This window comes from Microbacterium galbinum, from assembly GCF_023101185.1.
Classification (GTDB): Bacteria; Actinomycetota; Actinomycetes; order Actinomycetales; family Microbacteriaceae; genus Microbacterium; species Microbacterium galbinum.
Map to the genome: position 1 here is coordinate 761,505 of NZ_CP078077.1, position 450,163 is coordinate 1,211,667.

The following is a 450,163-nucleotide window of genomic DNA, read 5'->3' on the forward strand; positions in this document are numbered from 1 at the left end:
CGGGATGCCGGAGAAGTCGGCATGGCGCCGCCGCCCCACCGTGACCGCCTCGGGCAGCAGCGCCGGGAGACGGGTGAGCGCCCGAACGTACCCCGGTTCCGGCGAGGTGTCGGCATCGAGGAAGCAGAGGATGTCGCCGCTGCTCGCCCGCGCACCGAGATTGCGCACGGCGGAGAGGCGGAAGCCCCGGTCGTCCTGGCGGACGACGGTCACGCCCTCCGGCACATCGACGGGGCATGGAGACCCGTCGTCGGCGACGACGATCTCGAGCAACTCCGGCGGGTAGTCCTGCGCGCCCAGCGCGTGCAGGGTGCGGGCGAGTTCGTCCGGCTGGTCGTAGTGCGCGACGATCACCGAGACACGGGGAAGCGGATCGGGATGCACGCCGTCGCGCTCGTTCCACCGGTTGCCGACCACGTACGGCGCCCTCATGCGCCCCGCTCCGCCCACCAGCGCGTGTACGCGTCGACCGCGTCGTCCCACGACCCCGGCACCCGATCGCGACCGTGCCGGGTCGACGCCGGGTCCGCAGCCGCTCGGCGCACCGCAGCGGCGAGATCGCTCTCGTCGGCGACCGTGAGGGTTCCCGGGCGCAGCGCCGCCATCTCGTCGATGTACCGGTTGCGCATCGCCACGGGGCGACGCCCCCACCCGATCCACGAGGCCAGAGAGCCGGAGGCCGAGACGTGCCGATGTGCGATCAGCGGCACCGAGACCGCCCGCCCGCGCCGTGCGATCTCGGCGTCGTCGAGCCACCCGGTCACATCGACGGCGACGCCCTGCGAACGGGCACGGCGGACGAACGCGGCGAGATCCTCGGCGTGCCCCTCCGAGGCGCGGCCGAGCACCGTCATCCGCTGCAGCCCCGCCGCGGCGGCCGCGCTCGCCGCCTCGTCGTGCCCCTTACCGGGGTAGAAGTACCCGAGCACGCCCACCGTGCCGTCGAGCTCGGCTCGCTCGTCGGTCGGCGCGGCGAGCACCTCGACGGGCAGCGGCACCCGCGCGACCGGCCCCGCCCAGACGTGCTCCTCCCGCAGCAGCGCGCTCTCGTGCGCGCTGTTGACGACGACTCCCCGGGCCGAGCGCGCGACGAGCGCGTAGGCGTCGCGGCGCCGGACGCGGTTGCGCGGACCATCCGACTCCTGCGGCACGTCGTGCAGCGTCACGCTGATCCGCAACCGCGCGGCGAGTTCGGTGAAGAGCCGGGAGGCCTCCTCCGGCGAGTCCGCCCACAGGCGATCGGTGAACTGGGCGTGCACCGTCGTGCCCGGATCGAGTCGGAGGAGGTCGGCGGGTTCGACGACCTCGACCTCGGGGTGCGCGGCGGTGACCGCGACGGCGAGGTCCCGCGAGTACACGGCGACGCCGTGGGTTCCCGGATGCGCGAGCAGGAGCGGTATCGCGCTCACGCGGCGCGCCAGACGGCGAGAAGCGGAGCGAGCCGTTCGACGGCCGCCCGCACGAACTCCGGACGGGCGGCGTACCACTCGCGGTGCGCGGCCTCCACCTCGTCGACGTCGAGGTCCGCCCCGTCGACGATCCAGTTCGCGCGCGGCTCCTCGGGGAGCGACCACGCCTCGACGACCTCGGGCTCGAGCGGGGCGCGCACGGCGGCGAGCAGCGGACGCCCCGGGTCGGTCGGTCCGCCGGCGACGCCCAGGACGCGCAGCACGCGTTCGCCGAGCGGGAGCCAGACGGCGTTCCCGGGATGGTTGACGGTGCGCATGTGATCGGCGGTGACATCGTCGAACAGATCGGAGACCGGGACATCGCAACGCGTCTCGCGGGTGCGCAGGACGTCGATCGAGGTCTCTCCGACAGCGCGCACCCTCGTCGGCGGCAGCGCGGCGGCGACCGGGATGCCCGCGGCTCCCGCCAGGGTGCGGATGTCGTGATACGGCACGAGCGGCGGATCCTCATCGATCCCGGGCACCCGGATCGCTGCCTGGAACGGATGCAGACCGGCGAACCGCACGGGCGGCAGGGTGACCACGCGAGCAGTGGTGGCCGCGGCGATCTGACGCGTCCCGAGGGGCAGGCCGCGATAGTCGTCGCGGATCGGCTGAGTGACCACCGTGTGCGCGGCGGCCACCAGCGTGTGCAGGCGCTCGGCCTCGTCGCCGCTCAGGTCGTGCACGGGTGGGACGCGCACGAATCGACGACCCGGCGCGTCCATCACCCAGCGCAGGGACTCTGCCTGGCAGTTGCCCACGACGACCCCGAACGCCTCGGGCAGCGGCTCGAGGCCGAAGAACTCCGCGTAGTGCCGGCGACGCGCTAGCACCGCGGACCCGGCGGGCGCAACGGGCGTGCCCTTCTCGGCGAAGTCGATCATCATACGAACGTATACCTTCGCCCCCCTGCTTCCTCCCCGCGGCTCTCACGGTCTCCGTGCGTGTGAGACACCTCGGTCCGGAGCATCCGCACCCCCCGAGGAAGACCTCCATCGCCACCACGACCGAGCGCATCCGCGTCGCATCGATCCCCGCCGCCCATCCCTACGTGCACGCCATCAGCGACCCGCTCCGCGTTCAGGTCCTCCCGGACCCTCCGGTGCCCGGAGCCCCCTCCGGTCAGTGGTGGCCGCCGGTCGCGATGACACCCGGCTGGATCGACGACAACGCCGATGCCTTCGATGTGCTGCACGTGCACTTCGGCCTCGAGTCCTTCTCTCCCGCCGAACTGAGCGCGGCGCTCGACGCCGCCCGCCGGGCCGGGCGCGCGGTGGTGTACACCGTGCACGACCTCGACAACCCGCAGCTCGAGGCGCAGGGGCATCACCGAGCACTGCTCGACGTGATCGTCCCTGCAGCCGACCGCCTCCTCACGCTCACGGTGCCGGCTGCGTCCGAGATCGAGCACCGGTGGGGCCGCGCCAGCACGGTACTCCCCCACCCGACCCTGCTCACCGGCATCCCCGCGGCGAGCGCCGCAGCCTCCGACTCGCTCGCCGATGCCGTCCGCGTCGGCATGCACCTGCGCGATCTGCGCCCCAACATCGACGCCGAGAGGGCCGTCCACGCCGCGGTGCGCGCGGTGCGCCTGCTCGGTGACCACCGCGCCGTGCACGTCGACGTGCTGCTCAACGAGAGGGTCCGCGACGAGGCGACCGCCTTGCGGATCGCCGCCGCGATCGACGCTCCCCGCGTCGACCTGCGGCGCACGCCGCGGCTGTCGGATGCCGGGATCGAGCAGTGGCTACGCGGCCTCGACGTGTTCGTGCTTCCCTATCGGCACGGCACGCACTCGGGGTGGGTGGAGCTCTGCCACGACCTGGGCGTGCGCGTCGCTGGCACCGATGTCGGACACGTCGGCGCACAGCATCCGGCCGGTTTCTCGGTCATCGATCTCGACGACCCGCTCACGCTGGCGGATGCCGTGCGGAACACCCCGCTCACACGCGGTGACGAACGGGAGGCTCTCCTGCGTACACGCCGCCGCGAGCGACTGGCAGAGCGCGATGGCGTGCGCGCGGCGCACGCCGCGCTCTACGCGTCCGCCATCGCGGAGGTCTCGGCATGACGCCGGTGAGCCCCCTGCGCATCCTGGTCGTCGCACCCGAGCGCCACGCGCTGCGCCAACCCCATCCCGGCGGCCTCGAGGCGGCGGTCTGGAATCGCGTGCGCTGGCTGCGGCGCCGCGGACACCGGGTCGAACTCTGCGCGGCTGCAGGGTCGGACTTCCTCGACGGCGTCCCGGAACTGCAGCTGCCGACCCCGCGCTGGCGACGCGAGTCCGACGTCTCCGACACCGACTACCCCGAAGGCCACCGGCGGCGGATGGCCGAGGCGTTCGACAGGATCCGCGTGCGACTCGAGCACGCGATGACGCGGGTCGACGTCGTCGACAACCACAGCCTGCACGGCGCTCCGATCCTGTGGAGCCACGCCCCGGGCGTACCGGTGGTGACCACGCTGCACACTCCCCCGCTGCCCGAGATGGTGATCGCGGCGAATGCGCTGCCGGCATCCGCTCCGCACCGCTTCCTGGCCGTGAGCCAGTACACCGCGCGCTCCTGGTCGAGCGAGGGCGTCGACGCCTTCGTGTTCCCCAACGGGGTCGACACGACCCAGTGGCGACTCGGACCGGGCGGCGAGGACTGGGTGTGGTTCGGTCGGATCGTTCCCGAGAAAGCGCCGCACCTCGCGATTCTCGCCGCCCGCCGGGCGGGTGCGCGCATCCGACTGGCCGGCCGCATCGGCGACGAGGGCTACTTCGCCCGCGAGGTCGAGCCGCTGCTCGGCGCGGATGCGCTCTTCGTGGGTGCGCTGCGGCAGCAGGAGCTGTGCGACCTGGTCGGTTCGGCGGCGGTCGCCCTGGTCACCCCGATGTGGTCGGAACCGTTCGGCCTCGTCATGGCCGAGGCCCTCGTGACCGGTACCCCCGTGGCGGCTTTCGACTCGGGCGGGGCGAGCGAGGTGCTCGCCGGCCTGCCCGGCACGGCGGTCGTGCCCGCCGGTGACGTCGACGCCCTGGCCGACGCGGCCTCGGCTCTCGCACGGAGCTCGCGCCGGGACACCGTTCGTCGTCGCGTGCGCGAGGCGGCGACCGACCGCCACTCCCTCGCGCGGCGGCATCGCGAGGTGGAGCGGGCGATCTCGGTCGCCGCGCACAGCATTCCCGTCCCCGCAGTCCTGCCGAGTGCGCCGGCGGCGCTCGGGCTCGGCACCGTCGGCGATGCCGTCGAGGCGGTGGGCGCATGATCGGCTGGTACGTGCATCACCACGGCTGGGGGCACGTGGCCCGTCTCCTCGCCGTGCGTCCGCACCTCGCCGATCCGGTCACCGTGTTCTCGAGCATGCCGCGGCCCGCGTCGCTCGACGATCGCACGACCTGGGTGCAGCTCCCCTCCGACGCCGATCCGGTCGTCGACGCCGATGGCGTCGAGCGTCCGGCGCACGAGCTCGGCGACGTCACCGCGGGCGGAGCGCTGCACTGGGCCCCGGTGGGGCATCCGGGGCATCGGCAGCGCCTCGCGATCATCGCCGACTGGATCGCGCGCACCGACGTGGCCGCATTCGTGGTCGACGTCAGCGCCGAGGTGACCGCATTCGTGCGGCTGCTCGGTGTGCCGACCGTGGTCTTCGCCCAGCCGGGCGATCGGACGGATGCTCCGCACCGGCTCGCCTACGACCTCGCCGATCGCATCGTGGCGCCGTGGGCCGCGGGCACGATCCCGGCGCCGGGGCTCGTCCCTCACGAGGAACGGGTGCGCCGCGTGGGCGGCATCTCCCGTCATGCGGGTCGCTCGCGGCCCACGGGTACGGCGCCGAGCGGGGAGCGACGCGTGCTGTTCCTCAGCCGCACGCTCGACGACGAGCGCCTGCGCACGGTGATCGATCTCCTCGTCGCGGACGGATGGCGGGTCGAAACCGCCGGAGCACGCGAGGACGACCGGGTCGACGACGTCTGGCCGCTGCTCTCGCGCGCGTCCGTCGTCGTGAGCGCCGCCGGACAGAACGGGGTCGCCGACCTCGCGGCGGCGGGTGCGCGCGCCGTGGTCGTCGTGCAGGAGCGTCCGTTCGCGGAGCAGGAGCACACCGGCCGTACCCTGCGCTCCCGGGGGCTCGCCCAGGTCGCCGGCCACGATGCCGCGCCGGAGCACCTCGTCGAGCTCGTCCGCCGCGCGCTCGCATCGACGCCGGACTGGGGCGCCTGGCAGGTGGACGGAGCGGCGGCACGGGCGGCCGCCGTGATCGAGGAGGTACGCGCGTGAGCATCCGCGTGGCCGTGATCACCCCGGCATCCGTCAACCGCCTCGCCCATCTGCACCGACTGCGACGGTTCCTGCGCGACGCGGTCGCGCCCGGCATCGAGTTGCTGCCCATCGAGGTCGGGTTGGATGCCGAGGCGCCGGGACGGTACGACGGCGCCGTGCAGGTGCACGTGCCCCCGGGGCGTCACGGCCTGCGCGTCGGCGCCGCGCGCAACGCCGCGGCGGAGGAGGCTCTCGCCCGCGGGGCCGAGCTGCTGGTCTTCCTCGACGTCGACTGCCTGCCCTCGCCGGGCCTGCTGCACCGGTACGCCGAGGCCGCCGCTTCTCTTCCGGACGGCATCCTGTGCGGGCCCGTCACCTACCTGCGCAGCGTCGAGCGCCCGCGCGAGCCCGACGAGCTGGCCGCGCACACGCGTCCGCACCCCGGCCGTCCCGCCCCGCCGCCGGGGGAGATCGCCACCGCCCACCCCGCGGAATACGACCTTTTCTGGTCGCTGTCGTTCGCGGTGACGCCGGCGACCTGGCGTCGGCTGGGCGGCTTCGACGAACGGTACGAGGGCTACGGCGCCGAGGACACCGACCTCGGTCGGCGCGCCCGCGAGGGCGGCATCGCGCTGCACTGGGTCGGCGGGGCCGATGCCTACCACCAGTGGCACCCGGCGGGCACCCCGCCGTGGCGGCACCTCGACGACATCCTTCGCAACGGGGCGCTGTTCGCCGAGCGCTGGGGCGAGTGGCCCATGCGCGGGTGGATCGAGGAGTTCGTACGGGCGGGTGCCGTCGAGGAGCACGCGGGCGGATACCGTCGCACGTCGCGGGCCTGATCCTTCAGGACGGCGTCACCCGGGCTGGTGCACGGCGCATCCGAAGCGCAGTATCGAAGAAGGAGATACCCGGAACCGAGGAGAGGACGCCATGGCCGCCGCAGCACCGCACCCACCCGCACCCGACGCACTGCTCGCCGACCTCGACGAGGCCGAGTGCTGGCGGCTTCTCGAGGCGACCGAACTGTGCCGGCTGGCGTTCGTCGCCCCCGACGGACGTCCCGACATCCGCCCCGTCAACCACCTCGCCACGGGCCGCAGCATCTACGTCCGCTCGGCCTTCGATGCGAAGTTCCTGGCGATCACGGCGCGCGCCGCGGTCGCTCTCGAGGTCGACGGCGAGAGCGACGACGCGTATTGGAGCGTCGTGGTGCGCGGCGAGGCCGAGCAGGTGACCAGCGAGGCGGAGCTGCACCACGTCGGGGTCGAGCACCTCGCCTCGTGGACGCCGACTCCGAAGCAGTTCGTCGTCAAGATCGTCGCCGCGACGGTGACCGGCCGCGTGTTCCCGAAGCGACCCCGCGTCTCGCTCCCCGTCTACGCCGTGCCCCTCACGGATGCGGCCCGGGCGCAGCATCGCACCGAACGCGGCGAGCGCCCCTCCCCCATCCCGCATTTCGAGCCGCCGGCGTCGTGAGCGGGGCGTGATCCCCCGTCGTCCGGAGACGCAGAAGGCCCCCGATCTCTCGAGGGCCTTCCGGTGACGGGTCTCAGGGCACGATGACCGCGCGACCCCGGATGCTGTTCGAGGCGAGATCCTCGTAGGCCTTCGGGCCGTCGTCGAGCGAGTACGACTCGGTCTGCACGTGGATCTTGCCGGCGCGGGCGAGGTCGAGCACCTCGATCAGCTCGGAGCGCGAACCCCAGTACGGGATGCGCACGGCGGCGTCGTAGGCGATCGATCCGAAGCCGAGCGTCATGTTCCCGCCACCGATACCGACGATCGTGATGTCGGCCTCGAGCGCGGCGACGCTCTGCGCGAGGGCGATCGTCGGGTTCGCTCCGACGAAGTCGAACACGGCGTTGGCGCCGAGGCCGCCGGTGATCTCGCGGATCTTCTCGGCGGCGGAGGCGTCGCTGATCAGCACGTGATCCGCGCCGACCTCGGTGGCGAGGCGCAGCTTCTCGTCGTTCACATCGAGGGCGATGACGGTGGCGCCCGAGACGGACTTCAGGATCTGGATGCCGACGTGGCCGAGCCCGCCCGTGCCGATGACGACCGCGAAGGTGCCGGCGCCGAGCTTCGGGAGCGAGTTCTTGATCGCGTGGTACGGGGTGAGCCCGGCATCCGTCAGCGAGACGTTCTGCACGGGGTCGAGGTCGCCCAGCGGCACGAGATGGCGGGCGTCGTCGACGATCATGTACTCGGCCATCGATCCCTGGCTGCCGAGACCCGGAGGACGGATGCCTTCGGCGGCGGCGTTCGTGCAGTAGTTCTCCTTGCCCATCGAGCAGTTGTGGCAGCGACCGCAGCCCCAGGGCCCGTAGACGGCGACGGCATCCCCGACCTTGAGCGTCGAGTCGACACCCTCGCCGATCTCGTGCACGATGCCGGCGCCCTCGTGACCGAGCGTCAGCGGCAGCGGGTAGCCCTGCTCGAGGTAGTCCTTCTCGGGGAGTCCCATGACGTAGTCGTCCGAGTGGCAGACGCCACCCGCGGTGATCTTGAGCAGCACCTGACCGGGGCCGGGCTTCGGAATCGGGATGTCGACGACCACCGGGGGCTTGCCGATCTCGACGTAACGGAGGGCTTTCATGTACTTCTTCTTCCTGGCGTCCGAGAGGTCTGCCGCGCGGTGCGGAGGCGTGGGCTCTCGAAACCGTCCCTTCCAGTATCCGCCCGTTACGCGTCGATCCAGTCGCGCATGTCGCTCCACACCGACGTCAGAGCATCCTCGAGCGGGATGTCCTCCGGCCCCTCGAGCCATCTGTCCATCGCGAGGTCGAAGCAGGTCACGGCGACGGCCGCCAACGTGTGCGACTGCTGAGCGTCGATGCCGCGCGCGGTCAGGGACTCTTCGATCGCCTGCCCGAGGTAGTGGCTCCGCAGGAGGTCGCGCTCGCGCAGCGCGGGTTCGCTGCGAACGATGTTGCGCCGACGCGCGATCGGCTCCCGCCAGCCGTGGATGCCGCGGCACGCCTCCGTCAGCCCCGCCCGCACCATGGCCGCACCGCTGCTCTCCGCCGGGACGGACTCCATGAAGTCGCTCACGGCCTGGGGAAGCTCGCGGTCCCGGAGGAACAGGACATCGCGCTTGTCGGCGAAGTGGCGGAAGAAGGTACGAGTGGTCAGCCCCGCTGCGGCGGCGATCTGCGGGACCGTTGTTCCCGCGAAACCCTGACGCTCGAACAGCGACATCGCGGCGGCTTCGAGCCGGAGCGCAGCATCCGGTGACCATCGGGGCATGCACCCATGATGTCATGCCGTGCCATCAGGTGTACTGTGATGACACGAGATGTCATCAATCGCGGAGAGCGGATGGGTATGAGCAAGAACACGGCGGCGTGGATCGATTCCCCGTATGCGGATCTGACGATTCGAGAGGCCCCGATGCCCGCACCCGGGCCGGACCAGTTGCTGGTCGAGGTGCGCGCGCTGGCGGTGAACCCCCTGGACGCGATCATCCAGTCCAACGGGACCGTCATGTACGGCTGGCTGCAGTACCCGGTGATCCTCGGCGAAGACGTCGCGGGCATCGTCGTCGAGACCGGAGCGAACGTCGACGGCTTCGCCCCCGGCGATCGCGTCGTGGCGTACGCGATGGGCTTGGAGAAGGGACGGGACGCCGTATCCGAGAGCGGGTTCCAGAAGTACGTCGCCGTCGACGCGAGCCTCGCCGCCGCCCTGCCGGATGCGATGGCCTTCGCGGAGGCGGCCGTTCTCCCGTTGGCGCTGTCCACGGCGGCGGCGGGTCTCTTCGAGGCCGGCCAGCTCGCGCTCGACCACTCGCACCTCGGCGACGCCCTCCCGCGCGAGGAGGTCGTCGTGGTGTGGGGCGGTGCGACCGCCGTCGGCGGCAACGCGATCCAACTCGCCCGAGCGGCCGGCTACCGCGTCATCACGACGGCATCCGCCCATAACCACGACCGGATGAGGCGATTGGGTGCAGAGGCTGTCTTCGACTATCGAGACCCGGATGCCGTCGATCGGATCATCGAAGCCGTGAACGGGTCGGTCGTGGCGGGTGTCCTCGCGATCGCCGTGGGGTCGGCCGAACCCTGCCTGAGGATCGCGCGCGCGACCGGTGCCCGGAGGATCGCGATGGCGAGCCCGCCGGTCTCGTTCTACGAACAGCCCCGCAGAGGCGGCCTCTCACTGGTACGGATTCGCCTGTTCGCGCGCCTGGGAACGCGCACGGCTCTCCTGCAGTTGCGGAGCCGCTTGAGCGGGATCAGAGCCACGTTCATCTGGGGAAGCGCGATCGCCGCCTCCCCCGTCGGACCGGCGGTGTGGGGCGCCTATCTGCCCACGGCTCTCGCGTCGGGCGCTCATCTCCCCTACCCGGAGGCTCGCATCGCCGGGGACGACCTGTCAGCGGTCCAGGGAGCGATCGATGCGCTTCGCCTCGGCGTGTCCGCGGAGAAGCTCGTCGTCTCCCTCGATGCGACGGCGACCGGGTCCTGACCGGCAGGTCAGGTCGCCGCCGAAGAGGCGGCATCCGATGCGGCGCGCCTGTTGCGCCGGTCCTCCCGGATCACGCTGATGACGCCGATCGCGGTGGCGAGCAGCAGCAGACTCTGCACGATCGCCGGGAAGACCTCCGGCGATCCGGGGTGCCCCTGTGGCATCGAGGCGGCGGGGGTGCCCGCCCCGGAGGCCAGGTAGAGCACCCCATCGGTGAAGGCGTGCACGAGCATCCCGACCCAGAGCCGGCCGGTCACGCGCCGGACCCAGTAGTACGCGGCACCCACCGAGGCGAGAGCCACGACCTGGAAGGCGATCGCGCCGACCGAGACACCCGCGATGAGGCTGGACGGGATGTGCGCGAGGGCGAACACGAAACTCGTGACGAGCAGTGTCGCCAGCTCCCCGTGGCGCGCCCGGACCGCGGTGAGGAGGATGCCCCGTATGACGAGCTCCTCACCGAAGCCGACCATGAGCGTGCCTGCCGCGATGACGAGGATCGTGCCGATCGACCGCGACACCCAGGGGACGTCACCGAGTTGACCGATGGGACCGAGGACGACGAGCACCGGGATCGACAGCAGCCACCAGCGCCGCGGGATCAGCGTGGGGGTCGGTCGTTCCCGCCACACGTCGCTTCCCCATCCGGCCCAGCGCAGGAACAGCAGCAGGAGGGCGATCGCGATCGCCAGGGGGATGAAGTGCCCGAGCGCGAACTGGGCCGTGCTCTCGTCGTCGCGCACCAGCCCGCTCAGCAGGTTGCCGAGGCCGGCGGCGAGGGCGATGTAGACGACCACCGCGGCCAGGGCGAGCCACACGCTGCGCGGCCGCCCCGTCGTGGAGACGTGAGCTCCGTCACCAGCGGGCGTCATGCGGTGGCGGGGTTGGCGGTCGTCGCCGGAGCAGCGGCGCCGGCCTCGTTCACGCGACCGCGGATGAGGAACAGCGCCACGAGGCCGAAGATGATCACCGCGTAGTTGCCGGTGCTCGCAACGGTGAGCCAGACGTTCTGCGCACCCTCGACCGCGGTGTCGACGCCCCCGGTCGAGAGGATGGTCATCGGGTCGGTGAGCGCGTGCGCGAGGATCGCCCAGACGATACTGCCGGTGACGCGCATGATCAGATACATGCAGATGCCGAAGAAGAACGTGTAGACGAGCAGCACGATGATCGTGAGCGAGATCCCGGTGCCGATCGCGTTGATCAGGTGCATCATGGCGAACAGCACCGACGAGAGCACCGCGACCACGCGCTCGGAGTAGCCGCCCTTGCGCAGCAGGGCGACGCCGGCACCGCGGGTCACGAGCTCCTCGGCGATGCCGATGACCAGGCCCGCGAGCAGTGTGACGAGCACGACCCCCGCGGGGAAAGAGCCGTAGTCGAGACCGATCAGACGCAGGACGATCGGGTAGGCGACCACGGCGACCGCGATCCACATCCACGGGCGTCCGCCGATCGGCTGGCGGCCGAAGACGGGCTTCAGCCACCCGATCGCGGCGAGGAACAGGACGATCACGAGGGCACCGAGGCCAATCGGCAGCACCAGCTCGAGCAGCACGTTGGTCGCGCTCGCGAGCGGGCCGCCGTCGTCGATGAGGTGGCCGAGCGTGAGACCGACCAGCTGGCTGATCCCGAGGAACACCGCGAGATAGGCGACGGTGACCAGCAGGGCCTTCCACCATCCGCCGCGATTCCAGAAGCCTTCGCGCGTCTGCCAGAAATCCGTCATGCGTCCCCCCGGGGATCGCTCGCGCCCGATCGGCGAGTCGCTCTCATCATCCCGGCGGCGGAATATCGGTGTCAACGCTCGGGCCAGAGACAGAGTGATCGTGCGGCAGCCCTCCGTCGCGCTCAGCGGATGAGAGAACCCAGCGCCCGCCGCTGTCAGGCCGGCTCTCAGGCGATGCCGGACGTTCCGAGCAACGAGCCGAGAGCGAACGTCGCGGCGAGAGCGAGCGCCCCGCCGACCACGACCCTGACCGTCGGCCGGACCGCAGGGTTCCCGCCGATCCTCGCGCTCACGAACCCCGTCAGCGCCAGCGCGAGCAGGACGACGATGAACGTGATCGGGACGCGCAGGTCGACGGGCGGCAGCAGGATCGCCAGCAACGGGAGCAACCCTCCGATAGTGAACGCAAGAGCCGACGCTCCAGCCGCAGCCCACGGGCTCACCACGTGGTCTTCGGTCATTCCGAGCTCTGCTTCCAGGTGCGCGGTGAGGACGTCGTGGGCGGTCAGCTCTTCCGCGACCTTGCGTGCTGTCTCCGGAGTGAGCCCCTTCGCCTGGTAGATACCGGTGAGCTCTTCGAGCTCCGCAGCGGGATCATCGACCAGCTCCTGGCGTTCTTTCGCGATCAGCGCCCGCTGGCTATCGCTCTGACTGCTGACCGAGACGTACTCGCCCAGCGCCATCGAGACCGCCCCACCGACCAGACCCGCGATACCCGCCGTCAGCAGAGGAGCGAAACCCGTCGTCGCACCGGCGACACCCACGACGAGCGCAGCCACCGAGACGATGCCGTCGTTGGCGCCGAGCACTCCTGCTCGCAACCAGTTCAGCCGCCCGCTCATGTCATCGGCATGCGGCTCGTCGGGGTGGGCACCGACCGGCTCGACGTCGTTCATATCGGTAGCTAAGCAGCGCCAGGGGTGCTCCGCCAGAAGGGGCGAGCGTCGATCGACAGCGACGGGAGCACGACGTTCGACTCCGAACACGGAAAAACCCCCTCACGAGGAGGGGGTTTCCATGGCGGTGACGGTGGGATTTGAACCCACGGTAGGGGGTTACCCTACACAACTTTTCGAGAGTTGCACCTTCGGCCGCTCGGACACGTCACCGCGGACAAGCTTACGACACCGCGCGCTCGCGCGCGAATCGACGACTCGCCAGGGCCCTCACCAGGCCGCGGCGACCTCCGCGTGCGTGCGCAGGATGCCCTCCGTCGATCCGGCCGGGGCGCGGCCGATGCCGCACTCGGTCGCGACGCCGAACGTCGGAACGTACTTCCGGGCCGCGGCGATACGGCGCTCGGCGCCCTCGGCGCCGTCTTCACGGTGCACGAGCCCGAGATACAGCTCGTTCACCGGCAGCAGGTCTGCGAGCGGGGCGAAGTATGCCTCGTCGTCTCGGTCGATCGGCACCGGCAGGTGCAGCCATGTGAACGCGCGATCGGATGCCTCGGCCACCGCGTTCGCGTACGCCACGAGGTGCGCGGTGTCGGTCGGCTCGAAGAAGTGGTGCTCGCCCGCATCGCCGTAACAGAGGTGCACCCCCACCTCGACGTCGGCCGGCACGGCGTCGACGAGCGTCGCCAGCCGCGCGACAAGTCCGGTGAAGACGTCGCCGTCCCACCAGGCATCCATCAGCGCGCCGTAGCCCGACGCACCCTCGATGATTCCCATCTCGCTCGCGACGTCCCACTGGATCGCGAGGTCGTCGTGCGGGATGGCCTCGGCGATCTCGTCGAGCTCGCGCAGCATCGCGGCGGTGTAGTAGACCTCGAACGCCTCGCGATCGGCGCCCTGGAAGAACGACGAGATCACGGCGAGCGGCGTCGGCAGCGCGACCTCGAAGCGTGTGCCCTCGGCGATCACGCCCTCCTCGCGCAGACGGCGGAACACCTCGTACGACTCGATCGCCGCCGACGCATAGCCGAGCGGAGGGATCGCGATGGTCGACGGGTCCACGCCCTCGGCGAGGCGCAGCCCGCGAGCGTCGATCCCCGCACCGAACGGGATCGGCTCGTCACCCACACGCTCGATGCCCTCGGCCTCGCCGAGCACGTCGGGCTGGAACATGATCCAGTGGAACCGCTTGCCGACCTCGCCGTCGGGAATGCGTCGGAGACGATCCCCGAGCAGCTCCGATGCCGTGCGCATCGTCGTCTCGGCGTCGTCGAAGTTCACACTGCCCACGAGAAGGGCGCCCTGTGGCTGCGTCATGACCTCAGGGTAGCCGCGGCATCCGACATCGGGCCCGTCCGGTTAAGCACGGTGACGTCCCCGGCGGGCGCCGGACCGCCAAGTTAGGATGGCCTCAGGGAAACCGAAGGAAGGATGCACCATGGCATTCATCACCTCCGATGCTCTGGCCGAGACCGGATACGTCGTGCTCGACGACCACGATCAGGCCGCCGACCCCGCCGAATGGCTCGACCTCGAGTACATCCCCTGGCGGTCCTCCGGCATCACCCGCTTCGCCCCGCTGGCCAGCTACGCCGGAGACCTCGAGTGCAACGGCTTCTGGAACCACACTCCCCCGCGCACCGACAAGCACGGCGTGTGGGTCGAGCCGCAGGTCGCGCTCGCCCCGACCCTGCAGGCGCGGGCGCTCGCGCCGGGCGCCGCGGTCGGCCGCTGCCGCGTGATCGAGCTGCAGCCCAACGAATACGCCGACGCGGTCTACAACCTGCACCAGGACGACAACAACCGTCTGAACGACGAGGGCACCGGCTGGGTCGTTCGCGGGTACTACAACCTCACCGACGACCCCGACTCGATGCTCATCCTGCGCAGCGACCGCTTCGACCCGGCCACCGAGATCCGCCTGCCCCTCGGTGCGGGCTCGCGCATCATCGTCGACACCCAGCGCTTCTGGCACGCGGTGTGGCACCGAGGAACCGCCCCGCGCTACGCCCTCATCACCTCGTGGACCTCGGGTCCCGAACTCGACGCCTACATCGCCGCGAACCACGGCGATCCGCACCCCGCGGCCGTCGACCTCGATCCCGCCTTCGTGGATGCCGCGCAGGTCGAACTGCACCGCCGCATCGAGGAGCGCCGCCGCGCCTTCGAGGCGCAGGGCATCGTCATGGAACCCCCGACGCCCCTGCACATCTGACGCCCGCACCCGACGGATGCCCCGCCCCGCAGCATCCGTTCACCCCACCCGTCCTCGTGAGGGGTCACGACACGCCCTGACCGACGGGCGCGGTGCGGCGTGTCATGACCCCTCACGCCTGACCTCACGCGCACCGCGCGCGCGACCCGTCAGACCGTGCGCCCACCCTCGAGCCGCACGACCCGGTCGACCGACCCGGCGGGCGGGGCGATGTGCGAGATCAGCAGCACCGACTGCTCCCCCGCGGCACCGAGCAGGTCTCGCAGCAGGGCGTCGGAGGCATCCGGATCGACGCCGGCGGTCGGCTCGTCGAGCACGAGCACCGGGAATCCCCGCAGCAGCGCGCGCGCCAACGCCAGCCGCTGCGCCTGCCCGCCCGACACGAGCGCACCGCGGTCGCCGACGCGGGCATCGAGTCCTCCGCGCTCCTGCACCCACTCCGCCAGCCCGACCCGTGCGAGCACGGCGAGCAGTTCGTCGTCGGTCGCGGTGTCACGGGCGAAGAGCAGGTTCTGACGGATGTCCTCGTCGAACAGCTGCGGGCTCTGCTCGCACAGCCCGACCACGCTCCGCAGCGCGGGCCCCGCGAGCGACGACGCATCGACATCGCCGACGAGGTACGAACCCTCCGCCCGCAGGAAACCCACGAGCACCGCGGCGAGCGAGCTCTTGCCCGCGCCGCTGGGGCCCGCGACGAGCACGCGCTCCCCCGGCTCCAGGTCGAGAGACACCCCGCGCAGCGCCGGAGCACCGCCGGGCCAGGATGCCGTCACATCACGCAGCCGTAGCGCGGGAACGCCCGTCGGCGCCGCGTCGTCTCCCGCGTCGGAGCGCAGCTCGTCCGGCATCCGCTCGGGCAGCACGTCGACGATGCGCGCCGCGCTCGACCGCACGCTCCGCCACGATGCCGCGGCGATCGGCACCGCCCCGAACACCTCGAAGACGACCATCGGCACGAGCACGACGACCGCCAACCAGGGACCGTCGATCGCGCCGGTCGCCAGGCCCGGCGAGGCGGCGGCGACGGCCCAGACGGATGCCGCGCCCGCAACGGCCGAGACGACACCGGCGGCTGTGGCCTGCGCGAGCGAGGCGCGGGTCACGACGCGGCGGAGCGCGGCATCCGCTGCCGTCACCCGTCCGCGCGCCTGCGGCTCGGCCCCGTAGGCGAGGAGCACGTCGAGGCTGCCGAAGTAGTCGACGAGTGCGGCCGAGAGGTCGGCGCGACGATCCGAGACGAGGGCCTCGGCGCGCGAGCCGAACAGCCACCCCATCCCGATCGCGGCGGCGCCCGCGACGATCAGGCAGGCGAGCAGGGTGAGGGCGGCGATCGGCGAGACGAACGCGATGAACACGACCGCGCCGACGGCCACGAGCCCGGAAACGCCCAGCGGCTGCACGACGCGCAGGGGCAGGTTCTGCAGGTTCTCGACGTCGTCGACGAGCGCCGAGAGCACCTTGCCGCGGTCGGTGCGGCCGAGTCCCGCGGGCGAGAGCGGGATGAGGCGGCGCACCATGTCGGCGCGGGTGGTGGCGAGCTGGCGGAGCGCGGCGTCGTGCCCGCTGAGACGCTCGAGGTAACGGGTGACGGCACGCGAGACCGCGAAGAACCGCACCCCGACCACCGCGATCGACAGCGGAACGAGCGAGTCGACAATCGAGGCACTGACGATCAGCCAGCCGCTCACGGCGAGCAGGCTCACGGCCGCGGCGGCCGACAGCATGCCCCAGATCAGACCGGGGGTGAAGCGGCCGAGCGGCGGCTGCGCGAGACGCAGCACCTCGCGGATGCGCGCGGCGCGGCCGGCATTCGGGCGGCCGGTGTCCGGGCGACTCGTGTCGGGGTGAACGGCGGCGCTCATGCGTGCACCCCCAGTGCGACGACGTGATCGGCGATCTCGCGGGCCGTGCGACGGTGCGAGACGAGGAGGATCGTGGCCCCGGCATCCGCCCGCTCGCGCAACGACGACCACAGGCGCTGCTCGGTCTCGGAATCGAGGGCGCTCGAGGGCTCGTCGAGCAGGAGCACCCGACCCGGGTCTCCGGCCTGCCGGTAGAGCGCGCGCGCGACGGCGACGCGCTGCGCCTGTCCGCCCGAGAGACCGTTGCCCTGCACGCCGAGCTCGAGTTCCGGATCGAGGTCGGCGCACGCCGCGTCGAGCGCGCCGCGCACGCGGGCCTCATCGGGCTCGGCATCACCGAGCGACACGTTCGCGGCGATCGTGCCCTGCATCAGACCGGGTGTCTGGCCGGCCCACGCCGTCCAATCCGCCGCCGACAGCTCCCTCACATCCACCCCGCCGAGCGCCGCTCCGCCCTCGAACGCCACGGCTCCGCGCAGGGCCGCGAGGAGGCTGGTCTTGCCCGACCCGCTCGGCCCCTCGATCAGAGTGATCGCGCCGGGTTCGGCGGCGAACGACACGGGCGGCAGATCGCGCACGCGCAGGCTCTCGACGGTCAGGGCAGCCGGGGCGTCCGTACCCAACTCAGGAAGGATGCCGGAAACCGGCCCCGAAACCTCCGAATCGGCGCTACTGATCCCGGTTCTTCCTGAGTTGGGTACAGCGCCCGTCCGGTCCCCCGCCTCGTCCAGCACCCCGAAGATGTCCTCGGTCGCGGCGACCCCCTCGGATGCGGCGTGGAACTGTACCCCGACCTGCCGGATCGGCAGGAACGCCTCGGGCGCCAGCAGCAGCACGAAAAGTCCGATCTCGAGCGACAGGTCGCCCGACAGCAACCGGAACCCGACCGCCACCGCGATCAGCGCGACCGCGAGCGAGGCCAACAGCTCCATCGCGAAGCCAGAGAGGAACGAGAACCGCAGCACCTTCATGGTCTCGCGGCGGTAGTCGTCGGCCGTGGACTCGATGCGGTCGGCGGCGCGGCGCTCGCGACCGAACAGCCGCAGCGTCGAGAGCCCCTGCACGGTGTCGGCGAAGCGGACCGCGAGCTGCTGCAGCGTCTGCCACTGCTTCTGCTGCACGGTGCGCGTCGCGATGCCGATGAGGATGAGGAACAGCGGGATCAGCGGCAGGGTGACGGTGGCGATCAGCCCGCTCTCCCAGTCGAACCACCACATGATGGCGAGCAGCACGGGCGTCGCGACCGCGGTCATCACGAGCTGCGGGATGTACCGCGCGAAGTACGAGTCGAGCGCTTCCAGCCCGTGCCCCGCCGTCACCGCGAGCCCGGCCTGGTTGCGCTGCGCGAGCCACGACGGCCCGAGCTTCCCGACGGCGCGGATGAGGGCGGCGCGCAGCTGCATGCCGGTCTTCGCCGCGGCCCGCGTGCCCGCGGCATCCGAGGCGGCGATCAGCAGCCCGCGCAGCAGGGCGGTGCCGAGCAGGGCGAGGAGGGATGCCGAGACGTCACGGCCCGCGATGGCCCCGGTGACGGCATCCGTCAGCAGCCAGGCGAAGACGATCACGACCGCCGTCTGGATGACGCCGATCAGCGCGGATGCCGCGAGGAATCCCCTCGCGGCACCCGCGTAACGCAGCAGTCTCGGGTCGACGGGTTTCACGCGTGCGCCGGAGCCCCCTCGATGGACGAGCGCGTGACGCGCTTGCGGAAGACCCAGTACGTCCAGGCCTGATAGGCGATGACGAGCGGGGTGGCGATCAGCGCCGTCCAGCTCATGATCTCCAGCGTATATTGCGTGCTCGAGGCGTTCGCGATCGTCAGGCTGTAGGCCGGGTCGATCGTCGAGGGCATCACGTACGGGAACAGCGCGGAGAACAGCATGACCACCGCGAACAGCACCGTCAGCATGCCGCCGATGAATGCCCAGCCGTCGCGGCGCACGAGCGAGAATCCGACGGCGGCGATCAGGCTCACGGCGGCGAGCGCCCCCGCGCCGATCACGAGCCACAGCAGCGGAGCCTCGCGGTTCATCGCGATCAGCACGGTCCACACCACGGTCGCCGCGGCCGCGAGGATCGTGGGTCCGGCGGCGAGCTTCGCGAGTCGGTGAGCGTCCTCGTGCACGGGGCCGTCGGTCTTGAGGGCGACGAACAGCACGCCGTGCAGGAAGAACAGCAGCAGCGTGGTCACGCCGACCATCAGCGCGTACGGGTTCAGCAGCGAGAAGAAGCCGCCCACGAAGATGTGGTTCTCGTCGAGCGCGACGCCCTGCACGATGTTGCCGAACGCGACGCCCCAGAGCAGGGCCGGCACGACCGAGCCGATCACGATCATCCGGTCGAAGCCCTGCTTCCACTTCTTGCTCTCGCGCTGGTGGCGGTACTCGAACGAGACGCCGCGCAGGATCAACGCGAGCAGGATGAGCAGCAGCGGCAGGTAGAACCCGCTGAACAGCGTCGCGTACCACTCGGGGAACGACGCGAAGAGTATGGCCCCGGCGACGATCACCCAGGTCTCGTTGAGGTCCCAGACCGGGCCGATGGTGTTGATGACCTGACGGCGCGAGACGTCGTCCTTGCCGAGGAAGGGCAGCGACATGCCGACGCCGAAGTCGAAGCCGTCGAGCACGAAGTAGCCGACGAAGAAGAAGGCGACGATGAAGAACCAGAGCGTTGCGAGATCCATGGTGTTCCTTCCTCTCAGTACACGACCGACGGCAGCTGGGCCGTCTCCTCGTGGGGTTCTTCGGTGGTGTCGGGCCCCTTCTGAGCGGCCCGGATGATGAGGCGGATCTCGACGACCGCCAGCGAGGCGTAGATCGCGGTGAAGGCGATGAGCGAGATGAGCACCTCGAGTCCGCTCACGCCCGGCGAGACGCCGTCCTGCGTGGTCATGAGCCCGAACACGATCCAGGGTTGGCGCCCCATCTCGGTGAAGACCCAGCCCATGATGTTGGCGGCGAGGGCGAGCGGGAACGACCAGATCGCGATCTTCCACATCCACGGCGCGGGCTCGCGCTTGGCGTTCTTGCGGGTGATCCAGAGGCCGACGAGCGCGACGAGGGCGGCGGCGATGCCGAGGCCGATCATCCAGCGGAACGCCCAGTAGGTGACCCAGAGGATCGGGGCGAAGTCGGTGATGCCGGTGTCGGCGAACGTCGTCAGGTACTCGGCGTTCAGGTCGTTGATGCCGTGCACGCACGCGTCGAAGGAGTGCGTCGACAGCAGCGACAGCAGGTACGGCACGCGGATCGAGAACAGCTCCGAGCTGCCGTCGGGTGTGCCGAGCGTGAAGATGCTGAACGAGGCGTCGTAGCCGCAGACGGTGTTGAACGTCGCCTCCGCCGCCGCCATCTTCATGGGTTGCGCCGCGTACATCGCGAGGCCGAGCTGGTCACCGGTGAGCACGACGCCGGCGGTCGAGACGATCATCGCCCAGAGGCCGAACTTCAGCGAGATGCGCATGGTGTCGAAGTGCTGGCGACGGGCGAGGTGCCAGGCCGAGACCGAGATGACGACACCGGCGGCGAACATGAGAGCGCCGAAGATCGTGTGCGGGAAGGCCGCGAGCGCGACGGGGTTGGTCAGCAGCGCCCAGAAGTCGGTGAGCTCGGCGCGGTTCGTCTCGGGGTTGTAGACGTAGCCGACCGGGTTCTGCATGAAGGCGTTGGCGGCGATGATGAAGTACGCCGAGAGGATGCTGCCGATCGAGACGCACCAGATGGTCGCGAGGTGCAGTTTCTGCGGGAGCTTGTCCCACCCGAAGATCCAGAGGCCGATGAACGTCGCCTCGAAGAAGAAGGCGAGCAGGCCCTCGAAGGCGAGCGGTGCGCCGAAGACGTCGCCGACGAAGCGGGAGTAGTCCGACCAGTTCATGCCGAACTGGAACTCCTGCACGATGCCGGTGACGACGCCCATGGCGAAGTTGATGAGGAAGATCTTGCCGAAGAAGCGCGTGAGGTGCAGGTACTGCACCTTGCCGGTGCGCACCCATGCGGTCTGGAAGATCGCCGCCACCAGCGCCATGCCGATCGTGAGCGGCACGAACAGGTAGTGGTAGACGGTCGTCAATCCGAACTGCCATCGTGACAGGACCAGGGGGTCGAGCCATTCCATGGAGCACTCCTCTTTCTCAGCCTGCTGCCACGCTAACGACGGGCCTGCCGCCCTGGTGGGGCTGCGGGCCGTGAATAAAACGGATGCTCGCCTAGGCGGCGGACATCTCCGTCAGACGCAGCTGCACGGTGCAGTCCGCCGGGAGGGCGGACGTGCGCACGGCATCCGCAGAGATCGGCCCACCCGCTTCGGTGAGCACCCCCTGCATGAGGCCGAGGTGCACGCTGCAGAGCATCGGACGGTCTTCCGCGCGGCCCGCGGCATGCGGGCACGGGCTGAGATCGACGGTGAGCTGCACGTCGTCGACGACGGGCTCGAAGCCGCTCTCTTCCAGGTGTTCGATGAGTGCATCGAGTTGATAGGTCGCGTCGCGACCGAGATCGGATGCCGCACCCGGCATGACCCGGCGCAGGAGGTCTCCACGGCGGGCCGCGGCGCTGACCTTGTCGCGCGCGATGGGGCTGGAGGCATCCGCCATCCCGGTCGCGGCGCTGTAGAGGGTGCGGGGGCGTCCACGGGTGGTGCGGTGCTCGGTGGCCGCGATCACGTATCCGCCCTCGATGAGGCGCTGCAGGTGCTCGCGCACGGTGTTGGGGTGCAGGCCCGTGGCCTCGCACAGCTCACCGATCGTGCGCTGCGCACGTGTCTGCACGAGGTGCAGGAGCTGCACTCGCGAGTACGTGGAGATCGGCCCGCAAATGGGCCCGGCGCTGGCCATGACTCCAGTATGGCCCGCGGGGATCGGCGGATGTAGCCGTTCGCGATAGGGATGTCGGATGCCCGCGATAGCCCGGTCGCATGGGCGCCTGCGCCCCTGCGACCGGTGCCTGCGACCGACGCGTGCGCCGCGATGTCGGATGCCGCGGCTAGCCTGGCTGAATGGCCACCCGTCGTCCCGCCCCGCCCGCATACGTCTGCACCGAGTGCGGGTGGACGACCGCCAAGTGGGTGGGCCGCTGCGGCGAGTGCCAGCAGTGGGGAACGGTGCAGGAGCAGGCGACGCAGACCGGCATCGTGCAACGCGTGAGCGCGCAGGCTCCCCTGGCGGCGAAGGCCGCGCGTCCGATCACGCAGGTCACCACGACCGATGCCCCTCGCCGCACGAGCGGGGTCGGCGAGTTCGACCGCGTGCTCGGCGGCGGCATCGTGCCCGGGGCGGCGATCCTGCTCAGCGGCGAGCCGGGGGTGGGCAAGTCCACGCTGCTGCTCGAGGTCGCGGCGAAGGCCGCGCACGCCGGGCGGCGGGTGCTCTACGCGAGTGCCGAGGAGTCCCCCGCGCAGGTGCGTCTGCGCGCCGAGCGCACCGGGGCGCTGCACGACGAGCTGTACCTGGCGAGCGAGACCGATCTCGCCACGATCCTGGGTCACATCGACGAGGTGCAGCCGCAGCTGGTGATCGTCGACTCGGTGCAGACCGTCTCCTCGGCGATGATCGACGGCGCGGCCGGGCAGCCCAGCCAGGTGCGCGAGGTGGCCTCGACGCTCATCCGCGTCGCGAAGGACCGTGGACTGCCGATCATCATCGTCGGGCATGTCACGAAAGACGGTCAGGTCGCCGGGCCCCGTGTGCTCGAGCACCTGGTCGATGTCGTCTGTCACTTCGAGGGCGACCGGCAGACGTCGCTCCGCTTCATCCGCGCGCTCAAGAACCGGTTCGGCCCCACCGACGAGGTCGGATGCTTCGAGATGACCGGCGACGGCATCGCCGAGGTTCCCGACCCCTCCGGGCTGTTCCTCTCACAAGGGGCGACCGAGCCCGGCACGTGCGTGGCCATCTCGCTCGAGGGGCGCCGCGCCCTCCCCGTCGAGGTGCAGGCCCTCACCGTGCCCACGCAGGCCCCGAACCCGCGGCGCGTCGTGCAGGGCGTCGATGCGGCGCGGGTCGCGATGGTGCTCGCGATCCTCGAGCGGCGCGCGGGAGTACCGACCAGCAACCTCGACGTGTACGTCTCGACCGTGGGCGGAGTGCGCTTCACCGAGCCGGCCGCCGACCTGGCGATCGCGATCGCGGTGGCCGGGTCGATCCGTCAGATCTCAGTGCCGCGCACGGTCGCGGCCGTCGGCGAGCTCAGCCTGGCCGGTGAGATCCGCCCCGTGACCCAGTCGGCGCAGCGCCGATCCGAGGCCGCGCGCCTGGGCTACGAGCAGGTCGTCGACGACCGATCGAAGACGCTGCGCGCCGCCCTCACCGATGTGAAGGCGCGCAGCGGCGGAGGCGGTCGACGCGACGAGCGCGATATTCCGCCGTTCTGAGGACAGTGCCGCGGGAAGCCGTCGGGAAGTCACCGGGAAGCCGGCGGGAGCGCGGCGTCACGCGGTTCAGGCCTCGAGCGCCTTGAGCAGCTCCTGCGGCGAGGCCTGCATCGGGTGAGGACCGGCGATGTCGAGGAACACGGTCGTGATCGGATGCGTGCCGAGGAACTTCCGCAGCCACTCGGCCGTGTAGATGCCGACGCCGGGAGGAAGATTGTCGGGCTTGTTCTTCGCGTCGCTGAACAGCAGCAGTGCGAGGTCGCCGCTGTTCGGGTCGCGGTAGGTCCACACTTCGCCGGTGTCGAGCGGGTTGTCGCGGGCACCGGGCTTCACCAGCGGCACGACCGTCGTGCCGTTGCGGAGCGCGAGGGCGACCGCCGCGACGTCCTGCTTCTCGAGCGCCAGGGCCAGGGCATCCGATCGGAAGTCCTCGGGTGCCGGCTTCTGCTTCGCGCTCTTCGCCTTCTTCGCTGCCATGCCTCCAGCCTAGGCGCGCGAGAAACCACATTCGCCGCGAACCATCACGTCTGGCGTAGTGTCTCGCGGCGAAAGCGACGTCTCGACGCGGGCGAAAGCCTGCGAAAACGATTGGGGCCCTCTCGAGTCCCACATTGGGGACTGGGGTACTCGAGAGGGCCCTCGGATTCTCGAGCGGCGGTGTCGAAGCGCTGGGGACGCTGTAAGTCGACGCCACTGGGGATGGCATGGTGCCGCATGAATCAGAGAATCGACTTCAATGGTATCCCAAAGAACCAGCCCTGTCAGCAGTTACCGATGCATCAGAGCTTTTCGGAACAATAAACCGGGACTTACACGCTTTTCGAAGCGTTCCGAGCCGAAGACGGTCGGAATCGACTCAGTAGAGCAGGATCTGCTGCGTGGATACGCTGGCGAATCCGCCGATCGACACGGCCACGTGATACGACGCGCCGCCGCCCGGAGCCCGCTGGCGGTTCTCCTGCTCGCAGGTTTCGACGCTCGATCGCGTGCGATCCCAGGTGACCGGCTCCTTGCTCGTGACGGTCGTTCCCGCGGTGAGCGTCGCGATCATGCTGCTCGGGTTCTGCTGGCAGTCGGTCGAGCGCCACCACACGTCGGAGCCGCTCGAGACCGTGATCGACTGCATGGACGAGCCGACGTCGAGCGTGCAGTCGCTCGAGCCTCTGTTGGTGAGCGAGATCGACAGCTTCGGCAGCACACCGTCGGCGTACGATTCGGCGTCGGCGACGGCCTTCACCTCGATGTCCTTCGCCTGGCACGCCACGATCGCGGGCGTCTGCGATGCGTCCGGCACGTCCTCCGGAGCCTCGTCCGGCGGGAGCTGCGGGTTGGACGCCTCGGCATCCGGACTCGCGACCGTGCCGGGCGTCGGGGTCGACGCGGTCGACGAGGTCGTCGGGGTGGGCTTCGGGGTGCTCTCGGTCGCGGCCGAGGCCCACGGCTGGGCGAGCAGCAGCCACACGCCGATACCGATCGCCGCGAGCACGAGGATCAGCCCGCCGAGCAACACGATGCGCCGACGACGATAGACGGCTGCGGACTGACGGGGCATGGGTTCCAGGCTAGTTCAGGTGCTTCAGCATCCGCGTGTTGCCGAGCGTGTTGGGCTTGACGTGCGCGAGATCGAGGAACTCCTCGACACCCGCGTCGCCGCTGCGCAGGAGCTGCGAATACACGTCGGGATCGACGACCTGCTCACCGATGGGCGTGAAGCCGCGGCGCGTGAAGAACTCCACCTCGAACGTCAGGCAGAACAGCCGCGAGAGTCCGAGCGTGACCGCGTTCTGCTCGAGGCGGTCGACGATCGCTCGCCCCACCCCGTGGTGCAGCCAGGCGTCGCTGACGAGCAGCGTGCGCACCTCGCCCAGGTCTTCCCAGAAGACGTGGAGCGCGCCGCAGCCGATCAGCTCGCCGTCGGCCTCGGCCACGACGAACTCCTGCACGGCGCCGTAGAGCACGGCGAGGTCCTTGCCCAGGAGGATGCGCTGCTCGACCATCGGCTGCAGCAGATTGCGGATGCCGACGATGTCGGCGCTCCGCGCCGGCCGGACGATGTAGTCGCTCACCCGTCCAGCCTAGAACCGCCGCCGCTCCCAGACCTTGAGGCGGGCACAGGAAAGGGGGCGGATGCCGAAGCATCCGCCCCCTTTCAGGATTCGTGCGGGGTCAGTCGCCGCTGGCGATCGCCAGGTCGGGGGTGCCGGAGATGTCGCCGCCGGTGTTGACACCGACCGAGACCGGGCCACCCTCGCGCGGGCCGTGCTCGAACAGGAACTCCCCGTCCTTCGCGTCGACCTTCACGTGGTCGCCCGAGTCGAGCTCGCCGTGCAGGATCTTCTCCGACAGGCGGTCTTCGACCTCGTGCTGCATCGCGCGACGCAGCGGGCGGGCACCGAGCGACGGGTCGAACCCGATCTCGATGAGACGCTCCTTGGCGGCCTGCGACAGCTCGATCGTCATGTCGCGGTCGAGCAGCCGCTCGCTGAGGCGCTTGGTGAACAGATCGACGATCTGCACCAGCTCCTCCTTGTTGAGCTGCGGGAACACGATGATGTCGTCGACACGGTTCAGGAACTCGGGCTTGAAGTGCCGCTTGAGCTCTTCGTTCACCTTGCCCTTCATCCGCTCGTAGGTCGTGGCGTTGCTGCCCTCGATCTGGAAGCCGACGGGACCACCGGCGATGTCGCGCGCACCGAGGTTCGTGGTCATGATGATGACGGTGTTCTTGAAGTCCACCACGCGACCCTGGCCGTCGGTGAGCCGACCCTCTTCGAGGATCTGCAGCAGCGAGTTGAAGATGTCGGGGTGGGCCTTCTCGATCTCGTCGAAGAGCACCACGCTGAACGGCTTGCGACGCACCTTCTCGGTGAGCTGGCCACCCTCTTCGAATCCGACGAACCCGGGAGGGGCACCGAACAGACGCGAGACGGTGTGCTTCTCGCCGAACTCGCTCATGTCGAGCGAGATGAGGGCGGCTTCGTCGTCGAACAGGAACTCGGCGAGCGCCTTGGCCAGCTCGGTCTTTCCGACACCCGTGGGGCCGGCGAAGATGAACGAGCCCGAGGGACGCTTCGGGTCCTTGAGGCCGGCGCGCTGACGACGGATCGTCTTCGACAGGGCGGCGATGGCCTCTTCCTGACCGATGACGCGCTGGTGCAGGGCCTTCTCCATGAAGACGAGTCGCGAGGACTCCTCTTCCGTCAGCTTGAAGACGGGGATGCCGGTGGCCTGTGCGAGCACCTCGGCGATCAGACCTTCGTCGACCACCGCGGAGGTGGCGACGTCGCCCGCACGCCACTGCTTCTCGAGGCGCAGACGCTCGGCGAGGAGGCTCTTCTCCTCGTCGCGGAGGGCGGCGGCCTTCTCGAAGTCCTGCTCTTCGCTGGCGACCTCCTTCTGCTCGCGCACCTTGGCGATCTTCTCGTCGAACTCGCGCAGCTCGGGCGGGCTCGACAGGATCGACAGACGCAGGCGTGCGCCGGCCTCGTCGATCAGGTCGATGGCCTTGTCGGGCAGGAAGCGGTCGGAGACGTAGCGGTCGGCGAGGTTCGCCGCCGCGACGATCGCGCCGTCCGTGATCTGCACCTTGTGGTGCGCCTCGTAACGGTCGCGCAGACCCTTGAGGATGTTGATCGCGTGCGGCAGGCTCGGCTCGTTGACCTGCACCGGCTGGAAGCGGCGCTCGAGCGCGGCATCCTTCTCGAAGTGCTTGCGGTACTCGTCGAGCGTGGTGGCGCCGATGGTCTGGAGCTCACCGCGGGCGAGCAGCGGCTTGAGGATGCTGGCCGCGTCGATCGCGCCCTCGGCGGCACCCGCACCCACGAGGGTGTGGATCTCGTCGATGAAGACGATGATGTCGCCGCGCGTGCGGATCTCCTTGGTGACCTTCTTCAGGCGCTCCTCGAAGTCACCGCGGTAGCGGGAACCGGCGATGAGCGAGCCGAGGTCGAGCGAGTACAGCTGCTTGTCCTTCAGCGTCTCGGGCACATCGCCCTTGACGATGGCCTGCGCGAGGCCCTCGACGACGGCGGTCTTGCCGACGCCGGGCTCACCGATCAGCACGGGGTTGTTCTTGGAACGGCGGGAGAGGATCTGCATGACCCGCTCCGCCTCCTTCTCGCGCCCGATGACCGGGTCGAGCTTGTTGTCGCGCGCGGCCTGCGTCAGGTTGCGACCGAACTGGTCGAGAACCTGCGAGCCGCCCTGCGCGCTCGGGGTGTCGTTGCTCTGCGCGCCGACGGCGGCCGGCTCGCGGCCCGGGGCGCCCGACAGCAGCTGGATGACCTGCTGGCGCACCTTGTTGAGGTCGGCGCCCAGCTTGACGAGCACCTGCGCGGCGACGCCCTCACCCTCGCGGATGAGACCGAGCAGGATGTGCTCGGTGCCGATGTAGTTGTGGCCGAGCTGCAGGGCCTCGCGGAGGCTGAGCTCGAGCACCTTCTTGGCGCGGGGGGTGAAGGGGATGTGGCCGGTCGGCTGCTGCTGACCCTGGCCGATGATGTCCTGCACCTGCTCGCGCACCGCGTCGAGGGAGATGCCAAGGGACTCCAGCGCCTTGGCGGCGACGCCCTCGCCTTCGTGGATGAGACCGAGCAGGATGTGCTCGGTACCGATGTAGTTGTGGTTGAGCATCTTCGCCTCTTCTTGGGCGAGGACGACCACACGACGGGCTCGGTCCGTGAATCTCTCGAACATTGTCAACTCCTTGGTTCGCACGTTCCCTGTGGGTGCGAGCGCTTGTATACCGAGAGTAACGACCGCGGATGCCGTGTATGCCCGTGTTCGCCGTCGGCATAGTGCGGTGACGCCCCGCTACGGCGCCCATGGGACGGAAGGGTTGACGCCTTTATCGAGAGTCGATATGTTAACGGGAATCGATAACAACGATCATCGATAAGGAGTGGACATGAGCACCTCGCATCAGAACCGACCGTCGCGCGGCGACCGCTGGTCGATCGCCGCCTTCTCGCTCGCCGGCGGCGCGATCGCCGCGTGGATCGGCGTCAGCGCCGTGATGCGGATCATCGTGCTGGCGGGCGGCACGAACGTGCCGGTGACGCTCGAGTTCGTCGACGGGGTCGCCGATGTCGCTCTCACCGACGGCTCGGCGACGATGCCGATGGAGCTCAACCGCGGCATCATCGTCGCCCCGCAGCTCACGCCGATCGCGATCGTTCCCGGCATCCTGGGCCAGCTCGTGCTGATCCTCACGGTCGTGACGGTGGTCGGATGCCTGCTGCCGCTCTCGCGCAGCATCATCGGCGGCCGCGTATTCAGCCGCCGAAACACCGCTCTCGTCGCGACCGCCGGTCTCACCGGGCTGATCGGTGCCGCGGCCGCGAGGTTCTTCGACAACATGCTCGCGAACGCCACGGTCTCGCTCATGACCGAGAATCGTCTCGACACTGCGGTGCTCACGGTCGAGCCGTTCACGTGGATCTTGGCCGCGTTCATCGTCGCCGTGATCATGACCGCCTTCACCGTGGGCGATCGCCTGCAGCGCGACAAGGCGACGCTCGAGAAGGAGACGGAGGGACTCATCTGATGGCCACCCGTATCTCGCCCCGTTCCGAGATCGCCGACGCGGTCACCGTCATCTTCTACGCGGTCGCCTCGGTCGTGATCATCGGCATCGCCACCTGGCTGCGCGTGCTCACCACCTTCCGGGAGGACGGCATCGCGTGGACCATCCCCATCGACGCGATGCCCGTCGACGCCACGGGCGACTCCGGAGCGATCTCGATCTCGGGCATCGCCGAAGAGGTCGTGGTCTTCGCCCCAAACGTCAACGCCGTCTCGATCGCCGCGATCATCGCCTCGATCGCGCTGTGGGCGGCCGCCGCACTGCTGATCATCGGCTCGGTGATCCTGCTGGCCGGGAACTTCCTACGCGGGCGCTTCTTCGTCGACGCGAACGTGCGGGCGCTCGTGGCGACCGGGTGGACCCTCGTGATCGCCCCGATCGCGATCGTGCTCTTCGACACGATGGGCCGCAACGGAGTGCTCAGCGCCATCGGCACGGGCCCCGGCGAGCCCGCGCATCCGCTCGAGTTCTGGTCGATCCTCCCGATCTTCGCGATCGGAATGGCCGTCGGACTCATCGCTGTGGCCTTCCGTCGCGGGATCCGAACCCAGCGAGAGAACGAGTCTCTGCAGAAGGAAACCGAGGGTCTCGTATGAGCCCCTCGGAGAACGACGACGAGCTCACCGGCATCCACTGCCGCCTCGACGAGCTGCTCGCCGACCGCGGCATGACGCTCACCGAACTCAGCGCGCGCGTGGGGGTGAGCATCGTGAACCTGTCGGTGCTCAAGAACGACCGCGCCCGCGCCATCCGTTATTCGACACTGCGGGCGATCTGCGACGCGCTCGACTGCGAGGTCGGCGAGCTGCTGGTGCTGGCCGAGCGCCCCTAGAACCGGGGCGGCTGCGGCTGCGGCGGCGCGGGCTGCGGCGCCTGCGGGGCGAGGGGTTCGACGACGACCGCGGTGCCGTAGGCGCAGATCTCGGTGAAGTTCTGGATCGATCCGGCGTCGAAGCGCATCGCGACGATCGCGTTGCCGCCGCGCTGCTGGGCCTCGGCCCACATGCGCCCCATGACGACCTGCCGCGCCTCGTACATGACCTGCGTGTACTCGGGGATCTCCCCGCCGCCGAGCGAACGGAAGCCCGCGGCGAACCCCTGACCGAAGTCGGTCGAGCGCACCGTGAGGCCCATGACCTCGCCGAGCACCTGGGTGATGCGGTAACCCGGAATATCGTTCGTCGTCACCATGAACATGAGGCCATCGTCGCACTCTTAGCAGAAATCATGATGGGTAAATATCCCCATGCCGATATTCCTATCAATGGGCTGAGAGCCGATAACCTGGCGGCATGATGAACTTCGACCGGAAACTGCGCACCCGCTCCCGCCTGCTGCTGGCTCTGCCCGCCGCAGCCCTCGCCCTCTCGCTCGCCGCCTGTGGTGGCGCGAGCCGTCCGTCTCAGGCCGACGTGGCTTCGGGCCTCACCCAGTACTTCGAGTCGGCCGGACAGGGCGACATCTTCGATGAGAAGGCCGCCGACTGCTTCGCCGGCTACCTCGTCGACTCGGAGCTCAGCAACGAGACCCTCAACTACCTCGCCAACGGTGAGGACAAGCAGGCCAACCAGTCCGACAAGGATCTGACGACCAAAATCCTCCAGGACAACATGAGCGAATGCATGGGCATGGAAGAGGAGTGATCCTCCCCGTCTGACCTCCGGTCGGATCGACATCGAAGGATGACGGATGCTGCGGCATCCGTCATCCTTCGTCATTTCCGCCCAGGGAATTCTCAGACAGACCTAGCGTTGAACGTTCTGGCGTGTATATCGGCATGCCGCAATCTGTTCTGGAGTTCCCCCGCAATGAGTACCACCGCTCGCGCGCAGAAGGCGCCTGATACCCGCGGACCGATCCGGAAGCTGCTGACGTCGTTCGGCTTCCAGATCCTCGCCGCCCTCGTCCTCGGCATCGCCGCCGGCCTCATCGGCCGCCAGCTCGGCGCCACCGCCGAGAACCCGAACGGCCTCTCGGCCACCCTCGACACCATCGGCAGCTCGTACGTGACGCTGCTGCGCGCCGCCGTCGTGCCCCTCATCTTCACCGCCATCGTGGCGAGCATCTCGAACCTGCGCCGCGTGCAGAACGCCGCCCGCCTCGCCGGCCAGACGCTGCTGTGGTTCGCGATCACCGCGTTCATCGCCGTCGTCATCGGCATCGTGCTCGGCCTCGTCATCCAGCCCGGCGCCCGCGCGGGCGAGGGTCTCGAGCCCGGCGAGCCCTACACCGTCGGCACGTGGTGGAACTTCCTGCTCGGCCTCATCCCGCAGAACTTCCTCGGCATCGGCGTGAGCAGCTCGTTCGACGCCGAAGCCGGCGCCGTCTCGTCGAGCGTCAGCTTCAACATCCTGCAGGTCATCGTCGTCGCGGCCGTCGTCGGCATCGCCGCGCTCAAGGCGGGCAAGAAGGCCGAGCCGTTCCTCGTCTTCACCGAGTCGCTGCTCAAGGTCATCCAGCGCGTGCTGTGGTGGATCATCCGCATCGCCCCGCTCGGCACCTTCGGCCTCATCGGCGCCGCCGTCATCAAGTACGGCTGGGAGAAACTCGCCTCGCTCGGTTGGTTCGCGATCGCGATCTACATCGGCCTCGCGCTCGTGCTCTTCGTCGTCTACCCCGTGCTGGTGAAGACCCACGGCCTGTCGATCAAGCAGTACTTCTCGGGCGTCTGGCCCGCCGTGCAGCTCGCCTTCGTCAGCCGCTCGTCGATCGGCACGCTGCCGCTCACCGAGCGCGTCACCGAGCGCAACCTCGGCGTGCCCCGCTCGTACGCCTCGTTCGCCGTGCCGTTCGGCGCCACCACCAAGATGGACGGCTGCGCCGCGATCTACCCCGCGATCGCCGCGATCTTCGTCGCGCAGTTCTTCGGCATCGAGCTCAACTTCGTGCAGTACCTGCTCATCGTGATCGTCTCGGTCGTCGGTTCCGCCGCCACCGCCGGCACCACGGGCGCGGTCGTCATGCTCACGCTCACGCTGTCGACGCTCGGCCTGCCGCTCGAGGGCGTGGGACTGCTGCTCGCGATCGACCCGATCCTCGACATGGGCCGCACCGCGGTCAACGTCGCGGGCCAGGCGCTCATCCCGACGATCGTCGCCAAGCGCGAAGGCATCCTCGACGAGCGCCTCTACAACGCGCCGCGCGAGGGCCTCCCCTTCGCCGAGGACGATGACGACGACGCCCCCGAGGCGGATGCCGGCACCACCGCCGCACCGGAGCCCGCCGCCACGCGCTGAGCGCCACCCGCCGCATCACCGAACGAGCGCCCCGTCCTCTTCCCGGACGGGGCGCTCTCGTTCGTCAGTGGGATGCCGCGGCTACGCGCGCTCGCCCGGACGGGTCGCCCCGCGGGTGTCCATGGCGAGCTCCTCGGCATCCATCGCCGCGATCAGCTCGCGCATGACCTCCTCGTCGAGGTTGCCCTTGTCGCGTTCCTCGAGGAGGATCTCGCGGCGCACCTGCAACCAGCCCTTCGAGAGGGCGACGAGGTCGTCGTACGAGGGCTTGGCGACCGAGTCCTCGACCTCCTGCGCCTCGTCGGTGTCCTTCTCGACGCGGGTCATGCGCTTGGCGAAAGCGTCGAAGATCGAGAGGTCGACCTCGCCGTACTTCCTCTCCCACTCCACGCGCTTCTCGGCGAGGAACGCCTTGCCGGCCGTGCGGCTTCTCTCCTTCACCGCGGCGAGGGCCTTCTCATCCTCGGCGTGATCGACATCGCTGGCGATGCCGAGGCGGCGGATCAGCATCGGCAGCGTGAGCCCCTGCAGCAGCAGCGTGCCGACGGTCACGATGAACGCGACCACGACGATCGCGTGCGAGGCCCGCTCGTCGAGGGTGGCGAGGTCGGCTGCGGCGAGCGCCGTCGCGAGCGTGACCACGCCGCGCATGCCCGCCCAGGAGATGACCGCGTTGTCCTTCCAGGTGAGCTGGAGGCCCGCCATCCGCTCGCGCACGATCTGTGTGCGCAGTTCGTCGGGGGTGTATTGGCCCCAGCGCCGCGACTGCTTCTGCCGCTTCTGGAACTCTCCCGATTCGACCCCGCGATCCCAGCGGGCGAGGCGCCGGCGGTCCTGGAAGTTCGCCCAGGCGTTGGCCGGGAAGATGAACAGCGGGCGCACGATCAGCACGACCACGAGCACGGCGCCGGAGAGCAGCAGGATCTCGCCGATCGATTCGGCGCCGAGGTCGCTGACCACGCGCGGCAGCTGCAGACCGATGTACGCGAACACGAAGCTCTCGAGCAGGAAGTCGGCCGAGAGCCAGATCGGCTTCTCCTGCTGACGGGTCGTGTAATCGGTGCGCGGAGCGTTGAAGCCGACGTACAGGCCCATCGCGACGACCGCCAGCACGCCCGAGCCGTTGAGGTGCTCGGCGATCGCGTAGGCGCCGAAGGGCGCGAGCAGGCCGAACGTACCGATCACGACGGGGTCGGAGATGCGCATGCGCAGTTGGTGCAGCGCGACTCCGAACACCAGGCCGATGCCGACACCCACCGCCACCGCGACGACGAACTGCCAGATGCCGCCCCAGACGCTCACGGTCGCGCCCGCGAGGATCGCCGCGAACACCCGATACAGCGTCAGCGAGGTCGCATCGTTGATGAGGCTCTCGCCCGACAGCACCGTCATGATGCGGCGCGGCAGGCCGAGCTTGCGGCCGATCGCGGCGGCCGAGACCGCATCGGGCGGAGAGACGATCGCGCCGAGCAGCAGCGCCCCGGGAAGGCCCAGATCGGGGAAGATCCACCACGCGATCAGACCGACGGCGATCGCCGTGATCAGCACCAGCCAGATCCCCAAACGGCGGATCTGCGGCAGGCTGCGCCGGAACCCGACGAACGAGACGTCGAGGGCCGCCGAGTACAGCAGCGGCGGCAGCACGAGGTTCAGCAGCAGGTGCCCGTCGGCACGCAGCTCCGGCACGAACGGAAGGAACGACACCGCGAGCGCGACGACCGTGACGAGCAGCGGGGCGGGCCACCCGCGCCAGCGCGCGATGGCCGCCACGACCACGGCGCCGACGAGGACGTAGAAGATCTCGGCATCCATCCGGCCAGATTAGCGCCCGCGCCGGGCGTCACCCCTCGTCGAGAGCGTCGCGCAGGTCGGCGTTCCGGTCCTGCAGATCGGCGTTCTCGTCCTGGAGGTCGAGCACCCGGGCGATGCCCGCGATGTTGATGCCGTCGTCACGCAACTGCGCCGCCCTCCGCAGGCGATCGATGTCGTCGTCGCTGTAGCGCCGGGTGCCGCCGTCACTCCGCGCGGGCGTCAGCAGCCCTTTGCTCTCGAACAGGCGGAGGGTCGCCTCGGGCAGGTCGACGAGCTGCGCGGCGACGGCGATGCCGTAGAGCGGGGTGCTCGAATCGCGATGCGGCATCCGGTTCTCCTTCGAGACGTCGGGACTTGCGGAAGTGGCTGGATCTGTTCTATAAAAAATCTACAGCAAATGATGCAGATCTTCTGCATCGGTCATCGAGCCCGAGAGGGCCGCACGAAAGGAGACACCATGGCACTCACCTTCGATCCGTTCAGTCAGCTCGACCGCTTCGCCGCGAGCGTGCTCGACTCCGTTCGCGCCCCCCGGTCCATGCCGGTGGACCTCTATCGCGACGGCGACCGCTACATCCTGCACGCCGATCTGCCGGGCGCCGATCCCGGCTCGATCGACGTCGATCTCGACGGCGCGCAGCTGACCATCCGCGCCCAGCGCACCGCCGACAGCCAGGAGGGCGTGCGCTGGCTCGCTCGCGAGCGCGGCGCCGGCACGTTCCTGCGCCAGTTCACGCTCGGCGAGGGTGTCGACCTCGACAGCATCAGCGCCTCCTACGAGAGCGGCGTGCTGTCGGTCATCATCCCCGTCAGCGAGCGTGCGAAGCCGCGCAAGATCACCGTCGAATCGGCCGACCAGCGGCGGGCGATCGACGCCTGATCCTCTCGGGGGCGCGCGATCGCGCCTCGCACGGTCGCGCCTCCCCGCGGTCGCGCCGTGCGCGGTCGCGCCTCCCCATGCACGGATCGGTGCGAACCGTCGGTTCTGAGAGACCATGAGCGACATTTCGCACCGATCCGTGTAGCCCCGCACCCCTCGTGAAAGGAACGTCATGACCACCTCCCCCGACCTCGACCGCTTCCTCGCGTCGATGGAGTACCCCGCCACGCGCGACGACCTGCTGCGCGAATCCGCGCGCGACGGGCTTCCCGCCGAGGACCGCCGGCTGCTCGCCGAACTGCCCGAGCAGAGCTACAGCGCCGGCTGGAGCATCCGCTATCGCCTGGCGCGCCGCTCACTGGCGGATGCCTTCACCTCGGCGCGCACGCCGGTGGCCGCCTGACCACTCTCTGCACGATCGGGGGAGCGGCGGGAATGCCCCGCCGCTCCCCCCGGTTGCAGCAGGGGATGAATGACGTCGCACTCTCCGTCCTCGACCTCGTGCCCGTGCGCACCGGTCAGACCAGCGCCGAGGCCATCCGCGCCTCCCTCTCGCTCGCCGAGATCGCCGACCGGCTCGGCTATCGCCGTTACTGGTTCGCCGAGCACCACAACATGCCGGCCGTGGCATCCACCACTCCCCCGGTGCTGATCGCCGCCGCCGCGACCCGCACCTCGAGCATCCGCCTCGGATCCGGCGGCGTCATGCTGCCGAACCACGCGCCGCTCATCGTCGCGGAGCAGTTCGCGGCCCTGGCCGCGATCGCCCCCGGCCGCATCGACCTCGGCCTCGGGCGCGCACCCGGCAGCGACCCCGTGATCACCCAGCTGCTGCGCGGCTCGGGCGTCACCAGCGACGTCGAGCAGTTCCCCCGTCACGTACAGGACATCGCCGCGCTCGTCTCGAACGAGGGGGCGACCGTGCGCTTCACCTCCGGCGGGGAGTACACGGTGCGTGCGACGCCCGCAGCGACCGACGCCCCCGAGGTGTGGCTGCTCGGCTCGAGCGACTACTCGGCTCAGCTCGCGGCATCCCACGGCCTGCCGTACGTGTTCGCCAACCACTTCTCGGGCGAGGGCCTGGAGCGCGCGCTCGATCTCTATCGCACGAACTACCAGCCGAGCGAGGAGCACCCGACGCCGCGCACCTTCCTGACGGTCAACGCCGTCGCGTCGCCCTCCGTCGAGGAGGCCGAGGCGCGCGCCCTGCCGCAGCTGCGCATGATGTCGCGGCTGCGTCTCAACAAGCCGCTCATCGCTCTCGAGACGGTGGAGGAGGCCCTGGCGGCCGAATCGGATGCCGCGACCGATCAGGTCGTGCAGGCCGCCCGCTCGCGCTGGTTCGTCGGAACGGGCGAGTCCGTCGCCGCCGAGGTGCGCGAGTTCGCGAGCCGCTGGGGCGTCGACGAGGTCATGCTCTCCCCCGTCGCCGGCGCCCACGAGTCCGACCCCGCCGACTCGGCCACGGGCCGCGCCCAGACCCTGGAGCTGGTCGCCGCAGCGCTGTAGACACGCGCGACGGAGGTCTGGCGCACCGGGCCCGGCGGGCGTAGCCTCAGCCCTGGAGAGGAGTTCGATGATGAGCACCAGCACCACACTCGGCCTCTGGGTGGCCTACGGCCCGAACGGCGTCGTCGGCAGCATCCGTCATGACGACGAGGGCTATCGGGTGACGATGGCGGGGGCGGATGCCTCGGCCGGAACCTACCCGTCGCTCGCCGTCGCCAAGAGTGCGCTCCACGCGCGCATGCGGCCGGGCAGCGACTGGCCGAACTTCCGGGAGCACTGACCCGCGCCGGACGGAGCCGGAGGGCCGAGGGGGCTGAGTGGGCGCGATCCGCGCCGGAGGGGGCTCAGGCCTCGGGCTCACCCGAGACGATGCCGCGCAGCCAGTCGCGCGCCTCGACGAACACGTCGTCGGCGTAGCGATCCGGGTAGTGAACGATCTGACGGTCGGCCCGCGGGTACGACCCGAGGAACACCACGCGCGGGCTGAACCGACGGATGCCGAGCAGCGCATCCGCCATGCGTTCGTGCTCGATGTGGCCGTCGGCATCGATGACGAAACGATAGCGGCCGAGTTCGTCACCGATCGGGCGCGACTCGATGAGCGACAGGTTGATGCCGCGGGTCGAGAACTGCTCGAGCATCTCGAGGAGCGATCCCGGGTGGTCGTGGGGCAGCTCGACGATGAGCGAGGTCTTGTCGGCACCGGTCGGCGCGGGCGGCGCGGTCGTGCGCGAGACGAGCACGAAGCGGGTGACGGCGTTGGCGTTGTCGCCGATGCCGGAGGCGAGCACGTCGACGTCGTAGTGATTGACGATGCCGGGGGCGGCGATCGCGGCCTGGGCGGGCAGGCTGCCGTCGAGCACGCCGATCGCCGAGGCGACGTTGCTGGATGCCGGAACGTGCGAGTGCGCGGGGATGTTCGCGCCGAGCCATCCGTGGCACTGGGCGTAGGCGACGGGGTGCGCGGCGATGACCGACACCTCGTCGAGCGTGGTGCCGCGCGGGGCGACGAGCACGAAGTTCACCTTCACGAGGTACTCGCCGATGATGCGCAGACCCGGGAGGGTCGCGAGGGCGTCCTGCGTGGTGGAGACGCCGCCCTCGATCGAGTTCTCGATCGCGATCATCGCGGCGTCGCTGCGGCCCTCGAGCACGTCGGCGAGGGCTTCGCCGACGTTGTGCACGGCACGCCACTGCTGGCCTCGGGCTTCGGCGACCTGGTCGAGCGCCGCCTCCGTGAACGTTCCGGCGGGTCCTAGATAGCTGTAGGTACGGCGTTCGGTCACGCGTTTCACCTTAGCCCTCCGCGTCAAGGCTCCGACGCGAAGTTTCCTCTCGGGCCGGATCGGTGCAGACTGAACTCATGACGAGCCGTGCCGGCCTCCCCGCGGAGGAAAGTGACCTCATCGATGTCGACGAGTTGATCGCCGCCTACTACGACCGCATCCCGCGCCCGGATGTCGCCGCCGAGCGCGTCGCGTTCGGCACCAGCGGCCATCGCGGGTCGTCGCTCAGCGGCAGCTTCAACGAGGTGCACATCCTCGCCACCACGCAGGCGATCGTCGACTACCGCGCGGGCCAGGGCATCACCGGCCCGCTCTTCCTCGGTCGCGACACGCACGCGCTGTCGCTGCCGGCCGAGCGCAGCGCGATCGAGGTGCTCGTCGCGAACGGCGTCGACGTGCGCGTCGACTCCCGCGACTCGTGGGTGCCGACCCCGGCGCTCAGCCACGCGATCCTCACGTACAACCGGGCCCTTCGACAGGCTCAGGGACCGGCGGAGGCGGAGGGGAACGCGGGCCGCGCCGACGGCATCGTCGTCACCCCCTCGCACAACCCGCCCCGCGACGGCGGCTTCAAGTACAACCCGCCGCACGGCGGCCCCGCCGACACCGACGCCACGGGCTGGATCGCCGACCGCGCGAACCAGCTCATCGAGGCGAACCTCGAGGGCGTGAAGCGCGTGCGCTTCGCCGACCTCGACGCCGACACGATCGGCAGCTACGACTTCCGCGACGCCTACGTGCGCGACCTCGCGTCGATCATCGACGTCGAGGCGATCCGCCGCGCGGGTGTGCGCATCGGGGCCGACCCGCTGGGCGGAGCATCCGTGGAGTACTGGGCGCTCATCAAGGAGGTCTTCGACCTCGACCTCACCGTCGTGAACCCCGAGGTCGACCCGACCTGGCGCTTCATGACGCTCGACTGGGACGAGAAGATCCGCATGGATCCGTCGTCGCCGTCGGCCATGGCCTCGCTCGTCGCCAAGAAGGGCGACTTCGACGTGCTCACCGGCAACGACGCGGATGCCGACCGCCACGGCATCGTCACCCCGGATGCCGGTCTCATGAACCCGAACCACTACCTCGCCGTCGCGATCGACTACCTGTTCTCGCACCGCACGGAGTGGCCGCGGGATGCCGCGATCGGCAAGACGCTCGTGTCGTCGATGATCATCGACCGCGTCGCGGAGTCGCTCGGCCGTCGCCTGCTCGAGGTCCCGGTCGGGTTCAAGTGGTTCGTTCCCGGTCTGCTCGACGGCTCGGTCGCGTTCGGCGGCGAGGAGTCGGCCGGTGCGTCGTTCCTGCGCTTCGACGGCTCGGTGTGGTCGACCGATAAGGACGGCATCCTGCTGTGCTTGCTGGCCGCCGAGATCATCGCCGTGACGGGCAAGTCGCCGTCGGAGCGCTATGCCGAGCTCGAGACCGCGTTCGGCTCGTCGGCCTACCAGCGGGTGGATGCTCCGGCGACGCCAGAGCAGAAGGCGACGCTCGCGAAGCTGGCGCCCGAGTCGGTGTCGGCGACCACGCTGGCCGGCGAGGAGATCACCGCCAAGCTCTCGCACGCCCCCGGTAACGGCGCGGCGATCGGCGGCCTCAAGGTGCAGACCGAGCACGCGTGGTTCGCCGCGCGCCCCTCGGGCACCGAAGACGTCTACAAGCTGTACGCCGAGAGCCTGCGCGGCCCCGAGCACCTCGCCGAGGTGCAGGCCGAGGCGCGCGCGGTGGTGTCGGCGGCGCTGGGGGCGTAGCGCTCAGCGGGCCGCGGTGCTCGAACGCACGACCAGCGACGTCGAGACGACCGACGTCGCCGGCGCCTCGCCCGCGGCATCCGTTCCCCCCTCGATCTCGGCGACCAGCGCGGCGACCGCGCGGTCGGCAAGGGCCGGGAAGTCCTGCCGGATCGTGGTGAGCGGCGGGCGGTAGTTCGCGGCATCCGGCACGTCGTCGAAGCCGACCACCCCGACATCGGTCGGCACCCGGCGGCCCGCGTCTTCCAGACCGCGCACGAGTCCGAGCGCCATCTGGTCGTTGGCGCAGAAGACGGCGGATGCCGCGGCCACCGAGCCCGCGGCGGCATGCCCCGAGTCCGACGACCAGTCGCCGCGCACGACGGCGGGCGGGCGGATGCCGTGGGCGACGAGCGTCTCGCGCCAGCCGCGTTCGCGCTCGGCGGCGGCGAAGGAGTCGGCGGGTCCGGCGAGGTGGTGCACCGTCTCGTGGCCGAGGTCGAGCAGGTGCCGGGTGGCCGCGGCGGCTCCGCCGGCGTGATCGCTGTGCACGGCGCGAAGGCCGTGATCGGCGATCGCATCGACCACCACGAGACGCAGCCCCGCGGGGCGCGCGGCGGCGGGGACGAGCGCGGAGGCCTCGTTGAGCACGATCGCGCCGTCGACCTCCTGCTCGGCCAGCCGGTCGAAGGCCGCGTCGACCCCGGCGGATCCCGATGCGGCCGTAACGACCGTGAGGGCGTAGCCGCGTTCGGCGGCGGCTCCGGCGGCGGCCTGCAGCATCCGGGAGTTGCCGACCGTGGCGAGCGTCGTCACGACCAGGCCGATGGTCTGCGAGCGCCCGGTGCGCAGCGCACGGGCGGCGCGGTGCGGGCGGTAGCCGAGGTCGGACATGGCCTGCTCGACCCGAGCGCGGGTGGCGGGGTCGACGCGCGGGCTGTCGTTGACGACGCGCGAGACGGTCTGCCCCGAGACCCCGGCGCGAGCGGCGACCATCGCCATCGAGACGCGGCCCGAGGTTGCACGCGGAGAAGAGGTGGGGTCGTTCACTCCTCCATGTTGACGTAATCACGGCCGCGGATCTACCATGTTTACGTGAACACGCCTGAATCTGCGGAGATGCGCATCGACAACCTGAGCGCCGGCATCGTCAAGCGCGCGACGCTGCTCGCCGACGGCCGCGACATCATCTACTACGACGACCCCGACACGACGCTCGGCGCCGAGCGCGCCGTCGACGCCCGCACGCTCGACCCGCGGCCCGCCACCGCGACCATGCGCCAGGACGTGCTCACCGGCGACTGGATCACCGTGGCCGCCAACCGGCAGAACCGCGTCATGATGCCGAGTGCCGACGCCGACCCGCTCGCCCCGCAGACCCCGACCAATCCGTCGGAGGTGCCCTCGCGCTACGACGTCGCGGTGTTCGAGAACCGCTCCCCCGCGTTCGGCCCTGCCCTCGCCGAGGCGGTCGGCACCGCCCCCGCGGCGAGCGACGCCCCCCGCGGCCTCGATGACCTCGACGCCCTCGGGCTCGGCCGCACCCGCACCTCGGTCGGCCGGTGCGAGGTGGTGTGCTTCAGCCCCGAGCACTCGGGCTCGTTCGGCACCCAGTCGGTCACCCGCGCCCGCACCGTGATCGAGGCCTGGGCCGACCGCACCGCCGCGCTCTCGCAGCTGCCCGGCATCCAGCAGATCTTCCCGTTCGAGAACCGCGGCGAGGCGATCGGCGTCACGCTGCCGCACCCGCACGGGCAGATCTACGCGTACCCGTACGTCACCCCGCGCACGGCCAAACTGCTCGACTCGATCGACCGCACGGCGCCGGACCTGTTCGCCCGCATCCTGGAGTTCGAGCAGGCATCCGAGCGCGTCGTCTTCCGCGGCGAGCACTGGACCGCCTTCGTGCCCTTCGCCGCCCGCTGGCCCCTCGAGGTGCACCTGATGCCGCACCGCCACGTGCCCGACTTCGCCGCCACGACCGAGGCCGAGCGCGACGAACTCGCCCCGCTCTACCTGCGTCTGCTGCGCGGTGTCGACGCGCTCTACGACACCCCCACCCCGTACATCGCCGCCTGGCACCAGGCACCGGTGAACGTCGGCCGCGACACCGTGCGCCTGCACCTGCAGCTCACGAGCCCGCGCCGCGCCGCCGACAAGCTCAAGTTCCTCGCCGGCTCCGAGGCCGCGATGTGGGCCTGGGCCGCCGAGGTCACCCCCGAGCAGGGGGCGGCCCGCATTCGCGACGCGATCGCGTCCGCCGAGGCCGCAGCCGCGGCATCCGCCCCGACCTCCGAGGAGACCCCCGCATGACCGTCACGGAGACCGGCCCGGAGACCACCGCTCAGGATGCCGCGCGCGCACTGTTCGCCGAGCTGACCGACCGCACCCCCGACGGCATCTGGTCGGCACCGGGGCGCGTCAACCTCATCGGCGAGCACACCGACTACAACGAGGGCTTCGTGCTGCCGTTCGCGATCCCGCATCGCACGGTCGCCGCCGTCGGACTGCGCGACGACGCCCGCATCCGCGTCGTCTCGACGTTCTCCGACGAGACGGTCGAGGTCGGGATCGACGAGCTCGACGGGCTGTTCCCGACCCTTCGACAGGCTCAGGGACCCAGTGAGGAGACGCCGGCCGTTCCGGAGTGGGCCGCGTACCCGCTCGGCGTCGCGTGGGCGCTGCGACTCGCGGCTCCGGAAGGCGCGTTCCGCGGGGTCGACATCGCGATCGCCTCCGACGTGCCCGTGGGTGCGGGGCTGTCGTCGTCGGCGGCGATCGAGGGCGCGACCGCGACCGCCCTCAACGACCTCTGGCACACCGGACTCGACCGCACCGCGCTCGCCCGCGTGGGCCGCCGCGCCGAGAACGAGGCGGTCGGCGCTCCCACCGGCATCATGGACCAGATGGCATCGATGCTCGGCGAGACCGATGCCGCGATCTTCCTCGACTGCCGCTCTCTCGAAGCGCAGCTCGTCACGGTCGGCGTCGCCGAGGCCGGTCTCGCGATCCTCGTCATGGACACGCGCGTCAAGCACGCCCACTCCACGGGCGGCTACGGCGAGCGCCGCGCCTCGTGCGAACTCGGCGCCGAGATCATGGGTGTGCCCAGCCTCCGCGACGTGTCGACCTCCGACCTCCCCCGCGCCGAAGAGCTCATGGACGACGTGACCTTCCGCCGTGTGCGGCACATCGTCACCGAGAACCAGCGCGTGCTCGACACGGTGCGGGTGCTGCGCGAGCAGGGCGCCCGCGCGATCGGCGACCTGCTGGTCGCCTCGCACGCCTCGATGCGCGACGACTTCGAGATCTCGGTGGCCGAGCTCGACACGGCCGTCGAGGCCGCGCTGGCCGCCGGCGCGCTCGGCGCGCGCATGACGGGTGGCGGATTCGGCGGCGCGGCGATCGCGCTGATCGAACAGGATGCCGTCGCAACCGTGTCGGATGCCGTGACCGCGGCCTTCACCGACGCGGGCTTCACCGCCCCGCACCTGTTCACGGTCGTGCCGTCGGCGGGCGCGCACCGCGACGCGTGATCGGCGCTGTATCGGTGACGGCGGCGCCGGAGTCCACAGCATCCGCCTGAGAGAATCGAACCCGGAGCCGCGCGGTCGTGCGCGGCCGGAGAGGAACGCAATGTCCTGGATCGTCACCGGCGGCGCCGGCTACATCGGCTCGCACGTCGTCCGCGCCCTCGCGGATGCCGGGCTCACCCCGGTCGTCCTCGACGACCTGTCGAGCGGTGTCGCCTCGTTCGTTCCGGAGGGCGTGCCCTTCGTGCAGGGCAGCATCCTCGACCGCGACCTCGTCGAGAAGGCGCTCCGCGACCACGACGCCCAGGGCGTCATCCACGTCGCCGGCTACAAGTACGCGGGCGTCTCGGTGCAGCGCCCGCTGCACACCTACGCGCAGAACGTCGAGGGCACCCGCGTGATCCTCGAGGCGATGGAGGCCGCGGGCGTCGCGAACATCGTCTTCTCGTCGTCGGCCGCCGTCTACGGCACTCCCGACGTCGCCCTCGTCGTCGAGGACACCGCCAAGAAGCCCGCGAGCCCCTACGGCGAATCGAAGCTCATCGGCGAATGGCTGCTGCGCGACCAGGCGGTCGCCACCGCCGAGTCGGCGACCCCGCTGCGGCACACCTCGCTGCGCTACTTCAACGTCGTCGGATCGGCCGACCCGACGATCTACGACGTCAGCCCGCACAACCTCTTCCCGATCGTGTTCGAGGCGCTGCTCGAGGGGCGCACCCCACGCATCAACGGCGACGACTACGACACCGAAGACGGCACCAACGTGCGCGACTACGTGCACGTGGGCGACATCGCCGCCGCGCACGTCGCCGCCGCGCAGCGTCTCGCCGCCGGTGAGCCGATCGAGCCCGCCTACAACCTCGGCTCGGGCGACGGCCTCAGTGTGAAGCAGATCATGGACGCGATGGTGCGCGTCACCGGCGTCGAGTTCACCCCCGAGATCGGCCCGCGCCGCCCCGGCGACCCCGACCGCATCGTCGCCGACGGCACCCTCGCCGCCCGCGACCTCGACTGGCGGATGCGGTATTCGGTCGACGAGATGGTGCGCACGGGCTGGGAGGCTCGAGTTTCTTCTTCTTAGTTTCTTGTGGGGCGAGCTCCGGGATGCCGTCGTCACTCGCAGAACGGGCGCCCTCCCCGCAAGCGGGTCCCCTCCCGATGCTCGCGCCGGCGGCATCCCTGCGCCCGCCAGTGGCATGCGTGGGCTCGCCCTACCCCTTCTTGGGAGGTAGCTGGCTCGCGCCGGCGGCATCCCTGCGCCCGCCAGTGGCATGCGTCGGCTCGCCCTACCCCGTCTTGGGAGGTAGCTGGCTCGCGCCGGCGGCATCCCTGCGCCCGCCAGTGGCATGGCAGTAGGGGCGGGTACGAGCGCTCTCAGCTTGCTGGGCTGGGGGCGGCCAGGTCGCGGGTGCGGATCGGGTAGAGGAAGAAGCAGATCCAGGCGAGGGCGACGAAGCCGACGGGGATGACGGCGAGCATCAGACGGATGCCGCCGTCCACCGCGTCGGGCTGCGCGTCGCCGAGCGCGGCATCGAACCCGGATGCCGTGAGCACCCACGCCGCGACGATCGCCTGCAGCACGACGGAGCCGCGCACGATGAAACCGTTGACCCCGAAGTAGGCGCCCTCCCGGCGGTGCCCGGTGCGCACGGCATCCTCGTCGATGATCTGCGCCAGCACCACCTCGAGGAGCTGCAGCAGACCGCCGACGCCGATGCCGACCGCCACGCCCACGAGGGCTGCGGCGAGGATGCTCGTCGGGGCGAGGAACCCGAGCACCGAGAGACCGAAGACGGCCACGCTCCACAGCAGTGCGGTGCGCGGACTGGTGCGACGGACGACCGCGCTCCACAGCACGATCGCCGGGATGGCGGTCACGAAGATCGCGCCGAGCAGGATGCTGCCCTCCCCCTCGGGGGCTCCCAGCGAGTAGCGCACGTAGAAGGGGAGTGCGGCGAGGATCACGGCGATCGCCGTCTGGATGAACAGCGAGCCGATCACGTAGGGCACGAAGGCCCGGTTCGCGAACGTGTATCGCATCTGCATGCCGAACGGCAGCGGAGCCGCGACGGATGCCTCGGGCACGCGCCGCTCGACCATCCCGCCCGCGAACGACCAGACGAGGAACGCCAGGCAGACCGTGCCGAGCACGATCGCCATACCGGGCCAGCCGATCGGCGAGGCGTAGAGCAGCGGTGCTCCGGCGGTGCCGAGGATCATGCCGAGGATCGCGAAGATCTGCCGGGGGACGTTGCCCCGCGCACGCTCGTCGGTCGTGCGGAAGATCTCGGGGAACAGGGCCGAGATGTTGAGCACGACCACCACGTAGGCGATGTCGTACACGGCCACGACCACGAGGAACCAGACGATGAGGCCCGCGGTGGGCAGCTCCGGCGGCATCCACACCAGCGCGAACGCCACGACCAGCGGGACGATCCCGAGACCGATCCACGGGATGCGGCGCCCCCACGGGGTGCGCAGGCGGTCGGAGATCGCGCCGACGAACGGGTTGAGCACTGCGTTCAGGATGCCGTGGGCGATCATCGCCGCCGCCACCCACCCCGCCGGCACCGCGAGGTGCGACACGTAGAAGTAGACGATGAACGCCGAGAAGGTCTGCGCCATCAACTGCGTCGGGAACCCGGAGGCCCCGAACGCGATCGACTGCGCCCGGGTGGGGGCGGCGTCGAGCCGTCGGTCGCGCAGACGCTCGGTGAAGGTGGTCATCGTGCGGTGCCCCTCTGCAGATCGCGCAGCGCCCGCCAGCCGATGCGCACGAGACCTTCGTCTTCGATGACCCGGAGCACGACGGGGTCGGCGAGCAGTCTCCGCTCGAACTCCCGCTTCGGTGAGGCGAAGTCCACGGCGGCCCGCAGCTCCTCACCGTCGACCATCGGATGCAGGTAGATCTCGGTGACTCCCGCGGGCACCGCGCGCAGCAGCGTCACGAAGCCGTCGCGCACCTGCTCGTAGGTCTCCTCCGCCGCAGTGCCCTCGCCGACGAGCTCGAAGGGGTGCGACCACAGCCGGTCGATGATCTCCACACCGAGCGAGTCGGCCGCGGCGGCGGCGCGAGCGAGCTTGTCGCGCAGCTCGGCATCCGCTTCTGCGCCGTCCATGCGGCGCGGGAGGCGGAAGGGGAGCCCGTTGGCGGCCGCCAGCGCGAACACCTGCTCGAGGAAGTCGCGGCCGGTGGCGAGGCCGTAGACCGAGCCCATGTGGTTGTCGAGGTGCGTGACGTCGACGCCGGCGTCGAGGGCGGTGCGCAGCTGCGCGGCGATCTCGGCGGCGACCTCGTCGTACGCCGCGCGGGTCTCGACCGCGACGACGTCGACGGGGAAGAATCCGTCGCCGTCGACGAGTGAGGCAGCGGCCGTGAGCGGGCGCCAGCGGTAGCGGGTCCACTCGCTGGTGAGCACCAGATGCACGCCCACGTCGAGGTCGGTGCGGGATGCCGCGAACGCGAAGGCCTCGGGCGACCACGAGCACGGCACCATGATCGTGGCGGAGTCGACGTGGCCGGCATCCAGCAGCTCGGCGATCGCGACGTTGGCCGCATGGCACATGCCGAAGTCATCGGCGTTGAGGATGATGGCGCGGGTTCCGGGGGCGTGCCCCAGGCGTTCGATCAGGTCGGAGGGTGCGGTCATCGTCGGGTCCTGTCGGAAGTGCCGGTCACCGGCCGGGCTTTTCGGGTGTGGTGAGAACGCGGGCGAAGAGCGTGGCACGCAGGGCGGATGCCGCTTCGCCGACCGCGCCGACGAGTGGCGCCTCCGGGCCGAAGGTAGAGACGACGAACCGCAGCGGAAGGCGGGCGGAGTACTCCTCGGCGACCTTGTGAATGACGTCGACGAGCACGGGGTGCGCGGCCTGCCCACTGAGGATGAACGCTTCGGGATCGAGGACGAGACCGATGCTGCCGGCGACGAGCGCGAGGCGTTTGCCGAGCTCGATCGCCATCTGCATCGCCGCCTCGTCACCGGCGGCCGCGGCATCGAGGTGCTCTTCGAGGGGCGCGTTCTGGTCACGGCCGTTGATGAGCGCGAGGTCGGCCACGACCTGGTCGTTCACGACGGGGGCACCGACGGGCAGGGGCGTCTGCGGCAGGTACATCACTTCGCCCGCCACGCCGGAGAACCCGCGGTGCAGGGCGCCGTCGATCACGATTCCGGCGCCGAGACCCTCGTCGAGCAGCAGCAGCGAGAAGCTCGACAGCTCGGCGCCTGCACCGGCGGTGAGTTCGGCGAGGGCGGCGAGGTTCACGTCGTTCTCGATACGCACGGGGCAGCCGAGCCGGTCGGTGAGAGCCGAGCGGAACGCGCCGCCGTCGGGCCCCTGATCGTTGCGGATGCTGCCGTCGGCGGTCACGATGCCGGGCACACCGATCAGCGCGAGGTGCAGGGGGCCGGCGACGGTCGCATTGCAGCGGTCGATGAGCGCGGCGATGTGCGCGACCCGGGTCTCGTTGTCGTCCTTCCGCGGGAAGTCGCCGTGCGCTTCGGCACGGACCGCCCCGGTCGCATCGACGAGCACGACGTGCGCCGCGCGGTGGTCGACGTGCACGGCGGCGGCGAATCCGAGGTGCGGGTGCAGTCCGACCTTGCCGGCGGCCGGTCCGCGCGAGCTGCGGTCGACACCGTCGGGCGCGACGGCGCCGGCGCTCTCGAGCATGCGCAGCACCTGCGTCACGGCGGTGCGCGACAGCCCGGTGGCCTCCATCAGATCGGTGCGCGTCTGCGGACCGTCACTGGCGAGCGTCTCGAGGATTGCGCGCCCGTTGATCGAGCGCAACAGTGTCTGCGGTCCAGCGAGGGGCCTGCTCATCGCGCTCCGGTCGGTCTTTCTGTGAGAGGTTCGATTGGTGAGAGTGGCCGATCCCCCATCGGCTTCATCGAGCATGGCATACCGGAGGCCCACGGGTCGACACTTCGTGTCGCATTCGGGTGTGCGCAGAATTCGTTGACCTGTGGCGACTTCTGGCGTGGGCACCTGCACCTGACGGAGGGTCGGCAGCCCTGGCGTCCGTCGGTGCTCATCGGTGCGGTCACGCGGTTGTCTCGCGTGGTCTCGTGTCGTCACACGGTGGCCATCGAAGAAGACGCGGTGATCGCGCACGATCGCCCGCCGTGCTGCGGTGTCGCGCGAGGTCATGCGTGAATCGGCCGATGTGCGGAAGGCATGCTGGTGCGGGCACGCGTTCGTTGTCTTGCTGGCTTGATATGTCGCGTCGTGGGTCGGGGTGTTCGCCATTTCTGGTGGGGGTCCCACCAGGCGGGTCCGCGGATCTCGGGTGCGCCGTTTCGCATGCGTATCTGCCACCCGGAGGTGTCGAGGGTGCGGTGGTGGTGCCAGCAGAGTGTGACGCCGTTGTCGGTGGTGGTGGGTCCGCCGCGGGCGTGTTCTGTGACGTGGTGGATCTCGCACCAGGCCGCGGGCACGTGGCATCCGGGGATGAGACATTCCTTGTCGCGGAGGGTGATCGCCCGGCGTTGGTGGACAGTGAACACCCGGTCGGTGGAATCGATTCCGATGATGCGCCCGTCGGGGTCGGAGACCACACGTTGAATCGTGCCGCCGCAGGCGGTGTGCCGGGCCGTCGCGAGCGAGACCGGGGCGTCGATCCCATCGACATGCGCCCACCCCCGCCCGGACGCATAGTCCTCCGCGGTCACCGACACGGCCAGCGTCGGGGCTGCACCGCCCAGGGAAGGCATGTCAGCGTGGCGGGCAGCGATGCCGAGGACCGCCGCGAGGGCGTCGTGTTGCTTCTGCGCCCGGGATCGGCCATCGACCATGCCGCCGGGATCACCGGACGGCAGGAGATCATCCGACGGGAGGCCGTCGTCGAGACCGTACGTCTCGCCGATCGATGCGTCGTCAGCGGAGGGGAGGAATCGCACTCCGCCCGCCATCACCTCTTCTGGTCGCGGGGGCGCCGGGAGGGGTGGTCCGTCGACTTTCGGGTTCAGATACGCATCCCAGATCCGCTGCAACTGCCCCGCCGTCTCGGGGAGTAGCAACCCGCGGATCGGGATCACCCCATCCTTCACGCGGCCAAGCACGATACCCCGCGCACGCATCGCCCGCTCCTCCGCGGGTTCCGCGCCGTCCGGGTCGAGGTACGTCACGATCACGCGAGAGAGGAGCTTGAGGCCCTCGGGCGTCGCAGGCGGGCCCGCTTCGAGCCGGCGATCCGAATCCTCCTCGTCGCTGTCCGTGACGGCGACGAGCCCGCGCGCGTACTCGGCCAGTTCGACATCCGCCCGCAACCGGTCGGCCGCACCAATCCGCGGCCCGGCCTGCTCGACGGGTCCGGTCGCGGCGAGCAGTCCCGCGATCCCAACGGCTCCATCCAGTAGTGCTTCACGCAGGGCAGGCCACCGAGCGGGCAACGAAGCACCCGAGGAAAAGTCCAGATCTCGCCGCACGATCTTCCCCGCTTTCACGACCCGTGCCGCCTCGGACACGTCGGTGCGGAGGACCCGTTGGATGAGTTCGTTCATCGTCCGGCATCCGAACCTCCCGCAGAATGCGAGCTCCCCCGACCCGGCGGGACGTTGATCGACCGACCCGACCGTCTCCACGATCACCGCATCCACCCGGCGGGCAACCTCGCCCGCAGCGCGGAGGACCTGCATCTTCTCGGCATCCGACAACCCCGCCACGACATCGGCGCGCAGCACCGCGACCAGGTCGGTGGCGACCCGGTCCAGGAGCTCGGCGGTGCTGTTCATGACATTCAGCCCATCAGGGGCCACCGACATTCGGACGCGAAAAGACCAGGCCAGGGTAGATATCGACGCGATCGGTGGAGAAGTCGGGGCAATGCGGCACCGGTGCAGAACGAGTGCACACGGGTGGGACCCTTCGACAGGCTCAGGGACCCCGTCGCCAGACGCGCGGCCCTTCGTCTCGCCCGCTCACTCAAGAACCGGACGGGAGAGGGGTGGGCCCTTCGACAGGCTCAGGGACCCAGTTGTGAGACGCGCAGCCGTTCGTCTCTCACTGGGCTCGCTCAGAAACTGCCCTCAGTCCAGCGCGCTCATCACGTGCTTGATGCGGGTGTAGTCGTCGAACCCGTACTGCGAGAGGTCCTTGCCGTAGCCGGAGTGCTTGAACCCACCGTGCGGCATATCGGAGACGAAGGGGATGTGCGTGTTGATCCACACGCACCCGAAGTCGAGGTCGCGCGAGAACCGCATCGCCCGGGCGTGATCGGTCGTCCAGACCGACGCGGCGAGCGCGTACGGCACGTCGTTCGCCAGCTCGAGTGCCTCCTCGTCGGTGGAGAACGACTGCACCGTGAGCACCGGCCCGAAGACCTCGCCCTGCACGATCTCGTCGTCCTGCCGCACCCCCGACACGATCGTCGCGGGCCAGAAGTAGCCGCGATCTCCCTGCCGCGCTCCCCCGGTCTCCACCCGGGCATGCGCGGGCAGCCTCGACACGAATCCCGACACCTGCTCCAGCTGTGCGGCACTGTTGAGCGGTCCGTAGAGCACGCCGTCCTCGCGCGGTCCGCCGGTGCGGGCATCCGACTCCGCCCGCGCGACCAGCGCCGCCACGAGCTCGTCGTGCAGGGACTCGTGCACGAGCACGCGCGTCGCTGCGGTGCAGTCCTGCCCGGCGTTGAAGAACGCACCGGTCACGATCCCCTCGACCGCCTTCGACACCGAGGCATCCGCGAAGACGATCGCCGGGGCCTTGCCGCCGAGCTCGAGGTGCACGCGCTTGACGTCGTTCGCCGCGGACCGCGCCACCGCCATGCCCGCCCGCACCGATCCGGTGATCGCGACCATCTGCGGTGTCGGATGCTCCACCAGCGCGACGCCGGTCTCGCGGTCGCCCAGCACCACGTTCAACGTTCCGGCCGGGGTGTGCAGCGCCACGATCTGGGCGAGCAGCAGCGTCGACAGCGGGGTCGTCTCGGCGGGCTTGAGCACGACGGTGTTGCCCGCCGCGAGCGCCGGCGCGATCTTCCACACGGCCATGTTCAGCGGGTAGTTCCAGGGCGTGACCTGCCCGATCACGCCGATCGGCTCGCGGCGCACGAACGACGTGTGCCCGGCGAGGTACTCCCCCGCCGCGCGCCCCTCGAGCGACCGCGCGGCACCGGCGAAGAACCGCAGCTGATCGACCGACTGCATGATCTCGTCCTCGACGAGGCTCGCGCGCGGCTTGCCGGTGTCGCGCGACTCGAGATCGGCGAACTCCTCGGCCCGCGCGGCCATGTCGTCGGCGATGCGGAAGAGGGCGAGCTGCCGGTCGGCGGGCGTCGTGTCGCGCCACAGCGGGAAGGCAGCGGATGCCGCGGCGTAGGCGGCATCGACGTCACCGGCATCCGACACCGGGAGCCGGCCGTACTCCTCCTCGGTGGCGGGGTCGATGAGCGGAAGGTCGCCTGCGCCGGACACGGGGACGAACCGACCGCCGATGAAGTTCTGCAAGCTCTCAGTGCGCATGCGGCCACAGTAGCGCGGCACTTTCGGAATCGGAAGGCCCGGAAGCCACCGACGACTGAATCGGTTGCACCACCGGCATCCGCCTGTCAATATCGACGCATGGGCACGAAGACACAGCCGGTGCTGGACGACATCTCGAAGCGGATCATCGAGCTGCTCCAGGAGGATGGCCGGCGCCCCTACGCCGAGATCGGGCGGGAGGTGGGTCTCAGCGAGGCCGCCACCCGCCAGCGCGTGCAGCGCATGACCGATGCCGGAACGATCCAGATCGTCGCGGTCACCGACCCCCTGCAGCTCGGATTCCACCGGATGTCGATGATCGGCATCCGCGTCACCGGCGACCCGCGTGCGGTCGCCGAGCAGCTCACCGAGATCACCGAACTCGCCTACGTCGTCGTCACCCTCGGCAGCTTCGACATCCTCGTCGAGGCCGTGTGCGAGAGCGACGCCGACCTGCTCGAACTGATCGCGACGCGCATCCGCACCATCCCCGGCATCGTGCACACCGAGAGCCTGCTCTACGCCGGGCTCTACAAGGACCTCTACAACTGGGGAACGCGCTGACCGCGCACCTCATCCACTGAGAGAACCAACTGAGAACAAGGGAGCGCGCATGGGAACCACCGTCTTCGAACGCCGCCGCCCGCAGGATTCCGTCATCGACGAGTCCCTGCGCGACACCTCGTTCGCCGTGTTCTGGCTCGACGACGTGCAGCGCACCGAGTACCCGACACTGACCGGTGCGATCGAGGCCGACCTCGCGATCGTCGGCGGCGGGTACGCGGGGCTGTGGACCGCGATCCGCGCCAAGGAGCGCGACCCCGACCGCCGGGTCGTGCTCGTCGAGGCGTCGCGCGTCGCGTGGGCGGCCTCCGGCCGCAACGGCGGGTTCTGCGAGGCGAGCATCACCCACGGCCACGAGAACGGCGTGAACCGCTGGCCCGACGAGATCGCGCAGCTCGAACGGCTCGGGCTCGAGAACCTCGACGGCATCGCCGACACCGTCGCGCGCTACGGGATGGATGCCGAGTTCGAACGCACCGGGCAGCTCGCGGTCGCGGTCGAACCGCACCAGGTCGAGTGGCTGCGCGAGGAGGAGGGATTCCTCGATCAGGATGCCGTGCAGGCCGAGGTGCACTCCCCCACGTTCCTCGCGGGTGCGTGGGAGCGCGACACCACCGCCCTCGTTCACCCCGCCAAGCTCGGGCTCGAGCTCGCCCGCGTCGCGACCGACCTCGGCGTGGAGATCTACGAGCACACCCTCGTGCAGGACATCCTCGGCGACGGATCGGGCCCGATCACGGTCGAGGCCCGCGACGGCCGGGTCGTGGCGGATGCCGTCGCGCTGGCCACGAATGTCTTCCCCTCGCTGCTCAAGCGCAACCGCCTGATGACGGTGCCCGTGTACGACTACGTGCTGATGACCGAGCCGCTGAGCGCCGAGCAGCTCTCCTCGATCGGGTGGCGGAACCGGCAGGGCCTCGCCGACAGCGCCAACCAGTTCCACTACTACCGGCTCACCGCCGACGACCGCATCCTGTTCGGCGGCTACGACGCGGTCTACCACTACGGCGGCAAGGTGCGCCCCGAGTACGAGGACCGGATGGAGAGCCACCGGCGGCTCGCCTCGCACTTCTTCACCACGTTCCCCCAGCTCGAGGGGCTGCGCTTCACGCACCGCTGGGCCGGGGCGATCGACTCGTCGAGCCGCTTCTGCGCGTTCTTCGGCACCGCACGCAAGGGCCGGGTGACCTACGCCACCGGGTTCACCGGACTCGGCGTGGGCGCGGCGCGGTTCGCCGCCGACGTCATGCTCGACAAGCTCGCGGGCGAGGAGACCGAACGCACCGCGCTGCAGATGGTGCGGCAGCGTCCGGTGCCCTTCCCGCCCGAACCCGCCGCCGCGGTGGGCATCAACCTCGTGCGTGCCGCGATGGATCGCGCCGATCACAACGGGGGCAAGCGCAACCTCTTCCTCAAGACGCTCGACGCGCTCGGCATGGGATTCGACTCGTGAGCGACACGATCCCCGACGAGGGGCTCACCCCCGAACCGGCCGAGGGGCTCACCCCCGGCACGGGAGCGGATGCCGCGACCCTCGCGCTCGTGCACGTGCCGCTGCCGGCATCCGACGTCGTCTCGGGCGACCCGACCACCGCCGTGCACCCGCTCGCCCTGCTCGGGGGCACCGAGGTCGGCATCTGGGAGATGACGCCGGGAACGGCATCCGACACCGAGACCGACGAGGTCTTCGTCGTGCTCTCGGGCCGGGCGCGCATCGCGTTCGACGACCCCGACCTGCCCGATCTCGATGTCTCCCCCGGCTCCGTCGTGCGCCTGGCCGAGGGCCAGCGCACGGTCTGGACCGTCACCGAGACCCTGCGCAAGATCTACATCGCCTGAGCACCAGGCGCGCGGGCTCAGCCGACGCGGGTGACCTCGGCGTGCGGCATCCGCTCGCGCATCACCCGGATCGCCTCGGGGTTGTCGTCGACCAGCACGCTGTCGCGTCCCAGCGCCGATGCGACCGCGCCGGTCGTGCCGCTGCCGGCGAAGAGGTCGAGCACCCGGTCGCCGGGGCGGCTCGACGCCCGGATGATGCGGCGCAGGATGCCCTCGGGCTTCTGCGTCGGATACCCCGTCTTCTCGCGCCCGGTCGTCGGCACGATCGTGTGCCACCACACATCGGTCGGCAGCTTTCCGCGCGCCGCCTTCTCGGGCGTGACGAGGCCGGGGGCCATGTAGGGCTCGCGGTCGACCTCGTCGGAGTCGAAGAAGTACGCGCGCGGATTCTTCACGTACACGAGGATCGTGTCGTGCTTGGTGGGCCAGCGGCTGCGCGACTTCGCGCCGTAGTCGTAGGCCCAGATCAGCTCGTTGAGGAACGAGTCGCGTCCGAACACCGCGTCGAGCATCACCTTCGCGTAGTGCGCCTCGCGGTAGTCGAGGTGCAGGTAGAGCGTGCCGTCGTCGGCGAGCAGTCGCCACGCCTCCTCGAGACGCGGCATGAGGAACTCGCCGTAGTCGTCGAAGCGGTCGTCGTAGGTGCGCAGCATCCCGCGCACCCGCTCGTAGCGATGGCCGTGGAAGCCATGGCGGATCTCGGCGGGCGCGGTCTCGGGGACCGGCTGCTCATAACTCCGGACGGATGCTTCGGACTCAGCCGATTCCGGGTCGATGTGCCCCTCGGCATTCGATTCTTCCGGAATTGTGCGCGTCCGCGTCGCGGTGACGATCTGCCGTTCGCGCGCGCGGCCCGTGTTGAAGGGGGGATCGAGGTACACCAGCGTGAACGAGGCATCGGGCAGCGCGCGCACGGCGGCGAGGTTGTCGCCCTCGAGGATCGACACCGACCCGACCCGCACCGGTGCGATGGAGACGTCCTGTTCGATCGGGACGGGCGGAGTGGGTACCGGGTCGGTCACGGCACCCGGTGCAGCCACGCGTCGGTCGAGAACTTCGTCTCGACCAGCTCTTCGGCCGCGGCGTACTCGTCATCGGCGACCGTGCCGTCCTCGGCCGCGGTGAGCGAGCGGAAGGTCTCGATGAAGCGGTCGATGATCTCCTCGCGGCTGAGCCCGGTCTGGCTGCGCAGCGGGTCGACGCGCTTGGCCGCCGACGTGGTGCCCTTGTCGCTCAGCTTCTCGCGGCCGATGCGCAGCACCTCGGTCATGACCTGGCCGTCGAGGTCGTACGACAGCGAGGCGTGGTGGAGCACGCCTCCGTTGGCGAGACGCTTCTGCGCGGCCCCGCCGATCTTGCCGGTCGAACTCGCGATGTCGTTGAGGGGGCGGTAGACCGCGTCGATGCCGAGCGAGCGCAGCGCCTGCAGGGCGAAGTCGTCGAGGAACGCATACGAGTCGGCGAAAGTCATGCCCGCGACGAGGGATGCCGGAACGTACAGCGAGTACGTGATGATCTGCCCCTCGGGGATGAGCATCGCGCCGCCGCCCGAGATGCGGCGGACGACGTCGAAGCCGTGACGCGCGGCGCCCTCGGGGTCGACCTCGTTGCGGTACGACTGGAACGATCCGATGACGACCGCCGAGCCGTCCCACTCCCAGATGCGCAGGGTCGGGCGACGCCGTCCCTCGCCGACGCGCGAGGTGAGCACCTCGTCGAGCGCGAGGTTCATGGCCGGCGAGACCGCCTTGTCGTGCACGATCTCCCAGTCGAAATCACGCCATCCCGGAGCGGTGACGAGCGCACGGCGCACGACGGTGCCCACGGCCTCGGGCGTGAAGCCGAGCAGCTGCGCGCCCTCGGGAAGGGCGTCGCGCACGGCGGTGGCGATCACGGAGGCATCCGATTCGACCGGCAGGCCGTTCACGGCGTCGTTGATCGCCTCGAGCGCCGTGTCGGGCTCGAGGAAGAAGTCGCCCGCGAGCCGGAACTGCGCGATCCTCCCGTCGTCGACCTCGAGGTCGACGACGACGAGCTTTCCCCCTGGGACCTTGTATTCACCGTGCACCTCCCCAGCCTACGGCCGACGGGGGTTGTTGGTCGCGGTCGTCCTTCGTCTCGTCGCTAGCGCTCCTCGCTCAGGAACCGGACTAGTTCCGGTCCCTGAGCGAGCGCAGCGAGACGAAGGGTCAGCGGCCGAGAACGATGGCGCGCTCGCCGGCGCGGATGGGAGCCGTGAAGCGGTTGCCCGCGGGCGGGAGCGGGCACACGAACTGGTCGGAGAACGCGCACGGCGGCAGGTACGCCCGGTTGAAGTCGACGACCGCGGTGCCGTCGTCATCGGGCTCGTCGATCGCGAGGAAGCGGAACGGGAACGTCTCGATGCCGTTGGTCCCGTCGGCGAACACGGCACCGAGGCCACCGCGCACGTTGCGCGTCACGGTGAGCTCGTGCGCGACCCCGCGGATCTCGAACCGCAGCCGCCCGGCGATCGGCGCCTCGTGCTGGTCGCCGTCGATCGCGACGATCGTGATCGACTCGTCGGCGGCCGGCTCGAACGTCGCCGGCAACCGCCACGCCGGATCGGGACGGTAGGCGTCGATCGCGCTGAACCGCTCGCGCTGCGGGCGGGCCGGGTTGAACACCCTTAGCGCCACGGTCTCGCGCCGCGGGAACACCCGCAGTTCGCGTCGCCCGAAGCGCAGCGCCTCGCCCCGGCGCAGCGTGACGGTGGCCCCGGCGACGCCGAGCTCGGTGCCGCGGATCTCGCCCTCGGCACCGACCGCCCAGAGCCCCGGCACGTTCTCGACCGCGGCGGGTTCGGAGATCAGCCAGTTCGTGGACTCCAGGGCCGACGGGCCGTAGTCGGCACCCGCCACGCGTTCGCGTTCGTCGTGCCACGCACGCCAGTCGCTCTCGAAGCTCATCGGACCCTCCTCCCGTCGCGAGGAGGGTCGTGCGGGGGCACGTCTCCTCGGATGCCCGCGGAATGTTGCCCTGAATCTACGGCGGGGGCGGAGCTTCCGTCGGGCGGGTGTCATGCACCTTCACCCGACGTCATCCGGCGTCATACCGGCGCTCGTGGGGGCGCTTCGACAGGCTCAGCGACCCAGGCAGGAGGCTCGGCGACGGCACCGGGTCCCTGAGCCTGTCGAAGGGCCCCACCGAGAGAACGCTCAGCGCGCAGGGATGTGCGTGTCGAGCCAGGCGAGGGTGTCGGCGCGCACCTCGTCCTGCTGCAGCTCGGCGAAGATCTCGTGCCGGGCATCGGGGTAGACGAGGGTCGTCACATCGGTGAAGCCCGAGCGGCTGCGGTACTCGTCGGCGAGCTTGTGCACGCTGCGGGGGCCGCCGACCGGGTCGTCGCGCCCGACGAGCAGCAGCAGCGGGATGTCACGCCCACCCGTCTCGCGCAGGTCGCGACGCGGGCGCCCGTAGAGCTTCGCGGCTTCGATCGGCCCGAACAGCTTCAGCAGCGGCTCGCCCGTGGTGAGCGGGTCGATCTCGAACGCGGCCCACACCTCCGGGTCGCGGCTGAGCCACTCGTAGCCGGTGGCGTCGGGCCCCGCCCAGCGGGCGTTGAGGGGCGCAGCGCTGAGCGATCCCGGCATCCGCAGTGCCGACCCCGACAGGATCACGGCATCGAACGCCTCGGGATGCTCGTTCAGCAGCATCTGCGCGAGGAACGATCCCCACGAGTGCCCGAGCAGCACGAGCGGCAGGTCGGGGTTCTCGTCGCGGATGATGCCGGTCAGCTGCCAGACGGCATCCTTCGCGGCGCGCAGCCCGCCCTTGCCCAGCCGGCCCAACCGCGCGGGACCGCCGTGCTGGCGGATGCCGGTGCGGCCGTGGCCGCGGTGGTCGTCGGCGTAGACGGTGAAGCCCGCCGCGGTGAGCGCGGCGATCAGCGCACCGTAGCGACCCGCGTGCTCGCCGACGCCGTGCAGCAGTTGCACGACACCGCGGGGCGTCGTGGCCGCCGGGTGCACGTCGTAGACGATGGCGATGCCGTCGGCATCCGTGAACTCTCGGGTATCCGTCACGCTGCGAGCCTACCGATCGCGGGCGCGGCTCACAGCCCCAGGGCGGCGCGCACGGCCAGGGCGGTGTCGCGGTCGGTGACCTCGTACCCGCCCACGCCGTCGGAGGCCGACCCCATGCGCACGCCGCCCTCGGCGGTGACGGTGCGCTTGGCCGAGAAGTGCAGGGCGTCGACCCCGGTACCGGCGAGCTCGGCGGCGTTCGCGGCGCCGACGCCGCTGCCCGCCATGATCTGGATGCGTCCGTCGGCGCGCGCGACGAGCGCGCGGAGGGTGTCGATGCCGTCGATCGCGGCGGATGCTCCGCCCGAGGTGAGTACGCGTCGCAGACCGAGCGCGATCGCGGCGTCGAGGGTCGCGAGCGGGTCGGGGCTGACGTCGATCGCGCGGTGCAGGGTGACGGATGCTCCGCCGGCCGCATCGCGCAGCCGGGCCATGGCGTCGACGTCGAGAACACCGCGCGCATCGAGAGCACCGATCACGACGCCCTCGGCCCCGACCTCGATCGCGCGACGCACGTCGTGCTCGCAGATCGCGATCTCCTCGTCGGTGTAGTGGAAGTCGCCGCCGCGCGGGCGCACGAGCACGTGCACCTCGACATCTGCCTCGCGCGCCGCCTCGACCGACAGTTCGAGCGTGGCAGGCGACGGGGTGAGGCCGCCGAGCGCCAGCGCGGTCGCGAGTTCGACGCGCGCGGCACCGACCTCTCCGGCGATGCGCACTCCGGCGGGATCCTGCACGGCGATTTCGAGAGCGGGCGTTCGGGTCACGCGCTCCATTCTGCCGTTCCCGCCCCGCGCGTCGATTACTTAGATAGACTAACTAAGTAATGACTTCGCCTGACGACTCCCTCCAGCTCACCGCCACCGAGTTGCGCATGGCCACGTTCCGGCTCGCGCGACGCCTGCGCTGCGCCCGCGCCGCCGATTCCATGAGCGATGCGCAGCTCGCCGTGCTCGCCGACCTGCGCATGAACGGTCGCCGTACCATCTCGACCCTCGCCGAGCGCGAGCGGGTGACCGCCCCCTCGATGACGAACACCATCAACGGCCTCGAGGAGCAGGGCTACGTCACCCGCGCCGTCGACGAGGACGACCGCCGCCGCGTGCAGGTCGAGATCACGGATGCCGGCGCCGAACTCGTCGTCGAGACCATCCGCCGCCGCGACGTGCTGCTGGCCGATATGCTCGCCGACCTCGACTTCACGGAGGACGAGCTCACGACGCTCCGCGAGGCGAGCGTCCTGATGCGACGGGTGACCGACCGATGAGCGCGATGTTCCGTTCGTTCGCGAACATCAACTACCGCATCTGGTTCGCCGGCGCCCTGGTCTCGAACGTCGGCGGCTGGATGCAGGCGACCGCTCAGGACTGGGTCGTACTCACCGAGCTCACCGACAACGACGCGGCGGCCATGGGTTTCACCATGGCACTGCAGTTCGGCCCGCCGCTCGTGCTCGTGAGCCTCACCGGATGGGTGGCCGATCGGTTCGAGCGTCGCCGCATCCTGCTCGCGACCCAGAGTGCACTGCTGCTGCTCGCGATCGCCGTCGGCGTGCTGCTGCTGAACGGCCTCATGACCCTGCCGATGATGTTCGGGTTCGCACTGGGGTTCGGCATCGTGAACGCCTTCGACGCCCCGGCGCGCCAGGCCTTCGTGTCCGACATGGTGTCGGCATCCGACACCTCCAACGCCGTCGCCCTCAACTCGGCCTCGTTCAACCTCGCGCGCATGATCGGGCCCGCCGTCGGCGGTCTGCTGATCGTGGCGATCGGGTCGGGCTGGGTGTTCATCGTCAACGCGGCGACGTTCCTGGCGATGATCCTCGCGCTCGGTCTGTTGCGCACGAGCCTGCTCGCGAAGCGGCCCAAGAACCGCGGGCGTGGCGGACTCGCGGCGGGCTTCCGCTACGTGCGGGGCCGCAATGACCTCCGGGTCGTGTTCGTGACGGTGTTCCTGATCGGCGCGTTCGGCATGAACTTCCCGATCTTCGCGTCGACCATGGCCCTCGAGTTCGGGGCCGGAGCCGACGGCTACGGCGTGCTGTCGTCGATCCTCGCGATCGGCTCTCTCGCCGGCGCCCTGCTCGCCGCGCGGCGCGATCGGGCGCGGGTGCGCGTCGTGATCCTCGCGGCCGGAGGCTTCGGCGTCGCCGCGTTCGTGTCGGCCGCCATGCCCACCTACCTCACCTACGGCATCACTCTGATGTTCACCGGATTCATGATCGTGACGCTGCTCACGACCGCGAACGGCTACGTGCAGATCACGACCGATCCGGCGCTGCGCGGGCGCGTGCTCGCGCTGTACATGGCGGTCATCATGGGATCGACCCCGGTGGGCGCACCGATCGCCGGATGGGTGGCGGATGCCTTCGGTCCCCGCACCGCGATCATGCTCGGCGGTACGGCGGGGCTCGTCGCCTGCGCGATCGGCGCCATCTGGGTGTTCACGTCCGGGCGTCTGCATCGCGACGAGAATCGGCGCTTCCTGCTCACGCTCGACGAGACCCGCCCCCTCAGCGTGATCGACGAGGTCGTCCCGGTGGAGTTCAGCGACGAGGCCGCGGTCACCACGCCCATCCGCCGCCCGAAGGACCCCGAGGCGCCGTAGTCCCCGGCATCCGTCCCGGCATCCGGCCCGTCATCCGTCACGGCATCCGCCCCGGCATCCGTCCCGTCCGCGTGCGCAGAACCGCGCGGACCGGTGCCGAATGTCGACTCTGGGCGTTCATCACCGGCATTTCGTACCGATCGGTGCAGGGACAGCGGAACGGGTGCGGTGAGTGCAGTAAGGCGAGCCTTGTCAATGGGGTCTTCGGATGCCGTGACCCGCGCGTAACGTCGCGCCCATGGACGAGAACACGGAACATACCCCGCACGCGGAAGACCCGGCCGAGGGCGCGGAGCGCGTCGGCGTTCCGGAGTCCGGACAGGGCGGCGCCATCCAGGGCGACAGCTCTCACGGCGATTCCCCGCGCGGCGCTCTTCAGGGCGATGCCGACGAGGACGCGCCGGGCGACGAGCACGGCAACCAGGGCGCAGCCCAAGGCGGAGCGCTCCAGGGCGACAGCTCGCACGGCGACTCGCCGCGCGGCGCCATCCAGGGCGACGCCGGACCCGATCGTGAGGCGCCTCTCGGAGGCGACGAGACCACGGAGCGAGAGCTCCAGGCCGACAACGAAGCGGAAGAGGACACCATGAAGCTCCTCGACCCCGATAACCCGCCCGCGTAGTCCCCAGCTTCGCCGGCGCGCGCGTCATCCCCCGTGACGCACGAACCACCCCCTCGAGAGCGAGCCACCCGCATGCGGGAGGCCCCGGAGGGGGTGGTTCGCGCTGTGGGCGGGGCGGGCTCAGCGCAGGGGCGGCCACTCGTCGAAGCGGTAGGTGAGTCCGAGACCGAGATCCTCGTCGGCCTCTCCCAGCTCCTGACGGATGTCGTACGTGTCGCCCCACCACGAGGGGCTCTCGATCGCGACGACCAGCCGATCGACGTTCTGCCGCTGGTCGACCTCGAGGGTGAAGCCGTCGGCATCGGTCCACCCATAGCCGCGCTCGGACGGCATCCAGCCGAGTTCGCTCAGCCGCGAATCCCACGCGCCGTCGTACGAGTCGAAGCCGGTGGGCGCCGTCTCCAGGGCGAATCCGACCTCGAAGACGTAGCACTCGGCATCCGATCCCCCGCAGGCGCCGTACGACGAGGCGAAGGCCGGTCCTCTCACCCAGCCGCCGTTCTCGTCGCGCACGCGCCAGTCGTCCTCGGCGATCATCTCTCGCACCTCCGAGAGCTTCTGCTGCGTGAGGGTGTAGTTCGCCTCAGCACGGTCGGCCTGCGCGGCGATCGGCAGCGCCTCGACCTGCGCCACCGTGTCGCCCGCGGCGTCCGTCTGCAGCGCCGTGACCTGCACGCCGAGCGCCACCGCGCCCACGAGCAGAGCGGGCACCAGGAAGGCCGCGTTCCACGAGACCGCGTCCCAGGCGCCGCCGCGGGTCGGCGCTCCCGGGCGCGGCGGGGGCTGGGCGATGCCGAGCAGCAGCACCGCGAGCCACGACAGCGCGGCGATGACGACCGCTCCCACGAAGATCCCCTGCTCGTAGGTCGACGAGAGTCGGGCGGGAACGAGGCTGCCGAGCAGCGTCTCCAGCGGCCCCGAGTCGCCGGCGTCCTGCATCGTGATCGTGAAGGCGACCCACGCCCACCAGTTCACGAACAGCAGCCAGACGAGCGGAGCGGGAGTGGTCGTGTGCCCGCGCTTGCGCAGGATGAATCGCGGGAGCATGCCGAGCAGCCCCATCGCCGGGATGAAGATCGGCGACGTGAACATCAGGATCAGCGTGCCCCATCCGCCTCCGCCGAGGAACCCGTGGAACACGAAGAACACCGGCAGCAGCCAGCTCATCACCGGCCAGAGCGCCCAGACGAAGCCGCGGATGCCGCCCGATGTCGGGCGCGGTTGCGGTGCGGGCAGGTGCCAGGGCGGCGCTCCGGCCGCCACGGCATCAGGATTCTGATATGCCATCGGTTCCCCCTCCGCCGACAGCCTAACGATGTCGGCGTCGACGGAGGGGGACGACGTGCGGATGCCGCGGCGCTACGCGCCCAGCACGACCCGGAGCTGTTCGACCGCCCAGTCGAGCTCGGTCGCACGGATCACGAGGGGCGGGGCGATGCGGATCGTCTGGCCGTGCGTGTCCTTCACCAGCACACCGCGCTCGAGGAGCTTCTCGGCGATCTCGCGACCGGTGCCCTTCGCGGGGTCGATGTCGACACCCGCCCAGAGACCGGCGATACGCACCGCGGTGACACCGTGCCCGATGAGCGGTTCGAGTGCCGTGGCGAGGTGGGCGCCGAGGGCGCGGGCGCGCTCCTGGAACTCGCCCGTCTCGAGCATCTCGACCACGCGCAGACCGACGGCCGCCGCGAGCGGGTTGCCGCCGAAGGTCGAGCCGTGCTCGCCCGGACGGATGACACCCAGCACGTCTTCGTTCCCGACGACCGCCGACACCGGCAGGAGTCCCCCGCCGAGGGCCTTGCCGAGCAGGTAGAGGTCGGGCACGACGCCCTCGCGATCGCTCGCGAACGTCTCGCCCACGCGGCCGAGTCCCGACTGGATCTCGTCGGCGATGAAGAGCACGTTCTTCTCGTCGCAGATCTCGCGGATGCGACGCAGATACCCCTCGGACGGGATCACGACGCCGGCCTCGCCCTGGATGGGCTCGACGAGCACGGCGGCCGTGTCATCCGTGATCGCGGCGGCGATGGCATCCGCGTCCCCGTAGGGCACGATGTCGAAGCCGGGCGTGTACGGGCCGAAGCCGTCGCGCGCCTGCTCGTCGTCGCTGAAGCTGACGATCGTCGTCGTGCGGCCGTGGAAGTTGCCGGCCGCGACGATGATGCGGGCCTTGCCGTCGGCGATGCCCTTGACCCGGTAGCCCCAGGCGCGCGCGACCTTGATGCCGGTCTCGACCGCCTCGGCGCCCGTGTTCATCGGCAGCACCAGGTCTTTGCCGGCGAGCTTCGCGAGGGCGGCGGCGAACGGCTCGAGCCGGTCGCTCTGGAACGCACGGCTGATGAGCGTCACGCGACCGAGCTGCTCGGTGAGGGCAGCGACGAGCGCCGGATGCCGGTGCCCGAAGTTCACGGCCGAGTAGGCGGCGAGCAGGTCGAGGTAGCGCTTGCCCTCGACGTCCGTCACCCACGCACCGTCTCCGCGCGCGATGTTCACCGGCAGCGGGTGGTAGTTGTGGGCGACATGCGTGGTTGCCGTCGCCACCGCGTCGGTCGTCACTTCGCGCCCCGCAGTTCGAGCGTGCAGCACTTGATGCCGCCACCGCCGAGCAGCAGCTCGGAGAGGTCGACGGTGATCGGGTTGTAGCCGCGCTCGCGCAGTTGCTTCTCGAAGCCCTTCGCCCGCGGCGAGATGATGACGTTGTAGCCGTCGCTCGCCGAGTTGAGGCCGAAGACGGCGCCGTCCTCGTCCGACACGAGGATCGCGTCGGGGAAGCGCTCCTCGAGGATCGCGCGGCTCGCATCGTCGAAGGCACCCGGGAGGTAGGCGATGTTGGCGCGCTCGGGGCCGCCGTTCTCGATGCCCTGCACCGGGTCGAGCACCGCGATGGCCGTGTCGAGGTGGTAGAAACGCGGGTCGGTGAGGTTGAGCGAGACGACCTCGCGGCCGAAGACCTCGCCGACCTCGCGGTGGCTGTCTCCGGTGGACCGGAAGCCGGTGCCGGCCAGGATCACATCGCCGACGAGCAGAAAGTCGCCCTCGCCCTCGTTGACCTCCTTCGGCATGACCGTGTCGTAGCCGGCCCGGCGGAACCACTCGGCGAACGCGGGCGCCTCGCCCTGGCGCTCGACGAAGCGGAACTCGGGCACGTACGCGCGGCCGTCGATGAGGAATCCGCCGTTGGCCGTGTAGACCATGTCGGGGTAGCCGGCGAGCGGCTCGATGAGCTCGACCTCGTGGCCCAGTTCGATGTAGAGGTCGTAGAGCTTCTGCCACTGCGCGACCGCGTTGGCGGTGTCGGTCGGCTTCGACGGCTCCATCCACGGATTGATGGAGTAGTTGACCGTGAAGTGCTCGGGCTTGCACATCAGGTAGCGGCGGTGGTGCGCGGTGCGCGCGGGGGCGGATGCCACGGCGGTCTCAGGCGTCGACATGGATGCTCCTCGAATGAACGGGTGCGGCGGACGCTGTCCAGGGGCCCGGCGGAAGTTCGACCCGGGACTCTTTTCGGAGCGGGGACGGGGAAGATGCGACTCGGGCACGCCGGTTTCATTGTGCCATCCGTGGGCTGTGGGGTGCCAGAGCGCCGGGCGTTCGGTTGATTCGCGTTTCGAATCGCCGGCGTTGGTCCGCGGTGAGGGGTCAAGACACGCCGCGCCGACGGCATCCGTTGCAACGTGTCTTGACCCCTCACGGGTCCCGGGCTGCCGGGCCCAGGCTGCCGGGCCCGGCTCAGGCGGTGCCGACCACCACGACCTTGCCGGCCGTATGGCCGGCTTCGAGATGGGCCAGGGCTGCGGATGCCTCGGCGAAGGGGTACTCGCGTTCGATCACCGCGCGGAGCGATCCCGACCCGGCGAGCGCGAGGAGCTCGTGCACGATGGCGGGCTTCGGCGTCGCAGCGAGCGAGCGGATGCGACGGCGCGAGCCGATCGACCGCACGGCGGCCTTCAGCATCCGGGGGATCGGGCCGAGCACGTGGCCGCCGTCACCCGTCACGAGCACGACCGTGCCGCCGTCGCGCACGAGGCGTTGCAGCGCGCGCAACGGGACGCCGCCGGCGATGTCGATCACGGCGTCGAAGTGCGACGCGGGCAGCTCGGCGATCGGCGAGGTGCGGTGGTCGAGCACTCGAACGGCACCGAGCGCCTCGACGAGCGATCGGTTGCGCTCCCCGCACGACGCCCAGACCTCTGCTCCGCGCAGCGCGGCGAGCTGCACGGCGAACGTGCCCACTCCCCCGGATGCCCCGATCACCAGCACGCGCAGCGGCGCCGCGCCGCCATCGATCCGCGCGGCGTCGAGCGCCTGCCACGCGGTTCCGGCGGCGACCGGCAGGCAGGCCGCCTGCACCGGGTCGACCCCGGCAGGCCGAGCGACGATCCGGGATGCCGGCGCGCAGACGTACTCCGCGAGCCCTCCCCCGCCCACGAGCTCGACGACGACCTCGTCGCCGGTCGCGGCATCCGTCACTCCGTCGCCGAGGGCGACCACACGGCCTGCGACCTCCATGCCCCGGATCGGATGCTTCGGCCGCCGCATCCCGAAGATCGGCCGCACGAGCAGCGGATCGCCGAGCATGAGTCGCACGTCGCCCGCGTTGAGGGCGGTGGCGTGCACGCGCAGCAGCACCTCGCCGGGGCCGGGGGCCGGGATCGCGACCGCCTTGAGCCGGAATCCGGATGCCGGGCCGTAGGCCGGATTGCTCCACGCCTGCATCGTCGTGGTCATGTCACACCTCCGGGTAGGAGAACAGCTCGTCGAGTCCGACATCGAATGCACGGGCGATCTGGAACGCGAGTTCGAGCGTGGGCGAGTACTTCTGCTGCTCGATCGCGATGAGGGTCTGCCGGGTGACGCCGATCGTGCGGGCGAGTTCGGCCTGGGTGAGGCCGGCGGCCTCGCGGTGGGTGCGGATGCTGTTCGAGACGAGTGTGGGCTTGACCATCACGCGAGCCCTCGGCGGTAGGCGACGACCCGGGCGATGCCGCCGACGATGGCCGAGACCGCGAAGCCGAGGAACATCGTGTTCGCGATCCAGAAGACGTCGGCGCCGACCGCGCAGAGCACGATCACCCCGAGCCCGGCGATCACGACGAACGCCTGCTCGACGCGGCCGCCCATGCGGCTGATGTCACGGTCGCGGATGTCGCTGCGGCCGGTCCCCTCGGGGTCGCGGCGGTGGGCGATCAGGCCCCAGAGGATGCTGAGCACGATCGTCCCCGCGATGCCGAGGCCGATGGCCCAGAGCATCAGGGGGAACCAGTCGACGCTCTCGATCGGACGCATCGCGGCCTGCTGCAGCACGATGACGACGTACGCCGGGATGACGATCAGGCTGACGACGAGACCCGCCCAGACATTGCGCTCTTCGTAGACCATCACACACCTCCATGTAAAGGATTCTTGACATGAGAGTATGTCCGGCGGGGCGTTGTGTCAAGAATCTTTTACATGCCGAGCGACGCCCGGCGTCCGGCATCCGGCATCCGCGCGCAGCGGAGGAGTTCACACGCATTGCAGGATGCTTCGCGCGAAACGCTCCTGCAGTGCGAGAGATCTCCTCCGTTACCCGAGCGACCGAGCCCTCAGATCACCTCGGCGAAGACCGGGTCGGCATTGCCGAAGCGGTGGGCGGTGATCGAGATCGCCTGCTCGTGCACGAAGGGCAGAAGCTCAATGCGGCCGGCCGAGGTCACCTCGCCGTCGTACACCGCGAGGTCGGGATCACCGTCGACAGCGCGGGCGAGCGCCGCACCGGCCAGAGAGACCGCCTCCCGCGAACCGATCAGGCGGATGCGCGAGGCCCTCGTCGCTGCCACCTCCGTGCCCTCGGCATCCGATTCATCGCGGCCGCGCACGCGGGCCACCCACTCGTCGTCGGTCTCGAGGAACACCGCCGCATCGAGATCACCGAGCGAGTGGCGTACCGCCGCGGGCAGTCCCGCCGACACCGACAGCACGAAGACCGCACCGGCGCGCACTGCGGCGAGCACCGTGCGCAGCACCTCCTGCAACGGAGCATCCGCCGTCGCCCGAAGCTCGACGGGTACAGGGCGATACCGGAAGAGGTTGCGCTCGACGCCCAGGCGCGAGACGTCGCGCACCTGTCCGAACTCGCGGTCCCAGGCGAGGGCGTCCGACAGCGCCGACTTGCGCAGCCACTCGAACGCGTCGAAATCGAGCGAGGGCTGCGCCGACTCGATCAGCGCGGTGATGCGCGAGTCGAGCCCGCGCAGGTGCAAGGTGCTCGACGGCGTCGATCCGGGGCGCGAGCGCCACGATCCGAGGCCGATGAGGTAATTCGGACCGCCGGCCTTCGCACCGGGACCGACCGAGGAGCGCTTCCATCCGCCGAACGGCTGACGCTGCACGATCGCCCCGGTGATGCCGCGGTTCACGTAGAGGTTTCCGGCCTGCACGGCATCGAGCCACGTCGCGAGATCGCCCGGGTCCTGGGTGTGGAGGCCCGCGGTCAACCCGTAGGCGACGGCGTTCTGCATCTCGATCGCGGCCGACAGCGTCGGCGCGTACATCACGCCGAGCACCGGCCCGAAGAACTCCTCGAGGTGGAACCGCGACCCGGCCCGCACGCCGACGCGCACTCCCGGGGTCCACAGGCGTCCGCTGCCGTCGTCGTCCGCCGAGAGCGACGGTTTGATGAGCCACTTCTCGTCACCCTCGAGCTGCGACAGCGCCCAGGCGAGCTTGCCCTGCGGCTTCTCGATGACGGGCCCGACCTCGGCGAGCGGGTCGGTGGGCCATCCGACGTGCAGCGAGCGCACGGCATCCGACAGCTGCCGGGCGAAGCGCTGCGAGCGGCCGACCGGCCCGACGAGGATCGCGAGCGACGCCGCCGAGCACTTCTGCCCCGCATGACCGAAGGCGCTCTTGACGAGGTCGGCGACCGCGAGGTCGAGGTCGGCGGAGGGGGTGATGATGATCGCGTTCTTGCCGCTGGTCTCGGCGAGCAGCGGCAGGTCGGGGCGCCACGAGCGGAAGAGCGCCGCCGTGTCCCACGACCCCGTCAGGATGACGCGGTCGACGGCCTCGTGCGTGATGAGCCGCTGCCCGAGCGCGCCCTCCTCGATGTCGACGAGAGCGAGCACATCGCGGGGAACTCCGGCCTGCCAGAGCGCCTCGACGATCACGGCGGCGCACCGCCGGGCCTGCGGCGCCGGCTTGAAGACCACGCCCGATCCTGCGGCGAGCGCGGCCAGCACACCCCCGGCGGGGATCGCCACGGGGAAGTTCCAGGGCGGCGTGACGACCGTGACGGATGCCGGCTCGAACGCCGCTCCCGCGATCGCGTCGAGCTCGCGCGCCTTCGCGCCGTAGTACCGGGCGAAGTCGACGGCCTCGCTGACCTCGACGTCGGCCTCGGCGAAGACCTTGCCGGTCTCGGATGCCGCGACCTCGATCAGTTCACCGCGCCGGGATTCGAGGGCGGCGGCCGCCCGGAGCAGCACCTCGGCGCGCTCGGCCGCGGGACGCGAACCCCAGCTCGGCGCGGCATCCTGCACCGCCTGCACGATCGTGTCGAGTGCGTCCGGGGCGTCGACGAGGGCGGCGGCGAGGGTGTCGTCCCCGGCCGTCGAAGTCGCGATGCGCTCCCGGATGCCGCGTGCCCACTCGCGGTTGGCGGGGAGCGCCGGGTCGCTGTCGATCGCGTTCTCGAAGCCGGGAGCGCCCGCGGTCTCGTCGACGATCTCGCGCGGCGAGTAGACGGCGGTCTCGAGGTACGGCTCGCCGTCGAAGCCGTCGTCGCCGGAGGATCCGCGCGAGATTCCGAGCACCGCCTTCGTGAGGTCGGCTTCGGGCTGCGGATCGGCGAACACCGGGCGCACCGACTCGTGCATCGGGGCGAGGCGGTCCTGGCGTCGGCGCGGACCGGTGTGCAGGTTCAGGTCGGTCGAGCGCTCGAGGGCGTCGAGGAAGCGATCCTGCTCGCGCACGAACAGCGTCTCGTCGTCGCCGAGCTGGAACGCCGCGGAGAGGAAGTTGTCGCTCGACGCGTTCTCTTCGAGACGGCGCACGAGATAGCTGATCGCGACGTCGAACTCGGCGGGTGCGACGACCGGCACGTAGAGCAGCACGGGGCCGACCTCGCGCGAGACCGCCTGCACCTGCCCCTGCGCCATACCGAGCAGCATCTCGAACTCGACCTGGTCGCGCACTCCGCGCTCGCCCGCGAGCAGCCAGGCGTAGGCGATGCCGAACAGGTTGTGCCCGGCGATGCCGAGGTGCACGGCCTCGGTGCGTTCGGGCTGCAGCGCCCAGTCGAGGCAGCGGAGGTAGTTGGCATCCGTGTCGAGCTTGGTGTCGTAGGTCGCCGGCGTCCACCCGTGCATGGTCGCCTCGACGCGCTCCATGGCGAGGTTCGCGCCCTTGACGAGACGGATCTTGATAGGGGCGCCGCCGTGGGCGACACGGTCCTGCGCCCAGGCGGTGAGCTCCTGCAGGGCGGGCAGGGCGTCGGGCAGGTACGCCTGCAGCACGATGCCGGCATGCAGGTTCGCCAGGCGCGGGTCCTCGAGGATGCGCGTGAACACCGCGATCGTCAGGTCGAGGTCGCGGTACTCCTCCATGTCGAGGTTGATGAAGGTGCCGTCCGACGCCGCCGTCAGGTACAGCGGCAGCAGCCGTTCGACCACCCGGTCGACGACCTCGTCGAACGCCCACATCGAGATGTGGCTGACGACGGCCGAGACCTTGACCGAGACGTAGTCGACGTCGGGGCGGCGGACCAGATCGTGGATGCCGTCGAGCCGGCGCTGCGCCTCGCCCTCCCCGAGCACGGCCTCGCCGAGCAGGTTGAGGTTGAGTCGGGCGCCCGATTCGCGGATCTTCGCGATCGCGGGACCGAGCTTGGCGGGGCGGGCGTCGACGACGAGGTGCCCCACCATCTCACGCAGCACGCGGCGGGCGATCGGCACGGTCGGGGCGGGGAGCACCGGGGCGATCCCGCCGCCGAGCTTCACCGCGCCGCGCAGGTACCAGGGCAGGAAGTCGGGCACGATCGGCGCGATCCGATGCAGACGGGATGCCGCCGCACCCAGGCTCTCGGGCCGCATCACACCGTCGACGAAACCGAGCGTGAAGGGCAGGCCGTTCGCGTCGCGCAGCACCCCGGCGAGGCGTGCGGCGGCGGGATCGACGTCGGCCGCCGCGGCCTCGATCACCCAGCGACGGGCGAGCTCGACGGCCCGGTCGGCCAGAGGAGCGGATGCCGCGGCATCCGAAGAAGGAGACGACGACTCTGCCATGTCTCTCACCCTAGGGCGGGGGCGGGGTCTCGGCCCGCTGGCTCGCCCGTGATTCCGCGGGTGATGAGCTACGGAGAAGGCAGAGCGCCACCACGGAACCACCGGCGCGCCGGCGGGAGGAGCAGGAGCAGCGCATGCAGCGCGAGGAGGCCGATGGCGAAGGGGCTGAAGTCCGCCGACAGGATCCACATCACCGGGATGAAGACCGCCGCCTGCGCGATCGCGGACCATCGCACCAGTTCGCGGCGACCGGCGTACCCCCACAGAGCCGCGAAGTTCAGCGCGCACGCTCCGGCGCAGGCGAGCGCCCACAGCGCCACGAACGACCCGATCATGACGGCGAACGGGATCAGCATGATCGCCAGCACTGCCCAGATCGCGGCGATGATCCCGCCGATCAGCCCGGCCAGGACGACGCTCTGGGGCATCTCGTCCGGCACCGGGCGTCGGAGGAAGGGCGTCGGCTCGGTCACTTGTTCGCCACCTGCTTCCGCAATGGCCTCGGGTGGTACCAGCGGTGGGACGACGGCAGGAACTGCAGGCCGGCGTAGGCGACGAACAGGCCGATCAGGCCCGTGCTCTGCGGCGCCTCGATCCACGACGGGATCGACAAGGCAGTGAACACCACGGCCTGCACGAGGGCGGCCCACCGCACCCATACCCATCGACGCGCGCACCCGAGGACGCCGATCGCTCCCGCGACTGCAAGGAGGAAGAAGACAGCTCCCCACGCCATGGTCAAGTCGCCGAAGGCTCCCCTGAACCAGAAGGTGACAAGAGCACCGAATCCCCAGAACCCCGCGAGAAGGACCCCGCACACCACGGCGAACACCATCCCGGGCGGCATCCCTTCGCCGTCTCGCGGCTCAGCCCGGTCGATGCGCTCCCAGAAGTCGCTCGCCTCCTCCGACTCCGGGGCAGTCACGAGTTCAGCCCCGTTACCGCCTCCGATGTCGGATGAAGAGGGCGCGGCAGCGGGTGATACCAGCGGTGGGACGACGGGAGGAACTGAAGCCCGGCGTACGCGATGAAGAGTCCCACTGCCCAGGGGACGAAGGGCGCTACGCCCATCAAGCCGAACAGCGTGACCGAGACCGCGATGGCCTGTGCGAGAGCGGCCCACCGCACCCACACCCATCGGCGCAGGCATCCGATGACGCCGATCACGCCCGCTACTACGGCGAAGAGGCAGGTGAACATCCACTCCACACCCCACCCGCCGGAACCCGTTACGAGCCAGATGAGAACGAGAGCGGCAAGTCCCCACGCGATTGCCACTCCAATCCCGAAGACCATCGCGAGCACCATCGCCGCTGGTATCTCGTTGTGCGCTCCTACCGGCGGCCGGCCGGGCACCTCGAACTCGCTCATGTTCCCCACCCCTCGGTCGCGCCCGCACAACTTCGGAGATCGCGGGCGACACGCCAGGCTAAGCCGCGTCACGACGGCGTGTCGAGGCGAATCTCCGAAGTTGTGCGAGGCATGCCGATATGCCTCGAAAGGCCGGGTCGAGAGGGAAAAAGCCCGCGTCAGTTCCAGACGCTCGGGGCCTGATCGCGCACCGGCGGCAGGGCGGATGCCGCGGCCCACTCGTGCACCCATGCATCGATCTCGGGCACGCCCTCGGGCTTGCCGACCGCGGCGAACAGCTCCTCGTTCGACACGGTGCCGCCGGAGCGGCGCAGCATCCGCGCCCGCACGATCGCCCGCGCGTAGATCTGCCCCTTCACGACCGCGCGGTGCTCGAGGAACAGCGCCCGATCGTCGTGCCCGATGAACCGCGACTGCACCTCGAACCGCTGCCACGGCACGAGCGACCTGCGGAAGGTCACCGTCTCGCTCGAGACCACCGCGTACCAGCGGTTGTCCTTCATCGCGTCGAACAGCCCGGTGCGGATGAGCAGATCCCAGCGCCCGAGGTCGAACAGCGACAGGTAGCGGCCGTTGTTCATGTGCCGCAGGATGTCGATGTCGGTCGGCAGCGTCGTCAGACGGATGCTGCCCACCGCCGTCGGATCGAGGGCCTTGCCCCGCCGCACGCGGGAGCGGGCACGGAAGATCACCAGGAGGGTGCGCCAGATCACGTTCACGAGGAATGATCGTATTCATCCGCGCACGATCCGCGAAGATCGTTGTCGAGATCCTCCATGCCCCTGCGGGCGGCCATCGACGGCATCCGCTCGATTTCCGGATAGCGGATGCCGCGCGTAGAGTCACGAACATGAGCGCCGAAGCCCAGCCCGAAGTCATCGTCCGTCCGGTCCGTGATGTGGACGCGGAAGCCCTCGGTCGCGTGCACGCCCAGTGCTGGCACGAGACCTACGACCACCTGATCAGCAAGGCCGCCCTCGAGAAGGTGTCGCCGCGCCGCATGGCCGAGCTGTGGACGCACTGGGCCTCGCAGGGCCCCGACTTCACGATGCGCGCCGCCCTCGTCGACGGCGAGATTGTCGGCTTCGCCGGCTCCGGTCCCGCCCGCGACAAGGACGCCCCGGCGCTGCGCGAGCTGTACTTCATCTACCTGCTCGACGCCTGGCACTCCACCGGCATCGGCCAGAAGCTCTTCGACGCCACGGTCGAGAAGGACGCCCCGCTCTACCTCTGGGTCGCCGAGGACAACCCGCGCGCGCACCGCTTCTACGCGCGCAACGGCTTCACGCTCGACGGCGCCACCCACACCGAACCGTTCCTCGGCGAGACGCTGACCGAGGTGCGCTTCACGCGCTGAGCATCCGTTCCTCGGGCGTCGAGCCACCCCCTTCTCACCGAAACACCCCCTTGCGCACTGGATGCAAGGGGGTGTTTCGCGCGTAAAGGGGTGGCTCGGCAGTCGGTCACCGCCCCGACACGTTGCCGAAGACCTTCGCGATGGGGGCGAGCACCAGGGGGCGAGCCGCCACCCAAGCGGCGGCGATCACCACGAGCGACACCACGAACACCCAGAAGCCCGCCCACGTCACGGCATCCTGGGACGCGTACATGTGGTTGAGGTTGCGCAGGAATCCGGTCAGCATCACCAGCGCCACGTGCGCGACGATGAACGCCACGAAGTACAGCATGATCGGGAAGTGCAGCGCGCGCGCCCACTCCACCGGGTACGCCTTCGAGAGCTTCTCGGCCTTCTTGGGCCACAGCCCCGACATCCGGAAGCCGGTGATCGCCGCCAGCGGGGCAGCGATGAAAACGGTCGCGAAGTAGGCGAGCTGCTGCAGGCTGTTGTAGTTGTTCCAGCCGTTCTCGTGCGGCCAGTCGAACGACACGTACTGCAGGGCCGCCGACAGCGCGTTCGGGAAGACCTCCCAGCTCGTCGGCACGATCCGCACCCAGTGCCCGGTGATGATCAGCAGCACGACGAACACGACACCGTTCACGAGCCACAGGATGTCGAGCGCCTGATGGAACCACAGCGTCAGGCTGATCTTGCCCTTGGGATTTCCCCGCGGCGCCCAGAACACGGTCGGCCGCTTCTCGGTGCGCACCCGCAGACCCGAGCGGATGATCAGCACCATCAGGAAAACGTTGAAGAAGTGCGCCCAGTTGACCCACGCGGGGAACCCGGGCTCGACGGCGATCGGCGAGGTGTACTCGCCGGGAAACGCCGCGAGGAAGTCCTGCATGAACGGGAAGCTCAACAGCGTGCGCACGAGCGCGACCGCGGCCGCCGCGAGAACACCGAGGGCTGCGGCACCGAACAGCACGGCGATGCCCTGCGTCCAGGTCGGGCGCGGACGAGCGGATGCCGCGGCCGGGGTCACGATTCGGCGCGGGGCGGTGCCGTTCCAGGCTGTGGGAGGGCGGGGCGGGGCGGTCGCGGTGACGACGAGTGCCTCGCGGGGGGACGCTTCGACGGGCTCAGCGACCCGATCCTGCTCAGAGACCCAATCCTGCTCAGCGACCCGATCCTGCTCAGCGGGCCCGTCGGGTTCGACGGGACGAACCTGGGTCCCTGAGCCTGTCGAAGGGCCCCGCCCCGCGACGGTGCCGGCGGGCGGCCAGGGGTCTCCGCCCGGAGTGCGCGGGAGACCACGGCGGATGCCGGATGCGGCGGAAGTCTCGTGGGCGGACGCTTCGACAGGCTCAGCGACCCGGTTTCCTTCAGCGACGCGGTTCTGCTCAGCGACCGATCTCTGCTCAGCGACGGGCTCCGGGTCAGAGACCGGGTCAGCGACCGGCTCGGACACCTGGGTCCCTGAGCCTGTCGAAGGGCCCCGCCCCGCAGGAGCTCCGACCGGAGGCCACGGCTCGCCACCCGGCGTGCGCGGCAGCCCGCGGCGGAGGGAGCTCGGCGTCTCGTGGGGGGACGCTTCGACAGGCTCAGCGACCCACTTCGTCTCAGCGACCCGCTCCGTCTCGGCGGGAAGCACCTGGGTCCCTGAGCCTGTCGAAGGGCCCCGCCCCGCAGAAACCTGGGCCCCGGAGCCTGCCGAAGGGTCCCACCCCGCCGAGGCGCCCGCCGGCGGCCAGGGCTCTCCCCCGGGTACGCGCGGCAGACCGCGGCGCAGCATCCGCCCCTCCTGAGCCTCGGAGACCATGGACTCCCCTACTTCCGGGCCTCGAGGGCGGCGATCACCTGAGGCACGATCGTGAACAGGTCGCCGACGATACCGAAGTCGGCGACGTCGAAGATCGGGGCCTCGCCGTCCTTATTGATCGCCACGATGGTCTTGGAGGTCTGCATGCCCGCGCGGTGCTGGATCGCACCCGAGATGCCGAGCGCGACGTACAGCTGCGGCGACACCGAGACACCGGTCTGCCCGACCTGGTGCGACTGCGGGACGTACCCCGCGTCGACGGCCGCGCGCGAAGCGCCGACCGCGGCCCCGAGAGCATCGGCGAGCTCCTCGACGAGCACGAACTTCTCCTTCGAGGCGAGTCCGCGTCCGCCCGAGACGACGCGGGTCGCCCCGCGCAGTTCGGGCCGCGACGACGCCTGCTCGACGGCTTCGATCGGGCCGACGGATGCCGCGGCGACTCCCGACCCGGCGACGTCGAGCGCTTCGACCGAGGGGGAGGCGACGGCCTCGGCTCGGGCATCCACCGCGCCCTGACGCACCGTGATGACCGGCGCGCCGTAGGTGGGAGCGGAGTCCACGAGGTATGCGCCGCCGTAGACGGAGTGGTGCGCGACCACGCCCTCGTCGTCGCGCGACACCCCGATCGCGTCGACCGACAACGCGAGCCCTGCGCGCACGGCGAGACGGGCGGCGGCGTCGCGTCCGGCGATCGAGTTCGACACGAGCACCGCGTCGGGCTGCACCCGTTCGAACGCGGCCTGGAGGGCGTCGACCACGGGCACGGTGAGGACGGCGGCATCCGCATCGGCCGTGAGCACGACGGATGCTCCGAGCGCGGCGACCTGGGCGGCGGCATCGGGCGAGCCGCCCACGATCACGGCGACCGGCGCACCGACCGTCGATGCCGCACCGATCAGAGCGGCCGTACTCGAGGCGGGAGCACCCGCAGGGTCGACGTCGACGAGCACGAGGATCGGGTTCTCGGGGTAGCCCATGTCACACCAGCCTGTTCTGCACGAGGTAGTCGACGAGCTGCTGGGCGGCATCGCCGTCGTCGGTGATCTTGACGCCCGCCGCGCGCGGGGGCTTCTCGGCGACCGCGGTCATGATGGTGCGCGGCGCCGCGGAGGGATCGGCCGAGACGTCGAGGTCGGCGAGCGAGAGCACTTCCACCGGCTTCTTCTTCGCGGCCATGATGCCCTTGAAGTTCGGGAAGCGGGCATCCGGCAGCGCCTCGGTGATCGAGATCACGGCCGGCAGCGCGGCGCTCACCGCCTGCGACCCGAAGTCGGTCGCGCGGGTTCCGTTCACGGCATCCGCGCCGATCTCGACCGCCGTGAGTGCCGTCGCCTGCGCCCAGCCGAGGTGCTCGGCGAGCATCGCGGGAATGACCCCGCCCGAGCCGTCGGTCGACAGGTTGCCGGTGATGACGAGGTCGGGGGCGCCGCGGCGGATCGCGGCGGCGAGCACCTCGGCGGTGAGACCGAGGTCGGCGCCGGTGAGCTGCTCGTCGGCGATGTGCACCGCGGATGCCGCGCCGATCGCGAGCGCACGTCGCACCGTGGCGGTCGACCCCTCGGGGGCCATCGAGACGGCGACGACCTCCGCGCCCTCGCTCGCGTCGGCGTGGCTGAGCGCGACCTCGAGAGCGCGCTCGGTGATCTCGTCGAGCACCACGTCTCCGGCGGCCCGATCGGCCAGCCCGGTCTCCAGGTTCAGCTTGCGGTCGCCGTAGGTGTCGGGCACCTCTTTGACCAGGACGAAGATCTTCATCGATTGCTCCTCACGACTGTGTCGATTCTAGTCCTGCGGCACTGCGTCTCAGCTTCGATGAAACTGAGAACCAGCGGTGACGGCATCCGCTCGGCGGCGCGCGCGCCGAGTACCGTAGAGGCGTGGTCCGTCCCCGCCCCCTGCCCGTGGATCCGCTCGCCGAGGCGAAGCGGCAGTGGCTCGCGCACGGATGGACCGATGCCGCCGACGGCATGGCCGTCGTGACCTCGGTCATGCGGGCCCAGCAGCTGCTGCTCGCCCGCGTCGATCAGGCCCTCAAGCCCTTCGCACTGAGCTTCGCGCGCTACGAGGTGCTGCGCCTGCTCGCGTTCAGCCGCGAGGGGCGCCTGCCCCTGTCGAGCGTGGTGGCACGCCTGCAGGTGCACGCGACCACCGTCACCAGCACCGCCGACCGTCTCGTGCGCGACGGGCTGATCGTGCGCGAACCGCACCCGCACGACGGCCGCGCCGCCCTGCTCGCACTCACCGTGGCCGGTCGCGACCTGGTCGAGCGTGCCACCGCCGCGCTCAACGCCGACGTGTTCGCGTCTCCCGGCATCGATCGCGACGACGCGGCCGAGCTCGTCGCGATCGTCGCGCGCCTGCGCAAGGATGCCGGCGACTTCACCGACCCCCGCCCGACCCCGGAGCCCCTCTGACATGGCGCAGTTCGTGCTCGAGACCGTGATCGCCGCTCCCGTCGACGCGGTGTTCGCCGCATCCCTCGATCCCGAGCTGCACGTGCGATCGATGGCGGCGCACGGCGAGACGATGGTCGAAGCTCCCGCCGGCGGGGCGTTCACCGAGGGCTCGACGGTCACCTGGCGGGCGCGGCACTTCGGCATCCCGTTCCGGTTGCGGTCGCGGGTGTTCGACATCGATCCTCCGCGCGGATTCCGCGACCGGCAGATCTCGGGGCCGTTCGGGTCGTTCCTGCACGTGCACTCGTTCGCGGAGCATCCGCGGGGCACCCTCATGCGCGACGTCGTGACGTTCCGCTCGCCGTTCGGCCCGATCGGGCGCGCGGTCGACGCACTGTTCCTGCGCGAGTACATGCGTCGCGTGATCGCCGCGCGCAACCGCACCCTCGTGGCGGAACTCGAGAACCCCTGATCCCGGCGTACCCTGTGCGCATGAGCGAACTGCGCATCCATACGACCCTCCCGGCCAGCGGCCCGGCGACCGCCATCGTCCTCACCGACGAGCAGGTCGCGTCGTTCGGCGCGGGCAAGGCCTTCCCGGTGGCGGTGACGATCGGCGAGCGCACCGCCCGGCTGCGTCTCAGCCGCATGGGAGGGCGCAACCTCATCGGCCTCAGCAAGGCGTCGCGCGCCGAACTGGGCGTCGAGATCGGCGACGAGGTCGACGCCGTCATCCGCCTCGACGCCGCTGAGCGCACCGTCGACGAGCCGGCCGAACTCACCGCCGCGCTCGACGCCGACCCCGCGCTGCGCGCCGCCTTCGACACCCTCGCCTACTCGGCCCGCAAGGAGCACGCCCGCGCGATCGCCGAGGCCAAGCAGGAAGCCACCCGCGAGCGCCGCCTCGCCAAGATCGTCGAGTCGCTGCGGGGCTGAGGCGGGCGCGGGAGTCATCTGTTCCGGAAGTCGGGCTGCCGCTTCTCACGGAACGCGGCCATGCCCTCCTTCTGATCCTCGGTGTCGAAGAGCAGCGCGAACGCCTGCTTCTCGTGCGCGAGGCCGTCGGTGAGCGAGGTCTCCATCGCGGTGTCGAGCGCGGCCTTCGCGGCGTAGAGCGAGGGCAGCGACTTCGACGCGATCGTCTCGGCGAGCGTCGTCGCCTCGGCGAGCAGATCGGATGCCGGCACCACCCGCGAGACCAGACCGATGCGCTCGGCCTCCTCGGCGCCGATGATCCGCCCCGAGAGCACGAGTTCGGCGGCCTTGTAGTACCCGACCGCACGGATGAGCCGCTGTGTTCCTCCCATGCCGGGGATCACGCCGAGGTTGATCTCGGGCTGCCCGAACTTCGCGATGTCGGCGGCGAGGATGATGTCGCACATCATCGCCAGCTCGCATCCGCCGCCCAGTGCGAAGCCCGAGACCGCCGCGATCACGGGCGTGCGCACGGCCGCGAAGTCGCTCCATGCGCCGAAGTGGTCGGTGGCGAGCATCTCGGCCGACGACATGCCCTCCATCTCCTTGATGTCGGCACCCGCGGCGAAGGCCTTCTCGGACCCGGTGACCACGATCGCCCCCACGCCCTCATCGGCGTCGAACGCGACCGCTGCGGCCGTGACCTCCTCCGACACCCGGCCGTTCAGGGCGTTCAGCGCCTGCGGTCTGTTCAGGGTGATCCACCCCACGCGTCCGCGCTGCTCGACCAGGATCGTCTCGTACTCGGTCATGTCTCTCCTTCGTCGCGTGGTCTTCAGTATCGCGCCCGCGTCCTTCGTCTCGCTCCACTCGCTCAGGAACGGGGTGCGGAGTCGCGGATGTCGGTGATGATGCCGGAGAAGTCGCGGCCGGCGCCGTCGCCCGCGGCGTAGGCGGCGTAGAGCTGCTGGGCGAGCCGACCCATGCGGGCATCCGTCGAGGTCTGCTCGATCGCCTGCAGGGCGAGCCCGAGATCCTTGGCCATCAGCGCACCGGCGAAGCCCGGCTGATAGTCGCGGTTCGCGGGACTCGTCGGCACCGGACCCGGCACGGGGCAGTTGGTGGTGATCGACCAGCACTGACCGGAGGCCTGCGACACCACGTCGAACAGCGCCTGATGTTCGAGCCCCAGCCGCTCCCCCAGCACGAACGCCTCGGCGACGGCGATCTGCGACACGGCGAGCACCATGTTGTTGCACACCTTCGCCGCCTGGCCGAGCCCGGAACCGCCGCAGTGCACGATCCTCTTACCCATCGCCTCCAGCAGCGGAAGGGCAGCGGCGAAGTCCTCGTCGCTGCCGCCCACCATGAACGCGAGCGTGCCGTTCTCGGCTCCCACGACCCCGCCCGAGACGGGAGCGTCGATGTTGCGGTGCCCTGCGGCGAGCGCGAGCGCGTGCGCCGCGCGCGCCTCGTCGACCGCGATCGTCGACGATTCGATGAACAGCGTGCCGGGTCGGGCCGCCGCGAGCAGCCCGCCGCGGTACGCGTCGAGCACGTGCCTTCCGGCGGGGAACATCGTGATGACGACATCCGCGTCGGCTGCGGCATCCGCCCCGCTGGCCGCGATCGGGATGCCGGCGGCCCGCGCCGCATCCACTGCCGCCGGCACCGGGTCGAACCCCTGCACCTCGTGCCCGGCCTTCACGAGATTGGTGGCCATCGGCAGCCCCATGTGGCCCAGGCCGAGGAAGGCGATGCGGCTCATGACGCGCTCCGCATCGAAGCCGAGCCGGCGGGCCGCAGCATCTCGCGCCCGACGATGAGCCGCATGATCTCGTTCGTGCCCTCGAGGATCTGGTGCACCCGCAGGTCGCGCACGACCTTCTCGATGCCGTAGTCCTGCAGGTACCCGTAGCCGCCGTGCAGTTGGAGCGCGCGGTTGGCGATGTCGAACCCGGCATCCGTCGCGAAGCGCTTGGCCATCGCGCAGCGCATCGTCGCATCCGGCGCCTTCGCGTCGACCGCCGCCGCGCCGTCGCGAACCATGAGGCGCGCGGCCTGCAGTTCGGTGCGCATGTCGGCGATCTGGAACAGGATCGACTGCTTCTCGGCGAGCGGCTCGCCGAACGCGACCCGCTCGTGCACGTATTGCACGGCCCGGTCGAGCGCCCACTGCGCCCCACCCAGCGAGCAGGCCGCGATGTTGAGGCGGCCGCCGTTGAGGGCCGACATCGCGATCGCGAAACCGCGCCCCTCCTCGCCGAGCAGAGCGGATGCCGGCACCCGCACTCCGTCGAAGATCACCTGGCGCGTGGGCTGCGCGTGCCACCCCATCTTCTTCTCGAGGGCGCCGAAGCCGAGCCCCTCGGCATCGCCGGGGACGAGGATGGCGCTGATGCCTTCGTGTCGGGGGCCGCGGGCGGCCCCTTGGGTCCCTGAGCCCGTCGAAGGGCCGCCGGTGCGCGCCATCACGACGTACACCGCGGCCTCGCCCGCGCCGGAGATGAACTGCTTCACGCCGGTGAGCACGTAGTCGTCGCCATCGCGCACCGCGCTCGTGGCGATGTTCGCGGCATCCGATCCGGCGCCCGGCTCGGTGAGGCAGTAGCCGCCGAACTCCGCCATGGCGGTGAGATCGGGCATCCACCGGGCGATCTGCTCGTCGCTGCCGTAGGTGTCGATCATCCACGCCACCATGTTGTGGATCGAGATGTACGCCGCGACCGCGGGGTCGCCCTGCGCGAGCTCCTCGAAGATCGCGACGGTGTCGGTGCGACTGAGCCCCGTGCCGCCGGATTCCTCGCGCACGTAGATGCCGCCGAGGCCCAGCTCGCCGCCGCGGCCCAGCGACTCGCGGGGGAAGATGTGCTGCTCGTCGCGCTCGAGCGCGTGCGGGGCGAGCTCGATCTCGGTGAACTCGCGCACGGCCTCGAGGATCGCGTCGCGCTCGTCGGCGGTGAGGGGAGTGGTCACGTCGGTCATGGTCATCATCGACTCCTTGATCCTGGGTTCCTGCCCTTCGACAGGCTCAGGAACCGCAAAAGATGTGGTTAGTGCATCGTGGGGATGACGAAGCTGGCACCGTCGCGGATGCCCGCCGCGGGCCAGCGGCTCGTCACCGTCTTGGTCTTCGTGTAGAAGCGGAAGGCGTCGGCGCCGTGCTGGTTGAGGTCGCCGAACCCGCTGCGCTTCCAGCCGCCGAACGTGTAATAGGCGATGGGCACGGGGATCGGCACGTTCACCCCGACCATGCCCACCTCGACCCGGGCCGCGAAGTCGCGGGCGGCGTCGCCGTCGCGCGTGAAGATCGCGACGCCGTTGCCGTACTCGTGCTCCGAGGCCATGCGCAGCGCCTCCTCGTAGTCGGCGGCGCGGGCGATCACGAGCACCGGGCCGAAGATCTCCTCGCGGTAGATCGCCATGTCGGTCGTGACGTGGTCGAACAGGGTCGGTCCGAGGTAGAAACCCTCCTCGTGGCCGGCGACCGTGAAACCGCGGCCGTCGGCGAGCAGCGTCGCGCCCTCGTCGACGCCCTGCTGGATGTACCCTTCGACCCGTTCCACCGCAGCGCGGGTGACCAGGGGTCCGTAGTCGACGTCGGCCGCGAGCGACGGCCCGACCCGCAACTGCCCGACGCGTTCGAGGAGCTTGGCGGCGAGAGCATCCGCCGTCTGCTGCCCGACCGGTACCGCCACCGAGATCGCCATGCACCGCTCACCGGCCGATCCGTACCCCGAGCCGATCAGCGCGTCGACCGCCTGATCGAGGTCGGCGTCGGGCATCACGATCATGTGGTTCTTCGCGCCGCCGAAGCACTGCGCGCGCTTGCCGTGCGCCGCTGCGGTGGCGTAGATGTACTCGGCGATCGGCGTGGAGCCGACGAATCCGACGGCGCGGATGCGGTCGTCGGTGAGCAGCGTGTCGACGGCCTCTTTGTCGCCGTGCACCACATTGAGCACGCCGGCGGGAAGCCCCGCTTCGAGGAACAGCTCGGCGAGGCGCACCGGCACCGAGGGGTCGCGCTCGCTGGGCTTGAGCACGACGGCATTGCCCGCGGCGAGCGCCGGGCCCGCCTTCCAGAGCGGGATCATCGCGGGGAAGTTGAACGGGGTGATCGCGGCGACCACACCGAGGGGCTGACGCATCGAATAGACGTCGATGCCCGCGCCGGCACCGGTCGAGTACTCGCCCTTGAGCAGGTGCGGGGCGCCGGCCGAGAACTCGATGACCTCGAGCCCGCGCTGGATGTCGCCCTTCGCGTCGTCGACGGTTTTGCCGTGCTCGCTCGCGAGCAGCTCGGCGAGCGACTGCATCTCGCGCTGCACCAGATCGAGGAAGCGCAGCAGCACACGGGCGCGCTTCTGCGGGTTGGTGGCGGCCCACTCCTGTTGGGCGGCCTCGGCAGTCGCGATCACCGCGCGCACCTCGTCGGCCGAGGCGAGCGGCACGCGGGCCTGCACGGCGCCGGTGCTGGGATCGAACACGTCGGCGAAGCGCCCGTCAGCCGGCGTGAGGTGCGATCCGCCCACGAAATGCGGGATGGTACGAGTCATTGTGCGACGTCCCTTCGTGCCGTCGTTGGCACATCGCGAGTTTACTTCGATCCCCGCGTATTTACTAGGGCGTCCACGCATCTCGCGACCACCCCTCCCGAAAAGCGCACCGATCGGTCACGAATGCCGGGTATCGAGCGTCAGAATCGACATTTCGCACCGGTCGGAGCAGCATCCGGATGTTGAGGCGGCGTTCACCGGCCGGTCACTTCGGCGAACTACAACTACAGATGCGCGGACGACTCAGACCGGATCGGGAAGTCACAGGATTCCGCGCCACGGGCGCCAAGCGCCCGCAGACCCCCGCCGAATCGGGTCGGCGGGGGTCTTCTCCGTCTTCCGGACGCGTCCGCCGCGGCATCCGCCGTCCATAACTCCGGACGAACGGCGCCGATCGGCCGCTTCGGGCCCGGTTCGCGGCCGATTCGGCGCATCCGTCCTGAGTTATGCCCCCCTCACGCACTCGGGACGACGACGACCTTGCCGCGCAGCGTGCCGGCCGCCGCGGCCGCGTGCACCGACGCGACCTCCTCGAGACCCACGCGACGCGACGCCACCACCCGCAGCGACCCGTCGTCGACCAGGGTGACGAGATGCGCGAGCTGACCGGGGTCACTGCGCACATACACGGTCTCGCCGCGCACGCCTCGGCCCTCCTCGCCGGGCGTCGGCATCCACGCGGTCGAGCTGACCACGAAGCCGCCGTCACCCACCAGTGAGACGAGCGCCGCGAACTCCTCGGGTTCGATCGGCGCGAGATTCAGCAGCACGTCGACCGGAGCCCCCACCCCGTCGCGCACCGAACCCGCCGTGTGATCGACGACCTCGTCGGCGCCGGCAGCCTCGACCGCGGCACGGCTGCGCGGGCTCGCCGTCGCGATCACGAACGCCCCCGCGTGCTTCGCCAGCTGCACGGCGTACTCACCGACCGTTCCGCCGGCGCCCACGATCAGGATGCGCTGCCCCTTCTGCAGCCCCGCGACATCGAACAGCGCCTGCCACGCCGTCAGTGCGACCGACGGGAGCGCCGCGGCATCCGCCAGATCTCCCACCGCGGGTGCGGCGACCAGCAGATCCGCGGGCGCGACGACGTACTCGGCATCCGCGCCGTCGTCGGTCATCGAGAGGAACCCGATGACGCTGTCGCCGATCGCCAGACCGTCGACGCCGACCCCGAGCGTGTCGATCGTGCCGGCGACGTCGTAACCGGGGGTGTGCGGAAGCGCGACGGGGAACGGGAGCGTTCCCCCGCGGATGCCACCGTCGGCGGGGTTGAAACCGGCGCCCGCGACGCGGATACGCACCTGACCCTCGCCCGGCTCGGGGACCTCGACCTCGTCGACGCGCAGGACCTCCGGGCCGCCGAGCTGGTGGAAACGTGCTGCCTTCATGATGACTTCCTTCTCGATTCAGATGCTTCGAAGTTGAAGCACTTATCGAACCGTAGCACTGCTTCGATATCGAAGCAACTAATTCGAGATCGAAACACCTACACTGGAGAACATGGCCGCCGACACCCCTCCCCTCGACCCCGCCGAACTCGGTGCGTACTTCGCGCTGATCGAGGTGAGCAGCCTGCTGCGGCACGCCGTCGAACAGCAGCTGAAAGAGACCGGAGACCTCAGCTACGTGCAGTTCCAGCTGCTCGCGACCCTCGGGGATTCACCGAACGGCAGCGCCCGCATGACCGCGCTGGCCGATGGCGTCGTGCTCAGCCGCAGCGGCCTCACCCACCAGGCCGGCCTGCTCGAGAGGAGGGGCCTGGTGACGCGCGCCCCGTCGCCCGACGATGAGCGCGGCGTGACGCTCACGATCACCGACGCCGGGCGAGCCGTGCTCTCCGCAGTCTTCCCCGGGCACATCGGCGAGCTGCGAAGGCTGTTCCTCGCGCCGCTCGACGCCGACGACGTCCGCTCGCTCACCGCACCGCTCGAGAAGGTGCGCGAGCACATGCGCCGGATCCCCCCGCGCTCGGCCGCGCCCCGCCGCCGCAGGACGGCCGAGTAGCCCTACAGCCTCTCGACGATCATCGCGTTGGCCATGCCGCCGCCCTCGCACATCGTCTGCAGCCCGTAGCGGCCACCCACCGCGTCGAGGTGATCCACGAGTGTTCCGAGCAGGCGCGTGCCCGACGAGCCGAGCGCATGTCCGAGCGCGATCGCGCCGCCGCGCGGGTTGAGCCTGGCCGGGTCGGCGCCGAGTTCGGCCGCCCAGGCCAGCGGCACCGACGCGAACGCCTCGTTCACCTCGTACGCATCGAGGTCGTCGATCGTGAGGCCGCTGCGGTCGAGGATCCGCCGGGTCGCCGGGATCGGCCCCGTCAGCATCATCAGCGGGTCGTCGCCGACGACGGCGAACGAGCGGATGCCGGCGCGCGGAACCAACCCGAGCGATTCGGCTCTCTCGGCGCTCATCAGCAGCGCGGCCGAGGCGCCGTCGGTGAGCGGCGAGGAGTTGCCCGGGGTGATCCGCCAGTCGAGGTCGGGGAAGCGCGCGGCGAGTTGATCCGTGCGGAAGGCGGGGTTCAGACCCGCGAGCCCCTCCGCCGTGGTTCCCGCTCGCACGGTCTCGTCGCTCACGGCATCCGGCGCTTCGACGACCCCGACGACCGTGCGATCGAAGAAGCCCTCGGCCCAGGCATCCGCCGCCCGCCGGTGCGACTCGGCGGCGTAGGCGTCGAGCGCGTCACGGTCGAGCCCCCAGCGCTGCGCGATCAGCTCGGCCGAGACGCCCTGGTTCACCAGCCCCTCGGGATACCGGGCGCGCACGCGCGGTGACATCGGGGAGCCGCCGGCCGCCGACGATCCGAGGGGCACCCGGCTCATCGACTCGACCCCGCCCGCGATCACGATGTCGTAGGCGCCGGCCATGATCCCCTGCGCCGCGATGTGCACCGCCTGTTGACTCGACCCGCACTGCCGGTCGATCGTCGCCCCCGGCACGCTCTCGTCGAAGCCCGCGGCCAGCACCGCCTGCCGCGCGATGTTCGTCGACTGGTCCCCCACCTGACTCACGCAGCCGAGCAACACGTCGTCGATCTGACGCGAGTCGAGGCCGTTGCGCTCGAGCAGCGCCTGCAGCACTCCGGCGGCGAGATCGACCGGATGCACCCCCGAGAGCGCACCCCCGGGCTTGCCGCGCCCGACCGGGGTGCGGACGACATCGACCAGAACGGCTTCGCTGCGCGTGCTCATTCCCCCATTCTGCGCCGATCGCTGCGCCCGCGCCGTAATCCGGCCGTCACACGCCGCGAATAGAATCGACGACGCGCCATCACCCCGGCGCACCCCGCACGCAGGCCCGCGACCCGGGCCGCCCGCTCTCTCGAGGACCCCACCATGTCCAGTGATCCCATCACCGTGTCCATCCGCCGTGAAGTCGACCCCGCCCGCATCGCCGAGGCGACCGCGTGGGTGCAGACCGGCGTCAACCTCGCCAACAAGTACCCGGGATTCCTCGGGTCGGGCTGGGTGCGGTCGGGGGATGAGACCAACGTCTGGCACATGCTGTACCGGTTCGCCGACGAGCAGACGCTCACCGCGTGGGAGGACTCCGGCGAGCGCGGTTGGTGGTTGTCGATGGGCGAGGGCTTCGTGCGCAGCGAGCGCTCCCGCCGCCGCACCGGGATCGAGGGATGGTTCGACGAACCGACCACCGGCACGATCACGGTGCAGACGACGGATGGCCGGGCCGAGGTCGCGGTCGTGAACGCCCCGCCGCGGTGGAAGCAGGCGGTGTCGATCTGGCTCGGGTTCTTCCCGGTGAACCTCGCCTTCACGTACGCGATGTCACCCGTGCCGGGATGGGATGCGCTGCCGATCTGGCTGCGGGTGCTCGTGACCACCGCGGTGCTGACGCCGATCATGGCCTACTTCGTGCTGCCCTGGGTGACCCGGCGCCTGCGCCACTGGCTGGCGCGCTGAAGTCAAGGGACATCCCCGGGAGCGGATGCCGTGGCACTGTGGTGACATGCGCATCGCTCTCACCGGATCATCGGGCAAGCTCGGCCGCGTCGTCGCGAGGGAACTCCGGGCGAACGGGTACGAAGTCATCGGGATGGACGTCACGGGGGTCCGCGGTCCGGACTTCGTGCAGGTCGATCTGACGGACTACGGGCAGGTGGTCGACGCGTTCACCGCGGTCGGCGACCGGCACGACGGCATCGACGCGGTCGTGCATCTCGGGGCGATCCCCGCTCCCGGCATCCGCAGCGATGTCGCCACCTTCCACAACAACATGCCGGCCACGTTCAATGTGTTCTGGGCGGCGGTGCGCCTCGGCATCCGTCGCATCGTCTACGCGTCGAGCGAGACCGTGCTGGGGCTGCCGTTCGACGTGCCGCCGCCCTACATCCCGGTCGACGAGGACTACCCGCCCCGGCCCGAGTCGGTGTACTCGCTGGTGAAGACGCTCGAGGAGCAGCTGGCGACCGAGCTCGTGCGCTGGCACCCGGACGTGTCGATCACGGCACTGCGGTTCTCGAACGTCATGGACCCCGAGGACTACGCCGCCTTCCCCGCCTTCGACGCCGATGCGACGCTGCGCAAGTGGAACCTGTGGGGCTACATCGACGCCCGCGACGGCGCCCAGGCCGTGCAGCGCGCCCTCGAGGTCGCGGCCCCCGGGTTCGACAGGTTCATCATCGCGGCCGCCGACACGGTGATGTCGCGGCCGAACGCCGAGCTGATCGCCGAGGTCTTCCCCGGTGTGCCGGTCACCCGCGACGTCGGGCCGAACGAGACGCTGCTGTCGATCGACCGGGCGCGGCGGGTGCTGGGCTACGACCCGCAGCACTCCTGGCGCAACGAGGTCTGACGCGCCTGCGGCAGGCGCTCGACAGGCTCAGCAACCCAGCTCTGGTCTCAGCAACCCCGACGGCATCCACGCGCTACCGTCGAGGCATGAGCCGCCCGCCCCGCGCACTCCGGATCCCGCTCGCCGCCGTCGCGACGTTCGCCCTGCTGTCCGCCCTCGCCGGCATGATCGGCCTGACCGTCGGCGGCGGCATGGGCGTGCCGACGGAGTGGCTGGAGGGCACGGGCTTCGACTCGTACGTGTGGCCGGGGGTGATCCTGGGCGTCGTCGTCGGGGGCGTGCAGGTGCTCGCGCTGGTCGCGCAGTTCGGCCGGTTCGCGCTCGCGTGGGGTATGCACGCGGCGGCGGGCATCACGATGATGATCTGGATCTTCGTCGAGATCGCGATCCTGCTCGTGTGGTCTCCACTGCACGGCATCTTCTTCGCGACCGGTCTGATCCAGACGGTGCTGGCCGTCCTGGCGCTCGGGGCATGGCCGCGGCCGTTCTTCGCGCGGGATGCTCCGACGAGCTCAGCAACCCAGTTCTAGACACGTGGCGGGTGCTTCGACAAGCTCAGCAACCCAGTACTCGGCTCGCAACCCAGTTCCGAAACCTGGGTCCCTGAGCCTGTCGAAGGGCCCCACCCGCAGAACGCCTACAGCCCGAGCCGCTCCAAGAACCCGTTCACCAACCGCCGCTCCGGGTCGAAGCGCGCGGCGAGCGCGGCGAAGTCGTCGAAGCGCGGATACCGTTCGCGCACCTCGGCGGCGTCGAGCGTGAACACCTTGCCCCAGTGCGGGCGGGCGGTGGGCGGCAGCGCCGCTTCGAGCGTCGGCAGGAATGCGCGCACAGCCGCTTCGTCGGGCTTCCAGGTGAAGTGGATGCCGACGGCATCCGTGCCGTACGACGAACTCAGCCAGAGGTCGTCGGCCTTCACCGTGCGGATCTCGTTCACCAGCAGCAGCGGAGCGATCTGCCCGGCGAGTGAGCGCACGGCTTGGATCGCGGCGACGGCGTCGGCCCGGGGCACGAGGTACTCGCTCTGGATCTCGGCACCGGCCGAAGGGGTGAACTCGAGTTTGAAGTGCGCGAGCCGCTCGAACCACGGCCCGGGCGCGCCGAGCTGTTCGGTGCACGCGACGGGGTCGACGCCGAGGATCGGATGCCGCTTGCTCGCCGCGGCTTCGGCCCCCAGGCTCTCGAACAGGGACTCGCGGGCGGCCTCGCGCGCCTCGGGGAGGCGCTGCTTGACCCAGATCTGGTCGGCGACGTCGGTGTGCTGCCAGGTCGAGAAGATGCTGACGCTCGTGCCGATGCCGGTGACCGCTTCGAGGTCGGTGAGGATCGCGTCCCACGACGGGTGCTCGAAGACGTGCTGCGCGACGTCGTAGGTCGGCTCGACGTCGAGGGTGAGGTCGACGACCGCGCCGAGCGCACCGAGGCTCACGACCGCACCGTCGAAGTCGGCGTCACCGCGACGCAGCTCGCGCGTCTCGCCACCCGGGGTGACGATCGTGAGGGCGCGCACGGCACTCGCGAGAGAGCCGATCGCGTCACCCGAGCCGTGGGTTCCGGTGGCGACGGCTCCGGCGACGGAGATGTGCGGCAGCGAGGCGAGGTTGGCGAGTGCGAGCCCGTCGGCGGCGAGGAGCGGGGCGATGTCGCCGTAGCGCAGTCCTCCGACCACCCGCACGGCGTCGCGCTCCGGGCTCACCTCGAAGACCGCGGGCAGTCGGTCGAGGGCGATCAGCACGCCCTCGGTGTCGGCAATGTCGTTGAAGCAGTGGCGCGAGCCCAGCATCCGCACCGGTCCGCCCTGCGCGAGCAGCGCCCGCAGCTCGTCGATCGACGCCGGATGCTCGACCCGGGATGCCCGATAGGTGAGGTTGCCCGCCCAGTTGCGTTCGTTGCCCATCGCGCCAGCATAGCCAGGAGCACATCCTCTACAACGATGTACTGCGGCGGATGGCGACCCCGCCGGTAGGCTGACCGCATGACGACGACCCCGCCGCGCCGCGCGACGATGAAAGACGTCGCCGCTCTCGCCGGCGTCTCACCGAAGACGGTCTCGAACGTCGTCACCGGCACCGTCCCCGTGAACGATGACACGCGCTCCAAGGTCGAGGCGGCGATGGCGCAGCTCGACTTCGTGCCGAATCTCAGCGCCCGCGGGTTGCGCAAGGGGCACTCGGGGATCATCGCCGTCGCCCTCCCCGATCTCGCGACCGCGTTCTCGGCCGAGCTCGTGCACCGCATCGTCGAAGCCGCGCACGAGCGGGGGCTGGCCGTGCAGATCGAGGAAACGGCATCCGAGCCCGAGCGTGAGAAGGAGCTGGTCTCCCGCGCCCGCGCCCACCTCGTCGACGGCCTGATCCTCAACCCCATCCGTCTCGAGGACAGCGTGCTCAAGTACGCCGACCGCCTGCCGCCGCTCGTCGTGATCGGCGAGGTCGAGCAGAACCGCGCCGATCACGTGCGCATCGACAGCCGGCTCGCCGCCGCCGACGCCACGCGGCACGTTCTCGCGCGCGGCGCCCGGCGGATCGCGGTGGTCGGCGCCGACGACGACCCCTCGGTCGCGACGGCGACGAGTCGCCTGCGACTCGAGGGCGTGCACGACGCACTGCGGGAGGCCGGCATCCCCCGCGACCCCGCGCTCGAGGTCAATCGTCTGCCGTGGGAGATGGCGGGCGGGGCGGATGCCGTGCGCACGCTGTTCGAGCGCGGCGTCGCTTTCGATGCGATCGTCGCTTTCACCGACTCCCTCGCCCTCGGTGCCCTGCACGCCCTGCACGACCGCGGTGTGCGCGTGCCGGAAGACGTGATCGTCACGGGCTTCGACGACGTCGAGTTCTCGAAGTACACCTCCCCCTCACTGACGACCATCGCGTTCGACCGTCGGGCCTTCGCGGTCGCCGCCCTCGGCCTGCTCGAGACCCGCATGGACGACCGGGCCGCTCCCCCGCGGGCGCTGACGCTGTCGCATCATCTCCTCGAGAGGGACAGCACGAAGGCCGCACCGCTCGGCTACCGCCCTTAGGACCCTGCATTCGTTCGGATCGCACGCTTGCGCCCGCGATTACATCGATGTAATGATGAGGCGTCCACCATCCGGTCACGAAGGAGTGACGATGACGCCCCCGCTCGATCTGTCCCGCCGGCAGTTCCTCACCGCCGCCACGCTCACCGCCGGCGCAGCACTGCTCGCAGGCTGCTCCCCCCTTTCCCCCACCGGCTCTCGCACCGAGACCCTCCAGTTCTGGCACCTGCTCTCGGGAGGCGACGGCGTGACGATGTCGTCGCTGCTCGACGGTGTGAACTCGGCGCAGTCCGACTACCGCATCCGCCCCACCGTGCTCGCCTGGGGCACGCCGTACTACACGAAGCTCGCGATGGCGGGCGCCGGCGGACGCGCCCCCGACGTCGCGATCATGCACGCCACCCGCGTGAACGGCTGGGCCCCCGGCGGGCTCCTCGACGCCTGGGACGTCGACCGCCTCGCCGAGCTCGGCGTCGATCGCTCCACCTTCCCCGGCCCGATCTGGGAGAAGGGCTTCGTCGGCGACCGGCTCTTCAGCGTCGCCCTCGACGCCCACCCCTTCGTGCTCATGTTCAACACCGACATCTGCGACGCCGCGGGGGTGCTCGACTCCGACGGCACGCTGCGTGAGACCTCGTCGCCCGAGGAGTTCGTCGACCAGCTCCGCGAGGTCGGCGCCCAGGCGCCCGATCACGCGCTGTCGTTCGGCTACCTCGGCGACGGCGCGCAGATGTGGCGCCTGTTCTACGGCCTCTACGCCCAGCACGGCCTGCAGATCGAACTGCCCGTGGGCGGCAAGGCCGTGATCGACAAGGATGCCGCGGTCGAGGCGCTCCGCTTCATGCAGACGCTCCTCGACGGCGAGATCGCGGCCGCGCGCGCCGACTACGGCGGAGCCGTGGCCGAGTTCGCGACCGGCAAGAGCGGCATGCTCATGACCGGTGTCTGGGAGCTGCGCACGATGCAGGCCGCGAACCTGCCGTTCGATGCGACGACGATCCCGACCCTCTACGGCACGCCGGCGGTGTACGCCGACTCGCACTCCTTCGTGCTGCCGCACCAGGCGAACGCGAACGACGAGCGCCGCGACCTCGTGTACCGCTTCGTCGCCGACATGCTGAAGGACTCGTTCCAGTGGGCCGAGGCCGGGCACATCCCCGCCTACCTCCCCGTCACCTCGTCGCCCGCGTACGACGACCTCGTGCCCCAGGCGCACTACGCCTCGGCCGCCGACCACGTCGTCTACGACCCGACCGCGTGGTTCACGGGCTCCGGCTCGAGCTTCCAGGGCGAGTTCGGGGCCGCGGTGCAGAACGTGCTCCTCTCGGGCGCCGATCCGGCCGCCGCGATCGACCGCTTCGAAGCGCGCGTGAACACGCTGCTGCGCCAACCCAATCCGGCCGACCCCGAGGGGACGTGGAAGTCATGACCTCGACCGCCACCCGTACCCTCGTCACCGGCGGGGCATCCGACTTCCGTCTCCGCCGCGCCGGCTCCCGCAAGCGCGAGCAGCTCATCAGCTGGGCCTTCCTGGTTCCGTTCCTCATCGCGTTCGTGCTGTTCCTGGCATGGCCGATCCTGCACGGCATCTATCTGAGCTTCACCGACCAGTCGCTCACGGGCGCCGGCGGAGGGTTCGTCGGCTTCGCGAACTACGCCGAAGCCCTCGTCGATCCCGTCATGTGGCAGTCGATGTGGAACACGGTGTGGTTCACGCTGCTGTCGACCGTGCCGCTCGTCGCCGTGGCCCTGCTCATGGCCGCGCTCGTCGATCGCGGCCTGCCCGGGCAGTGGCTCTGGCGGCTGTCGTTCTTCATGCCGTACCTGCTCGCGTCCACCGTGATCTCGCAGATCTGGGTCTGGATCTTCAACCCGCAGATCGGCGCGGCCAACAACATCCTGAAGTTCTTCGGCCTCGAGCCGATCGCGTGGCTGCAGAACTCCGACACCAACATGCTGTCGATCGTGATCGCGACGGTGTGGTGGACGGTCGGGTTCAACTTCCTGCTCTACCTCGCGGCCATGCAGAACATCCCCCCGCAGCAGTACGAGGCGGCATCCCTCGACGGGGCCGGCGCCTGGCGCCAGTTCTGGTCGATCACGCTCCCGCAGCTCGGACCTGCGACCGTGCTGATCCTCATCCTGCAGATCCTCGCGTCGCTGAAGCTGTTCGACCAGGCGTACCAGATGCTCGGCGGGGTCGCGAGCGACACCACGCGCTCGATCGTGCAGTACATCTACGAGGCCGGCTTCGTGAACTACCGCTTCGGGTACTCCGCGGCGATCTCGTACGTCTTCTTCGCCCTCATCGTCATCATCGGCGTCGCGCAGGCCCTGGTCACGCGTCGCAAGAAGGAGCAGTGATGTCCTCCGCCACCCTCATCCCCACCGAGCCCGCCTCCGACGACCACACCCGCACGCTCACCGTTCCCCGCCACCGTCGCACCGCGCGCCCGAAGCTCCCCGGCCAGAAGCCGTTCTCGCCGCTGCGCATCGCCGCGTTCGTGGTGCTGGCGCTCCTCGCGATCGGATGGCTGCTGCCGTTCCTCTGGGCGGTCGCGACCGCCTTCAAGACCGAGACGGATGCCGCATCCGGCGATCCCGGATGGATCGGCGCGAGCGGCCCCACCTTCGAGGCGTTCACGGCGATCCTCTCGCAGGGAAACGTGTACGTCTGGGCACTCAACAGCCTGTGGACCTCGGTCGCCGTCACCCTCATCACGCTGACGATCTCGGCTCTGGCCGCCTACGCCTTCTCGCGGCTCGACTTCACCGGCCGCAAGTGGCTGTTCGTCGTGATCATCGCCTCGATCGTCGTGCCGCCGCAGGTGCTGATCATCCCGCTGTTCTACGAGATGCTCGCGTTCAACCTGATCGACACGCACTGGGGTCTGATCCTGCCGCAGGTCGTGGCCCCGGCGATGGTGTTCATCCTCAAGAAGTTCTTCGACGCGATCCCGATCGAGCTCGAGGACGCCGCCCGCGTCGACGGTGCCACCCGCCTGCGCATCTTCTGGTCGATCGTGCTGCCGCTGTCGCGGCCGATCCTGGCATCCGTGGCGATCTTCGTGTTCATCGGAGCGTGGAACAACTTCCTGTGGCCGTTCCTCGTCATCAACGACACCACGCTCATGACGCTGCCGGTCGGACTCCAGACCGTGATCAGCGCCTACGGCGTGCAGTACGCACAGGTCATGGCCCAGGCCGTGCTCGCCGCGCTCCCGCTCATCGTCGTGTTCCTCATCTTCCAGAAGCAGATCGTCAAGGGAGTCGCGACGAGCGGCTTCGGCGGTCAGTGATCCCGCACCCCCGCACCCCGGCATCCGCCGCAACCAAGGAGAGCAATGTCTCACGCCCGCATCACCATCGACCGCGACTTCACCATCGCCGACGTTCCCCGGAGGCTCTTCGGGTCCTTCGTCGAGCACATGGGGCGCTGCGTGTACACCGGCATCTACGAGCCGGGGCACCCGCAGGCCGATGAACGCGGATTCCGTCAGGACGTTCTGGCCCTGGTGAAGGAGATGGGGCCGACGGTGGTGCGGTACCCGGGCGGCAACTTCGTCTCGGGCTACCGCTGGGAAGACGGCGTCGGCCCGGTCGAGGACCGCCCGGTGCGCATCGACGGCGCCTGGCACACGATTGAGACCAACGCCTTCGGCCTGCACGAGTTCATGGACTGGGCGAAAGAGGCCGACGTCGAGGTGATGGAGGCGATCAACCTCGGCACCCGCGGCGTCGAGGAGGCCCGCGCACTCGTCGAGTACGCCAACCACCCAGGTGGCACGTACTGGTCGGACCTGCGGCGCAAGAACGGCGCCCAGCAGCCTTTCGACATCAAGCTGTGGTGCCTGGGCAACGAGCTCGACGGGCCGTGGCAGATCGGCGGCAAGACCGCTGCCGAGTACGGCCGTCTCGCGCAGGAGTCGGCCAAGGCCATGAAGCTGGTCGACTCGTCGATCGAGCTCGTGGCGGTCGGGTCGTCGAGCAGATCGATGCCGACGTTCGGGTCGTGGGAGCACACCGTGCTCACCCACGCCTACGACGAGGTCGACTTCGTCTCGATGCACGCGTACTACCAGGAGCACGACGGCGACACCGAGTCGTTCCTCGCCGAGTCGGTCGACATGGACGGCTTCATCGAGGGTGTCATCGCGACGGTCGACGCCGTGAAGGCCGCCGGCAAGCACACCAAGCAGGTCGACATCTCGTTCGACGAGTGGAACGTGTGGGATCAGCGCAAGTACAACGACGTCGAGGCGGGCGAGATCGCGAAGGCCGGCTGGCGCGAGCACCCGCGCCTCATCGAGGACACCTACTCGGTGACGGATGCCGTCGTCGTCGGCACCCTGCTCAACAGCCTGCTGCGGCACGGAGACCGCGTGCGCATCGCCAACCAGGCGCAGCTCGTGAACGTGATCGCGCCGATCCGATCGGAGGAGAACGGTCCGGCCTGGCGCCAGACCAGCTTCTGGCCGTTCGAGCGGATGGCGCGGCTGGCGAAGGGGCGCATCCTGCGCCTCGCCGTCTCGGCCTCGCAGATCGCGACGAAGCGCTACGGCGATGTCGACTCGGTCGATGCGGCCGCCACGTGGGACGAGGAGACCGGACGCCTGGTCGTGTTCGTGGCCAACCGCTCGCTCGACTCGGCGAACGACCTGACGATCGATCTGCACGGCCTCGGCGACCTGCGCGTGCGTCAGGCCGAGACGCTCACGATCCCCGAGGGCGGCGACCGACGGACCGCCAACCTCGAGACGGCCCCCGACACCGTGCACATGGTGCCGCTCGCCGCCGCCGAGATCGTCGACGGCACGGTGCGCGCGACCCTGCCGGCCCTGTCGTGGTCGGTCATCGAGCTCGAGGTGACGCGCGCCTGACCCCCTGGGTCCCTGAGCCTGTCGAAGGGCCCCAGACCACGAAAGGCCCGGCATCCATCTCGGATGCCGGGCCCTTTCGCATGCGAGAGCGGATGCCGCGACTACTCCCAGACGACCGTCGGCGCCTCCGCGGCGAAGTCGACCTTCGGGGTCTTCAATGCCGCCCCCATCGCCAGGTACTTGCTGCCGCTCGGCGACTCGAACGTCGTGCTCATCCCGACAGAAGACTCCCATCGGGCTACCGTGCCGTCGGTCACGACGGTGACGGCGGCGAGCTTCGATTCCGACTCCAACGGGAGTTCGCGAGTAACGGTGCCATCCACGGGCGTGGGCCCGTTCTCCCCCGAATCGATGACGTCGTCTCCGCAGGGCGTCGTCAGAGTCTTCATCGCCTCGCACTCCTGGAGCGAAGCCGCGACGAGAGACCGGTACGTGGCCGTCGCGGCATCCGTGAGCACGGGGCGGAGGCCTTCGTATCGGTCTGATTCGTGCCCGCTGGCGACCACGACCGGCTCCCCCCGTTCGATCGTGAAGTTCGTGTTCGCGACGGCGAACTCATACGTCCCCGGGAAGAGCGTCAACTCCCCCTCCACCGGGATGCCGTTCACGGTCAGACCCATCCCCGCGAACGCGTCCGTCGGAATGGTCTGCGTGCCGCTGAGGATGGCGAGGTCTCCGCTGAGCCCGATGCTCACCGCGATGTCCTGCGACACGGCCGTGTCACCGATCCGGAAGGCGACCGGCACCTCCACCTCGTCGTCGGCTATCTCCTCTGCCTCGCCCACGTCGATGTCGGTGATCGGCCCGCGTTCGAGAGACGCGGCGAGCATCTCATCGTTCAACGTCTCACCCTCGGCCAAGCCGAGAGCAACGTAATCGAGCGCGGCATCCGCGTCTCCGTCGGCGAGGGCGTGCAGGTAGCGCTCGACGAAGTCCGAGGGCGATGCGGCTTCGTCGGTTTCCTCCGAAGCCCCCGGCCCGCCGCCGCTGAGGGCCGGAATCATGAACGCGACGACGACCACGACCAGGGCGACGACCACCGCGACGATCGTCGCCGTGGTCGTCCACCCGCGCCTCCGGGGCTGGGAGTCGAACGGATCAGGCGTCACTCCCAGACGACCTTCGGGGTCTCCACGGCGAAGTCGACCTTCGGGGTGAGGAGGCCCGAGTAGTAGGTCGTGTACGTACCCCGCTGACCCTCCGCGTTCTGCGCCTCGACGGAGATGTCGATGCCGAAGCTCTCATACGTCGAGACCACGGCACGGTCACTCACCTCGCCGACGAGTCCGGCGAGGGCCGCTTCGCCCTCGGCGTTCATCACGCGAGTCACCGTTCCGTCGACGACGGCGTATCCGTCCTTCTCCATGCCGGTCACGTCCATGCCGCACGGGGTGTTCAGCGTCTTCATCGCCAGGCACTCGCGCAGCGAGGTCGTGACGAGCTCGCGGTAGGTCGCGATCCCTGAGTCACTCAGCGCGGGCCGGAGCATCGAGACCGCCTCCTCGCTCTTCTCGTCGGCGACGACGAGAATCGACTCTCCCTCAACGGTGAACTCCTCGAGGGACGTGCCGAATTCGTAGGTACCGGGGAAGACCAGGGCGTCGTCCGGCACCTCCACGCCGTTGACGGTCAGCCCGACGTCGTCGAAGCCGTAGGTCGAGACCCGCGCGGCGCCGTCGAGCATCGTGATGTCACCGTCGTACGAACTCTGGTACATCTGGAATTCGCGCGACACCTCCTTGCCGCCGATGGTGAACGTGGCCGTCACGGTCACGTCGCTGTAGTCGCCCTCCTCGGCTTCGCCGACCTTGATGTCGTCGATGGGTCCGAGCTTCAGCGATGCCTCCAACACCTCATCGGTGAGCAGCGCGGCGCTGTACGACGAGGTGTCGATGTACTTCACCGCCTCCTCGGCATCCCCCTCGGAGACGGCCGTGAGGTAGGCCTCGACCCATTCCTCCGGAGTGGCCGCCGCCGGTGCGGCCTCGTCCTTGTCGCCGCCCGCGCTCGAGCCGCCGCCGCCTCCGCCGCCGAGCAGCGGCACGATGACGGCCGCCGCGAGGACCAGCAGAACGACGATGCCTCCGGCGATGATGCCGATGATCGCGCCGGTGGACAGCTTCTTGTTGGGGCCGAACTCCGCACCCGCGGGCGCAGGAACATGGCCCGGCGCATATACCTGACCGGGAGCAGGAACGGGACCCGGTCCGTATTCCTGGCCGGGAGCGACGGGGGCGGGCTGCGGCTCCCCCGCCGGCAGCTGGTGTCCGCCGGGAAGGTACGCCGCCACATCAGGAGCGGGCGGTGTCACAGGATTCGTCGGCGGGGTTCCCGGGTACCCCGGGGCAGCCACTGGCGGCGGTGTCCCCGGCGTCGCGTCGGGTGCCGCACCGACGGGCGCGGGATCGTTGGACTGAGGGGTCTCCGGTGTCTCGTGTTCACTCACAAGAACAGCATAATGTCCTCATTTGTGGCATATCGGTATGCCTTTTTCCACTCCCGTGAGAGGCGAGCGCCCGGCCCCCGCACCCACCGCCTGCGCTACTCGAACCGCGCGACCTGCACGAGGGTCGCCCCCGATCCCCGACGCACGAACCGCCCGCGCCCCGGCACCATCTGCTCGGCGTACACCTTCGCCAGCAGCGGGCCTTCGCCGCGATCGCCGCTCATCACCAGTGTCGATCCGCCGGTGTCGCGCAGCGCCTGGAGCGACGAGTCGAACATCGCCCGCGATGCCCCCAGCACCGGCCGGGTGAGGATGACGTTCAGGCCGAGGTCGCGCGCCGAGGCGAGGTACGGCAGCAGCGGCCGCAACGGCTCGGTGCCGCCCGCCGCCAGCACGTCGAAGTCGTCGATGACCACGAGGATCCTCGGCCCCGGCACCTTCGCCGCCTGCCGCTTCTCGAGTTCGATCGCGATCGACTCCGCGAGCTGGCGCGCCAACGGAGCGGTGGCGGCGTGCCCGCCGAGGTACGGCTCGGGCACCTCGTCTGCGAGATCGCCGCGCACATCCATCAGCGCGATCACCAGGTCGTCCGGCGTGTGGTCCGCGAGCGCGCCCCGGACGATGCCCCGCAGCACGGTCGTCTTCCCGCACCCGGTGTCTCCGAGCACCATCAGATGCGGATCGTTGCGCGCGAGGTCGAGCGAGAACGCCTTCATCGTGTCCTGCCGCAGCCCCAGGGGGATGATCGACGGATCGATCCCGGCATCCGCAAGCGTCTGCGGGTCGAGGTCCTCCGGAAGCAGCCGGATGGGCGCCGCCTCCGGCCCCGCCCACGACTCCGCGGACTGCCGCGCGAGCGCTTCCAGCATCTCGCCGACACCCACCGAGTCGTCGTCCTCGAGCACCGGGAGCGCCACCTGCGCGAACTCCGAGGCATCCGTCAGCGCACGCCCTGGTTCATCGCGCCGCAGCGACGACGAGAGCTTGCGCGAGACCTGCGAGTCGCTCGGGTCGTTGAGCCCCAGTTCGATCCGCGTGCCGATCACTCCCTGCTGCGGCGAGCGCAGATCGTTCCAGCGATTGAGCGTGACCACGACGTGGATGCCGAAGCTGCCGCCGCGATCGAGGAGACGCTGCAGCGCACCCTCGTACTCCTCGAAATCGGTACGCAGCGTCGCGTACCCGTCGACGAGCAGCACGACATCGGCCGAGGGCAGCTGCGGGAGTTCGCCGGCGGCATGCCGGCGACGCAGCTCATCGACCGAGTCGATCCCCTCCGCGCGGAACACCTGTTCGCGAACCCCGAGCATGGTCGTGAGTTCTTCGAGCACGCGACCCACGCGCTCCCGATGCCCGCGCGTCGCGACACCACCCACGTGCGGGAACCCCTCGATACGCGCGAGACCGCCGCCGGTGAGGTCGAGTCCGTACACGCTCACCTGGCGCGGTGTACGGGTCACGGCGATCGACGCCGCAACCGTACGCAGGAAGGTCGAGCGACCGGACTGCGGTGCGCCCATCACGCTGACATGCCCGCCGGAGCGGGTCAGATCGAGCCTCCACGGCTGCTGGCGCTGCTGCACCGGCTCATCGAGCAGACCGATCGGAATGCTCAGCCCCGCGGCATCCTCGATCGCACCGCTCGACGGCAGCAGCCCACCGAGCGTGACCCGCGTAGGAAGGGGCGGTAACCAGACCGGACGCGTGCGGACCGCGCCCTTCGCCAGCCGCTCGACGGCTACGTCGACCACTGTTCGCTCGGGCGGCATATTCTCCGTCGCGGAGATCTCCTGCACCGCCGCGGCCCCGTCGGCCTCGACCGCAGGGAGCGGCTGAACGACGTCGTACGCGGAGATCATCCTCATCCGTGGCACCTCGGTCGTCTCGACCGGCCGATCCCGGAGGTCGTCGACGGGTCCCGAGACGTAGCCCGCGCGCAGTCGGGTGTAGATCGAGGTGTCGACCTTGAGATAGGCGTAGCCGGGGATCGCCGGCAGATGGAACGCATCCTGCGTGTCGAGAACCATGGCGCTCTCGGCGGCCGAGAACGTGCGCAGCCCGATCCGGTACGACAGGTAGGTCTCGAGCCCGCGCAGCTTGCCCGCCTCGATCCGCTGGCTCGAGAGCAACAGGTGCACACCGATCGAGCGGCCGATGCGTCCGATCGTGAGCAGCAGATCGACGAACTCCGGCTCCGCGGTGAGGAGCTCGCCGAACTCGTCGATCACGAGGAACAGATGGGGCAACGGCGGCAACTCGGGACGAGTGCGTCGGAGCAGCCGGTACTGCGTGATCGATGCCGAGTTGTCGGCGGCCTTGAGGAGCTGCTGGCGCCGCACGACCTCCCCGTTGATGCTCGCGCGCGCCCGCTCGGTGAGCTGCGGATCGTCGGCGAGGTTGTCGATGATCCCGGCGACGTGGGGGAGACGTGCGAACGGTGCGAACGCCGCCCCTCCCTTGTAATCGACGAGGATCATGCTGAGATCATCCGGCCCGTGCGTGGCCGCGAGCCCGAGCACGAGGGTGCGCAGCAGCTCGCTCTTGCCCGACCCTGTCGCGCCGATGCAGATGCCGTGCGGCCCCATACCGAGCTGCGCGGATTCCTTGAGGTCGATGAGCACCGGAGCGCCCGCGTCGTCGACTCCGATCGGCACGCGGAGGAAGTCCGCGGAGGAGCGCGGCACCCATGCCCGACGCGGATCGATCTGCGCCACGTCGCCGAGGCCGAGGAGTTCGCCGAGGTCGGGCGCCACCGCATCGGTCGCCTCGGCCGCCGTCGCCCTGCTCATCCGCAGGGCGGCGAGCGGACGCGCGATCGTCTCGAGCAGCGCCTGCCCGACGGCGTCCGCCGCGCAGAGCACCGGGTCCCCCGGCTCGGCCGGGTTCTCGATCGCGCAGCCGACCGCATCGACCGCGACGCGGGCGACGACGTGCTCGGGCTCCTTGAGGCGATCGTCGACGAGGTGCACGATCGTGATGCCCAGGTCAGCGGCGTCGAGCACCGAGTCCCAGCGCGGCGGGGTCGTCGCGTACCCGTCGCCCTCATCGACGAAGAGCACGAGCCGCACCGGCCGGATGCGGCGTCCGGCTCGGCGTGCCGCCGTCGTGGCGGCCACACGATCCCTCAGTTCCGGCGCGATCAGAGCGAGCAGGTCGTCGAGCGTCGGCGCGATGCGGCGCGCCACGGGCTGATCGGCGGCAGGACGCGGCGCTCCTGCGTGCGGGAGCAGGTCGAATCCGCGCCAGTCGCCGAGGGCGGATACCGGGACCACGGCCGCGAGGTGCACCTCGTCGGGAGAGTGGAACGTCGCGATCTGCACCGCGATCGATCGCGCCACCTGCAACGCCCGCGTCCGGTCGCCGACGATCGCGTACTGCCCGCCCGTCGAGAGGTCGATCGTCGCCGGCATCCCCTGCACCACTCCCGCGGAGCGCACCAAGCGCTCGGCGGCCGCCTTCATGATCGGGTCGTACGGCTGCACCGGATTCGATTCCTCGGGCAGCACCACCGGGAGCACGGCGAGGTCGCCGGTGCCGATGCGCACCTGCAGGAAGTCGGGGTCGGAGGGGCGGCATTCCCAGCGACGCGCCGGGTCGTGCCCGAGCTCGACGAGCGCCGAGGGCGACGGATGCCGGGTGAGCGCCGCCCGCCGCACGTGCGCCACCCGATCGCGCTGCTCGGCGCGGACGTGCTCGAGGTGGTCGAGATAGCGTTCTCGCTGCATCCGACGCTGACGTGCCGCGTTTCCGCGCGTCGTGAAGGCCATGCCGATGCCGCCGACCAGAGCGACGACGAGGATCACCGCGCCGATCACGACGAACATCGGGTTACCCCGGAGGAGCACCATCATGGTGATCGACGAAAGGCTGCCGACGATCGGCAGCACCGACTGCAACGGGAAACCGGCGGCGTTGTCGTTGCTCGCCGGCGGCGCGGTGAGCACGATGCCCTCCGGGGCCTCCGCCGGGAGGACGGCCCGAGCAGGACGATGGACGATGGACTGCGTCATGCGCCGACCTCTCCGACGAGTGTGCCCGCGAGACGGAGCAGGGCCTGGCGCGCCCGGAAGGATCGCGCCGGCTCTCCCCCGGCCAACGCCGTATCGTGCGGCACGACGATCACCGGCTGCTCGGTCTGCGCCGCGATCACCGCGGGAACCCGTCGCGATTCCCTGCTCGCGTCGACGAGGGCGACGACCGCCCGCGGACTCCCCGGCAGGGCGTCGATCGCCTCGACCACGACCCTGGCCAGTTCCGCCCCCTCGCGCCGTGCGGGAGCGACGACGCAGACCGCATCGCAGAGCCCGGCGATCTCCGCGATCTCACGATCGGGATCACGCGGACCGAAGTCCGCGATCACGAGGTCGTGGAAGCGCATGACGGGGGAGACCTCACGCTCCCACGCGGCGACCGGACGGGCCGCGGCATCCGACGGTCGGGCCCCGAGCACACCCGACGTCATCTGCAGCAGCTGCCGAGCGTCGCCGCTCGTGCGCAGCACGCGTCGGTCCCGACGCGGTGACGTCTCGACGATCCCGAGCCGCCGGGCGAGGTCGCCCTCGGGCGAGAGGTCCGCGACGAGCGGTGGAGCAACGCGCCGTCGAGCGACGAGGCGTACGATCTCACCCGCGACCGTCGTCGCACCTGCTCCGGCGGAGAGCTGGACGAAGCCGATCCGACGGACCGTGCTCATCGGTCGGGTGATCGCGGCGTCCCACGCGGCGAACCGGGTGAGGAGCGCTGCACCGCTGCCGAACATCGCCACGGGGATCGCCCCGCGGTCGAACGGCATCACGCGCCCCCTCCGAACAGTGCGAGCAGATCGGCGTAGATCCCGAAGACCCCCACGGCCATCGGCACGATCGCGATCACGGCAGCGGTCTCCAGCGCGTCGCCGAAGGAGCGGAGCCGCGCTCGCTGATGCGCTTTCGGGCGGGTGAGCCCGGCGATGGCCGCTGTCACGCCGATCACCACGGCACCGGCGACGACGGTCCACCCGAGCGAACCGTTCACGATCAGGGTCGCCGCGGCGACGGCGCCGATGCCGATCCCGGCCGCCCAGAGAAGGAAACCCTGCGACCGGAGCGGGAACGCCCGCGATCGCAGCAGCACCACAAGCGCGAGCGACGCCGCGAGGAGCCTCGGCCAGACGGCATCCGTCATCCAGAGGACGATGCCGCAGAGGGCGAGCACCGCGGCCAGCACCGCCACGACCCAGTCGAGGGTGCGATACGCGTCGGACACGGCGCCCAACGCGGCGGGTCTCGGCAGATCGGCACTCTCGGCCGCCCGATGGTCGAGGCCCGTGAGGCCGGACGCCGAGAGGGCGAGCCACGGCACGAGTCCGAGGAGCACGGCGGCGACGACGCCGATCACCGCGGCGGCCTGATCGTGGCGCATCCCCATCACCAGTGCCGTCAGCAGCGGCACCGTCAGCACGATCCCCAGGGCACCGCCGACCATCGCGCCGCGCGAGCCCCGCGCGACCCCTCCCCCGATCAGGAGCACCGCCGACCAGACGAGCGCGACCCATAGAGCGGTGATCGGAAGGACGGATGCCGGGTGCGTCGCGGCCTGCGCAGCCGCCGCGTGCAGGGCGGCAGGCACGCCCGCCCCCACCGCGGCGGTCGCCATGACGGCCGCCGGCCGACGTCGACCGAACAGACCGAATCCCACGGCGAAGACGAGGAGCAGGCCGAGCAGACCGAAGCGCACGGCGCCGCCAGCGACGCCGTCGAACGGCACCGCGATCGACGCGGCAGCCGCGGACAGCGCGACGACGACCGCGCTGACGGCGGCCCTCGATGCGTCGCTCCAGCGGTCGTTGCGGTTCTCGAGCTCGTCGGCGAGCACGTCGACCACGTCGATGACCATCGGTGGCGGCGGCGCGGAGTCGAACGGGAGCAGGCGCAGCACCGAACCGTCGACGAGACTCTGCTCACGGGCGGAGCGCTCGAGGTCGAGCGAGTCCCCGATCGCGGTGACGAGCGCGAGGGGGCGTCCGCCGGCACCGGAGGGTTCCGCCAGAGCATCGATCAGCTGCGGCAGCAGACTGCCGAGCGAGTCATCGCTCGACACCGCGATCTCGGCGCGCCGAGACGAACCCCGAACGCTCAGGCGCGTGTAGTCGCTCACACCGTCTCCTCTTCGATGATGCTGATCGACGCGTTCTGCCGCGCCTTCTCGGCCGCCTGTGCCTGGAGCAGGTCGGTGACGAACGAGATGCCGACGCACACCGCGCAGGCGAGGGCCGCCACGATGAGGGAGGCGATGAATCGGCGGACGTTGTCGTTCACCGTTCGTCGATCCGGGATGCGCCCGTGCAGCAGTGCAGAACCGAGCCGGAAGCGCTGCGTGCGCGCCTCCTCGATGAGGGCGCGATCGCGGAGGTCAGGCATGGTGCACTCCTCGGGCGGCTTCGTCACCGTCGTCGGCCGCATCGGAGGCACCCCGGCGATCCCGACGGGAGCCGGCGATCGTGAGGCTGCGATCACCCAGCCAGAGCACGGCATCCGCGGGCATGCGCGTCGGCACGAACGGGTCGAGTGACGCGCGCTCCACGCCGACCTCCATCGCCGTCCCGTTGGCGGAGCCGAGGTCGGTGACCCACACGCTCTCGCCGTCCCATTCGAGCCGGGCGTGGGTCTTCGACAGTGTGCGCGAGAGGTCCGGCCAGGAGAATCGCTGCTCGCCCCGGGCATCCGTCGTCGGGTTCCTGCCGACCACCAGAGCGCGCGCGAACGGAAGTCGCTGACCCGAGTCCAGCAACACGACGGTGTTCGTCGCCCGCGCGGGCGGATGCTGCGCGGCGGCGCGCTCGGGGAACCGGTAGAGCGCCACGGCGGAGGAGATCGGATCGCGACCACGACGGATGTCGAGCACCCGGAGCCGACGACCGACGAGGTCGGCGACGAGGAGGCGTCCGGAGGGGCATCCGCTCGATCGCTCGACGATGCGGAGCCCGAACATCCGCGCGCCGAGCGAACGCCCGTCGTAGGCGAGGGCGATCACCTGACCGCCCGCGATCCCCAGCGTGAGCAGCACGAGCCCCGCACCCGCGAGAGGCTCCCGTGCCGCAGACGTCAGCACGGCGCAGATCAGCGGCACGAGCACGGTGAGGGTGTCCGATACCAGGGCGGGACACCACGCCCTGGTATCGGCTCGCACGCTGTAGACGAACGCGTCGACGCCGCCATCCGTCTTTCCAGCCGTGCTCATGACCCCCCTTTGTGGAGTGCGCCCCACGCGCACCCACGGTCGGCGAGTTTATACATACGAGGACACCTCGTGATGACCGCCTGTGGATAACTTCGCGATTCTCGGAGACCGTTTTGTTACGCTCCCGGCGCTCGACCGTGGGGGTCGAGCAGACCGGAGGAAGTGAAATGAACAGTGAAGGTTGGCGCGTGGATCCGGACGGGGTGGCCGGAGTGCTGGCGGGTGTGGACGACACCGCATCGCGATTCGAGAAGAGTCGCGATGAGATCGAGGAGGTGGCGTTCGAGGGCGGGGAGACCCTGATCGCCGATGGCCGGACGGCGCTCTCGTCGGCCTGGGAGGTGTTCCTCGAGGACCGCCGACTCGTGCCGGGCAAGATCATGTACGCGATCAACGCCGCGGCCGGCGCCGTGAGCGAGGCGACGGTCGCCGTCGTCGCCGGCGACGAGCAGATGGCGGGCGAGATGCGCACCGCCGCGCGGCGGGCGGAGGATGCATGGGGCATCTCACCGACGCCTGCCGCCGGCTCGAACGGAGGGCGACGATGAGCGTCTCCGAGGAGCTGCCGACGGTGCTCCCCCCGTCGGCGCTCGAGGCTCTCGCCGGCCGGCTCGACCTCGCCGCGGAGAAGATCGAGTCCGCGATGACGGATGCCGCCGATCGGTGGGAACGGCTGCACGAGGTCTTCGATGTGCGCGGGGCGGAAGGTGCCTACGATCTGCTCGATCGCCCCGTGCGCGCCTCGCAGGACTTAGCCGGCGCTTTGCACGATGCGCGCGATCGCCTCGTCTCCGTCGCTTCGGAGTCGCTCCCCGACCTTCGGCGGCGCCGCGAAGACCTCGCGGCGCGGATCGATGCCGTCAACATCCGCGCGACCGCCGCGGCGCTCGACGTCGCCGCCGCGGAGGCGCGGTTCGTGCGGGCCCGTGACGCCGAGGATGCCGAAGCGGCCATGCCTCGCGCATCGCGGGAACGGCTCTCGGCGTGGGCCGACCAGCACGCGGCCGAGACCGCCGTCGGAGAGCTCGAGGGCGAGATCGCCCGGCTGCGACGCGATGTCGAGCAGGTCGAGGAGGGCTTGGCGAGCAGTCTCCGCGGGATCAGCGGCGGCGACACCGTGTCGGATGCCGGGGGTGGATCGGTGGACATCGCGCAGAACTACTGGGGTGCGTCGCAGTCGCTGTATCCCGGCGGCGCCGGGGTGGCCATCGGACTGGAGGAGCGGCTCACCCGCTCACTGTCGGATGCCTCGGCGAGGCGGATCTCGTGGATGGGGCGAGCGGATCGCGACGACGTGCGCGCCTGGGTCGACGGTCATCCGGACTTCGCCGCCGCCGTCGGGATGGTCGACCCCGAGAAGGCGCAGCGATTGTGGGCGCAGACGGAGCCGGCATCCGCGGCGCAGCTCTTCGCCCTCGCTCCGTTCGCGATCGGCAACCTCAACGGCATCTCGGCGAAGGTCAAGAACCGCTACAACCGGGAGACGCTCGACCAATTGCTCGCGGGCGATGATCTGCGCGACGACTACCGTGCTCATCTCGAACGGCTCGAGGAGGAACTCGACAAGCCGGATGCACCGAAGCTGCTCTCGCTCTTCCAGGAGACCGTCGACGGCAGCCCGCGCGCGAGTATCGGGTGGGGCGACATCGACCACGCGGACCAGATCACGACGCTGTCGCACGGCATCACCGAGGATCTGGCAGCGTTCCCGGACTGGGCGCACAGCGCGCAGACGATGCAGACGGAGGTCGCGCGACGAACGTCTGCGACGACCGCGACCGTGCTCTTCATGGAGTGGGACTCCGGGGACATCCCGGAGGTCGAGCACATCGAGCGTCCCGACAACGGCGCTGTGCGGCTTTCCCATCTGCTCCACGGATTCCGTGCGCAGAACCCGGGCACCCAGCTCAACCTCGGGCTGCATTCCCTCGGCACGACGATGGGAGCGCAGATGATGGCCGACAATCCGAAGCTCGTCAGCAACGCGTGGTTCTACGGCTCTGCGGGCATCAACGGGCAGACGGCCCACGCGCTGGAGCGGCAGATGGATGCCGGCGACCTCGTGATCCACGCGACGTATGCGCAGCCGGAGCCCACCAGCCCGGACGACTGGGTCGCCCCCATCGGCCGCATGGGCGAGCACCCCGTGGATCCGGCCGACATCGACGGTGTACGGAACTTCAGTTCGGAGGGCGGGATCATCCACGACAAGCCCCGCGGCAATGGACCGGTGGTCACGGAGCGCGGACTCGCGACCGACGGGCACAACGCACAGCGCTCGAGCCTGCCCTACTACCGGGTGAACCCGGGTCAACTGCTGCTGAGCCCCGTGTGGGCGGCGTTGCACCCCTGGGAGGCACCCGCCGTCGGCTACCTCGACCCCGATTCGCAGTCGTTCAAGCAGTCCGTCGTCGATATCGCCCACGCAGCCGAGAATCCGCGTTCGGGCAAGTAACGTCCTCACTCATCGGAGAAAGGGTTTCGGGCGCGGTCTGTGGATAACTTCCGCGTCATCGCAGGCCGCCCTGTTACTCTCTCCTCGCCCATCGGGGGCGATGGCGTCTTCGCGACCGCGAGGACGGGAGGGCAACGAAAGGAAGACCGGAGCATGAAGTTCGATATGGGGGCCGAGACGCTCAGCGTCCTCGGCAAGCAGACGTCGGGATCCAGCGACGACCTCGGCGCGCTCGTGAAGCAGCTCGTGGTCGCCGCCGACCCGCTGATGCAGGTGCACGCGGGTGCGGCGAAGGCCGCATTCGACAGCTTCAAGGGCCGCACCGATGAGGTCGCCGCCGAGCTGAACTCGTCGCTCGCCGCTGTGCTCGGAGGCATCTCGGGCATGGACCGCGCGTTCCGCGAGGGAGAGTCCGAGATGGTCGACCAGACCCGTGGAGCCGAGAGCGGCGCATCGTTCGAAGCCGCCCGCTTCGGCGGATCGCGCTGAGAAGAAGGAGACAGACAATGGCATACGAAGATCGCCGCGCCTACAGCGTCGCCGCCTCGCAGGAGGTCCAGGGAGAGTTCAACCGCGTCTCGGGTCTGCTCGAGAACCTGATCGCCGACCGCGACAAGGCCGTGCAGAACGCCATGGCCGACTACTCCGCCGATGGGGTCTCCGAGGAGTACCGCGGCAAGGAGCTGCGGTGGAAGAACGCCGCCGACGAGGTGCGCAACATCATCACGCTGCTGCGCAGCACGATGGAGAGCAACGACGGCACCGCCTCGCAGGCGGGTGCACGCGCACGCGCGGCCGTCGAGAACATCGGCTGACGCCCGCGAGCGGATGCGTCACCGAGAGAGCCTGGGTCCCTGAGCCTGCCGACGGGCCCCAGGCTCTCTCATGCGTGAACCCGCATCAGCCCGCGACGTGCCGCTCGTCCGGGCCGACGTACTCCGAGAGCGGGCGGATCAGCGCGTTGGCACCGGCCTGCTCGATCACGTGCGCCGTCCACCCCGTCACCCGCGCCGCGACGAAGAGGGGCGTGAAAGTGAGGGTGTCGAACCCGATCAGGTTGTACGCCGGACCCGAGGGGTAGTCGAGATTCGGGTAGATGCCCTTGCGCGCGACGAACTCCGACTCGAGCGCGTCGTACAGCGCCGCGACCTCCGGCTTGTCGAAGTGCTCGACGAGCGTGTCGAGAGCCGCCTTCATGGTCGGCACCCGCGAGTCGCCCTTCTTGTACACGCGGTGCCCGAAGCCCATGATCTTGCGCTTCTCGGCGAGGGCCTTGTCGAGCCAGGCCTCGACGGCATCCGCCGACCCGATCTCGTCGAAGATGTGCAGCACGGCTTCGTTCGCTCCGCCGTGCAGCGGCCCCTTGAGAGCGCCGATCGCCCCGACGACGGCCGAGTACAGGTCGCTGAGCGTCGACGTGATGACCCGCGCCGTGAAGGTGGAGGCGTTGAACGAATGCTCGGCGTAGAGGATCATCGACCGGTTGAACGCGTCGACGACCACGGCATCCGCCTCTTCGCCGAACGTCATCCAGAGGAAGTTGGCCGAGTAGTCGAGGTCATCGCGCGGCTCGATGAGCTCCTGCCCGCGGCGGCGGCGCTGGCCGTAGGCCACGATCGCGGGGAGCGCCGCGAACAGGCGGATGCTGCGCTCGAGGTTCTGCTCCGGGCTGCCGCCGGCATCCAGCACCGATCCGCCCGCACCGGGGTCGGAGGCTCCGATCAGGCTGACCGCCGTGCGAACCTCGTCCATCGGGTGCGCGTCCAGCGGTACGAGGTCGATCGCGGCCCGCACGTTGTCGGCGAGAGCACGGTGCCGTCGCTCCTCGACGCGGAACGCCGCGAGCTCCTCCGGCGTCGGCAGCTCCCCCTGCCACAGCAGGTACGCCACGGCCTCGAACGACTGCGTGGCGGCGAGTTCCTGCACCGGGTATCCGCGGTAGAGCAGGCTGTTCGTCTCGGGATTGACCTTCGAGATGGAGGTCGTGTCGACGACGACCCCAGCGAGGCCCTTCTTGATGTCCGGTTCGGTCATGCTCACTCCTTCGTGTGCTGCTTCGTGTGCTGCGGCGCTCAGCGACCGGGCTGGTCGAGCGTGAAGTTGAAGACACCCGAGTCGAAGTGGTTGTACGACTCGTAATCGATGAGCTCGTAGAGATCCGCGCGATGCTGCATCTCTCCGAGCATCGACGTGAGATGCCCGTCCGTGTTCAGCGTATCGAGCGCACGGCCCGCCGCGCCCATCGCGGTGCGCAGCAGCGACACCGGCCAGATGACGATGCTGACGCCCGCGCTCTGCAGCTGAGACGTCGAGAAGAGCTCGCTCTTCCCGAACTCGGTCATGTTGGCGAGGATCGGCACGTCGAGCGCGTTCGCCATCGCCTCGAACTCCGAGAGCTCGCGCATCGCCTCGGGGAAGATCGCGTCCGCACCCGCATCCACGAGCGCCTTCGCGCGGTCGATCGCAGCATCCAAGCCCTCGATCGCCCGGATGTCGGTGCGCGCCATGAGCAGGAAGTTCTCGTCGCGGCGCGCATCGGCGGCGGCGCGGATGCGCTTGATCGCCGTGCTCTCGTCGACGACGCTCTTGCCGTCGAGGTGCCCGCAGCGCTTGGGGTTCACCTGGTCTTCGATGTGCATGCCGGCGAGCCCGGCATCCTCGAGCTCCTGGATGGTGCGCGCGACGTTCATCGGCTCGCCGAACCCGGTGTCGGCATCGACGATCGCGGGCAGATCGGTCATGCGGGCGATCTGCTTGGCACGGCCGGCGACCTCGGTGAGCGTCGTGAGTCCGATGTCGGGGAGCCCGAGATCGGCCGAGAGCACGGCGCCCGAGATGTAGACGCCCTCGAAGCCCTTCTCGGCGATCAGGCGCGCGCTCAGCGGGTTGAACGCACCGGGGAAACGCAGCAGCTCGCCGCTCGCGAGGCGCTCTCGCAGCACGCGGCGCTTCTCGGCCGGGGTGGTGGTGGAGTACAGCATCAGAAGAGGCCCTTCGGAGCGTCCGCGGCGTCGAGCAGGCCGGGCTTCGCGACGATCGACAGCTCGCCGACCTCGGCCGCGGTCAGCTCGGGCAGGCGCTGCACGAGTTCGAGGAAGCGCTCGATCTCGGCGGACTCGAGCACGGGCTCGGCCAGCAGCCGGAACTTGGCGATGTAGTTCTCGCGGGCGAAGGGGCGGGCGCCGAGCGGGTGCGCGTCGGCCACGGCGATCTCATCGACGACGGTCGAGCCGTCGGTCAGACGGAACTCGACACGACCGCCGAACGCCTTCACGTCCGGGTCCTCGGAATGGTAGCGACGGGTCCACTCGGCATCCTCGGCCGTGGTGATCTTGTGCCACAGCGCGACGGTGTCGTCCCGACCCGCGCGCGACGGAGCGTAGGAGTCGACGTGGTGCCAGCCGCCGTCCTGCAGCGCGACCGCGAAGATGTACGGGATCGAGTGATCGAGCGTCTCGCGCGACGCGGTCGGGTCGTACTTCTGCGGGTCGTTCGCTCCCGAGCCGATCACATAGTGCGTGTGGTGGCTGGTGTGCAGCACGATCGCCTCGATGTTCGCGGGATCGCGGAGGGCCGGGTTCTCGGTGCCGAGCTTGCGGGCCAGGTCGATCCACGCCTGGGCCTGGTACTCGGCCGAGTGCTCCTTCGTGTACGAGTCGAGGATCGCGCGCTTCGCCTCTCCGACGGCGGGCAGCGGTACCTCGTACGCGGCATCCTTGCCGTCGAGCATCCACGCGATCACGCCGTCCTCGCCCTCGTAGATCGGGGCGGGGCTGGTCTGGCCGCGCATCGCCCGGTCGACCGCCTCGACGGCCATCTTGCCGGCGAAGGCCGGGGCATGCGCCTTCCACGTCGAGATCTCGCCCTTGCGGCTCTGGCGGGTGGCGGTGGTGGTGTGCAGCCCCTGACCGACGGCCTGGTAGATCGTCTCGACGTCGAGCCCGAGGAGCGTGCCGATACCGGCGGCGGCCGACGGGCCGAGATGGGCGACGTGGTCGATCTTGTGCTTGTGCAGGCAGATCGCGCGCACGAGGTCCATCTGGATCTCGTAACCGGTCGCGACGCCGCGCACGAGCGCGCGACCGTCGGCGCCGGTGTGCTGCGCGACCGCGAGGATCGGCGGGATGTTGTCGCCCGGATGCGAGTACTCCGCCGCGAGGAAGGTGTCGTGGTAGTCGAGTTCACGCACGGCCACGCCGTTCGCCCAGGCCGCCCACTCGGGGCTGGTGCGGTGGTCGAGGGCCGCGCCGAAGAGGTTGGCGCCGACGCCGCCGGTCGAGACCGGGTGGCTGAACGCCTGCGCACGGGCGGCGTTGATCGGGGCGCGGGTGAGGGAGGCCGCCGCCACCGAAGCGTTGTCGATGATGCGGTTGATGATCATGTCGACGACGGGCTGCTCGACCTCCACCGGGTCGGCGGCGACCTCGGCGATCTTCCAGGCGAGCTGGTCTTCGCGCGCGAGGTTCTCGTCGCTGCGGTGGACGCGGACGTGGTGGGTGACGGTCATGGTCTTCCTTCGGTCGCGGGGGCTGTCGCCGGATCGGCGGGGAGGGAGTCGAGGATGCCGGTGAGCGCGTTGTGCAGGTGCACGTGCGTGGCGTGGGCGGCGAGGTCGCCGTCGCGGGCGGCGAGCGCCTGGGCGATCGTGCGGTGCTCGGAGGCGGATGCCGCGAGTCGCGCGGGCTTGTCGCGGGCCATGCGCCGCACCCGCACGAGGTGCGTGCGCACGGTGCGCAGCGCGGCGGCGATGTAGTCGTTGGCGACGGCCGCGTCGAGGGCCGCGTCGAAGCGGGCGATCAGGGCGTAATAGGCATCGCGGCCCTCGCCGGCTTCGAGGTCGACGTGCGCGAACTCCTCGGCGAGTGCGGCGAAGACGGCGGCGTCTCCACGGGTGGCGGCGAGGCGGGCCGAGGTCTCTTCGAGCGCCCGGCGGATCTCGAAGAGCTCGCGGATGTCATCCGCATCGAGGTCGGCCACGACCGTGACGCGCGGCGACTGCTGCACGACGAGTCCGTCGGCGGCCAGACGGCGCAGGGCTTCGCGGAGCGGTGTGCGGCTGACGCCGAGCCGCGCGGCCTGCTCGACTTCTCCGAGGACCGAGCCCGCGGGGAGAGCCCCGGACTGGATGCCGTCGAGCAGCGCCGCGTACGCGCGATCGCCGGCGGTGGTGCGCTCGACGGAGAGTGTCATGGCTTTAGTGTATACACAAAGGCGGCCGTGCGGCGCTCATCGACGGCGAGCAAGTACCTGACGTATACACTCCGCGGCTGCTCACGCCTTCTGGCGCGAGTAAGGATGCCAGTGGGCCGTGAGCGCTGCGATCATCGCGCCGCCGGCCGGCGTCTGCTCGGGCACGGGCTCGAGCACGATCCCCTCGGCTGCGAGATCGGCGAGCACCGCTGTGCGGAGCGCGACGATGCGCGCGCTGTCTTCGACGCCCAGCTCTTCGGATGCGTTGGCCCGGATCTCCGCTACGCGTGCATCGAGTTCGGGTTGCATGCGCTCGACGGCGACGTTGATCACAGTGTCGATCTCGAGCCTCTCCTCGGGGCGCAGCATCCGCACGAGCAGCACGAGCAGCATTCCGCCCACGCCGATCACTCCCCCGGCGATCACCAGCGGCAGCACCCACATCTCCGGACGGGAGAGCTGGAAGGCAGTCGCGGCACCGAGCGCGATCGCCAGACCGATCTGCAGGCGCACGACGGCCCGGTTCCACGGGCGCCAGCCCGCGACGGCGAGCACGACGAGGTCGGCGACGGTCGAGCCACCCACCAGCACCGCGAGAACACCCTGCGTCGCTTCAGGATCGGTGCGCGCGCCGCTGGCGAGAGCAGCGCCGACGCCGGCCGCGAGGAGAGACAGGAACAGCACCGGGAAGGTCCAGCCGCCGTGCGGACTCCGGCCGCCGTACTCCCGTCTCATCCGCCGTCGGCACTCGCGCCATGCGCCCACCGCTGCCGCATGGGCGTCTTCCCAGACCTGGAATGCGAGGTCTCGGTGCCCGACGACACCGAAGGCGGCACGCTCGACCTCCCTCGCGTCGATGTGCGCGCGATTCGGCGGCAGATTCGACCGCGTGCGCGCGACCTGCTCGGCGAGCTCCCCGGGGTCGCCCACCTTCCACCCTCGCGCTCGCTCCATGCCCACCAGGCTAGCGATCGCCGCGGGCGCGCCCCTCGGGCACCGGCTCGACGAATTCCGCAGGCGGCGCGGGCTCGCCGAGCTTCACCACGACGACGCCCGCGAGCACGAGCGCTCCGCCGAGCGCCTGCAGCAGATCGGGCAGTTGCCCCAGCAGCAGCCAGCCGAACAGCAGCGCGGCGACGACCTCGGCGAGCGCGACGAACGAGGCCAGCCTCGATCCGAGCATCCGTGTCGACGCGATCCCCAGGAGATACGCGAGAGCCGTCGCGAGCACGCCCATCGCGAGCACGGGCACGAACCACGGCACGGTGCCGAAGCGGTAGGCGATGTCGTCGGTGCTCCAGGCGATCGGGAGGATGCCGACGGCTCCGGCGAACGTGAGCCCGACCGCTCCCAGTAACAGCCCGCTGCCGGCGAGCGCGAGCGGCGGGAGTCCGGTGTCGACCTTGGCCGAGAGCACGAAGTAGGTGGCCGCGCCGACCATCGCGCCGAGCGCCCAGAGGATGCCGGCGACGTTGACGTCGGCACCGGTGACGATGTCGAGCATGAGCACGAGGCCGACGAAGGCGATCGCGGCGCCCAGGATGCTGCGGCGGCTGGGCTTCTCGCCCCGGCGGATCCAGAGCCAGAGGATGACGGCGACCGGCGCCGTGTACTCGATGAGCAGGGCGAGGCCGACGTCCATCACGGCGACGGCCTGGAAGTAGAACAGCTGCGTCGCGGTGACGGCGAGCAGTCCGTAGGCGGCGATGATGCCGGCGTTGCGGCGCAGCAGGTGCCAGCGCCCGCGCAGGATGAGGACCGTCGGAATGAGGAGCACGAGGGCGGCGACCCAGATGCGCGCGGTGACGGCGGCGCCGGGCGTCCACCCGGCGTCGATCAGGCCCCGCGCCCATCCACCCGACATGCCGAACGCGAAGGCGGCGCCGATCGCCAGCGGGAGACCCAGCTTCACGCCGCGCGCCGTCCGCACGTCATCGGTCACAGTGCTCATGGCATGTGACGCTACTCGCGGCGAATGTAAGATGTCAACATGATCTTCACCGATGACACGGCGGATGCCCTGCAGGCATCCGTCTGGCTCGTGAACTCCGCCGAGCATCCCGACACGCTCGAGACCCTCGCCGACGAGGAGACCTTCCTCGAGGAGTTCCCCTACACCGGCCGACTCGACCGGGACGAGGCCGAACTCGCCGATCTGCGCAGCATCCGTCCGCGCCTGCGCGCCCTGCTGCTCGCGCCGCGCGACGAGATGGCCGAACGCGTGAACGACGTGCTCACCGACACCCCCGTCGCGCCGCAGCTCGTGCGCCACGGCGACACCGACTGGCACCTGCACGCCGTCGGTGACGAACGGCCTCTCGCCGAACGCGTGCTGATCGAGACCGCGATGGCCCTGGTCGACGTGATCCGGCAGGACGAGGGCTCGCGCCTCTCGATCTGCGACGACGCGACCTGCGAGGCGATCGCCCTCGACCTCAGCCGAAACCGGTCCAAGCGCTACTGCTCCCCCACCTGCGCGAATCGCAACGCGGTGGCCGCGTATCGCGCCCGGCAGGCGGAGGGATAGCTGCGCACCTGCGCAGCAGACCCCGCGCAGATGGATGTAGACGCCAACCTGTAGTAACAGGTATGCTCACCTGTAATGACAGGTTGTGGCGCGATGCCCGACCAGCAATGACGCTGCGCGACGAGGAGCACCGATGCCCACCTTCCACACCCCGCCGATCCAGCCGATGGCGATCGCCTTCGACGCCGAGAAGCTGACCCTCACGCCCGAGGGCCCCACTCTCACCCGGCGGATGTCGGACCTCGAGGGCCTCTTCCTCGACCACGACGCCTGGAAGGCCGCAGCCGAGGGCGACAACCCGGTCGTCTACACCGTCGTCAGCTCGCCCGTGCCCGAGATCGATCGCGAGCTGCCCCAGTCGATCACCACGATCATGCCCGGCGACACCTCCGGCGAGCTCTGGATGACCAAGGGCCACCAGCACCCGAACCATCAGGGAGAGATCTACCTCGCGCTCACGGGTCGCGGCGGGCTGCTCATGTTCGACGGCGAGCGCACCGAATGGCTCGATATGCTGCCCGGCACCATCGGGTACATCCCGCCGGGTTGGGCCCACCGCTCGATCAATACGGGCGACGAGCCCTACGCGTTCCTCGCGGTGTACCCCGGCGGCGCCGGTCACGACTACGGCTGGGTGCTCGAACACGGCATGGGATCCCGCGCCTACCGCGGCGCCGACGGCTCGGCCGACCTGCGCCCGTACACGACCGCGAGCTGAGCCGGCCATGCTGATCGCCCACGACCTCGGCACCACGGGGAACAAGGCTTCGCTGCACCACGACGATGGACGCCTGGTCTCGTCGGTCACGGTGCCCTACCCCGCGCACTTCGCCGCGGGCGGTGTCGCCGAGCAGAATCCGCTCGACTGGTGGAACGCGGTCGTCGAGGCGACCCGCACCCTGCTCGCGAAGACCGGCACCCTCCCCACCGAGGTCGCGGGTCTCGTCGTGGGCGGTCAGATGATGGGCGCCGTGCTGCTCGACGCCGACGGCGAGCCCGCCCGCCCGGCGATCATCTGGGCCGACACCCGCTCGGGCGCGCAGCAGCGCGAGCTCGAGCAGGCGCTCGGTGCCGAGCACGCCTACGGCATCCTGGGCCACCGCCTGAACCCCACCTACTCGGTCGAGAAGATCATGTGGGTGCGCGACAACGAGCCCGACGTCTGGGCGCGTGTGCGCCGGTTCTGCATCGCGAAGGACTTCATCGTGCTGCGCCTCACCGGTCGCCTCGCGACCGACCGCTCCGACGCCTCGGGCACCAACGCCTACGACCAGCGCACCGGCACGTGGTCGAGCGAGGTGCTACAGGCGGCACGCCTCGACCCCGCACTGTTCCCCGAGATCCTCGACTCCACCGCGATCGCGGGCCCGCTGACGGATGCCGCGGCCGAGGCCCTCGGCCTGCACACGGGCGTGCGCGTGGTGATGGGCGGCGGCGACGGCCCGCTGGCCGCGGTCGGCTCGGGCGTGGTCGCACCGGAGGACGGCGCCTACGTGTGCCTGGGCACCTCGTCGTGGATCTCGTTCGCCGCGGATGCGCCGCTGCACGATCCAGCGATGCGCACCTTCACGTTCGACAACGTCGTGCCGGGATCGTTCGTGCCCACCGCCACGATGCAGGCGGGCGGAGCATCCGTCCAGTGGATCGCCGAGGCGCTCTCGGCCGACCCGGCGCACCCCGACACGGGGCGGCTCACCGCCGAGGCATCCGCCGACGTCGACACCGACGACCTCTATTTCCTGCCCTACCTGCTCGGCGAGCGCTCCCCCCTGTGGGACCCGGACGCCCGCGGCGCCTTCGTGGGTCTCGCCCGTCACCACACCCGTGCGCACCTCGTGCGCTCGGTGCTCGAGGGCACCGCGTTCAACCTGCTCACGTGCATCCAGGCGTTCCGCGCCTCGGGCGCCACGATCGACCGCATCGACGCGGTCGGCGGCGGCGCGCAGAGCGATGTGTACCTCTCGGTGCTCGCCGATGTATGGGGCGTGCCTGTGCGCCGTCGCACCATCGTCGAAGAGGCGAACAGCCTCGGCGCCGCGGTCACGGGTGCCGTCGGCCTCGGCCTCGCCGACTTCTCGGCCGCCCGCGCGCTCAGCGAGGTCACCGCCGAGTTCACGCCCGACCCCGCCCGCCACGCGGTCTACGCCCAGCGCCACGCGCGCTTCACCGAGGCGTACACGGCCCTCGCCCCCTGGTTCGCCGGGCGACCGAGCGTCGAAACGACGAACTGATGGGCGTCATCCTCGTCACCAGCCGTTCGTTCTCCGACGGCGACGTCGACCTGGTCGAGCGGGCGGCGGTCGCCGGGCACCGCATCCTCCGCGGCCCCGCGCACCACGACCTCGACGAGCTGCGCGTGCTGCTGCACGGGGCGGATGCCTGGATCGCCGGCACCGGCCCCGTGACCGGCGCGCATCTCGCCGCGGCGCCGAGGCTCAAGATCATCGCGCGCTACGGCGTCGGCACCGAGGCGGTCGATCTGGCCGCGGCCCGGAGCCGCGGCATCCCGGTGTCGAACACTCCCGGCGCGAATGCGGATGCCGTCGCCGATCACGCGGTCGGCCTGATGCTCGCCTCCCTGCGGTTCGTGCCCGACGGCGATCGCCGGGTGCGGGCGGGCGACTGGGGAGTGCGCCGGGGCCGTGAGCTGGGAGCGGCGACCGTGGGGATCGTGGGCTTCGGTCGCATCGGCCAGGGGGTCGCGAAGCGGTTGAGCGGATTCGGAAGCCGCATCCTCGCCGCCGACCCGTTCCTCCCCGCCGAGGTCGTGCGCGCCGCGGGCGCCGTGCCCACGGGGCTCGACGAGCTGTTCGAGACGGCCGATCTGATCTCGCTGCACGCGCCGGGCGGCCAGCTGCTCGTCGATGCCGGTCGACTCGCCCGCATGCGTCGCGGCAGCGTCATCGTCAACACCGCCCGCGGCGACCTGATCGACGAGGCCGCGGTCGCCGACGCCCTGCACGACGGCATCCTCGCCGGCTACGCGGCCGACACCCTCGACGGCGACACGGCTGCGAAGAACAGCCCCCTGCTCGCCGATGCCCTCGCCGATCGGGTGATCGTCACCCCGCACCTCGGCGCCCAGACGACCCAGGCCGTCGACAACATGGGCTCCCTCTCGCTCGACGACGTGATCGCCGTGCTGAAGGGCTCCGAACCCCGCTTCCCCGTGACCGCCCCGTAGGAGAACCCGATGACCACCTCCCTTCCCGCTTCCCTCCCCGTCGACGCGGATACCGGCGCCGGATACATGGGCTTCGTCGGCGTGAGCACCGGATCGTCGTCGATCATGCAGGTGTTCCCCCGCTGGGCCGATGTGCTGGGCCTCCCGACCCGCGAGCTGGTCGGGCACGACCTCCCGATGGACGCCACGCCCGCGCAGTACGTCGCGATGGTCGAGCAGATCCGCGACGACCCGAACCACCGAGGAGCGCTCGTCACGACCCACAAGATGAACGTGTACGCCGCGGCATCCGATCTCTTCGACGAACTCGACCCGTTCGCGGTCTCGTGCAGCGAGATCTCGAGCATCTCGAAGCGCGGCGACCGCCTCATCGGCCGCGCGAAGGACCCGATCACCGTCGACCTCGCCCTGAACGACTTCCTGCCCGCCGATCACTTCGCCCGCACGGGAGCCGAGGTCGTCATCCTCGGTGCCGGAGGATCGGGCACGGCGCTCAGCTGGGCCCTCGCCGAACGAGCGGATGCCCCGACGCGGGTGACCGTGACGGCGCGCAGCGACGAGGCGCTGGAGCACCTGCGCGCCGTGCACGCGCAGCACGGCACGGCGGAGGGACTGATCCGTTACGTGCGCACCGACTCGCCCGCCGAGGCCGCGGCCCTGGTGGCGGCGGCACCGGCGGGCTCCGTGATCGTGAACGCCACCGGGCTCGGCAAGGATCGGCCCGGCTCGCCCCTGCCCGACGACGTCGTCTTTCCCGAGGACGCGTACGTGTGGGAGTTCAACTACCGCGGATCGCTCGAGTTCCTGCACCAGGCCCGCGCTCAAGAGCAGGCGCGGTCGCTCGTCGTCGTCGACGGCTGGCGCTACTTCATCCACGGCTGGTCGCAGGTGGTCGCCGACGTGTTCGAACTCGATCTGACTCCCGAGATCGTCGAGCAGCTCGCCCAGGCGGCGGAGTTCGCGCGCCGATGATCCGCACGGTCCTCGGCGACATCGACCCGGCGCTGCTCGGGGCGACGAACTATCACGAGCACCTGTTCCAGGTGAGTCCGCTGCTGCCCGGCGACGAGCTCGACGACGAGGCGCTCTCGGGCGCCGAGGCCGAGGGTCTGCGCGACAGCGGGTTCGCCGCGATGGTCGACGCGACCCCGTTCGGGATCGGACGCGACCCCGAGGCCGTCGCACGCATCAGCGCCGCGACCGGACTGCACATCGTCACCACGACCGGGCGCCACCGCGAGGCGCACTATGCCCCAGAGCACCCCACCCGCACCTGGGGCGTCGACGCCCTGACCGCGCTGTTCGTGCGCGACATCGTGGACGGGATGCCGGTCGACGACGCCGAGGTCCTCACCTCGCCGACCTTGCGCACCGCGCACGCCCCCGACGGAGCCCCGGTGCGCGCCGGACTCCTCAAGGGCGGCATCGACTACTGGCGCATCAGCGACTTCGAGCGCACGACCCTCGACGCCCTCGCGGCCGCGCATCGCGAGACCGGGGCGCCGATCATGGTGCACCTCGAGTTCTGCACGGCGGCCCACGAGGTGCTTGATCTGCTCGCGGCCGCGGGCGCGGCATCCGATCGGATCGTGCTCGCGCACGCCGACCGCGATCCCGACCCGGGCCTGCACGCCTCGCTCGCCGAGCGCGGCGCGTACCTCGGTTACGACGGCATGGCCCGGCCGCGCACGCGATCGGATGCCGAGCTGCTCGCCCTCACCGCCGCGGTCGTCGAACGCGGCGCCGGCGACCGGGTGCTGCTCGGCGGCGACGTCGCGCGCCGCACCCGCTACCTCGCCTACGGCGGGATGCCCGGACTCGCCTACCTCGGCGAACGCTACGTGCCGCGCCTGCGCGCCCTCATCGGAGACGAGGCCGTGGATCGGATGCTCGTCGCCAACCCCGCCCGCCTGCTCACACTCTCGCGCTGAACCGACCGACCTCTGGAGACACCGTTGTCCGACGCATCCGCATCCGAATCCGAACCCACCATCCTGCACGCCACCTTCACCGCCCGCCCCGGCGAGGGCGATCGCGTCGCCGAACTTCTGCGCGAGTTTTCCGTGGAAGTACAAGCAGAAACAGGTAACGTGGTCTTCGATGCCACGCGACTCGTCGACGATCCCGATCGCTTCTTCGTGTACGAGGTCTATCGCGATCACGCAGCGTTCCAGGCGCACATCTCGGCCCCGGCCGGTGTGCCGTTCAATGCGGCGCTGCAGGAACTGATCGTGGAACCCTCTTCGCAGCTCACATTCCTCCGCCGTCTCTGACGGCGGATGCAACCGGAGGATCCCCCCCTCTCTCCGGTTGGGAAAGGCCCGGTGTGTCCCCCTCGGATACCGGGCCTTTCCGGCGTCCGGGGCTCTCTTCGTGGCGGGGCCCTTCGACAGGCTCAGGGACCCAGAATCTCCGTGCATCGCTCCGAAACTGGGTCGCTGAGCCTGTCGAAGCGTCCCGCACGCGCAACAACGGAGGAGAACTCGCCTTCCGCAGGAAGCATCCGCTCCTCCGGTCCTCCCGAACGCGAGATCTCCTCCCGAACGGATGCCGCAGGGAGGGCCCTTCGACAGGCTCAGGGACCCAGTACATCCGTGCTTCCCTCCGGAACTGGGTCGCTGAGCCTGTCGAAGCGTCCCTCCTCGGCACGCGAAGAGGCCCCCCACCCGAAGGCGAGGGGCCTCTCGATCCGGAGATCAGATCACTGGTAGAGAACCGCGGCGATCTTGTCGTCCTCGAGGTTCGTCTTGTCGTACCAGTACGAACCCGTGTCGTAGAACTCGTCGACCGTCTCGCCGTTGGCGGCGTCGTACGCGGCCTGCACGACCTGCGCACCGATGCCGATCGGGTCCTGCGTGATGGCGCCGGCCATCGTGCCGTCCTTGATCGCGTTGATCTGGGCCGCACCGGAGTCGAATCCGACGATGGTGAGCTTGCCCTTCTCGAGGCCGAGCTCGTTGACCGCGTTCACGACGCCGATGGCGGAGCCCTCGTTGGTGCCGTAGATGCCCTTGAGGTCGGGGTGCGCGGCGATCATTGCCTTGGCGATGTCGGCCGACTTCAGGTGGTCGCCGTCGCCGTACTGGATGTCGACGATCTCGATGTCGGGGTAGTCCGACTCGATCTTCTCGACGAAGCCGTCACGACGCTCGACACCGGTCGAGTTGATCTGCGAGTGGCCGACGATGGCGACCTCGCCCTCACCGCCGATGAGCTCGGCCATGTGCTCGGCCGCCAGGGCTCCGGCGACCTTGCTGTCGGTCGCGGCGAGGCTCAGGCCCACGTCGCCGTCGCACGGTGCGTCGAAGTACACGACGGGGATGTCGGCGGCCTTGGCCTTGTCGAGGTAGGGCACGCAGGCCTCGGGGTCGAGGGCTGCGTACGCGATCGCGGCCGGCTTCTTGTCGATGGCGGTCTGCAGCATCTGCAGCTGCGCGTCGACCTCGGTCTCGGCGGCGGGGCCCTCGAAGGTGATGGTGACGCCGAGCTCGGCGGCCTTCTCCTCCGCGCCCTTCTTGACGGCCTGCCAGAACTGGTGCTGGAAGCCCTTCGAGACGAGGGCGATGTACATCTCGTCACCACTGCCGGCGTCGCCACCGGCGTCGCCGCCGCCCGCGTTGCTCGAGCAGCCTGCCACGACGATCGCCGCCGAGGCGATCAGAGCCGCGAACGCGGCCTTCTTTCCGAACTTCATGGAAACTCCGTTGTTTGTGTGTGTGCCGGCCCGGGAGCCGGAGTGGGACATTCGTGGTGCGGTGTGCCGGTGCGGATCGCTCCGCGGTGTCGGCCGGGTCGCCGATCGGAGGCGGCGGGCACAGCGCCGCCTCCGGGGTCAGGTGCGTGCGCGGTTGCGCAGGGAGTCGAAGAACACCGCGATCAGGATCACGACGCCGACGACGATGTTCTGCCACTCGGACTGGATCGACATGATCCGGAGGCCGTTGACGAGCACGCTCATGATGAGCGCACCGATCACGGTGCCGAGGATCGAGCCGCGTCCGCCGAGCAGCGAGGTGCCGCCGATGATGACGGCCGCGATCGCCTGCAGCTCGTAGCCCGTACCGATCTGCGGCTGGGCCGAGTCGAGGCGCGAGGCGATGATGACGCCGGCGATGCCGGTGAACGCTCCGGCGAACATGTAGACGAAGATCGTCCAGCGGCGCGTGTTGACGCCCGAGAGGCGGGTGGCCTCTTCGTTCGAGCCGATCGCGAAGGTGTAGCGGCCGAGCAGCGTCTTCGACAGCACGAGGTACGCGATGACCGCGAGCACGAGCGTGATGAGCACGGCGTTCGGGAGGCCCGGGATGAGGGTGCCGAGGGCGATCTGCTTGAAGTCCGGAGCGGACGACGAGAAGTAGATCGGCGCGACGCCCGAGATCACGAGCGCGAGGCCACCGGCGATCATCATCATCGCGAGGGTCGCGATGAACGGGGGCAGCCGCAGGAACGTGATGTTCACGCCGTTGACGAGGCCCATCAGCACACCGGTGGCGATACCGCCGATGACGCCGACGAACACCGGCAGCCCCATGTTGGTGATGAAGACACCGGTCATGACCGAGCAGAGCGCCATGCCGGTACCGAGCGACAGGTCGATGCCGCCGGTGATGATCACGAACGTGGTGCCGAGGGCGAGGATGCCGATGACCGCGGTCGAGAGCAGGATGCCGGAGACGTTGCTCCAGGTGAGGAAGTTCGGGCTGGCGACCGAGAAGAAGATGAACAGCACGACGAGCGTGCCGAACGCCAGCGACTGCTGCACCTGGCGTCGGAGGAAGCCGCCGATGTCGCGCTTGTCGGTGTTCTCGTTGACGGCGGTCTGGATGATCGTCGTCGTCGACGACCCGTTCTGCGGGGTGCTCATCGGTCTTCCTCCCCATGGGCTGCGAGTTGCATGATCTTCTCCTGGCTGGCTTCCTCGTTGCGGAGCGTCCCGGTGATCCGGCCGTTCGCGAACACGGCGATGCGGTTCGCGACGCGGAGGATCTCGGGCAGTTCCGACGAGATGACGATGATGGACTTTCCCTGGTCAGCGAGCTGCTGCATCAGGCGGTAGATCTCTTCCTTCGCTCCGACGTCGATGCCGCGGGTCGGCTCGTCGAAGATGAGGATGTCGCAGTCGCGCATCAGCCACCGGGCGATGACGACCTTCTGCTGGTTGCCGCCCGAGAGCAGCTTGACGACCTGGTTGACCGAGGGCGTCTTGACCCGCAGTTGCTGGACGTACTCCTTGGTGCGGTTCTTCGCCTTGCCGTCGCCCATCCAGCCGATCCCGTTGGCGTAGGAGCCGAGCGAGGCGAGCACGGTGTTGAAGGTGACGTCCTGTTCGAGCATGAGCCCGAGGAGCTTGCGGTCCTCCGAGAGGTAGCCGACGCCGTGCTTGACGGCATCCGCGGGCTGCCCGATCTTCGCCGGCCGACCCGAGATGGTCACCGTCCCGCCGTCGCTGGGGTCGGCACCGATGATCGCGCGAGCGGTCTCGGTGCGCCCCGCGCCCATGAGACCGGCGAACCCGAGGATCTCGCCCTTGTGCAGCTGGAACGAGATGTCCTTGAGCAGGCTCTTGGTCGACAGGTCCTGCACCTCGAGCACGACCGGGTCGTTGATGTGATCGCGGGCGGTGGGGCGGGTGCCCTCGTCGATCGCGCGTCCGACCATCATCTCGATGATCTTCGGGATGCTGACCTCGGCCTTGTCGAGTGATCCGATGTATGCACCGTCGCGCAGCACGCTGACGCGGTCGGCGAGGCGGCGCAGCTCGTCCATGCGGTGCGAGATGTAGACGATGCCGGTGCCGGATGCCTTGAGCTGCTCGATCAGCACGAACAGCGTCTCGACCTCGGAGTCGGTGAGCGCCGAGGTGGGCTCGTCCATGATGAGCACCTTGGCGTTGAACGAGAGGGCCTTGGCGATCTCGACCATCTGCTGCTCGGCCACGGTCAGGTCGCCGACGCGGGCCTTCGGGTCGAGGTGGATGTTGAGCCGCTGGAGCAGCTCGGCCGTCTGCTGGTTGAGCTTGCGCTCCGACAGGAACGGACCCGTGCGCGGCTCGCGCCCGACGAAGATGTTCTGCGCGACCGTGAGGTCGGGCATCATGTTGAGCTCCTGGTGGATGATCGTGATGCCGAGCTCCTGCGCCTGGAGCGGGCTCGTGAGCTCGACCTCCCGGCCCTCGAACACGATCGTGCCCTCGTCCTTGGCGTAGATCCCGGAGAGGATCTTCATGAGGGTCGACTTGCCGGCGCCGTTCTCTCCGACGAGGACGAGAACCTCCCCGGCGCGCACCTCGAGATGCACGTCCTTGAGCGCCTGGACACCGGGGAATCCCTTGCTGATGCCCTCCACTTTGAGGATGGGATCACTCACGTGCCTCACCTGCTTCCTTGAAGGTTCTTGTTCACTGCTGCTTCGTTGCTGCGTTCACCCGATGGGGTTAAACATCGGATCAATTCTGACGCTCCGCGGTCTCCCGCGCAAGTTGTACCTAAATGTATCTAATGAAGTTCGGGAGGGGAAGACCTGTAATAACAACTTGGTCACAGCTTCCCCGCCCGAGCGATCCGGCTAGTGCAGCCGGATCGAGTCGACCGCGATGAGCTTGTCGCGGATGAACGCGTTCGCGTGCGCGCCCAGCTCGACGTTGTCGGTCCACAGATTGCGCCAGATCCCCAGCATCCGGCTCAGATCGGGCGCGACGACCGCCGACGAGAACGACTCGAACACGATCGGGCCGTCGTAACCGATGCGCCCCAGCGCCTTGAAGAACGTGTCGAAGTCGACCGATCCGGTGCCGAGGTAGCCGCGATGGCTCTCGCCGATGTGCACGTACTGCAGCTGCGGAGCGGCGTCGAGCACCGGCGCGAACATATCCGACTCCTCGATGTTCATGTGGTACGTGTCGAGGTGGATGCCGAGGTTCGGTCGGTCGATCCGGCCGACGAAGTCGATCGCCTGGCGCGCGGTGTTCAGCACGTTCGTCTCGTAGCGGTTGACGACCTCGAGGGCGACCGAGACGCCGCGCTCGGCGGCGTGGTCGGAGACCTTCGCGATCGCGCGGCGGCTGCTCTCGAGCCCCTCGGGAGTGACCGGCTCCATGTACTTCTTCATGGCGCTGTAGATGACACCGCAGAAGTGGGTGCCGCCGAGGTCGGCGAGCACGTCGACGGCGCGGAGCAGCAGGGCCTCGCCCGCGGCGACGATCGCCGGGTTGGAGCTCGTCACATCGGTCGCCTCCGACAGGCCGAGCGAGGCGCTGACGGCGAGATCGTGCTCTTCCAGAGCGTCTTTCGCGGCGGCGACGTCGAACGAGAACGGATCCATGAGGGGGAACTCGATCAGGTCGAAGCCGGCCTCCTTGGTCTTCTCGACCGACAGACGGATGCCGTCGGCATCGAAGTTCCCGGTCCAGACGAGCCCGTGACAGCCGATGTTCATGCGATCCCTCGGAGGCGGGTGTGCGGCACCGTCGCCTCCATCGATTGGCACGTGCCAAAGCGATGTGCAGGTCACGCTATGCGCCGCGCCCGATCGATGTCAAGAACTTTCTTGTAACGTGCCAATAACGTCGGTTACGCTGATGCCACCTATCGGCGCACGGTGCGCCGCACGGTGATCACGGAGGATCGATGCCCGCGAGCGTCAAAGACGTCGCCGCCCTCGCCGGCGTCTCGTCGTCGACGGTGTCGAACTACCTCAACCACCCGCACGTGCTCCGGGCCTCCAGCCGTGAGAAGGTGCGGGCGGCCATCGAGGAGCTCGGCTACGTGCCCAACGAGTCGGCCCGCCAACTGCGCGCGGGGTCGAGCACCGCGCTCGCCCTGATCCTGCTCGACGCGTGGCTCCCCTACTTCCACGAGCTGTCCCGCGGCGTCGAAGACATCACCCGTGAGGCCGGCTGGTCGCTGTTCTTCAGCAACAGCAACCGCGACGGCGCGCAGGAAAGCCGCAACCTCGACATGTTCGAGGCGCACCGCGTGCAGGGCATCATCATCTACCCCTTCGGCGATGTCGTGCCGCGGCTCGAGACGCTCGCCGATCGCGGGATCCGCTCGGTCGTCGTCGGCCCCATACCGCCCTCCACGAAGGTCGCCTCGGTGCTCTTCGACGATGTCGGCGGCGGCCGCCTCGCGGGCGAGCACCTGCTCTCGATCGGACGCCGACGGGTGATGTTCCTCGGCAGCCCGACCGTCAGCCAGTCGAACGACCGCCTCGCCGGACTCCGCCAGGCGGTCGAGGCGACGGATGCTGCGATCGAGGTGATCGACGTCGATCACCTCACCACCGATGACGGCATGACCGCGGGGGCGCGCATCGCGGCCCTCCCCTCCGCCGAGCTGCCCGACGCGATCTTCGCCGCGAACGACATGGTCGCGCTCGGGGTGCTCACGCAGCTCGTGCGCCACGGCATCCGCGTGCCCGACGACGTCGCGATCATCGGCTTCGACGATGTCGCCCAGGCGCATCAGGGTGTGGTGCCGCTCACGAGCGTGCGGCAGCCCGGCTACGACATCGGTCGCGCTGCGGGGGCGGTGCTGCTGCAGCAGCTCGCGGACCCCGCCGCTCCGCCGCCCGCTATGACGCCGTTCGCCGCCGAGCTCGTGGTGCGCGAGTCGACCGTCGGGCGTTTGCCAGCTGCCGGGCGTACCTAACTCAGGAAAAACTGCCCGGAACCCCCGCTTGCGGGGCGATTCGGCCCGCTTCGGCCCGTTCGTCCTGAGTTGGGTACGCGTTGTCGCGCGCAGAGATCCGGAGAAGTGCGTCCGGGTGCCACCGGATCGACCCATTCCGGGCTTCCCCTCCCCGAATCTCCGGAGTTATGAACCGCGAGCGCCCGAGATCTCAGGCCGACGCGTGCCCGACGACGCCCTTGCGCAGCAGCGCGTTGCCGTATTTGCGCGTCTCGCCCGTGCGCACCATCAGATACGCGGATGCCGCGACCTCGTAGTACGCGAAGCGCTCGACGAACCGCGTGGTCTCGCGCTCGGTACCCGCGGCGACCATCAGCTCGCGCTGCACCTCGAGCACCTCGCCATCGGCCGAGGTCATCAGGTCGAGGCCGGGGGCGTCGTCGAGCGGCAGCACGGTGCGGATCGCCGCGACGACCTCGGGCGTGGTCGTTCCGGGCAGGTCGACCACCCGTGCGCCGAGCCCCCAGGCGGGGAAGTGCGCGTCGGCGATCACGACCGAATCGGAGTGCCCCATCCGATCGAGGTGCAGCAACAGTTCACCGGTGAGCAGGGGATGGATGCCTTCGAGCACGGGGTTCCTTCGGTCGGGGTGTTGCGTGGCCGCGCGGTTCGGGTCCGCGCGGCCACGGGTCTCTACGGCCACGGGGCAGCAGCGGTCAGCGCGCCGGGATGAGCCCCTCGGCGGCCAGGTTCTGCCAGAGCTCGGCGGGGATCGCCAGCGCGGCGTACTCGGCGTTCTGCTCGAGCTGCGCGGGGCGGCTGCCACCCACGACGACCGAGCGCACCTCGGCCGCCTGCAGCGGGAACTGGATCGCGGCGGCCGGCAGCGGCACGTCGTGGTCGGCGCAGACCGCGGCGATGCGCACGAGGCGATCCCACAGGTCGTCGGGCAGCTGACCGTACTCGTACCGGCCGTCGCGGCGCGGTTCGCTCGCCGCGAGCAGTCCGGAGTTGAAGACGGATGCCGCGACGATCCCCGTTCCGGTCTCCCGGCACGCCGGCAGCACGTCGGCGGCGGCGGGCTGCTCGAGCAGCGTGTACCGCCCCGCGACCATGATGAGGTCGAGGTCGGCGGAGCGCACGGCGGCCGCCAAGGCATCCGACACCATCGATCCGATGCCGATCGCCGCCACCTGTCCGTCGGCGCGCAGCTGCTCCATCGCGGGCAGAGCCTCGGCGAGCGCGAGGTCGAGGTCGTGCCGCTCCGGGTCGTGCAGGTACAGCAGGTCGATGCGCTCAATACCGAGGCGCTCGCGCGATTCATCGAGGCTCCGCTGGATGCCGTCGGCCGAGAAGTCCCACACCCGCTGGAGGTCGTCGGGCACGTGGAAGTCGTTGGCCGTGTCGAGGCCGCCCGTGTGCTCGGGGTTCGGGCGCAGGAGTCGTCCGGCCTTGGTCGACAGCACGAACTCGTCGCGGGGCTTCGTCTGCAGGAAGGCGCCGAGGCGCCGCTCCGACAGGCCGAGGCCGTAGTGCGGGGCGGTGTCGTAGTAGCGGATGCCGCTCTCCCACGCGGCATCCAGCACCGCCCAGGCGTCGTCGTCGCTCAGCGCGCGGAAGAGGTTGCCGACGTTCGCCGCACCGTAGCCGAGGGCGGGGATGTCGATCACGCGATCAGGCGAGGACATGCGCGCCGGTCCACGTGTAGGTGCGGATGCTGTCGGCCTTCATCTCCATGCCCGACCCGGGTGCGGTGGGTGCCATGTACGACCCGCCCTGGATGTCGGTGGGTACGACGAAGTGCTCGTGCAGGTGGTCGACGAACTCGATCATCCGGCCTTCGCGAGTGCCGGTGACGGCGACGAAGTCGAACATCGACAGGTGCTGCACGGCCTCGCAGAGCCCCACTCCGCCGGCGTGCGGGCAGACGGGGACCCCGAACTTGGCGGCGAGCAGCAGGTTGGCGATGTTCTCGTTGACGCCGGCGACGCGTACGGCGTCGATCTGCATCACCGAGATCGCGTCGGCCTGCAGCAGCTGCTTGAAGATCATGCGGTTCTGCGCGTGCTCGCCGGTGGCGACCCGGATCGGGGCGACGCCGCGGGCGATCTCGGCGTGGCCGAGGATGTCGTCGGGACTGGTGGGCTCCTCGATCCAGGCGGGGTGGAACTCGGCGAGCGCGTTCACCCACTCGATCGCCTCCGACACCTCCCAGCGCTGGTTCGCGTCGATCGCGATGGGGAAGTCGGGGCCGCACACCTCGCGGGCCTTGCGGAAGCGGCGGATGTCGTCGTCGAGGTCGGCGCCGACCTTGAGCTTGATCTGGGTGAAGCCGTCGGCCATGGCCTCGCGGGCGAGACGCTCGAGCTTCTCGTCCGAGTAGCCGAGCCAGCCGGGGCTGGTCGTGTATCCCGGGTAGCCGGTGGCGAGCAGCTCGCGCTCGCGTTCGATGCGGCCGGGCTCGGCGGCACGGAGGATCTCGAGGGCCTCGTCGCGCGTGAGGGCGTTGGTGAGGTAGCGGAAGTCGACGAGGTCGACGAGCTCCTCGGGCGTCATCCGGGCGAGCAGCTGCCAGAGGGGCATCCCCGCGCGCTTGGCCTTGATGTCCCACAGCGCGTTGATCGCGGCGCCGATGGCCATGTGCATGACGCCCTTCTCCGGACCGAGCCAGCGCAGCTGCGAGTCGCCGATGATCTCGCGGAAGGTTCCGCCCATGTCGTCGAGCAGCGGTTCGATCTCGCGTCCGACGAGATGCCCCGCGAGCGCGTCGATCGCCGCGACCTGCACGTCGTTGCCGCGGCCGATGGTGAACACGAACGCATGGCCCTCGATGCCGTCCTCGGCATCGGTGCGCACGACCACGTACGCGGCCGAGTAGTCGGGGTCGGGGTTCATCGCGTCGGAGCCGTCGAGGCTGAGCGATGTGGGGAAGCGGATGTCGGTGGTGTCGAGTGCGACGATACGGCTCACGGGTACGGTTCCTCTCGGGGCATGGAGAAATCCCATGCAATCCCTTGGAGTGTAAACATCCGATGTCTATACTGTCAACGACGACGGCCGTCACTGGGCGGCCACCCGAAGGATCAGGAGAATCATGAAGTTCGCGCGGCTCGGCACCCCAGGTACAGAGATCCCCGTCCTCGTCGAGGGTGATCGCTACCTCGACCTCCGCTCGGTGACATCCGATGTGAACGGTGACTTCCTCGAAAGCGACTTCGTCTCCCGCGTCGCCGCCGCCCGCGACGCCGGCGAACTCCCCGAACTCGAGGATGCCGCGGCCCTCCGCATCGGCGCGCCCATCGCGCGTCCGAGCGCGGTGATCTGCATCGGCATGAACTACGCCGCGCACGCCGCCGAGTCCGGCTCCGAACCGCCGACCATCCCGATCCTGTTCCTGAAGACCCCGAACACCGTGGTCGGCCCGAACGACACCGTCACGATCCCCCGCGGCAGCAGCAAGACCGACTGGGAGGTCGAGCTCGGCATCGTCATCGGCACCCGCGCCGCGTACCTCGACTCGCCGGAGGAGTCGATGGCCCACGTCGCCGGCTTCGTGCTCGCGAACGACGTCTCGGAGCGCGACTTCCAGATGGCCGTCTCGGGCGGCCAGTGGTCGAAGGGCAAGATCGCGGCGGGCTTCAACCCGACCGGCCCGTGGCTCGTCACCCCCGACGAGGTCGACCACCACGCGCTCGGTCTGCGCAGCTTCGTCAACGGCGAGCCGCGTCAGGACTCGAACACGAGCGACATGATCTTCTCGGTCGAGCACATCGTGCACCACCTGTCGCAGTACGTGACCCTCGAGCCGGGCGACCTCATCCTCACCGGCACCCCGCAGGGCGTCGCGCTCTCGGGCAACTTCCCCTACATCGCCCCGGGCGACGTGGTCGAGGTCGAGATCGACGGCCTGGGCCACCAGCGCCAGGAGTTCGTGGCCTGGGAGGCGGCGAAGTGAGCGGCGCACTCGACGGCCTGGTCGCGATCGTCACCGGCGGCGCCTCGGGCATCGGCGCGGCGATCGCTGCGCGGCTGCACGAGGATGGCGCGCAGGTCGCGATCCTGGACCGCGACACCTCGGGAGCGGATGCCCGTTTCGCCGCGTTCACGGCCGACATCTCCGACCGGGCGAGCGTCGATGCGGCGATCGCCGCCGTCGGCGAGAAGTTCGGACGCCTCGACATCGTCGTCAACAACGCCGGTATCGGCGCGACCGGCGACATCACCGCCAATGACGACGACGAGTGGGCCCGCGTGCTGTCGATCAACGTCACCGGCATCGCCCGCGTGACCTCGGCCGCTCTGCCCTGGCTGCGCGAGTCGCCGGCCGCGGCGGTCTGCAACACGGCATCCATCGCCTCCACCACCGGGCTCCCCCAGCGCGCGCTGTACACCGCATCGAAGGGCGCCGTCTCGGCGCTCACGCGCGCGATGGCGGCGGATCACCTGCGCGAAGGCATCCGCGTGAACGCCGTCAACCCCGGCACCGCCGACACTCCCTGGGTCGGGCGACTGCTGGGCGCGGCATCCGATCCCGACGCCGAGCGCGCGGCCCTCGAAGCCCGCCAGCCGCACGGCCGACTCGTGAGCCCGGCCGAGGTCGCGGCGGCCGTCGCCTACCTCGTCTCGCCGGCGGCCGGTTCGACGACCGGCACGTTCATCGAGGTCGACGGCGGCATGGCGCAGCTGCGCCTGCGGTCGGAGTAGTCGCGGGTCGCACGTCGCACGTCGCACGTCACGGAGGAGATCTCGCGTTGCGCAGGAGCAGATGGTTCGGATGCTCCTGCGGGAGGTGAGATCTCCTTCGCTGTGTATGCGGGTCAGGGCCCGGAGTCGTCCGGTTCGTCGCTCGGCCACTCCTCCAGGGGGAAGCAGTCGCTTCCTATGTGCAGATAAACGGGCCCGCCTTCGATCGGGTAGGCGAAGTCCAACCCGAATCCTTCTCCGGTCTGGGATGCGACAGTGGGAGTCCTGGAGTCCGGTCCGAGAACCCGAGTCTCGAACCCGACGTCTTCCAGGGCCTCGCGCACCGCCGTGTACGCCGCATCACGATCTACCGTCGCCGTCGCCTTCCACGAGGTAGTCAGGTGCTCGAGACCGGGAGTAGAACAACCGATCGGCCCGGGCGCTACTTCGAGCACCCAGTCCTCCCCTGTCGCCGACTGCACGGCTTCCACCGCGATGTCCAACTGATCACGAGCCTTCGTCGAGTTCATGGCGGCGTCTTTGTCGGTGCTGCACCCGGTGAAGACGAGGGCGAGTCCGATCGCTGTTACCGAGAGCGTGCGCGTCGCCGTCTGCTCAATCTTCTTCATCCGGCCATTCCTCGAGCGGGAAGCAATCGCTGCTCACGTAGAGGTACAGCGGCCCGCCTTCGGTCGGGTACGCGAAGTCGAGTCCGAAACCGTCGACCGTTTGAGACGCCACGGCAGGTGTCGTGGAGTTCGGGCCGAGAATGCGCGTCTCGAACCCGACTTCCTCCAGAGCCTCACGGACAGCCGCGTATCCCGCATCACGATCTGCCGTTGCAACGCCTTTCCAGGACGCCTTCATCCGCTCAAGACCGGGCGAACAGCCGATCGGACCCACGTCGGTCATGGGCTCCCAGTCCGCACCTGTCGCCGACTGCACTGCCTCGGCCGCCACTGTCAATTGCTCTCGGGCCTTGTCGGAGTTCATTTCATTCCCTTCGATGTGCGCACAGCCGATCAGCCCGAGAACCAGCACCGTTGCCGCGGACGCAAGCCATCGCCTCGCGAGGTGCCCAGATTGTGCGCTTATTGGAGTTCCTCTGTCCACCGCCTGTTGGCCATCGAGAGTGTTCATTCGCCTTCAGGAAAGCAACCACTACTCACGTTGAATCCGACGGGCCCACCCTCGATCGGTTGCGAATAGTCAAGGCCGAAACCATCGGCAGCCTGCGCCGACAGAACCGGGGTCGTCGTGTGCTCTCCATTGATGCAAGTCGCGAATCCGGCCTCTTCAAGAGCTTCGCGCACAGACGCGTACGACGAATCGCGGTCCGTTGTCGGCGAACCGCTCCAACTCGTGGTCCATTGGCTATGCGCTCGGGAGCATCCAAGGAGGGTCGGTTCTATGTCGACAACCCACCCTTGCCCGGTCGCAGTCTTGACCACATCCACAGCCGTTGACAGTTGCTCTCGCGCCTCTTCGCTGGTCATCTCGTTCCTTCCGGGTGACCCACAAGCCGTCAGCGCGTGGAGGCTCAGCAACAGGGCCGCCACGGCAAGCCAGCGTGTTTTCATTGCAGAATTCATCTGGCTTCTTCCCCTCTGGGCCGTCCAAGAAACCGGCCGAAAAGCGAGACGTTCGAGCTGAGGACGCCGATCGCGAGAGTTGCGATGTCGGAGGAGCCGATCGCGGCCGAGTTAGCCCTCCTCATCCGGCCACTCCTCAAGTGGGAAGCAGTCGCTCCCCACAGATAGATACAGTGGGCCTCCCTCGATCGGATACGAGAACGCCAGCCCAAACCCCTCGCCTGTTTGAGATCCGATCGAGGGTGTTGTCGAGCTCGCTGCGATCACGTACGTCGAGAACCCAACATGCTCGAGAGCTTCACGTACCGCCGAGTACGCCGCCTCACGGTCTACCGTGGCCGTTGCCTTCCAGGACGCAGCCAGTTGCTCAAGCTCAGAGGAGCAATCCAACGGCCCTACCTCGGTCACGGACTCCCATTCCGCGCCCGTAGCCGACTGCACCGCCTCCGCCACGAGTTCTAACTGCTCTCGCGCTTTGTTCGAATTCATCTCATTCCCATCCGCGCCGGCGCAACCAAACGTCCCCAAGATCAGAACCATTGCCGCAAGCACACCGGACAACCTCGCCGTGTATACACCCCGCCCCCTCATTCGACTTCGCCCCCCCGTCCTACCGCGATCAGCGCACCATCGTCGATCGAGTCGGATCCCCGACTCCAATAGCCGTCCGAATCTGAAGTCTTGTCTGCCGAGTGCCCCAGAACACCGTCCGACTCGAAGACATTGAATGCCCCGTCCTCTATTCGACGAAACAATCCGACCCGACGTTCAATCTGATGGTTTCTCCGTCATTGAGGATGACGAACTCGGCTCCGAAGCCATCGGATGACTGAGCCCCGACCGAGGGCGTCGTGGAGTTGGGACCGAGAATCCGAGTGGTGAACCCGAGGTCGCTGAGCGCGCCCATTACCGAGTCATATGACGAGGCGCGATCCTCCGCAGTCGTTGCGGTCCACGTCCCCACCCACTGACCATGGGTTCGAGAGCAACTCGAGATGACCGGGGCAACCTCGACCTCCCAGTGCTCTCCGACGACCGTCTGCACGGCCTCAACTGCAGAATCCAGCTGCTCCCGCGCCACATCACTGTTCATCTGATTCGCTCCGATCAACCCACAACCTGATGTGGTGAGTGCGATCAAGATCAGAATCAACGGCACCATGATCGCCTGCTTGCCTCTCTTCATCGCGCCTCACCCCCTCTTCCGGCCGAGATCAGTGCCCCGTCTTTTAAAGGGTCCGATCCCCTGCTCCAGTACCCGTCTGAAATCTCCGTCTGGTCCACTGAGTGCCCGAGCACGCCGTCAGAAGTGAAGACATTGCGCTCGTCCTTGCCCCAGAAATCCGAGTCATTCGGATCGACGTTGTCCTCGCCACGAATGTCGGACTCCGCCTCCCCCATCTCCGCGACACCCAAGGCGCCAACGTTGCCCGTCAGCAGGGACAGTCCGACATGCGCCAGTGTCCGATCGACGCCATACGCAGGCGCGACGTACTGATCTCCCGGCGATTTCGTCGAATAGACTTCGCCCATCGGCACGCCCGTCAGGTCGTCCACCGTTCGCACTGACTCCGCGATCCCTGGCGAGCCATAGAGCACCAAGTGATCCACCTCTGCCCCGCCGTACTCGCCCGAAGACAGCGCGTAGGTCGCCACTCGCGTTGCGTACGAGTGCGCGTGCACCGTCGTTTGGGCTGTCGCGTTGGCCGCGTCGACACCGCCGAGGAAATGGCCGAGGGAGATTGCGCCGGTCTGGGCGAAGGTCTCCTCACCGACGTAGGTACGCCCCATCGGAACGCTCGTGGGCGACTCGTATCCCATCCACGCGACGGTCGCCGTCGTCCGGGGATTGCTGATGTTGACCTGCGCCTCCTGCATGTTGACGGCATTCCCCACCAACCCCGCGATCGACTCCGCAACGCTGCTGTTCATGCCAGGAATCATGATTCCCACGTCCTGCGCAGTGTCGAGGTCGCCCACCGAGACCGCTGCCCGCATGTCGCGCTCTCCACCGTCGGACGGAACCTCGAACGCGACGAGCTGCACGACCGTGCCCGCGGGCGACGATGCCAGCGCGCGATCCAGCGCCTTCTGGGTCTGCTCAGCCGCGGCACGCTGCTCCGCGGATGCATCGGGATCGTCGAGAGTCTGCCGCAGCGTTTCGCGGTTGAACTCGTCGCGGTCCTTCGCCAGGATCCCGTTCAAGTTCCCGATGGCGAACGGCGCGATATCGAAGAGCTGAGCCAGCGGCCCCGTCGCCCAGCGCTCACCTCCGTCGTCTGAGGCTCGCGTCGATTCCGAGGCCATCCCTTGCCACAGACGCGCCGCCACTGCCGGGTCGATGAACCCGACTGCCGAGACGAACTCGGGATGGGCATCGACCCACTCCTCCGCGGCGGTCGGATCGATCACGCTCAACTTATTGATCCGCGCGACAGTCGCCTGCGCGACGGAGTCACGCAGGTTTTCCGACAGATCAGAGATCTCCCGGGGCACACCCGGATACGCCTGCTCGGCAAAACCCCAAAACGTCTGCGAGACCCGCACCTCGTCACCCCACGCGCCGAGAACCTCATCGCCACCACTGATTCCCGTCAGTTTCCTCGCGATGGCCTCTTCCTCCGCTTCGACATCACGACGGAACGTCTCGATATCGATCTCGAGTTGCGACACGATCTCGCGGGCCTGCTCCTGGCTGTGCAGCGCGTCCGTCCGCGACTCCCGAGCCGACGTGGTCGAAGAAGACTCCGGGTCGCTGCCGTACGCCGACCAGTACTGGGCATCCGCGAGGGCCACCGCACCATCGGCATCCGACGACTGCCTGTTCACCTCGACGATCCGCTCGAGAAGTCGCGTGCGCCGGGTGACCAATGCGGGGAGGGTGTCGGTCGCGGCATCCGACAGCGCCGTCCGCGCCGATGCGAGTGCGGTGCCCCATTCCTGCACCGCGCGAGACGACGGGTCGAGCAGGTAGTCCACGCCCTCCGCCCCGACGACCTGGAAGACATCCGGCACTGTCAGCCAATGTTCCTGCGCGACATCCATCGCGGCATCGAGCGCCGACTGCGCCGAGGACAGCAGCGAGTCGAGATACTCGACGTTCGCGGGCGACACCACCTCGGCGACCGTGTCTTCGGAGATCGCCATCAGCTCGCACCCCCTGACGGGTTGTAAGCCCTCGGCGGAGCAATGCCCCAGCTCTCGGCCGTGCGCTGAGCCGCGTTGATGTCGAGGGACATCTGCTCATCGCCCGCCACGAGTGCAGAAGTCGCCTCGCTCAGCGCTCCAGCCGCGGCTGCGATCGTGTGCATGATCTTGCCCGGCACGAGCGCACGGTCCTCGATGAACGTTTCCCACGCCGCGCTCAACACCGTTCGCCCGCCCACCGACAGCGTCGCGCCCGAGTCTGCCGCATCGGTGATGTCGCGGTGGGCTTTCTCGCAGTCCGGTCCCGCCGTATCCACACCCGTCACGACACCGAGAACACCCTCGGCATCCACACTCCATTGCCCCACGGGACCCCCTCCAGCACGCACGACTGACGAGGTGAGCCTCCCATAATCCGCGAGGCGAGAATCGGCGGACGGAGATTGATGTGGATAACCCGTACGCCCCGCTGATTCAGCCCCCGAACAGCCGCCCGAAGAACCCACGGCGGGGAGCATCCGCCGACTCCACCCGCGGGTCGTCCAACCGGTAGAACCGCCGCCCGTTCGCCCACAGGATCGCGTCGACGTCGTGCCCGCGCGCCTCCGCCCACTCGACCACCGTGTCGAGCCAGCGCTGCCGCGCGTGCGGCTGATACGTCGCCGAGCCGTCGGCCGGCGCATGCGGGTCGCCCTCCTCGGCCGGGCCGATCGACGACACCGGCCAGTCGCTCCCCCACAACAGGCGCTCGACGCCGAAGGCATCCGCGGCGGCGTCGAGGAACGGCACGAGCTGCTCGGCGCTCCACACGCCCCCGGATTCGGCGGGCAGACCCGAGAGCTTGCAGAACGCCTCCGGATGCTTCGCCACCTCCTCGATGTCGCGCACCCATTCCGCCGACGGGGCGAGCGGAGCATCCGCCGTGCCGACGGCGGGCTTGCCGAGGTGGTCGAGCACCATCCGCAGCTCCGGCACGGCGCCGGCGAGGCGGGCGATGTCGGGCAGCTGCGCGGCCCGCACGCACACGTCGAACGTCCACCCGCGGGCGGCGACCTCGCGCGCTCCGGTCACGAAGGCGCTCGACACGGCGAGGCCGTCGGGATCGTTCTGCAGGTTGTGGCGTACACCGACGACGAGCGGATGCGTCGCCAACTCCTCGAGGTGCGTCACCGTGTCGATGCCGCGGTGCAGCTGCGCGCCGGCGACGATTCCGGCGATCCCGAGGCGCCCGGCGAGGGACTGCACCCACCGCACCTCTCCGATGTAATCGCCCTCGGTCGTCTCGGCCTGGACGAACACCGCCTCCTCGCGCTCGACGTCGAGGCGATCGTGCTCGACCTCCGTCTCGGCGAAGCGGTAGGCGTAGGGACCCTCCAGCCAGGTGTAGGTGAGGACTTCTTCGTCCCACATGTGCAGGTGCGTATCGAGGACTCGCATACGCCCATCCTGCCTCAGACATCGGATCACTGGCTAGGATGACGGCCATGGCAGTCACCGATGAGGCGATCGAGAAGATCAAGGCGATGATCGTGTCGGGCGAGCTGTCGCCGGGCGATCGCCTTCCCCCCGAGAAGGAACTGTCGGAGCGTCTCGGCCTGTCGCGCAACTCGATGCGCGAGGCGGTGAAGGCCCTCGAGGTCATCCGGGTGCTCGACGTGCGCCGCGGTGACGGCACCTACGTGACGAGCCTCGAACCGCATCTGCTGCTCGAGGCGATCTCGTTCGTGGTCGACATGCACGACGACGACTCGATGCTCGAGATCTTCGCCGTACGGCGGATGCTGGAGTCGCAGGCCACCGGCCTCGCCGCGACCCTCGGCGATGACGAGCAGGTCGCAGCCCTCGTCGACGAGGTCGAGCGCGTCGACGCCTCGGTGACCATCGAGGAACTCGTCGAGCACGACATCCGCTTCCACCGCGAGATCGTCGGCATGGCCGGCAACGCGTACCTCGCGAGCCTGATCGAGCACCTCAGCAGTCAGACCGTGCGCGCCCGCGTGTGGCGCGGACTCACCGAGGGCGGCGCGGTCGAGCGCACCCTGTCGGAGCACCGCGCGATCGCCGATGCCATCGCCCGCCACGACCCGGCGCTCGCGACCTCGCTCGCCACCGCCCACATCGCGGGCGTGGAGCGATGGCTGCGCCAGGCCGCCTCGGCCTAGGCATCCGTCCCTCCCGCTCACCGCAGCGCATCGATCGGTGCGAAATGACGGTTCTGAGGCGCCATAACCGACATATGGCACCGATCGATGCGCGCTCTCACGCCGATCAGTGCGCGCGTCGGCGCCCCGCCCCGAGAACCGCTACGCCCCGAGGCGCACCATGGCCGCGTCGAACTCGGCCGCCGAGCTGTCGCTGACCTCGTGGAACAGCGCCTGCTCGATCACGTCGGGCGCGGCGGTGAAGTAGGGCACTCCCGCAAGGCGCAGCCCGACGATGTCGTCGGCCGTGCGCAGCGACGCGGCGAGCACGTTCGATCCACTGCCCTCGCAGACCTCCTGCATGCGGGCGATCACGGTGTCGCCGTCGATGCCCGCGTCGCGCATGCGCCCGAGGTAGGGCGCGATGTACTGCGCACCAATGCTCGCGCACGCGAGCGCCTGGGCGACGGAGTAGACGGCCGTCACGAGCACGGTGGCGCCGTCGGCGACGAGGGCGGATGCCGCGGCGAACCCGGCGGCGGTCGCCGGCACCTTCACGGCGACGCGCGGTCCGAGTTCACGGATGCGCTCGGCGTTGCGCAGGAACGTCGCGGTGTCGCCGCCCCACGTCTGGAAGAAGATCTCGGCGGCGCCCTCGGACTCCCACCGGGCGTAGAGCTCCGGGATCTCGCCGGCGGTGCGCCCGCCGCGTTCGAGGATCGTCGGGTTCGTGGTGACACCGTGCACGACGCCCGCGGCGAGGAGCCGGGACACCCGGTCGACGTCGGCGCTGTCGACGTACAGGCGGGGGGCGATCACGGTCATCGGGACTCCTCGGGGACAACCTGTCGTTACAGGTTCGCTTTCGGCTAATGTAATGACAGGCGCGGGGCGATGTCAAAGCTCCGGCCGACGTACATCGCCGTCGAAGACGACCAGGAGCGACATGGCCCCCGCACACCCCGAAGACCGTTCCGGCGTCGTGATCGTCGGCAGCGTCACCGCCGATGTGACCACCTTCTCGCAGCGCCTCCCCGCGCGAGGCGAGACGATCCTGGGCGATCAGTTCACCCTGATGCTGGGCGGCAAGGGCGCCAACCAGGCCGTCGCCGCCGGCCGTTCCGGCGCCCGCACGAGCTTCGTCGGATGCGTGGGCGACGACCTCTTCCACGACCTCGTCGTCGACGGCCTGAGCGAGGCCGGGGTCGACCTGGCGCACCTGCGCACCGTGCCCGGCCCGACCGGCATCGCGCACATCCGGGTCGACGCCTCGGCGCAGAACGACATCGTGATGGTGCCGCTCGCCAATGCCTCCCTCAACACCGACCAGATCGACGAGGCGCTCGCCGCCCTCGCCCCGACCACCTCGGTGCTGCTCACCCAGCTCGAGACGCCCTCGGCCCTCACGGCGCACATCACCGGCCGCGGCCGCGAGCACGGCATGACCGTGATCCTCGACCCCGCACCGGCCGCGACGCTGCCCGTCGAGGTGTGGGCGAACATCGACATCGTCACGCCGAACGAGACCGAGGCGACGCTCATCAGCGGCATCGAGGTGACGGATGCCGAATCCGCCGAGCGCGCCGGACGCTGGTTCCTCGACCAGGGCGTCGGCGCCGCGGTCATCACCCTCGCCGGACAGGGGTCGTGTGTGGTCACGTCGGAGGGAGCATCCGTCATCCCGCCGTTCCCCGTCACCGCCGTCGACACCACCGCCGCCGGCGACGCCTACGCCGGGTATCTCGGCGCCGCGCTCGCGAACGGCAGCAGCCTCGCCGACGCCGTGCGCCTGGCGACGGCCGCGGGCGCCCTCACCGTCACGAAGCAGGGCGCCTCGCCGAGCCTGCCCCTGCGCGCCGACGTCGACGCGTTCCTCGCGGAGCGCGAAGCGGCGCCCGTCGGCTGACCGCCCAACACATCACACAGAGAGACCGGAGCCGCCATGCGCAAGACCGCGACCACGATCAACCCCGCGCTGTCGCGGGTCATCAGCGAGACCGGGCACACCGACCTGCTCGTCGTGACCGATGCGGGCCTGCCGATCCCTCCGGGGTCGGAGCGCATCGACCTGGCCTACCGGCCGGGAGCACCCGCGTTCTTCGACGTGCTCGACACCGTGCTCGCCGAGCTCGTCGTCGAGGGCGCCACGGTGTCGGCCGAGGTGGCCGAGAAGAGCCCCGAAGTGCTCGAGGCGCTACGCGAGCGGTTCGCCGGCATGGACTTCGAGATCGAGCTCGTGCCGCACGTCGACTTCAAGAAGCTCACCCACGGGGCGCGGGCGTTCGTGCGCTCCGGCGAGTTCACCCCGTACGCGAATGTGATCCTGCACGCGGGCGTGGCGTACTAACATGTCCGCCGTGCTTCCCGACGCGATCGACCGCCACTCCGCCGCACCGATGTACGACCAGTTGCGGCAGCTGATCGTCGACGGCATCGCGCGCGACGGGTTGCAGCCGGGCGATCCCCTCCCGGGTGAGCACGGACTCTGCGAGCGCTACGGCGTCTCGCGCACCGTCGTGCGCCAGGCGCTCGCGCAGCTCGAGCACGAGGGTCTCGTCGAGCGCGTCAAGGGCAAGGGCACCTTCGTCTCGCGCCCGCGCACGGCGGAGAGCCTGGTGCACACGCTCGTGGGTCTGTACGACGACGTCGAGCGTCGCGGCGGCCACGTGCACAGCGACGTGCTGCGCCACGAATTCGCCGTCGCCGACGACGAGATCGCGGCGGCTCTCGAGATCCCGGTCGGGTCGCGGGTCGTGGTGCTCGAGCGGCTGCGCCACGTCGACGACGAGCCCTGGTCGCTGTCGACCACGTGGATGCCGGATGCCGTCGGCGCGGTCACCCTGGGCGTCGATCTGTCGGACTCCTCTCTGTACCGGGTGCTCGCCGAGCACGGCATCGTCGCCACCCGCGGTGTGCGATCGGCCGAGGCCACGGTCGCGACGCACGAGCAGGCCGGCCACCTCGGCGTCAGCGCCGGATCCGCCCTGCTGCGCCTGCGCAGCGTGAGCCGCACCGACGACGACACCCCGATCGAGTACTTCATCGCCTACCACCGCGGCGACCGTTCGCGCTTCGAGTTCCAGCTGCAGCAGGAGCAGTCGCAGGCCTCCCTCCTGCACGTCGACGGCCGCGGCGGTATGACACTCGCCGGCAGTACGCGGGTCCAGCCGTGACGGGCGACGACCGGACGCCCGACCCTGCAGCGGGAGCGGATGCCGACGCGGTGGTTCCGCCGGAGGCGCCCACGCCCGCCTCTCCCCCGCCGCCCGCGCAGCCGCCGTTGGCTCCGCCGGTGGGAGCGGATGCCGCAGCCCCCACTCTCCCGGCCGGTGCCCCGCTGCCGCCCGGTCACCGTCCCGCGTACCAGCCGCCGGCGTACCAGCCACCCGTGTACCAGCCGCCCGCGAGCTACCGGCCGACTCCGGCGTACCAGCCGGCCCCCGCGTACCAGGCCCCTCCCGCGCACCCCGGGGCTCCGACGCATCAGCCGGCCGCTCCTGCAGCGCCTCCGGCTCCGGCATCCGCTCCGACTCCGGCAACCGCTCCGACGTACCCGGTCCAGCAGACGTACCCGGCCCAGCCTCCCGCGGGGGCCTCGCCACCGGTGGGCGGCTACCCGCCGGCGAACGGTTACCCGGTCGGCCCTGCCTCCGGCGCGGCCGCGGCCGCGGCCGCTCCGTCGACTCCCCGGCGCGGCACGCTCGTCGTGGTCCTCATCGCGATCGCGGTCATCGGCGTCCTGGTGGCCCTGGTCATCGGCATCATCCCCCGGGGCCTGGGCGACCGCGGCGAGTCGGCACCGGCATCCGATTCCGACGACTCCGGTCAGACCGCCCCCGATCCCGGCGACACCGAGGCCGAACCTGCAGAGCCCGACGACGCGCCCTCTCTGCCCGACACCGGAGGCTCGGCCGAGGCCACCCTGCAGAACAAGATCGACGAGTACAAGGCCGCGCGCACCGACGGGTCGCTGTGGGAGAGGATCCCCGACACCGAGTTCAACCGCACAGCCGTCAGCGCCTACCTCTACCTCATGACCGACATGAAGCTCGCCGCGTCGTTCGGAGCCGACACCTCGGAGTACCTGCAGCGTGCCGCGAAGCTCGAGGAGCTGCTGCTCTCTGAGCAGCCCCTCGGCTCCGACATCGAGATCGTCCTGTCGGACCGCACGTTCACCTACGACGGCGACACCGGCGAAGGCGGCTACACCGACAACTGAGCCCGGGTACGCTCGAACGGTGGACTCCTGGACCAGCAACGCGATCGCTCTGCTGGAGGCCGACGCCAACCGCAGTGCCGACACCCACCTGCACGTCTTCCCGCTGCCCGCCGAGTGGGGCATCGACCTGTACCTGAAGGACGAGTCGGTGCATCCGACCGGGTCGCTCAAGCACCGTCTGGCGCGGTCGCTGATCCTCTATGGCCTCGTCAACGGACTCATCCGGGGCGACACGACCCTCGTCGAATCGTCGAGCGGTTCGACCGCCGTCTCCGAGGCGTACTTCGCCCGGATGCTCGGGCTCCCGTTCGTGACCGTCGTGCCTCGCTCGACCGTGCAGGAGAAGATCGACCTCATCGAGTTCTACGGCGGCACCTGCCACTTCGTCGACCGCGCCGAGGACATGTCGCCCGAGGCCCGCCGCCTCGCCGCCGACTGCCACGGCCACTACCTCGACCAGTTCACCTACGCCGAGCGCGCGACCGACTGGCGCGGCAACAACAACATCGCCGAGAGCGTGTTCAGCCAGCTGTCGCAGGAGCGGCATCCGATCCCCCGCTGGATCGTGGTCGGCGCCGGGACCGGCGGCACGAGCGCCACGTTCGGCCGGTACGTGCGCTACCGGCGGCACACGACCGAGATCGCGGTCGTCGATCCCGAGGGTTCGGCGTTCTACGACGGCTGGGCGGGAACTCCGGATGCTCCGGCCGGGCGCCCGAGCCGCATCGAGGGCATCGGTCGACCGCGCGTGGAGCCGTCGTTCGTTCCGAACGTGATCGACGAGATGATCCGCGTGCCCGACGCCGGCTCGATCGCGGCGATCCGTCTGCTGCGCGAGCGCACCCTGCACTGGGCGGGCGGGTCGACCGGCACGAACCTGTACGGGGCGTTCCAGCTGATCGCGCGCATGCGCGCCGCGGGCGAGACCGGGAGCGTGGTGACCCTGATCTGCGACAGCGGAGTCCGCTACGCCGGCACCTACTACTCCGACGAGTGGGTCGCAGCACAGGGCTGGGACCTCGCCCCGCACCGCGCCCGCCTCGACGGCTTCCTCGACACCGGCCTCTGGACCGAGCTCGCCGACTGAGCTCCCTTCGCCTTGCCGCTGCGCTCCTCGCTCAGGAACCGCGCAGCGCGACGAAGGGCCCCAGAGACTGGGGCCCTGAGCCTGTCGAAGGGTCCCACCCCGAGACGCCCCGTACCCAACTCAGGAACATCGTGTCGAAATCGGCTGATTCGGCCCGTTTCACGCGCCCCGGCATCCGTTCTTCCTGAGTTAGGCCCGGGCCGCTCGCGCACCGCCGACTACGCTGACCCCATGACTACTCTGATCCTCACCGTCGCGGGTGCAGACCGTCCGGGCCTCGTCGCCGCCGTCGCTGATGCCGTCGACGCCCACGGGGGCAACTGGGAGAACAGCCGCCTCGCCGAGCTCGCGGGCACCTTCGCGGGGGTGATCGAGGTCTCGGTGGCCGCCGATCGGGTCGCCGAACTGCAGGCCGCGCTGCGCGCCCTGACCGGACTGCTCACGGTGACGATCCACACCGGATCGGATGCCGGGGCCCACCGCGACGGGAGCTCGATCTCGCTCTCGGTGCTGGGCAACGACCGCGCGGGGATCGTCCACGAGATCTCCGGCGTTCTGACCTCCCACGCGCTCAGCATCACGAGCATGGACACCGAGACGCGCGACGCCGCGATGGCCGGTGGGCGCCTGTTCGAGTCGACGGTCACGGCGACGGTTCCGGCATCCGCTGATCTCGATGCGCTCCGCACCGACCTCGAGAAGCTGGCGGCGGAGATCCAGGTCGACATCACTCTCGCCTGACGGGTTCGCGCGCCGCGCGCCACTCGCCCGCGCCGCCCGGATGACCGGCAGGAGCAGACAACAGAATGTGGAAAGCCCCGCGATGACAACCTTCCCCGCTCCCGTGGCGCTGCGTTCGTTCGCGCGGGCACGCGACGCGTGGCCCCTCGATCCCGCGACCGTGCACCTCAATCACGGTTCGTTCGGCGCTCCGCCGACCGCCGTGATCGAGCATCAGGATGCTCTGCGCCGCCAGGGCGACCTCAGTCCCGTCGCGTGGTTTCCGACTCTCGGCGAGCGCACGCGCGAGGCCCGCGAGCGCACGGCACCCTTCGTGGGTGCGCGCGCCGATGACGTCGCCTTCGTGCCGAACGCCTCGGCCGCGGCGACCGTGGTCTTCAACGCAATGCACCTCGAACCGGGCGACGAGATCATCGTCACCGATCACGGATACGGCGCGGTGACGATGGGCGCGGAGCGGTTGGCGCGCCGCACGGGTGCGACCGTCCGCACGGTGGCGATCCCGCTGCTCGCCTCCGACGACGAGGTCGTCGACCGCTTCGCCGCCGAGATCGGGGATCGTGCGCGTCTCGTCGTGGTCGACCAGATCACGTCGCCGACGGCACGGCTGATGCCGACGCGACGCATCGCCGACATCGCCGCGCACCACGGTGCGCGCACGCTGATCGATGGTGCGCACGCGCCGGGCCTCCTCCCGGATGCCGCGTCGGCGGCGGGCGGTACGTGGTGGTTCGGCAATCTGCACAAGTGGCCGTGCGCGCCGCGCGGATCTGCGCTGCTGGTGACGACCGCCGCGGATCGCGACGACCTCTGGCCGCTGATCGACTCGTGGAACGCGCACGCCCCCTTCCCCTCGCGCTTCGACTACCAGGGCACGATCGACGCGACCGGGTATCTCGCGACGCCGACCGCGATCGCGTTCGTCGAGCGCGAGATCGGGTGGGAGCGCACGCGCACGGTCATGACCGAGATGGCGGATGCCGGGGCCGAGGCGATCGCGGCGGCGTTCCGTCGCTTCGCCGATGCGGAACCGCTCACGCCGGTCCCCTCGCCGGTCCCATCGATGCGACTGATCCGCCTGCCGCGCGGGCTGGGGGCGACCCGGGAAGAGGCGGATGCGCTGCGCGCCGAGATCCTCCCCGCGACCGGCATCGAGACCGCATTCACGAGCTTCGGAGGCGCCGGGTACGTGCGGCTCTCGGTGCACCTCTACACCGAGGCATCCGACATCGAGCGGTTTGTCGATGTCGCAGTGCCGTGGCTCGTGGCGCGCGCCGGCATCCGCTGACCGTCCGCAACACCGTCGACGCGTCTGCGGGCGCCGAGACCCATCGCCCCCGGCTTCAATCCCCGAAGCCCCTCCCACACGACGAGGCCCCCTGCCGCGGTGTGCGACAGGGGGCCTCGTACGTGTGCGTCAGACGCGGATGCTCAGACCAGGCGGGTCTTCGGCGAGGTCGAGTAGGTGTGCTCGGCGTCGCGGTTGACGGTGTCGCCGAGGGCGGTGTCGATCGCCGCCATCGTGTCGGCGTCGAGCTTCACTCCCGATGCCTTGACGGTGTCGGCGAGCTGCTCGGGGCGCGATGCTCCGACCAGGGCTGCCGCGATGTTCGGGTTCTGCAGCACCCAGGCGATCGCGAGCTGCGGCATCGTGAGACCCGCCTGCTCGGCGATCGGCTTGAGGCGCTGGACCGCGGTGAGGATGTCGTCCTGCAGGAAGTTCTTGATGAAGTCGGCACCGCTGTGCGGGTCGGTCGCGCGCGAACCCTCGGGCACGGGCTGACCGGGCAGGTACTTGCCGCTGAGCACGCCCTGCGCCATCGGCGACCAGACGATCTGCGAGATGCCGAGCTCTTCGGAGGCCGGAACGACCTTGCCCTCGATGACGCGCCACAGCATCGAGTACTGGGGCTGGTTCGAGATGAGCTGGATGCCGAGCTGCTTGGCGAGCGCGTGGCCCTCGCGCAGCTGCTCGGCCGTCCACTCCGAGACACCGATGTAGAGCGCCTTGCCCTGGCGGACGACATCGGCGAAGGCCTGGAACGTCTCCTCGAGCGGGGTCTCGTAGTCGAAGCGGTGCGCCTGGTAGAGATCGACGTAGTCGGTGCCGAGACGGGTCAGCGAGCCGTTGATCGACTCCATGATGTGCTTGCGGCTGAGGCCGGTATCGTTCGGGCCCTTTGGACCGGTCGGGAAGTAGACCTTGGTGAAGATCTCGAGGCCTTCGCGCCGCTGCCCCTCGAGGGCCTTGCCGAGCACGACCTCGGCCGCGGTGTTGGCGTAGGTGTCGGCGGTGTCGAACGTGGTGATGCCGGCGTCGAGCGCCGCGTGCACCGTCTTGACGGCGGCGTCGTCGCCGACCTGAGAGGCGTGGGTGACCCAGTTGCCGTAGGTGATCTCAGAGACCTTGAGACCACTGTTGCCGAGATAGCGATAGTTGACCATGTTCTAACGCTAGCGCCGGTCGCCGACACTGCGGGTCGGTTTCCGTGACCGGTCTCAGAAGTTCATGTCCGGCGCGCGCGGTGACGCATCTCGCGAACCGCGAGGACGAGCAGGGCGCCGAGCGCCACCAGACTCGCGGCGTAGAGCGGACGCGCCCACGGCGAGTAGTCGGCACCGCCGATCCCGTAGGTGTCGGCGAGTCCCATGCCCGCCCCGAACGATGCGGCGAAGTACCCGAGGGTCCCGAGAACCACGAGGCCCAGGAAGACCATCGCGGCGATCGCCGCCGGCATCCGCCCGACGATCGCGACGATCGCGACGACGACGGACACCACGACTCCGATACCGAGGATGCCGAGCACCGACATCGGACTCAGGCTCTCGCCCGCTTCTCCCATGTCGGCCCGGATCTGATCGAGCGTACGGCCCGGAGCCGCGGCGAGCGGGTTGAGCACCATGATCTGCAGCGCGGCGACGGCGGCGTAGACGGCGACCGCGACGACGCCGACCAGCGACACCCACACGGTCGCACGACGAGATGAAGCCATGGCCATCACCGTAGAGACCGAGTCTGAGAACCCGCCGCCATCGCGAGGAGTCAGGACACGCCGCTCACTCGGCATCCGTTGCGGCGTGTCTTGACCCCTCACCGAGAGATGAAAACCCTCAGCTCGTGCGCGCCGCCGTCTCGGTCACCGCGGCCGACTGCGTCTGCACGATCGATGCGCGATCGGCGAAGCCCTCGGCGGTGACCTTGTCGAGCGCGACCTGCTTGCGGATCGCCGCGGCCTTCTCGTAGAGGCTCGGGTCGCCGTACGAGGTGAGCACCTTCACCAGCACGGGCAGCAGCTCGATCATGAAGAACAGCGCGGCGATGAGGATATGCGCCCACAGGATCGTGGGCTCCTTCTCGCTCAGGCGGTTCAGCCCGCTGATCTGGCTGAGGAGGCCGGTCGCTCCGGCGTTGCCCTGCGCCACGGCATCCGCTCGGGCGTTGTAGGCCGCGAGCGCCTGGTCGTAGGTGTCGCGTGCGGCTGGCAGCTGGTCCTGCGCGGTCTGGCGGTTCGTCGCCTCGGAGGTCGAGGTGTTCTCCTTCGCGGCGGTGCCGGCCGTGGCGAGCTCCTCGTTCGCGACGCGCAGCTGCTCGGCGAGGCCGTCGTAGGTCTGCTGGGCCTGGGCGAGCTGGGCCTGGGCAGCGTCGGAACTCGCGCCCTCGCCGTTCACCCCGGTGCAGCCCGGAACGGTGCCCGCGCCCTCGCCGGTGAGCTCGCACTGGTAGAGCGCGCGGGCCTGGTCGATGACGGTCTGCTGGTCCGCGAGCTTGGTCGTGAGGTCGTCGACGGTCGCCTGGGCGGCGGATTCGGATGCCGACGACGAATCGGTTCCCGCCACGATGCCCGTCGCCGCCTGGTTCTCGAGCTCGGCGACCTTGGCGGTCGCGGCGTCGAGAGCGATCTTCTCGGGGCCGGACTCGAGGGCTTCCTGGTCGGTCTGCGACTGCGTGATGTTGGTCGAGGCGACCTCGCGGGCGATGTCGTTGTGGAACACCTGCAGCACGAGCGGCTCGGCGACCACGAATCCGATGATCGCGGCCATGATCACTCGGGGGATCGCGAGGCCGATGAGGCGCCACACGTTGCGCGTCGACGCCATGGTCGAGGTGAGGAAGCGATCGAGGTTGAAGATGATGAGCGCCCAGACGAGCGCGAGCGGAACGGCCAGCCAGATCGCGGCCCCCACGCCGGTCGTGAGCGCGAACAGCATCGAGATCGCCGAGACCAGGGCGGTGCCGGCGAGCACGAAGAACATCTGCACGAAGCGCGGCGTCTCGCCGGGGACGCGGTCGAGGATCTCGCCCTCGGCCCCGCCGAGGATCGCGAGCTGCCGCAGGCGCGAGCCCGGGGTGCGGGGCGCGCGTGGCCTGCGCTCCCGCGGCGGGCGGGGCGCGCGGGCGGGCTTCGACGGTGCGGATGCCGCGGCATCCGATTCTGCCGAGTCGTCGGCGGTCTCCGGGCGCGGGGTCTCGCGCGTGGCGGAGTCCGTGATGAACGGCTCGTCGGCGGAACCTGTGGGCTCGTACTCGCGCAGGAAGTCGAGGTCATCCGTCGGGGCGTTCGGGTCGCCGTCGATGATGATCCGACCCTGCGAGTCGAAGCGACCCGGTCGGTGGGCGGAATAGGGCATCCCGACAATCTACGAAAGGTCGCCTGTGCGCACGGTGGAAGAAGGCTTTGACGGCTCCCAGGTTCGGCAGGGGCGCGCTCCGGATCACACTCCGGCGGACAGCAGCCTGCCGAGAAGAGCCTCGTAGGAGGCGAGGGCGTCGTCGAGGCCGAAGTGCCCGGCGGCGGCGAGGGTGCCGAGGCCGTGGATGAGGCCCCAGAGCGCGACGACGTCGGTGGGGCGGTCGAGTCCGGTGGCGGCGGCCGCCGCGGCGAGCGCTCCTTCGAGCGCATCGATCAGCGGGGCCATCGTCGCGGTGGGCGAGCCCGGCACGCAGACCGTGGGGTCGTAGACGGCGTCGAAGGCATGCGGATGCTCGACGGCGAAGCGGATGTAGGCCTCGCCACCCGCGGCGAGCGCCGCCCGCGGGGTCGCGGCATCCGTCGTCGCGTTCTGCACCTGGGCGAGCAGATCGGCCATGCTGCGCTCGGCGATCGCCTTGAGCAGACCGAGACGATCGGAGAAGTGGTGGTACGGCGCGTTGTGGCTGACGTCGGCGGCGCGAGCGACCTCGCGCAGGCTAATGTCGGCGGCCGGCATCCGCTCGAGCAACTGCATCGCGGCGTCTTCGAGGGCGCGCGCGAGATCACCGTGGTGGTACCCCGTCTTCGAACTTGACATGAGCAACATTATCTCCTATCTTGACACTGTCCACCTGCTTGACACTGTCCAGATTGGAACCGACGCATGACCGCTCTCGTGATCGACGGCCACCCGCACGCCGAATCCCTCACCGCTTCGCTCGCGCAGCGCTACGCCACGGGGCACGGCGATGCCCGCGTGCTCGCCCTGCGCGACCTCGAATTCGACCCGCACCTGCGCTTCGGATACCGGCAGCGCATGACCCTCGAACCCGACCTGATCGACGCCAAGCAGGCTCTCGCCGAGGCGCAGACGATCGTCATCGCGACGCCGCTGTGGTGGGGGTCGGTGCCGGCGCTGCTCAAGGGCTTCTTCGACCGCGCCCTGCTGCCGCAGCAGGAGTACCGCTACTCGCCGCAGGGCCTGCCGATCGGCCTGCTCACCGCGCCTCACGGACGCCTGCTGCTGCTCGCCGACACCCCCTGGTACGCCGCGCCCTTCACGGGACTGCCGGCGCAGCGCCAGGTGGTGCGCAACACGATGCGGTTCTGCGGCATCCGTTCGGTGCGCGCGCACCGGATGCTGGGCGTCAAGAACGCCTCACCCGAGAGGATCGGGCGCTGGCTCGCGGATGCCGAACGGCTGGGTGCCGCGGACGGGCTCCGCGATGCGCGGCGCGGTCAGGCCATCGCGGCCGAGGCCGCTTCGTCCTCCGTCGTCGCGACGAGCTGACCGCAGGCGCCGTCGATCTCCTTGCCGCGGGTGTCGCGGAGGGTCGTCGGGATGCCGGCGTCGTTGAGGCGGCGCACGAACTCGGCCGTGACGTCCTTCTCCGAGGAGGTCCAGATCGACCCCGGCGTCGGGTTCAGCGGGATGGGGTTCACGTGCACCCATCCGCGACCGCGCTGGTTGAGCTTCTCGGCGAGGAGATCGGCGCGCCACGCATGGTCGTTCATGTCCTTGATGAGCGCGTACTCGATCGAGACGCGGCGACCGGTCTTCTCGTAGTAGTTGTAGGCGGCGTCGAGAGCCTCGTCGACCTTCCAGCGGGAGTTCACCGGGATGAGCTCGTCGCGCAGGTGGTCGTCGGGCGCGTGCAGCGACAGCGCGAAGGTGACCGGGATGCCCTCGTCGGCGAGCTTCCTGATCGCGGGCACGAGGCCGACGGTCGAGACGGTGATGCCGCGGGCGCTCATGCCGAGCCCCTCGGGCTGCGGGGCGACCATGATGCGCACGGCATCCATCACCCGCTTGTAGTTGGCGAGCGGCTCGCCCATGCCCATGAAGACGATGTTGGAGACGCGCTCCATGCTGTGATCGTCGGACTTCTTACCGCCCAGGCCGCCCTCGGCGATGAGGCGGTTGGCGCGCACGATCTGCTCGACGATCTCGGCCGTCGACATGTTGCGCGTGAGGCCCGCCTGGCCGGTCGCGCAGAACGGGCAGTTCATGCCGCAGCCGGCCTGGCTCGACACGCAGAGCGTGATGCGGCCGGGGTAGCGCATGAGCACCGACTCGACGAGGGCGCCGTCGTGCAGGCGCCAGAGGAACTTGATCGTGTCGCCGCGATCGGTCTCGAGACGGCGCACCTCGGTCATGAGCGGGGGCAGCATGCCGGCGACCAGCTCGTCGCGGATGCCGGCCGGGAGGTCGGTCATGTGCGCGGGGTCGGACGTGTAGTGCCGGAAGTAGTGGGTCGCGAGCTGCTTGGCGCGGAAGCCGGGCAGGCCGAGCTCCTTCACCTTCTCGACGCGCTCCTCGGGCGTGAGGTCGGCGAGGTGCACGGGCGGCTTGCCGCGCTTGGGGCTGGCGAACTGCAGCAGCGGGCGCCCCTCGGCGTCCTTCTGCTGGGTCCAGCCCTCGGTCGCCGGGCGCACCTGAGTGGAGCCCGTGGTGCGCACCTTGCCCTGGGCGGGTCGACCCTCGGGGGCGGACGCGGATGCTGCGGGGCGCGTCTCGCGCGTGCGGGGGTTCTCGGTCATACCTTCCAGGGTACCGGCGAGCGGGTGGGAGACGGCTGGACTGTCGGGGCCCCTGCCTAGACTGACCGGCATGGACTTCGTGTGGATCATCGGGATCATCGTCGGCGCGATCATCGTGATCGCCATCGTGGCCGCAGCCCTGCGGGGCATGCGGCCGAAGGTGCCCGAGGCCACCCCGGGCGTTCCGGTGCCGATCGCCCCCGAAGTGGTCGCGAAGATCGACGACCTGGTGCGCGCCGACAGCAAGATTGTCGCGATCAAGACCCTGCGCGAGCACACCGGCGAAAGCCTGCAGTCCGCGAAGCGCCGCATCGACCACTGGCGGGTCGGCGCCGCCCCCGCCACGACCGCGATTCCGATCCAGCCGCCCGTCTTCCACGACGTCGGGTCGCTGCGCGCCTCGTTGCCGCCCGAGGCGGTGGCCGAGATCGACCGGCTCGTCGCCGCCGAACAGCAGATCGCCGCGATCAAGCTGCTGCGCGAAGAGGCCGGCCTCGGCCTCAAGGAGTCGAAGGACCTGATCGACGCCTGGCGTGCCTGAGGGGGCCCGGACGCGCCCGTTGTAATGACAAGTTGGCGTCGGCGAGAATAGAACGACCCCCACCACAAGGAGCATGATGTCCGACCGCCTCACCCGTGCCCGCGCCACCGGAGTCCTCGCCGTGCTCCGCGCCTCCACCCCCGAGCTCGCCCTCGAGGCGTCCGAGGCCATCATCCGGGGCGGAGTGACCGGTATCGAGGTCACGTTCTCGACCCCCGATGCGCCCGCCGTCATCCGCGAGCTCATCGCCCGGCACGGCGACGCCGCCTACGTCGGCGCCGGCACCGTCACCACCGCCGAGCAGGCCGCCCTCGCCGCCGATGCGGGCGCCGAGTTCCTCGTGAGCCCGGGCACGCTCCCCCACCTCACGCGCAGCATGCTCGACACCGGCCGCGTCGTGATGACCGGCGCCATGACCCCCACCGAGGTCATGGGCGCGCTCGAACTCGGCGTCGACGTCGTCAAGATCTTCCCCGCGTCGCTCGGCGGCCCCTCGTACCTGGGCGCCCTGCGCGGCCCGTTCCCCGAGGCTCCCCTCATGCCCACCGGTGGCGTGAACCCCGACAACCTCGCCGACTGGTTCGCGGCCGGTGCCGTGGCCGTCGGAGCCGGAGGCGACCTCGCCAACGGTGCCTCGCTCAAGGCCCAGGACTGGGCCGACATCGAGAAGCGCTCCGCTCGCTTCGCCGCCGCCCTCGCGGCCGTCCGCGCCTGACGCCTCGGTGATCGCCCTCGACCCGTGGGCGTGGGCCGCGCTGGGCCTCGCCGCGGTGACGATCGGCATCTCGAAGACCGCACTGCCCGGCGGCAGCATCCTCGCGATCGCCCTGTTCGCGGCCGTGCTGCCGGCGCGCACCTCGACCGCGGCCATGCTGCTACTGCTGATGGTCGGCGATGTGTTCGCGCTCATCGCCTACCGTCGGCACGCGCACTGGCCGACGCTGCTGCGCCTCACCCCGGCCGTCGTGCTGGGACTCCTGGCCGGCTTCGCGTTCCTCGCGCTCACCGGTGACGGCGTCGTGCGGCGCGCGATCGGCGTGATCCTGCTGGTCATGATCGCGGTGACGCTCTGGCGACGGTGGCGGCAGAACAGGGCGGATGCCGTGGCTCCCGCCCGCGGCGGCATTCTGCTCGCCGGCACCTACGGCACGCTCGGCGGGTTCACGACGATGGTCGCGAACGCCGGCGGCCCGGTGATGTCGATGTACTTCCTCGCGACGCGCACCCCGGTGCAGGTGTTCCTCGGCACCTCGGCGTGGTTCTTCGCGATCATCAACCTCGTCAAGGTGCCGTTCCTCGCGGGACTCGGACTCTTCGAGGGGCAGGTGCTGCTGATGGATGCCGCGCTCGCCCCGCTCGTCGTCATCGGCGCGCTCATCGGGCTCGCCGTCGCGAAGAGGCTCGATCAGCGGCTCTTCGACCGCATCGTCATCGTGCTCACGGTGCTCGGCGCGGTGTACCTGCTCTTCTGAGCTCCCGAGACGCCCCGGCTCAGTCGAGGAAGATGTCGGGGAACAGCGCCGCGTCAGGGGTCCCCGGGATCGCGGCGTAGCCCGAGAAGTCGGTCACCCCCGCAGCCTCGAGTACGTCCTCGACGATGAGCGTCTGCCCCGTGTACGACCCGGCGGGCTGCAGGAGCACCTGGTACGCGGCATCCGCGTAGATGTCGGGGGTGCGGCTCGCGGCCATGACCTTGTCGCCGCCGAGCAGGTTCTGCACCGCCGCGGTCGCGATGGTCGTACGCGGCCAGAGCGTGTTCGCCGCGATGCCGTCGCGCGCGAACTCCGCCGCGAGGCCCAGCGTCGCCATCGTCATCCCGAACTTCGCGAGCGTGTACCCGGTGTGCGCACCGAGCCACTTCGGCGTGGGGTTCAGCGGCGGCGAGAGCGACAGGATGTGCGGGTTCTCGGCATCCTTCAGCATCGGTACGGCCGCGCGCGACAGCATGAACGTGCCGCGCACGTTGACGTCCTGCATCAGGTCGTACTTCTTGGGATCGAGGTCGAGCGACCGCGAGAGGTCGATGACGCTGGCATTGTTGACGACGATGTCGATGCCGCCGAACTCGCCCTGCGTCTTCATCACGGCCTCGGTGGTGTCGGAGTCGTCGCGCACGTCGCCGACGATCGCGAGCGCCTGACCGCCGGCCGCGCGGATCTGCTCGGCCGCGGTGTGGATCGTCCCCTCGAGCTTGGGGTGCGGGGTGTCGGTCTTCGCGAGCATGGCGATGTTCGCGCCATCGGCTGCGGCGCGCAGCGCGATCGCGAGCCCGATCCCGCGGCTGCCGCCGGACATCAGGATGGTCTTTCCTGCGAGTGACATGGGTCTCCTTCTGGGTCGGATGCCGGTGCGGGCGGGTTACTTCGGCGCCATGCGGATCGCGCCGTCGAGGCGGATCGTCTCGCCGTTGAGGTAGTCGTTCTCGACGATGTGCTGCACGAGGGCGGCGTACTCGTCGGGGCGCCCGAGCCGTGAGGGGTGCGGCACCTGCTGGCCGAGGGAGTCCTGCGCGGCCTGCGGCAGGCCCATGAGCATGGGGGTCTCCATGATTCCGGGGGCGATGGTGACCACGCGGATGCCGTAGCGGGCGAGCTCGCGGGCGACCGGCAGGGTCATCGCGTGCACACCGCCCTTCGACGCGGCGTACGCGGGCTGGCCGATCTGGCCGTCGAAGGCGGCGACGCTGGCGGTGTTGACGATGACGCCACGGGTGTCGGTGTCGCTGTCCACGGGGTTCTTCACGATGACGGCGGATGCCTGCGACAGCACGTTGAACGTGCCGACGAGGTTGATGCGCACGATGCGCTCGAAGTCGGCGAGCACGGCCGGGTTGCCGTCTCGGTCGAGAACCTTCGCGGGCGGCGCGATGCCGGCGCAGTTGACCACGACGCGCAGCGGGGCGACCGCCTGCGCCTGGGCGACGGCATCCTGCACCTCGTCGACGCTGGTGACGTCGGCGGGCACGAAGAGTCCCCCGAGTTCGTCGGCGAGCTCGGCGCCCTTCGACGTCGAGAGGTCGATGATCGTGACGTGGGCGCCGTCGGCGGCGAGCCGACGTGCGGTGGCGAGGCCCAGACCCGAGGCGCCTCCGGTGATGAGCGCGCCCTGTCCACTGATCTGCATGGTGTTCTCCTTCGAACGTCGTCGTGCGACTGAGTTTCAGCCTACGTGGTTCTTGGTGTCACCACGATCCCCGGGGAAGGCTGTGTCAGCGAGCCTACGGGGTCGGCACGGCAGACTGGAGGGATGAGCATCCCCGACGCCCACATCGAGATCCCCGCGCGCGTGCGCGACCTCGCCGGTCGCGCCGCCGTGACTCCGGTCTGGCGCAACGGTATCGGGGGCCTCACGTTCCGCACCGACGACGGGCGCTACATCAAGTGGGGTCCGCTCGATGACGAGGCCAACATGCACGACGAGGCCGAGCGGATGCGCTGGGCCCGCCGCTGGATCACGGTGCCCGAGGTGCTCGCCCAGGGCGAGGACGACGCGCACGAGTGGCTCGTCACCCGCGCGATCGACGCGTTCAGCGCCGTCGATACGCGCTGGGATGGCAAGGCTGAGATCGCAGTACCCGCCGTCGGTCGCGCCCTGCGGATGCTGCACGACACCCTCCCCGTCGCCGACTGCCCGTGGGAGTGGAGCGTGCACTGGCGCGTCTCGAACGCCGCCGAGCGCGGGGTCGTCGTGCCGCCCGAGCTGCAAGAGGCCCCGCCGATCGACCGCCTGGTCGTGTGCCACGGCGACGCCTGCATGCCCAACACGCTCCTCGACGCCGCGGGTGAGCCCGCCGCCCACGTCGATCTCGCCGCCCTCGGTCTCGCCGACCGGTGGGCCGACCTCGCCGCCGCGGCCATGAGCACCGGGTGGAACTTCGGCCCCGGCTGGGAGGACCCGCTCCTCGAGGCGTACGGCGTCGAACGCGACGACGAGCGGCTCGAGTTCTACATGCGGCTCTGGAACGAGACCTGAGCGACGGCTAGGAGCTCGGCCCGAGGATGAAGTTCCACGCGCCGGTCGCGATCGCGGCGGCCACGGCCACCCCGGAGATCGCGAGACCGACCGCGAGCAGCATCCATTCGGCCGCCCCGAACCGCGATTCGCGCGCCCACGTGCGCCGACCGGGGGCTCCGAAGCCGCGGGCCTCCATGGCGGTGGCGAGCTTCGCGCCCCTGCGGATCGAGAGCACGAGAAGGGCGAACGCCATGCCGAAGAACCGGCGGATGCGTCCGCGATCGGCGACTCCACGTGCCCGGCGCGCGAGTTCGAGCGCCCGCCAGTCATCGAGGAACAGCCCGATCATGCGCAACCCGGCGAGCGCGCCCAGCACGAACCGAGCGGGCAGCTTCAGCACCTGAGCGAGTCCGTCGGCGAGGTCGGTGGGGTCGACCGTGATGAACAGCACCACCGACGGCAGCGCGATCGCGAGCACGCGCAGGAAGGTCGCGAGAGCGAGCGCGAGCGACCCGTCGCTGATGCGCAGCACGAACCACTCGACATAGATCGTGCCGCTCGTCTCGCCGTAGAGAGCGATCGTGACGGCGGTGAGGGGCGCCGCGAGCCAGACCGGCCAGGTGCGCAGCCAGAACTCGCGCCAGCCGATGCCGGCGAAGAAGAACAGCACGCACTCGAGCACGAGGGCGACGGATGCCGACACCGGATCGAGCGTGAGGATCAGCGGGATCGCGATCAGCGCGCTCACCCCGAGCTTGGCGACGGGGTTGATGCCGGCGATGCGTCCGGTACGGGCGGTGGTGTCGAGCACGGTCATCGGCTGCCGCCCAGCTCGTAGCGCTCGGCGCGGAGCGCGCGGGCGACGTCGAGGTCGTGCGTGATCGTCACGATCGCGGTGCCCTCGTCGCGCAGGGCGGCGAGCATCGCGACGAGCTCGGCCCAGGTACGGGCGTCCTGTCCGAAGGTCGGCTCGTCGAGCACGAGCACCCGGGGCCGGGTCGCGAGGGCGGCGGCGACCGTCAGCCGACGCTTCTCGCCGCCCGACAGCGTGTAGGGGTTGGCGCGCGCGAGCCGGTCGAGGCGCAGCCGGTGCAGCAGCTCCTCGCTGCGTGCGGCGATCTCGTCTTCGGGCATGCCGAGAGCGCGCGGGCCGACCGCGAGCTCGTCCTGCACGGTTTTCGCCAGCAACTGATGCTCGGGCTCCTGGAAGACCATCCCGATACGGGTGAGCAGATCGCGCGAGGCCCAGTCGATCGGCGTCGATCCGATACCGGCGGCCAGGGCCGCGGATGCCGCGACCGCACCGCCCGCAGGCGGCAGGAGTCCCGCGAGCGTGAGCCCGAGCGTCGACTTGCCGGCACCGTTCGGCCCGGTGATCGCGAGCGCCTGTCCTGCCCGCACGTCGAGGTCGATGCCGCTCGCCACGGGCTTCCCCTTCACGCGGGCGACGGCGAGATCGCGGGCCGAGATCAGCACCTCGCCGGGCGCCGACAGCGGAGCGGGCGGAGCATCCGGAACGAACCCCGGCACCCACACCCCGTCGGCCGCGAGCCGGGCGCCCTCGACGCCGAGCACGTGCGCGGGCGGTCCGTCGGCCACGACCCCGCCCTGCCCGACCACGATCACCCGCGTGATCAGCGGCAGCCATACGTCGAGGCGGTGCTCGACGACGATCAGCGTCGCGGGGTGCGCCTGCAGCATCCGCTCGACCGCGTCGCGCACCTCGACCACGCCCTCGGGATCGAGGTTGGCCGTCGGCTCGTCGAGCAGCACGACCCCCGGCCGCATCGCGAGGATGCCGGCGAGCGCGAGGCGCTGCTTCTGCCCGCCCGACAGCGCCTTGGTCGGTCGATCCAGCGGCACGTCGAGGCCGACCGCGTCGAGCGCCTGCGTCACGCGCGGCCAGATCTCGGCGCGCGGGATGCCGAGGTTCTCGCACCCGAAGGCGACGTCGTCACCGACCCGGGCGAGGATCACCTGCGAGTCGGGATCCTGGAGCACGAGCCCCGTGCGCCTGCGCGTGGACGCTGCGGGGATGCCGTCGACGAGGAGCGAGCCCTGAACTTCGCCCTCCTCGTCGCCGCCGAGCACCCCGGCGAGTCCCTGCAGCAGTGTCGACTTGCCGGCACCGGACGCGCCGAGCACCAGCACGCGCTCCCCCGGCTCGATCCGGAACGAGACGTCCTGCAGCGCCCAGGCCAGACGGCTGGCATGACGCCAGCCCCACGCGGTCGCCTCGACCGTCGCGGGGCCGGCCTGATCGATCGTCATCAGACGCGGACGCGCGCCTCACGGCCCGAGCCGAAGCGATCGAGCGCTCCCGTGGCCGCGATGCCGCGCGCCAGCACCCACGACAGGGCCCCGGCGATCACCGCGCCCGACACGACCGTGCTGATCAGATAGATCACCGTGAACTCGGTGCCCGACCCCGCGTACCAGAGGATGAGGTTGTTGATGCCGCCGGCGAGGGCCGCGCCGGCTCCGGCGAGGATCGCGACGGGCAGCGACCAGCGACGGTAGAAGAACAGCAGGAAGATCAGTTCGGCTCCCAGGCCCTGCACGAGACCGGCCTCGAGCGTCAGGAACCCGCCCCACTGGTTGCCGATCAGGGCCGAGACGACCGCGGCGAGCAGCTCGACGTAGATCGCGGCGCCCGCCTTGCGGATGATGAGGCCGCCGAGCACACCGGCGAACAGCCACGGTCCGTCGAGCAGCCCCTGCAGGCCCGGGAGCAGCGGCTCGAGGAGCGCCTTCGGGCCGAGGTAGCCGACGTTCCACGCGAGGAAGATCAGCCCGGCGGCGACGCCGAGCACGCTGGCGACCACGATGTCGACGACGCGCCAACGCCAGATCGTGACGGGTGCGCTCTTCGCGGATGCCGGCTTCGCGGCGGATGCCGGGTTGGATCCGGATGCCGGGTTGGATGCCGTTTCGCCGGTGTTCTTCGCGGCGGATTCGGGCGTGGACGTACTCATCTGAACTCCTCCCTGCGCTGGCATGACCCAGATCAGGTTCGACGGTCGAAGCGCGATTCGCTCCCTCTCAGCCCGGCTCGCCGGACTCCCGTGGTTGTGCTGACCAGCATACCCGCGCGTCGACACCCGCGCCCGCCCGTGACGCATCGCCGCAGATCAGCCCGGGGATTGGGTACCGTAATCGAGTGACCGCCGCTCATCCCACCGACGCCGCCACCGCCGCCGTGCCCGATTCCGGCGCGGCTGCGACCGACGCCCCGGGCGAACTCGAGCCGCCTGCGACGGCATCCGTGCCCGCCGTGGCGGACCCTGACGAGGCGAAGGCTGCCGGCGTCGAGGAGGCTGGTCCCGAAGGTGCTGATGTCGAGGCTGCCGGTACCGAGACTGCCGGTGCCGAAGGGGCCGTTGCCGAGGGGGCCGGTGCTCCGGAGGCGAACGAGAGCGAGACTCCCGAGGCCGCGTGGGCAGATGAGAAGCGCCCGGCCACCGCTCTGACCTGGATCGACACCGCCGCCGTCGCCGCAGGTTCCGCGGCGCGCACCTACGACGAGCCGTACGTCGAGGATCCCGCCGTCGCGATCATGCGCGGGGCCCGACTGCGCCCGGCGATCGCGAGCGCCCGCGTGCTCGTGCCGATCGGCATGGTTCTCGGTCTCGTCGGCGCATACGCCGGCACGACCATCCTCTGGCCGCTGCACGAGGTCGCCCCGACCGTTCATTCTGTCGAGTTCACCACCGTCGCCGCTCCCCCGGCCGCCGTGGCGTGGCCCGGCGTCGGCAGTGCAGCCGTCGGCGTGGGCGGCATCGGCTCGACGGCATCCTCGGTGGATCCGGCGAGCATCGCGAGCATCACCAAGGTGGTCAGTTCGCTCATGGTGCTCGACCGACTGCCCCTGGCCCTCGGCGAGCAGGGTCCCGAGTTCTCGTTCACCCGTGCCGACAGCCAGTCGTACTGGTCGTATCGGATGTCGGATCAGTCGTCGCTCGATGTGCCGGTCGGCGGAGTGCTCACCGAGTACCAGATGCTGCAGGGCACGCTGCTCGGGTCGGCGAACAACTACATCGACCGCCTCGCGCGGGAGATCTGGGGATCGAACAGCGAGTTCGCGGCCGCCGCGGAGATCTGGCTGAGCGAGCGCGGCCTCAGCGACATTACGGTCGTCACGCCGTCGGGCTTCGACATCGGCAACGTCGCGACACCCGACGCCCTGGTGCGCCTGGGCGAGCTCGCGATGAAGAACCCGGTGTTCGCGGAGATCGTCGGCACCCCTGCCGTCGAACTGCCCGGCGCGGGCCTCGTGACCAACACGAACGGCATGCTGGCCGACCCCGGTGTCGTCGGCATCAAGACCGGCACGCTGGTCGGGTGGAACCTGCTCACGGCGAAGAACGTGACCGTGGGCGACAGCACCGTGCAGCTCTACGCAGCGGTGCTGAATCAGGACGACGATGCCCAGCGGCTCGCGGCCACGCGCTCGCTGTTCGCCGAGGTCGAAGCGGCGCTCATCGCCCAGGAACCCGCGGTTCCGGCCGGCACGGTCGTCGGTCAGGTGCGCACCGAGTGGGGCGCGGAGGTCGACATCGTGACGGATGCCGACGCCGACGTGCTGCTCTGGAACGGTGCCGCGGCGACGACCTCGACGAGCTTCTCGCTCGGGGATGCGCGGGAAGACGGCGACGCCGTGGGCTCGCTGAGCACGGCCGGCCCGATCGACGCGACCACGACGGAACTCGTGCTCCACGACGACGTCGAGGGCCCCAGCATCTGGTGGCGCCTCACGCATCCGATGAACCTGTTCGGCCTCGACTCGGAGTAGAGCCGGGTCTCGACTCCGTGCGGGGTCACAACACGCCGTGTTCGTACCCGCCCGTGAGGCGTGTTGTGACCCCTCACGTTCAGATTGCCTCCTCGCACGCCTGTCGCCCTCTGCCGCCCGCTCATCCGCAGGGAAGAACGACACGTGCAGGGAGAATCCCGCCGAACCTCCCTGCAGATGTCTTTTCTCCCTGCACGTGGTGCCGCGCCATCACGCCTGCACGGACGGATCACGTCTGCACGGCGAGACCCCCGGGATCGCCGTGCAGACGTGCGCGCTCCGTGCAGATGAGCGGGATCGGACGGATGCCGCGGCGGCGGATTCTCGGGACGACGGCGCCGCACGCGAAGCGCCCCGGCCCGCGGATGCGGGTCGGGGCGCTTCGGGTGGGCGTGAGCCCGGGTACTGCGACGGGTCAGCCGTGGCGGGTCAGCTGCGGCGGGTGTCCCCCTCGGGAGACGGGTGCTCGATCACGGCCTGCGCCGCGGCAGCTTCGGCGGCGGGCTGCTGGGCTCCGACCGATGCGCCGGTGACGGCATCCGCTGCTGCGGCCTCTGCGGCATCCGCGTCGTCGGCGTCGCCCGTGATGACGGTCGGCGTCGAGCCGGTGAGTGCCTCCTCGGCGTCGATGTCGGTCGCCGCCTGCTCGAACTGCGACTGGTACAGGCGCCAGTAGGCGCCCTGCGCGGCGATGAGTTCGTCGTGCGTGCCCTTCTCGACGATGTCGCCGTGCTCCATCACGAGGATGAGGTCGGCATCGCGGATCGTCGACAGGCGGTGAGCGATCACGAACGACGTGCGCCCCTCGCGGAGCGCCGCCATCGCGTTCTGCAGGAGCAGCTCGGTGCGGGTGTCGACGGCCGACGTGGCCTCATCGAGGATCAGGATCGACGGCTGGGCGACGAACGCCCGGGCGATCGTGATCAGCTGCCGCTCACCCGCCGAGACGTTCGACGCGTCCTCGTCGAGCACGGTGTCGTATCCCTCGGGCAACGCGTGCACGAAGCGATCGACGTACGTCGCCTTCGCGGCCTCGAGCACCTCGTCATCGGTCGCGGTGGAACGCCCGTATCGGATGTTCTCGCGGATGCTGCCCGCGAACAGCCAGGGGTCCTGCAGCACCATGCCGGTGCGGGAGCGCAGCTCGTCGCGCGTGACCTCCGAGATGTCCTGACCGTCGAGCAGGATGCGCCCGCCGTTCAGCTCGTAGAACCGCATGATCAGGTTGACGAGCGTGGTCTTGCCCGCACCGGTCGGGCCGACGATCGCCACCGTCTGCCCCGGCTCGACCCGGAAGGAGAGATCCGTGATGAGCGGACGCTCGGGCGTGTACGAGAACGCGACGTTCTCGAACTCGACGACGCCCTTGCCCTCGTCGAGCGCGGGAGCGTCGACGTCGTCGGCCTCCTGCTCCTCGGTGTCGAGCAGCTCGAACACGCGCTCGGCCGAGGCGGTTCCCGATTGCACGACCGCCGCCATTCCGCCCAGCTCCGACAGCGGCTGCGTGAACTGCTGCGAGTACTGGATGAACGCCTGCACGTCGCCGAGACGCAGCTGGCCGTTCGCGACCATGAGGCCGCCGAGCACCGCGATACCCACGTAGGTGAGGCTGCCGACGAAGGTCATCGCCGGCATGATGATGCCCGACAGGAACTGCGCCTTGAACGCGGCCTGGAAGAGCTCCTCGTTCTCGTCCTTGAACTTGTCGAGGGCGTCCTGCTCACGGCCGAAGACCTTGACCAGCGCGTGGCCCGAGAAGGCCTCCTCGACGCGGGCGTTCAGCCGTCCGACCTTGCGCCACTGCGTGCCGAAGGCCTTCTGCGAACGCGGACCGATGACGCCGAAGATCACTCCCATGAGCGGAAGCGCCACCAGCGCGACGAGCGCCAGCTGCCACGAGATCGAGAACATGAGAACGAGCACGCCCACGACCGTGAGCACCGCGGTGATCGCGCCCGACAGCGACTGCTGCATGGTCTGCGTGATGTTGTCGATGTCATTGGTGACGCGGGAGATCAGGTCACCGCGCTGCACCTTGTCGAAGTACGACAGCGGCAGTCGGTTGATCTTCGCCTCGACCGATTCGCGCAGACGCCACATGGTGCGCACCATGATGACGTTGATGACGTAGCCCTGGATCCAGCTCAGGAACGCCGCGACCACGTAGATCGCGAGGACGGCGGCGATGACCCACCGGAGCGCGTCGAAGTCGACGCCGTCGCCCACCTGGAAGTCACCGAGCGCGGCGACCTGGTTGGCGAAGTCGGTCTGGCCGCCCTGCCGCAACGCGTCGACGACGTCGTCCTGCGAGGTGCCCGCGGGGAATCCGGGGAAGTCGCCGTTCGCCTGCCCGAGCTGCACCGAGATGAAGCCCTTGTAGATGAGGTTGGTCGCCTCGCCGAGCACCTTCGGAGCCGCCACCGTGAGCACGACGCCGATGGCGCCGAGGATCGACACGATCACGAACCAGACCGCCGAGGGCTTGAGCAGGCCGATCATGCGGCTGAAGCTCTTGCCGAAGTTGTCGGCCTTGCCGGGCGCGACGCTGTCCCAGCCGCCGCCGTCCTGCCGCGCCTTCTCGGCCAGCTCGGCCTCGTACTTCTCCTCGTCGGTCAGTTCGGGCTCGACGACGGCCGCGGTGCCCGCGGTCGCGCTCTTGGCTCCGCGACCGCGACGGGTACGTGAGGAGTTCTGCTCGCTCATGCGTCCACCCCCAGCTGCGACTCGACGATCTCTCGGTACGTCGTGCTCGTCTCGAGGAGTTCTTCGTGCGTTCCGACGCCGACCATGGTCCCGCCCTCGAGCACCACGATGCGGTCGGCATCGGTGATCGACGAGACGCGCTGCGCGACGACGACCTTGGTCACGTGGGGCAGCTCCCTCCACAGCGCCTGACGCAGACGGGCGTCGGTGGTGAGGTCGAGCGCCGAGAACGAATCGTCGAAGACGAGGATCTGCGGCTGACGCACGATCGCGCGGGCGATCGCCAGGCGCTGGCGCTGACCGCCCGAGACGTTGGTCCCGCCCTGGGTGATCCGCGACTCGAGCCCCTGCGGCATCTCCTCGACGAAATCGCGGCCCTGAGCGATCTCGAGCGCGTGCCAGAGCTCGTCGTCGGTGGCGTCCTCACGGCCGTAGCGAAGGTTCGACGCGACCGTGCCGGTGAAGAGGAACGGGCGCTGGGGAACGAGTCCGATCGTCGCCCAGAGCGATTCGACATCGGCGGTGCGGACGTCGGCGCCTCCGACGAAGACGGCTCCGCCCGAGACGTCGAAGAGGCGCGGGATCAGCGAGACCAGCGTGGTCTTGCCGGCGCCGGTCGATCCGACGATCGCGACGGTCTCACCGGGCTCGGCGGCGAAGCTGATGCCGGAGAGCACGGGGGCGTCGGCTCCGGGGTAGGTGAACTCGACATCGTCGAACGCCACGGAACCCGGAGTCGGGAACGAGGTGACGCCGTTCGCCGGACGCTCCATGCTCGACGTCGTGTCGAGCACCTCGCCGATGCGCTCGGCCGAGACCGCGGCGCGCGGGATCATGATCGCCATGAAGCTGGCCATGATGACGCCGCCCATGATCTGTCCGATGTACTGCATGAAGGCGAAGATCGTGCCGACCTGCACCGTGCCGCTGTTGACCTCGACGCCGCCGAACCAGACGACCGCGACGACAGTGACGTTGAGGATGAGCATGAAGAGCGGGAACAGCAGCACGAACAGCGAACCCACCTTGCGCCCGACGACCATGATGTCGGTGTTCGCGCCGCGGAAGCGCTCCTCCTCGATGCGCTCGCGCACGAACGCCCGCACGACGCGCACGCCGGTGAGCTGCTCGCGCATGACGCGGTTCACGGTGTCGAGCTTGCCCTGGTAGCTGCGGAACAGGGGGACCATGCGGCTGACGACGAGTCCGGCGACGATCAGCAGGAGGGGCACGGAGACGGCGATGAGCCAGCTCAGCCCGATGTTGGTCTGCACCGCGAAGATGATGCCGCCGATCGCCAGCAGCGGTGCGGTGACGAGCATGGTGGCGCCCATCATCGCCAGCATCTGCACCTGCTGCACGTCGTTGGTGTTGCGCGTGATGAGCGAGCCGGCGCCGAACTGCGACACCTCTCGCTCGGAGAATCCGCTCACCTTGCTGAACACGTCGGCGCGGATGTCGCGGCCGGCGCCCATCGACGCGCGGGCGGCGAAGTACGTGGCGATGATCGACGCGATGATCTGACCGAGCGAGACCGCCAGCATGAGCAGACCGGTGCGCCAGATGTAGGCGGTGTCGGACTGTGCGACGCCTCTGTTGATGATGTCTTCGTTGAGACGCGGGAGATAGAGGGTGGCGATCGCGCTCGCGAACTGGAAGACCAGGACGGCGACGAGCAGCCACTTGTAGCGGGACAGATACCGAACGAGAATTTTACCCAGCACAGGCGGACTTTCTGAGAGATGAAGCTGTGGACTCAGGCGTGGGGGAAGGTGCCGACCGGGATCGGCCACAACAAAGCGTGACACGAAGCTCCGACATTCGTACCGCCGAGTTCGGAACCTTCGCTCACAGCGAACCCATCGACAGCCGGGCTCCCACTCAGAACAGCGGCGTCACCGGCACGTACGCACGGGCATCCGCCCCGGCATCCGTCCCCAGCTCGGCGAGCGAGGCGGGCTGCCACTTCGGGTTGCGGTCCTTGTCGACCAGCTGAGCCCGGATGCCCTCGACGAGATCGGGATGCTCGTGCACGAACCACAGCACCCGCCGGTACTCGCCCTCGAGCGCCTCGCGCAGCCCGGAGGCCGCCCGCGCCTCGCGCACGGCGTCGAGCGTCACGACCAACCCCGTCGGCGCGAGCCCCTCGAGCAGCTCGGCCGTGGCCGTGGCATCCGTCGTGCCCTGCGCCTGCAACCGCTCGACGATCTCGACGACCGTGTCGGCGGAGAAGGCCTCGTCGATCCACTCCGGCGACGGCGACAGCTCCGAGGGCTCCGGCGTCTCGTCGAACAGCAGCACGATCTCGCTCGGCCCCGTCGGGTCGGCGCGGAACGCGAGGGCCTCGCGCAGCGCGTCGAGATTGGCGGAGGGCACGTAGTAGTCCGCGAAACCGAGGGCGATGGCATCCGCCCCGTTCATCGAACCGCCGGTCAGAGCGAGGTACTCACCGAGGCGACCCGGCGCACGGCCGAGCAGCCAGGTGCCGCCGACATCGGGAGTGAAGCCGATGCGCGTCTCGGGCATCGCGAGCTTCGAGCGCTCGGTCACGATGCGGATCGCCGCGTGCCCCGCGAGCCCGATGCCGCCGCCCATCGTGATGCCGTCGGCGAAGGCGACGATCGGCTTCGGATACTCGGCGATCATGGCGTTGAGCGCGTACTCCGCTCGGAAGAACTCGGCGGTGGACTCGGGATGCCCCGACACGATCTGCGCGTGCAGGGCGCGCACGTCTCCCCCGGCGCAGAAGCCGCGGTCGCCCGCACCGTCGAGCAGCACGATCTGCACGTCGGTGTCGGTGCGCCAGGCGTCGAGCGCCGCGGTGAGCGCCTGCACCATGCCCAGGTCGAGGGCGTTGATCGCCTCGGGACGCTGCAGCGTGAGCCGCCCGAGAGCGCCTTCCGTGCGGACGAGGACGCGGTCGGAGGCAGAGGTCTCGGTCACGGGAGCCAGGCTACCCCGGTCGCCGCGAGGGCTCGCAATCCACAGGAAATACGCGATCCGGACGGTTTTCCGGCAGGATAGGGGGAATTGACCAAGCAAGGAGAGGTCGCGCATGACCGACGGACAGGTTCTCGAATTCACGGGCGTGACGAAGCGCTTCAATGAGGTGACCGCCGTTTCCGACTTCTCTGCTCGGATCGAGCCGGGTGCGGTCACCGCGTTCCTCGGCCCCAACGGGGCCGGCAAGACGACGACGCTGCGGATGCTGCTGGGACAGGTGCGCCCGACATCCGGCACCGCGACGATCGGCGGCCAGTCGTACGCCGAACTCCGCCAGCCGCTGCGGGTGATCGGTTCGGTGCTCGAGGAGACCGTCTACCGTCCGCGCCGCACCGCGAACCGCCAGCTCACGATCGCGGCCAAGGCCAACGACATCCCGCTCGGTCGCGTCGCCGAGGTGCTCTCCCTGGTCGGGCTCGAGAACGAGGGCGACGCCCGCATCGGCGGATTCTCGCTCGGCATGCGTCAGCGTCTGAGCGTCGCGCACGCTCTGCTCGGCGACCCCGGGGCTCTCGTGTTCGACGAGCCGGCCAACGGGCTCGACCCGGAAGGCATCCGCTGGATGCGCCTGCTCATGCGCCGTCTCGCCGACGAGGGCCGCACCGTGCTGGTCTCGTCGCACGTGCTCAGCGAGGTCGAGCAGGTGGCCGACAACGTGCTCGTGCTCTCGAAGGGCCGGCTCGTGCTCGCGAGCGGCATCGAGGAGCTCGCCGATCCTTCGGCCGGTGCCGTCATCGTCGACGCGGCCGATCGTGCCGCGCTCACCGCCGCCCTCGCCGCCGCCGGGTTCGACATCGAGGTCCTCCGCTCCGGGCTCACGGTGCGCGGCACCGACGCGCGCCGGGTCGGTGCGGTCGCCGCGGATGCCGGGATCGCCCTCACCACTCTCGTGCAGCGCGGTCCGACACTCGAAGACGTCTTCATCCAGCTCACCCGTGGCGGCCGGCTCGAGCCGCACGCCGGCCTCCTCGCGACGCAGCTCGTCGCTCCCGCCGCCGCGCCGGCGGCTCCCGTCGAGGAGCCCGCGCACGCGACCGCTCCGGCCGACGCCGAGGATCAGGTCACGACGGACGACACGGCGGCGATGACCGCCTCCGCGATCGCCGCCGACGCCGCCGCGGCGGTACCCGGCGGTCCCGTCGCGGCGGCAGTGGTCGCCTCCGGAGCAGGAGCCGCGATCGTGAACGATGGCGACGTCGTCGCGGACGAAGCGGATGCCGAGGGGGCGGTCGAGGTCTCCGTCGACGGCGCCTCTGCATCCGACGACGCTGGATCCGACGACGCAGCATCCGACGACGAGACGCCTGCGGACGAGACGCCTGCGGACGAGACGCCTGCAGACGGTCCGGCCACCGATGCGGATGCCGCGCAGGTCGCACCGGGCCCGGTGTCGGCCGCAGGGCTCCCCTCGTTCGACGACATCCTCTTCGGAAACGGCGACGCCGCCGAGGAGGAGGCCACCTCGTTCCCGGGGGCCGAAGCTCCCGCCCACGCCGTCGACGGTGAAGCCGCGGGTGTTCCGATCGGCGAGGAGGCCGGGGTCGAGGTGTTCGACGACCTGGGCCCGACCGACGGCGCATCCGACGCCTCGTCGGACAGCGACGAGGCGGCCGCCGACGAGGACGCCGACCCGCGCTCGGCCGCGGTGAGCTCGATGCTCGCCGACGCCGCCCGCGCCTACTTCGAGGACGAGCCGAAGGACTACCCCCTCGGCGAGACGCCCTCCGAGTCGGACGGCAGCGAGACGGACGATGCCGCCCCCTCCGAGCAGGAAGCCGGCACGCAGGCGGAAGCCGACACGGCGACCGACGAGACCCCGAACGACGAAGCATCCGACCGCGAAGCATCCGACGACGCTCCCGCCGACGGCGCCCCCCGCACGACCGTGATCGAGATCATCCCGGAGATGCCGCTCACGGCGACCGACGACGAGCTCGCCAACGCCGACCACTACGACCAGAGCGGCGACGGCGACCAGCACCACGAGCACGGCGAGTACCGCCCCCGCGACTGATCGATCCGCACAGCGAGACGCCCTCCCGACCCGATGGTCGCGGAGGGCGTTTCGCTGTGGTCTGCGAGCGCGGTGGCTCAGGCGGGCCGCGGCCGGATCACCGGGCGCCGGGGTTGCTTGGTCGTGGGGATCGAGCCGGTCGAGACGATCTCCTCGACGTCTGCCGGCTCTTCGGAGACCTCGAGCCGCAGGGCCTGCGTCAGGGCGAGGCCGTGCCGGGTGGTCAGGATGAGACGGCGGTACTGCTCGTCGCCCGTGAGATCGATCACGACGCTCGGCCGGCGCTTGCGGATGAGCACGAAGTCGGTGCTGCCCGCGGCCTTCCACGTGCCGGCGGCGAGGATGCCGGGGATGTGGGTGCCGGGGTTGGGCACGCCGCGCAGCCAGGTCCAGGCGTCATCGGTGAGCTGCACCTTGGTGATCGTCTCGCGCACGATGCGGAGGTTGTCGCGGTGGAAGCTCGCGGCGCGTTCCAGCGGCGAGAGCACGATCTCGAGTTGCGTCTGATCCAACAGCAACGTCACCATGACACCCAGTCTGCCAGCGGCATCCTCCCAGTTGTCTGGATCTTGCTCACAGGAACACAACGATCCGTTGTGGGAATGCGCTCACTCAGGGACGAGCGGATGCCGCGGCGGCGGCCGCGAGGGGCAGCGCCGCCTCGATGCGCAGCAGTTCTTCGTCGCCGTGGGCGGCCGTGAGGAACCACGCCTCGAACACGCTCGGCGGCAGGGCGATCCCCTGCTCCCGCAGCGAGTGGAAGAACGGAGCGTAGCGGAACGTCTCCTGCGCCTGGGCCTCGGCGTAGTCGCGCGGGGCGGAGGGGCGGAACGACGCGTTGAAGAGGTTTCCCGCCTTCGCCACCGCGTGCTCGACACCGGCATCCGTGAGCGCCGCGTCGAGCGCACGCGAGAGCCGGTCGGCCGCCGCGTCGATGGTCGCGTAGACCTCGGGCGTCGCGAGGCGCAGCGTGGCGAGGCCCGCCGCGACCGAGAGCGGGTTCCCGGAGAGCGTGCCCGCCTGGTAGACCGGCCCCAGCGGGGCCAGGAGGTCCATCACATCGGCCCGTCCACCGAGGGCGGCCAGCGGCATCCCCCCGCCGACGACCTTGCCGAAGGTGACGATGTCGGGGAGGTAGTCCTCGCCCTCCGCGGCCTGCAGGCCCCAGAACCCGGCCGGGTGCACGCGGAACCCGGTGAGCACCTCGTCGAGGATCATCAGCGCGCCGTGCGTGTGGGCCGTGTCGGCGATGAGGCGGTTGAACCCGGGGAGCGGGGCGACGACGCCCATGTTCGCCGCGGATGCCTCGACGATGACCGCCGCGATGCGCGGGCCGTGCTCGGCGAACACGGCCGCCAGCGCCTCGGGGTCGTTGTAGTCGATCACGAGCGTCTGCGCGGCGATCGGCGCGGGCACGCCTGCGGATCCCGGCAGCGCAAGCGTCGCGACGCCCGAGCCCGCCGCGGCGAGCAGCCCGTCGGAGTGGCCGTGGTAGTGACCGGCGAACTTCACGAGCAGGTCGCGACCGGTCGCGCCGCGGGCCAGGCGGATCGCCGTCATGGTCGCCTCGGTGCCCGTCGACACCAGGCGCACGCGCTCGATCGGACGGATCTCGCCGAACCGCACGCGGTCGGCGATCAGTGCCGCGAGCTCGACCTCGCCCTCGGTGGGCGCGCCGAACGACAGGCCGCGGGTCGCGGCCTCCTGCACCGCCTGGACGACCTCCGGATGCGCGTGGCCGAGCAGCGCCGGGCCCCACGAGGCCACGAGGTCGATGTAGGTCGCGCCCGCGGCATCCGTCACCGTCGCACCCTGCGCGGAGGCGAGGAACCGCGGCGTGCCCCCGACCGACCCGTAGGCGCGGACGGGAGAGTTCACGCCGCCGGGGATCACCGCGCGGGCGGCGGAGAAGAGATCATCGTTGCGATCGGACATGGTGCTTCCTCTCGAAGTGCGGCGGCGACCGATCAGTCGCGCAGCCAGCGGGCGGCCTCGGTCGCCCAGTACGTCAGAACCGCGTCGGCACCGGCGCGCCGGATCGACAGCAGCGACTCGAGGATCGCCGCACGGCGGCCGATCCATCCGTTCGCGGCGGCGGCCTCGATCATCGCGTACTCGCCGGACACCTGGTATGCCCACACCGGAATATGCACGGTGTCTCGCACCTCGCGCAGTACGTCGAGGAAGGCCATCGCCGGCTTGACCATGACGATGTCGGCGCCCTCCTGCTCGTCGACCACGGCCTCGCGCACGCCCTCGCGACGGTTGCCGGGGTCGAGCTGGTAGGTGCGGCGGTCACCGGTGAGCTGCGAGTCGACCGCCTCGCGGAAGGGGCCGTAGAACGCGCTCGCGTACTTCGCCGCGTACGACATCAGGATCGTGCGCGTGAACCCCTCGGCGTCGAGCGCCCGGCGGATGGCGGCGACCTGGCCGTCCATCATGCCCGAGAGCCCGAGCAGCTGCGAACCGGCCCGCGCCTGGGCGAGAGCCATCGAGGTGTAGCGCTCGAGGGTCGCGTCGTTGTCGACGGAACCGTCGGCGGCCAGCACGCCGCAGTGTCCGTGATCGGTGAACTCGTCGAGGCACAGGTCGGTCTGCACGACGAGGGCGTCGCCCACCTCGGCTGCCAGCGCCTCGGTCGCGAGATTGAGGATGCCGTGGGGAGCGTCTGCGCCGGAGCCGCGGGCATCGCGCACCGCAGGAACGCCGAAGAGCATAACTCCGCCGACGCCGGCCTCGGCCGCCTCGACCGCCGCGGCGCGAAGCGAGTCCATCGAGTGCTGGACGACACCGGACATCGATCCGATCGGCGCGGGGTCAGTGAGCCCTTCGCGCACGAACATCGGCAGCACGAGCTGCTGCGGCTGGAGGCTGGTCTCGCGCACGAGCTGGCGGACGGCCGGCGACTGGCGCAGTCGACGCAGGCGCACCTCGGGGAAGCTCACGGCGTGAACTCGTCGGCCGAGTGCGGGAGGGTGAAGTGCGAGACCGCGTCGATGAGCGCGTCGACCGTCTGGCGATCCGCGACCACCGAGACCGACAGTCCGGCGTTGCGGGCATCGCGCGCCGTGCGCGGACCGATCGCCGCGAGCAGCGTGTCATCGGGGATCTCGGGGAACTGCTCGCGCACCTGCTCGGCGACCGAACCGCTCGTGATGAGGATCGCGTTGATGCGGCCGTTCTCGACGTCGCGTTTGATGCGATCCGTCACCGGTACGCCGACCGTGCGGTACGCCACCACGCTGTCGACGTCGTGGCCCGCCTCGGTGAGCAGCACGCTCAGCACCGGCTTCGCGATCTCGCTGCGGAGAGCGAGGATGCGGCGCGGTGCGGTCTCGAGCGAGATCATCTGCTGCGCCATGCCCTCGGCGGAGTTGTCCTGCGTGGGCACCAGCGCGACCTCGTACCCGACGGCCTGCAGCGCCGCCGCGGTGGTCTCGCCGACCGCCGCGATGCGCGTCGTGGTCGGCACCACCGCACGGTGCGCGAAGAGCACGTCGACCGTGGTCGCGCTCGTCACCGTGAGCCAGTCGTAGGCGCCGGCGGCGAGCTGCTCCAGGGCGACGTCGAGGGCCGCCTGGTCGGTCGTGGGGGCGAAGTTGATGAGGGGCGCGACGACGGGGACCGCTCCCTGCAGGCGCAGGCTCGCGGCGACGCCGTCGCCCCACGGGCCTCCGCGGGGGACGAGGATCCGCCAGCCGTCTAGAGGCTTGTCGTGCTTCGATTCGGGTGTCGTGGTCATCAGGATTGCTCTCGGGGGACGAGTTCGGCCGCCCCTTGTTCGAGCAGCCGACGGGCGACAGCCAATCCCAGCGATCGAACGGCCTGGATCGGATCTGCACCATCGGCAGCATCCGCATCATTGCCACTGCCGTTCCGTTGAATATACCCCTCGTTCAGGGGTTCGGTGACGTCGAGCCCGATCCGGCGACCGCCATCGGCCGCGTACACGACCGTCCTGACGCGGATCTCGTCGCCTTCGACGACCGCATGCGCGGCCATGGGGGCTTGACATCCGGCGTCCAGACCCTCGAGGATCGCGCGCTCCAGCGTGATCGCGAGGCGGGTGGGCGCATCGTCGAGGACGGCGAGCGCCTCACGCAGCTCGGCCGGGGCATCCGTCGTCGTCTCCACGGCCAGGGCTCCCTGGCCGGGCGCGGTCGGCCACTCGCTCAGCCCCAGCTCCTCCCGGTGCAGCGGTGAGTCGGTGCCGAGCCGCGAGAGCCCCGCGGCCGCGAGGATGACGGCATCCAGCTCGCCGGATGCGACGCGCGCGAGACGCGAGTCGACGTTGCCGCGCAGGTCGACGACCGTCGAGTGCGGGGCCCGGCGACGCACCTGGGCGATGCGGCGGGGCGACCCCGTGCCGACCGTGCTGCCGGCGCGCAGCTCGTGTAGCGGAGTACCGCCGCGAGTGATGGCGACATCGCGCGCATCCTCGCGGACGGGCGTCGCCGCGATGACGAGGCCCTCGGGGACCGCGGTGGGGAGGTCCTTGAGCGAGTGCACGAGGAAGTCGCACTCCCCCGCGAGCAGCGCCTCGCGCAGACGCGTGGCGAAGATGCCCTGCCCGCCGATCTCCGACAACGAGGCGCGATTGGTGTCGCCCTCGGACGTGATCGGGACGAGCACGACGGGGCGTCCGACGACCTTCTCGAGGGCGGCGGCGACGTGACCGGACTGGGCCTGCGCGAGAGCGCTGCGGCGAGTACCGAGGCGGATCGGGGAGCTCACGGCGGGCCTACTGCAGCACGTCCGCGATCTCGTCGAAGCGGAGCCTGCGCCCCGTGTAGAAGGGCACCTCCTCCTTCACGAACAGACGCGCCTCGGTGTAGCGGAGGTCGCGCATCATGTCGACGAGATCGGTGATGTCGTCGGCCTCCATCGGGAGGATCCACTCGTAGTCGCCGAGGGCGAACGCGGCGACGGTGTTCGCGACGACGCCGGTGAACGCGGCGCCCTTGCGGCCGTGGTCGGCGAGCATCGCGCGACGGTCGGCCTCGGGTGCCAGGTACCACTCGGGCGTGCGCACGAACGGGTAGAGGCAGAGCCAGTCCTTGGGCTCGACCCCCCGGAGGAAGCCGGGCACGTGCGAGCGATTGAACTCGGCGTCGCGGTGCACGCCCATCACGTTCCAGACGGGCAGGAGCGAGCGCAGCAGCTCGGTGCGGCGCAGACGACGCAGCGCCTTCTGCAGTTCTTCGGCGGTGTCGCCGTGCAGCCACACCATGAGGTCGGCGTCGGCCTTGAGGCCCGAGACGTCGTAGAAGCCGCGGACCGTGACCCCGGAGTCCTCGACGTACGAGACGATCGTCTCGAGTTCGGTCGAGTCGGACTCGGTGACGGGCACATCGGGATTGCGTCGCCACACGGCCCAGAGGGTGAAGCCGGACGGGTTCTCTGCGCTCTCATCGGACATGGTCCCAGTCTGCCCCTTTTGTCGGACGGCTGCGAATGCGGCCGAGCGTGCAAAAACGCGACGCCCCGGAAGCGGAGTTCCGGGGCGTCGCGAAAAGAAGTGGTCAGCGCGAGATCGCCCGGGCGATCACCCAGACGGCGCTGCCGACGACGGCCGCCGCGCCCACGGCGATCGCGATCGCGCCCGCGGGGTTGCGCTCGGAGAACAGTCGCAGACGCACGGCCGCGCGCTTAGATGCCTTGTCGAGACGACGCGGCACGTTGCCCTTGATCTCGATCGCGGCGAGCGCCGCCTTGAGCTCTGCCCGCGCCGAGGCGACGGGGTCGACGATGCCGCCGGGGACGGCGGTGATCGGCAGGTCAGAATTCGTCATTGTCGCCGGCCTCCTTCACGATGCGAACGTCTGTGGCGACGGCCTGCGCGGGGTTCTCCCGGCGCAGCACCTTGCGGAACTTGAGAAGACCGAGCAGCGCGAAGAACAGCACGGCCAGGATCAGGATGCCGAAAACCGCCAGCGCCGAGAGCCACACGGGCCACCACGAGGCGATGCCCGCGATGGCGAAGACCAGCAGCACCGGGATCGCCCAGAACAGGAAGAACAGGGCGACGACGAACCAGACGGCGCCGAAGCCCGCGTCCTTCGCGGTGCGCGAGACCCACGCCTTGGCGGCGTTGATCTCGGCCTTGACGAGGTTCGAAACGAGTTCGGGGAGGTCGCCGATCAGCGACAGGAAGCTGTCATCGGCGCGGTCGCGATAGCCGCGGGGCATGGTCAGTTCCCGGTCTTCTTCGCGGCGGGCTTGCGCGTCGCCGGCGTCTTGGCGGCGGGCTTGCGAGCGGCTCCGGTCGAGGCCGACGAGTTCGCGGAGGACGTCTTCGACGAAGAGGTCTTCGACGTCGACGACTTCTTGGCCTCCTCGACGCGGTCCTTCACCTCTTCGGCGGCATCCTCGAGGTCTTCGGCGACGTCCTTGCCGGCGGCGATCACCGAGTCGAGCTTCTGCCCGGGCGTGCCGTCGCTGCCGACCGACTTCACGACCTTGACGGCGCCGTTCCAGAGGGCGCCCGGAACCGCGGCGGCCTTCTGGCCCACGAAGTCCTTGACCTGCTCCACGCGCTCCTGCACGGGGTCGAGATGCCAGACCTTGAGCCACTGCGTCTTGATCTGCTCGTAGCGCTCGCGTCCGGCGCGCGTTCCGAGGACGTATCCCACGCCGATTCCGACGACGAGTCCGATCTTCCCCTTCATGGGGTCTCCTCACGTTGTTCCGGTCGAGCCGCAGGCGTTCGATCCCCGTCGGCCAGGTACCCAGCGTAACCCCATATGCCGATTTCGGCATTGAGAGGGCAGGGGGTTGACAGGCGCGAGGCGCTCACTCCCAGATCAGGGTGCGGCGCAGGCGGTCCGTTTCCTCGGTCGCATCGGGGATCACCTGCGCGAGACCCGTACCCGCGAGCCAGGCGCCGACCGCCGCGAGGCCAGGAACGGCCTGCACGGCGGAGCGTGCCGCCGCACGACGTTCCGCCGATCCGATCACCGATGCCGGCTGCGCCTGCACGTAGCGCGCACGGTGCGCGGCCACCAGCGCGGACGGTGCCAGATCGACGCCCAGAAGAGCGGATGCCTCGCGCAGCGCGAGGTCCGCCGCAGCCCCGTCGTCGAGCCCTGCGGTGGCCGCCGGCTCGCCCTGCGCACCGAACGACACCCGCACGACGTGACGACCACCGGCCGCCCGGCGCACCCACTCCCACTTCGCGGTGGAGTGCGTGAGCGCCTTGGCGACATGGCTGCCGGGCACCGTCAGCACGCCCGTACCGCGCGGCGCCGGATCGAGCGCCGGAGCGTCGAGGAGCAGGGTGACGATCTCGATCTCGGGTGCCGGTACGTCGTCGGTCGACATGAGTGCGGGCACGGCGTCAGCGAGCAGCGCACGCGCGGTGCGCTCGTCGACGGCGACGACGACGGCATCCGCCTGCCACTCCTCCGCGACCGCGACGACCTCGTCATCGGAGTCCGCTGCGTCTTCGGATGCCGGATCGACGGGCGTATCGGTGACGACGATCCAGCCGTCTCCGTCGCGGGCGATCGCGCGGACGGGCGATGCCGTGCGCACCTCGACACGGAAGTTCTCGAGATCGGCGAGCAGGGCATCGACGAGGACGGTCATCCCGCCGTCGAGTCCCTCGACCGCGGCGCCCGGCTTCTTCGCGGCGGCGCGGGCCGCCCCTTCGTCGCGCAGCGCGGCCACTGCACCCGACAACGAACCGGTGCGCGTGAGCGCGGCGTTGAGCCCCGGTGCGGCGATCTCGACGTCGATATCGGAGGGTGAAGCGGAATACACCCCCGTTGTCACGGGAGCGACGAGGCGGTCGCGCACCTTGTCGCCCATGCGCGTCGAGACGAGCTTGCCGAGGCTGTGCTCGTGGCCGATGGTCAGCGGCGGACGCACCCGATCGAGGTACGCCCTCCAGGCGCCCGACCAGCCGATGATGCGGCGCACGTCGTCCTGGAACGGGTTGGCGGGGATGCCGAGCAGCCCGCCGACGGGGAGCGGTGCGGCGCCGATGCCCGGGACCCCGGCGAGCCAGGCTCCTCCGGGAGCGGGTGCGACGACGCGGTCGTCGATGCCGAGTTCGGCGAGGAGCGCACGCACGTGTCCGCCGCGGGTCGCGAAGCTCTCGGCCCCCGCGTCGAGGGCCACCCCGTCGAGCTCGGCCCGACGGATCGCGCCGCCCACGGCATCCGACGCCTCGAGCACCGTCACGCGCATGCCGACCTTGGCGCACTCACGGGCGGCGATGAGACCGCCGATCCCACCGCCGATCACGACGACGTGCTTCTCGGCGGCGCGGGCGGCGAGTTCGGAGGGCTCGGTCATGCCTTCCATCCTCGCATCGCCCCGCTCGGCGCTCACCGGGGATAACCCGGTGAGGGGTCACAACACGCCGCGCGCGAGACCGCCGGCGCGGCGTGTCGTGACCCCTCACGGCATCCGTCAGTCGCGCTGCGCGTGCACCAGCTCGACGATGCGCGTGAGCTGATCGGGGTCGGTCTCGGGCGGCACGCCGTGGCCGAGGTTGACGATGTGCGCCCGAGCGGCGCGGCCCCGCCGCAGCACGTCGAGCACGTGCGCCTCGAGCACCGGCCACGGGGCGGACAGCAGCGCAGGATCGATGTTGCCCTGCACCGTGGTGTCGGGGCCGAGGATCGCGGCCGCCTCGTCGAGCGGCTGCCGCCAGTCGACGCCCACACCATCGGCCGCACCGTCGAGACGCATGTCGGCGAGGAAGGGTCCGGTGCCGACGCCGAAGTGGATGGTCGGCAACCCGATGCCCTCGAGCGCGGTCTTCGAGTGCGGACGCACGAAGGTGCGGTAGTCGGCGGGGCTCAGGCCGCCCGCCCACGAGTCGAAGAGCTGCACGACGGATGCCCCGGCGTCGCGCTGCGCCGAGAGGAAGACCCGCGACACCTGCGCCAGCCATCCGGCGAGGCGGTTCCACGAGTCGGGGTCGGCGTGCATCATGGCCCGCGCACGCAGGTGCTCCTTCGACGGGCCGCCCTCGACGAGGTAGGCCGCGAGGGTGAAGGGCGCTCCGGCGAAGCCGATCAACGGGGTGTCGCCGAGTTCGGCGACGGTGAGGCGCACGGCCTCGGAGATCGCGGTCGAGTCGAGCGAGGCGGGATCGATCGCCGTGATGCGGTCGACGTCGGATGCCGTGCGCACCGGGCTCGCGAACACCGGACCGCGGCCAGGCTCGATCTCGACCTCGACTCCGGCCAGGCGCAGCGGGATGACGATGTCGCTGAAGAAGACGGCCGCGTCGACCCCGTGGCGGCGCACCGGCTGCAGCGTGATCTCGGCGGCGAGGTCGGGGGTGAGGCAGGCGTCGAGCATCCGCGTGCCCACCCGCAGCTCGCGGTACTCGGGCAGCGACCTGCCGGCCTGGCGCATGAACCACACGGGGGTCTGAGCGGGGCGTTCGCCCGCGAGGGCGCGCAGGAGCGGAGCGTCGGAGAGGGCCATGCCTCCATCCTCGCATCCGCCCCCGATGCGGATGCTGTGGGCCCGGCGACCTCAGCGTCGGGAGCCTCCGGTACAATCGAAGGGTGCTGCTGTGTGTCACGGCGAGTCACAAGACCGCCAGCTTCGATCTGCTCGAACGCCTGAGCCGCACCCCCGACGACGTCGCCCCCACTCTCGTGGGCATGACGCCGTGCGTGCAGGGTGCGGTCGTTCTCGCGACGTGCAATCGCTTCGAGGCGTACGTGGAAATGGACGAACCCGTCACTGCAGCCGGCGCGATCGGCGTCGAAGCCGTGCTCGAAGCGGTCGAGGCCGCGACCGGCGTTCCCGCCGATGAACTCGACGGCGCCTACACCGTGCACTCGGGCCGCCGCGTCGCCGAGCACCTCTTCTCCGTGGCTTCCGGTCTCGAATCCGTCGTCTCCGGCGAGGGCGAGATCGCCGGCCAGGTGCGCCGCGCACTCAAGTCGGCCCGCAAGGAGGGCACGACCTCCCCCGAGCTCGAGCGCCTGTTCCAGCGCGCCAGCCAGGCGCAGCGCAAGGTCAAGAACGTCACGGCCCTCGGCCGCGCCGGCCGCTCGCTGGTGCGCCTCGCCCTCGAGCTCGCCGATTCCCGCATCGCCGACTGGTCGGCCGAGCGCGTACTGCTCGTCGGCACCGGCGCCTACGCCGCCGTCACGCTCGCCACGCTCCGCGAGCGCGGCGCCGTCGACATCTCCGTCTACTCGCCGTCGGGTCGCGCCGAGATCTTCGCCGCGAAGCACGGCATCCGCCCCGTCGCCGAAGCCGACTACGCGCGCACCGCCGCCCGCTCGAGCCTGCTGATCACCTGCACCACCGCCACCGAGCCCGTGCTCGGGCCGCAGCACCTGCAGGCGCCCGCCGGACTCGCCGCGGCCGCTGCCGCGGGCTGCCCCGTCTCCCCTTCGACAGGCTCAGGGACCCAGCGTGGACAGCTGGTCGTCGACCTCGGCATGCCCCGCAACGTCGACCCGGCCGTCGCCACCCTCGAGGGCGTCGCGCTGCTCGACCTCGAGACCATCCGCCTGCACGCTCCGCTCGAAGAGCTGCAGGCCACGGATGCCGCGCGCACCGTCGTTCGCGAGGCCGCGGACACCTTCCATGTCGTGGGCGCCCGCCAGAGCGTGACTCCGTCGGTGATCGCCCTGCGCTCGCACATCTTCTCGCTGCTCGACTCGGAGATCGCCCGCGCCCGCGCGCGCGGCGACGAGGACGGCAAGATCGAGCAGGCACTGCGACACCTCGCCGGCGTGCTGCTGCACGAGCCGACGACCCGTGCGCATGAGCTCGCCGCCGCTGGCCGCGCCGACGACTTCGCCGCGGCCCTCGCGACGCTCTACGGCCTCTCGCCCGAGCAGCCCGCCGTCTCGGCCATCGACCCGCTCGACGACGCCGCCTCCGCCTGACGCCGGGGGCGAGTGCCCATCGCCCAGCGCCCCACAGGAAACCGCCCGATGCGAGAATGAACGCATGGCCCTTCACATCACCGGAGACACCGCCGCCGACGCTCTCCTGACCGACAACCCGCTCGCCCTCCTGGTCGGGATGCTGCTGGATCAGCAGGTGCCGATGGAGACCGCATTCGTGGGTCCGTTGAAGATCGAGCAGCGCACGGGCGCGACGGATGCCTCGGCGATCGCGAGCATGGACCCCGAGGAGTTCCTCGAGGCGTTCAAGACGACGCCCGCGGTGCACCGCTTCCCGGGGTCGATGGCGACGCGCGTGCAGACGCTGTGCCAGACGATCGTCGACGACTGGGGCGGAGACGCCGCCGCCCTCTGGACACAGGGCGAGCCGAACGGCGCCGAGGTGCTCAAGCGCCTGAAGGCACTGCCGGGCTTCGGCGAGCAGAAGGCGAAGATCTTCCTGGCGCTGCTGGGCAAGCAGTACGGATTCACCGGCGCCGGTTGGCGCGAGGCGGCGGGCGACTACGGCGTCGACGGCTCGTTCCGCAGCGTCGCCGACATCGTCTCGCCCGAGTCGTTGACGAAGGTGCGCGAGCACAAGAAGGCGATGAAGGCCGCCGCGAAGGCCGAGAAGTAGGCCGACCGTGCCCGCCGCACTCCGCATCGAACTCTTCCCGAGAGACCTCGGCCGAGCGCTCGCGTTCTACGTCGACGTTCTGGGATTCGAACTCGTGCAGGACGACCGGGGCCTCGCGAACCCGTATGCGGGGGTGCGCCGCGATGCGGTGCGGATCGGTCTGCTCGCCTCTCCGAACGCGATCGGCGACCGCCGCCCTCCGCTGGGCGTCGAGATCGTCATCGAGGTCGATGACGTCGCCGCGGAGCGCGAGCGGGTCGCGGCATCCGGAGTCGGGCTGGTCGATGACCTGCAGCGTCGGGCGTGGGGGCTGACCGACTTCCGCCTGCTCGACCCCGACGGGCACTTCCTGCGAATCACGGATCGCGCTGCGGCGCACGAACCCGCAGCCTCTGAAGGAGAGCCATCGTGAAGCCCACCGGCCACGACGTCGCGGGCCTGATCGCCCGGTCCTCCCCCGCGAAGCGCCGGAGGGATGCCGAGACGCTGACCGCCCTCATGCAGGAGGTCACCGGCCGGGAGCCGGCGACCTGGGGCACGATCATCGGGTTCGGGTCGTGCCACTACCGGTATCCGACCGGCACCGAGGGCGACTCCGGGCTGCTGGCCTTCGCGCCGCGCAAGGCGGCGACGACGATCTACCTGCTCGACGGCGTCGCCGCGCACGAGGAGGCCCTGGCCGCACTCGGCCCCCACACCACCGGCGCCGGATGCCTCTACGTCACCGACCTCGAGGAGATCGACCTCGACGTGCTCCGGGGCGTGCTCGAACGCTCGCTCGCCTGGGTCGAGGCGGGCGGCACCCCCGAGATGCAGCTCACCGTCACGGCCTGAGGCCGCGGCATCCTCTCGTCCCGGTGCGGCGCGGCGCTCAGCGCAGCACTTCGACCAGTGCCACCCACGACACGACGATCGCCGAGACGATGGCGAGCAGGCATCCGGCGGCGGCGAGGTACAGCCCCGACGGATGCCCCACCCCCACCAGCACGCCGGCGACGAGATACGCGGCCAGGGGCAGGAAGCCGATCAGATACTTGAGCGGCCGCGCGCGGTCGGCCGGGTTCGGGTCGCCCGCGATGAGCCGCGTCACGTTCACCTGGAACACCGACATCAGCAGTGTCGCCACGACGATGAGCACGCCGTACCAGGTGAGGTCGAGGCCGGGAACGAGCCCGATCGCCGACACGGCGAGCGCGAGCACGAGCGCCGCGATGCCCGCGAGAAGACGTGCGGTGAGCGTGCGCGACTTCACGATCTCGGCGATGTTGACGCTCGCGGCGACGATCACGAGGCCGGCGAGGGCCGCGGTCGCGCCCGCCATCGCGACGTTGAACTCGCTCCACTCCTCGATCATGCGGTCAGCATAGCCCCGCGCCGAACCACCCCTCTAGAGACGAAACACCCCTCTGCGAACGGTGCGCAGAGGGGTGTGTCGGGCGAAGAGGGGTGGCTCGGCATCCGCCCTGGATCAGGACGGACGGATGCCGCGGCTCACGCGCCCTTCAGGCGCTCGGCCAGGTACTCGTGCAGCTCGTCGATCGAGACGCGCTCCTGCGCCATGGTGTCGCGGTCGCGCACGGTGACGGCGCGGTCGTCGAGCGAGTCGAAGTCGACCGTGACGCAGAAGGGGGTGCCGATCTCGTCCTGGCGACGGTAGCGGCGTCCGATCGCGCCGGCGTCGTCGAAGTCGACCGCCCACGAGCTGCGCAGCGTGTCGGCGACCTCGCGGGCGAGCGGCGAGAGGCGCTCGTTGCGCGACAGCGGCAGCACCGCGGCCTTGACCGGCGCGAGGCGCGGGTCGAGCTTGAGCACGGTGCGCACGTCGGTGCCGCCCTTGGCGTTGGGCACCTCTTCTTCGCGGTACGCGTCGACGAGGAACGCCATCATGGCGCGCGTCAGACCGAACGACGGCTCGATCACGAACGGCGTGTAGCGCTCACCGGTCGCCTGGTCGAAGTAGGTCAGGCTCTGGCCCGAGGCCTCGCTGTGGCTCGACAGGTCGTAGTCGGTGCGGTTGGCGACACCCATGAGCTCGCCCCACTCCTTGCCCGCGAACCCGAACTTGTACTCGACGTCGATCGTGCCGGCCGAGTAGTGCGCGCGGTCGTCTTCGGGCACGTCGAACTGGCGCATGTTCTCGGGATCGATGCCGAGGTCGATGAACCAGTTCCAGCAGGCTTCGACCCAGTGCTCGAACCACTCCTGCGCATCGGCCGGCGGCGTGAAGAACTCGATCTCCATCTGCTCGAACTCACGGGTGCGGAAGATGAAGTTACCGGGGGTGATCTCGTTGCGGAACGCCTTGCCGACCTGGCCGATGCCGAACGGCGGCTTCTTGCGGCTGGCGGTGAGCACGTTCGAGAAGTTCACGAAGATGCCCTGCGCGGTCTCGGGGCGCAGGTAGTAGAGACCCGACTCGTCGTCGACGACGCCGAGGTAGGTCTTCACGAGGCCCGAGAACGACTTGGGCTCGGTGTACTGACCCTTGGTGCCGCAGTTCGGGCAGGGGATGTCGGTGAGACCGTTCTCGGCCTTGCGGCCCTTGCGCGCCTCGAAGTCCTCGATGAGGGTGTCGGCACGGAAGCGCTTGTGGCAGTGGAGGCACTCGACGAGCGGGTCGGTGAAGGTGGCGACGTGGCCGGATGCCTCCCACACGCGCTTCGGCAGGATGATGCTCGAGTCGAGGCCGACCATGTCGCCGCGACCGCGCACGAACGTCTGCCACCACTGGCGGCGGATGTTCTCCTTGAGCTCCGTGCCGAGGGGGCCGTAGTCCCAGGCCGAGCGTGAACCGCCGTAGATCTCACCCGCTTGGAACACGAACCCGCGGTGGCGGGCGAGGGCGATGACCTTATCGAGGCGGGACTGTTCGGCCATGGTGGCTCCAATGGTCGGATGCGAGTGGGATGCGGCACGCGGATGCCGCGGCATCCCCATTCTATCTGCGGGTCCGCGCGAGGTCGGAGCCTTCTGCCCCTCGTGCGCACAGGCCTCGAGGACTACCGTCTAACCATGAGTTCGACCGCCCAGACCCGCCCGCCCCGCGACGAGAACACCCGCTTCTTCGGGCAACCGTGGGCGCTCGTGCACGTGTTCGGCGTGGAGATGTGGGAGCGGTTCAGCTTCTACGGCATGCAGGGCATCCTGCTCATCTACCTGTACTACTCCGTGACCGAGGGGGGCCTCGGCATCCCGCAGGCGGTCGCCGGCGGAATCGTCGGCGCGTATGGCGGCTCGGTATACCTGTCGACCATCCTCGGCGCCTGGCTCGCTGATCGTCTCTTCGGCTCGGAGCGCGTGCTCTTCGTCAGCGCGATGGTCATCGTCGCCGGGCACCTCGCCCTCGCCCTGCTGCCGGGGCTGCTCGGCGTCGGGGTCGGCCTGATCCTGGTGGCGCTCGGCTCGGGCGGGCTCAAGGCCAACGCGACCTCGGTGGTCGGCACCCTGTACGCCCCGGAGGACGTGCGCCGGGATGCCGGCTTCTCGCTCTTCTACCTCGGCATCAACCTGGGCGCGTTCCTGGGGCCCATCCTCACCGGCATCCTGCAGTCGACCCTCGGGTTCCACTACGGATTCGGGTTGGCGGCGATCGGCATGACGCTGGGTCTCGTGCAGTACGCCTTCGGCCGTCGCGCCCTGCCCGACGAGGCGCGGCGCGTGCCGAACCCGCTGCCCGCGGCGCGCTATCCGATGGTCGCCGTCGTCGGCCTCGCCGCCGTCGCCGTCATCGTCGTGCTGGTGCTGCTCGGCGTCATCCGCGCCGACAACCTCGCGCCGATCGTGATCGGTGTGACCGTCGCCGCCGCGATCGCGTACTTCGCGGTGATCCTCTCGAGCCGCCGCATCGACGCCACCGAGCGCTCGCGCGTGTGGGGCTTCCTGCCGCTGTTCGTCACGAGCGTCGCCTTCTGGTCGCTCTACCAGCAGCAGTTCACGGTGCTCACGGTCTACTCCGACGAGCGTCTGAACCGCGACCTCTTCGGCTGGGAGATGCCGGTCTCGTGGGTGCAGTCCATCAACCCCGTCTTCATCATCATCCTGTCGGGCGTCTTCGCCGCGATCTGGACCCGCCTCGGCAAGCGCCAGCCGTCGACGCCGGCGAAGTTCGGCCTCAGCGCGATCATCATGGGAGTCGCTTTCCTGCTGTTCCTCCCGTTCGCAGGCGGCGGGCCGAACTCCACGCCGCTGCTGGCCATCGTCGGCATCCTGTTCGTGTTCACCGTCGCGGAGCTGCTGCTGTCGCCTGTCGGTCTGTCGGTGACGACGAAGCTCGCCCCGAAGGTCTTCCACACGCAGATGGTGGCGCTGTTCTTCCTCTCTGTCGCGCTCGGCACGGCGATCTCGGGCTGGCTCGTCGGGTTCTACAACCCCGACGACGAGGTTCCGTACTTCTCGATCCTGGGCGGCATCGCGATCCTCGTCGGCATCGGACTGCTGCTGTCGATCAAGCCGGTGCTGAAGCTCATGAAGGACGTGCGCTGACGCGCGGGCTTCCGGATGCCGGTCGCAGACGCCGTTCCGGATGTCGGATGCCGGTGACAGACTCGCCTGCATGGAACAACGCGTCAGCTTCATCACTCTCGCCGTGTCCGACCTCGCGCGCACCCGCGCCTTCTACGTCGACGGACTCGGATGGGAACCGATGTTCTCGGGCGACGATGTGCTGATGCTCCCGATCGGCGAGCGGCTCATGCTGTCGCTGTGGTCGATCGAGGGCTTCACCGCCGAGATCGGCGAGGCCCCGGCATCCGGCGTCGCCCCGATCACGCTCGCCCATAACCTCGCCACCCCGGCCGAGGTCGACGCGGTGCTCGCCGAGGTCGCGCTGCTGGGTGTGCCGGTGAGCGCGGGGCGCGATCGCGAGTGGGGCGGGTACTCCGGGTACTTCTCCGACCCCGACGGCTTCCGCTGGGAGGTCGCGGTCAACCCGGGCGAGACGGGTGATTTCGTGCTGCCGCCGCGATAAGCGGCTCCCGACGACCCTCGCCCCTCTCAGACGCCGATAGCCTGAGTCGGTGGGAGCGAACGACGACAAGGCCAGACGACGACTCTCACGGAACACCCCGCGGTGGGCGATCGTCGCAGTGCTCGCGTTCGCGGGGCTGTGCTCGTCGTTCATGTTCACCCTCGTGGTGCCGCTGCAGGCCGAGCTTCCGGCGCTGCTGAACTCGTCGCGTGAAGACACCACCTGGGTCGTCACGATCACGTTGCTCGTCGCCGCCGTCGCGACGCCGATCTCGGGCCGCCTCGGCGACATGTACGGCAAGCGCCGCGTGGCGATCGTTCTGCTCGCCCTGCTGATCGTCGGGTCGCTGATCGCCGCCCTGTCGGGCTCGATCATCGGCGTGATCATCGGGCGCGGACTGCAGGGTGCGGTCACGGGTGTGGTGCCGCTGGGCATCGCGATCATGCGCGACGTGCTCCCTCCCGAGCGCCTCGGCACCGCGGTCGCCCTCATGAGCGCGACGATGGGCGTGGGCGGCGCGCTCGGCATGCCGATCGCCGCGTACCTCGCGGTGAACGCCGACTGGCACGCCCTGTTCTGGCTCGCCGCCGCCCTCGGCGCGGTGGGGCTGCTGCTCATCTTCTTCGTCGTCCCCGAAGACGTGCTCCGCTCCCCCGGTCGTCTCGACGTACTCGGTGCGATCGGCCTCGCGATCGGCCTGACCGGCATCCTGCTCTTCGTGTCGCGCGGCGCGGAGTGGGGCTGGACGTCGCTCCCGACCCTCGCCTGCATCATCGGCGGAGTCGTCGTGCTGCTGGTCTGGGGCTGGTATCAGCTGCGCACGACCGATCCCCTGCTCGACCTGCGCGTCGCCGCACGCCCCGCCGTGCTCTTCACGAACATCGCCGCGATCGGCATGGGCTTCGCGCTCTTCGCCTCGAACGTGACCTTCCCGCAGATGCTCGAGATGCCCGCCGGCACCGGCGCCGGCTTCGGCCTCGACATGATCTCGGCCTCGCTCGTGGTCATGCCGGCCGGTCTCGTGATGATGGTGATCTCGCCGCTGTCGGGTTGGCTCGAGCGCACCGTCGGTCCCCGCCCGCTCTTCACGGTGGGTGCCGCGGCGATCGTGCTCGCCTACGTCTTCGTGCTGCTGCTGTCGAGCGAGGTGTGGCACATCCTCGTCGGCAACCTGCTCATCGGCGTCGGCATCGGATTCACCTTCGCCGCGATGCCGATGATCATCATGCGCTCGGTTCCGGCGAACGAGACCGGCGCCTCCAACGGCCTCAACGCGCTCTTCCGCTCGGTGGGCACGTCGAGCGCCTCGGCCGTCATGGGCGGGGTACTCGCGGCGATGAGCATCGACGTCGACGGCGTCGCGGTGCCGACGCACGATGCGTTCCAGGTGTGCTTCTGGTTGGCGATCGCCGCCGGCATCGTGGCCCTCGTGCTGTCGCTCTTCATCCCGAAGCAGCGCGCCGCCGAACAGCATCCGTCGCTGCCCTGAGCGGGCTTCTGTCCCGGAGAGCCGGTCAGAGGGTGCGCGGATCGGGGTCGTCGGGGCGGGGCGGACGCAGGCGGCTCGGGATCGGCCACGGCAGCTCGAACCGCTCGGTCGGCGGACGGGTGACGTCGCCGAAGTCGTCGACCTTCACCACGATGCGCCCCGGCACGCCGTCTCGATCGGGGGTCACTTCGACGATGCGCACCCGCAGCGGGCGATCGGCTTCGCCGTCGAGCATCCACGGATCGGCGAGCCAGGCGATGCCCCGCTCTTCGAGGGCGGCCTCGGCGTCGAGCCAGTCGGAGGGAGCGGATGCCGGGCGCCCGAGCACATCGACGGCCAGCCAGTCGTCGCCCGCCGGGTGGATCCAGCCGAGCAGCTCGCCGTCGTCACGGCGGTGCGGGGTCCAGTCGGGTCGGGTCATCCGACGAGCCTAGCGAGGGGCCCTTCTCGGGGTCAGTGCGTGTACTCCATGAGTTCGACTCCGAGCACGCGGAACGCGTCGTGGGCGCGCAGCCGGTGGGTGATCGAGAGGTCGTCGAAGCAGACGATGAGCGAGTAGGCCACCCCCGCGCGCGGGCCGGCGAGCACGCCCGCCTCGGCGCGCACGCCGCGGTCGCGCCCCGTCTTGTTGACGAAGAGGAGGCCGTGCGCGTCGTGGTCGTGCGCGAACGGATCGAGACCGGTGGATGCCGCGACCAGGCTCAGATCCTGGTTGAGGCTGAGCCACTCCGACACGCGGGCGCTGACCGCTGCGTCGACGACGGCGGAGTTGACGAGGGCCGAGAAGAGACCCGCGAGCTCGCGGGTGGAGCCGACGGCCACCTGGGGGGCGTCATCGGGCCCGCGCTTGTCGCGGAACCGGTCGAGCACGGCCGTGCGTCGCAGCCCGAGCGCTTCGATGCGTCCGCGCACCCGGTCGTGGCCGACCTTGCGGAGCAGGGCGTTGACGGCGATCGGGTCTCCGGCGGTGGCGGCGAGTACGGCGAGGTCTTCGAGCGGCAGCGCCGGAGCATGCAGGTGCCGCCACAGCCCCGAGGTCGAGACCTCGTCGACGCTCGATCGGTCGATGATCTCGAGCGGGTCGAGAGCGCCGCTCTCGAACCCCGCCGCGACCTCGATCAGGAGCGGCACGACACCGAGTCCGGCCACCGGCATGGTGACGTGGTCGTCGCCCGCGAGCACATGCACGTGGCTGTCGAGATCGACGACGTGCACCGAGACCTGGGCTCCGGAATCGACCAGATTCTCGAGGGCGCCGAGCGTCGCGGTGAACGAGCGTCGGCCGACGGCTGCACGCCGGGGACTGCGCCTGCTGGGGCGCTGCGAGCGACGCAGCACCGCGTTCGAGCCGTCGACAGGCTCGGGAATCGAGGGTTGGGGGGAGCCCACGCGTGATCCTTACCGGGGGATGGATGGCGGGATGCCGAGGGGCTCGTCCCCCGCGGCAGGGCTATCGTAACCCCGCCGCGTGGGACGGCCTCACAGACTCCGGTGATTGGTCACCAGATCGTCACGCGTGCGTCTTCTGCGAGCCACAGAGCGTCGCCGGAGGTCACGTCGAACGCCTCGTAGAACGCGTCGATGTTGCGCACGATCTGGTTGCAACGGAACTCGTTGGGCGAGTGCGGGTCGATCGTGAGCAGACGCAGCGTCTCGGCATCGCGGCTCTTCTGCTGCCACACCTGCGCCCACGAGAGCAGCAGGCGCTGCACACCCGTGAGCCCGTCGATCACGGGTGCCTCGGCCCCGTTCAGCGAGAGCTCGTAGGCCTTCAGCGCGATGCCGAGACCGCCGAGGTCGCCGATGTTCTCACCGATGGTGAGCGCGCCGTTGACGTGGTGCTCGGCATCGAGCCCCTCGGGCACCAGCGCGTCGTACTGCGCGATGAGGGCCTTGGTGCGCTCCTCGAACGCCGAGCGGTCGGCATCCGTCCACCAGTCCTCGAGGCGACCGTCGCCGTCGTAACGGCTGCCCTGGTCGTCGAAGCCGTGCCCGATCTCGTGACCGATCACGGCGCCGATCCCGCCGTAGTTGGCGGCCGCGTCGCGGGACGCGTCGAAGAAGGGGTACTGCAGGATCGCGGCCGGGAACACGATCTCGTTCATCGACGGGTTGTAGTAGGCGTTGACCATCTGCGGCGGCATGTGCCACTCGGTGCGGTCGATGGGCTTGCCGACCTTGTCGATGTTGCGGTCGTGCTCGAAGGTCGAGGCCCGGCGCACGTTGCCGAAGAGGTCGTCGCGGTCGATCTCGAGGGTCGAGTAGTCGCGCCACACCTCGGGGTGCCCGATCTTCGGGGTGAAGGAGTCGAGCTTCGCGAGCGCACGCTCGCGCGTCTCGGCCGTCATCCACTCGAGCTCGGTGATGCTCTGCCGGTAGGCCTCGATGAGGTTCGCGACCAGCTCGTCCATCGCGGCCTTGGCCGTCGCCGGGTAATGCCGCTCGACGTAGACCTTGCCGATCGCCTCGCCGAGGGCCCCTTCCGTGAGCGAGACGCCGCGCTTCCACCGCTCGCGGAGGGTGGGCACGCCGGTGAGCTGGGTGCCGTAGAAGGAGAAGTTCTCCTCGACCAGGTCGTCGGTGAGGTACGCCGCTGCGGCGTGCACGACCTTGGCGCGCAACCACGCCTTCCAGTCGTCGAGGCGCTCGGCGGTGAGCAGCGTGCCGAGGCCCTCGAAGAAGCTCGGCTGCGACACGACGACCTCATCGAAGGCACTCGGGTTCGACGGAGTGACCGCCTCGCGCCACGGCGTCAGATCGACCCCGGCGAGCTCCTGCAGCTCATTCCAGGTCTTGAGGTTGTAGGTGGCGACCGCGTCGCGGCTGCGCACGTTGTCCCAGTGGTGGCCGGCGAGCTCGGTCTCGAGCGCGATCGCACGATCGGCGTTCGCCGCGGCATCCGTGATTCCCGCCAGCGCCAGCAGGCGCTCGAGGTGCGCGCGATACGCCGCACGCGTCTCGGCGAAGGTGTCGAGACGGAAGTAGCTCTCGTCGGGGAGCGACAGCCCGGCCTGCACCAGCACCGGCACGTAGCGCTCGGGGTTGCCGGGATCGCCGTCGACGTAGAGCCCGATCACGGCGGCGCGGCCGTCGCGGTCGTAGGCGCCGACGGTGCGCAGGAAGGAGGCGACATCGTCGATCGCGTCGATCTCGGCCAGGGTCTCGGCGAGGGGCGCCGTGCCGGCGGCGGCGATGCGCTCGGTGTCCATGAAGCTCGCGAAGAGGTCGCCGATCTTGCGCGCGAGGGTGCCGGGCTCGGCATCCTGCGACTCCTCGATGATGGCTCGGACGTCTTTCTCCGCCTGCTCGGCGAGCAGGTGGAACGATCCCCAGCGAGCCTTGTCGCCGGGGATCTCGGTGCGGTCGAGCCACGCGCCGTTGACGTGGCGATAGAGGTCGTCCTGCGGGCGGATGTCGGAGCTGAACTCGTCGAGGGCAAGGCCCGAAGGAAGCGCATCAGTCATACGCTCCACCCTAGGACGCACCCCCGACATCGTGTCCAGGGCAGGTGCGATTCCGTCACACCGCGTCAGCGTCTGCGCAGTCCGAATCGCCGTCGCCTCGGGGTCTCGGAGGCGTTCGCCCCGGCAGCCGCCGCCCGCTCGGCACGGCGTCGCGCCCACGCCTCGACCTCGACCTCCACGTCGCGTGGCTCGGTGACGACGGGCGGTCCGCCCTGGAGCTGCCGACGCGCGTCGCGCACGCGACGGTTGAAGTCCTCGAGCACGGAGCGCACGTCGGCTTCGCGCCCGAGCAGATCGAGCTCGGCATCCAATCCCCGATCCTCCGTGCGCAGCAGCAGCGCGGGCGGTCCGAGACCGGTGAGGTTCTCGGTCTCGATCTTCCGGCGGATCCACCAATCGGGATCGTGATGGTCGCCGAGCCCTTCGAGCGGCTTGCCGGCGCCCGGCAGATCGTCGAAGTCGCCGCGTCGGATGGCGACCTGGATCGCCGTCTCGATGAAGGCGGCGCGATCGACGGCCGCGGCGATGCCCGGCGCCGCGCCCTCCTCGTCGTCGATCTCGTGACCGTGGCGACGCGCCTGCTGCCGCGCCCGATAGCGTGCGGCCTCCTCGCGGGGATCCGTCATGACGCTCCGATCTGCTGCATCCGATCTCTCCCAGCCTACGACCGGCATCCGCCCGGGTCGCGGGATCGTCGCGACCGCACGTTCGGGAGGAGATCTCCCGCAGCTCAGGATCCTTCGGCGATAACGATCCTCCGTTCCGTGAGTTCTCCTCCGCGACGCGCGCGGATCGCCCCCGACCCGGCGTCACCGTGTCGGCAGCGGCCAATAGGCTCGGAGGATGACCGCGCGCCGCTCCCTCAACCGAGAGATCCTGCGCCTCGCCGTCCCCGCGCTCGGTGCGCTGATCGCCGAGCCGGCGTTCCTCATCGTCGACGCCGCTCTCATCGGCCACCTCGGCACGACGCCCCTCGCCGGCCTCGGCATCGCCGGCGCCGTGCTGCAGACGATCGTCGGCCTGATGGTGTTCCTCGCCTACTCCACGACGCCCGCCGTCGCCCGCCGTTTCGGGGCCGGCCAGCCGGGAGAGGCCGTCAGCGTCGGCATCAACGGCATGTGGCTCGCGCTCGGACTCGGTGCGGTGCTCGCGGTGGTCGGCGCCGTGTCCTCCCCCTGGCTGGTGTCGCTCTTCGGCGCGAGCGAGGCGGTCTCCGCGCAGGCCAACGACTACCTCGTGATCTCGATGTGGGGCCTGCCGGCCATGCTCATCGTGTTCGCGGCCACGGGCCTGTTGCGCGGCCTCCAGAACACGATGACGCCGCTCTGGATCGCGGGTCTCGGCTTCGGCGCGAACGCGCTGCTCAACGTGCTCTTCATCTACGGGCTCGGGTGGGGCATCGCCGGGTCCGCCGCGGGCACGGTCACGGCCCAGTGGGGCATGGTCGGCGCTTACGTACTGGTCGTGCGGCGCCTCGCCACGAAGCACGACGCCTCGCTGCGGGCGCAGCGCGACGGTCTCACGAGCACCGCGAAGTCGGGCGGATGGCTGTTCCTGCGCACCGTGAGCCTGCGTGTCGCACTGCTCGCCACGGTCGCCGTCGCGACCGCGGTCGGCACCGACGAGCTGGCCGGTTGGCAGATCGTCTTCACGATCTTCTCGGCCGCCGCCTTCGCACTCGACGCGCTCGCCATCGCCGCACAGGCTCTGATCGGCAAGGAGCTCGGTGCCGGTGACGAGCGGCAGGTGCAACGCGTGCTCGGGAGAACGGTCGCGTGGGGCGCCTGGTTCGGGGTGATCGTGGGCGGTGCGATCGCCGCGCTCTCGGGCGTGCTGGGGATCGTCTTCACGGGCGATGCCGAGATCGCCGCCCTCGTGCAGCCCGCGCTGCTCGTGCTCGCGGTCGCGCAGCCGATCGCCGGCGTCGTGTTCGTGCTCGACGGGGTGCTCATGGGCGCGAACGACGCCCGGTACCTGGCGCTCGCGGGAGGGCTCACCCTGGTGCCGTTCCTGCCGGCGCTGTGGATCATCTCGGCACTCGGCGTCGATGGATCCGCAGGACTCATCTGGCTGTCCGTCGCCTTCTTCGGCGTCTATCTGCTCGCACGACTCGCCACGCTCGGCTGGCGCGTGCGCTCCGGACGATGGATGACGGCCGGCGTCTAGTCCTGCACATCCGTGCCTTTCGATGCGCTTTCCACAGCTCGCGTTCCGCGCGAAATCTCACCCCGACCCGGCCTGGCAGTCCGAAGCTCCGCGATCGACAATGGAGGAATGCTGAGCATGAACGAACCGCAGGTCTGGGTGCTGATCGGCGTCTTCGCCGCGGCCATGTTCGGCATGATCACGATCGTGTCGACGCTGTTCATCCACGTGGTGAAGACCGAGATCCGGAGCGTCCACAGCCGCATCGACGCACTCGACCGCGACGTCAGCGCCCTGTACCGGCACGTCCTCGGCATCGATCGCGACTGATTCCGACATGACGACGCGCGACTGGCCGGGCGACTCCACGACAGTGGAGCGGTGGATACGGGATTCCCTGCGCCCCGATCCCTCCGAGTTCGAGATCCGGGGGATCGACGACGTGCGCATCTCGAGCACCGTCGACGGGGACGACCTCGAACGGCTCGTCGTCGACGGCACCGGGGCCGTGCTCCGGTTGCGGGTACCGAAGCACGACTCCGCGCCCGGGGCATCCACTCGGCCCGCGGCATCCGCTCCGCCCGCGACCCCCGAGATCGTCGAGCGACGCCGCGGTACGGCCCGCACCGTGCGGATGCTCGCGCGCCCCGTCGAGATCGAGGGCATTCCGCTCACGATCGATGTGCAGCTCGACGATGCGCCGATCGAATGGCAGGTCTCCGCGTCGCCCGTCGTCCCGGGCCGACCGGAGAGCCGCTACGCCATCGTCGTCGCGGACGACGGCGAGGGCATGCGCGGTTCGTTCCTCGCCTCGATGGCCGCCGACGACCTCACGCCGCTCCTCACGGCGATCCTCCGCCCGGCGCTGAAGGCCGGCGGCGCGCGCCTTCGCCACCTCGCGGTCACCGTGGCGCAGGACGGCACCGACGGGATCCGCATCGATGCCGCCGCCGGCGTGCGCTGGCGCCTGATCGCGGCATCTGCGCGGGGCCGTGCGCGCATCGGCATCGAGCCCGATGGCGTGGTCACCGTGCGCGATCTGCGGGTGGGGAGCAGGAACCCGTTCGTCGCTCTCGCGCTGCGCGCAGCGCGCAAGAGGATCCGCGCCGAGATCGGGCGACGACACGACCTGAACGAGGGCCTCACCGCCGACGGCGTGCGGCTTCGCCTGCACGACCTGCGCGTGACGGTCGGCGACGAGATCCGGGTCAGCGCTCGACTGGGGTGATCAGTCCGCGTACCGGCGGCACCACTCGTACATGATCACGGCCGCCGCGGCGCTCGCGTTGATCGAACGCGTCGACCCGTACTGGGTGATCTCGATGTGGGCGGATGCCGCGGCGAGCGCCTCCGCCGACAATCCCGGACCTTCCTGACCGAAGAGCAGCACGCAGCGTTCGGGCAGTTCGGCCTTGTCGACCGGCACCGAACCCTCGACGTTGTCGACGGCGACGATCGGCATCCCCTCGGCTGCCGCCCACGCCGCGAACGTCTCGATGTCTTCGTGGTGCACGACGTGCTGATAGCGGTCGGTGACCATGGCGCCGCGCTTGTTCCACCGGCGGCGTCCGATGATGTGCACGGTGTCGGCGAGGAACGCATTGGCGCTGCGCACGATCGACCCGATGTTCATGTCGTGCTGCCAGTTCTCGATGGCGACGTGGAACGGATGCCGATGCGTGTCGAGTTCGGCGACGATCGCTTCCATCCGCCAGTAGCGGTAGCGGTCGATGACGTTGCGGGTGTCGCCGTGCTCGAGGAGTTCGGGGTCGTACTCCTCGCCGGTCGGCCACTCAGAAGCCCCTCCGGGCCAGGGTCCGACGCCGTGGGTGGTGCGCTCCGGCGTCTGCTCTTCCATCCCGCCAGGCTATCCGTCGTCCGACCCGAAACTGATTTCGGTACGCCTAAATATCCGCTAAGGTTTCGGTGTGCCTAAAAATTCCTCGCTGATCGACGCCCCGGCCACCCGCACCGCGCCACCGCGCAGCCTCTGGTTGCTCGGCCCTGCGCTCGTCGCCGGTGTCGCGTATCTCGACCCGGGCAACGTCGCCAGCAACATGACCGCGGGCGCCCAATACGGCTACCTGCTCGTGTGGGTCGTGGTCGCGGGCAACGTGATGGCCTGGCTGATCCAGTACCTGTCGGCCAAGCTCGGCGTCGTGACGGGCCAGAGCCTGCCCGAGGTGCTCGGCTCCCGCCTGCGCAACCGGTGGGCCCGGCGCTCCTACTGGTTGCAGGCCGAGCTCGTCGCGATGGCGACCGACCTGGCCGAGATCATCGGCGGCGCGGTCGCCCTCAACCTGCTCTTCAACGTGCCGCTGCTGCTCGGCGGGTTCATCACGGGCGCGGTCTCGATGATCCTGCTCACGGTGCAGAACCGCCGGGGCGCACGCCCCTTCGAGTTCGTGATCATCGCGCTCATGGCGATCATCACGATCGGTTTCGTCGCCGGTGTCTTCGTCGCGCCGCCGGACCCGGCGGGTGTCGTCGGTGGCCTCGTCCCCCGCTTCGAGGGAACAGGATCGGTGCTGCTCGCGGCATCCATCCTGGGCGCCACGATCATGCCGCACGCCATCTACGCTCACTCCGCCCTGAGTCGCGACCGGTTCGGCGCCAATCCCCGCCTGGCACCCGCGGATGCCGCGACCGAGGCCGCGCGCACCGAGCCCTCGCGCATCCGCCGCCTGCTCACCGCCACCCGCTGGGACGTCACGATCGCGATGATCATCGCGGGCTCGGTGAACCTCGGCATCCTGCTGCTGGCCGCGGCGAACCTCGCGGGCGTGCCGGGCACCGACTCTCTCGAAGGTGCGCATGCCGCCCTGGCCGCGGGTCTCGGTCCGGTCGTCGCCACGTTCTTCGCCGTCGGCCTACTCGCCTCCGGTCTCGCCTCGACATCCGTCGGCGCCTACGCCGGAGCGGAGATCATGCACGGCCTGCTGCACGTGCGCATCCCGCTGCTCGCGCGCCGACTGATCACGCTGATCCCCGCTCTCGTGATCCTGGGACTCAACGTCGACCCGACGCTCGCGCTGGTGCTCAGCCAGGTGGTGCTGTCATTCGGCATCCCGTTCGCGCTCATCCCCCTGGTGGCGCTCACGGCGCAGAAGCGCACGCTGGGAGTATGGGCGAACCGCGCCTGGACGACCGTCGCCGGGGTCGTCGCCTCGGTGCTGCTGATCGCGCTGAACGCCGCCCTGCTCTGGCTGGTGCTCACGGGGGCCTGAACCGCAGGCGCCCGGGGCGCGGATAGGCTCGATGTCATGTCTGCCGACACCGCCCGCCGCAACGTCCGTCTCCTCAGTTGGATCGGACTCGCGACCGGACTGCTCGGGGGCGTACTGGTCGCCTTCCCGACCGTCATCGGCCTGGCCAGCCCGTGGGTGCAGCTCGCGCTCGGCATCGCGACGCTGGTGCTGGCGTTCCGCGCCCGCAAGATCGGCATCGCCGAGGTGCCCGATTATGACGGGCGGCTGTCGCTGGCCGGAGCGATCCTCGGATTCCTCGTGATCTTCTTCGCCGGTCAGGCCGCGTTCGGCATCCTGGTCGCCGTCGCGAACTGACCCCGGCCCGGGTCGCAGGGGTGGCCTCACCTAAACTGGTGCGGTGGCATCCCCGGCAGCAGACGACTACCTGAAGACGGTGTACGCGCACACCGAGTGGCAGGACGCCCCGATCACCCCGTCGGTGCTCGCCGGCAAACTCGGCATCGCCCCCTCGTCGGTCACCGAGATGGTGAAGAAGCTGGCGGCGGCCGGCCTCGTCTCGCACGTGCCCTACGGCGCGGTGCGCCTGACGGATGCCGGAACCCGCCGCGCACTCGCGATGGTGCGCCGCCACCGGCTGATCGAGACGTGGCTCGTGCAGGAGTTCGGCTACGGCTGGCACGAGGTGCACGACGAGGCCGAGGTGCTGGAGCACACCATCAGCGACCGCCTGCTCGAGGGCATCGACGCCCGCCTCGGGCGCCCGCGATTCGACCCGCACGGCGATGCGATCCCGGATGCCGACGGCCACGTCGAGCGCGTGCCGTTCGTGCTGCTGGCGGATGCCCCGACCGGTCACACCGGCACGGTGCTGCGCGTCGACGACCGCGACCCGGAGCTGCTGCGCGCCCTCGAATCACTCGGCCTCGACGTGTCGTCGACCGTGCGGGTGACGGCGTCCGGTGTCGAGATCGACGGCGCCGAAGTGGAGCTGCCCGACGGTGCGGCCGAGGTGGTCTGGCTCGCGGCCTAGGGCGCGTACGTAGTTTCCACATACTTTCGCTTGCCGAGCGGAAGAGGTCTCCGAACTCGATACCGTGAATCGGTTCGAGGATCTGGGGGATTCCGTGGCCGAAGACGTCAGCGTCACCTACTCAGCGCTGTACACGCAGCGCATGGCGCTAGAGGCCGCATCGCGAGATCTGACGGACTCGACGGACTCCGCGCACGACACCGACACCGGCGTGCAAGCTCCGGTCGGACGCACCTCACTTCGCGAGATGCTCGAAGGCGCACTCGGCGAGACTCGAGCACACGTCGAACTCGGCGAGCACGACGTGCAAGTGGTGATGGGGCGCATTCGCGATATCGAGACGCAGACCGAGGAACTCGACATCCGACTCGGAGCCGGCTGGGAGGACCTTCCGCTGTGACCAGCTCGCCCCGCGGCTACCCGTTCGAGGTGATCGCCTACGACGTCGGACAGATGAACACGCTCCACGAGCGCCTGACCAAGGCGAAGGAGGCGGTCGAGCAGATGCAGCTCGTGCTGAACAACCTCACCGGCCACCTCGAAGGGTCGGGCGCTGCCATTGACCGCGTACGGAGCAGCGCCGGCGACGTGGCGGCAGCTCTGGAGAAACCGAGTGATCGAATCGAGAGGCTATCCGGCATCGTGCTCCGATACGGTACTGCCGTCGAAGCTCACGGCGGGAAGGCGAATCAGCTGATGGCCGACGTCACGGCCGCGCAAACCGCGCTCTCTACGGCGGTCGCCGAAGTCGGTACGGCGGAGGACGAGCTGGGCGCATGGACTCGCAGCGACGACTACCGAGCGTGGAGCGCGGGCGAAGAGACCGAGACCTCATCTTCCACTCTGCTCTCGCGTGACGACCGCTTTCGCGAAGCCGTCACGACGGCCCAGGGCACGCGCGATCGCGCTGCCGAGGACCTCGCGGATGCCTGGACGGCATGGGAGAAGGAGTTCGAGGCCTGGGACGACGCGTACGCGCGCGCCGTCGCCTCGCTCGCCCGCGTCGACAGCGGGTACGTCAGCACCGCGGACGCCCCTCCGCTGGCGGCATTGGCGGATGCCGACAGCCCGGAAGAGGTCGCGGCCATCTGGGACGCGATGACCGAGGCGGAGCGTGCTCGGATCGCAGCGTCCTACCCGGAGTTCATCGGGAACCTGGAAGGGATCCCGTACGAGTATCGGATCGCCGCCAACGTCGCCGTGCTCGAAGAGGCGAGTAAGACGTCCTGGGGCGAGCCTCTTGACACGACCATTAATCGACTGATGGCCGAGTACTTGGAGAATGACGGTCTGCCAGTATCACTCAACCTCTGGGACAAGAACCAGCCGGCTGCGGCCGTCCTCTACGTGGACGGCTATGTCTTCGATCCTGCGAATCTGACGGACCCGCTCAGCGGCATCGACAATCTGAACATACTGATCGGCGGGATGATGAGCGAGGCGAATCAGATCGCCGACTGGTCGCAGAGCGCACGCGATCTCAACGTCGTCACGAATGGCACATCAGCGACGATCGCCTGGTTCGGGTACGACACCCCGAACTTCGCCACAGTCGCGAGCTCCGAACAGGCGAGAATCGGCGCCGAACAGCTCACCAACGCGCTTCGCGGACTGGACTTTGCCGCGCCCGGCGGAGCGACAACAACGGTGGTCGCTCATTCGTATGGGACGACCACCGCTTTCCTCGCCGTCGGGAGCGCGGAAGGTAACCTCGGAGTGGACAACATCATCTCCCTGGGCTCAGCAGGTCTCACCGACCGGCCGCTCGGCGACGACGAAGGCCAAGGCGTGGACTACTCCGGAACGGAGATCTTTACGACACGCGCGAGCAACGACTGGGTCTCGTTGCTTGGTCGCATGTCCCCCGATCACGGAATCGACCCCGATAGCCTCGACGGTTCCGTCGCCTTCTCCAGCGACGGGGGATATCTTCCCGACGGCACCTACCTCGACAACACCCCCGGACATGGAACGCACTCAGAGGCCAACCTCCCGATCGGCTCCGTCGTAAACGACGGCGGGTACCTGCAAGAGGGCAGCGAATCGTTCGCGAACATCGCCAACATCATCAACTATGGTGAGCCGTTGGAGACAGTCGATGGGTGACCCGAGCATGCGAAGTACGGCAATCAAGCGGATAGCGAGTCTGACGCTCGCAGTAATCGGAGTGATCACCATGACCGGATGCACGGCGACCGAACCCGCCCCGAGCGGCCAGCCGCTGTTCGATGAGGCCGAGGCGAACTATCTTCGATACCGCGGATTCGTCAACGACCTCCAGTCGACGCTTTCGACCGATGCGTGGACGATCGGACAGATCGGTGTCTACGGCATGCAGCCGGTCGAATGCGACGCCAATCAGTATCGGTTCGACCTCAACCGCAGCATCGCCCTCGACGGCACCCAACGCGAGGAATATGCGGACACGGTCGAGACTTTTTTCACCGGCCACGATATGTCCCCGCGACGCAGCGTCCTCGGCAGAGATGACCAAGAGGGCCAACTGATCCAAATCACCGTCCGCGACCAAGGAGACTTCTCGCTTCTCCTCGTCGAAATTCGCAGAGACGGCCAACTTCGGATCGCGGCGGAAACCACATGCTGGCCGGGCGACCGTAACGAACTCAGCCGCCTGATCTTCCACGGCGAACGACTCGGCGAGGGTTACCTCCCGATCGACACCGAGTCCCCGACCGACCCCCTGTTCTTCGGCATCACCCCCGGCGACCCGCAATTCGTCCGTGAGTCCTCTCCCACACCAGCGCCGTGAGCTCCGCTCGACGGACTCGCGGCGGGGCCCTGACAATGGCAGGAGTCCAGGTCCTCACCGGCATCCTCCTCATGACTTCGTGCCAGTCTTCCGACCCCGGAGCGACTGGAGACGCGTTGTACGCGGAGGCCGAGCAGACTTACTACGACTATCGAGGCTTGGTGAACGAGCTTAAGCTCGCTCTTCACGACGGCCCGTGGGAGATCGGCCAACTGGGCTCGTACGGCATGCAGCCGCTGCGTTGCGACAACGGAAACGGCTATTACTTCAGCCTGCACCGCAACGTGGTCTTGGACGGAGACAAACGGCAGGATTACGCCGACCTCGCGGAACAGCTTCTCGCCAAAAAAGGCTTCTCCCCCGCCCGTGGAACGTTGGGGGCAGACGACCACGACGGCCAACTGATCCAAGTTGTTGTCCGCGACGAGCGCGACTTCGCGCTGCTACTCGTCGAGTTCCGCAAGAACGGCAACATCGGAATCAGCGCCGACACCCGCTGCCGCCCGGGCGATTCGTTCGAGCTGGGGGACATGCTCTTCGGCGATGAAAACCTCGGCCAGGGATATCTTCCGATCGATACCGAATCCCCCACCGACCCCCGGTTCTTCGGCATCACCCCCGGCGACCCACAGTTCGTCCGCCAACCTTCACCCGCACCGACCCCCTGACGCCCATCACGACTCGCCCAGGTGCGCGCAACCCGCTGGCTCTAGGCTGAGCACATGGGACAACACCGCGACGACATCGAATGCTGGCTGACCGACATGGACGGCGTTCTCGTGCACGAGAACACGGCCATCCCCGGCGCGTCCGAGATGCTCGCCGGGTGGGAGCAGAACGAGATCCCCTACCTCGTGCTCACCAACAACTCGATCTTCACCGCGCGCGACCTCTCTGCCCGTCTGCGCGCGAGCGGCCTGGTGGTTCCCGAGGAGCGCATCTGGACCTCGGCGCTCGCGACGGCCGACTTCCTCGCCCAGCAGCTGCCCGGCGGTTCGGCGTTCGTGATCGGCGAGGCCGGCATCCTCACCGCCCTGCACGAGGCCGGGTTCATCATGACCGAGACGAACCCCGACTTCGTCGTCGTCGGCGAGACCCGCAATTACTCGTTCGAGGCGATCACCAAGGCGATCCGCCACATCATCAACGGCTCGCGCTTCATCGTCACCAACCCCGACGCGACCGGCCCCAGCGCCGACGGCGTGCTTCCGGCGACCGGGGCGATCGCGGCGCTGATCACGAAGGCCACCGGCAAGGAGCCCTACGTGGTCGGCAAGCCGAACCCGATGATGTTCCGCTCGGCGCTCAACAAGATCGGCGCGCACTCGAAGAAGACCGGCATGATCGGCGACCGCATGGACACCGACATCGTCGCCGGCATCGAGGCGGGCCTGCACACCGTGCTCGTGCTCACCGGCATCAGCGACCAGGCCGAGATCGAGAAGTACCCGTTCCGTCCCGACGAGATCGTCGACTCGGTCGCCGACCTGCTGCCCACGGTCACCTCGTCGATCCCGACGCTCGACGAGGACTGACATGGGCGTTCTCGACGACGGCGAGCGCCTCACCGCGGCGGATGTTGCGGCCTGGCGCTCGTGGCTCGACGAGAACCACGAACGAACCGCCGGCGTGTGGCTGCTGAGCGTGCGCGGCGGCTCCGGCGACGGCCTCGGCTACGAAGACGCCGTGCGGCACGCGCTCTGCTTCGGCTGGATCGACGGACCGGTGCGCACCTTCGACGGCGTCAACGCGCAGTGGTTCTCCCCGCGCCGCCCGGGCAGCGGCTGGGCGGCGACCAACAAAGCCCGGATCGCGGAACTCGAAGCGGCAGGTCTGCTCGCGCCCGCCGGCATCCGCGTGCTCGACGCCGCCAAGGCGAACGGATCGTGGACGATGCTCGACGGCCCCGAGGCCGGGATCGAGCCGCCCGAGCTGACCACCGCGCTCGATGCCGTGCCGGCCGCGCGCGCGAACTGGGATGCGTTCCCCAAGTCGGTGAAGAAGTTCGGACTCACGCACATCGCGATGGCCAAGCGCGCCGAGACGCGCGATGCGCGCATCGCCAAGATCGTGGCGGATGCCGCGGAGGGGAAGCGACCGTGAACCAGAGCGACATGCTCTTCCTGGTGCTGATCGTGATCGGGCTCAGCTCGCTCACCCTGGTCATCGTGCAGTTCGTGCGATCACGGCGACGCGGGGGCGACTCCGACGGGCGCGGCGGCAACTGGTGGGAAGGTCCCTGGGACGAAGACCAGCGGCGCTAGAGCCCGCCGGCGACTTGCCCGCCGCTGACTAGCCCGCCGTCGTCAGCGTCAGGCTCGTCACCGCGTCGACCGGCTCCGGCATCCGCAGCGGCCCCTCGCCCGGCGTGATCGTGCCGAGGATGCGCGGCGCCCGGGCCCCCGTGCCACCCGGCACGATCGCGGCGACGCCGTGCATCGTGCACCAGCCGATCAGCGCGAAGAGGATGGCCTCCTTGCTGTCGACCGAGGCTCCCAGCTCGTCGGCGAGCACCACGTCGACGCCGGGCAGGGCGGAACGCAGGCCGTCGAGGATCACCGGGTTGTGGCATCCGCCGCCCGACACGGCGAGGAAGCGGATGCCGGCGGCCGCGACGTCCTGCGCGACGGTGCGCACGGTGAGTTCGGTGAGCGTGCGCACGAGGTCGGCATCGCTGATCTCGCGCTCGGCGACGTGCGCCCGCACGTAGTCGAGGTGGAAGTGCTCTTTGCCGGTGCTCTTCGGCGCCGACAGCGCGTAATACGGCTCGGCGAGGAGGTCGGCGAGCAGCGCCTCGTCGATCGTGCCGGCGCGGGCGATCGCGGCATCCTCGTCGTAGCCCTTGTCGTTGAGCCCGCGATCGACCACGACGGCGTCGACGAGCGCGTTGGCGGGGCCGATGTCGTAGGCCGAGACGCGTCCGTCGGCGACCACGGTCATGTTGGCGATGCCGCCGAGGTTGAGGGCCGCGGCGACCTCACCCCGGCCGCGCAGCAGCAGCTCGTCGAGGAACGATACGAGCGGAGCGCCGTGCCCGCCCGCGGTGATGTCGCGGATGCGCACGTCCGACACGACCGGCGCACCGACGGCCTCGGCGATCCAGGCCGGCTGGCCGATCTGCAGGGTGCCACGGGCGTGATCGCCCTCGACCCAGTGGTAGACGGTCTGGCCATGGGTGCAGACGGCATCCACTCCCCCGACGGATGCCGCAGCCGAGGCGGCGACGTCGGCGAAGGCCTGGCCGATGAGGGTGTCGAGCTCGCACACCTCGGCGAGCGTCGTCTGGGCCGGAGGGAGGGCGGCGACGAGGCGGGCGCGGAGGTCGGGAGCGTACGGCACGCTGTCCTCGTGGAGCACGGTGCCACGCAGGGCGCCGTCGTGCTCGGCGAAGTCGACCACCACCACGTCAATCCCGTCGTGGGAGGTACCCGAGAGCAGTCCGAGTACGCGCATGCGTGCCCCTTTCGTCGTCTTGCTACGAGGGTACGCGGAATTTGTTAGGAGTGCGTACGGATGCCGCTCGCGCGTCGAGACACCACAGTCGTCGTGAGACATCACGACGCACGTGGTGTCTCGCGAGGAATGTGGTGTCTCGGGTGGGCGCGCGTGCGAACGCCCCGATCGCTGACCGGCCCGGAAGCTACCGCAGCACGAGCGCCGCGGCGCCGATCAGCGGGCCTTCGTCGCCCAGTCCCGAGCGCACGACGCGCGCGCGACGGGAGTACTCGTGCACGGCGCTCGCGGTGAGCGCCTCCTGCACCAGCTCGATGTAATCGTCGGAGACGCGCGAGAAGCCGCCGCCGATCGCGACCGTGTCGAGGTCGACGAGCGTCGCGGCATCCGCCAGTGCCTCACCGACGGCCTTCGCCGAGCGCTCGATCGCGGCGCGCGCGATCGCGTCTCCGGCGGCCGAGTCGCGCGCCAGATCCTCGCCCGTCGAACCGACCCATCCCTGCTGCTGCGCCCAGGCGACGCTCGCGGGGCCCGACGCGATCTCCTCGAGCGTCAGCCCGCCCTCGCGGCGGATCTGCCCGAGGTGCCCTGCGTTGCCCGAGGCTCCCGGGATGTACGCGCCATTCACCACGAAGCCTCCGCCGACACCGGTCGAGACGACGATCGAGAGCGAGGCCCGGGCATCCTGCGTCGCACCGCGCCACGATTCGGCGAGCGCGAGCGCGCCGCCGTCGTGACCGAGCACGGTCGGCACATCGCGACCGAGCACGGCGGATGCTTCGCGCCGAACCGCGGCGGCGAGACCGTAGCCGCGCGCCGAGGGCATGTTCACGGGCACGATCGTGCCGCTCGGGCGGTCGACGGGGCCGGCGCTTCCCGCACCCGCGCCGACGAGCTCGGCATCGGCGGGGAGAGCGGCGAGGGCGTGCTGCACGATCGCGGCCACTGCGGCGTCGAACGATTCCGGCGTCGCCTCGCGTCCGGTCGCCTGGCGGCTGCGGGAGCCGTCGACGAGCGTGCCGTCCTCGGAGACGAGGGCGGCCTCCATCTTCGTGCCGCCGACGTCGACGGCGAGGGCGTAGCGGGTCACTGGGGGTCGAGCCCGAGGTCGTCGAGGTCGAAGGCGGCGCGCCATTCGAGACCCTCGGCCTCGATGGCGGCCTGGGCTCCGGTCTTGCGGTCGACGATCACGGCAACGGCGACGACCTCGGCACCCTCCTTGCGGAGCGCTTCGACCGCCTTGAGTGCCGACTGGCCAGTGGTCGAGGTGTCTTCGAGCACGACGACCCGCTTGCCCGCGACATCCGCTCCCTCGATCTGACGACCGCGGCCGTGGTCCTTGGGCTCCTTGCGCACGACGAACGCGTCGACAGGACGCTCGGCCGCGACGGAGGCGTGCAGCACCGAGTTCGCGATCGGGTCGGCGCCGAGCGTGAGCCCGCCGACGGCGACCACGTCGAGGTCGGCGATCAGGTCGAGCATGATGCGGCCGATGGCGGGGGCGGCGCGATGATCGAGCGTGAGCTTGCGCATGTCGACGTAGTACGTCGCCTTCTTGCCACTGGAGAGGGTGAAGTCGCCGTGGAACACCGCCTCGTCCGTGATGAGGGCGAGGAGGTTCTGGCGGTCTGCGTCGAGTGCGGTCACGGCATCCAGTGTAGGAGAGTCGCGCTATGACTGCGCTGTCAGATGTCGTCGGGGCGTCATCTGCGTGTCGCGGGCCGCAGATCGCGTGTCCGAGGCCGCAACTAGGCTGGACGCATGCGCTTGGCCACCTGGAACGTCAACTCCATCCGTACCCGTGTCGCCCGCACCGTCGAATTCGCCGTTCGCGAAGACATCGACGTGCTCGCGATGCAGGAGATCAAGTGCAAACCCGAGCAGTTCCCCTACGGGCCGTTCGAAGAGGCCGGCTACCAGGTCGAGGTGCACGGCCTCAACCAGTGGAACGGCGTCGCGATCGCGAGCCGCCTGCCGATGAGCGACGTGCGCACCGGGTTCGACGGCATGCCCGGGTTCGCGAAGGGTCACGAGGGCCCGGATGCCCCGCTCGAGGCGCGCGCGCTGGGCGTGATGGTCGACGGCGTACGGGTGTGGAGCCTCTACGTGCCCAACGGCCGCTCGCTCGACGACCCGCACTACGCCTACAAGCTGCACTGGCTCGAGGCGCTGAAGAACTCGACCGCGGCCGAGCTCGCGGCGAACCCCGCCCTGCCGCTCGCGCTGGTCGGCGACTTCAACATCATCCCGTTCGACACCGACAACGGAGACCCCGACATCGTCGAGGGCGTCTCCACCCACGTCTCCCCCGCCGAGCGCGCCGCGTTCTTCGCGATGGCGGATGCCGGGCTCACCGACGTCGTGCGCCCGATCCTCCCCGAGGGCTACACGTACTGGGACTACCAGCGCCTCAAGTTCCCGCGCAACGAGGGCATCCGCATCGACTTCATCCTCGGATCCCGCACGCTCGCCGACGCGGTCACGGGCGCCTCGATCCACCGCGACGAGCGCAAGGGCGAGCAGCCCAGCGACCACGTGCCGGTCGTGGCCGACATCGACCTCGGCGGCGCGGACGACGACGACGATCTGCCGATGATCTTCTCGTGACTCTCCCCCCATGACGCTCCACCCATGACGCTCCGGCTGATCGCCACCGATCTCGACGGCACCCTGCTCGACTCGACCTCGTCGGTCACGCCCCGCACGCGGGCGGCTCTCGACGCGGCGCGAGCCCGCGGCATCCACGTCGTTCCGGTCACGGCCCGCCAGCCGATCGGCCTGCGCGCGATCGCCGGCGACGCCGACTTCCGCGACTGGGCGCTCTGCAGCAACGGCGCCTACGCCACGCACCTGACCGACGGCCGGATGCTGTTCACCGAAGAGCTGCCGGCCGAGACCATCCGCACGCTGGCCGAGGCGCTGCGCGCGAGCGTGCCGGGACTGCTGTTCGCGAGCGTGCGCGAGGGCGGCGAGACCTTCGTCGCCCAGGAGGGGTACGCGGCGATCGCCGACCTCTCCGACCACAAGCGCGACCCGAAGACCATGGGCGGGGTGCCGCTCGATCAGGTGCTCAATGCCCCGAGTCTCAAATTCGTCATCCGACATCCGGAGCTCGCGCCGTCGGCCCTGTTCGACGCGCTGACCTCGCTGGGCCTCACCGGATTCGAGGCGACGCTGTCGGGCGCACCGTTCGTCGAGGTGATGGCCGAGGGCGTCACCAAGGCCACGGGTCTCGCCCGACTCTGCTCGCACCTCGACATCGACCGCGCCGACGTGATGGCCTTCGGCGATGCGCTCAACGACGTCGAGATGCTGCGCTGGGCCGGCCACGGCGTCGCGATGGCCGGTGCGGATGCCGTCGTGCAGGATGCCGCCGACGAGATCGGTGCCTCGAACGATGATGACGGGGTCGCGCGTGTGGTGGAGCGGGTGCTGGCGGCGGGTTAGTCAGCCAGACTCGTCGCCATCGCGTTCGCCCGGAAGGATGACCTGCGTACGCACACTGAAGCCGAACTGCATCCCGTCGCAACCGTAGAGGAAGAAGTCACCCCAACCGATGCTGCCGAACAGGCCCGAGTCCGCATAGATACTGAAGGCCCCCTCGGCGGAAGAGATCTGTAGTTCCCCTTCGCTGAGGAACTCCCAGTCGGCCCACCCAGTGAGCGATTCCCCTTCGAAGTCGATACAGCCAGGTTCTGACTCTCCATCCCAGGCGCCCGAGGGAAAGTCTTCCAACATCGCCGTGCCGTCCTCGTGCACCGTCAGCCGAGCCGACTGAAATGGGGTCATGTCGGGAGCGTTCGAAGCCGACCACACGATCGGGAAGACGAACTTACCCTCGAACGGACTCTGCTCGGTGCATCCAGATAGAGCAAGAGTGGCCGCGACACCGATTCCGATTGCAGCCGCTACTCGTGTTCTCCTTCGAATGCTCATTCGAACCTGCCTCTAGACAGGTGATTGACGTTCGACTTCCCCAGCATGCTGATGAAAAGAAAGATGAACGAGCCGAGCGCGAGGAGTGGGCCGCCGAACCCGAGGATCAGAGTCACCGCGCTCCCCTCCTGCGGACCCGGGAAGTCGAGCTCGCTATAGACACCACTGAGCCACAGGGCGATGCCGCAGACGCTTCCGAATGCGCCGCAGGTGAGCCACAGGCGGGTCGCCCAGAGCGAAGACAGGGTGGCGTGTCCGCGCGTCAGCAGCGCGAGACCGAAGCAGAATGTGCAGCCCAGGATGGCGAAACCCAGGGCGTTGGGCAGAGTCGAAAGGTTGCCGGGCGGGATCTCATTCCAGCGCGGCGCTCCCCGGAGGAGCATCTCGATACCTACCGGCACCGCGAATCCAGCGATGCCGAGGAGCCACCATCCGGCCATCTGTCGAAGAGTCATCCTCCGCCTCCGCTCACTTGCTTCTGAGGCATTATCACCGCCGCATCGCCACCGTCGCCGCCTTGCCAATCGTCAGAGGGAACGTCAGACGATGATGTCGATCAGATTGAACGCGCCCAAACCTATCGCGACGACCCCGACAAAGATGCTCCACCTCGGAGCAGTACGGGGATATACAGACATGTCCGCAACTGCGCCGCCAAAGAACTTCTCGAGAAGCGAGTGGATCGCGCGATACGCGCGCTTGCGATACGCAATCAAAGCAACGCCAAACAACACCAATATCGTGCCAACGACAGCATCGAGCATCATCTGTCAAGCTCCTTCAAGCGGGCGCCCTTTCACCTGGAATCTCGATAGAACACGACAGTCGTCGTCGAGTCGACGAAGTCTGGGACTTCGAGGTAGAAGTTAAGTGTGAGCCGACCGTCGCCTTCGATAAACAGGGACGCTGAGGGGCTATATCCGGAACACACTTCCGACGGGAAGAAAATCGTCATCGACGCTCCACTACCCTCGTGAAGCACCCATCGCCCTTCCAGCGAAACGGTGTCGTCCCACGACACATCGGCGGCTGACTTCGCTTGCGGGACGCCGCATGCGAGGTTGAGAGGCCATTGCTCCGCGTGGTACGTGCCATCGGCAAGAACGACCAGCTCGAAATCAGCAGGGGCATCTCCGGCTCGCCAGCTTCCCACCACGTCGGCATCCGTGACTTCAGTAACCGGGTTCGCTTCTGAAGCGCAGCCGGTAAGGCCCACCGTGAGGAGAATCGACAGCGCCCAGGGCATCGGTTGCACAAGTCTCAGCATGCCCGAAATATCAGCGGCGCGAGGTTTGAAGCACATACCAGCTTGGAGAACCGTCGCAAACTGGCTGAGCTAGAGAGCTCCAGTCGTATCCATCGAACCGACCAGGGTACGGAATGAGGAGGGCGTCGACCTGAGAAGTTTCTCGCGCGGGGTGCTTCGACAGGCTCAGCAACCCAGTTTGCGTGGCTCGGCAACCGCCGCTGGGTCCCTGACCCTGCCAAAGGAGGACGCCATCCCGAGACGCCCCCCCCCCCCCCCCCCCCCCCCCCCCCCCCCGGCATCCGCCGCACGGGGGATGCCGCCGCCCCGCGCCGCGCCCTACGGTGGAGGGATGCCCGCCGAGTTCCAGCGCACACCCACCGCGCGCGAGCGGCGCAGCGATCTGCTGCTCGCCGCCGTGCTGTTCGTGGGCGCGATCCTCAGCGCCGCGCTCTCGTCGATCTCGCAGATCTACGGCGACGAGCAGGCCGAGCTGTGGACCGCCCTCGTCTACGCCGTGATCATCACCGCTCCGCTGGCGTTCCGGCGGCGCTACCCGGCCGCGGTCGCGATCGTCGTCTCCGCCGCGTACTTCGCGGCCGTCACCATCCGGGTGCCGGAGATCTACGTCGGCAACATCGCGATGTTCATCGGCATCTACACGGCGGGCGCCTGGATGAACAACCGCCGTGCGGCGATGCTCGTGCGCATCGGCATCATCGTCGGCATGTTCGCGTGGCTGCTGATCACGATGTACCGCGACGCGATCAGCCAGGCCGACGAAGCCGAGGTCATCGCGGGCGCGATGTCGCCCTACGTCGCCTTCATGATGCTGCAGATCCTGCTCAACCTCCTCTACTTCGGCGGGGCCTATTACTTCGGCGAGCGCTCGTGGATCTCGGCATCCGAGCGTTCGGTGCTCGAGCAGCGCACCGCCGAACTCGAGCGCGAGCGCGAGGTGACGGCGGCGCAGGCCGTCGCGCTCGACCGCGTGCGCATCGCCCGCGAACTGCACGACGTCGTCGCGCACCACGTGTCGGTCATGGGCGTGCAGGCGGGGGCTGCTCGGCTCGTGATCGACCAGGATGCCGAGAAGGCGAAGGATCTGCTCGCCGGCGTCGAGGGCTCGGCGCGCGATGCGATCGGCGAGCTGCGCCAGCTGCTCGAGACCCTGCGCGCCCCGGGCGGCGAGAGCTCCGACCCCGCCTCGACGGTCGGGCTCGACGACATCCGCGAACTGGTCGAAGCGTCGACCGAGGCGGGACTTCCGACGGACTACACCGTGATCGGCGAACCGGTCGACGTGCCCTCCCTCGTCGCGGTGAACCTCTACCGCATCACCCAGGAGTCGCTCACCAACGCCCGTCGTCACGCCGGCGTCGGCGCCACCGCCGACGTGCGCGTGCGCTACGACGACGCGGGCGTCGAGGTCGAGGTCGTCAACACCGGCCGCATGGTCGGCCAGTTGCGACCGGGCCTCGGGCAGCTGGGCATGCGCGAGCGCGCGATCGCCTCCGGCGGCACGATCGAGGTGACACCGCGCCCCCTCGGCGGACTCCGCGTGCGGGCGCGGGTGCCGCTGAAGGTCGCACCCGCCGCCGCATCTCGCTCGACCGCGAAGGCCGTGAGGAACCCCGAATGACCGCCTCCCCGATCCGCGTGCTCCTCGTCGACGACCACGCGATGCTGCGCGCGGGATTCCGCACGATCCTCGGCACCCAGCCCGACATCGAGATCGTGGGCGAGGCCGCGACCGGAGCGGATGCCGTCGCCCAGGCCGCCGCGCTGCACCCCGACGTCATCACGATGGACGTGCAGATGCCCGACATGGACGGCATCGAGGCGACCCGCCGCATCGTCGCCGACCCCGACATCACCGCGGCCATCGCGATCGTGACCACCTTCGACCGCGACGACTACCTCTACCAGGCGCTGGATGCCGGAGCGAGCGGGTTCCTGCTCAAGAACGCCGGCCCCGAAGACCTCATCGCCGCCGTGCGCGCGCTGGCCGCGGGCGACGGGATGCTGGCGCCCGAGGTGACCCGTCGCGTGCTCGCCCGATTCGCCGGATCGGCGCCCGCCACGGCGCCGGTCGCGATGGCCGAGCCGTCGCCCCCGCGCACCGCCCCCGCGCCCGTCGCGCTGGCCGAGCCGTTCACCGAGCGGGAGGCCGAGGTGCTGTCCCTCCTCGCCGATGCCCGCAGCAACGCCGAGATCGCCGCCGCCCTCTTCATCGGCGAGGCGACCGTGAAGACCCACGTCTCGCGCATCCTGCAGAAGCTCGGAGCCCGGGATCGCGTGCAGGCCGTGGTGCTCGCGCACCGCCTCGGGCTCGCCTGAACCGCATCCTCCTGACGACGGCGCGTGTCGGCGTCGGGCGATAGCCTCGGATCCATGTCCGCCGAAGCGTCCGCCGCATCCGCCGCGCCCCCTGCCCCGCTCTCGCGCCCGATCCTCGCGGGCATCGTCACGGCGCTCGTCGGCTTCACCAGCTCGTTCGCGGTCGTGCTCACCGGGCTCTCGGCGGTGGGAGCATCCGCCGCCCAGGCCGCCAGCGGCCTGCTCGCCGCCAGCCTCACCATGGGACTCGCGTGCATCGTGCTCGCCTGGCGCTATCGGATGCCGATCACCGTCGCGTGGTCGACGCCCGGCGCCGCCCTGCTCGCCGCGACCGGCACCACCGCCGGCGCCATCGAGGGCGGCTGGCCCGCCGCCGTCGGCGCGTTCCTCGTCACGGCGGCGCTCATCCTGCTCACCGCGCTGTGGCCGGCCCTCGGCGGATTCATCGCCCGCATCCCGGCGTCGATCGCGCAGGCGATGCTCGCGGGCGTGCTGCTGCCACTCTGCCTCGCCCCGATCACCGGGATCGTCGAGAACCCCTGGGGTGTGGTGCCGGTCGTGGTGACCTGGCTGATCGTCGCCCGGCTCGCGCCGCGCTGGGCGGTTCCGGTCGCGTTCCTCGCCGCGGCGGTGGTCGTGGCCGTCGAGCTCGTGCGTCAGGGCACGGCGATCGATCCGGGCATCCTGCTCCCCCGCGTCGAACTCACCGCCCCCACCTTCACCGTCGGCGCGATCGTGGGCCTGGCGCTGCCCCTCTTCATCGTCACGATGGCGTCGCAGAACGTTCCGGGCGTCGCGATCATGCGCAGCTTCGGCTACGAGGTGCCGTGGCGACCGGCGATGCTCGTCACCGGACTCGGCACGGCGATCGGCGCTCCCGCGGGCGGGCACGCGATCAACCTCGCCGCGATCAGCGCCGCCCTCGCCGCCTCTCCCGACGCAGACCCCGACCCGAAGCGCCGCTGGGTCGCCGGCGTCTCGACCGGGGCCTCGTATCTCGTGCTCGGCGCCGCGTCCGCCGCGTTCGCGGCCCTCGTCCTGCTCGCGCCCGCCGCCGTCATCCCCGCCGTCGCGGGGCTCGCCCTCTTCGCGGCCTTCGGCTCGGCCGTGCAGCAGGCCATCGACGATCCGGGCGAGCGGCTGCCGGCCGTGGTCACCTTCCTCGTCGCGGCATCCGGCATCTCCGTGCTCGGCGTCAGCGCCGCGTTCTGGGCGCTGGTGGCCGGACTCGTCGTGCGCACGGTTCTGCACAGCGCGCGGCGGTAGCGCAGCCCGATCATCCGCGCGGTGGATGCCCGACAATCCCCCACAGGGGGGATGCCGTCGCATCCGCCCCGTCCCTAACGTGGAGGCATGACCTCAGGAAAGCTCGAACTCCACGGCATCACCAAGAGCTACGGCTCGCGGCGCGTGCTCGACGACGTCTCGTTCGACGTCGCCCCAGGCCGCCTCACCGGCTTCGTGGGCGGCAACGGTGCGGGCAAGACCACGACCATGCGCATCGTGCTCGGACTCCTCTCGTCGGACTCCGGCACCGTCACCCTCGACGGCACGGCCGTCACCGGCGACGACCGCCGCAACTTCGGGTACATGCCCGAGGAGCGCGGGCTCTACCCCAAGATGAAGGTGCTCGAGCAGATCGTCTACCTCGCCCGGCTGCACGGATTCAGCAAGACGGATGCCGCCGCCCGCGCCACCGCGATCCTCACCGACCTCGGCCTCGGCGAGCGCCTGAACGACACGATCGAGTCGCTGTCGCTCGGAAACCAGCAGCGCGCGCAGATCGCCGCGGCCCTCGTGCACGACCCGAAGGTGCTCATCCTCGACGAGCCGTTCTCGGGTCTCGACCCGCTCGCCGTCGACGTCGTCGCCTCGACGCTGCAGGCCACCGCCGCCCAGGGCGCATCCATCCTGTTCTCCTCGCACCAGCTCGACGTCGTCGAGCGCCTCTGCGACGACCTCGTCATCCTCGCCGGAGGCACGATCCGCGCCGCCGGCTCTCGCGACGGGCTCCGCGCCCAGCACGCCGGCAGCCGCTACGAGCTGGTCTCGGCGGGCGACGCCGGCTGGCTGCGCACCGAACCGGGCGTCACCGTCGTCGACTTCGAGGGCGGGTACGCCCTGTTCGACACCGACGGAGCGGAGACCGCGCAGCGCGTGCTGCGCACCGCCGTCGCCCACGGCGACGTCGCGAGCTTCGCCCCCAAGCATCCGTCCCTCGCCCAGATCTTCAAGGAGGTCATCCAGTGACCACGTCGACTCCCGGGGGAGGCTCCCCCATCCGCAGCTCCAGCGGGATCTGGCTCGTCGCCGAGCGCGAGATCGGTTCGAAGCTGCGCAGCAAGGCGTTCGTCATCTCGACCGTCATCCTCATGCTCATCGCCCTCGCCGGCGTGCTGATCGGCGGGTTCGCCAGCAACAACAGCGGCACCGACAAGACCCCGGTCGCCGCGACCTCCGAGACGGCATCCGCGGTGTCGGCACTGCCCGACGTCGAGGTGACCGAGGTCGCCGACGACGAGGCCGCCGAGCAGCTCGTGCGCGAGGAGAAGGTCGACGCGGCGGTCGTCTCGAGCGGCGGCCCCACCGGGTACACCGTCATCGCGCTGAAGGACGCCCCGAGCTCGCTCGTCAGCGGCCTCTCGCAGACGCCCGAGGTGCAGATCCTCGAACCTGCGACCACCAACCCCCTGCTGCGGTACTTCATCGCGCTCGCCTTCGGCATCGTCTTCCTCATGGCGGCGTCGACCTTCGGCGGCACGATCGCGCAGAGCGTCGTCGAAGAGAAGCAGACCCGCGTGGTCGAGCTGCTGCTGTCGGCGATCCCCGCCCGCACCCTCCTCGCCGGGAAGGTCATCGGCAACACGATCCTCGCGATGGCGCAGATCGTCGCCCTCGCCGCGATCGCCACCGTCGGACTCATCGTCACCGGGCAGAGGGACGTGCTGACGCTGCTCGGCGGCCCGATCCTGTGGTTCGCGGTGTTCTTCCTCTTCGGCTTCGTGCTGCTGGCCTCGCTGTTCGCCGCGGCCGCCTCGATGGTGTCGCGCCAGGAGGACATCGGTGCCACCACGACCCCGATCACGATGCTCATCATGGCGCCGTACATCCTCGTCATCGTCTTCAACGACAACGCGCTGGTGCTGACGATCATGTCGTACGTGCCGTTCTCGGCCCCGGTCGGGATGCCGATGCGCCTGTTCGTCGGCGAGGCGCAGTGGTGGGAGCCGATCCTGTCGCTGGCGATCCTGCTGGTGAGCTGCATCGCCGCGATCGCGATCGGCGCGAAGATCTACGAGAACTCGCTGCTGCGCATGGGCTCGCGGGTCAAGCTCACCGAGGCGCTGCGCGGCTGAGGCGCGCTGGGCGAGAGGGACGGATGCCGGGGCAACGGCATCCGTCCCTCTTTCGCGTCACACGACGAAACCCGCACATCCACAGGAATATCCATGCGGGCACATGCGTTCAGACACGCGTAGGCGGACGACGGAGTCCGATCGGCACCCCGTCTGAAAGGCACAACCGTGAGCACTCCCACCCTCGTCCGCACCGCACCCACCGAGCACCCCGTCCTCGAGGTGCTCGCCGAGCGCTGGAGCCCCCGCGCCTTCGACGCCGAGAACGCGATCGACGAGGCCAAGCTGGCCGCCTCCCTCGAAGCCGCCCGCTGGACACCCTCGGCCAACAACTCGCAGCCGTGGCGCTTCATCGTCGCCCGTCGCGGAACGGCTCTGCACGCACAGGTCGTCGACGCACTCGTCGGCTTCAACCAGGCTTGGGCCGTGAACGCCGCCGTCCTCGTCGTCGCCGTCGCCGAGACCGCCACCGAAGACGGCACGCCGATCACCCACGCCCTCTACGACCTCGGTCAGGCCGTCGCCCACTTCTCGGTGCAGGCTCACCACGAGGGACTCCTCGTGCACCAGATGAGCGGATTCGACCCGGAGGCCGTGCGCGAGTTCGCCGACCTCGAGCCCCGTTTCTCGGCCGTCACGGTCTTCGCCGTCGGCGAGTTCGGCGACGTGACCGCCCTCCCCGAGGTGCTGCAGCAGCGCGAGACCGCACCGCGCGTGCGCCGCCCGATCGCCGAGACGGTCATCCTCAGCGCCTGATCCCACCCCTCCGTTCCGGCATCCGCTCGGAATCCTTCGCTCCCGCCGCACTTCCTGTCGGTCTGACCCGGTCATTCCGACAGGAAGTGCGGCGGGAGCGTTCTGTTTCGTAAGGGGTGCAGCGCGACGGCCGCGACCTACAATCGTCGGCATGGCGATTCAGCGCAGAGTGAAGTCGGTCGAGCAGTCGATGGCGGAGACGCACGACGAGAAACGCTCCCTCAAACGCTCGCTCGGCGTCTGGGATCTCGCGGTCATGGGCGTCGCGGTCGCGGTCGGCGCCGGCATCTTCTCGGTCGGAGCCGAGGCTTCCGCCCGTCATGCCGGTCCGGCCGTCATCATCTCGTTCATCATCGCCGCCGCCGTGTGCGGCCTCGCGATCCTCTGCTACGCCGAGTTCGCGTCGTCGATCCCGGTCGCCGGCTCCGCGTACACGTTCACGTACTCGACGCTCGGCGAGTTCCTCGCCTGGATCATCGGCTGGGACCTCATCCTCGAGATGCTCATGGCCTCTGCCGTCATCGCGAAGTACTGGGGCGTGTACCTCGGCGACACCGTCTCGCTGTTCGACCTCGACATCCCGATGTCGGTGCAGCTCGGCGGCGTCAGCTTCGACTGGGGCCCCGTCGTCATCGTCGCGATCTTCACCCTGCTGCTCGCACTCGGCACGCGCCTGTCGAGCCGCGTCAACAGCGTCTTCACGGTCATCAAGGTCGCGATCGTGCTGTTCGTGATCGTCGTCGGACTCTTCTTCGTGAACGGCGCGAACTACTCGCCGTTCGTTCCCCCGGCGCAGGAGGGCGTGGCGTCGGAGAGCGCCTGGACCCAGTCGCTGTTCTCGTTCATGACCGGCTCCGACCCGACGATGTACGGCGTGTTCGGCATCCTCTCGGGCGCCGCACTGGTGTTCTTCGCGTTCATCGGTTTCGACGTCGTCGCCACCAGCGCCGAGGAGACCAAGGACCCGAAGCGCACGGTTCCCCGCGGCATCATCCTGGGCCTCATCATCGTGACCGTGCTCTACGTGCTCGTCGCGATCGTCATCACCGGAATGGTCTCGTACACCGAGCTCGCGAAGCTCGACGAACCGTCGCTGTCGAGCGCCTTCGAACTCGTCGGCGCGACCTGGGCGGCGCAGGTCATCGCAATCGGCAGCCTGGTCGGCCTGACCACGGTCGTGATGGTGCTGCTCATGGGCCTCGCGCGCGTGGTGTTCGCGATGAGCCGTGACGGCCTGCTGCCCCGCGCCCTGAGCGTCACCGACAAGAAGCGCGGCACCCCGATCCGCATCCAGCTGATCGTCGGGGTGATCATCGCGATCATCGCCGGGTTCTTCGACGTGCAGGTGCTCGGCGACATGATCAACATCGGCACCCTGTCGGCGTTCGTGCTCGTGAGCATCGGTGTGCCGATCCTGCGCAAGACCCGCCCCGACCTCGAGCGTCCGTTCATGGTTCCGCTCTCGCCGTGGCTGCCGTGGATCTCGGCGCTCGCCTGCTTCTGGCTGATGCTCAACCTCAGCACCGAGACGTGGGTGCGGTTCGCGATCTGGCTCGCGATCGGCATGATCATCTACTTCGCCTACTCGCGACGTCACTCGATCATCGGGCAGGGGCTCGAGAAGGACGCGCTGGACGGGATCCACAGCGAACGGCTGAAGTAGCGCGGGCGGGCCCTTCGACAGGCTCAGGGACCCAGTCCTTCGGGCGGGCCCTTCGACAGGCTCAGGGACCCAGTGCTGGATACGGAACCCAGTGATTGGGTCGCTGAGCCTGTCGAAGCGTCGCAGCCACCGCCGCTCAGTCGTCGAGGAGTTCGGCCTCGATCACGTCGTCATCGTCGTCGGGAACGGATGCCGGCGCCTCGGCCGTGAGCACGAGACCCGTGCCGTCGGCCGCGACGTCGACGCGCACCGTGTCGCCGTCGCGCACGCCGCCCGAGAGCAGCGCGGTCGCCAGCTTGTTCTGCACCTCGCTCTGGATGAGGCGGCGCAGCGGGCGCGCACCGAAAACCGGGTCGTACCCGCGCTCGGCGAGCCACGATCGGGCGTCGGGCGTGACCGCGAGGGTGAGCCGGCGATCGTGCAACCGCGTGTGCAGCTGATCGATCGACAGCTCCACGATCTGCGCGAGGTCGTCTTCGCTGAGCGCCTGGAACATCACGATGTCGTCGAGACGGTTGAGGAACTCGGGCCGGAACGCCTGCTGCACGAGCGCCATCACCTGCTCGCGCTTCTGCTCGACCGAGAGCACCGGGTCGATGAGGATCGGCGAGCCGATGTTCGACGTCAGGATCAGGATCACGTTCGAGAAGTCGACCGTGCGGCCCTGCCCGTCGGTGAGGCGGCCGTCGTCGAGCACCTGCAGCAGCACGTCGAACACCTCGGGGTGCGCCTTCTCGACCTCGTCGAGCAGGATCACGCTGTACGGGCGACGACGCACGGCCTCGGTCAGCTGACCGCCCTGCTCGTAACCGACGTACCCGGGAGGGGCTCCGACGAGACGCGACACGGAGTGCTTCTCGCCGTACTCCGACATGTCGATGCGCACCATGGCGTGCTCGTCGTCGAAGAGGAACTGGGCGAGCGCCTTCGCGAGCTCGGTCTTTCCGACGCCGGTCGGCCCGAGGAACAGGAACGAACCGGTGGGGCGACCGGGATCGCTGATGCCCGCGCGCGAGCGGCGCACGGCATCCGACACGGCCTTGACGGCATCCTTCTGTCCGATCAGGCGCTTGCCCAGCTCGGACTCGAGGTGCAGCAGCTTCTCGGTCTCGCCCTGCAGCAGGCGGCCGACGGGGATGCCGGTCCACGCCGCGATGACACCGGCGATGTCTTCATCGGTGACCTGCTCGTTGACCATGCGCCGCTCGCCGTCGGAGTCGACGGACTCCGACCGCTCGGCCTCCATGACCTCGCGCTCGAGCGCCGGGATCTCGGCATAGAGCAGCCGGGAGGCGCGCTCGAGGTTTCCTTCGCGCTGCGCGCGCTCGGCGTCGCTGCGGGCGGCATCCAACCGCGTCTTCAGGTCGCCGACGCGGTTGAGCGATGCGCGTTCGCGCTCCCACCGGGCCTGCAGCTCGCCGAGCTTGGCCTGTTCGGTGGCGAGGTCGGCGCGGAGAGTCGCGAGGCGCTCCTTCGATGCCGGGTCCTTCTCCTTCTTGAGCGCGAGCTCTTCGAGCTTGAGACGGTCGACGTGGCGGCGCAGCTCGTCGATCTCGACCGGGGCCGAGTCGATCTCCATGCGCAGCCGCGAGGCGGCCTCGTCGATCAGGTCGATCGCCTTGTCGGGCAGCTGCCGCGCGGGCAGGTACCGGTTCGACAGGGATGCCGCCGCCACGAGCGCACCATCGGAGATGGCGACCTTGTGGTGCGCCTCGTAGCGCTCCTTGAGCCCGCGGAGGATGGCGATCGTGTCTTCGACGGTCGGCTCGCCGACGTAGACCTGCTGGAAGCGGCGCTCGAGCGCGGCATCCTTCTCGATGAACTCGCGGTACTCGTTGAGCGTGGTGGCGCCGATGAGGCGCAGCTCTCCCCGGGCGAGCATCGGCTTGAGCATGTTGGATGCCGCGACCGAGCCCTCCCCGCCGCCCGCGCCCATGAGCACGTGCAGCTCGTCGATGAACGTGATGATCTGCCCGTCGGACTCGGTGATCTCCTTGAGGACCTGCTTCAGCCGCTCCTCGAACTGCCCGCGGTACATCGCGCCGGCGACGAGCGCCGAGATGTCGAGCGTGATCAGCTCTTTGTCCTTGAGGGACTCGGCGACGTCACCCGCGACGATGCGCTGGGCGAGGCCCTCGACGACGGCGGTCTTGCCGACGCCGGGCTCGCCGATGAGCACCGGATTGTTCTTGGTGCGGCGGGTGAGCACCTGGCTCACGCGGCGGATCTCGCTGTCGCGGCCGATCACGGGGTCGAGCTTGCCCTGACGGGCGCGGTCGGTGAGGTTGATCCCGAACTGCTCGAGTGCGGACTGCTGGTCGTTCTGGGAACCGGTCTGCGGGGTGGTCATCTGTCCCTCCTGGGAGACTCCTTCTGCTCGATGAGTACTCAAAAGTTGAGTTGTGTTGACTCAAGTTTAGCAGGGCGGCACCCCATCGACAATGCCCTCATCAGCGCAGCATCCGCACCGCATCCCAGATCGTGCCCGCGACCTCGCGCTTGGTCCCGGATGCCTCGGCCACGACCGCCCCGCCCTCACCGATGATCTCGACCGCGTTGTCGGTGCGCTCGAAGCCGTTCTCGGCATCCGCGAGGTTCACGGCCAGCAGGTCGACGCCCTTGCGCTCGCGCTTGCGGCGAGCGCGCTCACGGCGCTGCTCGGCATCCGTCAGCGTCTCGGCGGCGAACGCCACGATCGTCTGCCTCTCGGGGGCGCGGCCTTCGGCGCGACGAGCGGCGAGCGCGGCCACGACGTCCTCGTTCTCGACGAGGTCGACGCGATCGAGCACGCCCTCCTCCTTCGTGAGCTTGTGGTCGGCGGCGCGCGCGGGTCGGTAGTCGGCGACCGCGGCTGCCATGATCACGACGTCCGCCGATGCCGCGGCGTCCTTCATCGCGCTTCCGAGTTCGGCCGCCGTTCCGACGCGAACGATCGCGACCGACGGATGCCGCGCCGACGCCAGGATCGCGGCATCGATGTGCGCGGCGACGAGGGTGACCTCGGCACCGCGGGCGGCGGCCTCCGCGGCGAGCGCGGTGCCCTGACGTCCGCTCGAACGGTTGCCGAGGAAGCGCACGGGGTCGATCGGCTCCCGAGTGCCGCCCGCCGAGACGGCGACACGAAGGCCCGCGAGATCGCCGGGAGCGAGCAGCGCCTGGGCCGCGGCGAAGATCTCCTCCGGCTCCGACATCCGCCCCGGCCCGCTGTCTCCGCCGGCCAACTCGCCGTCGGCGGGACCCACCAGGTGCACGCCTCGCTCGCGGAGGGTCGCGATGTTCGACTGCGTCGCCGGATGCCGCCACATCTCGGCGTGCATGGCGGGCGCGATCAGCACGGGAGCCTCGGTGGCGAGCAGCGTCGTGCCGAGCAGGTCGCTCGCCAGCCCGGCCGTCATCGACGCGATCGTGTTCGCGGTGGCGGGCGCGACGATCACGAGCTCGGCCGCCTGCCCCAGAGCGACGTGACGTACGCGGGCGACGTCGTCGTGCACGCTCGTCGTGACGGGATGCCGGCTGATCGCCTCCCACGTGGGGGTGCCGACGAAGCGCAGCGCGTCTTCGGTGGGCACGACGGTCACGTCATGACCGGCCTTGATGAGGAGGCGCACGAGGTGCACCGTCTTGTACGCGGCGATGCCGCCCGTGACTCCGACGACGATGTTCACGCTTCGATTCTGCCGCAGCATCCGGGGGCGCGGGGCGCCAGCGGAGGAGAACTCACGTTATGCAGGAGGCATCCGCCCTCCCTGCCCCGCGAAGCGAGAGTTCTCCTCCCCAACGGGCGGAGAACTCCGCGTCGGGCGGATGCCTCGCCCCGGAAAGTCCGCCCAACGGAGAGAACTCCGCCCGGACGCCCTTCGTCTCGTCGCTGCGCTCCTCGCTCAGGAGCCGAGGCCTCGGTCGTGAGCGAGCGGCGCCCCCCTGAGCGAGCGGAGCGAGACGAAGGGCCCCGCAGCGGAGGAGAGTACGCCTTCCGCAGGAAGCATCCGCCCTCCCGATCCTGCGAAGCGAGAGTTCTCCTCCCCAACGGGCGGAGAACTCCGCGTGGGGCGGATGCCTCGCCCCGAAAAGTCCGCCCAACAACGAGAAATCCGCCCAACGGCGCGCATAGGATCGAGAGCGTGTGCACGGTCGTGATCGATGTCGAGGATGCCGCGTCGGTGAGACTGCTGGCGGTGCGTGACGAAGACCCGCAGCGTGAGTGGGATGCCCTGGGGCCGTGGTGGCCCGAGCAGTACCCGGGCGTGATCGGCATCCGCGACCGTCGTGCGGGCGGCGCCTGGCTCGCGGTCGACCCGCAGCGCCGGCGCCTCGCCGTGCTGCTCAACCGCGCCGACGTGCAGGAGCTGCCCGATGACCGCGCCGTCTCGCGCGGATCGCTCGCCCTCGAGTCGGTCGCGGGCCGCTCACCCGAGGGCCCTCTGCCGATGCACGGCTTCAACCTGCTCGAGGTCGGCCCCGAGGGAGCGCGGGTGCTCTCGTGGGACGGCGCCGAGCTGCGCACCACGCCCGTCGCCGCCGGCACGCACATGATCGCCCACGACGATCTCGACGATGCGGTGACCCCGCGCATCCGCACCTGGCTGCCGAGGTTCCGCGCGCTCGCTCCGGCCGCCGAGAGCGCGGACTGGGTGGCCGAGTGGACCGCCCTCCTCGCCGAGAGCGCCGAACTCTCCCCCGAAGACGACCGCGCGATCATCCGCGACAACCGCCCGCACGGCTACCCCACGCAGTCGCTGCTGTACGCCACGGCATCCGTCGCGCCGTCGGGCGTCGACGTGCGCGATCACACCCTGCCCTCGCCCGCGCACTGGCACGCCTGACCGACGTTCAGCGACATTCCGGGCCGCGTTCGCGCGACGCGGGAGGGGCCGCACCGAGGGTTGCGTAGTCATCGCCGCCCCGCGCCGTCTAGCATGGGAGTCCCGGCACGCCCAGAGGAGATCCCATGCCGCCGAAGTCCCGCGGTGTCACGAGCATCGATGTCGCCAAAGCGGCCGGAGTCTCGCAGACCACGGTCTCGCGCATCGTCAACGGGCGCGAAGGGGTGTCCGACGACATCCGCGCCAAGGTCGAGGCGGCGATCGAGAAGCTCGGCTACCGCCCCAACCTCAGCGCCCGCAGCCTCGTCACCAGCCGCACGCAGACGATCGGCGTCGTGCTCGGCGACCCGCGCAACAGCTACTACGCCGAACTGCTGCACACCATCAGCGGCGAGCTCAACCACGCCGGCTACCGCACGCTGATCCTCTCGGGGCGCGCCGACACCACCGAAGACCTCGCCCGCACGCTCTGGGAGACCAACGTCGACGGCGTCATCCTCACCACCACGCTGCTCTCCCCCGACGACGAGGGGCGCATCGTCTCGCTCGGCGTACCCTCGGTCACGATGGGCCCGGGCGCCGCCCCGGCATCCGACTCCATCTCACCCGACAACTTCGAGGGCGGACGCATCGCCGCCCGGCACCTGCTCGACCTCGGCCACCGGCGCATCGGCGTGATCTCGGGACCCCTGGGCGCGGCATCCGTCAACGACCGGCACCGCGGCTTCCTGCTCGAGTTCGCCGCCGCCGGTGTCTCCTTCGACGAAGACCTGCTCGAGGTCGCCGACCTCGACTACACGCGCGCCTTCGACGCCACGACTCGCCTGTTGCAGCTGCCCGAGCCGCCCACCGCGCTCTTCTGCCACAACGACCTCGTCGCCTTCGGAGCGCTGAATGCGGCCACCGCGCTCGGCGTCGCGGTGCCCGAGGACGTCTCGATCCTCGGCTTCGACGACGTCGCGATGTCGTCGTGGCAGGCGTTCGACCTCACGACGGTGCGGCAGCCGATCCTCGACATGGCGCACGGCGCGGTCGAGCTGCTGCTCTCACGCCTGGCCTCGCCCGAGCAGGATGCCGCGCACGTGCTGCTGCCCTGTTCTCTCGTCGAGCGGTCGACGACCCGCGCCCTCTGACGCGGGCTCTGGCGGGGACGCTTCGACAGGCCCAGCGACCCAGTTCCTCACGCCGTCCCCCGAATACTGGATCCCTGAGCCTGTCGAAGGGCCCCACCACGCACGCGCTGCGCAGGAGAACACGGGCTCCGCAGGACCGGAACAGCGGATGCATCCTGCCGAAGGCGAGAATCCCTCCCGAGGGCGCAACCTCAGGCGGCCGGCACCTCGTCGTCGGCGCAGGAGAAGCGGGCGCGGTAGGCGGTCGGCGTCAGGCCGAGCACGCGGGCGAAGTTCTGACGCAGCACGGCCGCCGAGCCGAAACCGCACTCGTCGGCGATGCGATCGAGCGGGAAGTCGGTGCGCTCGAGCATCCGCTGGGCGTGGATGATGCGCTGGCGCGCGAGCCAGGCCGCCGGAGTCGCGCCGTACTCGGCCTTGAACCGGCGGGCGAAGGTGCGCGGAGACATGAGGGCGCGGGCGGCGAGCTGATCGACCCCGAGCTCGTCGCGCAGATGCTCGACGGCCCAGTCGGCGACCGCGGCGAGCGAGTCGCTCGGCACGACCGGGATCGGACGATCGATGAACTGCGCCTGGCCGCCGTCGCGCTGCGGCGGCACGACCATGCGGCGCGCGATGCGGTTGGTGAGCTCGGCGCCGAGCTCCTGCCGCAGCAGGTGCAGGCACGCGTCGATGCCCGCGGCGGTGCCGGCGCTGGTGATGATGCGACCGTCCTGCACGAAGAGCACGTCGGGATCGATCTCGACCTCCGGGTACATCGAGGCCATGATCTCGGAGTACATCCAGTGCGTGGTGGCGCGACGACCGTCGAGCACGCCCGCGGCCCCGAGGATGAACGAGGCGCTGCAGATCGTGAGCACCCAGGCGCCCCGGGCGACCGCATCGCGGGCGACGTCGAGCAGCAGCGGATCGATGCGGTCCCAGTACTCACGCGGAACCGGGCAGAACACGACGAGATCGGCCTCGTAGGCGAACGAGAGGTCGTGCTCGACGTTCAGCGAGAAGCCGAGCTTGGAGGCCACGACGCCGGGATGCGGGGCGACGACGCGGAAATCGAAGTTCGGAACGCCGTCGTTCGACCGGTCGAGCCCGAAGGCCTCGCACGCGAGGCCGAACTCGAACGGGGCGAACCCGTCCTGGACGATGCAGGCGACTGTCTTCATGCGCACTCCCGAATGGCAGATTTCATACGATATACGTCCATCCTGCCACTCGTGGCGGATCGACGTCGACCGTAGCGTTTCTGCCATGGTACTCCTCATCCTCCTCGCCGCCCTCGCCCTCTGGGCTCTCGTCGCCACGGTCGTCGAACTGCGCCGCGACGGATACCGCGCCACCCCCACCGACTGGACCCGCGTCGTCGATCGCGAACCCCTGCGCCGCGCCGAGTCCGGCCACGTCTACCGCTGACTTGCCCGTTCGCGGGGGCGCTTCGGCAGGCTCCGCAACCCAGTCCCTCACGCTGTCCCCCGGATCTTGAGTCCCGGAGCTCGTCGAATGGCCGTCCCGAACCGTTCACCCCGCCGGGCCGCTCGGACGACTACGCTCGGAGCCATGAGCGACCCGCAGCTGCCTCCCGTTCCCCCCACGCCCCCGAACGGGAACGACACGAACCCGCCGCAGCAGCAGTTCCCGAGCGCTCCGCCGGCGGCATCCGCTCTTCCCGCCGACCCGCAGTACCCGGCCGCGCCGCCGTACGGCCAGCAGGCACCGCAGCAGGCCCCGGCATACGGGCAGCAGCAGGCACCGCAGCAGGCACCGGCATACGGCCAGCCGCAAGCGCAGCCCTACGGTCAGGCCGCCCCGCAGGGCGCCTACCCGCACCCGGGCGCCGCCTCCTACGCCGCCACACAGCAGCCCGCATACGGCGCGAGCCCGGCACCGGCGCGCGCCGCCGGTTCGTCGAACGCGCTCGCGCGCGTCGCGTTCATCATCGCCCTCGCGGTCGCCGCGATCGGCGCGCTGCAGGTGCTGATCCAGCCGTTCCTGCTGTCGTCGATCGGCTACTACTCGGGCTACGGCGATGGTGGCTACGGCATCTTCACCCTGCTGTTCGGGGTCGTCACGTTCCTCGCCAGCGCGGCTGCCCTCGTGCTCGGACTCATCGCGGTGCGGCGCCCCGGCGGCCAGGTCTTCGCGGGGGTCGCGATCGGCGTCGGCGGCGTGCAGCTGCTGGGCATCATCCTCGGCTGGATCTCCAGCCTGTTCTACGCGTTCCTGTAAGCGGGCGCGGCGAGACACCATTTCGGCCCCGAGACACCACGCCCGACGTGATGCCTCGGGGCCGAAGTGGTGTCTCGGCGAATCAGTCCTCGGCGAGCACGCGCTCGTAGACCTCGATCATCGCGGCGGTGCGCGACGACTGACGAAAAGCCTCGGCAACCACGGGCAGCGGGGTGGGTGCCGTGCCGGCGGAGATATCGGATGCCGCGACCCGCAGCGTCTCGGCGAGCGCCGCGACGCGCGCCGGCTCCGCACCGTCGGCGTCGGCCACCGCCCAGAACCCGCCCCCGAGCTCGGCGGCGATGTCGGGGTCGCTGATGATCGAGGGCGTGCCGAGCGTCGCGGCCTCGAACGGGGTCATGCCCTGTGTCTCGAAGCCGATCGACGTCTGCACGAGCGCGTCGGCCGCGGCGATGCGGGCGAGGGTCTGCGGGTAGGTGAGGCGCCCGGCGAAGCGCACGCCCGGGCGTCCGGCGACGAGCTTCTCGGCCGCCGCACGCTGCCCTCCTCCGCCGATGATCTCGAGGTCGGCGTCGATGCCCGCCGCGTTCCACGCCTCGAGGAACGGCAGCAGCCGCTTCTCGGGGCTCATGCGCCCGAGCCACACGAACCGCGGGCGTCCCGGCATCCGTGCTTCGACAGGCTCAGCAACCGAATGCGCGCGGTCGGCGAGCACGGCGGCGCGCACGTCGTCGTCGATGCCGTTCCAGATCACGTCGACCGCATCGAACACGTCGTGCTGCTCGAGGCGGCGGGCGAAGTGCGTCGAGGGCGCGGTGACGGCGGATGCCCCGGCCGCGAGCCCGCGCAGGAACGCCCAGCCGTCGCCGCCGCCGACCGGCCGACCGATCCCGCGCAGCGCCGCGCGGCGCCACAGGTTCAACGCCCCGAGCACCGGGCGGTGCAACGGGGTGACGGCGGCGATCCCGACATCGACGCGATTGTGCATCGTGTGCACGACCGGGATGCCGTGGCGCTGCGCGTAGCGGTGACCGATGAACGCGCCCCAGAAATCGGCCTGCACGTGCACGAGATCGACGGGCGGACGCGTGGTCATGGCACGGTCGAGGAAGCGGTCGGTCGCACGCCCCGGCCAGGTCATCGAGTACTCGCGGTCGAGCGTGATCGGCATCGAGGGCAGGTCGAGGTACGCGGCATCCGTCGCGCCGGCCGCCGCCCGCGCCCCGTGCATGCGCGGCGCGACGACGGTGACCGTGTGCCCGGCTCGTTCGAGGAACTCCCGCTGCAGTCGCATCGAGACCTGCGCCCCACCGAGCGAGTCGAGGTGCTGGTCGCCGAAGAACACGACGTGCATGCGCGTCACTCGGGCAGAGGGGCGTCGCGGTACAGCGCCTCGAAGGTGTCGAGGGTGCGATTGATGTCGTGGATCGCGACGCCGTCGAGCGACGCCTGCTGCATGCGCGCGTACTCGGTCGGCTCGGCGGTCAGCACGTCGGTCAGGCGCGCGGCGAGCGCGTCGGCGTCGCCCGGCTCGAACAGGTAGCCGTTCTCGCCGTGGTGCACGAGGTGCGGCAGCGCGACGGCATCCGCGGCGACGATCGGCAGCGCCGAGGCCATGGCCTCCATCGTCGCGATCGACTGCAGTTCGGCGATCGAGGCGATCACGAACAGGCTCGCCCGCGAGAGCAGCATCCGCAGCTCGTCGTCGGAGGTGCGGCCGTGGAAGGTGACCCGGTCGCCGAGGCCGAGCTGGTTCGCGAGGTTCTCGAGCTGCTTGCGCTGGTCGCCTCCGCCGACGATGTCGAAGGTGGTGTCGAGCGCCGGGTCGAGCTTGGTCATGGCCTGCAGGATGACGTCGATCTGCTTCTCGGCCGTGAGACGCCCGACGAACACGATCCGGTTCTTCTCGCGCGGGGCGATCACCGGGGTGTACTGCGAGCGATCGATGCCGCAGCTCACCGGGATCACGTTCTGCACCGCGACCGTGCTCTCGAGGAAGTCGGCGGCCCGGCGGGTGGGCGTGGTGACCGCCCGCGTCATGTCGAAGGTGCGCTTGGCGTCGGCCCACGCGTGCTTCGTGATGAAGCGGTTGACGGCATCCGGCATCGTCGTGTGCTCGAGGATGTTCTCGGCCATGACGTGGTTCGTGGCGATCACGGGGATGCCGCGCTGGCGCGCGATGCGGGCGAGGCCGCGGCCGATCACGATGTGCGACTGGATGTGCACGACATCGGGGTTGACGCGGTCGAGCACGGTGCGCGCCCAGTGCTTCGAACGCCACGGCCACACGAAGCGCAGCCAGTCGTGCGGCGCCCAGCGCACCGACGGCAGCCGGTGCAGGGTCATGCGCTCGCCCTCGATGATCTCGATGTGCGGCTTCGAGCGGCGGTACGCCTGGTTCGGAGCCGAGACGTGCACGTCGTGGCCGCGCTGCACGAGACCGGCGGCCAGACGCTCGGCGAAGCGGGCGGCGCCGTTGATGTCGGGCGCGAACGTGTCGGCGCCGATCAGGATGCGCAGCGGTCGCTCCCCGGTGTCGGGTGCGCTGGTCGGGTCGGTGGGAGAAACAGACATGCTGCCTTACGGTTCGCGGCCAGGGGTGCCCCGGAGGGCGCTGGCAACTCTACCCGAGGCCCCTGGGCGGGGCTTCGAGGCCCACCGGCATCCTCCCGGCAACACCCCACCTCGACACGCCTGCCTGCTACGGCCGAGCGAAGACCGACGGAATGTCCTGGCTGCTGTGGAGCACGCGATGGATGCGAACCGCGTCGACATCGTCGGTGTAGAACACGACGTACGGGAAACGATGCAGTGCGACGTCACGCAACTCCGCGATTCGCGTCTCGACCGCGAAGCGCGATGAACCGATCGCCGGGAAGTCCCCGATGTGGGACACGGTGCTCTCCAACGCATCGATCAACCGGGCCGCGACGTCGCGCCCCGCAGATCGTCGCAGATACGCCACGGCATCCCGGATGTCGTCGTCGGCCATTCGCGTGGTGACGACCTTCTTCGAGGTCACGAGGCGGTGGTCTCACCCTCATCGAGACCGGCACGCAGACCGTCGAAGTAGTCGGCGTTGAGTTCCGATCCCTGACCGGACGTCATCCCCGCCACGATCAGCGCGCGCATCTGCGTGCGCTCCTGCTCGTGGCGGATCAGATCGCGAACGTACTCGCTGCTCGTCCCGAAGCCGCGCTCGGACGACTGCTCCTCGACGAAGCGCTTGAGCGGATCGGGGAGGGAGACGTTCATCGTGGCCATACCGTCAACGATAGTCGCGTTGACAAGGTTTGTCATCGGCAACACCGTCTACCGTGGAGACATGCGCCTGACTGCGGATGCCGACCCCTCGCTGTGGATCCCCGTGACCGACTCGCTGGGCTGGAAGGGCCGACGCCACCGCAAGGCGGCCATCCGGATGCTGCTGGGCCAGGCGAATGCGGCCCTCGGCGCGACCGAGCGGCCGGGGTCGCGCCTCGGCGCGTGGATGATGAGCCAGGCCGCCCCCATGCTCATGAAGCGCGCCGACGGGCGCGTGCTGGTGTGGACGTGGAAGGCCGACCCCGAGCTGGTCGTCGCGATGGCGACGACGCAGGAACTCACGCCCGAGGTGCGCATCGCGCGGGCGTCGATGCCGATGGAGTACGACGACACGGTCTCGTTCCGCACGGCGCTCGGCGCGGGCGAGAAGCTCGTCGTCGCGATGCCGCCGTCGCCGAGCGCCCCTCCGTTCACGACCTACACGTGGGACACGGGGACGCACCTGGTCACCCTCACCGCGATCTGCAGCGAGCGCGAGCGCTTCGGCACCCTCGACGGTGCCCTCGACGATCTGGCGCGCAGCATCCGCATCGCCGACGACCTCACCGGCGGCGAGTCGCCCGACGTGCTGCGGTTGCCGCCGGCCTGAGGGGTCAGAACACGCCGCGCGTCGAGGTTCCGGTGCGGCGTGTCACGACCCCTCACGAGGAGAGAAGCGCATGCAGACGAGGGCCGGACGGGCATCCCACGAGGGCACGCGCACGAACCCGCGCGACTCGTAGAGGCGGATGACGTCGCCCCGCCAGTCCCAGACCGACAGACGCACGTCGCCGGAGCCGGCCGCGATCGCCGCGTCGAGCAGCCCCGATCCCACACCCCGGCCCCGCACCTCGGGCGATGCCCAGAGCCGCTTGATCTCGACGCCCTCGGCATCGGGTCGCAGCACCACCACCCCGACGACCTCGCCGTCGAGCTCGGCGACGAACACGCGGCAGTCGCCGTAGGCATCCGCCGGGTCGTCGACCTCGCGGCGGTAGGCGTCGGGCAGGGCATCGGATGCCGGGGCCGGCGCCGCACCGTGCGCGACCTTCTCGCTCTCGGTCTGACGGAGGTAGTCCTCGACGAGGCGCCCGACGGCGACGGCATCCGCCCCTCGGAGGTCGGCGGCACGGATCATCCCTCAAATCTCTCACGCGTACGCACCGCCGGACTGTCACAATGACCCCATGGCCCCGGAATGGACGCCCCCGATCACGCGCGACGCACTGCGCGACCGGGGCGTCGCCTCACGCAAGCGCACCCCGCGCCGCGCCCTCGCCGCGCTCGCCACGACGCCCCGCGATCCCCTCGGCATCCTCGATCGCCAGAACCGCAGCCGTATCCCCGAACTGGTGCCGCTGCGCACCGAACGCATGGCGGCGAGCCCCTTCGCGTTCTACCGCGGCACGGCGGCGCTCATGGCGGCCGACCTCGCGGATGCCCCGCACTCCGGCATCCTCGTCGCGTCCTGCGGCGACGCCCACGTGTCGAACTTCGGGTTCTACGCCTCGGCCGAGCGCAGCCTGATGTTCGACCTCAACGACTTCGACGAAGCCGCGTGGGCGCCCTGGGAATGGGACGTCAAGCGGCTCGCGGCGAGCATCGTCGTCGGCGGACGGGCCACGGGACGCAGCGACGAGGTCATCGACGCGGCGGTGCGGGCGGCCGTCGCGTCGTACGTCCGCGGCATCCGTCGGGCGACCCGGCTCACCCCGACCGCCCGCTACTTCACGCACTTCGACGTCGAATCCTCGCGCGGGCTGCTCGACCCGGCCGCCCGCAAGGCGATCCGCGGGGCCGTGCGCCAGGCCCAGCGCCGCACCGGCGAGCGCGCCGTGCGCCGGTTGACCGAGACGGATGCCGCGGGCCGCCGCCGCTTCGTGCACCAGGAGCCCACCACGAGCCCGGTCGGCCCCGAGGTGCTCGCGATCGTGCACGAGCTCGTCATGCAGTACCGCCGCAACGCCAGCGCCGACATCGCGCTGCTGTTCGAGCACTTCGACGTCAGCGACGTCGCCCGCCGAGTCGTCGGGGTCGGGAGCGTCGGTACGCGCTGCTACCTGGTGCTGTTCCAGGACGGCACCGGCGGCACCCTGCTGATGCAGCCGAAGCAGGCCTCGCAGAGCGTGCTCGTCGAGTACGGACGGGTGGATCAACCCGCGGGGCTCCAGCACATCATCGACGAGCACGGCGAGGGAGCACGGGTCGTCGCGATGCAGCGGATCCTCCAGGCCGTGTCGGACCCGTTCCTCGGCCACCTGCGGGGACCGGCAGCCGACTACTACGTGCGGCAGTTCCACGACATGAAGGGCGGGGTCGAGGTCGAGGAGCTCGACGACGGCCCCTTCGTCACCTACGCGCAGGCCTGCGCCGCCGTGATCGCCCGCGCGCACAGCCAGTGCGTCACCGCCACCGAGGTCGCCGGCTACATCGGCGGCGGACGCGTGGTCGGCGAGGCGATCCTCGACTGGGCACGCGCCTACGCCGACGTGTCGTACGCCGACTTCGCGGCGTTCTCCGGCGCGCGGTAGCCCCGGGCGTTCCTCGCTGATCGCACGTCACCGGGGTCGGCGATCGCACGGATGCCGTGGCTAGGCTGGCCGGATGGACAACGTCGCCCTCTCCCCCGCCGACCCCCTGCGCTTCGGCGCCAACTACACGCCGCGATCGAAGTGGATGCACGCGTGGATGTCGCTCGACCTCGACGAGGTACGCCGCGATTTCGCCGCCCTCGCCGATCTCGGCCTCGACCACCTGCGCATCTTCCCGCTGTGGACGGTGCTGCAGCCCAACCGCACGCTCATCCGCGAAGAAGCCGTCGACGATGTGCGCGCCGTGGTCGACGTCGCCGCGGAGTTCGGACTCGACGCGAGCGTCGACGTGATCCAGGGGCACCTGTCGAGCTTCGACTTCATCCCGTCGTGGCTGTTCACCTGGCACGACAAGAACATGTTCACGCATCCCGAGGCGCTCAGCGGGCAGGCCGAGCTCGTCGCACGCCTGGGCGAGCGACTGACGGATGCCCGGAACTTCCTGGGCTTCACACTCGGCAACGAGACGAACCAGTTCTCGGCGCAGACGCATCCCTCGCCCTGGCCGGTCACCGAGGCCGAGGCCGCGAACTGGATCACGACGCTGCTCGACGCGGCCGAGGCATCCGCGCCCGCGCAGCGCCACGTGCACAGCGAGTACGACGCCGCCTGGTACATGGACGGGCACGGCTTCACCCCGGCACTGGCCTCGCGGCTCGGCGCGATGACCACCGTACACTCGTGGATCTTCAACGGCACCGCGCAGAAGTACGGCGGGCGGTCGACGGCATCCGATCGTCATGCCGAGTACATGATCGAGCTCGCGCGCGCGTTCGCGACCGATCCGCACAAGCCGATCTGGCTGCAAGAGGTCGGGGCGCCGTCGAACTGCCTCACCCCCGAGCAGACCCCCGACTTCCTCGAGGCGACGCTGCGCTCGGTCGCCCGCACCGACGACCTGTGGGGCGTGACGTGGTGGTGCTCGCACGACGTGAGCCGCGACCTCGCCGACTTCCCCGACCTCGAGTACACGCTCGGCCTCGTCGACCAGACGGGCACCGCCAAGCCGATCGGCCGCCGCTTCGCCGAGCTCATCCCCGAGCTGCGCGAACGCCGCCCGGCGCCGGCGCGCACGCTCGGCATCGTGGTCGAGGTCGACGAGGACGAGACGCCGATCAGCCGCGGGGCGATGAGCCCGGGCGGCTCCATCTTCCAGGCCTGGGTCGATGCCTGCGAGTCCGGCGCCGACCCCGCTTTCGTGACGTCGAAGGATGCCGACGACCCGGCGCTTCTGGAACGGCGCGGCATCACCGAGCTGGTGCGGCCGGTGGTGGAGCGCACGGCGTACGTCTCGCGCAACACGGAGGTCTGAGCGGGCCCGTCGGGTGCATCGATCGCTGCGAAACGTCGGTCATCCGCTCCGATAGCCGGCACTATGCACCGATCGATGCACACGCGCACCGATCGATGCGCACGCGAGACGATCGATGCGCACACGAAAGGGGCGGATGCCGAAGCATCCGCCCCTCGCCCCTCCGGGGATCAGACCGCGACGTCTCCGACGAGGTTGACCTTGATGCCCATGCCGGCGAACATCGCGGCCTTGGCGATGAGCGCCTTGTCGGCGGTCTCGGCGTCGGGCGCGTAGACCGTCTGGGCGTGGTTGGCCTTGTGGCGGGCCATGAACTGGTCGCGCGAGACGCCGTGCAGCACGACGTGGGCGATCGGCCACTCCGGGTTCGTGGCGTCCTTGCGGCGCTGCGTCTCTTCGGCGGGCAGCTCGACGACGGATGCCCGGAAGATGTCGGCCTGCAGGATGCCGTCGGCGATGAACACGCGCGAGAGAACGAGCTCACCGGGCTTCGAGACGCCGTTGATCGTGGCGCCGCCGGCCGGGAAGAACACGTGGCCCTGGCGCCAGCCCTCGGCGTTCTGCCATCCGCCGAGGTGCGAGGCGGGGACCGAGCCCGAGATCTCGTAGACCCACACGAACTGGCCGTCGTAGTCCTCACCCCAGCGCACGTCGTGCAGCGTGTTGTCGGGCACGAGGCCCATCGCGCGCCACACGCGGTCGGTGACGAGCGCGTCGACCGCGACGCCCTCGTCGGCCTCGTTGAAGTGCGGGAACGCGCGGCCCTCGTGCAGCACGCGCGAGCCGTCGCGCGAGGTGACCGGCGGGCGCTCGGTGGAGTTCAGGATGCCTTCGGCCAGGTCGGACGCCGGAACCAGGTCCTTCAGTCCCTGCTGGTACTGGATGCCGACCGCGTCGAGCCCGAAATCGTCGGCGATGCGGAGGGCGGCGATGTACATCTTGAGCTGCCACTGCACCTGCTCGCGGGTGAGCTCGGTGGCGGCATCCTCGCCGTAGACGAACGTCATGCCCGCATCGATCAGCCAGTCGTAGGCGGCGTTCGCCTCGTCTTCGGTGACCTCGAGCATCTCGGCGTAGAGCGCCGACTGCGACAGGCGCTCCTTGTAGATGCCGGTCTGGTTGAGCAGCTCGTCATCGAAGATGGCGTTGTACATGCCCATGCAGCCCTCGTCGAAGACACCGATGATGGCCTTCTCGGCGAGGAGTTCGGCGGCGAGCGCCTCGCCCAGCTGCTTCTCGGGGCTGTCGGGCAGCTCGGGCAGCGGGCGCACGTGCGAGGCGTCGTGGGTGATGGCGCCGGTCTCGGTCCACTCCTTGATGCCGTTCTTGAACCACTCGTCGGTGAAGTCGACCGACCAGATCGAGGCGTAGGGCTTGTCCATCTTGGTGAGTCCGGCGTTCAGCCCGAGCAGTCCGACCAGTCCGGGCCAGTCGCCCGCGAAGTTCGCGACCGTGAGGATGGGCCCCTGGTGCGTGCGGAGCCCGGCGAGCACGTGGTGCGAGTACTGCCAGACGGCCTCGGCGACGATGAGCGGAGCATCCGTCGGGATGTTCTTGAAGACCTCGAGGCCCATGCGCTGGCTCGAGATGAAGCCGTGGCCGGTGGCGGGGTCGACGTCGTTGGCCCGGATGACCGTCCAGCCGAGGTCGTTGAAGACGCCGGTGACGCCCGCCTCGAGCTCGACCTGCACGGGCCAGCCGCCGGTGTTGGCGGCTTCGCGCAGGTCACCCGAGGCGATCAGGTACGCGGTCTTCGGGGCGGATGCCGGGCGGGATGCCGGGGTCGGCAGGGTGTAGGTCATGATTCCTCCGATGCGGGGGTGGATGCGGTGGTCGTGGAGCCGGTGGCGCCGCGCTGGTCGGCGGCGAGTTCGTGGACGACGTCGGCCGTCGCCGAATACAGGCGCACGTACCGGTCGAAGAGGGTGTCGTAGGTCGCGCGCAGATCGTCGTTCGGGGTGATCGTGTCGGTCACCGGGTTCCATTCGGTGATCAGCGGCGGCTCGTCGGCCGTGGCCACCGCGGCGAGGAAGGCCGCACCGTAGCTCGCGCCGATCGTCGTCGCCGGAACCTCCTGCACGAGCCCGGTGACGTCGGAGACGACCTGCAGCCAGAGGCGCCCCTGCGTGCCGCCGCCGACCGCGACGATACGGCGGATGTCGGCGCCGGCCGCGCGCATGGTCTCGACGTTGTGGCGCACGCCGAGCGCGGTCGCCTCGAGGGCCGCGCGGTACAGGTCGCCGCGGGTGTGCTCGAGGGTGAGGCCGGCGATCACGCCGCGGGCGTCGGGGTCCTGGATCGGGGTGCGCTCCCCCGCGAAGTACGGCAGCACGAGCAGGCCGCGGGCGCCGGCCCCGGATGCCTCGGCCTCGGCGAGGAGCTGCGGGTAGTCGGCATCCGTCAGGTCTGCGAGCCACGCGGTCAGCGCGCCCGAGGTCGAGAGGCCGCCGGCGAGATTGCGGGTGCCGGGGAAGGCGCCGGCGGTGGTCCACATCGACGGGGTGCGGAGGGTCTCCTCCCCCGTCGCGACGAGGAACATCGTCGTGCCGTACATGAGCATGAGGTCGCCGACCTCGTGCGCGCCGACGCTGACGGCCTCGGTCCAGGCGTCGATCGTGCCGGTGATGACGGGGGTGCCGGCCGGGATGCCGGTGATCTCGGATGCCTGCGCCGTCACCGTTCCCGCGATGTCGCCCGCCCAGGCGAGGCGCGGCTGCACGATCGCGGTCGCGTAGCGGCCCCAGAACGGAGCGTGCCAGCGCTCGTTCTCGATGTCGTAGAGCGGCGAGACCTGGCTGGCCGACTGGTGGTCGAGCACGTAGGCGCCCGTGAGCTTGCGTGCGAGCCATGACGCCGGCATGAAGAGGCGGCGGGCGCGCGCCCAGGCATCCGGCTCCTCCTCGGCGATCCACGCGATCTTCGGGCCACCCGCCTGCGAGGTGAGCACCGAGCCGCCGACGCGGGTGATCTCGTCGACCCCGAGGTCGGCGGTGATGCGCTCGATCTGCGCGGTCGCGCGGGTGTCGACGCCGTAGAGGATGGCGGGGCGCACGGGCTCGTCGTTCTCGTCGGCGAGCAGGATGCTCGGTCCCATGCCGCTGACGCCGACGGCGGAGATCTCGGCATCCGGGTGGGCGGCGATCAGTTCGCGGGCGATCGAGGCGAACTCGTCCCACCAGATCGCGGCATCCATCTCGACCCAGCCGGTGCGCGGACGCGAGACGTCGTGCGCGCGGGTGGCGGTGGCGAGGATCGTGCCGTCGGATGCCGTGAGCACGCCCTTGGTGCTGGATGTGCCGACGTCGACCCCGAGGGTGCATCGCATGGTGGTCCTCCTTGATCACGCTCGGTTTCAGGATATGTGAAATCGATTTCAGATCGCAAGTGGAAACTTTGGTTGCGTAGTCAGGCTCAGCCGAGACACCCCGCTCGGGGTGCTGAGCCTTTCGACGCATCCCCGGGCGGGGTGTCTCGACAGGCTTAGGGACCCAGTTGCAGGGCCGACGACTAGCGGTTGGCGCTCGCGCGCTGCGTCTCGCCGCGCAGCACGACCGTGCGGGCGGGCTGGGCGTCGCCGGCGATGCGCTCGAGCAGCATGCGGGCGGCCGTCACGCCCATGTGCCGTGCGGGCAGGCGCACGAGGCTCACGGCCGTCGGCGACAGCGTCGTGAACGGGAGCGATCCCACGACGGCGACGCCCACGGCCGGCGGGGTCAGCCCGCGCTCGGTGAGCACCTGGATCGCACCGACGCCGATGAGGTTGTTACCGGCGACGACGGCATCCGGTGGTTCGGGAAGCGCCAACAGCTCCTCCATCGCCGCCCGCGCCCCGTCGACCCGGAACGTCGCGAACCGCTGCAGTGCCGCGATGTCGGCTTCGCGCCCGGCATCCGTCAGCGCTTGCCGCCACCCGGCGGCACGATCGGCGGCGGTGTCGATGTCTTCCGGCCCGCCGATGTAGGCGATGCGGCGGTAGCCCGCGGCGATCAGCGACTCGGTCGCCGCGATGCCCGCCTCGCGGTTCGCCATCACGACGCCGTCGAGGTCGTAGCGCGTGGCGCGGTCGACCGCGACAACGGGGCGACCGGTCGCGAGGATGCTGTCGAGGTTCGTCGCGTCGGATGCCGCGGCGATGATGACGCCCGACATGTGCTCGGCGATGGCGATCTGCAGGTAGGTCGACTCCTTGTCGGGCTGCGAATCGGAGTTGCAGAGCACGACCGAGTACCCCGCCTCGCTCGCGACGTCTTCGACACCGCGGGCCATCTCGGTGAAGTACGGGTTCTCGATGTCGGGGATGACGAGCGCGATCACCTCTGACGTCTGCGTGCGCAGGCTGCGGGCGGCACGGTTGGGCGTGAAGTCGAGATCGGCGGCCGCACGGCGCACGGCCTCGACCTTCTCGGGCGAGACCTTGGTGCCGTTGAACACGCGCGAGACGGTCGCCGGTGACACTCCGGCGCGCGACGCGACGTCGTAGATCGTGGTCATGTCCCGCCCTCTGCTGCCCGGATGCTTCACCCTATCCGCCCCGCCCGTGCATCGATCGGTGCCAAGCGTCGGTTATGGCCCGCGAGAACCGTCATTTCGCACCGGTCGATGCACGCGCGGGGTCAGGCGGCATCCTCGGCGGCGGTCGTCGCGATGTGCTCCTGCAGGCGGGCGTGCACCTCGTCGAGTCGGGCGCGCGCGGCGTCGTCAAGGGACGGCAGCGGCGAACGGCAGTCGCCGAGCGACAGAGCGGATGCCTTGCCGCCGAGGTACTTCGCGGCGCCGAAGACGCCGACCTCGACCATCGCCTCGACCGTGTCGTTGATGCGCACCTGCACGGCGCGCGCCCCGGCGAGGTCGCCCGCCTCGAACCGACGGCGCAGCGACAGGAAGAGCTCGATCTGCAGCGCGACGGTGGTGCCGATCGCTCCTCGCGCACCGATCGACAGCGCCGGCAGGTAGAACTCGTCGAACCCGTTGATGAGCGTCTGGTGCGGGTAGCGGTGCAGGATGCGCTCGGCGCCGTAGAGGTTGCGCGAGGTGTGCTTGACGCCGATCACCTGCGGCAGGGCGAGCAGTTCGTCGAAGCCGCCCTCCGAGATGTCGCGGCCGGTGAACTGCGGGATGTTGTAGAGCACGAACGGCAGGTCGACGGCGTCGATCACGGTGCGGAAGTGCCGCACGACGTCGTCGGTGGAGTAGCCGTAGTAGAGCGGCGGGATCATCGAGATCGCACCGACCCCGGCATGCTTCGCCGCCTGCGCGATGCGCACCGCCTCACCGGTCGACATCGCACCCACGTGCGAGACGACGGGCACGCGGCCCGCGGCGGCGGCGACGGCGGTCTCGGCCACCGCGATGCGCTCGGCCTCCGAGAGCAGCACGCCCTCCCCCGACGAGCCGCACACGTAGACGCCCTCGACGCCCCGGCGGATGTCGCCGTCGAGCATCGCGGCGAGCGCCTGATGGTCGACGCTCTCGTCGGAGCGCATCGGGGTGACGGCGGCCATGAAGAGCCGCGTGCCCAGCAGGTCGTTCACCACGCCGTCCACCCTCCGTCGACGACGACGTTCGACCCGGTCATGTAGGTCGAGGCGTCGGAGGCGAGGAAGACCAGGGCGCCGTTGAACTCGTTCGCCTCGGCCATCCGTCCGATCGGCATGCGGGCGGTGTAGTTGGCCTGGAAGGTCGCGTCCTGCGTGTCGCGGCGCACGCCTGAGGGCGTGAGCGTGTTGACGCGGATGCCGGCGCGCCCCCAGTAGGTCGCGCAATAGCGGGTGAGGTTGTACAGGCCCGACTTCGCGGCCGAGTACGCGACCGGTTTGATGAACGGGATGCCGGTCTGCTCGGCCTTGTAGGCGTAGATGTCCTGCACCGGCGAGACCATGCCGTAGATCGATCCGACGTTGACGATCGAGCCGCCGAGTCCGGCGTCGCGCATCCGACGACCGGCCGCCTGGGTGACGAGGAAGGTGCCGACGAGGTTCGTGTCGACCACCTCGCGGAACACCTCGGCGGGGAACTGCTCGAACGGGCCCGAGACCTCGGGCGGCGCGCTGGGCTGGGTGTCGAGGCCCGCGTTGTTGACCACGACGGTCGGCACGCCCCAGGCCTCCAGCACCCGGTCGAATCCGGCATCCACGCTCTGCTGGTCGGTGATGTCCATCGCGACCGCGAGCAGCCGGCCGTCGGGGTCGGCGATGCCGAGCTCCGCCGACGGGTCGGCCACCTCGCGGCGGGAGGTGACGGCGACGCGGGCACCGCGCCCGTGCAGTTCGCGCACGAACTCGGCGCCGATCTGGCCGAAGCCGCCGGTGACGACCACCACCTTGTCGCGCACGGAGAACAGCGGGTCGAATCCTTCAGACATGTCTTTCGATACTCCAGGTTGCAGGGCGCTCAGCCCTTGACGGATCCGGCGGTCAGCCCCGACACGATGCCGCGCTGCGCCCACAGGAAGAAGATGATCGCGGGCAGGGCGAACAGCAGGGCGCAGAACATCACGACGTTCATCGGCGTGTAGAACTGGCCGAGGAACGACGACAGACCCACGGATGCCGGCCACAGATCGCTCGACGAGATGAACGTGTTCGCGAACATGAACTCGTTCCAGCCGTCGAAGAACGCGATGACCGAGGCGGCCGCGATGCTCGGCATGACCAGCGGCAGCACGATGGTGGTCAGGATGCGCAGGCGGGAGCATCCGTCGATGCGCGCCGACTCCTCGATCTCGTAGGGGATCTTGTCGATGCCGCTCTTGATGATGAACATCGCCACCGGCATCACGAACGCGGTGTCGGCGAGCACGAGGCCCCAGTGGCTGTTGAGCAGCCCGGCCCCGGCGAAGATCGCGTACAGCGGCACGATGATCAGCGCTTCGGGCAGCATCTGGGTGCTGAAGAAGATGAACCCGGCGACACCGCGGCCGTGGAACTTGTAGCGGCTGAGCGCGTAGGCGGCCATGGTCGCCAGCACGAGGCTGAGGATCGTGGTGCCCGCGGCGATCACGAAGGAGTTGCCGAGCCAGCGGAAGATCGGGATGTCGGCGAGGAACCCGCCCCACTGCCCGATGTTCTGCACCTCGGGCACGAGCGGCTGCGATCCGCCGTACAGCGAGGCCTCGGTGCCGAGCGAGGTCGACAGCATCCAGTAGACGGGGAATCCGGCGAACACGACGAGCAGGGTGATCAGCGCGGCCTTGCCGAGGCTGCCGAACTTGGCGGCGACGCCGCGGCGGCGCGGGAGGTCGGTGGGAATGCGCACGGTGGTCATCGCTGGCTCTCCTGACGTTCCTGGATCTGCTCGACGATGAAGTAGACGACCGTGACCAGCAGCGAGAGCACGAGGCCGAGGGCGCCGATCGCGGCGGCCCGCCCGAGGTTCTGGTCCTGGAAGGCGGTGCGGTAGACGTTCACCACGAGCGTGTTGGTGACGTCGAGCGGTCCGCCGCCGGTGATGAGGAAGATGATCTCGAAGCGCCGGATCGACCAGATCGTCATGAGCAGCGTGATGACGCGGATGGTCGGCATGATGTGCGGGAGGGTGACGGCGCGGAACGACTGGAAGCGCGTCGCGCCGTCGACCCAGGTCGCCTCGCGCAGCTCGTGCGGCACGCTCTGCAGGGCGCTGAGCATCACGAGCATGACGAGCGGGGTGAGCTTCCAGACCGTCGCGAGCGTGACGGCGAAGAGCCCGTACTGCGGATCGACGAGCCAGCCGTGCTCTCCGAGCCCCAGTGCGCTGGTGGTGCGGTTCAGGATGCCCTGCTCGTTGTTGTAGATCCACACGAAGATGAGGGCGGCGGCGACGGTGGGCACGGCCCACGGGATCGTCGCGATCGCGCGGATGATGCCCCGGCCCTTGAACGCGGTGTTGAGCAGCAGGGCGCCGGCGGTGCCGATAGCCACCGAGAACACGACGGTGAAGAGCGTGTAGAGGAGGGTCGTGGCGACCGAGGTCCAGAACTTGTCGCTCGAGAGCAGGTAGTCGTAGTTCTCGAGGCCGACCGGGCGCCCACCCGAGGGGTTCACGAGCTTGGTGGCCGTGAACGACAGCAGCACGCCGCGGATCAGGGGGAAGACCGTGAAGATCGCCAGGTACGCGATCGCCGGGAAGAGGAAGAGGTAGGCGCCGTTGCGCTCGATGAAGCGCGAGATCGCACCGCTGTCGCGGCGACGCCTCGGCGGCGAGGCGGGGGGCGCGGTCTGCGGCGCCTCGAGCGTGGGGGTGGCCATGGCCGGGTGTCCTTTCGCGTGTCGCGGGAGTGGCCGAGGGGCGGGCGGCCGGGGGAAGAACCGCCCGCCCCTCGGAGTGCTCAGCCGAGTTCGGCTTCGAGGGTCTCCTGCACCTCGGCGAGCTTGGCCTTCACGTCGCCGCCGTTGACCCGCAGGTCCTCGACCGCCGTGAGCACCTCGCGCCAGATGACCTTGCTCTCGGTCTCGAAGCCCTCGACGAGGGTCGACTTCGAGGTCTTGGCGGCCTCGAGGAACTGCGTCGCCCAGGGGTTCGCCTCGAGGAACGCGGCATCCGGCTCGACGTCGGTCGCCATGGCCGAGGCGCCGAGGCCCGCACGGATCGCGGTCTGCCCCTCCTCGCCGAGCACCCAGCGCACGAAGTCCTTCGCGGCCTCCTTGTTGTCGCTGTTCGCGTTGACGGCGATGATCAGCTGCGAGTTCGAGCCCGGGTTCGCCAGCGGCAGCGGAGCCGCGCCCATGTTCTGCCCGTTCACGGCGTTGTCGGGATTGCTCGTGATGGTGGTCGCGACGCCCGAGTTCTCGAACAGCATGCCGACCTGGCCCTGGCCGAACTTCGCGCGGAACGTCGACGCGTCGTCGCCGATGGGCGCGACGCCCGAGGCGAAGGTCTCGAGGAACGCCTCGACGGCCTCGACGTTCTCGGCGCGGTCGATCGTGAGCGCATCGCCGTCGCTCAGCTCGCCGCCGAACCCGTAGATCCAGTTGGCCATCTCGAGCGTCCAGCCGTCGATCTCGGCGGTCTGGTGACGACCCGCCCAGCCGGCGATGCCCAGCTCGTCCTTGATGGTCTGCGCGGTGGTGAGGAACTCGTCGAACGTGGTCGGCACCTCGAGTCCGAGCTGCGCGAAGATGTCCTTGTTGTAGATGACGGTGCTGTAGGTCGGGCGCTCCCAGTTGAAGCCGTACTGCCCGCCGTCGAACACGCCCGCCTCGTTGGTGTTGTTGAGGTCGTCGCCGAGCTCGTCGGCGATGTCGTCGAGGGGCTCGAGCACGCCAGCATCCACCAGCGAGGCGAACTGGCTGTCCTGCAGCACCATGACGTCGGGGCCGCCACCGGCACCGAGCTCGGTGCTGAGCTTGTCGGCGTAGTTCGCGAACGGGATCTCGACCTTGGTGAGCTCGATGTCGTCGTTCGGTCCGGTGTATCCCTTGACGGCATCCCAGATGATGGGACCCTTGCCGTCTTCGAGGAACTGCCAGTTCGAGAACGTCAGTTCTCCTCCGGCGCTTCCGGCATCGCTGTCTCCGCCCGATGCGCAGCCCGCGAGGGCGATGGCGGCGACGGCGGCGAGGCCGGTGATCCGCAGCGCGCGTGCGTTGCGGGACGGGTGTAGGGGGTTCGACTTCACTGTTCACTCCTTTGGCCAGCAAGTTCTCTGCGACGGTGCAGCCGACTCCTCGCTCGGGATGCGTGAAATCGGTTTCATAAAGATAACTTCGTAGTCTTCTCCCTGTCAAGCACCAAATGGTTACGCAACCTCGCGCGTACGAAGATCTCCGGAAAACGACGGATGCCGCGGGGGCTGAGCCCCGCGGCATCCGTCGTTCCGTCTCCTGAGGTCAGGCGAGCCAGGCCGGGGCGCGCCCGCGGAGCACGCCACGGTCGACCGAGAAGCGTCCGGCACCCGTGAAGGCGATCGCCAGCGCGGAGGCGCCGAGCAGGGCGACGAACTCGTAGCCGCCCTCGCCGACCCAGAAGCCCGCGGGCAGGTGCACCAGCACGAGCGCCACCACCATGTCGACAGCCAGAAGGATGCCGGCGAGGCGCGAGAAGAGGCCGAGCACCAGCATCGCCCCGCCGATCAGCTCGAGGAAGGCGACGAAGGGGGCAGCGATCTCGGGCAGCGGCACGCCCATCCCGGCGAAGCTCTGCGTGGTTCCGGCGAGCGTGTACTCGAAGATCTTCTGCGCGCCGTGGGCGAAGAAGATGCCGCCGACGACGACGCGGAGGACGAGGAGTCCCCACGCGGTCGCGGCGGAGGTGTGGGCGGTGGTGTTCGTCATGAGGAGGCCTTCCTTCGTGGCAGGACACCGCGCGCCAGGCGCGGAGCGGGCGGGGGAACCCGTCTTCGACGCTAGGAAGGCCACCTTTCGGTTTCCTGTGGGCGGGCGCCCGCAGGCAAGGCTCAGGGACCCATACGGCTGGGTCGCTGAGCCTGTCGAAGCGCCCCACACGAGATACTCAGCGGTGCGCGGCGACCACCTCGGCGACGGCGGTGCGCTCGGCCTCGGTCGGCTCCGCGATCGCCATGCGGCAGTAGGCGTCGACCACGTCGAGCACGCGGTACGCCTCCTTCATGCGCGCCATGTCGCCACCGATCAGAGACACCACGTCGTCGACGGCGGTCTGGGCGGCGGCGATCGCTCCCGCATCACCCGAGCGCCCGGCGTCCGCGAGCGCCCGGAACGGCTTCGGCGTGACCGACGAGACGCCCGAGACGACGCCCTGCGCGCCGGCGCCGACGGCGGCGATCAGGTCGCGGTCGGCTCCCGTGTACAGGTCGAAATCGGCGGGCACGACCGCGCGGTACGCGGCGATCTCGTCGAGCGACAGCTCGCTGAGCTTCGCGCCGACGATGTTCGGCAGCCCCGCGAGGCGCACGAGCAGCTCGGGCGAGACGGTGTTGCCGCTGCGCGCCGGGTAGATGTAGACGTACAGGCGCCCGTCGCCCACGGCATCCGACACCGCCTGGAAGTAGTCGAAGATCGCGTCGTCGGTCGACTTCAGGTAGTACGGGGTGAGGGCGGCGAACTCGGTCGCGCCGAGTCCGCGGGCGATCTCGACCAGGCGCACGGCCTCGAAGGTGCTGGGCTGGCCGACGTGCACGATCACGCGCATGCGGTCGGCGAGTTCGGCGATCGCGGCGCCGACGAGGGAGCGGAACTCCTCGACGTCGACCGCGGGGAACTCCCCCGTCGTGCCCAGGATGAACGCGCCCTCGTTGCCCGACTGCCCGACGAAGCGGAAGATCGCGCGCGACCCCTCCAGGTCGAGGCTGCCGTCGCGGTGGAACGCGGTGGGGACGGCGGTCAGGATGTCGTAGCGGGTCACTTCTCGTTCTCCTTGGAGTTCTTGCGCGCCTTGCGGAGCGCGCGGGGGGATGTGTCGACGTTGCGCACGGTCGAGGTGAGCAGGTCGGGGTTCGCGGCGAGTTCGTCGTGCGCCTTCTCGATCTGCTCGCGGCTCTCGTCGTCGAGGATCGAGTCCTCGAGCGACTTGCGCTCGGCGCGCGGCTTGCGGGCCGCGCGGATCGCCGGCATCACGATCGAGAGCACGGCGAGGGCGAGCAGCACGATCGCGATCGGGCTGACGACCTCGAAGAACGGGCGCGTCGGGAGGATCGCGAGGGTGCGGGCGAGGTTCTCCTCGGCGAGCGGGCCGAGCAGCAGACCGAGCACGACGGGGCCGGCCGGCACCTGCATGCGCTTGAGCAGCACGCCCACGACGCCGAACACGAGCATCGTGACGACGGTCGACAGGCTGTTGGAGGTCGCGTAGGTGCCGATGATGCAGAAGATCAGGATGCCGCTCCACAGGTACGGCTGCGGCACGTCGAGCAGCTTCACCATTCCCTTCATGCGGATGAGGCTGAGCACGAGCGACAGGATGGTCGCGACGAGCATGATGCCGACGATCGAGACGACGAGGTCGGGGCGGTTGGTGAACAGCGTGGGCCCGGGGGTGATGCCCCAGATGATCATCGAGCCGATCATGACGGCCATCACGGAGTCGCCGGGGATGCCGAGGGCCATCGTGGTGGTGAGCGATCCGCCGAGCGTGGCACTCGAGGCGGTGTCGGATGCCGCGACGCCCTCGATCGACCCCTTGCCGAACATCTCGGGGTGCTTCGACGCCTTGCGCGCCCGCTCCCATCCGATGAGGCCGGCGATGTCGCCGCCCGCGGCCGGGATGAGTCCGACCCCGAGGCCGACGGCGCCGCCGACCGCGGTGGCGCGGCCCGACTGCTTCAGCTCGGACCTGTTCGGCCACCAGCGACCGAGGCTCGAGATGGGCCGCACGTGCGACTTCTTGTGCGTGAGCAGCTGGTCGAACAACTCGGCGATGCCGAAGAGGCCGATGATCACGGCGATGAAGTTGACGCCCTCGACGAGCTCGAGCACCCCGAAGGTGAAGCGCTGGTCGGCGGTCGCGGCGTACGTGCCGACGCTGCCGAGCATGAGACCGAAGAGCCCGGCGAGGATGCCCTTGAGCATCGACTTCGACGAGATGCCGATCATGATCGAGATGCCGAAGACGACGAGCGCGAAAAGCTCGGGCGACTTGAAGTAGTCACGGGCGAAGCTCGCGATCGGCACGGCGGCCACCGAGAACAGCACGAGCGAGGCGAGGATGCCGACGGCCGAGACGATCGCCGAGATCGTGAGCGCGAGTCCGGCCCTGCCCTGCTTCGCCATCGGGTAGCCGTCGAGGGTGGTGGCGATGGATGCCGGGGTGCCGGGGGTGTTGATGAGGATCGACGGCACACGGTCGCCGAAGTTGGCGGCGACGTAGATGGTGAGCAGCACCGCCAGGCCCTGCACGGGCTCGAGGGTCATCGTGAAGCCCGCGGCGAGGGCGACGGCCATGGTCGCGGTGATGCCGGGGAAGGCTCCGACCATGAAGCCGAGCACGAGGCCGACGAGCATGTAGAGCAGGATCGAGATGTCGAGGAGCGAGTTCAGCCCCTCCATGAGCGCGTTCACAGGGGAATCCTCAGGAGCATCCCGAACACGACGTAGACGAACGCCGTGACGGAGGCGGAGTAGATGACGAGGCTCAGCCAGCGGCGGTGACCGTAGAGGAGCATGAGGGCGGCCATGAGCAGGGCGGCCGCGACCGGGAACACCTCGATGCGGTAGCCGAACAGGATGACCGTGCCGAGCGACCAGAGGGCGATGAAGGCGCCGGTGATCGCGAGCGTGGCGATGACGCGCAGGTAGCCGCCGGGCTGGATGCGCTCGAGGTCTTCACGGGTGGGTGCCGGCCGGGTGACGGCGACGGCGAGGATCGCGATCGCGATGACCACGCCGGTGACGCCGATGACGAGGGGCCAGAATCGGGCGTCGATCTGCCCGGGAGCGGCCTCGCGGCGCAGCGGGATCTGCGTGGAGAGGAAGAGGTAGCCCGCGGTGAAGGCGAGGGCGACCACGCCGAACGCGATCTCGAGGCCCCGCGAGGCGGGTGCGCCCTCGTACTCGTCCTCGGATGCCGCGTCGGCAGCGATGTCGGGGGTCGACATGGGTTCTCCTTCGTTGGAGGGGGTGCGCTGCGGGGCCGACGGACGCCGGCCCCGCAGGAGTGCTCTCAGCCCAGGAGGTCCTGGAACAGCGTGAACTGGTCGTCGACGAAGGTCGTCCACTCGGCCGAGTCGCGGTAGACGACGAGGTTGCCGGCATCCGCCTGGAACTGCTGGTAGGTGTCGGACTCGACGGCCTCCTTGACCGCGGCCTCGAGCGTCTCCTTCACGTCGTCGGGCAGACCCTTCGGCGCGTAGATTCCGCCCCACCCACCGAATACGACGTCGTCGCCGATGGCCTCTTCGACCGTCTCGACGTCTTCGGCGTCGGGGTGGCGCTCGTCGTTCATGACGGCCAAGATGCGCACGGCGTCGCCCTGCGCGAGCGCTTCGCCGAGTCCGGAGACGGCGGCGACGGTCTCACCGGATGCCGCAGCGGCGACGGCGGTCGCGCCACCGTCGTACGGGACCGGGGTGAAGTCGGCATCGGTCGCGGTGCCGAGGCCGACGGTCGCGGCCTCCCAGATCGAGCCGGCGCCGGAGTTGGCGACGGTCACGGGGCCGGACTTCGCCTGCGCGACGAGGTCTTCGAGGGTCTCGATGCCGCTGTTCGCGCCGACCGTGATGACGCCGGGGGCGAGCATGATCTGGCCGAGGAGGTCGAAGTCCTCCGGCAGCACGTTGGCGCCCTGCGTGGTGTTGAGCATGGCGATCTCGACCGGGGCGAAGCCGATGACGTAGCCGTCGGCGTCCTGCGAGCCGACGTACTCCATGGCCAGGGCGCCGGCCGCACCGGGCATGTTCTCGGGGATGACGCTGACGCCGAGGATCTTCTCGAGCTCGGTCGCGAGGGCGCGCGACGACAGGTCGGATCCGCCGCCGGGGTTGGCCTGGATGATCAGGCGGATGTCCTTCTCGGGGAATGCCGACGCGGCATCTTCGCCCTCTTCGACCTTGGTGCAGGCCGAGACGACGAGAGCGGTGGCTGCGAGGGCGGCGAGTGCGGCGGCCGCCCGGGTGATGCGCTTGCGGGGCATCTTTGCTCCTCTACGTGGGTCGACCGTGTTGTCGACACCGTGAGGCTAACAGTGTTGACTGTTAACAGTCAACACTGTCCAAGTTTTCACCTCCGCGCGCCCTCACCACCCGGCCCGTTCGGATGCGAGGATGGCAGGAGAAAGACCGTAGGAGGGACGGCAGGTGTTCGACGAGCGACGCAGACAGCAAGCGCTCGAGGAACTGGGGATCCTCGACACCCCCCGCGATGAGCGGGTGGATCGGGTGGCACGACTGGCGAAGGAGATGTTCGGAGTGCCGATGGTGAGCGTCTCGCTCATCGACCGCGACAGGCAATGGCGGAAGGCGGAGATCGGGTTGGGCGCCGATCAGGCGCCACGGCAGGACTCCTTCTGCGATTACACGGTTCGACAGGACCGCACCGTGGTGATCGAGGATGCCGCACTGACGGACCTCTTCGCCGACAATCCGTTCGTGACCGGCGACCCGCATCTGCGGTTCTATGCGGGGCATCCGCTGCACGCGCCCGGAGGAGAGCCGATCGGCACCCTGTGCGTGCTCGACACCGAACCGCACACGCTCACGGACGCCCAGCTCGATCTGCTGCGCGATCTCGCGTTCTGGGTGCAGTCCGAACTCGCCAACGACGCCGAGCTCGACCACGCCGCCGTCATCCAGAGCACGCTGCGCCCGCACGCCCATCCCGAGGTCCCGGGCTACACGATCGCCGGCGGTTCGATCTCGCGTGGCGCTCTGGCGGGCGACTTCTACGACCTCGACATCGTCGACGGCGCCCTGCGCGTCACTCTCGCCGACGCGATGGGCAAGGGCACCGGCCCCGCGCTGATCGCCGCGAGCGTGCGCGCCTCCCTGCGTACGGCCCCCGAACGAGGGCTGACGGCATCGATCGCCGAAGCCGATCGTCTGCTCGAGCAGGACCTCGGCGACACCGCGATGTTCGTCACCGCCGTGCACGCGGAACTCGACCCGGAGTCCGGCGACCTCGAGGTGATCGACGCCGGGCACAGTCTCGCCTTCATCCTCCGCGCGGACGGCTCGTGGGAGCATCTGCGCTCGACGAGCCTGCCGCTCGGGATGGGCATGGGCCTGCAGCCGGCGGAGATCCGGACACCGCGGCTCGCGAACCTCGCACGCGGGGACGCATTCGTCTGCTGCAGTGACGGCCTGCTCGACGTCCTCGATCCCGACGATCCCTACGCCCACGTCTACCGCGTGCTCACCGAGCTCGGACCCGACGGAGCGATCCGGGAGGCGATGGGGCTCGCCACCGCCGAAACCGCGACCGACGACATCACCGTGGTCGTCGTCCGGAGGGATGCATGAGCGCCCGGTTCGCCACGATCCGCATCCTCGCCCTGCTGTCGGTGCTGCTCGGCGTGAACTACGTCGCGTGGCGCTGGCTCGAATCGGTGAACTGGTCGGCGTGGTGGATCGCGGTACCGCTCGTGATCGCCGAGACGTACAGCCTCATCGACACCTTCCTGTTCTGCCTGACCATGTGGCGGGCCAAAGAGAGGCCGGCCCCCGTATCGGAGCCGCGTGGCACGGTCGACGTCTTCATCACGACGTACGACGAGCCCATCGAGCTCGTCATGACGACCGCGCGTGCGGCCCAGCGCATCGCGTATCCGCACACGACCTGGATCCTCGACGACGGCTCCCGCCCGGAACTCGAAGCGGCGGCGCGTGATGCCGGGGTGTCGTATCTCACCCGCCCGGACGACTGGACCGGCAAGCCGCGCCACGCCAAGGCCGGCAACCTGAACAGCGCCCTCTTCCAGACCGACGGCGAGTTCCTGCTCATCCTCGACGCCGACCAGATCCCCGATCCGCTCATCCTGCACCGCACCCTCGGCTACTTCGCCGACGACTACGAGGTCGCCGTCGTCCAGACCCCGCAGTGGTTCATGAACGTCGATGAGGCCGATCCTCTCGGAGCCCAGGCACCGCTGTTCTACGGTCCGATCCAGCAGGGCAAGGACGGATGGAACGCCGCGTTCTTCTGCGGTTCGAACGCCGTGCTCCGGCGTGAGGCGCTCATGCGGCTCGGCATCATCGGTTACGTCCGCGAGGTCACCGACTCCGCCGCCCGTGCGCTGCGCGCATCCGAGACGATGATCGAGGCGGAGGTCCGAGCGGCGGCCGACCCGAACCTGACGCGCGAATTCAGCGCGCTGCAGATCGTGATCCGCCAGGGGCGGCGCGACCTGGCCGCGGGCGTCGCCGTGGCCGAGGTGGCCGACCGGGTGCGATCGGCCGTCGATGACGCGTCGCGCATCCTCGTCGCGCAGGATCTCGCGGGTATCCGCGCCGACCTCGCCGAACTCGGCGCGCTGCCGATCGAGCACGATGCCGAACTCGATGCGATCGTCGTCGACGAGGCAGGGCTCGCGACGCTGGCGGCATCCGACCTCTCCCCCATCACGGCGCTCGACGCCGTGCGCGCCCTGCTCGACGCGCTGCGCCTCGACCGCGGAGACGAGGCCCAGCCCATCCTCCCGATGGCGACCATCTCGGTCACCGAGGACATGGCGACCGCGATGCAGCTGCACTCGCAGGGGTGGCGCAGCGTCTACCATCACGAGATCCTCGCCAAGGGCCTCGCTCCCGAGGACCTTCGCACCATGCTCACCCAGCGGCTGCGCTGGGCACAGGGCACGTTGCAGGTGATGCTCCGCGACAACCCCCTGGTCAAGCGCGGGCTCTCGGTGGGCCAGCGCCTGATGTACTTCGCGACGATGTGGAGCTACCTGTCGGGGTTCGCGGCGGTCGTGTACCTGACGGCTCCCGTCGTGTACCTCGTGTTCGGGGTGCTCCCGGTCACCGCATGGTCGGTCGATTTCTTCGTGCGTTTCCTGCCGTACTTCGTCGTGAATCAGGTGCTGTTCCTGGTGGTCGCGAAGGGGGTCAGGACCTGGCGCGGGCAGCAGTACTCGCTCGCCCTCTTCCCCGTGTGGATACGAGCGTGCTGGACGGCGTTCGCGAACGTCGTGCTCGGCCGCCCCCTGTCGTTCGCCGTGACGCGCAAGGACGGTCGCGATCCTCGCGGCGTGCCGTGGGGGCAGATCTGGCCGCAGCTGACGGCCATGGTGGTGCTGACGGTCGCCCTCGTCATCGGCGTGACGCGCGTCATCATCGGCACCGCCGACGGAACCGGCACACTGGTCAACACCGCCTGGGTGCTCTACGACCTCGTCGTGCTGAGCGTCATCATCCAGGCCGCCCGCTATCGTGGGCCGGCCGCCCGAGTCCTCGAGAAGGAGCCCCATGGATCTGAGCACTGACACCCGCGACGGCTACGCCGTCATCGGCCTGACGGGTCGACTCACCGCGACGGGAGCACCGCTGCTGCGCAACGCGGTGAGCGACCTCATCGCCGCGGGCGAATCGAACATCGTCATCGACATGGCGGGTCTGCTGTTCGTCGACTCGTCCGGACTCGGCGCCCTCGTGGGCGGGCTGAAGAGTGCGCGCGTCGCCGGCGGCGACCTGCGCATCGCCGCCGTGCCCGAAGCGGTGCAGACCGTGCTGCACCTCACCAACCTCGATCGCGTGCTGCGCGACCACCCGACGCCGGAGTCGGCGTTCGATGGACGCTGAGACCCGCGCGGTGCACATCGACGGGCCGGCCCGGCTCGAGCTCGTCGACCACGTCCTCGACGCCCTCGACGGGCTGTGGGCGGACGCCCCGCACGTCGCCGACCGGGACCGCACGCTGTTCGCCCTCGCCGTGAGCGAGGTGGCGACCAACATGGTGCAGCACACCGACGACCCAAACGGGGTCACCCTCACCGTCGACATCCGCGTCTCGTCGGACGACCTCCTCGCGACCCTCACCGATACCGCCCCGCCGGCGGAGATCGACTGGGACGGCGTCGAGATGCCGGATGCCGACAGCGAGAGCGGCCGAGGGCTGGCGCTCTCCACCGCCGCGCTCGACGAGTTGCGACACTACGCCGACGCCCGCGGCAACACCTGGCGTCTGCGGCGGAGGCTCGCGCCCTAAGCAGGCTTCGCCCTTCGTGCAAGCCCCTATCGCCGGCGCTTCGGTGCGGGGACAGTGGGCGCATGCTGATGCGATCGAGTACTCCCCGCCCTCTGCACGACGACTCGATCGGTCTGCTCACCCGCGGCTACCGCCTCGGCGAGCACCTCTGGCGGCGCACGGAACCGGGGGCCCGCGCCGTCGGGATGCGCCTGCTGGGAAAGCCTGCGCTGTTCGTGCGCGGCGCCGAGGCGGTGTCGCTGTTCTACGACGGGGATCGGATCGCCCGGCACGGCGCGATGCCCGCTCTCGTTCAGAACACCCTTTTCGGGAAGGGCTCGGTGCACAGCCTCGACGGCGCGACGCACCGCCACCGCAAGACGACCTTCCTCGACGTCGCGTACGAAGACGAGCAGGTCGCGCGTCTCGCGCCGTACCTCGAGCGCGAGTGGCGGAGCGAGGTCGACGCCTGGGCGGCCGGTACGAGCCGCCGTTCCGCCTACGAGGCCGCGATCGGCGCCTTCGGTCGCGCCGTCATGCGCTGGGCCGGACTCCCGGGGACGGCGCGGGCGAAGACTCGGTGGGCCGAGCGGCTCGCGCAGATCGTGGACGGATTCGGTGCGCCCTACTCCCTCGCCTTCCTCAGCGCGCAGTTCAACCGGGCATGGTCCGACCGCCACGCCGAGAACCTCATCATGGCCGTGCGGCGCGGCGAGCTCGAGACCGTCGCGGGGACCGCCCTGCACGAGTGGGCCTGGCACCGGGATGAGACGGGCGTGCTGCTGTCTCCTCGGCTCGCGGGCATCGAACTGCAGAACGTGCTGCGCCCGATGATCGCCGTGGCGCGGTTCGTCGCCTACGCCGCGAAGCGACTGCATGAGCATCCCGAATGGCGCGGGCGCATCGCGACCGAGGCAGCCGAGCGGGGTTCGCTGACCGGCGGCCCGCTGGCGACGGCGTTCGCGCAGGAGATCCGCCGCACCTCGCCGTTCGTGCCGATGCTTCCCGCCTGGGCGACGGAGGACGTCGAGTTGGACGGCGAGCGGGTGGAGGCGGGCGACCGCGTCGTGCTCGACATCCTCGGCACGAACATGGACGCGGCGTCGTGGGACCGTCCCGCGGACTTCGTTCCGGACCGGTTCGTCGGGATCGACGACTACGAGGCGATCGAGACCTTCGTCCCGCACGGCGGAGCGGATCCGCGTACGGGACACCGCTGCCCCGGCGAGAAGCTCGCCATCGCGGGGCTCGCGGCCGCGGTCTCCGCGCTGAGCGACCGACGGGTCGAGATCCTCGACCAGGGCCTCGACGTGAACCTCCGCCGCCTTCCGACCATGCCGGCCTCCGGAGGTCGAGTCCGCGGTTGCCCCTTCCACCGCCGGGGCTGACGCCCCCGGCTTTCGCATCGTTCACCTGGCGCTCTTCGCCTGGCGAGACCCGCGAGGCGCGCGACTCGAAAGGCCGAGGGAGATCAGGCCCGCGTCTGGATCTCGCTCAGCATCCGATCGCGGGCACCGTCGAGGTGCGCGGCCAGAACGGCGGATGCCTCCTCCGAAGTGCCGGTGCGCATGACGTCCATGAGCGTGAAGTGGTCGCCCGAGGACTCGTGGAGGTCTTCGTCGTGGTTGATCGTGACCTCGAGCAGCGCGGCGAACGTCGGGAGGTACTGGCTCCACGCCCCCTCGAGCCGCGGGTGGTCGGCGAGCGCGTAGATCTGCGAGTGGAAGTCGAGGTCGGCGGTCACGAAAGCCGCGTGATCACCGGCATCCGCAGCCGCACTCATGCGCCCGACGGCCGCCGCCATCGGCGCCCAGCGCGCTGGGTCGTCGACGCGCATCGCCCGAGAGAGGGCGAGCTGCTCGAGGGCGCCGCGCAGGCTGTAGAGCTGGTCGACGTCGTCTTTCGTGAGTCCGGTGATGTACACGCCGCGCGGGCGCTGCACCTCGACGAGGTTCTCGAAGCTGAGCTGCGTGAGGGCGTCGCGGATCGGACCGCGGCTCACGTCGAACTCCTCGGCGAGCGCCTCCTCGGTGATGCGGGTGCCGGGCGCGAGGTCCCCGCGCACGATGCGCTGACGCAGCACGCGTGCCACCTGGGCTCCGAGCGACTCTGCCCGCTTGACGATCTGTGTCACGCCGACCTCCTGTTAACAGTTGACAGGATACACACCGGTCGCTGAGGAGAGGTCAGTTGCGCCCGTCGCGCGGGCTCCAGAGCACCACTTCGGTCGAACGACGCAGGCGTCGGCCCGACGGCATCGGCACCACACCGGATGAACCCGCCGCGAACACGCGCACTCCGGGTCGATTCTCGCGCTCGGAACGCAGAGAGGCCTCGAGGTCGGCGATGCGGCGGCGGAGCATCCGATTCTCGTCCTCGAGGTCGAGCAGTCGGGCGATCGCCGGCAGGCTCATCCCCTCGGACGACAGCTGGGCGACCTCACGGAGCTGCTCGATGTCGCGATGCGAGTACCGGCGAGAACCGCCGCGCGTGCGGCCGGGGGTGACCAGGCCGATGCGGTCGTACTGGCGCAGCGTCTGCGGGTGCATGCCCGCGAGCTCGGCCGCGACGGCGATCGCGAAGACCGGGGTGTCAGCGTCCATGGCGGGCCCCTTCGTCTCGTCGCTCCGCTCCTCGCTCAGGGACCGGTGAAAGTGCCCGGTTCCTGAGCGAGCGGAGCGAGACGAAGGACGTCATCGCCGCGCCTTCGCCATGAGCTCGGCGCGGGGGTTCTCGGTCGGCTCCAGGGCCTGGAACTTCTCGAGCGCCTGGCGCGCCGCCTCGTCGAGGTGCGTCGGCACGGCCACCTGCAGCTCGGCGAGCAGATCGCCGGTGCCCTTGCCGGTCGTGACGCCGCGGCCCTTGACCCGCAGCACCCGCCCGGAGGGGGTGCCGGGGGCGACCCGGAGCTTGACGACGTCTCCGCTCAGCGTGGGGACCTCGATGGTCGCGCCGAGCGTCGCCTCGGTGAAGGTCACCGGCACCACGACGCGCAGGTTGAGGCCGTCGCGGGTGAAGACGGGATGCGGGCGCACCGTGATCTGCACCACGATGTCACCGCTCTCGCCCCCGTCCGGCGAAGGCCGACCGCGGCCGCGCAGACGGATCTTCTGCCCGTCGGCGACCCCGGCCGGGATCTTCACCTTGAACGGCTTGCCGTCGTCACCCTGCAGCGAGATCGTCTCCCCCTGCACGGCGGTGACGAAGTCGAGGGTGGTGCGGGCCGTGACATCGGCACCGCGCTGCGGGCCGCCGAAGCCGCGGAATCCGCCGCTCGTCTGCCCGAAGCGTCCGTTGCCGAAGCCTCCTCCGCCCTGACCCTGGTTGAACATCGCGAAGATGTCCTCGAAGTCGGCGGACTGCCCGCGCCCTCCCTGGCCGAAGCGACTGAAGACGTCTTCGAACCCGCCGGCGCCCGAGCCGCCCGCCGTGAAGCGGGCGCCCGAGCCCATGGCGCGGATCTCGTCGTACTCCTTGCGCTGCTCGGCGTCGGAGAGCACCGAGTACGCCTCGCTGATCTCCTTGAAGGTCGCCTCTGCCTTGGCATCACCCTGGTTGGAATCCGGGTGGTACTTCCGTGCGAGCTTGCGGTAGGCCTTCTTGAGGTCGGCCTCGCTCACGTCCTTCGAGACCCCGAGGGTCTTGTAGAAGTCCTTGTCGAACCAATCCTGGCTAGCCATGCATCACCTACTCCGCGGGTACGGCGACGACGACCTTCGCAGGACGCAGCTCGACGTCTCCGAGGCGGTATCCCACCTCGACGACCTCGAGGATCGTGGTCTTGTCGACGCCGGGCGTCGGCTGCTGGAAGATGGCCTCGTGGCGCTGCGGGTCGAACTCCTCGCCCTTCTCGCCGTACGAGACGACGCCGAGGCGCTCCACGACCGCGCGCACCTTCTCGGCGATCACGGCGAAGGGGGTGCCGTCGACGAGGTCGCCGTGCTGGCTGGCGCGATCGAGATCGTCGAGCACCGGGATCAGGCCCTTGACGGCCTCGCCCTTCGCGCGCTCGATCTCGACCTGGCGCGACTCCTCCGTGCGGCGACGGTAGTTCGCGTACTCGGCCTGCAGGCGCTTGAGGTCGTTGAGCAGCGTCGACTCGAGGTCGGCGAGCACGGCGTCCTCGGCCGCGGCCTCACCGGTCTGCGTCGCGCCGAGGATGTCGTCGACCGTGAGCCCTTCGACAGGCTCAGGAACCGAATCCATCGCGTCGACCGGCGTCTCATCCGAGCCCTCGGCCGCTGCGGCCTCGGTGGAGTCCGGATTCTGCGGCGCGGGGCCGGATGCCTGAGCATCCGACCCCTCGCCTGCGACTCCGTTGTTCTCTTCGAAGTCCTTGTCAGCCATGATTACTTCTTCTCGTCCTCGTCGTCGACGACCTCGGCGTCGATGACATCCTCGTCGGACGAGGATGCATCACCCTGAGGAGCGTCGCCCTCGGGAGCGGCACCGGCCGCGGCATCCGCCTGCGACTGCGCGTAGATCGCCTCGCCCAGCTTCGTCTGCGACTCGTTGAGCTTGTCGAACGCGGTCTTCACGGCGTCATCGTCCTCGCCGGCGAGAGCCGTCTTGAGGGCGTCGACGTCGGCCTGGACCGACTCCTTGACGTCGGCGGGGAGCTTGTCCTCGTTGTCCTTGATCAGCTTGTCGATCGAGTAGGCGAGGGTCTCGGCCTGGTTGCGGACCTCGGCGGCCTCACGGCGCTTCTTGTCCTCGGCAGCGTTCTCCTCGGCCTCGCGCACCATGCGCTCGATGTCGTCCTTCGACAGCGACGAGCCGCCGGTGATCGTCATCGACTGCTCCTTGCCCGTGCCCTTGTCCTTGGCGGACACGTGCACGATGCCGTTGGCGTCGATGTCGAAGGTCACCTCGACCTGCGGGATGCCGCGGGGGGCCGGGGCGATTCCGGTGAGCTCGAAGGTTCCGAGCGGCTTGTTGTCGCGGGTGAACTCGCGCTCGCCCTGGAAGACCTGGATCGCGACGGACGGCTGGTTGTCGTCGGCCGTGGTGAAGGTCTCGCTGCGCTTGGTCGGGATCGCGGTGTTGCGGTCGATGAGCTTCGTCATCATGCCGCCCTTGGTCTCGATGCCGAGGCTCAGCGGGGTCACGTCGATGAGGAGGACGTCCTTGCGCTCGCCCTTCAGGACACCGGCCTGCAGAGCGGCGCCGACGGCGACGACCTCGTCCGGGTTGACGCCCTTGTTCGCTTCCTTGCCGGTCTCGCGCTTGACGAGCTCGGCGACGGCGGGCATACGCGTCGATCCACCGACGAGCACGATGTGGTCGATGTCGGCGACCTTGATGCCGGCTTCGCGGATGACGTCCTCGAAGGGCTTCTTGGTGCGGTCGAGCAGGTCCTTCGTGAGGTCCTCGAACTTCGCGCGGGTGACGGTCTCGCTGAGCGAGACGGGGCCCGAGTCGGTGAGCGAGAGGTACGGGAGGTTGATCGAGGTGCTCGTCGAGGACGAGAGCTCCTTCTTCGCCTGCTCCGCAGCCTCCTTGAGGCGCTGCAGGGCGATCTTGTCACCCGAGACGTCGACACCGGTCGTGGACTTGAACTGCGAGATCAGGTAGTCGACGAGGCGCTGGTCCCAGTCGTCTCCACCGAGGCGGTTGTCACCGGCCGTGGCGCGCACCTGGATCGTCGAGAAGTCGTCGTCCTTGCCCACTTCGAGCAGCGAGACGTCGAACGTTCCACCACCGAGGTCGAAGACCAGGATGAGCTCGTCTTCCTTGCCCTTGTCGAGGCCGTACGCGAGGGCCGCGGCGGTGGGCTCGTTGATGATGCGCAGGACGTTGAGGCCCGCGATCTCGCCGGCCTCCTTGGTGGCCTGGCGCTCGGCGTCGTTGAAGTACGCGGGGACGGTGATGACCGCGTCGGTCACCGTGTCGCCCAGGTACGACTCGGCGTCGCGCTTGAGCTTCATGAGGATGCGCGCGGAGATCTCCTGCGGCGTCCACTTCTTGCCGTCGACGTCGAAGGTCCAGTCGGTTCCGATGTGACGCTTGACCGACGCGATGGTGCGGTCGACGTTCGTGACGGCCTGGCGCTTGGCGGTCTCACCGACGAGCACCTCGCCGTCCTTGGTGAAGGCGACCACCGACGGGGTGGTGCGGAAGCCCTCGGCGTTGGCGATGACCTTCGGCTCGCCGCCCTCGAGGACGCTGACGACGGAGTTCGTCGTACCGAGGTCGATTCCCACAGCACGTGCCATGTTGTTCTCCTTTGTGTTGCTGACGATGGTTGGTCTGAAAATCTGCGGCGATCAGGAAACCTGAGTCGCGATGGCTCAACTGTACATCGACGCGAGATGACTGTCAAACAAACTTGATATGAACTGGCTCAACTTTGATCCCAGAGCGATGTGGGCCACCGGCCGAGTCGCATGGCAGGATGGAAGTAAGGCGAGCCTTACCCGATGCGGCTCGCGGCGGCGTCGCCCGGGCGGCGCAGCCGCATCCCATCCGAGACCGCGTGCGCGACGAACGCAGGTCAGGAGGATGCTGTGGACCACACCGAATACGACGTGATCATCATCGGCGGCGGCCCCGCCGGGCTCTCGGCCGCCCTCAACCTCGGCCGCTCCCTCGCCCGGGTGCTCGTCGTCGACGCCGACCGGCCGCGCAACGCCGCCACACTCGCCTCGCACGGATTTCTGACGCGCGACGGCATCCCGCCGCACGAGCTGCGCCGACTCGCCCGCGCGGAGCTCGCGGCGTATCCGAACGTCGAGATCCGCTCACGGGTGCGGGTGGTCTCGCTGCGCCGGACGGATGCCGGGTTCACGGCCGAGATCGGCCGCCGCGAGCCCGCGGGAACGGCATCCGCCCCGGCGGTGCTGATCGCGACCGGCCTGCGCGAGACGCTCCCCGCGGTGCCCGATCTGCGCGGCTTCTACGGCATGAGCCTGTTCAGCTGCGCCGCCTGCGATGCGTGGGAGCTGCAGGGGCGCACACTCGCCCTGATCGGCGAGACGACGGACCTCGCCGACCGCGCCCGCCTGATCTCGCGCTGGACCGAGAGCCTCACGGTGTTCACGAACGGGGCCTCGGTCGTGAGCGCGCAGGAGGAGGCCGAACTCGCCGCCGCCGGAGCGGTGGTGCAGCGGCATCCGATCGTCGAGCTCGTCGGCGACCGCGGGCAGCTCGAGGCCGTGCGGCTCGCCGACGGCACCTCCGTCGCGGTCGAGGGCGGGTTCGTCCGCCCGGAGTGGGATGCCTCTCTGCCCTTCCTCGACGGCATCGACCCGGCGCGCGACGCGGCGGGCCACCTGCTCACCGATCGCTCCGGGCGCACCGACGTCGCGGGGTTGTACGCGGCGGGCGATGCGGCGGCGCCCGGCCCCCAGCAGTTGATCGTGGCGGCGGGAGCGGGCGCGCGGGTCGCGGCGGTCATCGTGCACGACGGGCTCGGGATCGCGACCTCGCACTGACGCCGCATGGGCAGTCCTGCCCCTGTGCGAGGTGAACGCGAGTGATTAGGCTCCCCGTATGCCCTCGATGCCCCTCCCCCGTCTCGCCGCCGCCCTCGTCGTGACCGCGGCCCTCCTTCCGCTGAGCGGCTGCATCTACGCCCAGATCCCCGCCGACGCGCCCGCAGCGGAGGACACGACCACCCCCGCGCCGGAGGAGACGTCGACCGCCGACGGCATCCCGACCACGCTGTCGTTCGACGACGGTCTCTCCCTCCCGTCGACCGCCTACATCCAGTGGGGCGACGGACTGCTCGTCGACGAGGGGTGGGAGATGGCCTCGCCCGACGACGGGCAGGGCAACTGGAGCTACGCCACGGTCGACGGCTCCTGCACCGCGCACTTCTGGCAGGGCACGATCGGTGCCGACATGCAGGTCGCCGGCGACGACAGCGCCACCTCGGATGCCGTCATCGCCGCCGTCCTCGGAGGATCCCCCGAAGACATCACCCCGAACGCGACGACGGGTGCGTTCAGCTATCAGGTCGGCGGCAACGACGCGGTCGAGAACCGCCAGGTCGTCGGCCAGGACACCGGCCGCACCTGGATCGTGGCGGCTCGCGCGTTCAGCGAGGTCGGGGTCGGGCTGTACGTCATCGTCGACTGCACGACCGGCGACCCCGCCACGGTGCTCGCCGAGATCGCCGACACCAACTCGGTCGTCGTCACGCCCTGAGGGCTGCGGACGCGCTCACTTGCCGCCGGGAGGACCCGCGATCAGCAGGATCATGTAGAGGGCGACGATCGCCACAGCCAGCAGGAGCACGAGCACGACCGGCCGACGCAGGAACCAGCGCATGAGGCGGTCGTACCAGCGGCGGTCGCGCGGGTCGTCGGTGGCCTCGAGGCGCCAGGCTCCCGCGAGGCGCCCGGTGCGGTGCAGCCAGATCTCCATGGGGATCGTCGCGTACGGCACCACGGCGCTCGCGACCGCGAGGATCGCGACCCCGACGTGCCAGCGCTGATTGACGGCGACGAGCAGCGCAGTCGCCCCGTAGGCGAGGAACACGAACCCGTGGATGCCCCCGCCGATCGTCACCACGATGCCCGGGGCACCGAGGGCGCGGGCGATGATCGCGCCGATCAGGAGGGTCCAGGTGATCGCCTCCGCGATCGCGAGAACTCGGTACAGGCGGTCGGGCGTTCGAAACACGGGACTCCTCGGGTGGGGGTGGTTCCAGGGTATCTGCGGCTCCTATGAGCGGAATAAGGCCGGGCACGACCGCGTTTCCGAAAGCATGACTGTGGATGCGGATGCTCTGGCGCGCGTGCTCGCGACCGTCGACCTCCGCGTGGGCTTCGCCCGCCGCGTCCCCATCTCCTCGGGCGAGCTGCTGCCGATGATGCCCGACGCCATGACGCTCGTCTACGTCGCCGAGGGCGGGGTGGCGGGGCATCCGCCGCTCCAGGCCGGATGCCGCCTCGACGTCGATCGCTCCTCGCAGGAGGTGTCGGTCGATGCCGGCGCACCGCGCGATCTCCTGGTCTCCGGCGACGCCTTCCTCACACGGGGCGGCTCCCCCTTCGCTCTCGAGGCCGACGGCGACACCACTCTCATCGTGCTCGACATCGAGCTCGCCGACGCGGCATCCCCGCTGCTCGCCCTGCTTCCCGATCTCGTGACCGTCACCGGCTTCGACGCTCTCGAACCCGCCGCCGCCACGCTCGCCGCCGGCATGGGGCTCGTCGACCCGACGCAGTTCCCGCTCCGGCGCACCGATCCGGTGATCTGCAAGCTCATGGCGACCACCGTGTTCCTGTCGGTGATCCGTGCGTGGGCCGAGAACGGCTGCGCGCCCGCCGGATGGCTGCGGACGTCGAGCGACCCGTTCCTCGACCGCGTGATCGACGCGATCCACGACGAGCCCGGCCGCGACTGGACCGTCGAGCGCCTCGCGAGCGTCGGCGCGATGTCGCGCTCGACCTTCGCGGAGCGGTTCCGCAGCGCGATCGGACGCTCCCCCGCCGAGTACGTCACCGAGGTGCGCGTCGATCAGGCCAAGCGGATGCTCGATGCCGGGCGGTCGGTGTCGGACATCTCGCGCGCTCTGGGCTACGCCTCCGACGAGGGGTTCAGCCGCGCGTTCCGCCGACGCACCGGCATGACGCCGTCGTCGTGGCGCCTGGCCCACCGCACGCCGGTCTCGGCATAGCCTCTCGCGCGCGAAAACGGAGACGTCACGGTCAAGGCTCGGCGTGTCCCCCTCGGACACGCCGAGGGAGACTCGACCGGTCTGGGTTTTCGCCCGCCACTCAGCCGCGCACGCGGTTCGAGAGCCCGAAGAGCACGGCGCCGACGACCAGGAGTGACGCCCCCAGCACGTAGGCGACCTCGACCCCGGCTCCGTCGACGAGGAATCCGCCGAGTCCGGCCGCGAGCATGATGGCGCCCTGGAATCCGACGACCACCAGGCTTCCACCGGCCTCCAGTCGCGACGGCATCCGGTGCCCGACCCACGTGTTCACCACGATCAGCCACGAGGCGAAGAAGAAGCCCCACACGAACACGACGACCGCGATGCCGACGACCGAGCCCGAGAGCAGCAGCATCGAGGCGACCGACACGGCGATCACCAGGGGCGCGAGCACGGCGAAGAACGCGAAGGTCTTGTCGATCACGAAACCGATGACGAGATTGCCGATCAGACCTCCGGCGCCGAACAGCGCGAGCAGCACGACGATGGTCGTGGCATCCGCATCGGGAATGCGCTCGAGCGCGAGCCGCACGTACGTGTAGGCGAGGAAGTGCCCGAGAACGACGAAGACGTGACCGATCAGACCGAGTCCGATGCCGGGCTGACGGACCGTGTCGACCAGCAGGCGGATGCTCGACGCCTGCGCCGCGGGCACCGAGGGCAGCAGTGCGCGCAGGGCGATCGCGAGGAGTCCGGTGGCGACGCCCGCGATAGCGAACACCGTGCGCCAGTCGACGATCTCGGCGAGCATGACGCCGAGCGGCACACCCGCGACGGTCGCGAGCGAGGTGCCGGCGGCAGTGAACATCACGGCGCGGCCGAGGCGCTCGGGGCCTGCGATGCGCGCCGCGACGGTGATCGACATCGACCAGAAGGCGCTGATCGCCGCCCCCAGCAGGAACCGGGCGAGCAGCACGATGATCAGGTTCGGGGCGATCGCCACGATGAGGTTCGAGACGGCGGCGGCGAGCGCCATCCACACCAGCAGCGACCGGCGGTCGAGGCGCGGGAAGACGAGCCCGATGGTCGGGGCGACGATGAATCCGACGAGCGCGGTGACCGTCACGGTCTGACCGGCCTGCCCGGGCGTCACGCCGAGCGCGGTGGCCATCTCGGTGAGCACGCCGTTGGGCAGGAACTCCGCCGTCACGAGCAGGAAGCTCATGAGCATGACGACGATGAGCCCGCCGTAGCGCATCCGTCCGGCCGGGGCGGATGCGGTGGTGGGCACGGGGGAGGTGATCGTCATGCGTCCAGCCTGATGCACACGGATGCCGCGCGCCCGACCGCCCGTCCACGGCATCCGACCGATCGTCCGGGGCCTGCGGCACGGCGCGCCGTCACCGCCCGTTCACCGGGTGCGGCCAGACTTCGACTCATGAGCGCACCCGAATCCCAGCCCGGCGTCCCCGAGCCGGTCGCCACGGCGAACAGCGGCGCCGTCGCCGTCATCGGCCTCGAGCTGCGCGGCGAGACACCGGCCCCCAAGAAGCAGGTCTTCTCGTGGGCGCTGTGGGATTGGGCGACGCAGCCCTTCAACACGGTCATCCTGACCTTCGTCTTCACCGCCCTCTATCTCGTGGGCGAAGGGTTCCTGCCCGCCGACATCGCGGCACTCGACGAGAACGACCCGGTGCGGCTGGCGGCCGAGGCCGACCTGACCTCGGGCCTCGGCCTGGGGTCGACGATCGCGGCCTTCGGCATCCTGCTGCTCGCTCCCGTGCTGGGTCAGCGAGCGGATGCCGCGGGGCGACAGAAGCTCTGGTTGGGCATCGGCACCGGCGCCCTGATCCTGTGCATGCTGGGGCTGTGGTTCGTCGAGCCGACGCCGAGCCTGTTCTGGCTGGGTGTGGCGCTGATCTCGGCGGCGACGGTCTTCCAGGAGATCGCGGCTGTCAACTCCAACGCGATGCTCATCGGCATCGCGAACCCCCAGAACGTCGGACGCATCTCGGGTCTCGGCTGGGGCTTCGGATATCTCGGCGGCATCATCGCCCTCGCGATCGTGGTGGCGTTGAATGCGGTCGACTGGTTCGGGATGCCGACCGACAACGGTCTCGTCTACCGCCTGATCGCGGTCGGCTGCGCAGTGTGGGCGATCGTGTTCAGCATCCCGATCTTCCTCAACGTGCCCGAGCCCTCGCTCGGCCGCCCCGAGCGCAAGGTCGGGTTCTTCCGCTCCTACGTGCTGCTCGTGAAGGACGTCGCCGGTCTCTACCGCGACCCCGAGACGCGCCCGACCTTCTGGTATCTGCTCTCGAGCGCCGTCTTCCGCGACGGCCTCGGCGGAGTGTTCGCGTTCGGGGCGATCATCGGCACCGCGGTCTTCCGGTTCGAGACCGACGACATCATCATCTTCGGCATCGCCGCGAACCTCATCGCCGGGGTCTCGACGATCCTCGCCGGGCGCCTCGACGACCGCGTCGGCCCCAAGCGCATCATCCTCGTGTCGATCGGCTCGATGATCGTCGCCGGACTCGCGGTCTTCCTGCTGCGCGACGGCGGGGCGATGGTGTTCTGGATCGGCGGACTCATCCTCTGCGCGTTCGTCGGACCGGCGCAGGCCGCCGCGCGTTCGTTCCTCGCCCGGGTCACCCCGGCCGGACGCGAGGGCGAGATCTTCGGCCTCTACGCGACGACCGGTCGCGCGGCGAGCTGGATGGCCTCGGGCGCCTGGACGCTGCTGATCGTGCTCACGGCGCAGACCGCCTTCGGCATCCTGGGCATCATGATCGTGCTGATCGTCGGCTTCCTGCTGCTGCTGCCGGTCAAGGCGCCGCGCTGATCGGAGCCCCTCGGGCTAGCGCTGCCAGTTGTCGGCGAGCTTGTTGAGAAGACGGGCCAGCTCGGCGCGCTCCTCGTCGGTGAACGCGGCGAGCGCGCCACTGAGCAGCTGACGCCGCTCGCCCCGCACGCCGCGGGCGAGGCTGCGCCCCTCGTCGGTGAGTGCGATGCGCGTGCGACGGGCGTCATCGGGATCGGCTTCGCGCCGCAGGAATCCGTGGTCGACACCCTGCTGCACGAGCCGCGAGGCGCGCGGCTGGTCGACACCGATCGCCGCGCCGAGCTCGCTCACGCTGAGCGGTGCGGATGCCGCGGCGAGGGCTTCGAGCATCCGCATGCGCGCGGGTCCGCCGAGGCGGCCGGAGGGATCGCCCATCCACGGCGGCATGCCGGGGTGCCCGTGGCCGAACGGCCCTCCGCGCTCTCCGCCGCGCGGTCCGCCGTGCCAGCCGTGCGGACCGCCGTGACCGTGATCGTGGGGCCCCCCGCGGTCGCCGCGGTCTCCCGGCCGACGTCCGCGCAGACGGGACAGGGCCTGGGCGATCGCTTCGGCGGGGTCGATCTCTTCGGTGCTCACACATCGATTTTACATGCGACTTGACATGCATTCACATCGCATGTCACACTACATGTACATGCACAGTGACATACATGTGCACCCTGACATGCAAAAGGACGCAACCCATGAACACCTCTGAACAGAACCCCGAGAACACCGCCCGCCCCTTCGGCTACTGGCTGAAGGCCGTCGACCGCCTCATGGCGGCCGAGTTCGCCGCCGCCTTCGACCGCGAGAGCGATGAGGTCGGTCGCCGTGACTGGCGACTCCTCAACGTCGTCGATGGCACGATGCCGGCGCGACGCCCCCTGAACGAGCACAAGCTGCATCGCCTCGTCGAGCGCGGCTGGGTCATCGCCGACGGCGACGGCTGGACGCTCACCGACGACGGACGCGCAGCGAAGGACCGCCTCGGCGCGATCGTCGACGGCATCCGCGCGAAGGTCACGGGGGCCGTCTCCGAAGACGAACTCGCCACCACCCTCGCCTCGCTCGAGAAGATCGCCCGCGCCTTCGGGTGGGACGAGGAGACCCCTCTCCCCCGGTCGCGCCGCCACGGCTTCGGCCCCCACGGACGCTTCGGAAAGCACGCCGGCCCGCGGCACGGCTTCGGCCGCCGTCACGGTTTCGGCCCCGGATTCGGCCCGGGTCGCGGCTTCGGCCCCGGCTTCGGCCCCGGTCGCGGTTTCGGCCCCGGTCGCGGCTTCGGCCCGGAGCACGGCTTCGGACCGGATGCCGACGGCGAGCGCGACTTCGGACCCCGTCACGGCTTCGGCCCCCGACACGGCTCCGGCTCCGACGCGGACTGCGGCCACGGCTCCCACGGCGAGCGCGGTCACGGACCCCACGCCCACGGAGACCACCGCGGGCACGGTCAGCACCGCGCCGCTCGCCTGGCGCAGCACGCCTACGAGCGCGGCTTCGACGCCGGCTTCAGCCGCGGACGCGACGCCTGACCCGAGTCACCCCATCGAGAGAGGGGCGGATGCTTCGGCATCCGCCCCTCTCTCGTCGTGCCCCTGTACCCAACTCAGGAAAAATGGCGCTCACACCCGTCGAATCGGCCGAAACGGCGCCGATTCATGGCGTCCGTCCTGAGTTAGTGCCACGCTCCCCGTTCACAACTCCTCACAACCGCCCGCCGAAACCCCCGAAGTCCGGGTTTCCGGGCCTTCGCGTCCCGTTTCTCCGGAGCTATGAACGCTCAGATCGGCAGAGCGTCGGCGCCGGACACCGGCGCCGCGGCCACGAGGGTGCTCGATCCGTGGGCGGACGAAGCATCGTCGAAGCCTGGGATGTTCAGGGTCGTGCTCGTCGCGAGGTAGATGACGAGGGCGATCGCGCCGGCGAGCAGCAGCACGAGAATGCTGAAGATCGCGACGGTCCACGCCCGATACCCGCCGGATGCCGGAACCTCGGGCGCCACGAATGCCGGGTCGGGTTCGGGTGCCGTCGACGCGGCGTCGGGAACGACGGCGGGCACCGACGCGGGTGGGGTACGACGACGCAGCGATGCGGATGCCGGAGCACTCACGGCATCTCCGTCGAACGTCGGCGGTGGAGGGACCACAGCGTCACCGGTCGTTCCCTCGAAGGCAGGAGGCGGGGGAACGATGTCGTCGGTGGACGCCGACAGCGGTGGAACCGACCCGGTCAGCGGACCGTCGAACGCGGGCGGCGGGGGCACGACGATGTCGGCCCGATTGTCGTCGAAGACCGGGGGCGGCGGCACGACCGCGGCGGCCGCCGCATCGTCGAAGACGGGAGGCGGCGGGACGACGGCATCCGCCTCGCCGTTCTCGCGCTTGTCGGGGTCGGGCGGGGTGATGCTGTCGCTGGTCATGTCAGCCTCCGAGGGCTCCGACGTCTGTGACGCCGACGTCTGTGCGATGGAAATTCTGGAAGGAACGGGATGCCGTCGGCCCCCGCTGTCCCTGGTACCGGTTGCCGTAGGGGCCGGAGCCGTAGGGGTTCTCGGCGGGCGAGGTCAGGCGGAAGAAGCAGAGCTGTCCGATCTTCATGCCCGGCCACAGCTTGATGGGCAGGGTCGCGACGTTGGCGAGTTCGAGAGTGACGTGTCCGGTGAAGCCCGGGTCGATGAACCCGGCGGTGGAGTGGGTGATGAGGCCGAGGCGTCCGAGCGACGACTTGCCCTCGAGGCGGGCGGCGACGTCGTCGGCCAGGCTGACCTGCTCGAACGTCGCTCCGAGTGCGAACTCGCCCGGGTGCAGGATGAACGGCTCGTCGGGGTCGACCTCGATCAGGCGGGTGAGCTCGGGCTGATCGACCGAGGGATCGATGAAGGGGTACTTGTGGTTGTCGAACAGCCGGAAGTACCGGTCGAGCCGCACGTCGACGCTCGACGGTTGCACCATCGCCGGGTCGTGCGGCGAGAGCCCGATCTTGCCGGAAGCGAGTTCTGCCCTGATGTCGCGATCGCTGAGAAGCACGGGTTCAGCCTAGTTGCCGCATGGTTCGCGCTCACGAAGTATGCCCGCATTCGACGACCGAATCGGGAATCTCGACCGTCAAGCCTTGTGGCGCACTCCGTTGAGTGCGTCGTCCATCGATGAGTGAAGACCGGAGACGAAGAACATGTCGACGCCTGTTCAGAGCAGCACACTGCAGGAAACGAAAACGAAGAAGAAGAAGAGGAAAGGCCGGTGGCAAGCAGTCCTGCTCGCCGGTCTGATGATCGCAGGCTCGGTCGCCGTGCCGCAGGCCGCGGATGCGGCGTGGGGACATAAGAGCTGTCCCGGCTCTCGGGTGTGCATCGTGGCGATGAACACGACCAGGCCGGTTCTGACCATCGCGACAAGGGGGAAGTACGAAATCGCGCACAAATACACGGTGCGAACCGCAGGCGGAAAACTCCTCTGCAGCGGGCGAACGGCGACGTATTGGGAAAAGTATCCGCGTTGCAACCTCAAGGGCTACATAGGGCGGGTCCGAGTGACGGTGGCGCAAGGTTGGCACCCCAACTTCAGCGTCACCATCGAGGACGACGAGAGCTAACCGATCTTCTGCCTCTGATCGAGGCGGGACGTATGCCGCCGCACCTGCCCCCGGCACGAGATGGCTGAATCCCTGAAGGCCCTCGTCATCGGTGAGGCGATGGATGCTCGCGTCCGTCGCCTCACCGATGAAATCGACACCTCCGTTCACGTCCACGAAGTATGCCCGTATCCGACGACCGATTCGGGAATCTCGACCGTCTGGACTTATGACGCGCTCCCCCGGGTGCGTCATCCATCAATGATGACTGGAGAAGAAACATGTCGATGAAGACGAAGAAGAACCGTTGGGCCGCGATCGCACTGGCCGCCCTCGTGGTGGCGGGTGGAACCGTGGCTGCGCCGCAGGCGGCGAGCGCCTATACACAGACCGCGACCTGTGCGAAGTGGTTCTCCACGGACCAGTGCGCGACGTACGTGAACGCGAAGAAGAGTGTGAAGTTCCGGCTCTCCACCGACTCGAACCAGGGCTCGCACCGGTACACGGTCCGCACTCCCGGCGGGCGCCTGCTCTGCAAGGGCGACATCGCTCCCAACGCGGGCAGCAAGAGCTGCTGGTTCGGCACGTACACCGGACGCGTCAAGATCACCATCGAGAACAAGTGGGGCGTGGAGGAGAAGATCGTCGTTCTGCGGTGATCGCTCCGACGTGACCTCGAAGAAGCGCGCCTCCGGATCCCCCTCCGAAGGTGCGCTTCTTCGTCGGCCCGAGGTGCGTTTCATAAGCCTCGAAGAGGTGAACGGAAGGTATGCCCGTACGCGACGACCGATTCCACCTCCGACGACGTCACACAGTCAGCGGGCTCGCCGAGCCCGCTATCCCCGATTGATGAAGACCGGAGAGACCTATGCTCACGAACACGAAGAAGAAAGTCAGCCGCTGGCAGGCGCTCGCGCTCGCCGCACTCGTGCTGGCTGGCGGATCGATCGCCGTGCCACAGGCGGCGGATGCCGCGACGGCAAAGACCAAGACGACCTACTGCTACATCGGGACATCCGTGTGCAAGCAACGCGTAGCGATGAAGTACAAGGGATCCGCCACGAGAACTCTGATCATCTCGACCTCCAGCAACTTCATCCTTCCTCCGTACAACTACCGTGTGGTCGACCTGGACCGCGGCAAGGTGCTCTGCAAAGGAAAGACCTCGAACTTCTCGGCCGCAAAATGCAGGATCTCCGATCGATCGACCACGTTGTCGATTGAAGTGACCCAGGAGCCAGCTCGCCAGGTGAGGCTCATCACCAAGCTCTACTGAACAGCAGGAGAACACGAGAGGCGCACCTCCGGCATCAGCCGGGGGTGCGCCTCTCGTCATGACGCATCGCGCCCCGCATCCGCTACGGCCAGAGGATGCCGATACTGCTGCCGACCGCCGAGAAGCCGAGCACCAGGAACAGCACGCACATGATGGTGTTGTTCTCGCGGCTGAGCCACACGTGCAGCGCCGCGAGCGGTGCGCGCAGGCGGTCGGCGGCGATCGCGTAGGCGACGACGGGGACGAGCACGGTGGATGCCGCGATCACCGCGAACACCACGATCGGCACGAGCAGCTCGGTGCCCTCGAGGTCGGAGACGCCGAGGTCGATGGCGACGCTGAGGCTGAAGATGTAGGTCTTGGGGTTCACGGCCGAGAGGAAGAGGCCGAACCGCAGCGCCGCGGCGAAGTCGAACGCGTCGACCTTCTGCATCCATCCCGGCAGCTTCGGCTCCTCACCGGGCTTCGGGCGCTTGCGCCACTGGCCCACCGCGAGCACCACGAGCAGCACGCCGACCACCAGCTTGGCGAGGCCCGCCGGAACACCGGGTTCGGAGTCGTCGCGGTCGGGCAGGAAGGTCGACAGCGCCGTGAGCACCCCGATCACCACCAGGATGCCGACGATCCACCCGATCAGGAACCCGAGGCTGCTCGTGCGCGCCTTCGGGCTCAGCAGGGTGAGGATGACGACGATGATCGGCAGCGGACTGATCGCGATGCCGAGCGCGAACGGGAGAAGCTCCCCGACGACACTGCCCATACCGACATCATGGCGCGGATCCGGCGAGCCGCGTGAGCGCTTTGGTCGCGGGCCGGGCGGCAGGTAGGCTGGCGTCACCCCGTTCCGCGAGGATGCGGGGTTCGGGGCTGTAGTTCAATGGTAGAACTTCTGCTTCCCAAGCAGACAGCGCGGGTTCGATTCCCGTCAGCCCCTCCACTCGAACCCCCGGGACACACCCGGGGGTTTTTCCGTCCCATCCGAATCCCCACCGGCTCCGAACAGCACCCGATGGGCGGCTCCGGCGCGCCCGCAGACCGAGAGGAGCCCCGATGATCGAGTCGTCGACCCCACCCCTCGCCGCCCTCGACGGCTACCGCAACGTCACCGACCTGCTGGTCCGGCGCGAAGCGGATGCCCCCGATCACGTCGCCTTCGAGGTCGACCGCAACGGCGGCTGGCAGCCGGTCACCACCCGGGAGTTCGCGAACGAGGTACGGGCCCTCGCGAAGGGGTTCATCGCCCGCGGCATCCGCACCGGCGATCCGATCGCGATCATGGCGCCGACGCGCTACGAGTGGGCCGTCGCCGACCTCGCCACCTGGTTCGCCGGCGCCGTCGTCGTGCCGATCTACGAGACGTCGTCACCCTCGCAGGTGAACGCGATCGTCGCCGACGCCGGTGTGCGCCTCGCGATCGGCGGCACCCCGGCGCACGCCGAGCTTCTGCAGGCGGCGCTCGCGCACGCCGACGCACCGACGCTCGGCGCGTGGACGATGGATGCCGACACCCCGCACGATTCCGGCCCCGGAGCCGCGGCATCCGGAACCCTCGACGACCTGGTCGCGTCGGGCACCGACGTCGCCGATGACGAAGTCGAGGCACGCCGAACGCACGCCACGCAGGACGCCCCCGCGACCATCGTCTACACCTCGGGCACCACGGGCGAACCCAAGGGCGTCGTGCTCTCGCATCGGAACTTCCTCGGTCAGGTGCTCAACATCGCCGCCGCGTACCGCGAGATCGTGAACGAGAACGGCAACACCGTCATCTTCCTGCCGCTCGCCCACGTGCTGGCCCGCGGACTCCAGCTGATCTGCCTGGCCAGCGGCATGCGCATCGCGCACCTCTCCGACCCGTCCACGGTCGTCTCGACCCTCGACACGCTGCGCCCGACGTTCCTGGTCGTCGTGCCGCGCGTGCTGGAGAAGATCCAGGCGGCCGCCGCCACGAAGGCTGCGGACAAGGGCCTGAGTCGTGTCTGGGAGAAGGCTCACGAGACGGCCGTCGCCTGGGGCCGCCGCGCCGAGCGGATCGACGCGCGTCGGAGAATCCCGAACCGCCGCGGACTCCGTCTGCGCCACCGTTTCTTCGACGCCCTCTTCTACCGCCGCCTCCGCACCGTGATGGGCGGGCGGGTCGGCTACATCCTCTCGGGCGGAGCCGCGCTCGACCCCGAGCTCTCGCTCTTCTTCCGCGGCCTCGGCGTGCCCGTCATCGAGGGGTACGGGCTGACCGAGACGACGGCGCCGCTCACCGGCAACCTGCCGGGCCTCATCGCCTCGGGCAGCGTCGGCACGCCCCTGCCCGGACTCACCGTGCGCATCAGCGACGAGGGCGAAGTCCTCGCCCGTGGAGTCGGCGTCTTCGACGGGTACCGCAATCCGGCCCACGACGCGGATGCCTTCATCGACGGGTTCTTCCGCACCGGCGACCTCGGGCGACTCGACGACCAGGGCCGACTGTTCCTGGAGGGTCGGCTCAAAGACGTGATCGTCACCTCGAACGGCAAGACCGTCGTGCCGACCCGCTGGGAAAGCACGGTCGAAGCCGATCCGCTGGTCTCGCATGCGGTGATGGTCGGCGAGGGAAAGCCCTACCTGTCGGCACTGCTGCTCCTCGATCCCGAGCAGACGCGGGCCTGGGCATCCGCCGAAGGCATCGCCCTCCCCTCGGGTCCGATCGACGACATCCGCACGGTCGCCGATCCAGCGCTGCGCGCCCACCTGCAGCGCGCCGTCGACGCCGCCAACGCACTCGTGGCGCACAGCGAGCAGGTGCGCCGCTTCAGCGTCGTGCTCGCCGACCTCGACGACCGCGAACTCGTCACCCCCACCATGAAGCTCAAGCGGAACGTCGTGCTCGATCGCGCAGCCGTCACCGTCAACGACCTCTACCTCTGAACCCCCCTGCGAAACGGAAAGAACGCCATGTCGTCGCCGACGCCCACGAACACCCGCTCCTCGCGCACCTCGCTGATCGCGATCGTCGCCGCCCTCGTCATCGGCGCGCTCGTCGCACTCGCCGGTAGTCAGAACGGCGCATCCGTCGGCGGCATCCCGCTGTTCGCGGTCGCGGTCGCGGCGGCGTTCGTCATCCAGATCCTCGCTTTCATCCCCGCATTCCTCCTGCGCACCGAGCGCTTCTTCGACCTCACCGGCAGCGCTACCTTCTTCGTGATCTCCGTGGTTCTCGTGCTGCTGACGCCGATGCCCGACGCGCGCAGCTGGATCCTCGCGGGCATGGTGATGCTGTGGGCCGCGCGCCTCGGCTCGTTCCTCGCCATGCGCGTGCACAAGGCGGGATCGGACGGCCGATTCGACGAGATCAAGGGCTCGCCGCTGCGCTTCCTGCAGGTGTGGGTGATCCAGGGCGCGTGGGTGTCGTTGACGGCGGCGGCCGCGTGGATCGCGATCAGCACGGATGCCGCGGCCCGGCCGCCCCTCGGATGGCTGAGCATCGTCGGGGTCGTCGTGTGGGCTCTCGGCATGGTGGTCGAGATCGTCGCCGACGCCCAGAAGTCGGCGTTCCGGAAGGACCCGCGCAATCGGGACGAGTTCATCCGCACCGGCCTGTGGTCGCGGTCGCGCCACCCCAACTACTTCGGTGAGATCGTGATCTGGGTGGGAGTCTTCATCACCGCCGCGCCGGTGCTCACCGGGTGGCAGTGGGTCGCCGTGCTCTCGCCGCTGTTCGTGATCCTGCTGCTCACGCGGGTCAGCGGCATCCCGCTGCTCGAGGCGCGCGCCGAGAAGAAGTGGGGCGATCGCGCCGACTACATCGCCTACCGCGACAGCACGCCGGTGCTGGTGCCGCGTCTCACGCGGCCCCGGGTGAGCGCGACGGCGCGGTAACGAGTCCCTCGTCGGCCGGTCGGTCGGTCCGGCAGACCGTCAGCTGGCGAGGTCGGCGATGCGCTCGGGGCCGGACTCGCCCCGAATGTTCGTGAGCGCGGCGCGCGTCAGCGCGCGAACGATCGCGAGGGTCGTGCCGGTCACCGATGCGATCTCGACCTGGGAGAGACCGAAGTAGTGTGCGAGCGCGAGGCATCGGCGCTGCTCATCCGGCAACGGGCGCCAGGCCCCCGGAGCGCGCCGGGCCACCGACTCCGCGTAAGCGATGTCCGAGATCCACCCGATCACGGACCCCCGCGTCGAAGCGCCCTCGTGCGCGCGACGCCATATCTCGAGGTATGTCGACTGAAGGGCTTCATCGCTGACCGTCGGGTCGTCGACGACGTCGCGGATGAGACGCAGAACCGGAACGCAGGTGAGGTCGTACACCTGGGCGATGGCCTCCTGATCCCCGCCTGCCGCAGCCTCTACGAGCTTCCGCAGCAGCGCCTCGTCATGCCCCGCGGGGACCTCGACCACGACTGCGGCATCCATGCTCCGATGGTTCCACCCCGGCGCGATCTCCCGGGAGCCATTGAACGCACGACTGAATGCTGCTATCACCGACCGGCCGCGCTGGACGCCGCGCATGTGCGGAGCACTCATTTCGAGCGTCCGACCCTGTGCCCTGGGCACATGAAGACCTGTGGACGATCTGTCTAGCCTGAGTGAGGTTCGCGCGCCCACCGACGGACGTCGGCGCGCGGACCTCCACCTCGACACACAGGAGTGCCATGGACATCGACATCGCCGACGACATCGATCGCCCCGGTCTGGACCCCCGCGCACAACGCCGACGGGCCGTCATCGGAAGCTCGGTCGGAACCATCATCGAGTGGTACGACTTCACCCTCTACGGACTCGCATCGGCTCTGGTCTTCGCGCCGCTGTTCTTCCCGGGCGGCGGCGACTTCGCCGGCCTGCTGGGGGCATTCGCGACGTTCGCCGTCGGCTTCGGCGCCCGCCCGATCGGCGGCCTCGTGTTCGCGCACTTCGGAGACCGGATCGGCCGCAAGGGCACCCTCCTGGCCACGCTCCTCATGATGGGCATCGCGACGACCCTCATCGGCCTGCTGCCGACCGCCGAGACCATCGGCATCTGGGCACCCATCCTGTTGATCGTCCTGCGCCTCTTCCAGGGCGCCGGCGCGGGTGCGGAGTTCGCCGGCGCGATGACGATGGCGAGCGAGTCGTCCGACACGCGCAACCGAGCCTTCATCGCGGGTTTCCCCGGAGCATCCGTCTACGTGGGCATGGCACTCGCCACCGCCACCTTCGCCCTCATCAGCCTGCTGCCGGTCGAGCAGTTCCAGGCCTGGGGATGGCGCATCCCGTTCATCGCGAGCATCGTGATCGTGGCCTTCGCGCTGTACTTCCGCCTGCGCGTCAAGGAGACCGCGGCGTTCGAGGCCGCCGAGCGCGATGGCGAGGTGACGCGTGCGCCGCTGGTCACGGCGGTCCGCTCGCACTGGCGCACCCTGCTCGCCGGCATGGCGCTGTTCGTGTTCGCCCTGCCCTGGGTCTACGTCGTGCAGACGTTCTCGATCTCGTACACGACCGGCACGCTCTCGGTGAACCCCACGCACGCTCTCATCGGCCTCATCGTCGCGGAGTTGCTCACCATCCCCGCCACCCTCGGGTTCGGGCGTCTCGCCGACCGCATCGGCCGCAAGCCCGTGCTCATCGGCGCGGCGATCTTCGCGATCGCCTTCGCGTTCCCGATGTTCATGCTCTTCCAGACCGAGAACTCGGTACTGGTCGCACTCGGCCTGATCCTCGGTCTGGCCATCGTGCAGGGGGCGACGATCGGCGTGTCCGCGGCGATGCTGGCGGAGCTCTTCCCCACCCGCATGCGCTGGAGCGGCATCGCGATCTCGCGCGAGATCCCGGCCGCCCTCGTCGGCGGCACCGCCCCGCTGGTCGCCACCGCGCTCGTCGGCCTCTCCGGCGGCGCTCCCTGGCTGGTCGCCGGCTACCTCGTCGGCCTGAGCGTCATCGGACTGATCGGCATCTCCGTGCTGCCCGAGACGCTGCACCGGGCGGATGCCGCGGCTCCGGTCGACGCGGCCGACGAGTCGGTCTCCACGAGATGAGGTCTGCGAGGAGAGCTCAGCCCGCGTACATCTCCCCCACCGGCACCGCGATGGGGAGCACGTTGCCGGGCTGGGCGAGCGGGCAGGCCCACGCCGGGTCGTAGGCGCACGACGGGTTGTACGCGAAGTTGAAGTCGAGCACGAGCGTTCCGCCCGCGGCATCCGATCCCAGGTCTGCGCCCTTGATCGTGTCGACGAGGTAGCGCCCGCCGCCGTAGGTGCCGTCGGGCTTTCCGGCGAGCGCATCACGCACCGGGATGAACAGCCCGCCACCGTACGTCGTCAGCCGCCACACGTCGAGCGATCCGGCATCCGGCACCTCGACCCGACCGATGCGCTCGAAGGGCACGACGCCGTCGGTGCCGGTCGCGAAGTCGAACCCGCCCGGCTCGGCCTCGAGGATCGGCAACTCGAACCGCCACTGCGCGTCGTACGAGGCGATCGGCAGCCCCTCGAACATCACCCGGTCCTCGGGCAGCAACGCCGTGGCCGGATGGTGCAGCATGAGGTCGTCTCGTTCGATGCGCCACAGCTCGTGGGCGTCTTCGGGCGAATCGGCCTCGCGCACGGCGGCGTAGAGGGCGAAGACACGGCGTCGCCAGTCGGCGACGTCGAGGGCGGTGCGCGATGCGGGGGTCGACATGCGTCCAGGCTACGGGGGTTCGCCCGCGCCGGGGCGGGCGAACCGAAACGCCTGGTGCGGATGCCGTGCGCCGGACTACCGTGACCCCATGGCGACCTTCGCGCTCATCCACGGCGGCGGATCGACGGGCTGGGACTGGCACCTGGTCGCGCCGCACCTCGAACGCGCCGGGCACGAGGCGGTGGCGGTCGACCTCCCGACCGAACGATCGGATGCCGAGCTCTCCGACTACGTGCGCACGGTCGTCGAGGCCGTGGGCACCCGCGATCACGTGATCGTCGTCGGCCATTCGCTCGGCGGCTTCACGGCGCCCCTCGCCGCGGAGGCGCTCGAGGCGGACGGACTCGTGTTCTTCTCGGCGATGATCCCGCAGCCCGGCGAGACCTTCATGGAGTGGTGGACGAACACCGGCCACGACCGCGAAAGCATCGACGACGACCCCGAGGTCTCGTTCTACAACGGTGTGCCGCGGGAGCTGGCCGACGAAGCGCGTCGACGCGAACGGGACCAACAGGGCGCGTGGCTGTCGAAGCCGTGGCCCGGCGATCGCCTGCCGGCCATCCCGACGATCGGGATCGTGTGCACCGACGACAACTTCTTCCCGGCGCCGTTCATGCGCCGGGTCGTGCGCGAGCGCCTGAGGTCCGAGCCCGTCGAGGTGCCCGGCGGGCACTACGCCGCCCTCACCCACCCCGCCGAGCTGGCCGGCGCGCTCGACCGGTTCGCCCGCGGGATCGACCGGGCGCCGATGGAACGTGGAGCGTGAACATCCGATTCCGGACCGCGTGCGAATGAATGTTGGGCCAGCCGGGAAGGATGAGGGGGTGCCCGAGCTGCTCCCTCCCCCGCCCGACCGCGAGCCCGACATCGCCGACGACTTCGCCGACGGCCCCGACCCCGACCTGTGGGTGACGAGCTACCTCGCGCACTGGACCACGCCGGAGCGCGCGGAGGCGCGATACGAGACCGGGCCAGAGGGGCTGGTGCTGCGGATCGACGCCGACCAACCCGACTGGCGGCCGGAGGACGCCCCGATGCGGGTGTCGAACCTGCAGACCGGATCGTTCAGCGGACCCGTCGGATCGACCCGAGGCACGCACCGGCACCGCCCCGACGGGCTCACCGTGCGCACCGCCGTTCCGACGCGGCTGTCGTGGGCGCCCCGCCGCGGGCGCGTCGACATCACGGTGAGCGCGAGCGATGACCCCGGATGCATGCTCGCGGCGTGGCTCGTGGGCACCGAGCAGGAGTCGGAGCGCGACCGCGGAGAGGTCTGCATCTTCGAGATCGATGCGCGGCCGGGCGCGACGGGGTGGACGGCGCGCTGCGGCATCAAGGCGCACGGCGACGACCGGCTCGTGACCGACATGGTCGAGGTCGCGCTCGATCACGACGCCCGCACCCCGCACACCTGGACCGCGGTCTGGGGAGACGGCGAGACGGTCATCGGCTGCGACGGCGTCGTGGTGTTCCGCGCGGCCCAGGCGCCACGGCATCCGATGTTCCTCATGATCGACCTGTTCGAGCTCGGGGAGCCGGGCGGCGAGTACCCGAAGACCGCGGTGATCCACGCGGTGCGCGGCTGGAAGGTGTGACGTAACGCACTGATCGGTGCGAAACGCCGGCAAAGGAGCGCCAGAAGCGGCACTCTGCACCGATCGGTGCAGGAGAACGGGCATGGGGACGAGGGAGTCAACCCCCTGCGCGGACGCGTCGGAGCGGACGTACGGTGCAGGTCCACTCACCCAGAAGGAGGACGACATGAGCGATCCCGTGAGCAACGACCTGCACGACGACGACCACCAGAACACGCAGGGCACGCCCGGCGCCGACGAGGAGGCCGACACGGCCTCGGGCGGCGCGCCGGAAGAGCCCGACGAGGACTGACCGTCCGCTGAGGGGTCGAGACACGCCGCAACCGCCCTCGCGCGCGGCGTGTCTCGACCCCTCAGCCGTGTGCGGGAATGACAGGGGCGGGGTCGCACCCACGACCCCGCCCCTCTTTCATCCCCTCCGGTCAGGAGGCATCCGCCTCCGACGCGTCGGCCAGGACGGACCGACGACGCCGCACCATCAGCACACCGAGCGCGAGGAGAAGCGCTGCGGCGATGCCGACGGGCACCACGGGGAAATCGGAGCCGGTCGACGCCAGGCCATCGGGGCCGGCCGCAGCCGCTCCACCGGCGGGGCCACCGTTCGACCCACCGCCCGGCGCACCGTCGGTCGGTGCCGCCGTCACGGTGACCGCGAGCGACGCGAGCCCCGAGCGGCCGGTGGCGGTGAGCGTGTGCTCTCCGACATCGACCGAGTCCGGAACGGTGACGATCGCGGCGGCCGTGCCGTCGGCACCGATCGTGAGGGTGGCGAGGAGGACGGGCTCGGAGTGCAGCACCAGCTCGACCTCCTCACCCGCGACGAATCCGGCGATGTCGATCGTCGTCGGCACGCCGATCCGCAGCGCACCCCCCTCCACCGAGATGCTCCGCGCGGGGGTCTCGCCCTCGCCCGGATCCACCTCGGCGATCGCGGTCGAGAGCACTCCCGCGACCTCTTCCACCGCCACCTGGGTGACCTCGGCATTGCCGGAGCCGGGGGTGGTGCGGTTCACCTTCGCGACGAGCGCCCGAGCGTCGTCGAGGGCCGCATCGAGCGCGGCATCCGACACCGATGCGGCGAGCGCATCGCCCTCGGCGATCAACGCCTCGATCTCGCTCGTATCGACGATCTCCACCGTGACCCGCACGGGGTTGCCTGCGCTGAACTCGAAGATCAGCCCCGACGTCCCGAGCATCTTGTCGGCGTAGAAGGCCGGGGTCAGCCGGTAGACGCTGACGCCCTCCGCACCGGCGGTGACGGTGTAGTCGTCGGCGTCGAGCGATCCGACGACCGCTCCCGACGTCGTGACGTAGCGGATCGCGTCGAGCGTGGCGCCGTCGGCATCCGCGGTGAACTCCACCAGGTTGTTCGGGTTGTCGGCCTGCGCGGGGTTGCGGTCGAACACGCCGATCGCGGGCGTGACGACCGGCTGGGCGTCGTCGGCGTTGCGGTAGACCGAGATGCGCGTGAGCGTGGGCTTGTAGACCTCGCCGGGCAGCATGCTCGTGATCGAGAGGCGCAGCTTCGACGAGGTGACCGTGCCGAAGCCGTCGATCACGGCGTCGCGACCGATGCCCGAGTCGCGGGTGACGAACGCCTCCCACTGCTCGGTCTCGGCGTTCCAGCTCTGCAGCGCGAAGTCCTTCACGCGCAGCCCCGTTCCGGAGTCCGTGAACTCGTCGAGCACGACCTCGTCGAACGCGGTCTCGGCGCCGAAGTCGATGTCGATCGTCAGCGGGAACGTGGCGTCGTCCGCGGCCGCCCAGCGGGTGGTCGGGTCGCCGTCGACGAGCTTGTCGGCCGAGAGCACGAAGTTCTGGTGCGGATGCGTCGAGCTCGCCGTCGCGGTCTTGCCGAGGGCCAGGTCGACGCGGGTGTCGACGCCCTCCTCCTCGATCGGGTCGTCGTCGACGGGGTTCGTCACCACCGGGCCGTTCGCCGTCTCGTGCAGACCGATGTCGGGGGCGTCGCCGCGGTACGAGGGGTCTCCGAAGAAGTCGAACTCGCCGATGCGCTCGTTGTAGCGGCCGGCGTCGACCAGCGGCGATGCGTCGTCGAGGCGGAAGATGCTCGCCGACTGCCGGATGTTCTCGACACCGGCGCCCTGCGCATAGTCGGCGGGGTCACCGACGAAGAGCGGGTCGCCGATGACGGCCCGGTCGTCCTTCGGCTGCTGCGTCGAGTACTCGCCGCTCGCCTCGTAGTAGGCGTTGTTCGAGAACACCGCGCGGTCGAGGCCGCCCGGCTTCGCCGCCCACGTGGTCGTGTCGGTCGTGGAGGTGTTGTAGAAGATGTTGTTCGCGAAGTAGACGCGGTCCTTCAGCACCTCGTCGTGCACCGACTCGAGGATCGACCCGTCGTAGACGAACACGTTGTTGAGCACGTACGTCGGCGAGTAGTTGCTCGACAGCATGTTCTTCCAGATCACGCCGTTGTCGTTGACGCTGAGGTTGTACCGGGCGACGGAGTTTCCGCTGTTGCCCATGTACGCCATCCAGCCGCCCTTGTTGTCGTGCGAGTAGTTGTACTCGTAGGTCACGTCGAAGTTGGTGAACTCGAGGTCCCACGGGGTGGCGTCGTACTGGTTGGCCGGCCCGTCGTAGATCTCGTTGAACCGCATGACCGACTCGGCGCCGGCCCAGAGGTAGAGCCCGGCCGAGACCTGCTCGTAGCGCTGCAGCCAGCCGTTGGCCTCGTTGTACTCGGCGAGCAGGTTCTTCGTGTTCGCGAACTGGTACGGCCCCTGGCCGATGCTCTCGGCGTAGTTGTGGGCGATGTGCACGTTGCGGCTGTAGAGGTCGCGGTCACGCACCCAGAGCTGTTCCCACCCCTCGTGGAACTTGCCGGTCTCGTCGTTGTATCCGACCTGGTCTCCGAACCAGTTGAAGCCGAACTGGATGGCGTGCAGCTCGACGCGCTCGAACGTGTTGTTCACGATCTCGATGTCCCGGAAGTAGTGGCCGCCGGTCGCGTACGCGCCGTACTGCTGCGAGCCGAACACCTGGAAGTTCACACCGCCGTAATGGATGCGCTGCCAGATGCTCGGGCCGTCGATGTCGTGCACGTGGAGATCGCGGATCACGATGCCGTCCATGATCGTGTCGGCACCGGCGGGGAGCAGATCGGCGTTGATCGAGACCGAGACCCCGTCGCGCACGTAGGAGCCGCGCGTGATGTCGGTGGCGAAGTCGTCGTCGTTGCTGAGCTCCAGGTTCGCGATGTGCACGTACTCCTGGTTGCGCAGGTTCACCGCTCCGGTGAGGCCGACGGTCTGGACGTTCTTGGTCGTGCCCGACGTGAAGGGGCTGGGCACGTTGCCGTTGGTGGCGATGTAGGGCAGGCCGTCCTCCGGGTCGCCGTAGGCGTCGATGACGATGGGCTTGCCCGCCTCGCCCGATCCCTTGGGCCAGAGCTGCTGGTCGCTCCACGTCTCGCCGCCCTTGAGCAGGATGCGGTCGCCGGGAAGGAAGGTGGTGTCGTTGGCCTTGGCGAGCGACTTCCAGGCGGTCGCCTCGGAGGTTCCGGATGCCGCGTCGTCACCGCCTGTGGCGTCGAGGAAGTAGTCGGTGCCGCCGTAGGGGTTCGCCGTGGCGCCCGCCCAGCCGGCGTCGGTGACGTCGGCGACGGCGGGGGCCGCGGCGACGCCGGCGAGGGCGGTCGTCGCGAGGATGCTCGTGAGGGCGAAGGCGCCGAAGCGTCGACCTCGATGTCTCGGGGGGCGGTGTCGTGTCATTGCGGGTCCCTTCTTCGGAGGTTGCTGCGGGGGCAGGACGGCGGGGGCCGTCAGTCGGAGACGTTCTGGTGGGCCCGGGCCTCGGCGATCGCCGCGGTGAGCTTCTCGTCGAGCAGGACGCTGCGGATGCGTTCGCGGTAGCGCTCGTAGGCGGCGTCGGCATCGACCTCGCGGGCATCGACGCGGTAGGCCGCCCAGCCGGATCGCGAGGGTTCGGGACCCGCCGTTCCGCCGATGTCGGCGGCACGGATCGCGGCGGCGGTCTCGGGGTTCCACAGGCCGTCGACGAGCTCGGCATCCGCGACGGTGATCGTCTCGACCTGCACGTCTGCGGTGTCACCCGTGGCCAGTGCGCGTTCGAGGATCGCCTGCGCGGCGGCCGGGTCGGCCTCGTCGGTGCGGAGGCGGGTGAGGGTGTGGGTCGTCGCGGCGGATGCCCACTCCGACGATTCGGCATCGAAGCGCGCGCGCACCTCGTCGTCGCCGACGGCGAAGCGGGGGTCATCGGAGGAGAGGAGCGCGCGGGCGGTCGCCTCCCGGATGTCGGTGAGGCTCTTGGAGTAGAACGTGCGGGCGCTGTAGGAGATCGGGCCGTAGACGACCTCGCCCGCGCGCTGCGCCTCGGCGCGTGCGGCGTTGACCTCGTCGAGCGCATCGAGGATGTCGGCCGGGCGCTCGAGGTCGGTCGCCCCGACCGCGCGGGCGACCTCGAGGAGCGCCAGGTCGTCGCGGAGGGAGTCGATCGCCGCCGCGCGCACATCGGCGTCATCACCGCCGGCCTGCTCGGCCGCGCGGCCGGCGCGATCGACGCCGATCGCGAGCTCGTCGTCGGTGAGCACGATCCCGTCGATCTCGGCGCGCGCCGGCGATGACACGGTCAGCGGGATCGCCACTGCGGCGACCGCCGCGAGAGCGAGCACACCCGCACCCCAGGCGGCGAGTCGCCGCCGATGCTGCCGTCTGTCCACGCTGTCTCCCTCGTCGGATCCGTGTTCAGGAGGATGGCACAGATTGTGATCGATCACAACAGTTGCAGGCGACTCTCCTCAGAATCCATGATTCCTCGGAATATCAAGAGTGATATCGATGCCAATTTGCCCCCATAATGGATCTCATGCCTTCTGCACTCGTCACTCCCGCGTCTGACGCGACCGTTCCGGCGCCCGCCGCGCCGACGCTCTCCTGGGCCGGGAACCGCCTCCTGCGCGAGGGCACGCGCACCCGCATCCTCGCCGGGTCGCTGCACTACTTCCGCGTGCATCCCGACCAGTGGCGCGACCGCCTCCAGCGGCTGCGCGACCTCGGCCTGAACACGGTCGACACCTACGTGCCCTGGAACTTCCACCAGCCGAGCCCCGACGACGCTCCCGACTTCACCGAATGGCGCGACATCGTCGCGTTCCTGCGGATCGCGGCCGAGGTCGGACTCGACGCGATCGTGCGCCCCGGGCCCTACATCTGCGCGGAGTGGACCAACGGCGGCCTGCCCACGTGGCTCACGGCATCCGGCATCCCCCTGCGCACCGCCGACCCGCGCTTCCTCGACGCGGTCGACGCCTGGTTCGCCGCTCTGCTCCCCCGCCTCACCGACCTGCAGGCCAACGTCGGCGGCCCGGTGATCGCCGTGCAGGTCGAGAACGAGTTCGGCAGCTACGGCGACGACCCGTCGTACGTGGCCGAGGTCGCGCGGCTCCTGCGCGCGCACGGCGTCACCGAGATGCTCTACACAGCCGACGGCCCGACCGACCTCATGCTCGACGCAGGCATGCTGCCCGACACCCTCGCCGCCCTCACGCTCGGCTCGCAGCCCGGCGCCGCGCGCGAGCTCATCCGCCGTCGCCGCCCCGATGAACCCTTCTTCGTCGCGGAGTTCTGGAACGGATGGTTCGACCATTGGGGCACGGCCCACCACGTGCGCGGCACCGCGAGCGCGGCCGGCACGCTCGCCGGCATCATCGAGGACGGCGGCAGCGTCAGCATCTACATGGCCCACGGCGGCACCAACTTCGGCCTCTGGTCGGGCGCGAACCGGGTCGACGGGCGGTTGATGGCGACGACGACGAGCTACGACTCCGACGCGCCCATCGCCGAGGACGGCACGCTGACGCCGAAGTTCTTCGCGATGCGCGAGGTGCTCGGTGCCACCGAGCCGGTGCGCAGCGCCCAGCCAGAATTCCTCGCGCCTCAGCGGATCGACGTCGCGCGCGGTGCCGACCTGCCGGCGGTCCTGGATGCCGCCGCCACGGGGCCCCGCCGAGTCGCGGCCACGAGCAGCTTCGAGGAGCTCGGCACCGACGACGGCTTCGTCCGCTACACGGCCGACACGCTCCTGCCCGATCGCGAGCTGCGTCTGGTCTTCGAGCGCATCGCCGACCGCGCCTTCGTCTTCGTCGACGGAGAACCCGTCGGCGAGATCGAGGAGCGCGGCGAGATCGTCGTACGCGGTCACGGCGCCCGCGCCCGCATCGTCGTGCTGGTCGAGAACCGCGGACGCGTGAACTACGGATCATCGATCGGCGAGCGCAAGGGGATGCTCGGCCCCGTCCTGGTCGATCGCCGGATCGTGCAGCACTGGGAGGCATCCGCCGTCGACCCCACGACCTTCGACCTCGAAGCCCTGCGTGCCCCCGCGCAGCCCGACACCGAACGGCCCGACACCGAACGACCCGGCCTCGCCACGGCATCCTTCGACATCACCAGCGCCGTGCGCGACACGCACCTCGCCCTCCCCGGCTGGGGCACGGGACTCGTCTGGGTCAACGGGTTCCTGCTGGGCCGCTACTCCGAGGTCGGACCGCAGCAGACGCAGTACGTGCCCGCACCCCTGCTGCGCGCCGGCACGAACGAGATCGTGCTCCTCGAGCTGCGCCGCCGCGGCGGGGCGCTCGAGTTGCGGGCGACGGCCGAGCTCGGCCCCGAAGAGGAGTACGTCGAGGAGTTCTGAGCGTCAGCGCGCGGGCGGCGCCGTGCTGCCGCGCACGATCAACTCGGGCGCGATGTGGGCGTTGCGCTGCTCGTCGGCGTCGCCGTCGAGTTCGGCGATCACCCGCTCGACGGCGAGTTCACCCATGCGCTCGAACGGCTGGCGCACCGTCGTGAGCGGCGGCGACAGGTACTGGGCGACCGGGATGTCATCCATGGCGACCACCGAGATGTCGCCGGGCACGTCGCGCCCCAGTTCGCGCAGCGCGTGGATCACGCCGATCGCCATCTCATCGGACGACACGAACACGGCCGTCGCGTCGGCCACCCGGCCGAGCACGAGACCGAGCTGATAACCGGATGCCGGGGTCCAGTCCCCGTTGAGCACGGGGGGCGCGGTCTTGCCGGCCTCCGCGAGCGCCGCGGCCCACCCCTGGGTGCGGCCCGAGGCGTCCTTCCAGTTCGCCGGACCGGCGATGTGCCACACGGTCTCGTGCCCCAGGTCGATGAGGTGCTGCGTGGCCAGGCGTCCGGCGGCCTCCTGATCGAGGTCGACCACGACGTCGGCCGCCGAGGTGTCGGCATCGATGACCGCGGTCGGGATGCCGTGGACGGCCTTCGCGAGTGCGGGCTCGTCCCAGATCGGGACGGCGATCACGAGGGCGTCGACGCCCTGGTCGCGCAACCGCCCGATGCCGCCGGCGATCGCCGCGGCCGAGACCGAGGTCGTGCCGGCAGAGGAGACGAAGTAGCCGCGGGCGCGCGCGGCGCGATGGATGCCGAGCATGATCGAGCTCGCCGCGTACTGATCGGATTCGTGGGTGAGCACGCCGATGGTCATGCTGCGACCCGTGACGAGGGCGCGCGCGAGACCCGTGCGGCGGTATCCCGTGCTCTCCACGGCGTTCTCGACCTGCAGTCGGGTCACCTCCGAGACGTTGGGGTGATCGCGGAGCACGCGCGAGACGGTCTGCGGAGACACTCCCGCCAGGGCGGCGACATCCGCCATGGTCGGAGGGCGGACGCGGCCCGCGCTGGTGGTCTTCGGCATATCCGTTCCGGTGGGATCGACAGCGCCCCTGGTGGCGTGTTGCCTCATGTTAGCGGATGTGATCGGTGCCGCCGCGGAGGTCACCAGGCACCCGTCCGACGGAACACCCGCACCTGCGAAAGGGCCACGGGACCGCGGCATCCGACGATCTCGACCTCGACCGCGCGCACGCCGTCGACCGCGGCATCGACGATGCGCTGGGCACCCACCGACGCGCCGCTTCGCTCCGCGAGCACGGTGCCGTCGGCGCCGCGGAAGCGCACGACGAAGCCGTCGACGCGCTGACCCTGCACGATGTCCTCCCGCAGGGCGACGCCGGCGATGTCGGCATCCGTCTCGAAGCGCAGCACCACGGATGCCGGCACGTCGTCGGCCTCGACCCGCCACACCCCGCCGGGCCCGGGCGCCGCCGACAGCGACGACGCCGAGAACTCGGCCACGGCCGTCGCGGCGATGTCGCTCTCGTCGAGCGAGCGGATGAGCTCGCCGAGTCGCGCGAGCATCGCGCGGTCGGACTCGGCGATGTGACCGGTGGCCGCGGGCGGCACGTTGAGCAGGAACGTCGCGTTGCCGCCGACGCTGCGACGGTAGATCTCGAAGAGCTCCTCGGGCGAGCGCACCGCGTCGTCCTCGGCGGGGTGGTGGAACCATCCCGGTCGCGTCGACGTGTTCACCTCTGCCGGGTACCAGACCAGCGGATCCGTCGATGCGAGGAGCGCGTCGCGGCCACCGAGGTCCTCCTCATCGCTGCGCACCAGGCGCGAGAAGAGACCGTCGTCGACCTGCTGCGAGCGCGACGCGGTCGACTCCGCCTCACGGAGCGATGCCGGGACGACGCTCCATTCCTCGGGCCGGGTGTCGCCGGCCTCGTTCCCGCACCACCGCACGTCCGGACCGCACACGCTGATGACGGCGTCGGGCTGCAGGCGGCGGACGAGTGCGTAGTAGCGGTCCCAGTCGTAGTACTGGCGCCGCCCATCCGCGCCCTCGCCGTTCGCGCCGTCGAGCCACACCGAGAAGATCGGCCCGTAGCCGGTGAGCAGCTCGGTGAGCTGAGCCACGAAGAAGTCGTCGTAGGGCGTGCCGGTGCCGTAGGTCGCCTCAGTGCGGTCCCACGGCGAGAGATACACCCCGAACGCGAGCCCCTCGGCGGCGCAGGCATCGGCGACCTCGCGCACGAGATCGCCCGAACCCCCGCGCCACGGGCTCGCCGCGACCGTGTGCGCGGAGTGCGCGCTCGGCCACAGGGCGAAGCCGTCGTGGTGCTTGCAGGTGAGGATCACCGCGGTCATCCCGGCGGCGGCGAGGTCGCGCACCCAGGCGCGCGCATCCACGTCGACCGGGTCGAACAGCGCGGGGTCCTCGTGGCCGAGTCCCCACTCACGATCGGTCATCGTGTTCATGCCGAAGTGCAGGAAGCCGTAGAACTCCCGACGCTGCCAGGCGAGCTGGCGTTCGGAGGGCACGACGGCGGCGGCCTCGGCCAGACGGGCGGTCTCGGTCGGACGGGATGCCGCGGTCAACGGTGCCTCCTGTTGAAGATCGCGAGCTGCGCGATGAGCACGGCGAGGGCACCGAGCATCGTCAGCAGCTGGGGCCAGCCGGTGGTCTGCTGGGCGACGATGATGGTCGTGATCGCGGCGACGAAGACGACGGCGTGGACGATGCCGACGACGAGCGCCTGCACGTCGATCACACGACGGGGAGTGGGACGACCGGTCATTTGATGCCTCCCCCGCCGACGGACTGCAGCAGTCGGCGCTGGACGATGAGATAGAAGACGATGACGGGCACCATGACGATGACCATGCCCGCGTAGAGCTGGCCGTAGTCCGCCGCCGCGCGCTGCGCCTGGAACAGGTTGAGGAGCCCGACCTGGACCGTCTTGTTCTCGCCCGGCATGAGGGTGAGCGAGATGATGAAGTCGTTCCAGTACGCCAGGAAGTTGAACAGCAGCGCGGTGTTGATCACGGGCGAGGCGAGCGGGAGCATCACCGACACCATCGTGCGCAGCCGGGAGCTGCCGTCGAGCGTCGCCGCCTCTTCGTACTCGACCGGGATGGTGCGGAAGAACGACGTCAGCAAGTAGATCGTGAACGGCAGCGAGGTGGCCGCGTAGACGAGCGCGAGCACCGCGAGGTTGTCGATGAAGAAACCGCCGCGGAGGACGTCCTTCAGCGCGCGGTCCCAGCCGAGCAGCATGAGGAAGATCGGGATGACGATGTAGTTGACGTTGATGAACAGACCGGCGAGCATCAGCACCTCGACGACCGACTTGCCGCGGAAGTCGAAGCGGGCCATCACATAGGCGGCGGGCACCGCCACGACCAGGCAGATCGCGAGGGCGAGCGCCGTCACGAGCACCGAGTTGACGAAGTACTCGCCGATGCGCGCGTTGACGAACGCCTGCACGAAGTTCTCCCAGTACACGCCGAGCGGAATCGCCCAGGGGCTCTCGTAGAACTCGGGCTTGGTCTTGATCGAGGCCATGAAGACCCAGGCGACCGGGATGAGGATGGCGAGGGAGATCGCGCCGAGCAGGATGTTGACCAGCACGCGGTAGGTGCGATCGCTCGCCGCGCGGCCTCGGGTCGGGGTGAGGAAGGCCATCAGAACTGCTGCACCTCTCGCTTGGTTGACCGGTTGATGATGAGCGCCAGGGCGAACGAGAAGAGGAAGATCACGACGCCGATCGCCATGCCGTACCCGTAGCTGGAGTTCGTGTACGCCTGCTTGTACATGTAGTTGAGCAGCACGTCGGAGGAGCCGTTGGGGCCGCCGTCGGTCATCGCCCGCACGAGCACGAACGCGAGGTTGACCGACGAGATGATGAAGAACGTGAGCGTGGTGCGCAGGGTGCCCCACACCAGCGGCAGCGTCACATCGAAGAAGCGACGGAAGGCACCGGCGCCGTCGAGCGCGGCCGCCTCGTAGACGTCGGCGGGGATCGAGCTCATCCCGCCCATGTAGAGCAGCACGTAGTAGCCGAGCGACTGCCACAGCATCGCGAGCGCGATGCTGTACATGATGATCTTCTCGTCACCCAGCCACACCTGGGCGAGGTTCTCGAGGCCCACGGTGCTGAGCGAGCCGTTGATCAGACCGTTCTTCTGGTCGTAGACGGCGGAGAAGATCGCCGCGACGACGACGATCGAGAGCACGCTGGGCAGGTACAGCACGAAGCGGTAGAAGTTGCGGGCGCGGATGCGCGGGTTCACCATGATCGCCGCGATGCCCAGCGCCCCGGCCATCGTCACGATCGTCACGATCACGAGCAGCAGGATCGTGTTCTGGAACGAACGCACGAACTGCATGTCGCCGAGGAGGGCTGTGAAGTTGTCGAAGCCGATGAACGTCTGCGAGCCTCCGAAGCCGGTCCACTGGAACAGCGACATGCGGAAGACGTCGATGGTCGGCACGACCATGAAGACGACGTAGAGGACGAACGCCGGGAGCAGCGAGAACAGGATGAAACGACCGCGACCTCGGTGCATCGCGGAGCGGGTGTGGGCCACGGGGGTGTCCTTCGGGCGTGGGGATGGAAGCGGGGCCGCCGACGGATCGGCGGCCCCGCGGGGTGTCACTGTGCGGCGGCGCCGAGCTTGTTGCTGGCGTCGTTCACCGCGGCCTGCCACTCGTCCAGGCTCATGGTGCCCGAGATCACGCTGTTGGCCGAATCGAAGAGCGTCGCCTTGAGGTCGACGCCCGGCACCGGGGTGGTCGCGGCGAAGCTGCCGACGAGCGCCTTGACACCGTCGCCGGAGTACCCGGCGTAGAACTCCGCCGAGTCGCCCGTGAGTCCGTCGGCGAGTCCGACGATCGGCTGGATGGCACCGGTCGCGGCGAAGATCTCGGCCGCCTCATCGGAGTAGAGGAACGCGAGGAAGGTCTTCGCCTCCTCCTTGTGCGTCGCCTCGGCCGGCACCCACGCCGACTCGACGAAGGTCGTGAGGTAGCGCTCGCCGCCGGCCTCGGGGGCGGGCACCGCGGTGAGACCCCAGGTGAACCCGTCGCTGCGCGGAGCATCCGCCATCTCGTTCGCGATCCAGGTGCCGTTGGGCATGAAGATCGCGGTGCCGTCGAGGATCGTCTGCTGGTTCTTGGTGAAGTCCTGGCCGTTGGCGTAGCCGACGGTCGTGGGCGCGGTGTACTCGGTGAGCAGCTCGGTCGTGAGCTCGAGCACCTCGCGAGCCTCCGGCTGCATCCAGACGTCTTCCTCGTAGGTCATGACGTCGGAGTAGAAGTCCTCGCCGCCCGCTGCCGCGAGGAGCGAGAAGAAGTAGGAGTCGAGGTAGCCGGCGGTCGGGTAGGTGAAGAGCGAGATGCCCTCGGCCTTCGCGGCCTCGCCGAGTGCGAAGAACTCGTCGAAGTCGGTGGGCACCTCCCAGCCGTGCGCGTCGAGGAGGCCCTGGTCGTAGACGAGCCCCGTCGGGGAGGCGAACATCGGCAGGAGGTAGACGCTGTCGTCGCCGTAGGGGTTGGTGTTGAGGTTGCCGACGATGCCCTCGGTGAGCTTCTCGCCGACCGTGACGTCTTCACCCGGGACGGTGAGGTCGAGCACGTCGGAGAGGTCCTCGAGTCCACGGTCGCGGATGAAGCCCTCGGTGAAGCCCTCCTTCGCGCCCTGTCCGAGCACGACGACGTCGGGGTAGTCGCCCGCGGCCACCTGAGGGGTGAGCTCCTGGGCGAGGGTCTTGCTGGTGACGAGCTCGACGTCGATGTCGGGGTTCGCCTTCTCGAACGCGGCGACGACGTCGGCGTACATCTCGGCGCCGTAGCCGCCTTCGAACGCGGCGACCTTGAGCGTGTCGCCGGAGCCGGCGTCCTGCCCTCCGGCACCGCTGCAACCGGCGATGAGCGAGACGCTGGCGATCATGGCGACCGCGCCTGCGATGGTCTTCTTCTTCACGGGGGTCCTCTCGGGTTTCTGCATGATCATCGATCGGGCGAGCGTGCAGCCCGGTGCTGTCGTGATCGGGTGTGAGACTTCGTCGTTCCGCGGCTCAGAGAGGAGCCGTGGAGATAGTGTGTCACACTTTGGCATCGATGCCAACATAAACATCCGATGTATATATTCGATGCGCGAATGGAGCGCCCGCACGCACTGAGGGGTCGAGACACGCCGCGCGCGCGAGCGCGGTTGCGGCGTGTCTCGACCCCTCGGGTGTCGGAGCGTCAGTCCTCGGACGACACAGCGAGCCTGCGGCGTCGTGCGACGAGCAGTCCGCCGGCGGCCAGCAGCAGCAGTGCGGCCGCGAGCGACCACCCGAGCGCCAGACCGGTCGCGGCGAGATCACCGTCGGATCCCGAGCCGTCTCCGCCGGCGCCCCCGCCCGAGCCGCCGCCGGGAGTGCCGGGCTCGCCGGGCTCCCCGGGCTCACCCGGATCCACCGGCACCGCGGTGACCTCCCCGGCGAAGGCACGGGTCGATGCCTCGCCGATCCCGTTGTCGGCGGCGACCGTGAAGGCGTACGCACCGACCGTCGTCGGCGCGCCCGCGAGCGCACCGGTGGCGGGATCGAGGGTCACGCCGTCGGGCAGGGCCCCGGCCACGACCGCATACGTCGGGGCCGGAACACCGGATGCCTGCAGGGCGCCGCTCACGGTCGCACCGACCACGAGCGCGGGGACCTCGCCCCGGATCGCGCCCGGGGCGGCGTCGTCGACGGCACCCGGGGCGAGCACGCGGAGTGCCGTGAGACCCGGGTCCCCGGTCTTCCACGCGGTGCTCAACGCCACGTAGCGCGCGGTCGCATCGACGGGCACGGCACCGTGGGTCGTTCCCGCTTCGATCGTGCCGACATCGCGGAACGTGACGCCGTCGTCGCTCACCGACACGGTGGCGGCGGGGGCATCCGATCCGTCCCACAGCATCGTGACGGTGCCGATCGGCTGCGCGGACCCGAGATCGGTCACCATGCGGCCGTCGCGGCCCGGCGTCCACGACGTCGTCTCGTCGCCGTCGACCGCGCCCTGCGGCGAGGTCATGCCCTCGGGCAGGACGGATGCCGGGAACGTCAGCGTGCTCAGCGCCCGGTCGGGCACGGGGAACGGCGTCGCACCGGGGAAGCTCGCGGCGGCCGCCACGACGGGCTCGCCCACCGGCAGCGCCCGCGTCTCGCCCGTCTCGGCGTTCGTCACCTCGAGGGTCGGTGCTGCGGCGGATGCCTCCGCTCGCGCATCGGCGGCGGCATCCGCGATTCGGATCGTGCGTCCGTCGACCACCGAGACTCCGACGCCCGCGGATCGCGCGACGTCGGTGGGCACCGTGGCGCGCGGAGCGAGCACGACCGCCTGCCCGGCCGGAACCGTGACCCGGAGGGTCGAGGCATCCGCGCCGAGCGTCTGCTCCCCCGCGAACAGCGACACCGTGTCGCCGACGTACGGGATCGTGACGTCGGTCGTCACCTCGGTGCCGGACAGGTTGAACGCGCTGAGGTAGCCGCCCAGCGAGCTGACCAGCAACCCCTCGGCCGACGGCTGCGGCGCGGCGTCCTGAGCCGCCGTCGCCGCAGCGTCGCCCGGCACCATCTCGACGAGCAGCGGGCGATCGCCGCCGCCGAGCCGGAGCGCGTTGATGCCGGGCTTCTCGGCCGACACCGTGATCGGGGCCTGGCCGCCGCGCACGACGAATCCGGCTCGATCCTCGACGTTGATCCACGACCCCTCGGTGGAGGTCACCTCGTCGCCGGTGTACCGGAAGCTCGCGGCATCCGTCCACGTCACGCCATCGGCGGAGGTCTGGATGCGGTACTCGCGACCGGCCGAGGCCTCCCACCCCAACTGCACCTGGGCGATCGCCGTCGGGGCGCCGAGGTCGACCTGGATCCAGGAATCGGTGCGCGTGCGGTCGGCGCGCGACACCGCCCAGCGCGAGGCCGCGTCGTTATCGGTGACGCTCGAGGGCGCACGGCCCGTGTCGGCGCTGGATGCCGTGGCCGGCTTGCCCGCCGCCGCATCGACGCCGGCCGCGGTCAGCGCGCGCATCGTGTACAGCGAGTAGCCGTAGGCGGGGTCGCCCTGCACGCCCTGCATGCGCACGAAGCGGGTCTCGACGGGTGCGGGCGCAGTCGCGCCGGCGGGCGTCAGGTCGACCGTGTCGAGGCGGGCGACGTTCGCGTCGACGCCGCCGGTGCGAGCGGTCTGCGTCGTCCAGGTCTGGCCGTCGACCGAGGTCTGCACGAGGTAGCGCTCACCCGCGCTCGACTCCCAGGCCAGACGAACCGCGGAGACGGTGCGCTCGCTGCCGAGATCGACCTGGATCCACGAGTCGGCCCGCGTGCGATCCGCGCGCGCCACCGCCCACCGTGTCGTCGGGTTCGCGTCGGTGACGGTCGCGGCCAGGCGCGCCGGGTCGTCGCTCGATGCGGTCGCGGGGCGGCCCGCGGCGAGGTCGGTCGTGGCCTCGGCATCCGCACCGTAGGCGTGGAACGAGTACAGCGAATAGCCGAACTGCGCGTTGCCCTGCTGGCCCTGCATGCGCACGTAGCGCGCCGGCACCGGGTCGAACGACAGGTCGTCGACGCGGGCGGCGTTCGCGTCAGCGGGGTCCGGCGGCGTCACGACGGGGAGGGTGTCGGTCGCCGAGCCCTCCGCCGTGACGTACGTGCGCGAGCCGTCGAGGCCGTTGTACCCGCCCATGTCGAGGTTGCGCACCGACACCGAGCCGTCCTGCCAGCCTGCCCCCGTCGACGCGTAGAGCGCGGCTCCGTTCGGCAGGGTGACCTGTCCGGCGTAGCCGTCGCCGATGCGGAACACCGAGGAGGTGCCCTCGAAGCCGTCGCGCGGGGTCGTGAAGGTGCTCGTGCGCCGGTCGTCAACCGTGGCGGCCGAGTTCGGGTAGAGGTACGGCGTCGCGCCGGAGAGGGCGAACAGCCACGAGTCGTGGCCCGGCACCCACGGGAACTTCAGGAACCCCTTCTTGCTGGATGCCGCGGCCCAGGCATCCGCGGTCTGCTGCACCGAGAGCCCGGGACCGGCGCCAAAGTCGCGCACGCCCGCGAGCCGCGCGAAGAACTCGTCCTGCGGGGTCGGGGCGACCGGCCCCTCCTCGGACTCGGCGGCCGCGACGTGCAGGAGGTACGAGATCGCGATCTCGGCCCGCGCCTCGGGCTCGTACTTCGGCTCACCCGAGAACTTCGCGAGGCGATCGACCGGGGTGTAGGCCTGATACGCCTCGAGCGAGGCGGCCATGTTCGCCTCGGCCCGCACGGCGTCGGGGTCGCGCAGCACCTGACCGAGGAACGCCATCGGGATCACGTCGCGCCCGTACAGGTACTCGCGGTCGTTGACCATGGGCATGAACGGCTCGCCCTGGTTCGACATCACCATCTTGATCGCCTCCCAGAGCTCCGCCGAGTTGGGCTGGTGCTTCAGGTATTCGGGGATCGGCTGGCCGTTGAGCACGAACTGGATCGCGTTGCGTCCGCCCGAGCGCCAGATGTCGGACTGGTAGTGCGGCCCGAAGGACCCGTGGTTCTCGACCAGGTACGTGTCGTAGATCGTCTGCATCGTGTTCGTCGACACGGGCTTGCCGGCGACGATCGCCGGGTTGTTGAGGTCGGCGATCGGCTGGCCGGCGGCGTTGCGCGCCCAGTCGCCGAGCTGCTCGTCCCAGCGCGCGGCGTCCGCGTGATCGGGCGCCCAGGCCAGCCCCGGGGCGAGGGCCTGCGTGTAGACGCCGGCCTCCTCCTGCGCGGTGTCGCCCTCGTGCTTGCCGGTCGGCCAATCGGCGGTCCACGAGCCCGAGAGCGGGTCGTTGCCGTAGTTCAGATCGGAGGCGTACGCGGACTGCCCGACCGCGATGGTCTCGAGGTTCTTCTGCGTCGTGGCGTCGAGCTGGTCCCAGAGCACGCGCCCGGCGTCGAGGAAGTACGACTGGAACGTCGAGTCCCAGAAGAGCTTCTTGCCCCAGGTGCCGTTCGGATCGACGAAGCGGTTCTTCGCGGCGTAGTAGCGGATCGTGTCGACCGTGCGCTGCTGCAGCTGCTCCTTCGGGATGCCCGTGACGGAGGCGTCGTACTCGCCGTGCGTGAGGATCACGGCGTTGCCGAGCACGACGGCGAAGTTGAAGTCCTTGAACTGATAGGCGCCGATGGCCGGATCCCAGACCGTGTTCACCCAGCGCGTGTGGCGCAGCAGGGCCGCGTAGTAGTCGGCGGCGATGTCGTCGGGGGCGCCGAAGGCCGCGGTCTTCACGACCGGAGCGGCGGATGCCTGCGCCGCGGGCGCGAGGGCGGCGATCGGGGCGGCGAGGGTCGCGGCGAGGGCGAGGGTGACGGTGCGCTTCAGGATGCCGAGGCGACGGGGGCGGGCGGTCGCGCGGGAGGGGCGGGCGGGGCCGGAGCGGGCCATGGGGTGTCTCCTGGATTCAGCGGGCTTCGGCGGCGCCGCGTGCGGATCGACAGGAGTCACATCGGGAGATTCGGAATGACAACGCTGTCAGAACGGGGTGGAGCAACAGTAACCCGCACGTCGCGGGCGCGTCAAGAACCGGTTTACCCCGGTGGATGCCGCGACGACGCTCGGTCGCGCGAGGCGCGCTTCGGGAGGAGATCTCCGTCTCGGGAGGAGAAACAGGAGGGATTTCTCCTCCCCACGCCGAGATCTCCTCCCGAAGCGGTGGGTCAGACGGCGGGCAGGCTACGCGTCAGACTGCGCCTCAGACGGCGGGGAGCGAGGGAACCGCATCGATCAGCAGGCGCGTGTACGCGTCGGCCGGGGCACGCAGCACCTGCGAGGTGAGACCCTGCTCGCGCACCACGCCGTCCTGCAGCACCACGACCTCGTCGCAGACCTTCTGGATCACACCGAGATCGTGCGAGATGAAGAGGTATCCGACACCGGTCTCGGCCTGCAGACGCGCGATGAGCTCGAGGATCTGCTTCTGCACCGCCACGTCGAGCGCCGACACCGGCTCGTCCAGCACGACCACCGCGGGCTCCACGGCGAGCGCCCGGGCGATGCCGAGCCGCTGGCGCTGACCGCCCGACAGCGACGAGGGCCGCCGGTCGGCGAAGTCCGCCGGGAGTCCGACTCGCTCGAGCCAGTCCCGCACGCGCGCACCGCGCTCCGTGCGCGACAGGGACGGATGCCGCAGCCCGATCGCCTCGTCGAGAAGGCGTCCCGCGGTCCAGCGCGGGTCGAAGGACGACCCCGGATCCTGGTAGACGAACTGCACGTCGCGCGGGTCGTCGCTCGCACGGCGCACGGTGCCGGCATCCGCGGTCTCGAACCCGGCGAGGATGCGCGCGACGGTCGTCTTGCCCGACCCGGATTCGCCCACGACGCCGAGCGACCGCCCGCGGCGCACGGCGATCGAGACGTCCTTCACCGCGGGGCGCGTCGCGCCACCCGGCAGGCGGAAGGTCTTGCTCACGTGCTCGGCGGCGAGGACGACGTCGGGGTCGCGCGGGGCGGGACCCTTCGACAGGCTCAGGGACCCAGTTTCGGCTGGGGCGGCGCCCTTCGTCTCGTCGCTACGCTCCTCGCTCAGGGACCGATCCACACCCGGTTCCTGAGCGCCCTTCGTCTCGCTTCGCTCGCTCAGGATCCGTGGATCGAGCGAAAGGGCGGGGCCGCTGTCGAACCGCGGGGCGGCGTCGATGAGGGAGCGGGTGTACGGATGCTGGGGGTTCGACAGGACGTCGGCGGTCTCGCCCGACTCGACCACGGCGCCGCCCTGCAGCACCAGCACGCGGTCGGCGAGCTGCGACACCACGGCGAGGTCGTGACTGATGAGCAGCAGCGCGATGCCCTGCTGCTTGAGCTCGCTGAACAGGGCGAGGATCTGCTTCTGCACCGACACGTCGAGCGCGGTCGTCGGCTCGTCGGCGATGAGCACGGCGGGGTCTCCGGCGAGCGCGGTGGCGATGAGGGCGCGCTGGCGCTGACCGCCGGAGAGCTGCGCCGGACGCTCGTCGATGCGCGTCTCGGGATCGGGCACGTGGGTGCGGCGCAGCAGTTCGAGCGCACGTTCGCGGCCGGCCCGTCCGCGCGGTCCGCCGGTCGCGGCGATCGCCTCGCGCACCTCCTTGCCCACCGTGCGCAGCGGGTCGAGCGACGACAGGGCGTCCTGCAGGATGTACCCGATGCGGCGGCCACGGATGCGGCGCCAGCGGCGTTCGGAGAACCGCCGCGCGTCGACGCCGTCGATCTCGAGCACCGCGGCATCCACACGGGATCCCGTGCCGACGAGCCCGAGCAGGCTGCGCGCGCTGACGGACTTGCCCGATCCCGACTCGCCGACCAGCGCGACGCACTCGCCGGGGCCGATCTCGAAACCGACACCCTCGACGGCCGTGCGGCCTCCGAACGACACGGTCAGGCCCTCGACCCGGATCAGCGCGTTCATCCGCGACCCTCCAGACGTGCCTGCAGGCGACGACCGAGCACGGTCGTGCTGATGACGAACAGGGTGATCGCGAGACCGGGGAACACCGCGGCCCACCACCCCAGCGTGAGGAAGTTGCGCGCGTTCGAGAGCATCGAACCCCATTCGGGAGTGGGCGGCGGGCTGCCGAGACCGAGGAACGACAGGGCGGCGCCGGTGAGCGTCGCACCGCCGAGGCCGATCGTGGCGATCACGACGACCGGGCGCACGGCGTTCGGCAGCAGGTGACGTCCGAGCACGCGGGCGCGCGACAGCCCCATGCCTCGGGAGGCCTCGATGAAGGTCGAGGTGCGCACGCGCAGCGTCTCCCCGCGCACGACGCGCACGTAGTACGGGATGCCGGCGATGCCGATCGCGATGGTGGCGGTGGCGAGCCCTCCACCGAAGAGCGCCAGGATGAGGATCGCGAGCACGAGCTCGGGGAATGCCGCTCCGATGTCGGTGAGCCGCAGCGTCACGGTCGAGATCACCCGGTTCGACAGCCCGGCGACGAGGCCGAGGATCGTCCCGAAGAGGAGCGAGATGACGACGGCACCGAACCCGAGCACGAGCGAGCTGCGCGCACCGAAGACGATGCGCGCGTAGACGTCGCGTCCGATCTCGTCGGTGCCGAGCGGATGCCCCGGCCCCGGAGGCGCGAGGATCAACGCCCGATCGGCGGCGAGCGGGTCCTGCCCGGTGAGCAGCTGCGGCCACAGCGCGGCGAGCACGAACAGCACCAGCACCAGCGCGCACAGCAGTGTGCCGATGTCGGCGGCCAGGCGCACCCAGCCGCGCCAGCGCACGTGCTGCCGGGCGGTGACGGCCTCGGCGACGACTCCCCCGCTCATGCGGTGGCCTCCGTTCGGTCGGCGCCCGTAGGTTCGGATGCCGCAGCGGCGGCGTCGTCCTTCGACGGGGCGATCACGCGGTCGGCGTCGCGCACCCGCGGATCGACGAGCGCGTACGACAGGTCGACGAGCGTGTTCACGAGGATGAACACGGCGGTGCCGACGAGGACGACGCCGATCACGACCGGGATGTCCTGCGAGGCCACCGAGTCGACGAGCAGGCGCCCGAGCCCCGGACGGCTGAACAGGGTCTCGGTGATCGCGGCGCCACCGAGCAGGGCCCCGAACGAGAACCCGAGCATGGTCAGGTACGGCACCGCGGCGTGGCGGAGCGCGTGCCGCACGGTCACGGCGAGCGACCCGAGACCGCGCGCACGGGCCGAGAGGATGAAGGGCTGCTCGAGCGCGTCGTCGAGCGACTGCCGCAGCACCTGCAGCAGCAGGGCGGCCGTCGGCAGCGCGAGGGTGAGGGCGGGGAGGACGAGCGAGCGCAGATCACCGCTGTCGAGGATGGGGAGCGCGCGCAGCCACACGGCGAACACCAGCATCAGCACGAAGCCGAGCCAGAACACCGGGGTCGACGCGAGCACCAGTTCGACGCCCGAGGAGATCCAGCTGGGCAGGCGGCGACCGGCGGTCAGCACACCGCCGGCGAGCGAGATCACGACGGCGAGCACGATCGCGGCGAGCGCGAGGGCGATCGTCGGACCCGCCTGCGCGGCGAGCAGCGGGGCGACCGGTTGCTCCTGCACGTACGACATGCCGAGGTCTCCGCGCAGCAGACGACCGAGGTAGAGGAAGTACTGCACGATCAGCGGCTCGTCGAGGTGGTACTCCTGCCGCACGACGGCGAGAACCTCGGGGCTGATGTCGACCTGCTGCTGACCGGCGCCGAGGATCGCGAAGGCCGGGTCGACCGGCACGAGCCGCAGCGCGAAGAACGTGAGGGTCGCCGCACCCCACAGCGTGATCAGGCTCACGCCGAGACGGCGCAGTACTCGCCAGACCGTGCTCATGTCGTTCCTCCTCCGTGTGCGTCTCGGGGCGGGACCCTTCGACAAGCTCAGGGACCCAGTACCGGGGCGGGACCCTTCGACAAGCTCAGGGACCCAGTACCGGGGCGGGACCCTTCGACAAGCTCAGGGAGAGCGACCGCCCTGGGTTGCTGAGCCTGTCGAAGCATCCCAGGGCGGTCACCCCGCGAGACTCAGTTCTTCCAGGCGTCGAACAGGTACGGCTGCGGCCACGCGTAGTCCCACGCGACGCCGTGCACGTTCGGCTGCCACGCCACCACGCGGGCCCGCGAGTACAGCGGGATCGACGGGGCGAGCGAGGGCAGCAGCTCCTGCGCCTGGCCGTAGAAGTCGGCGCGGGCGGCCGGGTCGGCGCTGGCGCGCGCCTGGGCCAGGATGCCGTCGAGCTCGGCGTCCGCCAGGAACGATGCGTTCGAGCCGATCGACGAACCGTCCGACACGTTGTCGCCGCCGTAGAGGCGCCACAGCTGCATGCCGGTCGCCTCCGACTGGAACGACGGCATGATGCCGTACTCGCCGGTGTAGAGGCGCTGCGAGAAGTCCGCCGCCGGAACCGGCTGCAGCACGAGCTCGAAGCCGAGCTCCTTCGCGTCGATCTGCACCTGCTCCAGCGTGCGCTGGGCGAGCTGGTCGTTGTCGGCGTAGGGCACGGTGGTGCTCAGGCGCTCGCCGTCCTTGGTGCGGTAGCCGTCGGCATCCGTTCCCGTCCAGCCGGCCTCGTCGAGCAGCGCGCCCGCGGCATCCGCGTCGAACTCGATGACGTTCTCGAGGTCGGTCTTGTAGTCGGGCGTCGTCGTCGCCAGGTACTCCTGCACGGGGTACGCGCCGAAGGTCGCGCTCTTGACGATCGCCTCGCGGTCGATGCCCGTGAGCAGCGCGCGACGCACGTTGACGTCGTCGAACGGCGCGGTGCGCGTGTTCAGGTGCAGCGTGAAGCCGACACCCGGCAGCAGGAACTCGTCGGACTCGTAGCGGTCGTCGGCCTTGACCTCTTCGGCGTACTCGGGAGCGATGTAGTCGACGATGTCGGCTTCGCCCGTGAGCAGCGCGTTGTAGCGCGTCTGGTCCTCGGGCAGGAAGCGGTAGGTGATCTTGTCGAGGTAGGCGGCGCCCTCGTGGGTGCCCTCCGGGCCCCAGTCGTAGTCGTCGTTGCGCACGTAGCTGATGCTCTGGCCCTTGACCCACTCGTCGAACACGAACGGACCGGTGCCGACCACGGTCGACGCGAGCGAGTCGGGGTCGTCGAGCAGCTGTGTCGGCGACACGATGCCGAAGTACGGGGCGGCGATCAGCGTGAGGAAGCTCGACTCCGGCTGCTCGAGCGTGATGCGCACGGTGTACTCGTCGAGCACCTCGGCCGTCGGGCCCAGCTTCGCGACCGAACCCGTGGACTTGTTGGCCGGGTCGGCGACGTAATCGAAGTTGACCTTCACGGCCTCGGCGTCGAACGGGGTGCCGTCGTGGAAGGTCACGTCGTCGCGCAGCGTGAACGTGTACACGCGTGCGTCGTCGGACACCTCCCAGTCGGTCGCGAGCCACGTGCCGTAGGTGCCGTCGCCGTTGTCCCACACGAGGGAGTCGACGACCGGGGTCAGCACGTGCGCGCCGCCCATCTGGTCGACGAGCGGGTTGAGCTGCGGCGGTTCGGAGCGGGCCGCGACGACGAGGTCGCCGCCGGTGACGGGCTCGCCGTCGCCACCCGAGGACTCGGGGGCGGCCGAGGCGCAGGCGGTCAGGGTCAGAGCGATGACGACGGCTGCTGCGACGGCAGCGCCGAGGCGACGGGGGATTCCGGATGCCACGATGGGTCCTCTCGGGTCGGCACGGGCTTCCGACGCTATCCATGCCCGCGGATGCCGGTCGCCCCGGGCTACACAGGGCGAAACCGTGCGTCAGATTGCGTCACACGGGTGAGTTGCGGCATCCGTTCCGATAGGCTCGCGGCATTTGCGGGGCGGGTCCCTTCGACAGGCTCAGGGACCCAGTTTCGGAGTCGATGCTGAGCACTGGGTCGCTGAGCCTGTCGAAGCGTCCCCCACGCACGACCCCCTCAGCCCCCGAGCAACTCCCGCCGGAGGCGCTCGAGTCGCACGGCGGCCTGCAGGCGGAACCGGTACTCGGCATCCGCGGGGTCGCCGTCGAGCAGCGTCCAGATCCGGTCGAGCCGCTGCTGCACCGTGTTCGTGTGCACGCGCAGCGCGGTCGCCGCCCCCTGGCGGCTCTCCCCCGCGTCGAAGTAGGCGACGAGGGTGTCGACGAGCGCCGTGCCGCGCCGTTCGTCCCACGCGCGCACCGGCCCGAGCATCCCGTCGACGAATCGGGCCGCGGCCTCCGGCTCCCCCGAGGAGAGCACGTGATACGGCGCGAAGTCGTCCGACCGCACGGTCGCCCCCGACACCCCGAGCGGCCCCAGGAACCGCAGATCGCGCACGGCACGCTCGACCGACGCGCGCAGCGCCGGCACCCCGTCGACCGTCGCGCCGACGACCGCGGTGACCGACGGATCGTCGAGCTTCTCGGCGAGGATCCGCCGCACCCGCTCGGTCGCGGCCACGAGACCGGCCCCGCCAGCCCCGGCCCCGGCCCCGGGCCCGGGCCCGGGCCCGTCGACGGATGCCGTCCACGCGACCACGAGCCCGTGTTCGCGCACCGTGACGAGGCCGTGGTCGCCGACGGCATCCGCGGCCACCGTCAGCGCACCCTCGCGCCCGCGCACGTCGATCGCGGCCGCGCCGACGAGCGGGCGCGCGACCTCGGCGGAGAGAGCGGATGCCTCGGCCGAACCGTCGAGCACCGCACCGAGCACGCGTGCACGGCGCTCGGCGCGGATCGCCGAGACGGCATCGCGTTTGAAGGAGACGAGGGCGGCGACCTGCGCGGCGCGCTCGAGCGTGGGGCGGGCGACGTCGTCGGGCACGGCGTCCTCGTCATCGGCGACCATCGCACCGAGCACCCGGTCGACACCGAGGATCGCGACCACCAGCCACCGGCGCTCCCCGTCGACCACCGCGACCGCATGCCCGCTCGCCCGGCTCTCCCGGATCGCATCGGTGAGCGGTCGGCGGCGCGGCAGGCCCGCACGGGCGTCCGCTCCCGTATCGAGGGGAAGCCCCGTCTCGTCGACCGCGCGCACGCGCCGCCCGAGGCGATCCGACACCGTCGCGACGAGATCGATCAGGGTCGCGCCCGAGACCACGGCGGCGGTGAGCTCTTCATGGATGCCGCCGACGATCTGCGTCGCCGCGAGGTGGCGCTCGAGCTCGCCGTACGCCTCTTCTGCGCGGGCGCGGGCGGCCGCGCTCTCGGCCAGCACGCGGGCGCTGTGCAGCACGGCGGCGGCATGGTCGGCGAACGCCGAGAGCAGCAGCACCTGGTCGGGCGTGAAGTCGTGGGCGAACCGGTTGCAGGCGAACAGCGCTCCGAGCACCTCGTCGCCGACGGCCAGCGGCACGCCGAGGAACGAGACGAGCCCCTCGCGCGCGACCGCATCGTCGATGGAGGGGTCGTGCGGAGCATCCGCCATGCGCGTGTACTCGCGCACCCAGACCGGTTCGCGGGAGTCGGCGACCAGGCTCGCGAGGCCGTACCCGGCGGGCACGAGCAGGTCGCGGAACTCCGGGGTCACCGTGCCCGCCGAATACCGCACGCGCAGATCGCCCTGCGCGTTGTCGACCTCCGAGAGGTACGTGACGTCGGTGCCCATGAGCTCGTGCGCGCGCTGAACCAGGCGGCGCAGCACATCGGTCACGTCCTGCAGTCGCACGAGTTCGCGCGCGGTCGAGAACAGGGCCTCGAGTTCGACGGTGCGTCTCCGCAGCCGCGCGGTCTGCTGCTGCGACTCCTGCACCGCGGCGAGGATCTCCTCGACATCGGATGCCGCGGCATCCGCCTCGGTGAGCAACTGCGTGAGCGCGAGCATCCGCTCCCCCGGCTCGGCGCGCGCGGCCGCGACGACCTCGCGCACGAGCGCGGACGCGGTGTTCTCGACCATGAGGCTCCTCTCACCCCCACCTTCCCACGCCCACTCGCTCGGGGTGGGACCCTTCGACAGGCTCAGGGACCCAGTCATGCGGGTGGGACCCTTCGACAGGCTCAGGGACCCAGTCATGCGAACGGGCCCTTCGACGGGCTCAGGGACCAGTCATGCGCCCCGCGACGGGAACCGCGGGGGGCGGCGCTCGGCGAAGGCGGCGAGTCCCTCGCGGGCGTCGTCGCTCGCGAACGCCTGCTGGCCCAGCACCGCCTCGAGGCGGAACGCCTCCGACTCGGGCAGGTCGGCGAGCGCACGCACGGCCCGCTTCACGGTCGCCAGCGCCGTGGCGCTCTTCGTCAGCAGCTGCTCGGCGACGGCGATCGCCTCGTCGTGCAGAGCGGATGCCTCGACCACCCGGTTCACGAGCCCGTACCGCAGCGCGGTCTCGGCGTCGATCCGGTCGCCGCGCAGCATGAGGTCCATCGCGAACGCGTAGGGGATCTGCCGGATGAGCCGCACGAGCGTGCCTCCGGCCGGCACGACGCCGACACCGGTCTCGGGCAGCGCGAACTGGGCATCGGCGGAGGCGAGACGGATGTCGGTCGATAGCATGATCTCGAACCCGCCGCCGAGGCAGAGGCCGTTGATCGCGGCGACCACCGGCTTCTCGAGCGTCGAGTGCTTCTGGTGCGCGGCATCCCACTCGCTGATGTCGAAGCGCTCCTCGGTGAGCGCCGGGATCGATTCGCCCAGATCGGCGCCGACGCAGAACGCGCGCTCCCCCGCCCCCGTCAGCACCGCGACGCCGATGCGCGGGTCGCCCTGCACCTCCGCGAACGCGGCGCCGAGTTCGTCGTACATCGCGAGCGTCAGTGCGTTGAGCTTCTCGGGGCGGTCGATCGTGATGACGCCGATGCCATCCGTGCGGTCGAGACGGATGCCCATCAGATCGTGCCTCCCGTGCGCAGCGCGGCGACCTCGTCGGCCGAGTAGCCGAGGAACTCTCCCAGCACCCGATCGGTGTGCTCACCCATGTCGGGCGCGAGCCCCGCGGTCTGCGCGGGAGTGCGATCGAGCTTCACCGGCGACCCGAAGGTGCGCAGCGACCCGTGGCCCGGGTAGTCGTTGTCGACGATCATGCCGCGCGCGGCGATCTGCGGATCCTCGACCACCTCGCCGATGTCCTTCACCGCGCTCAGCGGCACGAGGTCTCCGGCGAGCGCCTCGAGCTCGGCCTTGGTGCGGTCGGCGAACCAGCGCACCACCATCGGCTTCACCCTCTCCTGGTAGACCTCGGCATCGAAGCGGGTGGCCATACCGTGCAGGTCGGGGTTGTCGTCCCAGTCGGCCGGGCTGCCGAACGTCTCGCACGAGATGCGCCAGAACTTGTCGGTGTATCCGCCGAAGAACACGAAGCCGTCGGCGCACGGGAACAGCTCGTACGGGCGCACGAACGGATGCTGATTGCCGAGGGGCTTCGGCACGACACCGTCGACCGTGTACGACACGACGGCGTTCTCGGTGAGGGTGAGGACGGAGTCCTGCTGCGAGATGTCGACGAGCTGCCCCTCGCCCGTCTGCTCGGCGTGCCGGAGCGCCGCGAGCACCCCGATCACGCCGTAGAGGCTGGCCGCGAGGTCGCCGATGATCGTGCCCACACGGGTGGGCGGGCCACCGGCCTCACCGTTCATCGACCACAGTCCGCCGGTGGCCTGCGCGCTGTTGTCGTAGGCGGGGCGCAGCCGGTACGGACCCGACTGGCCGTAGCCGCTGAGCGCCGCGTACACGAGCTTCGGGTTCACCCGACGCAGACGCTCGTAGCCGTGCCCGAGACGGTCCATCGTGCCGGGGCGGAAGTTCTCGACGAGCACGTCGGCGTGCTCGACGAGCCGGTCGAGCACCTCGGCGGCACCCGGGCTCTTCAGGTTCAGCGTCACGCCCAGCTTGTTGCGGTTGTACTGCGCGAAGAATCCGCTCAGCGGCTCCGCATCCTCGCGCGGCAGCATCGGCGGGAAGGTGCGCGTGTAGTCGGGGTCGCCGGGGTTCTCGACCTTGATGACCGTCGCGCCCAGGTCGGCCAGGATCATCGAGCAGTAGGGCCCGGCGACGACGCGTGTGACGTCGACCACCACCACCCCCGCGAGTGAGCCGGGAGCGGCATCCACTCCTCCGAGTCCGGCGAGCAGGGCGCGGGTGGCGTCATCGATCATCGAGAGGATCCTTCCGGGGCGGGAGCGGCGGCACGCGCAGCGGCGCGACGCGAGAGGCGGTGGAGCAGGGTGACCGAGACGAGGGTGACGATGCCCGCGACGACCATGTAGAGGGCGATCGCCCACGAGCCGCCGAACACGTCGAGCAGCTCGAGGTAGATGATCGGCACGAACGCCGAGCCCACGATCGTGCCGATGCCGAGCGCGAGCGACATGCCCGTGTAGCGGATGCGCACGTCGAACGCCTGTGCGTAAAGCACGCCGAGGGTGCCGTAGGTCGCGCAGAAGCCGATCGTCGTCGCGATGTAGGCGACGTATGCGGCGGCGAGGCTGCCGGTGTCGATCAGCCAGAACGCCGGGAACGCGAGGAGCACCGAGAGGATCGTGCCGGAGGCGAAGACCTTCGCGACGCCGAAGCGGTCGGCGAGCCATCCCGCGAGCGGGAGCCCGACCAACGCCAGCAGGGAGCAGATCGTCGCGATCGTGAGCATCTCGGGCTGCGTGTGCCCGACGAACTGGGTGCCGTAGGTGAGGCTGAAGGTGAACAGCATGTAGAAGACCGCGCCGATGACGGCGAAGCTGAGGGCCGCGAAGACGACCTGGCCCGGGTGGGTCTTGAGGGTCTCCCAGAGCGGCACGCGGGCGGCCTTGCCGGCGTCGCGCATCTTCTCGAACTCGGGGGTCTCACTGATCTTCAGACGGATGAACAGGCCCACCAGCACCAGCACCGCGCTGATGAGGAACGGCACCCGCCAGCCCCACGCCTGGAAGGCGTCGCCGGGGAGCGCGACCAGCGGCAGGAACACCAGGGTCGACAGCGTCAGCCCCAGCGCGAGTCCCACCTGCGGGAAGCTGCCGAGGAACGCGCGACGACGCGGCTCGGCGTGCTCGACGACGAGCAGGACCGCACCGCCCCACTCGCCGCCGAGAGCGAAGCCCTGCACGAAACGCAGCACCATCAACAGGATCGGGGCAGCGACCCCGATCGCGGCGTACGTGGGCAGGAGACCGATGAGGAAGGTGGCGACGCCCATGAGGACGAGCGAGATGACGAGCATCCGCTTGCGTCCGATGCGATCGCCGAAGTGCCCGAACACGATCGACCCGAGCGGGCGGCCGAAGTACCCCACAGCGATACCGCCGAACGCCAGGATCGTGCCGACGAGCGGGTCGTAGTCGGGGAAGAACAGGCTGTTGAGGATCAGCGCCGCCGCCGTCGAGTAGGCGAAGAAGTCGAACCACTCGACGGTCGTGCCGACGACGCTCGATGCGACGATCGTGCGGATCTGCGAGCGCTCCGCGGGAGGTGCGTCGCGCCGGGCGGTGGATGCCGAGGTCATGGGGTTCCCTTTCCGCGGCGTCTCCGCTGACGCCGGCCAGGGATCAGCCTGTCAGGGCGGGAGGCACGGGCCTATGTCTCAGACGCATACACCTGTGGTCTCCGTATGGCGCTTCCAGCCACGGCATCCGCGGGCCCTTCGTCTCGTCGCTGCGCTCCTCGCTCAGGAACCGGTTCCTGAGCGAGCGGAGCGAGACGAAGGGCCGCACACAGCGGAGGAGAACTCGCGTTCCGCAGGAGCATCCGCTCGATTCGATCCTGCGTTGCGCGAGATCTCCTCCGCTGCGGGGCGCGGCACCGCGGGGCTTGTGTGCCTCGGGACGGCCTGGGAGGCTTCGAGGCAGGAGAGGATGCCGATGAGCCAGCGAACGCGACGAATGCGACACGGGGTCGGGATGTCGCTGGGACTCGTCGCCCTCACCACCCTGGTCGCATGCACGGCCACCGACCCGGCTCCCACGACATCGAGCGCCCCGGCCTCGCCGACACCGTCGTCCGCCGCGGCATCCGAACACTTCCTGGGCGAGTGGGTGTCGCCCGACGACGCGGCGGTCACGTTGACGCTCAGCGCCGACGGCACGCTGGTCGCCTTCGACGGATGCAACTCGCACTCCGGAACGTGGGTCGGGCCGAACGGGGGAACGATCGGCCTGGAGTTCACGTCGAGCACGGAGGCCGGATGCCCCGAGGGCGTCGTCCCGTGGCTCACGACGTCGGATGGCGCGATCGTCGACGGGCCCGAGGTCGCCCTCACACTCTTCGGCCCGACGGATGCCGAGACGGGAAGCCTGGTGCGGGCCGACGGCTAGCCGTTCCGCGGGGCCCTTCGACAGGCTCAGGGACCCAGTTACGGGTGCGGCGAAATCTGGGTCGCTGAGCCTGTCGAAGCGTCCCCCACGAGATGCGGCCTCAGCCGCGCAGCAACCGGCGCCAGGCGAGCTCGGCGAGGACGGATGCCTGCAGCGGAAGCACCTCGTCGTCGAAGATCGCCTGCTCGGAGTGCAGCGGCATCGGACCCGAGTCAGGGGCGGCACCGACGAACACGAGGGCGCCGGGCACTTCCTGCAGCACGTACGAGAAGTCCTCGGATGCCATCGACGGCGCCGCGAGCCGGGTCACGCGCTCCTCCCCGACGAGCTCGTCGAGCACCTCCAGCACCTCGCGGGTCTCGGCGGGGTCGTTGTAGGTCACGGGGTACGAGGCGATGAACTCCGACTCCAACCGGCATCCGTTGGCCTCGGCGATCCCCGCCAGCATCACCGGCAGCTGCTCGCGCACCGTGTCGAGGGTCTGCATCGACAGGGTGCGGATGTTGGCCTCGAGCGAGACGGTCGCCGCCAGCACGTTGCTCGCCTCGGAGTCGCTGCTCAGGCGCGTGATCGAGATCACGGCCTGGTCGGTGGCGGGCAGGCGGCGTGCGGCGAAGGTCTGCACCGCGAGGATGAGCTGCGCCGCCACCGGCACCGGGTCGATACCGAGCTGCGGGAAGGCGGCGTGGCCGCCGGTGCCGTGCAGGGTCAGGCGCAGCGCGCTGGCGCTCGCCATCATCGCGCCCTCGCGGGTGACGAGCTGTCCGCGCGGGGTGGCGCTGTCGACGTGGATCGCGTACGCCGCGACCGGCCGCGCCCCGGCGGCGTCGAGCACGCCCTCCTCGATCATGATGCGGCCGCCGGCCTGCCCCTCCTCACCGGGCTGGAACATGAAGACGACCGTGCCGGGGAGTTCGTCTCGGCGGGCGACCAGCAGCCGCACGGCACCGAGCACTCCGGCCATGTGCAGGTCGTGGCCGCAGGCGTGCATCGCTCCCGAGGTCGAGGCGAACGGCAGACCGGATGCCTCGGTGATGGGCAGTCCGTCCATGTCGCCACGCAGCAGCACCACCGGGCCCGGACGCCCGCCGCGCAGCACGGCGGTGATCGACGACAGCGATTGCCCGACGGTGATCTCGAGTCCGAGACCCTCGAGCTCGCGCAGCAGGATCGCCTGCGTGTTCGGCAGGTCGAGTCCGATCTCGACCGCCCCGTGCAGCTCGCGCCGCACGGCCGTGAGGTGCGCGCGCAGTTCTTCCGCCGCACCCCCGAACCCGCCGTCGAAACCAGAACCCGCGTCCGAACCGGAACCCATCAGAACTGCATCCTCTCGCCGAGAACGGGGACCGCGTCGAGCAGGTCCACCGTGTAGGGGTCGGCGGGGTTCGCGAGCAGTGCTTCGGTCGGCCCGGCCTCGACCAGCTTGCCATGTCGCATCACGCACACCTCGTCGCTGATGTACCGCACGACCGCGAGGTTGTGCGAGATGAACAGCATCGACAGCCCCAGTTCCTGCTGCACCTCGCGCAGCAGGTTGAGGATCGCGCCCTGCACCGAGACGTCGAGGGCGCTGGTGACCTCGTCGGCGATGAGCACCGAGGGCTCGCCCGCGAGGGCGCGCGCGATCGTGATGCGCTGGCGCTGGCCGCCCGAGAAGGCGCCGGGCCGCTCCCCCGCGCGGTCGGGGTCGAGGTGCACCTGGGCGAGCAGTTCGCGCACGCGGGCGATGCGCTCGGCGCGGGTCCAGCGGCGGCCGGTGGCGCGCAGGGCCTCGGCGATCGAGTCGCCGATGGGCATGAGCGGGTCGAGGGCCGAGAACGGGTCCTGGAAGACGAGCTGCATGCGGCGGCGTGCGCGGCGTGCGGCCGCCCCACCGGTGGCCGTCTCGACGCCGTCGACGCGGATCGATCCGGATTCGGGGCGCACGAGACCGACGGCGGCGGCCGCGATCGTGCTCTTGCCCGACCCGGATTCGCCGACGAGTCCGACCGTGCGGCCCTTCGGCACCGACAGGCTCACCCGTTCGACCACGCGGGTACGGCCGTAGCGGACACTCAGGTCCGTGATCTCGAGCGCGTTCACACCGGCACCTCCTTCTCGTGAGCTCCGTCGTGGGAGCCCTCGCGGGCATCCGACGGCTCCTCCGTCGGCGCGGAGTCGTCCAACGCCTCGGGCATCAGCTCCGGCGGGATCACCGGCAGCGGCTGCGTGCGGTCGCTCGTCATGTCGGGGAGGCACGCGATGAGCGCCTGCGTGTACGGATGCTGCGCGTCCTGCCGGATGCGGCCGGCCGAGAGCGCCTCGACGACCCGCCCGTCCTTCATCACGATGACCCGGTCGCAGAACGCCGAGACGAGGGCGATGTCGTGCGAGATGAACACGATCGCCGCTCCCGTCTCCTCCTGCGCCCGGTGCAGCACGCCCATCACCTGGCGCTGCACGGTCACATCGAGTGCGGTGGTGGGCTCGTCGGCGATGATCAGCCGCGGCTTGCCGGTGAGCGCCATGCCGATCATGGCCCGCTGACGCATGCCGCCCGAGAACTCGTGCGGGTACTGCTTCAGCCGGTTCGCGGCATCCGGGATCCCGACGGCGGTCAGCGCGTCGGCGGCGCGCACGCGCGCCTCCTTCGGGCGCATGCCCATGTGCACCTCGGGCACCTCGCTGAGCTGGCGCCCGATGGTGAGCGCGGGGTTCAGCGAGGTGAGCGGGTCCTGGAAGATCATGCCGAGCTCGACGCCCAGGCGGGCACGATCGGATGCCGTCAGCTGCCCGGTCATGTCGAGGTCGTCGAAGCGGTGCGCCGAGGTCGTGATGATCGCGTCGTCGCCGAGGAGTCCGGCGAGCGCCATCGCGGTGAGCGACTTGCCCGACCCGGATTCGCCGACGATGCCGACGATCTCTCCCCGGGCGACCCGCAGGTCGACGCCGCGCACCCGCTCGACCACGCCGCCGTCGGCGGTGGGGAAGGCGACGTGCAGGTCGGTGATCTCGGCGACCACGTCGCTCTCGGGCGCCGCGGCGGCCGGGGCCGGGTTGCGTCGGCGCGAGGTGATCGTCACCCCGCCGGCGGCCCGGGCGGCGACGGCGCGGAAGCCCGAGCCGCGGCTGCCGGCGACGGCTTCGCTGAGCAGCGTGAAGACGAGACCCGCGAGCACGATCGCGATGCCGGGGCCGATCGCCGCGAGCGGGTTCACGTAGATGCGCAGAATGCCCTCCTGCAGCATCCGCCCCCAGTCGTACGCGGGCGCCTGCACCCCGAGGCCGAGGAACGAGAGACCGGCGAACGACAGCAGCGTGACGCTCGCGGTCGCGGCGGCGTTCACGAAGAACGGGTTGGCGATGTTCGGCAGCACGTGCCGCAGCAGGATGCCGACCGGCCCGACGCCCACCACGCGGGCGGCCCGCACGTAGTCGCGGCCCGACACGGAGGAGGCGAGGTTGTACACGAGACGGGCGAACGAGGGGATGCCGGCGAAGCCGATCGCGAGCATCGCCCCGGTCGCCGTCGCGCCCCAGATGACGGTGAAGAACAGCACCATCAGCAGCCAGGGGAACGCGAGCAGGATGTCGAGGAGGCCCGTGAACCAGCGCCGCGGGTACTTGGGCAGGATGCTCGCGACGAGACCGAACACGATGCCGCCGGCGAGCGCGATCGCCGTGGCGCCGAGCGTGAGCAGAAGCGTGAGGCGCGTCGCGGTGAGCACGCGGGCGAGGATGTCGCGGCCCAGCTCGTCGGTGCCGAACGGGTGCGCCGCGCTCGCGCCGAGCAGCCGCGAGGAGACATCGGTGGTGTCGGCGGCCGGGCCCCAGATCGTGGGACCGGCGACGGCGAGGAACACCAGGAGCGCGCTGCCGGCGAGGGCGGAGATCGCGGTGGCGTTGAGGAGTTTCTTGCGCACGGACATGTCTCAGCCCTCCGTGATCGACGAGCGCGGATCGATGGTGGCGAGGATGACGTCGACGACGAGGTTCACGCCGAGCACGATGAGCGCGTAGACGATGACGACGCCCTGCACCATCGGGTAGTCCTTGGCCCCGACCGACGAGACCATGATGGTGCCGAGTCCGGGGATCGCGAACACGGTCTCGATGAGCACGGTCGCGGCGGTGAGGCCGGCGAGGATGAGCCCGCCGACGGTGAGCGATGCGGTGACGATGTTCGGCAGCGCGTGCCGCAGGTGGATCAGGTGCCGCGGCAGGCGCTTGGCCCGGGCGGTGGTCATGTAGGTGGTGTCGAGCACCGCCAGCATCTCGACCTGCACGATGCGCACGAGGTACGCCATCGGGCCGATCGCGAGGGCGATGACCGGCAGCACGGCATCCGCCGGCTTTCCCCATCCCGCCGCCGGCAGCCAGCCGAGCTGCACCGCGAACAGCGAGATGAGACCGACCGCCACGAGGAAGCTCGGGACGGCGATCAGGATGCCGAGCACGGCCGACAGCGTCATCGACAGGCCGCGGCGACGGCCGGAGCGCGCGAGCACCGCCGCGCCGATGCCGGCGGGCAGCGCCCCGATCACGGCGATGATGAAGGCGAGCACCGCGAGCAGCAGCGTGGTCGGGAAGCGCTGCGCGAGCACGTCCGCCACCGGTCGCTGCAACCGCACCGAGGTGCCGAGGTCGCCCGTGAAGAGACCGCCGATGAAGCGGAAGAACTGCTCCCACATCGGCCGGTCGAGGCCGAGCTGGGTGCGGGTCGCCTCGACGAGCTGCGGTGTCGCGCTCTGACCCAGCGCCGCGCGCACGGGGTCGCCGGGCACGAGGTACATGAGCAGGAACGACGCGACGATCACCACGGCCAGTGAGATCACGAGCCGGCCGAGGCGGCGGAGCAGGAACGCGGTGCGCGGGGAGAGCCCCCGACGCAGGCGGCGCTCCTCCACCCGCGCCGCCAGGGCGGCCGTGGTGGTGTCGACCACCTCGGCGGTCGCGGGAGGAGGAGTCGTCGTCATGTCAGCCCAGCATCCGGATCGAGGTCGGCTGGATGAAGTTCGGCTGCTCGAACACCGCGCCCGACTGGTAGGTCGGCAGGATGTTGTCGGTCACCGGGAACACGTCGAAGCGGTTGATGAGCTCGGCCTCGGCGTCCTGCCAGATGCCGCAGGTCTCCTCGGGGCTCGCGCTCGAGGCCTCGGCGGCGAGAGCGGAGTACTCGGGGTTGTCGACCCACATGAAGTTCAGACCGCCCTGGTCGGGGGTGGCGCCGTCGAAGAACGTCGACAGCACGACCGGGCCGCCCGGTGCCACCTGCACCCAGCCCGTGTCCCAGTCGAAGGTCGACCAGAGCTGCTCCGACCAGGCCGCCGCGTCGTTCGCGAACAGCTCGGTCGTCACGCCCAGCTCGTCCCACGTCTCCTTGACGAGCTCGGCCGCGGCCGCGTGCGTCGAGGTGGGGGCGTTGTAGACGAACTTGATGGTCAGCGGCTGGCCGTCCTTGGTGCGCGTGCCGTCGGAGCCGACCGTCCAGCCGGCCTCGTCGAGCAGCTCGGCCGCCCGGTCGAGGTCGGTGTCGGGCAGCTCCCACTTCGGGCCGTCGGCGACGCAGAGCAGCGGGTTCTTGGTCACCAGTGAGACGGACTCCAGTGCCTCGCCGTCGGCGATCACCGTGCCGACCTCGTCGCGGTCGATCGCGATCGACAGCGCCTCGCGCACGAGCGGGTCGGAGAACGGACGCCCCTCCTTCTCGTTGAAGAGGATCATGCCGACGGGGTTGCGCACACCCGAGTGGGTGAGTCCGGCGCCGTCGAGACGGGCACGGTCCGCGCCCGAGATCGTCGCCGCGTTGATCTCGCCGGAGACGAGCAGGTTGGCGGCCGTGCTCTCATCGGTGACGACGCGCGCCTGGATCGTGTCGGGCAGACCGACGGTCTCGCTCGTCACGTCGTCGGGACCCCACGTGTAGTCGTCGCGCTTGGTGAACGTGTAGGTGTCGCCCGGCTTGACGTCGCTCAGCCCGAAGAGTCCGGTGCCATCGGTCGCGTCCGACAGCGTGGTCGGGTCGGCGAGGCCGGCGTCGCAGACCAGCATGATGGTGCCGACGTTGACGGCCAGGAACGGGTTGTTCTCGGTGCTCGTCACCGTCACGACGTTACCGTCGGCCGTGGCCGAGATCGTCTCGTCGATGACCGAGCCGTACGAGAAGGTCGCGTTGGCGGGGTCGGCGTTGTAGTTGAGGTTGTCGGCGACGGTCTGCGCCGTGAACTCCGACCCGTCGGTGCAGGTGATGCCGTCCTTGAGGGTGAAGACGACCTCGGTGCCCGTCTCCTCCCAGCTCTCGGCGAGCCAGGGCACGAGGTCTCCCTCGTCGGTGACGGCGATCAGCGATTCGTAGGCGAGGCTGACGACCGCGAACGTGTCGGGCGAGACGGCCTTGAGCGGGTTCAGGTCGCCCGGGTCGTCGCCGACGGCGGTCACGAAGGTGCCACCGGAGACGTAGTCGCCCTCGGCGGGCGCGGACTGATCGTTCGAGCCCGCGCAGGACGTCAGTGTCAGCGCAAGCGCAGAGAGAACGGCGGCCACGGGTACTGCGGTACTGCGTTTCATAGCGATCTCCTGATTTCGGGTGAGGGGGTGGAGCTGCGGATGCTGTGGTCTTCTTCTTCCGGTCAGCGGACCGGAACCTCGGCCGAGAGCCGCGCGAGCGGGCCCGCGGCCTTGACCGTCACGTTGACGGTGGGCTGGGCGGTGTAGGGCACGTGCGTCTCGAGGACCTCGACGATCGACACCTGCAGCGGGTCGGCGCCGGCCTGGATCGCCTTCGCGATGGCGGCTTCGGATGCCTGCTCGATCGCCTGGTCGCGATCGCCCATCGGGGCCATCTGATCGGCTCGGCCGCCGGCGAGCGAGATCGCCGCGCCGACGGCGTTGGCGACGCCGCCGTGGTCGGGACGCAGGATGCTGCCGGCGCTCGCGAGGCTGTCGGGCACGAGGAATCCGCCGCCGCCGACGACGACGAGGGGGATGTCCATGCGGCCGAGGGAGAGGCGTTCGACGGCCTCGTCGAGGCGATCGGCGACCTTCGCGAGCGCCTGCTCGAGCGCCTCGGTCACCTGCGGCGACAGCCCGGGCAGCGTGCGTCCGGCGACGGGGCTGCCGGCGAGGGCCGCGGCATCCGTCAGCGTCGGGGTGGAGCCGCCGAACAGCAGACCCTCCCGGTCGATGCGGTAGCCGACCGAGTCCGGGCCGACGCGGCCCGAGGCGACGTCGACGATCGTGCCGCCGCCGATGCCGACGCTGAGGATGTCGGGCATCCGGAAGTTCGTGCGCACCCCGCCGATCTCGCGCGGCAGCGTCGACTCGCGGGGGAATCCACCCACGACCACGCCGAGGTCAGAGGTCGTGCCGCCCACGTCGATCACGATCGCGTCGTCGTGGCCCGAGAGGTACGCGGCGCCGCGGATGGAGTTCGCGGGGCCCGATCCGATCGTGAGCACGGGGTACTGCGCGGCGTAGTCGAGCGACATCAGGGTGCCGTCGTTCTGGGCGAAGAAGGTGGTCGCGTCGAGGCCCTCCTCGGCGACGACCGTCACCAGCGCTTCGGTGACCGACCGGGCGACGCTGTAGAGCGCGGCGTTGAGGAGCGTCGCGTTCTCGCGTTCGAGCAGACCCGTCGGGCCGATGTCCTGGCTGAGGAACACCCGGGTGTCCTGCCCCAGGTGGCCGCGCAGCAGGTCGGCGACCTCGAGCTCCTGCTCGGGCGACGAGGGGCTGAAGATGCCCGCCACGGCGATCGCATCGAAGTCGTCGAGGCCGTCGACGAAGCGCAGGATGCCGTCGCGGTCGAGCGGGGCGATCGGGGTGCCGTCGACCATGTGGCCGCCGCCGAGCATCGTGGCGCCGGCGAGCACCATGCGCACGAGGTCGTCGGGCCAGCCGGTCAGCGGCGGGTACTCGGTCGCGGCCGGGGCGCCGAGGCGGATCATCGCGACCCGGTCGAGCTGGCGGCGCTGCACGATCGCGTTGGTCGCGTGGGTCGTGCCGAGCATGACGCGCGAGACACGGGAGCGGTCGTCGCCGATCGCGGCGAGCACGTCGCGGATGCCGGCGCGGATTCCGCCGGTGATGTCGTCGGTCGTGGCGCGCTTGGTCCACGCGAGCACCCGGCCGTCGCCGTCGAGCACGACCGCGTCGGTGTTCGTGCCGCCGACGTCGACGCCGATGGAGAGGTCGCGGGCGGTCATCGGGTCGCTCCTTCGAACGGGACGTACGGCAAGTCGTAGCCGAAGGCCAGGGGCCCGGCGAGTTCGAGGCCGCGGGGCGTGCGCCAGATCGGGTCGCAGGCCCACGCGAGAACCGAGACGCGCTGGCCGAAGCGCAGCATCTCGGTGGTGATCGCGTGGCCGGTCTCGGCGTCGATGATCGTGATGAGGTCGGGGACGCTCACCAGCACCTCACCGTCTTCGAGCACGAGCAGGTTCTCGTTCTGCAGCTCGAGGCGCTGCAGGCGGCCCCGGTCGGCGCCGGTGCCGGTGATCGTCACCGAGCCGCGCACGAAACCGCCGACGGTGCGGCGGTCGAGGTCGGTGATCTTGCCGGTCATGAGCACGCGGGCGTCGAGCTCGGCCGCGACGGCGGCGACCGGATCGGACGACGACATCAGGGCGTGGCCGACGCGGATGGCGGCGCTCACCGTGCCCTCGATGACCGAGCCCTTCACCTGGTCGGCGGTCATCGGGTAGTGCGCGCCGATGCAGATCGAGCCGCTCGCGACGGTGAGGGCGCGGGCGTGACGCTCGAGCCAGTGCAGGTCGACCGTCTTCATGACCGAGATGTTGCCGACGACGTCGCTCTGCACGGCCCATGCGCAGGGGACGCCGGCGACGTTCATCGCCACCATCGCGGCATCCGGGAACGCGCGGCCCATGCCGTCGGCGTCGAGGATCTGCAGCCCGAGGCGGGCGGCCCAGCCGATCGGCTGCACGCCGTTGCTTCCCCCGATCTCGGCCGCCATCAGCGTCGTGACCTTGCGGCCGAGCAGCCGCTCGGCCTCGGCGAGCAGCGCGTGGATCTGGTCCTTCGCGGCCAGCATCTCGATGCCGACCGTCGGGGCGCCGATGCCCGACATCAGGATGACGACGTCGTCGGCGCCGAGGTCGTCGACCTGCACCAGGCGCACGGGGCCGTGCTCGCGCAGCGCGGTCTCGACCATGATCTGCGAGGTGTAGACGGCGCCACCGCCGCCGGTGCCGAAGATCGCGGTGCCGACGCCGAGCGCGGCGATATCGTCTGCCGTGATCTCGGTGATCGGAGCCGCGGTGCGTGCGACGGAGGAAGTCTGGGCCATGTGTTCACGGTACGGAGCCGTTCACCTCCGGGCAATGTTTCCTGCATCCAGTGATTCCGGGCATACTGTGCGCATGGCACAGTACACACTGCGGGATCTGCGTGATGACGCCGACCGACTCGGGCTGCGCTCGCACGCCGGCCCCGTCGACGACCGGCAGATCGTGCGCGTCGACCTCGCCGCCGTCGACCGCCTCGACGCCCTCGCCACCGGCACCCTCGCGATCATCGACGGCGAGGAGCAGCCGCCGCCCTTCCGCATCGACGTCGCCCTGCGGCAGGCCAGCGCCCGCAGCCTCGCCGGCCTCGTCTTCACCGCCCCGCTCACACTCGCCGAGACCGCGCGCGTGCTCGCCGAGCGCGCCGGCGTCCCCGTGTTCTCGGCCGTGGGCGTCGGCGCCGCCGACCTCGCGAAGACCATCGACCGAGCCATCTCGGGCGGGGCGTCGGAGGCGATGATGCGCGGCGCGCACGCCATCGCCCTCGCGACCGAGGCCGCGGCATCCGCAGACAGCACGACCGAGAGCATCCTGTCGGTCGCCGGCGGGGCACTCGGGGTCGCGCTGTCGATCGCCCCCGACCAGGCCGCCGCGTGGACCGATGCGGATGCCGTGTTCATCGGCGAGGTGCTCATCGGGCGCCTCGTGGCCGATCGCACCGACGGCGCGACCGAGGTGTCGCTGCCCGTGATCGCCTCGCTGCTCTCGCGCGTCGCGCAACGGCAGAGCCGCGACCGGTTCGCCCCCACGCAGTCGCGCGCCGACCTGCTCGTCGAACTCGTACTCGCCGAGCCCTCGCGCGCCGAGGGCTTCGTCGCCCAGGCCGCGCGTCTCGGGCTGCCCCTCCCCCAGTCGCACGCGGTCGCCTGGCTCGCCCCGACCGGCACCGCCGACCCCGACGCCCGGGCGCCGCGCAGTGTGCAACCCGCGCTCGAACTGTTCGCGCTGCAGCTCGTCGAGGCGCGCGAGGAGATGTGGCACGTCGCCTTCCTGCAGGACGACCTGCTGCTCGTCTGCACCGAGGAGCACGGGGCCGGCGACCATCAGCGCCGCGTGCGCGAGGTCGCGATGCTCATCCAGGAGCGGGCGCAGGAGATCGCCGGCTCCGACTGGGCCTACACGCTCGGACTCGGCACCCCGCAGGTCGGCGCGCTGGGGCTGCGGCAGTCGGCCGCCGAGGCGCGCATCGCGGCCGAGTCGGCCATCGCCGCCGGGCGCCTCGGCGGGGTCGAGCTCACCGATGTCACGGGTCTGCGGCGGGTGCTGCTCGACGTCTACGCCTCGCCGATCAGCCGCGAACTGCTGCACGACATCCTGCGCCCGCTCGACGACCTCGGCCCCGAGCGCGCGCTGCAGTCGGTGCGCACCCTGCTCGTGTACCTCGCGCGCGAGGGGTCGCTCGTGCACGCCGGCCGCGAGCTCATGCTGCATCCGAACGGCGTGGGGTACCGGATGCGGCGCATCCGCGAGCTGCTCGGCATCGACCTCGCCGACCCCGACGCCCGCTTCGCCGTCGAGCTCGCCTGCCGCGTGAGGTTGCTCGGGGCCGGGTAGCCCCGTCCCCGGATCAGCGACCGAGCTCCGCGCGGAGCGCCGCGCCGTCGGCGTCGAGACCGGGCGCGCGTGCCAGCCTCACCGTGCCGTTGGTGCCGAGCGCCGACCGGGCGATCGACACCCCGTCGTCGTGCTCGATCAGGCCGAGAGCATCCGCCTGCGGGCCGCGGGCCGCCTCTTCCGGGGTGCGCACTCGCGCCACGAGCACACGCGCCGCCTGCAGGCATCCGACCACCGTCTCGAGCGGCAACGATCCCACCCGCGCGGCCAGGATGCGTTCGAGCTCGTCGCGCCCCTCCACGCGGGCCCGGTTGCCCGCCCACTCCGGCCCGCCGAGCACGGCGCCCAGGTCGAGCGCCGCCACGAGACGCGCGAACATCGCGTCGTTGGTCGCGCCGAGCACGACATGACCATCGGATGCCGCGAAGGCGCGGTACGGCACGATCGACGGGTGCGAGCTGCCCCAGGGCTTCGACGGGGGTCCGCCCGCCGAGGTCGCGGCGATCACCGTGCCCAGCGAACTGAGCGCGGTCGCGAACAGCGAGAACTCCAGCCGACGGCCGACACCGGTGCGCCCGCGTTCGAGAAGAGCGGCGAGCACGCCGTTGATCATCGACATCCCGGTCGCGATGTCGACCATCGCCACCCCGGAGCGCACGGGGTCGGCGCCCTCGTACCCGGTCACGTGCATGAGCCCGGACTCGGCCTCGACCGTCACGGCGGTGCCCGGCTCGGCCGCGAGCGGGCCCTCCTGCGAGAAGCCGCTGATCGAGGCGTAGACCAGTCGTGGAAACCGTTCGCGCATCGCGTCGGCACCGATCCCCAGTCGGTCGGCGACCCCCGGGCGGAAACTCTCGACCACGACATCCGCCGTGCCGATCAGCGCGTGCGCCGTCTCGCGATCGGCGGGGTCGGCGAGATCGAGCGCGATGCTGCGCTTGCCGCGGTTGATCGCGTGGAAGTACGCGCTCGCCCCGTGCACGAACGGAGGACCCCAGTGCCGGGTCTCGTCGCCGATGCCCGGTTGCTCGACCTTGATCACGTCGGCGCCGAGCTCGGCGAGGGTCATGGTCGCGTACGGCCCGGCGAGCAGCCGGGTGAAGTCGATCACGCGCACGCCCTCGAGCGGCCGGAAATCTCCGTCAGTCATCGTCGCCCCTTCGCTCCCGAGCGAGGTTATCGACGAGCGGATGCCGTCGGCGATGGGTGCTGCGCACACCGAACGGGGCGCGGGGTGGGCCCTTCGACAGGCTCAGGTGCGCTTCTTGCGTTTCTGAATCGGAGGAACGAGCAGTTCTGGAACGGCTCGCAGCATGTACTTGTCGAAATCCGGGACGGTGAACGCGGCGTATCCGTGTTCCGGCGTGTAGAGCAATCCCATGTCGATCAGCTCCGCCCTTGTGGGCCCCACCTGCGACGACTCCCTGCCCAGAACCCGAGCAACCGCGTCGGCTTTCTGCGGCTCCGGCCCGAGCTCGGCCATCGCTCTCATGTAGGCGGACTGCAATGGCGTCGCGCGATCCAGTCGAACCCGGAAGAAAGAACTGTCGAGTTTCGCCTCGTATGCTTCGCGCGCCTGCTCCACGTCATCCCTGCTGATCGGGTTCTGTTCGGCGATCTCCCACACTTGATATCCGAGTTCCTGGATGAAGTACGGATACCCACGCGTGATCTCCACCGCCAGATCGACCGCATCATCGTCGTACTGCACCGACTCCGCGGCGGCGGGATCGGTGATCGCGGTGCGAGCGTCCTCGGGACTGAGCGAATCGACCGTCGGGAACTGGAAGAGTCGTTCGGCATAGGACTTGGCGTCCCCGGCCAACTCCGCGATCTGAGGAAGCCCCGCGCCGACGAAGGTGATCGGCAATTTGCGTTGGACCGTCTTGTGGATGGCTTGGATGAGGGCTTCCAGTTGTCGAGCACTGAGGAATTGCACCTCATCGATCAGAATCGCCACGCCGCGCTGACGCTCCTGCGCAGCTTCACCGACTGCGACGAGCGCGTCACTGAGATCCATTCCGAGTTCGCCGTGGTCGCCCAGCCCCTCAGATGGCTCCACGTCCCATCCCAGCGACCATGTCCCCTGCTGATCCATCGACACGGAGAACGCCGTGATGACGGACGCGGCGCGGTGACCTCTGTCCGTCCAGCGCGCTCGCGGTGAGAGTCGGAGCAAAGCTCCCCGGAGAAGCGTCGCCATCGTTTGGCGAAAGCGAGAATCGTCGTGCTTGCTCGCCTCGTGCTCGATCACCTCCCAGTTCTCCTGGTGAGCGATGTCGCGGAACTCGTTGAGCAGCACTGTCTTGCCGACGCCGCGGAGACCCACCATGACCATGGATTGGTGCGTCCGCCCCGCACCGAGCCGGCCAAGCAGAGTTCGGAACGCCTTCGTCTGCTCGCCACGTCCGACGACGATCTCGGGCGATGCTCCGGCGTTGGGCGTGTAGGGATTGCGTGCGCTGTCCATGGCACCCGTTTCTAACTTTAGGTCACTTTATTAGGATCTAATAAAGCACTCTAAATCATGAAACCCTCAGCGCAGGAACATCCGCTCGCCGCGGATCCAGGTCTCGGCCACGCGCACGGAGGCGATCTCGTCGTCGGGCACCGTGAAGACGTCGCGGTCGAGCACGGCGAAGCTGCCGTCGAGCCCCGGCGCGAGGCGCCCGACGCCCTCCAGCGGCGACAGCGAGGCCGCCCGCGAGGTGTAGAGCAGCAGCGCCTGCGGCACGGTGATCGCCGCCTCGGCGCCGAACTCGATGCCGTTGTAGGTGCGGCGTCGCACGGCGGCCTCGACCGAGAGCATCACGTCGTCGGCTCCGCTCCACGCGGTGGCCGGCCGGTCCGACGACAGTGCCAGCGGCTCGAGCCCCGCGTACAGGCGCGCGATCGGGTAGGCATCCGGCACCTGCTCGACGCGCAGCGCCTTCTCGTAGCCGTCGTACTCGGCGAAGAAGAACACCGTGTGCGTGGCGATGCCGAACGACATCCGCCCCGATCCCAGTCGCGCGAGATACGCGTCGCTCACGATCGTCGCGTGCTCGATGCGCACCGAGGGGATGCCGTCGAGCCACGGCTCCTGATCCTCGAACAGCTCCACGACGCGGTCGAGCGCCCGGTCGCCCATCGCGTGCACGGCGAGCTGCACGCCGTTGCGGCGGGCCCAGTCGCCGGCCGCGAGCACGTCGGCGTCGTCGACGAGACGCAGGCCGTGGTCGCAGGAGTCGGGGTAGGCCTCGTGCACCCAGGCGGTGCGGTTGGAGTACGCGCCGTCGAGCACGACCTTCACGCCCGCGATGCGGATCGGCCCGGTGCGGTCGTCGTCGGTCAACTCCCCGAGGGGCGCCTCCGGGTCCCACCCCGGGTACAGCGCGACGCGGGTGCGCAGGCCGCGCTCGGCGGCGGCGCGGAAGGTCTCGAGCGGGCGGTCGATGCGCGACGACAGCAGGTCGCAGACCGCCACGATGCCGCGTGAGGCGAGCTCGTCGCCGATCGCCACGATCGCATCGATCTGCTCGTCGCGGCTCGGCGCCGGGATGAAGGCTGCCACCACGTTGACCGCCGCGATCTCGGTGAGCACCCCGTTCGGGTTCCCGTCGGTGTCGCGTTCGAACCGTGCACCCTCGGGGTCGACCGTCGCGGCGGTGATGCCGGCGATCTCGAGCGCGCGGGTGTTGCAGACGGCCGAGTGCGCGTCGCAGCGCCAGACCAGCACCGGGCGATCGGTGGCGATGCGGTCGAGGTCGGCGGCCGTCGGCATCCGCCCCTCCGGGAACTTGGTGTCGTCGAATCCGCGCCCCAGCACCCAGGCATCCGCCCCGCTGATCGTCGCGGCGTGCGCGTCGAGCACGCGCACGAGGTCGTCGGCGCTGAGCACGGCGGGCGGGAAGCACTCCGCCGCCGCCGCGGTTCCGGCGAGCAGCGCGGGGTGCGTGTGGCTGTCGAGCAGTCCGGGCAGCACGGTGCGGCCGCCGAGGTCGACGGCATCCGCATCGGTCACGTCCGCCGCATCGCCGACCCAGTCGACGATCCCGTCGACGACGCGGAACGCCGAGGCGAACGCGGTCTCGCTCTCGCCCGTGAACACACGGCCGTTGGTGAAAGTGGTCATCACAGCTCCCGGTGGGTGAAGCGGCCGCCGAGCAGGGTGGCGGCGACGGGCATGGACCGCAGTTCGTCGCGGTCGCTCGCGTAGGGGTCGCGGTCGCCGATCACGAGGTCGGCGGGCTGCCCGACGGCGAACGAGTTACGAACGGATGCCGCGAGCGCCACGTCGAGCGGAAGACGCTGCTCGGGGTGCCAGGCGTCGCGGTCGCCGCGGCTGCGCGCGGTGGCCGCGCTGAGCGAGACCCAGGGGTCGAGCGGGGCGACCGGGGCATCCGATCCCAGGCGCAGGGTCGCGCCCGAGCGGTGCAGCGAACCGAACGCGAAGGCGCGACCGGTGCGGCCCGCCCAGTGGTGGTCGGCGACGTCGCGGTCGTCCATGGCGTGCTCGGGCTGCACGCTGGCGATCAGGCCGAGCGCGGCGAAGCGGGCGAAGTCGTCGTCGCGCACGAGCTGGGCGTGCTCGATCACGCCCTTCATGTCGAGGGCCTGGAACGTGTCGAGCACCTCGGTGTTCGCGCGGTCGCCGATCGCGTGCACGGCGGCCTCGATGCCGGCGCCGCGGGCGCGCTCGAGCAGGCGGCGCAGTTCGGGGATCGGCACGCTCTCCATGCCGCAGGCGTGCGGGTGACCGGGGTCCATGCCGGGGTACGGGTCCCAGCACCAGGCGGTGCGGGTGTTCAGCGAGCCGTCGACGACGACCTTGAGCCGGCCGAAGGTGACCAGACCCGCCTCGTCGACGATGTCGCCGGTGCGGACGCCCGCGGCGATCACCTGCTCGAGCAGGTCGGGCCACACCGCGATGTCGGTGCGGAGGCTCGTGAGCCCGCCCGCCGTGCGCGCCGACCATTCGGCGATGTTGTCGGTCTTCTCGTACTCGACGATGCCCACGACGCCGCGGGCGGCGGCGGCCGACGCGGCATCCGCATAGGCATCCGCCGGCAGCTGCGCGGCCTCGTCGAAATCGTGCAGGATGCCGATCCACGGCCCCTCGCGCAGCAGCCCCGTCTCGTCGAGCTCGACACCCAGGCGCGCGGCCGCGGCACGGTTCATCCAGCCGCAGTGCAGATCGCCGCTCACGAGCACGACCGGGATGTCGCTGACGGTGGCCTCGAGGGCCGCGAGCGAGGCGGGCACGGGCCACAGCCCGTCGCGGAACCCGTAGCCCATCAGCATCCCGTCGCTCGGCGGGGCGCCCTCGGCGCGGGCCCGCCGCACGATGTCGAGCACGTCGTCGGCGGTGCGGGTCTCGGTGAGATCGAGGCGCCGGCGACGGATCACGTGCTGCGTGAAGTGCACGTGCGCGTCCCAGAACCCCGGGCCGATCCAGCGACCGCCCGCGTCGACGACCTCGCCCGCGGGTGCGACCGTTCCGGCGGGGGTGATCTCGGCGATCACTCCATCGCGCACGAGCACGTCGACCGGCTCACCGCCGTCGTACGGGCGCACGTCCCGCAGGGTGAGGGACTCGGTCATGCTGCTCCTCTCGGCGCGCGGCGCGCGCGGGGATGGTCGGGGTCGGCGGGCGGGGCCGCCGGTCAGGCGACGGGGACGGGGGAGGTCGCGAAACCGAAGAGGTCCTTCGGGTCCTCGGGTGCGGCGACGAGGTCGATCTCGGTGTCCAGCCCCGTGCCCACGAGATCGGCGCGCAGGTGGCGCAGCGCCGAGAAGTCCTCGATCGCGAAACCCACCGAGTCGAAGATCGTCACCTGCTCCGGCGAGGTGCGCCCCGCAGCCATCCCGTTCAACACCTGCCAGAACTCCGTCACCGGGAAGTCGGCGGCGACGTTCTGGATCTCGCCCTCGACGCGCGTCTGGGGCGTGTACTCCACGAACACCGGACCGCGATCGAGGATCCGCGGGTCGAGCTCGGTCTTGCCCGGGCAGTCGCCGCCGATCGTGTTGATGTGCATGCCCGGGGCGACGTCGGCATCCGTCAGCACCTGCGCGACCGCCTTGTCGGCCGTGCACGTCGTGACGATGTCGGCGCCGGCGGCGGCCTCCGACGCCGAGGCGCACACGGTGATGTCGAACCCGCGCGGGGCGAGGTTGCGCACGAACTTCGCCGACGCCGCAGGGTCGACGTCATAGATCCGCAGGCGTGACACACCCAGCACACCCCGGAAAGCGAGCGCCTGGAACTCGGCCTGGCTGCCCGCACCGATCATCGCCATCGTCGACGAATCCGGGCGCGCGAGGCGTCGGGCGACCATCGCCGACGTCGCCGCCGTGCGCAACGCCGTGAGCATCGTCATCTCCGCCAGGAACACCGGGTAACCGTTGTGCACATCCGCGAGCACACCGAACGCCGTCACCGTCTGGTAGCCGCGACCCGGGTTGAACGGGTGACCGTTGACGTACTTGAACGCGTACACGTCGGGGTCGCTGATCGGCATGAGCTCGATCACCCCGAAGGGCGTGTGATTGGCGACGCGCTCGCTCTTGTCGAACGACTCCCACCGGCGGAAGTCCGCCTCGATCGTGTCGGCCATCTCCGTCATGATCGTCTCGGCCCCACGGCGCGAAATCCACTCGACCATGTCACCCACTCCGACGAACGCGGTCATGCGGTCACTTCCTTTCCATCGAGCACGTCGCGGTTCACATCCGCGATGCGATCGGCGAGCTTCGGGTTCTCATAGGGGCCGGGGTTGCGCAACGCTTCGACGACGCGCGCGATCACCTCGGGGGACTTGTCCTGGTGCATCTTCTCCTTGGCCTCGATGCGGGTGGCCCGCAGGCGGAAGCCCACGGTGCCGTGCACGATGCGCTCGGCGTAGGCGGTGTTCTCGAGCGTGCGATGCATCAGGTAGGGGTCGGGTAGCGGGCTCTCGAACCAGCTCACGAGGCGGTCGAGCACCGCGAGGTTCTCGTCGTCGGAGAGGATCTCGGGGGTGCCGAACAGGTGCGCGACGGCGAAGTCCCACGTGGGCACGGCCGGCGAGGTGCCGTACCAGCTCGGCGAGACGTAGCCCTGGGGTCCGTAGACGATCACCATCGTCTCGTGCCGGCCGAGCTGGTGCAGGCGCTCGTCGGGGCGACCGACGTGGCTCACGATCGAGATGCCCTCGGCATCCTCTTCGAGCAGCACCGGGTAGTGCGAGGCGACGAGTCCCTCACCGGGCACGTGGCTGACGATCGTCGCCCACGGGTTCTCGCGCACGAGGGCGCGCACGGTCTCGACGTCGTCGAGGGCGTAATCGGGGTTGTGCCTCACGGTGTCTCCAGGTGGGGGGGTGGGATGGCCGTCAGGCCCAGGTGATGTCGGCGGTGGCCAGCACGACATCGTCGGCGTCGACGGCGGTGACGCGGATGCCGTCGGGCGCGGTGTGTCCGACCAGACGCAGCGGCCGGTCGACGAGCACCGGGGCGATCGCCCGCACGTCGAGACGCGCGGGGACGCGCTCGGGCGTGTGCCGGCGGGCGGCGTCCATCAGCAGGATGCGCGTCAACGGCCCGTGCACGAGCAGGTCGGGCAGGCCCTCGACGTCGCGCGCCCAGGCACGGTCGTAGTGGATGAGGTGCGTGTTGAACGTGAGCGCCGAGAACCGGAACAGTTGGCGGGCGTCGGGCGTGAGCTCCTCGACCCACTCCCCCTCCGCCGCGATCGACGGGTCGGGGCGCGGGGCGCGGGCGGGAGCATCCGGATCCGCCGCCTCGAGGAAGACGTCGTGCCACACGCTGCGCACCGCCACCTCGCCCGCGACCGCGTACTCGCGCACGATGTCGACGAAGGTCAGACGCCCGCGCGAACCGGTCTTGTCGACCACTGAGCCGAGTGACGTGGTCTGCACGACCTCGTCGCCGAGGCGGATCGGTCGGAGGAACTCGGTCGTCTCGCCCGCGTACATGCGGCGGGGCAGATCGATCTCGGGCACGACGCCGTCACGCGCCGGGGTGCCGTCGGGGCGCAGGTCGGCGAGCGGCACCGCGAACGGGAAGAACACGCCCTCCCAGGCGGCGGGCAGCGGGTCGCCCGCGGCGAGCGCCGGATCGGATGCCGCGAACGTGCCGCGGTACGCCTCGACGGTGTCGGCGGTGATGGGCGCGGTGCGCACGACGGGCGCGGGGGTGCTCACGGCAGTGCCCCGGCGGCACGCAGCTCGGCGATGCGGGCGGCGTCGTACCCGGCGAACCGCGCCAGCACCTCGTCGGCGTGCTCGGCGAAGCGGTTGGCGGTGCGGGCGGGGGTCGCAGGGGTCTCCGACAGCTTGATCGGCTGACCGAACATGCGCAGCACGCCCAGGTCGCCGTAGTCGGCCTCGACGATCATGTCGCGCTCGGCCGTGCCGGGGTCGTCGACCACCTCGCCGATCGTCTTCACGGCGGTGAGGGGCACGACGTCGCCCGCGAGGTCCTCGAGCTCCTGCTTGGTGCGGGTCGCGAGCCACCCCGCCACGATCGGCTTGACCCGTCGCTCGTAGACGTCGGTCTCGAACCGCTTGCGCATGGTGTCGATCTCGGGGTCGTCCTTGTGCTCGGGGGTGCCGAACAGGTCGCAGCTCGCGTTCCAGAGCTTGTCGGTGTACGCCCCGAAGAAGACCTGACCGTCGGCGCAGTCGAACAGCTCGTAGGGCCGCACCCAGGCGTGCGCGTTGCCCTGCGGCGACGCGACGTTGCCCGTGACCGTGTAGTCGACCACCGCGGTCTCGGTGAGGGCGACGATGCTGTCGACCTGCGCGACGTCGACGACCTGGCCGACGCCGGTGGCCTCGGCGTGACGCAGCGCGGCGAGCGTGCCGATCACGGCGAACAGGGTCGCCGAGAGGTCGCCGATCGTGACGCCGACGCGCACCGGCGGATGCTCGGCGTAGCCGTTCATCGACCAGATGCCGCCCGCGGCCTGGGCCGTGTTGTCGAAGGCGGGGCGCTTGCTGCGCGACCCCGTGCGGCCGTAGCCGGAGATGGCGGTGTAGACCAGGCGCGGATTGATCTCGCGCAGCACCTCGTAGCCCACACCGAGCTTCTCCATGGTGCCGGGGCGGAAGTTCTCGACGAGCACGTCGGCGCCGCGCACGAGGTCCTTCAGCACCTCCTTGCCCTCGGGGGTCGCGAGGTCGAGACCGACGCCGAGCTTTCCGCGGTTGTACTGGGCGTAGTACGCGCTGAACTCCTCCTCGCCGTCGGTGAGGTACGGCGGGAAGCCGCGCGACACGTCGGGGTCGCGCGGGTTCTCGACCTTGATGACCGTCGCGCCGAGGTCGGCGAGGGTCTGCGAGGCGTAGGGGCCGGCGAGCACGCGCGACAGGTCGATCACGGTGACTCCGGCGAGCGCGCCCGGGGCGGGGAGGGTGGTGTCGATCATGCGGGAGTGACCTCCTGTGCGGGTTCGGGGGTGTCGAGTCCGGCGGCCGCGAACGCGCGGGCCACGTTCGACGCGGGACGCACGGTGCGGATGCGGGAGAGCCAGAGCGTGGTGGCGGCCAGGGCTTCGAGATCGAGTCCGGTCTCGATGCCGAGGCCGTGCAGCATCCACACGAGGTCCTCCGTCGCGAGATTACCGGTCGCGCCCTTGGCGTAGGGGCAACGGCCGAGCCCGCCGACCGACGCGTCGAACTCGGCGACGCCCAGCCGCAGGGCGGCGTGCACGTTCGCGAGAGACTGCCCGTAGGTGTCGTGCAGGTGCAGGGCGATCGCCTCGACGGGGATGCCGGCGTCGAGGGCCTCCTCGATGACCGCGATCGTGTGACCGGGCGTGGCGACGCCGATCGTGTCGCTGATCGCGATCTTCCGGGCACCGGCCTCGTGCAGGGCGCGGGCGGCTTCGGTGACGGCATCCGTGTCGACGCTCCCCTCCCAGGGGTCGCCGAAGGCCATCGAGACATAGCCGCGCACGGGGATGCCCTGCGCGGTCGCCGCGGCGATCACCTCGACCGCGCGGTCGATGGCGCCTGCGCGAGTGGTGTTGAGGTTGGCCTTCGCGAACGACTCGGTGGCGCTGACGACCACCGACACCTCGCGGATGCCGGCGTCGATCGCGCGCTGCAGGCCGCGGAGGTTCGGCACGAGGCCGACGGCGCGGGCGCCCGCGGGCACCTCGAGACCGGAGACGACCTGCTCGGCGTCGGCGAGCTGGGGGATCCAGGTCGGCGGCACGAAGCTCGTGACCTCGAGGTCACGGCTACCGGCCGCGTACAGCCGCCGGCAGAGCTGGATCTTGACGGCGGCGGGGATGATGTCGGTCTCGGCCTGCAGGCCGTCGCGCGGACCCACCTCGAACACGGTGACGCGCGCGGGGAGCCCGTCCTCGCGGATCACCCGGGGCGCCGGGACCGTGACGGTCATGCGCCGGCCCCGCCCCCGCGCAGTTCGGCGAGCACCTCGCGGGCGTACTCCATGCGGATGCGGCGGTCGGCGACGATCCGGGCGGCGACCGCGCCGATCTCGTCGACGTCGGCACCCGCGGATGCCGCGATCGTGCGCGCGTGCAGGGTCATGTGTCCGCGCTGGATGCCCTCGGCGGCGAGCGCCCGGCAGGCGGCGAGGTTCTGGGCGAGTCCGACGGCGGCGATGACGCTCGCGAGCTCGCGCGCGGTCTCGACGCCGAGCAGCTTCACGGACGCCTGCGCGGTGGGGTGCGCGCGGGTGGCACCGCCGACGAGCCCGACGGCGAGGGGCACCTCGAGCGTGCCGACGAGGTTGCCGTCGGCATCCTTCTCGAACTGCGACAGCGCCGTGTATCCGCCGGCTCGGGCGGCGTGCGAGTGGCAGCCCGACTCGACCGCGCGGGTGTCGTTGCCGGTGGCGAGCACGACCGCGGTGATGCCGTTCATGATGCCCTTGTTGTGCGTGGCGGCACGGTAGGGGTCGGCCTCGGCGAACGCGCTCGCGGCGACGATGTCGTCGACGACCTGGGGACCGCCCAGCAGTTCGGCGTCGAACACGGCGCGGGCGCGGGTGAGGCGCAGCTCGGCCTTGTTGGTGAGGATGCGCAGCAGTGTGCGGGTGCCGGCGAGCTCGGCGATGCGCGGGGCGATCGCCTCGGCCATCGTGTTGACCGCGTTCGCGCCCATCGCATCGCGCACGTCGACGTGCAGGTGCACGATGACCTGCACTCCGGCGCGGGTGGGGAGCACGCGCACCGAGATGTCGAACGCCCCGCCGCCGAGCGAGACCAGCATCGGGTCCTGCTGGTTGGCGAGCTCGAGCAGCTCGTCCTTCGCCTCGAGCAGGGCGAAGCGCGCGCCGTGCGGGTCGATCGCGTCGAGCACCTGGATCTGGGCGATCATCACATCGCCCGTGTACGAGGTCGTGAAGCCGCCGTGACCGCGGGCCATGCGGGCGGCGTTCGAGGCGGCGGCGACGACGCTCGGCTCCTCGGTGGCCATCGGGATCAGGCGGTCGCGTCCGTCGATCGTGAAGTTCGTGGCGACGCCGACCGGCACCGCGATGAGACCCACGACGTTCTCGACCATGTGGTCGGCCTGAGCGAGCGAGAGACCGCTGTCGGGGCGCAGCGCCCCCAGAGCATCCGCATCCAGCTCCGCACCCTGCGCGACGAGCGCGAGGCGCTCATCCGGGGTGTGATCGCGGAGTCCGGAGATTCGGCTGTTGATCGACATCGGCCACCTTCCTTCGGGACAGCGACCGGGTCATCGGCGCTGTGGTCAAGGAAGACACTAGGAGCGGGCGGCAGGGGCGACGATGGGTGGAACACTCATCCTCGGGGCCCCGCTGTATGCGGTCGACACATCACCCCGCCTGATCGCGGAACCTAGACTCGCACCATCACCCGGAGCGCGGACCGCGGGTCCCCCGAGCGCGAGGAGTACGCATGCCCTACACCGATTCCGCCGATGTGCGCCTGTACTACGAGGTGTTCGCCGGGGCCGATGCCCCCGCCGACGCCCCCGTGCTCGTGCTCGTCTCGGGCGGCGGCGCCCAGCTGCTCAGCTGGGACGAGGAGTTCATCGGCATCCTCACCACCGGCGGCCTGCGGGTGGTGCGCTTCGACAACCGCGACACCGGACTCTCGCAGCTCTTCGGCGGGGCCGACGACGTGGACGGCGGCTACGACCTCATCGATCTGGCCGAGGACGTGCTGCGCGTGCTCGACGATCTGGGCGTCGAGAAGGCGCACGTCGCCGGGCACTCGATGGGCGGCATGATGGCGCAGATGCTCGCGATCCACCACCCCGAGCGCATTCTCAGCCTCGGGCTGCTGTCGACCATCCCGGGCCAGTCACGCCGCTGGGTCGCGCACGGCGAGCGCCCCGAGCTCGCCGAGGCGCCCGTGCGCGTCACGCGCGAGCAGGCGGTGGCGTTCACGCGCACAGCCCTCGAGGCCGCACCGGTCGGACGCTTCGACCACCAGGTCGAGTGGCACGTGCGCGCGACCGGCGAGGCCTACGACCGCGGCTACTACCCCGAGGGGTTCTCCCGGCAGTGGGCGGCCCTCACGCGCGCGCCCGAGCGCCTCGACGCCCTGCGGTCGGTGACCGCGCCCGCGTTCGTCTTCCACGGCCGCGACGACGACGTGCTGCACTGGGCATCCGCCGTCGACATCGCCGAGGCGATCCCCGGCGCCGAACTGCAGGTGCACCCCGACATGGGGCACCTCATCCCCCACGAGCTGTGGCCCGAACTCGCGGCCGGACTCCTGCGCACCGCTGCGCGCGCCGAGGGTCGCGGCTGAGAGACCTGATTTGAGGGCGACAGCGCTCATGCTCGACACTGAAGTCACGCGCCTGTCGGCGCCGCCCTCCCCCGAAGGGACGAAGATGCCCGAGCACGACGACGCCATCGCCTCGCTCCTCGATGCGGCCCACGACCCCGAACTCGTCGGCCCCACCGGTGTCAGCGACGCCCTCCGCGCGCTCGGGGCCAGCGAAGCGGATGCCGCGCTCCTCGCCGAGCGCGTCGCCCGCATCCAGCGCGAGCTGTCGCGTCTGCGCCGCCGCGAGCACGAGCTCACGGCCCTCTTCTCCAGCGCTCGCGAGCTCGCCGAGCTGCGCGACAGCGACGCCGTGCTCGCCCGCCTCGTGCAGCGCGCCCGCGAGATGATGGGCGTCGACCTGGCCTACCTGTCGGAGTTCGATCCCGACACCTCCGAGCTGCGGGTGCGCGAGACCAGCGGTTCGGTGAGCGCCTCGTTCCAGCAGTTGCGCGTGCCCCCGGGGCGCGGCCTCGCGAGCGTCGTGGTCGAGTCGCGCACCGCGCAGTGGGTCGCCGACTACACCGCCTACACCGAGGACCGCCACGACACCGGCATCGACGACGCCGTCTCGGCCGAGGGCCTGGTGTCGATGCTCGGCGTGCCGATGCTCAGCAGCGACGACGTGCTCGGCGTGCTGTTCGTCGGTAACCGCGAGACGAAGGAGTTCTCCCCCGACGAGGTCGCGCTGCTGTCGGCGCTCGCCGACCACGCCTCGGTCATCCTGCAGACGACGCAGACGCTGCGCGAGCTGCAGCTGTCGGAGGATGCCAGCCGCCGCACCCTCGAGAGCCTCACCGCGCACCTCGTCGAGCGCGACCGCGCCAACACCGTGCACCAGGAGCTCGTGCAGGCGGTGCTCGCCGGAGGCGGGTTCGGCCCGGTGGCCGAGACCCTCGCCTCGGCCCTCGGACGGGCGGTCGCGATCATCGATGCGCAGGAGAACGTGATCGCCGCCGCGGGGCTGCCGCTCGCCCCCGGGATGCTGTCGCTCGACGAGCCCGTGCGCGACGCCCTCGCCGAGAGCCGCCGCAACGGACACTGCGTACCGGTCGCGGGCGCGGGCGTGCGCGCCGTCTCGGCTCTCACCGCCGGCAACCGCCACTTCGGGGCGCTCCTGCTCGGCGACGGGGCCTTCGAACTCGGCGCCGTCGACTTCCGCACCGTCGAGCGTGCGGCCCAGGTCGGGGCGCTGCTCGAGCTGCAGCAGGAGGCGGCATCCGGAGCCGACCACCGCGTGCGCAGCGAACTGATCGCCGACCTGCTCGACGACGTGCCCGAGCGGCGCTCCGACGTCGAGCGGCGTGCGCGGCGCCTCGGCGTCGACCTCGCGACCCTCGACTCCCTGCTGCTGCTGGCGGTGCCGGGCGATCAGCAGACCGCCGCGGCGCGCGCCGTCGTGCGCTCGCTCGACGACCGAGCGCTGGTCGGCGAGTACCGCGGATTCGTGGTCGCCGCCCTCGCGAGCGACCGCGGCCCCGTCGATCCCGAGCGCCTGCGGAGGGAGGTCGCCTCCGCGATCCAGGAGGCGGTGACCGTCGTCGTACCGCCGCCCGCGAAGGGTCCGCTACCCTCGGCGTTCCTCGCGGCGCGGCGCACCGCGCGCCTGCTCGCCGCGCTCGAGCTCGCCGATCTCACCGCGCGCGTCGAAGACTTCCTGCCCTACTCGGCCGTTCTCGACACCGACGCGCAGGGGCTCTCGGCGTTCCTGCGCGACACGATCGGGGCGGTGCGCCAGTACGACGCCGAACGCAACGCCGATCTGCTCGGCACGCTACGGGCGTTCGTGCGCAACAACGCCAGCCCCACCCGCACGGCGCGCGCCCTCAACTTCCACACGAACACGATCCTGCAGCGCCTCGACCGCCTCGACCACGTGCTCGGCGCCGGATGGCGCGACGACGAGCGGATGTTCCGCATCGGCATCGCCGTGCGCCTCGACGAACTGCGCGAGCGCCTGCGGGGCCCCGCCGCGTAACGCGGCTCGTGGCGGGCCCACTGGGTCGCTGAGCCCGTCGAAGCGTCCCCCCACGTGCAACAACGGAGGAGAACTCCGCGTTGGGCGGAAGCATCCGCCGTTCCGATCCTCCCGGACGCGAGAACTCCTCCCGAACGGGTGCCGCGGGGCAGGACCCTTCGACAGGCTCAGGGACCCAGTGCTCGGGGCGCCCTCACCAACGAAGGAGAACACAGCCTCCGCAGGAAGCATCCGCCGTTCCGATCCTGCCCAGGCCGCGAACTCCTCCCGAACGGATGCCGCGAGGCGCCCCCACGCGCGACTCCGGCGGAGAACTCCCCGTCGGGCGGAAGCATCGGCCCGCGAACTCCGCCCGACGACGAGAACTCCGCCCATCACGGATCCCGCGAGCGACCCGTCGTCGACCGGTTCCTGAGCGAGCGCAGCGAGACGAAGGGCCGCCACCCTCACCAACGGAGGAGAACACAGCCTCCGCAGGAAGCATCCGCCGTTCCGATCCTGCCGAACGCGAGAACTCCTCCCGAACGGATGCCGCGGGGTGGGCCCTTCGACAAGCTCAGGGACCCAGCTCCTCCTACCGCTCACCCTCCGCGTCGAAGGCCTCGACCCCGGTCTGCGGGAACGGATGCGGGCCGCGAGGCCCGAACACGAGCACGAGCTCGGCGACGGCATCCGACTCGTTGCGCACCCCGTGCCGCATGCCCTCGGGCGCGTAGAACGCGTCACCCACCCGCAGCACCCGGCGATCGGACCCCGCCGTGATCACGACCTCGCCGCGCGTGACGATGTACATCTCGTCGGAGCTGTTCGGCGAGCAGCTCGTGGGGTCGTCGTCGAGATGATGGTGCTGCCCCTCCTCGGCGCCCGGCTCGAGCCGGTACATCATCACCGAGGTGGGCAGCGACGACGATTGCTGGAAGTACCACTCGATGCCGATCCGGCCTTCGCCGTGGTACAGCTCCCAGTCGTGCTCGTTGTCGCCGCGTCTCTGCACGCGCATGTGCGACCCCTTTCGAAGAGACCCTCAGCTCCGGTACAGCACCGGCATCGATTCGAGGAGCTTCTGGGTGTACGGATGCTGCGGAGCGTTCATGACCTGCTCGCCGGTGCCCTCCTCGACGACCCGCCCCTGGTGCATCACGGCCACCCGATGGGCGATGTGGTGCACGACCGAGAGGTTGTGGGTGATGAAGAGGTAGGTGACGCCGGTGTCCTTCTGCAGCTGCACGAGCAGGTTGAGCACCTGCGCCTGCACCGACACGTCGAGCGCCGAGGTGGGCTCGTCGAGCACCACGAACTCGGGTTCGGCGGCCATGGCCCGCGCGATCGCGATGCGCTGGCGCTGCCCGCCCGAGAACTCGTGCGGGTAGCGTCCGGCGGAATCCATCGGCAGTCCCACGCGGTCGAGCGAGTCGGCGATCCGGCGGCGGCGCTCCTTCTGGCCGATGCCGGCGGCCACGAGCGGCTCGGCGATCGACCGGGCGACCGTGAAGCGCGGGTCGAGGGAGTCGTTGGGGTCCTGGAAGACCATCTGGATACGGCGGCGGTGCGTGCGCAGGGCGCGACCCCGGATGCCGGTGACGTCGGCGCCGTCGAACTCGATCGTGCCGAGCGTGGGCTTGCGCATGAGCAGGATGGCGCGGGCGAGCGTGCTCTTGCCCGACCCGGATTCGCCGACGAGACCGAGCGTCTCGCCGCGGGGCACGCTGAGGCTCACGTCGTCGAGGGCGGTCATGACGTTGTCGCCGTGCCCGAATCGCTGGGTGATGTTCTTCACCTGCAGCACGTCGTCGGGAAGGGCTGCGGGGGTCTGCAGGGCGTCGGTCACGATGCCTCCTCGAGCACGGCGGGAACGCTGTCGAAGTCGTTCACGGCGGGGATGACGGCGAGGGGCGAGCGCACGGGCACCGAGGGCCGCGGGATGCTCTCGAGCAGCGCCCGGGTATACGGATGCCGCGGGTCCTCGAGCACGCGTCGGGCCGAACCGGTCTCGACCACGCGTCCGCGGTACATCACGGCGACCCGCTCGCAGAGCTGGCCGATGACGCCGAGGTCGTGGCTGATGAACAGCACGCCCATGCCGGTCTCGTCGCGGAGGCTCTTGATGAGGTCGAGGATCTGCGCCTGCACGGTCACGTCGAGCGCGGTGGTGGGTTCGTCGGCGACCAGCAGGTCGGGGCCGGCGGCGACGGCGATCGCGATGACGACGCGCTGGCGCTGGCCGCCGGAGAGCTGGTGGGGGTAGTAGTTCAGGCGCTTCTCGGCATCCGGCATCTGCACGAGCCGGAGGATCTCGAGGGCCCGGGCGCGCGCCTGCTTCTTGTCGGCCTTGCCGTGGATCTGCAGCACCTCGGCGATCTGGGCGCCGATGCGCATGCAGGGGTTGAGCGCCGACATCGGCTCCTGGAAGACCATGGATGCCTTCACCCCGCGCACCTGGGCCCAATCGCGCTCGGTGGCGTCGTTCATGTCGGAGCCGGCGACGTCGATGCTCGCGGCGGTGACGCGGGCCGAGTCGGGCAGCAGCCCCATCATGGCGAGCGCGATGCTCGACTTGCCGCTGCCGGACTCGCCGATCACGCCGACGATCTCGCCCTTGCGCACGCGCAGCGAGACGCCGGAGACCGACGGCGGGGCGCTGCCGTAGGCGATGCTGAGGTCTTCGACGCGGAGGGCGTCGGTGGCGTCGGTCATGCGCGACTCGCTTCTGTGATCGATACGGGAGAGAAAGCGGGGAGGGGTGCCCCGGCGCCTCCGGGGGGGGGGAAGAGGCGCCGGGGCGGGGTGTCACTGCGTCAACCAGGCGTGGTCGAGAGCCGAGCGCGCGTAGAACGCGTCGTTCTCGTAGTCGTGCAGCTTGTTGCTGTCCCAGACCTCGAAGTACACCGGCACCGCGGCGGGGACGAACTCGAGCGCCTTGTCGGCCGCCTCGGTCGCGAGTTCCGCCACGAGCTCGTTGTACTCCTCGGGGGTGGCCGCCGACTTCGCCTGCACGAGCAGTTCGCGGGCCTTCTCGGCGTCGGGATTGCCGTCCCAGTGGTTGTAGTAGCCGCCCTCGAGCAGCACCGGCTCGAGGTAGTAGGCCGCCGAGGCGCGCGGGCTGCCCGGGATCGCGACGAGGTCGGTCCAGGACTCGCCGGTGGTGAAGATCGGCGAGATCTCGGCGAGCGGCGTGGCCTTGAGGTTGAGGGTGATCCCCGCCTCGGCCAGCTGCTGCTGCATCATCTCGTAGACCGGGTGGTGCGCCGCGGCGACGTCACCCATGTAGCTGAGGGTGATCTCGGGGTTGGGCTGACCGGCCTCTTCGAGCAGACGCTTCGCCTCATCGACGTCGCGCTCGTGGTACGGGAGCTTCGTGGCGTCGGTGGCGCCGGGGTCTCCGGCGGGCGGCACGAACGAGATGCCGGCGTTGCCGAGCATGGCGGTGTCGACGATCGCCTGTCGGTCGAGCGCGAGCGAGAAGGCGCGGCGCACGTCGACGTCGGCCAGCGGACCCGACTCCGGGTTCACGTAGACGGCGAGGTTCTGACGGAACACGGCCTCACCGAGCGTGAAGCCCGACGATGCGGCCTGCTGCGCGAGGCTGCCGTCGATGAACGACGCGGCCTGCACGCTGCCCTGCTGCACGGCGGCGAGCAGGGTGTTCTCGTCGGGGTACAGCTCGAACACGATCGTGTCGATGTAGGGCTCCTCGCCCCAGTAGTTCTCGTTCTTCTCCATCGTCACCGAGACGCCCTGGTTCCACTCGGTCACCTGGTAGGCGCCCGTGCCGACGCTCGTGGTCTGACGCTCTTCCTCGGTGGCGTTGCCGTAGGCCTCTTCGCTGACGATGAGGAAGGTCTGCCGCGCGGAGACCGCGTCGAGGAACGTGCCGTCCGGGGCGCTGAAGTGGAACGTCACCTCGTAGTCGCCGGTGGCCTCGACGCTGTCCATCAGGCTGAGGTAGGTGGCGTTCGTTCCGCCGTCCTTGCGGGTCTCGAACGAGTAGACGACGTCACCCGCGTCGAACGGGGTGCCGTCGGCGAACGTGACGTCGTCGCGCAGCTGGAACACCCACGTCGTCTCGTCGGTCTGCTCCCACTCGGTGGCGAGGGCCGGCTCGATGGTGCCGTCGTCGTCTCGGGTGAGGAGGGTGTCGTAGGCCATCGAGTAGATGACCTCGGCGGCGATGGCCGAGGCCACCATCGGGTCGATGCCGCCGGCCGAGGGCTCGGCGGGCACGCCCCACGTGAGGGTTCCGCCGGCGACCGGGTCACCGGCATCCTCTCCGCCGGTGCCGGTACCGCCGCCGGACGTGCATCCGGCGATCGCCAGGGTCGCGACGGCGAGTGCCGTCACCCCTGCCCAGTGTCGTCTGTTCATACCTCTACTCCGTTCGGGTGTGCTGCGTGGATGTGGTGGTGCGGTCGGGGTTCGCCGGGCCGCGGCGCTTCGTGCGCCGCCCGAGCGAGAAGGCGGGCTCGCGCCGCGGGGCGAGGTAGTCCTGCATTCCGTCGGCGAGGAGGTTCCACGCGGCGGACAGCAGGATGATCACCAGCGAGGGCAGGATGATCAGCAGCGGCTGCAGCTGCATGAAGCGGGTGAACTCGCTGATCATGCGACCGGCCGAGGGCTCGGGCGCCTGCACGCCCTGGCCGAGGTAGCTCAGCGCCGCCTCGATCAGCACGACCTGCGACGCCACCGAGGCGAACTGCACGAACAGCGGGGTGAGCACGTTGGGCAGCAGGTGCTCGACGATCACGCGCGCCGGGCGCACGCCGCTGAGGGTCGCCGCGAGCACGAAGTCCCGCTCGCGGAGGGCGATCACCGGAGCCCGCATCACCCGGGCGAAACCGGGGGCGAACACGAGTCCGAGGGCGAGGATCAGCGGCCACGGCCCGTTACCGATCACGACGCCGACGACGAGGGCGACGAGGATCGCCGGCAGAGCGAGCACCGCGTCGACGACGCGCATGATGACGGCATCCACCCATCCGCCGACGTACCCGGCCACCAGACCGAAGAAGGTGCCGATCACCGCGCCGAGCAGCGCGGCCGCCCCCGAGATGATGAGGCTGGTGCGGGCGGCGAGCGCGAGGCGGGTGAACGTGTCACGGCCGAGGTTGTCGGTGCCGAGGATGTGGTCGAGGCTCGGCGCGGCGAGCGCGGGGCCCGAGGCGACGAACGGATCGTAGAGCGGCGCGACCGTCATCCAGCCGGCGAGGATCAGGATGACGCCGAGGATGCCGGCGCCGCTCCAGAACGCGGGGCCGAACTTGCGGCGGGCCGGGCGCTTGCCGGCGACCTTGGCGAGGGCGAGTTCTCTTGTGACGGTCATCGCGTGTGCACCCTCACTCGGGGATCGATCAACGGATACAGCAGGTCGACCACGAAGTTGATCACCACGTAGACGACACCGATCAGCAGCACGGTGGCCTGGATGATCGGATAGTCGGAGGAGCGGATGCCGGTCAGCAGCAGCGAGCCCATCCCCGGCAGCGAGAACACCGCCTCGATGACGACGGTGCCGCCGACGAGCGCCGCGAGCTCGATGCCGATGACGGTCGTCACCGGGATGAGCGCGTTGCGCAGCGCGTGCCGGCCGACCAGTCGTCCGGGCGAGGCGCCCTTGGCGCGGGCGGTGCGCACGAAGTCCTGACCGAGGGTGTCGAGCAGGGTGCCGCGCGTGTACCGGGCGACGATCGCGGCGAGCACGATGCCGATCAGCAGGGCGGGCAGGATCAGCACCCCGATCGCCCGCAACGGATCGTTCGCCGCACCCGCGTATCCCACGAGCGGGAGGCGGAGGGTGAGCGAGTTCACCAGGATGAGCACGGTGCCGAGCACGAACGGCGGCGTGGCCAGCAGCACGAAAGACAGACCGCGCACGACGTGGTCGGGCAGGCGGCGCCAGCGGGTCGCGGCCAGCACACCGGCCGGGATGCCGAGCACGGTGCCGAACACGGTCGCCATCACCGCGAGGGTGAGACTGAGCGGCAGGCGCGTCGCGATGAGGGTCGACACCTCGCCCGGCACGGTGATCGCGCGGCCGAAGTCTCCCTGCACGACGCCCAGCAGCCAGGAGAAGTACTGCGTGATCCACGGCTGGTCGAGACCGAGTTCGGCGCGCAGGGCCTCGAGCTTCGCGGGGTCGGGGTTGGCCGGGTCGACGAACGCGGCGAGCGGGTCGCCCGGGATGATCCTCACCATCGAGAACACGATGATCGAGAGGATGAAGAGCACGAACAGCGACGAGAGGATGCGCTGGATGATGTAGCGGGTCACCGTCGTGTCACTCCCCCGTGCTCATCACGCGGTCGCGTGCGCCCGCTGTCGCGTGCGTGCGGGGTCCGAGAACGGAGGGTGTCGTCGATGACATGGCGGTCACGCTACCCAGCGCGCGAGGGCGTCTGTACGGTGCGGCGGCCCAGGGGAACGGTCGCATGATGGGCGAAACCTCCATAGCAGGGGCGGAAGAAGGGCGCGGCGATCGGGATGCCGCGGGCAGGCGGGTCAGACGACCATCGAGTCCGCCGCGGCGAACTCGCTCAGGTCGTCGGTCGACTCGCCGTCCAGGGCGAGCTCGGCGAGCACCCGACCGAGGGCCGGCGTGAACTTGAAGCCGTGACCCGCAGCGAGGCCGACGATGATGTCGGGGTGCTGCGGCAGCGCGCTGAGCACGAATCGGCGGTCCTTGGTGAGCGCGTACTGGCAGGTGACCGTGCGCAGTTCGGGGCCGGATCCGGGGATCACGTCGTGCATGAATCCGGTGAGCTGTTCGATGAGCTCGGGCGAGGGGACGAACGACCGGTTCTCGGGCGTCATCCGGTTCTCCGACACGTCGCGGGCGGCCTTGATGGTCGGCTCGCCGTAGGTTGGGAACCCGTAGTAGCACTCGTCGTCCTCCCAGATCCACACGGGGAAGACCGAGCGGTCGTAGTTCTCGGGCTCGGCGGGGCGGAAGTAGCTGACCTGCTCCTGCATGATGTCGAGCGGGATCGTCGCACCGAGCGGGTCGAGGAGCGTGTTCGTCCAGGCATCCGTCGCGAGGATCACCTTGCCGGCGCGGATGTCGCCGTTCGACGTGTGCACGATCACGCCGTCGCCGTCGGGCGTGAGGCGCTCGACGGCGGTGCGGTCGCGGATGTCGGCGCCGTGCACGCGGGCGCGCATCTGCAGCGTCGCGACCGTGCGGGAGGCATGGGCGATGCCGGTGTCGGCTGTGTAGACCGTCTCGACGTTCTCGGGCACGCGGAACTGCGGCCAGCGCGCCTGCACCTCGGCGGGCGAGAGCAGTTCGTGCGCGACGTCGCACTCGGTGAGAGCGGTGGTGAAATCGGATGCCGAGTACGGGCCGTCGGAGGGGATGAGGATCACGCCGCCGGTGATGGTGAGCAGGCGCTCGCCCGACTCGGCCTCGAGATCGGCCCAGTCGCGGTACGCGGACTGGGCGAGGCGCACATAGGCGGTGGATCCGTACGAGGTCCGCACGATGCGCGAGGTGTCGTGCGAGGCTCCCCGCACGTGACCGAGCTCGTACTGCTCGAGCGCGACCACCTTCGCTCCACGACGGGCCAGGTGGTAGGTGGCGGCGCTGCCAAGCGCTCCCATCCCGACGACTGCGACCTCGAACGACTCCATGATGCTCCGTCTCTTCCGCGGACGGTGCACACCACCGGCCTGTTGTCGTTCAGTGTGGATGCCGCCGCGGGGCCGTTGCTATGGGGCGATGTCCCATGTTGTTCGCACAGGAATGTGCCTTCGATACGCGTCCGACCCCGCAGATGACAGGCGTGAGCAGAAGGTGTTTCCGGCGCGTTTCGGGGGGCCCTTCCGTGCTGACCTACTGGGTCGCTGAGCCTGTCGAAGCGTCCCCCACGAGACGCAGCTCCCTGAGCGGCGGGCCCTTCGACAAGCTCAGGGACCCAAATGCAGAGGCTGGGTCGCTGAGCCGCACTACTGGGTCGCTGAGCCGCACTACTGGGTCGCTGAGCCTGTCGAAGCGTCCCACCCCGAGGAACGGGACAGCCTCGGCAGATCTTCGCCCCGCTGCTCGATGAGCGCGATCTTCTTCGCCCGGCTCCAGCCCTGGATCTGCTTCTCCCGGAAGAACGCGGCGTCCACGGTGTCGAACTTCTCCGCGTAGACGACCACGACGGGTCGGCGGACACGAGTGAAGTTCGCCGCGAGCTCGTCATCGTGGTTGTGCTGCCACACGCGTGCGTCGAGATCGCCGTTCGTGCTTCCGGTGTAGAAGCATCCGTCGTTGCAGCGGAGGATGTACGTCCAGGCCATGGGCAATTGTCGGATGCCGTGAACGGCGCGTTTGCCCGCCTGGGGATAAGTCTCCTCGGGCGGGGCCCTTCGACAAGCTCAGGGACCCAGTCCCTGACCGGGTCACCGAGCCGCACCACCGAGTCACCGAGCCGCACCACCGGGTCACCGAGCCGCACCACCGGGTCACCGAGCCGCACTACCGGGTCGCCGAGCCGCACCACCGGGTCGCTGAGCCTGTCGAAGCGTCCCCCACGAGACGCAGCTCCCCGGGGAGGGGCCCTTCGACAAGCTCAGGGACCCACTCCTCGAAACCGGGCCGCCACCCACGACGAAGCCCCCGCAGACGTGCTGTCTGCGGGGGCTCGGCCGGTCTCGGTAGCGGGGGGTCTACTTCGAGACGAGCTCCGACGGGAGGTCCTTCGCCGTGGCGACGGCGCGATGCTGCCGCACGGTCATGGTGAGGATCGCGCCGACGATCATGATGCCGCCCGTGATGTACAGGGCGACGGTCGCGACGCCGGTCGTGTCCTTCACGAAGCCGATCAGGTACGGGGCGGCGAAGCCCGCGAGGTTTCCGGTCGAGTTGATGAGCGCGATACCGCCGGCGAGGGCGGTGCCAGCGAGCATCGAGGTCTGGAAGCTCCAGAAGATCGCCGGGATCGACAGGGCGCCCGCGTTGGCGAGGCACAGGCCGATGATTCCCCAGACGGGGTCGGTGCCCGCGATGATGCAGATCGCGAAGCCGGTGGCGCTGAGCAGGAAGGCCGCGGCGATGAACTTGCGGCGCTCGCCGGCGCGGTCCGACAGGTAGCCGAAAGTGACCATCGAGATGATCGCCGCAAGGCTGGGCAGCGCGCTGAGGAAGCCGATCTGCACGGTGTCGGTGATGCCCAGGTCGCCGATGAGTGTCGGCAGCCAGAAGCTGATGCCGTACAGAGCGAAGTTGTACGAGAAGTACACGGCGGTGAGCAGCCAGATCAGCTTGCTGGTGAAGACCTTGCGCAGAGGGGTCTCGGCCTCGTCAACGCGTTCGGCGGCGAGGAGGGAGCCGAGGCGATCGCGCTCGGGTTCGGTGAGCCAGGTGACCTTGCGGTAGTCCTCCTGAAGGCAGAAGAGGATGACGATACCGAGGAGCACGGTGGGGATCGCCTCGATCACGAACAGCCACTGCCAGCCGGTGTGGCCCCAGACGCCGTCCATGCCGCTGAGGATGAAGCCCGAGACGGGGCCGCCGATGAGGCCCGACGAGGCGAGCGCGATGTAGAAGATGCCCCAGGCACGTCCGCGGCGGCTGGCCGGGAACCAGTGCGCCATGTAGAAGAGGATGCCGGGGATGAAGCCGGCCTCGGCGACACCGAGCAGGAAGCGCAGCAGGTAGAACATCCACTCGCTGTCGACGATGAACATGAGGCCCGAGATCAGGCCCCAGGTGATCATGATGCGGGCGATCCACTTGCGCGCGCCGACCTTGGCGAGGATGAGGTTCGAGGGGATCTCGAAGATGAAGTATCCGATGAAGAACAGGCCGGCGCCGAGACCGTAGACCACGTTCGAGAAGCCGAGGTCGGCGCTCATCGTGGCCTGCGCGTAGCCGATGTTCACACGGTCGAGGTACGAGAGGAAGAAGCCGAGCATCGCGAGCGGGAGCACGCGCAGCATCACCTTCCGGAAGAGCTTGTCGTCGTTGACGGTCGTCATGAGGGTCCTTCGTCGGTTCAGAGGGGGTGTCGGGTAACGGGTCAGACGGCGGGTACGTCGAGTCGGTAGACCCGCGCGGCGGTGCCGTGGAAGAGGGCGTCGAGTCCCGCGGCGTCGAGGCCGGCGGCACCGGTGAGGATCGTGTCCATCACCTCGTCGAAGTCGGGGGCGGTCAGGGTCGCGACCGGCATGTTGGAGGCGAACAGCGCGCGGTCGGCGCCGAAGATCGCGAGGGTGTCGCGCACGACCTCCTCGTTGGAGGGGCGGTCCCAGCGGTTGCGGTACAGGCCGAGCTCCGACACCTTGACGGCGGTGCCGGGCAGCGCGGCGAGGCGTTCCATGCCGTCGCGCCAGACGCGCAGGGCGTCGGCGTCGCGATCGAGCGGCAGGCCGCAGTGGTTGATCACGACGGTCAGCTCGGGGAAGTCCGCGAGGACGTCGGCCGCTTCGGCGAGGTGGTAGTACGGCACGCGCAGGTCCCACGAGAACCCGTGCGCCGCCAGCGCCGCGATGCCCTCGACCCACGCGGGGTCGTGGAGGGTGCCGGGGCCCGTCGCGGTCTCGTCGGCTCGTGCGGCGATGACGGGCTTCGAGCGGATGCCGCGCACGATGGAGCGCTGCGCGTGCCCGGCGAGCACCTCATCGCGGTCGGGCTGCAGGAAACCGACGTGAGCCACGGCGGCGATCGGGAAGCGTCCGCCGGTGGCGTCGCTGAGCCCCTGCAGGAAGTCGTCCTCCGCGACCTGTTCGCTGCGGCTGCGCTCGGCCTCGCAGTGCACGGTGCCGAGGATGGTCCAGCCCGCGGTCTCGGCGAGGTACTCGCGCGGCAGGAAGGTGCGGCGCATCGCGTTGTAGTCGCCGAGGAAGAACTGCTCGTTGTACTCGTCCTGGATCCAGGGCCAGTGGCCGTCGCCGTCGAGGTCCCAGAAGTGGTGGTGCGCGTCGATGATGCGCAGATCGTGCCCCTCGGGGAGGCGCGCGTCCTGGATCCGGCGAGCGTTCTCGATGCTCACAGCCGCACACCCTCCACGAAGGCGGTGCGCACGTCATCGGCCACGCCCGCGAGGTCGGCGAGGCGGATGAGCTCGCCCTCGGCGATGTCGCGCACGAGGCGTGCGCCGGAGAGCAGGTAGTAGGCGGCCGCGAGCGTGTCGTCGGCGTCGGTGACGGCATCCGCCCGATCGATGATGACGGGTGCGACGCCGTCGATCTCGTGGTGGTGACCGCGCACCTCGAACGTCTCTCCCGCGGCGAGCGCACGGGCGGCGCGAGCGGCGAGCACCGTATGGTGCCGGGGCTCGGCGAAGGTCGAGGTGCCCTCGACCAGAGCGTCGATCGTGAGCGGGGTCTCGACGCCCATGAAGTGGTACGGCCAGTAGATGCAGGCGTAGCGGCCCGAGCGCGAGACGATGTGGCCCTTGCCGGCGAGCAGGTCCCAGGTCTCGGGGTCGCCGGTGGTGACGATCGCGAACACGCCGCCGGCGAAGCTCGTCTCGCCGGGCAGGCGCAATGCCGAGAACACGTCGACCGTGCGGTCGGTGCCGATGATGCCGCCGTCGGCCCGGCGGGCGTAGATGTCGGCCAGCTCGCTGGGGCGGGCGACGGGGTAGTGCATGCGCTCGGTGTCGGCGGTGGCGCCGGCGTAGAGCGAGACGACGGCCATCTCGCAGGAGTCGGCGGCGGCGGCGCGCTTGAGCGGTGCGACGACGGATGCCCGGGCGGCGAGCGTCTTGTCGATGTTGTCGCCGAGGAACAGGTGGTCGGTGAGGGCGGATGCCTCGATCCGCTCGCCCTGCTGCTCGAGCACTCCGGTGGCGGGGTCGAAGACGAGATCGTACTCGCCGGACTTGCCGAGGGCGACGACCTCGAGGCCGACGCGCTCGACCCAGTCGAGCAGGCGCAGCAGGTTGGCGGGCTGGTCGCCGTCGCCGGGCAGGTAGCCGACGCCCTGGGCGCGGGCGGCGCGCGAGAGCGAGACACCGGCGACGCTCTCGATCTCCTTGCTGACCATGACGACGTGGATGCCGCGCTCGATGGCCTCGGCGGCGTAGCGGTAGCCCGCCTCGACGCGACCCGAAGCTTCGACGAGCACATCGATCTCGTCCCAACGGACGTCGTCGTGGCCGGGGATCGGCTCGGCGTCGGGGAGGCCGCCGAGGTCGGCGATGAGGGTGCGCACGCCGTCGACGTCGGGGTCGATGAGCTGCGTGGCCGTCATACGGTCGATCGAGCGCAGCTGGGAGAGGAACGTGCGGCCGAAACCTCCGCGTGCGCCGGTGAGAGCGACGCGGATAGGAGCGCGGGTCATCGGTGGTCCCCTCTGCACGGGACGTTCCGTGCGGTCGTACGAGAGCTGCGGGAGCGGGTTCTCCCTGCGGCCTCGAACACTGTTTCACAGTCGTAAACATTTCTCAAATTTGTTCACAACAGTTCACACGTGATGGAATGGGGGCACCCACTCCCGAGGAGGAACCGTGATCGACATCGGCGCCGTCGCAGACGACTTCACCGGCGCGACCGACCTCGCCATCGCGCTGCGCCAGCGCGGGTTCCGCGCGGTCGTCTCGATCGAGGACGCCCCGCTCGACCCGGCCGAGCTCGGCGATGCGGATGCCGTCGTCGTCGCCCTCAAGACCCGCACCGCCCCCGTCGGAGACGCGGTCGCCCAGTCCCTCCGCGCCGTGCGCGCCCTCGAGGCCCTCGGCTCCCGCCGCTACTACGTGAAGTACTGCTCGACCTTCGACTCCACACCCGAGGGCAACATCGGCCCGATCCTCGACGCCGTGCTCGACGAACTCGGCGAGACCCGCACGATCGTCGTGCCCTCGTTCCCCGACAACGGCCGCACCGTCTACCGCGGACACCTGTTCGTGCACGACGAGCTCCTCGAGCACTCCCCCATGCGACAGCATCCGCTCACACCGATGACGCAGTCGCGCCTGCGCGACATCCTCGCCCCGCAGTCCGCGCGCCCGATCCACGAGGTGGGGGCGGATGCCGTGTGGGCGGGCCCGGCGGCCCTGCGCAACGCCCTCGGCTCCGAGCCGGCCGGCTACACCGTCGTCGACGCGATGACCGACGCCGATCTCGAGACCATCGCGACCGCCGTCTCGGACTGGCGCGTCGTCACCGGCGGGGCGGGTCTCGCCCTCGGGATGACCGGACCGCGCCCCGGCACCCTCTCCCAGATCGAGGTTACCCCCGGCCGCCGCCTGATCGTGTGCGGCAGCGCCTCGGCGAAGACCCGCGCGCAGATCGCGCACGCCGCTCACACGCTCCCCAGCCGCAAGCTCGACATCGAGGCGATCGCAGACAATCCCGAGCAGGTCGTGGCCGACACGGTCTCGTGGCTCGAGACGCTCGACGCCGACAGCATCCCGCTCGTCTACACCGTCGGGTCGCTCGACGACATCCGCCGCGGCCCTGAGGGCAACACCGTCTCCGGCCGGATCGAGGAAGTGCTCTCGGCGATCGTCGACCGCGCCACCGCCGAACTCGGCGTCACCCAGGTGATCGTCGCCGGCGGCGAGACCTCGGGCGCGGTCGTGCAGCGCCTCGGCATCCAGCGTCTGCTGATCGGACCGCGCATCGCCCCCGGCGTGTGCTGGAGCGCCGCCGAAACCGCGCACGGCCCCGTCACCATCGCTCTCAAGTCGGGCAACTTCGGCGCCGACGACATGTTCACCACCGCCTGGAGGGCGCTCGATGACCACTCCCACTGACGCACTCATCGCGGCCGGCGCACGCGTCGCCGCCGCCGGCATCAGCCCCGGCAGCAGCGGCAACGTCAGCATCCGCGTCGACGACGTCGTGTACATGACCGGCACCGGCACCGACCTCGGCCGCCTCACCGACGCCGACATCGCGGTCGTCACCCGCGGCGGCGAGCACCTGCGCGGCGCGAAGCCGTCGAAAGAACTCAGCCTGCACCTCGCGTTCTACGCCAAGAACGTCGAGCACACCGCCGTCGTGCACCTGCACTCGCCGTTCGCGGTCGCCGCGAGCTGCCTCGAGCCATGGTCCGAGTACAGCGCCATCCCGCCCCTCACCCCCTACTTCGTGATGCGCGTCGGCCAGACGCCGCTGGTGCCGTTCCGCGTGCCGGGCGACCCCGACCTGGCCGCGCAGATGCTCGCGCTGCCCGGCCCGTTCCGCGCCGCACTGCTCGCGAACCACGGTCAGATCGTCTCGGCACCGGGCCTCGATGCCGCCGTCGAAGCGGCGATCGAGCTCGAGGAGGCGTGCCGCATCGCACTGCTCACCAACGGCAAGCCCCGCCGCCTGTTGCCGCCGGAAGACGTGCGCGCCCTCGCCGACCGCTGGGGCACCCCCTGGACCGAGGAATCCACCCTCGTTCGCTAGGCTGACGACGACATGACCCCCTCCGACGACGCCACCGCCACGCCGCTCATCCCCGAGCAGCGGCGTGAGCTGATCGTCAAGCACCTGCGCCGCGAGGGCGTGCTCAGCTACCGCCAGCTCACCGGCATCCTCGGCGTCAGCCACATGACGATCCGGCGCGACATCGCCGTGCTCGAAGAGGCCGGCCGCGTGCTCGCGACCCCCGGCGGAGCGAAGATCGCCTCGCGCCTGGTCACCGAGCCGTCGCGGTTCGAGAAGGCTCGGCAGGACGTCGCCGAGAAGGACGCGATGGCCCGCCACGCGGCATCCCTCGTCACCGAGTCGATGACCATCTACCTCGACGCCGGCACGACCATCCAGGCGATGCGCCCGCACCTCGAGACGGTGCAGGACCTCACGGTCGTGACCAACGACCTCGCGATCATCGCCGCGTTCCTCGACCACCCCACCGCCGACATCATCGCCATCGGCGGACGCGTCGAGAAGGCCAACCAGTCGACCACCGGGCGTCTCGCCGCTCTCACGCTGCACGAGCTGTCGATCGACATCGCCTTCCTCTCGTCGTCGTCGTGGGATCTGCGCCGCGGCGTCACGACCCCGACCGAGTCGAAGATCGCCCCGAAGACCGCGGCGATCGAGAGCGCGAGCGAGACGGTGCTCGTGGCCGGCAGCTCGAAGTACGGCTCGTTCGGCCGCTACCGGGTGTTCGACCTCGAAGACCTCGACGTGATCGTCACCGATGCGGGCCTGAGCGACGCCACCGCCGCCGGCATCGAAGAGCGCGGCGTCACGGTCGTCCGCACCGGCGTCTAGCCCCGTCGGGGCCCTTCGACAAGCTCAGGGACCCAGTTCCTGAGACGGCTACGCCGAGCCACCGGCTGGGTCGCTGAGCCACTGACTGGGTCGCTGATCCACTGACTGGGTCGCTGAGCCTGTCGAAGCGTCCCCCAAGGGACACCCCTACGCCATCAACTCCCCCGCATGCACCGCCCGCAGCAGCGCGCCGAACTGAGTCGCAGCGGTGAGCGGATGCTCGGGATGCCACTGCACCCCCAGCAGGGGCAGGGTCTCGTGGGCGATGGCCTCGATCACGCCATCGCCCGATCGCGTGAGCACCACGAGCCCCTCGCCGAGTTCGTCGATGGCCTGATGGTGCGTGCACAGCGCAGGCGGCGCGAGGCCCGGCGCGACGGCGGCGAAGTCGAGTGTCGTGGGGATGAACGGCTCCGCCCCCGGCCCCCGGTGCCCGGGAACGTGCTGCAACAGACTCCCGCCGAGGGCCACGTTGAGAAGCTGATGCCCTCGGCACAGTCCGAGCAGCGGGCGCCCGGCACCGACGGCATCCATGATCACGGCGATCTGCAGCCGGTCGGCCCGGCGTTCATACGGCGACCTTCGCGGTCGGCGGTCCTGCTGACCGTAGAGTCCGGGTTCGATGTCGTCGCCGCCGAGGATCACGACCACATCGGCCTCTCGCGAGGCCTGCCGCAGCTCGGCCTCGGGGTCTTCGGCCGCGGCGTGCAGCGAGGCGGTCCATCCGAGCCCCTCGACGGCGGTGACGGCCGCCTCGTTGAGCGAGTCGAGGAGGGCCTGGTATCCGGCGGCGGCGCGGGGACGGTGGGTGCGCACATGGAAGAGAGCGACGTGCGGGGCGGTCATGCGGATGCCTCGGTCATGGGTACTCCTCCAGCACCAGGAAACCGTGCGAATAACCCCAGGTCAAATGCGTTATTGATACCTTTTCGCTCGCAATCTGCCCGTAACGGAGCGGTAATACGAGACACGTATCGTGCCCTCATGGAGCTCCGTCAACTGCGCTATTTCATGGCCGTCGCCGACGAGCTCCACTTCGGCCGCGCGGCTCAGCGGCTGCACATGTCGCAGCCCCCGCTGAGCGTGCAGGTGGGCAGGCTCGAGCAGGAGGTCGGCACCGCGCTGTTCGAACGCAGCACCCGTCGCGTCTCGCTCACCCCGGCCGGCCGCCATCTGCAGGAGCGCGCCCGCCGCATCCTCGACGAGGTCGAATCGGTGCGCTCCGACATGCGCGACTACGTCGACGGCCTCGCCGGTCACCTCACCGCGGGCTTCGTCAGCTCGGCGAACTACACCCTGCTCCCCGGCGTCGTGCAGCTCTTCCGCGCCCGCCGCGAGAAGGTCACGCTCAGCCTCGTTCCGCTCACCTCGGGCGAGCAGTTCGCCCGGCTGCGCGAGGGCACGCTCGACGTCGGCATCGTGCGTGACGAGGTGCCACCGCAGGGGCCGGCATCCGTTCCCCTGACCTGCGAGGTCGTCTTCGAGGAGCGCCTCGTCGCCTGCCTGCCCGTCGACCATCCGCTGGCCGGCCTGTCCGAGGTCACGGCCGAGCAGATCGCCGGTGTACCGATGATCACCTACCCCCGCGCGCTCATGCCGGGCTTCGTCGATCGCGTGGCCGAGGTGCTCGGGGCGAGCGGCCGCACGCCCCGAGTGATCGAGGAGGTCGCCCACCAGGAGACCGCGCTCGGCTTCGTCGCCGCGGGCATGGGTGCGAGCATCCTGCCCGAGTCGGTGCGCCAGCTCGTGCCGCCGTCGATCACCGTAGTGCCGCTCGCCGGCTCACCGACGACCCGGCTGCTCGCCGTTCGCCAGGCCCGGGCCGGGAGCCCCGTTCTCACCGCGTTCATCGACTGCCTGCACGACGCCGCCCGGTCGCTGCCCGTCTCGGCGTAGCCCCCGGCACCGGCTTCTCACCCCGGACCCGCCGAAAACTCACCCCGGCGGTCGCGTCACGAAAACCGATATACGGCGTCTTAACCAGTGAAGGGCTTCTTGCCTTCGCCGGCCTCCCCGCCGGCAGCCGGCCTCCCCGCCGGCATCCGATCCAGGTCCCCACGACCGGATCCCGAGGGAGGGCGCCCCAACGCCCTCCCTCTTCTCTGTGCCGCCGACGCTCGCACGCGTCTCGATGAGCGGATGCCGCCACTCAGGCGCCGTCCAGAATCAGTCCGTATCGTCGCCGACTCGCTGTCCATCCTGGGGAGGGTCGACGAGCGAAAGACACGACATGACTGTTGCCACGATTCTCCACGCCGCACCCTCGACGATGTGGGCGTTCGTTCTGGGTGCACTCGTCGTCTCGCACCGAGATGACAGACGGGCGCGACGACGACTGACCGCAACGATTCTCGCCTCGATCTGGCTGACGTTCTGCGCCGCGAGCCTCTGGCAGAACCCGGCGATCGAGCCCCTGTGGCTGCAATACCTGCTCCTGATCGCGCTGCCCGCGGTCGCGGGGGCAAGCGTCGCGTGGATCGTCGGCCGTGTGCGGGCCAGCCGCTCGACCGCTCCTCGCGAGGATCGCTCGGTTTCGGAGGAAGCGCGATGACCGAACAGCTCGCCACGACCATCAGCGTCGCCGTCGCGATCGCACTGGCACTCGTCTCGCTCGCGTTCGGCCTCGCCCTCGGCCACCTCCGCCACCGCAAGCGGGAAGCGCGCGGCCCGGCGCGGCCCCGCAACCTCGGGGCGATGATCTTCTTCTCGGCCGCGATGCCCGGAGGCATCGTGTTCCTCTGGAACCGCCCCCTCTTCGATCCGGTGCTGCAGATCGCGCTGCTCTGCATCCTCCCGGCACTGATCGGCTACGGCATCCACGCGGTGGCCCGTCGACGCCGGAGTCCTGAGCAGCCGTCGCCCTGATCTCCCTGTTCCGCGAGAGGATGGTCTCGGCCCACCCTCGAGGAGACCCATGTCCGCAGCATCCGCTCCCCTGTCCCAGCCGCTGTACCGCGCGACGTTCGCGCAGGCGGTGAGCCGGTTCTTCCGTCGGTTCGCGACGTTCACCGGGCGGGCGTCGAAGAGCGAGTTCTGGTGGGTGGCGCTGTTCGTGTTCCTCGTGACGCTCGTACCGAACGCCCTCCTGACCGTCGGCCTCACCTCCGGCATCACGCACTCGATCACCAGCCAGCTCACGGTCTCGGCCGGCACCGACCCCGACTCCGCTATGCCGGTCGGCACGACGGGCGCGGCGATCCTCGACGACCCGACGGCCGCACTGCTCATCCCGCTCGGGGCCGCGATCGGCGGCGTCATCGCCCTCGCACTCGTGGTGCCGTGGCTCGCCCTGACCTGGCGCCGCCTGCACGACGCGGGCCTCGCCGGGGCGTGGTTCTTCCTGTCGTTCCTCCCCGCCGTCGGCGGTCTCTTCCTGCTCGTGCTCATGCTGCAGCCCGCCAAGCGAGAGGGTCGCCGGTTCGACCCGGTTACCTGATCCGGCGGGCGCCGTAGCCATCACCCAGGGAAGGAGTTATAGTCTCTCCGCGTCACAGTCCATCCTGGGGAGGGTCGACGGACGAAAGGTCGCACATGCGATCCGCACCTTCACCGAAGACTCCGCATGCATCGGAATCGCCTGCGTCCATCGCGATCTCCATCGCCCTGGTCCTCTCCTTACTCGCGAGTGTGGTGCTCGGCTTCCACTCGATCGGATGGTTCGCCTTCGGACGGTCCGAGCCGCTGGCCTATGTGGGGTACGGCATCGCGAGTGTCGTCACCGCGATCGTCGTCCCGTTCGTCGCGATCGTCGCGTGGCACATGCTTCGTCGCACGTCCGAACCGACGGGATCTGCTCCGCCGTCGAGCCCCCGATGGACGGCCGTCGCGTGCCTGCCGATCGGATGCCTCGTCACCGCCGGGTGGGTACTGACGATCATGGACCTGTCGCGGTCCGTGTAGGCCGCCACCTGCAGGGAAGAAACACACGTGCAGGGAGAAAACGCCCGATCCTCCCTGCAGGTGGAGAAACTCCCCGCAACTCGCACCCGAGCCCGGCCCCTCACGCCCCGCGCCGTCGCCGTGACCGCGCCTCCTCGTCGAGCATCCGCCGCCGCTCCCGCCACCCCAGGAACAGGGCGACCGAGGCGATCACGAGACTGACGAGCGCGGCGACCCCCACCCACACCCCCGCGGATCCGACCACGAGCGCGAGTCCGAACAGCACCCCTGCTGCGAGGAACAGCACACCCTGCACCAAGAACCAGCGCCAGCGCGGCATCCGCCCGCCCCTCAGCCCTCGCCCCGCACGGAATCGGATGCCGCGGCCACGGCCCGATACCGGCGACTGCTCGGCCGGCGCGGGGTCACGCGTTCGCGCTCGCGCTCGCGCAGCGCGAGCGCGAGCCCCAGCGCCGAGATCGAGAACACCAGGATCAGCGTGAGGATCGCCTCGATGACGTGCCGATCGTCGCAGGCGAGCAGGAGCATGACGCCGACGACGAGGAACACGACTCCCTGCAGTAGGTACGCCTGCGTCGTCGTCACGGGCGCCGTTCCGTGTGGGTCACCCGACGCTCACGACGGCGCTCGCGCAGCGCCCGGGTGAGCATGATCCCCGATGACAGGAACGCCGCGGGCACGACGAGAGCCACCCACCAGCTGGCGCCGACCGCCGCGATGACGAGCGAGAACACCACCGCGCCGAGGAACAGGATCCCCGCCTGTCCGAGATTCCACTTCCACTGATCCATGACCGTTCCCCCTCGCATCGCGCCGGCGTCGCCTCACACGCACGCCCCCTCATCCACATGACGAGATCGCCCTCGGGATCGGTCGCGCTCCGCCCCATCCGGCTCGATTTCGAGCACCCGCGTAAGAAATCGCCCCCTCACTCGTCTCCTAAGGGGGCATCGCGCCCGCATCGTTCGAACTGGGGAAAGGAACGACGACATGAGCGAGGGAATCCCTCTCTGGTCACCGGGTTTGCTGACCGCGCCCGACTCCGCCGCGCACGCGCGCTTCCACGTGCACGCCGACGCGGATGCCGTGGCGGCCGCCGTCGAGCAGATCGTGATCGGCGGCGAGCACACCGATCTGCAGGTCGACGATTCGCGACAGCACCTGCGGTTCCGCACGAAGCGCACCATCTGGAACTGGGAGATGGAAGTCGGCGTGACCTCGACCCCGATGCGCCGCGGGTGCCAGGTGCAGATCTCGCTCGACGTCGCGCCCGACCGCCCGTTCAGCCCGCACGACGCCGAGAAGAATACGGCCGCGCTCGAGCAGATCCGCTGGCAGCTCGAATCCGCCGTCGGTTGATTTCCGGAATCCGCGACAGATTCCTGCACTCCATCCGTCAATAGATGTGGAAGCGGAGTCTCGGTCTCCGCTTCCGCCCTCGATCCGGGAATATCGAGGCCACAGGTGGGCGACATGGGGGTGTCGCCCACCGCAGGTGGCCGGCATCTCTCGCATGCGGATGCCGGCCACCCCGGTGGGGATTACTCCCCATGTCCAGAGCCATAGCGGCCGCACAGGTTTCGCTATGCTCGGGCGCATGACCCTGGCTACCGTCCAACATCAACTGTCCACGCCCGAAGGTTTCGCGAAGGCCGTCGACGGCAAACGCACCGTGTCGAGCCTCGGTTGGACGAGCCTCGGGCTCGGCGCCGCGGCGTTCGCGTTCAACCTCTTCTCGACCGGTCAGGCCGTGGATTGGGCGTGGGAGTACATCCCGCAGCTGCTCTTCCGCCCCGACCTCTTCGAGTACTCGAGCGGGCGCAGCGAGGTGTGGTCGTACGTCTACTCCTTCGCCCCGCTCATCCTCGTGCCGCTCGGCATCATCCTGCTGATCGTGCACTTCGCGACGCGCAAGAACGCGGGCGCGAACCTCTTCACCGACTTCCAGTCGCGCGGCTGGGTCGGCAAGCAGCGCTACACCGGACTGCAGGTCAAGAACGGCAACCAGACGGTCGACACCGTGCTGATCTCGCACCCGAGCATCCCCGACGAGAGCTTCGACGCGATCGCCCTGCAGTTCCAGACCTACGTCACGAGCCTCGACAAGAAGGCGCTCAAGGCGTTCACCACCAGCGCGACGAAGGCGGGCGTGCTCACCGGCATCCCCGCCGCGGTGATCGCACCGGGCATCCCCGCCGAGGTCGTCATCGCCCCGACGCAGGGCAAGAGCGAGTTCGCCGTCGTCGTTCCGCCCGCTCCGGGCACGACCGGCAAGTTCAAGGTGCTGCCGATCAAGAGCTGATTTCCTGCACTCAGTCGCCAATTCGACGAGCGAGCGTCAGATTCCTGATGCTCGCTCGTCAATCTTTTGAGGGGTAGTCGGTCCCCTCATCTACGCGGCGGCTCCAGGGGAGTGTCGCGTGAAGGGGGCGGAGTGTGGTGCGCCGCTCCCTTCACCCTCCACAGTGAGTCGATTGGTGATAGATGAGCGTCATCCTGGACGAAGTCCGCGTACGGCCCCGCAGCGCCCTGAAGGTTCCCCACCCGGTCGAGGATCTGGCCCCGGCCGATCCGAACCCCGAGATCCCCGCCACTCCACGGCAGGAGATCTACGACGGCTCCGAGCTTCGCCGCGAGCGCCGTTTCCTCGGTGATGACGCCTTCTCCGAGATCGGATCGGCGATCGCCTCCGGCTCCCTCGAAGACGGCGAGTTGCTACGCGACCGCGAACTGGCCGAGCAGATGGGCATCTCCCGCACGCCGGTGCGCGAGGCCATCCTGCAGCTGCAGCAGATCGGGCTCGTCGAGATCCTGCCGTCGCGGCGCACGCGCGTGACGCCGCTGACCCGCCAGATCGCCGAGGACTGCCGACGCTGGGCGGGCTACTGCGGGGGCATCGCCGCCCGCCAGTCGGTCGCGTCGCTGTCGACGACGGATGCCGAGACCGCCGTCTCCCGCATCGACGGGCTGCTCGAGGCCATCGGCTCGCCCGCCGAGGCGGCGACGGCCGCGCTCGAACTCCTGCTCTTCCTGTCGGCACGCGCCGGCAGCCCGATCCTCCACGCCGAGATCACCGAGCGCCAGTTCTCGCTGTTGCGGGCACTGCGCCGGCTCTCGTACTCGTCGCACGAGGTCGACGCCGCGCGCACGGCCAGCCGCGAACTCGCCACCGCGATCGCACGCCGCGACGGCGACGGCGCCGAGACGGCGATGCGCCGCATCTTCGGCATCCGCTAGAAGCCCTGCGAAGGGCCCGGGTGCACGCGATCCGCGTTGCCCCGGGCCCTTCGTCGTATGCCGGTGCGTGGGAGTGCTTCGACAGGCTCAGCAACCCAGTGAAGAAACTGGGTCCCTGAGCGTGTCGAAGGGCCCCACCTCGAGATTCAGCCGCTTTCGGGCGTCTCGACCTCGGCATCCGTCGGGTGCGACTCGCGCCGCGCGTACCCGACCCATGCGTCGCGCTTGGCCGCTTCCTCTGCGGCGCGACGACGGCGCTGCAGCACGATGAACACGACCGCGAGCGCGATCAGCACCACGACCAAGCCGATTCCCACCGCGAGCAGGATGCCGGGCAGCGGACTGACCTCGGTCTGCACGTCGTCGACGCCGTCGATCAGATCCGCCGAGGCGGTGCGCACGAGCGGACTCGTCCCATCGCCGACGTAGAGGCTGAGCAACGCGGTCGCCCGCAGCTCGGCCTCGGGGATGTCGCCGATCCGCGCGGGGATCTCGATCGTCTTCGTCTCGGCCGCTCCGAGGGTGAGCGACCAGGTCGCCTCGTTTCCGTCGACATCGGCCCCGTCGAGCGAGCCGAGTGCGACGTAGGTGGGCGGGGTGAGCACCACGCGGGCCTGAACGGCCTCGCCCCTGTTCACGATCTCGGCGGTGTAGGTGATCCGCTCCCCCGCGGCGAGAGCCTCGGCGTCGCTCGTGAGCGTGACCGCGATGTTCGGCGCCGACTGCTCGGCGGCGGCCGCCGGAGCCCCACCGAAGCCGAGCAGGCCCAGCACCGGCAGCGCGATCGCGAGCACGGCCGCAAAACGGGTGACAGTTAAGAGATGTATGCGTGACATGTCGTGGATGCGGTGAACGGGCGAGGCCTGATGGCCCCGCCCGTTCACCTCTGCCTTACTTCTCGATTACTCCGTGATGTTCTGACGACGGCGCACCAGGAGCAGTGCGAGTCCGGCGAGGATCGCCAGCGTCGCGACTCCGAGGCCCCCGCCCACGATCCACGGGTTCAGACCCGTGGTCGCCAGCGGCGGGGCCGGCGGCGTGACCGTCGTGGTGACCGAGCACGCGTCGCCGCACGCTCCGCCGTCACCGGGGAGCACCGCGTTCACGAGCTCACGGTCGCCCGTGAGGGGATCGTTGACCGTGACGCTGTAGGTGACCGAGACGACCTGGCCGACCTCGAGCGCACCCGCCCAGCTCAGCACCGGAGCGGTGTAGGTCGCGCCGTTCGTCGCGTCGCCGTTGTAGGTCGCGTCGTCGAGCACCTCCGACAGGTCGTCGGTGGACGATGCCGGCGTCTCGTCGGTGTACGCGACCGCACCGGTGTTGCCGATGGCGATCGTGTAGGTCACCTTCTGACCCGCGGCCGTGGTCTCCGTGTCGACCGACTTGGAGACCTCGTACGCGGAGATCGGCGTGTTCGTGACGCACGAGCCCTCCTCGAGGCACTCGCCGCCATCACCCGGGGTGACGGCATTGGCGAGGTCGAGGTCACCGGTCGCGGGGGCGTTCACGGTCACCGAGTAGGTCAGCGTGACGCTGTCCTCGACGGGGATCGCGAGCGACCACGACAGGATCGGGGCGGCGTAGGTCGCACCGTTCGAGGCGTCGCCGTTGTAGGTCGCATCGTCGAGCACACCCGAGAGGTCATCGGAGACCGTGGCCGGGGCATCCGCCGTGAAGGCAGCGGCACCGGTGTTGGTCACTGGGGAGGGTCGAACGGGGAGAAGACTCCCCGCACTCATGTGACGGGGTCGACCCCGGAATCTGTCGGCGGAATCCGAAAGTCAGTCGCCGACGGTGCCGCGCGACGTGCCGTTGAGCATCGAACCGCCCGCGGTGCGACCGTCGAACCCGATGTCGAACGTGACCTCGGCGGCAGGGGCATGCGTCACCTCGAAGCGTCCGCCGCTCGGCGACTCGCGGTCGGTCGTGCACGAGACGTCGCCGCCCTCGACCAGGCAGGTCCAGCCGCTGGGGGCGGTGATGGACTCGACGTCGACCGAGAGATCCATCCGGAGCGTGCCCAGAGTGAACGACTCGTCCTGCACGGTGACCGCCATGTCGAACTCGCTGTGCTCGGCGTCGACCGCCTCCGAGGTCAACGCCAACGACCCCAGAGGCGTCTCGGCGAAGAACCACGTCTTCGTGACGAAGGTCACCACGACCACCGTCATGAGCACGAGCGCGGTCGCGGCGGCCGCGAGCATCGCCGTCGTGCGCGCCCACTCCTGCCAGACAGACGACCCGGAACCGGCATCAGACGGAACGTCGGCCGGAACATCGGCGGGAGCATCCGCCGGCGTCTCCGGCACCGAGGCATCCGCCCCATCCACCGGCAGCTCGCCGGCCTCGGCCGAGCCCGACGGGCCGGCCAGTGCCACCGCTCCCGCGAGCGGCAGTGCGCCGAGCGTCGCGAGCCCGGCGAATCGCTTCCACGACCGGCGGCAATACGGGCACGTGCGATAGTGCTCGGCCGAGCGCCCGCCCTTCGTGCCCTCGGGGGTGTCGCCCACCGTATCGGGCAGCAACTGGGCCGCCGCCACGCACTCCGGTCGAGCGTTCTCTTCGAGCAGGAGACGCAGCGTCGTGCGCCGCAGATTGCCCTTCGCCCGGCGCGACAGCGAATAGATCGCGGATGCCGGACGCGCCATGTGCTCTTCGAGATCCCGCGGCTTGCGCCCCTCGAGCACGGTCGCGACGAGCACACGCTGCTGGTCGGACGGCAACTCGGCGAGCGCCTTGCGCACGATCGCCAATTCCGACTCGATCTCGAGCTCGCGGATGCGCGGATCGGCGTTCGACGCCGGCTCCTCGACGTTGTCGAGCGGGGCGACCTTCGACCGCGGCGAGCGGAAGTCGTCACGGATGCGGTTGCGCATCGTCTGCGCGATGTACGCCGGCACGTTCTCGGTCGGGCCCGTGCCCTGCGACCACTTCGCCAGCACCATCAGCAGCGCGTCGCCGAGCAGATCGTCGGCGTCGTGCGTGATGCCCGCGACCCGCTTGGAGGTGAGGGTCAGCGAGGGCATCATCAGCGCGAAGTACTCGCCCGCCGCATCGCGATCGCCGGATGCCGCCCGGCGCACGAGCTCTGCCGTCGCATCGGAATCGAGGGCAGGCGAATCGACGGCGTCGTCTTCGGGCGCCGCATCGGCACCGGAAGCGTCGGGGGGAAACGCGTCCGTCATCACTTTCCTCATCGATTCGCAGGGGGCGGGGGCGCAGCAGCTTCACCGCACGCTGCCGCCGAGCGGAAACGATACACCGCCGAGCCGACGCGTGGCATCACGAAGCGTCGGCTCGGGGGCGAACTGTGGATAAGTGAGGGCGATTGTTGCGGGCCCTTTTCGGGTGGGCCCGCACTCTCAAGACGAGATCGACCCGCGAATCTGTCGGTCAGGTGGCGGTGTCAGATGGCGGAGATGCGCCAGGCCGCTGCGTGCGACTCCCCGGGCTCGAGCACCACCAGGTCGACGCCCGAGTTGAAGGCATCCGGCGGGCACGTCATCGGCTCGACCGCGAGGCCGATCCGGTTCGTCTCGGGCAGCGGGGTGTCGGCCGTGTGCACCTGCACCCACGGGCAGCGCTCATCGAACGTGATCGCGACACCGTGGCCGTCGGCCGCGCGCACCGTGACCGCGGCGACGCCCGACGGATGCCGCTCGAGAGACGTGAACGCGTGGTCGATGAACGTCTCACCGATCAGTCGCTCCTCACGGAAATCGAACTCGGGCACCAGCTCCACGGCCTCGACGCGCACCGGGCTCAGGCGATCCTCGGTCACGAGCAGCACCTCGGATGCCGGCAGGCTCAGCGTCCAGGCATCCACCCCGCCGTCGCCCGCCCACAGGTACGGGTGCGGTCCCGTGCCCCACGGCGCGGGCACGTCGTCGACGTTCGTCGCGGTCACCGTCTGGGTGAGTCCGTCGATGCCGACCGCGTACTCGGTCTGCACCGTCACGCGCAACGGATAGCCGTCCTGCGCGGGGATCGTCGCCTCGAGCGTCACCCGATCGGATGCCGTCGACACCAGGCTCCAGTCGACCCAGGCGAGCAGCCCGTGCAGGGCGTGCCCACGAGCGGGCTCGGTGAGCGCGAGCTGGTGGTCGACACCGCCGAACGAGTAGATGCCGTCGACGACGCGGTTCGGCCACGGGGCGAGGGTCGCTCCGCGGTAGGCGGGGCGCACGGCATCCGCGTCGAAGGGAACGACCAGATCGCGACCCTGGAAGGTCAACGCGCGCAGGGAGGCGCCGACGCTCGCGATCGTCGCCTCGTAGCCGTCGGAGAAGATCGTGAACTGGCGGCCGGAACGGGGGGTGGTGGTCATTGGATCCACGTTACTTGTGTCCTTCGTCTCGCTTCGCTCGCTCAGGAACCGGGTGTCTCACCGGCCCCTGAGCGAGGAGCGCAGCGACGAGACGAAGGGTCACAGGCCCTGGGCGAGGCGGTGGTAGGCCTGGTTCCAGCGCACCTGCTGCTGGAACTCGGGCAGGCGCGTCGTGTCGTCGATCACGAGCAGCTCGACCTCAGCCATCTCGGCGAAGTCGCGGAACGCCTCGATGCCCACGGCCGTCGACATCACGGTGTGGTGCGCGGCTCCGGCGGTGAGCCAGGCGGCGGCGCTGGTCGGGAAGTCGGGCTGCGGCTTCCAGACCGCACGGCCGACAGGGAGCTTCGGCAGCGCCGCAGTCGGCTCGACGTTCTCGACGACGTTGGCCGTGAGGCGGAACCGATCGCGCATGTCCGACAGCGCCACCACGACCGCCGGGCCCGGGTCGGCCGTGAACACGAGGCGCACCGGGTCGTCCTTGCCGCCGATCCCCAGCGGATGCACCTCGAGCGTCGGCTGCTGCGACGACAGCGACGGCGAGACCTCGAGCATGTGCGCCCCGAGGATCACCTCCTCGCCCGGGGTCATGTCGTAGGTGTAGTCCTCCATCAGGCTCGCGCCACCGGGCAGACCCGCACCCATCACGTTGGCGACGCGCACGAGCAGCGCGGTCTTCCAGTCGCCCTCGGCGCCGAAGCCGTACCCCTCGGCCATCAGGCGCTGCACCGCGAGACCCGGCAGCTGCTTCAGCGCACCGAGGTCTTCGAACGAGGTCGTGAACGCCCCGAAACCACCCTCCTCGAGGAAGGAGCGCAATCCGATCTCGATCGCCGCCCCGTCGCGCAAGGACTGGTGGCGCTCGCCCCCGCGACGCAGTTCGGGGGCCACCGCGTAGAGCTCCTCGTACTCGGCGACGAGAGCGTCGATCTCGGCATCCGAGGCGGCGGCGACGGCATCCGCCAGGTCGTTCACGCCCCAGGTGTTGACCTGCACGCCGAAGCGCAGCTCGGCCTCGGTCTTGTCGCCCTCGGTGACCGCGACGAAACGCATGTTGTCGCCGAACCGGGCCAGCTTCAGCGACCGCGCCGCCGCGAGGCCGGCAGCCGCGCGCTGCCAGGTCGCGAGCTCGGCGCGCACGCGCGGGTCGCTCGCGTGACCGACGATCGTCTTGCGCGGGATGCCGAGGCGAGTCTGGATGTACCCGAACTCGCGGTCGCCGTGCGCGGCCTGGTTGAGGTTCATGAAGTCGAAGTCGATCTCGCTCCACGGCAGCGCCACGTTGTGCTGCGTGTGCAGGTGCGCGAGCGGCTTGCGCAGGCTGTCGAGGCCGGTGATCCACATCTTCGCCGGGCTGAACGTGTGCATCCAGGCGACGACGCCGATCACGCGGTCGTCGGCGTTCGCCTCGAGGGCGATGCGGCGGATCGCGTCGGAGTCGGTGAGCACGGGCTTCCAGACGATGCGCACCGGCACGTCGTCGGCCGCGTCGAGGATGCCGGCGATCTCCTGCGACTGAGCGGCGACCTGGGCGAGGGTCTCCGGGCCGTAGAGGTGCTGGCTGCCGGTGAGGAACCAGACCTCGTAGCCGTCGAGCGACGTGGTCAGCGGGGTGCGGGTCATGAGGCGTCCTTCGGGTTCTTGCTGATTTCCTGCGTGGGCAGAGCGGCGATGGCGGCGGCCTCGATGGCGAGGCCCGCGCGGTAGCGGTCGAGGTAGGCGGCGAAGCCTGCGACGTCGGTCGGGTCGGGTTCGGCGGTGGTGACGGATGCCCCGGCGAAGACGGTCTCGTCGAGATAGGCGGCGAGCGGTCGGTCGGCCTGATCGAGGTACGCGGCGAGCACCGCGATGCCCCACGCTCCGCCCTCGGCGGCGAGATCGCCGACGTCGACCGGGGTGTCGAGGGCCGCGGCGAGGAAGCGCTGGGCCACACCCGCCGTGCGGAACAGGCCGCCGTGGGCGAACATCCGCTCGATCCGCACGCCGTCGTCGGCGAGGATCCGCATGCCCAGGGCGAGTGTGCCGAAGACGCCGTAGATCTGCGTGCGCATCACGTTCGCGAGGGTGAAGGAGGCATCCGGGGTGCGCACGAAGAGCGGGCGGCCCTGGTCGAGTCCGACCACCGGCTCGCCGGCGAGATGGTTGTAGGCGAGCAGGCCACCGGCATCCGGATCGCCCTGCAGCGCCTCGGCGAACAGGGTGGCGAAGACCTGATCCTCGTCGACGAACTGCCCGTTCGCGACCGTGAACCGGTGGAACAGCGCCGCCCAGGAGCCGAGCTCGCTCGCGCCGTTGTTGCAGTGCACCATCGCGACCGTCGCGCCGGCGGGCGTCGTGACGAGGTCGAGCTCTTCGTGCACGGTGGGCAGCGGCTTCTCGAGCACCACCATCGCGAAGATGCTCGTGCCCGCGCTGACGTTGCCGGTGAGCGGGGCGACCGAGTTCGTCGCCACCATTCCGGTCCCCGCGTCGCCCTCCGGCGGGCAGAGCGGAATACCGGGCTGGAGCGCGCCGGTCGGGTCGAGGAGCGCGGCCCCCTCGGGGGTGAGGGCGCCGGCATCCGCCCCCGCCGGGAGCACGGCCGGGAGCAGCGGGCGCAGGTCGCGACCGGTGTGGTCGCGATAGGCCTGGAGCAGGCGCTCGTCGTAGTCGATCGTGGCGGAATCGATCGGGAACATGCCCGAGGCATCCCCCACTCCGAGCACGGTACGACCGGTCAGACGCTCGTGCACATAGCCCGCGAGGGTGGTGATCGACGCGACGTCGGCCACGTGGGATTCGCCGTCGAGCGCTGCCTGGTGCAGGTGCGCGACCGACCAACGCTGGGGGATGTTCACGCCCAGAACCTCGGTGAGCTCGGCCGAGGCCTCGCCCGTGCTCGTGTTGCGCCAGGTGCGGAAGGGCACGAGCAGAGTGCCGTCGGCGTCGAAGGCGAGGTAGCCGTGCATCATCGCCGATATACCGATCGCCCCGAACGAGGAGGGGCGGATGCCGTGGCGCTCCTGCGCGTCGTCGACCAGTGCGGCGTACGCCTCCTGCAGCCCCGACCACACCTCCTCGAGCGGATAGGTCCAGCGGCCGTCGACGAAGCTGTTCTCCCACGTGTGCGACCCGGTCGCCAGCACCTCGGCGGTGTCGGCGTCGATCAGGCAGGCCTTGATGCGGGTCGATCCGAGCTCGATGCCGAGGGCGGTGCCGTTGCGCGCGATGACCTCGGCGGTGGTCCCTGAGCTCCGACGAAGGGTCATCGGCGCGCGTCCGCACTCTGGCCGTACACGTTCTGGTACCGGTCGAACAGACGGTCGATCGCCTCCTGCGGGAGGGGGATCACCGGGCCGGCCTCGCGGGCGTAGTGCACGGTGCGGGCGACGTCTTCGACCATGACCGCGGCCTTGACGGCATCCTTCGCGTCGACGCCGATCGTGAACGGCCCGTGGTTCTGCATCAGCACCGCACGGCTGCGGTGCCCGCTGAGCGTCTCGACGATGCCGCGACCGATCGAGTCGTCGCCGATGATCGCGAACGGGCCGATCGGGATCGGGCCGCCGAACTCGTCGGCCATCGCCGTGATGACGCAGGGGATCTCCTCGCCGCGCGCCGCCCAGGCGACCGCGAACGTGGAGTGCGTGTGCACGACCCCGCCGACCTCGGGCATGTGGCGGTAGACGTACGCGTGCGCCGCGGTGTCGCTCGACGGGCTCCGCTCGCTGCCGGGGGCGCCGGGGATCGCGGTGCCGTCGAGATCGCAGAGGATCATGTTCTCGGGCGCGAGATCGTCGTAGCTCACGCCCGAGGGCTTGATCACGAACAGGTCGGCTCCGGGCACACGGCCCGAGACGTTGCCACCGGTCCAGACGACCAGGCCGTTGCGCACGAGTTCTCCGTGCAGGCGGGCGACATCGGCGCGGGTGCGGTCGATCGCCGCCTGGATGTCGGGGGCGTATCGGGGGGCGTCGTCGCTCATGGCACCTCGTCGTGGTTTCGACTGTGACCGGTCACAGTTCGTGTCACGGACAGCCTACGGCCGGGTCGGTGGCGGGGTCAAGCGGCCGGGCGGCCGCACCTTCGGGAGGAGATCTCACGCAACGGAGGACCGCTTGCGGCATCCGCTCCTGCATTGCGCGTGATCTCCTCCCGCCACGCGCGCCGGGTCCCCGAGAAACGCCTCAGACCGACGGGGCCGCGATCGAGTCGCGCACCACGAGCTCGGGCACGATCGACTCCGCGGATGCCGCGGCATCCGCGGCGATCACCGCAGCGACCGCCCGCCGTGCGAGCTCGTCGAAGTCCTGCCGCACCGTCGTCAACCGCGGCCAGGCGTACGCCGCCTCCGGCAGATCGTCGAAGCCGACGACGCTGATCTCCCCCGGCACCGCGATACCTGCCGCGTGCAGCGCGCCGATCAGCCCGAGCGCCATCTGGTCGTTCGCGGCGAACACCGCCGTGGCTCCGGCGTCGCGCAGCGCCTGCGCCGCCTCGAATCCGGCGCGCGCAGTCCAGTCACCGACCACGGTGAGCACGGACTCCAGCCCGCGGGCCGCGAGCTCGGCCGCGAAGCCCTCGGCACGGGACTCCGCCTCGAGCCAGTCGGCGGGTCCGGCGAGGTGCGCGATGCGCGTGTGCCCGGCATCCGCCAGCGCCCCCACCGCCAACCGCGCACCGGCGACCTGGTCGACGCCGACCCCGCGCGCATCGTGGCCGGCCGAGTGCAGGGTCACGATCGGAACCCCGACCGAGACGGTGTCGAGCATCCGCAACGTGCGGGCGTGCGGGGCGACGACCAGGATCCCCTCGACCCCCTGGGCGACGAGGTGATCGACCGCGGCCGACACCGACGCCGCGTCATCGGCATCCGCGAAGGCCGCGCTCACCCAGTACCCGGCGGCGCGGGCGGATGCCTCGATCGCCGCGATGCTGCGCGAGGGACCGAACTGCAGGGCGTCGGAGGCGAGGATCCCGAGCGTGCGCGACCGGCGCGTGCCCAGGGCGCGGGCGGCGTTGTTCATGCGATAGCCGAGCTCGCCCATCGCCTTCTCGACCCGCTCGCGCGTGGCGTCGGCGACATCCGGATGCTCGTTCAGCACCCGCGAGACGGTCTGCCGGGACACTCCGGCGAGCGCGGCGACATCGCGCACTCCGACCGCCCGCCCGCTGTTGTCCACCACGTCGAGGAGTCTAGGCGGCGCGGCATCCCGTCCCTAACTCAGGACGATCGGGCCGAAACGCATCCGAAAGCCCCGGTTCGGGGCCCGAATCCGCAGTTTGTCCTGAGTTGGGTACGGGCCCCGGCGGGCATAACTCCGGAGAATCGGCCCGAATCTCGGCGGAATCGGCCGAATCGGGCGAATCGGCAGCGATTGTCCGGAGTTATGAACCGGGGCGGGGCCCGTCGACAGGCTCAGGAACCCCGTTTCGGGCAGGAACCCCGTTTCGGGCAGGGACCCAGTACCGGAGGAGGCGCCTTACCCCGCGACGACGGCGAGGGGGTCGGTCCACAGCGGGCGGAACGCGAGTTCGGCCGCGCCGACGAGCAGCCGGTCCGAGCCGAGGGCCGCGGTGCGCAGCTCGACGACCTCGGCGCTCTCGCTCATCGCGAGTCGCGAGACCTCGGCCGCGAGGGTGTCGTGCTCTGCGTCGTCGAGCAGCGCGAGGAATCCGCCCAGCACGACCACTGCGGGGTTGAGCACGTTCACCGCGTTGGCGAGAGCGCTGCCGAGCACCCGGGCCTGCCGGGCGACCTCGGCCTCGGCAGCGGGGAGACCTGCCTCGTCGAGCGCTGCGGCGAGCGCGGCGTCGTCGGCATCGTCGAGGCCGAGGAGCGCCAGCAGATGCCGCCGGTTCACCTCTTCTTCGAGCACCCCGTCGGACGTGCGTCGGTCGGCGTCGTCGTCGATGCGAGGACGGTTGTGACCGAACTCTCCCGCGTAGCCGTTCGCCCCGGTCGCGGCCCGCCCGTGGATCACGAGCCCGCCGCCGATGCCCGAGGCGCCGCCGTTGAGGTAGACGAGTTCGTCGATGTCGCGGCCGGCGCCGAAGAGGTGCTCGGCGAGCGCCCCGAGGGTCGCATCGTTGTCGACGGCGGTGCGGATGCCGGTGAGCTCCTCGATCCGCGCGGCGAGAGGTTCATCGGTCCAGGCGAGGTGCGGGGCGTTGCGCACGACGCCGTCGGCGGTGCGCACGAGCCCGGGCACGGCGACGCCGATGCCGATCACGGTGCTGTACAGCAGAGCATCCGTCTGCCAGTGCGCCAACCGGGCGGCGACGAGCGCGGCGACCTCGGCGGCGGTCGGGGTGGCCGTGTTCACGATGCGCTCGCGCACGACGATGCGGCGATCGAGGGCGACGGCGGCGATCTCGACCGCGTCGACCTCGGGGTGCACGCTGATCGCGACGACGGATGCCGAGGGCGCGACCACCGGCGAGGGGCGGCCGGCGCGCGACGAGGATTCCGGCGGGCGCTCGTCGACGAGTCCCGCGGCCGCGAGTTCGAAGACGAGGGCGGCGATCGTGGAGCGGTTGAGCCCGGTGGCCTCGGTGAGGGCCGATCGCGACTGGGCGCCGTCGTGATGGACGATCGACAGGATCCGCGCGAGGTTCGCTTCGCGGGAGCGCGGGGTGGTCAGGTCACGGGGCACGTTCCCACTTTAGGGGTGCGGATGCGGCCTGTCATCGGTTATGTTGTGAATCACAACTTATTGCGCCGCGGCATCCGCCCGGCCCCGCAGACCACCGCAGCACTCGCAGAGGAGCGATCATGCCCACCCCCACCCGCGCCGACAAGTTCTCGTTCGGACTCTGGACCATCGGCTACAACGGCACCGACCCGTTCGGCGGCCCCACCCGCCCGGCGCTCGACGTCGTGCACGCCGTCGAGAAGCTGTCGGAGCTCGGCGCCTACGGCCTCACCTTCCACGACGACGACCTGTTCGCCTTCGGATCGACGGATGCCGAGCGCCAGACCCAGATCGACCGCCTGAAGGGCGCACTCGCCGACACAGGCGTCGTGGTGCCGATGGTGACCACCAACCTCTTCAGCGCACCCGTCTTCAAGGACGGCGGCTTCACGTCGAACGACCGCCAGGTGCGCCGCTTCGCGCTGCGCAAGGTGCTGCGCAACCTCGATCTCGCCGCCGAGCTCGGAGCCAAGACCTTCGTGATGTGGGGTGGCCGCGAGGGCGCCGAGTACGACTCGGCGAAGGACGTGCGCGCAGCTCTCGAGCGCTATCGCGAGGCCGTCAACCTGCTCGGCGACTACGTCACCGACAAGGGCTACGACATCCGCTTCGCGATCGAGCCCAAGCCCAACGAGCCCCGCGGCGACATCCTGCTGCCGACGCTCGGCCACGCGATCGCGTTCATCGACTCCCTCGAGCGCCCCGAGCTCGTGGGCGTCAACCCCGAGGTCGGGCACGAGCAGATGGCGGGCCTCAACTTCACCGCCGGCATCGCCCAGGCGCTGTACCACGGCAAGCTCTTCCACATCGACCTCAACGGTCAGCGCGGCATCAAGTACGACCAGGACCTCGTGTTCGGTCACGGCGACCTGCACAACGCGTTCTCGCTCGTCGATCTGCTCGAGAACGGCGGCCCCGGCGGGGTTCCGGCCTACGACGGCCCCCGCCACTTCGATTACAAGCCGTCGCGCACCGAGGACGAGACCGGGGTGTGGGACAGCGCCGCCGCCAACATGCGCACCTACCTGCTGCTCAAGGAGCGCGCCGCGGCCTTCCGCGCCGACCCCGAGGTGCAGGAGGCACTCGCCGCCGCGAAGGTCGCCGAACTCTCGACGCCCACTCTGAACGAGGGCGAGAGCTACGACGACCTGCTCGCCGACCGCGCGGCCTACGAGGACTTCGACGCGAACGCGTACCTCGGCGGCAAGGGATTCGGCTTCGTGCGTCTGCAGCAGCTCGCCACCGAGCACCTGCTCGGCGCCCGCTGAGTCCGGCGATGGCACTCGTCCTCGGGGTCGACTCCTCGACCCAGTCCTGCAAGGTGGTCGTCGTCGACTCCGTGACGGGTGCCATCGTGCGCTCCGGCCGCGCCCCTCACCCCGACGGCACGTCGGTCGATCCCGAGGCGTGGTGGGTCGCGCTGCAACAGGCGATCGCGGACGCCGGGGGCCTCGACGACATCGAGGCGTGGGCGATCGGCGGTCAGCAGCACGGCATGGTCGCGCTCGACGCCGAGGGCCGCGTCATCCGCGATGCGCTGCTGTGGAACGACACCCGTTCTGCGCAGGCGGCCGACGATCTGATCGGCGAGTTCGGGGCATCCGTCCTCGCCGATCGCACCAGCCTCGTACCGGTGGCGTCGTTCACGATCACGAAACTGCGCTGGCTGCGCGATCACGAACCCGACAACGCCGCCCGCGTCGCCGCCGTCGCGCTGCCGCACGACTGGCTCACCTGGCGACTGCGCGGCTTCGGACCCGAGCGGCCCGACCTCAAGGAGCTGGTGACCGACCGATCGGATGCCTCGGGCACCGGTTACTGGAATCCCCGCACCGGGGAGTACGACCGCGAACTTCTCGTCGCCGCGCTCGGCCACGACGCCGTGCTGCCGCGGGTGCTCGGCGCCCGCGAATCGGTGACGGATGCCGCGGGCCGGCGCGTCGCGCCCGGTGCCGGCGACAATGCCGCCGTCGCCCTGGGCGTCGGTGCCCGGACCGGCGACGTGGTGGTGTCGATCGGCACCTCGGGAACGATCTTCGCGGTGACCGACCGGGGTGTGGCCGATCCGAGCGGGATCGTGGCGGGCTTCGCGGATGCCGCCGACGGCTACCTGCCCCTCGTGTGCACCCTCAACGCCGCACGCGTGCTCGACGTGATCGCGCGCCTGCTCGACGTGGACCATGACGGATTGAGCACCCTCGCGCTGGAGGCGTCGCCCGGAGCGGGCGGTCTCGAACTCGTGCCGTACTTCGAGGGCGAGCGCTCGCCCAACCTGCCCGAGGCGACCGCGAGCCTGAACGCCATGACGCTCGCCTCGACGACGCGCGAGAACCTGGCGCGCGCCGCGGTCGAGGGGATGCTGGGCGGGCTGCGCTTCGGTCTCGACGCGCTCCGCGAGCTCGGCATCCCTCTCGATCGGGTGCTGCTCGTCGGCGGCGGCGCACAGTCCGGTGCCGTGCGGGAGATCGCGCCGCTGGTCTTCGGGCTGCCGGTCGAGGTGCCCGAGGCGGCGGAGTACGTCGCGGTCGGCATGGCCCGGCAGGCGGCATCCGTCCTGGACTGACCCGCAGGCGGGGTCAGGTGATCGTCGCGACGAAGACCGGGGTCATCGCGGCCATCATCGCGGCCGAGATGACCATGGTGATCGCGCGCGACACGGCATCGCCCGTCGGGCTGGCCTCGGTGAGCTGCTCGATGCGCTTCTTGAGCTGACCCGACGAGGTCGGGCCCACCTCGTCGCGCAGCAGCGGATGCGCCGCATTCATGCCCTGCAGGATGGCGAGCAGCGCGAGATCGGCCTGGGTCGGCGCGAGCGTTCCCGCGATCACCGCGGCGAGACGCGAACGCAGCAGTGTCTCGGGACCGGGGTCGGACTCGGGAGTGCGCTCGGCGCCCCACCCGAAGAAGCCCCGCTCGCCGCGCGCCAGAATTCCCTGCGTGACCAGGGATTCGACGACCTCGTCGAGAGGATCGAGCTTCGACCGCATCACGAGCGACTGCAGCCTCTTGCCGTTCACCGGCGCGAGACGGGCGAGCGCGGCATCCAGAACCGGATGCCCGGTCGGCTCCGCGGAGACGATCGTGATCGCGGGGTTCTTGCCCTCCCCCACGGTCACGCGATGATGCAGCACGAGGTCGACGATCACGGCCGCGACCTCACCGAACAGGCGGTTGGTGCTCACGCTCGACTCGACCCGGCCATCCGGCCGGAGCAGCAGCAGGTGGAGTTCCTCGACGATCAGCATGCCCTCACGGTATGCCGCGGCATCCGCCCGCCGCATCCCCCGTGAGGCGGATGCCGGGCGAGGGGTAGGGCCCTTCGTCTCGTCGCTTCGCTCCTCGCTCAGGAACCGGGGTTCTTCCGGTCCCTGAGCGAGCGCAGCGAGACGAAGGGCCCGCCCCGAGTTACTCGGCCGCGGCGATCTTCTTCACGTCGTCGCTGTTGAGCAGACGGAACGCGAGGGCCGCGAGGGCGCCGCCGACGATCGGGGCGACGATGTAGAGCCACAGCGAGCTCCAGGCGAAGTGACCGCTGACCGAGAGGCCGAGCGCGACCGCCGGGTTGAAGCCGCCGCCGGAGATCGAGCCGACCGTCGTCGCACCGACGAACACCACGCCACCGATGGCGAGGCCGTAGAACGAGTTGCCCGCGGTGCCCTTGGCCGTGGCCACGTTGAGCACGACGTACACGAGGAAGAACGTGAAGATCGCTTCGACGAGGAACGCCGGACCGACCTGCACGACCATGGCCTCCTTCTCGGGCGCCCACCAGACGGCGCTGACGAGCGCTGCCAGCACGCCACCGATGGCCTGGGCCACGATGTAGGCGATCAGGTCGGCGACGCTGAGGCCGCCGCGCACGAAGACACCGACCGTGACGGCCGGGTTGAGGTGGGCACCGGAGATGTGCCCGGTCGCGAAGATCAGCACGGCGAGCGCGAAGCCGATCGCGAGCGGGGTCAGCGCGCTGCCGCTGTTCACCGCGCCGATGATGCTGAGAACGAAGAGGAAGGTGGCGAGCGCTTCTGCGACCGCCTTGCGTGCCGTACCGGTCATGGAGATCCCGTCTCTCGAGTCTGGTGGTGCGCGATCCCCCCGGACCGCCGGCTGAAAACTATCGGCACTTCCCCCGGGCGTGTCGCCCGACGCGCGGCATTCCTGAGAAATCGCTGAACGAATTTCACCCTGTCAACCCCGTCGTCGGACGACTGCCGCGCCCCTAGTCTTCCGAGGATGACAACCGAAAAGGCCCCTGCGGCCGAAGCCCCGACGCGACTGCGGCGGGCGATCACCGGTCCACTCCTGTTCGCCTTCATCCTGGGCGATGTCCTCGGTGCCGGCATCTACGCGCTCATGGGCGTGCTGTCCGAGAAGGTCGGCGGGATGCTGTGGGCACCGCTGCTCGTCGCACTCCTGCTCGCGCTGCTCACCGCAGGGTCGTACGCCGAACTCGTCACGAAGTATCCGCGCGCCGGTGGCGCCGCGGTCTTCGCCGAGCGGGCTTTCCGCAGTCCGGTCATCTCGTTCCTCGTCGGCTTCAGCATGCTCGCCGCCGGTGTCGTGAGCGCCGCCGGCCTCTCGATCGCGTTCGCCGGCGACTACCTCGGCACCTTCATCGACCTGCCGACCACACCCGTGGCGATCGCCTTCCTCGCCGTCGTCGCGCTTCTCAACGCCCGCGGCATCCGAGAATCCCTCGGAGCGAACCTGGTCATGACCACCATCGAGCTCAGCGGTCTGGTCATCGTGATCGCCGTCGTCTCGGTGTTCTTCTTCGGTGGCGGGGGCGATGCCTCCCGCGTCGTCGAGACGCCGGAGGGCACCCCCGCGGCACTCGCCGTGCTCGCCGGCGCCGTGATCGCGTACTACTCCTTCGTCGGCTTCGAGACTTCCGCGAACATGATCGAAGAGGTCAAGAACCCCAGCCGCACGTACCCGCGCGCACTGTTCGCCTCGCTCCTCACCGCCGGCGTCGTCTACGTGCTGGTCGGTCTCGCGAGCTCGATCGCCCTGCCGGCCTCCGAGCTGCAGGAGTCCTCCGGCCCCCTGCTCGCGGTCGTCGAGGCCGCCGGGGCCAGCATTCCCTCCTGGCTGTTCAGCCTCATCGCCCTCATCGCCGTCGCCAACGGCGCACTGCTCACGATGATCATGGTCAGCCGCCTGACCTACGGCATGTCCGAGCAGAAGCTGCTGCCGGACGTGCTCTCGCGTGTGCTGCCGAAGCGCAAGACGCCATGGGTCGCGATCCTCGTCACCACGCTGGTCGCGATGGGCCTCACCCTCGTCGGCGACCTCGAGACGCTCGCCGCGACGGTCGTGCTCCTCCTGCTGATCGTGTTCCTCAGCGCCAACGTCTCGGTGCTGGTGCTGCGTCGCGACAAGGTCGACCATCCGCACTTCCGGGTGTGGACGTTCGTCCCCGTGCTCGGCATCCTGTCGTGCATCCTGCTCTTCACGCAGCAGAGCCCCGAGGTCTGGCTGTTCGGCGCCATCCTGCTGGCCGTCGGAGCCGTGCTCTTCCTGCTCACCCGCCTCGCGCGACGACGCGCCGATACGACCACCCACCACCCCACCGAGGAGAACACCCATGAGCACGCAGAATGACACCGCGAACGACGGCGCGAACGACGGCGAGGACTTCGAAGCGAACCGTCACGACCAGCTCACGTCGGCGCCCGAGTCGACCGAAGCCGATGCCGCTCCCCGCATCGACGTGAGCGAGCACGACGGCACGACGCGCATCGACATCCGCGACGACGCCGAGGTTCGGCCCGGCGCCGGCCCGGGGATGCCGGAAGCCGACGGCGAGTAGCCCCGGCTCTCGGGCTCAGATCACTCGACGGGCGGCTCGACGCACGGCAGTGCTGCGGCGTTGACCGCTTCTCGATACTGCTCGGCGGTGAACGGCAGACCGAACTCGGGAGCGGTCTGGCCGTCGGCGGCCGGAGCCTTCGAGCCGATGGCCGCGAGCTCCCAGGCCAGGGACTGCGCGATACCCGCACCCGCGGTCGAGTTGTTCAGCACCACGGCGACGGTGAATCCGCTCGCCGGGTCGGAGTACGCGGCGGTCGCGTAACCGGGAGTCCACCCGTGCTGACCGACCATCGAACCGACCAGGAACGCGCCACCCGTGGCCTGGTACCAGGACTCGGCACCGTCGAACGCGGGCAGCGGCGCGGCGAAGCGGTCGGGCTCCTCCTTCGTGCGCAGCACCTGACGGGCTTCGGCCTGCGCGTAGCGGCCGAGGTCGGCGATCGTCGAGACGGCACCCGAATCGGTGAACCCCGAGCTCGACGACATCTTCGTGATGTCGACGGGGGCGCTGCACGCGAAGCCGCCCTCGACCGGGTTCAGGTAGTGGCCTCGGAGCACGTCGCCGGTGGACGGCGTCGCGGAGGTCGAGGGCGGGAGCGACGTGTTCGCGAGGCCGAGCGGCTCGGTCACGTACTCGGCGATCAACTGCGACGCCGACATCCCGGAGGCGCGCTCGAGCGCGAGGCCGAGCAGCAGGTACCCGGCGTCGGAGTCGCGGTACGTCGTCGCCACGGGAGTGCGCGGAGCGGCGAGGCCGAAGCCGGCCAGCTCGAGCGGAGCCCACACGCGGTCGGGGGTCTTCAGCCACTCCGCCTTGATCTTCTCCTCCGACGATCCGAGGCCCGAGGTGCCGTTGCAGAGGTCGAGGAGGGTGACGTCCTCGAGGTCGGGCACGCCCGACACGTAGTCGGGAACGGCGCCGTCGAGGTCGACGGTGCCCTCGTCGGCGAGCGCGTAGAGCACGTCGCACGTCATGAGGCGCGTGACATCGGCGATGCGGAACGACATGTCGACATCGACAGGAGTCTCGCCACCGGGCTCCTGCGAGCCGACGCCCGTCACCCACTGGCCGCTCCACGGGGCCCAGACCCCGACGATCGCGGCCGACGAGCCCGACGCGCGGATCGCGTTGTCGACGGCTTCCTGCATCTGCGCGGTCATGTCGTCGGGCAGAGCGCCGTCGACCTGCGCCGGAGGCTCGTAGGTGAAGCTGTCTTCGGAGGTGCATCCGGTGAGGACGAGTCCGAGCACGACCGCACTGGCCGCGGCGGCGCGCCAGCGGCGCGACGAGAGAAGCTGCATGTAGGAAACCCCCGGAGATGTGTCTCCCGATTCTAGAGCGCCGAGCCTGAAAGACGACATCGAGCCCTCGGCATGCGCCGACGTTCTATGGTGATCTGGTGCCCCACATCTTCGATGACGCCGTGACCGCCGCCGTCCTGCACCACATGAACGACGACCACACCGACGACAACCTGCTCATCGCCCGTGCGTTCTCGACGGCATCGGATGCCGAGGTGACGGATGCCGTCATGACCGGGTTCGACGGCGACGGCGGCACCTGGCAGGTCACCCGTGCCGGCGAGACCACGGAGCTCGTCGTGGCGTGGCCGGGCGGATCGATCACCGAGCGTCCCGAGGTTCGTCGGGAGATCGTCGCGCTCTACGACGCGGCCTGCGAACGACTGGGCATCGAGCCCCGTCCGCACGCCTGATCCGGGGTCGTCACAGGGTTTCGCCAAAGGTAAGGCTGCCCTTACACTGAAGGCATGCCCGAGATCCTCTCCTTCTCCGCCGCCCTGCGCGAGCGCTCGTCCGGATCGCACTCCCGCAGCGAGACCGCCGGCTTCATGTCCGACCTCCTGAAGGGCGAAGGCTCCCGCGAGGACTACATCTCGCTCGTCGCCCAGCACTACTTCATCTACGAGGCGCTCGAAGGTGCCGGCGACCGCATGCGCCAGGACCCCGTGGCCACCGTCTTCATCAGCGACAAGCTCACGCGCCTGCCCGCGCTCGAGGCCGACCTCGAGTTCCTGCTCGGCGCCGACTGGCGTTCGCAGATCGTGCCGCTGCCCACCACGCAGCGCTACGTCGAGCGCATCAACCAGGTCGGCGCGACCTGGGCCGGCGGATTCGTCGCCCACCACTACACCCGCTATCTCGGCGACCTCTCGGGCGGCATCTTCATCGGCCGCGTGATGGCCCGCCGCTTCGGCTTCGAGACCAACGGCATCGGGTTCTACCTCTTCGATGACATCGCCGACCCGGCCGCCTTCAAGGACGTCTACCGCGAGCAGCTCGACGCCGCCCCGTGGGACGAGGCCGAGCGTGAGCGCGTCATCGACGAGGTGCTGCTCGCCTACCGCTTCAACACCGAGCTCTTCGAAGACCTCGACCGGGCCCGCGCCGCGGCGTAGTCCCGCACGTGGCGGGCCCTTCGTCTCGTCGCTGCGCTCCTCGCTCAGGAACCGGGTCTCATTCGGAACCGGCCCCTGAGCGAGCGCAGCGAGACGAAGGGTCAGGCCTTCGGGAGCTCGGGCGTCGAACGCGCGATCCAGGCTTCCCGCATGAACCGCCGCACGTCCTCGTCGACGCGGATGTCGCTCGGGCGCAGCGCGCGCGACAGGTACAGGCCGTCGAGCGAGGTGAGGCGGCTCAGCGCGACGTACGTCTGCCCGGGCGCGAACGCCCCGGATCCGAGGTCGATCACGGCGCGGTCGTAGGTCTTGCCCTGCGATTTGTGGATCGTGACCGCCCACGCCAGCCGCAGCGGGAACTGCGTGAACTCGGCCACCACGTCGCGGCTGAGCTTCTTGGTGTTCTGGTCGTAGGCGTACCGGAAACGCTCCCAGACCGCCGGCTCGACGTCGACCTCCTCGCCGTCGATGTCGACGCGCACCGCACTGCCGAGAATGCGGAGTACCGTGCCGATCGTGCCGTTGACCCACCGCGGCGGCTCCCCTGACATGGAGGTGTCGTTGCGCAGGAACATGACCTGCGCGCCGACCTTGAGCTTGAGCTCCGACTCCGCCGGCAGCGACGCCTCGCCGCGGCCGAAGTCCCCGCTGACCTCCGCCCGCGCGGTCTGCTCCTTGCCCGGGAGAGCGGCGAGGTGGCGGCTGTTGATGCCGTTCACGATGTCGTTGCGGGTGGCGAGGGTGATCATCGGCACCTCCCCCGGCTCGGGGTCGGGAGGGGTGCGCGCGCCCTGCGTGTTGAGCACGCCCGCGATCTCGGCGGTGACCCGCCCGTAGCGCACGGCGTTCAGCATCGCCTTGAAGCCGTCGTCGGACTGCCGGTGGATCTGCACGAGTTCTCGCACGTGCAGCTCGGCGCGGGTGTCGACGGCGAACAGCCCGTCCTGGTCGGAGGAGCCTTCGCCGCCGCCGGTGCCGGCCCACACGTGCGCATCGAAGAACCAGAACGAGCGGTAGTGGTCCTTGACGTAGCGGGCCTCGTCGCCGCGGGGCGGCACGGGCGCCAGCTGATACGGGTCGCCGAACATCACGACCTGCACCCCGCCGAACGGCTCGCCCCGACGCCCGCGCGCCTGACGCAGCGAACGATCGATGGCATCCATGAGGTCGGCGTTGACCATCGAGATCTCGTCGATGACGAGCGTCTCGATCGCGTTGAGGATGCGCCGGGTCGCGTCGTTCTGATCGATGTCGCCGTCGGCGATGAGGCCGATCGACAGCCGGAACAGCGAGTGGATCGTCTGCCCCTCGACGTTCAGGGCCGCGACGCCGGTCGGCGCGCAGATCGCGATCTGCTTCTTGGTGTTCCAGGCGAAGTACTGCAGCAGCGTCGACTTGCCGGTGCCCGCGCGCCCGGTGATGAAGACGTGCTCGTTCGTGTCCTCGATGAGTCGGAAGAGCTCGTGCTGTTCTTCGGACAGGGCAGGAAGGGACACGGTTCTCGCAGAGGACGACGGACGGATGCGGGCGCCCACCATGCTACGGCTCGCCGCGCGACGCGAGGTGTCGGCGCTCGGCTTCGTCCCAGGACGCTTCCCTAGACTGACCCCATGGACGGGGTGGAGTCTTCGGCGCGCAAGCGCGCGCGCGTGGGGGTCGATCTCACGATCCTCGCCCTCGTCGGCATCGTCCTGATCGCGGCCCTCGGCGCCGGCGGAGCCGTGCTCTACAAGGACTACTACAGTCCGTCCGCGTTCGTCACCCGCTACCTCGACCTGCTCTCCTCCGGCCGCGCCGCCGACGCGCTGCGCGTCCCGGGCGTCGCCGTCGACCGCGAGACCCTGGATGACGCGGGACTCTCGCCCACGGCATCCGAGGCCCTGCTGCGCCATGCGGCGCTCGCCCCGCTCACCGACGTGCGCATCGAGTCCGAGAAGGCCGTCGACGACGGCTTCGCGGTGACCGTCGGCTACTCGGCCTCCGGTCACCCCGGCACGACGACGTTCACGGTCACCCAGGACGGCTGGGAGGGTGTCGCCCCGCGCTGGCGATTCGACGACAGCCCGCTCGCGGTCGTCGATCTCACGCTCCGCGGCGCCGACCAGTTCTCGGTCAACGGCTTCGCGGTCGACCGACGGCAGGTCTCGGCCGCAGGGATGGATGCCGCTCCCCTCGACCCGTTGCCGCTGCTCGTCTTCACCCCGGGCCTGTACGCGGTGACGGTCGACACCGCCATCTCGGAGTCGTCGGGCATCGGCGTGCTCGCCGACACGCCCCTTGCCACCACCCCGCTCGACGTGCAGACGACGCCCACCGAGGAGTTCCTCTCGGTCGTGCAGGAGCGCGTCGAGGAGTATCTGACGAGCTGCACCTCGCAGGAGGTGCTGCAGCCGACCGCCTGCCCCTTCGGCATGGAGGTCAAGAACCGCATCGCCACGCTGCCCGCGTGGTCGATCGTCACGCAGCCGACGGTGACCGTCGAGCCCGACGGTTCGCAGTGGCAGATTCCGCCGACGGATGCCGTGGCCCACGTCGAGGTCGAGATCCGTTCCCTGTTCGACGGGTCGATCCAGACGGTGTCGGAGGACGTGCCGTTCCAGGTCAACGGGACGATCGTGATCCTCGCCGACGGCACGGCGTCGATCCGCGTCGGCTCGCCCGAGGACGGCCCGGCCGGTTAGTCGGCGGGGGGCTCCGGCTCAGCTGCGGCCTGCCTCGGCGTTCTGACGGTCGCGCTCGGCGATGCGGGCGAGCTTGGCGTTGTACTCCTCGAGCTCCGCGTCTCCGGTGCGGTCGGCGTGGCGGTCGCGGCGCTTCTGCAGCTTGCTGTCGCTGCGGCTCCACTGGATCGCGACGGTGATGGCGAGGATGAGCGTGGGGATCTCGCCGATCGACCAGGCCACACCGCCGCCGATGTACTGATCGTCCATCGGGTCGGGTCCCCAGGTGCGGCCCATCGAGCCGAACCAGTCCGCGACCATGAGGCCCTCCTGCATCATGATCGCGACCCCGAAGAACGCGTGCATGGCCATGATGGCGATCAGGGTGATGAGCCGGCCCGGATACGGCAGGCGGTACGGGATGGGGTCCTCGCCGATGAGCGTCAACACGAAGAGGTAGCCCGAGATGAGGAAGTGGATGACCATCCACTCGTGCCCGAGGTGCTCGAACATCGACCAGCGCACGAGGTCGGTGAAGTAGAACGCCCACAGCGACAGGATGAAGATGCCCGCCGCGACGAACGGATGCGTGACCACCTTCGAGAACGGCGAGTGCACCGCCCAGAGGATCCATTCGCGGCCGCCGCGCGTGCCGTCGTCTCGCTTGTGGATCGCGCGCAGCGCGAGCGTCACCGGGGCACCCGACACCAGCAGCAGCGGGATCGCCATCGACAGCATCATGTGCCCGAGCATGTGCACGCTGAACAGGTACTCCTGGTACGCGTTGATCGGGCCGCAGGTGACCCAGACGAGCAGCAGCATCCCGAGCACCCAGAAGACGGTGCGGTGGATCGGCCAGCGATCGCCGCGGCGCTGCAGACGGATGACGCCGGCGATGTAGAGGAAGAGCCCGAACCCAGCGGCGACGAGCCACAGGATGTCGAGGTCCCACGAGGTGAACCAACGGTCGAGGGTGAACTCCGGCGGCACGTTCGAGCGGGTCAGCACCTCGGCGGGGGTCTGCGCGAACGCGGCCTCCTCACCGGTCGGCGGGGGCGTGCGGGCGAGGGCCGCGGCAGCACCCGACGCGAGCCCCATGAGGGCGACCTCGCAGAGCACCAGCATCCAGAACCAGGCGGATGCCCGGGGGCCGTCGAGCCTCGGGATCAGACGCGCGCGGTACCAGGCGCCGAGCAGGCCCATACCACCCAGGAGTACGACCTTGGCGAGCAGGATCGCGCCGTACGGCGTCGCGAGCTGGCTCCAGTCGCCGAGGGCGACGACCGAGCGGGCGACGCCCGAGATCGCGACGACGAAGAACGCGGCGATCGCGAGCGACGAGTAGCGTCGCACGAGCTGCGCACCGTCGACGCCGTCGCGTCCGCGCAGCAGCACGATCAGCAGCAGACCGCCGAGCCACACCGCGGCGCCGATCGTGTGCAGCAGGATCGAGTTGACCGCGACCGTGTGGCCGGCGAGGTCGCCCGAGTGCCCCTGCGTGGCGAGGGGGAGGAAGGATGCCGCGGCCAGGAGCGCCGTGATGAGCGTCGGCGTCCAGGTGCGCCAGGCGAAGGCGAGCACCGTGATCACGGAACCGAAGATGGTCGTGATCAACCACGACTGACCCAGGGCCGTCTCGAGCAGGTAGCGGCCGAGCTGTGCGCCGAACTCGCGCTCGATGCTGAGCTGCGGGTTGAACGCGGCCATGAACGTGAGGAACGCGGTGAACCCCGCCGAGATCGTGAAGACCGCCGCACCGATCGAGGCGATGTTGAGGGCCGTGTCGAACGGCTTCTCGCCGCTCTTGAGGGCGAACAGGGCGAGCACGAGCGAGCCGAGCATCGCGGCGGCCGCGACGTTCATCGTGAGCTTGACGATCGGGGTGGCCCACATGACGAAGGGGCCGGGATCCTGCAGCAGCAGGGGTGCCGCTCCCCCGCCGACGATCAGCGCGGCGACGACGCCGACGATCGCGGCGACGGCGAGGATTCCGATGCCGGCGAGGCGGTAGGCCGACGCGCTCGATCGGGTCGTCGCGGCGCGGGTGTTCACCCCTCCAGCCTAAGCCGCGGTATCCGTGCCGGCTGACGTGGCGCTGGATGCCGCAGGCTCTCTGCCGGGGACGCAGAAGGCCGCCACCCCGAGGGGCGGCGGCCTTCGACAGGAAGCGTCTTACTTGACGGCTGCCTTCAGCTTGGAACCAGCGGTCACCTTGACGCGCTTGCCGGCCGGGATCTTGATCTCGGCGCCGGTCTGCGGGTTGCGGCCGGTGCGAGCGGCGGTGTCGACCTGCTCGAACGAGATCCAGCCCGGGATCGAGACCTTGCTGCCCTTGGCAACGGCGTCGGAGACCGTGGAGAACAGCGCGTCGAGGACACCCGAGACGGTGGCCTGGCTCTGGCCGGTGGCGCTGGCGATGCTCGCGACGAGCTCGGTCTTGGTGATGGACTTGTCAGCCATGTCATCCTCCAGCGACGAGGATCTCGTCGCATCGTTGTGTGGATCGGGGCGGATGCCCCTGGTCGAGTGACCGCCTTGAATGTATCAATGACCACCCCCATTTCCGCGTCATTTCGCGGGTTTTGGTCATTTATTGGGCGTGTTGCACGACTTTTGTCACTCCAGTCACAGGTTTTCGGGCGTGTCCCGACGCTTTTCAGGGCCGGTGCGCCGCGATCACGGCCTGCGCCGTGCGCTCGAATGCGGGCGATACGCGGTCGTCTCCGTCGAGGTATCCGCCGACCAGAGCGGCGTCGCGGAGCAGCACGAGCGAGGCCGCGACCTCGGCCGGCCGCTCGAGACCGGCCGCTCCGGCGACCTGTTCGAGCGTGCTCCGGAACCACTCGCGGTGCTCGTCGATCATCGTGCGTACGGGTCCCTCGCCGTCGGGGTACTCGGCGGCGGCGTTGATGAACGGGCAGCCGCGGGTGTGCCGCAGGCGGATGTCGGCGACGATGCCGTCGATGACGGCGTCGATGAGCCGCGTGGGGTCGGTGACGGCTGATCCCGCCTCGGCGAACATGTCGCGCAGCATCCGATCCTCGTTCTCGAGGTAGGCGAGCACGAGGTTCTCCTTGCCACCGAACTGCTTGTACAGCGTGGCGCGCGTGACCTCGGCCTCGGCGATCACGCGGTCGACGCCGACCGCGTGGATGCCCTCCTCGTAGAAGAGGCGCGTGGCGGCCTCGATCAGGCGTGCGCGGGCGGGGCTCGGGCGCTTCGTGGTGTCGGTGCTCATGGTGGGTCCTCCCCTCATCGTGGCATCCGTTCGGCGATTTCTCGATTTTCGGGAATATCTTGCAGTAGATAGAACGTTCGGTCTACTATCAGCGTAACGCACTCCCACCCCGTAGGACCGAACACAGGAGAAGATCATGAACAGCACCGACAAGACCCCCATCGTCCTCATCCACGGACTCTGGATGACACCCAAGAGCTGGGACACCTGGGCCGAGCGCTTCCGCGCACAGGGCCACGAGGTCATCGTTCCCGGATGGCCCGGCATCGACGACCGCACCGTCGACGACATCCGCCGCGACCCCTCGGCACTCAAGGGCATCGGCCTGAAGCAGATCGCCGACAACTACGAGCGCATCATCCGCGCACTCCCCGTGAAGCCGATCATCATGGGCCACTCCTTCGGCGGCGTGCTCACGCAGATGCTCGCCGACCGCGGCCTCGGCGCCGCCTACGTGGGCGTCGCTCCCGGACAGACCGCCGGCGTCACCGCCCTCCCCCTCTCGACCCTCTGGACCGGTACCCCGATCCTCTCCAACCCCTTCGGACGCAACGGCGCCAAGCCCCTCTCGAAGCGCCACTTCCACTTCACCTTCGGCAACGACCTGTCGCGCGCGGCATCCGACGCCCTGTGGGAGGAATACGCCGTCAACTCGTACAACCGGGTGTTCTTCGAGGGCGTGACCTCGGTGCTCAACGAGAAGGGCGGCGTCACGCACGTCGACTACGCCCGCGCCGACCGTGCTCCGCTGCTGCTGATCGCCGGCGAGATCGACCACGTCGTGCCGCCGGCCATCGTGCGGGCGATCGAGAAGAAGTACCGCGCCTCGGGCAGCCCCGCGATCGTCGAGTACATCGAGTACCCCGGACGCACCCACCGCCTCGTCACCCAGGACGGCTGGGAGCAGATCGCCGACCACGCCCTCGCCTGGGCGGTGCAGCACGCCGAGGCATCCGTGGCGTGAGGGGTGCGGCTCCGCACCGCTTCCGCCCCCCTCCCGCACCCGCACCCGCACGAGCGGAGGAGATCTCGCGTTCTACAGGACAGGATTCTGATTCTCGTCCTGCAGAACGCGAGATCTCCTCCGCTGCGGGCAGGCCCGTCGGCCACCGATGGCGTCAGGCACGGTGCTTCCCCTGCGCGACCGCCTCCATGATGACCGCCTGAACCTCGGACCAGCGCTCCATAACCTGCTCATACCCGAACCGCAGCACCGTGTACCCGCGAAGCACCAACTGAGCGTCATGGGCGATGTCGCGAGCGCGCTGCGGCCCGACATGCGTGCCCCCGTCGATCTGCACGACCAGGCGTTCGCCGATCAACAGATCGACCGGCCGATCGATGATCCACACCTGGGGGATCATCGGCAGGCACATCCACCGCAGCCGGTAAAGGAAGATCGTCTCGAGCCCCGAGTCGGCATATGGCCGAGCCTGCTCGAGCACTGCGCGCGCGGCGGCCGGGAGATCGAGGCCGCGCAGCCGCGCAGCATCGACGAGCCCCTTGTTCATCGCGGATTCCCAGATGACCAGAGCCGTCTCGAACGGTTGGCACTGTGCGACCACGGCGAGCGAGTTCACGAGATCGTCGACGGTCGTGTCGGGCGACCGCGGAACCACGGGTCCCGACCAGTGCACGACCACGCGGGACGGCACGACGACGCGCCCCGCATGCCTCGGCGCGACGACGTGCAGCGCACCGACCTCGGGCACCCACAGCCCATGGTGCTCAGCCGCGGTGACGCACCCCAGGATCACGCCGCGTTCGATCGCTCCGACGACGCGCGGGTCGGCATCCGGAAGAGCAACCCATCCACGACGGATCGTGCGCACGTCGCCGCGCTCTCGCGCGCGGCGCAGCGAATGGGCACTCACGCCTGCGGCGTTCAGCGTGGCGGTTCGGGCGATTCCTCCGCGGCGGGAGAGTTCGGCGAGAGCATCCATCCGTCGATCCTGCGCCGCCCCGACCAGCTTTCGGCGCCCAGATGACGGATGCTGTGGACCGAGCCGAGCACTGTGCCAGCTGTGCAGAAGCGCTCCCCGGGAGGAGAACTCTCCTTACGCAGGAGCAGTTCCTCCTCCGCGGGCCCTCAAGCCCGAGATCTCCTCCGTTACAGGGGGGGGGAGGGGGTCAGGGCCGTTGCGGGGGGAGGGAGTGAGGGCCGTTGCAGGGGGAGGGAGTCAGGGCCGTTGCAAGGGGGAGGGAGTGAGGGCAGCGCGGCGTGAAGCACCCGACATGGGGCACGTGAGTCGCGCTCGCTGAGACCAGCGGGCGCCGATAGCGCAGGAGAACTCGCGCTTTGCAGGAGCGGATGCCGGAAGCGATCCTGCAGAGGGCGAGAACTCCTCCCCGACGCGCACGACGCACCCCCACACACGCAGAAGGGGCGAGGATCCGAAGATCCTCGCCCCTCCGGACCCCGAGACGAGCTCAGGGACCGAAAATGCTACTTACCAGCTGGACTTGGTCACGCCGGGCAGCTCGCCACGGTGTGCCATGTCACGGAAGCGGACACGCGAGATGCCGAACTTCGTGAGGACACCGCGGGGGCGGCCGTCGATGACGTCGCGCGAACGCACGCGAGCCGGCGACGCGTTGCGCGGCAGCTTCTGCAGGCCGACGCGTGCGGCCTCGCGGGCCTCGTCGGTGGCGTTCGGGTCGACCAGGGTCTTCTTCAGCTCGGCGCGACGCTCGGCGTAACGCTCGACGATGACCTTGCGCTGCTCGTTGCGAGCGATCTTGCTCTTCTTAGCCATTGATCAACGCTCCTCTCGGAATTCGACGTGCTTGCGGACGACCGGGTCGTACTTCTTGAGCACGAGGCGGTCGGGGGTGTTGCGGCGGTTCTTCTTGGTCACGTACGTGTAACCCGTACCCGCCGTCGAACGCAGCTTGATGATCGGACGTACGTCCTGAGCCTTCTTGGCCATTAGAGCTTCACACCCTTCGCCTGGAGGTCCTTGACCACGTTCTCGATACCGCGGACGTCGATCACCTTGATGCCCTTGGCGGACACGTTGAGCGTGATCTTACGACCGAGCGACGGAACGAAATAGGTCTTCTTCTGCACGTTCGGGTCGAAGCGACGCTTCGTCCGGCGGTGCGAGTGCGAGACGTTGTGACCGAAACCGGGAACAGCTCCGGTCACCTGGCACACTGCTGCCATGATGACTCCTTCTATACCGTGAGGCCGGACGGCCCCACCCAAGATCCCTTGTCTGCACGCCATCCGACCCTCGGGACGAACAGCATGCGAACTGCGCACAGGAGTGTGCACAGACAATCGCCAATGCTATCACAGCGCGAAGGGATGCCGAGAACGCCGAAAGGCCCGCGGATGCCGGAGCACCCGCGGGCCTTCGAGAACCGGAGAACCTACTCGGTGACCGGGATCGATGCCGACTTCAGGGCGTCGACCGTGGAGGTCTGCGCGTCCTTCAGCGCATCGGCGAGGGTGCCGCTGCCGCTGACCGCACCCTTGAAGCCGTCGGAGACGTCGGCGTAGGTCTGCGTCATGGTCGGACCCCACACGAAGTCCGGCGACACCTGCGTGGCCGCCTCGGCGAACACGTCGTAGATCTTCTGTCCGCCGTAGAAGTCGACGCCGTCGGCGTAGACCGGCAGCTTCAGGCCGGCGGTGGTGGCCGGGTAGAGGTTCGCGGCCTCGGCGAGAGCGGTGAGCGCCTCCTCGGAGGTGTTCAGCCACAGCGCGAACTTCGTCGCCTCGTAGACGTGCTCGCTGCCCTTGAGGACCGCGGTCGACGATCCGCCCCAGTTTCCGGCGACGGAGTCACCCGCGCTCCACTGCGGAAGCGGCGCGACGGCCCAGTTGCCGGCCGTGTCGGGGGCGCCGCTCGAGATGGAGTTCGCACCCCAGACGGCGGAGTTCCAGGTCCAGACCTCGCCCGAGTTGTAGGCGTTGTTCCACTCGTCGGTCCAGGCCGGGACGGTGGCGACGAGGTCGTCGTCGAGCAGGCCCTGCCAGTAGTCGGCGACCGAGACGGACTGCTCGCCGTCGAGCGAGACGGTCCAGCCGGCGTCATCGCTCGAGAACCACTGCCCGCCGTCCTGCCACACGAAGCCGGCGAACTGGTTGATGTCGGACTGCGAGAAGTTGGTGATGTAGCCGCCCAGCGCGCGGATCTGCACCGCGGCCTCACGGTACTCGTCCCACGTGGTGGGGATCGGGATGTTGTTCTGCTCGAACAGGTCGGCGCGGTAGAACAGCGCCATCGGTCCGATGTCCTGCGGGATGCCGTAGACGCCCTCGGTGCCGAGCGTCACCTGCCCCCAGGCCCAGTCGACGAAGTCGCCCTCGGCGGCCACGACGTCTTCGCAGGCGCTGAGGTCTTCGATGCCGTCCTGCACGAGGAAGTTCGGCAGGGCGTCGTACTCGATCTGACCGAGGTCGGGAGCGTCGCCCGCCTGGAGCTGGTTGAAGAAGTTCTGGTACGTGCCGCCGTTGCCGTTGGGGCCGGTCTGCACCTTCACCTGGATCTCGGGGTTCTCGTCGTTCCAGATCTTCACCACGTCTTCGATCCCGGGGATCCACGACGTGAACTCGAGCGTGACGTCGCCGTCCGCCGGGGTGCAGGCGGCGGCGTCGCCCCCTGTCGAGGTGTCTCCGCCACCGGCGGAGCATCCCGTGAGCACGAGCGCCGCGATGGCGATCGCACCGGCTGCCTTCTTCTTCGAATGCTGCATTTCTGACCTTTCTCGGGTGGTGCATCGCCGGACGGGCCATCCGCCCGGCAACCTGCTCACTTCAGGGCGCCGGCGCCCAGACCGTTGCGCCAGAAGCGCTGGAGCAGGAGGAACGTGACGATGAGGGGGATGACCGACAGCAGGGCGCCGATCAGCACGAGGCCGCGCAGCTCGGGGAGCTGGTTCAACTGGTTGTTCCAGTTGTAGAGGCCGTAGACGACGGGGAAGAGCTCTTCGCTGCGCAGCATGATCATCGGCAGGAAGAAGTTGTTCCAGATCGCGACGAACTGGAAGAGGAACATCGTCACCAGCGCCGGGGTCATCAGGCGGATGCTGACGGTGAAGAACGTGCGGATCTCCCCCGCACCGTCGAGACGGCTCGCCTCGAGCAGTTCGTCCGGCACCGACGACGCCGCGAAGATGCGCGCGAGGTAGACGCCGAAGGGGCTCACGATCGAGGGCAGGAAGACCGACCAGAAGGTGTTCGTGAGGTTCGCCTGGCTGAAGATGAGGAACAGCGGCAGGGCGAGCGCGGTCGCGGGGACGAGCACGCCGCCGAGCACGATGTCGAAGAGCGCGTTGCGCCCCGGGAAGCGGTACTTCGCCAGCGCGTACCCGGCCATCGCCGCGAGGAGCGTGGCGATCGCGCCGCCGAGCGCGGCGTACAGCACCGAGTTCAGCATCCACTTCAGGTAGACGCCGTCGCGGTAGGCGAACAGGTCGACGATGTTGTCGAAGAACTTCACGTCGGCGAACCACAGCGGGGCCGTCGTGAGGATGTCGCTGTTGTCCTTGCTCGCCGCGACCAGAAGCCACCACAGCGGCAGCAGGAAGTACACGGTGAACACGGCCATGATGAGCATCGCGGCACCGCGCGAGATGCCCGATTCGCGTGCGGCGCGTCCGGTCGAGCGGCGCGCCCCGATGATCGTCGCGGTGGTCATGCGTTCTGCTCCTTGCGCTGCATGTACTTCATGAACCCGAACGAGAGCACGAAGGTCGTCACCGCGAGCACGACCGAGAAGGCCGCCGCGAGGTTCGTGTTCGGGATGGATGCCGTCGCGAACACGGTCATGTTCGGGGTGAACGTACTGGCGACCGCCGAGCTGAACGAGCGGAAGACCTGCGGCTCGGCGAGCAGCTGCAGCGTGCCGATGATCGAGAAGATCGCGGTCATCACGATCGCCGGTCGCACGAGCGGGATCTTGATCGACCAGGCGATGCGCCACTGCCCGGCGCCGTCGAGGCGGGCCGCTTCGTACAGCTCGGTCGGGATCGACAGCAGCGACGAGTAGATGATGAGCATGTTGTAGCCGACGTAGACCCAGGTGACGACGTTGGCGATCGACCAGAGCACCAGATCGGCGCCGAGGAAGTCGATGTTCTTGGTGATCGCGGTGAAGGGCGACAGGTTCGGCGAGAACAGCGAACCCCACATGATCGCGGCGATCACGCCGGGAACCGCGTAGGGCACGAAGAACGCGAGCCGGAAGAAGCGCTTGCCCTTGACCAGGGGCGAGTCGAGCAGCAGCGCGAACAGCAGCGCGAGGCCGAGCATGATCGGCACCTGCACGACGCCGAAGAGCAGCATCCGCCCCATCGAGTTCCAGAAGGCCGAGTCCTGGAAGACCTGCACGTACTGGGCGAAGCCGCCGAAGACGAGCTCGGCCTTGCCGAAGGTGCCCTCGCGGCGCACGACCAGCAGCGACTGCCAGAACGCGTAGGCGATGGGGGCGACGTAGAACAGCGCGAACAGCACGCCGAACGGCAGGAACAGGAAGGCGATCGCGCCCTTGTGCGGGATGCGGGATCGACGCCGACCCGGCGCCGCGCCGGTCTTCGCCGGCGCCGTGAGCGTGGTGGTCATACATCCTCCTTGATGATGCGGACCGCCCCGGCGGGGACGGTGATGATGCCGGTGGCTGCGGAGCCGGTGAGGAGCTCGGTGCCGGTCGCTGCGACCTCGACGGGGTCTGCGCCGTGGTTGATGACGAAGCGGTAGGCGGCATCCGCTCCGACGCGGCGCACCACGTCGACGTCGGGTCCGGCGCCGGGTGCCGCGGCGATGCCCGCCGCGTCGGCGAGCCGCGCGACGAGCGCGCGGTACGCCTCGGGCGACGGCTGGGTCGCGAGGTACCAGGCCTCGCCTGCGCCCTGCGCCCGGCGCGTGATCGCAGGGTGACCGGCGGAGGGCCCGTCGACGAAGGAGGCGATGGCCTCGGCATCCGTCGTGCGCAGCCGCTCGCTCCAGACGGATGCCGTCGAGCCGTCGCTCAGCGCGACGCTCTGACCCGGCACGAGCGGCGCGAACTCCTCGGAGCGGATGCCGAGCAGCTGCCGGAACGCGCCGGGGTAGCCGCCCGTGCGCACGCGATCCTCGGCGTCGACGATGCCGCTGTAGAAGGTGACGAGCACGGTCGCTCCGCGCTCGACGGCGCGGGCGATGACGGCCGCCTCCTCGTCGCGCACGAGGTGCAGGGCCGGTACGACGATCAGGCGGTAGTCGTCGAGGTCGCTGCCGGGGCGCACGATGTCGGCGACGATCCCGGCATCCGCCAGGGCGGTGTGCGCGGCGTGCACCTGGTCGAGGTAGCGCACCTCTTCGCTCGGGCGCCCCTCGTTCTCGACGGCCCACCAGTTCTCCCACGAGAACAGCACCGCGGCGTCGGCGACGACCCGGGTGCCGGCGACCTCGCCGAGGCTCTCGAGCATGCGGCCCAGTTCGACGGTTCCGCGCCACAGGTCGCTGTCGGTTCCGGCGTGCGGCAGGAGGGCGGAGTGGTACTTCTCGGCACCCTGGGTCGAGGCGCGCCACTGGAAGAAGCAGATGCCGTCGGCGCCGCGGGCGACGTGCGAGGCGACGTTGCGGGTGAGCTCGCCCGGGGCCTTGGCGAGGTTGACGGGCTGCCAGTTGACGGCGCTGGTCGAGGTCTCCATGAGCAGCCAGGGGTCGCCTCCGGCGAGGCCGCGGGTGAGGTCGGCGGCGAACGAGAGCTCCTGGCGCGGGTTCGCGATCCGGCGGTCGAGGTAGTGGTCGTTGGCGACGAGGTCCATGTCGGCGGTCCACGACCAGTAGTCGAGGGCGCGGATGTGGGCGGTGACCATGAAGTTCGTCGTCACGGGGATGTCGCTGTGCGCGCGGATGATCTCGGCCTCGGCGCGGTACAGCGCGAGCTGCTCGTCGGAGCTGAAGCGCTGGAAGTCGAGCACCTGGCCCGGGTTGCGCAGTGAGAGCACCTGCGCGGGAACCTGCACCTCGTCGAACGAGCCGTAGCGCTGGCTCCAGAAGCTGGTGCCCCAGGCGGTGTTCAGCGCGGCGATGTCGTCGGCGTAGCGGTCGCGCAGCCAGGTGCGGAAGGCGCCGGCGCTGGTCTCGCAGTAGCAGAGGGCGTTGTGGCATCCGAGCTCGTTCGAGACGTGCCAGAGGGTGACGGCGGGGTGCGAACCGTACCGCTCGACGACGCGGCGCGTGACCTCGGCCGCGTAGGCGCGGAAGACGGGGCTGCTCGGGCAGTAGGCCTGACGGCCGCCCTGGTGGAAGACGGTGCCGTCGATGCCCTCGGGCAGGATCTCGGGGTGCGTGGTCGTGAGCCACGGGGGCGGGGAGGCCGTGCCGGTGCCGAGATCGACGCGGATGCCGGCGGCGTGCAGCTGCGCGATGATCTCGTCGAGGCCGGAGAAGTCCCAGCGGCCCTCGCCCGGGTTGATCGTCGACCATCCGAAGATGTTGATCGCCACGAGTCCGACGCCCGCTTCGCGCATGAGGCGGATGTCTTCGGGCCAGACGCTGCGGTCCCACTGCTCCGGGTTGTAGTCGCATCCGAAGACGAGACCCTCCCCCTCGGACAGAGAGGAGATGAGGGTGGGCGCGGCGGCGGGCATTCGGTTTCGCTCCTTTGCGGAAGAGATGTGTGCACGTGCACAGTTCGGTTCACGAGAAGATCGGGATGGTTTTCTGTGAACGTGCACACATCGTCACATGTCCGCCGGCTCGACGTCAAGTCCAGTCGCTAGGCTGAGCATCATGAGCTCCTCGACGCGCCGCCGCAGCACCGTGCACGACGTCGCGCGCGTGGCCGGCGTCTCGCGCGGAACCGTCAGCCGCGTGCTCAACGGCGGCTACGTCTCGGACTCCTCCCGCACCGCGATCGAAGAGGCCATCCGCGAGGTCGGCTACGTGCCCAACACCGCCGCGCGCAACCTCGTACGTCAGCGCACGCAGGCCATCGCGTTCATCGTGCACGAGCCGCACGCGCTGTTCCTCGAAGACCCCAACATCGGTGCGATCATGCTCGGCACCAACGAGACGCTCTCCGAGGCCGACTACCAGATGGTGTGCCTCGTGGTCGACTCCGACCGCGACACCGAACGCGTCGCCCGGTACCTGAACGGCGGCTTCGTCGACGGCGCGGTGATCGTCTCCGCCCGCGCGCAGGACCCCATCACGAAGGCCGTCATGCGCCTCGACCTGCCCGTCGCCTACGTCGGGCACCCGCCCGACGTCGATGCGGCCTGGGTCGGCGTCGACAACCACGGAGCCGCCCGCGCGATCACGTCTCGGCTGCACGAGACCGGACGCCGCCGCATCGGCATGATCGCCGCGGCGTTGGATCGCGACTCGGGTGCCGATCGCCTCGCCGGGTTCACCGAGGCCCTCGGCGCCGACTTCGACCCCGCACTCGTCGAGCCCGTGCCGCTGTACTCCTACGCCGACGGTGCCGCGGCCATGACCCGCCTGCTCGAGCGCGCACCCGACATCGACGGCGTGTTCGCCGCGTCGGATGCCGTCGCCGCCGGCGCGATCTGGGCGCTGCGCGAGGCCGGTCGCCGCGTGCCCGAAGACGTCGGCATCGTCGGCTTCGACAACAGCACCTGGGCGTTGCGCACCACTCCCCTGCTCTCGACGGTCGACCAGCCCGCCGAGGGACTCGGTGCGGCGGCCGCGGCATCCGTGCTCGCGCAGCTGCGCGACGACGAACCCGCCGCCCGCACCGGCATCATGCTCGACACCCCCGTCGTCTGGCGCGACTCCGCCTGACGGGTGAGGCGTCTCGGGGCGGGACGCTTCGACAGGCTCAGCGACCCAGTGGTGCGGCGCCCGTCCGGGGAGGGACGCTTCGACGAGCTCAGCGACCCAGTGGTGCAACGGCCGTCAGGAACTGGGTCCCTGAGCCTGTCGAAGGGCCCCACCACGCGACGCCTCCTCGGCGCCGCGGCCCCAGCGGAACGGCGAGACCGTCGGGTCGCCGGCGATCCAGAAGCGCCAGGGAAAGGCATCCGTCCCGGCGATCCCGGCCACGCCCACCCGCGGGCCCGACGCCACCTCGACCGGTTCGTCGCTCAGCCATAGCTCGGCGCGCGCTCCGTGCCACTCCGCGCCCGTGACCGCGTCGATGCCGTCGTGGAGCGGATGCTTCAGCCCCACCGCCTGCCCGAACCGCCCGGGCCCGCGCGCGAGATCCCGCAGCACCCGGGGCGTCAGCGCCGCGTCGATGCCGCGGCGGCTCGCTGCGGCATCCGTTCCTTCGACGACCTGCCCGGCGCGCAGCAGCACACCACCGGCGACGCCCTCGGGTCCGCACACGACGTTGACGCACGAGTGGATGCCGTGGCTCAGGTACACGTAGAGATGCCCGGGCTCGCCCCACATCGTGGCGTTGCGGGCGGTGCGCCCCATGCGGGCGTGGGAGCCGGGATCGGCGAACTCCCCCGTGCCCTGCCCGTGGTAAGCCTCGACCTCGGTGAGGCGCATCCGCACCTCGACGGCCGGCTCACCGGGCACCGCGACGACCGTGCGCAGCTCGGCGCCCAGCAGTCGCGGGGCGACGTCGACCGGCAGACCGCTCAGCTCGTCGCGGGTCGCCCGGTGCAGAGCGCCGACCATGTCAGAAGCGCGGGGCCGTCTGGCACCACGAGGCGTCGAAGCCGGTGAGCACCGGCATGGCGTCCCCCGTGCGCAGGTCGATGAGGTGCGTCTCCAACCTCTTCGGCAACGGGAGCAGCATCTCGTCGTAGGGGTTGTCGGTCATGTTCGGGGCGATCACCACCGCGGCGTACTGACCACTGGGCGAGGCGCAGGCCTGCAGGATCGAATCCGTCGAGGGGACCTCGATCAGCGGGCTCGCCGTGCCGTCGTCGTCAACCTTCACGACCGCCTGGCCGGTCGGGATGCCGAGGTCGTTCCGCTGCACGACGTGCCGGAGCGTGCCGCCGGGGAACGGGGTGATGGTCGAGGCGATGCCGTAGTCGGGGTTCGATGCGGCGAGCGGCTGCTCCGATCCGTCGGCCAGATTGAGCTCGACGACCGTGCCGTCGAGGCGCTCGACGATCGCGGTGTAGGTGCCGCGGCTGATGCCCTGGATGTTCGCGGCCAGACCGAGCGACTGCACGCCGGCATCGCTCGAGCGGTCGACGAGCGACAGCGCGCCGTCGAAGTCGATGAACAGCACCGCGGCGCTGTCGGGTACGAACTGCCACGCGAAGATGCTGGCCTCGGTGTCGCCGACCTCGATGACCTGCGGCTCGGAGTCCTTATCGTTCAGCGACTGGGTGACGAGCACGCTCGCGCGGCCCTCGGTGTCGCTGAGCTCGCGGTCGGAGTAGCTGTAGCCGACGAGTCCGCCGCGCTCCGACACCTGGATCGATCCGACGTAGCCCTCGCCGGGCAGGGGCAGCTCGCGCTGGTTGCCGCCGTCGTGGTCCATCACGAGGATGTGCGAGCCGTCGTCCTCCTCGACCGTCACGACCAACTGCGACGAGGTCGCGCGGAAGTCGTTGATCTTGTCGGCGGCGAACACCGGCACGCCGTTCTCGCCGGTGAGGTCGGTCTGGAAGATCTTGTCTTCCTTGTCGCTGCGGTTGAGCAGGAAGATGCTCGAGGGCGGCGTGGCGAACGTCGTCGTCAGGTCGTTCTTCGGCCCGCCCGATGCGCCGGTCGCGTCGGCGACCGTGACGGTGTACTCCGTCTCGTCGTCGAGCGGCACGGTGAAGCGGATGCCGATGCCCCGGCCCGCGGCATCCACCGTGAACGGCACCGACGGCTCGACCGTCACCTGCGCGGGGTCGATCGCCGCGAGCGACTGGTTGGCCGTGAGGATGAGCCGACTGCCCGAGGCGTCGATCGCGTGCGCCGGATCGACCTGCACCTCGGTGATGCGCGGACCCTGCGTGAGGCTCACGACGCCGAGACCGGCGCCCACCAGCACCAGGATGCCGAGCACGGCCGCGAGCGCGATCCCGAACCGGCGCGAGCGCTTCGGGGTGGCCTCGGATGCTGAACGCCCTCCGTCGGTTCCTGAGCGAGGAGCGGAGCGACGAGACGAAGGACGCTGCGCTCGCTCAGGAACCGGAGCGGAGCGAGGAGACGAAGGGTCTCCCTCCGACGAGAGACTCGGCTCGAAAGATGCTCGGCGCGCGGGCCCTTCGTCTCGCTCCGCTCGCTCAGGAACCGGAGGTTCAGGGACCTCCGCAGGCGCCTCGGAACCGGCTCCCTGAGCTGGTCGAAGGGCCCCGCCCCGAGACTCCTCCTCGGCCGCCTCCACCGCCGCGGCGGCCTCGCGGGCGGCGCGCATCTCGGCGCGCGTGCGCGGGACGGCGGGGCCCTCGGGCCGCTCGTCGTCAGTACTCATACGGGTCTCCCGGCTCGTCGATCGCGACGACCTCAGTGGGGACGATGCTCAGCTTGCCGTCGGCATCCGTCTTCACCGTTCCCGTGACCTCGACCCACTGTCCGGTGTCGTACGCGCTCGCGTCGACGTCGACCGGCAGCGTCGCCGGCTGCGCGTCGATCACGCAGTGCGTGATGACCATGCGCGTGAGGTTGACCTCGCCGTCCTTCACCGCGTCGGGGGTGACGAACCCGACCAGCGAGACGGATGCCCCGTCGTAGGCCGCCGTGTTCGTCGCCGTCGCGAAGACGCTGGCCCAGTCCCCCACCCCGAAGGTGGAGGTGTCGGCGATGCCGAGCGTGACGTCGTCCGAGCCGGCGAAGAGCGCCGTCTGCTCGCCGACGCGCGACATCGCGAGTTCGACCGAGAGCGACGCCGGCGGCAGCACGAGGGCTGCCGCGACGACGCCCGTCGCGAGGATGCCACCGGTCACCGCTCCGGCGGCGGCGAGGGCGCGGCGCGGGGTGGGCGCGGCATCCGCGTCGTCGTGCGCGGTGCCGTGATCGTGACCGTGATCGGCCTCGTCGCCCAGCGGCAGGGTGCACGACCAGATCGCACCCAGCAGGGTCACGACCGCCGCGGCGCACGCGAACCACACCGACTCGGGGCTGATGTAGAGGGTGAGGCGGCCCGTGAAGCCGAGGCCGAGCGTGACGATCGACACGAAGGTCGCGAGCCCGATGCCCAGCCACCGCGTGCCGAGGGCGCGCAGGCGGGAGCGCGAGGGGCCGTGCGTGTGCTCAGCGGGCGTGTTCTCAGAGGCCGTGTTCTCAGACAAGGACGTTCACCCCGATCCCGATCGCGAAGGCCGAGGCGACCACGACGCCGACGATGCCGAGCAGCGTGCGCGCCGTGAAGGTCGTGCGCATGAGCGCGAGCATCTTCACGTCGACGAGCGGTCCGACGAGCAGGAAGGCGACGAGCGCTCCCGACGAGAACGTCGAGGCGAACGACAGCGCGAAGAACGCGTCGACGTTCGAGCAGATTGCGACCGTCATCGCGAGCGCCATCATGGCGACGATCGACAGCACCGGGTTCGCGCCGATCGCGAGCAGCATGTCGCGCGGGATGAGCACCTGCACGGCTCCGGCGAGCGCCGAACCGATTACGAGTGCGGGCATCACCGCGCGCAGCTCGATGAGGAACTGCGTCAGGCTGCGCTTCACCGGGGTGCCGTGCTCGTGGGTGACGCGGTCGCACGTGTCGATGAAGCGCTGCGTGAGCATCGCGTCGGGCGAGGGGTGGCGGCTGTAGATCCAGCCGATGAGGTTCGCGATCAGGTAGCCGCCGACGAGACGGGCGACGAGGATGCCGCCGTCCCACCCGAACGCCGCGTGCGTGGTGAGGATCACGATCGGGTTGACGATCGGCGCCGCGATGAGGAAGGTCATCGCCTCGGCCGGCGCGAGGCCCCGCATCATGAGTCCGCGGGCGAAGGGCACGTTACCGCACTCGCAGACCGGGATCAGCATGCCCAGCAGTGACAGCACCGCTCGGCGGGCCCACGCGCGCTTCGGCAGCCAGCGGTGGATGACGTCGGCCGGTAGCCACACCTGCACGACGATCGACAGCAGCACGCCGAGGATCACGAACGGCAGGGCCTCGATCAGCACGCTGAGTGCGAGGGTCAGCCCGTCCTGCGCGCGGGTGGGCAGCGACGCCGGGAACAGCTGAGGCAGGAACGCGTCGACCAGGAACAGCGCCGCGATGATGACGGCGCCCAGGATCACGCCGATCCACGCCGAGCGCGGCGACCGCGTCGAGCCGTGGGCGTGCGCGTGGCGCTGCGGGGCGAGCAGAGTCACGCGGTCGCGGCCCTCTCGGCGTCGCGCTTGTTGGTGCAGGGGGCGCACAGTCCGAAGATGTCGACGACGTGCGCGGCATCCGTGAACCCGTGCAGTGCGGCCGTGCGGTGCGCCCACTGCTCGACGTCCTTGGCCTCGATCTCGACCGTGAGTCCGCAGTTGCGGCAGATCAGGTGGTGATGATGGCCCTGCGTGGTGCAGGCGCGGTAGAGCGCCTCGCCCTCGGGGCTCTGCAGCGAGTCGGCATCGCCGGAGGCGGCGAGACCCGCGAGCGCGCGGTACACGGTGGCCAGGCCGATGCCCGTGTTGTCGTCGCGCAGCGAGGCGTGCAGGTTCTGCGCGCTCACGAAACCGCGCGCGTCGGCGAGTGCTTCGCGCACGCGTTCGCGCTGCCAGGTGTTCCGCTGAGCCATACCGACGATTCTAGGCGTCGGGGATCGGCGAGGGCTGGGAGTCGCTCACGTCAGACCCGCACCCGCCGCACGCGGGCCCGGGCCTTCTGCACCACCCAGCACACGACGTAGATCGTGAACGACAGGGTGGTGATGTAGGGGCTGACGGGCAGGGTGCCGGCCAGGGCGAGCAGGATGCCGCCCACCGCCGAGACGAAGCCGAACAGGGCGGCGAGCAGTGGCACGGCCACGGGCCCCGCGGTCACGCGCATCGCGGCGGCGGCGGGGGTCACGAGCAGCGCCATCACGAGCAGCGCGCCGATGATGTGCACGCTGACCGCGACGATGAGGCCGAGCAGCATCATGAACAGCAGGCTCACGGCACGGGTGGGCACACCGCGGGCGGCCGCCGACTCGGGGTCGAGAGAGTCGAAGCGCAGCGGGTTCCACATGATGAGCAGCCCGAGCAGCACCACCAGGCTGATGCCCATGAGCCAGCCGAGGTCGGGGCTCGACACCGAGACGATCTGCCCGGTGAGCAGGCTGAACCGGTTGGCGCTGCGGCCGTCGTAGAGCGACAGGAACAGGATGCCGAGGCCGAGGCCGAACGGCATGAGGACGCCCACGATCGAGTTGCGGTCTCGGGCCTTCGCGCCGAGGACGCCGATCAGTATCGCCGCGACGAGGGCTCCGCCGAGCGACCCGAACACCACGCTGCCGCCGAACAGCAGCGCGGCCGCGGCGCCCGCGAACGACAGCTCGCTCACGCCATGCACGGCGAAGGCGAGGTCGCGCTGCATCACGAAGACCCCGATGAGTCCGCCGACGATGCCGAGCACGGCCCCCGCGATGATCGAGTTCGAGAGCAGCGCCACGAGCTCGCCGTAGTCCTGGAACGAGAAGACGTCGCTCCAGTCGACCAGAGGCCTCATGCTGCTCCTCCGTGCGCGTGCTCGTGGTCGCCGTGATCGTGGTGGGGCTCGGCATCCGGAACGCCCACGACCACCAGCCGGTCGCCGGCGCGGAGCACGAACACCGGGGTGCCGTAGAGGTCGGTGAGCACGCGCGTCTGCAGCACCTCGTCGGGGGTGCCGAGCAGGAAGCGCCCACCGGCGATGTAGAGGATGCGGTCGACCTTGCCGAGGATCGGGTTGATGTCGTGGGTGACGAACATCACGGCCGCCTCGCGCTCGCGGCGCTGCCGGTCGATGATGTCGGTCACGGCGACCTGGTTGGCGAGGTCGAGGTTCGAGAGCGGCTCATCGCACAGCAGCAGGGCCGGCTCGTCGGCGAGTGCCTGACCGACCCGCAGCCGCTGCTGCTCACCGCCGGAGAGGAGTCCGACGCGGCGATCCGCGAAGTGCGCGGCCCCGACCGACTCGAGCAGGCGGTCGACCTTCGCACGGTCGCCGCGGTGCGGCACCGGGAACCCGAAGCGGCTGCCGTGCACGCCCAGGGCGACGAGGTCGCGGGCCCGCATGCTCGTGTCGGGGGCGAGCGAGCGCTGCTGCGGGATGTAGCCGATGCGCGAGTTCCCGCGGTGCACGGGCTCACCCGCGACGCGGATGGTTCCCGATGACAGCGGCTGCAGACCGAGGATGCTGCGCAGAAGGGTGGTCTTGCCCGAACCCGAAGGGCCCAGCACGGCGATGAACTCGCCGGGCTGGACCGTCAGATCGAGTCCCGACCAGAGTTCGCGGTCTCCACGGTGGAGCGAAGCATCCGCGATCTCGAGGACGGGGCGCCGACTCACGACTGGGTCGCGGCGGCGAGGCTCTGGATCGCGTCACTCATCCACTCAGAGTACGACGATCCGTCCTCGAGCAGCTCCGTGAAGGCGATCACGGGGATGCCCGCGGCCTTCGCGGCGTCCTCGACTCGCTGCGTCTCGGAACCACCGGTCTGCGCGTTGGTGAGGAGAGCGGCGACCTCGCCGCTCTCGATCACGTCGAGCGCCTGCAGCAGAACGGCGGGGGCGACATCGGTGCCCTCCTCGACCGACTCCGCGAAGCCCTCGGGGGTGACATCGGTGAACCCGGCGGCCGCGGCGAGGTAGCCGGGCAGCGGCTCGGTGATGAAGACGTCGACGTTCGAGGCATCCGCCTTGATGGACGCGAGGTCGGCTTCGAAGCCCTCGAGCTCGGCCGTGAGCTCCGCCGCGTTCGCGGCGAACTCGTCGGCGCCGTCGGGGTCGAGCTCGGAGAGCTCGTCGGAGATCGCCTCGACGACGTGGATCATCGTGTGCGGGTCGAACCACACGTGCTCGTTGAAGCCCTCGATGTGGTCGTGACCCTCGTGGCCCTCTTCGCCCTCGGCGTGCTCGTGGTCGTGCTCCTCCTCGGCGGGCGCCTCGGTCGCTGCGTCGTCGGCGGCATGGTCCTCGTCGGCATGGTCGTCGTGGGCCTCGTTGCCGGGGTAGTCGTGCGAGTACTCGACGGCCGTGACGACGTGGGGGTCGTTCGCGTCCTGCAGGAGCGTGTCGATGAACGCGTCGTATCCGCCGCCGTTCTCGATCACGAGGTCGGCCTTCTGCACCGTGAGGCGGTCGCGGGCGGTGGCCTCGTAGGAGTGCGGGTCCTGCGAAGCGGAGGTGATGATCGACTCGACGTCGATACGGTCGCCGCCGATCGTCGAGGCGATGTCGCCGTAGACGTTGGTGCTCGCGACGACCGTGATGGTGCCGTCGTCGCTCGCGCCCTCTCCCGCAGCGGCGGTGGAGCATCCGGCCAGCGTCAGGGCGGCGACGGATGCGAGGGCGAGAACGATCACGGGCTTCTTCATGCTCTCACTTTAAACGCTAATGAGAACCATTATCAAATCGGCATCCGCAGACGTGCACCTCCCCACCGCCGAGACCCATCACTCGCGTCGATACCCCCCACCCGCGACGTGCGGGGCGATGGGTCTCGACGGCGGTGATGGGTCTCGACGCGGCCGGACGGGTGTCAGGCGAGCAGCGCCGCCGGGGCGATCCAGACCGTGGCCTCGCCGGGAAGCGACGAGCCCTCGAGCGGGATGCTCGTGAGCACGACGTCTGCGGCGTCCGCTCCCAGATCGAACGGCTCGGTGCCGAAGTTCGTGACGATCTGCCATCCGTTCGGACGCGCGAAGCGCAGCACGTCGGCGCGACCGGTCTCGACCCACTCCAGCGTCTCGCCCGTCTGCAGCGGGTGCCGCAGGCGCAGCGCCTCGCGGTACAGCGACAGCGTCGATGCCGGATCGGATGCCTCGGCATCCACCGCGTGATCGGCGAACCACTCCGGCTGGGGCAGGTGCGCGGCAGCCGCGCCGAACCCGAACGAGACGCCGTCGGCGCTCCACGGCAGCGGCACGCGGCATCCGTCCCGACCCAGTCCGTCGAACTCCGCCCCGCGGAAGAACGCCGGGTCCTGTCGCTGCTCGGGCGAGATCTCGGCGACCTCGTGCAACCCGAGTTCCTCGCCCTGGTACAGGTAGGCGCTGCCGGGCAGGCCGAAGAGCAGCAGCGACGCGGCCGTCGCGCGACGCAGACCGCGCTCGCGATCGAGCAGCTCGGACGGGCCGCCGGCCGCGACCCACTCCGTGCCCTGCTTCACCGCGCGACCCTGCAGCGGTGCGAGACCGTAGCGGGTGGCGTGGCGGGTGACGTCGTGATTCGAGAGCACCCACGTCGTCGACGACCCGCTCTGCCGGGCCTGCGCGAGGTTCTCGTCGACGATCTCGCGGAACTGCGCGGCGTCGAAGTCGGCCTCGAGCAGGTCGAAGTTGAACGCCTGCCCGAGCCCCTCGGCGGAGGCGTAACGGGCGCGGCGCTCGGGCGTATCGACCCACGCCTCGGCGACCGCGGTGCGCGGCGGGTCGAACGAGTTGAAGACCTGACGCCACTCGGCGTAGATCTCGTGCACGTCGTCGCGGTCGATCAGCGGGTGCGAGCCCGAGGAGCGGTCCATCGCGTCGAGCTCGGCGCGCGAGGGCAGCGGCTCGCTGAGGTCCTTGGTGAGCATGTGCGCGACGTCGATGCGGAAGCCGTCGACCCCGCGGTCCGACCAGAAGCGCAGGGTCTTCAGGAAGTCCGCGCGCACCTCCGGGTGATCCCAGTTGAAGTCGGGCTGCTCGGTGGCGAAGTTGTGGAAGTACCACTGGCCGTCCTCGACCCGCTCCCACGCCGACCCGCCGAACACCGAGACCCAGTCGGTGGGCGGCTCGGCGCCGTCGGGCCCCGTGCCCTCGCGGAAGATGTACCGCTCGCGCGCGGCCGAACCGCGGCCCGCGGCGAGCGCCTCCTGGAACCACGCGTGCTGATCCGACGAGTGGTTCGGCACGATGTCGACGATGACGTGGATGCCGCGGGCGTGCAGCGCCTCGACCATCGCGTCGAAGTCGGCGAGGGTGCCCAGCCGCGGGTCGACGTCGCGGTAGTCGGCGACGTCGTAGCCGCCGTCGGCGAGCTCGGACGGGTAGAACGGGCTGAGCCAGACCGCATCGATGCCGAGCGCCGACAGGTAGTCGACGCGCGACAGGATGCCGGGGATGTCGCCGAGCCCGTCGCCGTTGGCGTCGGCGAAGCTGCGGGGGTAGATCTGGTAGACGGCGGCCTGCCGCCACCACGCTGCCGTCTTGTCGTCTTCGCGGGTCTCGGTGAGAAGCGAATCGGTCATATCGGGGAGTGCTCCTTCGTTTCTTGCGGTGGTTCTCGTGTCAGCCCTTGACGGCGCCCTGCGTGACGCCCTCCATGACGAAGCGCTGCGTGAACAGGTAGGCCAGGATCGCCGGGGCCATCGCCATCAGGTACGAGGCGAACGACACGTTGTAGTTGTTGCTGAACTGGGTCTGGAACAGGTTCTGCCGCACCGGCAGCGTCTGCAGCGCCGGGTCGGAGATGATGAGCGACGGCATCATGAAGTCGTTCCAGGCGTAGAGGAAGGCGAAGATCCCGACCGTGGCGCTCATGGGCGCGAGCAGCGGGAAGATCAGCTTCCAGAACGTCTGCCACGTGGTGGCGCCGTCGATGCGGGCGCTCTCCTCGAGCTCGATCGGGATCGATCGCAGGAACGCCGTGAACAGCAGCACGCTGAAGCTCAGCTGGAACATCGTCGCGAGGATGATCACGCCGAACGGGTTGTCGAGCCCGAAGCGTCCGGTGAGCTGGATCTGCGGCAGGGCGACGACCGGGAACGGGATGAACATCGCCGCGAGCAGGTAGAAGAACGAGTAACGGAAGAGGCGGCGGTCCCAGTTGCGCACGATCGCGTACGAGGCGAAGGCCGCGAGCACGATGGTCGCGATCACGGTGCCGGCCGTGACGAGCAGGGAGATGCCCGCGCCGACCGGGAACTTCGTGAGGTTCCACGCCTCGACGAACCCGTCGATGCTGAACGGCGCCGGCAGCGAGAACGCGTTGCCGTCGACCGCCTGGCCCGTGGTCTTGAACGCCATCGAGACGGTGACGTACAGCGGGAGGAGAACGGTGACCGCGCACAGGATCAGGATGATCGTGCCCGACCAGTTGATCCGTTCCATGCGCACGCGGGGCTTCTTGCCCGCGACCTGTGTGGTGATCGTCTGCGTCGACATCAGAGTGCGTTCCTTCCGCGCGTCAGCGACAGCTGGAGGAGGGAGATGAGCACGGCGACGATGAAGAAGATGGTCGCGTTGGCCATCTGATAGGCGTAGTCGCCGCCGTTGAAGCCCGCGATGATCGTCATCGCGACGCTGCGGGTGGAGGTTCCGGGGCCGCCGTTGGTGAGGCCGACGATGATGTCGTAGGCGTTCAGGAAGCCCTTGAACCCGAGGATGACGTTGATCACGACGTAGCCCATGACGAGCGGGAGCGTGATGCGGGTGAGCTGCTGCGTCTTGCTCGCGCCGTCGATGCTCGCCGCCTCGTAGACGTCGCCGGGCACCGAGAGCAGGCCGGCGATGTAGATCAGCAGCGTGCCGGGCACGGCCTGCCAGGCGGTGACGATGACGATCGCCACCCAGGCCAGGTCGGGGTTGGCGAGCAGGCTCGTCTGCAGCCACGGGATGCCGGTGGCCGCCCCCGCGGCGGGGATCGAGTTCGAGAACAGGAAGTTGAAGACGTAGGCGATGATGATGCCCGAGATCACCATCGGGATCACGAAGATCGTGCGCAGCCCCGTCTTGAAGCGGATGCGGGAGGTGAGCCCGACCGCGAGCAGGAACGCGACCACGTTGACCACGATGACCGTGGCGATCGAGAACCCGAACGTGAAGAGGTAGCTCTGCAGGATCGCCGGGTCGCTGAACATGGCGATGTAGTTCGTGAAGCCGTTGAAGCTCCACTCGCCGATGCCGATCGAGTCGGTGAAGCTGAAGAAGATGCCCATCACCCCCGGCACCGTGATCGCGAGGGTGAAGATCACGAGCGTCGGCAGCAGGAACAGGTAGTAGATCGGCTCGACCCGGCGGGTGCGAGGACGGATGCCGCGCTTGCCGCCCGTGATGATCGCCGTGGTGTCGGTCGGAATCGTCGGGGTGATGGTCATGATGCCGGCTCCTCTGCCGAGGCGTTGTCCTGGGTCGAGGGGATCGGCGCGCGGAACGCGATGCGCGCCCAGTCGGCGTCCATGGTGCGCAGCGTGTTCTGCGTCGAGGCGCCCAGCACCATCGCCTGCGCGTAGTTGAAGATCGGCAGGGTCTTGGGCACGAGCACCGAGGGGCCCTGGTAGATCTTGCCCTCGTCGTAGTACTCGATCATCCCCTCGATGCGCGGGTCGTCGGGGGCCGGGGCATCCGTCGTCGGGGTGAAGCCGAGCTGCGAGGCGTTGTACTCCTCGATGTTCTCGGGCTGATACAGGAACTCGAGGAAGTCGCGGGCGGCCTCCTGGTGGCGCGACCCCTCGGGGATCATCGCCGCGAGGTCCATGTTGACGCGCACCTCGAGGTCGTCCGGGTCGTCGGTCATCGGCAGCGGGAACGTTCCGAGCTGCAGGTCGGGTGCGGTCTTCGCGATCTCGCTGAACGCCCACGGCCCCTGCAGGTACATGGCCGCCTCGCCCTTCGCGAAGGCGAGGTTGCCGTCGCCGTAGGCCCTGCTCGCGGCATCCGCGTTGGTGTAGTTCTCGGCGAGCTGCATCATGCGATCCATGGGCTCGGCGAAGTCCTTCTCGAACGAGACCGGGGCGTCGGGCCCGACCTCGGTGCCCTCTTCGGCGAGCGCGTCGAAGAAGTCGATCACGTCCACCGATCCGCCGGCGGTGTAGTCGTACCAGCCCTGACCGACGGTCCAGTCGTCCTTGAAGGTGCCGTAGAAGGGGTCGATGCCCGCGGCCTTGAGCTGATCGCAGACGGCGATGAGCTCGTCCCAGGTGGTCGGGACCTCGAGGCCCTGGGCCTCGAAGATCTCCTTGTTGTAGATGACGGATGCCGCCATCACCGAGTACGGCAGGGCGCTCGTGCGACCCTCGCAGGAGCCGTACTGGTCCATGAGCGGCTGCAGGTCGTCGCGCACGCTCGCCGCGGCGTCGGTGTCGGAGAGATCGGTGAGCGCGCAGCGCTGCACGAACCGGGCGATCTCGTAGTTGTAGTTGGCGAGCATGATGTCGGGCGGGTTGCCGCGCACGAAGCTGGCCGAGACGACGTCGACGCCCGAGGTGTCGATCTCGACCTTCACGTCGTCCTGCGAGGCGTTGTACTCGGCGACGCGTTCGGTCATGAACTCGATCGCTTCGCGCTTGCTGAAGGTGAAGCGGATGGTCTCCGCTCCCGAGCCGGCTGCGCAGCTCGTGAGGGCGGCACCGATCAGCGTGAGGCCGAGGCCCCCGGCGATCAGCCGCAACGCGCGTGTTCGTTCTCCAGACACCGTCGTCCTTCCGGTTTTTAGATCCGATAACTAAATCTAATGAGCGAATTTACTCCGCTGGAAGGTACTCTCTCATTCAGACGACAGGAAGGCAAGAGCGTGGCAGACATCACCGCGGGGCTCGGCACGGGGCGTGCCAGCGTCGGCGCCGTGCTCGACTTCGCCTGGAGCGCGGGCGAGTTCACCGCCACCGACGTCATGGCCGCGACCTCGCTGACCCGCTCCACGGCCATCGATGCGATCGACACGCTCGTCGGCGCCGACGTGCTGCGCGAGCTGCCGAACGCCCGCGTGGCCGGCCGCTATCGCTCCGGCCGACCCGCCCGGCGCTTCGCCCTCTCCCCCGACCTCGGCGTCGTCGTCGGGATCGACGCGGGCGACACGCACCTCTCCGTCACCGTCGCCGACCTGCTCGACCGGAATCTCGTGCACCATCGCGTCGAGGTGTCGCAGACGCAGCCCGCCGCCGATCGTCGCGCGCTGATCATCGAACGCCTGGGCGCCGCTCTCGACGAAGCCGGAGTATCGCGGGAGCAGGTGCTGGCCGTCTGCGCCGGCGTCGCCGCCCCCGTCGATCGCAACGGCATCTCTCCCCCGCACCCCGACGGCTTCTGGGAGCGCACGAACCCCGGGCTCGCCGAGGCGCTGCGCGGCTGGGCGCCGGTCGTGCACGTCAAGAACGACGCACAGCTCGCGGCGATCGCCGAGGGCGCGGTCGGCGGGGCGATCGGATGCCGCGACTACGTCGCCCTGATCGCGAGTGAGCGCTATGGCGGCGGCGTGGTCGTCGACGGGCACGTGCTGCACGGCGCCCACGGCGGCGTCGGCGAAGGTGTCGTGTTCGACCACATCATGGGCGTCGGCTCGGCCGTCGGCCTCCCCTACTCGGTGCAGGATGCGGCACGGGATGCCGTCGCCTCGGGCACCGTGGCACCATCGTCGGCGTTGGGGCGGCTCGTGGCGGAAGAGCGCATCGACCCGCGCCTCGTGCTCACGCTCGCCGCGTCGGGCGATCCCGATGCCCTGCTCGTCACCGAGCACGTCGGCGCCGTCGTCGCCCGCATCGTCGGCGTGCTCGGCAGCATGTACGACCCGGCCCGCGTGATCGTGTGCGGCGCCGTGGCCGAGAGCATCGAACCGGTGCTCGAGGTCGCCCGCCGTCTGCTGCCCGAGGAGCTGCACCTTCCCGCGCCCCTCGTGCTCGCCTCCGAGCTCGGCGCCGAGGTCGTGTCGGTCGGCGCCGTCGCGACCGCCCGCCGTGCGGCGCGCGAGAGTTCGGTGCCGCTTCTCGCGGAGCAGCGTCTGTCGGTGCCCGCGTAGCGCCGCGGCATCCGTTTCCGACCGTGAGGAGTCACGACATGCCGCATGCGGATGCCGGCTCGCGGCGTGTCGTGACCCCTCACGCGGTGGGGACCCAGCCCCGCCGATCGCCGTCGACGATCGAGCTGCTCCTCGACGCCGCCGCCGAAGACGCGGTGCGAGCCGAGTGGGAGGCTCTCGCCGCGCTCGGTCTGTCGAGCCTCGCCGGACACACCTCGGCGAGCAATCGACCGCACATCACTCTGGCCGCCCGAACGGAGCTGCCCCTGCTCGACGCGGGCGTCTTCGCGGACCTCCTTGCGCTCCCGATCACGCTCGGCGCCCCGGTGCTCTTCGGCACCGGCGAGCGCCGCGTGCTCGTCCGCAGCATCCTGCCCACCGCAGAACTGCAGCGTTCTCACGCGACGATCCACACTGCGATCGGCCCGGGAGAGGATGCCCCGCACACCGCCCCGGGCGAGTGGACCCCGCACGTCACCCTCGCCCGCCGACTGCGCCTCGCCGATCTCGAGACCGCGCTCGGCTGCATCGGGGGCGATGTTCACAGCCGCGCTACGAGCGTGCGGCGCTGGGACCCCGCCACCGGAACGACCACCACGCTCGCGACGCTGCCGCAGGGCTAGGGACGATCGGCTCGGCTACGCCCCGGCCTCCCCGACGGTTGGAGCGGGCCGCAACCCGATCTCATCACCGCAGAGCCCGTCGCGGGATGGGTCGACGGCGAGGATTCCTTCGGGATCGTGACGTTCGGCAGCTCGAGCTGCCCCCTCGTCGCGGCCTCGGTGTCGGCTGACGACCCCGGCACGGTCACGGTCGATTTCCGGTACTCGTCGAACAACCCGTGCACGGCCGACATGGCGATGACCACGCACGTCTTCACGCTTCCCGAGAACGTCACTCAGCGCCCTGTGGCCGTCGCCTTCATCCTCGAGGGCACAACCGTGCGCATGGAGCTACCGGGCTGAGCCGGGGCCGCTCGGCCGGGTGACGGCATCGCCCTCACACGGGCGCCCGGCGGTTGTGAGCGCTTCGCGCCACAGTCGTAACCTGCCGCCCGATCGCCGGAAACGACGCTCTTGCACCATGAAGGAACCTGAGTTTCCGTGTTCCCTCTCGTGGAGGTCCCGTGTCCTATATCAAGCCAGCCGAGCTCGCCGTTCGCATGGTCGACGCCGGCGCATACAAACTGCAGTTGTCCACTCGCGATACGCTCATCCGCTCCTTCATGGGCGCGGCGCTCCTCACGATCGCCGCCGCATTCGCGGTGACCGTGTCGACGCAGACGGGGCAACCGCTCCTCGGCGCGCTGCTGTTCCCCGTCGGGTTCGTGATGCTCTATCTGCTCGGCTACGACCTGCTCACCGGCGTGTTCACTCTGGGCCCGCTCGCGCTGCTCGATCGTCGCCCCGGGGCGACGTTCGGCGCGCTCATGCGCAACTGGGGCCTCGTCTTCCTGGGCAACTTCGGCGGCGCCTTCCTCGTGGCGATCCTCATGGCGGTCTACTTCACGTACGGATTCTCCACCGCCCCGAGCGCCGTCGGTGAGGCCATCAGCGAGATCGGGCACGGGCGCACGGTCGGGTACGCGGACCACGGAGCGGCGGGCATGCTCACGCTCTTCATCCGGGGCGTGCTGTGCAACTGGATGGTCTCCACCGGAGTGGTGCTCGCGATGATCTCCGACAGCACGATCGGCAAGATCGTCGCGATGTGGCTGCCGATCATGCTGTTCTTCTACATGGGGTTCGAGCACTCCATCGTCAACATGTTCCTGTTCCCGTCCGGCCTGCTCATGGGAGCCGACTTCACGGTGTGGGACTACCTCGTCTGGAACGAGCTGCCGACGGTCATCGGGAACCTCGTGGGCGGTCTCCTGTTCGTCGGCCTCCCGATCTACCTCACGCACGGTCGGCAGAAGGCGCGCTCCACCGGCGACCGGAGCCGCCGTGACCGCTCGCGCACGACCGCCGTCGCGATCAGCGCCGACGCACCGGTCTCGCCGGTCGTCGAACCGGAACGCGAACCGTCTCGCGTGTGACTCGCAAACGGTGGAGGGGCGGATGCTTCGGCATCCGTCCCTCCACCGTGCGGCACGGGATCGCGGTCGATCAGGCGCTGCCGCGGAAACGATCGACGATGACGTCGGCCACCCGCGCATCCGCACCGAGCGGAGCGGAGGTGAGGTCGGCTCCGGCTCGCTCGACCAGTCCGGCGAAGAAGCCGGGAGCGAGAACGTGGCTCGCCGCGATCACCCGACGAGCACCGGAACGGCGGGCGTCGGCCACGGCAGCGGAGATCCGTGGGTCGATAGCCGAGGCGTACCCCACCGTCAGCGGCACCGGCATCAGGCGGGCGAGCGCCTCGGCGGTGCGGGCGACGTCGACCGCCGAGGCCGGATTGCGGGATCCCGCAGCGGCGAGAACGACATGATCGCCCTCCTGCCAGCCCCCGTCGACCACCTCGAGAAGGCGGGAGAGCAGGAGGTCGGCGATGAGCGGGTGCGTGCCGAGCGGCTCGGTCTGACGCACGTTCGCATGCGGGGAGACGGCGTCGGTGATGTCGACCGCCGTGTGGAATCCGGCGGACAGCAGAAGGGGCACGACGACGACCTCGTCGTCGTGCCGCTCGCGCTCGACCACGTCGTGCACGGTCGGCTCCTGCACGTCGACGAACGCCTCGACGACTCGGGTCTCGGGGAGCCTCGCCCGCACGAGATCGACGATCTCCGCGACCGTCGACCGGCCGACCGGGGAGTCGGTGCCGTGGGAGCACGCGATCAGGGTGGTCATGATTCCTCCTCCACGGCCAGGCGATACCCCCGCTTGACGACCGTCTGGATGCACGCCGCCCCTCCCAGCGCCTCGCGCAGACGGGCGACGGCCATCTCGACGGCATGCGCACTCTCGCCGCTGCGCGGCAGCGCGCGGGCGATCTGCTCACGGGAGCGCACGTCGCCCGCGGCATCGAACAGCTCCGACAGGACGCCGGTACCCGAGCGAGACAGCGGCACGAACGTGCCGTCGAGCACCACGCCGCCGCTGCGCATCTCCATCGTTCCCGCCGCCGTGCGCAGACGAGGCGCGGCCCCGGAGGAGAAGTGGTCGACCACGCACCGCACGAGCGAACCCAGGCGACCACTCGCGGCGAGGGTCGTGCGCAGGTCGGCGTCGACCAGCGGCGCGGCCGTGATGGGTCCGACAGCGGCGAGAAGCAGCCGCGCGCTCGCGGCTCGACGGCGGATCGCACCGAGGATCTCGGCCCGTTCGGCCGCCCGGATCCACTCCGCCGCACCGGGGGACGACGTGAAGAGCACCGCATCGACCTCGCCGTGTGCGGCCTGGATCACCGTTCGGCGCAGCAGCTCCGGATCCGGAGGCGGCCCCCAGCGGTAGACGGTGATGCTCACGACATCCGCGCCCTGTTGGCGCAGCAGCTCGTCGAGTCCATCCGAGCCGGCCCCGTGGTGCTGGACCGCGATGCGGAGACCCGCGACGCCCTCCGAGGTCAGATACTCCCCGACCTCCGCCGATGTCTCGGACTCCGCGACCCAGTCCGCGGTGAACCCGGCCTGCTGGATCGCGCCGTGCGCCTTGGGCCCGCGGGCGACGAACTGCGCATTCGCGAGCGCAACCGTGAGGTCCTCGGCCAGACCGTTCTCGTGCGCCGCATCGATCCATCCGCGCAGGCCGACTCCGGTCGTGACGACGACGATGTCGGGTGGTCGGCTGATGAGCTCCGTCGTTCGTGCGAGCAGATCGGCATCGTCTTCATTGGGAAGGATGCTGAGCGCCGGGGCGCGAAACGTCCGTGCTCCGCGTCGCTCGAGCGCCGATGCGAGCTCGCCGGCGCGACGATCCGCCGCGATGGCGATCGTGCACCCCTCGAGGGCGGGGGCGAGTCTCGGTCCGTCCGTCACGCGTTCGCTGTCTCCTTCGGGATCGGCAGAGGAAGAAGCAGACCCTCGTCCGCGACATCGCCGATCACGATCACCGCCGGGTTCTGCAGACCCACCGCCTCCGCGTCGCGCACCGCGTGTCGCAGAGTCGTGCGGGTCGTCCGCTGCTGGGGCGTATGCCCGCTCTCGACGAACGCTACCGGACGATCTTCCGGAGCGCCCTGCGCCAGCGCCTTCGCCACCAGACGCGGCAGTGCCGCGACGCCCATGAGCACGATCGTGGTGACGGCATCGTCGGCCATCGCGCGCAGCGTGCTCTGCGCGATCTCGCCCTGGCCGTTGACGACATGGAACGCGCCGGAAGTGCCGCGATGCGTGACGGGGATGCCGGCCGCCTGGGGCACCGCCACCGCGCTCGAGATCCCGGGAGTGACAGCGACGGCGACCCCCGCGGTCAGGCACGCCTGCATCTCCTCGCCACCGCGACCGAACACGAAGGGGTCTCCGCCCTTGAGGCGTACGACGCGTAGACCCGCCAGCGCGCGATCGACGATCAGCCGGTTGATCTCCGCCTGCGGAACCGGGTGCCGTCCCGGAGCCTTCCCCACGTCGATGACCTCGACGTCGGCGGCGAGACCCTGCACGATCTCGGGCCCGGGGCCCAGACGGTCCATGACGAGCACATCGGCCTCGGCGATGAGACGTCGCGCCCGCACGGTCATCAGGTCGAGGGGCCCCGGCCCGCCGCCGACGAGGTCCACCCGGCCCGAGCGCGGCGCCCGATGCCGACGGAGCGGGAGCCGCCCCTCCCCGACCAGATCGACGATGGCGTCACGCACCGCGACAGACCTCCGCGGATCCGCGCCCGCGGTGCTCGTCACGCCGACGATCACGTCACCGATCTCGGCCTGCGCCGACAGCCGCGCCGAACCGTGCCCGCCGTCCGTGGCGTTGATGCAGAGCACGCGCGCATCCTCGCAGCGATCGGCCACTTCGCGGTCGACGCGGGTATCGCCGGTGGCCGTGTGCACGAGCCACGCCCCGTCGAGGTCGGCGGGGAGGAACGGGCGCTCGATCCACTGCGCCTCTCCACGATCGACCACGGCCGCGATGTCGGCGTGCACCTCGGGAGCGACGATCCGCACTCGTGCGCCCTCGACGAGGAATCGGCGCAGCCGCCGTGCGGCCACCGCTCCTCCGCCGACCATCAGCACATCGCGTCCCGCCAGCGAGACACCGAGCATCATCGTCATCTTTCCTCCTCCGAGAACAGCTCGACCTGACCGTCGACGACCACAACCGCCCAGACCCTCAGCGCCGCGGGCTCGCGCCCCTGCGCGTCGAGGCACTCGCCGGTTCGCAGATCGAAGACCTGCTTGTGCATGGGAGAGGCGACTGTCGGCGCGTCTCCGCGAGTGCCGACGATCCCCCGGGAGATGACGTTGGCCCCGCTGAAGGGGTCGAGGTTCGACACCGCATGCACCGATCCATCGGCGAGCAGGAACAGCGCGACCTGTGTTCCGTCGTGGAGCGCGGCACGACCGCGCTCCACCTCCAGATCGCTCACGGCGCAGATCCGGATGCCGCGCGCGACGGGACTCGTCGCTTCGAGAGTCATCGACGCACCTCCAGCGTCGTCCCGGCGATGAGCACCGATCCCGACTGCTTCTCCGCCTCCGTCGCCGGCCGCACCTGACCGCGCTCGGGCACGTACGCGAGAGAAGGGTCGGGGGTGTCGGTCGCGTTCACGAAGGACTCGAAGCGTCGCAGCTTCGCCGGGTCCTTCAAAGTCGCAGCCCACTCGTCCTCGTAGCGGTCGACGTGCAACGCCATGGCGGCGTCGAGATCATCGCAGATCCCGAGGCTGTCGTCGAAGATCACCTCGCGGAGACCATCGAGCCCGCCGTCGAGCTCGGCGCACCAGCCGGCGGTCCGTTGCAGGCGATCGGCCGTGCGGATGTAGTACATGAAGAAGCGATCGATCGCGCGGATGAGCCCCTCATCGTCGAGGTCGGCGGCGAGCAGCTCGGCATGCCGCGGAGAGAAGCCCCCGTTGCCTCCGACGTACATGTTCCACCCGGTCTCCGTGGCGATCACGCCGACGTCCTTCGACCGGGCCTCCGCGCATTCGCGCGCGCAACCCGAGACACCGACCTTCAGCTTGTGCGGTGCGCGGAGTCCGCGGTAGCGCAGCTCGAGGCGCACGGCCATCCCCACGGCATCCAGAACGCCGTACCGGCACCAGGTTGACCCGACGCACGACTTCACGGTGCGCAAAGCCTTGCCGTAGGCCTGGCCCGACTCGAACCCGGCATCCACCAGCCGCTGCCAGATCTGCGGAAGCTGCTCGAGGCGGGCGCCGAACATGTCGATGCGCTGGCCGCCGGTGATCTTCGTGTAGAGCCCGTAGGTGTCGGCGATGGTGCCGATGGCGATGAGTCCGGCGGGAGTGACTTCGCCGCCCGGCATCCGCGGCACCACCGAGTAGGTGCCGTCCTTCTGCATGTTCGCCATGACGTGGTCGTTGGTGTCCTGCAGCGTCGCGTTCTCACCGTCGAGCACGTGCTCGCCGACGAGGACGGCGAGGATGCTGGCGAGGGCGGGCTTGCACACATCGCACCCTCGGCCCGATCCGAACCGCGCGATGATCGCGCTGAACGTCGAGAGTCCCGAGACGCGCACGGCGTCGAACAGTTGCCGCCGTGACATCGCGAAGTGCTCGCACAGGCCCTCGGATGCCGTCTGCCCCAGCTTCACGAGCTCCTGGCCGACGATCTTCTTGACCATGAAGATGCACGATCCGCAGGTCGCGCCCGCTTTGGTGCACGCCTTCACCGCCGCGGCATCCGTGCATCCGTCTTCGTGCACGGCGTCGCGGATGCGGCCGGCCGTGACGTTCGAGCAGGAGCAGACGACTGCCTCGGCCGGAAGCTCGGTGGTCGGCTCCGAGCCGCCCGCCGGTGCCAGGTAGGCTGCGGGGTCACCTCCGAGCGCTGCTCCGACGAGCGGACGCAGGGCGCCGTAGGCCGACGCGTCGCCGACCAGGATGCCGCCGAGCAGAGTCTTCGCGTCGTCGGAGAGCACGAGCTTCTTGTAGACACCGTTCACGGGGTCGGTGAAGACCACATCCAGCGCGTGGGGCGTGGTCGCCATTGCATCGCCGAAACTCGCCACATCGACGCCGGAGAGCTTGAGCTTGGTCGAATCGTCGTACCCGGGGAAGGTCGCGTCGCCGCCGAGGAGCAGAGTCGCCGCGACTTCGGCCATGGCGTAACCCGGAGCGACGAGGCCGACCGACCGACCGTCGTAGTTCGCGACCTCGCCGATGGCGAGGATATGGGGGTCGGCCGTACGGCACCGCTCATCGATGAGAACGCCACCGGTCGGGTGCACGGCGAGCTGCGCTTCACGTGCCAGCGCATCGTGCGCCCTCACGCCGACGGTGAAGATCACGATGTCGGTCTCGTGCATGGCGCCGTCGTCGAACTGCAGCGCGGCCACCCGGCCGGACGCGTCCGCATCGACGCGCGTGGTGCGGGTACCCGTGCGCACGTCGATGCCCTTGGACTCGATGAGTCGGCGCAGGATCGTGCCGCCGGGCAGATCCAGTTGCGCCGACATCAGACGGTCGGAGGACTGCACCACCAGGCAACCGACGTTCATGGTCTGCAGCGCTCCTGCCGCCTCGAGCCCGAGCAGCCCGCCGCCGATCACCGTTCCGCGCAGCGGACGACCGAGCGCGGCCTGTCTCTTCGCGACGTACTCCTCGATCGCGACGACGTCGTCGAGGGTGCGGTAGACGAAGCATCCCGGGAGGTCAGCACCGTCGACGGCAGGGCGCAGGGCCGTGGAGCCGGTCGCGAGCACGAGGGTGTCGTAGCGGTGGGCATCGCCGGACCGCGCGTGCACGACGCGCGCCGATCGATCGATCCGCAGAACGCGGTCTCCCTGCGAGAAGTTCACCCGCGAATCCGAGAAGACACTCTCCTCGAGTGCGAGATCGGAAGGCGTCGCCCCCGCGAAGAACGAGGTCAGCTTGACGCGGTCGTACGGCAGGTGCCCCTCATCGCCGATGACGGTCACTCGGGGAGACGCACCGGGCGACCGGAGCAGACTCTCGACGAACCGGTGGGCGACCATGCCGGCCCCCACGACGACGATCTCGTCCGACGTCGACTCTCTCGCGCTCACAGTGCCTCCTCCGATGACACTCCTGACGCTAAGCGGGAGATGTTTCGCGAGGCGACGGGCGGCCGTTACGCGCAGAGAACGTTCTGCTCACAAGTCCGTAACGGGGATGTGAGGTGCCCGGGTGCTCGACTCAGTCGACGAGCAGCGCGGGCTCCTCGAGCACCGATGCGACATCGGCGATGAAGCGGCTCATGGCGTCGCCGTCGACCACGCGGTGGTCGAAGGATCCCGCGACCGTCGTCACCCAGCGCGGTCGCACCTCGCCGTCCACGACCCAGGGCTTCTGGCTGATCGTGCCCATGGCGAGGATGCCCGCCTGACCGGGGTTGATGATCGGGGTGCCGGCATCCATCCCGAATACACCGATGTTGGTGATCGTGAAGGTGCCGCCCTGCTGGTCGGCCGGCGTGGTCTTGCCGTCGCGGGCCGTGAGGGTGAGGCGGTTGAGGGCGCGGGCGAGGTCCTTCATGCCGAGGTCCTGCGCGTCCTTGATGTTCGGCACGAGCAGGCCACGGGGCGTGGCCGCGGCGATGCCGAGGTTCACGTAGTGGCGCACCGCGATCTCCGCACCGTTCTCGGTCTCGATCCAGGCCGCGTTGATCATCGGGGTGCGACGCAGCGCCCAGATCACGGCGCGCGCCACGATCAGCAGCGGCGACACCTTGATGTCGGCGTACTCGGGTGCGGCCTTGAGGCGCTTGACGAGCTCCATCGTGCGCGTCGCGTCGACGTCCTTCCACACCGTGACGTGCGGGGCCGAGTAGGCGCTCTGCACCATCGCCGAGGAGGTCGCCTTGCGCACGCCCTTCACCGGGATCGACTCGGTGCGCTCGGCATCCGACGCCGACACGGATGCCGCGACCGGCGCGACACCGCGGGCAAGACCCACCGGGGCGTTCTGCGGTGCGGGCACGGTCTCCTCGCGCACGGCACCCCACTCCGGGGTCTCGATGTTGCGGAACACGCTCGCCTGCGAGGCGAGCTTCATGACGTCGTCACGGGTGACCTCGCCGTCGGCGCCGCTCGGGGTGACCGTGGTGAGGTCGACGCCGAGGTCGCGGGCGAGCTTGCGGATCGGGGGCTTCGCGATGACTCCCACCGACGAGCGCACCGGGCGCTCGGCCGGGCGCTTACGACGCGAGGTCGCTCCTCCCCCACTGCCGTAGCCGACGAGAACGGATCCGCCGCCCTCCTCCGCGGCGGGCGCGGCAGCTGCCGGGGCCGGAGCGGCCGGAGCCGCGGCATCCGCCTGCACGAAGGTGATGATCGGGGTGCCGACCTCGACCGTGGCGCCCTCGGCGACGAGCAGCTCGCCGACCGTTCCGGCATGGGGCGAGGGCAGCTCGACGAGCGACTTGGCCGTCTCGATCTCGCAGATGACGTCGTTGATCGCGACCGTGTCGCCGGGCGCGACCTTCCATGTGACGATCTCGGCCTCCGTGAGGCCCTCGCCGACATCGGGAAGGGTGAAGTTCTGCGTGCTCATCTGCGGTCCTTTCGGAACGTCTCAGTAGGCGAGTGAACGGTCGACGGCCTCGAGGATGCGGTCGGCATCCGGGAGGTAGGCGCCCTCGAGCTTGGCGGGCGGGAACGGGGTGTCGAAGCCCGACACCCGCAGCACCGGCGCCTCGAGAGCGTAGAACGCGCGCTCCATGACGGTCGCGGCGACCTCGCTGCCGATGCTGCCGAAGCCCTGGGCCTCCTGCGCGTAGACCATGCGTCCGGTCTTGCGCACCGAGTCGAGGATCGGCGCATAGTCGATCGGCGAGATCGAGCGCAGATCGACGACCTCGCAGCTCGTGCCCTCCGACTCGGCCAGCGCAGCCGCCTGCAGCAGCGTCGTGACCATCGCGCCGTGTCCGACGAGGGTGACGTCGGAGCCCGCACGCACGACCCGCGAGGAGTGCAGCGGGGCGGCGGAGGCCTCGAGCTCGACCTCGCCCTTGGGCCAGTAGCGGCTCTTGGGCTCCATGAAGATCACGGGATCGTTCGAGGCGATCGCCTCCTGGATCATCCAGTAGGCGTCGTTCGGCGTCGAGGGCGACACGACCCGCAGGCCCGGGGTGTGCGCGAAGTACGCCTCGGGGCTCTCCTGGTGGTGCTCGACCGCGCCGATGTGCCCGCCGTAGGGGATGCGGATCACGATCGGCATGCTCAACGAGCCCTCGTGCCGGTTGGTGAGCTTGGCGAGCTGCGTGGTGATCTGGTCGAAGGCCGGGAACACGAAGCCGTCGAACTGGATCTCGACCACCGGGCGGAACCCGGCCATGGCGAGTCCGATCGCGGTGCCGACGATGCCCGACTCGGCGAGCGGGGTGTCGAGCACGCGCTTGTCGCCGAAGTCGCGCTGCAGGTGCTCGGTCACGCGGAACACGCCGCCGAGCTTGCCGATGTCCTCGCCCATGAGCAGGACCTTGGCGTCGTCTTCCATGGCCTTGCGCAGACCGGCGTTCAGAGCCTTGCTGAACGGCATCGTCTCGAGGGTCACTGCGCTCCTCCTTCGAACGACGCTTCGTACTTCGCGAGCCACGCCTTCTGCTCGGCGATCAGCGGGTGCGCCTCGCTGTAGACGTGGTCGAACATCCGGCTGACCGGCGGCGGGCCGAGCTCGACCGTGCGGGCGCGGAGGTCTTCCGCAGCATCCGCGCCTTCGGCGTCGACGTCGGCGAAGAAGGATGCCGCCGCTCCCCGGTTCTCGAGGAACGCGCGCATGCGGGTGATCGGGTCGCGCTGCGCCCACGATTCCTCTTCGTCGTTCCCGCGGTACTTGGTGGGGTCGTCGCTGGTGGTGTGCGCGCCCAGGCGGTAGGTGACCGCCTCGATCGCGCGCGGCCCCTGGCCGGCGCGCGCCTCGTCGAGCGCGGTGCGCGAGACGGCGTAGCTCGCGAGCACGTCGTTGCCGTCGACGCGGACGCTGGGGATGCCGTAGCCGGCGCTGCGCTGCACGAGCGGAACGCGCGACTGCGTCGAGACCGGCACCGAGATCGCCCAGTGGTTGTTCTGCAGGAAGAAGACCGTCGGCGACTGGTAGCTGGCGGCGAAGACCATCGCCTCGTGCACGTCGCCCTGGCTGGAGGCGCCGTCGCCGTAGTAGACGATGACCGCTTCGTCGCGGTCGACGTCACCGCTGCCGGAGCGGCCGTCGAACGCCAGACCCATCGCGTAGCCCGTGGCGTGCAGTGCCTGCGACCCGAGCACGAGGGTGTAGAGCCGGGTGTTGCCGTTCTTGGGATCGGTGGGATCCCAGCCGCCGTGCGAGACACCGCGCATCAGCTTGATGATGTCGAGCGGGTCGACGCCACGGATGCGGGTGACGACGTGCTCTCGGTACGACGGGAAGATGGTGTCCTGCGCACGGGCCGCTCGACCCGAGCCGACCTGCGCCGCCTCCTGGCCGCGGCTCGGCGGCCAGAGCGCCAGCTGCCCCTGTCGCTGCAGGTTGGTGGCCTGGGTGTCGATGGCGCGGATGACGACCATGTCGCGGTAGAACTGCTCGAGTTCGGCATCGCTGATCGATTCGATCAGCGACAGGTACCGCTCCGCAGCGGGGGTAGGGGCGAATCGGCCGTCTGCCTCGAGGACGCGGACGATTTCGTTCTCTGACGAGCTCACCGTTCCACGCTATCCGAGGAACGGTGCCTAGGGCTGGAGAGTCCGCACAACGGATTCAGAAACCTGTAGGACCTTGTCCACCGATTCATGCTCCCCGACGGATATGCGGATGCCGTCACCCGAGAACGGGCGCACGACGATGTCGCCGGCGACGAACGCCGCGGCGACCTCGTCGGTGCGGTCGCCGGCGGGCAGCCAGACGAAGTTGCCCTGGGAGTCGGGCACCTTCCAGCCCTGGGCGCGGAGCCCGGCGACGAGGCGCGTGCGGCGGGCGACGATCTCGGTGACGCGTTCGAGCAGCTCGGCTTCGGCGTCGAGGCTCGCGATGGCCGCGTTCTCCGCCGCAGCCGTCACGGAGAGGGGTACGCCGGTGACGCGGGCCGAATCGAGCACCTTCTCGTGGCCGATCGCGTAGCCGATGCGGAGGCCTGCGAGTCCGTACGCCTTCGAGAAGGTGCGCAGGACGACGACGTTCGGATGCCGGTCGAAGATGCGCTCGGCGAGACCGTCGACCGCATCGGGCGCCGTGACGAACTCGGCGTATGCCTCGTCGAGAATGATCAGGACGTCGGCGGGGACCCGCTCGACGAAGGCCGCGAACTCGCCGCTCGTGATGATCGGACCGGTCGGGTTGTTGGGCGTGCAGACGATGATCGCGCGGGTGCGGTCGGTGACGGCATCCGCCATCGCGTCGAGGTCGTGACGCGCGTCGTCGGTGAGCGCGACCGGGACTCCGGTCGCTCCGGAGATGAGCGGCAGGCTCGGGTACGCCTCGAACGACCGCCAGGCGTAGACGACCTCGTCGTCGACGGATGCCGTGGCGAGGATCAGCTGATGCAGGATCGACACGCTGCCCGCGGCGACGTGCACCTGGTCGGGCTCGACGCCGTACCGCGCGCCGAGGCGCTCGCGCAGCCGCAGCGCGGTGGCGTCGGGGTAACGGTTGATCGGCGTGATGTGCCGCATCGCCTCGACCACCGACGGCAGCGGGTCGAAGGGGTTCTCGTTGCTCGACAGCTTGAACGCATCGGGTCCCGCCTGCTTGCCCTGGCGGTACGGCGCGAGCGCGGCGATGGCGGGGCGGATGCGGGGAAGGATCGGGTCGGTCACGAGGACGAGTCTACGAGTGCTCGAGGGAAGCGCAGCGGACGAGTCCTCCTGACAATCACCACCCCCACGTGGAAGACTGGGCGGACCATGCGCTTCATCATCCGAGTCGTCGTCAACGCGTTCGCCCTGTGGGTCGTGACGCTGATCCCCGCACTGCAGGTCAGCATCGTCGCGTTCCCTCCGGGCGAGACACTGCAGCTCGTGCTCACGCTGCTCGCGGTCGCCGCGATCTTCGCGCTCGTGAACACGATCATCGGCACCGTCGTGAAGATCGTCGCGTTCCCGCTCTACATCCTCACCCTCGGGCTCATCGGGTTCATCATCAACGGCTTCCTGCTGTGGCTGACCGCCTGGATCACGAGCGGCTTCGGCTGGGGACTCACGGTCGGCCACTTCTGGTGGGGCGTCGTCGCCGCGCTGATCATCTCGATCATCAACGGTATCTTCGGCTTCATTTTGCGCCCGCAGGCCAAGAAGCAGCGCCGCCGCGACTGAGGTCACAGCACGTCCTTCCGTCGCCACCACTCGTCTCCGATGACCGGTGCCGGTGCGGGCGACCCGCCCGGTGCCACCACGTCCTCGGGCAGCACGCGCTCGGCCCGATAGTCGGTCGACGTGACCGAGGTCGCCTGACCGAGTTCGTTCCACAGGCCGTCGAGCCCGTCCACCCGCGGGTCACCCGACTCCTCGACCATCTCGGCGGTCTCGACGTAGGTATCGAGCATGTGCGGTTCGAGCGTGAGATCCTGCAGACCCTCGACCGGATCGCCGACGCGCTCCGCGGTGAAGCTGTCGGGAGAACCGGTCCCGCCGGGGGATCCGCCGCCGGCCAGGGAAGACACGACATCGTCGGTGTGCCGCAACTGCACGAGCGTCTGGTCGTCGTCTAGCGTCGGCTCGACCGGGCTTCCCGCGGTGATCTCCACACCGACGTCGTAGACGTCGTCCATCGCGAGATGCGAGGCGATCGCCCCTCCCTGCGAGTGCCCGACGACATCGACCCGGTCACCCGGTTTCGCGCCCGATGCCTTCAATGCGTCGAGCGTCGCTTGGTACGACGCCGACTTCGTCCCCGCGTAGAGCTGGAAGTTCGACTTCATGTCCCACGGGTTGCTCCCGCCATGCAGAACGGACTGCGTGCCCTTCACATACGCGACGAAGCGGTTCGTCCCATCGGGCATCGTGTACTTCTCCACCCGCACCTGCGCTCCCCCGGAATTCGGGAACCGCTGGAGGGCCTCCGGCAGCGAGGCCGGCGGGGCTTTCGGGGTCGTCGTCGCGACCGGAGTGACGCGCACGGCATCCGCCCTGCCCTGCAGCGTCGTCCCCTTCGGGATCACCCCCCTGCCGAGCAGGGCCGCCGCCATACCGATCCCGCCGAAGAGTCCACCGAACGACGTACCGAACCCGACCTGCACATCGAGTCCGTCGAACCGATGCGTGCCCCAGTCCAGAACGAGGGCAGTGACGAGGCCCTGAACGCGGGGATCGGCATCCAGGATCTCGTCGGCCCGTGCGTTCAGGGCAGCCGCCGCAGCGGCATCGCTCGCGGCGAGCGCCTCCGCCTGCGCGCGCAGCTCGACCACCTCGTACGCATCCGCCATGAGCAGCGTCGAGGACGCCGTCGTCTCGGCCGTGAGCCGCAGCTCGTCGAGTCGCGTGCGACTGCGCCCGAGCGCATCGAAGCCGCTCCACGAACGGCAGGCGGACGACCCCATGAGCAGGGCGTAGGCGTTGCCGGCGGCGGCCGCACCCTGCGCGAGCGACCCCGCCACGGCGGCCAACCGCGTGCCGATGTCGCGCAGCACCTCGGTGTCGACCGCGATCGCGCCGCCGTAGCGGATGTCGAGGTCGTCGCTCATCCGAGCCCCGCCGCTCGCTGCTCGGCCTCGGTCGACTCCAGGATCATCACCTCGAGGGCGACGAGACCGCGCTGCTCGCCCATTGTCTCGTGCAGCGACCGCAGCCCGTCGGACGACCATTCGGTCTCGTCGACGAGCGGATCGAGCGTCGCCGCTGCTGTCTGCGTGAAGTCGAGGGCGACGCGGAGCTGAGCCCCGGCCTGCTGCCACATCGACAGGTCGTACGGGGTCCACTCATCGGTGGTCGGGAGGGCGATCGAGGAGTACATGCCCACAGCCTGCGCCGCGCGACGACTCGGCGATCACCGTGGGCGCACGAGCGGTGCAGAGCATCGCTCGATCGCGAGCTGTGCAGGATGAGTCCGACCCCGAACTGTGCACGACGGCCCGGGAGCGGCAGAATGGTTCTGTGACATCCCCGGATCCCTTTCGCGTGATCTTCGTGTGCACGGGGAACATCTGCCGATCCCCCATGGCCGAGGTCGTCTTCCGCGACCTCGCCGAGCATCAGGGACTGGGCTCGCGCATCGTCTCGCGCAGCGCGGGCACGGGCGACTGGCACCTCGGCGAGCGCGCCGACCACCGCACGATCGACTCGCTCGCCCGCCGCGGGTACGACGGATCGCAGCACCGCGCGAAGCAGTTCACCGCGGCATCCTTCCTCGAGAACGACCTCATCGTGGCCCTCGACCGCACGCACGAGCGCATCCTGCGCGAGTGGGCGCGCGACGAGGATCAGGAGGGGAAGGTCACCCTCCTCCTCGGCTTCGACCCCGACGCCTCGACCCACGATGTGCCCGACCCCTACTACGCCGGCCCCGAGATGTTCGATTCGGTGCTCGGTATGATCGAGACGGCGACTCGCGGGCTGTTCCGTCAGCTCGAACCCGCCCTGCGCCAGCCCCGCACGCCCCGCATCTGACGGGCCCGATCAGGAGGATTCCCCTGACTTTCCAGCCTTCGCTTCCGCCGCAGCCCCTGAGCCCCCTCGACGGTCGCTACCGCGGCGCCGTCACCGGACTCGCCGACTTCCTCTCGGAGGCCGGCCTCAACCGGGCCCGCGTCGAGGTCGAGGTCGAGTGGCTCATCGCCCTCACCGACCGCTCGCTGTTCGAGACCTCCCCCCTGTCGGATGCCGACAAGGAGCGCCTCCGCGCCCTCTACCGCGACTTCGGCCAGGCCGAGATCGACTGGCTCGCCGAGAAGGAGGCGGTCACCCGCCACGACGTCAAGGCCATCGAGTACCTCGTGCGCGACCGCCTCTCGACGCTCGGCCTCGACGCCATCGCCGAGCTGACGCACTTCGCCTGCACGAGCGAGGACATCAATTCGGTCTCGTACGCGCTCACCGTCAAGCGCGCGGTCGAGAGCGTCTGGCTCCCCGCCCTCGACTCCGTCATCGCCAAGCTCCGCGAACTCGCGGTCGAGCACGCCGACGCCGCGATGCTCTCGCGCACCCACGGCCAGCCCGCGACGCCGTCGACCATGGGCAAGGAGATCGCCGTGTTCGCGTGGCGTCTCGAGCGCGTGCGCGGCCAGATCGCGGCATCCGACTACCTGGCGAAGTTCTCCGGCGCCACCGGCACGTGGTCGGCGCACCTGTCGGCCGACCCCGACGCCGACTGGCCGACCATCGCCCGCGAGTACGTCGAGGGCCTGGGTCTCGGCTTCAACGTGCTCACCACGCAGATCGAGTCGCACGACTGGCAGGTCGAGCTCTACGACCGCGTGCGTCACGCCGGCGGCATCCTGCACAACCTCGCCACCGACATCTGGACGTACATCTCGCTCGGCTACTTCGCGCAGATCCCCGTCGCCGGTGCGACCGGGTCGTCGACCATGCCGCACAAGATCAACCCGATCCGCTTCGAGAACGCCGAGGCGAACCTCGAGCTCTCGGCGGCACTGCTCGGGTCGCTCTCCCAGACGCTCGTCACGAGCCGCCTGCAGCGCGACCTCACCGACTCCACCACGCAGCGCAACATCGGCGTCGCGTTCGGGCACTCGCTGCTCGCGCTCGACAACCTGCGCCGTGGGCTCAACGAGATCTCGCTGTCGCGCGACGTGCTGCTCGCCGACCTCGACGTGAACTGGGAGGTGCTCGCCGAGGCGATCCAGACGGTCATCCGCGCCGAGGTCGTCGCCGGTCGCTCGAGCATCACCGACCCGTACGCCCTGCTCAAGGAGCTCACCCGCGGACACCGCGTCGGCGGCGCCGAGCTCGCCGAGTTCGTGCAGGGCCTCGAGATCGGCGACGCGGCCAAGCAGCGCCTGCTCGCGCTGACCCCCGCCACGTACACGGGAATCGCCGAGCGCCTCGCGCGCTGACGCCTCTCCGCCACGCAGAAACGCACCCCATGCCCATCGGGCGGGGTGCGTTTCTGCGTTCGGCTCGGGCACGCGCGTGCACTAATTCAGGAAGATCGGTCGACTGCGATCGGCGGGTCCGCGGGATTCCGCGGGTGACCCCACTCGGCGGCCACGGTTTTCCTGATTCATGGCACGCGCCAGGCGGGCACGCCGCCGTCGTGACTACTCCGTGCGGTCGGTGCGGGCGTCGCCCGCGGCAGTGCCGTCGTCGGACTCGGGGTCGTAGAGCACGGGACGGTCGACCGTCTTCGTGACGTCGGCCGGGTCGACGGCCAGGATCAGCATCGCCAGCATGAGCAGCGTCACGATGAACGCACCGCCGCCGACGACCAGTCCCAGCATCACCGGGGTGAGGCCCTCGTAGCTGCCGTTCGCGATCGCGGTGTTCACGCGGGCCGTGAAGGCACCGGTCGAGACGAGCGTCACGATCATCGCGAACACACCGCACGCGAGGGCGATGCCCAGCAGGTGCAGCGGCCGCAGGATGTCGCGGCGGGTGGGCTTCTCTTCGCTCATCGGGCGTCTCCGCTCTCGGCGGGAACGGATGCCGGGGCGACGGCATCCGCCTTCTGGGGCGTGAGTCCGGCGATGCCGAGGAAGACGGCGACGAGCGCGGCGTAGCCGCCGAGCATCCCGACCCCGAGGATGATGCCGGTCAGCTCGAAGGTGCCCGCTTCCTTGATCGTGTAGTCGTGGGTGAAGCCGGCGGGGATCACCCAGAGCAGCACGGCGAGCAGGATGCCGAACGACCCGATGATGACGGAGTCACGAGCCGTCGGGTCCGTGCCGATACGGCGAGCGCGGATGCCGGCGAGCAGTTCGGTCAGACCCGTCGCGAGCGCCCAGGCGCCGACGACGATGAAGAAGACGTCGTTCGTGCGCCACACGGGGATGCCGGTCGCCATGCCGGCCGCGACGCTGAGCAGGCCGATCACGACGGCGGGCCACCGCGATCCCGCAGGGAACACCAACCACACCGACAGCAGCATCACGAGGGCCGTCGCGATCGCGAAGCCGCTGAAGACCGAGAGACCCACCGCCGCGGAGTGATCGGACGAGAACGTGATCATGAGGGCGGCGACGGCGGCGAACAGCGCGCGCAGCAGTTGCACGTTGCGCACGGTGAAGGTGCGGGAAGGGGCAGACATGAAGATCCAGAGTCCTCCGGGGTTGTGCTCCCAGTCTACGCGGGGGCGCCGGGACGGAAGGACGGGGCTGTTCGCGGGGCCCGATGGATCTCCCCAGATCGATCATCGGGCCCCACGATTACGCAGCACGGGGGCATCGCTGCGCCCGATCATCCTCCGCAAGGTCGGGCACCCTGCCTGCGTCGAGACGATCACGTCGACCCCACTTCGTCACCCAGGTCCCCAGGGGTGGCCTCGTGCGGTCGTAAGCTCACTCTAAACAGCAGTTCTTCACATACCGGAGGGGGTCTGTGATGGAGAGTGAAGATTTTCTGAAGCCCTCGAACGGGCCCGGCTTCCCCGCCGCGTTCAGGGATGCGATCAACGCGCGCCGCGTGACGCTGTCGTGGGTGCAGGAGCGTCTGCGCGCCCGCGGCAACCGGGTGTCGATGGCGACGTTGAGCTACTGGCGCTCGGGGGCGCGGCATCCGGAGGGCGCGCAGTCGCTGGCCGCGGTCGCCGATATCGAGGAGCTCCTGCACCTCGACCGCGGTGCGCTGACCGGGCTGCTGCGGTCGTCGCGAACGGGGCCGCTCGGACCGAACCTCTTCCCGATCGACGAGCACGCCATCGAAGAAGCCGTGAAGGAGGCCTTCGCGGCGCTCGGTGCCGAGTACCCCGACACCTCGCGCGAGCTGACGACGCACTCGGTGACGGACGTCGGGATCGAGGGGCACGTCGTGCAGAGCCGCACGCGCAGCATCGTGCAGTCGACGATCGGCACCATCACGGCGATCCCGTTCCTCGAGCTCACCCCCGGCATCCCCACTCCCGCGCCGGAGTTCGCCGCCGACTTCGGGGGTCGCATCGCGAATCGCTACTCGCACCCCAACGGCGAGGTGCACGGCGTGCTGTTCGAGCTCGACGCACCGCTCACGGCGCCGAACACGGCGATGGTCGAGTGGTCGGTGTCGTATCCGCCGGGGTACCCGCCGCAGCTCGAGACCGGGCACGCGGTCGCCCGCCAGTGCCGCGAACTGCTGGTGTGGACGAGGTTCCATCCCGAAGCGCTGCCGGACTGGTTCGAGGAGCAGGTCGACACTCCGCAGAGTCAGACGGCGACGCCGGTGACGCTGGAGTCGGGCACATCGATCCACCAGGTGCGCCGCGCGTTCGGGCCGGGCGCGCTGCTGCTGCGCTGGGGCTTCGGCGAGCGCGACTGAGCCGGATCCGCCGCCGCGTCAGCCGGGCTGATCGCCCGTCGCGACCGGACGCCCCGGCGTGTTCGACCACTGGCTCCACGAACCGGGGAAGACCTTCGCGTCGATGCCGACCTCGTCGAGCACGAGCGCCGTGTGCGCGGCGGTGACGCCCGAGCCGCAGTACGCCGCGACGCGGGTGCCCTCGGCGATGCCGACGGTGGCCAGGTTCGCGCGCACGGTCGCGGCGTCGAGGATGCGTCCGTCGGCGTCGAGGTGCAGCATCGTGGGCAGGTTGACGGCGCCGGGGATGTGCCCGGCGATCGGGTCGAGGGGCTCGGTCTCACCGCGGTAGCGCTCGGGAGCGCGCACGTCGAGCAGCACTCCGGATGCCGGGAACGCCGCCGCCTCGTCGATCGACAGGGCGTCGTCGCCGATCTCGCGGAGCACCGCGGTGCCCTCCTCGGGCGACTCATCGGCCGTGTCGACGTCGTGCCCGGCGGCGATCCATCCGCGGATGCCGCCCTCGAGCACGTGCACGTCGACGCCCGCCTGGCGCAGCAGCCACCACGCCCGCGCAGCGGCGAGGCCCTTCGCATCGTCGTAGGCGACGACCAGATCGCCGTCGTGCACACCCCAGCGGCGCACCGCCCGCTGCAGGGTCTCGGTCGACGGCAGCGGGTGCCGCCCCTCCGAGGCTTCGCCGTGGGTGGCGAGCTCGGAGTCGAGCGGCACGTACACGGCGCCCGGGATGTGGCCCTCGAGATACTCCGCGTGCCCGTCGGGGCGGTCGAGCCGCCAGCGCACGTCGATCACGCGCACGGGGGCACCCTGCTCGCGCAGGTCGCTCAGTTCGTCGGGGCTCACGAAGTTGCTCATGCAGCGAGGCTACCGACGCGTTCGATGCATCCGCTCGGAGCCGACATTCTTCGTGATCTTCCGGCATCCCTCACGGCGCTATCCTCCATCCCGCTCGGCGCTATCCTCGATGAGGCAGCCGTCGAGAAAGGGCCCCGCGATGCCCACTCGTCTGCGCTGGATGCGCTTCCGCCCGCAGGAGGCCGCCCTCATCGCGATCACCGCGGTCTGGGGCAGCACCTTCCTGCTCGTGCACTGGGCGATGCAGCACTCGGGTCCGTGGTTCTTCGTCGGGCTGCGCTTCCTCGTGGCCGGACTCATCAGCGTCGTCATCTTCCACCGCGTGCTGCGCGGCATCCGCTGGCGGGACATCGGCGCCGGCGTCGCGATCGGCGTCATGATCTACCTCGGCTACGGCTTGCAGACCGTCGGACTGCAGACGATCGACTCCAGCACCTCCGCCTTCATCACCGCGATGTACGTGCCGCTTGTGCCGCTCGCGCAGTGGGCCGTGTTCCGCAAACGCCCGCCCGCGATGGCGTTCGTCGGGGCGGCGCTCGCGTTCGTCGGGCTCGTGCTGATCGCCGGACCCGACGCGTTCTCCCTCACCCTCGGCGCCGGCGAGATCGCCACGATGATCAGCACTCTGCCGATCGCGGCCGAGATCATCCTCATCAGCGTGTTCGCCGGGCGCATCGACCTCGGACGCATCACGATCGTTCAGCTGCTCGCGGCGGGCGTGCTCGGACTGCTGACGATGCCGGTGGTCGGCGAGGGGTTCCCCGCGTTCTCGTGGGTGTGGGTCGTGTGCGCGGTCGGGCTGGGCGCGGCGAGCTGCCTCATCCAGCTCACGATGAACTGGGCGCAGAAGTCGGTCTCCCCCACGCGCGCGACGATCATCTACGCGGGTGAGCCGGTCTGGGCGGGCGTGATCGGGCGCATCGCCGGTGAGCGCCTGCCCGCCCTCGCCCTGGTCGGCGGCGGACTCGTGGTGCTCGGCATCCTCGCGAGCGAGCTGAAATTCGTGCGGCGGCGGGACCGGGCGCCGTCACCCGAGGAGTCCCGGGAATAGACCCGGCCGCGCCGCGTTCTACCCCACATGATTGAAAGTTCAACGGTGGTTCCTCTCGCCTCCGAGCGGACCCGCGTGCGCGTACCGATGGCCTTCGCCGACGGGTACTCCACCACCGCCGACGTCGTCACCTTCGACGGCCTCGTCGACGGACGCGAGCACCTGCTCCTCGGCCTCGGCGACTGGCGCGCGGCGCTCGACCGTGCAGCCGACGGCGGACCCGCCCCCCTCGTGCGCCCGCACAGCGAGTGCCTCACCGGAGACGTCTTCGGTTCGCAGCGCTGCGACTGCGGCCCCCAGCTGCGCGAGGCCGTCGAACGCATCGCCGACGAGGGCGGCTTCCTTCTGTACCTCCGCCAGGAGGGTCGCGGCATCGGCCTCTACGCCAAGCTCGACGCCTACGCGCTGCAGGACTCCGGCCTCGACACCTACGAGGCGAACGTCGCCCTCGGTCGCGGTGAGGACGAGCGCGACTACACCGTCGCCGCTCAGATGCTCGCGGCGGTCGGCGTCGACGGCATCCGCCTGCTCAGCAACAACCCCGACAAGGCGCGCCAGCTCGAGGACCTCGGCATCCGCGTGACCGAGCACGTGCCCACGGGGGTGCACCTCTCGGAGGCGAACACCCGCTACCTCGAGGCCAAGCGCGACCACACCGCGCACACCATCGACCTCTCGGCGGCGTGAGCATGGACGCGCGGATCGACGGACAGACGGATGCCGTGCGGCACCCGCGCCGGCTCGACGACGCCGAGATGCAGACGTGGCTGCCGGTCATCCGCTTCGTGCAGCTGCTGCCGCAGGTGCTCGATCGCGCGCTGAAGGACGAGGTCGGGCTCAACCACGCGCGGTACGCGATCCTCATCATGCTCGCCGGGCAGATCGACGGCGGGGCGACCACCATGACCGAGCTCGCCCGCATCGCGGGGCTCAGCCGGTCGCGACTGAGCCACGCGATCGACTCGCTCGAGGAACGCGGATGGGTGGAACGCACGTCGTGCGGCGCCGACAAGCGCACGCTCTCCGCAGCCCTCACCCCGGCCGGGCGCGACCTGTTGCGCGAGGCGGCGCCCGTGCACGTCGAGCAGATCCGCGAACTCGTGCTCGACCCGCTCACCGACGAGGAACGCGGTCAGCTCGCCGGCATCCTCACGAAGCTGCTGCCCGGGGTGACGGCGGCGCTGTAGGCGTTCTGCTCGGGTTCTGCTCTGAGCAGAAACGATGGATGCCCGGGAACCGTGCGTCGTACCGTGAGGCATGGCCGACATCGTCCCCTTCCCGCGCACGCCACGCCCGAGCGACCCCGAGCCGCTGTGGCGCCACCTCCTCGGCGAGCAGTTGCGCCGACGCCGCCACGACCGCGGTGAGACCCTCACCGAGACCGCCGACACCGCGGGCGTCTCGCCCCAGTACCTCTCAGAGGTCGAGCGCGGGCGCAAGGAGCCGTCGAGCGAGATGATCGCGGCGATCGCCGGCGCACTCGACACCAGCCTCATCGAGCTCACCAGCGCGGTGGCCGATGAGCTGCGCACGACGTCGGTGCCGGCATCCGCTCGCGCATCGGTCTTCGCCCTCGCGGCCTGACTTTCCCGGGGGCTGGGGCGCTTCGACAGGCTCAGCGACCCAGGGTGGTGGCCCAACAAGCCTGGATCCCTGACCCTGTCGAAGGGCCCGCCCCGCGCCCCTACCCCCGCTCCCCCAGCACCGTGTCGATCAGTCCGTAGGCCTGGGCGGCGGATGCCGTGAACACGCGGTCGCGGTCGGTATCGGCACGCAGCTCCCGGGCCGTGCGGCCGCTGTGCCGGGCGAGGATCTCCTCCATGTCGGAGCGCACCCGCACGACCTCGTCGGCCGCGAGGATCAGGTCGGGGATCGCCCCGCGCGACTGCCCCGCCGGCTGGTGCAGCACCAGTCGGGCATGCGCGAGTGCGGCCCGCTCCCCCGGTGCTCCGGCGGCGACGAGCAGGGCGGCGGGTCCGATCGCCTGGCCCACGCACGTCGTCGCGATGCTCGGACGGATGTGCTGCATGGTGTCGTAGATCGCGAGCGCCGCCCCCGGATCGCCGCCCTCGCTGTTGATGTAGAACTGGATGGCGCTCTCGGGGCTGTCGGCGTCGAGGTGCAGCAGCTGGGCGATCAGCGCGTTCGCGACGCCCGCGTCGATGCCGGTGCCGAGGTAGATGACGCGTTCGGCGAGCAGGTGCGAGTACACGTCCATGACGCGCTCGCCCCGCGGATGCTGCGCGATCACGTTCGGGATCGTGTAGCCGCTCATGCGCCCGCCCCCAGTCCGACCCGTGCCCGTCGACGCGGCATCACGTCGGAGAGAGACGACACGATCTCGTCGATGAAGCCGTAGTCGCGCGCCTGCGCGGCCGTGTACCAGCGGTCGTGCAGCGAGTCCTCGAAGATGCGCTCGCGGGTCTGCCCGGTGTCGTCGGAGATGAGTCCGAGCACCGTGTCGCGCATGTGGCGGAGGTCGTCGGCCTGCGTCTCGATCTCACCCGCCGATCCGCCGATCCCCGCCGAGCCCTGATGCATGAGGATGCGCGCGTGCGGCAGCGCCCGACGCTTGCCCACGGCGCCCGCCGAGAGCAGGAACTGCCCGGCGCTGCACGCCAGCCCGAGCGCGAGGGTCGAGACGTCGTTGGGGATGAGCCGCATGATGTCGCGGATCGCGAGCATCGACGGCACGGAGCCGCCGGGCGAGTGGATCCAGAGGGCGATGTCGGTCGCGGCGTCCTCGGCCGAGAGGGTGAGAAGCTGCGTCATCAGCAGCGTGCCGTTGTCGTCGTCGAGGGCGCCGTCGAGCACCAGGACGCGTTCGTGGAACAGGGCGCGTCGGGCCTCGGGCCCGAACTGCGGGAGGGGGTTCTCTTCGCTCATTCCCCCAGCATCCGCCGGTCACCCCTCGCGCACGCCGGAATCTGCCCTCGGCCGATCCGCCCTGGGCAGAGGGCCCCTTCACGGCGCGTAACACCGCCGACTCACGCGGTTCCTAGGCTGGAGGCATGGCCAAGCATGAAGCGAACTCGTGGTCCGAGGACGGCATCAACTTCCGCACCCGCAAGTGGGTGCGCCCGGAGGACCTCAATGCCAATGGGTCGCTGTTCGGCGGGAGCCTGCTGAAGTGGATCGACGAGGAGGCCGCGATCTACGCGATCGTGCAGCTCGGCAACTACCGCGCGGTGACGAAGCTGATCTCGGAGATCAACTTCGAGGCCTCCGCCGTGCAGGGCGACCTGATCGAGATCGGCCTGACGGCCACGCACTTCGGCCGCACCTCGCTGACGATGCGGGCCGTCGCGCGCAACATGATCACGCGCAAGCGCATCCTCACGATCGAGAAGATCGTGTTCGTGAGCCTCGACGAGGACGGCAACCCGACCCCGCACGGCTACCGCGACATCACCTACAACCGCGACCGGATGCCCACCGAGCGGCTCTCGACCGGAACGGTCATCCTGCCCAAGCTCTGAGCGGCGGGCGCGAGCCCGGCGAACGCGGTCGCGAGGTCGGCGATCAGGTCGTCGGCATCCTCGAGTCCGATCGACAGGCGCAGCACGTCGGCGGCGGGGCGCGCCTCGGCCGGCACCGGTCGGTGCGTGAGCGCGGCGGGGTGCTGGATGAGCGAGTCGACACCGCCGAGCGAGACCGCGTGGGTGAAGAGCGTGGTGCCCGAGGCGACGGCGGATGCCGCGGCGTACCCGCCCTGCATCCGCATCGCGATCATCGCCCCGGTGCCGCGCATCTGACGGTCGAGGATGCCGTGCGGGTCGCCGTCGAGCCCGGGGTAGAAGACCTCGGCGATCTCGGGCCGGTCGAGCAGCCACGACACGATGCGGCGGGCGTTCTCCTGCTGGCGCTGCATGCGCACGGGCAGGGTCGCGAGTCCGCGGTGCAGCAGGTAGGCGCCGAGCGGGTGGAGCAGGCCACCCGTCACGGCGCGTACGCGTCGCAGCGCTTCGGCGGTCTCCTCGCCGCAGGCCACGACTCCGGCGATCACATCGCCGTGCCCTCCCAGGTACTTGGTCGCGCTGTGCAGCGACATCGCCGCACCGAGATCGATGGGGTTCTGCAGGATCGGTGTCGCGAACGTGTTGTCGACGACGACCGGCACCTCGCCCGCGAGACGGACGACCTCGGCGATGTCGGCGATGTCGAGCGTGGGATTGGCGGGTGTCTCGAGCACCACCAGCCCGGTGTCGGGACGGATGCTGCCCGCCACCTCGTGCGGATGGCAGTAGGTGACCTCGGCGCCGAGCAGCCCCGAGCCGAGCAGATGGTCGGTGCCGCCGTAGAGCGGGCGCACCGCGACGACGTGGCGCTTGCCGACCGCATTGGTGTGCGCGAGGATCACGGCGGTCATCGCCGCCATGCCCGACCCGAAGGCGACGGACGCCTCGGCGTGCTCCATCTCGGCGAGCGCCTCTTCGAAGCGGGCGACGGTCGGGTTCCACAGGCGCGCGTAGACGAGGCTGCCGTCGGCGGGCGGGCGTCCACCGGTCGCCATCGCCTCGTAGGAGTCGCCGCCGCGCTCGACGTCGGGCAGTGGGTTCGTGGTCGACAGGTCGATCGGCAGCGCGTGCACTCCGAGATCCGCGAGGTCGGAGCGGCCGCTGTGGACGGCGACGGTGTCGGGATGCAGCGGGGCGGTCATCCCTCCATGTTGCGCGAATCGCGGCTTGGACGGTGGGAATCGACAGCATCCGCCGCCGATCACACTGATATCGCTATTCTGAGCAAACACGGATGCCGAGGAGGACCCGACGTTGCCCAAACCCCCAGGATCGCCGCTCGACGAGACCGACCTCGCGTTGCTCGCCGTGCTCACCCGCGAGGCCGACATCACGAACAAGGCCCTCGCCCACCGCCTGAACCTCGCCGAGTCCACCTGCGCTCACCGCGTGCGGGCGCTGCGCGAGCGCGGGATCATCCGCGATACGCGGATCCGCCTCGACGAGGCATCCGTCGGCTATCCGTTGCAGGCGATCATCAAGGTGCGCCTCGCCAACCACACCGGCCCCACCGTCACCGCGCTGTTCGACGCGCTCGCGAGCGTGCCGCGCGTGCTCCAGGTCTTCCACGTCGCCGGGGTCGACGACTTTCTCGTGCACGTCGCCGTCGAGGACGCGACGGCGCTGCGCGACATCGTGCTCGAGCACATCACCGTGCATCCGGTCGTGCGCGGCACCGAGACGCAGTTGGTGTTCGAGCTGCGCGACGGCGCCGGGCTGCTCGCGCGCTAGCGGCGGCATCGGCTCGTTCCGGAATCAGCCATTCGCGCGACGGGAGCGACGCACCTGCGCGAGGATGGAACGCATGACCCGCAGTGCCACCGCCGCCACGCAGACCATCCGCGAGATGCGCGACTTCCTGTTCGCGAACGCGACCGACTACGACGCCGCCCGCGCGGGGTTCGCGTGGCCGCAGGTCGACGAGTTCAACTTCGCGCTCGAGTGGTTCGACGTCGTCGCCGGCGAGACACCCGACCGCCCCGCGGTGCAGATCGTCGAGGCCGACCTCTCGCTGCGGTCGTGGACCTACGGCGACCTCTCCCGCCGGTCCGACCAGGTCGCCGCATGGCTGACCGGTCTCGGCATCCGTCGCGGCGACCACCTGATCGTGATGCTCGGCAACACGATCGAGCTGTGGGAGGTGATGCTCGCGATCACCAAGATCGGCGCAGTGTCGATCCCGACCTCGACGCTGCTGTCGGCATCCGACCTCGCCTACCGGATCGATCACGGCCGCGCCCGCGCGGTCGTCACGCTCGGCGCCCTCGGCGACCGTCTCGCAGACATCGACGACGGCATCCTGCGCATCGGCATCGGCGACGGCATCCCGGCGGGTTGGGAGCGATTCGCCGATTCGGCGGATGCCCCGGCCGTCTTCGAGCCCGACGGACCGACGCCCGCCACCGACACCTCGCTGCTGTACTTCACCTCGGGCACCACCAACCGTCCGAAGCTCGTGCAGCACACCCACGTCTCGTACCCGATCGGGCACCTGTCGACCATGTGGTGGCTGGGCGTGCGCCCCGACGACGTGCACCTCAACATCTCGTCGCCGGGCTGGGCGAAGCACGCGTGGTCGAGCTTCTACTCGCCGTTCCTCGCCGAGGCGACCGTGTTCGTCTACAACTACGCGCGCTTCGATGCGAACACCCTCATGCAGGTCATGGACACCCACCACGTGAGCACGTTCTGCGCGCCGCCGACGGTGTGGCGGATGCTCATCCAGGCCGACCTCGCCCGCCTCACCCACCCGCCGCGCGAGCTCGTCGGCGCCGGAGAGCCGCTCAACCCCGAGGTCATCGACCGCGTGCGCGACGCGTGGGGGGGAACCATCCGCGACGGCTTCGGGCAGACCGAGATGACGTGCTGCGTGGGCAACTCTCCCGGGCAGCCCGTGAAGGTCGGCTCGATGGGACGGCCGCTGCCCGGGTACCCGGTGGTGCTGCTCGACCCGGTGACCGGCGAGGTCGTCGACGGGGCGAGCGAGGGCGAGATCGCGCTCGACCTGTCGCAGCCGCCGCTGGGGCTCATGGCCGGGTACTACGACGACCCCGAGAAGACCGCGGAGTCCCGCGTCGGCGGCTACCACCACACCGGCGACATCGCCGTGCGCGACGATGAGGGGTATCTCACCTACATCGGGCGCGCCGACGACGTGTTCAAGGCATCCGACTACAAGATCTCCCCGTTCGAACTCGAGTCGGTGCTGCTCGAGCACGACCTCGTGATCGAGGCGGCGGTCGTGCCCAGCCCCGACCCGACGCGCCTGTCGGTGCCGAAGGCGTACGTCTGCCTGACGGCGGATGCCGCGGCCGACGGCGAAGCCGCGCGCTCGATCTTCGCCTACGCGAACGAGCGTCTGTCGTCGCACCTCTGGGTGCGGGTCATCGAGTTCGTGGACGAGCTGCCCAAGACGATCTCGGGCAAGATCCGCCGCGTCGAACTGCGGGCCCGCGAGTCCGCGCGCGTCGAGGCTGGGGATTCGGCCGGGCAGCACTGGGAGCGCGACTACCGCTGAGAGCGCTGAACTGCCGGAACTCAGCGCACGGGACTCAGCGCACGACGGCGATCGCGCCGGTCGAGGTGCTCGGCGTGCGCGCGGGGACCCGGATCGTGGTCGTGGCCGGGGCGGGCTGCGCCGCCTCGACCACCGCTGCCGCTCGTGCCGCGCTGCGCGTCATGCGCCCGTTGTCGGCGGCGCTGATGATCGCGCGCACGATGCCGCCGAGCACGAGCATCGCACCCAGGGCCGCGCCCGAGATGATCAGGGGCAGCCACTGGTGGGCGAACGATGCCGTGGAGCTCAGGAGCGCCGCGGGAATCCACACCCCGACCGCCCCGCCGCTGAGCCCACCGGCACCGCGAGCGATCGCGGCCCCCGCCACGATCGCGCAGACGACGGCGATCGCCGCGCCGATCCATCCGATCGGAACCAGAAATCCGGCCAGGTCCCTGGCAATGGCAGCTGTCGTCATGATGACCCCCCGGTCTGCGGAATCTCCGCACTCTCCACAGTAGAAAAGCGTACGCGGATCCCCATCCGTCTCACGCATGATCTTTGTCATCCTTTCGGAGGACAGCGATCGGAACCCTTCTTCTACTAGACGACCGAAGTGCTCATTTCTGACGCGGTTTCCGCGTTCGATTCTCTTGGGGTCCGGGTGCCTCAGCGGCGCGCCTTGCGGCGCGACGGACGCAGGGTCAGCCGACGCAGGCCGCGCTTGCGCACGACGGGGATCGGCTGGGTGACGACCGCGTCGACCACCATCGATCCGTCGGTCGGGCCGACGATCGCCATCGCCGAGGTCTCGGTCGCCTCGGCGGGCGCGACGGGCAGCTTCGCGAGCGCGCGATGCGCCTTCACGTACGCGGGCACCAGCAGCACGATCGCGCCGACCCAGGCGAGCGGGTTGCTCAACGCGACGCCCGCGAACCCGATGACCGCGCCGAGTGCGACCGCCGCGACCACGCGCATGACCAGCTCGATCACGCCGGTGACCGTCGGAACGAGCGTGTGGCCGAGCCCTTGCAGGGCGCCGCGCAGCACGAACAGGATGCCGAGCGCCCAGTAGCCCGCACCGTTGATGATGAGCATGAGGTGCGCGAGATCGACGACCTCGTCCGACCCCTCGCCGACGAACAGGCGCACCATCGGCGCACCGAAGGCGACGAGCAGTCCGCCGAGCACGAGGCCCGCGGCGATCGCCATCCACGTCGCCTCCTTGACCCCGCGACGGATGCGGTCGGGGCGGCGTCCGCCGTGGTTCTGCGCCGCGTACATCGAGGTCGCCAGTCCCAGCGACGAGAGCAGGGCGACGGCGAGACCGTCGACGCGCGAGGCGGTGGTGTAGGCGGCGACGGCATCCGATCCCAGCGTGTTCAACGCGACCTGCACGGTCAGCGTGCCGATCGCGATGATCGAGGCCTGGAAGCCCATCGGCAGGCCGAGGCGCAGGTGCTCGGCGATGTCGGCGCGAGTGACGCGCCAGTCGCTGCGACGCAGGTGCAGCATCGGCAGACGACGACGCACGAACTCGAGGCACAGGGCGACCGAGATGGCCTGGGCGATGACGGTGGCGAGGGCCGCTCCGCCGACGCCCCACTCGAGCGGGCCGACCATGAGCACGACGAGTCCGACGTTGAGCGCGCACGAGATCGTGAGGAAGACTAGCGGGGTGCGCGAGTCGCCGATCGCGCGGATGATCGCCGACAGGTAGTTGAAGAACATCGTGGCGCTCGCCCCGAGGAAGCTGATCTGCGTGAACGTCGTCGCCTCCGGCATGAGCTCGGTCGGCGTCTGCAGGAGGGCGAGCAGAGGGCCGGCGATCAGCGGCGCGCACGCCGTGAGGATCACGCTCGTCGCACCGCTGAGCAGCACGCCGGTCGCGACCGAGCGACGGACGGCCGCGTTGTCCCGCGCACCGAACGCCTGGGCGATCGGGATCGCGAATCCGCTCGTCAGTCCCCACGCGAAACCGAGGAGCAGGAACAGCAGGGGTCCGGTCGCACCGACCGCGGCGAGCGAGGTCACGCCGAGGTGCCGCCCGACGACGATCGCGTCGGCGAACTGGTAGAGCTGCTGCACGACGTTGCCGAGCAGCAGGGGGATCGAGAAGGCGAGGATGACGCGCCACGGACGGCCCGTCGTGAGGGAGGTTGCCATGAGGGAGAACTCGCAGGGCTGGAGTACGGATGCGGGGATGGCGGCACTGCGCCGTGTCGCGGGAAAGAGTCTATCGAATCGATTCGGTGACGTGCACGCGAATGTTGTCGATAGAGTCCTGATCACCGATCGGTCCGACCGCACCACGGCACTTTCGAGAGAGCAGAAGAAGTTTCCGTGAAAGCGACGCGCGCGAACGGGCAATACCTGTTGTGACCACTGACAGCGAGATCATCGAGCGCTCCGAGCGACATCCGCAGGCGTTCGGGGAGGTGTTCGACCGCCACGCGGCGGTCGTGGAGGCCTTCCTCCGGCGAAGACTCGGGGCGGATGCCGCCGAGGACTGTCTCAGCGAGACCTTCCTCGTCGCGTTCCGCCGACGCCGCACCTTCGACCGCACGTGGGAATCGGCGCGGCCGTGGCTGCTCGGCATCGCGGTGCGGATCGCCTCCAAGCACCGAGCGACCGAGGCGAAGCACTGGCGTGCCGTCGAAGCATCCGCTGTGCGGGGCGAACACACGACCGGCGGCGGCATCGACGACAGTGACGGGCGGGTCGACGCCGCGGCGGCGATCCGCCTGCTCGCCCCGCGGATCGCCGCACTGTCGCCCAAGGATCGCGACACGCTCCTGCTGCACGCTTGGGCGGATCTGTCGCACGAGGAGATCGCACAAGCACTGCGCATCCCGGTCGGCACGGTCGGATCGCGATTGCACCGCGTCCGTCGGAAACTCGCACCCCCGGGCGCGCAGACCACGCGAATCAGCTGGATCGGAAAGGAGATCGACGATGGAACTGTCAGAACTCGTGCGTGAGATCGAGAGCGCACACGACCCCGCCGCTCAGGCGCGGATCGAACGATCCCGCTCTACGGTGATGCGGGGCATCGCCCAGCCTCGCCCGCGGCGCTCGCGCCGACGCTGGGTCTGGGGCGGCACGGCCGCCGGGACGGTGACGGCTGGAGCGATCGCCGCGACCGTCATCATCGCGGGCACCGTCTCGCCTCTCGCCGCACCGCCGGCATCCGCTGCCGCCGTGGCCGTGCTCAACGATGCCGCTGGCGCGGCCATGACGTCGCCAGACCCGGTTCTCGCACCCGGACAGTACCTGCGGATGCGCGAGACATACGACCTGATCACTCTGTGGGACGCCGACCTCGACCCCAGTGATCCGGTGTTCGGATTCAGCGCAGCGGCCCTCGATCAGTCAGAGGGTGCCGTGTTCCAGCGGAGCATCCGTGACCTCTATGTGCCCAGCGATCGGGCGGGCGACTGGATCATCGACGACCGACAGGTGAACGAAGTGCGCGACGTGTTCGGCGACCCCGCGACGCTTCCGGCCTTCGAGGCCATGGTGGCGGAGGTCGGCGATCGGGATGCCGACCCGGGCGGTCTTGTCGCCTTGCCCGGAGGAATCGCCAAGGAGGGCGAATCGTGGGAACCGTTCCGAGACGAATACGCAACGATGCCCCGTGATCCGGAGAAGCTGCTCGAATGGTTTCGCGAGAGGCTCGCCGCCTACGGGGATGACGACTGGATCATCTTTCAGAACATCGGCCACTTCCTGAGCACCGACGTGATGCCTGCCGAGCTGCGGGCGGCCACCCTTCACACGGTGGCGCTCCTGAGTGGCGTCGAGGTCGCCCGGACAGACGGTTCGGTGACGACTCTGAGAATGGAATCCCACCTCGATGAGGGTAGCGAGTTCGGGGATCTTCTCGTCTCCGAGATCGACATCAACACTGAGAGCGGTCACATCGTCGGTGGTCGGGAGGTCTATCCCCACCGACCCACCGATCTGCTGCCCGCGGAACTCCCGTGGGTGTCCTGGACGGTCGACTTCGAGATCGTCGACGAGGCACCTCAGCCCTGACGGCATCCGCTCCCGTCGTGCTTCCTGTCGGAACGGCCGGCCCAGACCGACAGAAGTGCGACGGGAGCGGTTCGAGGGGCTGGATAGGGTGGGCGGATGAGCAGGTATTCGGCGACGATCGCGGGTGCCGTCGACCACGAGCTCGTCATCAAGAAGTCGCGGTTCCTCACGCACATCGCGCCGGTCGGGTCGGTCGAGGAGGCCGAGGCGGTGATCGCCGGCATCCGCAAGCGGGCGTGGGATGCCGCGCACAACTGCACCGCGATGGTGACCGGTCTGCTCGGCGATCAGGCCCGCTCGTCGGACGACGGAGAACCGTCGGGCACCGCGGGGATCCCGATGCTCGAGGTGCTGCGCCGCCGCGAGCTGACCGATGTCGTCGCCGTGGTCACCCGCTACTTCGGCGGCGTGAAACTCGGCGCCGGCGGGCTCGTACGGGCCTATTCGACCGCCACCTCGGAGGCGCTCGACCTCGCCCGGCTGGTGCGGCGCGAGGCCCTCACACAGGTGCGGATCGAGGTCGCGCACGCCGACGCCGGGCGCTTCGACAACCTGCTGCGCGACTGGGCGGGCCACCACGGCGCCACGCTCGGCGAGCCCGCGTACGGCGCGGCGGCCACGCTCGAGGTCTGGACGCCGGCGCTCGAGATCGCGCACCTGACGGATGCCGTGGCCGCGGCATCCGGCGGGGGCGTCGTGCCCGTGGTCGGTGTCGAGCGGGTGGTCGACGTTCCGGAGTGAGGGCGGCCCTTCGTCTCGTCGCTTCGCTCCTCGCTCAGGAACCGGGTTCCAAGACCGGTTCCTGAGCGAGCGGAGCGAGACGAAGGGCCCACCCGCGCGGATATTCTGAGGGGATGTTCGACAGCCCGCTCTCGGCCTCGGCGTACGAGGTCCTCGGGGTGACGCCGGGCACCGACGACGACGAACTGCGCCGCGCGTATCGCGCCCGCCTGCGCGAGGCGCATCCCGACACGGGCGGCGATGCGGCGGTGTTCATCCGGGTGCAGCGGGCGTGGGAACTCATCGGCACCCCCGCGGGCCGCGCGAGCTACGACCGCACGCGCAGCGGCGCAGACGAATGGCGCGCGCCCGAGCCCGCCCGCACCGACACACGCCCGCGCCCGAAGACCTCCGGCGAGGCCGGCGCCTGGCGCCGTGCCCGCTACGTCGCACTGCTCGAGGAGTGGGCGGGCGAGAGCATCCCCGACCCGTACGCCCCGAGCCTCGTGCGCGCCGCACCCCGCGCCCTGCGCCGCCTGCTCGCCGACGCCCTCGCCGAAGAGGGCACCGCCCACGCGATGGCGGGGCTGGGCATGGGCTTCACGCTCTGGCACGGGATCGCGACCGGGCCCGCGAGCGCCGGCGACGACCCGGATGCCGAGCACCGCCTCGACCACGTGATCCTCGGACCGTCGGGCCTGTACGGGGTGATGTCGGCCGACTTCGGCGGCGTCGTGGGGTTCCGCCGCGGCGAGATCACGGGGCCCAGCCTCGGGCACCGCGCCCCCGTGACCGACCTGCTCGCGCAGATCCGCTCTGTCGCCCGGGCGGCCCGCGTGACCTTCAGCGGCGCGATCGTGGTGCTGCCCGACGACGACCTGTCGATGCCCTCGACGCCTCTCGGGAGCATCCGCGGTCTGCCCGTCTTCGTCGTGCGCCGCAGCATCCTGCCCACTCTCCTGCGCCAGGGCCTACCGGGTACGCGGGTGATCGGCGGCAACGAGCTGTTCGACATCCGTACGCGGTTGCGGCACAGCATCCGCCACCTCTGACGCACTCCGCACCTCTGACGCACGCGATCGGGCGACACGCGGGCCGACACGCCGCACTTTTGAATCACTAAAAAGAGCGGGTAGGGTCGAAGACATGGAGACCACACTCGATCAGGCGCTTCGCGGCGCCGGACTGAGGGCGACCGCGGGCCGCGTCGCCGTTCTCGAGGCGCTGGACTCCATGGCCCATACGGATGCCGAACGCCTCTACCGGGCGATCTCGGAGGTGCTGCCGAGCACGTCGATCCAATCGGTGCACAACATCCTCGCGGACCTGACGACGGCGGGCCTCGTCCGCCGGATCGAACCGGCAGGCTCCGCAGCGCTCTACGAACGGCGCATCGGCGACAACCATCACCACATCGTCTGCACCTCCTGCGGGGCGGTCGGCGATGTGGACTGCGTCGTCGGCGAGGCGCCGTGCCTCACCCCGTCGTCTTCGGGGGGATTCACCGTCCAGACAGCAGAAGTCACCTTCTGGGGCCTGTGCCCCAGCTGCCAGAACGCCGCGCAGTAGTCCGACGCATCCGCCACCGACCCGCCACCCGCGGAGAAGGGCTGTTCGCCGTACCCGCGCGCAGAAGGAGAACACCATGACGAAACCCGCCACCACCACCCAGACCGGCACCCCGGTCGCGAGCGACGCGCACTCGCTCACCGTCGGAGCCGACGGCCCCACCGTCCTGCACGACCGCTACCTCGTCGAGAAGCTCGCCTCCTTCAACCGCGAGCGGGTGCCGGAGCGCAACCCGCACGCCAAGGGCGGCGGCGCGTTCGGCGAGTTCGTCGTCACCGAAGACGTCTCGGCCTACACCCGCGCGGCCGTCTTCCAGCCCGGCGCCACCAGCGAGACGCTGCTGCGCTTCTCCTCGGTCGCCGGCGAGCAGGGCTCCCCCGACACCTGGCGCGACGTGCGCGGCTTCTCGCTGCGCTTCTACACGACCGACGGCAACCTCGACATCGTCGGCAACAACACCCCCACCTTCTTCATCCGCGACGCGATGAAGTTCCCCGACTTCATCCACTCGCAGAAGCGCCTCGGCGATTCGGGTCTGCGCGATGCCGACATGCAGTGGGACTTCTGGACGCTCTCGCCCGAGACCTCGCACCAGGTCACCTACCTCATGGGCGACCGCGGCCTGCCGCGCAGCTGGCGCCACATGAACGGCTACGGATCGCACACCTACCAGTGGGTCAACGCCGCGGGCGAGCGCTTCTGGGTGCAGTACCACTTCCTGTCGAAGCAGGGCGTCGAGGCGATGGGCGCCGACGAGGCCGAGCGCCTGGCCGGATCGGATGCCGACTTCTACCGCCGCGACCTGTTCGACTCGATCGCCGCGGGCGACTTCCCGGAGTGGGACGTCTATGTGCAGATCATGCCGTACGACGAGGCCAAGGCGTACCGCTTCAACCCGTTCGACCTCACCAAGACGTGGTCGAAGAAGGACTACCCGCGCATCAAGGTGGGAACGTTCACCCTGAACCGCAACCCGGAGAACTTCTTCGCGCAGATCGAGCAGGCGGCGTTCTCGCCCGGCAACCAGGTGCCCGGTACCGGCATCTCGCCCGACAAGATGCTCATGGCCCGCGTCTTCGCCTACCCCGATGCGCAGCGTCACCGGGTCGGCACGAACTACAACCAGCTGCCGGTCAACCAGCCGCACGCCGCAGAGACCCGCAACTACATGCACGAAGGCAGCATGCAGTATCGGTTCAACCCCGCCGAGCACCGCGTCTACACCCCGAACTCCTACGGTGCGGCCGGCGGCCCCGAGGCCGACCCGCAGGCGGGTGTCGAGGCGAGCTGGGAGTCCGACGGCGAGCTGATCCGCTCGGCGGCGACCCTGCATCTCGACGACGACGACTTCGGTCAGGCCGGCACGCTGTACCGCACGGTCTTCGACGACGAGCAGCGTGCACGCTTCCTCGAGACCCTGACCGGTCAGGGCAAGTCGATCACGGTCGACGGCATCCGCGAGCGCTTCTTCCAGTACTGGACGAACGTCGACGCCGCGCTCGGAGAGGCCCTCCGCAGCCGCGTCTGAGCCGAGGCGGGTCGCTGACGGAGTCGCGTCGAGACCCACCACCGCCGTCGAGACCCATCGCCCCGTACGTCGGGGGCGGTGGGTTTCGGCGTTCCCGGTGGGTCTCGTCGCGCATGCACGCCCCGCCGCAGGAGCAGAATGGATGCCGTGGCTGTCCCTCTCTCCGACCTCACCCGCATGCCCGAACCCCAGCAGGTCTACGCCGCCGACGGCACCCGCCTCGCGACGTACACCTGGGGAGAACTCGACGCCCCGGTCGTCGTGATCGTGCACGGGTTCGCCTCGAACGCCCGTGACAACTGGGTCCTCACCGGCTGGGTGCGCGAGCTCACCAAGGCCGGGTATCGCGTGCTCGCCCTCGACCAGCGCGGGCACGGACTCAGTGAGAAGCCGCACCAGTCCGAGGACTACAGCATCCGCACCCTCGTCACCGACGTCGAAGCCGTGATGGACGCGTATCTCGTCGACGACGCCGTGTACGTCGGATACTCATTGGGCGCGCGGGTGGGCTGGGAGGTCGTGAAGGAGCTCCCGCACCGCATCGGCCGTGCCGTGCTCGGCGGGGTGCCCGACGGCATCCCCCTCGCCCGTCTCGACCTCGAACAGGTGCGCGCGTACATCGCCGACGGCACCCCGGTCGCCGACCCGACGACCCAGAACTACATCGCCCTCACCGAACGAGTGCCCGGCAACGACCTGCGCGCGCTCGTCGCGCTGGCCGAGGGCATGCGGGCGTCCGGGTCGATCGACCCCGACCCGGCGGATGCCCCCACCCGCCCGATCCTCTTCGCGACGGGGTCGAAGGACGCGATCATCGAGGGCTCGCGCGCCCTGGCATCGGCCGCCCCCGACGCCCGCTTCTTCGAGATCCCCGACCGCAACCACTTCAACGCCCCGGGCTCGTCGGCGTTCAAGAGCGCCGCCGTGGAGTTCCTGCAGGGCTGAGGGCCGGCGCGCTGGCGCATCCGGCCGCGCGCAGCGGAGGAGATCACACGCCCTGCAGGACCGGTTGCGGCATCCGCTCCTGCATTGCGCGAGATCTCCTGTGGAGCGTGCGTCAGTCGGCGGCTGCGCCCGGCGCCTGCTCACCCTCGCGCGCGCGCCGCACGAACCAGGCGGTCGGGCCGATGACCGGCACCAGTGCGATGACCAGGAACCACAGCAGGAAGCGGATGCCGGAGACTCGACGATCACGCACGGCGGAGACGAGAGCGACCACCGTGTAGACCATCGCCGCAACCCACAGCGCGAAGAAGATCACGTCGTAGGCGGTGGGGATGAGCGGGTTGGCGTCCATACGGGAGTCTCCTCAGCGGTCGAGAGCCCAGCCTTTCACGCTCCGCATCCGCAGCGGAGGAGATCACACGCTCTGGAGGACCGCTTTCGGCATCCGCTCCTGCATTGCGCGAGATCTCCTGCCGGGGGCGTGCTCACGCGGGCACGAAAAAGCGCCCCCGTCGTGAAACGGGGGCGCTTCGGCCGGGCAGAGGCTCAGACGGCGGTCTCAGCGCGCTTCGGCAGCACCCATCCCGCACGCGGGAAGTGGCAGGTGTAGCCGTTGGGGTACTTGATCAGGTAGTCCTGGTGCTCGGGCTCGGCCTCCCAGAACGGGCCCTCGGCCTCGATCGTGGTGACGGCCTTGCCCGGCCAGAGGCCCGAGGCGTCGACGTCGGCGATGGTGTCGCGGGCGACCTGCTGCTGCTCGGGGCTCAGCGGGAAGATGGCCGAGCGGTAGCTCGACCCGATGTCGTTACCCTGACGGTCACGCGTCGACGGGTCGTGGATCTGGAAGAAGAACGCCAGGATGTCGCGATAGGTCGTCTTGGTCGGGTCGAACACGATCTCGACCGCCTCGGCGTGACCGGGGTGGTTGCGATAGGTGGCGTGGTCGTTCTGGCCGCCCGTGTAACCGACCCGGGTGTCGAGCACGCCGGGCTGGCGGCGGATCAGGTCTTCCATGCCCCAGAAACAACCGCCGGCGAGAACCGCCGTCTCGGTGCCGGGGGTGCGGGTGATGGTTCCGGTGTCATCGGTCATGACTGCTCCTCGGAGTCGTGGGTGGTGGTGCCGGTGCCGTCGGCGGAGAAGAGGCCGCTGTAGCGACCGTACCCCTCTTCGTCGAGCTGGTCGGCGGGGATGAAACGCAGGGCCGCGGAATTCATGCAGTAGCGCAGGCCTCCGGCGTCGCGCGGGCCGTCGTCGAAGACGTGCCCGAGGTGGCTGTCGGCCCCGCTGGATCGCGCCTCGGTGCGCTTCATGAACAGCGAGCGGTCGGTGCGGGTGGTCACGGCATCCGCCTCGATGGGCTTCGTGAAACTCGGCCATCCCGTGCCGCTGTCGAACTTGTCGGTGGAGCTGAACAGGGGCTGGCCCGAGACGACGTCGACGTAGATGCCGGCGTCGTGGTTGTTCCAGTAGGCGTTGCGGAAGGGCGGCTCGGTGGCATCCTCCTGCGTGACCTCGTACTGCAGGTGCGTGAGGTCGCTGACGGCCTCGGGCGTCTTGCGGAAGTCGTTCGACATGGTCTGTGTCTCCTTTGTCCGACGCCGCTGGCTGCGACGTCTCTGATCACAACCAGCGAGCGACCCGTTTTGGTCCCGCAGGGCTGAGAGCGGGCTGTGAGTTTTTCTTCGTCACGCGAGCACGCGGACATGAGACGATTCCGAGGATGGATGCCGCCAACGATGCCGAACTGCGCGAACTCCGCGCCCGCGCCTACGGCCCGAGGGCCGACATCACGAACGACCGTGCCGCGATGCGACGTCTGCGCGAACTCGAAGCGGCCCGACGTGCCGAGCTGAGCGCCGCGACGGCTCCCGCAGGACCGCCGGTCGGCGCGGAAGAGGCGGATGCCGCGCCCGCCGAGCATCTCCCCACCGACGCGGCACCGGCGGTCGCCGCCCGCACCGGTGCCCCCACCGCCGACGACGGCGAGCCCGAGTGGTGGCAGCCCGACGACGAGACCGAGGAGGACGCTCGCGTCGGGGCGACGGCATCCGTTCCCCGTCGGCGACGCGTGCTCTGGGCGCTTTCAGTGATCGCTTCGGCCGCCGTGGCTGCCGGCGTGACCTACGCGCTCACCGGGGTTGCACCGGTGTCGGCGTCGTCGGGTGTGCCGCAGACGACGACCCTGCATCCGACCTCGGCGACCCTCGTACCGCAGGACTTCATGGGCGCCATCGAGAGCACTCCCGTGTACGACTTCTACGGCCTCACGCTCTTCCTCGGCGAGGGCGGCTTCGGCGGCCCCATCGGGCCCGACGACGCCTGCATCATCGCCGTCTCGACCACCGACGTCCCCGCGATCGAGTCCTTCGACGGGTCGTCGTGGTCGATCGACGGGCCCGTCTACACCGGCTGCAGCGCAGGGGCGTTCCCCGCGACCATCGAGATCCCGCTCCGCGCCGATGTGCCCGCCGCGCTCGGCGCGCGCTTCTCCGGCAGTCGAGCGATCCAGTTCGTGCTCGACGGCGACCGCATCGGGGTGTTCGTCGACGGCGGCTGAACGATGACGATCCGCATCTCCGCGACTCGATAGAGTGTCTCGTCTGCACACATACCCTGGGGGACGCACATGTCGGTTGGTCTGCTCGCCGTCGTCGACGACATCCTGAGCGCGGCGATGAAAGCTTCGGCCAAGGCCGCGGGCGTCGTGATCGACGACGCCGCCGTCACGCCGCAGTACGTGCAGGGCATCACGCCCGCGCGCGAGCTGCCGGTCGTCGCGAAGATCGCCGTCGGCTCGCTGGCGAACAAGTTCGTCATCATCATCCCGGTCGCGCTGCTGCTCACCGCCTTCGCACCGTTCGTGCTGCCGTACCTGCTGATCCTCGGCGGTGCGTACCTCTGCTTCGAGGGCGCCGAGAAGGTGCTCGAGTGGTTCGGGGTGCAGCACGGCCACGCCGACGAAGGCGCCCGCAACGAGAACAAGCTCGTGTGGGGCGCCGTGCGCACCGACCTGATCCTCTCGACCGAGATCATGCTCATCTCGCTGTCGAACCTCGAGGCGGGCCTCGACATCTGGACCACCCTCGCCATCCTGGCCGTGATCGCGCTCATCATGACCGGTGTCGTCTACGGCGCGGTCGCGCTGCTGGTGAAGATCGACGACATCGGCCTCAAGATGGCGAAGAGCCGCGAGAAGCGCGTGCGCCACACCGGCATGCGGATCGTACGATCGATGCCCGGAGTGTTCCGCTTCATCAGCATCCTCGGCACGGTCGCCATGCTCTGGGTCGGCGGGCATCTGCTGCTGGTCAACCTCGGCGAGGTGCACGTGACGTTCGGCGCCGACATCCTGCACGGGATCGAGCACATCCTCGAACCTGCGGGCGCCGTCATCGTCTGGATCGGCGACACCCTCTTCTCGGCGATCGCCGGCCTCGCCGCCGGCCTCATCATCGTCGGGATCGTGCTCGGGATCGCGAAGGTCTTCGGCAAGAAGCCGAACTTCCACGAGGGCGAGGAATCCCCCGCCGACGTGCACGCCTGAGTTTTCTCGCGCAGGGTTCCGCTCGCGGAACCCCTCTGCCACACTCGGGCCTGTGAGCATCCTCGTCAACACAGACAACTTCGTCCGCGCCGAGAACGACCGCATGTTCGCCGACCTGCAGCGCGATGCGGGCGGCATCAACACGTTCTCGCACAACCGCGAACCGGCCGCGATCGACAAGCAGACCGTCATCCGCCTCAACCGCGACACCCTCTACAGCTTCGCCATCGTCGACATCTCGCAGGGCGCCTCGTTCACGCTGCCGGATGCCGGCGACCGCTACCTCTCGGCGATGGTCGTGAACGCCGACCACTACGTCAACCGCGTCTTCCACTCCCCCGGTGAGCACGAGCTCTCGGTGGAGGAATTCGGCTCCCCCTACGTCGCCCTCGCGATCCGCATTCTCGTCGATCCGACCGACCCCGCCGATGTGGCGGCCGTCGGGGTCCTGCAGGATGCGATCGAGCTGCGGAGCGCCTCGGCCGTGCCGTTCGAGATGCCCGACTACGACACGGCCTCGTTCGACGAGACCCGGTCGGCGCTGCTCACGCTGGCAGGACGGATGACCGGCTTCGAGCGCACTTTCGGGCGCGCCGACGAGGTCGACCCGGTGCGCCACCTGCTCGGCACGGCCGCGGGATGGGGCGGACTCCCGACGAGCGAGGCGACGTACTTCGGCACGAACCCACGCCTTCCCCTCGGCACCTACGAGCTGACGGTCGGCGACGTGCCGGTCGACGGCTTCTGGTCGATCTCGGTCTACAACGCCGAGGGCTTCTTCGAACCGAATGCGGCGGACGCCTACACGGTGAACGACATCACCGCCGAGAAGAACCCCGACGGATCGGTGACGGTGCACTTCGGCGACTGGCCCACGGGCACGCCGAACGTCATCCCGACGCCCGAGGGGTGGAACTACCTCGTGCGCCTGTACCGCCCGCGCGCCGAGGTGCTCGACGGGAGCTGGTCGTTCCCGACGCTGACCGCCTGAGTCGGGCGGATGCCGGCCGGCTCAGCCGCGCCGACGGCGAACGACGATGCGCTTCTCGTCGGCGGGGTTCATCCGGTCGAACCAGACGTCGACGGATTCGCCCTCGACGAGCGGATCGGCGACGTCGATGACCGCGCCGCGACGAACGAAGCGCTGCGTGCCCTGGCCGTCGACGAAGGAGTAGGTGACAGCGGTGAGGATGCGCGTCGACTCACCGAAGTGCGTGTACCCCTGATTCGTCACCGTTCCGTCGACCGGATCGGAACCGCGCACGATCTCCTCCTCGGTCCTCGCCTGCGTCGTACGACGACGCAGACCCACGACGGCGAGCAGGGCGAACAGCACGCTCACGCCGAGGAGGGAGACGCCGAGAACGATCGGTCCGGCGTTCAGCAGGCAACCGACTCCCGCGCCCGCGGTCACGAGCGCGATCGGCGCGGCCCACCCCGGGAGACGGAGGTTCTTGACCGAGAGCCGTACCCAGAAGATCAGACCGGCGATCGCCGCGAGACCGCCGATCAGGGCGCCCGTCATCGCCACCAGGAGCCACCCGGTGTGCGCCGACACCTCGTCGGCCGCGGGCTCGCGCGCCATCATGAGCACGCACGTCATCAGACCGCCCGCGCCGGCGAAGGCGAGGATGCCGGGGACGAAGAGATCCTTGATGGTCGGAACTCGAGCGGCTCGTGCGCGGCGGGCCGCATCGGGGTCGACGGTGCTCATGCTTCCATCTGAGCACATTCTGCGCGTGCGCTCCAGAGAGGTCCGCCCGACCTCAGCCGCGCGTGTGATCGGGGCTGCGCAGCCATTCGTCGAAGGTGATCGCGCCCTGGAGCGCGTCGGGTCCGCCGCGCAGCGCGCCGGAGGCCAGGCCGCGACCGTAGGCGTCGGGCAGCTTCACGTCGAGCACCCGCCGACGGATGCCGTCGAAGGCGAGCTGCCGTCGGGCGACGTCGACGAGCGTCTCGTCGCGCGGACCCACGAGATCCTGCGCGCGCCCCACCGGCCCCGCCTCGGCCACCCGCACCACGTGAGCGGCAACCTCGCGGGCGGCCACGGGGCGCATGAGCGTGCGCGGCGCGACCGCGAAGGGCCCGGCGATCTGCGCGAGCACCTGCCCCGCGAACTCGTGGAACTGCGCCGCCCGCACGATCGTGTGCGGGATCGCGCCCGCCGCGACCGCCCGTTCCTGAGCGAGCTTCGCCGCGTAGTACGCGGTGTCGATGCCGTCGATCCCCACGATCGAGAGCGCCACGTGGTGCGCCACCCCGACCTGCGCCCCGGCCGCGAGCAGGGTGCGCGTGCCGGTCTCGAAGAAGTCCCGCGCCTTCTTCTCCGACAGCGTCATGATGCTGGTGACGTCGATGACGGCATCCGCTCCGGTGAGCGCCTCGGTCACCCCCTCACCGGTGAGCACGTTCGCCCCGCTCGCGCGCGAGAGCACGACGACATCGTGCCCGGCCTCGCGCGCGGTGCGGCTGACGTGGCGTCCGACGGTTCCGGTGCCTCCGGCGACGGCGATCCTCATGGGTCTTCCTCTCGTTCGGGGTGCCCTGCGCGTCACCCTGTCACATGTCCGACGATGCAGAGGGCGCGAGTGTGAGGTCGGTAGTCTTCGAGAGCACCCCGTCTTCGAGAGTGCCCCGACGAGGAGAACCCGTGGACGACGACCAGAACGACGTGTTCGGCGAACGGCGCCGTCTCACTTCCCTCGCCTATCGCATGACGGGAACTCTTGCCGATGCGGAGGACGTCGTGCAGGAGACGTACGTGCGCTGGTATCGGATGACGGATGCCGAGCGCTCCGGCATCCTCAACCCGCCCGGGTGGCTCACCACGGTCGCGAGCCGCATCTCGCTCGACCTGCTGACCTCGGCGCGGCGACGACGCGAGCAGTACGTCGGGCAGTGGCTGCCCGAACCGGTGCCGCTCGACCTGTTCGTGGGTGGGGAGCGGATCGCCCCCGCATCCGTCGCCCTCGACGACCCGTTGGAGCGGGTCGCGCTCGATGAGTCGGTGTCGACCGCGCTGCTCGTGGTGCTGGAGTCGATGACGCCGGCCGAGCGGGTCGCATTCGTGCTGCACGACATCTTCGAGGTGCCGTTCCCCGAGATCGCCGAGATCCTCGGGCGCTCGGCGGCAGCGGTGCGTCAGCTCGCGACCTCGGCCCGGCGCCACGTGCGCGAGAACCGCACGAGCGCGGTGCCGCGCGCCGAGCACGACCGGGTGGTGCGGGCGTTCCAGCACGCGAGCCGTTCGGGCGGTATCGAGCAGTTGCTGCGGGTGCTCGCCCCCGACGTCGAGCTGCACAGCGACGGCGGCGGGGTCGTGCGCGCGGCGCTCAACATCGTGTCCGGCGCCGATCGCGTGGCCCGGTTCCTGCTCGGGATCGCGGCGAAGCGCCCCGACATGCAGCTGGAGGAGATCGAGACCGGCGACGGGATCGCGCTGCTGTTCCGCGAGTACGGCGAGGTCGTCAGCGTCGTGAACCTCGGCGTCACCGACGGGGCGGTGACCCGCGTGTGGATCATGATGAACCCGCACAAGCTGTCGCACTGGCGCACCGACGTCGCCGCATCTCAGTAGGGCGGCGCGAGTCCGTCGAACATCGGGAAGTGCGTGACGTTGCGGGTGAGAAGCTCGGCTCCGAGGAGATCTGCTGTGGCCGCGACGATGAAGTCGGCGGCATCGATCCCCGAGTACGCGGGAAGCCACCGACGGCCGAGCTCACCGGCGCGCTCCGCGACCGGCCGATCGACCGGGTGCCAGATGATCTGGTCGATCAGCGGCTCGATACGGGCCGGCTCATGATCGCGGATCAGGACGAGGAGCTCGGTACGCACGATCTCACTCGAATGCAGAGCGCCTCTCTCGACCGCAGAGAGAAGAGCCTGGTGCGCGCCGAGGACCCCCCGCGTGTGATCGATCAGTACGGACGTATCGATGAGGCTGATCATGAAAGTCAAGTGAGACGTCGCCCGGAGCGGATGCCGTCGACGAGCTGCTCCCCCGAGATGTCAGAGGTCACAGCGCCGAAGGTCGCCGCGAGGGCGCGCCGCGTTGCGTCTTCGTCGTCGACGTGGCCGTACGTCGAGTGGATCGCCTGACGGATGAGACTGCTCATCGACAGGCCTGTACGGGTCGCGACGGCGTCGAGCATGCGACGGTCGTCGTCGCTCAGGGAGATCTGCGTGCGCTTGAGGCTCATGATGTAAGGACTATACATCGCGACTCATTCGCGCGACAGAGATGAGAGAGGAAGCATCCACCCATCCTGTCGAGCTCAGCGCGTCGATCGATGGCGAGCAGACCCGCCCGCACCGACCGACGCGAAAGCGACAGAAACGGGTCGCTGTGCAGGAGCACTGGCGCACCGACGTCGCCGCATCCTGATACCGTCGGCGATGCGCTTCCCGCAGCGCAGACCCAGGAGAACCCCGTGCAGATCAGGGATGCCGGAGTCGCCGACCTCGAGGCGCTCACCGAGATACACAACCACGCCGTGGTGCACACGACCGCGATCTGGAACGAGGACCCCGTCGACGTCGACGACCGGGCCGCGTGGCTGGGCGAGCGTTCGTGCGACGGATTCCCGGTGATCGTCGCCACGGATGACACGGGCGTGCTCGGCTACACGTCGTTCGGTCGGTGGCGCCCGCACAGCGGTTATCGGCACACGGTCGAGCACTCCGTCTACGTGCGCGAGGAGCAGCACGGACGCGGCATCGGACGCGCCCTGCTGACCGCGCTGATCGAACGGGCCCGAGCCCAGGGGGTGCACGTGATGGTCGCCGCCATCGAGAGCGGCAACGCCGCCTCGATCGCCCTGCACGAGAAGCTCGGCTTCATCGAGGTCGGGCGTATGCCGCAGGTCGGCGCCAAATTCGGACGCTGGCTCGACCTCACCTTCCTGCAGCTCACGCTCGACGAGCGTGCCACCCCCGCACCGGCATCCTGAGCATGGATCCCCTGAACTGGCTCGTCGAGGCGTTCAACTCGAACTGGGTGCTGCCCGGCGGGCAGACGCTCCTCGTGCGCGAGGTCGTCGGAAACGCCTTCGGTCTCGCGAGCGCGATCGGCGGGATGCGCCGGCGCATCTGGGCCTGGCCCGTCGGCATCATCGGCAACGTGCTGCTGCTGACCGTCTTCCTCGGCTCGGTGCTCAGCCCCGACCACTCGCTGCCGCACCTGCTCGGGCAGGCCGGACGCCAGGTGATGTTCATCGCCGTCGCGATCTACGGGTGGGTGCGCTGGCGTCAGGCCGAGGGCGGTCGGATCCAGCCGCGGTGGGCGCCGACCGGAGCGCGCATCGGACTGGTGCTCGCCCTCGTCATCGGCACCGTCGCGCTGACCCCGCTCTTCCGGGCGCTCGGTTCGTGGGAGCCCGTCTGGGCCGACGCCTGGACCTTCGTCGGGTCGCTGCTCGCGACCTACGGCATGGCCAAGGGCTGGACCGAGTTCTGGCTGATCTGGATCGCCGTCGACGTGGTGGGCGTTCCGCTGCTGTTCAGCTCGGGATACTACGCCACCGGACTCATGTACGTGTTCTACGGCGGGTTCACCGCGGTCGGTTTCATCGTGTGGATGCGCACGCAGCGGCGGGCGGTCGAGCCGATCCTCACCGCGCAGACCGGGCTGATCCCCGTGCAGAAGAGTGTGCAGAAGAAGAGCGCTCGGGGATCAGCAGCACGACCCCCAGCAGCAGACTGATCCCGAGCGCCACCATCTCGCCGATCGCCGATGCGAGCGGCATGTGCGCGAGGTGGAACGCGTGGTACGCGAAATGCAGCGTGCCGAAGACCGTCCAGGCGAGACCGAGCACGCGGTACGCGATCGGGTGACGCCAGATCAGCCCGCCGATGCTCGCCGCTCCGAGCGCCAGGTACATGGCGCCGACATCGCGGATGAGGTGCTCGTTGAACGGACCGTCGACCGAGACCCACGAGCCGAGCACTCCGGGGAACGAGTCGTAGAAGCTCCGCGCCGCGAAGTACGCCCAGCCGCCGACGAACAGCGCGAGCAGGGCGGAGAACGCGAGGGCGAGGAAATGGAGTCGTCTCATGCTCGTGATGACGAAGCGGGTGGGGCGGGTGTGAGGTCGGGGGTCGCCCGTCGCACCGCGGCCCCGTACCCAACTCAGGAAGGTCGGGGCGAAACCGGCTGAATCCGGGCCAGATCGGCACCGAGGCGACCGATCTTCCTGAGTGAGGTACGCCCGTCCCCCGGGCTCAGCCGCGCTCGCGCCCGCGCAGCACCCCGGCGAAGAGCACCACGGCGACGCCGACCGCGGGGATCAGCAGCAGCCCCGCGCGCAGGCTCGTCGCGTCGGCGATCATTCCCACGACGGGCGGAGACAGCAGGAACCCGAGGCGCATGAGCCACGAGACGACCGTGAGACCGGTGCCGTGACGCAGGCCCGGCAGCACATCCGCCTCGTTCATCGCGGCGGGAACCAGGGTCGCCACCCCGAACCCGGCGGCGGCGAAGCCGATGATCGTGCCGGGGATCGTGGGGAACGCGAGCGCGACACCCATGCCGACCACCACGATCACGCCACCGGCGCGCGCGACGAGTCGCTGACCGAAGCGGTCGACGAGGCCGTCGCCGAGCAGACGCCCGATGAACTGCGCGCCGACGAGCGCGATGAACCCGGTCGCCGCGATCGCCGCGGGGGCGCCGAGCGAGCCCAGGTACAGGGTCGCCCACGAGTTGCCCGCGTCTTCGACGATCGTTCCGGCCATCGCGATGATCACCAGGGCGATCAGCATCAGGACCACGCGAGGACGGATGCCGGCGCGCACCGCCGCGCGCACGTCAGCGGGGTCGGCCACCGCGTCTTCGTCGGCGGCCGCACCCGCCGCATCGAGTCCGGGGAGGCAGAACCGCAGCGCCGTCAGGGACACGGCCGAGAACAGCACCGCCGAGATCGCGAGGTGCACACCGATCGGCAGGCCGACGGCGATCGCCCCGGCGGCCATCGATCCGCCGAGCACCGCACCGATCGACCAGACCGCGTGGAAGGAGTTGAGGATCGAGCGGCCGTACCCGCGCTGCACGCGCAGACCGTGCGCGTTCTGGGCGACGTCGGTGATGGCATCCATCGCGCCGCCGACGAAGAGGCCCAGCGCGAAGAGCAGCACGCTGGGAGCGAGACCGGCGGCGAGCACTCCCACGCTCGTGAGCACGGTGCCGACGACCGCGACCTTCGCCGAGCCGAAGCGCCGGATCAGTGCCGCCGCGGCGAGGCCGGCGACGATCGCACCGACCGGGAACGAGGCGACGGCGAGACCGTAGACGGTGTTGTCGAGCCCGAGCTGCTCCTTGATCTCGGGGTAGCGCGGCAGGATGTTGGCGAACAGCGCCCCGTTGGTGAGGAAGAGCGCGGCGACGGCGCCGCGGGCGCGACGATCGGCACGCGTGGGTGCGGTGGTGGTGGTCATGATCTTCCGAGGTCAGCGAGTGGTGATGCGCTCGACGGCGATGGCGACCTCGGCCGGGTCGCGCTCGTCATCGTCGAGGGCGCGGTGGATCGAGAGGCCCTCGATCAGGGCGTCGAGCATCCGGGCGGTCTGCGGGTCGAAGTGCCGTTCGAGGGCCACGCGGCTCCGGGCCATCCACGCCGTCGTGATGGCCCGGTAGGCGGGATCGCGGGCGGCGAGCGTGTAGATCTCGTGCGAGAGAACGAGCTCGCGCGCGTCGCCGAACACGTCGCGCAGGATCAGCTCGACCACCGCGGCGCGCGCCTCGGCGGGGTCGGATGCCGCCGCCATCCGCTTCTCGAACCGCTCGCTGATCTCGGTGCCGAAGCGCGTGAACGCCTCCCGCAGCAGGTCGTCGATGCCGTCGAAGTAGTAGGTCATCGATCCGAGGGGCACACCGGCGGCCTCGGCGATGCGACGGTGCGACGCCCCCGCGACGCCGGACTCGGCGACGACGTCGAGGCAGGCGTCGATGATGCGGTCGCGGCGCGCGGGGTCGTTCTGACGCCCGCGGCGACTGCCCGGTTCAGGCGCCATCGGCCGTGTCGATCTCGCGGATCACGCGCGCCGGGTTGCCGACG

445 protein-coding genes, 2 tRNA genes and 1 riboswitch (2 of these 448 only partly in view) are annotated in these 450,163 nt (G+C 69.9%); of the genes, 178 read left to right on the plus strand and 269 right to left on the minus strand.

Features of this window, described 5'->3' with window-relative positions; translation table 11 throughout:
- The 3 genes in view from KV396_RS03800 to KV396_RS03810 are tightly spaced (each overlapping or abutting the next) and all read right to left on the minus strand, a layout consistent with a single transcriptional unit that may run on beyond the window.
- Nucleotides 1-432, minus strand: partial view of a glycosyltransferase family 2 protein gene (locus KV396_RS03800; RefSeq protein WP_247956876.1) — the 5' end (the start) only. Its footprint begins 867 nt before the window's first position; the window shows 432 of its 1,299 coding nt (coding positions 1-432); it begins with the start codon at nt 430-432; its stop codon lies beyond the left edge, outside the window.
- Entirely contained in the window at nt 429-1,409 is a 981-nt protein-coding gene (locus tag KV396_RS03805; RefSeq protein WP_247633873.1) for a hypothetical protein, read from the minus strand. The genes KV396_RS03800 and KV396_RS03805 overlap by 4 nt, the downstream gene beginning before the upstream one ends.
- Nucleotides 1,406-2,335 (minus strand): WcbI family polysaccharide biosynthesis putative acetyltransferase, encoded by a 930-nt coding sequence (locus tag KV396_RS03810; protein WP_247633872.1) that lies wholly within the window; start codon nt 2,333-2,335, stop codon nt 1,406-1,408. The genes KV396_RS03805 and KV396_RS03810 overlap by 4 nt, the downstream gene beginning before the upstream one ends.
- 56 nt (nt 2,336-2,391) lie before the next feature.
- Between KV396_RS03810 and KV396_RS03815 the strand changes: the two genes are divergently transcribed.
- The 5 genes from KV396_RS03815 (at nt 2,392) to KV396_RS03835 (ending at nt 7,177) form a co-directional block, all read left to right on the plus strand.
- Complete coding sequence (locus KV396_RS03815) at nt 2,392-3,522, plus strand: glycosyltransferase family protein (protein ID WP_247956877.1); 1,131 nt, start codon at nt 2,392-2,394, stop codon at nt 3,520-3,522.
- Nucleotides 3,519-4,703, plus strand: coding sequence for a glycosyltransferase (locus KV396_RS03820; protein ID WP_247956878.1), 1,185 nt, complete (start codon nt 3,519-3,521; stop codon nt 4,701-4,703). Before KV396_RS03815 ends, KV396_RS03820 begins: the two co-directional genes overlap by 4 nt.
- Nucleotides 4,700-5,716: a glycosyltransferase gene (locus KV396_RS03825; RefSeq protein ID WP_247956879.1), complete on the plus strand. Its 1,017-nt coding sequence runs from the start codon at nt 4,700-4,702 to the stop codon at nt 5,714-5,716. Before KV396_RS03820 ends, KV396_RS03825 begins: the two co-directional genes overlap by 4 nt.
- The gene (locus KV396_RS03830; protein ID WP_247956880.1) at nt 5,713-6,540 is read left to right on the plus strand and encodes a galactosyltransferase-related protein; all 828 of its coding nucleotides are present in this window, start codon (nt 5,713-5,715) and stop codon (nt 6,538-6,540) included. Before KV396_RS03825 ends, KV396_RS03830 begins: the two co-directional genes overlap by 4 nt.
- A gap of 91 nt (nt 6,541-6,631) precedes the next feature.
- Nucleotides 6,632-7,177, plus strand: a complete 546-nt coding sequence (locus tag KV396_RS03835) for a pyridoxamine 5'-phosphate oxidase family protein (RefSeq protein ID WP_247956881.1) — start codon at nt 6,632-6,634, stop codon at nt 7,175-7,177.
- A gap of 73 nt (nt 7,178-7,250) precedes the next feature.
- Here KV396_RS03835 and KV396_RS03840 read toward each other — a convergent pair whose 3' ends face one another.
- Both KV396_RS03840 and KV396_RS03845 read right to left on the minus strand, forming a co-directional pair.
- Entirely contained in the window at nt 7,251-8,297 is a 1,047-nt protein-coding gene (locus KV396_RS03840; RefSeq protein ID WP_247956882.1) for an NAD(P)-dependent alcohol dehydrogenase, read from the minus strand.
- A gap of 86 nt (nt 8,298-8,383) precedes the next feature.
- Entirely contained in the window at nt 8,384-8,947 is a 564-nt protein-coding gene (locus tag KV396_RS03845) for a TetR/AcrR family transcriptional regulator (RefSeq protein ID WP_247956883.1), read from the minus strand.
- 78 nt (nt 8,948-9,025) lie between these two features.
- Here KV396_RS03845 and KV396_RS03850 point away from each other — a divergent pair, with 78 nt between their 5' ends.
- Entirely contained in the window at nt 9,026-10,165 is a 1,140-nt protein-coding gene (locus KV396_RS03850) for a zinc-binding alcohol dehydrogenase family protein (protein ID WP_247956884.1), read from the plus strand.
- Nucleotides 10,166-10,173: 8 nt separating this feature from the next.
- Here the strand turns inward: KV396_RS03850 and KV396_RS03855 are convergent, their stop codons facing one another.
- From KV396_RS03855 to KV396_RS03875, 5 genes are all read right to left on the minus strand, one after another.
- On the minus strand, nt 10,174-11,037 hold the full coding sequence (locus tag KV396_RS03855; protein WP_247956885.1) for a CPBP family intramembrane glutamic endopeptidase: 864 nt from the start codon (nt 11,035-11,037) through the stop codon (nt 10,174-10,176).
- Nucleotides 11,034-11,894, minus strand: a complete 861-nt coding sequence (locus tag KV396_RS03860) for a CPBP family intramembrane glutamic endopeptidase (RefSeq protein WP_247956886.1) — start codon at nt 11,892-11,894, stop codon at nt 11,034-11,036. Before KV396_RS03860 ends, KV396_RS03855 begins: the two co-directional genes overlap by 4 nt.
- A gap of 167 nt (nt 11,895-12,061) precedes the next feature.
- A complete protein-coding gene (locus tag KV396_RS03865) occupies nt 12,062-12,790 on the minus strand; it encodes a VIT1/CCC1 transporter family protein (RefSeq protein ID WP_247956887.1) in 729 nt (242 codons plus the stop codon).
- A gap of 122 nt (nt 12,791-12,912) precedes the next feature.
- Nucleotides 12,913-13,003, minus strand: a tRNA-Ser gene (locus KV396_RS03870).
- Nucleotides 13,004-13,060: 57 nt separating this feature from the next.
- On the minus strand, nt 13,061-14,107 hold the full coding sequence (locus KV396_RS03875; protein WP_247633862.1) for a uroporphyrinogen decarboxylase/cobalamine-independent methonine synthase family protein: 1,047 nt from the start codon (nt 14,105-14,107) through the stop codon (nt 13,061-13,063).
- A gap of 121 nt (nt 14,108-14,228) precedes the next feature.
- Here KV396_RS03875 and KV396_RS03880 point away from each other — a divergent pair, with 121 nt between their 5' ends.
- Entirely contained in the window at nt 14,229-15,005 is a 777-nt protein-coding gene (locus KV396_RS03880) for a hypothetical protein (protein WP_247956888.1), read from the plus strand.
- Nucleotides 15,006-15,154: 149 nt separating this feature from the next.
- On the opposite strand, the gene cydC is transcribed toward KV396_RS03880, so the two are convergent.
- The 5 genes from cydC to KV396_RS03905 all read right to left on the minus strand — a co-directional run bounded on the left by cydC (nt 15,155) and on the right by KV396_RS03905 (nt 21,653).
- The gene (cydC, locus tag KV396_RS03885; protein ID WP_247956889.1) at nt 15,155-16,867 is read right to left on the minus strand and encodes a thiol reductant ABC exporter subunit CydC; all 1,713 of its coding nucleotides are present in this window, start codon (nt 16,865-16,867) and stop codon (nt 15,155-15,157) included.
- Complete coding sequence (gene cydD, locus KV396_RS03890) at nt 16,864-18,528, minus strand: thiol reductant ABC exporter subunit CydD (RefSeq protein WP_247956890.1); 1,665 nt, start codon at nt 18,526-18,528, stop codon at nt 16,864-16,866. The genes cydC and cydD overlap by 4 nt, the downstream gene beginning before the upstream one ends.
- The gene (gene cydB, locus KV396_RS03895) at nt 18,525-19,553 is read right to left on the minus strand and encodes a cytochrome d ubiquinol oxidase subunit II (protein ID WP_247956891.1); all 1,029 of its coding nucleotides are present in this window, start codon (nt 19,551-19,553) and stop codon (nt 18,525-18,527) included. Before cydB ends, cydD begins: the two co-directional genes overlap by 4 nt.
- A 14-nt stretch (nt 19,554-19,567) precedes the next feature.
- The gene (locus KV396_RS03900) at nt 19,568-20,983 is read right to left on the minus strand and encodes a cytochrome ubiquinol oxidase subunit I (RefSeq protein WP_247624553.1); all 1,416 of its coding nucleotides are present in this window, start codon (nt 20,981-20,983) and stop codon (nt 19,568-19,570) included.
- Nucleotides 20,984-21,074: 91 nt separating this feature from the next.
- Nucleotides 21,075-21,653 carry a helix-turn-helix transcriptional regulator gene (locus KV396_RS03905; RefSeq protein ID WP_247956892.1) on the minus strand — a complete coding sequence of 193 codons (579 nt, stop codon included), beginning with the start codon at nt 21,651-21,653 and terminating at the stop codon, nt 21,075-21,077.
- Between the two features lie 209 nt (nt 21,654-21,862).
- Between KV396_RS03905 and radA the strand changes: the two genes are divergently transcribed.
- Nucleotides 21,863-23,236, plus strand: coding sequence for a DNA repair protein RadA (radA, locus tag KV396_RS03910; protein WP_247956893.1), 1,374 nt, complete (start codon nt 21,863-21,865; stop codon nt 23,234-23,236).
- Nucleotides 23,237-23,302: 66 nt separating this feature from the next.
- Here the strand turns inward: radA and KV396_RS03915 are convergent, their stop codons facing one another.
- The 4 genes from KV396_RS03915 to KV396_RS03930 all read right to left on the minus strand — a co-directional run bounded on the left by KV396_RS03915 (nt 23,303) and on the right by KV396_RS03930 (nt 27,931).
- Nucleotides 23,303-23,713, minus strand: a complete 411-nt coding sequence (locus tag KV396_RS03915) for a dehydrogenase (protein ID WP_247624550.1) — start codon at nt 23,711-23,713, stop codon at nt 23,303-23,305.
- A gap of 379 nt (nt 23,714-24,092) precedes the next feature.
- A complete protein-coding gene (locus KV396_RS03920; RefSeq protein WP_247633855.1) occupies nt 24,093-24,788 on the minus strand; it encodes a hypothetical protein in 696 nt (231 codons plus the stop codon).
- Between the two features lie 10 nt (nt 24,789-24,798).
- Nucleotides 24,799-25,302, minus strand: a complete 504-nt coding sequence (locus tag KV396_RS03925) for an amino-acid N-acetyltransferase (protein ID WP_247956894.1) — start codon at nt 25,300-25,302, stop codon at nt 24,799-24,801.
- A gap of 100 nt (nt 25,303-25,402) precedes the next feature.
- Nucleotides 25,403-27,931, minus strand: a complete 2,529-nt coding sequence (locus KV396_RS03930; protein ID WP_247633854.1) for an ATP-dependent Clp protease ATP-binding subunit — start codon at nt 27,929-27,931, stop codon at nt 25,403-25,405.
- A 211-nt stretch (nt 27,932-28,142) separates the two neighbouring features.
- On the opposite strand from KV396_RS03930, the gene KV396_RS03935 reads away from it, so the two are divergent.
- Genes KV396_RS03935 through KV396_RS03945 form a run of 3 tightly spaced genes read left to right on the plus strand, consistent with a single transcriptional unit; the run spans nt 28,143 to nt 29,652 of the window.
- Nucleotides 28,143-28,781, plus strand: a complete 639-nt coding sequence (locus tag KV396_RS03935) for a hypothetical protein (protein ID WP_247956895.1) — start codon at nt 28,143-28,145, stop codon at nt 28,779-28,781.
- Nucleotides 28,781-29,416, plus strand: a complete 636-nt coding sequence (locus KV396_RS03940) for a DUF2975 domain-containing protein (RefSeq protein ID WP_247956896.1) — start codon at nt 28,781-28,783, stop codon at nt 29,414-29,416. The genes KV396_RS03935 and KV396_RS03940 overlap by 1 nt, the downstream gene beginning before the upstream one ends.
- A complete protein-coding gene (locus tag KV396_RS03945) occupies nt 29,413-29,652 on the plus strand; it encodes a helix-turn-helix domain-containing protein (RefSeq protein ID WP_247956897.1) in 240 nt (79 codons plus the stop codon). Before KV396_RS03940 ends, KV396_RS03945 begins: the two co-directional genes overlap by 4 nt.
- Here KV396_RS03945 and KV396_RS03950 read toward each other — a convergent pair.
- A complete protein-coding gene (locus KV396_RS03950; protein WP_247956898.1) occupies nt 29,649-30,017 on the minus strand; it encodes a YbjQ family protein in 369 nt (122 codons plus the stop codon). The two genes, KV396_RS03945 and KV396_RS03950, sit on opposite strands and share 4 nt — an antisense overlap.
- 95 nt (nt 30,018-30,112) lie before the next feature.
- On the opposite strand from KV396_RS03950, the gene KV396_RS03955 reads away from it, so the two are divergent.
- Entirely contained in the window at nt 30,113-30,463 is a 351-nt protein-coding gene (locus tag KV396_RS03955) for a hypothetical protein (protein ID WP_247633851.1), read from the plus strand.
- 165 nt (nt 30,464-30,628) lie between these two features.
- Nucleotides 30,629-32,056: a dicarboxylate/amino acid:cation symporter gene (locus KV396_RS03960; RefSeq protein WP_247624541.1), complete on the plus strand. Its 1,428-nt coding sequence runs from the start codon at nt 30,629-30,631 to the stop codon at nt 32,054-32,056.
- Nucleotides 32,057-32,137: 81 nt separating this feature from the next.
- Here the strand turns inward: KV396_RS03960 and KV396_RS03965 are convergent, their stop codons facing one another.
- Nucleotides 32,138-33,868, minus strand: coding sequence for a cation:proton antiporter (locus tag KV396_RS03965; RefSeq protein WP_247956899.1), 1,731 nt, complete (start codon nt 33,866-33,868; stop codon nt 32,138-32,140).
- A gap of 28 nt (nt 33,869-33,896) precedes the next feature.
- Nucleotides 33,897-34,196, minus strand: a complete 300-nt coding sequence (locus KV396_RS03970) for a MerR family transcriptional regulator (RefSeq protein ID WP_247956900.1) — start codon at nt 34,194-34,196, stop codon at nt 33,897-33,899.
- Nucleotides 34,197-34,325: 129 nt separating this feature from the next.
- Here KV396_RS03970 and KV396_RS03975 point away from each other — a divergent pair, with 129 nt between their 5' ends.
- The 4 genes from KV396_RS03975 to KV396_RS03990 all read left to right on the plus strand — a co-directional run bounded on the left by KV396_RS03975 (nt 34,326) and on the right by KV396_RS03990 (nt 36,537).
- Complete coding sequence (locus tag KV396_RS03975) at nt 34,326-34,748, plus strand: Hsp20/alpha crystallin family protein (RefSeq protein WP_247956901.1); 423 nt, start codon at nt 34,326-34,328, stop codon at nt 34,746-34,748.
- 172 nt (nt 34,749-34,920) lie between these two features.
- A complete protein-coding gene (locus tag KV396_RS03980; protein ID WP_247956902.1) occupies nt 34,921-35,151 on the plus strand; it encodes a DUF2795 domain-containing protein in 231 nt (76 codons plus the stop codon).
- Nucleotides 35,152-35,216: 65 nt separating this feature from the next.
- Complete coding sequence (locus KV396_RS03985; RefSeq protein WP_247956903.1) at nt 35,217-36,257, plus strand: LLM class flavin-dependent oxidoreductase; 1,041 nt, start codon at nt 35,217-35,219, stop codon at nt 36,255-36,257.
- A gap of 70 nt (nt 36,258-36,327) precedes the next feature.
- Complete coding sequence (locus tag KV396_RS03990; protein ID WP_247624535.1) at nt 36,328-36,537, plus strand: methyltransferase; 210 nt, start codon at nt 36,328-36,330, stop codon at nt 36,535-36,537.
- A 64-nt stretch (nt 36,538-36,601) separates the two neighbouring features.
- Here KV396_RS03990 and pheA read toward each other — a convergent pair whose 3' ends face one another.
- Complete coding sequence (pheA, locus tag KV396_RS03995; protein ID WP_247633843.1) at nt 36,602-37,552, minus strand: prephenate dehydratase; 951 nt, start codon at nt 37,550-37,552, stop codon at nt 36,602-36,604.
- Between the two features lie 68 nt (nt 37,553-37,620).
- Here pheA and pgm point away from each other — a divergent pair, with 68 nt between their 5' ends.
- Entirely contained in the window at nt 37,621-39,288 is a 1,668-nt protein-coding gene (gene pgm, locus KV396_RS04000; protein ID WP_247956904.1) for a phosphoglucomutase (alpha-D-glucose-1,6-bisphosphate-dependent), read from the plus strand.
- A 3-nt stretch (nt 39,289-39,291) separates the two neighbouring features.
- On the opposite strand, the gene KV396_RS04005 is transcribed toward pgm, so the two are convergent.
- On the minus strand, nt 39,292-40,269 hold the full coding sequence (locus KV396_RS04005) for a LacI family DNA-binding transcriptional regulator (protein WP_247957557.1): 978 nt from the start codon (nt 40,267-40,269) through the stop codon (nt 39,292-39,294).
- A gap of 117 nt (nt 40,270-40,386) precedes the next feature.
- Here KV396_RS04005 and galT point away from each other — a divergent pair, with 117 nt between their 5' ends.
- The 3 genes from galT (at nt 40,387) to galE (ending at nt 43,881) form a co-directional block, all read left to right on the plus strand.
- Nucleotides 40,387-41,580, plus strand: coding sequence for a galactose-1-phosphate uridylyltransferase (gene galT, locus KV396_RS04010; protein WP_247957558.1), 1,194 nt, complete (start codon nt 40,387-40,389; stop codon nt 41,578-41,580).
- Complete coding sequence (galK, locus tag KV396_RS04015; RefSeq protein ID WP_247956905.1) at nt 41,577-42,803, plus strand: galactokinase; 1,227 nt, start codon at nt 41,577-41,579, stop codon at nt 42,801-42,803. The genes galT and galK overlap by 4 nt, the downstream gene beginning before the upstream one ends.
- Nucleotides 42,804-42,903: 100 nt before the next feature.
- A complete protein-coding gene (gene galE / locus KV396_RS04020) occupies nt 42,904-43,881 on the plus strand; it encodes a UDP-glucose 4-epimerase GalE (protein ID WP_247956906.1) in 978 nt (325 codons plus the stop codon).
- Nucleotides 43,882-44,174: 293 nt separating this feature from the next.
- On the opposite strand, the gene KV396_RS04025 is transcribed toward galE, so the two are convergent.
- The 5 genes from KV396_RS04025 to KV396_RS04045 all read right to left on the minus strand — a co-directional run bounded on the left by KV396_RS04025 (nt 44,175) and on the right by KV396_RS04045 (nt 51,262).
- Nucleotides 44,175-45,527 carry an MFS transporter gene (locus tag KV396_RS04025; protein ID WP_247956907.1) on the minus strand — a complete coding sequence of 451 codons (1,353 nt, stop codon included), beginning with the start codon at nt 45,525-45,527 and terminating at the stop codon, nt 44,175-44,177.
- A complete protein-coding gene (locus tag KV396_RS04030; protein ID WP_247956908.1) occupies nt 45,524-46,450 on the minus strand; it encodes a polysaccharide deacetylase family protein in 927 nt (308 codons plus the stop codon). The genes KV396_RS04025 and KV396_RS04030 overlap by 4 nt, the downstream gene beginning before the upstream one ends.
- Nucleotides 46,451-46,475: 25 nt before the next feature.
- Nucleotides 46,476-47,624, minus strand: coding sequence for an ROK family transcriptional regulator (locus KV396_RS04035; protein ID WP_247956909.1), 1,149 nt, complete (start codon nt 47,622-47,624; stop codon nt 46,476-46,478).
- A gap of 323 nt (nt 47,625-47,947) precedes the next feature.
- Nucleotides 47,948-49,534 carry an HNH endonuclease signature motif containing protein gene (locus KV396_RS04040; RefSeq protein ID WP_247956910.1) on the minus strand — a complete coding sequence of 529 codons (1,587 nt, stop codon included), beginning with the start codon at nt 49,532-49,534 and terminating at the stop codon, nt 47,948-47,950.
- Between the two features lie 294 nt (nt 49,535-49,828).
- Nucleotides 49,829-51,262 carry a gamma-aminobutyraldehyde dehydrogenase gene (locus tag KV396_RS04045; RefSeq protein ID WP_247956911.1) on the minus strand — a complete coding sequence of 478 codons (1,434 nt, stop codon included), beginning with the start codon at nt 51,260-51,262 and terminating at the stop codon, nt 49,829-49,831.
- 99 nt (nt 51,263-51,361) lie between these two features.
- Between KV396_RS04045 and KV396_RS04050 the strand changes: the two genes are divergently transcribed.
- Genes KV396_RS04050 through KV396_RS04060 form a run of 3 tightly spaced genes read left to right on the plus strand, consistent with a single transcriptional unit; the run spans nt 51,362 to nt 53,665 of the window.
- Complete coding sequence (locus KV396_RS04050; protein ID WP_247624519.1) at nt 51,362-51,826, plus strand: Lrp/AsnC family transcriptional regulator; 465 nt, start codon at nt 51,362-51,364, stop codon at nt 51,824-51,826.
- Between the two features lie 49 nt (nt 51,827-51,875).
- Entirely contained in the window at nt 51,876-53,279 is a 1,404-nt protein-coding gene (locus tag KV396_RS04055; protein WP_247956912.1) for an NAD(P)/FAD-dependent oxidoreductase, read from the plus strand.
- Entirely contained in the window at nt 53,276-53,665 is a 390-nt protein-coding gene (locus KV396_RS04060) for a cupin domain-containing protein (protein ID WP_247956913.1), read from the plus strand. Before KV396_RS04055 ends, KV396_RS04060 begins: the two co-directional genes overlap by 4 nt.
- 17 nt (nt 53,666-53,682) lie before the next feature.
- On the opposite strand, the gene KV396_RS04065 is transcribed toward KV396_RS04060, so the two are convergent.
- The 5 genes from KV396_RS04065 to KV396_RS04085 all read right to left on the minus strand — a co-directional run bounded on the left by KV396_RS04065 (nt 53,683) and on the right by KV396_RS04085 (nt 58,475).
- Nucleotides 53,683-54,612: a DNA-methyltransferase gene (locus tag KV396_RS04065; RefSeq protein ID WP_407665593.1), complete on the minus strand. Its 930-nt coding sequence runs from the start codon at nt 54,610-54,612 to the stop codon at nt 53,683-53,685.
- Between the two features lie 71 nt (nt 54,613-54,683).
- A complete protein-coding gene (locus KV396_RS04070) occupies nt 54,684-55,733 on the minus strand; it encodes a lipoate--protein ligase family protein (RefSeq protein ID WP_247956914.1) in 1,050 nt (349 codons plus the stop codon).
- 121 nt (nt 55,734-55,854) lie between these two features.
- Nucleotides 55,855-56,592 (minus strand): DUF1684 domain-containing protein, encoded by a 738-nt coding sequence (locus KV396_RS04075; RefSeq protein WP_247956915.1) that lies wholly within the window; start codon nt 56,590-56,592, stop codon nt 55,855-55,857.
- A 249-nt stretch (nt 56,593-56,841) separates the two neighbouring features.
- Complete coding sequence (locus KV396_RS04080) at nt 56,842-57,708, minus strand: alpha/beta fold hydrolase (protein WP_247633831.1); 867 nt, start codon at nt 57,706-57,708, stop codon at nt 56,842-56,844.
- A gap of 29 nt (nt 57,709-57,737) precedes the next feature.
- Complete coding sequence (locus KV396_RS04085; RefSeq protein WP_247956916.1) at nt 57,738-58,475, minus strand: copper homeostasis protein CutC; 738 nt, start codon at nt 58,473-58,475, stop codon at nt 57,738-57,740.
- A 59-nt stretch (nt 58,476-58,534) separates the two neighbouring features.
- On the opposite strand from KV396_RS04085, the gene KV396_RS04090 reads away from it, so the two are divergent.
- From KV396_RS04090 to KV396_RS04100, 3 genes are all read left to right on the plus strand, one after another.
- Nucleotides 58,535-58,975 (plus strand): MarR family winged helix-turn-helix transcriptional regulator, encoded by a 441-nt coding sequence (locus tag KV396_RS04090; protein ID WP_247956917.1) that lies wholly within the window; start codon nt 58,535-58,537, stop codon nt 58,973-58,975.
- Nucleotides 58,976-58,980: 5 nt separating this feature from the next.
- Nucleotides 58,981-60,315 (plus strand): MFS transporter, encoded by a 1,335-nt coding sequence (locus KV396_RS04095; RefSeq protein WP_247956918.1) that lies wholly within the window; start codon nt 58,981-58,983, stop codon nt 60,313-60,315.
- A 238-nt stretch (nt 60,316-60,553) separates the two neighbouring features.
- Nucleotides 60,554-60,937: a hypothetical protein gene (locus KV396_RS04100; RefSeq protein WP_247956919.1), complete on the plus strand. Its 384-nt coding sequence runs from the start codon at nt 60,554-60,556 to the stop codon at nt 60,935-60,937.
- A gap of 120 nt (nt 60,938-61,057) precedes the next feature.
- On the opposite strand, the gene KV396_RS04105 is transcribed toward KV396_RS04100, so the two are convergent.
- The 11 genes from KV396_RS04105 to KV396_RS04155 all read right to left on the minus strand — a co-directional run bounded on the left by KV396_RS04105 (nt 61,058) and on the right by KV396_RS04155 (nt 72,290).
- Nucleotides 61,058-62,224 carry a hypothetical protein gene (locus KV396_RS04105; RefSeq protein ID WP_247956920.1) on the minus strand — a complete coding sequence of 389 codons (1,167 nt, stop codon included), beginning with the start codon at nt 62,222-62,224 and terminating at the stop codon, nt 61,058-61,060.
- Between the two features lie 72 nt (nt 62,225-62,296).
- Nucleotides 62,297-63,493: an ornithine--oxo-acid transaminase gene (gene rocD, locus KV396_RS04110; protein WP_247956921.1), complete on the minus strand. Its 1,197-nt coding sequence runs from the start codon at nt 63,491-63,493 to the stop codon at nt 62,297-62,299.
- Entirely contained in the window at nt 63,490-64,368 is an 879-nt protein-coding gene (ddaH, locus tag KV396_RS04115; protein WP_247956922.1) for a dimethylargininase, read from the minus strand. Before ddaH ends, rocD begins: the two co-directional genes overlap by 4 nt.
- A gap of 298 nt (nt 64,369-64,666) precedes the next feature.
- Nucleotides 64,667-65,665: an NAD(P)-dependent alcohol dehydrogenase gene (locus KV396_RS04120; protein ID WP_247956923.1), complete on the minus strand. Its 999-nt coding sequence runs from the start codon at nt 65,663-65,665 to the stop codon at nt 64,667-64,669.
- 1 nt (nt 65,666) lies between these two features.
- Nucleotides 65,667-65,882, minus strand: a complete 216-nt coding sequence (locus KV396_RS04125) for a helix-turn-helix transcriptional regulator (protein WP_247633824.1) — start codon at nt 65,880-65,882, stop codon at nt 65,667-65,669.
- Entirely contained in the window at nt 65,882-66,316 is a 435-nt protein-coding gene (locus KV396_RS04130; protein WP_247956924.1) for a hypothetical protein, read from the minus strand. The genes KV396_RS04125 and KV396_RS04130 overlap by 1 nt, the downstream gene beginning before the upstream one ends.
- A 206-nt stretch (nt 66,317-66,522) precedes the next feature.
- Entirely contained in the window at nt 66,523-70,200 is a 3,678-nt protein-coding gene (locus KV396_RS04135) for a proline dehydrogenase family protein (RefSeq protein ID WP_247956925.1), read from the minus strand.
- A gap of 68 nt (nt 70,201-70,268) precedes the next feature.
- A complete protein-coding gene (locus KV396_RS04140) occupies nt 70,269-70,673 on the minus strand; it encodes a hypothetical protein (protein WP_247956926.1) in 405 nt (134 codons plus the stop codon).
- Nucleotides 70,670-71,125 carry a hypothetical protein gene (locus KV396_RS04145; RefSeq protein ID WP_247956927.1) on the minus strand — a complete coding sequence of 152 codons (456 nt, stop codon included), beginning with the start codon at nt 71,123-71,125 and terminating at the stop codon, nt 70,670-70,672. The genes KV396_RS04140 and KV396_RS04145 overlap by 4 nt, the downstream gene beginning before the upstream one ends.
- A complete protein-coding gene (locus KV396_RS04150; protein WP_247956928.1) occupies nt 71,122-71,571 on the minus strand; it encodes a hypothetical protein in 450 nt (149 codons plus the stop codon). Before KV396_RS04150 ends, KV396_RS04145 begins: the two co-directional genes overlap by 4 nt.
- Nucleotides 71,572-71,729: 158 nt before the next feature.
- Nucleotides 71,730-72,290 carry an acyl-CoA thioesterase gene (locus KV396_RS04155; protein ID WP_247956929.1) on the minus strand — a complete coding sequence of 187 codons (561 nt, stop codon included), beginning with the start codon at nt 72,288-72,290 and terminating at the stop codon, nt 71,730-71,732.
- A 131-nt stretch (nt 72,291-72,421) separates the two neighbouring features.
- Here KV396_RS04155 and KV396_RS04160 point away from each other — a divergent pair, with 131 nt between their 5' ends.
- Nucleotides 72,422-72,928, plus strand: a complete 507-nt coding sequence (locus KV396_RS04160; protein ID WP_247633817.1) for a GNAT family N-acetyltransferase — start codon at nt 72,422-72,424, stop codon at nt 72,926-72,928.
- Between the two features lie 106 nt (nt 72,929-73,034).
- Here the strand turns inward: KV396_RS04160 and KV396_RS04165 are convergent, their stop codons facing one another.
- The 3 genes from KV396_RS04165 to KV396_RS04175 form a co-directional block, all read right to left on the minus strand.
- Nucleotides 73,035-73,955: a cytochrome b/b6 domain-containing protein gene (locus tag KV396_RS04165; protein WP_247956930.1), complete on the minus strand. Its 921-nt coding sequence runs from the start codon at nt 73,953-73,955 to the stop codon at nt 73,035-73,037.
- A 785-nt stretch (nt 73,956-74,740) separates the two neighbouring features.
- Nucleotides 74,741-75,709, minus strand: a complete 969-nt coding sequence (locus tag KV396_RS04170; protein ID WP_247956931.1) for an electron transfer flavoprotein subunit alpha/FixB family protein — start codon at nt 75,707-75,709, stop codon at nt 74,741-74,743.
- 1 nt (nt 75,710) lies between these two features.
- Nucleotides 75,711-76,487, minus strand: a complete 777-nt coding sequence (locus KV396_RS04175) for an electron transfer flavoprotein subunit beta/FixA family protein (RefSeq protein ID WP_247956932.1) — start codon at nt 76,485-76,487, stop codon at nt 75,711-75,713.
- 122 nt (nt 76,488-76,609) lie between these two features.
- Between KV396_RS04175 and KV396_RS04180 the strand changes: the two genes are divergently transcribed.
- The 3 genes from KV396_RS04180 to KV396_RS16795 are packed head-to-tail and all read left to right on the plus strand — an operon-like array spanning nt 76,610 to nt 78,064.
- The gene (locus KV396_RS04180) at nt 76,610-77,146 is read left to right on the plus strand and encodes a MarR family winged helix-turn-helix transcriptional regulator (protein ID WP_247956933.1); all 537 of its coding nucleotides are present in this window, start codon (nt 76,610-76,612) and stop codon (nt 77,144-77,146) included.
- A 1-nt stretch (nt 77,147) separates the two neighbouring features.
- The gene (locus KV396_RS04185) at nt 77,148-77,600 is read left to right on the plus strand and encodes an SRPBCC family protein (protein WP_247633812.1); all 453 of its coding nucleotides are present in this window, start codon (nt 77,148-77,150) and stop codon (nt 77,598-77,600) included.
- Between the two features lie 20 nt (nt 77,601-77,620).
- Complete coding sequence (locus KV396_RS16795; protein WP_282185371.1) at nt 77,621-78,064, plus strand: YdeI/OmpD-associated family protein; 444 nt, start codon at nt 77,621-77,623, stop codon at nt 78,062-78,064.
- Nucleotides 78,065-78,078: 14 nt separating this feature from the next.
- Here the strand turns inward: KV396_RS16795 and KV396_RS04200 are convergent, their stop codons facing one another.
- The 5 genes from KV396_RS04200 to KV396_RS04220 all read right to left on the minus strand — a co-directional run bounded on the left by KV396_RS04200 (nt 78,079) and on the right by KV396_RS04220 (nt 83,990).
- The gene (locus tag KV396_RS04200) at nt 78,079-78,855 is read right to left on the minus strand and encodes an enoyl-CoA hydratase-related protein (protein ID WP_247956934.1); all 777 of its coding nucleotides are present in this window, start codon (nt 78,853-78,855) and stop codon (nt 78,079-78,081) included.
- Between the two features lie 62 nt (nt 78,856-78,917).
- Entirely contained in the window at nt 78,918-79,811 is an 894-nt protein-coding gene (mmsB, locus tag KV396_RS04205) for a 3-hydroxyisobutyrate dehydrogenase (protein ID WP_247956935.1), read from the minus strand.
- On the minus strand, nt 79,808-81,034 hold the full coding sequence (locus KV396_RS04210; RefSeq protein ID WP_247956936.1) for an acyl-CoA dehydrogenase family protein: 1,227 nt from the start codon (nt 81,032-81,034) through the stop codon (nt 79,808-79,810). The genes mmsB and KV396_RS04210 overlap by 4 nt, the downstream gene beginning before the upstream one ends.
- Before the next feature lie 62 nt (nt 81,035-81,096).
- Nucleotides 81,097-82,599: a CoA-acylating methylmalonate-semialdehyde dehydrogenase gene (locus KV396_RS04215; RefSeq protein ID WP_247956937.1), complete on the minus strand. Its 1,503-nt coding sequence runs from the start codon at nt 82,597-82,599 to the stop codon at nt 81,097-81,099.
- Between the two features lie 455 nt (nt 82,600-83,054).
- Nucleotides 83,055-83,990, minus strand: coding sequence for an NADP-dependent oxidoreductase (locus KV396_RS04220; RefSeq protein WP_247956938.1), 936 nt, complete (start codon nt 83,988-83,990; stop codon nt 83,055-83,057).
- A gap of 112 nt (nt 83,991-84,102) precedes the next feature.
- On the opposite strand from KV396_RS04220, the gene KV396_RS04225 reads away from it, so the two are divergent.
- On the plus strand, nt 84,103-84,606 hold the full coding sequence (locus tag KV396_RS04225) for a MarR family winged helix-turn-helix transcriptional regulator (RefSeq protein WP_247956939.1): 504 nt from the start codon (nt 84,103-84,105) through the stop codon (nt 84,604-84,606).
- A 2-nt stretch (nt 84,607-84,608) separates the two neighbouring features.
- On the opposite strand, the gene KV396_RS04230 is transcribed toward KV396_RS04225, so the two are convergent.
- Nucleotides 84,609-85,793 carry a thiolase family protein gene (locus KV396_RS04230; RefSeq protein WP_247956940.1) on the minus strand — a complete coding sequence of 395 codons (1,185 nt, stop codon included), beginning with the start codon at nt 85,791-85,793 and terminating at the stop codon, nt 84,609-84,611.
- 144 nt (nt 85,794-85,937) lie between these two features.
- Between KV396_RS04230 and KV396_RS04235 the strand changes: the two genes are divergently transcribed.
- The 3 genes from KV396_RS04235 (at nt 85,938) to KV396_RS04245 (ending at nt 87,944) form a co-directional block, all read left to right on the plus strand.
- Nucleotides 85,938-86,522: an antibiotic biosynthesis monooxygenase gene (locus tag KV396_RS04235; protein ID WP_247956941.1), complete on the plus strand. Its 585-nt coding sequence runs from the start codon at nt 85,938-85,940 to the stop codon at nt 86,520-86,522.
- A gap of 46 nt (nt 86,523-86,568) precedes the next feature.
- The gene (locus KV396_RS04240) at nt 86,569-87,414 is read left to right on the plus strand and encodes an NAD-dependent epimerase/dehydratase family protein (protein ID WP_247633803.1); all 846 of its coding nucleotides are present in this window, start codon (nt 86,569-86,571) and stop codon (nt 87,412-87,414) included.
- Between the two features lie 86 nt (nt 87,415-87,500).
- Nucleotides 87,501-87,944 (plus strand): hypothetical protein, encoded by a 444-nt coding sequence (locus KV396_RS04245; protein ID WP_247624488.1) that lies wholly within the window; start codon nt 87,501-87,503, stop codon nt 87,942-87,944.
- Nucleotides 87,945-88,051: 107 nt separating this feature from the next.
- Here the strand turns inward: KV396_RS04245 and KV396_RS04250 are convergent, their stop codons facing one another.
- On the minus strand, nt 88,052-89,311 hold the full coding sequence (locus KV396_RS04250) for a D-arabinono-1,4-lactone oxidase (RefSeq protein WP_247956942.1): 1,260 nt from the start codon (nt 89,309-89,311) through the stop codon (nt 88,052-88,054).
- A gap of 78 nt (nt 89,312-89,389) precedes the next feature.
- Here KV396_RS04250 and KV396_RS04255 point away from each other — a divergent pair, with 78 nt between their 5' ends.
- From KV396_RS04255 to arfA, 5 genes are all read left to right on the plus strand, one after another.
- The gene (locus KV396_RS04255; RefSeq protein WP_247956943.1) at nt 89,390-90,436 is read left to right on the plus strand and encodes a LacI family DNA-binding transcriptional regulator; all 1,047 of its coding nucleotides are present in this window, start codon (nt 89,390-89,392) and stop codon (nt 90,434-90,436) included.
- 91 nt (nt 90,437-90,527) lie between these two features.
- Nucleotides 90,528-91,865 carry an extracellular solute-binding protein gene (locus KV396_RS04260; protein WP_247956944.1) on the plus strand — a complete coding sequence of 446 codons (1,338 nt, stop codon included), beginning with the start codon at nt 90,528-90,530 and terminating at the stop codon, nt 91,863-91,865.
- Complete coding sequence (locus KV396_RS04265; RefSeq protein WP_247624484.1) at nt 91,862-92,800, plus strand: carbohydrate ABC transporter permease; 939 nt, start codon at nt 91,862-91,864, stop codon at nt 92,798-92,800. Before KV396_RS04260 ends, KV396_RS04265 begins: the two co-directional genes overlap by 4 nt.
- Entirely contained in the window at nt 92,800-93,735 is a 936-nt protein-coding gene (locus KV396_RS04270; protein ID WP_247956945.1) for a carbohydrate ABC transporter permease, read from the plus strand. The genes KV396_RS04265 and KV396_RS04270 overlap by 1 nt, the downstream gene beginning before the upstream one ends.
- A 45-nt stretch (nt 93,736-93,780) precedes the next feature.
- Nucleotides 93,781-95,316: an arabinosylfuranosidase ArfA gene (gene arfA, locus KV396_RS04275; RefSeq protein ID WP_247956946.1), complete on the plus strand. Its 1,536-nt coding sequence runs from the start codon at nt 93,781-93,783 to the stop codon at nt 95,314-95,316.
- Between the two features lie 101 nt (nt 95,317-95,417).
- Here arfA and KV396_RS04280 read toward each other — a convergent pair whose 3' ends face one another.
- The 7 genes from KV396_RS04280 to KV396_RS04310 form a co-directional block, all read right to left on the minus strand.
- The gene (locus KV396_RS04280) at nt 95,418-96,425 is read right to left on the minus strand and encodes a hypothetical protein (protein ID WP_247956947.1); all 1,008 of its coding nucleotides are present in this window, start codon (nt 96,423-96,425) and stop codon (nt 95,418-95,420) included.
- Nucleotides 96,422-97,606, minus strand: a complete 1,185-nt coding sequence (locus KV396_RS04285) for a hypothetical protein (RefSeq protein ID WP_247956948.1) — start codon at nt 97,604-97,606, stop codon at nt 96,422-96,424. Before KV396_RS04285 ends, KV396_RS04280 begins: the two co-directional genes overlap by 4 nt.
- 251 nt (nt 97,607-97,857) lie before the next feature.
- Nucleotides 97,858-101,772, minus strand: a complete 3,915-nt coding sequence (eccCa, locus tag KV396_RS04290; protein WP_247956949.1) for a type VII secretion protein EccCa — start codon at nt 101,770-101,772, stop codon at nt 97,858-97,860.
- Nucleotides 101,769-102,554 carry a P-loop NTPase family protein gene (locus KV396_RS04295; protein WP_247956950.1) on the minus strand — a complete coding sequence of 262 codons (786 nt, stop codon included), beginning with the start codon at nt 102,552-102,554 and terminating at the stop codon, nt 101,769-101,771. The genes eccCa and KV396_RS04295 overlap by 4 nt, the downstream gene beginning before the upstream one ends.
- Nucleotides 102,554-103,897 carry a ubiquitin family protein gene (locus KV396_RS04300; protein WP_247956951.1) on the minus strand — a complete coding sequence of 448 codons (1,344 nt, stop codon included), beginning with the start codon at nt 103,895-103,897 and terminating at the stop codon, nt 102,554-102,556. Before KV396_RS04300 ends, KV396_RS04295 begins: the two co-directional genes overlap by 1 nt.
- Entirely contained in the window at nt 103,894-104,160 is a 267-nt protein-coding gene (locus KV396_RS04305; protein ID WP_247956952.1) for a hypothetical protein, read from the minus strand. Before KV396_RS04305 ends, KV396_RS04300 begins: the two co-directional genes overlap by 4 nt.
- Nucleotides 104,153-104,980, minus strand: a complete 828-nt coding sequence (locus tag KV396_RS04310) for an FHA domain-containing protein (RefSeq protein ID WP_247956953.1) — start codon at nt 104,978-104,980, stop codon at nt 104,153-104,155. Before KV396_RS04310 ends, KV396_RS04305 begins: the two co-directional genes overlap by 8 nt.
- A 167-nt stretch (nt 104,981-105,147) precedes the next feature.
- Here KV396_RS04310 and KV396_RS04315 point away from each other — a divergent pair, with 167 nt between their 5' ends.
- From KV396_RS04315 to KV396_RS04330, 4 genes are all read left to right on the plus strand, one after another.
- Nucleotides 105,148-105,528 (plus strand): DUF6507 family protein, encoded by a 381-nt coding sequence (locus KV396_RS04315; RefSeq protein WP_247956954.1) that lies wholly within the window; start codon nt 105,148-105,150, stop codon nt 105,526-105,528.
- Entirely contained in the window at nt 105,525-107,435 is a 1,911-nt protein-coding gene (locus tag KV396_RS04320; RefSeq protein ID WP_247956955.1) for an alpha/beta hydrolase, read from the plus strand. Before KV396_RS04315 ends, KV396_RS04320 begins: the two co-directional genes overlap by 4 nt.
- A gap of 153 nt (nt 107,436-107,588) precedes the next feature.
- Complete coding sequence (locus KV396_RS04325; protein ID WP_247624474.1) at nt 107,589-107,924, plus strand: hypothetical protein; 336 nt, start codon at nt 107,589-107,591, stop codon at nt 107,922-107,924.
- Nucleotides 107,925-107,941: 17 nt separating this feature from the next.
- Entirely contained in the window at nt 107,942-108,250 is a 309-nt protein-coding gene (locus KV396_RS04330; protein WP_247956956.1) for a pore-forming ESAT-6 family protein, read from the plus strand.
- 85 nt (nt 108,251-108,335) lie between these two features.
- Here KV396_RS04330 and KV396_RS04335 read toward each other — a convergent pair whose 3' ends face one another.
- The 6 genes from KV396_RS04335 to KV396_RS04360 all read right to left on the minus strand — a co-directional run bounded on the left by KV396_RS04335 (nt 108,336) and on the right by KV396_RS04360 (nt 114,576).
- Nucleotides 108,336-109,469 carry a bifunctional 2-methylcitrate synthase/citrate synthase gene (locus KV396_RS04335; RefSeq protein WP_247956957.1) on the minus strand — a complete coding sequence of 378 codons (1,134 nt, stop codon included), beginning with the start codon at nt 109,467-109,469 and terminating at the stop codon, nt 108,336-108,338.
- A gap of 38 nt (nt 109,470-109,507) precedes the next feature.
- Nucleotides 109,508-110,416 (minus strand): methylisocitrate lyase, encoded by a 909-nt coding sequence (prpB, locus tag KV396_RS04340; protein ID WP_247956958.1) that lies wholly within the window; start codon nt 110,414-110,416, stop codon nt 109,508-109,510.
- Nucleotides 110,416-111,942 carry an MmgE/PrpD family protein gene (locus KV396_RS04345; protein WP_247633778.1) on the minus strand — a complete coding sequence of 509 codons (1,527 nt, stop codon included), beginning with the start codon at nt 111,940-111,942 and terminating at the stop codon, nt 110,416-110,418. The genes prpB and KV396_RS04345 overlap by 1 nt, the downstream gene beginning before the upstream one ends.
- On the minus strand, nt 111,939-112,625 hold the full coding sequence (locus tag KV396_RS04350; protein WP_247633777.1) for a GntR family transcriptional regulator: 687 nt from the start codon (nt 112,623-112,625) through the stop codon (nt 111,939-111,941). Before KV396_RS04350 ends, KV396_RS04345 begins: the two co-directional genes overlap by 4 nt.
- An 81-nt stretch (nt 112,626-112,706) precedes the next feature.
- Nucleotides 112,707-113,579: a hypothetical protein gene (locus KV396_RS04355; protein WP_247956959.1), complete on the minus strand. Its 873-nt coding sequence runs from the start codon at nt 113,577-113,579 to the stop codon at nt 112,707-112,709.
- A 10-nt stretch (nt 113,580-113,589) separates the two neighbouring features.
- Nucleotides 113,590-114,576, minus strand: coding sequence for an EamA family transporter (locus KV396_RS04360; protein ID WP_247956960.1), 987 nt, complete (start codon nt 114,574-114,576; stop codon nt 113,590-113,592).
- A 39-nt stretch (nt 114,577-114,615) separates the two neighbouring features.
- On the opposite strand from KV396_RS04360, the gene KV396_RS04365 reads away from it, so the two are divergent.
- The 7 genes from KV396_RS04365 to KV396_RS04395 all read left to right on the plus strand — a co-directional run bounded on the left by KV396_RS04365 (nt 114,616) and on the right by KV396_RS04395 (nt 120,609).
- On the plus strand, nt 114,616-115,152 hold the full coding sequence (locus tag KV396_RS04365) for a CGNR zinc finger domain-containing protein (protein WP_247956961.1): 537 nt from the start codon (nt 114,616-114,618) through the stop codon (nt 115,150-115,152).
- A gap of 133 nt (nt 115,153-115,285) precedes the next feature.
- Complete coding sequence (locus tag KV396_RS04370) at nt 115,286-115,870, plus strand: glucose-6-phosphate isomerase family protein (RefSeq protein WP_247956962.1); 585 nt, start codon at nt 115,286-115,288, stop codon at nt 115,868-115,870.
- A gap of 7 nt (nt 115,871-115,877) precedes the next feature.
- Nucleotides 115,878-117,383 carry a xylulokinase gene (gene xylB / locus KV396_RS04375; RefSeq protein WP_247956963.1) on the plus strand — a complete coding sequence of 502 codons (1,506 nt, stop codon included), beginning with the start codon at nt 115,878-115,880 and terminating at the stop codon, nt 117,381-117,383.
- A complete protein-coding gene (locus KV396_RS04380) occupies nt 117,383-118,336 on the plus strand; it encodes a phosphoglycerate dehydrogenase (protein WP_247956964.1) in 954 nt (317 codons plus the stop codon). Before xylB (KV396_RS04375) ends, KV396_RS04380 begins: the two co-directional genes overlap by 1 nt.
- Nucleotides 118,337-118,345: 9 nt before the next feature.
- The gene (locus tag KV396_RS04385) at nt 118,346-119,308 is read left to right on the plus strand and encodes a shikimate dehydrogenase family protein (protein WP_247956965.1); all 963 of its coding nucleotides are present in this window, start codon (nt 118,346-118,348) and stop codon (nt 119,306-119,308) included.
- Nucleotides 119,305-120,267 carry a phosphotriesterase family protein gene (locus tag KV396_RS04390; protein WP_247956966.1) on the plus strand — a complete coding sequence of 321 codons (963 nt, stop codon included), beginning with the start codon at nt 119,305-119,307 and terminating at the stop codon, nt 120,265-120,267. Before KV396_RS04385 ends, KV396_RS04390 begins: the two co-directional genes overlap by 4 nt.
- A 24-nt stretch (nt 120,268-120,291) precedes the next feature.
- Entirely contained in the window at nt 120,292-120,609 is a 318-nt protein-coding gene (locus tag KV396_RS04395) for a putative quinol monooxygenase (protein WP_247624455.1), read from the plus strand.
- A 428-nt stretch (nt 120,610-121,037) separates the two neighbouring features.
- Here the strand turns inward: KV396_RS04395 and KV396_RS04400 are convergent, their stop codons facing one another.
- The 4 genes from KV396_RS04400 to KV396_RS04415 all read right to left on the minus strand — a co-directional run bounded on the left by KV396_RS04400 (nt 121,038) and on the right by KV396_RS04415 (nt 125,770).
- On the minus strand, nt 121,038-122,030 hold the full coding sequence (locus KV396_RS04400; protein ID WP_247624454.1) for an ABC transporter substrate-binding protein: 993 nt from the start codon (nt 122,028-122,030) through the stop codon (nt 121,038-121,040).
- Nucleotides 122,031-122,168: 138 nt separating this feature from the next.
- Nucleotides 122,169-123,200, minus strand: coding sequence for an ABC transporter permease (locus KV396_RS04405; protein WP_247624453.1), 1,032 nt, complete (start codon nt 123,198-123,200; stop codon nt 122,169-122,171).
- Nucleotides 123,197-124,702: a sugar ABC transporter ATP-binding protein gene (locus KV396_RS04410; protein ID WP_247956967.1), complete on the minus strand. Its 1,506-nt coding sequence runs from the start codon at nt 124,700-124,702 to the stop codon at nt 123,197-123,199. Before KV396_RS04410 ends, KV396_RS04405 begins: the two co-directional genes overlap by 4 nt.
- 198 nt (nt 124,703-124,900) lie before the next feature.
- The gene (locus KV396_RS04415; RefSeq protein WP_247956968.1) at nt 124,901-125,770 is read right to left on the minus strand and encodes a sugar phosphate isomerase/epimerase family protein; all 870 of its coding nucleotides are present in this window, start codon (nt 125,768-125,770) and stop codon (nt 124,901-124,903) included.
- Between the two features lie 191 nt (nt 125,771-125,961).
- Here KV396_RS04415 and KV396_RS04420 point away from each other — a divergent pair, with 191 nt between their 5' ends.
- Nucleotides 125,962-126,984 carry a LacI family DNA-binding transcriptional regulator gene (locus KV396_RS04420; protein WP_247633766.1) on the plus strand — a complete coding sequence of 341 codons (1,023 nt, stop codon included), beginning with the start codon at nt 125,962-125,964 and terminating at the stop codon, nt 126,982-126,984.
- A 190-nt stretch (nt 126,985-127,174) separates the two neighbouring features.
- Here the strand turns inward: KV396_RS04420 and KV396_RS04425 are convergent, their stop codons facing one another.
- From KV396_RS04425 to KV396_RS04435, 3 genes are all read right to left on the minus strand, one after another.
- Nucleotides 127,175-127,594: an RbsD/FucU family protein gene (locus tag KV396_RS04425; RefSeq protein ID WP_247956969.1), complete on the minus strand. Its 420-nt coding sequence runs from the start codon at nt 127,592-127,594 to the stop codon at nt 127,175-127,177.
- A gap of 85 nt (nt 127,595-127,679) precedes the next feature.
- Entirely contained in the window at nt 127,680-128,651 is a 972-nt protein-coding gene (locus KV396_RS04430) for an aldo/keto reductase (RefSeq protein ID WP_247956970.1), read from the minus strand.
- Nucleotides 128,638-129,933, minus strand: a complete 1,296-nt coding sequence (locus tag KV396_RS04435; protein WP_247956971.1) for an L-fuconate dehydratase — start codon at nt 129,931-129,933, stop codon at nt 128,638-128,640. The genes KV396_RS04430 and KV396_RS04435 overlap by 14 nt, the downstream gene beginning before the upstream one ends.
- Nucleotides 129,934-130,057: 124 nt before the next feature.
- On the opposite strand from KV396_RS04435, the gene KV396_RS04440 reads away from it, so the two are divergent.
- A complete protein-coding gene (locus KV396_RS04440; protein WP_247633762.1) occupies nt 130,058-130,918 on the plus strand; it encodes a fumarylacetoacetate hydrolase family protein in 861 nt (286 codons plus the stop codon).
- The gene (locus tag KV396_RS04445; protein ID WP_247956972.1) at nt 130,915-131,667 is read left to right on the plus strand and encodes an SDR family NAD(P)-dependent oxidoreductase; all 753 of its coding nucleotides are present in this window, start codon (nt 130,915-130,917) and stop codon (nt 131,665-131,667) included. The genes KV396_RS04440 and KV396_RS04445 overlap by 4 nt, the downstream gene beginning before the upstream one ends.
- 113 nt (nt 131,668-131,780) lie before the next feature.
- Here the strand turns inward: KV396_RS04445 and KV396_RS04450 are convergent, their stop codons facing one another.
- From KV396_RS04450 to KV396_RS04475, 6 genes are all read right to left on the minus strand, one after another.
- Complete coding sequence (locus tag KV396_RS04450; RefSeq protein ID WP_247956973.1) at nt 131,781-132,275, minus strand: hypothetical protein; 495 nt, start codon at nt 132,273-132,275, stop codon at nt 131,781-131,783.
- Complete coding sequence (locus KV396_RS04455) at nt 132,262-132,639, minus strand: hypothetical protein (protein ID WP_247956974.1); 378 nt, start codon at nt 132,637-132,639, stop codon at nt 132,262-132,264. Before KV396_RS04455 ends, KV396_RS04450 begins: the two co-directional genes overlap by 14 nt.
- A gap of 1,338 nt (nt 132,640-133,977) precedes the next feature.
- The gene (locus tag KV396_RS04460; RefSeq protein WP_247956975.1) at nt 133,978-134,424 is read right to left on the minus strand and encodes a hypothetical protein; all 447 of its coding nucleotides are present in this window, start codon (nt 134,422-134,424) and stop codon (nt 133,978-133,980) included.
- On the minus strand, nt 134,421-136,385 hold the full coding sequence (locus KV396_RS04465) for an alpha/beta hydrolase (protein WP_247956976.1): 1,965 nt from the start codon (nt 136,383-136,385) through the stop codon (nt 134,421-134,423). The genes KV396_RS04460 and KV396_RS04465 overlap by 4 nt, the downstream gene beginning before the upstream one ends.
- Nucleotides 136,385-136,753 carry a DUF6507 family protein gene (locus KV396_RS04470; RefSeq protein WP_247956977.1) on the minus strand — a complete coding sequence of 123 codons (369 nt, stop codon included), beginning with the start codon at nt 136,751-136,753 and terminating at the stop codon, nt 136,385-136,387. Before KV396_RS04470 ends, KV396_RS04465 begins: the two co-directional genes overlap by 1 nt.
- Nucleotides 136,754-136,859: 106 nt before the next feature.
- Complete coding sequence (locus KV396_RS04475; protein ID WP_247956978.1) at nt 136,860-137,822, minus strand: amidohydrolase family protein; 963 nt, start codon at nt 137,820-137,822, stop codon at nt 136,860-136,862.
- Between the two features lie 47 nt (nt 137,823-137,869).
- Here KV396_RS04475 and KV396_RS04480 point away from each other — a divergent pair, with 47 nt between their 5' ends.
- Entirely contained in the window at nt 137,870-138,547 is a 678-nt protein-coding gene (locus tag KV396_RS04480; protein WP_247624443.1) for a FadR/GntR family transcriptional regulator, read from the plus strand.
- Between the two features lie 141 nt (nt 138,548-138,688).
- Here KV396_RS04480 and KV396_RS04485 read toward each other — a convergent pair whose 3' ends face one another.
- Nucleotides 138,689-139,351, minus strand: coding sequence for a transaldolase family protein (locus KV396_RS04485; RefSeq protein ID WP_247956979.1), 663 nt, complete (start codon nt 139,349-139,351; stop codon nt 138,689-138,691).
- A 121-nt stretch (nt 139,352-139,472) separates the two neighbouring features.
- Between KV396_RS04485 and KV396_RS04490 the strand changes: the two genes are divergently transcribed.
- From KV396_RS04490 to KV396_RS04520, 7 genes are all read left to right on the plus strand, one after another.
- Nucleotides 139,473-140,432 carry a ribokinase gene (locus KV396_RS04490; RefSeq protein ID WP_247956980.1) on the plus strand — a complete coding sequence of 320 codons (960 nt, stop codon included), beginning with the start codon at nt 139,473-139,475 and terminating at the stop codon, nt 140,430-140,432.
- Nucleotides 140,433-140,468: 36 nt separating this feature from the next.
- Nucleotides 140,469-140,873 (plus strand): D-ribose pyranase, encoded by a 405-nt coding sequence (gene rbsD, locus KV396_RS04495; protein WP_247624440.1) that lies wholly within the window; start codon nt 140,469-140,471, stop codon nt 140,871-140,873.
- A 1-nt stretch (nt 140,874) separates the two neighbouring features.
- The gene (locus KV396_RS04500; protein ID WP_247624439.1) at nt 140,875-141,699 is read left to right on the plus strand and encodes a GntR family transcriptional regulator; all 825 of its coding nucleotides are present in this window, start codon (nt 140,875-140,877) and stop codon (nt 141,697-141,699) included.
- On the plus strand, nt 141,696-142,745 hold the full coding sequence (locus KV396_RS16800; protein WP_282185372.1) for a hypothetical protein: 1,050 nt from the start codon (nt 141,696-141,698) through the stop codon (nt 142,743-142,745). Before KV396_RS04500 ends, KV396_RS16800 begins: the two co-directional genes overlap by 4 nt.
- A 19-nt stretch (nt 142,746-142,764) precedes the next feature.
- Nucleotides 142,765-143,832: a PLP-dependent cysteine synthase family protein gene (locus KV396_RS04510; RefSeq protein WP_247956981.1), complete on the plus strand. Its 1,068-nt coding sequence runs from the start codon at nt 142,765-142,767 to the stop codon at nt 143,830-143,832.
- A gap of 231 nt (nt 143,833-144,063) precedes the next feature.
- A complete protein-coding gene (locus KV396_RS04515; RefSeq protein ID WP_247956982.1) occupies nt 144,064-144,573 on the plus strand; it encodes a glycine cleavage system protein R in 510 nt (169 codons plus the stop codon).
- Nucleotides 144,574-144,655: 82 nt separating this feature from the next.
- Nucleotides 144,656-145,861, plus strand: coding sequence for an aminotransferase class V-fold PLP-dependent enzyme (locus KV396_RS04520; protein ID WP_247956983.1), 1,206 nt, complete (start codon nt 144,656-144,658; stop codon nt 145,859-145,861).
- A gap of 143 nt (nt 145,862-146,004) precedes the next feature.
- On the opposite strand, the gene KV396_RS04525 is transcribed toward KV396_RS04520, so the two are convergent.
- The 4 genes from KV396_RS04525 to KV396_RS04540 all read right to left on the minus strand — a co-directional run bounded on the left by KV396_RS04525 (nt 146,005) and on the right by KV396_RS04540 (nt 149,862).
- A complete protein-coding gene (locus KV396_RS04525) occupies nt 146,005-147,018 on the minus strand; it encodes an aldo/keto reductase family protein (RefSeq protein WP_247956984.1) in 1,014 nt (337 codons plus the stop codon).
- A 62-nt stretch (nt 147,019-147,080) separates the two neighbouring features.
- The gene (locus tag KV396_RS04530; protein ID WP_247956985.1) at nt 147,081-147,566 is read right to left on the minus strand and encodes a hypothetical protein; all 486 of its coding nucleotides are present in this window, start codon (nt 147,564-147,566) and stop codon (nt 147,081-147,083) included.
- Between the two features lie 118 nt (nt 147,567-147,684).
- Nucleotides 147,685-149,202, minus strand: a complete 1,518-nt coding sequence (locus KV396_RS04535) for a DUF4407 domain-containing protein (protein WP_247956986.1) — start codon at nt 149,200-149,202, stop codon at nt 147,685-147,687.
- Between the two features lie 84 nt (nt 149,203-149,286).
- Nucleotides 149,287-149,862 carry a TetR/AcrR family transcriptional regulator gene (locus KV396_RS04540; RefSeq protein WP_247956987.1) on the minus strand — a complete coding sequence of 192 codons (576 nt, stop codon included), beginning with the start codon at nt 149,860-149,862 and terminating at the stop codon, nt 149,287-149,289.
- A 66-nt stretch (nt 149,863-149,928) separates the two neighbouring features.
- Here KV396_RS04540 and KV396_RS04545 point away from each other — a divergent pair, with 66 nt between their 5' ends.
- On the plus strand, nt 149,929-150,555 hold the full coding sequence (locus KV396_RS04545) for an NAD(P)H-dependent oxidoreductase (RefSeq protein ID WP_247956988.1): 627 nt from the start codon (nt 149,929-149,931) through the stop codon (nt 150,553-150,555).
- On the opposite strand, the gene rlmN is transcribed toward KV396_RS04545, so the two are convergent.
- Complete coding sequence (rlmN, locus tag KV396_RS04550) at nt 150,504-151,805, minus strand: 23S rRNA (adenine(2503)-C(2))-methyltransferase RlmN (protein WP_247956989.1); 1,302 nt, start codon at nt 151,803-151,805, stop codon at nt 150,504-150,506. The two genes, KV396_RS04545 and rlmN, sit on opposite strands and share 52 nt — an antisense overlap.
- A 70-nt stretch (nt 151,806-151,875) precedes the next feature.
- Here rlmN and KV396_RS04555 point away from each other — a divergent pair, with 70 nt between their 5' ends.
- The 3 genes from KV396_RS04555 (at nt 151,876) to KV396_RS04565 (ending at nt 153,818) form a co-directional block, all read left to right on the plus strand.
- Nucleotides 151,876-152,346 (plus strand): hypothetical protein, encoded by a 471-nt coding sequence (locus tag KV396_RS04555; protein WP_247956990.1) that lies wholly within the window; start codon nt 151,876-151,878, stop codon nt 152,344-152,346.
- Between the two features lie 76 nt (nt 152,347-152,422).
- On the plus strand, nt 152,423-153,061 hold the full coding sequence (locus KV396_RS04560) for a bifunctional 4-hydroxy-2-oxoglutarate aldolase/2-dehydro-3-deoxy-phosphogluconate aldolase (RefSeq protein ID WP_247624428.1): 639 nt from the start codon (nt 152,423-152,425) through the stop codon (nt 153,059-153,061).
- A 7-nt stretch (nt 153,062-153,068) separates the two neighbouring features.
- On the plus strand, nt 153,069-153,818 hold the full coding sequence (locus KV396_RS04565) for a sulfite exporter TauE/SafE family protein (protein WP_247956991.1): 750 nt from the start codon (nt 153,069-153,071) through the stop codon (nt 153,816-153,818).
- A 19-nt stretch (nt 153,819-153,837) separates the two neighbouring features.
- Here KV396_RS04565 and KV396_RS04570 read toward each other — a convergent pair whose 3' ends face one another.
- Both KV396_RS04570 and KV396_RS04575 read right to left on the minus strand, forming a co-directional pair.
- The gene (locus tag KV396_RS04570; protein ID WP_247956992.1) at nt 153,838-154,668 is read right to left on the minus strand and encodes an SDR family oxidoreductase; all 831 of its coding nucleotides are present in this window, start codon (nt 154,666-154,668) and stop codon (nt 153,838-153,840) included.
- Nucleotides 154,669-154,704: 36 nt separating this feature from the next.
- A complete protein-coding gene (locus KV396_RS04575) occupies nt 154,705-155,469 on the minus strand; it encodes an SDR family NAD(P)-dependent oxidoreductase (protein WP_247956993.1) in 765 nt (254 codons plus the stop codon).
- A gap of 123 nt (nt 155,470-155,592) precedes the next feature.
- On the opposite strand from KV396_RS04575, the gene KV396_RS04580 reads away from it, so the two are divergent.
- Complete coding sequence (locus KV396_RS04580; RefSeq protein WP_247956994.1) at nt 155,593-156,318, plus strand: aminoglycoside 3'-phosphotransferase; 726 nt, start codon at nt 155,593-155,595, stop codon at nt 156,316-156,318.
- 7 nt (nt 156,319-156,325) lie between these two features.
- On the opposite strand, the gene KV396_RS04585 is transcribed toward KV396_RS04580, so the two are convergent.
- The 3 genes from KV396_RS04585 to KV396_RS04595 all read right to left on the minus strand — a co-directional run bounded on the left by KV396_RS04585 (nt 156,326) and on the right by KV396_RS04595 (nt 159,275).
- Nucleotides 156,326-157,117, minus strand: coding sequence for an energy-coupling factor transporter transmembrane component T family protein (locus KV396_RS04585; RefSeq protein ID WP_247956995.1), 792 nt, complete (start codon nt 157,115-157,117; stop codon nt 156,326-156,328).
- Nucleotides 157,114-158,571, minus strand: coding sequence for an ABC transporter ATP-binding protein (locus tag KV396_RS04590; RefSeq protein ID WP_247956996.1), 1,458 nt, complete (start codon nt 158,569-158,571; stop codon nt 157,114-157,116). Before KV396_RS04590 ends, KV396_RS04585 begins: the two co-directional genes overlap by 4 nt.
- Complete coding sequence (locus KV396_RS04595; RefSeq protein ID WP_247956997.1) at nt 158,571-159,275, minus strand: ECF transporter S component; 705 nt, start codon at nt 159,273-159,275, stop codon at nt 158,571-158,573. Before KV396_RS04595 ends, KV396_RS04590 begins: the two co-directional genes overlap by 1 nt.
- A riboswitch (TPP riboswitch) is annotated at nt 159,266-159,377 on the minus strand. (Overlaps the previous gene by 10 nt.)
- Nucleotides 159,378-159,460: 83 nt before the next feature.
- Between KV396_RS04595 and KV396_RS04600 the strand changes: the two genes are divergently transcribed.
- On the plus strand, nt 159,461-161,092 hold the full coding sequence (locus KV396_RS04600; RefSeq protein ID WP_247956998.1) for a D-alanyl-D-alanine carboxypeptidase family protein: 1,632 nt from the start codon (nt 159,461-159,463) through the stop codon (nt 161,090-161,092).
- 429 nt (nt 161,093-161,521) lie between these two features.
- On the opposite strand, the gene KV396_RS04605 is transcribed toward KV396_RS04600, so the two are convergent.
- From KV396_RS04605 to KV396_RS04615, 3 genes are all read right to left on the minus strand, one after another.
- Complete coding sequence (locus KV396_RS04605; protein ID WP_247956999.1) at nt 161,522-163,795, minus strand: ABC transporter ATP-binding protein; 2,274 nt, start codon at nt 163,793-163,795, stop codon at nt 161,522-161,524.
- Nucleotides 163,792-165,519: an ABC transporter ATP-binding protein gene (locus tag KV396_RS04610; RefSeq protein ID WP_247624419.1), complete on the minus strand. Its 1,728-nt coding sequence runs from the start codon at nt 165,517-165,519 to the stop codon at nt 163,792-163,794. The genes KV396_RS04605 and KV396_RS04610 overlap by 4 nt, the downstream gene beginning before the upstream one ends.
- A 157-nt stretch (nt 165,520-165,676) precedes the next feature.
- The gene (locus tag KV396_RS04615; RefSeq protein WP_247957000.1) at nt 165,677-166,738 is read right to left on the minus strand and encodes an enoyl-CoA hydratase/isomerase family protein; all 1,062 of its coding nucleotides are present in this window, start codon (nt 166,736-166,738) and stop codon (nt 165,677-165,679) included.
- Nucleotides 166,739-166,850: 112 nt separating this feature from the next.
- Here KV396_RS04615 and KV396_RS04620 point away from each other — a divergent pair, with 112 nt between their 5' ends.
- Nucleotides 166,851-168,812: an ATP-binding cassette domain-containing protein gene (locus tag KV396_RS04620; RefSeq protein WP_247957001.1), complete on the plus strand. Its 1,962-nt coding sequence runs from the start codon at nt 166,851-166,853 to the stop codon at nt 168,810-168,812.
- 77 nt (nt 168,813-168,889) lie between these two features.
- Here KV396_RS04620 and KV396_RS04625 read toward each other — a convergent pair whose 3' ends face one another.
- The 11 genes from KV396_RS04625 to hemE all read right to left on the minus strand — a co-directional run bounded on the left by KV396_RS04625 (nt 168,890) and on the right by hemE (nt 178,256).
- Nucleotides 168,890-169,339, minus strand: a complete 450-nt coding sequence (locus KV396_RS04625) for a hypothetical protein (protein ID WP_247624416.1) — start codon at nt 169,337-169,339, stop codon at nt 168,890-168,892.
- 85 nt (nt 169,340-169,424) lie between these two features.
- A complete protein-coding gene (gene hemL / locus KV396_RS04630; protein WP_247957002.1) occupies nt 169,425-170,747 on the minus strand; it encodes a glutamate-1-semialdehyde 2,1-aminomutase in 1,323 nt (440 codons plus the stop codon).
- Nucleotides 170,748-170,779: 32 nt separating this feature from the next.
- Nucleotides 170,780-171,757 carry a porphobilinogen synthase gene (hemB, locus tag KV396_RS04635; protein WP_247957003.1) on the minus strand — a complete coding sequence of 326 codons (978 nt, stop codon included), beginning with the start codon at nt 171,755-171,757 and terminating at the stop codon, nt 170,780-170,782.
- Nucleotides 171,754-172,554: a uroporphyrinogen-III synthase gene (locus KV396_RS04640; protein WP_247957004.1), complete on the minus strand. Its 801-nt coding sequence runs from the start codon at nt 172,552-172,554 to the stop codon at nt 171,754-171,756. Before KV396_RS04640 ends, hemB begins: the two co-directional genes overlap by 4 nt.
- Entirely contained in the window at nt 172,554-173,546 is a 993-nt protein-coding gene (gene hemC / locus KV396_RS04645; protein WP_247957005.1) for a hydroxymethylbilane synthase, read from the minus strand. The genes KV396_RS04640 and hemC overlap by 1 nt, the downstream gene beginning before the upstream one ends.
- Nucleotides 173,547-173,553: 7 nt before the next feature.
- Nucleotides 173,554-174,231: a hydrogen peroxide-dependent heme synthase gene (gene hemQ / locus KV396_RS04650; RefSeq protein ID WP_247624411.1), complete on the minus strand. Its 678-nt coding sequence runs from the start codon at nt 174,229-174,231 to the stop codon at nt 173,554-173,556.
- 103 nt (nt 174,232-174,334) lie between these two features.
- Nucleotides 174,335-174,604, minus strand: a complete 270-nt coding sequence (locus KV396_RS04655; protein ID WP_247624410.1) for a hypothetical protein — start codon at nt 174,602-174,604, stop codon at nt 174,335-174,337.
- Nucleotides 174,591-175,001, minus strand: a complete 411-nt coding sequence (locus KV396_RS04660; RefSeq protein ID WP_247633729.1) for a phage holin family protein — start codon at nt 174,999-175,001, stop codon at nt 174,591-174,593. The genes KV396_RS04655 and KV396_RS04660 overlap by 14 nt, the downstream gene beginning before the upstream one ends.
- A gap of 2 nt (nt 175,002-175,003) precedes the next feature.
- Nucleotides 175,004-175,480, minus strand: a complete 477-nt coding sequence (locus tag KV396_RS04665) for a hypothetical protein (protein WP_247957006.1) — start codon at nt 175,478-175,480, stop codon at nt 175,004-175,006.
- A gap of 124 nt (nt 175,481-175,604) precedes the next feature.
- Nucleotides 175,605-177,110 (minus strand): protoporphyrinogen oxidase, encoded by a 1,506-nt coding sequence (gene hemG, locus KV396_RS04670; RefSeq protein ID WP_247957007.1) that lies wholly within the window; start codon nt 177,108-177,110, stop codon nt 175,605-175,607.
- Between the two features lie 117 nt (nt 177,111-177,227).
- Entirely contained in the window at nt 177,228-178,256 is a 1,029-nt protein-coding gene (gene hemE, locus KV396_RS04675) for a uroporphyrinogen decarboxylase (protein WP_247957008.1), read from the minus strand.
- 83 nt (nt 178,257-178,339) lie between these two features.
- Here hemE and KV396_RS04680 point away from each other — a divergent pair, with 83 nt between their 5' ends.
- The 4 genes from KV396_RS04680 (at nt 178,340) to KV396_RS04695 (ending at nt 181,154) form a co-directional block, all read left to right on the plus strand.
- Nucleotides 178,340-179,683, plus strand: coding sequence for a glutamyl-tRNA reductase (locus KV396_RS04680; protein WP_247957009.1), 1,344 nt, complete (start codon nt 178,340-178,342; stop codon nt 179,681-179,683).
- 64 nt (nt 179,684-179,747) lie between these two features.
- Nucleotides 179,748-180,320 (plus strand): HhH-GPD-type base excision DNA repair protein, encoded by a 573-nt coding sequence (locus tag KV396_RS04685; protein WP_247957010.1) that lies wholly within the window; start codon nt 179,748-179,750, stop codon nt 180,318-180,320.
- Between the two features lie 7 nt (nt 180,321-180,327).
- The gene (locus KV396_RS04690; protein WP_247957011.1) at nt 180,328-180,732 is read left to right on the plus strand and encodes a VOC family protein; all 405 of its coding nucleotides are present in this window, start codon (nt 180,328-180,330) and stop codon (nt 180,730-180,732) included.
- A complete protein-coding gene (locus KV396_RS04695; protein WP_247957012.1) occupies nt 180,729-181,154 on the plus strand; it encodes a DUF1801 domain-containing protein in 426 nt (141 codons plus the stop codon). The genes KV396_RS04690 and KV396_RS04695 overlap by 4 nt, the downstream gene beginning before the upstream one ends.
- Before the next feature lie 37 nt (nt 181,155-181,191).
- Here the strand turns inward: KV396_RS04695 and KV396_RS04700 are convergent, their stop codons facing one another.
- Complete coding sequence (locus tag KV396_RS04700) at nt 181,192-181,674, minus strand: hypothetical protein (RefSeq protein WP_247624399.1); 483 nt, start codon at nt 181,672-181,674, stop codon at nt 181,192-181,194.
- Nucleotides 181,675-181,811: 137 nt separating this feature from the next.
- On the minus strand, nt 181,812-183,197 hold the full coding sequence (locus KV396_RS04705; protein ID WP_247624398.1) for a glycine--tRNA ligase: 1,386 nt from the start codon (nt 183,195-183,197) through the stop codon (nt 181,812-181,814).
- Nucleotides 183,198-183,332: 135 nt separating this feature from the next.
- On the opposite strand from KV396_RS04705, the gene KV396_RS04710 reads away from it, so the two are divergent.
- From KV396_RS04710 to KV396_RS04720, 3 genes are all read left to right on the plus strand, one after another.
- Entirely contained in the window at nt 183,333-184,802 is a 1,470-nt protein-coding gene (locus KV396_RS04710) for a peptide MFS transporter (protein ID WP_247624397.1), read from the plus strand.
- Nucleotides 184,803-184,872: 70 nt separating this feature from the next.
- Nucleotides 184,873-185,286 (plus strand): VOC family protein, encoded by a 414-nt coding sequence (locus tag KV396_RS04715; protein WP_247957013.1) that lies wholly within the window; start codon nt 184,873-184,875, stop codon nt 185,284-185,286.
- Between the two features lie 49 nt (nt 185,287-185,335).
- Nucleotides 185,336-186,775: an MFS transporter gene (locus KV396_RS04720; RefSeq protein WP_247624395.1), complete on the plus strand. Its 1,440-nt coding sequence runs from the start codon at nt 185,336-185,338 to the stop codon at nt 186,773-186,775.
- Between the two features lie 25 nt (nt 186,776-186,800).
- Here KV396_RS04720 and KV396_RS04725 read toward each other — a convergent pair whose 3' ends face one another.
- The 4 genes from KV396_RS04725 to KV396_RS04740 form a co-directional block, all read right to left on the minus strand.
- Nucleotides 186,801-187,196, minus strand: coding sequence for a hypothetical protein (locus KV396_RS04725; RefSeq protein ID WP_247957014.1), 396 nt, complete (start codon nt 187,194-187,196; stop codon nt 186,801-186,803).
- Nucleotides 187,197-187,228: 32 nt separating this feature from the next.
- Nucleotides 187,229-188,164, minus strand: a complete 936-nt coding sequence (locus KV396_RS04730; protein WP_247633718.1) for a serine hydrolase — start codon at nt 188,162-188,164, stop codon at nt 187,229-187,231.
- A gap of 110 nt (nt 188,165-188,274) precedes the next feature.
- Nucleotides 188,275-190,239: a M13 family metallopeptidase gene (locus KV396_RS04735; RefSeq protein ID WP_247624392.1), complete on the minus strand. Its 1,965-nt coding sequence runs from the start codon at nt 190,237-190,239 to the stop codon at nt 188,275-188,277.
- Nucleotides 190,240-190,304: 65 nt separating this feature from the next.
- Nucleotides 190,305-190,865, minus strand: a complete 561-nt coding sequence (locus KV396_RS04740; RefSeq protein WP_247957015.1) for a DnaJ family domain-containing protein — start codon at nt 190,863-190,865, stop codon at nt 190,305-190,307.
- 217 nt (nt 190,866-191,082) lie between these two features.
- Between KV396_RS04740 and KV396_RS04745 the strand changes: the two genes are divergently transcribed.
- The 3 genes from KV396_RS04745 (at nt 191,083) to KV396_RS04755 (ending at nt 193,612) form a co-directional block, all read left to right on the plus strand.
- A complete protein-coding gene (locus tag KV396_RS04745; RefSeq protein WP_247633716.1) occupies nt 191,083-192,405 on the plus strand; it encodes an MATE family efflux transporter in 1,323 nt (440 codons plus the stop codon).
- Between the two features lie 117 nt (nt 192,406-192,522).
- Nucleotides 192,523-192,714 carry a hypothetical protein gene (locus KV396_RS04750; protein ID WP_247957016.1) on the plus strand — a complete coding sequence of 64 codons (192 nt, stop codon included), beginning with the start codon at nt 192,523-192,525 and terminating at the stop codon, nt 192,712-192,714.
- Nucleotides 192,715-192,721: 7 nt separating this feature from the next.
- Nucleotides 192,722-193,612 carry a hypothetical protein gene (locus KV396_RS04755; RefSeq protein ID WP_247957017.1) on the plus strand — a complete coding sequence of 297 codons (891 nt, stop codon included), beginning with the start codon at nt 192,722-192,724 and terminating at the stop codon, nt 193,610-193,612.
- Here the strand turns inward: KV396_RS04755 and KV396_RS04760 are convergent, their stop codons facing one another.
- A complete protein-coding gene (locus KV396_RS04760) occupies nt 193,613-194,242 on the minus strand; it encodes a TrmH family RNA methyltransferase (RefSeq protein ID WP_247957018.1) in 630 nt (209 codons plus the stop codon). It abuts the gene before it with no gap.
- 70 nt (nt 194,243-194,312) lie between these two features.
- Here KV396_RS04760 and KV396_RS04765 point away from each other — a divergent pair, with 70 nt between their 5' ends.
- The 10 genes from KV396_RS04765 to KV396_RS04810 all read left to right on the plus strand — a co-directional run bounded on the left by KV396_RS04765 (nt 194,313) and on the right by KV396_RS04810 (nt 201,657).
- Nucleotides 194,313-195,611, plus strand: a complete 1,299-nt coding sequence (locus tag KV396_RS04765; RefSeq protein WP_247624387.1) for an Nramp family divalent metal transporter — start codon at nt 194,313-194,315, stop codon at nt 195,609-195,611.
- A gap of 36 nt (nt 195,612-195,647) precedes the next feature.
- Nucleotides 195,648-195,947 carry a hypothetical protein gene (locus tag KV396_RS04770; protein ID WP_247624386.1) on the plus strand — a complete coding sequence of 100 codons (300 nt, stop codon included), beginning with the start codon at nt 195,648-195,650 and terminating at the stop codon, nt 195,945-195,947.
- A 43-nt stretch (nt 195,948-195,990) separates the two neighbouring features.
- Complete coding sequence (locus tag KV396_RS04775) at nt 195,991-196,623, plus strand: metal-dependent transcriptional regulator (RefSeq protein ID WP_247624385.1); 633 nt, start codon at nt 195,991-195,993, stop codon at nt 196,621-196,623.
- A 94-nt stretch (nt 196,624-196,717) separates the two neighbouring features.
- Nucleotides 196,718-197,023 (plus strand): hypothetical protein, encoded by a 306-nt coding sequence (locus KV396_RS04780; protein WP_247633712.1) that lies wholly within the window; start codon nt 196,718-196,720, stop codon nt 197,021-197,023.
- Nucleotides 197,020-198,729 (plus strand): alpha/beta hydrolase, encoded by a 1,710-nt coding sequence (locus KV396_RS04785; protein WP_247957019.1) that lies wholly within the window; start codon nt 197,020-197,022, stop codon nt 198,727-198,729. Before KV396_RS04780 ends, KV396_RS04785 begins: the two co-directional genes overlap by 4 nt.
- A 61-nt stretch (nt 198,730-198,790) precedes the next feature.
- Nucleotides 198,791-199,393: a hypothetical protein gene (locus KV396_RS04790; protein ID WP_247957020.1), complete on the plus strand. Its 603-nt coding sequence runs from the start codon at nt 198,791-198,793 to the stop codon at nt 199,391-199,393.
- A 161-nt stretch (nt 199,394-199,554) separates the two neighbouring features.
- The gene (locus KV396_RS04795) at nt 199,555-200,061 is read left to right on the plus strand and encodes a hypothetical protein (protein ID WP_247957021.1); all 507 of its coding nucleotides are present in this window, start codon (nt 199,555-199,557) and stop codon (nt 200,059-200,061) included.
- 54 nt (nt 200,062-200,115) lie between these two features.
- Nucleotides 200,116-200,928, plus strand: a complete 813-nt coding sequence (locus KV396_RS04800; protein ID WP_247624381.1) for an HAD-IIA family hydrolase — start codon at nt 200,116-200,118, stop codon at nt 200,926-200,928.
- 1 nt (nt 200,929) lies between these two features.
- Complete coding sequence (locus KV396_RS04805; protein ID WP_247957022.1) at nt 200,930-201,496, plus strand: YdeI/OmpD-associated family protein; 567 nt, start codon at nt 200,930-200,932, stop codon at nt 201,494-201,496.
- Complete coding sequence (locus KV396_RS04810) at nt 201,493-201,657, plus strand: hypothetical protein (protein WP_247633707.1); 165 nt, start codon at nt 201,493-201,495, stop codon at nt 201,655-201,657. The genes KV396_RS04805 and KV396_RS04810 overlap by 4 nt, the downstream gene beginning before the upstream one ends.
- Before the next feature lie 28 nt (nt 201,658-201,685).
- Here KV396_RS04810 and KV396_RS04815 read toward each other — a convergent pair whose 3' ends face one another.
- From KV396_RS04815 to pyrE, 3 genes are all read right to left on the minus strand, one after another.
- The gene (locus KV396_RS04815; protein WP_247957023.1) at nt 201,686-202,846 is read right to left on the minus strand and encodes an anhydro-N-acetylmuramic acid kinase; all 1,161 of its coding nucleotides are present in this window, start codon (nt 202,844-202,846) and stop codon (nt 201,686-201,688) included.
- 187 nt (nt 202,847-203,033) lie between these two features.
- Nucleotides 203,034-203,936, minus strand: a complete 903-nt coding sequence (locus tag KV396_RS04820) for an ROK family protein (protein WP_247957024.1) — start codon at nt 203,934-203,936, stop codon at nt 203,034-203,036.
- On the minus strand, nt 203,933-204,493 hold the full coding sequence (pyrE, locus tag KV396_RS04825) for an orotate phosphoribosyltransferase (protein WP_247624376.1): 561 nt from the start codon (nt 204,491-204,493) through the stop codon (nt 203,933-203,935). Before pyrE ends, KV396_RS04820 begins: the two co-directional genes overlap by 4 nt.
- A gap of 114 nt (nt 204,494-204,607) precedes the next feature.
- Between pyrE and KV396_RS04830 the strand changes: the two genes are divergently transcribed.
- Nucleotides 204,608-205,453, plus strand: a complete 846-nt coding sequence (locus KV396_RS04830) for an exodeoxyribonuclease III (protein ID WP_247633704.1) — start codon at nt 204,608-204,610, stop codon at nt 205,451-205,453.
- Between the two features lie 24 nt (nt 205,454-205,477).
- A complete protein-coding gene (locus KV396_RS04835) occupies nt 205,478-206,293 on the plus strand; it encodes a Cof-type HAD-IIB family hydrolase (protein ID WP_247957025.1) in 816 nt (271 codons plus the stop codon).
- Here KV396_RS04835 and KV396_RS04840 read toward each other — a convergent pair whose 3' ends face one another.
- From KV396_RS04840 to KV396_RS04855, 4 genes are all read right to left on the minus strand, one after another.
- Nucleotides 206,294-206,635, minus strand: a complete 342-nt coding sequence (locus tag KV396_RS04840) for a hypothetical protein (protein ID WP_247957026.1) — start codon at nt 206,633-206,635, stop codon at nt 206,294-206,296.
- A 143-nt stretch (nt 206,636-206,778) separates the two neighbouring features.
- Complete coding sequence (locus tag KV396_RS04845) at nt 206,779-207,222, minus strand: hypothetical protein (RefSeq protein WP_247624372.1); 444 nt, start codon at nt 207,220-207,222, stop codon at nt 206,779-206,781.
- A 99-nt stretch (nt 207,223-207,321) separates the two neighbouring features.
- Complete coding sequence (locus tag KV396_RS04850) at nt 207,322-207,549, minus strand: hypothetical protein (RefSeq protein ID WP_247957027.1); 228 nt, start codon at nt 207,547-207,549, stop codon at nt 207,322-207,324.
- Between the two features lie 29 nt (nt 207,550-207,578).
- Nucleotides 207,579-208,049, minus strand: coding sequence for a hypothetical protein (locus KV396_RS04855; protein WP_247957028.1), 471 nt, complete (start codon nt 208,047-208,049; stop codon nt 207,579-207,581).
- 331 nt (nt 208,050-208,380) lie between these two features.
- Here KV396_RS04855 and KV396_RS04860 point away from each other — a divergent pair, with 331 nt between their 5' ends.
- The 7 genes from KV396_RS04860 to KV396_RS04890 all read left to right on the plus strand — a co-directional run bounded on the left by KV396_RS04860 (nt 208,381) and on the right by KV396_RS04890 (nt 216,143).
- Complete coding sequence (locus KV396_RS04860; protein ID WP_247957029.1) at nt 208,381-209,670, plus strand: sensor histidine kinase; 1,290 nt, start codon at nt 208,381-208,383, stop codon at nt 209,668-209,670.
- Nucleotides 209,667-210,368, plus strand: a complete 702-nt coding sequence (locus tag KV396_RS04865) for a response regulator (RefSeq protein ID WP_247957030.1) — start codon at nt 209,667-209,669, stop codon at nt 210,366-210,368. The genes KV396_RS04860 and KV396_RS04865 overlap by 4 nt, the downstream gene beginning before the upstream one ends.
- A 54-nt stretch (nt 210,369-210,422) precedes the next feature.
- A complete protein-coding gene (locus KV396_RS04870; RefSeq protein WP_247957031.1) occupies nt 210,423-211,634 on the plus strand; it encodes a benzoate/H(+) symporter BenE family transporter in 1,212 nt (403 codons plus the stop codon).
- A gap of 87 nt (nt 211,635-211,721) precedes the next feature.
- Nucleotides 211,722-212,618, plus strand: coding sequence for an ABC transporter ATP-binding protein (locus tag KV396_RS04875; RefSeq protein WP_247957032.1), 897 nt, complete (start codon nt 211,722-211,724; stop codon nt 212,616-212,618).
- Entirely contained in the window at nt 212,615-213,724 is a 1,110-nt protein-coding gene (locus KV396_RS04880) for an ABC transporter permease (RefSeq protein WP_247957033.1), read from the plus strand. The genes KV396_RS04875 and KV396_RS04880 overlap by 4 nt, the downstream gene beginning before the upstream one ends.
- 168 nt (nt 213,725-213,892) lie before the next feature.
- Nucleotides 213,893-214,480 (plus strand): nitroreductase family protein, encoded by a 588-nt coding sequence (locus tag KV396_RS04885; RefSeq protein WP_247957034.1) that lies wholly within the window; start codon nt 213,893-213,895, stop codon nt 214,478-214,480.
- 151 nt (nt 214,481-214,631) lie between these two features.
- Complete coding sequence (locus KV396_RS04890) at nt 214,632-216,143, plus strand: APC family permease (RefSeq protein ID WP_247957035.1); 1,512 nt, start codon at nt 214,632-214,634, stop codon at nt 216,141-216,143.
- A 136-nt stretch (nt 216,144-216,279) separates the two neighbouring features.
- Here the strand turns inward: KV396_RS04890 and KV396_RS04895 are convergent, their stop codons facing one another.
- Nucleotides 216,280-218,493, minus strand: coding sequence for an ATP-dependent Clp protease ATP-binding subunit (locus KV396_RS04895; RefSeq protein ID WP_247624362.1), 2,214 nt, complete (start codon nt 218,491-218,493; stop codon nt 216,280-216,282).
- Between the two features lie 100 nt (nt 218,494-218,593).
- A complete protein-coding gene (gene coaBC, locus KV396_RS04900; protein WP_247957036.1) occupies nt 218,594-219,808 on the minus strand; it encodes a bifunctional phosphopantothenoylcysteine decarboxylase/phosphopantothenate--cysteine ligase CoaBC in 1,215 nt (404 codons plus the stop codon).
- A gap of 456 nt (nt 219,809-220,264) precedes the next feature.
- Between coaBC and KV396_RS04905 the strand changes: the two genes are divergently transcribed.
- Both KV396_RS04905 and KV396_RS04910 read left to right on the plus strand, forming a co-directional pair.
- Nucleotides 220,265-220,966, plus strand: a complete 702-nt coding sequence (locus KV396_RS04905) for an NRDE family protein (RefSeq protein ID WP_247624360.1) — start codon at nt 220,265-220,267, stop codon at nt 220,964-220,966.
- A 125-nt stretch (nt 220,967-221,091) separates the two neighbouring features.
- Nucleotides 221,092-222,099, plus strand: coding sequence for a LacI family DNA-binding transcriptional regulator (locus tag KV396_RS04910; RefSeq protein ID WP_247633685.1), 1,008 nt, complete (start codon nt 221,092-221,094; stop codon nt 222,097-222,099).
- 191 nt (nt 222,100-222,290) lie between these two features.
- Here the strand turns inward: KV396_RS04910 and KV396_RS04915 are convergent, their stop codons facing one another.
- Nucleotides 222,291-223,262: a GlxA family transcriptional regulator gene (locus KV396_RS04915; RefSeq protein ID WP_247957037.1), complete on the minus strand. Its 972-nt coding sequence runs from the start codon at nt 223,260-223,262 to the stop codon at nt 222,291-222,293.
- A gap of 85 nt (nt 223,263-223,347) precedes the next feature.
- Here KV396_RS04915 and KV396_RS04920 point away from each other — a divergent pair, with 85 nt between their 5' ends.
- Together KV396_RS04920 and KV396_RS04925 are read left to right on the plus strand one after the other, a co-directional pair.
- Nucleotides 223,348-223,509: a hypothetical protein gene (locus KV396_RS04920; RefSeq protein ID WP_247624357.1), complete on the plus strand. Its 162-nt coding sequence runs from the start codon at nt 223,348-223,350 to the stop codon at nt 223,507-223,509.
- Nucleotides 223,510-223,653: 144 nt separating this feature from the next.
- Nucleotides 223,654-224,322, plus strand: a complete 669-nt coding sequence (locus KV396_RS04925; RefSeq protein ID WP_247957038.1) for a hypothetical protein — start codon at nt 223,654-223,656, stop codon at nt 224,320-224,322.
- An 82-nt stretch (nt 224,323-224,404) separates the two neighbouring features.
- Here KV396_RS04925 and KV396_RS04930 read toward each other — a convergent pair whose 3' ends face one another.
- The 4 genes from KV396_RS04930 to KV396_RS04945 all read right to left on the minus strand — a co-directional run bounded on the left by KV396_RS04930 (nt 224,405) and on the right by KV396_RS04945 (nt 227,547).
- Complete coding sequence (locus KV396_RS04930) at nt 224,405-225,637, minus strand: glycosyltransferase (protein WP_247957560.1); 1,233 nt, start codon at nt 225,635-225,637, stop codon at nt 224,405-224,407.
- A 5-nt stretch (nt 225,638-225,642) separates the two neighbouring features.
- Entirely contained in the window at nt 225,643-226,857 is a 1,215-nt protein-coding gene (locus tag KV396_RS04935) for a glycosyltransferase (RefSeq protein ID WP_247957039.1), read from the minus strand.
- A 127-nt stretch (nt 226,858-226,984) separates the two neighbouring features.
- Nucleotides 226,985-227,305: a type II toxin-antitoxin system RelE/ParE family toxin gene (locus KV396_RS04940; RefSeq protein WP_247957040.1), complete on the minus strand. Its 321-nt coding sequence runs from the start codon at nt 227,303-227,305 to the stop codon at nt 226,985-226,987.
- Nucleotides 227,302-227,547, minus strand: a complete 246-nt coding sequence (locus KV396_RS04945) for a ribbon-helix-helix domain-containing protein (RefSeq protein WP_247957041.1) — start codon at nt 227,545-227,547, stop codon at nt 227,302-227,304. The genes KV396_RS04940 and KV396_RS04945 overlap by 4 nt, the downstream gene beginning before the upstream one ends.
- Before the next feature lie 61 nt (nt 227,548-227,608).
- Here KV396_RS04945 and KV396_RS04950 point away from each other — a divergent pair, with 61 nt between their 5' ends.
- The gene (locus tag KV396_RS04950; RefSeq protein WP_247624354.1) at nt 227,609-228,196 is read left to right on the plus strand and encodes a hypothetical protein; all 588 of its coding nucleotides are present in this window, start codon (nt 227,609-227,611) and stop codon (nt 228,194-228,196) included.
- A gap of 42 nt (nt 228,197-228,238) precedes the next feature.
- Here KV396_RS04950 and KV396_RS04955 read toward each other — a convergent pair whose 3' ends face one another.
- Nucleotides 228,239-228,724: a GNAT family N-acetyltransferase gene (locus KV396_RS04955; protein ID WP_247624352.1), complete on the minus strand. Its 486-nt coding sequence runs from the start codon at nt 228,722-228,724 to the stop codon at nt 228,239-228,241.
- A 49-nt stretch (nt 228,725-228,773) separates the two neighbouring features.
- On the opposite strand from KV396_RS04955, the gene KV396_RS04960 reads away from it, so the two are divergent.
- Together KV396_RS04960 and KV396_RS04965 are read left to right on the plus strand one after the other, a co-directional pair.
- The gene (locus KV396_RS04960; protein ID WP_247957042.1) at nt 228,774-230,117 is read left to right on the plus strand and encodes a DUF2252 domain-containing protein; all 1,344 of its coding nucleotides are present in this window, start codon (nt 228,774-228,776) and stop codon (nt 230,115-230,117) included.
- A gap of 73 nt (nt 230,118-230,190) precedes the next feature.
- Nucleotides 230,191-231,489 carry a glycoside hydrolase 5 family protein gene (locus KV396_RS04965; RefSeq protein ID WP_247957043.1) on the plus strand — a complete coding sequence of 433 codons (1,299 nt, stop codon included), beginning with the start codon at nt 230,191-230,193 and terminating at the stop codon, nt 231,487-231,489.
- Between the two features lie 170 nt (nt 231,490-231,659).
- Here KV396_RS04965 and KV396_RS04970 read toward each other — a convergent pair whose 3' ends face one another.
- The 13 genes from KV396_RS04970 to KV396_RS05030 all read right to left on the minus strand — a co-directional run bounded on the left by KV396_RS04970 (nt 231,660) and on the right by KV396_RS05030 (nt 246,009).
- Entirely contained in the window at nt 231,660-233,291 is a 1,632-nt protein-coding gene (locus KV396_RS04970; RefSeq protein WP_247633676.1) for a fucose isomerase, read from the minus strand.
- A complete protein-coding gene (locus KV396_RS04975; RefSeq protein ID WP_247957044.1) occupies nt 233,288-234,814 on the minus strand; it encodes an FGGY-family carbohydrate kinase in 1,527 nt (508 codons plus the stop codon). Before KV396_RS04975 ends, KV396_RS04970 begins: the two co-directional genes overlap by 4 nt.
- 182 nt (nt 234,815-234,996) lie before the next feature.
- A complete protein-coding gene (locus tag KV396_RS04980; RefSeq protein WP_247957045.1) occupies nt 234,997-235,980 on the minus strand; it encodes a LacI family DNA-binding transcriptional regulator in 984 nt (327 codons plus the stop codon).
- Nucleotides 235,981-236,102: 122 nt separating this feature from the next.
- A complete protein-coding gene (locus tag KV396_RS04985; protein ID WP_247957046.1) occupies nt 236,103-237,023 on the minus strand; it encodes a dihydrodipicolinate synthase family protein in 921 nt (306 codons plus the stop codon).
- Entirely contained in the window at nt 237,017-237,850 is an 834-nt protein-coding gene (locus KV396_RS04990) for an SDR family oxidoreductase (protein ID WP_247957047.1), read from the minus strand. Before KV396_RS04990 ends, KV396_RS04985 begins: the two co-directional genes overlap by 7 nt.
- Nucleotides 237,851-237,879: 29 nt before the next feature.
- Nucleotides 237,880-238,752, minus strand: coding sequence for a carbohydrate ABC transporter permease (locus KV396_RS04995; protein WP_247624344.1), 873 nt, complete (start codon nt 238,750-238,752; stop codon nt 237,880-237,882).
- Nucleotides 238,749-239,714: a carbohydrate ABC transporter permease gene (locus tag KV396_RS05000; protein WP_247633672.1), complete on the minus strand. Its 966-nt coding sequence runs from the start codon at nt 239,712-239,714 to the stop codon at nt 238,749-238,751. Before KV396_RS05000 ends, KV396_RS04995 begins: the two co-directional genes overlap by 4 nt.
- Nucleotides 239,715-239,794: 80 nt before the next feature.
- Nucleotides 239,795-241,084: an ABC transporter substrate-binding protein gene (locus KV396_RS05005; protein ID WP_247957048.1), complete on the minus strand. Its 1,290-nt coding sequence runs from the start codon at nt 241,082-241,084 to the stop codon at nt 239,795-239,797.
- Between the two features lie 211 nt (nt 241,085-241,295).
- Complete coding sequence (locus KV396_RS05010; RefSeq protein WP_247624341.1) at nt 241,296-241,739, minus strand: DoxX family protein; 444 nt, start codon at nt 241,737-241,739, stop codon at nt 241,296-241,298.
- A gap of 178 nt (nt 241,740-241,917) precedes the next feature.
- Complete coding sequence (locus KV396_RS05015) at nt 241,918-242,787, minus strand: dihydrodipicolinate synthase family protein (RefSeq protein ID WP_247633671.1); 870 nt, start codon at nt 242,785-242,787, stop codon at nt 241,918-241,920.
- Nucleotides 242,784-244,439, minus strand: coding sequence for a tripartite tricarboxylate transporter permease (locus KV396_RS05020; RefSeq protein WP_247624339.1), 1,656 nt, complete (start codon nt 244,437-244,439; stop codon nt 242,784-242,786). The genes KV396_RS05015 and KV396_RS05020 overlap by 4 nt, the downstream gene beginning before the upstream one ends.
- Complete coding sequence (locus tag KV396_RS05025) at nt 244,436-244,975, minus strand: tripartite tricarboxylate transporter TctB family protein (protein WP_247957049.1); 540 nt, start codon at nt 244,973-244,975, stop codon at nt 244,436-244,438. Before KV396_RS05025 ends, KV396_RS05020 begins: the two co-directional genes overlap by 4 nt.
- Before the next feature lie 65 nt (nt 244,976-245,040).
- Nucleotides 245,041-246,009: a tripartite tricarboxylate transporter substrate binding protein gene (locus tag KV396_RS05030; RefSeq protein ID WP_247957050.1), complete on the minus strand. Its 969-nt coding sequence runs from the start codon at nt 246,007-246,009 to the stop codon at nt 245,041-245,043.
- A gap of 163 nt (nt 246,010-246,172) precedes the next feature.
- Here KV396_RS05030 and KV396_RS05035 point away from each other — a divergent pair, with 163 nt between their 5' ends.
- The 5 genes from KV396_RS05035 to KV396_RS05055 all read left to right on the plus strand — a co-directional run bounded on the left by KV396_RS05035 (nt 246,173) and on the right by KV396_RS05055 (nt 251,383).
- Nucleotides 246,173-247,333 carry a PP2C family protein-serine/threonine phosphatase gene (locus KV396_RS05035; protein WP_247957051.1) on the plus strand — a complete coding sequence of 387 codons (1,161 nt, stop codon included), beginning with the start codon at nt 246,173-246,175 and terminating at the stop codon, nt 247,331-247,333.
- On the plus strand, nt 247,330-249,294 hold the full coding sequence (locus KV396_RS05040; protein WP_247957052.1) for a glycosyltransferase family 2 protein: 1,965 nt from the start codon (nt 247,330-247,332) through the stop codon (nt 249,292-249,294). Before KV396_RS05035 ends, KV396_RS05040 begins: the two co-directional genes overlap by 4 nt.
- Complete coding sequence (locus tag KV396_RS05045) at nt 249,278-249,610, plus strand: STAS domain-containing protein (RefSeq protein WP_247633666.1); 333 nt, start codon at nt 249,278-249,280, stop codon at nt 249,608-249,610. Before KV396_RS05040 ends, KV396_RS05045 begins: the two co-directional genes overlap by 17 nt.
- Nucleotides 249,600-250,016: an ATP-binding protein gene (locus tag KV396_RS05050; RefSeq protein ID WP_247957053.1), complete on the plus strand. Its 417-nt coding sequence runs from the start codon at nt 249,600-249,602 to the stop codon at nt 250,014-250,016. The genes KV396_RS05045 and KV396_RS05050 overlap by 11 nt, the downstream gene beginning before the upstream one ends.
- 62 nt (nt 250,017-250,078) lie before the next feature.
- The gene (locus tag KV396_RS05055) at nt 250,079-251,383 is read left to right on the plus strand and encodes a cytochrome P450 (protein ID WP_247957054.1); all 1,305 of its coding nucleotides are present in this window, start codon (nt 250,079-250,081) and stop codon (nt 251,381-251,383) included.
- Between the two features lie 83 nt (nt 251,384-251,466).
- Here the strand turns inward: KV396_RS05055 and KV396_RS05060 are convergent, their stop codons facing one another.
- From KV396_RS05060 to dnaK, 5 genes are all read right to left on the minus strand, one after another.
- The gene (locus tag KV396_RS05060; protein ID WP_247633663.1) at nt 251,467-252,129 is read right to left on the minus strand and encodes a GntR family transcriptional regulator; all 663 of its coding nucleotides are present in this window, start codon (nt 252,127-252,129) and stop codon (nt 251,467-251,469) included.
- 52 nt (nt 252,130-252,181) lie between these two features.
- The gene (locus KV396_RS05065) at nt 252,182-252,598 is read right to left on the minus strand and encodes a heat shock protein transcriptional repressor HspR (RefSeq protein ID WP_247624335.1); all 417 of its coding nucleotides are present in this window, start codon (nt 252,596-252,598) and stop codon (nt 252,182-252,184) included.
- Nucleotides 252,599-252,688: 90 nt separating this feature from the next.
- Nucleotides 252,689-253,675, minus strand: a complete 987-nt coding sequence (locus tag KV396_RS05070) for a DnaJ C-terminal domain-containing protein (protein ID WP_247957055.1) — start codon at nt 253,673-253,675, stop codon at nt 252,689-252,691.
- A gap of 7 nt (nt 253,676-253,682) precedes the next feature.
- Complete coding sequence (locus tag KV396_RS05075; protein ID WP_247624333.1) at nt 253,683-254,342, minus strand: nucleotide exchange factor GrpE; 660 nt, start codon at nt 254,340-254,342, stop codon at nt 253,683-253,685.
- Nucleotides 254,343-254,344: 2 nt separating this feature from the next.
- Entirely contained in the window at nt 254,345-256,210 is a 1,866-nt protein-coding gene (dnaK, locus tag KV396_RS05080; RefSeq protein WP_247957056.1) for a molecular chaperone DnaK, read from the minus strand.
- A gap of 291 nt (nt 256,211-256,501) precedes the next feature.
- On the opposite strand from dnaK, the gene KV396_RS05085 reads away from it, so the two are divergent.
- Nucleotides 256,502-257,428, plus strand: coding sequence for an NAD(P)/FAD-dependent oxidoreductase (locus KV396_RS05085; protein WP_247957057.1), 927 nt, complete (start codon nt 256,502-256,504; stop codon nt 257,426-257,428).
- 58 nt (nt 257,429-257,486) lie between these two features.
- A complete protein-coding gene (locus KV396_RS05090; protein ID WP_247957058.1) occupies nt 257,487-258,143 on the plus strand; it encodes a hypothetical protein in 657 nt (218 codons plus the stop codon).
- Nucleotides 258,144-258,158: 15 nt separating this feature from the next.
- Here KV396_RS05090 and KV396_RS05095 read toward each other — a convergent pair whose 3' ends face one another.
- Complete coding sequence (locus KV396_RS05095; RefSeq protein ID WP_247957059.1) at nt 258,159-258,620, minus strand: DUF3817 domain-containing protein; 462 nt, start codon at nt 258,618-258,620, stop codon at nt 258,159-258,161.
- 85 nt (nt 258,621-258,705) lie between these two features.
- Here KV396_RS05095 and KV396_RS05100 point away from each other — a divergent pair, with 85 nt between their 5' ends.
- Entirely contained in the window at nt 258,706-259,620 is a 915-nt protein-coding gene (locus KV396_RS05100; RefSeq protein ID WP_247957060.1) for a helix-turn-helix domain-containing protein, read from the plus strand.
- Between the two features lie 100 nt (nt 259,621-259,720).
- Here the strand turns inward: KV396_RS05100 and KV396_RS05105 are convergent, their stop codons facing one another.
- Nucleotides 259,721-260,911, minus strand: a complete 1,191-nt coding sequence (locus KV396_RS05105; RefSeq protein ID WP_247957061.1) for an MFS transporter — start codon at nt 260,909-260,911, stop codon at nt 259,721-259,723.
- A gap of 129 nt (nt 260,912-261,040) precedes the next feature.
- Here KV396_RS05105 and KV396_RS05110 point away from each other — a divergent pair, with 129 nt between their 5' ends.
- Nucleotides 261,041-262,447, plus strand: coding sequence for an MFS transporter (locus KV396_RS05110; RefSeq protein ID WP_247957062.1), 1,407 nt, complete (start codon nt 261,041-261,043; stop codon nt 262,445-262,447).
- Nucleotides 262,448-262,462: 15 nt separating this feature from the next.
- Here KV396_RS05110 and KV396_RS05115 read toward each other — a convergent pair whose 3' ends face one another.
- On the minus strand, nt 262,463-263,023 hold the full coding sequence (locus tag KV396_RS05115) for a MarR family winged helix-turn-helix transcriptional regulator (RefSeq protein WP_247957063.1): 561 nt from the start codon (nt 263,021-263,023) through the stop codon (nt 262,463-262,465).
- Between the two features lie 107 nt (nt 263,024-263,130).
- On the opposite strand from KV396_RS05115, the gene KV396_RS05120 reads away from it, so the two are divergent.
- Nucleotides 263,131-263,961 carry a hypothetical protein gene (locus KV396_RS05120; RefSeq protein WP_247957064.1) on the plus strand — a complete coding sequence of 277 codons (831 nt, stop codon included), beginning with the start codon at nt 263,131-263,133 and terminating at the stop codon, nt 263,959-263,961.
- Between the two features lie 248 nt (nt 263,962-264,209).
- On the opposite strand, the gene KV396_RS05125 is transcribed toward KV396_RS05120, so the two are convergent.
- Both KV396_RS05125 and dcd read right to left on the minus strand, forming a co-directional pair.
- A complete protein-coding gene (locus tag KV396_RS05125; protein WP_247957065.1) occupies nt 264,210-264,848 on the minus strand; it encodes a hypothetical protein in 639 nt (212 codons plus the stop codon).
- 1 nt (nt 264,849) lies between these two features.
- Entirely contained in the window at nt 264,850-265,455 is a 606-nt protein-coding gene (gene dcd, locus KV396_RS05130) for a dCTP deaminase (protein ID WP_247624321.1), read from the minus strand.
- Between the two features lie 145 nt (nt 265,456-265,600).
- Between dcd and KV396_RS05135 the strand changes: the two genes are divergently transcribed.
- From KV396_RS05135 to KV396_RS05145, 3 genes are all read left to right on the plus strand, one after another.
- Entirely contained in the window at nt 265,601-266,020 is a 420-nt protein-coding gene (locus KV396_RS05135; protein ID WP_247957066.1) for a hypothetical protein, read from the plus strand.
- A gap of 266 nt (nt 266,021-266,286) precedes the next feature.
- Nucleotides 266,287-266,658, plus strand: a complete 372-nt coding sequence (locus tag KV396_RS05140) for a hypothetical protein (RefSeq protein WP_247957067.1) — start codon at nt 266,287-266,289, stop codon at nt 266,656-266,658.
- A 209-nt stretch (nt 266,659-266,867) separates the two neighbouring features.
- Complete coding sequence (locus KV396_RS05145; RefSeq protein ID WP_247957068.1) at nt 266,868-267,275, plus strand: hypothetical protein; 408 nt, start codon at nt 266,868-266,870, stop codon at nt 267,273-267,275.
- Between the two features lie 82 nt (nt 267,276-267,357).
- Here KV396_RS05145 and KV396_RS05150 read toward each other — a convergent pair whose 3' ends face one another.
- Nucleotides 267,358-268,035 carry a GAP family protein gene (locus tag KV396_RS05150; RefSeq protein WP_247957069.1) on the minus strand — a complete coding sequence of 226 codons (678 nt, stop codon included), beginning with the start codon at nt 268,033-268,035 and terminating at the stop codon, nt 267,358-267,360.
- 103 nt (nt 268,036-268,138) lie between these two features.
- Between KV396_RS05150 and KV396_RS05155 the strand changes: the two genes are divergently transcribed.
- The 3 genes from KV396_RS05155 to KV396_RS05165 all read left to right on the plus strand — a co-directional run bounded on the left by KV396_RS05155 (nt 268,139) and on the right by KV396_RS05165 (nt 271,127).
- Nucleotides 268,139-268,212: transfer RNA gene (locus tag KV396_RS05155), tRNA-Gly, on the plus strand.
- A gap of 113 nt (nt 268,213-268,325) precedes the next feature.
- Nucleotides 268,326-270,176, plus strand: a complete 1,851-nt coding sequence (locus KV396_RS05160) for an AMP-dependent synthetase/ligase (RefSeq protein WP_247957070.1) — start codon at nt 268,326-268,328, stop codon at nt 270,174-270,176.
- Nucleotides 270,177-270,203: 27 nt separating this feature from the next.
- On the plus strand, nt 270,204-271,127 hold the full coding sequence (locus KV396_RS05165; protein WP_247957071.1) for a DUF1295 domain-containing protein: 924 nt from the start codon (nt 270,204-270,206) through the stop codon (nt 271,125-271,127).
- A gap of 39 nt (nt 271,128-271,166) precedes the next feature.
- On the opposite strand, the gene KV396_RS05170 is transcribed toward KV396_RS05165, so the two are convergent.
- Nucleotides 271,167-271,661, minus strand: coding sequence for a sigma factor-like helix-turn-helix DNA-binding protein (locus KV396_RS05170; protein ID WP_247957072.1), 495 nt, complete (start codon nt 271,659-271,661; stop codon nt 271,167-271,169).
- 239 nt (nt 271,662-271,900) lie between these two features.
- Between KV396_RS05170 and KV396_RS05175 the strand changes: the two genes are divergently transcribed.
- Complete coding sequence (locus tag KV396_RS05175) at nt 271,901-273,259, plus strand: MFS transporter (RefSeq protein WP_247957073.1); 1,359 nt, start codon at nt 271,901-271,903, stop codon at nt 273,257-273,259.
- A gap of 16 nt (nt 273,260-273,275) precedes the next feature.
- Here the strand turns inward: KV396_RS05175 and KV396_RS05180 are convergent, their stop codons facing one another.
- Entirely contained in the window at nt 273,276-273,902 is a 627-nt protein-coding gene (locus tag KV396_RS05180) for a DUF1684 domain-containing protein (RefSeq protein ID WP_247957074.1), read from the minus strand.
- 88 nt (nt 273,903-273,990) lie between these two features.
- On the opposite strand from KV396_RS05180, the gene KV396_RS05185 reads away from it, so the two are divergent.
- The 3 genes from KV396_RS05185 to KV396_RS16805 all read left to right on the plus strand — a co-directional run bounded on the left by KV396_RS05185 (nt 273,991) and on the right by KV396_RS16805 (nt 275,789).
- Nucleotides 273,991-274,668 carry an alpha/beta fold hydrolase gene (locus KV396_RS05185; protein WP_247957075.1) on the plus strand — a complete coding sequence of 226 codons (678 nt, stop codon included), beginning with the start codon at nt 273,991-273,993 and terminating at the stop codon, nt 274,666-274,668.
- 58 nt (nt 274,669-274,726) lie between these two features.
- Complete coding sequence (locus KV396_RS05190; RefSeq protein ID WP_247957076.1) at nt 274,727-275,497, plus strand: hypothetical protein; 771 nt, start codon at nt 274,727-274,729, stop codon at nt 275,495-275,497.
- Nucleotides 275,498-275,663: 166 nt separating this feature from the next.
- Nucleotides 275,664-275,789, plus strand: coding sequence for a hypothetical protein (locus KV396_RS16805; protein ID WP_281732843.1), 126 nt, complete (start codon nt 275,664-275,666; stop codon nt 275,787-275,789).
- Between the two features lie 130 nt (nt 275,790-275,919).
- Here the strand turns inward: KV396_RS16805 and KV396_RS05195 are convergent, their stop codons facing one another.
- Both KV396_RS05195 and KV396_RS05200 read right to left on the minus strand, forming a co-directional pair.
- On the minus strand, nt 275,920-279,231 hold the full coding sequence (locus KV396_RS05195; RefSeq protein WP_247957077.1) for a discoidin domain-containing protein: 3,312 nt from the start codon (nt 279,229-279,231) through the stop codon (nt 275,920-275,922).
- 50 nt (nt 279,232-279,281) lie between these two features.
- Nucleotides 279,282-280,199 (minus strand): peptidylprolyl isomerase, encoded by a 918-nt coding sequence (locus KV396_RS05200; protein ID WP_247957078.1) that lies wholly within the window; start codon nt 280,197-280,199, stop codon nt 279,282-279,284.
- Nucleotides 280,200-280,345: 146 nt separating this feature from the next.
- Here KV396_RS05200 and KV396_RS05205 point away from each other — a divergent pair, with 146 nt between their 5' ends.
- Nucleotides 280,346-282,175 carry a glycoside hydrolase family 35 protein gene (locus tag KV396_RS05205; protein ID WP_247957079.1) on the plus strand — a complete coding sequence of 610 codons (1,830 nt, stop codon included), beginning with the start codon at nt 280,346-280,348 and terminating at the stop codon, nt 282,173-282,175.
- A 3-nt stretch (nt 282,176-282,178) separates the two neighbouring features.
- Here KV396_RS05205 and KV396_RS05210 read toward each other — a convergent pair whose 3' ends face one another.
- The 15 genes from KV396_RS05210 to KV396_RS05280 all read right to left on the minus strand — a co-directional run bounded on the left by KV396_RS05210 (nt 282,179) and on the right by KV396_RS05280 (nt 303,983).
- Nucleotides 282,179-283,204, minus strand: coding sequence for a LacI family DNA-binding transcriptional regulator (locus KV396_RS05210; RefSeq protein WP_247624309.1), 1,026 nt, complete (start codon nt 283,202-283,204; stop codon nt 282,179-282,181).
- A gap of 80 nt (nt 283,205-283,284) precedes the next feature.
- A complete protein-coding gene (locus tag KV396_RS05215) occupies nt 283,285-284,727 on the minus strand; it encodes an alpha-L-fucosidase (RefSeq protein WP_247957080.1) in 1,443 nt (480 codons plus the stop codon).
- Nucleotides 284,724-284,927 carry a DUF6903 family protein gene (locus tag KV396_RS05220; RefSeq protein WP_247957081.1) on the minus strand — a complete coding sequence of 68 codons (204 nt, stop codon included), beginning with the start codon at nt 284,925-284,927 and terminating at the stop codon, nt 284,724-284,726. The genes KV396_RS05215 and KV396_RS05220 overlap by 4 nt, the downstream gene beginning before the upstream one ends.
- A complete protein-coding gene (locus KV396_RS05225; protein ID WP_247957082.1) occupies nt 284,924-285,814 on the minus strand; it encodes a carbohydrate ABC transporter permease in 891 nt (296 codons plus the stop codon). Before KV396_RS05225 ends, KV396_RS05220 begins: the two co-directional genes overlap by 4 nt.
- A complete protein-coding gene (locus KV396_RS05230; protein ID WP_247624305.1) occupies nt 285,814-286,719 on the minus strand; it encodes a carbohydrate ABC transporter permease in 906 nt (301 codons plus the stop codon). Before KV396_RS05230 ends, KV396_RS05225 begins: the two co-directional genes overlap by 1 nt.
- 65 nt (nt 286,720-286,784) lie before the next feature.
- The gene (locus KV396_RS05235) at nt 286,785-288,113 is read right to left on the minus strand and encodes a carbohydrate ABC transporter substrate-binding protein (protein WP_247957083.1); all 1,329 of its coding nucleotides are present in this window, start codon (nt 288,111-288,113) and stop codon (nt 286,785-286,787) included.
- A gap of 266 nt (nt 288,114-288,379) precedes the next feature.
- Complete coding sequence (locus tag KV396_RS05240; RefSeq protein ID WP_247957084.1) at nt 288,380-292,558, minus strand: discoidin domain-containing protein; 4,179 nt, start codon at nt 292,556-292,558, stop codon at nt 288,380-288,382.
- A 307-nt stretch (nt 292,559-292,865) separates the two neighbouring features.
- Nucleotides 292,866-294,557: an ATP-binding cassette domain-containing protein gene (locus KV396_RS05245; RefSeq protein WP_247957085.1), complete on the minus strand. Its 1,692-nt coding sequence runs from the start codon at nt 294,555-294,557 to the stop codon at nt 292,866-292,868.
- Complete coding sequence (locus tag KV396_RS05250) at nt 294,554-295,426, minus strand: ABC transporter permease (RefSeq protein ID WP_247957086.1); 873 nt, start codon at nt 295,424-295,426, stop codon at nt 294,554-294,556. The genes KV396_RS05245 and KV396_RS05250 overlap by 4 nt, the downstream gene beginning before the upstream one ends.
- Complete coding sequence (locus KV396_RS05255) at nt 295,423-296,442, minus strand: ABC transporter permease (RefSeq protein WP_247957087.1); 1,020 nt, start codon at nt 296,440-296,442, stop codon at nt 295,423-295,425. The genes KV396_RS05250 and KV396_RS05255 overlap by 4 nt, the downstream gene beginning before the upstream one ends.
- Nucleotides 296,443-296,633: 191 nt before the next feature.
- Entirely contained in the window at nt 296,634-298,262 is a 1,629-nt protein-coding gene (locus KV396_RS05260; protein ID WP_247957088.1) for an ABC transporter substrate-binding protein, read from the minus strand.
- Between the two features lie 248 nt (nt 298,263-298,510).
- On the minus strand, nt 298,511-300,451 hold the full coding sequence (locus KV396_RS05265; RefSeq protein ID WP_247957089.1) for a helix-turn-helix domain-containing protein: 1,941 nt from the start codon (nt 300,449-300,451) through the stop codon (nt 298,511-298,513).
- A gap of 150 nt (nt 300,452-300,601) precedes the next feature.
- Nucleotides 300,602-301,378: an enoyl-CoA hydratase/isomerase family protein gene (locus tag KV396_RS05270; protein ID WP_247957090.1), complete on the minus strand. Its 777-nt coding sequence runs from the start codon at nt 301,376-301,378 to the stop codon at nt 300,602-300,604.
- Nucleotides 301,378-302,643: a CaiB/BaiF CoA transferase family protein gene (locus KV396_RS05275; RefSeq protein WP_247957091.1), complete on the minus strand. Its 1,266-nt coding sequence runs from the start codon at nt 302,641-302,643 to the stop codon at nt 301,378-301,380. The genes KV396_RS05270 and KV396_RS05275 overlap by 1 nt, the downstream gene beginning before the upstream one ends.
- Nucleotides 302,640-303,983, minus strand: coding sequence for an MFS transporter (locus tag KV396_RS05280; protein WP_247633634.1), 1,344 nt, complete (start codon nt 303,981-303,983; stop codon nt 302,640-302,642). The genes KV396_RS05275 and KV396_RS05280 overlap by 4 nt, the downstream gene beginning before the upstream one ends.
- A 355-nt stretch (nt 303,984-304,338) precedes the next feature.
- On the opposite strand from KV396_RS05280, the gene KV396_RS05285 reads away from it, so the two are divergent.
- On the plus strand, nt 304,339-304,791 hold the full coding sequence (locus KV396_RS05285; protein ID WP_247957092.1) for an META domain-containing protein: 453 nt from the start codon (nt 304,339-304,341) through the stop codon (nt 304,789-304,791).
- Nucleotides 304,792-304,891: 100 nt separating this feature from the next.
- On the opposite strand, the gene KV396_RS05290 is transcribed toward KV396_RS05285, so the two are convergent.
- The 7 genes from KV396_RS05290 to KV396_RS05320 form a co-directional block, all read right to left on the minus strand.
- Nucleotides 304,892-306,106: a M20 metallopeptidase family protein gene (locus KV396_RS05290; RefSeq protein ID WP_247957093.1), complete on the minus strand. Its 1,215-nt coding sequence runs from the start codon at nt 306,104-306,106 to the stop codon at nt 304,892-304,894.
- Nucleotides 306,106-306,873: an ABC transporter ATP-binding protein gene (locus KV396_RS05295; RefSeq protein WP_247624293.1), complete on the minus strand. Its 768-nt coding sequence runs from the start codon at nt 306,871-306,873 to the stop codon at nt 306,106-306,108. Before KV396_RS05295 ends, KV396_RS05290 begins: the two co-directional genes overlap by 1 nt.
- Complete coding sequence (locus KV396_RS05300) at nt 306,870-308,699, minus strand: dipeptide/oligopeptide/nickel ABC transporter permease/ATP-binding protein (protein WP_247957094.1); 1,830 nt, start codon at nt 308,697-308,699, stop codon at nt 306,870-306,872. Before KV396_RS05300 ends, KV396_RS05295 begins: the two co-directional genes overlap by 4 nt.
- Nucleotides 308,700-308,702: 3 nt before the next feature.
- Nucleotides 308,703-309,746: an ABC transporter permease gene (locus tag KV396_RS05305; protein ID WP_247624291.1), complete on the minus strand. Its 1,044-nt coding sequence runs from the start codon at nt 309,744-309,746 to the stop codon at nt 308,703-308,705.
- Between the two features lies 1 nt (nt 309,747).
- Complete coding sequence (locus KV396_RS05310) at nt 309,748-311,337, minus strand: ABC transporter substrate-binding protein (RefSeq protein WP_247624290.1); 1,590 nt, start codon at nt 311,335-311,337, stop codon at nt 309,748-309,750.
- 62 nt (nt 311,338-311,399) lie between these two features.
- On the minus strand, nt 311,400-312,974 hold the full coding sequence (locus tag KV396_RS05315; protein WP_247957095.1) for a hydantoinase/oxoprolinase family protein: 1,575 nt from the start codon (nt 312,972-312,974) through the stop codon (nt 311,400-311,402).
- Entirely contained in the window at nt 312,971-314,077 is a 1,107-nt protein-coding gene (locus tag KV396_RS05320) for a DUF917 domain-containing protein (RefSeq protein ID WP_247957096.1), read from the minus strand. Before KV396_RS05320 ends, KV396_RS05315 begins: the two co-directional genes overlap by 4 nt.
- Before the next feature lie 73 nt (nt 314,078-314,150).
- On the opposite strand from KV396_RS05320, the gene KV396_RS05325 reads away from it, so the two are divergent.
- A complete protein-coding gene (locus KV396_RS05325; protein WP_247957097.1) occupies nt 314,151-315,629 on the plus strand; it encodes a PucR family transcriptional regulator in 1,479 nt (492 codons plus the stop codon).
- Nucleotides 315,630-315,642: 13 nt separating this feature from the next.
- Here the strand turns inward: KV396_RS05325 and KV396_RS05330 are convergent, their stop codons facing one another.
- The 10 genes from KV396_RS05330 to KV396_RS05375 form a co-directional block, all read right to left on the minus strand.
- Nucleotides 315,643-316,779 (minus strand): CaiB/BaiF CoA transferase family protein, encoded by a 1,137-nt coding sequence (locus KV396_RS05330; protein ID WP_247633625.1) that lies wholly within the window; start codon nt 316,777-316,779, stop codon nt 315,643-315,645.
- A gap of 102 nt (nt 316,780-316,881) precedes the next feature.
- The gene (locus tag KV396_RS05335) at nt 316,882-318,099 is read right to left on the minus strand and encodes an ATP-binding protein (protein ID WP_247633624.1); all 1,218 of its coding nucleotides are present in this window, start codon (nt 318,097-318,099) and stop codon (nt 316,882-316,884) included.
- Between the two features lie 66 nt (nt 318,100-318,165).
- Nucleotides 318,166-319,743 (minus strand): amidohydrolase, encoded by a 1,578-nt coding sequence (locus KV396_RS05340; RefSeq protein WP_247957098.1) that lies wholly within the window; start codon nt 319,741-319,743, stop codon nt 318,166-318,168.
- Complete coding sequence (locus tag KV396_RS05345; protein ID WP_247957099.1) at nt 319,743-321,212, minus strand: amidohydrolase; 1,470 nt, start codon at nt 321,210-321,212, stop codon at nt 319,743-319,745. The genes KV396_RS05340 and KV396_RS05345 overlap by 1 nt, the downstream gene beginning before the upstream one ends.
- A 62-nt stretch (nt 321,213-321,274) precedes the next feature.
- Complete coding sequence (locus KV396_RS05350) at nt 321,275-322,303, minus strand: ornithine cyclodeaminase (RefSeq protein ID WP_247957100.1); 1,029 nt, start codon at nt 322,301-322,303, stop codon at nt 321,275-321,277.
- Nucleotides 322,300-322,953, minus strand: coding sequence for an FMN-binding negative transcriptional regulator (locus KV396_RS05355; protein WP_247624282.1), 654 nt, complete (start codon nt 322,951-322,953; stop codon nt 322,300-322,302). The genes KV396_RS05350 and KV396_RS05355 overlap by 4 nt, the downstream gene beginning before the upstream one ends.
- Before the next feature lie 31 nt (nt 322,954-322,984).
- On the minus strand, nt 322,985-323,815 hold the full coding sequence (locus KV396_RS05360; RefSeq protein ID WP_247957101.1) for an FAS1-like dehydratase domain-containing protein: 831 nt from the start codon (nt 323,813-323,815) through the stop codon (nt 322,985-322,987).
- Nucleotides 323,812-325,041, minus strand: coding sequence for a CaiB/BaiF CoA transferase family protein (locus KV396_RS05365; protein WP_247957102.1), 1,230 nt, complete (start codon nt 325,039-325,041; stop codon nt 323,812-323,814). Before KV396_RS05365 ends, KV396_RS05360 begins: the two co-directional genes overlap by 4 nt.
- The gene (locus KV396_RS05370; RefSeq protein WP_247957103.1) at nt 325,038-326,021 is read right to left on the minus strand and encodes a hydroxymethylglutaryl-CoA lyase; all 984 of its coding nucleotides are present in this window, start codon (nt 326,019-326,021) and stop codon (nt 325,038-325,040) included. Before KV396_RS05370 ends, KV396_RS05365 begins: the two co-directional genes overlap by 4 nt.
- On the minus strand, nt 326,018-327,298 hold the full coding sequence (locus KV396_RS05375) for a hydroxymethylglutaryl-CoA reductase, degradative (RefSeq protein WP_247957104.1): 1,281 nt from the start codon (nt 327,296-327,298) through the stop codon (nt 326,018-326,020). Before KV396_RS05375 ends, KV396_RS05370 begins: the two co-directional genes overlap by 4 nt.
- A gap of 212 nt (nt 327,299-327,510) precedes the next feature.
- Between KV396_RS05375 and KV396_RS05380 the strand changes: the two genes are divergently transcribed.
- Nucleotides 327,511-328,371 (plus strand): alpha/beta fold hydrolase, encoded by an 861-nt coding sequence (locus KV396_RS05380; protein ID WP_247957105.1) that lies wholly within the window; start codon nt 327,511-327,513, stop codon nt 328,369-328,371.
- A gap of 28 nt (nt 328,372-328,399) precedes the next feature.
- Nucleotides 328,400-330,367, plus strand: a complete 1,968-nt coding sequence (locus KV396_RS05385) for a helix-turn-helix domain-containing protein (protein ID WP_247633615.1) — start codon at nt 328,400-328,402, stop codon at nt 330,365-330,367.
- A 574-nt stretch (nt 330,368-330,941) separates the two neighbouring features.
- On the opposite strand, the gene KV396_RS05390 is transcribed toward KV396_RS05385, so the two are convergent.
- The 11 genes from KV396_RS05390 to KV396_RS05440 form a co-directional block, all read right to left on the minus strand.
- Nucleotides 330,942-331,367: a cupin domain-containing protein gene (locus tag KV396_RS05390; protein ID WP_247957106.1), complete on the minus strand. Its 426-nt coding sequence runs from the start codon at nt 331,365-331,367 to the stop codon at nt 330,942-330,944.
- 24 nt (nt 331,368-331,391) lie between these two features.
- Nucleotides 331,392-332,195: an ATP-binding cassette domain-containing protein gene (locus KV396_RS05395; protein ID WP_247957107.1), complete on the minus strand. Its 804-nt coding sequence runs from the start codon at nt 332,193-332,195 to the stop codon at nt 331,392-331,394.
- On the minus strand, nt 332,192-333,061 hold the full coding sequence (locus tag KV396_RS05400; protein ID WP_247624270.1) for an ABC transporter ATP-binding protein: 870 nt from the start codon (nt 333,059-333,061) through the stop codon (nt 332,192-332,194). Before KV396_RS05400 ends, KV396_RS05395 begins: the two co-directional genes overlap by 4 nt.
- Nucleotides 333,062-333,154: 93 nt before the next feature.
- A complete protein-coding gene (locus tag KV396_RS05405; protein ID WP_247957108.1) occupies nt 333,155-334,729 on the minus strand; it encodes an ABC transporter substrate-binding protein in 1,575 nt (524 codons plus the stop codon).
- Between the two features lie 4 nt (nt 334,730-334,733).
- Entirely contained in the window at nt 334,734-335,684 is a 951-nt protein-coding gene (locus KV396_RS05410) for an ABC transporter permease (protein ID WP_247633611.1), read from the minus strand.
- Entirely contained in the window at nt 335,681-336,631 is a 951-nt protein-coding gene (locus tag KV396_RS05415) for an ABC transporter permease (RefSeq protein ID WP_247624267.1), read from the minus strand. The genes KV396_RS05410 and KV396_RS05415 overlap by 4 nt, the downstream gene beginning before the upstream one ends.
- Nucleotides 336,632-336,859: 228 nt before the next feature.
- Nucleotides 336,860-337,987, minus strand: a complete 1,128-nt coding sequence (solA, locus tag KV396_RS05420) for an N-methyl-L-tryptophan oxidase (RefSeq protein WP_247624266.1) — start codon at nt 337,985-337,987, stop codon at nt 336,860-336,862.
- A 336-nt stretch (nt 337,988-338,323) separates the two neighbouring features.
- The gene (locus KV396_RS05425; protein WP_247957109.1) at nt 338,324-338,641 is read right to left on the minus strand and encodes a GIY-YIG nuclease family protein; all 318 of its coding nucleotides are present in this window, start codon (nt 338,639-338,641) and stop codon (nt 338,324-338,326) included.
- Between the two features lie 369 nt (nt 338,642-339,010).
- Complete coding sequence (locus KV396_RS05430) at nt 339,011-340,321, minus strand: MFS transporter (protein ID WP_247957110.1); 1,311 nt, start codon at nt 340,319-340,321, stop codon at nt 339,011-339,013.
- Between the two features lie 41 nt (nt 340,322-340,362).
- Nucleotides 340,363-341,334 carry an amidohydrolase family protein gene (locus KV396_RS05435; RefSeq protein ID WP_247957111.1) on the minus strand — a complete coding sequence of 324 codons (972 nt, stop codon included), beginning with the start codon at nt 341,332-341,334 and terminating at the stop codon, nt 340,363-340,365.
- Nucleotides 341,331-342,629: a homoserine dehydrogenase gene (locus KV396_RS05440; protein WP_247957112.1), complete on the minus strand. Its 1,299-nt coding sequence runs from the start codon at nt 342,627-342,629 to the stop codon at nt 341,331-341,333. The genes KV396_RS05435 and KV396_RS05440 overlap by 4 nt, the downstream gene beginning before the upstream one ends.
- A 166-nt stretch (nt 342,630-342,795) precedes the next feature.
- Between KV396_RS05440 and otnK the strand changes: the two genes are divergently transcribed.
- Genes otnK through KV396_RS05455 form a run of 3 tightly spaced genes read left to right on the plus strand, consistent with a single transcriptional unit; the run spans nt 342,796 to nt 345,496 of the window.
- Nucleotides 342,796-344,043: a 3-oxo-tetronate kinase gene (gene otnK, locus KV396_RS05445; RefSeq protein WP_247957113.1), complete on the plus strand. Its 1,248-nt coding sequence runs from the start codon at nt 342,796-342,798 to the stop codon at nt 344,041-344,043.
- Complete coding sequence (locus KV396_RS05450) at nt 344,027-344,683, plus strand: class II aldolase/adducin family protein (RefSeq protein WP_247957114.1); 657 nt, start codon at nt 344,027-344,029, stop codon at nt 344,681-344,683. Before otnK ends, KV396_RS05450 begins: the two co-directional genes overlap by 17 nt.
- Before the next feature lie 12 nt (nt 344,684-344,695).
- Nucleotides 344,696-345,496 carry a DeoR/GlpR family DNA-binding transcription regulator gene (locus tag KV396_RS05455; RefSeq protein ID WP_247624259.1) on the plus strand — a complete coding sequence of 267 codons (801 nt, stop codon included), beginning with the start codon at nt 344,696-344,698 and terminating at the stop codon, nt 345,494-345,496.
- A 147-nt stretch (nt 345,497-345,643) separates the two neighbouring features.
- On the opposite strand, the gene KV396_RS05460 is transcribed toward KV396_RS05455, so the two are convergent.
- Nucleotides 345,644-346,342 (minus strand): gamma-glutamyl-gamma-aminobutyrate hydrolase family protein, encoded by a 699-nt coding sequence (locus KV396_RS05460; protein WP_247957115.1) that lies wholly within the window; start codon nt 346,340-346,342, stop codon nt 345,644-345,646.
- Nucleotides 346,343-346,480: 138 nt separating this feature from the next.
- Between KV396_RS05460 and KV396_RS05465 the strand changes: the two genes are divergently transcribed.
- From KV396_RS05465 to KV396_RS05485, 5 genes are all read left to right on the plus strand, one after another.
- Nucleotides 346,481-347,392 (plus strand): LysR substrate-binding domain-containing protein, encoded by a 912-nt coding sequence (locus KV396_RS05465; protein ID WP_247633603.1) that lies wholly within the window; start codon nt 346,481-346,483, stop codon nt 347,390-347,392.
- Nucleotides 347,393-347,726: 334 nt separating this feature from the next.
- Nucleotides 347,727-348,047: a hypothetical protein gene (locus tag KV396_RS05470; RefSeq protein ID WP_247957116.1), complete on the plus strand. Its 321-nt coding sequence runs from the start codon at nt 347,727-347,729 to the stop codon at nt 348,045-348,047.
- Complete coding sequence (locus tag KV396_RS05475; RefSeq protein ID WP_247957117.1) at nt 348,044-348,361, plus strand: hypothetical protein; 318 nt, start codon at nt 348,044-348,046, stop codon at nt 348,359-348,361. The genes KV396_RS05470 and KV396_RS05475 overlap by 4 nt, the downstream gene beginning before the upstream one ends.
- A gap of 49 nt (nt 348,362-348,410) precedes the next feature.
- Nucleotides 348,411-348,932: a DUF805 domain-containing protein gene (locus tag KV396_RS05480; RefSeq protein WP_247957118.1), complete on the plus strand. Its 522-nt coding sequence runs from the start codon at nt 348,411-348,413 to the stop codon at nt 348,930-348,932.
- 191 nt (nt 348,933-349,123) lie between these two features.
- On the plus strand, nt 349,124-349,396 hold the full coding sequence (locus tag KV396_RS05485) for a hypothetical protein (protein WP_247957119.1): 273 nt from the start codon (nt 349,124-349,126) through the stop codon (nt 349,394-349,396).
- Between the two features lie 100 nt (nt 349,397-349,496).
- Here KV396_RS05485 and KV396_RS05490 read toward each other — a convergent pair whose 3' ends face one another.
- From KV396_RS05490 to KV396_RS05500, 3 genes are read right to left on the minus strand one after another with little or no spacing between them, the layout of a single operon-like run.
- Entirely contained in the window at nt 349,497-349,715 is a 219-nt protein-coding gene (locus KV396_RS05490) for a hypothetical protein (protein WP_247633598.1), read from the minus strand.
- Nucleotides 349,716-349,726: 11 nt separating this feature from the next.
- Nucleotides 349,727-349,981 (minus strand): hypothetical protein, encoded by a 255-nt coding sequence (locus KV396_RS05495; RefSeq protein WP_247957120.1) that lies wholly within the window; start codon nt 349,979-349,981, stop codon nt 349,727-349,729.
- Nucleotides 349,978-350,187, minus strand: a complete 210-nt coding sequence (locus KV396_RS05500; protein ID WP_247957121.1) for a hypothetical protein — start codon at nt 350,185-350,187, stop codon at nt 349,978-349,980. Before KV396_RS05500 ends, KV396_RS05495 begins: the two co-directional genes overlap by 4 nt.
- 199 nt (nt 350,188-350,386) lie before the next feature.
- Here KV396_RS05500 and KV396_RS05505 point away from each other — a divergent pair, with 199 nt between their 5' ends.
- From KV396_RS05505 to KV396_RS05515, 3 genes are all read left to right on the plus strand, one after another.
- A complete protein-coding gene (locus tag KV396_RS05505) occupies nt 350,387-350,755 on the plus strand; it encodes a hypothetical protein (RefSeq protein WP_247957122.1) in 369 nt (122 codons plus the stop codon).
- 238 nt (nt 350,756-350,993) lie between these two features.
- The gene (locus KV396_RS05510) at nt 350,994-351,698 is read left to right on the plus strand and encodes a hypothetical protein (protein ID WP_247624249.1); all 705 of its coding nucleotides are present in this window, start codon (nt 350,994-350,996) and stop codon (nt 351,696-351,698) included.
- Between the two features lie 182 nt (nt 351,699-351,880).
- Nucleotides 351,881-352,633, plus strand: a complete 753-nt coding sequence (locus tag KV396_RS05515) for a GntR family transcriptional regulator (RefSeq protein WP_247957123.1) — start codon at nt 351,881-351,883, stop codon at nt 352,631-352,633.
- A gap of 146 nt (nt 352,634-352,779) precedes the next feature.
- On the opposite strand, the gene KV396_RS05520 is transcribed toward KV396_RS05515, so the two are convergent.
- From KV396_RS05520 to KV396_RS05560, 9 genes are all read right to left on the minus strand, one after another.
- Nucleotides 352,780-353,469: a hypothetical protein gene (locus KV396_RS05520; RefSeq protein WP_247957124.1), complete on the minus strand. Its 690-nt coding sequence runs from the start codon at nt 353,467-353,469 to the stop codon at nt 352,780-352,782.
- A 66-nt stretch (nt 353,470-353,535) separates the two neighbouring features.
- Nucleotides 353,536-354,336, minus strand: coding sequence for a DUF7927 domain-containing protein (locus tag KV396_RS05525; protein ID WP_247957125.1), 801 nt, complete (start codon nt 354,334-354,336; stop codon nt 353,536-353,538).
- A gap of 81 nt (nt 354,337-354,417) precedes the next feature.
- Entirely contained in the window at nt 354,418-355,821 is a 1,404-nt protein-coding gene (locus KV396_RS05530; RefSeq protein WP_247957126.1) for an RNA polymerase sigma factor, read from the minus strand.
- Between the two features lie 221 nt (nt 355,822-356,042).
- Nucleotides 356,043-356,963, minus strand: coding sequence for an aldose 1-epimerase family protein (locus KV396_RS05535; protein ID WP_247957127.1), 921 nt, complete (start codon nt 356,961-356,963; stop codon nt 356,043-356,045).
- 99 nt (nt 356,964-357,062) lie between these two features.
- Entirely contained in the window at nt 357,063-358,586 is a 1,524-nt protein-coding gene (gene araA / locus KV396_RS05540) for an L-arabinose isomerase (protein ID WP_247633581.1), read from the minus strand.
- Nucleotides 358,583-360,211 (minus strand): xylulokinase, encoded by a 1,629-nt coding sequence (locus KV396_RS05545; RefSeq protein ID WP_247957128.1) that lies wholly within the window; start codon nt 360,209-360,211, stop codon nt 358,583-358,585. The genes araA and KV396_RS05545 overlap by 4 nt, the downstream gene beginning before the upstream one ends.
- The gene (locus KV396_RS05550; RefSeq protein WP_247957129.1) at nt 360,208-360,927 is read right to left on the minus strand and encodes an L-ribulose-5-phosphate 4-epimerase; all 720 of its coding nucleotides are present in this window, start codon (nt 360,925-360,927) and stop codon (nt 360,208-360,210) included. Before KV396_RS05550 ends, KV396_RS05545 begins: the two co-directional genes overlap by 4 nt.
- Before the next feature lie 202 nt (nt 360,928-361,129).
- Complete coding sequence (locus KV396_RS05555) at nt 361,130-362,128, minus strand: LacI family DNA-binding transcriptional regulator (protein WP_247957130.1); 999 nt, start codon at nt 362,126-362,128, stop codon at nt 361,130-361,132.
- Between the two features lie 297 nt (nt 362,129-362,425).
- Nucleotides 362,426-363,598, minus strand: a complete 1,173-nt coding sequence (locus KV396_RS05560; protein WP_247957131.1) for an ROK family transcriptional regulator — start codon at nt 363,596-363,598, stop codon at nt 362,426-362,428.
- A gap of 119 nt (nt 363,599-363,717) precedes the next feature.
- Here KV396_RS05560 and xylA point away from each other — a divergent pair, with 119 nt between their 5' ends.
- Nucleotides 363,718-364,905: a xylose isomerase gene (xylA, locus tag KV396_RS05565; RefSeq protein WP_247624237.1), complete on the plus strand. Its 1,188-nt coding sequence runs from the start codon at nt 363,718-363,720 to the stop codon at nt 364,903-364,905.
- 8 nt (nt 364,906-364,913) lie between these two features.
- Nucleotides 364,914-366,200, plus strand: coding sequence for a xylulokinase (xylB, locus tag KV396_RS05570; RefSeq protein WP_247957132.1), 1,287 nt, complete (start codon nt 364,914-364,916; stop codon nt 366,198-366,200).
- Nucleotides 366,201-366,213: 13 nt separating this feature from the next.
- On the opposite strand, the gene KV396_RS05575 is transcribed toward xylB (KV396_RS05570), so the two are convergent.
- A complete protein-coding gene (locus KV396_RS05575) occupies nt 366,214-366,882 on the minus strand; it encodes a GOLPH3/VPS74 family protein (RefSeq protein ID WP_247957133.1) in 669 nt (222 codons plus the stop codon).
- 160 nt (nt 366,883-367,042) lie between these two features.
- Nucleotides 367,043-367,693 carry an MIP/aquaporin family protein gene (locus tag KV396_RS05580; protein WP_247957134.1) on the minus strand — a complete coding sequence of 217 codons (651 nt, stop codon included), beginning with the start codon at nt 367,691-367,693 and terminating at the stop codon, nt 367,043-367,045.
- Between the two features lie 177 nt (nt 367,694-367,870).
- Here KV396_RS05580 and KV396_RS05585 point away from each other — a divergent pair, with 177 nt between their 5' ends.
- Nucleotides 367,871-369,241: an APC family permease gene (locus KV396_RS05585; RefSeq protein ID WP_247957135.1), complete on the plus strand. Its 1,371-nt coding sequence runs from the start codon at nt 367,871-367,873 to the stop codon at nt 369,239-369,241.
- Nucleotides 369,225-369,449: a multidrug transporter gene (locus tag KV396_RS05590; protein WP_247633572.1), complete on the plus strand. Its 225-nt coding sequence runs from the start codon at nt 369,225-369,227 to the stop codon at nt 369,447-369,449. The genes KV396_RS05585 and KV396_RS05590 overlap by 17 nt, the downstream gene beginning before the upstream one ends.
- Nucleotides 369,450-369,469: 20 nt before the next feature.
- Here KV396_RS05590 and KV396_RS05595 read toward each other — a convergent pair whose 3' ends face one another.
- Complete coding sequence (locus tag KV396_RS05595) at nt 369,470-370,753, minus strand: serine hydrolase domain-containing protein (RefSeq protein ID WP_247957136.1); 1,284 nt, start codon at nt 370,751-370,753, stop codon at nt 369,470-369,472.
- Nucleotides 370,754-370,851: 98 nt separating this feature from the next.
- On the opposite strand from KV396_RS05595, the gene KV396_RS05600 reads away from it, so the two are divergent.
- On the plus strand, nt 370,852-371,166 hold the full coding sequence (locus KV396_RS05600) for a DUF2470 domain-containing protein (protein ID WP_247633570.1): 315 nt from the start codon (nt 370,852-370,854) through the stop codon (nt 371,164-371,166).
- 54 nt (nt 371,167-371,220) lie between these two features.
- Nucleotides 371,221-371,868 (plus strand): biliverdin-producing heme oxygenase, encoded by a 648-nt coding sequence (locus tag KV396_RS05605; RefSeq protein ID WP_247624229.1) that lies wholly within the window; start codon nt 371,221-371,223, stop codon nt 371,866-371,868.
- 101 nt (nt 371,869-371,969) lie between these two features.
- Here KV396_RS05605 and KV396_RS05610 read toward each other — a convergent pair whose 3' ends face one another.
- Entirely contained in the window at nt 371,970-373,364 is a 1,395-nt protein-coding gene (locus tag KV396_RS05610; protein WP_247957137.1) for an ATP-dependent DNA helicase, read from the minus strand.
- A 114-nt stretch (nt 373,365-373,478) separates the two neighbouring features.
- On the opposite strand from KV396_RS05610, the gene KV396_RS05615 reads away from it, so the two are divergent.
- Entirely contained in the window at nt 373,479-374,549 is a 1,071-nt protein-coding gene (locus tag KV396_RS05615) for a hypothetical protein (protein WP_247957138.1), read from the plus strand.
- An 18-nt stretch (nt 374,550-374,567) separates the two neighbouring features.
- Here the strand turns inward: KV396_RS05615 and KV396_RS05620 are convergent, their stop codons facing one another.
- The 3 genes from KV396_RS05620 to KV396_RS05630 all read right to left on the minus strand — a co-directional run bounded on the left by KV396_RS05620 (nt 374,568) and on the right by KV396_RS05630 (nt 377,766).
- Nucleotides 374,568-376,580 carry a cytochrome c oxidase assembly protein gene (locus KV396_RS05620; protein ID WP_247957139.1) on the minus strand — a complete coding sequence of 671 codons (2,013 nt, stop codon included), beginning with the start codon at nt 376,578-376,580 and terminating at the stop codon, nt 374,568-374,570.
- A 120-nt stretch (nt 376,581-376,700) separates the two neighbouring features.
- Nucleotides 376,701-376,988, minus strand: a complete 288-nt coding sequence (locus KV396_RS05625; protein ID WP_247624225.1) for an HU family DNA-binding protein — start codon at nt 376,986-376,988, stop codon at nt 376,701-376,703.
- 196 nt (nt 376,989-377,184) lie between these two features.
- A complete protein-coding gene (locus KV396_RS05630) occupies nt 377,185-377,766 on the minus strand; it encodes a TetR/AcrR family transcriptional regulator (protein WP_247957140.1) in 582 nt (193 codons plus the stop codon).
- A gap of 136 nt (nt 377,767-377,902) precedes the next feature.
- Between KV396_RS05630 and KV396_RS05635 the strand changes: the two genes are divergently transcribed.
- Nucleotides 377,903-378,730, plus strand: coding sequence for an alpha/beta hydrolase (locus tag KV396_RS05635; RefSeq protein WP_247957141.1), 828 nt, complete (start codon nt 377,903-377,905; stop codon nt 378,728-378,730).
- Between the two features lie 154 nt (nt 378,731-378,884).
- Here the strand turns inward: KV396_RS05635 and KV396_RS05640 are convergent, their stop codons facing one another.
- The 8 genes from KV396_RS05640 to KV396_RS05675 all read right to left on the minus strand — a co-directional run bounded on the left by KV396_RS05640 (nt 378,885) and on the right by KV396_RS05675 (nt 386,352).
- On the minus strand, nt 378,885-379,709 hold the full coding sequence (locus KV396_RS05640) for a type IV toxin-antitoxin system AbiEi family antitoxin domain-containing protein (protein ID WP_247957142.1): 825 nt from the start codon (nt 379,707-379,709) through the stop codon (nt 378,885-378,887).
- 507 nt (nt 379,710-380,216) lie between these two features.
- Nucleotides 380,217-380,522, minus strand: coding sequence for a 30S ribosomal protein S14 (gene rpsN / locus KV396_RS05645; protein ID WP_017829734.1), 306 nt, complete (start codon nt 380,520-380,522; stop codon nt 380,217-380,219).
- Between the two features lie 3 nt (nt 380,523-380,525).
- Nucleotides 380,526-380,696 (minus strand): 50S ribosomal protein L33, encoded by a 171-nt coding sequence (rpmG, locus tag KV396_RS05650; RefSeq protein ID WP_046014935.1) that lies wholly within the window; start codon nt 380,694-380,696, stop codon nt 380,526-380,528.
- Nucleotides 380,696-380,932 (minus strand): 50S ribosomal protein L28, encoded by a 237-nt coding sequence (rpmB, locus tag KV396_RS05655; RefSeq protein ID WP_017203559.1) that lies wholly within the window; start codon nt 380,930-380,932, stop codon nt 380,696-380,698. Before rpmB ends, rpmG begins: the two co-directional genes overlap by 1 nt.
- A 209-nt stretch (nt 380,933-381,141) precedes the next feature.
- Complete coding sequence (locus KV396_RS05660) at nt 381,142-382,470, minus strand: ABC transporter substrate-binding protein (RefSeq protein WP_247633563.1); 1,329 nt, start codon at nt 382,468-382,470, stop codon at nt 381,142-381,144.
- 56 nt (nt 382,471-382,526) lie between these two features.
- Nucleotides 382,527-383,414 carry a carbohydrate ABC transporter permease gene (locus KV396_RS05665; RefSeq protein WP_247957143.1) on the minus strand — a complete coding sequence of 296 codons (888 nt, stop codon included), beginning with the start codon at nt 383,412-383,414 and terminating at the stop codon, nt 382,527-382,529.
- Nucleotides 383,411-384,337 carry a carbohydrate ABC transporter permease gene (locus KV396_RS05670; protein WP_247957144.1) on the minus strand — a complete coding sequence of 309 codons (927 nt, stop codon included), beginning with the start codon at nt 384,335-384,337 and terminating at the stop codon, nt 383,411-383,413. The genes KV396_RS05665 and KV396_RS05670 overlap by 4 nt, the downstream gene beginning before the upstream one ends.
- The gene (locus KV396_RS05675; protein WP_247957145.1) at nt 384,334-386,352 is read right to left on the minus strand and encodes a beta-galactosidase; all 2,019 of its coding nucleotides are present in this window, start codon (nt 386,350-386,352) and stop codon (nt 384,334-384,336) included. The genes KV396_RS05670 and KV396_RS05675 overlap by 4 nt, the downstream gene beginning before the upstream one ends.
- 142 nt (nt 386,353-386,494) lie before the next feature.
- On the opposite strand from KV396_RS05675, the gene KV396_RS05680 reads away from it, so the two are divergent.
- Nucleotides 386,495-387,508 (plus strand): LacI family DNA-binding transcriptional regulator, encoded by a 1,014-nt coding sequence (locus tag KV396_RS05680; RefSeq protein WP_247957146.1) that lies wholly within the window; start codon nt 386,495-386,497, stop codon nt 387,506-387,508.
- A gap of 114 nt (nt 387,509-387,622) precedes the next feature.
- Here KV396_RS05680 and KV396_RS05685 read toward each other — a convergent pair whose 3' ends face one another.
- The 12 genes from KV396_RS05685 to KV396_RS05740 all read right to left on the minus strand — a co-directional run bounded on the left by KV396_RS05685 (nt 387,623) and on the right by KV396_RS05740 (nt 400,135).
- Nucleotides 387,623-388,354 carry a DNA-3-methyladenine glycosylase gene (locus tag KV396_RS05685; RefSeq protein ID WP_247957147.1) on the minus strand — a complete coding sequence of 244 codons (732 nt, stop codon included), beginning with the start codon at nt 388,352-388,354 and terminating at the stop codon, nt 387,623-387,625.
- A gap of 1 nt (nt 388,355) precedes the next feature.
- Nucleotides 388,356-389,690: a hypothetical protein gene (locus tag KV396_RS05690; RefSeq protein WP_247957148.1), complete on the minus strand. Its 1,335-nt coding sequence runs from the start codon at nt 389,688-389,690 to the stop codon at nt 388,356-388,358.
- A 397-nt stretch (nt 389,691-390,087) separates the two neighbouring features.
- The gene (locus tag KV396_RS05695) at nt 390,088-390,915 is read right to left on the minus strand and encodes a TIGR03943 family putative permease subunit (RefSeq protein WP_247957149.1); all 828 of its coding nucleotides are present in this window, start codon (nt 390,913-390,915) and stop codon (nt 390,088-390,090) included.
- On the minus strand, nt 390,908-391,942 hold the full coding sequence (locus tag KV396_RS05700; RefSeq protein WP_407665575.1) for a permease: 1,035 nt from the start codon (nt 391,940-391,942) through the stop codon (nt 390,908-390,910). Before KV396_RS05700 ends, KV396_RS05695 begins: the two co-directional genes overlap by 8 nt.
- Nucleotides 391,939-392,355, minus strand: coding sequence for a Fur family transcriptional regulator (locus KV396_RS05705; protein WP_247624213.1), 417 nt, complete (start codon nt 392,353-392,355; stop codon nt 391,939-391,941). Before KV396_RS05705 ends, KV396_RS05700 begins: the two co-directional genes overlap by 4 nt.
- Nucleotides 392,356-392,405: 50 nt before the next feature.
- Entirely contained in the window at nt 392,406-393,266 is an 861-nt protein-coding gene (locus KV396_RS05710) for a metal ABC transporter permease (protein ID WP_247957150.1), read from the minus strand.
- Nucleotides 393,263-394,087, minus strand: coding sequence for a metal ABC transporter ATP-binding protein (locus KV396_RS05715; RefSeq protein ID WP_247624211.1), 825 nt, complete (start codon nt 394,085-394,087; stop codon nt 393,263-393,265). The genes KV396_RS05710 and KV396_RS05715 overlap by 4 nt, the downstream gene beginning before the upstream one ends.
- Complete coding sequence (locus KV396_RS05720; protein ID WP_247957151.1) at nt 394,084-395,115, minus strand: metal ABC transporter solute-binding protein, Zn/Mn family; 1,032 nt, start codon at nt 395,113-395,115, stop codon at nt 394,084-394,086. The genes KV396_RS05715 and KV396_RS05720 overlap by 4 nt, the downstream gene beginning before the upstream one ends.
- A 164-nt stretch (nt 395,116-395,279) precedes the next feature.
- Nucleotides 395,280-396,971, minus strand: coding sequence for a glycoside hydrolase family 13 protein (locus tag KV396_RS05725; protein WP_247957152.1), 1,692 nt, complete (start codon nt 396,969-396,971; stop codon nt 395,280-395,282).
- Between the two features lie 40 nt (nt 396,972-397,011).
- Nucleotides 397,012-397,887 carry a carbohydrate ABC transporter permease gene (locus KV396_RS05730; RefSeq protein WP_247957153.1) on the minus strand — a complete coding sequence of 292 codons (876 nt, stop codon included), beginning with the start codon at nt 397,885-397,887 and terminating at the stop codon, nt 397,012-397,014.
- The gene (locus tag KV396_RS05735) at nt 397,887-398,819 is read right to left on the minus strand and encodes a carbohydrate ABC transporter permease (RefSeq protein ID WP_247957154.1); all 933 of its coding nucleotides are present in this window, start codon (nt 398,817-398,819) and stop codon (nt 397,887-397,889) included. Before KV396_RS05735 ends, KV396_RS05730 begins: the two co-directional genes overlap by 1 nt.
- Complete coding sequence (locus tag KV396_RS05740; RefSeq protein ID WP_247957155.1) at nt 398,816-400,135, minus strand: ABC transporter substrate-binding protein; 1,320 nt, start codon at nt 400,133-400,135, stop codon at nt 398,816-398,818. Before KV396_RS05740 ends, KV396_RS05735 begins: the two co-directional genes overlap by 4 nt.
- 99 nt (nt 400,136-400,234) lie before the next feature.
- Here KV396_RS05740 and KV396_RS05745 point away from each other — a divergent pair, with 99 nt between their 5' ends.
- The 4 genes from KV396_RS05745 to KV396_RS05760 all read left to right on the plus strand — a co-directional run bounded on the left by KV396_RS05745 (nt 400,235) and on the right by KV396_RS05760 (nt 403,493).
- Nucleotides 400,235-401,455 carry an ROK family protein gene (locus KV396_RS05745; RefSeq protein ID WP_247957156.1) on the plus strand — a complete coding sequence of 407 codons (1,221 nt, stop codon included), beginning with the start codon at nt 400,235-400,237 and terminating at the stop codon, nt 401,453-401,455.
- Between the two features lie 38 nt (nt 401,456-401,493).
- The gene (locus KV396_RS05750) at nt 401,494-402,078 is read left to right on the plus strand and encodes a 2'-5' RNA ligase family protein (RefSeq protein ID WP_247957157.1); all 585 of its coding nucleotides are present in this window, start codon (nt 401,494-401,496) and stop codon (nt 402,076-402,078) included.
- A 117-nt stretch (nt 402,079-402,195) separates the two neighbouring features.
- Nucleotides 402,196-402,420: a hypothetical protein gene (locus KV396_RS05755; protein WP_247957158.1), complete on the plus strand. Its 225-nt coding sequence runs from the start codon at nt 402,196-402,198 to the stop codon at nt 402,418-402,420.
- Between the two features lie 161 nt (nt 402,421-402,581).
- Nucleotides 402,582-403,493, plus strand: coding sequence for a formate/nitrite transporter family protein (locus tag KV396_RS05760; protein ID WP_247633546.1), 912 nt, complete (start codon nt 402,582-402,584; stop codon nt 403,491-403,493).
- Between the two features lie 70 nt (nt 403,494-403,563).
- Here the strand turns inward: KV396_RS05760 and KV396_RS05765 are convergent, their stop codons facing one another.
- The 9 genes from KV396_RS05765 to KV396_RS05805 form a co-directional block, all read right to left on the minus strand.
- Nucleotides 403,564-404,244, minus strand: coding sequence for a sirohydrochlorin chelatase (locus KV396_RS05765; RefSeq protein ID WP_247957159.1), 681 nt, complete (start codon nt 404,242-404,244; stop codon nt 403,564-403,566).
- On the minus strand, nt 404,241-405,371 hold the full coding sequence (locus KV396_RS05770; RefSeq protein WP_247957160.1) for a uroporphyrinogen-III synthase: 1,131 nt from the start codon (nt 405,369-405,371) through the stop codon (nt 404,241-404,243). Before KV396_RS05770 ends, KV396_RS05765 begins: the two co-directional genes overlap by 4 nt.
- A complete protein-coding gene (gene cobA / locus KV396_RS05775) occupies nt 405,368-406,603 on the minus strand; it encodes a uroporphyrinogen-III C-methyltransferase (protein WP_247957161.1) in 1,236 nt (411 codons plus the stop codon). The genes KV396_RS05770 and cobA overlap by 4 nt, the downstream gene beginning before the upstream one ends.
- Nucleotides 406,600-406,968 (minus strand): nitrite reductase small subunit NirD, encoded by a 369-nt coding sequence (gene nirD, locus KV396_RS05780; protein ID WP_247633542.1) that lies wholly within the window; start codon nt 406,966-406,968, stop codon nt 406,600-406,602. Before nirD ends, cobA begins: the two co-directional genes overlap by 4 nt.
- The gene (gene nirB / locus KV396_RS05785; protein ID WP_247957562.1) at nt 406,965-409,490 is read right to left on the minus strand and encodes a nitrite reductase large subunit NirB; all 2,526 of its coding nucleotides are present in this window, start codon (nt 409,488-409,490) and stop codon (nt 406,965-406,967) included. The genes nirD and nirB overlap by 4 nt, the downstream gene beginning before the upstream one ends.
- Before the next feature lie 181 nt (nt 409,491-409,671).
- Nucleotides 409,672-411,027 (minus strand): dihydrolipoamide acetyltransferase family protein, encoded by a 1,356-nt coding sequence (locus KV396_RS05790; RefSeq protein WP_247957162.1) that lies wholly within the window; start codon nt 411,025-411,027, stop codon nt 409,672-409,674.
- Between the two features lie 21 nt (nt 411,028-411,048).
- Entirely contained in the window at nt 411,049-412,014 is a 966-nt protein-coding gene (locus KV396_RS05795; RefSeq protein WP_247624756.1) for an alpha-ketoacid dehydrogenase subunit beta, read from the minus strand.
- Between the two features lie 11 nt (nt 412,015-412,025).
- Nucleotides 412,026-413,153, minus strand: a complete 1,128-nt coding sequence (locus KV396_RS05800; protein ID WP_247957163.1) for a thiamine pyrophosphate-dependent dehydrogenase E1 component subunit alpha — start codon at nt 413,151-413,153, stop codon at nt 412,026-412,028.
- Nucleotides 413,154-413,180: 27 nt separating this feature from the next.
- Nucleotides 413,181-414,263 (minus strand): histidinol-phosphate transaminase, encoded by a 1,083-nt coding sequence (locus KV396_RS05805; protein WP_247957164.1) that lies wholly within the window; start codon nt 414,261-414,263, stop codon nt 413,181-413,183.
- An 87-nt stretch (nt 414,264-414,350) separates the two neighbouring features.
- Here KV396_RS05805 and KV396_RS05810 point away from each other — a divergent pair, with 87 nt between their 5' ends.
- Complete coding sequence (locus KV396_RS05810) at nt 414,351-414,758, plus strand: phage holin family protein (RefSeq protein WP_247957165.1); 408 nt, start codon at nt 414,351-414,353, stop codon at nt 414,756-414,758.
- 2 nt (nt 414,759-414,760) lie between these two features.
- Here the strand turns inward: KV396_RS05810 and KV396_RS05815 are convergent, their stop codons facing one another.
- Nucleotides 414,761-416,125, minus strand: a complete 1,365-nt coding sequence (locus KV396_RS05815; protein WP_247957166.1) for an alpha/beta hydrolase family protein — start codon at nt 416,123-416,125, stop codon at nt 414,761-414,763.
- On the minus strand, nt 416,122-416,394 hold the full coding sequence (locus tag KV396_RS05820; RefSeq protein WP_247633536.1) for a hypothetical protein: 273 nt from the start codon (nt 416,392-416,394) through the stop codon (nt 416,122-416,124). The genes KV396_RS05815 and KV396_RS05820 overlap by 4 nt, the downstream gene beginning before the upstream one ends.
- A gap of 203 nt (nt 416,395-416,597) precedes the next feature.
- Between KV396_RS05820 and KV396_RS05825 the strand changes: the two genes are divergently transcribed.
- Together KV396_RS05825 and purB are read left to right on the plus strand one after the other, a co-directional pair.
- Nucleotides 416,598-417,047, plus strand: coding sequence for a low molecular weight protein-tyrosine-phosphatase (locus tag KV396_RS05825; RefSeq protein ID WP_247624191.1), 450 nt, complete (start codon nt 416,598-416,600; stop codon nt 417,045-417,047).
- 23 nt (nt 417,048-417,070) lie between these two features.
- The gene (gene purB / locus KV396_RS05830) at nt 417,071-418,453 is read left to right on the plus strand and encodes an adenylosuccinate lyase (protein ID WP_247957563.1); all 1,383 of its coding nucleotides are present in this window, start codon (nt 417,071-417,073) and stop codon (nt 418,451-418,453) included.
- A 204-nt stretch (nt 418,454-418,657) separates the two neighbouring features.
- On the opposite strand, the gene KV396_RS05835 is transcribed toward purB, so the two are convergent.
- Both KV396_RS05835 and KV396_RS05840 read right to left on the minus strand, forming a co-directional pair.
- Nucleotides 418,658-419,011, minus strand: a complete 354-nt coding sequence (locus KV396_RS05835) for a hypothetical protein (protein ID WP_247624190.1) — start codon at nt 419,009-419,011, stop codon at nt 418,658-418,660.
- Nucleotides 419,008-419,643: an acyl-CoA synthetase gene (locus KV396_RS05840; RefSeq protein WP_247957167.1), complete on the minus strand. Its 636-nt coding sequence runs from the start codon at nt 419,641-419,643 to the stop codon at nt 419,008-419,010. Before KV396_RS05840 ends, KV396_RS05835 begins: the two co-directional genes overlap by 4 nt.
- Nucleotides 419,644-419,936: 293 nt before the next feature.
- Between KV396_RS05840 and KV396_RS05845 the strand changes: the two genes are divergently transcribed.
- Nucleotides 419,937-420,845: a hypothetical protein gene (locus KV396_RS05845; RefSeq protein ID WP_247957168.1), complete on the plus strand. Its 909-nt coding sequence runs from the start codon at nt 419,937-419,939 to the stop codon at nt 420,843-420,845.
- A gap of 18 nt (nt 420,846-420,863) precedes the next feature.
- Here KV396_RS05845 and KV396_RS05850 read toward each other — a convergent pair whose 3' ends face one another.
- Nucleotides 420,864-421,700 (minus strand): sulfurtransferase, encoded by an 837-nt coding sequence (locus KV396_RS05850; RefSeq protein ID WP_247957169.1) that lies wholly within the window; start codon nt 421,698-421,700, stop codon nt 420,864-420,866.
- Nucleotides 421,701-421,839: 139 nt separating this feature from the next.
- Between KV396_RS05850 and KV396_RS05855 the strand changes: the two genes are divergently transcribed.
- From KV396_RS05855 to KV396_RS05870, 4 genes are all read left to right on the plus strand, one after another.
- Nucleotides 421,840-422,751: a DMT family transporter gene (locus KV396_RS05855; RefSeq protein ID WP_247957170.1), complete on the plus strand. Its 912-nt coding sequence runs from the start codon at nt 421,840-421,842 to the stop codon at nt 422,749-422,751.
- 27 nt (nt 422,752-422,778) lie between these two features.
- Nucleotides 422,779-423,438 carry a GTP cyclohydrolase II gene (locus KV396_RS05860; protein WP_247633531.1) on the plus strand — a complete coding sequence of 220 codons (660 nt, stop codon included), beginning with the start codon at nt 422,779-422,781 and terminating at the stop codon, nt 423,436-423,438.
- A gap of 2 nt (nt 423,439-423,440) precedes the next feature.
- Nucleotides 423,441-423,938, plus strand: coding sequence for a MarR family winged helix-turn-helix transcriptional regulator (locus tag KV396_RS05865; RefSeq protein ID WP_247957171.1), 498 nt, complete (start codon nt 423,441-423,443; stop codon nt 423,936-423,938).
- Nucleotides 423,939-424,008: 70 nt separating this feature from the next.
- Nucleotides 424,009-424,335, plus strand: a complete 327-nt coding sequence (locus tag KV396_RS05870; RefSeq protein WP_247957172.1) for a helix-turn-helix domain-containing protein — start codon at nt 424,009-424,011, stop codon at nt 424,333-424,335.
- Nucleotides 424,336-424,435: 100 nt separating this feature from the next.
- Here KV396_RS05870 and KV396_RS05875 read toward each other — a convergent pair whose 3' ends face one another.
- Nucleotides 424,436-425,026 carry a ClpP family protease gene (locus KV396_RS05875; protein WP_247957173.1) on the minus strand — a complete coding sequence of 197 codons (591 nt, stop codon included), beginning with the start codon at nt 425,024-425,026 and terminating at the stop codon, nt 424,436-424,438.
- Entirely contained in the window at nt 425,023-425,637 is a 615-nt protein-coding gene (locus KV396_RS05880; RefSeq protein ID WP_247957174.1) for a ClpP family protease, read from the minus strand. Before KV396_RS05880 ends, KV396_RS05875 begins: the two co-directional genes overlap by 4 nt.
- Nucleotides 425,638-425,762: 125 nt before the next feature.
- Between KV396_RS05880 and KV396_RS05885 the strand changes: the two genes are divergently transcribed.
- Nucleotides 425,763-426,230 carry an acyl-CoA thioesterase gene (locus tag KV396_RS05885; RefSeq protein ID WP_247633526.1) on the plus strand — a complete coding sequence of 156 codons (468 nt, stop codon included), beginning with the start codon at nt 425,763-425,765 and terminating at the stop codon, nt 426,228-426,230.
- On the opposite strand, the gene KV396_RS05890 is transcribed toward KV396_RS05885, so the two are convergent.
- Nucleotides 426,164-427,411, minus strand: a complete 1,248-nt coding sequence (locus KV396_RS05890) for a trans-sulfuration enzyme family protein (protein WP_247957175.1) — start codon at nt 427,409-427,411, stop codon at nt 426,164-426,166. The genes KV396_RS05885 and KV396_RS05890 overlap by 67 nt on opposite strands.
- A 112-nt stretch (nt 427,412-427,523) precedes the next feature.
- On the opposite strand from KV396_RS05890, the gene KV396_RS05895 reads away from it, so the two are divergent.
- Both KV396_RS05895 and KV396_RS05900 read left to right on the plus strand, forming a co-directional pair.
- Nucleotides 427,524-428,000: an Lrp/AsnC family transcriptional regulator gene (locus KV396_RS05895; RefSeq protein ID WP_247633524.1), complete on the plus strand. Its 477-nt coding sequence runs from the start codon at nt 427,524-427,526 to the stop codon at nt 427,998-428,000.
- A gap of 73 nt (nt 428,001-428,073) precedes the next feature.
- Nucleotides 428,074-429,786, plus strand: coding sequence for an AMP-binding protein (locus KV396_RS05900; protein WP_247957176.1), 1,713 nt, complete (start codon nt 428,074-428,076; stop codon nt 429,784-429,786).
- Between the two features lie 34 nt (nt 429,787-429,820).
- Here KV396_RS05900 and KV396_RS05905 read toward each other — a convergent pair whose 3' ends face one another.
- Both KV396_RS05905 and KV396_RS05910 read right to left on the minus strand, forming a co-directional pair.
- Complete coding sequence (locus KV396_RS05905; protein ID WP_247957177.1) at nt 429,821-430,243, minus strand: hypothetical protein; 423 nt, start codon at nt 430,241-430,243, stop codon at nt 429,821-429,823.
- Between the two features lie 191 nt (nt 430,244-430,434).
- On the minus strand, nt 430,435-431,931 hold the full coding sequence (locus KV396_RS05910) for an MATE family efflux transporter (RefSeq protein WP_247633521.1): 1,497 nt from the start codon (nt 431,929-431,931) through the stop codon (nt 430,435-430,437).
- 212 nt (nt 431,932-432,143) lie between these two features.
- Here KV396_RS05910 and KV396_RS05915 point away from each other — a divergent pair, with 212 nt between their 5' ends.
- From KV396_RS05915 to KV396_RS05945, 7 genes are all read left to right on the plus strand, one after another.
- Nucleotides 432,144-432,746: an RNA polymerase sigma factor gene (locus KV396_RS05915; RefSeq protein WP_247957178.1), complete on the plus strand. Its 603-nt coding sequence runs from the start codon at nt 432,144-432,146 to the stop codon at nt 432,744-432,746.
- Nucleotides 432,721-433,803, plus strand: a complete 1,083-nt coding sequence (locus tag KV396_RS05920; RefSeq protein WP_247957179.1) for a hypothetical protein — start codon at nt 432,721-432,723, stop codon at nt 433,801-433,803. The genes KV396_RS05915 and KV396_RS05920 overlap by 26 nt, the downstream gene beginning before the upstream one ends.
- A gap of 96 nt (nt 433,804-433,899) precedes the next feature.
- Entirely contained in the window at nt 433,900-434,544 is a 645-nt protein-coding gene (locus KV396_RS05925) for an IMPACT family protein (protein WP_247957180.1), read from the plus strand.
- A 113-nt stretch (nt 434,545-434,657) separates the two neighbouring features.
- On the plus strand, nt 434,658-435,575 hold the full coding sequence (locus KV396_RS05930) for a J domain-containing protein (RefSeq protein ID WP_247957181.1): 918 nt from the start codon (nt 434,658-434,660) through the stop codon (nt 435,573-435,575).
- Between the two features lie 94 nt (nt 435,576-435,669).
- On the plus strand, nt 435,670-436,092 hold the full coding sequence (locus KV396_RS05935) for a Fur family transcriptional regulator (RefSeq protein ID WP_247957182.1): 423 nt from the start codon (nt 435,670-435,672) through the stop codon (nt 436,090-436,092).
- Between the two features lie 76 nt (nt 436,093-436,168).
- Nucleotides 436,169-437,620, plus strand: a complete 1,452-nt coding sequence (locus KV396_RS05940; RefSeq protein WP_247633515.1) for a catalase — start codon at nt 436,169-436,171, stop codon at nt 437,618-437,620.
- 138 nt (nt 437,621-437,758) lie between these two features.
- Nucleotides 437,759-438,565 carry an alpha/beta fold hydrolase gene (locus KV396_RS05945; RefSeq protein WP_407665576.1) on the plus strand — a complete coding sequence of 269 codons (807 nt, stop codon included), beginning with the start codon at nt 437,759-437,761 and terminating at the stop codon, nt 438,563-438,565.
- Between the two features lie 112 nt (nt 438,566-438,677).
- On the opposite strand, the gene KV396_RS05950 is transcribed toward KV396_RS05945, so the two are convergent.
- From KV396_RS05950 to msrB, 3 genes are all read right to left on the minus strand, one after another.
- On the minus strand, nt 438,678-438,917 hold the full coding sequence (locus tag KV396_RS05950; protein ID WP_247957184.1) for a PLDc N-terminal domain-containing protein: 240 nt from the start codon (nt 438,915-438,917) through the stop codon (nt 438,678-438,680).
- A gap of 194 nt (nt 438,918-439,111) precedes the next feature.
- Entirely contained in the window at nt 439,112-439,657 is a 546-nt protein-coding gene (msrA, locus tag KV396_RS05955) for a peptide-methionine (S)-S-oxide reductase MsrA (RefSeq protein ID WP_247624158.1), read from the minus strand.
- A complete protein-coding gene (msrB, locus tag KV396_RS05960) occupies nt 439,654-440,142 on the minus strand; it encodes a peptide-methionine (R)-S-oxide reductase MsrB (protein WP_247633512.1) in 489 nt (162 codons plus the stop codon). The genes msrA and msrB overlap by 4 nt, the downstream gene beginning before the upstream one ends.
- Before the next feature lie 146 nt (nt 440,143-440,288).
- Here msrB and KV396_RS05965 point away from each other — a divergent pair, with 146 nt between their 5' ends.
- From KV396_RS05965 to KV396_RS05975, 3 genes are all read left to right on the plus strand, one after another.
- Nucleotides 440,289-441,125, plus strand: a complete 837-nt coding sequence (locus tag KV396_RS05965; RefSeq protein ID WP_247957185.1) for a hypothetical protein — start codon at nt 440,289-440,291, stop codon at nt 441,123-441,125.
- Between the two features lie 69 nt (nt 441,126-441,194).
- Nucleotides 441,195-442,112 carry a DUF808 domain-containing protein gene (locus KV396_RS05970; RefSeq protein WP_247957186.1) on the plus strand — a complete coding sequence of 306 codons (918 nt, stop codon included), beginning with the start codon at nt 441,195-441,197 and terminating at the stop codon, nt 442,110-442,112.
- Between the two features lie 52 nt (nt 442,113-442,164).
- A complete protein-coding gene (locus tag KV396_RS05975; RefSeq protein ID WP_247957187.1) occupies nt 442,165-443,103 on the plus strand; it encodes a DUF1214 domain-containing protein in 939 nt (312 codons plus the stop codon).
- 21 nt (nt 443,104-443,124) lie between these two features.
- Here KV396_RS05975 and KV396_RS05980 read toward each other — a convergent pair whose 3' ends face one another.
- Nucleotides 443,125-443,826, minus strand: a complete 702-nt coding sequence (locus KV396_RS05980) for a hypothetical protein (protein WP_247633508.1) — start codon at nt 443,824-443,826, stop codon at nt 443,125-443,127.
- A gap of 52 nt (nt 443,827-443,878) precedes the next feature.
- Complete coding sequence (locus KV396_RS05985; protein ID WP_247957188.1) at nt 443,879-444,631, minus strand: SDR family oxidoreductase; 753 nt, start codon at nt 444,629-444,631, stop codon at nt 443,879-443,881.
- 131 nt (nt 444,632-444,762) lie between these two features.
- On the opposite strand from KV396_RS05985, the gene sigJ reads away from it, so the two are divergent.
- Complete coding sequence (gene sigJ / locus KV396_RS05990; protein ID WP_247957189.1) at nt 444,763-445,689, plus strand: RNA polymerase sigma factor SigJ; 927 nt, start codon at nt 444,763-444,765, stop codon at nt 445,687-445,689.
- Here sigJ and KV396_RS05995 read toward each other — a convergent pair.
- Both KV396_RS05995 and KV396_RS06000 read right to left on the minus strand, forming a co-directional pair.
- Complete coding sequence (locus KV396_RS05995; RefSeq protein ID WP_247957190.1) at nt 445,683-446,060, minus strand: PIN domain-containing protein; 378 nt, start codon at nt 446,058-446,060, stop codon at nt 445,683-445,685. The two genes, sigJ and KV396_RS05995, sit on opposite strands and share 7 nt — an antisense overlap.
- Before the next feature lie 5 nt (nt 446,061-446,065).
- On the minus strand, nt 446,066-446,311 hold the full coding sequence (locus KV396_RS06000; protein WP_247957191.1) for a ribbon-helix-helix protein, CopG family: 246 nt from the start codon (nt 446,309-446,311) through the stop codon (nt 446,066-446,068).
- 231 nt (nt 446,312-446,542) lie between these two features.
- Here KV396_RS06000 and KV396_RS06005 point away from each other — a divergent pair, with 231 nt between their 5' ends.
- Both KV396_RS06005 and pnuC read left to right on the plus strand, forming a co-directional pair.
- Nucleotides 446,543-447,061 carry a GNAT family N-acetyltransferase gene (locus tag KV396_RS06005; protein ID WP_247957192.1) on the plus strand — a complete coding sequence of 173 codons (519 nt, stop codon included), beginning with the start codon at nt 446,543-446,545 and terminating at the stop codon, nt 447,059-447,061.
- 2 nt (nt 447,062-447,063) lie between these two features.
- Nucleotides 447,064-447,813: a nicotinamide riboside transporter PnuC gene (pnuC, locus tag KV396_RS06010; RefSeq protein WP_247624148.1), complete on the plus strand. Its 750-nt coding sequence runs from the start codon at nt 447,064-447,066 to the stop codon at nt 447,811-447,813.
- Here the strand turns inward: pnuC and KV396_RS06015 are convergent.
- The 4 genes from KV396_RS06015 to KV396_RS06030 all read right to left on the minus strand — a co-directional run.
- Nucleotides 447,722-448,165: a hypothetical protein gene (locus KV396_RS06015; RefSeq protein ID WP_247957193.1), complete on the minus strand. Its 444-nt coding sequence runs from the start codon at nt 448,163-448,165 to the stop codon at nt 447,722-447,724. The genes pnuC and KV396_RS06015 overlap by 92 nt on opposite strands.
- 166 nt (nt 448,166-448,331) lie before the next feature.
- Complete coding sequence (locus tag KV396_RS06020) at nt 448,332-449,543, minus strand: MFS transporter (RefSeq protein ID WP_247957194.1); 1,212 nt, start codon at nt 449,541-449,543, stop codon at nt 448,332-448,334.
- Nucleotides 449,544-449,555: 12 nt separating this feature from the next.
- A complete protein-coding gene (locus tag KV396_RS06025) occupies nt 449,556-450,119 on the minus strand; it encodes a TetR/AcrR family transcriptional regulator (protein WP_247624145.1) in 564 nt (187 codons plus the stop codon).
- Nucleotides 450,109-450,163 carry the 3' portion of a sugar O-acetyltransferase gene (locus KV396_RS06030; protein WP_247633499.1) on the minus strand. It continues 542 nt past the right edge of the window, so 55 of the gene's 597 nt are visible here — the last part of the coding sequence; the start codon falls outside the window, past its right edge; its stop codon occupies nt 450,109-450,111. The genes KV396_RS06025 and KV396_RS06030 overlap by 11 nt, the downstream gene beginning before the upstream one ends.

Coding starts and splice junctions, on each gene's coding strand:
- KV396_RS03810 (WP_247633872.1), bottom strand. CDS start 2,335: ATGATCGACTTCGCCGAGAAGGGCACGCCCGTTGCGCCCGCCGGGTCC.
- KV396_RS03820 (WP_247956878.1), top strand. CDS start 3,519: ATGACGCCGGTGAGCCCCCTGCGCATCCTGGTCGTCGCACCCGAGCGC.
- KV396_RS03825 (WP_247956879.1), top strand. CDS start 4,700: ATGATCGGCTGGTACGTGCATCACCACGGCTGGGGGCACGTGGCCCGT.
- KV396_RS03835 (WP_247956881.1), top strand. CDS start 6,632: ATGGCCGCCGCAGCACCGCACCCACCCGCACCCGACGCACTGCTCGCC.
- KV396_RS03840 (WP_247956882.1), bottom strand. CDS start 8,297: ATGAAAGCCCTCCGTTACGTCGAGATCGGCAAGCCCCCGGTGGTCGTC.
- KV396_RS03845 (WP_247956883.1), bottom strand. CDS start 8,947: ATGCCCCGATGGTCACCGGATGCTGCGCTCCGGCTCGAAGCCGCCGCG.
- KV396_RS03850 (WP_247956884.1), top strand. CDS start 9,026: ATGAGCAAGAACACGGCGGCGTGGATCGATTCCCCGTATGCGGATCTG.
- KV396_RS03855 (WP_247956885.1), bottom strand. CDS start 11,037: ATGACGCCCGCTGGTGACGGAGCTCACGTCTCCACGACGGGGCGGCCG.
- KV396_RS03860 (WP_247956886.1), bottom strand. CDS start 11,894: ATGACGGATTTCTGGCAGACGCGCGAAGGCTTCTGGAATCGCGGCGGA.
- KV396_RS03865 (WP_247956887.1), bottom strand. CDS start 12,790: ATGAACGACGTCGAGCCGGTCGGTGCCCACCCCGACGAGCCGCATGCC.
- KV396_RS03875 (WP_247633862.1), bottom strand. CDS start 14,107: ATGACGCAGCCACAGGGCGCCCTTCTCGTGGGCAGTGTGAACTTCGAC.
- KV396_RS03880 (WP_247956888.1), top strand. CDS start 14,229: ATGGCATTCATCACCTCCGATGCTCTGGCCGAGACCGGATACGTCGTG.
- cydC (WP_247956889.1), bottom strand. CDS start 16,867: ATGAGCGCCGCCGTTCACCCCGACACGAGTCGCCCGGACACCGGCCGC.
- cydB (WP_247956891.1), bottom strand. CDS start 19,553: ATGGATCTCGCAACGCTCTGGTTCTTCATCGTCGCCTTCTTCTTCGTC.
- KV396_RS03900 (WP_247624553.1), bottom strand. CDS start 20,983: ATGGAATGGCTCGACCCCCTGGTCCTGTCACGATGGCAGTTCGGATTG.
- radA (WP_247956893.1), top strand. CDS start 21,863: ATGGCCACCCGTCGTCCCGCCCCGCCCGCATACGTCTGCACCGAGTGC.
- KV396_RS03915 (WP_247624550.1), bottom strand. CDS start 23,713: ATGGCAGCGAAGAAGGCGAAGAGCGCGAAGCAGAAGCCGGCACCCGAG.
- KV396_RS03920 (WP_247633855.1), bottom strand. CDS start 24,788: ATGCCCCGTCAGTCCGCAGCCGTCTATCGTCGTCGGCGCATCGTGTTG.
- KV396_RS03930 (WP_247633854.1), bottom strand. CDS start 27,931: ATGTTCGAGAGATTCACGGACCGAGCCCGTCGTGTGGTCGTCCTCGCC.
- KV396_RS03935 (WP_247956895.1), top strand. CDS start 28,143: ATGAGCACCTCGCATCAGAACCGACCGTCGCGCGGCGACCGCTGGTCG.
- KV396_RS03940 (WP_247956896.1), top strand. CDS start 28,781: ATGGCCACCCGTATCTCGCCCCGTTCCGAGATCGCCGACGCGGTCACC.
- KV396_RS03945 (WP_247956897.1), top strand. CDS start 29,413: ATGAGCCCCTCGGAGAACGACGACGAGCTCACCGGCATCCACTGCCGC.
- KV396_RS03950 (WP_247956898.1), bottom strand. CDS start 30,017: ATGTTCATGGTGACGACGAACGATATTCCGGGTTACCGCATCACCCAG.
- KV396_RS03955 (WP_247633851.1), top strand. CDS start 30,113: ATGATGAACTTCGACCGGAAACTGCGCACCCGCTCCCGCCTGCTGCTG.
- KV396_RS03960 (WP_247624541.1), top strand. CDS start 30,629: ATGAGTACCACCGCTCGCGCGCAGAAGGCGCCTGATACCCGCGGACCG.
- KV396_RS03965 (WP_247956899.1), bottom strand. CDS start 33,868: ATGGATGCCGAGATCTTCTACGTCCTCGTCGGCGCCGTGGTCGTGGCG.
- KV396_RS03970 (WP_247956900.1), bottom strand. CDS start 34,196: ATGCCGCATCGCGATTCGAGCACCCCGCTCTACGGCATCGCCGTCGCC.
- KV396_RS03975 (WP_247956901.1), top strand. CDS start 34,326: ATGGCACTCACCTTCGATCCGTTCAGTCAGCTCGACCGCTTCGCCGCG.
- KV396_RS03980 (WP_247956902.1), top strand. CDS start 34,921: ATGACCACCTCCCCCGACCTCGACCGCTTCCTCGCGTCGATGGAGTAC.
- KV396_RS03985 (WP_247956903.1), top strand. CDS start 35,217: ATGAATGACGTCGCACTCTCCGTCCTCGACCTCGTGCCCGTGCGCACC.
- KV396_RS03990 (WP_247624535.1), top strand. CDS start 36,328: ATGAGCACCAGCACCACACTCGGCCTCTGGGTGGCCTACGGCCCGAAC.
- pgm (WP_247956904.1), top strand. CDS start 37,621: ATGACGAGCCGTGCCGGCCTCCCCGCGGAGGAAAGTGACCTCATCGAT.
- KV396_RS04005 (WP_247957557.1), bottom strand. CDS start 40,269: ATGGCGATGGTCGCCGCTCGCGCCGGGGTCTCGGGGCAGACCGTCTCG.
- galT (WP_247957558.1), top strand. CDS start 40,387: ATGCGCATCGACAACCTGAGCGCCGGCATCGTCAAGCGCGCGACGCTG.
- galK (WP_247956905.1), top strand. CDS start 41,577: ATGACCGTCACGGAGACCGGCCCGGAGACCACCGCTCAGGATGCCGCG.
- galE (WP_247956906.1), top strand. CDS start 42,904: ATGTCCTGGATCGTCACCGGCGGCGCCGGCTACATCGGCTCGCACGTC.
- KV396_RS04025 (WP_247956907.1), bottom strand. CDS start 45,527: ATGACCACCTTCACCGAGCGTCTGCGCGACCGACGGCTCGACGCCGCC.
- KV396_RS04030 (WP_247956908.1), bottom strand. CDS start 46,450: ATGACCGCACCCTCCGACCTGATCGAACGCCTGGGGCACGCCCCCGGA.
- KV396_RS04035 (WP_247956909.1), bottom strand. CDS start 47,624: ATGAGCAGGCCCCTCGCTGGACCGCAGACACTGTTGCGCTCGATCAAC.
- KV396_RS04040 (WP_247956910.1), bottom strand. CDS start 49,534: ATGAACAGCACCGCCGAGCTCCTGGACCGGGTCGCCACCGACCTGGTC.
- KV396_RS04045 (WP_247956911.1), bottom strand. CDS start 51,262: ATGCGCACTGAGAGCTTGCAGAACTTCATCGGCGGTCGGTTCGTCCCC.
- KV396_RS04050 (WP_247624519.1), top strand. CDS start 51,362: ATGGGCACGAAGACACAGCCGGTGCTGGACGACATCTCGAAGCGGATC.
- KV396_RS04055 (WP_247956912.1), top strand. CDS start 51,876: ATGGGAACCACCGTCTTCGAACGCCGCCGCCCGCAGGATTCCGTCATC.
- KV396_RS04075 (WP_247956915.1), bottom strand. CDS start 56,592: ATGAGCTTCGAGAGCGACTGGCGTGCGTGGCACGACGAACGCGAACGC.
- KV396_RS04090 (WP_247956917.1), top strand. CDS start 58,535: ATGACTTCGCCTGACGACTCCCTCCAGCTCACCGCCACCGAGTTGCGC.
- KV396_RS04095 (WP_247956918.1), top strand. CDS start 58,981: ATGTTCCGTTCGTTCGCGAACATCAACTACCGCATCTGGTTCGCCGGC.
- KV396_RS04100 (WP_247956919.1), top strand. CDS start 60,554: ATGGACGAGAACACGGAACATACCCCGCACGCGGAAGACCCGGCCGAG.
- KV396_RS04105 (WP_247956920.1), bottom strand. CDS start 62,224: ATGGCATATCAGAATCCTGATGCCGTGGCGGCCGGAGCGCCGCCCTGG.
- ddaH (WP_247956922.1), bottom strand. CDS start 64,368: ATGTCGACGCCTGAGACCGCCGTGGCATCCGCCCCCGCGCGCACCGCG.
- KV396_RS04120 (WP_247956923.1), bottom strand. CDS start 65,665: ATGACCACGACGATGCAGGCGTGGAGCAATCCGGCCTACGGCCCGGCA.
- KV396_RS04125 (WP_247633824.1), bottom strand. CDS start 65,882: ATGGTCAAGCCCACACTCGTCTCGAACAGCATCCGCACCCACCGCGAG.
- KV396_RS04130 (WP_247956924.1), bottom strand. CDS start 66,316: ATGGTCTACGAAGAGCGCAATGTCTGGGCGGGTCTCGTCGTCAGCCTG.
- KV396_RS04135 (WP_247956925.1), bottom strand. CDS start 70,200: ATGGCAGAGTCGTCGTCTCCTTCTTCGGATGCCGCGGCATCCGCTCCT.
- KV396_RS04150 (WP_247956928.1), bottom strand. CDS start 71,571: ATGAGCGAGTTCGAGGTGCCCGGCCGGCCGCCGGTAGGAGCGCACAAC.
- KV396_RS04160 (WP_247633817.1), top strand. CDS start 72,422: ATGAGCGCCGAAGCCCAGCCCGAAGTCATCGTCCGTCCGGTCCGTGAT.
- KV396_RS04170 (WP_247956931.1), bottom strand. CDS start 75,709: ATGGGCTACCCCGAGAACCCGATCCTCGTGCTCGTCGACGTCGACCCT.
- KV396_RS04175 (WP_247956932.1), bottom strand. CDS start 76,487: ATGAAGATCTTCGTCCTGGTCAAAGAGGTGCCCGACACCTACGGCGAC.
- KV396_RS04185 (WP_247633812.1), top strand. CDS start 77,148: ATGGCGCAGTTCGTGCTCGAGACCGTGATCGCCGCTCCCGTCGACGCG.
- KV396_RS16795 (WP_282185371.1), top strand. CDS start 77,621: ATGAGCGAACTGCGCATCCATACGACCCTCCCGGCCAGCGGCCCGGCG.
- KV396_RS04200 (WP_247956934.1), bottom strand. CDS start 78,855: ATGACCGAGTACGAGACGATCCTGGTCGAGCAGCGCGGACGCGTGGGG.
- mmsB (WP_247956935.1), bottom strand. CDS start 79,811: ATGAGCCGCATCGCCTTCCTCGGCCTGGGCCACATGGGGCTGCCGATG.
- KV396_RS04210 (WP_247956936.1), bottom strand. CDS start 81,034: ATGACCATGACCGACGTGACCACTCCCCTCACCGCCGACGAGCGCGAC.
- KV396_RS04215 (WP_247956937.1), bottom strand. CDS start 82,599: ATGACTCGTACCATCCCGCATTTCGTGGGCGGATCGCACCTCACGCCG.
- KV396_RS04220 (WP_247956938.1), bottom strand. CDS start 83,990: ATGAAGGCAGCACGTTTCCACCAGCTCGGCGGCCCGGAGGTCCTGCGC.
- KV396_RS04225 (WP_247956939.1), top strand. CDS start 84,103: ATGGCCGCCGACACCCCTCCCCTCGACCCCGCCGAACTCGGTGCGTAC.
- KV396_RS04230 (WP_247956940.1), bottom strand. CDS start 85,793: ATGAGCACGCGCAGCGAAGCCGTTCTGGTCGATGTCGTCCGCACCCCG.
- KV396_RS04235 (WP_247956941.1), top strand. CDS start 85,938: ATGTCCAGTGATCCCATCACCGTGTCCATCCGCCGTGAAGTCGACCCC.
- KV396_RS04240 (WP_247633803.1), top strand. CDS start 86,569: ATGCGCATCGCTCTCACCGGATCATCGGGCAAGCTCGGCCGCGTCGTC.
- KV396_RS04245 (WP_247624488.1), top strand. CDS start 87,501: ATGAGCCGCCCGCCCCGCGCACTCCGGATCCCGCTCGCCGCCGTCGCG.
- KV396_RS04250 (WP_247956942.1), bottom strand. CDS start 89,311: ATGGGCAACGAACGCAACTGGGCGGGCAACCTCACCTATCGGGCATCC.
- KV396_RS04255 (WP_247956943.1), top strand. CDS start 89,390: ATGACGACGACCCCGCCGCGCCGCGCGACGATGAAAGACGTCGCCGCT.
- KV396_RS04260 (WP_247956944.1), top strand. CDS start 90,528: ATGACGCCCCCGCTCGATCTGTCCCGCCGGCAGTTCCTCACCGCCGCC.
- KV396_RS04265 (WP_247624484.1), top strand. CDS start 91,862: ATGACCTCGACCGCCACCCGTACCCTCGTCACCGGCGGGGCATCCGAC.
- KV396_RS04270 (WP_247956945.1), top strand. CDS start 92,800: ATGTCCTCCGCCACCCTCATCCCCACCGAGCCCGCCTCCGACGACCAC.
- arfA (WP_247956946.1), top strand. CDS start 93,781: ATGTCTCACGCCCGCATCACCATCGACCGCGACTTCACCATCGCCGAC.
- eccCa (WP_247956949.1), bottom strand. CDS start 101,772: ATGACGCAGTCCATCGTCCATCGTCCTGCTCGGGCCGTCCTCCCGGCG.
- KV396_RS04295 (WP_247956950.1), bottom strand. CDS start 102,554: ATGCCGTTCGACCGCGGGGCGATCCCCGTGGCGATGTTCGGCAGCGGT.
- KV396_RS04305 (WP_247956952.1), bottom strand. CDS start 104,160: ATGCCTGACCTCCGCGATCGCGCCCTCATCGAGGAGGCGCGCACGCAG.
- KV396_RS04310 (WP_247956953.1), bottom strand. CDS start 104,980: ATGAGCACGGCTGGAAAGACGGATGGCGGCGTCGACGCGTTCGTCTAC.
- KV396_RS04315 (WP_247956954.1), top strand. CDS start 105,148: ATGAACAGTGAAGGTTGGCGCGTGGATCCGGACGGGGTGGCCGGAGTG.
- KV396_RS04320 (WP_247956955.1), top strand. CDS start 105,525: ATGAGCGTCTCCGAGGAGCTGCCGACGGTGCTCCCCCCGTCGGCGCTC.
- KV396_RS04325 (WP_247624474.1), top strand. CDS start 107,589: ATGAAGTTCGATATGGGGGCCGAGACGCTCAGCGTCCTCGGCAAGCAG.
- KV396_RS04330 (WP_247956956.1), top strand. CDS start 107,942: ATGGCATACGAAGATCGCCGCGCCTACAGCGTCGCCGCCTCGCAGGAG.
- KV396_RS04335 (WP_247956957.1), bottom strand. CDS start 109,469: ATGACCGAACCGGACATCAAGAAGGGCCTCGCTGGGGTCGTCGTCGAC.
- prpB (WP_247956958.1), bottom strand. CDS start 110,416: ATGCTGTACTCCACCACCACCCCGGCCGAGAAGCGCCGCGTGCTGCGA.
- KV396_RS04345 (WP_247633778.1), bottom strand. CDS start 111,942: ATGACCGTCACCCACCACGTCCGCGTCCACCGCAGCGACGAGAACCTC.
- KV396_RS04350 (WP_247633777.1), bottom strand. CDS start 112,625: ATGACACTCTCCGTCGAGCGCACCACCGCCGGCGATCGCGCGTACGCG.
- KV396_RS04355 (WP_247956959.1), bottom strand. CDS start 113,579: ATGGAGCGAGCGCGAGGGTGGAAGGTGGGCGACCCCGGGGAGCTCGCC.
- KV396_RS04360 (WP_247956960.1), bottom strand. CDS start 114,576: ATGAGCACTGTGACCGATGACGTGCGGACGGCGCGCGGCGTGAAGCTG.
- KV396_RS04365 (WP_247956961.1), top strand. CDS start 114,616: ATGATCTTCACCGATGACACGGCGGATGCCCTGCAGGCATCCGTCTGG.
- KV396_RS04370 (WP_247956962.1), top strand. CDS start 115,286: ATGCCCACCTTCCACACCCCGCCGATCCAGCCGATGGCGATCGCCTTC.
- xylB (WP_247956963.1), top strand. CDS start 115,878: ATGCTGATCGCCCACGACCTCGGCACCACGGGGAACAAGGCTTCGCTG.
- KV396_RS04380 (WP_247956964.1), top strand. CDS start 117,383: ATGGGCGTCATCCTCGTCACCAGCCGTTCGTTCTCCGACGGCGACGTC.
- KV396_RS04385 (WP_247956965.1), top strand. CDS start 118,346: ATGACCACCTCCCTTCCCGCTTCCCTCCCCGTCGACGCGGATACCGGC.
- KV396_RS04390 (WP_247956966.1), top strand. CDS start 119,305: ATGATCCGCACGGTCCTCGGCGACATCGACCCGGCGCTGCTCGGGGCG.
- KV396_RS04400 (WP_247624454.1), bottom strand. CDS start 122,030: ATGAAGTTCGGAAAGAAGGCCGCGTTCGCGGCTCTGATCGCCTCGGCG.
- KV396_RS04405 (WP_247624453.1), bottom strand. CDS start 123,200: ATGAGCACCCCGCAGAACGGGTCGTCGACGACGACGATCATCCAGACC.
- KV396_RS04415 (WP_247956968.1), bottom strand. CDS start 125,770: ATGAACATCGGCTGTCACGGGCTCGTCTGGACCGGGAACTTCGATGCC.
- KV396_RS04420 (WP_247633766.1), top strand. CDS start 125,962: ATGCCCGCGAGCGTCAAAGACGTCGCCGCCCTCGCCGGCGTCTCGTCG.
- KV396_RS04430 (WP_247956970.1), bottom strand. CDS start 128,651: ATGTCCTCGCCTGATCGCGTGATCGACATCCCCGCCCTCGGCTACGGT.
- KV396_RS04440 (WP_247633762.1), top strand. CDS start 130,058: ATGAAGTTCGCGCGGCTCGGCACCCCAGGTACAGAGATCCCCGTCCTC.
- KV396_RS04450 (WP_247956973.1), bottom strand. CDS start 132,275: ATGAAGAAGATTGAGCAGACGGCGACGCGCACGCTCTCGGTAACAGCG.
- KV396_RS04455 (WP_247956974.1), bottom strand. CDS start 132,639: ATGAACTCCGACAAGGCCCGAGAGCAATTGACAGTGGCGGCCGAGGCA.
- KV396_RS04460 (WP_247956975.1), bottom strand. CDS start 134,424: ATGAAGAGAGGCAAGCAGGCGATCATGGTGCCGTTGATTCTGATCTTG.
- KV396_RS04465 (WP_247956976.1), bottom strand. CDS start 136,385: ATGGCGATCTCCGAAGACACGGTCGCCGAGGTGGTGTCGCCCGCGAAC.
- KV396_RS04475 (WP_247956978.1), bottom strand. CDS start 137,822: ATGCGAGTCCTCGATACGCACCTGCACATGTGGGACGAAGAAGTCCTC.
- KV396_RS04480 (WP_247624443.1), top strand. CDS start 137,870: ATGGCAGTCACCGATGAGGCGATCGAGAAGATCAAGGCGATGATCGTG.
- KV396_RS04485 (WP_247956979.1), bottom strand. CDS start 139,351: ATGACCGTGATCGCCCCCCGCCTGTACGTCGACAGCGCCGACGTCGAC.
- KV396_RS04490 (WP_247956980.1), top strand. CDS start 139,473: ATGGCCCCCGCACACCCCGAAGACCGTTCCGGCGTCGTGATCGTCGGC.
- rbsD (WP_247624440.1), top strand. CDS start 140,469: ATGCGCAAGACCGCGACCACGATCAACCCCGCGCTGTCGCGGGTCATC.
- KV396_RS04500 (WP_247624439.1), top strand. CDS start 140,875: ATGTCCGCCGTGCTTCCCGACGCGATCGACCGCCACTCCGCCGCACCG.
- KV396_RS04515 (WP_247956982.1), top strand. CDS start 144,064: ATGACTACTCTGATCCTCACCGTCGCGGGTGCAGACCGTCCGGGCCTC.
- KV396_RS04520 (WP_247956983.1), top strand. CDS start 144,656: ATGACAACCTTCCCCGCTCCCGTGGCGCTGCGTTCGTTCGCGCGGGCA.
- KV396_RS04525 (WP_247956984.1), bottom strand. CDS start 147,018: ATGGTCAACTATCGCTATCTCGGCAACAGTGGTCTCAAGGTCTCTGAG.
- KV396_RS04530 (WP_247956985.1), bottom strand. CDS start 147,566: ATGGCTTCATCTCGTCGTGCGACCGTGTGGGTGTCGCTGGTCGGCGTC.
- KV396_RS04535 (WP_247956986.1), bottom strand. CDS start 149,202: ATGCCCTATTCCGCCCACCGACCGGGTCGCTTCGACTCGCAGGGTCGG.
- KV396_RS04540 (WP_247956987.1), bottom strand. CDS start 149,862: ATGTCAAGTTCGAAGACGGGGTACCACCACGGTGATCTCGCGCGCGCC.
- KV396_RS04545 (WP_247956988.1), top strand. CDS start 149,929: ATGACCGCTCTCGTGATCGACGGCCACCCGCACGCCGAATCCCTCACC.
- rlmN (WP_247956989.1), bottom strand. CDS start 151,805: ATGACCGAGAACCCCCGCACGCGCGAGACGCGCCCCGCAGCATCCGCG.
- KV396_RS04555 (WP_247956990.1), top strand. CDS start 151,876: ATGGACTTCGTGTGGATCATCGGGATCATCGTCGGCGCGATCATCGTG.
- KV396_RS04560 (WP_247624428.1), top strand. CDS start 152,423: ATGTCCGACCGCCTCACCCGTGCCCGCGCCACCGGAGTCCTCGCCGTG.
- KV396_RS04570 (WP_247956992.1), bottom strand. CDS start 154,668: ATGTCACTCGCAGGAAAGACCATCCTGATGTCCGGCGGCAGCCGCGGG.
- KV396_RS04575 (WP_247956993.1), bottom strand. CDS start 155,469: ATGCAGATCAGTGGACAGGGCGCGCTCATCACCGGAGGCGCCTCGGGT.
- KV396_RS04580 (WP_247956994.1), top strand. CDS start 155,593: ATGAGCATCCCCGACGCCCACATCGAGATCCCCGCGCGCGTGCGCGAC.
- KV396_RS04585 (WP_247956995.1), bottom strand. CDS start 157,117: ATGACCGTGCTCGACACCACCGCCCGTACCGGACGCATCGCCGGCATC.
- KV396_RS04590 (WP_247956996.1), bottom strand. CDS start 158,571: ATGACGATCGATCAGGCCGGCCCCGCGACGGTCGAGGCGACCGCGTGG.
- KV396_RS04595 (WP_247956997.1), bottom strand. CDS start 159,275: ATGAGTACGTCCACGCCCGAATCCGCCGCGAAGAACACCGGCGAAACG.
- KV396_RS04605 (WP_247956999.1), bottom strand. CDS start 163,795: ATGAGCGAGCAGAACTCCTCACGTACCCGTCGCGGTCGCGGAGCCAAG.
- KV396_RS04620 (WP_247957001.1), top strand. CDS start 166,851: ATGACCGACGGACAGGTTCTCGAATTCACGGGCGTGACGAAGCGCTTC.
- KV396_RS04625 (WP_247624416.1), bottom strand. CDS start 169,339: ATGGTGACGTTGCTGTTGGATCAGACGCAACTCGAGATCGTGCTCTCG.
- hemL (WP_247957002.1), bottom strand. CDS start 170,747: ATGTCCGATCGCAACGATGATCTCTTCTCCGCCGCCCGCGCGGTGATC.
- KV396_RS04640 (WP_247957004.1), bottom strand. CDS start 172,554: ATGACCACGACACCCGAATCGAAGCACGACAAGCCTCTAGACGGCTGG.
- hemQ (WP_247624411.1), bottom strand. CDS start 174,231: ATGTCCGATGAGAGCGCAGAGAACCCGTCCGGCTTCACCCTCTGGGCC.
- KV396_RS04655 (WP_247624410.1), bottom strand. CDS start 174,604: ATGACGAATTCTGACCTGCCGATCACCGCCGTCCCCGGCGGCATCGTC.
- KV396_RS04660 (WP_247633729.1), bottom strand. CDS start 175,001: ATGCCCCGCGGCTATCGCGACCGCGCCGATGACAGCTTCCTGTCGCTG.
- KV396_RS04665 (WP_247957006.1), bottom strand. CDS start 175,480: ATGAAGGGGAAGATCGGACTCGTCGTCGGAATCGGCGTGGGATACGTC.
- hemG (WP_247957007.1), bottom strand. CDS start 177,110: ATGACCGAGCCCTCCGAACTCGCCGCCCGCGCCGCCGAGAAGCACGTC.
- hemE (WP_247957008.1), bottom strand. CDS start 178,256: ATGGCCCTCTCCGACGCTCCGCTCCTGCGCGCCCTCGCGGGCGAACGC.
- KV396_RS04685 (WP_247957010.1), top strand. CDS start 179,748: ATGGCCCTTCACATCACCGGAGACACCGCCGCCGACGCTCTCCTGACC.
- KV396_RS04700 (WP_247624399.1), bottom strand. CDS start 181,674: ATGATCGAGGAGTGGAGCGAGTTCAACGTCGCGATGGCGGGCGCGACC.
- KV396_RS04705 (WP_247624398.1), bottom strand. CDS start 183,197: ATGGCCGAACAGTCCCGCCTCGATAAGGTCATCGCCCTCGCCCGCCAC.
- KV396_RS04710 (WP_247624397.1), top strand. CDS start 183,333: ATGAGTTCGACCGCCCAGACCCGCCCGCCCCGCGACGAGAACACCCGC.
- KV396_RS04715 (WP_247957013.1), top strand. CDS start 184,873: ATGGAACAACGCGTCAGCTTCATCACTCTCGCCGTGTCCGACCTCGCG.
- KV396_RS04725 (WP_247957014.1), bottom strand. CDS start 187,196: ATGACCCGACCCGACTGGACCCCGCACCGCCGTGACGACGGCGAGCTG.
- KV396_RS04735 (WP_247624392.1), bottom strand. CDS start 190,239: ATGACTGATGCGCTTCCTTCGGGCCTTGCCCTCGACGAGTTCAGCTCC.
- KV396_RS04740 (WP_247957015.1), bottom strand. CDS start 190,865: ATGACGGATCCCCGCGAGGAGGCCGCACGCTATCGGGCGCGGCAGCAG.
- KV396_RS04745 (WP_247633716.1), top strand. CDS start 191,083: ATGACCGCGCGCCGCTCCCTCAACCGAGAGATCCTGCGCCTCGCCGTC.
- KV396_RS04750 (WP_247957016.1), top strand. CDS start 192,523: ATGAACGAACCGCAGGTCTGGGTGCTGATCGGCGTCTTCGCCGCGGCC.
- KV396_RS04755 (WP_247957017.1), top strand. CDS start 192,722: ATGACGACGCGCGACTGGCCGGGCGACTCCACGACAGTGGAGCGGTGG.
- KV396_RS04760 (WP_247957018.1), bottom strand. CDS start 194,242: ATGGAAGAGCAGACGCCGGAGCGCACCACCCACGGCGTCGGACCCTGG.
- KV396_RS04770 (WP_247624386.1), top strand. CDS start 195,648: ATGTCTGCCGACACCGCCCGCCGCAACGTCCGTCTCCTCAGTTGGATC.
- KV396_RS04800 (WP_247624381.1), top strand. CDS start 200,116: ATGGGACAACACCGCGACGACATCGAATGCTGGCTGACCGACATGGAC.
- KV396_RS04805 (WP_247957022.1), top strand. CDS start 200,930: ATGGGCGTTCTCGACGACGGCGAGCGCCTCACCGCGGCGGATGTTGCG.
- KV396_RS04815 (WP_247957023.1), bottom strand. CDS start 202,846: ATGCGCGTACTCGGACTGCTCTCGGGTACCTCCCACGACGGGATTGAC.
- KV396_RS04830 (WP_247633704.1), top strand. CDS start 204,608: ATGCGCTTGGCCACCTGGAACGTCAACTCCATCCGTACCCGTGTCGCC.
- KV396_RS04835 (WP_247957025.1), top strand. CDS start 205,478: ATGACGCTCCGGCTGATCGCCACCGATCTCGACGGCACCCTGCTCGAC.
- KV396_RS04840 (WP_247957026.1), bottom strand. CDS start 206,635: ATGACCCCATTTCAGTCGGCTCGGCTGACGGTGCACGAGGACGGCACG.
- KV396_RS04845 (WP_247624372.1), bottom strand. CDS start 207,222: ATGGCCGGATGGTGGCTCCTCGGCATCGCTGGATTCGCGGTGCCGGTA.
- KV396_RS04850 (WP_247957027.1), bottom strand. CDS start 207,549: ATGATGCTCGATGCTGTCGTTGGCACGATATTGGTGTTGTTTGGCGTT.
- KV396_RS04855 (WP_247957028.1), bottom strand. CDS start 208,049: ATGCTGAGACTTGTGCAACCGATGCCCTGGGCGCTGTCGATTCTCCTC.
- KV396_RS04860 (WP_247957029.1), top strand. CDS start 208,381: ATGCCCGCCGAGTTCCAGCGCACACCCACCGCGCGCGAGCGGCGCAGC.
- KV396_RS04865 (WP_247957030.1), top strand. CDS start 209,667: ATGACCGCCTCCCCGATCCGCGTGCTCCTCGTCGACGACCACGCGATG.
- KV396_RS04870 (WP_247957031.1), top strand. CDS start 210,423: ATGTCCGCCGAAGCGTCCGCCGCATCCGCCGCGCCCCCTGCCCCGCTC.
- KV396_RS04875 (WP_247957032.1), top strand. CDS start 211,722: ATGACCTCAGGAAAGCTCGAACTCCACGGCATCACCAAGAGCTACGGC.
- KV396_RS04890 (WP_247957035.1), top strand. CDS start 214,632: ATGGCGATTCAGCGCAGAGTGAAGTCGGTCGAGCAGTCGATGGCGGAG.
- KV396_RS04895 (WP_247624362.1), bottom strand. CDS start 218,493: ATGACCACCCCGCAGACCGGTTCCCAGAACGACCAGCAGTCCGCACTC.
- KV396_RS04910 (WP_247633685.1), top strand. CDS start 221,092: ATGCCGCCGAAGTCCCGCGGTGTCACGAGCATCGATGTCGCCAAAGCG.
- KV396_RS04915 (WP_247957037.1), bottom strand. CDS start 223,262: ATGAAGACAGTCGCCTGCATCGTCCAGGACGGGTTCGCCCCGTTCGAG.
- KV396_RS04920 (WP_247624357.1), top strand. CDS start 223,348: ATGGTACTCCTCATCCTCCTCGCCGCCCTCGCCCTCTGGGCTCTCGTC.
- KV396_RS04925 (WP_247957038.1), top strand. CDS start 223,654: ATGAGCGACCCGCAGCTGCCTCCCGTTCCCCCCACGCCCCCGAACGGG.
- KV396_RS04930 (WP_247957560.1), bottom strand. CDS start 225,637: ATGCACGTCGTGTTCTTCGGCGACCAGCACCTCGACTCGCTCGGTGGG.
- KV396_RS04935 (WP_247957039.1), bottom strand. CDS start 226,857: ATGTCTGTTTCTCCCACCGACCCGACCAGCGCACCCGACACCGGGGAG.
- KV396_RS04945 (WP_247957041.1), bottom strand. CDS start 227,547: ATGGCCACGATGAACGTCTCCCTCCCCGATCCGCTCAAGCGCTTCGTC.
- KV396_RS04950 (WP_247624354.1), top strand. CDS start 227,609: ATGCGCCTGACTGCGGATGCCGACCCCTCGCTGTGGATCCCCGTGACC.
- KV396_RS04955 (WP_247624352.1), bottom strand. CDS start 228,724: ATGATCCGTGCCGCCGACCTCCGAGGGGCGGATGCCGTCGCCGTCGGG.
- KV396_RS04960 (WP_247957042.1), top strand. CDS start 228,774: ATGGCCCCGGAATGGACGCCCCCGATCACGCGCGACGCACTGCGCGAC.
- KV396_RS04965 (WP_247957043.1), top strand. CDS start 230,191: ATGGACAACGTCGCCCTCTCCCCCGCCGACCCCCTGCGCTTCGGCGCC.
- KV396_RS04970 (WP_247633676.1), bottom strand. CDS start 233,291: ATGACCTACACCCTGCCGACCCCGGCATCCCGCCCGGCATCCGCCCCG.
- KV396_RS04975 (WP_247957044.1), bottom strand. CDS start 234,814: ATGCGATGCACCCTCGGGGTCGACGTCGGCACATCCAGCACCAAGGGC.
- KV396_RS04980 (WP_247957045.1), bottom strand. CDS start 235,980: ATGACCACGATCTACGACGTCGCGTCGCGCGCCGGAGTGTCACCGGCG.
- KV396_RS04990 (WP_247957047.1), bottom strand. CDS start 237,850: ATGTCTGAAGGATTCGACCCGCTGTTCTCCGTGCGCGACAAGGTGGTG.
- KV396_RS04995 (WP_247624344.1), bottom strand. CDS start 238,752: ATGACCACCGTGCGCATTCCCACCGACCTCCCGCGCCGCCGCGGCGTC.
- KV396_RS05000 (WP_247633672.1), bottom strand. CDS start 239,714: ATGGCCACCCCCACGCTCGAGGCGCCGCAGACCGCGCCCCCCGCCTCG.
- KV396_RS05010 (WP_247624341.1), bottom strand. CDS start 241,739: ATGACGAACACCACCGCCCACACCTCCGCCGCGACCGCGTGGGGACTC.
- KV396_RS05025 (WP_247957049.1), bottom strand. CDS start 244,975: ATGTCGACCCCCGACATCGCTGCCGACGCGGCATCCGAGGACGAGTAC.
- KV396_RS05030 (WP_247957050.1), bottom strand. CDS start 246,009: ATGCCCCGCAAGCGCATCACCCGGGCGGCCGCCGCACTCGCCGCCCTC.
- KV396_RS05040 (WP_247957052.1), top strand. CDS start 247,330: ATGAGCGCCCGGTTCGCCACGATCCGCATCCTCGCCCTGCTGTCGGTG.
- KV396_RS05045 (WP_247633666.1), top strand. CDS start 249,278: ATGGATCTGAGCACTGACACCCGCGACGGCTACGCCGTCATCGGCCTG.
- KV396_RS05050 (WP_247957053.1), top strand. CDS start 249,600: ATGGACGCTGAGACCCGCGCGGTGCACATCGACGGGCCGGCCCGGCTC.
- KV396_RS05055 (WP_247957054.1), top strand. CDS start 250,079: ATGCTGATGCGATCGAGTACTCCCCGCCCTCTGCACGACGACTCGATC.
- KV396_RS05065 (WP_247624335.1), bottom strand. CDS start 252,598: ATGGACGCTGACACCCCGGTCTTCGCGATCGCCGTCGCGGCCGAGCTC.
- KV396_RS05070 (WP_247957055.1), bottom strand. CDS start 253,675: ATGGCTAGCCAGGATTGGTTCGACAAGGACTTCTACAAGACCCTCGGG.
- KV396_RS05075 (WP_247624333.1), bottom strand. CDS start 254,342: ATGGCTGACAAGGACTTCGAAGAGAACAACGGAGTCGCAGGCGAGGGG.
- dnaK (WP_247957056.1), bottom strand. CDS start 256,210: ATGGCACGTGCTGTGGGAATCGACCTCGGTACGACGAACTCCGTCGTC.
- KV396_RS05090 (WP_247957058.1), top strand. CDS start 257,487: ATGCCCTCGATGCCCCTCCCCCGTCTCGCCGCCGCCCTCGTCGTGACC.
- KV396_RS05100 (WP_247957060.1), top strand. CDS start 258,706: ATGACTGTGGATGCGGATGCTCTGGCGCGCGTGCTCGCGACCGTCGAC.
- KV396_RS05105 (WP_247957061.1), bottom strand. CDS start 260,911: ATGACGATCACCTCCCCCGTGCCCACCACCGCATCCGCCCCGGCCGGA.
- KV396_RS05110 (WP_247957062.1), top strand. CDS start 261,041: ATGAGCGCACCCGAATCCCAGCCCGGCGTCCCCGAGCCGGTCGCCACG.
- KV396_RS05120 (WP_247957064.1), top strand. CDS start 263,131: ATGAACACCTCTGAACAGAACCCCGAGAACACCGCCCGCCCCTTCGGC.
- KV396_RS05125 (WP_247957065.1), bottom strand. CDS start 264,848: ATGACCAGCGACAGCATCACCCCGCCCGACCCCGACAAGCGCGAGAAC.
- KV396_RS05135 (WP_247957066.1), top strand. CDS start 265,601: ATGTCGACGCCTGTTCAGAGCAGCACACTGCAGGAAACGAAAACGAAG.
- KV396_RS05140 (WP_247957067.1), top strand. CDS start 266,287: ATGAAGACGAAGAAGAACCGTTGGGCCGCGATCGCACTGGCCGCCCTC.
- KV396_RS05145 (WP_247957068.1), top strand. CDS start 266,868: ATGCTCACGAACACGAAGAAGAAAGTCAGCCGCTGGCAGGCGCTCGCG.
- KV396_RS05150 (WP_247957069.1), bottom strand. CDS start 268,035: ATGGGCAGTGTCGTCGGGGAGCTTCTCCCGTTCGCGCTCGGCATCGCG.
- KV396_RS05160 (WP_247957070.1), top strand. CDS start 268,326: ATGATCGAGTCGTCGACCCCACCCCTCGCCGCCCTCGACGGCTACCGC.
- KV396_RS05165 (WP_247957071.1), top strand. CDS start 270,204: ATGTCGTCGCCGACGCCCACGAACACCCGCTCCTCGCGCACCTCGCTG.
- KV396_RS05170 (WP_247957072.1), bottom strand. CDS start 271,661: ATGGATGCCGCAGTCGTGGTCGAGGTCCCCGCGGGGCATGACGAGGCG.
- KV396_RS05175 (WP_247957073.1), top strand. CDS start 271,901: ATGGACATCGACATCGCCGACGACATCGATCGCCCCGGTCTGGACCCC.
- KV396_RS05180 (WP_247957074.1), bottom strand. CDS start 273,902: ATGTCGACCCCCGCATCGCGCACCGCCCTCGACGTCGCCGACTGGCGA.
- KV396_RS05185 (WP_247957075.1), top strand. CDS start 273,991: ATGGCGACCTTCGCGCTCATCCACGGCGGCGGATCGACGGGCTGGGAC.
- KV396_RS16805 (WP_281732843.1), top strand. CDS start 275,664: ATGAGCGATCCCGTGAGCAACGACCTGCACGACGACGACCACCAGAAC.
- KV396_RS05195 (WP_247957077.1), bottom strand. CDS start 279,231: ATGACACGACACCGCCCCCCGAGACATCGAGGTCGACGCTTCGGCGCC.
- KV396_RS05205 (WP_247957079.1), top strand. CDS start 280,346: ATGCCTTCTGCACTCGTCACTCCCGCGTCTGACGCGACCGTTCCGGCG.
- KV396_RS05210 (WP_247624309.1), bottom strand. CDS start 283,204: ATGCCGAAGACCACCAGCGCGGGCCGCGTCCGCCCTCCGACCATGGCG.
- KV396_RS05220 (WP_247957081.1), bottom strand. CDS start 284,927: ATGACCGGTCGTCCCACTCCCCGTCGTGTGATCGACGTGCAGGCGCTC.
- KV396_RS05225 (WP_247957082.1), bottom strand. CDS start 285,814: ATGGCCTTCCTCACCCCGACCCGAGGCCGCGCGGCGAGCGATCGCACC.
- KV396_RS05240 (WP_247957084.1), bottom strand. CDS start 292,558: ATGGCCCGCTCCGGCCCCGCCCGCCCCTCCCGCGCGACCGCCCGCCCC.
- KV396_RS05245 (WP_247957085.1), bottom strand. CDS start 294,557: ATGAACGCGCTGATCCGGGTCGAGGGCCTGACCGTGTCGTTCGGAGGC.
- KV396_RS05250 (WP_247957086.1), bottom strand. CDS start 295,426: ATGAGCGGGGGAGTCGTCGCCGAGGCCGTCACCGCCCGGCAGCACGTG.
- KV396_RS05255 (WP_247957087.1), bottom strand. CDS start 296,442: ATGAGCACGGTCTGGCGAGTACTGCGCCGTCTCGGCGTGAGCCTGATC.
- KV396_RS05265 (WP_247957089.1), bottom strand. CDS start 300,451: ATGGTCGAGAACACCGCGTCCGCGCTCGTGCGCGAGGTCGTCGCGGCC.
- KV396_RS05270 (WP_247957090.1), bottom strand. CDS start 301,378: ATGGGCATCCGTCTCGACCGCACGGATGGCATCGGCGTCATCACGATC.
- KV396_RS05275 (WP_247957091.1), bottom strand. CDS start 302,643: ATGATCGATGACGCCACCCGCGCCCTGCTCGCCGGACTCGGAGGAGTG.
- KV396_RS05280 (WP_247633634.1), bottom strand. CDS start 303,983: ATGACCTCGGCATCCACCGCCCGGCGCGACGCACCTCCCGCGGAGCGC.
- KV396_RS05285 (WP_247957092.1), top strand. CDS start 304,339: ATGAGCCAGCGAACGCGACGAATGCGACACGGGGTCGGGATGTCGCTG.
- KV396_RS05290 (WP_247957093.1), bottom strand. CDS start 306,106: ATGGGTTCCGGTTCGGACGCGGGTTCTGGTTTCGACGGCGGGTTCGGG.
- KV396_RS05300 (WP_247957094.1), bottom strand. CDS start 308,699: ATGTCCGTGCGCAAGAAACTCCTCAACGCCACCGCGATCTCCGCCCTC.
- KV396_RS05305 (WP_247624291.1), bottom strand. CDS start 309,746: ATGACGACGACTCCTCCTCCCGCGACCGCCGAGGTGGTCGACACCACC.
- KV396_RS05310 (WP_247624290.1), bottom strand. CDS start 311,337: ATGAAACGCAGTACCGCAGTACCCGTGGCCGCCGTTCTCTCTGCGCTT.
- KV396_RS05315 (WP_247957095.1), bottom strand. CDS start 312,974: ATGACCGCCCGCGACCTCTCCATCGGCGTCGACGTCGGCGGCACGAAC.
- KV396_RS05320 (WP_247957096.1), bottom strand. CDS start 314,077: ATGGCCCAGACTTCCTCCGTCGCACGCACCGCGGCTCCGATCACCGAG.
- KV396_RS05325 (WP_247957097.1), top strand. CDS start 314,151: ATGGCACAGTACACACTGCGGGATCTGCGTGATGACGCCGACCGACTC.
- KV396_RS05330 (WP_247633625.1), bottom strand. CDS start 316,779: ATGACTGACGGAGATTTCCGGCCGCTCGAGGGCGTGCGCGTGATCGAC.
- KV396_RS05335 (WP_247633624.1), bottom strand. CDS start 318,099: ATGGACAGCGCACGCAATCCCTACACGCCCAACGCCGGAGCATCGCCC.
- KV396_RS05340 (WP_247957098.1), bottom strand. CDS start 319,743: ATGACCACTTTCACCAACGGCCGTGTGTTCACGGGCGAGAGCGAGACC.
- KV396_RS05345 (WP_247957099.1), bottom strand. CDS start 321,212: ATGACCGAGTCCCTCACCCTGCGGGACGTGCGCCCGTACGACGGCGGT.
- KV396_RS05350 (WP_247957100.1), bottom strand. CDS start 322,303: ATGACCGCGTTCGTCGGAGTGGGTGACATGGTCGAGTGGATTTCGCGC.
- KV396_RS05365 (WP_247957102.1), bottom strand. CDS start 325,041: ATGATCGACACCACCCTCCCCGCCCCGGGCGCGCTCGCCGGAGTCACC.
- KV396_RS05370 (WP_247957103.1), bottom strand. CDS start 326,021: ATGACCGTCACGGTCCCGGCGCCCCGGGTGATCCGCGAGGACGGGCTC.
- KV396_RS05375 (WP_247957104.1), bottom strand. CDS start 327,298: ATGTCGATCAACAGCCGAATCTCCGGACTCCGCGATCACACCCCGGAT.
- KV396_RS05380 (WP_247957105.1), top strand. CDS start 327,511: ATGCCCTACACCGATTCCGCCGATGTGCGCCTGTACTACGAGGTGTTC.
- KV396_RS05385 (WP_247633615.1), top strand. CDS start 328,400: ATGCTCGACACTGAAGTCACGCGCCTGTCGGCGCCGCCCTCCCCCGAA.
- KV396_RS05390 (WP_247957106.1), bottom strand. CDS start 331,367: ATGCGCGTGCAGAGACGCGGCGACAACGAGCACGACTGGGAGCTGTAC.
- KV396_RS05400 (WP_247624270.1), bottom strand. CDS start 333,061: ATGACCGACGCCACCGACGCCCTCCGCGTCGAAGACCTCAGCATCGCC.
- KV396_RS05405 (WP_247957108.1), bottom strand. CDS start 334,729: ATGAACAGACGACACTGGGCAGGGGTGACGGCACTCGCCGTCGCGACC.
- KV396_RS05410 (WP_247633611.1), bottom strand. CDS start 335,684: ATGACCGTCACAAGAGAACTCGCCCTCGCCAAGGTCGCCGGCAAGCGC.
- solA (WP_247624266.1), bottom strand. CDS start 337,987: ATGGAGTCGTTCGAGGTCGCAGTCGTCGGGATGGGAGCGCTTGGCAGC.
- KV396_RS05425 (WP_247957109.1), bottom strand. CDS start 338,641: ATGGCCTGGACGTACATCCTCCGCTGCAACGACGGATGCTTCTACACC.
- KV396_RS05430 (WP_247957110.1), bottom strand. CDS start 340,321: ATGACGACCGTCAACGACGACAAGCTCTTCCGGAAGGTGATGCTGCGC.
- KV396_RS05440 (WP_247957112.1), bottom strand. CDS start 342,629: ATGACCCGCGCTCCTATCCGCGTCGCTCTCACCGGCGCACGCGGAGGT.
- KV396_RS05450 (WP_247957114.1), top strand. CDS start 344,027: ATGACCACTCCCACTGACGCACTCATCGCGGCCGGCGCACGCGTCGCC.
- KV396_RS05455 (WP_247624259.1), top strand. CDS start 344,696: ATGACCCCCTCCGACGACGCCACCGCCACGCCGCTCATCCCCGAGCAG.
- KV396_RS05460 (WP_247957115.1), bottom strand. CDS start 346,342: ATGACCGCCCCGCACGTCGCTCTCTTCCATGTGCGCACCCACCGTCCC.
- KV396_RS05465 (WP_247633603.1), top strand. CDS start 346,481: ATGGAGCTCCGTCAACTGCGCTATTTCATGGCCGTCGCCGACGAGCTC.
- KV396_RS05470 (WP_247957116.1), top strand. CDS start 347,727: ATGACTGTTGCCACGATTCTCCACGCCGCACCCTCGACGATGTGGGCG.
- KV396_RS05475 (WP_247957117.1), top strand. CDS start 348,044: ATGACCGAACAGCTCGCCACGACCATCAGCGTCGCCGTCGCGATCGCA.
- KV396_RS05480 (WP_247957118.1), top strand. CDS start 348,411: ATGTCCGCAGCATCCGCTCCCCTGTCCCAGCCGCTGTACCGCGCGACG.
- KV396_RS05490 (WP_247633598.1), bottom strand. CDS start 349,715: ATGCCGCGCTGGCGCTGGTTCTTGGTGCAGGGTGTGCTGTTCCTCGCA.
- KV396_RS05500 (WP_247957121.1), bottom strand. CDS start 350,187: ATGGATCAGTGGAAGTGGAATCTCGGACAGGCGGGGATCCTGTTCCTC.
- KV396_RS05505 (WP_247957122.1), top strand. CDS start 350,387: ATGAGCGAGGGAATCCCTCTCTGGTCACCGGGTTTGCTGACCGCGCCC.
- KV396_RS05510 (WP_247624249.1), top strand. CDS start 350,994: ATGACCCTGGCTACCGTCCAACATCAACTGTCCACGCCCGAAGGTTTC.
- KV396_RS05515 (WP_247957123.1), top strand. CDS start 351,881: ATGAGCGTCATCCTGGACGAAGTCCGCGTACGGCCCCGCAGCGCCCTG.
- KV396_RS05520 (WP_247957124.1), bottom strand. CDS start 353,469: ATGTCACGCATACATCTCTTAACTGTCACCCGTTTTGCGGCCGTGCTC.
- KV396_RS05530 (WP_247957126.1), bottom strand. CDS start 355,821: ATGACGGACGCGTTTCCCCCCGACGCTTCCGGTGCCGATGCGGCGCCC.
- KV396_RS05535 (WP_247957127.1), bottom strand. CDS start 356,963: ATGACCACCACCCCCCGTTCCGGCCGCCAGTTCACGATCTTCTCCGAC.
- araA (WP_247633581.1), bottom strand. CDS start 358,586: ATGACCCGCACCCCGCTGACCACGTCGCTCGACGGCTACGAGGTCTGG.
- KV396_RS05545 (WP_247957128.1), bottom strand. CDS start 360,211: ATGACCCTTCGTCGGAGCTCAGGGACCACCGCCGAGGTCATCGCGCGC.
- KV396_RS05550 (WP_247957129.1), bottom strand. CDS start 360,927: ATGAGCGACGACGCCCCCCGATACGCCCCCGACATCCAGGCGGCGATC.
- xylA (WP_247624237.1), top strand. CDS start 363,718: ATGCCCACCCCCACCCGCGCCGACAAGTTCTCGTTCGGACTCTGGACC.
- xylB (WP_247957132.1), top strand. CDS start 364,914: ATGGCACTCGTCCTCGGGGTCGACTCCTCGACCCAGTCCTGCAAGGTG.
- KV396_RS05575 (WP_247957133.1), bottom strand. CDS start 366,882: ATGCTGATCGTCGAGGAACTCCACCTGCTGCTGCTCCGGCCGGATGGC.
- KV396_RS05580 (WP_247957134.1), bottom strand. CDS start 367,693: ATGACCGGTACGGCACGCAAGGCGGTCGCAGAAGCGCTCGCCACCTTC.
- KV396_RS05585 (WP_247957135.1), top strand. CDS start 367,871: ATGACAACCGAAAAGGCCCCTGCGGCCGAAGCCCCGACGCGACTGCGG.
- KV396_RS05590 (WP_247633572.1), top strand. CDS start 369,225: ATGAGCACGCAGAATGACACCGCGAACGACGGCGCGAACGACGGCGAG.
- KV396_RS05595 (WP_247957136.1), bottom strand. CDS start 370,753: ATGCAGCTTCTCTCGTCGCGCCGCTGGCGCGCCGCCGCGGCCAGTGCG.
- KV396_RS05605 (WP_247624229.1), top strand. CDS start 371,221: ATGCCCGAGATCCTCTCCTTCTCCGCCGCCCTGCGCGAGCGCTCGTCC.
- KV396_RS05615 (WP_247957138.1), top strand. CDS start 373,479: ATGGACGGGGTGGAGTCTTCGGCGCGCAAGCGCGCGCGCGTGGGGGTC.
- KV396_RS05625 (WP_247624225.1), bottom strand. CDS start 376,988: ATGGCTGACAAGTCCATCACCAAGACCGAGCTCGTCGCGAGCATCGCC.
- KV396_RS05630 (WP_247957140.1), bottom strand. CDS start 377,766: ATGAGCACCGACACCACGAAGCGCCCGAGCCCCGCCCGCGCACGCCTG.
- KV396_RS05635 (WP_247957141.1), top strand. CDS start 377,903: ATGAACAGCACCGACAAGACCCCCATCGTCCTCATCCACGGACTCTGG.
- KV396_RS05640 (WP_247957142.1), bottom strand. CDS start 379,709: ATGGATGCTCTCGCCGAACTCTCCCGCCGCGGAGGAATCGCCCGAACC.
- rpsN (WP_017829734.1), bottom strand. CDS start 380,522: ATGGCTAAGAAGAGCAAGATCGCTCGCAACGAGCAGCGCAAGGTCATC.
- rpmG (WP_046014935.1), bottom strand. CDS start 380,696: ATGGCCAAGAAGGCTCAGGACGTACGTCCGATCATCAAGCTGCGTTCG.
- rpmB (WP_017203559.1), bottom strand. CDS start 380,932: ATGGCAGCAGTGTGCCAGGTGACCGGAGCTGTTCCCGGTTTCGGTCAC.
- KV396_RS05660 (WP_247633563.1), bottom strand. CDS start 382,470: ATGCAGCATTCGAAGAAGAAGGCAGCCGGTGCGATCGCCATCGCGGCG.
- KV396_RS05665 (WP_247957143.1), bottom strand. CDS start 383,414: ATGACCACCGCGACGATCATCGGGGCGCGCCGCTCGACCGGACGCGCC.
- KV396_RS05670 (WP_247957144.1), bottom strand. CDS start 384,337: ATGACCACCACGCTCACGGCGCCGGCGAAGACCGGCGCGGCGCCGGGT.
- KV396_RS05675 (WP_247957145.1), bottom strand. CDS start 386,352: ATGCCCGCCGCCGCGCCCACCCTCATCTCCTCTCTGTCCGAGGGGGAG.
- KV396_RS05680 (WP_247957146.1), top strand. CDS start 386,495: ATGAGCTCCTCGACGCGCCGCCGCAGCACCGTGCACGACGTCGCGCGC.
- KV396_RS05685 (WP_247957147.1), bottom strand. CDS start 388,354: ATGGTCGGCGCTCTGCACCGGGCGACCCGCGACGAGCTGAGCGGTCTG.
- KV396_RS05705 (WP_247624213.1), bottom strand. CDS start 392,355: ATGGCTCAGCGGAACACCTGGCAGCGCGAACGCGTGCGCGAAGCACTC.
- KV396_RS05710 (WP_247957150.1), bottom strand. CDS start 393,266: ATGAGGCCTCTGGTCGACTGGAGCGACGTCTTCTCGTTCCAGGACTAC.
- KV396_RS05720 (WP_247957151.1), bottom strand. CDS start 395,115: ATGAAGAAGCCCGTGATCGTTCTCGCCCTCGCATCCGTCGCCGCCCTG.
- KV396_RS05725 (WP_247957152.1), bottom strand. CDS start 396,971: ATGACCGATTCGCTTCTCACCGAGACCCGCGAAGACGACAAGACGGCA.
- KV396_RS05730 (WP_247957153.1), bottom strand. CDS start 397,887: ATGTCGACGCAGACGATCACCACACAGGTCGCGGGCAAGAAGCCCCGC.
- KV396_RS05735 (WP_247957154.1), bottom strand. CDS start 398,819: ATGACCATCACCCCGACGATTCCGACCGACACCACGGCGATCATCACG.
- KV396_RS05750 (WP_247957157.1), top strand. CDS start 401,494: ATGCCGCATGCGGATGCCGGCTCGCGGCGTGTCGTGACCCCTCACGCG.
- KV396_RS05765 (WP_247957159.1), bottom strand. CDS start 404,244: ATGACCACCCTGATCGCGTGCTCCCACGGCACCGACTCCCCGGTCGGC.
- cobA (WP_247957161.1), bottom strand. CDS start 406,603: ATGACGATGATGCTCGGTGTCTCGCTGGCGGGACGCGATGTGCTGATG.
- nirD (WP_247633542.1), bottom strand. CDS start 406,968: ATGACTCTCGAAGCGACGAGTCCCGTCGCGCGCGGCATCCGGATCTGC.
- nirB (WP_247957562.1), bottom strand. CDS start 409,490: ATGGTCGCCCACCGGTTCGTCGAGAGTCTGCTCCGGTCGCCCGGTGCG.
- KV396_RS05790 (WP_247957162.1), bottom strand. CDS start 411,027: ATGAGCACGCAGAACTTCACCCTTCCCGATGTCGGCGAGGGCCTCACG.
- KV396_RS05795 (WP_247624756.1), bottom strand. CDS start 412,014: ATGCCGTTCAGCAAGGCTCTGAACGCCGGTCTGCGCAAGGCCATGGAA.
- KV396_RS05810 (WP_247957165.1), top strand. CDS start 414,351: ATGCGCTTCATCATCCGAGTCGTCGTCAACGCGTTCGCCCTGTGGGTC.
- KV396_RS05815 (WP_247957166.1), bottom strand. CDS start 416,125: ATGAGCGACGACCTCGACATCCGCTACGGCGGCGCGATCGCGGTCGAC.
- KV396_RS05820 (WP_247633536.1), bottom strand. CDS start 416,394: ATGTACTCCTCGATCGCCCTCCCGACCACCGATGAGTGGACCCCGTAC.
- KV396_RS05825 (WP_247624191.1), top strand. CDS start 416,598: ATGGCCGAGGTCGTCTTCCGCGACCTCGCCGAGCATCAGGGACTGGGC.
- KV396_RS05835 (WP_247624190.1), bottom strand. CDS start 419,011: ATGAGCGAAGAGAAGCCCACCCGCCGCGACATCCTGCGGCCGCTGCAC.
- KV396_RS05840 (WP_247957167.1), bottom strand. CDS start 419,643: ATGTCTGCCCCTTCCCGCACCTTCACCGTGCGCAACGTGCAACTGCTG.
- KV396_RS05845 (WP_247957168.1), top strand. CDS start 419,937: ATGGAGAGTGAAGATTTTCTGAAGCCCTCGAACGGGCCCGGCTTCCCC.
- KV396_RS05850 (WP_247957169.1), bottom strand. CDS start 421,700: ATGAGCAACTTCGTGAGCCCCGACGAACTGAGCGACCTGCGCGAGCAG.
- KV396_RS05855 (WP_247957170.1), top strand. CDS start 421,840: ATGCCCACTCGTCTGCGCTGGATGCGCTTCCGCCCGCAGGAGGCCGCC.
- KV396_RS05860 (WP_247633531.1), top strand. CDS start 422,779: ATGATTGAAAGTTCAACGGTGGTTCCTCTCGCCTCCGAGCGGACCCGC.
- KV396_RS05865 (WP_247957171.1), top strand. CDS start 423,441: ATGGACGCGCGGATCGACGGACAGACGGATGCCGTGCGGCACCCGCGC.
- KV396_RS05870 (WP_247957172.1), top strand. CDS start 424,009: ATGGCCGACATCGTCCCCTTCCCGCGCACGCCACGCCCGAGCGACCCC.
- KV396_RS05875 (WP_247957173.1), bottom strand. CDS start 425,026: ATGAGCGGCTACACGATCCCGAACGTGATCGCGCAGCATCCGCGGGGC.
- KV396_RS05880 (WP_247957174.1), bottom strand. CDS start 425,637: ATGAGCGAAGAGAACCCCCTCCCGCAGTTCGGGCCCGAGGCCCGACGC.
- KV396_RS05885 (WP_247633526.1), top strand. CDS start 425,763: ATGGCCAAGCATGAAGCGAACTCGTGGTCCGAGGACGGCATCAACTTC.
- KV396_RS05890 (WP_247957175.1), bottom strand. CDS start 427,411: ATGACCGCCCCGCTGCATCCCGACACCGTCGCCGTCCACAGCGGCCGC.
- KV396_RS05900 (WP_247957176.1), top strand. CDS start 428,074: ATGACCCGCAGTGCCACCGCCGCCACGCAGACCATCCGCGAGATGCGC.
- KV396_RS05905 (WP_247957177.1), bottom strand. CDS start 430,243: ATGACGACAGCTGCCATTGCCAGGGACCTGGCCGGATTTCTGGTTCCG.
- KV396_RS05910 (WP_247633521.1), bottom strand. CDS start 431,931: ATGGCAACCTCCCTCACGACGGGCCGTCCGTGGCGCGTCATCCTCGCC.
- KV396_RS05920 (WP_247957179.1), top strand. CDS start 432,721: ATGGAACTGTCAGAACTCGTGCGTGAGATCGAGAGCGCACACGACCCC.
- KV396_RS05925 (WP_247957180.1), top strand. CDS start 433,900: ATGAGCAGGTATTCGGCGACGATCGCGGGTGCCGTCGACCACGAGCTC.
- KV396_RS05930 (WP_247957181.1), top strand. CDS start 434,658: ATGTTCGACAGCCCGCTCTCGGCCTCGGCGTACGAGGTCCTCGGGGTG.
- KV396_RS05935 (WP_247957182.1), top strand. CDS start 435,670: ATGGAGACCACACTCGATCAGGCGCTTCGCGGCGCCGGACTGAGGGCG.
- KV396_RS05940 (WP_247633515.1), top strand. CDS start 436,169: ATGACGAAACCCGCCACCACCACCCAGACCGGCACCCCGGTCGCGAGC.
- KV396_RS05945 (WP_407665576.1), top strand. CDS start 437,759: ATGGATGCCGTGGCTGTCCCTCTCTCCGACCTCACCCGCATGCCCGAA.
- KV396_RS05950 (WP_247957184.1), bottom strand. CDS start 438,917: ATGGACGCCAACCCGCTCATCCCCACCGCCTACGACGTGATCTTCTTC.
- msrA (WP_247624158.1), bottom strand. CDS start 439,657: ATGACCGATGACACCGGAACCATCACCCGCACCCCCGGCACCGAGACG.
- msrB (WP_247633512.1), bottom strand. CDS start 440,142: ATGTCGAACGACTTCCGCAAGACGCCCGAGGCCGTCAGCGACCTCACG.
- KV396_RS05965 (WP_247957185.1), top strand. CDS start 440,289: ATGGATGCCGCCAACGATGCCGAACTGCGCGAACTCCGCGCCCGCGCC.
- KV396_RS05970 (WP_247957186.1), top strand. CDS start 441,195: ATGTCGGTTGGTCTGCTCGCCGTCGTCGACGACATCCTGAGCGCGGCG.
- KV396_RS05980 (WP_247633508.1), bottom strand. CDS start 443,826: ATGAGCACCGTCGACCCCGATGCGGCCCGCCGCGCACGAGCCGCTCGA.
- KV396_RS05985 (WP_247957188.1), bottom strand. CDS start 444,631: ATGAGGATCGCCGTCGCCGGAGGCACCGGAACCGTCGGACGCCACGTC.
- KV396_RS05995 (WP_247957190.1), bottom strand. CDS start 446,060: ATGATCAGCCTCATCGATACGTCCGTACTGATCGATCACACGCGGGGG.
- KV396_RS06000 (WP_247957191.1), bottom strand. CDS start 446,311: ATGAGCCTCAAGCGCACGCAGATCTCCCTGAGCGACGACGACCGTCGC.
- pnuC (WP_247624148.1), top strand. CDS start 447,064: ATGGATCCCCTGAACTGGCTCGTCGAGGCGTTCAACTCGAACTGGGTG.
- KV396_RS06015 (WP_247957193.1), bottom strand. CDS start 448,165: ATGAGACGACTCCATTTCCTCGCCCTCGCGTTCTCCGCCCTGCTCGCG.
- KV396_RS06020 (WP_247957194.1), bottom strand. CDS start 449,543: ATGACCACCACCACCGCACCCACGCGTGCCGATCGTCGCGCCCGCGGC.
- KV396_RS06025 (WP_247624145.1), bottom strand. CDS start 450,119: ATGGCGCCTGAACCGGGCAGTCGCCGCGGGCGTCAGAACGACCCCGCG.